Annotated in this window: 398 protein-coding genes and 6 pseudogenes (2 of these 404 running past the window's edge); 173 read left to right on the top strand and 231 right to left on the bottom strand. The window is 64.5% G+C overall.

Features of this window, described 5'->3' with window-relative positions; genetic code table 11:
* The 10 genes from C7G42_RS17265 to C7G42_RS35315 all read right to left on the bottom strand — a co-directional run.
* On the bottom strand, positions 1 to 1277 hold the 5' portion of the coding sequence (locus C7G42_RS17265) for a methyl-accepting chemotaxis protein (protein WP_106950144.1). It extends 67 nt beyond the left edge of the window; only the first 1277 of its 1344 coding nucleotides appear in the window; the start codon lies at positions 1275 to 1277; the stop codon falls past the left edge of the window.
* Between the two features lie 118 nt (positions 1278 to 1395).
* Positions 1396 to 1878 (bottom strand): cytochrome c-type biogenesis protein, encoded by a 483-nt coding sequence (locus tag C7G42_RS17260; RefSeq protein WP_106950143.1) that lies wholly within the window; start codon positions 1876 to 1878, stop codon positions 1396 to 1398.
* Between the two features lie 4 nt (positions 1879 to 1882).
* Positions 1883 to 3865, bottom strand: a complete 1983-nt coding sequence (locus tag C7G42_RS17255; RefSeq protein WP_106950142.1) for a heme lyase CcmF/NrfE family subunit — start codon at positions 3863 to 3865, stop codon at positions 1883 to 1885.
* Positions 3862 to 4389: a cytochrome c maturation protein CcmE gene (gene ccmE / locus C7G42_RS17250; RefSeq protein WP_106950460.1), complete on the bottom strand. Its 528-nt coding sequence runs from the start codon at positions 4387 to 4389 to the stop codon at positions 3862 to 3864. Before ccmE ends, C7G42_RS17255 begins: the two co-directional genes overlap by 4 nt.
* Positions 4390 to 4426: 37 nt before the next feature.
* A complete protein-coding gene (gene ccmI / locus C7G42_RS17245) occupies positions 4427 to 5548 on the bottom strand; it encodes a c-type cytochrome biogenesis protein CcmI (RefSeq protein ID WP_106950459.1) in 1122 nt (373 codons plus the stop codon).
* Positions 5549 to 5679: 131 nt separating this feature from the next.
* Positions 5680 to 5949 carry a hypothetical protein gene (locus C7G42_RS17240; RefSeq protein ID WP_199580990.1) on the bottom strand — a complete coding sequence of 90 codons (270 nt, stop codon included), beginning with the start codon at positions 5947 to 5949 and terminating at the stop codon, positions 5680 to 5682.
* Positions 5950 to 6048: 99 nt separating this feature from the next.
* Positions 6049 to 7449, bottom strand: coding sequence for a hypothetical protein (locus C7G42_RS17235; RefSeq protein WP_106950140.1), 1401 nt, complete (start codon positions 7447 to 7449; stop codon positions 6049 to 6051).
* A 161-nt stretch (positions 7450 to 7610) separates the two neighbouring features.
* Positions 7611 to 8987 (bottom strand): ATP-binding protein, encoded by a 1377-nt coding sequence (locus C7G42_RS17230; protein WP_106950139.1) that lies wholly within the window; start codon positions 8985 to 8987, stop codon positions 7611 to 7613.
* Positions 8988 to 9081: 94 nt separating this feature from the next.
* Positions 9082 to 9747, bottom strand: coding sequence for a response regulator transcription factor (locus C7G42_RS17225; protein ID WP_106950138.1), 666 nt, complete (start codon positions 9745 to 9747; stop codon positions 9082 to 9084).
* 228 nt (positions 9748 to 9975) lie between these two features.
* Entirely contained in the window at positions 9976 to 10131 is a 156-nt protein-coding gene (locus C7G42_RS35315; protein ID WP_162848634.1) for a hypothetical protein, read from the bottom strand.
* 233 nt (positions 10132 to 10364) lie between these two features.
* Here C7G42_RS35315 and ku point away from each other — a divergent pair, with 233 nt between their 5' ends.
* The 7 genes from ku to C7G42_RS17185 all read left to right on the top strand — a co-directional run bounded on the left by ku (position 10365) and on the right by C7G42_RS17185 (position 20257).
* On the top strand, positions 10365 to 11339 hold the full coding sequence (gene ku / locus C7G42_RS17220) for a non-homologous end joining protein Ku (RefSeq protein ID WP_106950137.1): 975 nt from the start codon (positions 10365 to 10367) through the stop codon (positions 11337 to 11339).
* A gap of 57 nt (positions 11340 to 11396) precedes the next feature.
* Positions 11397 to 11630 (top strand): hypothetical protein, encoded by a 234-nt coding sequence (locus C7G42_RS17215; protein ID WP_106950136.1) that lies wholly within the window; start codon positions 11397 to 11399, stop codon positions 11628 to 11630.
* A gap of 268 nt (positions 11631 to 11898) precedes the next feature.
* Positions 11899 to 12063, top strand: a complete 165-nt coding sequence (locus C7G42_RS17210) for a Flp family type IVb pilin (RefSeq protein ID WP_106950135.1) — start codon at positions 11899 to 11901, stop codon at positions 12061 to 12063.
* Positions 12064 to 12277: 214 nt separating this feature from the next.
* On the top strand, positions 12278 to 13819 hold the full coding sequence (locus tag C7G42_RS17205; RefSeq protein ID WP_106950134.1) for a thymidine phosphorylase family protein: 1542 nt from the start codon (positions 12278 to 12280) through the stop codon (positions 13817 to 13819).
* Positions 13816 to 14736, top strand: a complete 921-nt coding sequence (locus C7G42_RS17200; RefSeq protein ID WP_106950133.1) for a ribose-phosphate pyrophosphokinase — start codon at positions 13816 to 13818, stop codon at positions 14734 to 14736. Before C7G42_RS17205 ends, C7G42_RS17200 begins: the two co-directional genes overlap by 4 nt.
* Positions 14733 to 16328, top strand: a complete 1596-nt coding sequence (locus C7G42_RS17195) for an MBL fold metallo-hydrolase (RefSeq protein ID WP_106950132.1) — start codon at positions 14733 to 14735, stop codon at positions 16326 to 16328. Before C7G42_RS17200 ends, C7G42_RS17195 begins: the two co-directional genes overlap by 4 nt.
* A 1184-nt stretch (positions 16329 to 17512) precedes the next feature.
* On the top strand, positions 17513 to 20257 hold the full coding sequence (locus C7G42_RS17185; protein WP_106950130.1) for a beta strand repeat-containing protein: 2745 nt from the start codon (positions 17513 to 17515) through the stop codon (positions 20255 to 20257).
* A 52-nt stretch (positions 20258 to 20309) separates the two neighbouring features.
* Here the strand turns inward: C7G42_RS17185 and C7G42_RS17180 are convergent, their stop codons facing one another.
* The 4 genes from C7G42_RS17180 to C7G42_RS17165 are packed head-to-tail and all read right to left on the bottom strand — an operon-like array spanning position 20310 to position 24682.
* Positions 20310 to 20942 (bottom strand): hypothetical protein, encoded by a 633-nt coding sequence (locus tag C7G42_RS17180; protein ID WP_106950129.1) that lies wholly within the window; start codon positions 20940 to 20942, stop codon positions 20310 to 20312.
* 8 nt (positions 20943 to 20950) lie between these two features.
* The gene (locus C7G42_RS17175; protein WP_106950128.1) at positions 20951 to 23206 is read right to left on the bottom strand and encodes a xanthine dehydrogenase family protein molybdopterin-binding subunit; all 2256 of its coding nucleotides are present in this window, start codon (positions 23204 to 23206) and stop codon (positions 20951 to 20953) included.
* Position 23207: 1 nt separating this feature from the next.
* The gene (locus C7G42_RS17170; protein ID WP_199580956.1) at positions 23208 to 23672 is read right to left on the bottom strand and encodes a (2Fe-2S)-binding protein; all 465 of its coding nucleotides are present in this window, start codon (positions 23670 to 23672) and stop codon (positions 23208 to 23210) included.
* Positions 23669 to 24682 (bottom strand): helix-turn-helix domain-containing protein, encoded by a 1014-nt coding sequence (locus tag C7G42_RS17165; protein ID WP_106950127.1) that lies wholly within the window; start codon positions 24680 to 24682, stop codon positions 23669 to 23671. The genes C7G42_RS17170 and C7G42_RS17165 overlap by 4 nt, the downstream gene beginning before the upstream one ends.
* Before the next feature lie 374 nt (positions 24683 to 25056).
* Between C7G42_RS17165 and C7G42_RS17160 the strand changes: the two genes are divergently transcribed.
* The 5 genes and pseudogenes from C7G42_RS17160 to C7G42_RS17140 all read left to right on the top strand — a co-directional run bounded on the left by C7G42_RS17160 (position 25057) and on the right by C7G42_RS17140 (position 33750).
* Complete coding sequence (locus C7G42_RS17160) at positions 25057 to 25905, top strand: VOC family protein (protein ID WP_106950126.1); 849 nt, start codon at positions 25057 to 25059, stop codon at positions 25903 to 25905.
* 23 nt (positions 25906 to 25928) lie between these two features.
* Entirely contained in the window at positions 25929 to 26351 is a 423-nt protein-coding gene (locus C7G42_RS17155; RefSeq protein ID WP_245427769.1) for a putative quinol monooxygenase, read from the top strand.
* Between the two features lie 277 nt (positions 26352 to 26628).
* Positions 26629 to 29388: an ATP-binding protein gene (locus C7G42_RS17150; RefSeq protein ID WP_245427768.1), complete on the top strand. Its 2760-nt coding sequence runs from the start codon at positions 26629 to 26631 to the stop codon at positions 29386 to 29388.
* Positions 29389 to 29536: 148 nt separating this feature from the next.
* Positions 29537 to 31183: pseudogene (locus tag C7G42_RS17145) on the top strand (thiamine pyrophosphate-requiring protein); the annotation flags it as partial.
* Positions 31184 to 31269: 86 nt separating this feature from the next.
* Positions 31270 to 33750, top strand: a complete 2481-nt coding sequence (locus tag C7G42_RS17140) for a GAF domain-containing sensor histidine kinase (RefSeq protein ID WP_199580955.1) — start codon at positions 31270 to 31272, stop codon at positions 33748 to 33750.
* 4 nt (positions 33751 to 33754) lie between these two features.
* Here C7G42_RS17140 and C7G42_RS17135 read toward each other — a convergent pair whose 3' ends face one another.
* Positions 33755 to 35338: an MDR family MFS transporter gene (locus C7G42_RS17135; protein WP_106950121.1), complete on the bottom strand. Its 1584-nt coding sequence runs from the start codon at positions 35336 to 35338 to the stop codon at positions 33755 to 33757.
* A gap of 156 nt (positions 35339 to 35494) precedes the next feature.
* Positions 35495 to 36010, bottom strand: a complete 516-nt coding sequence (locus tag C7G42_RS17130; RefSeq protein WP_106950120.1) for a YcgN family cysteine cluster protein — start codon at positions 36008 to 36010, stop codon at positions 35495 to 35497.
* Positions 36011 to 36302: 292 nt separating this feature from the next.
* Here C7G42_RS17130 and C7G42_RS17125 point away from each other — a divergent pair, with 292 nt between their 5' ends.
* The 3 genes from C7G42_RS17125 to C7G42_RS17115 are packed head-to-tail and all read left to right on the top strand — an operon-like array spanning position 36303 to position 39760.
* Positions 36303 to 38591, top strand: coding sequence for a transglycosylase domain-containing protein (locus tag C7G42_RS17125; RefSeq protein ID WP_106950119.1), 2289 nt, complete (start codon positions 36303 to 36305; stop codon positions 38589 to 38591).
* A 9-nt stretch (positions 38592 to 38600) separates the two neighbouring features.
* Positions 38601 to 39179 (top strand): DUF1214 domain-containing protein, encoded by a 579-nt coding sequence (locus C7G42_RS17120; protein WP_106950118.1) that lies wholly within the window; start codon positions 38601 to 38603, stop codon positions 39177 to 39179.
* Positions 39176 to 39760 carry a DUF1254 domain-containing protein gene (locus C7G42_RS17115; protein ID WP_106950117.1) on the top strand — a complete coding sequence of 195 codons (585 nt, stop codon included), beginning with the start codon at positions 39176 to 39178 and terminating at the stop codon, positions 39758 to 39760. The genes C7G42_RS17120 and C7G42_RS17115 overlap by 4 nt, the downstream gene beginning before the upstream one ends.
* Before the next feature lie 83 nt (positions 39761 to 39843).
* Here C7G42_RS17115 and C7G42_RS17110 read toward each other — a convergent pair whose 3' ends face one another.
* Together C7G42_RS17110 and C7G42_RS17105 are read right to left on the bottom strand one after the other, a co-directional pair.
* Positions 39844 to 40122, bottom strand: a complete 279-nt coding sequence (locus tag C7G42_RS17110) for a hypothetical protein (protein WP_106950116.1) — start codon at positions 40120 to 40122, stop codon at positions 39844 to 39846.
* A gap of 138 nt (positions 40123 to 40260) precedes the next feature.
* Positions 40261 to 40686 carry a hypothetical protein gene (locus C7G42_RS17105; protein ID WP_106950115.1) on the bottom strand — a complete coding sequence of 142 codons (426 nt, stop codon included), beginning with the start codon at positions 40684 to 40686 and terminating at the stop codon, positions 40261 to 40263.
* 272 nt (positions 40687 to 40958) lie between these two features.
* Between C7G42_RS17105 and C7G42_RS17100 the strand changes: the two genes are divergently transcribed.
* Entirely contained in the window at positions 40959 to 41366 is a 408-nt protein-coding gene (locus C7G42_RS17100; RefSeq protein ID WP_106950114.1) for a GFA family protein, read from the top strand.
* A gap of 52 nt (positions 41367 to 41418) precedes the next feature.
* Here the strand turns inward: C7G42_RS17100 and C7G42_RS17095 are convergent, their stop codons facing one another.
* From C7G42_RS17095 to C7G42_RS17075, 5 genes are read right to left on the bottom strand one after another with little or no spacing between them, the layout of a single operon-like run.
* Positions 41419 to 42129, bottom strand: a complete 711-nt coding sequence (locus C7G42_RS17095; protein WP_106950113.1) for a sulfite exporter TauE/SafE family protein — start codon at positions 42127 to 42129, stop codon at positions 41419 to 41421.
* A gap of 47 nt (positions 42130 to 42176) precedes the next feature.
* Positions 42177 to 43361 (bottom strand): MFS transporter, encoded by a 1185-nt coding sequence (locus tag C7G42_RS17090; RefSeq protein WP_106950112.1) that lies wholly within the window; start codon positions 43359 to 43361, stop codon positions 42177 to 42179.
* 55 nt (positions 43362 to 43416) lie between these two features.
* Complete coding sequence (locus C7G42_RS17085; protein WP_199580954.1) at positions 43417 to 44604, bottom strand: MFS transporter; 1188 nt, start codon at positions 44602 to 44604, stop codon at positions 43417 to 43419.
* Positions 44601 to 45974: an NAD(P)/FAD-dependent oxidoreductase gene (locus C7G42_RS17080; protein ID WP_106950110.1), complete on the bottom strand. Its 1374-nt coding sequence runs from the start codon at positions 45972 to 45974 to the stop codon at positions 44601 to 44603. Before C7G42_RS17080 ends, C7G42_RS17085 begins: the two co-directional genes overlap by 4 nt.
* A gap of 51 nt (positions 45975 to 46025) precedes the next feature.
* Positions 46026 to 46343: an ArsR/SmtB family transcription factor gene (locus C7G42_RS17075; RefSeq protein ID WP_106950457.1), complete on the bottom strand. Its 318-nt coding sequence runs from the start codon at positions 46341 to 46343 to the stop codon at positions 46026 to 46028.
* Positions 46344 to 46468: 125 nt separating this feature from the next.
* Between C7G42_RS17075 and C7G42_RS17070 the strand changes: the two genes are divergently transcribed.
* The 3 genes from C7G42_RS17070 to arsB are packed head-to-tail and all read left to right on the top strand — an operon-like array spanning position 46469 to position 48409.
* On the top strand, positions 46469 to 46831 hold the full coding sequence (locus tag C7G42_RS17070; protein WP_106950109.1) for an ArsR/SmtB family transcription factor: 363 nt from the start codon (positions 46469 to 46471) through the stop codon (positions 46829 to 46831).
* The gene (locus C7G42_RS17065) at positions 46824 to 47351 is read left to right on the top strand and encodes an arsenate reductase ArsC (RefSeq protein WP_106950108.1); all 528 of its coding nucleotides are present in this window, start codon (positions 46824 to 46826) and stop codon (positions 47349 to 47351) included. Before C7G42_RS17070 ends, C7G42_RS17065 begins: the two co-directional genes overlap by 8 nt.
* A gap of 2 nt (positions 47352 to 47353) precedes the next feature.
* Positions 47354 to 48409 (top strand): ACR3 family arsenite efflux transporter, encoded by a 1056-nt coding sequence (arsB, locus tag C7G42_RS17060; RefSeq protein ID WP_106950107.1) that lies wholly within the window; start codon positions 47354 to 47356, stop codon positions 48407 to 48409.
* A gap of 162 nt (positions 48410 to 48571) precedes the next feature.
* Here the strand turns inward: arsB and C7G42_RS17055 are convergent, their stop codons facing one another.
* From C7G42_RS17055 to C7G42_RS35840, 6 genes are all read right to left on the bottom strand, one after another.
* Positions 48572 to 49336: a hypothetical protein gene (locus C7G42_RS17055; protein ID WP_106950106.1), complete on the bottom strand. Its 765-nt coding sequence runs from the start codon at positions 49334 to 49336 to the stop codon at positions 48572 to 48574.
* A gap of 2 nt (positions 49337 to 49338) precedes the next feature.
* Positions 49339 to 49494 carry a hypothetical protein gene (locus C7G42_RS35310; RefSeq protein ID WP_199580953.1) on the bottom strand — a complete coding sequence of 52 codons (156 nt, stop codon included), beginning with the start codon at positions 49492 to 49494 and terminating at the stop codon, positions 49339 to 49341.
* Positions 49495 to 49532: 38 nt separating this feature from the next.
* Positions 49533 to 49949 carry a hypothetical protein gene (locus C7G42_RS17045; RefSeq protein WP_245427804.1) on the bottom strand — a complete coding sequence of 139 codons (417 nt, stop codon included), beginning with the start codon at positions 49947 to 49949 and terminating at the stop codon, positions 49533 to 49535.
* 56 nt (positions 49950 to 50005) lie between these two features.
* Entirely contained in the window at positions 50006 to 53284 is a 3279-nt protein-coding gene (locus C7G42_RS17040) for a CHAT domain-containing protein (RefSeq protein ID WP_349627530.1), read from the bottom strand.
* Positions 53285 to 53639: 355 nt separating this feature from the next.
* Positions 53640 to 54401, bottom strand: coding sequence for a hypothetical protein (locus tag C7G42_RS17035; protein WP_106950102.1), 762 nt, complete (start codon positions 54399 to 54401; stop codon positions 53640 to 53642).
* Between the two features lie 14 nt (positions 54402 to 54415).
* A complete protein-coding gene (locus tag C7G42_RS35840; RefSeq protein WP_106950456.1) occupies positions 54416 to 54604 on the bottom strand; it encodes a hypothetical protein in 189 nt (62 codons plus the stop codon).
* Positions 54605 to 54857: 253 nt separating this feature from the next.
* On the opposite strand from C7G42_RS35840, the gene C7G42_RS17025 reads away from it, so the two are divergent.
* Complete coding sequence (locus C7G42_RS17025) at positions 54858 to 55832, top strand: DUF2336 domain-containing protein (RefSeq protein ID WP_106950101.1); 975 nt, start codon at positions 54858 to 54860, stop codon at positions 55830 to 55832.
* 88 nt (positions 55833 to 55920) lie between these two features.
* On the opposite strand, the gene C7G42_RS17020 is transcribed toward C7G42_RS17025, so the two are convergent.
* The 4 genes from C7G42_RS17020 to C7G42_RS17005 form a co-directional block, all read right to left on the bottom strand.
* The gene (locus C7G42_RS17020) at positions 55921 to 56265 is read right to left on the bottom strand and encodes a DUF1491 family protein (protein ID WP_106950100.1); all 345 of its coding nucleotides are present in this window, start codon (positions 56263 to 56265) and stop codon (positions 55921 to 55923) included.
* Positions 56266 to 56318: 53 nt separating this feature from the next.
* Entirely contained in the window at positions 56319 to 56528 is a 210-nt protein-coding gene (locus C7G42_RS17015; protein ID WP_199580952.1) for a hypothetical protein, read from the bottom strand.
* Positions 56529 to 56683: 155 nt separating this feature from the next.
* The gene (locus tag C7G42_RS17010) at positions 56684 to 57403 is read right to left on the bottom strand and encodes a peptidoglycan-binding domain-containing protein (RefSeq protein WP_106950098.1); all 720 of its coding nucleotides are present in this window, start codon (positions 57401 to 57403) and stop codon (positions 56684 to 56686) included.
* Complete coding sequence (locus tag C7G42_RS17005) at positions 57396 to 59261, bottom strand: PAS domain-containing sensor histidine kinase (RefSeq protein ID WP_199580951.1); 1866 nt, start codon at positions 59259 to 59261, stop codon at positions 57396 to 57398. The genes C7G42_RS17010 and C7G42_RS17005 overlap by 8 nt, the downstream gene beginning before the upstream one ends.
* Positions 59262 to 59672: 411 nt before the next feature.
* Here C7G42_RS17005 and C7G42_RS17000 point away from each other — a divergent pair, with 411 nt between their 5' ends.
* Entirely contained in the window at positions 59673 to 60098 is a 426-nt protein-coding gene (locus C7G42_RS17000; protein WP_106950096.1) for a DUF5330 domain-containing protein, read from the top strand.
* Positions 60099 to 60165: 67 nt separating this feature from the next.
* Positions 60166 to 60594: a SufE family protein gene (locus C7G42_RS16995; protein ID WP_106950095.1), complete on the top strand. Its 429-nt coding sequence runs from the start codon at positions 60166 to 60168 to the stop codon at positions 60592 to 60594.
* 118 nt (positions 60595 to 60712) lie between these two features.
* On the opposite strand, the gene C7G42_RS16990 is transcribed toward C7G42_RS16995, so the two are convergent.
* The gene (locus tag C7G42_RS16990) at positions 60713 to 61129 is read right to left on the bottom strand and encodes a Ros/MucR family transcriptional regulator (RefSeq protein WP_106950094.1); all 417 of its coding nucleotides are present in this window, start codon (positions 61127 to 61129) and stop codon (positions 60713 to 60715) included.
* Between the two features lie 129 nt (positions 61130 to 61258).
* Positions 61259 to 62125: a hypothetical protein gene (locus tag C7G42_RS16985; RefSeq protein ID WP_106950093.1), complete on the bottom strand. Its 867-nt coding sequence runs from the start codon at positions 62123 to 62125 to the stop codon at positions 61259 to 61261.
* Between the two features lie 308 nt (positions 62126 to 62433).
* Between C7G42_RS16985 and C7G42_RS16980 the strand changes: the two genes are divergently transcribed.
* Positions 62434 to 64083: a glycosyltransferase family 39 protein gene (locus C7G42_RS16980; RefSeq protein WP_106950092.1), complete on the top strand. Its 1650-nt coding sequence runs from the start codon at positions 62434 to 62436 to the stop codon at positions 64081 to 64083.
* Between the two features lie 184 nt (positions 64084 to 64267).
* Positions 64268 to 65047, top strand: coding sequence for a class II aldolase/adducin family protein (locus tag C7G42_RS16975; RefSeq protein WP_094975172.1), 780 nt, complete (start codon positions 64268 to 64270; stop codon positions 65045 to 65047).
* 211 nt (positions 65048 to 65258) lie between these two features.
* On the opposite strand, the gene C7G42_RS16970 is transcribed toward C7G42_RS16975, so the two are convergent.
* The 3 genes from C7G42_RS16970 to C7G42_RS16960 form a co-directional block, all read right to left on the bottom strand.
* Positions 65259 to 66653, bottom strand: a complete 1395-nt coding sequence (locus C7G42_RS16970) for a M20/M25/M40 family metallo-hydrolase (RefSeq protein WP_106950091.1) — start codon at positions 66651 to 66653, stop codon at positions 65259 to 65261.
* A 24-nt stretch (positions 66654 to 66677) separates the two neighbouring features.
* Positions 66678 to 68006 (bottom strand): glycosyltransferase family 87 protein, encoded by a 1329-nt coding sequence (locus tag C7G42_RS16965; protein ID WP_199580950.1) that lies wholly within the window; start codon positions 68004 to 68006, stop codon positions 66678 to 66680.
* A gap of 161 nt (positions 68007 to 68167) precedes the next feature.
* Entirely contained in the window at positions 68168 to 69790 is a 1623-nt protein-coding gene (locus C7G42_RS16960) for a helicase HerA-like domain-containing protein (protein ID WP_106950089.1), read from the bottom strand.
* A gap of 356 nt (positions 69791 to 70146) precedes the next feature.
* Between C7G42_RS16960 and C7G42_RS16955 the strand changes: the two genes are divergently transcribed.
* From C7G42_RS16955 to C7G42_RS16915, 9 genes and pseudogenes are all read left to right on the top strand, one after another.
* Positions 70147 to 70512, top strand: a complete 366-nt coding sequence (locus C7G42_RS16955) for a hypothetical protein (protein ID WP_106950088.1) — start codon at positions 70147 to 70149, stop codon at positions 70510 to 70512.
* A 24-nt stretch (positions 70513 to 70536) separates the two neighbouring features.
* Complete coding sequence (locus C7G42_RS16950; protein WP_106950087.1) at positions 70537 to 70944, top strand: DUF4332 domain-containing protein; 408 nt, start codon at positions 70537 to 70539, stop codon at positions 70942 to 70944.
* Between the two features lie 245 nt (positions 70945 to 71189).
* Positions 71190 to 72050, top strand: coding sequence for a dihydropteroate synthase (folP, locus tag C7G42_RS16945; RefSeq protein WP_106950086.1), 861 nt, complete (start codon positions 71190 to 71192; stop codon positions 72048 to 72050).
* Entirely contained in the window at positions 72047 to 72415 is a 369-nt protein-coding gene (gene folB, locus C7G42_RS16940) for a dihydroneopterin aldolase (protein WP_106950085.1), read from the top strand. The genes folP and folB overlap by 4 nt, the downstream gene beginning before the upstream one ends.
* Position 72416: 1 nt before the next feature.
* A complete protein-coding gene (folK, locus tag C7G42_RS16935) occupies positions 72417 to 72908 on the top strand; it encodes a 2-amino-4-hydroxy-6-hydroxymethyldihydropteridine diphosphokinase (RefSeq protein WP_106950084.1) in 492 nt (163 codons plus the stop codon).
* Positions 72909 to 72990: 82 nt separating this feature from the next.
* Positions 72991 to 74862 (top strand): methylmalonyl-CoA mutase family protein, encoded by a 1872-nt coding sequence (locus tag C7G42_RS16930; RefSeq protein WP_106950083.1) that lies wholly within the window; start codon positions 72991 to 72993, stop codon positions 74860 to 74862.
* Entirely contained in the window at positions 74859 to 75323 is a 465-nt protein-coding gene (locus C7G42_RS16925) for a GFA family protein (protein ID WP_106950082.1), read from the top strand. The genes C7G42_RS16930 and C7G42_RS16925 overlap by 4 nt, the downstream gene beginning before the upstream one ends.
* 16 nt (positions 75324 to 75339) lie before the next feature.
* Positions 75340 to 77496, top strand: a complete 2157-nt coding sequence (gene scpA, locus C7G42_RS16920) for a methylmalonyl-CoA mutase (protein WP_106950455.1) — start codon at positions 75340 to 75342, stop codon at positions 77494 to 77496.
* A 38-nt stretch (positions 77497 to 77534) separates the two neighbouring features.
* Positions 77535 to 78320: pseudogene (locus C7G42_RS16915) on the top strand (RsiV family protein); the annotation flags it as partial.
* A 10-nt stretch (positions 78321 to 78330) separates the two neighbouring features.
* Here C7G42_RS16915 and C7G42_RS35835 read toward each other — a convergent pair.
* The gene (locus C7G42_RS35835; RefSeq protein WP_245427766.1) at positions 78331 to 79023 is read right to left on the bottom strand and encodes an SRPBCC family protein; all 693 of its coding nucleotides are present in this window, start codon (positions 79021 to 79023) and stop codon (positions 78331 to 78333) included.
* On the opposite strand from C7G42_RS35835, the gene C7G42_RS16905 reads away from it, so the two are divergent.
* The 6 genes from C7G42_RS16905 (at position 79016) to C7G42_RS16880 (ending at position 85374) form a co-directional block, all read left to right on the top strand.
* On the top strand, positions 79016 to 80008 hold the full coding sequence (locus C7G42_RS16905) for a tripartite tricarboxylate transporter substrate binding protein (protein ID WP_106950080.1): 993 nt from the start codon (positions 79016 to 79018) through the stop codon (positions 80006 to 80008). The two genes, C7G42_RS35835 and C7G42_RS16905, sit on opposite strands and share 8 nt — an antisense overlap.
* 76 nt (positions 80009 to 80084) lie before the next feature.
* Positions 80085 to 80591 carry a tripartite tricarboxylate transporter TctB family protein gene (locus C7G42_RS16900; RefSeq protein WP_106950079.1) on the top strand — a complete coding sequence of 169 codons (507 nt, stop codon included), beginning with the start codon at positions 80085 to 80087 and terminating at the stop codon, positions 80589 to 80591.
* Between the two features lie 6 nt (positions 80592 to 80597).
* The gene (locus tag C7G42_RS16895) at positions 80598 to 82109 is read left to right on the top strand and encodes a tripartite tricarboxylate transporter permease (RefSeq protein ID WP_106950078.1); all 1512 of its coding nucleotides are present in this window, start codon (positions 80598 to 80600) and stop codon (positions 82107 to 82109) included.
* A gap of 51 nt (positions 82110 to 82160) precedes the next feature.
* Positions 82161 to 83150 carry a methylmalonyl Co-A mutase-associated GTPase MeaB gene (gene meaB, locus C7G42_RS16890; protein WP_106950077.1) on the top strand — a complete coding sequence of 330 codons (990 nt, stop codon included), beginning with the start codon at positions 82161 to 82163 and terminating at the stop codon, positions 83148 to 83150.
* Entirely contained in the window at positions 83147 to 83803 is a 657-nt protein-coding gene (locus C7G42_RS16885; protein WP_106950076.1) for a pyroglutamyl-peptidase I, read from the top strand. Before meaB ends, C7G42_RS16885 begins: the two co-directional genes overlap by 4 nt.
* A gap of 200 nt (positions 83804 to 84003) precedes the next feature.
* Positions 84004 to 85374, top strand: coding sequence for a TIGR03808 family TAT-translocated repetitive protein (locus tag C7G42_RS16880; RefSeq protein ID WP_106950075.1), 1371 nt, complete (start codon positions 84004 to 84006; stop codon positions 85372 to 85374).
* A 30-nt stretch (positions 85375 to 85404) separates the two neighbouring features.
* On the opposite strand, the gene C7G42_RS16875 is transcribed toward C7G42_RS16880, so the two are convergent.
* From C7G42_RS16875 to C7G42_RS16855, 4 genes are all read right to left on the bottom strand, one after another.
* Positions 85405 to 86157, bottom strand: a complete 753-nt coding sequence (locus C7G42_RS16875; protein ID WP_199580948.1) for a TIGR03809 family protein — start codon at positions 86155 to 86157, stop codon at positions 85405 to 85407.
* A 621-nt stretch (positions 86158 to 86778) separates the two neighbouring features.
* Positions 86779 to 88503, bottom strand: coding sequence for a S8 family serine peptidase (locus tag C7G42_RS16865; protein WP_106950072.1), 1725 nt, complete (start codon positions 88501 to 88503; stop codon positions 86779 to 86781).
* Between the two features lie 15 nt (positions 88504 to 88518).
* Positions 88519 to 89214 (bottom strand): hypothetical protein, encoded by a 696-nt coding sequence (locus C7G42_RS16860; RefSeq protein WP_106950071.1) that lies wholly within the window; start codon positions 89212 to 89214, stop codon positions 88519 to 88521.
* Entirely contained in the window at positions 89211 to 89780 is a 570-nt protein-coding gene (locus tag C7G42_RS16855) for a sigma-70 family RNA polymerase sigma factor (RefSeq protein ID WP_162307447.1), read from the bottom strand. Before C7G42_RS16855 ends, C7G42_RS16860 begins: the two co-directional genes overlap by 4 nt.
* Positions 89781 to 90214: 434 nt before the next feature.
* Between C7G42_RS16855 and C7G42_RS16850 the strand changes: the two genes are divergently transcribed.
* Positions 90215 to 91372: a GGDEF domain-containing protein gene (locus tag C7G42_RS16850; RefSeq protein ID WP_106950070.1), complete on the top strand. Its 1158-nt coding sequence runs from the start codon at positions 90215 to 90217 to the stop codon at positions 91370 to 91372.
* Positions 91373 to 91435: 63 nt separating this feature from the next.
* Positions 91436 to 92539, top strand: a complete 1104-nt coding sequence (locus tag C7G42_RS16845; protein ID WP_106950069.1) for a DUF2336 domain-containing protein — start codon at positions 91436 to 91438, stop codon at positions 92537 to 92539.
* Between the two features lie 8 nt (positions 92540 to 92547).
* Here the strand turns inward: C7G42_RS16845 and C7G42_RS16840 are convergent, their stop codons facing one another.
* On the bottom strand, positions 92548 to 93186 hold the full coding sequence (locus tag C7G42_RS16840) for an NrsF family protein (protein ID WP_106950068.1): 639 nt from the start codon (positions 93184 to 93186) through the stop codon (positions 92548 to 92550).
* A gap of 2 nt (positions 93187 to 93188) precedes the next feature.
* Positions 93189 to 93734 (bottom strand): sigma-70 family RNA polymerase sigma factor, encoded by a 546-nt coding sequence (locus C7G42_RS16835; protein WP_094975196.1) that lies wholly within the window; start codon positions 93732 to 93734, stop codon positions 93189 to 93191.
* A gap of 290 nt (positions 93735 to 94024) precedes the next feature.
* Here C7G42_RS16835 and C7G42_RS16830 point away from each other — a divergent pair, with 290 nt between their 5' ends.
* The 4 genes from C7G42_RS16830 to C7G42_RS16815 all read left to right on the top strand — a co-directional run bounded on the left by C7G42_RS16830 (position 94025) and on the right by C7G42_RS16815 (position 98406).
* Complete coding sequence (locus tag C7G42_RS16830) at positions 94025 to 94714, top strand: hypothetical protein (RefSeq protein WP_106950067.1); 690 nt, start codon at positions 94025 to 94027, stop codon at positions 94712 to 94714.
* A gap of 163 nt (positions 94715 to 94877) precedes the next feature.
* Positions 94878 to 95657, top strand: a complete 780-nt coding sequence (locus tag C7G42_RS16825) for an enoyl-CoA hydratase (RefSeq protein ID WP_106950066.1) — start codon at positions 94878 to 94880, stop codon at positions 95655 to 95657.
* A gap of 186 nt (positions 95658 to 95843) precedes the next feature.
* Positions 95844 to 97274, top strand: a complete 1431-nt coding sequence (locus C7G42_RS16820) for a TolC family outer membrane protein (RefSeq protein WP_106950065.1) — start codon at positions 95844 to 95846, stop codon at positions 97272 to 97274.
* Between the two features lie 169 nt (positions 97275 to 97443).
* Positions 97444 to 98406, top strand: coding sequence for an amidohydrolase family protein (locus tag C7G42_RS16815; protein ID WP_106950064.1), 963 nt, complete (start codon positions 97444 to 97446; stop codon positions 98404 to 98406).
* A gap of 3 nt (positions 98407 to 98409) precedes the next feature.
* Here the strand turns inward: C7G42_RS16815 and C7G42_RS16810 are convergent, their stop codons facing one another.
* The 3 genes from C7G42_RS16810 to C7G42_RS16800 form a co-directional block, all read right to left on the bottom strand.
* A complete protein-coding gene (locus C7G42_RS16810) occupies positions 98410 to 101526 on the bottom strand; it encodes an efflux RND transporter permease subunit (protein WP_106950063.1) in 3117 nt (1038 codons plus the stop codon).
* A 39-nt stretch (positions 101527 to 101565) separates the two neighbouring features.
* Positions 101566 to 102810 carry an efflux RND transporter periplasmic adaptor subunit gene (locus tag C7G42_RS16805; protein ID WP_106950062.1) on the bottom strand — a complete coding sequence of 415 codons (1245 nt, stop codon included), beginning with the start codon at positions 102808 to 102810 and terminating at the stop codon, positions 101566 to 101568.
* Positions 102811 to 102955: 145 nt separating this feature from the next.
* The gene (locus C7G42_RS16800; protein WP_106950061.1) at positions 102956 to 104356 is read right to left on the bottom strand and encodes a CoA transferase; all 1401 of its coding nucleotides are present in this window, start codon (positions 104354 to 104356) and stop codon (positions 102956 to 102958) included.
* A 57-nt stretch (positions 104357 to 104413) separates the two neighbouring features.
* Between C7G42_RS16800 and C7G42_RS16795 the strand changes: the two genes are divergently transcribed.
* Together C7G42_RS16795 and C7G42_RS16790 are read left to right on the top strand one after the other, a co-directional pair.
* On the top strand, positions 104414 to 104701 hold the full coding sequence (locus tag C7G42_RS16795) for a hypothetical protein (protein WP_092024185.1): 288 nt from the start codon (positions 104414 to 104416) through the stop codon (positions 104699 to 104701).
* A gap of 206 nt (positions 104702 to 104907) precedes the next feature.
* Positions 104908 to 105678 carry an SDR family NAD(P)-dependent oxidoreductase gene (locus C7G42_RS16790; RefSeq protein ID WP_106950060.1) on the top strand — a complete coding sequence of 257 codons (771 nt, stop codon included), beginning with the start codon at positions 104908 to 104910 and terminating at the stop codon, positions 105676 to 105678.
* A 178-nt stretch (positions 105679 to 105856) separates the two neighbouring features.
* Here the strand turns inward: C7G42_RS16790 and C7G42_RS16785 are convergent, their stop codons facing one another.
* Genes C7G42_RS16785 through C7G42_RS16775 form a run of 3 tightly spaced genes read right to left on the bottom strand, consistent with a single transcriptional unit; the run spans position 105857 to position 111595 of the window.
* On the bottom strand, positions 105857 to 109318 hold the full coding sequence (locus tag C7G42_RS16785) for an error-prone DNA polymerase (RefSeq protein ID WP_106950059.1): 3462 nt from the start codon (positions 109316 to 109318) through the stop codon (positions 105857 to 105859).
* The gene (locus C7G42_RS16780; protein WP_199580947.1) at positions 109315 to 110910 is read right to left on the bottom strand and encodes a Y-family DNA polymerase; all 1596 of its coding nucleotides are present in this window, start codon (positions 110908 to 110910) and stop codon (positions 109315 to 109317) included. The genes C7G42_RS16785 and C7G42_RS16780 overlap by 4 nt, the downstream gene beginning before the upstream one ends.
* On the bottom strand, positions 110807 to 111595 hold the full coding sequence (locus tag C7G42_RS16775) for an ImuA family protein (RefSeq protein ID WP_106950058.1): 789 nt from the start codon (positions 111593 to 111595) through the stop codon (positions 110807 to 110809). Before C7G42_RS16775 ends, C7G42_RS16780 begins: the two co-directional genes overlap by 104 nt.
* 163 nt (positions 111596 to 111758) lie before the next feature.
* On the opposite strand from C7G42_RS16775, the gene C7G42_RS16770 reads away from it, so the two are divergent.
* The 7 genes and pseudogenes from C7G42_RS16770 to C7G42_RS16740 all read left to right on the top strand — a co-directional run bounded on the left by C7G42_RS16770 (position 111759) and on the right by C7G42_RS16740 (position 120642).
* Entirely contained in the window at positions 111759 to 112994 is a 1236-nt protein-coding gene (locus C7G42_RS16770) for a putative DNA modification/repair radical SAM protein (RefSeq protein WP_106950057.1), read from the top strand.
* The gene (locus C7G42_RS16765; protein ID WP_106950056.1) at positions 112994 to 114436 is read left to right on the top strand and encodes a UdgX family uracil-DNA binding protein; all 1443 of its coding nucleotides are present in this window, start codon (positions 112994 to 112996) and stop codon (positions 114434 to 114436) included. The genes C7G42_RS16770 and C7G42_RS16765 overlap by 1 nt, the downstream gene beginning before the upstream one ends.
* Before the next feature lie 114 nt (positions 114437 to 114550).
* Positions 114551 to 114814 carry a hypothetical protein gene (locus C7G42_RS35830; protein WP_106950055.1) on the top strand — a complete coding sequence of 88 codons (264 nt, stop codon included), beginning with the start codon at positions 114551 to 114553 and terminating at the stop codon, positions 114812 to 114814.
* Between the two features lie 123 nt (positions 114815 to 114937).
* Entirely contained in the window at positions 114938 to 116902 is a 1965-nt protein-coding gene (locus C7G42_RS16755; protein WP_106950054.1) for a DUF3604 domain-containing protein, read from the top strand.
* Positions 116899 to 117774 carry a peptidyl-prolyl cis-trans isomerase gene (locus C7G42_RS16750; RefSeq protein ID WP_158537596.1) on the top strand — a complete coding sequence of 292 codons (876 nt, stop codon included), beginning with the start codon at positions 116899 to 116901 and terminating at the stop codon, positions 117772 to 117774. The genes C7G42_RS16755 and C7G42_RS16750 overlap by 4 nt, the downstream gene beginning before the upstream one ends.
* Before the next feature lie 2 nt (positions 117775 to 117776).
* Complete coding sequence (locus C7G42_RS16745) at positions 117777 to 118778, top strand: HupE/UreJ family protein (RefSeq protein ID WP_245427763.1); 1002 nt, start codon at positions 117777 to 117779, stop codon at positions 118776 to 118778.
* A 239-nt stretch (positions 118779 to 119017) separates the two neighbouring features.
* Positions 119018 to 120642 (top strand): annotated as a pseudogene (locus C7G42_RS16740) (inorganic phosphate transporter).
* A gap of 65 nt (positions 120643 to 120707) precedes the next feature.
* On the opposite strand, the gene C7G42_RS16735 reads toward C7G42_RS16740, so the two are convergent.
* Positions 120708 to 121880, bottom strand: coding sequence for a M20 aminoacylase family protein (locus tag C7G42_RS16735; RefSeq protein ID WP_106950052.1), 1173 nt, complete (start codon positions 121878 to 121880; stop codon positions 120708 to 120710).
* A gap of 223 nt (positions 121881 to 122103) precedes the next feature.
* Between C7G42_RS16735 and C7G42_RS16730 the strand changes: the two genes are divergently transcribed.
* From C7G42_RS16730 to C7G42_RS16705, 6 genes and pseudogenes are all read left to right on the top strand, one after another.
* Positions 122104 to 123723 carry a GMC family oxidoreductase gene (locus tag C7G42_RS16730; RefSeq protein ID WP_106950051.1) on the top strand — a complete coding sequence of 540 codons (1620 nt, stop codon included), beginning with the start codon at positions 122104 to 122106 and terminating at the stop codon, positions 123721 to 123723.
* 12 nt (positions 123724 to 123735) lie between these two features.
* Positions 123736 to 124618 (top strand): annotated as a pseudogene (locus C7G42_RS16725) (alpha/beta fold hydrolase).
* Positions 124619 to 124852: 234 nt separating this feature from the next.
* Entirely contained in the window at positions 124853 to 125797 is a 945-nt protein-coding gene (locus tag C7G42_RS16720) for a metallophosphoesterase family protein (protein ID WP_106950049.1), read from the top strand.
* A gap of 14 nt (positions 125798 to 125811) precedes the next feature.
* Positions 125812 to 126147, top strand: coding sequence for a cupredoxin domain-containing protein (locus tag C7G42_RS16715; protein ID WP_106950048.1), 336 nt, complete (start codon positions 125812 to 125814; stop codon positions 126145 to 126147).
* Positions 126148 to 126250: 103 nt separating this feature from the next.
* Entirely contained in the window at positions 126251 to 126802 is a 552-nt protein-coding gene (locus C7G42_RS16710) for a sigma-70 family RNA polymerase sigma factor (RefSeq protein WP_199580946.1), read from the top strand.
* Entirely contained in the window at positions 126799 to 127563 is a 765-nt protein-coding gene (locus tag C7G42_RS16705) for an anti-sigma factor family protein (protein WP_106950047.1), read from the top strand. The genes C7G42_RS16710 and C7G42_RS16705 overlap by 4 nt, the downstream gene beginning before the upstream one ends.
* A 113-nt stretch (positions 127564 to 127676) precedes the next feature.
* On the opposite strand, the gene hpnO is transcribed toward C7G42_RS16705, so the two are convergent.
* Positions 127677 to 129068, bottom strand: coding sequence for an aminobacteriohopanetriol synthase HpnO (gene hpnO / locus C7G42_RS16700; RefSeq protein WP_094975218.1), 1392 nt, complete (start codon positions 129066 to 129068; stop codon positions 127677 to 127679).
* A gap of 142 nt (positions 129069 to 129210) precedes the next feature.
* Here hpnO and C7G42_RS16695 point away from each other — a divergent pair, with 142 nt between their 5' ends.
* Entirely contained in the window at positions 129211 to 129837 is a 627-nt protein-coding gene (locus C7G42_RS16695; RefSeq protein ID WP_199580945.1) for a DUF2147 domain-containing protein, read from the top strand.
* Here C7G42_RS16695 and hpnN read toward each other — a convergent pair.
* A complete protein-coding gene (hpnN, locus tag C7G42_RS16690; RefSeq protein WP_106950045.1) occupies positions 129805 to 132393 on the bottom strand; it encodes a hopanoid transporter HpnN in 2589 nt (862 codons plus the stop codon). The two genes, C7G42_RS16695 and hpnN, sit on opposite strands and share 33 nt — an antisense overlap.
* A gap of 462 nt (positions 132394 to 132855) precedes the next feature.
* Here hpnN and ispH point away from each other — a divergent pair, with 462 nt between their 5' ends.
* Together ispH and hpnH are read left to right on the top strand one after the other, a co-directional pair.
* Positions 132856 to 133782, top strand: a complete 927-nt coding sequence (ispH, locus tag C7G42_RS16685; protein ID WP_106950044.1) for a 4-hydroxy-3-methylbut-2-enyl diphosphate reductase — start codon at positions 132856 to 132858, stop codon at positions 133780 to 133782.
* Between the two features lie 36 nt (positions 133783 to 133818).
* Positions 133819 to 134979, top strand: a complete 1161-nt coding sequence (gene hpnH, locus C7G42_RS16680) for an adenosyl-hopene transferase HpnH (protein ID WP_106950043.1) — start codon at positions 133819 to 133821, stop codon at positions 134977 to 134979.
* A gap of 1082 nt (positions 134980 to 136061) precedes the next feature.
* On the opposite strand, the gene C7G42_RS16665 is transcribed toward hpnH, so the two are convergent.
* From C7G42_RS16665 to C7G42_RS16640, 6 genes are all read right to left on the bottom strand, one after another.
* Positions 136062 to 136811, bottom strand: coding sequence for a phosphorylase (locus C7G42_RS16665; RefSeq protein WP_199580944.1), 750 nt, complete (start codon positions 136809 to 136811; stop codon positions 136062 to 136064).
* Positions 136808 to 138790, bottom strand: a complete 1983-nt coding sequence (gene shc / locus C7G42_RS16660) for a squalene--hopene cyclase (RefSeq protein WP_106950042.1) — start codon at positions 138788 to 138790, stop codon at positions 136808 to 136810. The genes C7G42_RS16665 and shc overlap by 4 nt, the downstream gene beginning before the upstream one ends.
* A gap of 63 nt (positions 138791 to 138853) precedes the next feature.
* Entirely contained in the window at positions 138854 to 140110 is a 1257-nt protein-coding gene (hpnE, locus tag C7G42_RS16655; RefSeq protein WP_106950041.1) for a hydroxysqualene dehydroxylase HpnE, read from the bottom strand.
* Positions 140110 to 140949: a presqualene diphosphate synthase HpnD gene (hpnD, locus tag C7G42_RS16650; protein WP_106950040.1), complete on the bottom strand. Its 840-nt coding sequence runs from the start codon at positions 140947 to 140949 to the stop codon at positions 140110 to 140112. The genes hpnE and hpnD overlap by 1 nt, the downstream gene beginning before the upstream one ends.
* The gene (gene hpnC / locus C7G42_RS16645; protein ID WP_106950039.1) at positions 140939 to 141823 is read right to left on the bottom strand and encodes a squalene synthase HpnC; all 885 of its coding nucleotides are present in this window, start codon (positions 141821 to 141823) and stop codon (positions 140939 to 140941) included. Before hpnC ends, hpnD begins: the two co-directional genes overlap by 11 nt.
* Before the next feature lie 192 nt (positions 141824 to 142015).
* Complete coding sequence (locus C7G42_RS16640) at positions 142016 to 142249, bottom strand: hypothetical protein (protein ID WP_008144014.1); 234 nt, start codon at positions 142247 to 142249, stop codon at positions 142016 to 142018.
* A gap of 460 nt (positions 142250 to 142709) precedes the next feature.
* Here C7G42_RS16640 and C7G42_RS16630 point away from each other — a divergent pair, with 460 nt between their 5' ends.
* Positions 142710 to 143207 carry a hypothetical protein gene (locus tag C7G42_RS16630; protein WP_106950038.1) on the top strand — a complete coding sequence of 166 codons (498 nt, stop codon included), beginning with the start codon at positions 142710 to 142712 and terminating at the stop codon, positions 143205 to 143207.
* A 110-nt stretch (positions 143208 to 143317) separates the two neighbouring features.
* On the opposite strand, the gene C7G42_RS16625 is transcribed toward C7G42_RS16630, so the two are convergent.
* The 4 genes from C7G42_RS16625 to C7G42_RS16610 all read right to left on the bottom strand — a co-directional run bounded on the left by C7G42_RS16625 (position 143318) and on the right by C7G42_RS16610 (position 149814).
* Complete coding sequence (locus C7G42_RS16625) at positions 143318 to 145684, bottom strand: efflux RND transporter permease subunit (RefSeq protein WP_106950037.1); 2367 nt, start codon at positions 145682 to 145684, stop codon at positions 143318 to 143320.
* Between the two features lie 223 nt (positions 145685 to 145907).
* A complete protein-coding gene (gene eutC, locus C7G42_RS16620) occupies positions 145908 to 146693 on the bottom strand; it encodes an ethanolamine ammonia-lyase subunit EutC (protein WP_106950036.1) in 786 nt (261 codons plus the stop codon).
* A 6-nt stretch (positions 146694 to 146699) separates the two neighbouring features.
* Positions 146700 to 148286, bottom strand: coding sequence for a B12-binding domain-containing radical SAM protein (locus C7G42_RS16615; RefSeq protein ID WP_199580943.1), 1587 nt, complete (start codon positions 148284 to 148286; stop codon positions 146700 to 146702).
* Between the two features lie 145 nt (positions 148287 to 148431).
* Positions 148432 to 149814: an ethanolamine ammonia-lyase subunit EutB gene (locus tag C7G42_RS16610; protein ID WP_106950034.1), complete on the bottom strand. Its 1383-nt coding sequence runs from the start codon at positions 149812 to 149814 to the stop codon at positions 148432 to 148434.
* A 440-nt stretch (positions 149815 to 150254) separates the two neighbouring features.
* On the opposite strand from C7G42_RS16610, the gene C7G42_RS16605 reads away from it, so the two are divergent.
* The 4 genes from C7G42_RS16605 (at position 150255) to C7G42_RS16585 (ending at position 157576) form a co-directional block, all read left to right on the top strand.
* Positions 150255 to 152633 (top strand): GAF domain-containing protein, encoded by a 2379-nt coding sequence (locus tag C7G42_RS16605; protein WP_106950033.1) that lies wholly within the window; start codon positions 150255 to 150257, stop codon positions 152631 to 152633.
* Positions 152634 to 152658: 25 nt separating this feature from the next.
* Entirely contained in the window at positions 152659 to 154218 is a 1560-nt protein-coding gene (locus tag C7G42_RS16600; RefSeq protein ID WP_106950032.1) for a CHAT domain-containing protein, read from the top strand.
* A 20-nt stretch (positions 154219 to 154238) separates the two neighbouring features.
* Positions 154239 to 155489 (top strand): hypothetical protein, encoded by a 1251-nt coding sequence (locus C7G42_RS16590; protein WP_147250259.1) that lies wholly within the window; start codon positions 154239 to 154241, stop codon positions 155487 to 155489.
* 347 nt (positions 155490 to 155836) lie between these two features.
* A complete protein-coding gene (locus C7G42_RS16585; RefSeq protein ID WP_106950029.1) occupies positions 155837 to 157576 on the top strand; it encodes a methyl-accepting chemotaxis protein in 1740 nt (579 codons plus the stop codon).
* Between the two features lie 66 nt (positions 157577 to 157642).
* Here C7G42_RS16585 and C7G42_RS16580 read toward each other — a convergent pair whose 3' ends face one another.
* From C7G42_RS16580 to C7G42_RS16560, 5 genes are all read right to left on the bottom strand, one after another.
* Complete coding sequence (locus C7G42_RS16580; RefSeq protein ID WP_245427761.1) at positions 157643 to 158518, bottom strand: alpha/beta fold hydrolase; 876 nt, start codon at positions 158516 to 158518, stop codon at positions 157643 to 157645.
* A gap of 211 nt (positions 158519 to 158729) precedes the next feature.
* A complete protein-coding gene (locus C7G42_RS16575) occupies positions 158730 to 159122 on the bottom strand; it encodes a response regulator (protein ID WP_106950027.1) in 393 nt (130 codons plus the stop codon).
* A gap of 258 nt (positions 159123 to 159380) precedes the next feature.
* The gene (locus C7G42_RS16570) at positions 159381 to 160595 is read right to left on the bottom strand and encodes an acyl-CoA dehydrogenase family protein (RefSeq protein ID WP_106950026.1); all 1215 of its coding nucleotides are present in this window, start codon (positions 160593 to 160595) and stop codon (positions 159381 to 159383) included.
* A gap of 158 nt (positions 160596 to 160753) precedes the next feature.
* The gene (locus C7G42_RS16565; protein ID WP_106950025.1) at positions 160754 to 161965 is read right to left on the bottom strand and encodes an ABC transporter substrate-binding protein; all 1212 of its coding nucleotides are present in this window, start codon (positions 161963 to 161965) and stop codon (positions 160754 to 160756) included.
* 127 nt (positions 161966 to 162092) lie between these two features.
* Complete coding sequence (locus C7G42_RS16560) at positions 162093 to 162992, bottom strand: alpha/beta fold hydrolase (protein ID WP_106950450.1); 900 nt, start codon at positions 162990 to 162992, stop codon at positions 162093 to 162095.
* 157 nt (positions 162993 to 163149) lie between these two features.
* Between C7G42_RS16560 and C7G42_RS16555 the strand changes: the two are divergent.
* A pseudogene (locus C7G42_RS16555) lies at positions 163150 to 164714 on the top strand (cryptochrome/photolyase family protein).
* Positions 164715 to 164771: 57 nt separating this feature from the next.
* Here C7G42_RS16555 and C7G42_RS16550 read toward each other — a convergent pair.
* Positions 164772 to 165599, bottom strand: coding sequence for an HD domain-containing protein (locus C7G42_RS16550; protein WP_106950024.1), 828 nt, complete (start codon positions 165597 to 165599; stop codon positions 164772 to 164774).
* A gap of 221 nt (positions 165600 to 165820) precedes the next feature.
* Positions 165821 to 166327, bottom strand: a complete 507-nt coding sequence (locus C7G42_RS16545; protein WP_245427759.1) for a LysR family transcriptional regulator substrate-binding protein — start codon at positions 166325 to 166327, stop codon at positions 165821 to 165823.
* 26 nt (positions 166328 to 166353) lie between these two features.
* Here C7G42_RS16545 and C7G42_RS16540 point away from each other — a divergent pair, with 26 nt between their 5' ends.
* The 6 genes from C7G42_RS16540 (at position 166354) to C7G42_RS16520 (ending at position 170815) form a co-directional block, all read left to right on the top strand.
* A complete protein-coding gene (locus tag C7G42_RS16540; protein ID WP_349627533.1) occupies positions 166354 to 167385 on the top strand; it encodes an extracellular solute-binding protein in 1032 nt (343 codons plus the stop codon).
* Entirely contained in the window at positions 167303 to 167509 is a 207-nt protein-coding gene (locus tag C7G42_RS35825) for a metallophosphoesterase (protein WP_349627529.1), read from the top strand. Before C7G42_RS16540 ends, C7G42_RS35825 begins: the two co-directional genes overlap by 83 nt.
* Before the next feature lie 99 nt (positions 167510 to 167608).
* Positions 167609 to 168127, top strand: coding sequence for a metallophosphoesterase family protein (locus C7G42_RS35820; RefSeq protein WP_245427755.1), 519 nt, complete (start codon positions 167609 to 167611; stop codon positions 168125 to 168127).
* 423 nt (positions 168128 to 168550) lie between these two features.
* The gene (locus C7G42_RS16530; protein WP_245427752.1) at positions 168551 to 169069 is read left to right on the top strand and encodes a MarR family winged helix-turn-helix transcriptional regulator; all 519 of its coding nucleotides are present in this window, start codon (positions 168551 to 168553) and stop codon (positions 169067 to 169069) included.
* Between the two features lie 281 nt (positions 169070 to 169350).
* Complete coding sequence (locus C7G42_RS16525) at positions 169351 to 169866, top strand: DUF417 family protein (protein WP_106950023.1); 516 nt, start codon at positions 169351 to 169353, stop codon at positions 169864 to 169866.
* 271 nt (positions 169867 to 170137) lie between these two features.
* A complete protein-coding gene (locus C7G42_RS16520) occupies positions 170138 to 170815 on the top strand; it encodes a cytochrome P460 family protein (RefSeq protein WP_106950022.1) in 678 nt (225 codons plus the stop codon).
* Between the two features lie 232 nt (positions 170816 to 171047).
* Here the strand turns inward: C7G42_RS16520 and C7G42_RS16515 are convergent, their stop codons facing one another.
* The 8 genes from C7G42_RS16515 to hpaR form a co-directional block, all read right to left on the bottom strand.
* A complete protein-coding gene (locus tag C7G42_RS16515; RefSeq protein WP_106950021.1) occupies positions 171048 to 171926 on the bottom strand; it encodes a transglutaminase family protein in 879 nt (292 codons plus the stop codon).
* Positions 171923 to 174445 (bottom strand): circularly permuted type 2 ATP-grasp protein, encoded by a 2523-nt coding sequence (locus tag C7G42_RS16510; protein WP_106950020.1) that lies wholly within the window; start codon positions 174443 to 174445, stop codon positions 171923 to 171925. The genes C7G42_RS16515 and C7G42_RS16510 overlap by 4 nt, the downstream gene beginning before the upstream one ends.
* Positions 174446 to 174472: 27 nt before the next feature.
* A complete protein-coding gene (locus C7G42_RS16505; RefSeq protein ID WP_106950019.1) occupies positions 174473 to 177742 on the bottom strand; it encodes a transglutaminase family protein in 3270 nt (1089 codons plus the stop codon).
* A 140-nt stretch (positions 177743 to 177882) separates the two neighbouring features.
* Positions 177883 to 179187 carry a methyl-accepting chemotaxis protein gene (locus C7G42_RS16500; protein WP_199580942.1) on the bottom strand — a complete coding sequence of 435 codons (1305 nt, stop codon included), beginning with the start codon at positions 179185 to 179187 and terminating at the stop codon, positions 177883 to 177885.
* Entirely contained in the window at positions 179165 to 179686 is a 522-nt protein-coding gene (locus tag C7G42_RS16495) for a PAS domain-containing protein (protein WP_106950448.1), read from the bottom strand. Before C7G42_RS16495 ends, C7G42_RS16500 begins: the two co-directional genes overlap by 23 nt.
* Positions 179687 to 179864: 178 nt before the next feature.
* Positions 179865 to 181388: a UxaA family hydrolase gene (locus C7G42_RS16490; protein ID WP_106950017.1), complete on the bottom strand. Its 1524-nt coding sequence runs from the start codon at positions 181386 to 181388 to the stop codon at positions 179865 to 179867.
* A 171-nt stretch (positions 181389 to 181559) separates the two neighbouring features.
* The gene (locus C7G42_RS16485) at positions 181560 to 182336 is read right to left on the bottom strand and encodes an HpcH/HpaI aldolase family protein (protein ID WP_106950016.1); all 777 of its coding nucleotides are present in this window, start codon (positions 182334 to 182336) and stop codon (positions 181560 to 181562) included.
* A 115-nt stretch (positions 182337 to 182451) separates the two neighbouring features.
* On the bottom strand, positions 182452 to 182994 hold the full coding sequence (gene hpaR / locus C7G42_RS16480) for a homoprotocatechuate degradation operon regulator HpaR (RefSeq protein WP_106950015.1): 543 nt from the start codon (positions 182992 to 182994) through the stop codon (positions 182452 to 182454).
* 111 nt (positions 182995 to 183105) lie between these two features.
* On the opposite strand from hpaR, the gene hpaH reads away from it, so the two are divergent.
* The 6 genes from hpaH to C7G42_RS16450 all read left to right on the top strand — a co-directional run bounded on the left by hpaH (position 183106) and on the right by C7G42_RS16450 (position 189506).
* A complete protein-coding gene (gene hpaH, locus C7G42_RS16475; protein WP_106950014.1) occupies positions 183106 to 183912 on the top strand; it encodes a 2-oxo-hept-4-ene-1,7-dioate hydratase in 807 nt (268 codons plus the stop codon).
* Positions 183913 to 183945: 33 nt separating this feature from the next.
* Positions 183946 to 184344: a 5-carboxymethyl-2-hydroxymuconate Delta-isomerase gene (locus C7G42_RS16470; protein WP_106950013.1), complete on the top strand. Its 399-nt coding sequence runs from the start codon at positions 183946 to 183948 to the stop codon at positions 184342 to 184344.
* Positions 184337 to 185875, top strand: a complete 1539-nt coding sequence (hpaE, locus tag C7G42_RS16465; protein WP_106950012.1) for a 5-carboxymethyl-2-hydroxymuconate semialdehyde dehydrogenase — start codon at positions 184337 to 184339, stop codon at positions 185873 to 185875. Before C7G42_RS16470 ends, hpaE begins: the two co-directional genes overlap by 8 nt.
* A gap of 129 nt (positions 185876 to 186004) precedes the next feature.
* Positions 186005 to 186988, top strand: coding sequence for a 3,4-dihydroxyphenylacetate 2,3-dioxygenase (hpaD, locus tag C7G42_RS16460; RefSeq protein ID WP_106950011.1), 984 nt, complete (start codon positions 186005 to 186007; stop codon positions 186986 to 186988).
* Positions 186988 to 187857: a fumarylacetoacetate hydrolase family protein gene (locus C7G42_RS16455; protein WP_106950010.1), complete on the top strand. Its 870-nt coding sequence runs from the start codon at positions 186988 to 186990 to the stop codon at positions 187855 to 187857. Before hpaD ends, C7G42_RS16455 begins: the two co-directional genes overlap by 1 nt.
* A 20-nt stretch (positions 187858 to 187877) precedes the next feature.
* A complete protein-coding gene (locus tag C7G42_RS16450) occupies positions 187878 to 189506 on the top strand; it encodes a thiamine pyrophosphate-dependent enzyme (protein WP_106950009.1) in 1629 nt (542 codons plus the stop codon).
* 94 nt (positions 189507 to 189600) lie between these two features.
* On the opposite strand, the gene alkB is transcribed toward C7G42_RS16450, so the two are convergent.
* The 4 genes from alkB to C7G42_RS16430 all read right to left on the bottom strand — a co-directional run bounded on the left by alkB (position 189601) and on the right by C7G42_RS16430 (position 193248).
* Positions 189601 to 190254, bottom strand: coding sequence for a DNA oxidative demethylase AlkB (gene alkB, locus C7G42_RS16445; RefSeq protein ID WP_106950008.1), 654 nt, complete (start codon positions 190252 to 190254; stop codon positions 189601 to 189603).
* A 9-nt stretch (positions 190255 to 190263) separates the two neighbouring features.
* Positions 190264 to 191010 carry a 2OG-Fe(II) oxygenase gene (locus C7G42_RS16440; RefSeq protein WP_106950007.1) on the bottom strand — a complete coding sequence of 249 codons (747 nt, stop codon included), beginning with the start codon at positions 191008 to 191010 and terminating at the stop codon, positions 190264 to 190266.
* Between the two features lie 209 nt (positions 191011 to 191219).
* Complete coding sequence (locus C7G42_RS16435; protein ID WP_106950006.1) at positions 191220 to 191906, bottom strand: DUF2848 domain-containing protein; 687 nt, start codon at positions 191904 to 191906, stop codon at positions 191220 to 191222.
* A complete protein-coding gene (locus C7G42_RS16430; RefSeq protein WP_106950005.1) occupies positions 191899 to 193248 on the bottom strand; it encodes an amidase in 1350 nt (449 codons plus the stop codon). The genes C7G42_RS16435 and C7G42_RS16430 overlap by 8 nt, the downstream gene beginning before the upstream one ends.
* Before the next feature lie 178 nt (positions 193249 to 193426).
* Between C7G42_RS16430 and C7G42_RS16425 the strand changes: the two genes are divergently transcribed.
* The 4 genes from C7G42_RS16425 to C7G42_RS16410 all read left to right on the top strand — a co-directional run bounded on the left by C7G42_RS16425 (position 193427) and on the right by C7G42_RS16410 (position 197269).
* Entirely contained in the window at positions 193427 to 193840 is a 414-nt protein-coding gene (locus tag C7G42_RS16425) for a Zn-ribbon domain-containing OB-fold protein (RefSeq protein ID WP_027533987.1), read from the top strand.
* Between the two features lie 3 nt (positions 193841 to 193843).
* A complete protein-coding gene (locus C7G42_RS16420; RefSeq protein WP_106950004.1) occupies positions 193844 to 194983 on the top strand; it encodes a thiolase C-terminal domain-containing protein in 1140 nt (379 codons plus the stop codon).
* Positions 194984 to 195125: 142 nt separating this feature from the next.
* A complete protein-coding gene (locus C7G42_RS16415; protein WP_106950003.1) occupies positions 195126 to 196040 on the top strand; it encodes an SDR family oxidoreductase in 915 nt (304 codons plus the stop codon).
* Between the two features lie 116 nt (positions 196041 to 196156).
* Positions 196157 to 197269: an SMP-30/gluconolactonase/LRE family protein gene (locus tag C7G42_RS16410; RefSeq protein ID WP_106950002.1), complete on the top strand. Its 1113-nt coding sequence runs from the start codon at positions 196157 to 196159 to the stop codon at positions 197267 to 197269.
* 76 nt (positions 197270 to 197345) lie between these two features.
* On the opposite strand, the gene ppc is transcribed toward C7G42_RS16410, so the two are convergent.
* The 6 genes from ppc to C7G42_RS16380 all read right to left on the bottom strand — a co-directional run bounded on the left by ppc (position 197346) and on the right by C7G42_RS16380 (position 206397).
* Positions 197346 to 200138 carry a phosphoenolpyruvate carboxylase gene (gene ppc / locus C7G42_RS16405; protein ID WP_106950001.1) on the bottom strand — a complete coding sequence of 931 codons (2793 nt, stop codon included), beginning with the start codon at positions 200136 to 200138 and terminating at the stop codon, positions 197346 to 197348.
* 1026 nt (positions 200139 to 201164) lie between these two features.
* Positions 201165 to 202250 (bottom strand): rhomboid family intramembrane serine protease, encoded by a 1086-nt coding sequence (locus tag C7G42_RS16400; RefSeq protein ID WP_106950000.1) that lies wholly within the window; start codon positions 202248 to 202250, stop codon positions 201165 to 201167.
* A gap of 138 nt (positions 202251 to 202388) precedes the next feature.
* The gene (locus C7G42_RS16395) at positions 202389 to 202793 is read right to left on the bottom strand and encodes a YccF domain-containing protein (RefSeq protein ID WP_106949999.1); all 405 of its coding nucleotides are present in this window, start codon (positions 202791 to 202793) and stop codon (positions 202389 to 202391) included.
* 183 nt (positions 202794 to 202976) lie between these two features.
* Positions 202977 to 203771: an enoyl-CoA hydratase/isomerase family protein gene (locus C7G42_RS16390; protein ID WP_106949998.1), complete on the bottom strand. Its 795-nt coding sequence runs from the start codon at positions 203769 to 203771 to the stop codon at positions 202977 to 202979.
* A gap of 113 nt (positions 203772 to 203884) precedes the next feature.
* Positions 203885 to 205429 carry an acyl-CoA synthetase gene (locus C7G42_RS16385; RefSeq protein ID WP_106949997.1) on the bottom strand — a complete coding sequence of 515 codons (1545 nt, stop codon included), beginning with the start codon at positions 205427 to 205429 and terminating at the stop codon, positions 203885 to 203887.
* 158 nt (positions 205430 to 205587) lie between these two features.
* Positions 205588 to 206397 (bottom strand): crotonase/enoyl-CoA hydratase family protein, encoded by an 810-nt coding sequence (locus C7G42_RS16380; RefSeq protein ID WP_106949996.1) that lies wholly within the window; start codon positions 206395 to 206397, stop codon positions 205588 to 205590.
* Positions 206398 to 206503: 106 nt separating this feature from the next.
* Between C7G42_RS16380 and C7G42_RS16375 the strand changes: the two genes are divergently transcribed.
* Positions 206504 to 207376, top strand: a complete 873-nt coding sequence (locus C7G42_RS16375) for an SDR family oxidoreductase (protein WP_106949995.1) — start codon at positions 206504 to 206506, stop codon at positions 207374 to 207376.
* A gap of 271 nt (positions 207377 to 207647) precedes the next feature.
* On the top strand, positions 207648 to 209225 hold the full coding sequence (locus tag C7G42_RS16370) for a fatty acid--CoA ligase (RefSeq protein WP_106949994.1): 1578 nt from the start codon (positions 207648 to 207650) through the stop codon (positions 209223 to 209225).
* A 116-nt stretch (positions 209226 to 209341) separates the two neighbouring features.
* Here C7G42_RS16370 and C7G42_RS16365 read toward each other — a convergent pair whose 3' ends face one another.
* A complete protein-coding gene (locus C7G42_RS16365) occupies positions 209342 to 210616 on the bottom strand; it encodes an acyl-CoA dehydrogenase family protein (protein WP_106949993.1) in 1275 nt (424 codons plus the stop codon).
* 213 nt (positions 210617 to 210829) lie between these two features.
* On the opposite strand from C7G42_RS16365, the gene C7G42_RS16360 reads away from it, so the two are divergent.
* Positions 210830 to 211609 carry an enoyl-CoA hydratase-related protein gene (locus C7G42_RS16360; RefSeq protein WP_106949992.1) on the top strand — a complete coding sequence of 260 codons (780 nt, stop codon included), beginning with the start codon at positions 210830 to 210832 and terminating at the stop codon, positions 211607 to 211609.
* 110 nt (positions 211610 to 211719) lie between these two features.
* On the opposite strand, the gene C7G42_RS16355 is transcribed toward C7G42_RS16360, so the two are convergent.
* From C7G42_RS16355 to C7G42_RS16345, 3 genes are read right to left on the bottom strand one after another with little or no spacing between them, the layout of a single operon-like run.
* Positions 211720 to 212097, bottom strand: coding sequence for a DUF6285 domain-containing protein (locus tag C7G42_RS16355; RefSeq protein WP_106949991.1), 378 nt, complete (start codon positions 212095 to 212097; stop codon positions 211720 to 211722).
* A 3-nt stretch (positions 212098 to 212100) separates the two neighbouring features.
* Positions 212101 to 213087: a phosphotransferase family protein gene (locus tag C7G42_RS16350; RefSeq protein WP_106949990.1), complete on the bottom strand. Its 987-nt coding sequence runs from the start codon at positions 213085 to 213087 to the stop codon at positions 212101 to 212103.
* On the bottom strand, positions 213084 to 213872 hold the full coding sequence (locus tag C7G42_RS16345) for an enoyl-CoA hydratase/isomerase (protein WP_106950447.1): 789 nt from the start codon (positions 213870 to 213872) through the stop codon (positions 213084 to 213086). The genes C7G42_RS16350 and C7G42_RS16345 overlap by 4 nt, the downstream gene beginning before the upstream one ends.
* Before the next feature lie 167 nt (positions 213873 to 214039).
* On the opposite strand from C7G42_RS16345, the gene C7G42_RS16340 reads away from it, so the two are divergent.
* From C7G42_RS16340 to C7G42_RS36345, 5 genes are all read left to right on the top strand, one after another.
* Complete coding sequence (locus C7G42_RS16340) at positions 214040 to 214819, top strand: SDR family NAD(P)-dependent oxidoreductase (RefSeq protein WP_106949989.1); 780 nt, start codon at positions 214040 to 214042, stop codon at positions 214817 to 214819.
* Between the two features lie 131 nt (positions 214820 to 214950).
* Positions 214951 to 215331: a VOC family protein gene (locus tag C7G42_RS16335; protein ID WP_199580941.1), complete on the top strand. Its 381-nt coding sequence runs from the start codon at positions 214951 to 214953 to the stop codon at positions 215329 to 215331.
* Between the two features lie 292 nt (positions 215332 to 215623).
* Positions 215624 to 216901, top strand: coding sequence for an acyl-CoA dehydrogenase family protein (locus tag C7G42_RS16325; protein ID WP_106949986.1), 1278 nt, complete (start codon positions 215624 to 215626; stop codon positions 216899 to 216901).
* 113 nt (positions 216902 to 217014) lie between these two features.
* Complete coding sequence (locus tag C7G42_RS16320) at positions 217015 to 217632, top strand: flavin reductase family protein (protein ID WP_106949985.1); 618 nt, start codon at positions 217015 to 217017, stop codon at positions 217630 to 217632.
* A 20-nt stretch (positions 217633 to 217652) separates the two neighbouring features.
* On the top strand, positions 217653 to 218378 hold the full coding sequence (locus C7G42_RS36345) for an N-acetyltransferase (protein WP_502694211.1): 726 nt from the start codon (positions 217653 to 217655) through the stop codon (positions 218376 to 218378).
* 115 nt (positions 218379 to 218493) lie between these two features.
* On the opposite strand, the gene yghU is transcribed toward C7G42_RS36345, so the two are convergent.
* Positions 218494 to 219369 (bottom strand): glutathione-dependent disulfide-bond oxidoreductase, encoded by an 876-nt coding sequence (gene yghU, locus C7G42_RS16310; protein WP_106949984.1) that lies wholly within the window; start codon positions 219367 to 219369, stop codon positions 218494 to 218496.
* Positions 219370 to 219640: 271 nt separating this feature from the next.
* On the opposite strand from yghU, the gene C7G42_RS16305 reads away from it, so the two are divergent.
* Both C7G42_RS16305 and C7G42_RS16300 read left to right on the top strand, forming a co-directional pair.
* Positions 219641 to 220774 carry a nitronate monooxygenase gene (locus C7G42_RS16305; protein ID WP_106949983.1) on the top strand — a complete coding sequence of 378 codons (1134 nt, stop codon included), beginning with the start codon at positions 219641 to 219643 and terminating at the stop codon, positions 220772 to 220774.
* 117 nt (positions 220775 to 220891) lie between these two features.
* The gene (locus C7G42_RS16300) at positions 220892 to 222409 is read left to right on the top strand and encodes an acetyl-CoA acetyltransferase (RefSeq protein ID WP_106949982.1); all 1518 of its coding nucleotides are present in this window, start codon (positions 220892 to 220894) and stop codon (positions 222407 to 222409) included.
* A gap of 145 nt (positions 222410 to 222554) precedes the next feature.
* Here C7G42_RS16300 and C7G42_RS16295 read toward each other — a convergent pair whose 3' ends face one another.
* The 9 genes from C7G42_RS16295 to ltnD all read right to left on the bottom strand — a co-directional run bounded on the left by C7G42_RS16295 (position 222555) and on the right by ltnD (position 238235).
* Positions 222555 to 223751 carry an efflux RND transporter periplasmic adaptor subunit gene (locus tag C7G42_RS16295; protein ID WP_106949981.1) on the bottom strand — a complete coding sequence of 399 codons (1197 nt, stop codon included), beginning with the start codon at positions 223749 to 223751 and terminating at the stop codon, positions 222555 to 222557.
* A complete protein-coding gene (locus tag C7G42_RS16290; RefSeq protein WP_106949980.1) occupies positions 223738 to 226917 on the bottom strand; it encodes an efflux RND transporter permease subunit in 3180 nt (1059 codons plus the stop codon). The genes C7G42_RS16295 and C7G42_RS16290 overlap by 14 nt, the downstream gene beginning before the upstream one ends.
* 168 nt (positions 226918 to 227085) lie before the next feature.
* Positions 227086 to 229164, bottom strand: coding sequence for a methyl-accepting chemotaxis protein (locus tag C7G42_RS16285; RefSeq protein WP_245427748.1), 2079 nt, complete (start codon positions 229162 to 229164; stop codon positions 227086 to 227088).
* Positions 229165 to 229421: 257 nt separating this feature from the next.
* Complete coding sequence (locus C7G42_RS16280; protein ID WP_106949979.1) at positions 229422 to 231116, bottom strand: methyl-accepting chemotaxis protein; 1695 nt, start codon at positions 231114 to 231116, stop codon at positions 229422 to 229424.
* A gap of 244 nt (positions 231117 to 231360) precedes the next feature.
* Positions 231361 to 233049, bottom strand: coding sequence for a methyl-accepting chemotaxis protein (locus C7G42_RS16275; RefSeq protein ID WP_106949978.1), 1689 nt, complete (start codon positions 233047 to 233049; stop codon positions 231361 to 231363).
* 339 nt (positions 233050 to 233388) lie between these two features.
* Positions 233389 to 235077 carry a methyl-accepting chemotaxis protein gene (locus C7G42_RS16270; RefSeq protein ID WP_106949977.1) on the bottom strand — a complete coding sequence of 563 codons (1689 nt, stop codon included), beginning with the start codon at positions 235075 to 235077 and terminating at the stop codon, positions 233389 to 233391.
* 160 nt (positions 235078 to 235237) lie between these two features.
* Positions 235238 to 236524, bottom strand: coding sequence for a 3-oxo-tetronate kinase (otnK, locus tag C7G42_RS16265; protein ID WP_106949976.1), 1287 nt, complete (start codon positions 236522 to 236524; stop codon positions 235238 to 235240).
* A complete protein-coding gene (gene otnI / locus C7G42_RS16260) occupies positions 236521 to 237303 on the bottom strand; it encodes a 2-oxo-tetronate isomerase (protein ID WP_106949975.1) in 783 nt (260 codons plus the stop codon). Before otnI ends, otnK begins: the two co-directional genes overlap by 4 nt.
* A 14-nt stretch (positions 237304 to 237317) precedes the next feature.
* The gene (gene ltnD / locus C7G42_RS16255) at positions 237318 to 238235 is read right to left on the bottom strand and encodes an L-threonate dehydrogenase (protein WP_106949974.1); all 918 of its coding nucleotides are present in this window, start codon (positions 238233 to 238235) and stop codon (positions 237318 to 237320) included.
* A gap of 104 nt (positions 238236 to 238339) precedes the next feature.
* Here ltnD and otnC point away from each other — a divergent pair, with 104 nt between their 5' ends.
* On the top strand, positions 238340 to 239026 hold the full coding sequence (gene otnC, locus C7G42_RS16250; protein WP_199580940.1) for a 3-oxo-tetronate 4-phosphate decarboxylase: 687 nt from the start codon (positions 238340 to 238342) through the stop codon (positions 239024 to 239026).
* A 245-nt stretch (positions 239027 to 239271) separates the two neighbouring features.
* On the opposite strand, the gene C7G42_RS16240 is transcribed toward otnC, so the two are convergent.
* The 6 genes from C7G42_RS16240 to C7G42_RS16215 form a co-directional block, all read right to left on the bottom strand.
* Positions 239272 to 239976 carry an ABC transporter ATP-binding protein gene (locus C7G42_RS16240; RefSeq protein WP_106949972.1) on the bottom strand — a complete coding sequence of 235 codons (705 nt, stop codon included), beginning with the start codon at positions 239974 to 239976 and terminating at the stop codon, positions 239272 to 239274.
* Positions 239960 to 240691 (bottom strand): ABC transporter ATP-binding protein, encoded by a 732-nt coding sequence (locus tag C7G42_RS16235; RefSeq protein WP_106949971.1) that lies wholly within the window; start codon positions 240689 to 240691, stop codon positions 239960 to 239962. Before C7G42_RS16235 ends, C7G42_RS16240 begins: the two co-directional genes overlap by 17 nt.
* On the bottom strand, positions 240688 to 241671 hold the full coding sequence (locus C7G42_RS16230) for a branched-chain amino acid ABC transporter permease (protein WP_106949970.1): 984 nt from the start codon (positions 241669 to 241671) through the stop codon (positions 240688 to 240690). Before C7G42_RS16230 ends, C7G42_RS16235 begins: the two co-directional genes overlap by 4 nt.
* Complete coding sequence (locus C7G42_RS16225) at positions 241671 to 242549, bottom strand: branched-chain amino acid ABC transporter permease (protein ID WP_106949969.1); 879 nt, start codon at positions 242547 to 242549, stop codon at positions 241671 to 241673. Before C7G42_RS16225 ends, C7G42_RS16230 begins: the two co-directional genes overlap by 1 nt.
* A 151-nt stretch (positions 242550 to 242700) precedes the next feature.
* Positions 242701 to 243945 carry an ABC transporter substrate-binding protein gene (locus C7G42_RS16220; RefSeq protein WP_106949968.1) on the bottom strand — a complete coding sequence of 415 codons (1245 nt, stop codon included), beginning with the start codon at positions 243943 to 243945 and terminating at the stop codon, positions 242701 to 242703.
* A gap of 89 nt (positions 243946 to 244034) precedes the next feature.
* Positions 244035 to 244850, bottom strand: coding sequence for a putative hydro-lyase (locus C7G42_RS16215; protein WP_106949967.1), 816 nt, complete (start codon positions 244848 to 244850; stop codon positions 244035 to 244037).
* Positions 244851 to 244969: 119 nt separating this feature from the next.
* Here C7G42_RS16215 and C7G42_RS16210 point away from each other — a divergent pair, with 119 nt between their 5' ends.
* From C7G42_RS16210 to C7G42_RS16190, 5 genes are all read left to right on the top strand, one after another.
* On the top strand, positions 244970 to 245887 hold the full coding sequence (locus C7G42_RS16210) for a LysR family transcriptional regulator (RefSeq protein WP_094975306.1): 918 nt from the start codon (positions 244970 to 244972) through the stop codon (positions 245885 to 245887).
* 32 nt (positions 245888 to 245919) lie between these two features.
* Positions 245920 to 247170: a Zn-dependent hydrolase gene (locus C7G42_RS16205; protein WP_106950444.1), complete on the top strand. Its 1251-nt coding sequence runs from the start codon at positions 245920 to 245922 to the stop codon at positions 247168 to 247170.
* A 12-nt stretch (positions 247171 to 247182) separates the two neighbouring features.
* On the top strand, positions 247183 to 248094 hold the full coding sequence (locus C7G42_RS16200) for an NAD(P)-dependent oxidoreductase (RefSeq protein ID WP_106949966.1): 912 nt from the start codon (positions 247183 to 247185) through the stop codon (positions 248092 to 248094).
* Between the two features lie 8 nt (positions 248095 to 248102).
* The gene (locus tag C7G42_RS16195; protein ID WP_106949965.1) at positions 248103 to 249176 is read left to right on the top strand and encodes a malate/lactate/ureidoglycolate dehydrogenase; all 1074 of its coding nucleotides are present in this window, start codon (positions 248103 to 248105) and stop codon (positions 249174 to 249176) included.
* 139 nt (positions 249177 to 249315) lie between these two features.
* Positions 249316 to 249957, top strand: coding sequence for a suppressor of fused domain protein (locus C7G42_RS16190; protein ID WP_106949964.1), 642 nt, complete (start codon positions 249316 to 249318; stop codon positions 249955 to 249957).
* Between the two features lie 180 nt (positions 249958 to 250137).
* Here C7G42_RS16190 and C7G42_RS16185 read toward each other — a convergent pair whose 3' ends face one another.
* Complete coding sequence (locus tag C7G42_RS16185) at positions 250138 to 251211, bottom strand: tartrate dehydrogenase (protein WP_106949963.1); 1074 nt, start codon at positions 251209 to 251211, stop codon at positions 250138 to 250140.
* 156 nt (positions 251212 to 251367) lie between these two features.
* Here C7G42_RS16185 and C7G42_RS16180 point away from each other — a divergent pair, with 156 nt between their 5' ends.
* Entirely contained in the window at positions 251368 to 252144 is a 777-nt protein-coding gene (locus C7G42_RS16180) for an SDR family oxidoreductase (RefSeq protein ID WP_106949962.1), read from the top strand.
* A gap of 115 nt (positions 252145 to 252259) precedes the next feature.
* Positions 252260 to 253678, top strand: a complete 1419-nt coding sequence (locus tag C7G42_RS16175; protein WP_106949961.1) for an amidase — start codon at positions 252260 to 252262, stop codon at positions 253676 to 253678.
* 151 nt (positions 253679 to 253829) lie between these two features.
* On the opposite strand, the gene C7G42_RS16170 is transcribed toward C7G42_RS16175, so the two are convergent.
* Positions 253830 to 254936, bottom strand: a complete 1107-nt coding sequence (locus C7G42_RS16170) for an amino acid ABC transporter permease (protein ID WP_106949960.1) — start codon at positions 254934 to 254936, stop codon at positions 253830 to 253832.
* A gap of 2 nt (positions 254937 to 254938) precedes the next feature.
* A complete protein-coding gene (locus tag C7G42_RS16165) occupies positions 254939 to 256126 on the bottom strand; it encodes an amino acid ABC transporter permease (RefSeq protein WP_106950443.1) in 1188 nt (395 codons plus the stop codon).
* An 89-nt stretch (positions 256127 to 256215) separates the two neighbouring features.
* On the opposite strand from C7G42_RS16165, the gene C7G42_RS16160 reads away from it, so the two are divergent.
* The 4 genes from C7G42_RS16160 to C7G42_RS16145 all read left to right on the top strand — a co-directional run bounded on the left by C7G42_RS16160 (position 256216) and on the right by C7G42_RS16145 (position 260285).
* A complete protein-coding gene (locus tag C7G42_RS16160; protein ID WP_106949959.1) occupies positions 256216 to 257088 on the top strand; it encodes a MurR/RpiR family transcriptional regulator in 873 nt (290 codons plus the stop codon).
* A gap of 3 nt (positions 257089 to 257091) precedes the next feature.
* The gene (locus tag C7G42_RS16155; protein WP_106949958.1) at positions 257092 to 258441 is read left to right on the top strand and encodes an aspartate aminotransferase family protein; all 1350 of its coding nucleotides are present in this window, start codon (positions 257092 to 257094) and stop codon (positions 258439 to 258441) included.
* A gap of 10 nt (positions 258442 to 258451) precedes the next feature.
* Positions 258452 to 259465 carry an amino acid ABC transporter substrate-binding protein gene (locus C7G42_RS16150; protein WP_106949957.1) on the top strand — a complete coding sequence of 338 codons (1014 nt, stop codon included), beginning with the start codon at positions 258452 to 258454 and terminating at the stop codon, positions 259463 to 259465.
* Between the two features lie 169 nt (positions 259466 to 259634).
* The gene (locus C7G42_RS16145) at positions 259635 to 260285 is read left to right on the top strand and encodes an aspartate/glutamate racemase family protein (RefSeq protein WP_106949956.1); all 651 of its coding nucleotides are present in this window, start codon (positions 259635 to 259637) and stop codon (positions 260283 to 260285) included.
* Here C7G42_RS16145 and C7G42_RS16140 read toward each other — a convergent pair.
* Positions 260282 to 260929: a TetR/AcrR family transcriptional regulator gene (locus C7G42_RS16140; protein ID WP_106949955.1), complete on the bottom strand. Its 648-nt coding sequence runs from the start codon at positions 260927 to 260929 to the stop codon at positions 260282 to 260284. The genes C7G42_RS16145 and C7G42_RS16140 overlap by 4 nt on opposite strands.
* A 157-nt stretch (positions 260930 to 261086) precedes the next feature.
* Between C7G42_RS16140 and C7G42_RS16135 the strand changes: the two genes are divergently transcribed.
* From C7G42_RS16135 to C7G42_RS16115, 5 genes are read left to right on the top strand one after another with little or no spacing between them, the layout of a single operon-like run.
* Positions 261087 to 261296, top strand: a complete 210-nt coding sequence (locus tag C7G42_RS16135) for a ferredoxin (RefSeq protein WP_007607931.1) — start codon at positions 261087 to 261089, stop codon at positions 261294 to 261296.
* 39 nt (positions 261297 to 261335) lie between these two features.
* Positions 261336 to 262556, top strand: coding sequence for a cytochrome P450 (locus C7G42_RS16130; protein ID WP_106949954.1), 1221 nt, complete (start codon positions 261336 to 261338; stop codon positions 262554 to 262556).
* A gap of 28 nt (positions 262557 to 262584) precedes the next feature.
* Positions 262585 to 263907, top strand: coding sequence for an MFS transporter (locus tag C7G42_RS16125; protein WP_106949953.1), 1323 nt, complete (start codon positions 262585 to 262587; stop codon positions 263905 to 263907).
* Positions 263908 to 263910: 3 nt separating this feature from the next.
* Positions 263911 to 264570: a sulfite oxidase-like oxidoreductase gene (locus tag C7G42_RS16120; RefSeq protein WP_106949952.1), complete on the top strand. Its 660-nt coding sequence runs from the start codon at positions 263911 to 263913 to the stop codon at positions 264568 to 264570.
* Between the two features lie 27 nt (positions 264571 to 264597).
* Positions 264598 to 265821: a bifunctional alpha/beta hydrolase/OsmC family protein gene (locus C7G42_RS16115; RefSeq protein WP_106949951.1), complete on the top strand. Its 1224-nt coding sequence runs from the start codon at positions 264598 to 264600 to the stop codon at positions 265819 to 265821.
* 1 nt (position 265822) lies between these two features.
* On the opposite strand, the gene C7G42_RS16110 is transcribed toward C7G42_RS16115, so the two are convergent.
* The 16 genes from C7G42_RS16110 to C7G42_RS16030 form a co-directional block, all read right to left on the bottom strand.
* Positions 265823 to 266899: a YeeE/YedE family protein gene (locus C7G42_RS16110; RefSeq protein ID WP_106949950.1), complete on the bottom strand. Its 1077-nt coding sequence runs from the start codon at positions 266897 to 266899 to the stop codon at positions 265823 to 265825.
* A 113-nt stretch (positions 266900 to 267012) separates the two neighbouring features.
* Positions 267013 to 268017, bottom strand: a complete 1005-nt coding sequence (locus tag C7G42_RS16100; protein ID WP_106949948.1) for a quinone oxidoreductase family protein — start codon at positions 268015 to 268017, stop codon at positions 267013 to 267015.
* 64 nt (positions 268018 to 268081) lie between these two features.
* The gene (paaK, locus tag C7G42_RS16095; protein ID WP_106949947.1) at positions 268082 to 269413 is read right to left on the bottom strand and encodes a phenylacetate--CoA ligase PaaK; all 1332 of its coding nucleotides are present in this window, start codon (positions 269411 to 269413) and stop codon (positions 268082 to 268084) included.
* A gap of 38 nt (positions 269414 to 269451) precedes the next feature.
* Positions 269452 to 269901: a hydroxyphenylacetyl-CoA thioesterase PaaI gene (gene paaI, locus C7G42_RS16090; protein WP_106949946.1), complete on the bottom strand. Its 450-nt coding sequence runs from the start codon at positions 269899 to 269901 to the stop codon at positions 269452 to 269454.
* A gap of 101 nt (positions 269902 to 270002) precedes the next feature.
* Positions 270003 to 271085, bottom strand: a complete 1083-nt coding sequence (gene paaE / locus C7G42_RS16085) for a 1,2-phenylacetyl-CoA epoxidase subunit PaaE (RefSeq protein WP_106949945.1) — start codon at positions 271083 to 271085, stop codon at positions 270003 to 270005.
* Positions 271086 to 271223: 138 nt separating this feature from the next.
* Complete coding sequence (paaD, locus tag C7G42_RS16080) at positions 271224 to 271727, bottom strand: 1,2-phenylacetyl-CoA epoxidase subunit PaaD (RefSeq protein ID WP_106949944.1); 504 nt, start codon at positions 271725 to 271727, stop codon at positions 271224 to 271226.
* Positions 271721 to 272497, bottom strand: a complete 777-nt coding sequence (paaC, locus tag C7G42_RS16075; protein ID WP_199580939.1) for a 1,2-phenylacetyl-CoA epoxidase subunit PaaC — start codon at positions 272495 to 272497, stop codon at positions 271721 to 271723. Before paaC ends, paaD begins: the two co-directional genes overlap by 7 nt.
* Complete coding sequence (gene paaB, locus C7G42_RS16070) at positions 272497 to 272784, bottom strand: 1,2-phenylacetyl-CoA epoxidase subunit PaaB (RefSeq protein WP_015687593.1); 288 nt, start codon at positions 272782 to 272784, stop codon at positions 272497 to 272499. The genes paaC and paaB overlap by 1 nt, the downstream gene beginning before the upstream one ends.
* Positions 272785 to 272794: 10 nt before the next feature.
* On the bottom strand, positions 272795 to 273787 hold the full coding sequence (gene paaA, locus C7G42_RS16065) for a 1,2-phenylacetyl-CoA epoxidase subunit PaaA (RefSeq protein WP_106949942.1): 993 nt from the start codon (positions 273785 to 273787) through the stop codon (positions 272795 to 272797).
* Positions 273788 to 273862: 75 nt separating this feature from the next.
* Positions 273863 to 274729, bottom strand: coding sequence for a phenylacetic acid degradation operon negative regulatory protein PaaX (gene paaX, locus C7G42_RS16060; RefSeq protein ID WP_106949941.1), 867 nt, complete (start codon positions 274727 to 274729; stop codon positions 273863 to 273865).
* A 93-nt stretch (positions 274730 to 274822) separates the two neighbouring features.
* Positions 274823 to 275593, bottom strand: coding sequence for an esterase/lipase family protein (locus C7G42_RS16055; RefSeq protein ID WP_199580938.1), 771 nt, complete (start codon positions 275591 to 275593; stop codon positions 274823 to 274825).
* A gap of 187 nt (positions 275594 to 275780) precedes the next feature.
* Positions 275781 to 277067 carry a DUF445 domain-containing protein gene (locus tag C7G42_RS16050; protein WP_106949939.1) on the bottom strand — a complete coding sequence of 429 codons (1287 nt, stop codon included), beginning with the start codon at positions 277065 to 277067 and terminating at the stop codon, positions 275781 to 275783.
* Between the two features lie 176 nt (positions 277068 to 277243).
* A complete protein-coding gene (locus C7G42_RS16045) occupies positions 277244 to 277699 on the bottom strand; it encodes a phasin (RefSeq protein ID WP_106949938.1) in 456 nt (151 codons plus the stop codon).
* 189 nt (positions 277700 to 277888) lie between these two features.
* On the bottom strand, positions 277889 to 278482 hold the full coding sequence (locus C7G42_RS16040; protein WP_199580937.1) for a GNAT family N-acetyltransferase: 594 nt from the start codon (positions 278480 to 278482) through the stop codon (positions 277889 to 277891).
* Entirely contained in the window at positions 278479 to 279561 is a 1083-nt protein-coding gene (locus C7G42_RS16035) for a PHA/PHB synthase family protein (RefSeq protein ID WP_106949936.1), read from the bottom strand. The genes C7G42_RS16040 and C7G42_RS16035 overlap by 4 nt, the downstream gene beginning before the upstream one ends.
* Complete coding sequence (locus C7G42_RS16030) at positions 279558 to 279938, bottom strand: hypothetical protein (protein ID WP_106950442.1); 381 nt, start codon at positions 279936 to 279938, stop codon at positions 279558 to 279560. Before C7G42_RS16030 ends, C7G42_RS16035 begins: the two co-directional genes overlap by 4 nt.
* Before the next feature lie 168 nt (positions 279939 to 280106).
* On the opposite strand from C7G42_RS16030, the gene C7G42_RS16025 reads away from it, so the two are divergent.
* Positions 280107 to 281021, top strand: coding sequence for an alpha/beta fold hydrolase (locus C7G42_RS16025; RefSeq protein WP_106949935.1), 915 nt, complete (start codon positions 280107 to 280109; stop codon positions 281019 to 281021).
* Here C7G42_RS16025 and C7G42_RS16020 read toward each other — a convergent pair.
* The 6 genes from C7G42_RS16020 to C7G42_RS15995 all read right to left on the bottom strand — a co-directional run bounded on the left by C7G42_RS16020 (position 281018) and on the right by C7G42_RS15995 (position 288817).
* The gene (locus C7G42_RS16020) at positions 281018 to 281692 is read right to left on the bottom strand and encodes a spermidine synthase (protein ID WP_106949934.1); all 675 of its coding nucleotides are present in this window, start codon (positions 281690 to 281692) and stop codon (positions 281018 to 281020) included. The genes C7G42_RS16025 and C7G42_RS16020 overlap by 4 nt on opposite strands.
* 117 nt (positions 281693 to 281809) lie before the next feature.
* Positions 281810 to 285046: a bifunctional cytochrome P450/NADPH--P450 reductase gene (locus tag C7G42_RS16015; RefSeq protein WP_106949933.1), complete on the bottom strand. Its 3237-nt coding sequence runs from the start codon at positions 285044 to 285046 to the stop codon at positions 281810 to 281812.
* A gap of 111 nt (positions 285047 to 285157) precedes the next feature.
* Complete coding sequence (locus C7G42_RS16010) at positions 285158 to 286153, bottom strand: alpha/beta fold hydrolase (RefSeq protein ID WP_106949932.1); 996 nt, start codon at positions 286151 to 286153, stop codon at positions 285158 to 285160.
* Positions 286154 to 286163: 10 nt separating this feature from the next.
* Positions 286164 to 287714, bottom strand: a complete 1551-nt coding sequence (locus tag C7G42_RS16005; RefSeq protein ID WP_106949931.1) for a WS/DGAT/MGAT family O-acyltransferase — start codon at positions 287712 to 287714, stop codon at positions 286164 to 286166.
* Positions 287715 to 287759: 45 nt separating this feature from the next.
* Entirely contained in the window at positions 287760 to 288560 is an 801-nt protein-coding gene (locus tag C7G42_RS16000; protein ID WP_106949930.1) for an alpha/beta hydrolase family protein, read from the bottom strand.
* Positions 288560 to 288817 (bottom strand): DUF6489 family protein, encoded by a 258-nt coding sequence (locus C7G42_RS15995; RefSeq protein ID WP_094975344.1) that lies wholly within the window; start codon positions 288815 to 288817, stop codon positions 288560 to 288562. The genes C7G42_RS16000 and C7G42_RS15995 overlap by 1 nt, the downstream gene beginning before the upstream one ends.
* Before the next feature lie 378 nt (positions 288818 to 289195).
* Between C7G42_RS15995 and C7G42_RS15990 the strand changes: the two genes are divergently transcribed.
* The 12 genes from C7G42_RS15990 (at position 289196) to C7G42_RS15935 (ending at position 303088) form a co-directional block, all read left to right on the top strand.
* Positions 289196 to 290791: an ABC transporter substrate-binding protein gene (locus C7G42_RS15990; RefSeq protein WP_106949929.1), complete on the top strand. Its 1596-nt coding sequence runs from the start codon at positions 289196 to 289198 to the stop codon at positions 290789 to 290791.
* A gap of 103 nt (positions 290792 to 290894) precedes the next feature.
* The gene (locus C7G42_RS15985) at positions 290895 to 291875 is read left to right on the top strand and encodes an ABC transporter permease (protein ID WP_094975346.1); all 981 of its coding nucleotides are present in this window, start codon (positions 290895 to 290897) and stop codon (positions 291873 to 291875) included.
* Between the two features lie 9 nt (positions 291876 to 291884).
* Positions 291885 to 292856 carry an ABC transporter permease gene (locus C7G42_RS15980; RefSeq protein WP_106949928.1) on the top strand — a complete coding sequence of 324 codons (972 nt, stop codon included), beginning with the start codon at positions 291885 to 291887 and terminating at the stop codon, positions 292854 to 292856.
* A gap of 28 nt (positions 292857 to 292884) precedes the next feature.
* Positions 292885 to 293871 (top strand): ABC transporter ATP-binding protein, encoded by a 987-nt coding sequence (locus tag C7G42_RS15975; RefSeq protein WP_106949927.1) that lies wholly within the window; start codon positions 292885 to 292887, stop codon positions 293869 to 293871.
* On the top strand, positions 293868 to 294857 hold the full coding sequence (locus tag C7G42_RS15970; RefSeq protein ID WP_106949926.1) for an ABC transporter ATP-binding protein: 990 nt from the start codon (positions 293868 to 293870) through the stop codon (positions 294855 to 294857). The genes C7G42_RS15975 and C7G42_RS15970 overlap by 4 nt, the downstream gene beginning before the upstream one ends.
* A gap of 81 nt (positions 294858 to 294938) precedes the next feature.
* On the top strand, positions 294939 to 296744 hold the full coding sequence (locus tag C7G42_RS15965) for a gamma-glutamyltransferase family protein (RefSeq protein WP_106949925.1): 1806 nt from the start codon (positions 294939 to 294941) through the stop codon (positions 296742 to 296744).
* 10 nt (positions 296745 to 296754) lie between these two features.
* Positions 296755 to 297465 carry a DUF1028 domain-containing protein gene (locus C7G42_RS15960; protein ID WP_106949924.1) on the top strand — a complete coding sequence of 237 codons (711 nt, stop codon included), beginning with the start codon at positions 296755 to 296757 and terminating at the stop codon, positions 297463 to 297465.
* Complete coding sequence (locus tag C7G42_RS15955; RefSeq protein WP_106949923.1) at positions 297462 to 298451, top strand: ABC transporter ATP-binding protein; 990 nt, start codon at positions 297462 to 297464, stop codon at positions 298449 to 298451. Before C7G42_RS15960 ends, C7G42_RS15955 begins: the two co-directional genes overlap by 4 nt.
* On the top strand, positions 298451 to 299569 hold the full coding sequence (locus C7G42_RS15950; protein ID WP_199580936.1) for an ABC transporter ATP-binding protein: 1119 nt from the start codon (positions 298451 to 298453) through the stop codon (positions 299567 to 299569). The genes C7G42_RS15955 and C7G42_RS15950 overlap by 1 nt, the downstream gene beginning before the upstream one ends.
* 5 nt (positions 299570 to 299574) lie before the next feature.
* A complete protein-coding gene (locus C7G42_RS15945) occupies positions 299575 to 301098 on the top strand; it encodes an ABC transporter substrate-binding protein (RefSeq protein WP_106949921.1) in 1524 nt (507 codons plus the stop codon).
* Positions 301099 to 301255: 157 nt separating this feature from the next.
* Entirely contained in the window at positions 301256 to 302197 is a 942-nt protein-coding gene (locus tag C7G42_RS15940; RefSeq protein ID WP_106949920.1) for an ABC transporter permease, read from the top strand.
* 3 nt (positions 302198 to 302200) lie between these two features.
* Entirely contained in the window at positions 302201 to 303088 is an 888-nt protein-coding gene (locus C7G42_RS15935) for an ABC transporter permease (protein ID WP_106949919.1), read from the top strand.
* Here the strand turns inward: C7G42_RS15935 and cnbZ are convergent.
* The 9 genes from cnbZ to C7G42_RS15890 all read right to left on the bottom strand — a co-directional run bounded on the left by cnbZ (position 303085) and on the right by C7G42_RS15890 (position 313978).
* Positions 303085 to 303831 carry a 2-amino-5-chloromuconate deaminase CnbZ gene (gene cnbZ, locus C7G42_RS15930; protein ID WP_106949918.1) on the bottom strand — a complete coding sequence of 249 codons (747 nt, stop codon included), beginning with the start codon at positions 303829 to 303831 and terminating at the stop codon, positions 303085 to 303087. The two genes, C7G42_RS15935 and cnbZ, sit on opposite strands and share 4 nt — an antisense overlap.
* A 9-nt stretch (positions 303832 to 303840) precedes the next feature.
* Entirely contained in the window at positions 303841 to 305091 is a 1251-nt protein-coding gene (locus tag C7G42_RS15925) for an adenylate/guanylate cyclase domain-containing protein (protein WP_106949917.1), read from the bottom strand.
* On the bottom strand, positions 305088 to 305477 hold the full coding sequence (locus C7G42_RS15920) for a response regulator (RefSeq protein WP_106949916.1): 390 nt from the start codon (positions 305475 to 305477) through the stop codon (positions 305088 to 305090). Before C7G42_RS15920 ends, C7G42_RS15925 begins: the two co-directional genes overlap by 4 nt.
* Complete coding sequence (locus tag C7G42_RS15915; RefSeq protein ID WP_106949915.1) at positions 305474 to 307510, bottom strand: sensor histidine kinase; 2037 nt, start codon at positions 307508 to 307510, stop codon at positions 305474 to 305476. Before C7G42_RS15915 ends, C7G42_RS15920 begins: the two co-directional genes overlap by 4 nt.
* Positions 307511 to 307641: 131 nt before the next feature.
* Positions 307642 to 310737 carry a MexW/MexI family multidrug efflux RND transporter permease subunit gene (locus tag C7G42_RS15910; RefSeq protein ID WP_106949914.1) on the bottom strand — a complete coding sequence of 1032 codons (3096 nt, stop codon included), beginning with the start codon at positions 310735 to 310737 and terminating at the stop codon, positions 307642 to 307644.
* 67 nt (positions 310738 to 310804) lie between these two features.
* On the bottom strand, positions 310805 to 311998 hold the full coding sequence (locus tag C7G42_RS15905; RefSeq protein WP_199580935.1) for an efflux RND transporter periplasmic adaptor subunit: 1194 nt from the start codon (positions 311996 to 311998) through the stop codon (positions 310805 to 310807).
* 1 nt (position 311999) lies between these two features.
* Positions 312000 to 312701 (bottom strand): TetR/AcrR family transcriptional regulator, encoded by a 702-nt coding sequence (locus tag C7G42_RS15900; RefSeq protein ID WP_199580988.1) that lies wholly within the window; start codon positions 312699 to 312701, stop codon positions 312000 to 312002.
* A 147-nt stretch (positions 312702 to 312848) separates the two neighbouring features.
* Positions 312849 to 313439: a thiamine pyrophosphate-dependent enzyme gene (locus C7G42_RS15895; protein ID WP_106949911.1), complete on the bottom strand. Its 591-nt coding sequence runs from the start codon at positions 313437 to 313439 to the stop codon at positions 312849 to 312851.
* A complete protein-coding gene (locus tag C7G42_RS15890) occupies positions 313436 to 313978 on the bottom strand; it encodes a phosphonopyruvate decarboxylase (RefSeq protein WP_199580934.1) in 543 nt (180 codons plus the stop codon). The genes C7G42_RS15895 and C7G42_RS15890 overlap by 4 nt, the downstream gene beginning before the upstream one ends.
* 105 nt (positions 313979 to 314083) lie before the next feature.
* Here C7G42_RS15890 and C7G42_RS15885 point away from each other — a divergent pair, with 105 nt between their 5' ends.
* Positions 314084 to 315304: a cytochrome P450 gene (locus C7G42_RS15885; RefSeq protein WP_106949909.1), complete on the top strand. Its 1221-nt coding sequence runs from the start codon at positions 314084 to 314086 to the stop codon at positions 315302 to 315304.
* 101 nt (positions 315305 to 315405) lie between these two features.
* On the opposite strand, the gene C7G42_RS15880 is transcribed toward C7G42_RS15885, so the two are convergent.
* The 9 genes from C7G42_RS15880 to C7G42_RS15835 form a co-directional block, all read right to left on the bottom strand.
* Complete coding sequence (locus C7G42_RS15880; protein ID WP_106949908.1) at positions 315406 to 316269, bottom strand: sugar phosphate isomerase/epimerase family protein; 864 nt, start codon at positions 316267 to 316269, stop codon at positions 315406 to 315408.
* Complete coding sequence (locus tag C7G42_RS15875; RefSeq protein WP_106949907.1) at positions 316269 to 317459, bottom strand: dihydrodipicolinate synthase family protein; 1191 nt, start codon at positions 317457 to 317459, stop codon at positions 316269 to 316271. The genes C7G42_RS15880 and C7G42_RS15875 overlap by 1 nt, the downstream gene beginning before the upstream one ends.
* Before the next feature lie 136 nt (positions 317460 to 317595).
* Positions 317596 to 318747: a Gfo/Idh/MocA family protein gene (locus tag C7G42_RS15870; protein WP_106949906.1), complete on the bottom strand. Its 1152-nt coding sequence runs from the start codon at positions 318745 to 318747 to the stop codon at positions 317596 to 317598.
* Positions 318744 to 320141 carry an enolase-like domain-containing protein gene (locus tag C7G42_RS15865; protein ID WP_106949905.1) on the bottom strand — a complete coding sequence of 466 codons (1398 nt, stop codon included), beginning with the start codon at positions 320139 to 320141 and terminating at the stop codon, positions 318744 to 318746. The genes C7G42_RS15870 and C7G42_RS15865 overlap by 4 nt, the downstream gene beginning before the upstream one ends.
* Positions 320142 to 320358: 217 nt before the next feature.
* Positions 320359 to 321189: an ABC transporter ATP-binding protein gene (locus C7G42_RS15855; RefSeq protein ID WP_199580987.1), complete on the bottom strand. Its 831-nt coding sequence runs from the start codon at positions 321187 to 321189 to the stop codon at positions 320359 to 320361.
* Positions 321190 to 321203: 14 nt separating this feature from the next.
* Complete coding sequence (locus C7G42_RS15850) at positions 321204 to 322196, bottom strand: ABC transporter substrate-binding protein (protein ID WP_106950441.1); 993 nt, start codon at positions 322194 to 322196, stop codon at positions 321204 to 321206.
* A gap of 57 nt (positions 322197 to 322253) precedes the next feature.
* Positions 322254 to 323063, bottom strand: a complete 810-nt coding sequence (locus C7G42_RS15845) for an ABC transporter permease (RefSeq protein WP_106949903.1) — start codon at positions 323061 to 323063, stop codon at positions 322254 to 322256.
* A gap of 321 nt (positions 323064 to 323384) precedes the next feature.
* Complete coding sequence (locus C7G42_RS15840) at positions 323385 to 324092, bottom strand: TetR/AcrR family transcriptional regulator (protein WP_199580933.1); 708 nt, start codon at positions 324090 to 324092, stop codon at positions 323385 to 323387.
* Positions 324093 to 324286: 194 nt separating this feature from the next.
* On the bottom strand, positions 324287 to 325135 hold the full coding sequence (locus C7G42_RS15835; RefSeq protein WP_106949901.1) for a VOC family protein: 849 nt from the start codon (positions 325133 to 325135) through the stop codon (positions 324287 to 324289).
* Positions 325136 to 325357: 222 nt separating this feature from the next.
* On the opposite strand from C7G42_RS15835, the gene C7G42_RS15830 reads away from it, so the two are divergent.
* Entirely contained in the window at positions 325358 to 326251 is an 894-nt protein-coding gene (locus C7G42_RS15830; protein ID WP_106949900.1) for a sugar kinase, read from the top strand.
* Positions 326252 to 326269: 18 nt separating this feature from the next.
* Positions 326270 to 327184, top strand: coding sequence for a ribokinase (locus C7G42_RS15825; protein ID WP_106949899.1), 915 nt, complete (start codon positions 326270 to 326272; stop codon positions 327182 to 327184).
* Here the strand turns inward: C7G42_RS15825 and C7G42_RS15820 are convergent.
* Positions 327181 to 328401 carry an NAD(P)/FAD-dependent oxidoreductase gene (locus tag C7G42_RS15820; protein WP_106950440.1) on the bottom strand — a complete coding sequence of 407 codons (1221 nt, stop codon included), beginning with the start codon at positions 328399 to 328401 and terminating at the stop codon, positions 327181 to 327183. The genes C7G42_RS15825 and C7G42_RS15820 overlap by 4 nt on opposite strands.
* A 225-nt stretch (positions 328402 to 328626) precedes the next feature.
* Here C7G42_RS15820 and C7G42_RS15815 point away from each other — a divergent pair, with 225 nt between their 5' ends.
* Positions 328627 to 329421, top strand: coding sequence for an enoyl-CoA hydratase/isomerase family protein (locus tag C7G42_RS15815; RefSeq protein WP_106949898.1), 795 nt, complete (start codon positions 328627 to 328629; stop codon positions 329419 to 329421).
* Positions 329418 to 329990, top strand: a complete 573-nt coding sequence (locus tag C7G42_RS15810) for a histidine phosphatase family protein (RefSeq protein WP_106949897.1) — start codon at positions 329418 to 329420, stop codon at positions 329988 to 329990. The genes C7G42_RS15815 and C7G42_RS15810 overlap by 4 nt, the downstream gene beginning before the upstream one ends.
* Here the strand turns inward: C7G42_RS15810 and C7G42_RS15805 are convergent.
* The 4 genes from C7G42_RS15805 to C7G42_RS15790 all read right to left on the bottom strand — a co-directional run bounded on the left by C7G42_RS15805 (position 329983) and on the right by C7G42_RS15790 (position 334820).
* On the bottom strand, positions 329983 to 331323 hold the full coding sequence (locus C7G42_RS15805; RefSeq protein ID WP_106949896.1) for a TRAP transporter large permease: 1341 nt from the start codon (positions 331321 to 331323) through the stop codon (positions 329983 to 329985). The genes C7G42_RS15810 and C7G42_RS15805 overlap by 8 nt on opposite strands.
* A complete protein-coding gene (locus C7G42_RS15800; RefSeq protein ID WP_106949895.1) occupies positions 331320 to 331898 on the bottom strand; it encodes a TRAP transporter small permease in 579 nt (192 codons plus the stop codon). Before C7G42_RS15800 ends, C7G42_RS15805 begins: the two co-directional genes overlap by 4 nt.
* A gap of 154 nt (positions 331899 to 332052) precedes the next feature.
* Complete coding sequence (locus C7G42_RS15795; protein WP_106949894.1) at positions 332053 to 333048, bottom strand: TRAP transporter substrate-binding protein; 996 nt, start codon at positions 333046 to 333048, stop codon at positions 332053 to 332055.
* 56 nt (positions 333049 to 333104) lie between these two features.
* Positions 333105 to 334820: an IlvD/Edd family dehydratase gene (locus tag C7G42_RS15790; protein WP_199580932.1), complete on the bottom strand. Its 1716-nt coding sequence runs from the start codon at positions 334818 to 334820 to the stop codon at positions 333105 to 333107.
* Positions 334821 to 334991: 171 nt separating this feature from the next.
* Here C7G42_RS15790 and C7G42_RS15785 point away from each other — a divergent pair, with 171 nt between their 5' ends.
* Both C7G42_RS15785 and C7G42_RS15780 read left to right on the top strand, forming a co-directional pair.
* Complete coding sequence (locus C7G42_RS15785; protein WP_106949892.1) at positions 334992 to 335690, top strand: GntR family transcriptional regulator; 699 nt, start codon at positions 334992 to 334994, stop codon at positions 335688 to 335690.
* A 218-nt stretch (positions 335691 to 335908) separates the two neighbouring features.
* On the top strand, positions 335909 to 336829 hold the full coding sequence (locus tag C7G42_RS15780) for a DUF6662 family protein (protein ID WP_245427744.1): 921 nt from the start codon (positions 335909 to 335911) through the stop codon (positions 336827 to 336829).
* Here C7G42_RS15780 and C7G42_RS35030 read toward each other — a convergent pair.
* Together C7G42_RS35030 and C7G42_RS15775 are read right to left on the bottom strand one after the other, a co-directional pair.
* Complete coding sequence (locus tag C7G42_RS35030; protein ID WP_158537595.1) at positions 336806 to 336976, bottom strand: hypothetical protein; 171 nt, start codon at positions 336974 to 336976, stop codon at positions 336806 to 336808. The two genes, C7G42_RS15780 and C7G42_RS35030, sit on opposite strands and share 24 nt — an antisense overlap.
* A gap of 86 nt (positions 336977 to 337062) precedes the next feature.
* Positions 337063 to 338856 (bottom strand): winged helix-turn-helix domain-containing protein, encoded by a 1794-nt coding sequence (locus C7G42_RS15775; RefSeq protein ID WP_106949890.1) that lies wholly within the window; start codon positions 338854 to 338856, stop codon positions 337063 to 337065.
* Positions 338857 to 339014: 158 nt separating this feature from the next.
* Here C7G42_RS15775 and C7G42_RS15770 point away from each other — a divergent pair, with 158 nt between their 5' ends.
* Complete coding sequence (locus C7G42_RS15770; protein WP_106949889.1) at positions 339015 to 339320, top strand: nickel-binding protein; 306 nt, start codon at positions 339015 to 339017, stop codon at positions 339318 to 339320.
* A gap of 142 nt (positions 339321 to 339462) precedes the next feature.
* On the opposite strand, the gene C7G42_RS34820 is transcribed toward C7G42_RS15770, so the two are convergent.
* Positions 339463 to 339786 carry a hypothetical protein gene (locus C7G42_RS34820; protein WP_147250257.1) on the bottom strand — a complete coding sequence of 108 codons (324 nt, stop codon included), beginning with the start codon at positions 339784 to 339786 and terminating at the stop codon, positions 339463 to 339465.
* Positions 339787 to 339932: 146 nt separating this feature from the next.
* Between C7G42_RS34820 and mddA the strand changes: the two genes are divergently transcribed.
* On the top strand, positions 339933 to 340706 hold the full coding sequence (mddA, locus tag C7G42_RS15755; protein ID WP_106949886.1) for a methanethiol S-methyltransferase: 774 nt from the start codon (positions 339933 to 339935) through the stop codon (positions 340704 to 340706).
* 69 nt (positions 340707 to 340775) lie between these two features.
* On the opposite strand, the gene C7G42_RS15750 is transcribed toward mddA, so the two are convergent.
* Positions 340776 to 341600: an NAD-dependent epimerase/dehydratase family protein gene (locus tag C7G42_RS15750; protein WP_106949885.1), complete on the bottom strand. Its 825-nt coding sequence runs from the start codon at positions 341598 to 341600 to the stop codon at positions 340776 to 340778.
* 89 nt (positions 341601 to 341689) lie between these two features.
* Between C7G42_RS15750 and C7G42_RS15745 the strand changes: the two genes are divergently transcribed.
* Positions 341690 to 342670, top strand: a complete 981-nt coding sequence (locus C7G42_RS15745) for an SMP-30/gluconolactonase/LRE family protein (protein WP_106949884.1) — start codon at positions 341690 to 341692, stop codon at positions 342668 to 342670.
* A 174-nt stretch (positions 342671 to 342844) separates the two neighbouring features.
* On the opposite strand, the gene C7G42_RS15740 is transcribed toward C7G42_RS15745, so the two are convergent.
* Positions 342845 to 344275, bottom strand: a complete 1431-nt coding sequence (locus C7G42_RS15740) for an aldehyde dehydrogenase family protein (protein ID WP_094892341.1) — start codon at positions 344273 to 344275, stop codon at positions 342845 to 342847.
* Between the two features lie 312 nt (positions 344276 to 344587).
* Positions 344588 to 346951, bottom strand: a complete 2364-nt coding sequence (locus C7G42_RS15735; protein WP_106949883.1) for a thiamine pyrophosphate-binding protein — start codon at positions 346949 to 346951, stop codon at positions 344588 to 344590.
* A 134-nt stretch (positions 346952 to 347085) separates the two neighbouring features.
* Here C7G42_RS15735 and C7G42_RS15730 point away from each other — a divergent pair, with 134 nt between their 5' ends.
* A complete protein-coding gene (locus tag C7G42_RS15730; RefSeq protein ID WP_106949882.1) occupies positions 347086 to 347547 on the top strand; it encodes an Lrp/AsnC family transcriptional regulator in 462 nt (153 codons plus the stop codon).
* A 124-nt stretch (positions 347548 to 347671) separates the two neighbouring features.
* Here C7G42_RS15730 and C7G42_RS15725 read toward each other — a convergent pair whose 3' ends face one another.
* From C7G42_RS15725 to C7G42_RS15680, 10 genes are all read right to left on the bottom strand, one after another.
* Positions 347672 to 348751, bottom strand: a complete 1080-nt coding sequence (locus C7G42_RS15725; protein ID WP_106949881.1) for a zinc-binding dehydrogenase — start codon at positions 348749 to 348751, stop codon at positions 347672 to 347674.
* Between the two features lie 60 nt (positions 348752 to 348811).
* Positions 348812 to 349753: a DMT family transporter gene (locus tag C7G42_RS15720; RefSeq protein ID WP_199580986.1), complete on the bottom strand. Its 942-nt coding sequence runs from the start codon at positions 349751 to 349753 to the stop codon at positions 348812 to 348814.
* 188 nt (positions 349754 to 349941) lie between these two features.
* Complete coding sequence (locus C7G42_RS15715) at positions 349942 to 350781, bottom strand: aldo/keto reductase (RefSeq protein WP_106949880.1); 840 nt, start codon at positions 350779 to 350781, stop codon at positions 349942 to 349944.
* A 54-nt stretch (positions 350782 to 350835) separates the two neighbouring features.
* Positions 350836 to 351732, bottom strand: a complete 897-nt coding sequence (locus C7G42_RS15710) for an SMP-30/gluconolactonase/LRE family protein (protein ID WP_106950438.1) — start codon at positions 351730 to 351732, stop codon at positions 350836 to 350838.
* A 361-nt stretch (positions 351733 to 352093) separates the two neighbouring features.
* The gene (locus C7G42_RS15705) at positions 352094 to 354799 is read right to left on the bottom strand and encodes a nitrate reductase (protein WP_106949879.1); all 2706 of its coding nucleotides are present in this window, start codon (positions 354797 to 354799) and stop codon (positions 352094 to 352096) included.
* A 1-nt stretch (position 354800) separates the two neighbouring features.
* Complete coding sequence (locus tag C7G42_RS15700; protein WP_199580931.1) at positions 354801 to 356018, bottom strand: NAD(P)/FAD-dependent oxidoreductase; 1218 nt, start codon at positions 356016 to 356018, stop codon at positions 354801 to 354803.
* Positions 356019 to 356028: 10 nt separating this feature from the next.
* Positions 356029 to 356457: a globin family protein gene (locus tag C7G42_RS15695; RefSeq protein ID WP_106950437.1), complete on the bottom strand. Its 429-nt coding sequence runs from the start codon at positions 356455 to 356457 to the stop codon at positions 356029 to 356031.
* 120 nt (positions 356458 to 356577) lie between these two features.
* The gene (locus C7G42_RS15690) at positions 356578 to 357372 is read right to left on the bottom strand and encodes an ABC transporter ATP-binding protein (RefSeq protein ID WP_106949877.1); all 795 of its coding nucleotides are present in this window, start codon (positions 357370 to 357372) and stop codon (positions 356578 to 356580) included.
* Positions 357373 to 357385: 13 nt separating this feature from the next.
* Positions 357386 to 358282, bottom strand: coding sequence for a nitrate ABC transporter permease (ntrB, locus tag C7G42_RS15685; RefSeq protein ID WP_106949876.1), 897 nt, complete (start codon positions 358280 to 358282; stop codon positions 357386 to 357388).
* A 58-nt stretch (positions 358283 to 358340) separates the two neighbouring features.
* Positions 358341 to 359657 (bottom strand): CmpA/NrtA family ABC transporter substrate-binding protein, encoded by a 1317-nt coding sequence (locus C7G42_RS15680; protein ID WP_106949875.1) that lies wholly within the window; start codon positions 359655 to 359657, stop codon positions 358341 to 358343.
* Between the two features lie 680 nt (positions 359658 to 360337).
* Between C7G42_RS15680 and C7G42_RS15670 the strand changes: the two genes are divergently transcribed.
* A complete protein-coding gene (locus C7G42_RS15670; RefSeq protein ID WP_106949874.1) occupies positions 360338 to 361177 on the top strand; it encodes a formate/nitrite transporter family protein in 840 nt (279 codons plus the stop codon).
* A gap of 60 nt (positions 361178 to 361237) precedes the next feature.
* On the top strand, positions 361238 to 362974 hold the full coding sequence (locus C7G42_RS15665) for a bifunctional protein-serine/threonine kinase/phosphatase (protein WP_199580930.1): 1737 nt from the start codon (positions 361238 to 361240) through the stop codon (positions 362972 to 362974).
* Positions 362975 to 363035: 61 nt separating this feature from the next.
* Here the strand turns inward: C7G42_RS15665 and C7G42_RS15660 are convergent, their stop codons facing one another.
* Positions 363036 to 363905 carry an SDR family oxidoreductase gene (locus tag C7G42_RS15660; RefSeq protein ID WP_106949872.1) on the bottom strand — a complete coding sequence of 290 codons (870 nt, stop codon included), beginning with the start codon at positions 363903 to 363905 and terminating at the stop codon, positions 363036 to 363038.
* Positions 363906 to 364007: 102 nt separating this feature from the next.
* Here C7G42_RS15660 and C7G42_RS15655 point away from each other — a divergent pair, with 102 nt between their 5' ends.
* Complete coding sequence (locus tag C7G42_RS15655; protein WP_106949871.1) at positions 364008 to 364898, top strand: LysR family transcriptional regulator; 891 nt, start codon at positions 364008 to 364010, stop codon at positions 364896 to 364898.
* A gap of 13 nt (positions 364899 to 364911) precedes the next feature.
* Here the strand turns inward: C7G42_RS15655 and C7G42_RS15650 are convergent, their stop codons facing one another.
* Positions 364912 to 365829 (bottom strand): dioxygenase family protein, encoded by a 918-nt coding sequence (locus tag C7G42_RS15650; protein WP_106949870.1) that lies wholly within the window; start codon positions 365827 to 365829, stop codon positions 364912 to 364914.
* Between the two features lie 170 nt (positions 365830 to 365999).
* Between C7G42_RS15650 and C7G42_RS15645 the strand changes: the two genes are divergently transcribed.
* Complete coding sequence (locus C7G42_RS15645) at positions 366000 to 367274, top strand: serine hydrolase domain-containing protein (RefSeq protein ID WP_106949869.1); 1275 nt, start codon at positions 366000 to 366002, stop codon at positions 367272 to 367274.
* A 65-nt stretch (positions 367275 to 367339) separates the two neighbouring features.
* On the opposite strand, the gene C7G42_RS15640 is transcribed toward C7G42_RS15645, so the two are convergent.
* From C7G42_RS15640 to C7G42_RS15630, 3 genes are all read right to left on the bottom strand, one after another.
* On the bottom strand, positions 367340 to 368659 hold the full coding sequence (locus C7G42_RS15640; protein WP_106949868.1) for a TRAP transporter large permease: 1320 nt from the start codon (positions 368657 to 368659) through the stop codon (positions 367340 to 367342).
* Positions 368656 to 369171, bottom strand: a complete 516-nt coding sequence (locus C7G42_RS15635; RefSeq protein ID WP_106949867.1) for a TRAP transporter small permease — start codon at positions 369169 to 369171, stop codon at positions 368656 to 368658. The genes C7G42_RS15640 and C7G42_RS15635 overlap by 4 nt, the downstream gene beginning before the upstream one ends.
* 84 nt (positions 369172 to 369255) lie before the next feature.
* A complete protein-coding gene (locus C7G42_RS15630; protein ID WP_106949866.1) occupies positions 369256 to 370254 on the bottom strand; it encodes a TRAP transporter substrate-binding protein in 999 nt (332 codons plus the stop codon).
* 384 nt (positions 370255 to 370638) lie between these two features.
* Between C7G42_RS15630 and C7G42_RS15620 the strand changes: the two genes are divergently transcribed.
* Complete coding sequence (locus C7G42_RS15620; protein WP_106950436.1) at positions 370639 to 372096, top strand: sensor histidine kinase; 1458 nt, start codon at positions 370639 to 370641, stop codon at positions 372094 to 372096.
* Between the two features lie 12 nt (positions 372097 to 372108).
* Here the strand turns inward: C7G42_RS15620 and C7G42_RS15615 are convergent, their stop codons facing one another.
* Together C7G42_RS15615 and C7G42_RS15610 are read right to left on the bottom strand one after the other, a co-directional pair.
* Complete coding sequence (locus C7G42_RS15615) at positions 372109 to 372840, bottom strand: cytochrome c biogenesis CcdA family protein (RefSeq protein ID WP_106949864.1); 732 nt, start codon at positions 372838 to 372840, stop codon at positions 372109 to 372111.
* A gap of 206 nt (positions 372841 to 373046) precedes the next feature.
* The gene (locus C7G42_RS15610) at positions 373047 to 373313 is read right to left on the bottom strand and encodes a hypothetical protein (RefSeq protein ID WP_106949863.1); all 267 of its coding nucleotides are present in this window, start codon (positions 373311 to 373313) and stop codon (positions 373047 to 373049) included.
* A gap of 484 nt (positions 373314 to 373797) precedes the next feature.
* On the opposite strand from C7G42_RS15610, the gene C7G42_RS15600 reads away from it, so the two are divergent.
* The 4 genes from C7G42_RS15600 to C7G42_RS15585 all read left to right on the top strand — a co-directional run bounded on the left by C7G42_RS15600 (position 373798) and on the right by C7G42_RS15585 (position 376773).
* Positions 373798 to 374847, top strand: coding sequence for a LysR family transcriptional regulator (locus C7G42_RS15600; protein ID WP_106949862.1), 1050 nt, complete (start codon positions 373798 to 373800; stop codon positions 374845 to 374847).
* A 29-nt stretch (positions 374848 to 374876) separates the two neighbouring features.
* The gene (locus tag C7G42_RS15595) at positions 374877 to 375248 is read left to right on the top strand and encodes a helix-turn-helix domain-containing protein (protein WP_014497036.1); all 372 of its coding nucleotides are present in this window, start codon (positions 374877 to 374879) and stop codon (positions 375246 to 375248) included.
* Positions 375249 to 375559: 311 nt separating this feature from the next.
* The gene (locus C7G42_RS15590; RefSeq protein ID WP_106949860.1) at positions 375560 to 376381 is read left to right on the top strand and encodes an enoyl-CoA hydratase; all 822 of its coding nucleotides are present in this window, start codon (positions 375560 to 375562) and stop codon (positions 376379 to 376381) included.
* Positions 376382 to 376485: 104 nt separating this feature from the next.
* On the top strand, positions 376486 to 376773 hold the full coding sequence (locus C7G42_RS15585; protein ID WP_106949859.1) for a hypothetical protein: 288 nt from the start codon (positions 376486 to 376488) through the stop codon (positions 376771 to 376773).
* Positions 376774 to 376806: 33 nt separating this feature from the next.
* Here the strand turns inward: C7G42_RS15585 and C7G42_RS15580 are convergent, their stop codons facing one another.
* From C7G42_RS15580 to C7G42_RS15545, 8 genes are all read right to left on the bottom strand, one after another.
* The gene (locus C7G42_RS15580) at positions 376807 to 377886 is read right to left on the bottom strand and encodes an isocitrate/isopropylmalate dehydrogenase family protein (protein ID WP_106949858.1); all 1080 of its coding nucleotides are present in this window, start codon (positions 377884 to 377886) and stop codon (positions 376807 to 376809) included.
* A gap of 129 nt (positions 377887 to 378015) precedes the next feature.
* Positions 378016 to 379083: an alcohol dehydrogenase gene (locus tag C7G42_RS15575; RefSeq protein ID WP_106950435.1), complete on the bottom strand. Its 1068-nt coding sequence runs from the start codon at positions 379081 to 379083 to the stop codon at positions 378016 to 378018.
* Positions 379084 to 379159: 76 nt separating this feature from the next.
* Positions 379160 to 380131: an ABC transporter ATP-binding protein gene (locus C7G42_RS15570; protein ID WP_106949857.1), complete on the bottom strand. Its 972-nt coding sequence runs from the start codon at positions 380129 to 380131 to the stop codon at positions 379160 to 379162.
* Positions 380128 to 381120 (bottom strand): ABC transporter ATP-binding protein, encoded by a 993-nt coding sequence (locus tag C7G42_RS15565; protein WP_106949856.1) that lies wholly within the window; start codon positions 381118 to 381120, stop codon positions 380128 to 380130. The genes C7G42_RS15570 and C7G42_RS15565 overlap by 4 nt, the downstream gene beginning before the upstream one ends.
* Positions 381117 to 381989, bottom strand: coding sequence for an ABC transporter permease (locus C7G42_RS15560; RefSeq protein WP_106949855.1), 873 nt, complete (start codon positions 381987 to 381989; stop codon positions 381117 to 381119). Before C7G42_RS15560 ends, C7G42_RS15565 begins: the two co-directional genes overlap by 4 nt.
* Positions 381976 to 382926, bottom strand: a complete 951-nt coding sequence (locus C7G42_RS15555; RefSeq protein ID WP_106949854.1) for an ABC transporter permease — start codon at positions 382924 to 382926, stop codon at positions 381976 to 381978. Before C7G42_RS15555 ends, C7G42_RS15560 begins: the two co-directional genes overlap by 14 nt.
* Before the next feature lie 7 nt (positions 382927 to 382933).
* On the bottom strand, positions 382934 to 384478 hold the full coding sequence (locus C7G42_RS15550) for an ABC transporter substrate-binding protein (RefSeq protein WP_106949853.1): 1545 nt from the start codon (positions 384476 to 384478) through the stop codon (positions 382934 to 382936).
* Positions 384479 to 384608: 130 nt separating this feature from the next.
* Positions 384609 to 385805 (bottom strand): CaiB/BaiF CoA transferase family protein, encoded by a 1197-nt coding sequence (locus tag C7G42_RS15545; protein ID WP_106949852.1) that lies wholly within the window; start codon positions 385803 to 385805, stop codon positions 384609 to 384611.
* A gap of 195 nt (positions 385806 to 386000) precedes the next feature.
* Here C7G42_RS15545 and glgA point away from each other — a divergent pair, with 195 nt between their 5' ends.
* Entirely contained in the window at positions 386001 to 387416 is a 1416-nt protein-coding gene (gene glgA / locus C7G42_RS15540) for a glycogen synthase GlgA (protein ID WP_106949851.1), read from the top strand.
* Positions 387417 to 387436: 20 nt separating this feature from the next.
* Here glgA and C7G42_RS15535 read toward each other — a convergent pair whose 3' ends face one another.
* Both C7G42_RS15535 and C7G42_RS15530 read right to left on the bottom strand, forming a co-directional pair.
* Positions 387437 to 388585: a patatin-like phospholipase family protein gene (locus C7G42_RS15535; RefSeq protein WP_106950434.1), complete on the bottom strand. Its 1149-nt coding sequence runs from the start codon at positions 388583 to 388585 to the stop codon at positions 387437 to 387439.
* Positions 388586 to 388658: 73 nt separating this feature from the next.
* On the bottom strand, positions 388659 to 389483 hold the full coding sequence (locus C7G42_RS15530) for a 3-hydroxybutyrate dehydrogenase (protein WP_106949850.1): 825 nt from the start codon (positions 389481 to 389483) through the stop codon (positions 388659 to 388661).
* Positions 389484 to 389658: 175 nt separating this feature from the next.
* Between C7G42_RS15530 and C7G42_RS15525 the strand changes: the two genes are divergently transcribed.
* Entirely contained in the window at positions 389659 to 390540 is an 882-nt protein-coding gene (locus tag C7G42_RS15525; protein WP_106949849.1) for a LysR family transcriptional regulator, read from the top strand.
* Between the two features lie 205 nt (positions 390541 to 390745).
* Here the strand turns inward: C7G42_RS15525 and C7G42_RS15520 are convergent, their stop codons facing one another.
* Both C7G42_RS15520 and C7G42_RS35305 read right to left on the bottom strand, forming a co-directional pair.
* Entirely contained in the window at positions 390746 to 391462 is a 717-nt protein-coding gene (locus tag C7G42_RS15520; protein WP_106950433.1) for a peroxiredoxin-like family protein, read from the bottom strand.
* Positions 391463 to 391543: 81 nt separating this feature from the next.
* Positions 391544 to 391828 (bottom strand): hypothetical protein, encoded by a 285-nt coding sequence (locus C7G42_RS35305; RefSeq protein ID WP_199580929.1) that lies wholly within the window; start codon positions 391826 to 391828, stop codon positions 391544 to 391546.
* A gap of 237 nt (positions 391829 to 392065) precedes the next feature.
* On the opposite strand from C7G42_RS35305, the gene C7G42_RS15510 reads away from it, so the two are divergent.
* Together C7G42_RS15510 and C7G42_RS15505 are read left to right on the top strand one after the other, a co-directional pair.
* Positions 392066 to 392548, top strand: coding sequence for a cupin domain-containing protein (locus C7G42_RS15510; RefSeq protein ID WP_106949847.1), 483 nt, complete (start codon positions 392066 to 392068; stop codon positions 392546 to 392548).
* A gap of 87 nt (positions 392549 to 392635) precedes the next feature.
* Positions 392636 to 393838, top strand: coding sequence for an MFS transporter (locus tag C7G42_RS15505; RefSeq protein WP_106949846.1), 1203 nt, complete (start codon positions 392636 to 392638; stop codon positions 393836 to 393838).
* On the opposite strand, the gene ccoS is transcribed toward C7G42_RS15505, so the two are convergent.
* From ccoS to C7G42_RS15455, 10 genes are all read right to left on the bottom strand, one after another.
* Positions 393835 to 394002: a cbb3-type cytochrome oxidase assembly protein CcoS gene (ccoS, locus tag C7G42_RS15500; RefSeq protein ID WP_063196351.1), complete on the bottom strand. Its 168-nt coding sequence runs from the start codon at positions 394000 to 394002 to the stop codon at positions 393835 to 393837. The two genes, C7G42_RS15505 and ccoS, sit on opposite strands and share 4 nt — an antisense overlap.
* Positions 394002 to 396191 (bottom strand): cation-translocating P-type ATPase, encoded by a 2190-nt coding sequence (locus C7G42_RS15495; RefSeq protein ID WP_106949845.1) that lies wholly within the window; start codon positions 396189 to 396191, stop codon positions 394002 to 394004. The genes ccoS and C7G42_RS15495 overlap by 1 nt, the downstream gene beginning before the upstream one ends.
* A gap of 11 nt (positions 396192 to 396202) precedes the next feature.
* Positions 396203 to 396688: a FixH family protein gene (locus tag C7G42_RS15490; RefSeq protein WP_094975427.1), complete on the bottom strand. Its 486-nt coding sequence runs from the start codon at positions 396686 to 396688 to the stop codon at positions 396203 to 396205.
* Positions 396689 to 396703: 15 nt separating this feature from the next.
* Positions 396704 to 398167, bottom strand: coding sequence for a cytochrome c oxidase accessory protein CcoG (ccoG, locus tag C7G42_RS15485; RefSeq protein ID WP_106949844.1), 1464 nt, complete (start codon positions 398165 to 398167; stop codon positions 396704 to 396706).
* Between the two features lie 122 nt (positions 398168 to 398289).
* On the bottom strand, positions 398290 to 399165 hold the full coding sequence (gene ccoP / locus C7G42_RS15480) for a cytochrome-c oxidase, cbb3-type subunit III (protein WP_106949843.1): 876 nt from the start codon (positions 399163 to 399165) through the stop codon (positions 398290 to 398292).
* A gap of 5 nt (positions 399166 to 399170) precedes the next feature.
* Entirely contained in the window at positions 399171 to 399335 is a 165-nt protein-coding gene (locus C7G42_RS15475) for a CcoQ/FixQ family Cbb3-type cytochrome c oxidase assembly chaperone (RefSeq protein ID WP_015687703.1), read from the bottom strand.
* 13 nt (positions 399336 to 399348) lie between these two features.
* Entirely contained in the window at positions 399349 to 400083 is a 735-nt protein-coding gene (ccoO, locus tag C7G42_RS15470) for a cytochrome-c oxidase, cbb3-type subunit II (RefSeq protein ID WP_106949842.1), read from the bottom strand.
* Positions 400084 to 400093: 10 nt separating this feature from the next.
* On the bottom strand, positions 400094 to 401743 hold the full coding sequence (ccoN, locus tag C7G42_RS15465; RefSeq protein WP_106949841.1) for a cytochrome-c oxidase, cbb3-type subunit I: 1650 nt from the start codon (positions 401741 to 401743) through the stop codon (positions 400094 to 400096).
* Positions 401744 to 401937: 194 nt separating this feature from the next.
* On the bottom strand, positions 401938 to 402363 hold the full coding sequence (locus C7G42_RS15460; RefSeq protein ID WP_106949840.1) for a CBS domain-containing protein: 426 nt from the start codon (positions 402361 to 402363) through the stop codon (positions 401938 to 401940).
* Between the two features lie 31 nt (positions 402364 to 402394).
* The gene (locus tag C7G42_RS15455) at positions 402395 to 403228 is read right to left on the bottom strand and encodes a universal stress protein (RefSeq protein WP_106949839.1); all 834 of its coding nucleotides are present in this window, start codon (positions 403226 to 403228) and stop codon (positions 402395 to 402397) included.
* A 198-nt stretch (positions 403229 to 403426) separates the two neighbouring features.
* Here C7G42_RS15455 and fixL point away from each other — a divergent pair, with 198 nt between their 5' ends.
* The 4 genes from fixL (at position 403427) to C7G42_RS15435 (ending at position 406827) form a co-directional block, all read left to right on the top strand.
* Entirely contained in the window at positions 403427 to 404944 is a 1518-nt protein-coding gene (gene fixL / locus C7G42_RS15450) for a sensor protein FixL (protein WP_106949838.1), read from the top strand.
* A 3-nt stretch (positions 404945 to 404947) separates the two neighbouring features.
* The gene (fixJ, locus tag C7G42_RS15445) at positions 404948 to 405565 is read left to right on the top strand and encodes a response regulator FixJ (protein ID WP_106949837.1); all 618 of its coding nucleotides are present in this window, start codon (positions 404948 to 404950) and stop codon (positions 405563 to 405565) included.
* Positions 405566 to 405608: 43 nt separating this feature from the next.
* On the top strand, positions 405609 to 406025 hold the full coding sequence (locus C7G42_RS15440) for a response regulator (RefSeq protein ID WP_106949836.1): 417 nt from the start codon (positions 405609 to 405611) through the stop codon (positions 406023 to 406025).
* Positions 406026 to 406128: 103 nt separating this feature from the next.
* Positions 406129 to 406827 (top strand): helix-turn-helix domain-containing protein, encoded by a 699-nt coding sequence (locus tag C7G42_RS15435; RefSeq protein ID WP_162307431.1) that lies wholly within the window; start codon positions 406129 to 406131, stop codon positions 406825 to 406827.
* A 78-nt stretch (positions 406828 to 406905) separates the two neighbouring features.
* On the opposite strand, the gene C7G42_RS15430 is transcribed toward C7G42_RS15435, so the two are convergent.
* The 4 genes from C7G42_RS15430 to C7G42_RS15415 are packed head-to-tail and all read right to left on the bottom strand — an operon-like array spanning position 406906 to position 412781.
* Entirely contained in the window at positions 406906 to 408192 is a 1287-nt protein-coding gene (locus C7G42_RS15430) for an MFS transporter (protein ID WP_106949835.1), read from the bottom strand.
* 23 nt (positions 408193 to 408215) lie between these two features.
* On the bottom strand, positions 408216 to 408734 hold the full coding sequence (locus C7G42_RS15425; RefSeq protein ID WP_199580928.1) for a PRC-barrel domain-containing protein: 519 nt from the start codon (positions 408732 to 408734) through the stop codon (positions 408216 to 408218).
* 20 nt (positions 408735 to 408754) lie between these two features.
* Entirely contained in the window at positions 408755 to 410959 is a 2205-nt protein-coding gene (locus tag C7G42_RS15420) for an amylo-alpha-1,6-glucosidase (RefSeq protein ID WP_106949834.1), read from the bottom strand.
* Positions 410960 to 411017: 58 nt separating this feature from the next.
* Entirely contained in the window at positions 411018 to 412781 is a 1764-nt protein-coding gene (locus C7G42_RS15415; protein ID WP_106949833.1) for an ABC transporter ATP-binding protein, read from the bottom strand.
* A 276-nt stretch (positions 412782 to 413057) separates the two neighbouring features.
* On the opposite strand from C7G42_RS15415, the gene C7G42_RS15410 reads away from it, so the two are divergent.
* A complete protein-coding gene (locus tag C7G42_RS15410) occupies positions 413058 to 414128 on the top strand; it encodes a glycosyltransferase family 4 protein (RefSeq protein WP_106949832.1) in 1071 nt (356 codons plus the stop codon).
* Positions 414129 to 414219: 91 nt separating this feature from the next.
* On the opposite strand, the gene C7G42_RS15405 is transcribed toward C7G42_RS15410, so the two are convergent.
* From C7G42_RS15405 to C7G42_RS15385, 6 genes and pseudogenes are all read right to left on the bottom strand, one after another.
* The gene (locus C7G42_RS15405; protein ID WP_106949831.1) at positions 414220 to 416148 is read right to left on the bottom strand and encodes an alkyl/aryl-sulfatase; all 1929 of its coding nucleotides are present in this window, start codon (positions 416146 to 416148) and stop codon (positions 414220 to 414222) included.
* 126 nt (positions 416149 to 416274) lie between these two features.
* Entirely contained in the window at positions 416275 to 417438 is a 1164-nt protein-coding gene (locus C7G42_RS15400) for a GGDEF domain-containing protein (protein ID WP_106949830.1), read from the bottom strand.
* A gap of 122 nt (positions 417439 to 417560) precedes the next feature.
* Positions 417561 to 418841 (bottom strand): TRAP transporter large permease, encoded by a 1281-nt coding sequence (locus C7G42_RS36240; protein ID WP_245427790.1) that lies wholly within the window; start codon positions 418839 to 418841, stop codon positions 417561 to 417563.
* A 216-nt stretch (positions 418842 to 419057) separates the two neighbouring features.
* Positions 419058 to 419537 (bottom strand): annotated as a pseudogene (locus C7G42_RS36235) (TRAP transporter small permease); the annotation flags it as partial.
* Between the two features lie 156 nt (positions 419538 to 419693).
* Positions 419694 to 420695: a DctP family TRAP transporter solute-binding subunit gene (locus C7G42_RS15390; protein ID WP_106949828.1), complete on the bottom strand. Its 1002-nt coding sequence runs from the start codon at positions 420693 to 420695 to the stop codon at positions 419694 to 419696.
* 197 nt (positions 420696 to 420892) lie between these two features.
* Positions 420893 to 421663, bottom strand: coding sequence for a methyltransferase domain-containing protein (locus C7G42_RS15385; RefSeq protein WP_106949827.1), 771 nt, complete (start codon positions 421661 to 421663; stop codon positions 420893 to 420895).
* A 145-nt stretch (positions 421664 to 421808) separates the two neighbouring features.
* Here C7G42_RS15385 and C7G42_RS15380 point away from each other — a divergent pair, with 145 nt between their 5' ends.
* Entirely contained in the window at positions 421809 to 422552 is a 744-nt protein-coding gene (locus tag C7G42_RS15380; protein ID WP_106949826.1) for an SDR family NAD(P)-dependent oxidoreductase, read from the top strand.
* A gap of 61 nt (positions 422553 to 422613) precedes the next feature.
* Positions 422614 to 422997: a YidH family protein gene (locus C7G42_RS15375; protein ID WP_106949825.1), complete on the top strand. Its 384-nt coding sequence runs from the start codon at positions 422614 to 422616 to the stop codon at positions 422995 to 422997.
* A 221-nt stretch (positions 422998 to 423218) separates the two neighbouring features.
* Here C7G42_RS15375 and C7G42_RS15370 read toward each other — a convergent pair whose 3' ends face one another.
* Positions 423219 to 423572, bottom strand: a complete 354-nt coding sequence (locus C7G42_RS15370) for a UBP-type zinc finger domain-containing protein (protein ID WP_106949824.1) — start codon at positions 423570 to 423572, stop codon at positions 423219 to 423221.
* Positions 423573 to 423834: 262 nt separating this feature from the next.
* Between C7G42_RS15370 and C7G42_RS35300 the strand changes: the two genes are divergently transcribed.
* From C7G42_RS35300 to C7G42_RS15360, 3 genes are all read left to right on the top strand, one after another.
* The gene (locus C7G42_RS35300; protein ID WP_199580927.1) at positions 423835 to 424011 is read left to right on the top strand and encodes a hypothetical protein; all 177 of its coding nucleotides are present in this window, start codon (positions 423835 to 423837) and stop codon (positions 424009 to 424011) included.
* A gap of 114 nt (positions 424012 to 424125) precedes the next feature.
* Positions 424126 to 424557, top strand: a complete 432-nt coding sequence (locus tag C7G42_RS15365) for a pyridoxamine 5'-phosphate oxidase family protein (RefSeq protein ID WP_106949823.1) — start codon at positions 424126 to 424128, stop codon at positions 424555 to 424557.
* 15 nt (positions 424558 to 424572) lie between these two features.
* Entirely contained in the window at positions 424573 to 424848 is a 276-nt protein-coding gene (locus C7G42_RS15360; RefSeq protein WP_106949822.1) for a hypothetical protein, read from the top strand.
* Positions 424849 to 425019: 171 nt separating this feature from the next.
* Here C7G42_RS15360 and C7G42_RS15355 read toward each other — a convergent pair whose 3' ends face one another.
* Entirely contained in the window at positions 425020 to 426081 is a 1062-nt protein-coding gene (locus tag C7G42_RS15355) for an isocitrate/isopropylmalate dehydrogenase family protein (RefSeq protein WP_106949821.1), read from the bottom strand.
* Between the two features lie 185 nt (positions 426082 to 426266).
* Between C7G42_RS15355 and C7G42_RS15350 the strand changes: the two genes are divergently transcribed.
* The gene (locus C7G42_RS15350) at positions 426267 to 427655 is read left to right on the top strand and encodes an MFS transporter (protein ID WP_106949820.1); all 1389 of its coding nucleotides are present in this window, start codon (positions 426267 to 426269) and stop codon (positions 427653 to 427655) included.
* A 32-nt stretch (positions 427656 to 427687) separates the two neighbouring features.
* On the opposite strand, the gene C7G42_RS15345 is transcribed toward C7G42_RS15350, so the two are convergent.
* A complete protein-coding gene (locus C7G42_RS15345; RefSeq protein WP_106949819.1) occupies positions 427688 to 429871 on the bottom strand; it encodes a hypothetical protein in 2184 nt (727 codons plus the stop codon).
* Between the two features lie 257 nt (positions 429872 to 430128).
* The gene (locus tag C7G42_RS15340; RefSeq protein WP_106949818.1) at positions 430129 to 431718 is read right to left on the bottom strand and encodes a B12-binding domain-containing radical SAM protein; all 1590 of its coding nucleotides are present in this window, start codon (positions 431716 to 431718) and stop codon (positions 430129 to 430131) included.
* 356 nt (positions 431719 to 432074) lie between these two features.
* On the opposite strand from C7G42_RS15340, the gene C7G42_RS15335 reads away from it, so the two are divergent.
* The 7 genes from C7G42_RS15335 (at position 432075) to soxA (ending at position 438245) form a co-directional block, all read left to right on the top strand.
* Positions 432075 to 432524: a (2Fe-2S)-binding protein gene (locus C7G42_RS15335; protein ID WP_199580926.1), complete on the top strand. Its 450-nt coding sequence runs from the start codon at positions 432075 to 432077 to the stop codon at positions 432522 to 432524.
* 10 nt (positions 432525 to 432534) lie between these two features.
* Complete coding sequence (locus C7G42_RS15330) at positions 432535 to 434718, top strand: xanthine dehydrogenase family protein molybdopterin-binding subunit (protein WP_106949816.1); 2184 nt, start codon at positions 432535 to 432537, stop codon at positions 434716 to 434718.
* Positions 434719 to 434770: 52 nt separating this feature from the next.
* Entirely contained in the window at positions 434771 to 436042 is a 1272-nt protein-coding gene (locus C7G42_RS15325; RefSeq protein WP_106949815.1) for an NAD(P)/FAD-dependent oxidoreductase, read from the top strand.
* 241 nt (positions 436043 to 436283) lie between these two features.
* Complete coding sequence (gene soxX, locus C7G42_RS15320) at positions 436284 to 436679, top strand: sulfur oxidation c-type cytochrome SoxX (RefSeq protein ID WP_245427741.1); 396 nt, start codon at positions 436284 to 436286, stop codon at positions 436677 to 436679.
* Positions 436680 to 436687: 8 nt separating this feature from the next.
* On the top strand, positions 436688 to 437155 hold the full coding sequence (locus tag C7G42_RS15315) for a SoxY-related AACIE arm protein (protein ID WP_106949814.1): 468 nt from the start codon (positions 436688 to 436690) through the stop codon (positions 437153 to 437155).
* Positions 437155 to 437472, top strand: coding sequence for a thiosulfate oxidation carrier complex protein SoxZ (gene soxZ, locus C7G42_RS15310; RefSeq protein ID WP_106949813.1), 318 nt, complete (start codon positions 437155 to 437157; stop codon positions 437470 to 437472). Before C7G42_RS15315 ends, soxZ begins: the two co-directional genes overlap by 1 nt.
* Positions 437469 to 438245, top strand: a complete 777-nt coding sequence (gene soxA, locus C7G42_RS15305) for a sulfur oxidation c-type cytochrome SoxA (protein WP_199580925.1) — start codon at positions 437469 to 437471, stop codon at positions 438243 to 438245. The genes soxZ and soxA overlap by 4 nt, the downstream gene beginning before the upstream one ends.
* 52 nt (positions 438246 to 438297) lie before the next feature.
* Here the strand turns inward: soxA and C7G42_RS15300 are convergent, their stop codons facing one another.
* The 4 genes from C7G42_RS15300 to C7G42_RS15285 form a co-directional block, all read right to left on the bottom strand.
* Positions 438298 to 439965 (bottom strand): regulator, encoded by a 1668-nt coding sequence (locus C7G42_RS15300; RefSeq protein WP_106949811.1) that lies wholly within the window; start codon positions 439963 to 439965, stop codon positions 438298 to 438300.
* 10 nt (positions 439966 to 439975) lie between these two features.
* Positions 439976 to 440674, bottom strand: coding sequence for a cysteine hydrolase family protein (locus C7G42_RS15295; protein WP_106949810.1), 699 nt, complete (start codon positions 440672 to 440674; stop codon positions 439976 to 439978).
* Between the two features lie 278 nt (positions 440675 to 440952).
* Positions 440953 to 441333, bottom strand: coding sequence for a hypothetical protein (locus C7G42_RS15290; RefSeq protein WP_106949809.1), 381 nt, complete (start codon positions 441331 to 441333; stop codon positions 440953 to 440955).
* A 489-nt stretch (positions 441334 to 441822) separates the two neighbouring features.
* Complete coding sequence (locus C7G42_RS15285; protein WP_106949808.1) at positions 441823 to 442779, bottom strand: hypothetical protein; 957 nt, start codon at positions 442777 to 442779, stop codon at positions 441823 to 441825.
* A 167-nt stretch (positions 442780 to 442946) separates the two neighbouring features.
* Between C7G42_RS15285 and C7G42_RS15280 the strand changes: the two genes are divergently transcribed.
* A complete protein-coding gene (locus C7G42_RS15280) occupies positions 442947 to 446423 on the top strand; it encodes an indolepyruvate ferredoxin oxidoreductase family protein (protein WP_106949807.1) in 3477 nt (1158 codons plus the stop codon).
* 151 nt (positions 446424 to 446574) lie between these two features.
* Here the strand turns inward: C7G42_RS15280 and C7G42_RS15275 are convergent, their stop codons facing one another.
* From C7G42_RS15275 to C7G42_RS15260, 4 genes are all read right to left on the bottom strand, one after another.
* Complete coding sequence (locus C7G42_RS15275; RefSeq protein ID WP_106949806.1) at positions 446575 to 448305, bottom strand: FAD-dependent oxidoreductase; 1731 nt, start codon at positions 448303 to 448305, stop codon at positions 446575 to 446577.
* A gap of 59 nt (positions 448306 to 448364) precedes the next feature.
* A complete protein-coding gene (locus C7G42_RS15270; RefSeq protein WP_106949805.1) occupies positions 448365 to 449384 on the bottom strand; it encodes a S1C family serine protease in 1020 nt (339 codons plus the stop codon).
* A gap of 92 nt (positions 449385 to 449476) precedes the next feature.
* Positions 449477 to 449926, bottom strand: a complete 450-nt coding sequence (locus tag C7G42_RS15265) for a hypothetical protein (protein ID WP_106949804.1) — start codon at positions 449924 to 449926, stop codon at positions 449477 to 449479.
* Between the two features lie 7 nt (positions 449927 to 449933).
* Positions 449934 to 451532 (bottom strand): GMC family oxidoreductase, encoded by a 1599-nt coding sequence (locus C7G42_RS15260; RefSeq protein WP_106949803.1) that lies wholly within the window; start codon positions 451530 to 451532, stop codon positions 449934 to 449936.
* Positions 451533 to 451733: 201 nt separating this feature from the next.
* Here C7G42_RS15260 and C7G42_RS15255 point away from each other — a divergent pair, with 201 nt between their 5' ends.
* Entirely contained in the window at positions 451734 to 452522 is a 789-nt protein-coding gene (locus tag C7G42_RS15255; protein WP_106949802.1) for a thermonuclease family protein, read from the top strand.
* 220 nt (positions 452523 to 452742) lie between these two features.
* Here the strand turns inward: C7G42_RS15255 and cyoD are convergent, their stop codons facing one another.
* The 4 genes from cyoD to C7G42_RS15235 are packed head-to-tail and all read right to left on the bottom strand — an operon-like array spanning position 452743 to position 456590.
* The gene (cyoD, locus tag C7G42_RS15250; RefSeq protein WP_106949801.1) at positions 452743 to 453129 is read right to left on the bottom strand and encodes a cytochrome o ubiquinol oxidase subunit IV; all 387 of its coding nucleotides are present in this window, start codon (positions 453127 to 453129) and stop codon (positions 452743 to 452745) included.
* A complete protein-coding gene (locus C7G42_RS15245) occupies positions 453126 to 453767 on the bottom strand; it encodes a cytochrome (ubi)quinol oxidase subunit III (RefSeq protein WP_106949800.1) in 642 nt (213 codons plus the stop codon). Before C7G42_RS15245 ends, cyoD begins: the two co-directional genes overlap by 4 nt.
* Complete coding sequence (cyoB, locus tag C7G42_RS15240) at positions 453767 to 455767, bottom strand: cytochrome o ubiquinol oxidase subunit I (protein ID WP_106950430.1); 2001 nt, start codon at positions 455765 to 455767, stop codon at positions 453767 to 453769. The genes C7G42_RS15245 and cyoB overlap by 1 nt, the downstream gene beginning before the upstream one ends.
* The gene (locus tag C7G42_RS15235) at positions 455757 to 456590 is read right to left on the bottom strand and encodes a cytochrome ubiquinol oxidase subunit II family protein (protein ID WP_106949799.1); all 834 of its coding nucleotides are present in this window, start codon (positions 456588 to 456590) and stop codon (positions 455757 to 455759) included. Before C7G42_RS15235 ends, cyoB begins: the two co-directional genes overlap by 11 nt.
* A 232-nt stretch (positions 456591 to 456822) precedes the next feature.
* Here C7G42_RS15235 and C7G42_RS15230 point away from each other — a divergent pair, with 232 nt between their 5' ends.
* Genes C7G42_RS15230 through C7G42_RS15220 form a run of 3 tightly spaced genes read left to right on the top strand, consistent with a single transcriptional unit; the run spans position 456823 to position 459004 of the window.
* Complete coding sequence (locus tag C7G42_RS15230) at positions 456823 to 457635, top strand: SDR family NAD(P)-dependent oxidoreductase (RefSeq protein ID WP_106949798.1); 813 nt, start codon at positions 456823 to 456825, stop codon at positions 457633 to 457635.
* A gap of 12 nt (positions 457636 to 457647) precedes the next feature.
* Entirely contained in the window at positions 457648 to 458202 is a 555-nt protein-coding gene (locus C7G42_RS15225) for a carboxymuconolactone decarboxylase family protein (protein WP_106949797.1), read from the top strand.
* A gap of 1 nt (position 458203) precedes the next feature.
* Positions 458204 to 459004: an SDR family NAD(P)-dependent oxidoreductase gene (locus C7G42_RS15220; RefSeq protein ID WP_106949796.1), complete on the top strand. Its 801-nt coding sequence runs from the start codon at positions 458204 to 458206 to the stop codon at positions 459002 to 459004.
* A gap of 15 nt (positions 459005 to 459019) precedes the next feature.
* On the opposite strand, the gene C7G42_RS15215 is transcribed toward C7G42_RS15220, so the two are convergent.
* Both C7G42_RS15215 and C7G42_RS15210 read right to left on the bottom strand, forming a co-directional pair.
* Positions 459020 to 459343 carry a hypothetical protein gene (locus C7G42_RS15215; RefSeq protein ID WP_106950429.1) on the bottom strand — a complete coding sequence of 108 codons (324 nt, stop codon included), beginning with the start codon at positions 459341 to 459343 and terminating at the stop codon, positions 459020 to 459022.
* A gap of 121 nt (positions 459344 to 459464) precedes the next feature.
* Positions 459465 to 460823, bottom strand: coding sequence for a PQQ-dependent sugar dehydrogenase (locus C7G42_RS15210; RefSeq protein ID WP_502694214.1), 1359 nt, complete (start codon positions 460821 to 460823; stop codon positions 459465 to 459467).
* 178 nt (positions 460824 to 461001) lie between these two features.
* Between C7G42_RS15210 and C7G42_RS15205 the strand changes: the two genes are divergently transcribed.
* A protein-coding gene (locus C7G42_RS15205) for a urate hydroxylase PuuD (RefSeq protein WP_106950427.1) crosses the window boundary here: on the top strand, positions 461002 to 461373 show its start. It continues 819 nt past the right edge of the window; 372 of the gene's 1191 nt are visible here — the first part of the coding sequence; it begins with the start codon at positions 461002 to 461004; the stop codon falls past the right edge of the window.

The following is a 461373-nucleotide window of genomic DNA, read 5'->3' as shown; positions in this document are numbered from 1 at the left end:
AGGTCGACCGCGGAATCCCGCGCCTCGGCGGCCATGCGGCCGGTCTCCGCCGACGTCGAGGTGATCTGGACGATATGGTTGGAGACGTCGAGTGTGCCGTGCGCAGCGTTCTGGGCGCTGCGCGTGATCTCCTGCGTGGCGTTGCGCTGCTGGGCGGTGTCGACCTCGATGCCGGACATGATGGACGAGATCTCCGACAGCGTCTTCGAAATGCCGTCGATCGCGCCGCGCGTCTCCGCGGTGATGCCCTGAATGCTGGCGACATGGGCGGTGATTTCCTCCGTCGCCTTGCTGGTCTGGTGCGCCAGATTCTTCACCTCGGAGGCGACCACCGCAAACCCCTTGCCTGCCTCCCCTGCCCGCGCCGCCTCGATGGTGGCGTTCAGCGCCAGCAGATTGGTCTGCGATGCGATCGCCTGCACCAGCTGCACGACCTCGCCGATCTTGTCGGCGGCATCCGACAGCGTGTGGATGGTGTCGCGGCTCTTCTCGGCCTGGGACGCCGCGCCCTCGGCGCGCTGGGTCGCGTCGGTGACGCGGCGGCTGATCGTGCCGATCGAATTCGTCATCTCCTCGGCCGAGCCCGCGACCGTCTGCACGCTGGCGCTGGCCTGGCTCGCCGCGCTCGCGACCGCATTGGCCTTGGTGCTGGTGTCGTTGGCCGTCCGCGACAGCGTCTCGGCGTTGCTCTTCAGATGCACCGCCGATGAGGCCACGCTGTCGACGACGCTGGCGACGAGATCGTTGAAGCGCTTGATCCGCTCGTCCAGGAACTTCGACCGCTCGGCCTGGTGCTGGGCTTCCTGCAGCTGCTGTTCGGTGAGGCGACGCCGCTCGAGGCCGTTGGTCTTGAATATCTCCAGCGCACCGGCGAGCAGGCCGATCTCGTTGGTGCGGCCGAGCCCTGGCACCGGTGTCTCGAACTTCTGGTCAGCGACCTCGCGCATCGCGTGCACGATCGCGGAGAGCGGACTGAGGATGCCGTTGCGCACGGCGAACCAGGTGGTGAGGCAGATCGCAACGGCGACGACGGCGATCACGCCGCAGGCCATCAGGAAATAGGAGAACGCGGCCTGCGCCTGCTGATAGATCTGCATGGCGTGATCGCGCGCGGGGCCACTGAGCGCGGCGAAGTCCGAGGACAGGCTGGTGATCTCGTTGTTGAGATAGAGCACCGCGATGAAGCCGGTACCGCCGCCGATGCCGAGCAGAAACAATAATGCAGCGACGACGGCCCCGACCAGGAAGCGGATCGTCAGATTGCTGTTCGCGAACATCGGGAAGACTCGGAGTCTGGAGACATGGCTCGCGACAAGCTTCCAGACAAAGGTCAAAATTGCATGAACCGGGCGCGGCCGGCCGTAGCACTACCGAGCGTGGACAACGCCCATGAGCTCACGGAGATTTTGGCTCGTCCGACATCAGGACCGCGAGCCGCGCCTGCTCATCGGACGTAAGTGGCGGCGCTGGTACATCTGCACCACTGCGCGCGCGACGCCGGATTTGCAGCCACAGCGCCAGGCCGCCGCCGATCAGCAGCAACGGCCCGAGCAGCCACAGCAGCAGGGTCTGGCGCTCGAAGCGTGGCTTCAGCAACACGAACTCGCCATAGCGCGCGACCAGGAAGTCGAGCACCTGCGAATTGCTGTCGCCGGCGCCGATGCGCTCGCGCACCAAGAGCCGCAGATCACGCGCCAGCGGCGCGTCGGAATCGTCGATCGACTGGTTCTGGCAGACCATGCAGCGCAGCTCGCGCGACAGCTCGCGCGCACGGGCTTCCTTGGCCGGATCCGGCATGATCTCGTCGGGCTGCACCGCATGAGCCGCAGGCAAGGCCAGCAGCATCAGCAGGGTGAACGCGGCCATCATCCGGCGCATCGGATCACTCCGCCGGCTGGAGGCGCTGCTTGGCCCGCGCCGGCTTCGGCGCGCCAACCCGCAGGCGCCGGTCGGACAGCGACAACGCGCCGCCGAACGCCATCAGCACCGGCCCCCACCAGATCATGAGCACCATCGGCTTGTAATAGATGCGCACCGCGATGGCACCCTCGGCATTGGCGTCGCCGAGCGAAATGTAGAGCTGGCTCGCGCCGCGCGTCAGCAGCGCGGCCTCGGTGGTCGACGAGCCGCGGGTGGTGAAGCTGCGCTTGGACGGCGTCATGACGTTGAGCGGCTTGCCGTCGAGGCTGACGTTGAACTCGGCGATCATCTCGCGATAGTTCGGGCCCTGACGCTGCAGCACCGCGTCGAGCTTCACGTCGAAGCCGGCGATGTGGGCGACGTCGTTCTGCTTCATGGTCGCGATGTGTTCGCTGTTCCAGGTGGTCTCGCAGACGATCCCGATCAGCGCCACGCCGAGGCCGGCATGCGCAAGCGCTGAGCCCCAGGCCGAGCGCGGCAGGCCGCGCGCCCGGTGCAGCACCGTTGCGAACGGCAGCCGTACCAGGCCGGTGCGTTCGACGATGTCGGTAACCGCGCCGGCGATGACGAAGACGCCGAGCCCGATCGCGAGCGGCGCCAGCGCGCTGCCCCCGCTCGCCCAGCCCCAGGCGATGGCGACGGCGACGAGCCCGGCGACGCCGGCCGCGAGCAGACGCTGCGTCACGCCGAGCAGATCGCCGCGCTTCCACGCCAGCATCGGCCCGAACGGCACCGCCAGCAGCAGCAGGGTGAACAGCGGCGCGAAGGTGAGGTTGTAGAAGGGCGCGCCGACCGACATCTTGAAATCGGCCAGCATCTCCATCGCCAGGGGATAGAGCGTGCCGAACAGCACGACCGCGCAGGCAACCGTCAGCAGCAGATTGTTCAGCACCAGCGCCCCCTCGCGCGAGATCGGCGCGAACAGGCCGCCCTGCTTCAGCGACGTGGCACGGCCCGCGAACAGCGACAGGCTGCCGCCGATGAACAGGCAGAGGATCAGCAGAATGAACACGCCGCGGGTGGGATCGGTGGCGAAGGCGTGGACCGAGGTGATGACGCCCGAGCGCACCAGGAAGGTGCCGAGCAGGGACAGCGAGAAGGTCAGGATCGAGAGCAGAATGGTCCAGACCTTCAGCGCGTTGCGCTTCTCCATCACCAGGGCCGAATGCAGCAGCGCAGTGCCGGAGAGCCACGGCATCAGCGAAGCGTTCTCGACCGGATCCCAGAACCACCAGCCACCCCAGCCGAGCTCGTAATAGGCCCAGTACGAGCCCATGGCGATGCCGAGCGTGAGGAATATCCAGGCGACCAGCGTCCACGGTCGCACCCAGCGCGCCCAGGCCGCGTCGATCCGGCCCTCCATCAGCGCCGCGATCGCGAAGGAGAACGATATCGAGAAGCCGACATAGCCGAGATAGAGCATTGGCGGATGCACGGCGAGCCCGATGTCCTGAAGCACCGGATTGAGATCACGGCCCTCGATCGGCGGGTTCGCGATGCGCAGGAACGGGTTCGATGTCACCAGGATGAACAGATAGAAGGCGCTGGCGACCCAGGCCTGCACGGCAAGCACGTGGGCGCGCAGCGACAGCGGCAGGTTGTTACCGAACGCGGCGACCAGCCCGCCGAACAGCGCGAGGATCGACACCCACAACAGCATCGAGCCTTCGTGGTTTCCCCACACGCCGGTGATCTTGTAGAGCAGCGGCTTCATCGAATGGGAGTTCTCGTAGACGTTGGCGACGGAGAAGTCCGAGGTCACGTGCAGCGTCACGAGCGCGACGAACGAGGCACCGACGAACAGCAGCTGCGCCAGCGCCGCGGAGCGTGCCACGTTCATCAGCGCAACATCGTTCAGGCGCGCGCCGATCAGCGGCACGATTGACTGGATCAGTGCGAGCCCAAGCGCCAGCACCAGCGCGTAATGTCCGGATTCTGCGATCACCGGATTGCTCCCTGCGGATTGCCCTGCGCGGTCGTCGCCGCTGGCTTGCCTGCATCAGACGTCTTGCCCGCGTCAGAAGGCTTGCCGCCGTAATCGTCCTTCCAGTGCCCCTGTTTCTTCAGGGCGTCGGCAACGTCCTTGGGCATGTAGGTCTCGTCGTGCTTGGCGAGCACGGTATCGGCCTTGAACACGCCATGGCCGTCGAGCGCGCCTTCGGCGACGACGCCCTGCCCTTCGCGGAACAGGTCGGGCAGGATGCCCTTGTAGGCCACCGGCAGCTTGGCATTGCCGTCGGCGACCTCGAAGGTCACCGCGAGATTATCGCCGCGCTGGAGCGAGCCGGGCTGCACCAAGCCGCCGAGGCGAAACCGCTTGCCGGGTTCGACGTGCTTCTCGGCGACCATGCTTGGCGTCGAGAAGAACACGATGGAGTCGCGAAGTGCGTTGAGCACCAGCGCGGCCGCGAGCGCGAGCACGGCGAGCGAGCCGCCGATGATGGTCATACGTCGCTGCTTGCGCGTCATGGCGTATCCGTTCTCCGCTGCCCTCGTCCCGACATCGTCATCCGCCGAGCCCGAGAGTCCTGAGGCCATCGTTGAGCTGGCGGAGCCGCTCGGCGTCGCTGGCAACCGCCTGCCGGGCATCGGCCGATGCCCCCATGGCCTTGTCGCGCTCGCCCATCACAAGATAGGCGCGCACGAGGCGCAACCATCCATCGACGTCGTCGCCGTTCTGCTTCAAGCGCGTGGCCAGACGATCGACCATGCCACGCACCATCGCGTTGCGATCGCCTTCGCCCATGTCCTTGGAAGCGGCGATCGTCTCGTCCGACAACGCCGGCATCGTCCCGCCGCCGACCCGCACCAGCGAGGACTGCACCAGGGCACGCCACGGCGCATCCGAGGGCGCTTTGGCGAGCAGCCCGCGCCAGATCGTGGCTGCATCGTCCTTGCGGCCGTCCTGCTCGGCGGCGAGGCCGAGGAAGTAGTTCGCCTTGGGATCGTCCGCGTTCAGGGCACGTGCACGCTCGAATTCCGACTTGGCCTCGACGGTCACCACGCCGCCGGCGGCAGCCGAGATCGCTTCGCCGAGATCGGACCTTCGCTCCGCGCTCTCGCCATTGTAGGTGAGCGAGTTGCGATAGGCCCGCACCGCATCGTCGAAACGGCCAAGCCGCTCCAGCACCGGCGCGAGCACGTTCCAGCCGCGCCCGTCGGTGGGATTCTTCTCCAGATGTTGCTGGACCTGCACCACGAGGTTCTCGAGCGACTGCGCCACGCCGGACCCGGATCCGCGCTCGCGCTCTGCCAAGGGAAAATCCTGAAGCCGAGGCGACCCAAGTGGCATGTAGACGCCGATCGCAACCAGTGGCAGGCCGGCGAGCGCCAGCACAGCCGCCGCGCGGCGCCATTTGAGATTCGATTTCGGGGCATTGGCCGGCTCGATGGCGGGCTCGCTGGCCGCCGCGGCGAGCAGCCTGCGGCTGATCTCGACGCGCGCGGCCTCGGCATCCGGCGCGGGAATCATGCCTGCGGCGAGATCACGTTCGACCTCAGCCAACTGGTCCTTGTAAACAGCGACCTCGCTGCCCTGGTCTTGCGCGCGTCCATTACGCCCAAGCGGCCAGAGCACGGCGAAAATCGCCGCGACCGTCATCAGCGCGAACACGAACCACAGCGTCATCTGGCAAACTTCCGGCAGCGCACGAACCGCGCCCATAGGTGGCTTTACACCACAGCCGGACGATGCGGCAATTGACAATTGTCAATTTGACGCGACCGCGAGCGGTCTTGAAACGGTGAAAATCCAACGGCTTAGCCGATTTCGAAGTCCGTGCTATGCGCGGCGTCCTCGCCATGCCCGTTGAAGGCCTTCAGGAAGTATGTTCCCGGCTTGATCGCATCAGGCAATCTGATGCGCAGCGCTCCGACCGGAACCGGAGAGGCAACCCTCGTGATCGTCTCGGACAGTTGGCGACCGCTTGCCTTCTCGACCAGCACCACTTTGGCACCGACCATCAGTCTTTGATACTTGGCAACGACGACGCGGTTCTCGATTTCGATGGAGCTGATAACGGGTTTCATGCGCCCACAAATAGAAATTCCCCGAACTTGCACGGGGACCGTACGGCGGGCCATTCGCATGGTCAACCATAAATTGTGATCACGAAATATGCGCCTGGATCAGCCTGCGCGCGACGATTTGCGCTCGCCGGTCGCTGCGTTTTCCGCGGCCCGGCTCATCAACGAGGCATAATCATCGCCAAACAGCACCTGGCAGAAGCGAATCGCGGCCTGCACCTGCTGCTGCCTGTAGGTGCGGACCTTGTGATCGGCGGCGCGCAGCGACTGCACCAGCTGCTCGGTCGAGCGTTCGACATATTGCTGGAGGTCGGAATAGGTGCGCAGCGTCACCTCGTTGATCGCAAGCTCGCTCGCATAGTTGCGGCAGGTCGCGACGAAATCGATCAGCGCTGCAGTTTCCTCGACCTCGGTGCTGTCGATCCGCGCCCCCGGCGGAATGTCCTTCTCGGGGCGCTGGCGCAGGATGCGGCGAACGCGGCCGGGAACGCTGTCGATCTCCGATTGCAGCGCATTGGAGATGTCGGCCCGGATCGAGGTCAACTGCTTGCCCCAGGCGGAATCGTTACGCAGGTCGAGCTCGGTGCGCAGACCGCGCACGCCGTCGTGCAACGCCTTGAGGTTGCCGGCAACGTTGTCGAAATGGCCGCGCTTGATGTCCATGCGCAGGGCTGCGGCAACACAGGACAGATCGTGCAGCGCGATCGTGACGGCAACGCCATAGGGCGTCGCCGCGACACGGATCTCGTCGTCGGACGCGGCAATCTTGATGGCGAGGCGGATGATCTGCCACGGCGCGGTCATCCGTTGCACCACGATCGAGAGCGCGAACGGCAGCATCTGCGGCGTCAGCAGGACCGGAATGTTGAGCGCCGACGTCACCGAGGCGATCTGGGGATCGCCGAAGGCGCGCAGAGTGCGCGGCAATTTCTCGTTCAGGCTGGCGATCGCCTCCCGGACCTGAAGCACCGCTCCGATCGAATAGAGATCCTCGATCACGTTGGGCGGGCCGACGCGGGCGAGCGCGCGCGACTTGTCGCCGCCGCCGGGACCGGTCAGCTCGAAAATGGCATCCGCAGCGACCGCCTGAAGCTTCTGCGCCAGGGCCTCGACCTGCCCCGCACTATCGGCGGGCATGCGCGCGAGCGCCGCCTCGAATTCGTTCACCTTGTCCGGCGCACCATCGCGGCCCAGCCATTGCCAGATCGGCTGCAGCGAGGTGCGGCGGATCTGGCCGACCCGCAGCGGGACGCCGGCCTCGGTCAGGAACGGTTCCAGCGCCTGGAAAAGCAGCCGCGACAGATCGTCCGTGCGCGGCGGCGGGGCTTCATCGGCTTCCGACTTGCGGACGATCTTGCGCAACTGCTCGAGCACCAGGGTCGCGACAGCCGTGTCCTGGCCGCGCTCCAGCGCGCGCTCGAACTCCCGCATCAGCAGCGCCTGCGCCTGCGGCGGGAGCTGCGCGAGATATTCCCTCAGCCGCTCGATCGATGTCTGGCTCATGCGCCCGGGTTATGCACGGTAAAATGGCGGACATGGGATGGGTCCGGCGCGATCATAGGAGGGCCCCACTTAAGAAGCCGTTTAGCAAGTGTGGCCGAATCCCGCCGGTATGCTGCAGCCGGGCCTCGGCGAGGAGGGAATAACCTCGTCGGAACAATGGATTATACGCCCGGAAGGACAAGTTCGGCGCGCAGGCCGCCGGTCGGCGCACCGCTGAGCGTGAGGCTGCCGCCATAGAGCGCGGCGAGGTCGGTCACGATCGACAGCCCCAGCCCCGACCCGGGCTTGGACTCGTCGAGCCGCTGGCCGCGCCGCGAGACCTGCGCGCGCTCGGCTTCCGACAGGCCGCGGCCGTCGTCATCGACGATGATCCGCAGCCGCGGGCCCACCCCGGCCTGCTGCGGCGGTTCTACGAGGACCTCGATGAAGACGCGCGAGGCCGCCCATTTACAGGCGTTGTCGACGAGATTGCCGACCATCTCCTCCAGGTCCTGGCGCTCGCCGCGAAATTTTGCCGACGGATCGGCCTTGGCTTCGACCGCGATAGCGCGATCGCGATGGATCTTCTCCATGGTCCGCCGCAATGCCTCGATGGCCGGCGCCACCTCGGTCACAGTCGACACCACCGAGACCCGCGCTGCGATGCGCGCACGCTCCAGATGATGCGCGACCTGGTCGCGCATCACCTCGGCCTGCTCCATCACCTTGGCCGCGAACGGTTCCGCGGCGTGGGCGCCGGCCTCGTTGACGATGACCGAGAGCGGCGTCTTGATCGCATGGGCGAGATTGCCGACATGGGTGCGTGCGCGCTCGACGATCTCGCGGTTGGCATCGATCAGCGCGTTGGTCTCGCGCGCCAGCGGCGCGATCTCGACCGGGAATTCGCCCTCCAGCCGCTCCGCCCGCCCGGAGCGGATGTCGGCAATCGACTCCGAGATGCGCTTGAGCGGCGCCAGGCCGAAGCGGACCTGGAACACCGTCGTCAGCAGCAACACGATGCCGAGCGCGGTGAAGGTGCCGCCGAGATAATAGTCGAAGCTGCGGGTCTCGTCGAAAATCTCGGTGTCGTCGCCGGCGACGCTGACGAGAAACTTGCCGTCGGCGCCGAGATCGACGGGACGCTCGACCATGCGCAGGTTCTGGCCTTCGGGACCATCGACATAGGCGAGCCGGATGCCGGCGGCGGTGAGCTCAGTGCCCTGCTCTTCCAGCTTCGGCAGCTTCTTGTCCCAGAGCGAGCGCGAGGAGCGAATCTCCGGCTTTTCGGTATCGGTCCGCGTGATCTGCCAGTACCAGCCCGACAGCGGCAGCTCGAACAGCGGCTCGCCCAGCGACTGGAACTGGCGGTCCGGCGGCTCGTCGGGGGTCGCGACCTCGGCGATGAGGGTGCGGAGATAGAGATTGAGCCGGCGGTCGAAGGCGCGCTCGGTGGCGTTCTTGTAAACCGACGACAGCACCACGCCGGTGATGGCCAGGATCACCACGAGCCAAGCGGTCGCCGACAGGAACAGTCGGTTGGCAAGCGAGCTAGCGGCCATCGGAACGATCCCGGGAGGCACAGGATGGCAGGGCGTCGGAGGTCATGATCGGACCAAGGCCCCTGTCGCGCTGCCCGTCAAGCCCCGGAACGCGTCAGGCAGCCGGCGGGGTCAGGAGATAGCCGAGGCCGCGGACGGTCTGGATGATGTCGACGTCGAGCTTCTTGCGGATGCGGCCGACGAACACCTCGATGGTGTTGGAGTCGCGGTCGAAATCCTGGTCGTAGAGGTGCTCGACCAGCTCGGTTCGCGACACGACGCGGCCCGAATGGTGCATCAGGTAGGCCAGAAGCCGATATTCGTGCGAGGTCATCTTGACCGGATTGCCGGAGACGCTGACGCGTCCGGTCCTGGTGTCGAGCGTGACCGGGCCGCAGCTGAGCTCGCTCTGGGCATGGCCGGTCGAGCGGCGCAGCAGCGCGCGGATGCGCGCCAGCACCTCCTCCAGATGGAACGGCTTTGCGACATAGTCGTCGGCACCGGCATCGAAGCCCTGCACCTTGTCGCTCCAGCGGTCGCGCGCGGTGAGGATCAGGACCGGCATGGTGCGGCCGTTGCGGCGCCAGGCCTCCAGCACAGAGATGCCGTCCTTCTTGGGCAGGCCGATGTCGAGCACGACAGCGTCATAAGGCTCGTTGTCGCCGAGAAAATGTCCCTCCTCACCGTCGAAGGCGCGATCGACGACGTAACCGGCGTCGGTCAGGGCCTTGGTGAGCTGGCGATTGAGATCGGGGTCGTCCTCAACAACGAGCAGGCGCACGTTTCTCTCCAGACATAGGCCGCATCAACACCGCACCAGATGAGCAATTCCGGCGTGAACTGAATATGAACGGGGGGAACCCGACGCGTTACTTTTTGGTCATATACGATGTCTGCGCCCATGCGACTGCGCCCGCCATGCGACCGGACGAGCCGGCAGCATGACGGGCGCAACGTGCCGCGTTCCGCGGCGAGTTGGAAAGTCCGCCCTTCCCGTGAATTCGTCCCGTCAGGTCCGGAAGAATACGAACCAGATGACGGCGAGGATCAGGATCGCAAGCCCGGTCGAGATGGCGAGCAGTGCGGCAACGGACGGCCCGGGTTCACCCTGGCGCGCCTCGGTTGGCGTTTCGACGATTTGTTGCTGCTCTCGCGTAGTGGCCATGATGCCCTCGATCTCTGCGTGTCGCCCCCGATGACCGCGACAATCGCAGCCCTATGTTCGGAGCCAACGCCCGATCCGATATGATGTTCCGAATTTGCAGCGCGATCAGACCGCAACCAGCCGCCCGGCAGCCGGTTAACGCAGTTGGCGAATTCAACGATCGACCTCGCTATGATTCGTTGTTCCCCGATGGTATTCTGGGACGTTGTCCTCTGTTGCGTTTGGAGTAGCCCATGGCCCCCCGCGCCAATTGGAAGGGTTTTCTGCGTTTGTCGCTCGTGACCTGTCCGGTCGCGCTCTATCCGGCCACTTCGGATACCGAGAAGGTCTCCTTCAACCAGATCAACCGCAAGACCGGGCACCGGATCAAGTACCTCAAGGTCGATGCCGAGACCGGCGACGAGGTGACCTCCGAGGACATCGTCAAGGGCTACAAGGTCGACACCGACACCTATATCGAGGTCACCAAGGACGAGCTCGACGACATCGCGCTCGACTCGACCCACACGATCGATATCGACGAGTTCGTGCCGAAGACGGACATCGACAACCGCTATCTGATCCGCCCCTATTATCTCGTGCCCGACGGCAAGGTCGGCCACGACGCCTACGCGGTGATCCGCGAGACCATCCGCAGCATGGACAAGGTCGCGATCGGCCGCGTGGTGCTGACCAACCGCGAGCACATCATCGCGCTCGAGCCCCTCGAAAGCGGGCTGATGGGCACGCTGCTGCGTTATCCCTATGAAGTCCGCAGTGAGACCGAGTATTTCGACGACATCCAGGACGTGAAGCTGACCAGGGACATGCTCGACCTCGCCAAGCACATCGTCGAGAAGAAGTCGGGCGCGTTCGAGCCCGAGCTGTTCGAGGATCATTACGAGACCGCGCTGATCGATCTCATCAACAAGAAGCGCAGCGGCGCGCCGATCACCGCCAAGGCTGCGCCGAAGGGCGGCGGCAACGTCATCAACCTGATGGACGCGCTGAAGAAGAGCATCGCGAACGAGAAGGACGCGCCCGCGGCGAAGGTCGCCAAGGAGACCGTCAAGGCCAGGAAGCCGAAGAAGCGCGTCGAGGGCCAGCGCGAGATGCTGTTGCCGATATCGGGCAAGGGCGGCAAGGACGCCGCGGCCAAGGCCGCGACCACGCCCAAAAAGGCTGACAAGCCGGTGCGGGCGCCGGCACGGGCAAAGAAGGCCGGTTAGCCGCATCCCCCCGCGATCGCGCCGTGATGACACCCCTCGCCGATCAGGCGGCCTGACATGCCCTGGTCGACGGCGTTCGACGACCCCGTTCGCGTGAACAACAAGTTGCAATTGCGCACGCTTCAAGAGGCCGCGGACTACGTCATGCGGCTGCCCGAGGACGCCCAGCACGAGCCGCGCTGGCAGACCGCCATCGAGACCCTGATCAATGCGGCCGAAACGGGCGGCGGCTGGGTGATGTTCGCCCGCATCGCGATGTTGCGGGCGCTGAATGCGGACCGGCGCGATTGAGCGCCTGACGAACAGGCTCAACAATCGGTTAAGCGGTCGCGCGATGGTGCCCTGACGGACGCCGCGCCCGCGCAACCCGGCCGAGGCCTGCCGGGATGAATTCATTTGGACGGATCGATGGAACCTTAATTTAATGAATGCCGTCGTATGAGCAGGGGCGCGTTCGCCCGGGCCTAATTCTTTTGGCGCGCACAAAGGCTTATTCGATCTTTTTGCAAGTCCGATAACGACGCGGCCACACGTTGGATCGGATGAACGGGAGTTGGCAATGCGTTTGCTTAGGTCCTTCCTTGCCGATGAGAATGGTGCAACCGCGATCGAGTACGGCCTGATTGCCGCAGGCATTGCGCTGGCGATCATAACAGCCGTGAACACCATGGGTGGCGCCCTCCTCAACAACAAGTTTGTCGCGATCAGCACGGGATTAAAGTAGCCCGATCCCCGATTTGGCCGGCCAACATCGGCGATATCGCCACGGCATTCGGCTTCCCCTGTCATTTCCAGACCGACGCGCCTGCAGCAGCGCGCCTGCGTGACGGCCCGCCGCAGCCCCCCATGTCCCTCGCGCGCGCCATGATCTGGGTCAACAGCATCAGGACGGCGCCGTCTAAGCATGAAGGCCGCGTTCCCTTCCTGCCGGCCTGTCCATGCATCCAGACCTTCCGCACTCCCAATTGAAGATCCGCCGAATCCGGCTCGATACCGGCCGCGAAAACGTGGTCGTCGTCTCCAGGCAGTCGAAGGCGCTGCGCGCCGAGATCTTCCGCGGCTTCAGCCGCGTCGAGCTGCGTCAGGGCGGCAAGGTCCTGCTGGCGACGTTGCTGATCACGGACGACGACACGCTGGCGGCCCCGGACGAAATCGGACTCTCCGAACCCGCGTTCCGGCGCTTCGGACAAGGCGTGGGCACGCTGGTCACGGTCAGGCCCGCCGCGCCGCCTGAGAGCCTGGAAGCGGTGCGCGCGAAGATCCGCGGGCGAACACTGAGCCAGGCCGAGATCGGCGCGATCATCAACGACCTCGCGCATTATCGCTACTCGGACATGGAGATCGCCGCCTTCCTGATCGGTTCGGCGAGCTTCATCACCAGCGACGAGCTGCTTGCGCTGACCGGAGCGATGGCGCAGGCCGGCACGCAATTGGTGTGGCCGAACCCTGTCGTGGTGGACAAGCATTGCATCGGTGGCATTCCCGGCAACCGCACCTCGATGGTCGTGGTGCCGATCGTCGCCGCGCACGGCCTGCCGATCCCGAAGACCTCCTCGCGCGCCATCACCTCGCCTGCCGGCACCGCCGACACCATGGAGGTCCTGGCGCGGGTGAATGTCGGGGTCGAGGAGATGAAGGCGATCGTCTCGGCCTGCAACGGCTGCCTGATCTGGGGCGGGCATGTGAACCTGTCGCCGGCCGACGACGTGCTGATCTCGGTCGAGCGACCGCTGAGCCTCGATACGCGCGAGCAGATGGTCGCCTCCATCATGTCGAAGAAGATCGCGGCGGGCTCGACGCATCTGTTGATCGACATTCCGGTCGGACCGACCGCGAAGGTCACCACTGGCGTCGAGGCGATGCGGCTGCGCAAGCTGTTCGAATTCGTCGGCGACCGCTTCGGCCGCACGGTCGAGGTGATCACGACCGACGGAAGCCAGCCGATCGGCAACGGCATCGGGCCGGTGCTCGAGGCCAATGATGTCATGGCCGTGCTCGGCAACGACAAGGATGCGCCGCGCGACCTGCGCGAGAAATCGCTCCGCCTCGCCGCCCATCTGCTGGAATACGATCCGAAGCTGCGCGGCGGCGCAGGTTATGCGAGGGCGCGCGAGCTGCTGGACAGCGGCGCGGCGCTGAAGCAGATGCAGAAGATCATCGACGCCCAGGGCCCGTCGACCTGCAGCAGCGAGCTCGGATCGCTCAGCTTCGACGTCAAGGCGGCGCATGACGGCATCGTGTCCGCGATCGACTGCCTGCGCCTGAATCGCCTCGCCCGCACCGCCGGCGCGCCGCTCGACAAGGGCGCCGGCATCCGCCTGTTCAAGAAGATCGGCGATCGCGTCGAGCAGGGCGAGCCGCTCTATCGGGTCTACACGTTCGACCGCCCCGAGCACGATCTCGCTGCCGATGCCGCCACCGAGGAGAGTGGTTACGTTGTCAACGGTCACGAGCCCCTCCAGAGCAAGTCGGCGTCGTGAGCACGATCGCGCTTCAGACCCTGTCCGGCGGCAGCGATGCGGCGAAGCGCCTCGCGGCGCGGCTCGGGCTTTCCTGCGGCGAGATCGCCGTGCACCGTTTTCCGGACGGCGAGCTGCGCGTCGCCGTCGCGCCGGCGACCGACACCACCATCCTCTATGCCCCGCTCGATCAACCCAACGACAAGCTGATCGCCCTGCTGTTCGCTGCCGAGGCATTGCGACGCAACGGCGCGAAGCGGCTGGTGCTGGTCGCGCCCTATCTCTGCTATATGCGGCAGGATGCTGCGTTTCATGCCGGCGAGGCCATCAGCCAGCGCGCGATGGGCGCTCTGCTTGCGACGACCGTCGACCGAATCGTCACTGTGGATGCGCATTTGCATCGCACCACCGACATCCGGTCGGTCTTTCCGGGCATCGAAGCTGAGAACCTGTCCGCCATGCCCGCGATCGCGAACGCGCTGGTGACTGAAGGCATCGACCCCGCGACCATCGTGATCGGACCCGACATGGAATCCGAGCCCTGGGTGAACGATATCGCGAGCCGGCTGCGACTGCAGCACACGGTGGCAAAAAAGACGCGGCCCGGCGATCGTTCCGTGGCGATCAGTTTTGCCGATCCCGGCCTGCTCGCGGGACGGCCGGCGCTGCTGGTGGATGACATCGTCTCCTCCGGGACGACGCTGATGGCCGCGGCGAAGGCGCTGATTGCGATGGGTGCGACCGCCGTCGATGCGGTCGTGACGCACGCGCTGTTTCCGCCTGCGATGATCGGTGCATTCGCCGAGGCCGGCATCCGCTCGATCCGCTCGACCGACAGCGTGCCGCATCCGACCAACGCGATTGCGCTCGACGAGATTCTTGCGGCCGCCTTGCGGTCCGAACTAACCACGACACATCTTCCGGAGACGACGCCATGAGCATCACCGTGCGATTTTGCGGCGCCGCCCGCACCGTGACCGGTTCGAGCTATCTGTTCCAGACAGCGACCGGCCGCTTCCTGGTCGATTGCGGCCTGTTCCAGGGCCAGAAGACGCTGAAGGAGCTCAACTACGGCGCCTTTCCGTTCCGGGCCGCCCATATCGACGCCGTGCTGCTCACGCATGCCCATATCGACCATAGTGGTCTGTTGCCGAAACTCGTGCGCGCGGGATTCGAGGGACCAATCCTGGCGACGCGCGGCACCATCGACCTCTGCTCCTACATGCTGCCCGACGCCGGCAACATCCAAGAATCGGAAGTCACCCAGCTCAACCGGCGCAACACCTCGCGCGGGCGCAAAGAGGTTCAGCCAATCTACACGCAGGCCGATGCGATCGCATCGCTGCAATCGTTTCGTGCGGTCGACTATGAACGCTGGACCGATGTGATCCCCGGCGTGCGCGCGCGCTACTGGAACGCCGGCCATCTGCTCGGCTCGGCCTCGATCGAGCTCGAAATCGCCGAACCGGGCGCGCCGCGTCCGATGCGCGTGCTGCTGTCCGGCGACGTCGGGCCGGAAGCCAAGCTGCTGCAGCCCGATCCCGAAGCGCCGACCGATTTCGACTACGTCATCTCGGAATCGACCTATGGCGACCGCCTGCGCGAGGCCACGACACCCGAGCTTCGCCGCAAGCACCTCGCGGCCGAGGTGCGCGATGCCGCGGCGGCCGGCGGTGCGCTGCTGATGCCTGCCTTCGCGGTCGAGCGTACCCAGGAGCTGATCGTCGATCTCGTCGACCTGATGGAGCACGGCGAGATTCCGACCGCGCCGATCTTCCTCGATTCGCCGCTCGCAATCCGCGCCACCGAGGTGTTTCGCCGCCATGCCGAGAGCCTCGATCCATCCGTCGATGCCGCGCGCCTGCTCAACTCGCCGCATCTCAAATTCACCGAGACCGCGGACGAGAGCAAGGCGATCATGCGCCTGTCCGGATTCCATATCATCATCGCCGCGAGCGGCATGTGTGATGCCGGCCGCATCCGTCATCATCTGAAGCGCTGGCTGTGGAACGAGCGCGCGACCGTGCTGCTCGCAGGCTTCCAGGCCAACGGCACGCTCGGCCGCTTCCTCCAGAACGGGACCAAGGCCGTACGGATCCAGGGCGAGGAGATCAAGGTTGCGGCCCGCATCCGCATGATCGACGAATATTCCGGCCATGCCGACGCCGCTGGCATCGCCGGCTGGATCGCGGCACGCCGGCCCATCGCCCGCGGGTTGTTTCTGGTCCATGGCGAGGAAGCCGCGATCGCGGGGCTCGCCGAACGCGTCGCCGAGCGCATCGTTCCGGCGGCCCGGGTCTATCAGCCGTTGCTGGACGACATCTACGAGCTCGCCGCACCGGAACCGCGCGTGCTCGACGTCGATCACCGCCGGCGCCTCGCACCGGAGGCCGTGACCCGCCTCGACTGGCACAACGAGATGTCCGAGCTGATACTCGACATCAACGACAGAGTTGGAGCGGCCGCCGACGACCGTGCCCGCGGCGTCATCATCCGACGGCTGCGCCGCGCGCTGGAGGAGAAGGCGTAGCGGGACGCGGGATAGCGAAAAGACTCCTCCGTCGTCATTGCGAGGAGCCTTTGCGACGAAGCAATCCAGACTGCCGCCGCTGAGAGATTCTGGATTGCTTCGCTGCGCTCGCAATGACGGAGTGTGTGTCCACGGCCCGCATCTCTCGTGTCCCGGACGCGCTGCAACGTTCTTCACGTTGCTGCGCAGAGCCGGGACCCAACTCGCTGATCATCCGCTGATGCATGGGCCCCGGCTCTGCAGCGCACTACGCCGCGAAGTCGCGGCGCGCTGCGCTGCGTCCGGGGCACGAGACCGTTGTTGGGCGATAAACGTGGCTTATCATCCTCGCGGCTTGTTTGCCCGAGCTTTGCTTCGGTCTTGCACCCTTTGAAAGCAAGGGCGCAGGGAAGGCCGGGCGCCGGCTGGCACCCGAAGTCCCGCGTGTGCTAAGAACGCGCACGGGGTTGGACGACAGGTGTGCCGGTCGCCCGGCCTTCCCTGCGCGATGGTTTTCACGGTGTCCTTCGTGCTCTCCCCGGGGAGCGATGCACTATTGCCCCCGTCGCCTTGCGGATTTCAGATGCGCGCACCGGTTGGCCGCACGTCACCACATGACTTGACGCACAGACCCCGGGCGTCAGGACCACACGACTTCTCCGTCCGCGCACGTCCCCATCCGCGTTCCCGATTGCTGGCGTGCGCTCGCCATCGAGACCGGACAGAGACGCTGTCAGCGCCGTGTCGTACCGCGCCTGCCGCTGCTCACGGTTGCCCGCCCTGCAACTTCATCGCGCGCCGACGCCGTCGCGGCCACCGCATCCCGGCCCGCGTCTCGTGACGATCGCGAAACGCCCCTCGTGGCGGGCGGGATGGCGCAGCTTGTACGGCAAAACCGAACTTCTGTAAATACGAATATTTTGACGGAGGGCGCTCGACCCAGCGCTGGGTGTTTTGCCCGTCGGGCACCACAACGGATGGTGGTAGAATGGGCCTAGCTGCCACGAAAACCCGGGGGCGCGACCGCCCATCCCCAAAATCAAGCTGCTCTCAAGGAAAACAGGAGCCCGTCCGAAGACTTCAGCGAAGCCGGAACTGGCATCCCGGCCTACAGATGAGATCGCCTGCCGTTCGCCCTGGCATCGCGAAATGCGTCACGATACCGCCGCACGGCCCATTTCGATCACGTAGAGCGAGAAGCACACATGGCCGTCACAGCAACTTTTTCCACCGGAATTCTCACTGTCCTTGGCGACGGCCACAACAACACCGTCGTGTTGGGCCGCAATGCGGCGGGGACCATCGTCGCCAACGGCGGTGCGATCGCGATCAAAGGCGGCCCGGCCACGGTCGCCAACACCAAATTGATCCAGGGCTTCGGCCAGGACGGCAACGACATCATCACCATCGATGAAAGCAACGGCGCGATGCCTGCGGCGAATCTGTTCGGCGGCGCCGGCAACGATACGCTGACCGGCGGCTCCGGCGGGGACATGCTGTTCGGCCAGTCCGGCAACGACACGCTGCTCGGCAAGGGCGGCAACGACCTGCTGTTCGGCGGTTCCGGCAACGACGTGCTGATCGGCGGCGACGGCAACGATCAGATGTTCGGCGAAGCCGGCAACGACCGCATGATCTGGAACCCCGGTGACGACAGCGATCTGATCGAAGGCGGCGAAGGCATCGACACCGCCGAGGTGAACGGCGGCAACGGCAGCGAGACGTTTGCCATCACGGCCAACGGCACCCGCGTGCGCTTCGACCGCGTCGATCCGGCACCGTTCTCGCTCGACATCGGCACCACCGAGAACCTCGTGGTCAATGCGGGTGGTGGCGACGACGTCATCACCGCAACAGGCAATCTCGCCGCGCTCATCAACCTGACGATCGACGGCGGCGCCGGCAATGACACGATCCTTGGCGGCAACGGCGCGGACCGTCTGCTGGGCGGCGAAGGCAACGATTTCATCGACGGCAATCAGGGCAACGACACCGCCCTGCTCGGCGCCGGCAACGACACCTTCCAGTGGGACGCCGGCGACGGCAGCGACAAGGTCGACGGACAGGCGGGAGCCGACACCCTGCTGTTCAACGGCTCGAACATCGCCGAGCACATCACGCTGTCCGCCGCCAATGGCGGACGCACGCTGCTGACCCGCGACGTCGCCAACATCACGATGGACCTCGATAGCATCGAAACCATCACCGTCAATGCGCGCGGCGGCAGCGACAACATCGTCGTCAACAATCTGGCTGGAACCGATGTCAAGCAGGTCAATATCGATCTCGGCATTGGGGACGGCGCGGCCGACACGGTGACGCTGGAGGGCACGAACGGCGCCAATGCGATTCAGATATCCGGCTCGGGCACGTCGGTTGCGGTCACGGGACTGCCGGCCGCCGTCACCATCACCAATGCGGAAGGCGCGAACGATGCACTCGTAATCGAAGGCCTCGGCGGCAACGACACGATATCGGCCGCCATGCTGGCCGCCGGCGTCGTGCACCTGACCATCGACGGCGGCGCCGGCAACGACACCATCCTCGGCAGTGCCGGCAGCGACACGCTGATCGGCGGCGACGGCAACGATTTCATCGACGGCAACCAGGGCAACGACACCGCCCTGCTCGGCGCCGGCAACGATATCTTCCAGTGGAATCCGGGCGACGGCAGCGACACCGTCGAGGGCGGCACCGGCGTCGACACGCTGCGGTTCTTCGGCGCCAGCATTGCGGAAACCATGGCCGTCGTGGCGAATGGCGACCGCGCCCTGCTGACGCGCGACGTCGCAAACATCACGATGGACCTGCACGGGGTCGAGCGCGTCGATATCCACGCGCTGGGCGGCACCGACCATATCACCGTCGGCGATCTGACCGGGACCGACGTGACGCGGGTGAACATCGACCTCGGCGGCCCGGACGGAACGCCCGACGGCGCTGTCGATACAGTGTCGGTCGATGCCACCCAGGGCGCCGACACGTACGGCGTCAGCGGCAATGCCGGCGGCGTGACGGTGTTCGGCCTGCATGCAAGCACCCACCTGACGTCCGTGGAGACGACAGATCAACTGACGCTCAATGGCCTCGGCGGCGACGACGTCATCGACGCCAGCGGGCTCGCTGCCGGCGTGCTGCAGTTGACGATCAACGGCGGAATTGGCAACGACACCATCCGCGGCAGCCAGGGCGACGACCTGATCAGCGGCGGCGACGGCAACGACGTCGCGTTGATGGGCGCCGGCAACGACACCTTCGTCTGGAATCCCGGCGACGACAACGACACGATCGAGGGCCAGGCCGGCAGCGACACCCTGCTGTTCAACGGCGCCAATATCGCCGAAACCATCAACATCTTCGCCAATGGCGGACGCGCCGAGCTGACGCGCGACGTCGCCAACATCACCATGGACACGCACGGCGTCGAGACGATCACGTTCGATGCGCGCGGCGGCGCCGACACCATCACTGTCGGCGACATGAGCGGCACCGACGTGACACAGGTGAAGATCGATCTAGGCGCCGTCCCCGGCACCGCCGGCGGCGACGGCGCGGCCGACAACATCGTGATCAACGGCACCGGAGGGGACGACGTCATCACGCTGTCGCTCAACAGCAATGGCGCGCTGGTGATCGACGGTCTGGCGAGCCAGGTCGTGATCGAGAATTTCGACTTCAATGACACCATCACCATCAAGGGCCTCGGCGGCGACGACGTGATCGAGGCGTCGGGCGTCGGCCCGGGCGGGCCTCATCTCGTCTTCGACGGCGGCGCCGGCGACGACGTGCTGATCGGCAGCGCGGGCAACGATACGCTGCTCGGCGGGCTTGGCGACGATGTGCTGATCGGCGGCGGCGGTCTCGACGTACTGGACGGAGGGCCCGGCGACAACGTCGTGATCCAGTCGTTGCTCGCCCACGCGAACTTCCACGCGGGCACGCTGGTCTGAGCACGCGATCGCGCGGCCGACACGATCGCGCGCCATCCCGGCGCGCGGTCGTTCAATTCGGACAGGGTTGCCCGGCCGCTCCCCACCTCGCCATGTCCCTGACGTGATCCTCGAAGATGCCCGGCGGCGTCGAACGGCCTGCGCCGGGCGCCCAGCCCCGTGGAATGAAGCCGTTCAGCGAGGCATCGTGCCGCAAATGCTCGACGAGGCCGGCGGCATCGCGGCCGCCATTGCGCTTGGGATCCTTGAGCTGCGCGCAAATCTCGGGCCCGCTCTTGCCGAACCAGATGAAGGCCACCGGGGCAAGCTGCCAGTCGATGCCGGCGCGCGGCGGCGCCGGCGCAGGCTCGTTCGCCTGGGTAGAAGTCATGTGACAGGTCGAGCACGGGATCGCCTCCGCGCCGATGCGGCTCTCGCCGCCGTGGATGTTCATGCCGTGCACGCGGGGCTTGGTTTCACCTGCCGGGGTCCAGATCGGAATGGCCTTGGCATCGACATGGCAATTGGCACAACGCGGATGCGTCACCACGGCTTCGATCCGCTTCCAGGCTTCCAGCCCCTCCACGCGGCTAACGCTGCCTGGCGGCAGCAAGTCTTTGGCGACGTCGTCCTTGGCCGCAACGATGCCGGTGACGGCGGCGATAGTCGAGCCGGCGAGGACGAGCGCAATCAGAGATCTCTTCATGGGCTTCCTCACACGAAATCGATGAACTTGTTGAAGGGCATCTCGCGGATGCGCAGCCCGGTCGCGGCGAAGATCGCGTTGGCGAGCGCGGGTGCCGCCGGCGGAACGGGCGGCTCTCCGACGCCCCTCACCTTGGGATCGTTCTCGAGCCCGCGAACTTCGATCACCGGGCACTGGTACATGCGCATGGCCTCGTGGTGGTTGTAATTGGTCTGCTGTACCGCGCCCTTCGCGTAAGTGAGCTCACAGTTGATGGCGTGGCCGAGGCCCCAGACGATCCCGCCCTGCACCTGGTTCTCGAAATTGACGGGGTCGATCACCTTGCCGACGTCGACCGCGGCCCAGACCTTGTCGATCCTGATGCCCCGGTCGGTCTTGGTGACCTCGACGACTTCTGCAACCGGTGTGCCGAACGACTCCACGAAGGCAACGCCCCGCCCCCTTCCGTTGCCGAGAGGTCCCTTCCAGTTTGACATCTCCGCGACCGTCTCGAGCAGCTTGCGATAGTGCGGCACGTTGCACATCGCGATCCGCGCCTTCATCGGATCGAGGCCGGCGGCGTGGATCAATTCGTCGATGAAGCTCTCGGTGAAGAAGCCGGCCGTCGAGGCACCGACCGACCGCCACGTGGTGCTCGGCGACAGCCCCTGTGCCTCGTAAGTCGTGGCCCGGAAATTGGGGATGTCGTAGTAGACGTTCCAGAGGCCGGCCGCCAATTGCGCGTCGGGATCCTTCGAAGGGGCGCCCGAACGTTCGAGCAGCCCCTTGAGCGGCGCCGTCGAGGCCAGCTGCAGATCGGCCGCGACGATCTTGCCCTTGTCGATGCTGCCTTTGTGCCGGGCAATCGCGATCTGCCGCGGAATGTCCTGGAGGAAATCCTCCTCGCGCGAGAACACCAGCTTGATCGGCGTGCCGCGCATCTGGTTTGCGATCTCGGCAAGCACACGGACGTTCTCGTATTCGAGACGGTGGCCAAAACTTCCGCCGGTCCACTGATTGTGGAAGGTGACCTGCTCCGGCTTCAGGCCGATGGCGGTCGCCGCGACATGCTGCACGAATTGGGGGCTCTGGTGGCCGACCCAGATCTCCATCCCCTTGTCGGTGACGAGGCCGATTCCGTTGAGCGGTTCGAGCGGCTGATGGGCGACGTAGGGCGCGCGATACTCCGCCTCGATGCGCGTGCCCGTCTTCAGGCCGGCTTCGACATCACCGATCTTGCGCCATTCCTTGCCCAGGAACTCCGGCTTGAACGAGGATTGCAGCACCTTCCAATGGTCGGCCTGGTCGGCGGGATACGCTGAAGGCGCCCACTCGCACTTGACGGCATCGGCGGCCCTCATCGCGTACCAGCTGTTGGTGGCGATCACGGCAACGCCATTCTTGATTTCGAGGATCTTCCTGACCCCCGGCATCGATTGCGCCTTGCTTGCGTCGTAGGATTTCAGCGGCTGCCCCTTGCTGGGGTTCAGCTTGACGGAGGCGTACAGCATGCCCTCCATCTTCATGTCGATGCCGAACTTCAGCTCGCCCAGAACCTTGGCGCGAACGTCAAGGCGCATCATCGGCTTGCCGATCAAGCGCCAGGTGGAGGGATCGCGCGTCTGCGCGTCGAGCACCGGGGGAATCTTCGCGGCGTCCGCCGCGAGCTCAACATAAGGAATCTTCTTGCCGTCGGGGAGGATCACGTGCCCTGACCGGGTGCGTATGTCGGCCACTGCGACGCCGGAACGTTTCGCGGCAGCGGCCTTCAACGTCTCACGCGCCACGGCCCCGGCCTTGCGCAGCTTCTCATAGGTGTCAGGGATCGTGCTCGAGCCGCCCGTCATCTGCAGGCCGGACTGTCGAAGACCTTCGAGCGCCGCGGCGCGACCCGCTTCGGCCGCGGGGCTCTGATCCGCGGCGAGGAACGGCGCCAGCTCCTCCTTGAACCCGGTGTTGAAATAGGCGGGACTGGGACCCGCGAAGCGAACTTCGAACTGGCCAGGATCGAGGTCCATCTCCTCGGCTATCATGATCGGCTGCACCGAGCCGACGCCCTGACCGATGTCGGCATGCTGTGCGATCAGCGTGATCTTGTCCGGGCTGATCTCGACCCAGGGATTGAACGTCACCGAATTCGGCCCGAGCCCGGCGGTCAAGGGATTGTCGCCGGCGACCGGTGCAGCCGCTTCAGCACCGCTGTAGGCGCCGAAGGCGATGCCGCCAGCCATCGCGGCGGAGCCGAAGACAAACGCGCGGCGCGAGAGGTCCTGCATGTGGCCCATATCACTTCTCCGCCATTTTCTTGGCCGCGGCCGCATGGATCGCCGCGCGGATGCGCGGATAGGTGCCGCAGCGGCAGAGGTTTCCCGACATCACCTGATTGATCTGCTCGTCTGTCGGTTTGGGGATCTTCGTGAGCAGCGAGATCGCCTGCATGACCTGACCGGTCTGGCAGTAGCCGCATTGCGGAACCTGATGCTCGATCCAGGCCTGCACCACCGGATGCTGATCCTTGTTGCCGAGGCCTTCGAGCGTGACGACCGATTTGCCGGCGACCTCGCCGATATGCGACTGACAGGACCGCACCGCCTTGCCGTCGATGTGAACGGTGCAGGCGCCGCATTGCGCAACTCCGCAGCCGTATTTTGCACTGGTGATGCCAAGCTCGTCGCGTAACACCCAGAGCAGTGGCATCTCGGGAACGACGTCGACACGGTGCTTGGTGCCGTTGACGGTGAGCTCGATCATGTCGGTGTTTCCTCCAGAGGCAACTGGTCGCTGCGACAGCACAGCGGATGCACGCCGGGCTGTATTTCCGATTCCTGCGGCGCCATGCGCAATCCCTGCGGAATGCCGCGATCGATCGCCGCGTCGGCGCCACCGCCGCACAATTCGCGATACTGCCCCGGCGTCAGACTTGCGGCCTTGCGGAACACGCGCGTGAAATTCGCCTGCGAGCCGAAACCGAATTCCAGGGCGATTTCGACCAGGGACATGCGGTCCCTCGCGAGTTCGTGTCGCGCTGCCTGGACACGCCGATCGGTGACATAGCGGTGCGGTGACAAACCGGTGGCCTCGCGGAACAACCTCGAAAAATGGTAAGGGCTGAGACAGGCCTGCGCGGCCAGATCCTCGAGCCTGATGTCGCCGCCGAGCGAGCTCTCGATGTAGTCGAGCACGCGCTGCAGGCGCCGCGGATCGAGCGACAGCGCCTTGCCGGGCGCCTGCCAGCGATCGATCGTATAATGCCCCAGAAGATGCGCCGCGAGCGCAACCTGGATTCCTCCCACGAACAGCGCGTCGGTCGGCTGTCGCGGTCGATGCAGCAGGTCGCGAAGCGGCGCGCAGATGTGGAACAGGATCCGATCGGCAAGACCGTGCGCATACGCGATCTCGACCTTCGCCGGATCGATGTCGAAATCTGTAAGCGCACTCTCGTCGAGCAGCGCCGGCGGCAGATAGACATGGAGACATTCCATCCGATCGGATAGCTCCAGACTGCTCTCCTGCGTGCCGACGGGGACGAGGTAGCTCATGCCGGGCCGCGCGAGACTCTTCTGAACTTCGCCATTGCCTTCGCGGCACACGATCCCGCCGCCCGACAACACCATGACGAGTTCGTTACAGACGGGAACGGGCGTGGCCTGGCGGCCCGCTTCGAACTTGCGATGCTCGATGCTGAGCCCCGGCCAGTCGCGGGCCTCCGCGAGCTTCTCGCTGGTCCGGTACTTCTCATCGCCATGCGTCACGAGCGCCATCACGACCTCCGCTTTGCTTGCGGCAATTTCAGGCCCCCTTGTCGCGAGCGAGCGACCATTCCCGTCCGGTGGCGAGCCGCGGCATTGCAGCTCCACCGTGAAACGAATGTCTCACAAGCGGCGTTCCCGAAGTCCAGAGGGCGCGCGGTTAAAAGAGGTAAAATGGCGACAGAGCAAAGGCTTCGCCGGACGCGTGCGATTTCGAAATCGCCGGTCATCCAAAGCAAGATGCGTGCGTCATCGCGCAGGAATCGGAAATCGCGCAATGCGCGCTTGAGCTAGTGAACGAGTTCAGAAGCGCAGACACATCCGCAGCCGACGAGAGCCGTCGCGCTCGAGCGCCGACGGCACGCCTTACAAGCAAGGAGAGCGACATGACAGACCAGGCAGACAACACCACGCGCATGGGCCGCCGCGCCCTGTTGCAGACGACCGGCGCAGCCGTCGTCATGGGCCTCGCCGGCACCGCAAGCGACGCAAGGGCCGCGGCACAGAAGGGCGATCCCATGTCGTCCGCCGAACGCAACGAGGCGCCGCTCGGCGCACGGCTCCAGGGCGTCCAGCATTTCGGGCTGACGGTCCAGAACATGGAGCGGGCCTATCAGTTCTACACCGAGGTGCTCGGGGGCAGCGAGGTGTTCCGCCATGGCGATTTCCAGGGTGATGGCGTGCAGAACACGCTGCTGGCCGATCAGGAGATCGAGGCGAACGCCCGCGGGGTCAATCCGCGGACCATCGGCGTGCCCGACCTGCGCAGCGGAGCCCAGCGGCTCGACGTCCGTTTCATCCAGTTCGACAACATGGTGCTCGAACTGCTGCAATATCGCGAGGCCGATCAGCCAATGGGCAGCGCCAAGAGTTTCGCCGAACCGGTGGAGCACATGAGCCCGGCGTTTCCGCGCATGATGCACATCTGCTTTTATGTGCGCGACGACGTCGACTTCAATAAATTCATCGCCGACCTCGAAGCCGAATCGGCACGCCGCGGCATGACCCAGGTGCGGGCCAACCGAACCGTCCGCGTCATGACGGAGGCGGACCGTAAGGCCGCGCCCCGCGACACCAACACCAACAAGGTGACCGCGGAGCCTTCCAATGGCTGGGAGCTGATCTATTGCAAGGGCCCGGAGGGCGAGCAGCTCGAATTCGTCAAGGCGCTCGACCCGGTCAAGAAGCGCTTTGCGGACGCACTGGCCAAGCGCCAGCAAAGCATCGTGCGCTGAACAGACACATGAAGGATTTTGTGATGCAAGCTCTCGCCCGCAATACGCGTGTCGCCCTGCTGTTCGCCGTCACGTTGACTTTGCCCGCCGCACCAATCGTCGCCCAGGAAGCGCCGCGCGTGCGCTATCAGGAGATTCCGGAGGGCGCCTATTCCGTCGTGGCGCAGGTCCGCGCCAAGCCCGGGAAAGAGGACGCACTGCGCGCCGCTACTCTGCCGCTGATCGAGCTGGTGCGCGGCGATCCCAAGAACCTGGTCTATTTCCTTCAGGAAGACCGCGCCAAACCCGGTCATTTCATCTTTTACGAGGTTTTCGCCAGCCAGGCCGATTTCGACGCGCACAATGCGATGCCCTATGTGAAAGACTGGTTCGCCAAGCTGCCGGAGCTTGCCGACGGCGGCGTCGAAGTCATGCGCATGGCGGTTCTCGGCAAGCCCAAAAAATAGCCTGATACGGTCAAGAAGGCGGACGCGCGAGTGGTTTTGTCGCAGCACCCGAGGAGGCAGCCGCGCGGGGCAATCGTGCGAATTCAGAACCGCTCACTTCTACAAGTTTGCAGCGCATGATAATTGCAAGGCGATCTGTTCGATCGATTGGCAATGAGCAATGCGGACTGCCACCGAGACACGGCAACGGGGCACGCGCCGACAGGAGCTCACCTTCTCCTTCGGCCGATTCCAACTCGTTCCCCGCCGCCAATTGCTTCTCCTCGATGGGCGCGCGGTGAAACTGGGCGGACGCGCATTCGAGCTGTTGCACCTGCTGGTACAGCGTCGCGGCGAACTGGTCAGCAAGGACGAACTGATGGAGGCGGCCTGGCCGGGTACGTTCCTTCACGACAGCAATCTCAAGGTCAACATGTGGAGCTTGCGGCGTTCGCTGGGTGATACCCAGACCGAGCCGGCCTACATCGCGACGGTGGCGCGCCGGGGCTACAGGTTCGTCGCGGACGTGCAAACGAGCATCGGTGAGATCGAGGATCACCCCGCGCAGGCGGAACCGATCCCCTCGCCGCCGCCGTTGCGGCGCGGCATCGTCGGGCGCGAGGCCGAGATCGCCTATATTGCGCGTCTGCTGGTCGACCTCAGGCACCTGACCCTGGCCGGCGCGGGAGGGATCGGCAAGACGACCGTTGCCGTTGCGGTGGCGCAGGCCATCGCTTCGCGCTATCGCGACGGCGTCTGCTTCGTCGATCTCGCCACGATCGCGGACCCGACCCTGTTCGGCGCGGCGATGGTCACCGCGCTGGGCATCAGGGGCAATCCGGACAACGGCCTGACCGCGGTGCTCGACTATCTCAGGCAGCGCCAGATGCTCCTCATCCTGGACAATTGCGAGCATGTGCTGCCGGCCGCCACCATGTTTGCCGGGAGATTCCTGGCGGACATTTCGCCTTCGAAGCTGCTTGCGACCAGCCGTGAACCGCTGGGCAACACGACCGAGCACGTCGTGCGGCTCGGCTCGCTCCCCGCTCCAGGCCCGGGCCAGGCGCCGACCACGGAGCAGGCGGTCGAATTTCCGGCGGTTCAATTGTTCGTTCGCCGTGCGGCCGAATGGTCGGACTATGAGTTCGTCGATGACGACTACGCGGCCATCGCCTCGATATGCCGTTCACTGGACGGCCTCCCGCTGGCGATCGAGCTGGCGGCCGCCCAGATCCGAACGTTCGGCCCGCGCGAACTGCTTGATGCGCTCGATCAAAATCTGAGTTTTCGCGCGCCAAGGGCCGAAGGCGCCTCGCCGCGCCATGAGACCCTGATGGCCACGATCGACTGGAGCTTCACGCTGCTGCCTTCCAAGGAAGCCAGGCTGTTCGCCCTGCTCTCCGTGTTCAGCGACGCTTTCGAAGCCGAAGACGCGATTTTCGTGGCCGGGGCGGCCGGCCTCGATCTGGTCGACGTCGTCACCGGGCTCGGCAGTCTCGTCGCAAAATCCCTTTTGAGCGCGCAGGCCAGCGGGCGCGGCCTGCGCTACCGCCTGCTGGACAGCACGCGGCGCTACGCGACCGACCGGCGCCGCTCCGATCCCGCCTGCGAGCAAGCGCTCGACCACCATGCCCAGCGCATTCTTGCCCTGTTCGAACAGTCCGAGGACGAATGGAGCTGGCGTGAGCCGGCCGACTGGACTCAACGCTACCTCTGGCGCATCGGTGATCTCAGGGCCGCATTGTCGTGGGCCTTCGGCGAGGACGGCAATCCCTTGCTCGGCATCAGGCTGACGGTTGCGGGGATCACCTTGTGGTCGGAGACAGCCATCCTGTCGGAGGCACAGGCGCGGCTGGCCTCGGCACTGGCGCTGGCCAAAACCATCGAGTGCGACGATCTGCTGCGGGCGAAGCTCGCCTGCGCGCTCGGATGGAGCCTTTTCTACGCTCGCAAACTATCCAACGAAAACGAGATTGCATGGCTCGATGCGATCGCCTTTGCAAGAGCTGCCAAGGACACCGACTATCAGCAACGCGCACTGGTCGGCTTCGCCTTCTACCTGCTGCAGATCGGTCATATCCCGCGTGCCACCGCCTATCTCGAGGAAGCGACCGGGCTCGCGGACCGCGACCGCAACCTGACATCGACGTCCGAAGCCGATCGGGCGCTGGCCTGGGCACAAGCGTTTGCGAGTGAATTGAGCAAGAGCCGCGCGGTTCTGGATCGTCTCGCGGCAACCCATTCGCTGGCTGAGGGCAGGTCCCGCAAGGATGCCAACGAGGTCTACCGGTTCATCACCGTTCGTTTCAATCTGCCCTTCGTTGCATGGATGCAGGGACAGCCCGACACCGCGGCCAGGCTGGCCCGCGATGCGGTCGATGCGGCGGATCGCAGCGGTCAATGGGTATCCCAGTCGAACGCGCTCGGACTTGCTGCGCTCCCCATTGCGCTCGAAACCGGCAATCTGGATGCACTCGAAAGCTATGCGGAACGGCTGCGTGAAAATCTCGAACGGGAGCGCATCTCCCGCTGGGTTCCGGTGGAGCGCTATTTCTCGGCCTGCCTTCGCGACCTCAGGGGCGATCCGCACGCGGTGGACGATATCCGGGCCGCGATCGACGAGCTGATCGAATGCCGCTTCCTGATGCGGATCGGCAGCTATCTTGCGGTGCTCGCCCGCGCGCTTCTCAGGCAAGGCCGCATCGAGGACGCGCAGCGCACCATCGCGGAAGCGCTCGATTACCAGGAGCGGCAGGGCGAACGCTGGTGCCGTCCGGAGCTTATGCGCGTCGATGCATCCGTCCTCATTCGTACCGGCGAGCCAGTGCGCGCAGAGAAGCGGCTGCAGCAGGCGCTGTCCGAGGCCCGCAGCATAGGCGCCAAAACCTTCGAACTGCGGATCGCCGTCGATCTGGCCGCGCACTTGATGGCGACACGCCGCAGACCAAAAGCCGTACGCTTGCTCGCGCCAATCCATGGCGACTTCACCGAGGGCTTTGAAACCCAGGACCTCATTGCCGCCTCACGCCTTTTGGCCGAACTGCAAGCCACCTCCTGACCGCGGCAGGCGCGGCTGTCGTGCGTAGCCGCACCCGGGCGATGCATGGCTGGCCTACCGCAGTGCTCGCCGCGGCCTGCTTTACGCTTCTCGAATTTCCTGATCCTCTCATGCCAAGCGGCCGGATCAACCGGCCAGGCCTCAGAGGGAGAGAAACGCCATGAAGCTCGGCACCGCCATTGCGGAAATCATGCGGCGCGAGGGAATCGAGATCCTCTGCGGCTATCCCGTCAACCACCTGATCGAGCACGCGGCGAAAGCCGATATCCGCCCGGTGATGGTGCGGCAGGAGCGCGTCGGCATCCACATGGCGGACGCGATCTCACGGGTGACGTCGGGGCGCTCGATCGGCGCGTTCTGCATGCAGCATGGGCCCGGCGCGGAGAACGCGATGGGCGGCGTCGCGCAGTGCTATGGCGAGTCCGTTCCGGTACTGGTGCTGCCGATGGGCTATCAGCGCCGGCTTGCGCATATCGAGCCGAACTTCAATTCAAGCGAGGCGATGAAGGCGTTTTCGAAATCGTCGGAGCCAATCATCCTCGCGGCCGAGGTCGCCAATATCTTTCGCCGCGCCTTCACCAAGCTGAAGAACGGCCGCGGCGGCCCCGTGATCGTGGAGATTCCCGCGGACATGTGGAACGAGGATGTGCCGGAGCCGCTCGACTACACGCCGGTGCTGCGCACGCGCTATGGCGCCGACCCCGTGCATGTGAAGGAAGCAGCCCAGCTGCTCGTCAACGCCAGGCATGCGGTGATCTATGCCGGCCAGGGCGTGCATTACGCGCAGGCCTGGCCGCAATTGAAGCGGCTCGCCGAGCGGTTGGCGATCCCGGTGACCACCAGCCTAGGCGGCAAATCGTCGTTCCCGGAAACGCATCCGCTCTCGCTCGGCTCCGGCGGCCTCGCGGTGCCGCGCGCGGTGCCGAAATTCCTCGCCGAGGCCGACCTCATCTTCGGCATCGGCTGCTCCTTCACGGAAACGAACTTCGGCATCGCCATGCCGAAGGGCAAGACCATCATCCATTCCACGCTCGATCCCAACCATCTCAACAAGGATGTGGAAGCGAAAATCGGCCTGGTCGGCGACGCCGGCCTCGTGCTCGATGCGCTGCTGGAGGAGATCGGCAAGACCGTTACCGCGGACCGCGATGCCTCCGCGGTCGCGACCGAGATCGCAGCCTCGCACAAGGAATGGCTGGCGAAATGGATGCCGAAACTCACCAGCAACGACGCGCCGCTCAGTCCGTATCGCGTGCTGTGGGACCTGCAGCACGCCGTCGACATCGACAACACCATCATCACCCACGACGCCGGCAGCCCGCGCGACCAGCTCTCGCCGTTCTGGAAGTCGACGAAGCCCCTCACCTATCTCGGCTGGGGCAAGACCACGCAACTCGGCTACGGTCTCGGCCTCGCGATGGGCGCGAAGCTCGCAAAGCCCGACAAGCTCTGCATCAACGTCTGGGGCGATGCGGCGATCGGTTTCACCGGCATGGATTTCGAGACCGCGGTGCGCGAGCGCATCCCGATCATGTCGATCCTGCTGAACAACTTCTCGATGGCGATCGAGTTGAAGGTGATGCCGGTCTCGACCGAGAAATATCGCTCGACCGACATTTCCGGCGACTATGCCGCGATGGCGCGCGCCTTCGGCGGCTATGGCGAGCGGGTGACCAGGCCGGAAGACATCATCCCCGCGATCAGGCGCGGCATCCAGAAGACGCAGGAAGGCATTCCGGTGCTGCTGGAGTTCATCACCAGCAAGGAAACCGAGGTGTCGCGTCCGGGAACGTGAGGCGAGCCGGACGCTGGCTCCGGCCGCAGGGAATGTGATAATCCGCCCCGGTGCCGCGCCTGTCGCGGCATCAAGCCGGATTGCGAATGACCGACCGTTCCCATGACCTCGCCGATGAGCTCGCAGCCGAGAATGCGCGGCTGCGCAGTGCGCTCGCGACTGCGCGTGATCGTCAAAATGCCAGTGCCGAAATCCTGCGCACCATCGCGGCCTCGCCCTCCGATGCCCGGCCGGTGTTCGAGGCGATCGCGTCGAGTTCCAAGCGCCTGCTCGACGGCTTCTCCGCCACCGTGCTCCAGTTCATCGGCGACGAGCTGCACCTCGTGGCTTACACGCCGACCAGCCCCGAGGCCGACGAAGCGCTGAAGGCGTCGTTCCCGCGCAAGATCGCGGAGTTTCCGACCTTTGCGCTGGTGCGTGGCGGCGAGACGATCCAGTTTCCCGACAGCGAAGCCGAGGACGTGCCGCAGCTGAACCGCGATCTGGCGCGGCTGCGCGGCTTCCGCAGCGTGCTGTTCATGCCGCTGATGAACCGGGGCACGCCGGTCGGCATGATCAGCGTCACCCGTGCCGTGCCAGGCGCGTTCGCGCCCGACCTCGTGCAATTGCTGCAGACCTTTGCCGACCAGGCCGTGATCGCGATCGAGAATGCGCGGCTGTTCAACGAGACGGAAGAGACGCTGCAACGCCAGACCGCGACCGCCGACATCCTCAAGGTGATGGCAGCCTCGCCGTCCGACGTGCAGCCGGTATTCGAGGCCATCGCCGCCAACGCCAACCGGCTGATCGGCGGCTTCTCCACGGCGGTGCTGCGCTATGTCGACGGCGCTGCGCATCTTGCCGCATTCACACCGACCGATCCTGCCGGCGATCACGTGCTGCAGGCCTCGTTTCCAGTGCCGTTCGTGCAGTTCCCGCCCTATTCGCTCGTGGCCAACGGCGCGGCGGCGCAACTGCCCGATACCGAGCTCGAGCCGGCCGCGCGCGACATCGCCCGCGCCCGCGGCTACCGCAGCATGCTGTTCTCACCCTTGATGAGCGACGGCGAAGCGATCGGCCTCATCATCACGACGCGACGCGCGACCGGCGCGTTTGCCGAGCATCACGTGCGGCTGCTGCAGACCTTCGCCGACCAGGCGGTGATCGCGATCAAGAATGTCAGCCTGTTCAATGCGACACAGGAGGCGCTGGAGCGTCAGACCGCAACCGCCGACATCCTCAAGGTGATCGCGGCGTCGCCCGCCGACGTCACGCCGGTGTTCCAGGCCATCTCCGACAGCGCCAAGGCGCTGATCGGCGGACATTCCTCCACCGTCACCCGCGTCATCGACGGCATGCTGCATCTGGCCGCCTTCACCACAGATAATGAAGCCGGCAATGCCGATCTGCTCAGCTCGTTCCCCGCAGCGCTGACATCGTCGGGCATTCACAGCCGGGTGGCTCGAAGCGGAGAATATGCCTTCCGCAGCGACATGCAGAACGAGCCTGATCTCACCGAGGCCATGAAGGAGCTGGCGCGGACGCGGGGCTATCGCAGCATCCTCGCGGTGCCGATGCTGCGCGACGGCATCGCGATTGGCACCATCGCCGTGACGCGGCCGCAAGCCGGCCATTTCCCGGACAAGGCGATCAGCCTGCTCAAGACCTTCGCCGACCAGGCCGTGATCGCGATCGAGAACACGCGGCTGTTCAACGAGGTGCAGGACCGCACGCGGGAGCTTGCGAAGTCGCTCGACGATCTGCGCGCGGCGCAGGACCGGCTGGTTCAGACCGAGAAGCTGGCATCGCTCGGCCAGCTCACCGCCGGCATCGCGCACGAGATCAAGAACCCGCTCAACTTCGTCAACAATTTTGCCTCGCTCTCCGCCGAATTGACTGACGAGCTGAACGAGGTGCTTGCGCCCGTGACGCTCGCGGACGAAATCCGCAGCGAGGTCGACGAGCTCACGGGGCTATTGAAGGACAATCTCGGCAAGATCGTGCAGCACGGACAGCGCGCCGATTCCATCGTCAAGAACATGCTGCTGCATTCGCGCGAGGGCGGCGGCGAGCATCGGTCGAGCGATATCAACGCGGTGGTCGAGGAGAGCCTCAACCTCGCCTATCACGGCGCCCGCGCCGAGAAGCCGCAGTTCGACGTGACGCTGAAGCGCGAGTTCGATCCGGCCGCAGGCTCGGCCGATGTATTCCCGCAGGAGATCACGCGGGTGCTGCTGAACCTGATCGGAAACGGATTCCATGCGGTCGCCAGCCGCAAGGCCGAGACCAAGGCGGCGGCGTACGAGCCGGTCCTGACCGCCGCGACCCGCGACCGCGGCGACCACGTCGAGATCCGCATCCGCGACAACGGCACGGGCATCCCAGACGAGGTGAAGGAGAAGATGTTCAATCCGTTCTTCACCACCAAGCCGGCCGGCGAAGGCACCGGCCTCGGCCTGTCGATGAGCCACGACATCGTGGTGAAGCAGCATGGCGGCACGATCGACGTCGCGACCGCGCCGGGCGAGTTCACCGAATTCACCATTGTGCTGCCACGGAAAAGCAGCTTCCCGAACGGCGCGGGCTAGCGCCCTACTCCGCCATCTCGACGGGTTGCGTCACTGAGGGACCGGCCAGCGGTCGCTCCTCCATCGCGATGAGACACAACGCGGCGGTGGTCATCAGCGCGGTGGCGGCGCCGAACACGTAGCGGAAGGCGTGCCGCATGTCGTCGGCGGGAATAGCGACGGCGCCTGCGGCATGATGCTCGCCGGCGAGCGGCACGTCGATGCCGAGCGCGATCAGCAGGATCGCGGCGAAGGCGGCGACCGTGAACGAGGACATCAGCGAGCGGAAGAAGTTCATCGCGCCGGTGATGGTGCCGACTTGCGGGCGCGCGACCGAGTTCTGCAGCGAGACCACGCAGACCGGGAAGGTGGTGCCGAGCCCGAGCGCGAACGCCGCCATCAGCATCAGCAGGCCCCACAGCGGCAGAGTGGTGAGCGTGAGGCCGAGGCCGCACAGCGCGGCCCAGGACGTGCCGATGATGGCGACGCGCTTGTAGTGTTTTGCACGGGCCATGGTACGGCCGGCGACGGCGGCGCCAACGGTCGAAACCGCAGCGAGCGGGATCAGCGCAAGCCCCGCCTCGCTCGCGCTCAGATGGTAGACCTGCTCGTAATAGAGCGGCAGCTGCACGGTGAGGCCGGTGATCGCCCCGAGCCCGCAGCCACCGGCGGTCATCGCGAACGGCGCCACCGATCCGGTCAGCATCTTCAACGGCAGGAAGGGCTCGTCGGCGCGACGCGCATGCCAGACGAAGCTGACGGCGAGTGCGACGGCGCCGCCCACCATCGCCAGCACGGTCGGCGACAGCCAGGGATAGCGCGTGCCGCCCCAGGTCAGTACCAGCATGAAGACGACGGCGGAGGCCATCAGCAGCACGCCGCCGAGCCAGTCGACCTTGCGCTTGCGGTGGAACACCGGGATCTTCTTCATCTTCGGCAGCAGCAGCGCGAGCGCCGCTGCCGTCAGCGGCAGATTGATCCAGAAGATCATCGACCAGTGCAGATGCTCGGCGAACACGCCGCCGATGACCGGACCGAGGATGCCGCCGACCATCCACACGCTGGAGAAATAGGCCTGATACTGGCCGCGTTCGCGCGGAGAGACGACGTCGGAGATCACGGTCTGCACGACAGGCATGATGCCGCCGCCGCCGAGCCCCTGAAGGCCGCGCGCCAGGATCAGCATCGGCATGTTCGGCGCGATCGCGCACAGCACCGAGCCGGCCACGAACAAGCTGAGCGAAATGATGATCATGGCGCGGCGGCCATAGATGTCGCTGAGCGTGCCGAACACCGGCGCCACCGCGGTCGAGGCGAGCAGATAGGCGGTGATGACCCAGGAGAGATTGGAGACGTCCTGGAACTGGCGTCCGATGGTCGGCAGCGCGGTCGCCACGATGGTTTGGTCGAGGGCGGCCAGGAACATCGTCAGCATCAGGCTGATGACGATGGTGCGGACCTCGTCCTGCGACAGCGGCACCGGCGGCGCGATGGAGGGCGCATCATCGACGCTGATGACTTCGCTCGGAAGCCGGGACAGCTCCTCGGCGATGTCGTCGGGCAAAGTCTGGATGTCGGCAGAACTGCTCCGCCGGTCGAACTTGTTCATCTCGCTCGGGTGCCGTGTGGCGGCGCAACGCCGCGAAGGATTCGTTCTATGCAGCCCAATGTAGACAGCAAAATTTGTCCCGGGCAGGCATCACGGCGCATGGGTGCATCCCGCCCCCGGGCCATCCCGAAGACGTGATCCAGTGTCCGCGGCGGCTCAGTCCTTCGGGCGTCGCTTCAGGCGGGCCCGTTTCGGCAGCTGCGCCGGCCATTGTACGATGTGGTTCTCGAGTTCGTCGTCCGGAATCTCCTCCTCGCTGCCCTCGACCCGGCCGCGCACGGAGACGCCGGCGTCATGCACAGTGTTGGGATCACCGGAGACCAGCGGATGCCACCAATAGAGATCGCGCCCTTCGGCGACCAGCTTGTAGCCGCAGCTCGGCGGCAGCCAGTTCAGGGTGCGGACATTGGCCGGGGTCAGGCGGACGCAATCCGGAACCTTCGCAGACCGATTCGGGTAGTCCTTGCAGCCGCAGGTCCCGGCATCGAGCAGCTTGCAGCCGACATGGGTGAAATAGATCTGGCCGGTATCCTCGTCTTCGAGCTTGTTCAGGCAACAGCGGCCGCAGCCGTCGCACAGGCTTTCCCATTCGGGCCCCGACATCTCTTCCAAAGTCTTGGTTTTCCAGAAGAATCCTTCCTGGCCTGAAGGTCGTTTGGGAGCTGCGGTCATGCGCCTCAACAAAGTTCGAAAGAGCTACGGCTGAAGCCATCTAGGGCGTGCGGCCGGGGTGGTGCAAGCAAGGCGCCTTCGAGGCCCGTAATGAACCGGGGTCGATTCAGCCTGTTGTTCAAAATCGCGAGCGTGACCATTGGTTTATGGGCCCCGCTCGGCTAGAAGGAACAGCAAGTCCCTCGGATGCTGGCCGGGCGCCTTGGGTTTGCCGCAACATTCCCTCAAGACGTCTCGATGCCGCCCCGGCCGGGTGCTTGAACGCTTTCGAAGCGAGCCTCAAGGGTTCTAGGTGCGCCAGATCATACCATCGCATTGGAAGCAGAAGGTCCGGAATTTCTTCCTGGACCTCGATGCGCGCATCGACTCCTCGCTGTTTTCCTCGGCCAAGGGCATCCGCGAGCTCTACGAGCGTTACTCGACCTTCATGGACCGCTTCTATGTCGGACGCTGGAAGCGCTGGGTGTTCATCGAGCCGCTATCGGAGGCCGCAACCCTCGGGCTCGGCGGTCTCGTGGTGATGCTCACCCTCGCCATCCCCGCCTTCCGCGAGACCGCGGACGAGGACTGGCTGAAGAAGTCCGACCTCGCGGTGACCTTCCTCGACCGCTACGGCAACCCGATCGGCAGCCGCGGCATCAAGCATAACGACTCGATCCCGTTGGAAGATTTTCCGGACGTCCTGATCAAGGCGACGCTGGCGACCGAAGACCGCCGCTTCTACGAGCATTTCGGCATCGACATCGCCGGCACCGCGCGCGCGCTCGTCACCAACGCCCAGGCCGGAGGCGTCCGCCAGGGCGGCTCCTCGATCACCCAGCAGCTCGCCAAGAACCTGTTCCTGAGCAACGAGCGCACCATCGAGCGCAAGGTCAACGAAGCCTTCCTCGCAGTCTGGCTGGAATGGCGCCTGACCAAGAACGAGATTTTGAAGCTGTATCTCGACCGCGCCTATATGGGCGGCGGCACCTTCGGCGTCGACGGCGCTGCGCATTTCTACTTCAACAAATCCGCGCGCGACGTGACCTTGGCGGAGGCCGCGATGCTCGCCGGGCTGTTCAAGGCGCCGACCAAATACGCACCCCACATCAACCTGCCCGCCGCCCGCGCCCGCGCCAACGTCGTGCTCGACAATCTCGTCGATGCCGGCTTCATGACCGAGGGCCAAGTGTTCGGCGCCCGCCGCAACCCGGCCTTCGCGGTCGACCGCCGCGACGAAGCCTCGCCGAACTACTATCTCGACTACGCCTTCGACGAGATGCGCAAGCTGGTCGACACCTTCCCGAAATCCTACACCGAGCGCGTCTTCGTGGTGCGCCTCGCCATCGACACCAACGTGCAGAAGGCCGCGGAGGATGCGGTCGAGAACCAGCTGCGCCAGTTCGGCCGCGACTATCACGCGACGCAAGCGGCGACCGTGGTGTCCGACCTCGACGGCGGCATCCGCGCCATGGTCGGCGGCCGCGACTACGGCGCCAGCCAGTTCAACCGCGCCGTCGACGCCTACCGCCAGCCGGGTTCGTCGTTCAAGCCCTACGTTTACACCACCGCGCTGCTGAACGGTTTCACGCCGAACTCGATCGTGGTCGACGGCCCCGTCTGCATCGGCAATTGGTGCCCGCAGAATTATGGCCATTCCTATTCCGGCGCGGTGACGCTGACGCAGGCGATCACGCGCTCGATCAACGTCGTGCCGGTGAAGCTGTCGATCGCGATCGGCCAGAAGGAACAGCCGAAGGCGCCGAACCCCGCCAAGATCGGCCGCGCCAAGATCGTCGAGGTCGCCCGCCGTTTCGGCCTCAAGGCGCCGCTGCCCGACACGCCGTCGCTGCCGATCGGCTCGGACGAAGTCACCGTGCTCGAGCACGCGGTCGCCTACGCGACCTTCCCCAACCGCGGCAAGGCGGTGACGCCGCATTCGGTGCTCGAAGTGCGCACCGGCGCCGGCGACCCGGTCTGGCGCTGGGACCGCGACGGCCCGAAGCCGCGGCAGGCGATTCCCGCCTCCGTCGCCGCCGACATGGCGGGCATGATGAGCCACGTCGTCAGCGAGGGCACCGCGCGCCGTGCCGCGCTCGACGGCATTCCGACCGCGGGCAAGACCGGCACGACCAACGCGTATCGCGACGCCTGGTTCGTCGGCTACACCGGCAATTTCACCTGCGCGGTCTGGTACGGCAACGATGACTACTCGCCGACCAACCGCATGACCGGCGGCTCGCTGCCGGCCCAGACCTGGCACGACATCATGCTCGCGGCCCATCAGGGCGTCGAGGTCCGGGAAATCCCCGGCATCGGCATGGGCCAGAAGCTGCCGCCGCAGCATATCAGCAACGCGCAGGCCAATGCGGCGCCGAAGGTGCTGGAGACCAAGCCGGGTCCGCCGCCGGTGCTGACCAAGCGCGGCGCCGACATTTTGGTGCGCGTCGAGAAGCTGCTGGACGACGCCGCCAGGACCGCAAAGAAATCGGCGGATGCCGACGCCAAGGCGGCCAGGCCGTCCTCGGCGACGAGCGCGCTCGCCTTCCCGCAGAATTATGCGGAAGAAAATGTCAACGCTTCCGCCCCGCGCAAGAACTGATCGAAACAAGTGCGGCTGATCCTGATCACATTGACGGCCCTTCTGCTCGCGACGGTGGTCGGCCTGGGTGCGACCTGGATGACGACGACGCGCGGCACCGAGATCGGCGCGCTGACCATCGGCCCCTGGACCGCGCGCCCGCGCACCGGCACCGCCGACGTCGATCCCTATTCGCGCGCCACCATCGTGCGCAACGGCGAGCTGCCGATCGGCACCGGCGACGGCGTCGCCTTCACCGCCACCGCCGACGACAAGAAGAAGGCGCTCGACGGCCGCTGCGACGTGATCGTCTCCGGCGTGACGCCGCCGGCGCGGTTCTGGACGCTGACGCTGTACGACCGCAAGGGCCACCTCGTCGCCAATTCGCTGCAGCGCTACGGCTTCACCAGCCAGGAGATCGTGCGGCAATCCGACGGCTCGTTCGAGATCCGCATCGCCTCGCGCTCGCGCGCCGGCAACTGGCTGCCGACCGGCGGCATCGAGCGCTACGCGCTGATGCTGCGCCTCTACGACACCCCGGTCGGCGTTGCGACGCGCACCCAGCGCGACGCGCCGATGCCCACCATCTCGACGGTGGGCTGCTCATGATCCGCCTGTTGTTCACCATCGTTGCCGGAGTGGTGCTGGGGCTCGTGGTCCACCTCGTCAGCGTGCTGGCGCTGCCGCGGATCGCAACGCAGGACGCCTATTCGCGGCTGACGCCGATGACGAAGCTCAACGGCGTCAGCCAGCTTCCCCTCGCCGATCCGCAGACGTCGCCGATGCCGTTCATGGATCCCGCCTTTGCGCTGGCGATCTGCCGCTACGACCTCTCGAGCGGACCGATCAAGCTGACGGTGCCGGTGAGCCAGGCCTATACTTCGGTGTCGTTCTACACCCGCAACGAGATCGCCTATTACGCCATCAACGACCGCTCGGCGGGCCGCAAGGTGATCGAGCTCGACCTGATGACGGAGGCGCAGCACAGCGAGCTGCCGGAGGACGAAGAGGTCACCGCGGCCGACCGCCTGATCATCGATTCTCCCAGCACCACCGGCCTGATCGTGATGAAGGCGCTCGCCCCCGAGCCCGGCCTGATGCCGCAGGCGCAGGCCACGCTTGCGGCCGCGAGCTGCGGCCCGCAGACCGAGCAGCCCGCCAAGGCCGAGGCGCCGCGCAGCCGGCGCTGAAGCCAGGCCGGTTCGGCGGCCTTCATCACGAAAGGCATGAAGACAAGCCCCATGCACAGGAGCGGAGGGCGGTCCTGCGGACGTCAGCGCGCGAACTTGAAGTGAGCGAACGCTGCCGAAGCGACGGTCAGCAATGCCGCAGCAATCCAGATCGGCACCAGCACGAAGATGGCGATCGCGCCCTGCCCGCAGTCGCCACACCCAAACCCAAACAGGATGGGAAAAAGACATAGCAGGATCGCGACGGCAAATCCCGTGCTGAGCCAAACGCCTCTGGCTCCCCATCGCGCACCAACTAGCCATGGCACGGCGGGAAAGCCAAAGGACAGACCGACCAGGAGGTTCACCATAACGTCGAACATGATCTCTTTCCGGTTGGCCTTCGAAGCGCTTCCAACTTGCCTGTGTTCCAGGCCATTCGGCGCAGCGATTGGTGAGAAGCTCGGCTCTTGGTCGTTATCATCGAGCGGATGGTTCAGATGACGGGTAACCGCGCCTGCCTATCTCTCCTCGGTCGGATGCACCCATTTGTAGGGCGTGATGCTTCGCGTGGCGGTCAGCTTGATCATGTGGACGGGCGGTGCGGAACGTCCATTCCGGCATGACCGGCACTTGAGCGAAGCCTCCAGCTTCCAGATCGGCGTATCGCGGGGACGACGGATTGCATCGAGTGGCAGGCTCGCGCGTGCTTTGCACCTGTTGCACTCGACCTCGAGCCAGCCCATGCCACCGTTGAGGCATTGCGCGATCGTCGGAGACGGCTGTGAAGGGCCACCGTAACCTTCCATCCGGACCGACCAGGCTTCGGCTTCAGCGCGATCGGCCTCGCGAACGGCCTTTTTGGCTTCCTCGCGCGCGTGCTTGGCCGAAATTTCCGCACCCAGAATTCGGCCGCTCCAGATGACCTCGCGTGATTTGGTGCTCATGCCACAATCAAAGCTGCGCCCGACGGCGCTGGCAAATTATCGATAGCTGGTAGGCTGGATCCGCAATTCGATACTGCCGGTCGTGGGTGTGGAAAACCGACGCTGCAGATCCTCCGGCGACGCCGCGACGCCGAAGGCCTAGCACCGAAGGCCTGGCATGGCAGCAGCTGTCAAGCGACAGTAGGACGCAACTTCAAATCGCTTGCGTCGTTGAAGCCGCGCGTCTCGGGAGTTATCGAACTGAGATACTTGCCTTCGATCGGGAGAAACGAATGAGCACCATCACCGGCGGCTGTCATTGCGGCGCAATCCGTTACGAGGTCGAGGGCGACGCGATCGTGCATGCGCTGTGCCACTGCCGCGATTGCCGGCTCCACGCCGGCGCTCCCGTCGTCGGCTGGACGATGTATCCGGAGAGCGCGCTCAAGGTGACCAGCGGCGAGCCCAAGGTCTACAATTCCTCGGACCACGGCCGGCGACACTTTTGCAGCCATTGCGGCACCGGCCTGTTCTATATCAATGCCGACATGCTGCCCGGCATCATCGACATCCAGAGCGCGACTTACGACGATCCCGATGCCGTACCGGCGACGATGCAGATCCAGGTCGCCGAGCGGCTTCGCTGGATGGAGCATGCGCACGAACTGCCGACGTTCGAGCGCTATCCGCCGCAGCCATAGCGGCGGAACCGGCACCGCTTGCGGCCGACGATCGAAGACGTCGGCAAGCCTGTCAGGTTCGGCACCACACGGCCAAGGTCGACGGCGACACGCCGGCGCTGACGATCCCCACCGCGATGATGGCGAGCGCGACCGTGTTTCTCAGCCATCCCGCGGTCGCACGGCGCCTCAGCAACGGAAGTCCCAACCCAGATCCGAGCAGGACCGGAAGGGTGCCGAGACCGAAGCCGCTCATCGCCAGCGCGCCCCCGAGCGACGAGCCGGTCAGCATGGCGTAGAACAACGCCGCGTAGACCATGGCGCAGGGAAGAAAGCCCCAGACCGCACCGCTGACGAACAGCCCCAGCGTCGGCGGTAGATTCGTCGCACGTGCGGCCGTTCCGATCCTGGCGCTGACGATCGCGGCCAGCCGCGACAGCCACGCCGGCAGCGACAGCACTTCGAGCATCGAAAGTCCGATCCAGGCGAGAGCCGCGGCCGCGGCCCAGCGCAGGATCGCATGGGCGAATGCGTGGTCGAACGATCCGAACACGCTCGATCCTATCGCGCCCACCGTGGCGCCTGCCAGCATATAGGCAGAGATGCGCCCCGCGTTGATCAGAACCGTCGTCGTCAGCAGACCCCGCCGCGGCCGGTTCGAACCGAAGTCGGCGGCGAAGTGCAAGGAGGAAGCAATGCCTGCACACATGCCGAAGCAATGCAGGCTCGAGGAAAAGCCCAGCAGGAGCCCGGCGATGAACAGCGGCTGGTCGAAATCGAACATTGCGAAGACAGTTCAACCGATTTCGTCCCTGACGGCATTGCGCTGTGTCAAAGTCTTGTTGCGACGCCCTCGGCGCCGGCTCGTCGCGCCCACAGCAACGCCAACGGCCCCAGCGCGATTCCGGCCGCCAGCACGATGAACACCAGCAGCCATCCGCCCGCGTTCTGCGGTCCGCCGGCCATGTCGAGTGCGACGCCGGTGCCCCACGCGCCGAGCGCCGACAGGCCGAAGCCGACCGTGGAATGCAGGGCCAGCGTTGCACCGCGATGCTCGGAGACGGCTGCAGCCGACATGCCTGCGGTCAACGCGCCTGAATCAGCCGGCACCGTCAGGCCGTACATCATCAGCAGCAGCGCGAGCACCCATGCGGGGGCCGTTGCGTTGAGACCGATCACCAGCGCGACGCAAGCCGAAGCGATCATCACGACCGTGATGGCCCGATGCCGTCCAAATTTCAGCGCGGCCTCGTTGCCGAGGATACTCGCCGGCATCGAGATCACCGCAAAGCAGAAGCTCATCAGCACGGGCGTCATCCAGGACGGCCCGCCTTGATGCGCAACGACGAAGGTCCAGAACCCGACCAGCCAGGTGCGAATGCCATACAGCTCGAAGCAGTGAGCCCCATAACCGAGGATGTAGCCGAGCGCCTCGCGGTTGGCGAAGACGGGTGCGAAGTTGAGAAGACGCCCCGCCTTCGGCGCAGGCCGCTGTCCCTGCATCAGGAGGCACGCGATCACCATCGCGATGGGGCCGACGCCGGTGACGTAGAAAGCGGTCCGCCATCCCCAGCGATCGGCGAGGACTTGTGCAACAAGGAACGACAGGCCGACGCCGACCGAGAAGCTCGACGTGTACAGCGTCACCGCCCGCGAGGTGTCCCCTGCGGGCAATCGGTCGGTCAACGCCTTCAGGCCGGGCATGTAGGCGCCGGCAAAGCCCAGTCCCGCGAGCGACCAAATGATGGTGCCCGACCAGAATCCTTGGGCAAAGATGCCGAAGGCCATGGTCGCCAGGCCGCTGACGATGGAGCCGCACAGCAGCACGATCCGCGCGTCGATGCGATCGGTCAACGTCGTCAGCACCGGCACCGCCAGCATGTAGCCGAACGCATAGCCGCTTGCCATCAGCCCGCCTTCGGCGGCAGACAGCCCCCACGCCGGCATCAGATGCTGCGCCAGATTCGCGGACAGCGTCACGTGCGGCAGCAGATTGCCGAGCTGGCCGATACACATCACCGCGATCAGCGGTCCCCCGCTCACACTCCGAATGCTGGCCTCCCCTTGGTCCCTATCTTGTCTGGTCTGCCCGCAGCAACAGAAGCGCGAAAAACGCGGAGATCGAGGCCATCGCGCTGATCCAGAGCGCGCTGCTGCCAAACTGCTCCACCATCACTCCGAGCGCGAGTGGAGCGAGCGCGCCGGTCGCCCGCGACGGCAGCGAGATCATGCCGACGCGCCGGCCGAATCCCGCCGGTCCGAACAGTGCCAAAGGAAGCGTGCCGCGGGCAATGGTGATGATGCCGTTGCCTGCGCCATACAGCACCGTGAAAGTCGATGCGAGCAAGGGGCCGCCCGCGACCAAAGCAACCACGCCGATCGGATTCATCAGCATGGCGAGCCGGGCCGACAACAGCGGATGAAACCGACCGAGCCACCCTGCTTCCAGAAGGCGGGCACCGACCTGTGCAGGTCCGACCAGGGCGCCTGCGAGCAGCGCCTGTGCCGGCGTCGCGCCGAACGCCACCAGCATGGTCGGTAGAATGGCCGAGACACCCGAGCTGACAAAGCTTGCTGCCGCGAACATGTAAGCCAGCAGCACCATCGCGAACGTCTCGCTTTGCCGTCCGGATCTTTGGCTCGCGCCCGGGTCCGGCCGAGGCTGCTGGTCCAGAGGAACGACGCGCGGCAGGGACAGATTGAGCGGCAGCGCCAGACAGATGTGTATCGCCGCCCACACCTGGCAGGCCACCCGCCAGTCGTACTCGGCGGCCAGCCACGTCGTGAGGGGCCAGCCGAGGGTGCTGGCGAAACCTGCGATCAAGGTGATGCCGGTTATGGTTCGTCGCGCGTTGCTGCCATAGATGCGCGCAAGCGTCGCGAAGGCCGCTTCATACAAGCCCATGCCCATGCCGATCCCGAGCAACACCCAGGCTGCAACCAGCACCACCACGCCGTGAGCCACGGACAAGAGGAGCAGGCCTGCCACGAAGAGGAGGTTCGAGACCGCAAGCAGGCCACGCCCTCCGAACGTATCGATGGCGTGCCCCACGCGTGGCCCGAGCAGGCCGGAGATGACGAGCGCTCCCGAGAGCGCGCCGAACACCCAGGTCGGCGCAAGACCGAGATCGCGCGCAATCGGCGCCGCCAGGATGGCAGGAAGATAATAGCTCGATGCCCACGCAATGGTCTGCGCGGTTCCGAGTGCGAAGACAATTGCGAGCGGGCCTGCCTCCCGGCCCGCCGGGACCTGCGTCATGAGCAGCCGCACCCCGCGCGACCTTCCGTCTTGGCGGTTTCATCGGCAGCACAGCAGGCTGACGGCTCGGCCTTCGCGGGACCGCCGCAGCATCCCGCACCAGCCGCCTCGACACCGCCGCGCGTGCAGACGCCAGTCTCCGGCAGCACGAGCTCGACGCGGGCCGCGGCCTCCTTGTCGCCGGCGATGTCGGCGACGATGGAACGGACCTGTTCGTATCCGGTCATCATCAGGAAGGTCGGCGCACGACCATAGGACTTCATGCCGGCGAGATAGAAACCAGGCTCGTCATGCGCGAGCTCGCGGGCGCCGTGCGGACGAACCGTGCCGCAGCTGTGCTCGTTGGGATCGATCAGCGGCGCGAGCGCAACCGGCGCCTCGATGGCCGGATCGAGCCGCAACCGCAATTCGGCCAGGAACGAGAGATCGGGACGAAAGCCGGTCGAAACCACCAGCTCGTCCGCCACAACGCTCTGCGCGCCGCAGCAGGCGCCAGCCGAAATCCTGAGGCGGCCTTCGGAATCCGAGACATGCGTCACGCCAAATCCGGTCTCGATCTTGATCTTGCCGGCAGCCACGAGCGCGGCGAAGGTGGCCCCCAGCGCGCCGCGCGCGGCAAGCTTGTCATTGCTGCCGCCGCCGAAGGCCTTTGCGGGATCGGTGCCGCGCAGCAGCCAGATCGCTTGCGTGCCCGGCACCTCGTCCGCAAGTTGCACGAGATCGATCAGCGTACCAAGGGCGGAATGACCGGCACCGAGCACGGCAACGGTCTTGCCAGCGTAGCGGGCGCGATCGGCGCCGCGCACATCCGGCATGCCGTAGGCGATGCGGCCCGCGTGCTCGCGTTCGCCGATCGCGGGCAGACCGTTGCTGCCTGCGGGATTGGAAGAGAACCACGTGCCTGAGACGTCGATCACGGCATCGGCGCGCAGCACCTCGGGCCCCTTGCCGTTCTGATAGCGGATCTCGAACGGCGCCTGCTCCCTGCCCTTCGTTTTCGCCTTGTCGAAGCCAGCGCGGCTGATCGCCGTGACCCGGCTCGACGTTCGGATTGTCTCCCGAAGCGGCGTACGTGTTGCGAGCGGGGTGAGATATCGATCGATCAGCTCGCCGCCGGTCGGATAGGCGTGAGGATCCGGCGAATTCCAACCGGTCGGCGCGAGCAGGCGCGCTGCCGCCTTGTCGATATTGTATTCCCACGGCGAGAACAGCTGGACGTGCTGCCACTGACGGACCGCATGTGCGGCTTCAGGGCCGGCCTCGATCACGATGGGAGACATGCCGCGTTCGAGCACATGCGCAGCCGCAGCGAGGCCCACCGGCCCGGCTCCGATGATGGCGACCGTCTTGACGTCTGTCCTGGCGTTCATTGAGCTTCTCCCATCTTTCTAGAATCATCGAATAATGTGAACAGAAAAAATTCAGGCGGCCGTTTGCGCATCCTTGCATCCGACTTCGTCCGCGCAGCACTCCGCCGCCAGGAAATCGACGAGGCCCCGCATGGCATCGAAGTTGGCGTGGCAGATCAGGGTGGTCGATTCCCTGACCTGGCTGACGAGGCCGACCGAGACCAAGGTCTTGATGTGATGCGACAGTGTCGACGCCGGGATCTTCAGCTTGTCCTGGAGGCGACCGACCGGCATGCCGGCATGCCCGGCACGGACCAACGCCCGATAGATTTGAAGCCGGGTTTGATTACCCAGGGCTTCCAAACGTGCTGCTGCGTCGGCGATCTTCATGACATTCAAAATGTGCTCGTTCACGCCGGCTGTCAAACTATATTTCTAGAATATTCGAATTATAGAGGACTGGCGCTACGAGATTCGGATTGACGCCTTTTCATCTATTCCATAAATCTGGATATATGGAAAACGAAGATGCCGTCCTCTCCCTCGCCGCATTGGCTCAGTCCACCCGTCTGGAAGCGTTCCGCACGCTGGTCAGGCACGAGCCCGACGGCCTCGCCGCTGGCGACCTGGCTCGCCTGCTTGAGGTTCCCCAGAATACGCTCTCCGCGCATCTGGCGATCCTAAGCCGGGCGCGCCTCGTCTCCTCCGAGCGGCACAGCCGCTCGATCGTCTACCGCGCCAATCTCAGCGAATTCCGCGACGTGACGCTCTTCCTGCTTCGCGATTGCTGCGGCGGGCGACCGGAGGTCTGCGATCCCGTCGTCGAAACATTGCAATCCTGCTGCTCGCCGAAACGGAAGGAACGAAGCCGTGCCTGACCAGATCTACAATGTGCTGTTTCTCTGCACCGGCAACTCGGCGCGATCCATCCTGGCCGAGTCGATCCTTCGCAAAGACGGCGCCAACCACTTTCGCGCCTTCTCCGCGGGCAGCACGCCAAAGGGCACGGTGCATCCGCTCGCGCTGAGCACGCTTGAGGCCATGGACTACCCCGTCGACGGAATGCGCTCGAAAAGCTGGCTGGAATTCGCGAGCGCCGATGCGCCCGTGATGGATTTCGTCTTCACTGTTTGTGACAACGCAGCGGGCGAGGCCTGCCCGATCTGGCCGGGCCAGCCGATGACGGCGCATTGGGGCATTGAAGACCCCGCTGCGGCCGAAGGGTCCGAGCTTCAGAAGCAGGCAGCGTTCGTCACTGCGTTCCGCTATCTCAGGAATCGGATCGATACCTTCGTGAACCTGCCGTTGAGGAAGATCGACAGGCTGTCGCTCGGAACCAGGCTGCGCGAGATCGGCCGCTCCGACGGCGCGACATCCGGCCGAGACGACGTGGCGTGATCATGAGCATCTTCGAACGATACCTCACTCTGTGGGTCGCGCTTTGCATTGTCGTCGGCGTCGCACTGGGACACGTCCTGCCCGGTGTCTTCGGAGCCATCGCCGTCGCTGAGGTCGCCAAGGTCAACCTGCCGGTCGCAGTGCTGATCTGGCTCATGATCGTGCCCATGTTGCTGAAGATCGACTTCGGCTCGCTCGGTCAGGTCCGGGAGCACTGGCGCGGCGTCGGCGTTACCCTTTTCATCAATTGGGCCGTGAAGCCGTTCTCGATGGCGCTGCTCGGCTCCTTTTTCATCGGCCATCTCTTCGCGCCGCTGCTGCCGGCTGGCCAGATCTCATCCTACATCGCCGGCTTGATTCTGCTGGCGGCCGCGCCTTGCACCGCGATGGTGTTCGTGTGGTCCAATTTGTGCGAGGGAGAGCCTCACTACACGCTGAGCCAGGTCGCCCTGAACGACGTCATCATGGTGTTCCTGTTTGCGCCGCTGGTGGGACTGCTGCTCGGCGTGGCCTCGATCAGCGTCCCCTGGAGCACGCTGCTGTTCTCCGTCCTGCTCTACATCGTGGTTCCCGTGATCGTCGCACAGCTGTGGCGCAAGGCGCTGATGCGAAGCGGCGTGGCCAGCTTCGACCGCATCATGCGGAAGCTGCAGCCTCTGTCGCTGGTTGCGCTCCTCACCACGTTGGTGCTGCTGTTCGGCTTCCAGGGCGAACAGATCGTCAGGCAGCCGCTTGTCATTACCATTCTCGCCGTGCCGATCCTCGTCCAGGTCTATCTCAATGCGGGCTTGGCGTACTGGCTAAGCCGGCGATTTGGCGTGGCGTGGTGCGTCGCGGCTCCAGCCGCCCTGATCGGCGCGAGCAACTTCTTCGAGCTGGCGGTCGCCGCCGCGATCAGCCTGTTCGGCCTGGACTCCGGCGCGGCGCTGGCGACCGTGGTCGGCGTACTCGTCGAGGTCCCGGTGATGCTGTCCGTCGTCCGCATCGTCAAGGCGACAAGGGGCTGGTACGAAGCCGGCGCGAGCAGAGCTCCGACAGGGGTGGAAGCCCGTTCCTAAGGCCCAGACCATTTGGGCATCGCGAACACATTGAGCTTCAAAACTGATCCTCTGCTCCATGGGCGCGGCTCGTCGAAACCAAAAGCCCGACGATGTCAGCGCGAACTCCCGCTCACCACGAGGCGCGAAGGGTCGGCGTCGCGTCCGCCTTCGAACACCGGGTTATCCGAGCAAGCCTTTCAAGCCTGCATAAATGGAGCCTACGCCGGTCGCGGCGACACCCGCCAACGGACCGACGGTCTGCATGAGGTCCTGGATCAAACGGGCGCGACGACGCAGTTGTTCTTCGCCGACGTGCTGCCCCAACAGGCGCGCCACGCGGAAGGCAAACGCGTTCGGCTTGCCCCCTTGCGTCAGCACCCGGGGCAGCACCTGGAAGATCACGACGCTCAAGATGTTTCCGGAGACGAAGGCGAGCAGGATGCTGGCGCCATATTCGAATACTTCGCGCCATTCGATCCAGGCTTCCGGCAATATCGGAACGTGGTCGTGAACTCCGGTCACTGTCAGCATCGCCAAGATGCTGACCAGCGCCATCAGGAAAGCCAGCACGAACGCCGTTAGAGTAAAGACACGATGCAGGGGATAGGCCACGAAGCCGAACAGGAGCGGTATCGCGATGGAGGCGATCCGCAGCGGGATCGGCGAGACGTTGAAGGTGATGGTCACGAGCACATGCGCGATCACCAGCAACAGCGACGGCACGGCGATGTAGAGCACCGCATGCGCGCCATAATAGCGCATCGGATTATTGTAGCGTTCGAGCCGGACATTGACGCGGTCGAGATCGCGCCTGAGCTTGTCCAGATCGGCAACAATGTCTTCGATTTCGAGCAGCATCGGCCGTACGATGCGCAGGTCCCGCGAGCAGTGTTTGCACGCGATCGCTTCATCCTTGATCGTCTCGGCGCAGAACGGACATTCCATCGCTAGCGCGACTTCCTTCGCCTGTTGATCGCCTCGACCTCGTCCCTCGCCCGTCTCAGTTCATCGCGCAATTCCTCGCGCTTGCGCAGAAGATCGTCCCGCTCAGCGAGCAGGGTGGCGGGAACGGCGATGTCGCGCCCGCAGGAGGGGCAGACCATTGCGCCCTCCGCAGTGCCGGCGCAGCAGTAAGGACACGTCACTTGGGCGCGACCTTCAGCGTGAAGATGGTCGTGCCGGGCCGACCGTCACTGTCCTTGACGTCGACGCGCACCGTGTATTCACCCGGCGGCAACTCGGCGTCCTGCATGTTGATGCCCTCGGCCTTCACGAAGGGCTTCACCCGCGCCGTGAGGTCCACATTCGGCGTCCGGAGAAAGAGCACCTTGACCGAGTCCGGGTCGATCTTCGCTCCGCCGAACGACTCGAACTTCAGCACCAGCGGCATTGGAGAGCTGACCGAATCGCCGGGCGAGATGAATTCGACCTTCGGGCCGCGCAGGATGCCGCGCCGGTCAGCCGCGACCGCGCCTTTCGGAGGCGGCAGCTTGGCTTCTTCCTCGGTGATCAATGGCGTGGCGTGCGAAGGTGCCGAAAGCAACAAAGCTGCCGCCACGACGCCCAACAAGACATTCCGCTTCATCGTCCGTCCACCTTTCCCCTGCCGGTCCGTTACCGCAAGCCGCCATCGCCGATGATCGTGTACGGCGCCCAGAACAGCGGATGAGCATAGGCAAACTCCGTCTTGCCCTCGCTGTTGAGATAGCCGGGGCCGTCGACGAGTGCCATCGCGGCCTGACGCAACGCTTCGGCGCGCGACAGCTTGGGATCGTCGGCCTGCCGCTTGAACAGGTCCGTCACCAATTGCCGCGCCGACTGCGAATGCACCGACCAGTTCGTCACCAGCAACGCACGCGTTCCGGCATAGAAGAAGGCGCGGCCAAGTCCGGAGGCCGCCTCGGCCCCGGCCCCGGCACCCGCACCGGTGTTGCAGGCCGAAAGGATGACCCAGTCGGCATCGAGCTTGAGGCCGAGAATTTCCTCCATGGTCAAAAGCCCGTCGCCGCCTTCGCCGGTCACCGCCGGAGAGGACAGAGCGAGCGCCGGCTGCGTCAGCCCGTTCAGCTCGCCCGGAACGAGGCCGTGGGTAGCGAAGGCCAAAATCCGGAAGCCGGACAGATTCATGGTCTTCACCGCGCTCTCGGTGGCGCTCTTGCCGAGGAACAGCACCTTGGACGGATCGGCCTGTAGCGCCAGCGCGATCGATTTCAGCTCGTCCGCGGTATCGGGAAGCCGGGGCAGCAGGCCGAGCTCGGCGCTGTCGACGCCGTCGAGCTTGGGACTGTTGCGCCGCTTCAGCGGACCGCCGCGCGTCACGTTGCCGCCGGCGTCGGCGACCTGCACTTTCTCCCCGGTGCCATCAGCCTCGGCCTGCTGATCCCTGTTGAAATAGGGATCGCCAAAAGCCACGAGGTCGCCGCGACCTGGCTTGCCCGGCGGCAATTGCCGCAGCGTGCGCAGCGCCGCCGCCGACGGCACCGTCGACACGGCATGGGTCCGCGCCAGCCACGGCACGTTGCGGTAACCGACGAACAGCGGGTCCTCGTCCGCTGCCACCTCCACCTTTGCCGTCGGCAACAGGGACAGCGGCAGCAGCCCGAGCGCGCCATTGGTTACGACGATCAGGTTCTTGGCCGGCTTCCATCCGCTCTCGACGGGCTTGAGCAGGAGTTCGTAGAGTTCATGGCCGAGCGCGAGGTCGAACGGCGGAATATCCGAGATCATCGCAGCCTGCGGCTCGAGCGCTTCACGCAGCTTGCGGATCTTGCTCTCGATGTCGCCGATCTTGGCCGGCACGGCGGCGAACGCCACCGGCCCCGATTTCGGGACAGCCCACACGAAGCTGGCGTTCTGCCCGAAATAGAACGACAGCATGGCCTCGTCGTCCGCCAGCGTAGCGCGGATCTCGGCTACGCTCGGCGGCTTGGGCGAGACCAGATCGGCGTAGATCGGAAACTTCTGCTTGATCTCCTGCCGCGCCTTGTCGCGCTGTGCGCGCAATGCCGCGATGGAAGCCTGGATCTGCGCAACGCCCTTGTCGTCCCGCTCGGTCCCCGGAAGCGCGAGCACGTTGTTGAGCGTGCCGAGCTGGGCGTTGACCTGCTTGGTGAGGTCCTGCTCCTTGCGCACGAGCTCGGCGAGCGCGGGGTCCTTTGCTGCCGCGCGCGCACTCGAGGCCGCCAGCGCCTGCTGCACCGAACGGCCGCGGATGGCGTCGGCCAGGCTGAACGTCTCTTCTCCGATATCCTTGCCGGCTCCTTCGGACCTCGCCAGCAGCACCAGATAGCTCTCGACGATGGCCTGCAGCCGCTGGCTGCGCGCGGCGACCACCGTCGTGTTCTCGTCGTCGGCGTTCTCGTTGGCGCCCGCCATCATGATCGGAATGGCGGCCTTGTACTCGCGGATCGCCTCGGCATCGCGCCGGGCGCGCATCAGGCCCATGGCCAGCGTGCCGCGGGCGGACGCGGCGTCGAAATGATTTTCGCCGACCCGGGCGATCTGCTTCTTCACGAGCTGCTCAGCAGCGGCAATGCCTGCGTCCAGCTGACCCGAACCATAGAGCGAGAGGATCCGGGACGGATTGAGCTCGAACACCTGACGGCGCTGCGGATCCCAGCCGGCGACGGCCTTGTCGATCCGCGCGAACATCGCGTTCGCTTCGGCATTCTGCCGCCGCAGGGTGAGGATGCCGGCGAGCTGCGACAGCAATTGCACTGTCGCCTGCGAATCCTCGGGCACGCCCACCTTCTGGTTGATCTCGAGCGCGACACGCCCGAGTTTCTCGGCCTCCTCGTAGCGGCCCTGGTCGACGAGGATGCCCGCGAACCCCATCACGAAACGCGGCGTGACGGAATTGTACTTGCCGGTATCCTTCAGGCGCGACAGCAGCGCGCGGCGCGCGTCCACCTCGGCCTCGGCGAGCCGGCCCTGCTTCGCCTTCATGCGCGCCTGGTTCAGGATGATGCCGTCGATCGCCTGCAACAGGATGGTTTCGGCAGGCGGATTGTCACCTTCCAGAATCGCCTTTGTGCTCGCGCGCTTGCGCAGCTCGGCATTGCGATAGGCGACCTCGGCGTCGGCGAACTGTCCGCGCGCCTCGAAGATCAGCGCACGACCCAGCTCCAGCTCGCCTTCCCAGCTCTGGCCGAACTTGGCATAGGACGCTCGCCAGTTGGGATGGCCGCTGGTGCGGGCCTCCTGGATCGCGGTCTGGCTGCGGCGCAGATAGCCCTCGGCCTGAGCGACGTCGCCCATCTGGATGAGAACGCTCGCGATGCCGCGGTTGGTGTTGAACTGCAATCCCTTGGCGCCGGGCATGCTGGCGGATTCACGCAGCAGTCGCTGCATGATCTCCAGCGAACGCTTCGGATCGCCTGCTAGCGCGTGCTGCAGGGATTGGAGTTGCAGGATACGACCCAGCAGGTTCGGACTAACGGCGCCGCGCCCGACCTCTGCGGCCTTGTCGGCGTCCGCCATCGCTTCGGCGAGCCGGCCGAGCTGGGCGCGTGCGTTGGCGCGGTCGAAATAGAGCTGGGCGAGATCCGCACGGGATTCCTTCCCCGTCGGAACGGCATCGGCGTCCGACTTCAGCTCCGCGATCATCTTCTCGTCGGGCTTGTCGCCGTCGAGAACCGCCGTGATGTCGGCGATGCTGCGGGGCGGCGCGACGAAGTCCTTTGGAAGCGCAGTGCCCGCCTCGAGCTTGGGCGCCGCTTCCCTGGGTAGCTCGACCGCGACATTGGCGCGGCCATTGGCGGCATTCAAGGCCGCCATCACACAGGCCTTGACCTGAGGAGATGCCTTGGCGCGGCAGGCTTCGAGGTTGGCACCGCCGGCGGGCCCCCCGCCTGAGCGCATGCAGGCCTGCACGATCGGCTTGCCGACAGTCATCCGGCAATTCTCGATTGCCGCTTCCTTGGTCAGCGCGGCGGCAGAGCCGGCTGATCCGAATAAAATGGCAAGTGCCAGCAGGTGGCGGGCGGAAGCGTCCGGACGGCTCGTGCGAAGACGCGGGGCGTCGAAGCTCATCTCTAAGGACCTTTGGGCAAATGACTTGAAGAAAAACAAGTTAATCCTAGCCATCCGGCTCGGAAGGACAAGCGCAATCAGGGTTCCCGAACGAAGTCTCAACCGGGAGGAGGGCCCGCGGTCGACAGCAGCTTCCGTGAGAAAGCGGGATGCGGAGCTGATTACGCCGTTTAGCCGCGGAAAGGATACGGGCACCGCGGGGGCGGTCCTTGCGCGCTTAGCCCTTCGAAATCACCGCACGGCCGTAGGGCGGTTGCGCCTGGACCGGCGGGTTGGCGGTCTGGGCGGCGAGCTCGCCGATCAGGCGGTCGGCGTCGGCGGCCAAGCCGTCGGGGGCCTGGATCACCAAGCGCTCCAGCGCCCAGCGGTAGGACGAGATGCGCTGCTCCAGGCATTGCTGCACCCACTGCACGATCAGCGAGTTCTCCTGCATGCGCGCGACCGCATCGTCCTTCTCCCTCGGCGAGAGCGCGGAGACGCGGGCCATGCTGGCGTTGCGCTTCCTGTCGAGGTCGATGACTCGGATCGCGCTGGCGAAGAACGGCTCGAAGCGGGTGATGTCGTTGCGCACGTCCTCCATCAGTTGCGCATAACGCGAGGAATGCGAGCGGTGCGGCTCGTCGATCAGCGTGCGCCCGTACATGGTGCGGTCGAACACGATCTTCTGCTGCCACGGCGAGGGCATCGCCTTGTAGTCGCCGAACACGCTCTTCCATGCGGGGCGCGACAGCGGCGGCTCGATCATGGGATAGGCTAGGTCGCGCAGCTGGCGCTCTTCGTCGGTCAGCTGAAATTGCGACGGCTTCAGACCGACGCTGCCGGTGACCTCCGCGCCCAGCCAGCGATGCATGTCGTCGCTGCGCATGCTCTCGCGGGTGCGGCCGAAATCGCCGCCGCTACAGGCCGCGAGGCTCGCAGCCAAAAGCGCGAGCAGGACGGCCGACAGGACAGACCGGATCAGGCGGATGGTGTCCGGCATTGCAAAGCCTGGAATCAGCGACGGCGACGACGGCGCCCTGGCGCTGTGCCCTGCTCCGGCCCGTGGTCGCCGCTGGTTGCGTCTGCCTCGCGCTCGATACGGATGACGGGAAGAATCAAGATCGTTCCCATGTCCGCGCGCGGAGCGACATCCCCCGACGAGCCCACCCGGCGACCGGCCGGAAATTCAATGATGGTCCCCATGTCAGCTCTCTTCAATTGCCGCGCGATCATGCGCGCCCGTGCAACATGCATTCATTAAGATCAGTTCATGGTTAACGGGGTGTAAACGTTCGCAGTGGAACCGTAACCGCACGGGCCGGCCGCGACGTCCCGCTGCGGCACGAGATCGCTTCAAATCGAGCGTTCGGCTTCACGCCTCGTTTTCCTTAACGAGCCTTTAAAGGAGCCTGCGATAGGCTGGCGACGAGTATCTCTTCCAGGTCGCGTATCCTCCATGACCAAGTCGCTGTTTCCCGGATTCGACGGGCTGATGTCGCTCTCCCGTCGCGAAGGCGTCGATGTTCGGCCGACGCTGCTGCGCGTGCTGACCGACCTTTACGTCCAGAAGAGCACCCACAGCGCCGACGAACAGCGGCAATTCGTCGAGCTGGCGACGCGGTTGATCGACCAGGTCGACGATGCCACGCGCGCGGCCGTCAAGGCGCGGCTCGCAATCTATCCGCAGGCGCCGATCCCGGTTCTCCAGAAGCTCGGGCTTGTCGCCGCGCAGGAAGGCCGCAGGGTCCCGCTGGCCCGCGAGATCCCCACTCCCGCACCCGCCCCCTCGCCGGTTCGTACGCCGACCGACGCCGAGCGGCGGATGGCCGCCAACATGGCGATGCAGCCGACGGACGCCGCCGAGATCCACGACATGTTCTTCCGCGCCGGCGCTTCCGAGCGCGCGCTGATCCTGCACAATCTGGCGCAGACCCCGCTGAAGGCCGCACCCCGCATTCCGACCGCGCGCGCCAAGCGCGCATTCCAGATCCTGGAGATGGCGGCGATCGCGGGCGATGTCGAGAATTTCACCCTTGAGCTGGGCGACAGCCTGATCCTGCCCTCGCGCGTCGCAGCCCAGATCGTCGACGATGCCGGCGGCGAGGCGCTCGCGGTCGCCGCGCGAGCGCTCGACATGCCGAGCCCGAACTTCCAGCGCATCCTGCTGTTCTTCAAGCCGGAGATCGGCAATTCAGTGAACGAGGTGTACCGGCTGTCGCGACTTTACGACCGCCTCAGCGACCGCTCGGCACTGGTGATGCTGGCGGCCTGGCGCGGCTCGACGCTCGCCGTCACCCGCGCGAAGTACCAGCCGTCACTGCATGACGGCGAACGCCAGCGCGCCCGCGCAGGCGCAAGCCAGACCCGGCCGGGAGTGCAGCCGGGCGCGATGCCGCGCCGCACCGGTACCGACGGATCGTCGGAGCGGTAGGGTCAGTCCTGGCGCAGCTTCGTCTTGCTCCCGGTTCTGCGCGGTAACGCTGGCGCGTCGCCGCTTCTCCGGGACACGCGAGCAGCAGCTACGTCTTCGCCAGATCCAGGAAATGCCGCCCGGCGCGGTCCTCGGTCTCGACGATCCAGGCGTCCGGGTCGAAGCGGATTTCCTTCGCAAGACGTTCCTCGATCGTGTGCTCGGGCAGAGGCTGCTGCGCGACCGGCACGAAGAAGCGATCGACGGGGCGGTCGTCGTCGTACGACGTCTGCGGCGCCGGGGCGTAGAGCATCGCATGGCCGTCGAGCAGCGAGACCTTGACGAACACCGCGCCCGCCTCCTCGGCACCGCGACGAACCACCGCGCCGTATACGCCCTCAGTCTGGCACCGGCGCAAATAGGCCGCGACCCATATGTTGGATTTCAAACGCATGAGTCGAACGATAGGCCAGCGTGACGCGCGCCGCCAGTGTCAGTGTCCGAATGTCACGCCTTGCTTACACCTTGCCCGCCGTTGATCTGGCGTGCCACGAGGTATGAGAGCGGCATCGCAAGCGCGAATCCCACGGCGACTGCATAGGGGATGTTCCTGATCGCGTCGGCGGTGAAGCTCGGCACCATCAGCACGACGATCAGGCTGACGCCCGCGAGCACCGTACCCAGCACGATCCAGACGAGAACAGAGACCTTGAACATAACATCCTCTCTTCTTCCTTGAAGATGAGCAATCATGTTCCCCGAAGCTGCCGGCCGTCATTGATCCCGAGCAAATCGCCCGCGCGCGGGCGCGGCCTGTCTCGCCGTAGCGGCATGCCGGGAATTGATCGGCGTCAATGACAGCGGGATGCGCGCTATTCGACGGGATGACCAATCGCGGCGCCGAGTTCGCGTAGCAGCCGGTCGGACAGCTGGCCTGTCACCTGCATCTTGTGCTCGCGCTCGAACTTCTGGATCGCGGACTGGGTCTCGCCGCTCATCGTGCCCGTGATCTTCAAATTGCCGTAGCCATATTCGGACAGCGCGCGCTGCACGCCGGCGATACGCCGTGCGGCGGGACTCTGCGGCGTGGGAATAGGCGCCGGTGGACGCATGGCGGATTGCGGCGTCGACGTCGCTTGCTTGACCAGATTGGTCATCGGATCGTTCGAGCGCGTCGATGCGGTCGCCTCGACCGGTTTCTCCGGCGGCTTCTCGGCGGCTCGCTCGGCAGGCTTGGACTCGGCCGGCTTGGGCTCGGCGCGGAACTCCGTCGCGCGCGGCTCCAGCGGCGAGGTATCGGCCCCGACGGGGCGCGGACGCGGCAAGGGGTTCGACAGCGCCACGGAGGAAGGTGCGGGAAGATTGATCACCGTGCCGAACATCGGCGCCGGATGCCGGCCGGTCTGCAGGAACAGCGCGTTGGAGACGATCGCGCCGACCGCGGCGACGGCGACGAGGCCGGCGAGCGTATCCTTGGGGCTGTGCAGCAGCACGCGCATCACGAGGTTGCGCTCGGTCTCGACATCGACAACGGCAGCCTTGGCGCCACGGCGGCGCGGAGCGGCTTCGTCCTTGGCAGACTTCTTAGGCACTTTTCTTCACCAGAGCGGGTTGATCCTGAGACTGGTCGCGAGCATGGTCTTGAAGGTCGTGGCGCAGCACCGGCGCCAGCGTCGCGACCTTGCTCTCGACCGGCTTGACTTGCGGCGGCGTGTAGACGAGCGGCAGCCTGACGGTGACGACAGTGCCCTCTCCTAACCTGCTTTGTACCGTCAATTCGCCGAGATGCAACGCGACGAGGCTCTTGACGATCGAAAGTCCGAGGCCGGTTCCTTCGTGACGGCGCTGATAGGTCTTGCCCGCCTGGAAGAACGGCGCACCGATGCGCTTGAGATCTTCGGCCGCAATGCCCACGCCGGTGTCGCCGATGCGCAGCATCAGTTGCGAACCCGACACCGAAGCGGCCACCGAGACCTGACCGCCGCGCTCGGTGAACTTGATGGCGTTGGCGACGAGATTGAGCACGATCTGCTTGAACGCCCTGGGATCGCCGGTCATGACCGGCAGATCCTGCGGCGCGTCGGTGATGAGGTCGATGCCGTTCTCCCGCGCCTTCAGCGCCAAGAGATTGCAGCAATGCAGCAGCGAGGCGCGCGGGGCGAACGGCTCGGACGCGATCTCGAAATTGCCGGACTCCATCTTCGACATGTCCAGGATGCCGTTGACGACCGACAACAGATGCTGACCGGAATCGTTGATGAGCTGGGCATATTCCCGGCGCTGGGCCGCACCCAGCATCAAGGTCTGCTCCTGCGCGATCATCTCGGAGAAGCCGATGATGGCGTTCAGCGGCGTGCGCAGCTCATGGCTCATGGTGGCGAGGAAACGCGTCTTGGCGGCATCGGCCGTTTCTGCGGCGCTGCGCGCCTGATCCAGCGCCTGCTCGGACAGCTTGTGTTCGGTGACGTCGCGCATCACGGCGACCACTTCGGCCTCGCGCGGGACATCGCCATGAGAATTCTGGCCGAAATCCTGGTCGAGCGGGCGGCAGCGCATCTCGACCCAGAGGAAATCGACCTGGCCGCGCTCCGAACCATCGGGCTCACGCCGCAGCCGGAACTCGATGCTGCGGACGTCGCCGCGCGCGGCAGCGGAGAGCGCGGTGAGATAGGCCGGGCGATCGGCGACATGAACGCGGTCGAACAGGCCATGCCCCAGCAGTTGCGCCACCGGCATGCCGAGCATGGCCTCGGCCGCGGGCGAGATGAACTGCACCGCACCGTTGCGCCGGTGCCGCGAGACGACGTCGCTCATGTTGCGGGCGAGCAGGCGATAGCGCTCCTCCTCGCGCGACAGCAGCGCAACGCTAGTCCGCGCGAGCGATTCCGCGCCGAAGGCAAGGCCGGCGGCATAGAGCGTCGCCGCGACGACGCCGCACGCCATCAGCACACCGCGGTCCGCGGTGCTGGTGTCTGCAAGCGGCAGCCAGCCGAGTTGGCCGGCGAGGATCAGGAGTCCTGCACAGGACAGCGCGAGCAATGATGCGAAGGCCGCGACGCGGCGCGAGGCCGACAGCGCGGCTTCGAGAGGAACCACGACCAGCCAGACCGCGGCGAATGATTCGATGCCGCCCGTGCTGCCCGCGACCGCCATGATCAGGCCGGCGAGCGCCAGCGACGACAGCACATGCGCGCCTTCATAGCGCCCGGTGCGCGACAGGAACCAGGACAGCAGGATCGGCGCGATCAGCCAGGCGAACGCGGCGACCTCGACCGCGCTCGGCGCGCCACGCATGGCGAGATAGACCGGGAATGCGGCAAAGGCGGCCAGGCTGCCGAGCAGCCGCGGCGCTATGAAGGCACGATGACGCGCCCGCATCAGCGCATCGGAACGCGCGGAGGGATGCAGCAGGGCATCGAGACAATCGCGGATGATACTCAAAACTGTCACGGGTCTCGCGCTTCGGCTCACTCGTCTTTGAAGACGTGCCGCAACGCCTCCTTATCGTTGAGCCACCGTGTCAGAGCGACCTTAAACGAGTGCTAAGGCGGCTCGGTGCGCGGCCGGACGCCGGGACATCGCGGGGCCTTTTAGACGATTTGGCGACGTCTTCGGCGAGGATGGTGAACACAGGGTTTCACGCATCCCGGCATGGTTTCGAATTGGTGGACACGCGTGCCCGGCAAAATCCCGGGCGCCGGCGTCAATCGAAAATTTACGACACCGTCGATCTCGAAGAATTCTGCGCAAATTTTCCGCGAATTAAGCTCAAGGCAATCACTTGCGATTTATCGAGAGTTGCTAGGTCGAAACGCGCGCGGACCATCGCCGCGGACGGGATCTAACGTACAGGTCGACAAGATGCGCTTTCTGCTCCGCATCACATTCTGGCTCGGGCTGGTGCTGGTGCTCCTGCCCCGGGACAAGACGCCCGAATCGGAGAAGCTGCCCCAGATCGGCGCCGCCGACGCGGTTCAGGCTGCGACCGCGGCCGTCTCCGACATGACCCAGTTCTGCAAGCGCCAGCCGGCGGCCTGCGAGGTCGGCGGACAGGCCGCGACCATCATCGGCCAGCGCGCCCAGGATGGCGCGCGCAAGATCTACCAGATCATCAACGACAAGAAGGAGCACATCGGCAACGAGAAGAACGACAAGAAGGCCCCCGACCATACCGGCTCGATCGCGATGGTCGGCGAAGGCGATGCCGTCTCGAGCGAAGCGCCGCACGACACCCTGAGCCAGGACGACCTCGCGCTGGAATGGCGCGGCCCCTCGGCAGCGAATTAGCGCCCAAACCCTATCGATTTCATCTCCTCGCATCCTTATATTGGCCCCAACGGGAACACGGGCCAGCATGACGACGATCGACGAAATCAGGGACAATTTCGAGCTTTTGGACGAGTGGGACGACCGCTACCGGTACGTCATCGAGCTCGGCCGTACCCTGGAACCGATGCCGGAGGCCGAGCATTCCGCCGCGAACAAGGTCAACGGCTGCGTCAGCCAGGTCTGGCTGCAGAAGCTGGTCGACCGCGATGGTGGCGTGCCGATCCTGAAATATCGCGGCGACAGCGACGCGCATATCGTGCGCGGGCTGGTCGCCATCGTGCTCTCGCTCTATTCAGGACGCACGCCGCGGGAGATCCTCGATACCGACGCGATCGCCGTGTTCAACGAGTTCGGCTTTCGCGATCATCTGACACCGCAGCGCTCCAACGGCCTGCGCTCGATGGTCGAGCGCATCAAGACCGATGCGAGAGAGGCGCTCGCGGAAGCGTCGTAGGAAGCCTTCGTAGACGGGGCAAAGGCGCCCTTGCGCCGTGCCCACCATCTCTCTTCAATCGTGATCAAAGTCGTGGGCACGCTTCGCTTTGCTCACCCTACGAGATCAGAGGCCCCGACTACTTCCGCTTCCGCTGCTGCTGTCCGAGGCCCATCTGCTTGGCCAATTGCGAGCGCGCCACCGCATAGTTCGGCGCGACCATGGGATAGTCGGCCGGCAGGCCCCATTTCTCGCGGTATTGCTCCGGCGTCATGTTGTACTGCGTGCGCAGATGGCGCTTCAGTGACTTGAAGCGCTTGCCGTCTTCCAGGCAGACCAGATAATCGGGCGCGATCGACTTCTTCAGCGACACCGCCGGCTTGGCCGGCTCGAGCGGCGCGGTCTCGGTACGGCCTGACGACACCCGCACCAGGGCGCCGTGCACCTGGCCGATCAAGTTCGGAATCTCCGCAGCCGGCGTCGGATTGTTGCTGAGATAGGCCGACACGATGCTCGCCGTCAGCTCGATGAAATTCTTAGCCCCGGCATCCGACATGAGCCCGCCCTCTCTGCACTTGCACCTCACGGGATAGACGACGCGAACTATTCCCTGTCAACAATACGTTCGGCCGAAACAAGACGACCGACGAGGCGACGACGACGCTTGACTGCCGCGCGGAGGAGCTCAGGACCGCTGGTCGAGATGGGCGCGCAACTCGTCGATCGAGGCAAAGCGCATCATGCCCTCCGGCATCTGCGCTTCGATCGAGCCGTCGGAGTAGAGCGAATAGGCCATGCCGTCGACGATTCCGGATTTGAGCACGGTGACCGGCGGCTGCTCGACAGGCGGCGGCGGTTCGGGTGCAGGCGGGGCGGTCTCCGCAAAGGTCGAGGGAGAACGCGGCGGGGGCCGGCGCGCGGCGGCCGGCGGCTCTGGCGGCCGCATGCGGTCCGGCTTCGGCCAGGCATCGTCAAAGCTTGCCGGCGGAATGTCCGCGGCCTCACCGGACTCCAGATGTGGGGGCGGTGCTCCGTCGGTGGCCTTCGACTCCGCGCGCTCGCGCTCCTTGCGCGAGGTCGAGGCGAACATCAGGTTGCGGCGGCGCGGTGCTTCCGGAGCCGCGGGCGGCGTCGGCGCTTCCGGCTCCGGCGGCGCCTCGACTCGCGGACGCTCGCGCGCGGCAGCTTCGCTTTGCCACGGCGGCGGGCCTGCGGCGGGGGCTGGCGGCGGTGGCGGCTCGATCCTTCCCTCCATCCTTGCGGCCGCGGCGGGCATCGGCTCGGGCGCAGCAGCATCCGGTGCGGCAAGGCCCGGCAGCACGGGCCTGACCCGAACCTCCGACGGTGCACCGGCCAGCCGGCGCGCGATACCCTTCAGCTCCGTGACCACGACATAGAGGCCGGCCAGTAACATCCCGGAGCAGACGGCGATCGTGCCCGAGACTATGAGGGGGCTGCCGAGGCTGAACTCCCTGACGGAGAAGCCGAACAGGATCGAAAGGAGGCCCGCCACGACGGCGAAAATCCCCGCGATCAACAATGCCAAGGTCATCGAACTCACCCCCGGCCGCACATCCACACGCGACCCGTCACGCACGATACCGTCATACGATGTTCCACGCCAACGGCGAATTGCAGGCGGCGTTCCTAAAGGGAAGGAAATCAGGGACTTATTCACATTCCCTTCAGCTACGGCTCGCTACTGCTAGGCTGCTGTCAATATCCGGAATTGCTGCGTCGCATCAGGAATTTAGCCATAATGCCCAATTACTTGGTAATGGAACTGCGCTATAGGGAGTCCGGGGAGCAGGCCCGCGCGCACCAGCCGGGCCAAGAGGGGATTCCGGGGCACCGATAGCCATGACATCCATCACGACTTCGGCGATCGACACGCCTCAACGGCGCTCGGTCGAACGGACCTGCGACGATCTCGCCATGCTGGTGCTGGCCGCGGTCACCGTCGTTGCAGGCCTGACCTTCCGCGACTACGGCCTCGGCTGGGACGACTACACCCACGCCGAATATGCCGATTTGTTGCTGCGCATGTTCGGTTCCGGCTTCAAGGACACCGCGGCGCTCTCCTTCGCCAATCTCTACATGTATGGCGGCGGCTTCGACATGGTCGCGGCTCTCCTGCACAAGATCATTCCGCTCGAGCTGTTCGAGACACGACGTCTGCTCGGCGCGATCGTCGGCGTGATCGGACTTGCGGTGACCTGGCGGCTCGGCCGCCGCATCGGCGGTCCCCTTGCCGGTCTTGCCGCACTGCTGCTGCTCGCGCTGTGCCCGATCTTCTACGGCCACATGTTCATGAATCCGAAGGATGCGCCCTTCGCGGTGGCCATGATCATCCTGATGCTCGGCCTGGTCCGGCTCGCCGAGGAATATCCCAAGCCCTCGCCGCGCACGATCCTGATCGTCGGCCTGGGCGCCGGCCTTTCGATCGGCTGCCGGATTCTCGGCGGGCTCGCGCTGGTCTACGCCATGCTCGGCTTCGTCCCGCTGTTTCTGGAAGAACTGCGCGGCGAGGGCCTGCGCGAGGCTATCAGGCGCTTCGCCCATGTCGTCTATGTGCTGCTGCCCGGCCTCGCGTTCGGTTACCTCGTGATGGGCCTGATCTGGCCGTGGTCGATCATGGAGCCCGGCAATCCCTTTGAGGCGCTGACCTACTTCTCGCATTTCTTCGAGAAGCCGTGGAAGGAGATGTTCGACGGCGCGATCGTGTCGGTGCCGGACATGCCCTGGTCCTATCTGCCGACGCTGTTCGCGCTGCAACTGCCGGAGGTGATGCTGGTGCTGATGGGCGGCGCCATGTTCAGCACTTTCGCCATGCTGCCGCGACGCGAGGTTCCGGCGCGCCGCAAGACCATCATGCTGATGCTCACGCTGGCTGCGACCCTGCCGCTCGCGATCGCGATGGTGAAGCGGCCGGCGCTTTACAACGGCATCCGCCATTTCGTGTTCGTGATTCCGCCGATGGCGGTGCTCGGCGGCGTTGCTTTCGCGTGGGCCATGGAGCGCCTGCGCGCCAATCACCGCACCTGGCAGCCGGTCGTGCTCGCCACCTTCTGCTTCGGCCTCGCGCTCCCGCTCGCCGAGATGATCCGGCTGCATCCCTATCAATACACCCATTTCAACCACATCGCCGGCACCGTGCGCGCCGCCGACAGCCGCTTCATGCTCGACTATTGGGGCCTTGCGCTGAAGCAGGCCTCGGACGAGCTGCGTGAGCAGATCGTCGAGCGCCAGGAAGTGGCGCCCAACAATCGCAAGTGGAAGGTCGCGGTGTGCGGTCCGCAGCGCCCCGCGCAGGTCGCGCTCGGGCCCGACTTCACCATCGGCTGGGATTCCAACGCGGCCGATTTCGCGATGACGCTCGGCGAGTTCTACTGCAAGGGCCTGACCGCGCCCGTGATGGTCGAGATCAAGCGCGACGACGTGGTGTTCGCCCGCGTCTACGACATCCGCGGCCGCAGCATTTCCAGCCTGCTGTCGATCCCGGCGCCGTAATAGTTTTCTCCGAAATCGTAGCCCGGATGAGCGAAGCGACATCCGGGGTCCATCTCAGAGCGGTTCCGCATGTCGCTTCGCTCATGCAGGCTACGCGCGACAGCCACGCTCCGCACGCCTTGCCGCCAGCTCCCACCAAGTCTACGCTCCCTCCCCGCAACAACGATGTTCGGAGAGACCAGCCATGTCGCCAGCGGAAGCGCGCCTGAAGGAAGTGCCGTCAGATATGACGGAGGCCGAGTGGCAGCAACGGGTCGATCTCGCCGCCTGCTATCGCCTGGTCGCGCTGTACGGCTGGGACGACCTGGTCGACACCCACATCTCCGCGCGCGTGCCCGGCCCCGAGCATCACTTCCTGATCAACCCCTACGGGCTGATGTTCGACGAGATCACGGCCTCGAGCCTCGTCAAGGTCGATCTGTACGGTAACCAGCTCTCCGAAAGCGAATACAGCATCAACCCGGCGGGCTTCACCATCCATTCGGCGATCCACGAGGTGCGCGAGGACGCGATCTGCGTGCTGCATCTCCACACCCTCGACGGCACCGCGGTGTCGAGCAGCGCGGAGGGCCTGCTGCCGCTGAACCAGACCGCCCAGCTCGTCACCCACGATCTCGCCTATCACGACTATGAAGGCATCGCGCTCGACCACGACGAACGGCCGCGGCTGCAGAAGGATCTCGGCGACCACAACCACATGCTGCTGCGCAATCACGGCACGCTGACGGTCGGCCGCTCGGTCGCCTCCGCCTTCGAGCGCATGTACCACCTCGAGCGCGCCTGCTCGATGCAGGTGCGCACGCGCGCGCTGGGTACGCCGATCTACCCGGTCGAGGAGATTGCGATCGAGAAGAACACCGAGCTACTCGCCAACCGCGACCGCGCCGAGCTGCGCGCCACCAAGCTCGTGTGGCCCCCGCTGCTGCGCAAGCTCGACCGCGAGCTTCCGGGCTACCGGTCTTGAAATTTTCGGGGTTTGGTGTAGGGTAGTTTCAACATCCTCTGCACGTCTTGGAATGAAACGCCGCCCAATTCCGGGCGGCGTTTTTGTTTTGGGGCGCCTCCTCTGCTCGTCATTGCGAGGAACTCTTGCGACGGAGCAATCCAGACCGGCCGGGCGGAGGGATTCTGGATTGCTTCGCTGCGCTCGCAATGACGAGGACAGAGTTTTCACCTTACTTCACTTCCGCCAGCGCCGCGAGGATGCGGGCCCAGGAGCGGATGCCTTTCTGGAAACTCCTCAGGTCGTATTTCTCGTTCGGCGAATGGATGTTGTCGTCGTCCAGACCGAATCCGACCAGCAGCGAGTCGAGCCCGAGCGTGCGCTTGAAATCGGCGACGATCGGGATCGACGCGCCGGAGCCCATCAGCACGGTTTCCTTGCCCCATTCCTCCGTCAGCGCCTTGCTGGCGGCGGCGAGTGGCTTCATGTTCCAGTCGAGCGCGACCGCGGGCGCGGCGGAATGGTCGCCGAACTCGACCTTGCAGTCGGCGGGAATGCGCGCCGTCACGTAGTCACGGAAGGCCTTGCGGATCTTCTGGGGATCCTGCCCCTCGACCAGCCGGAACGAGACCTTGGCCGACGCATGCGACGGGATCACCGTCTTGGAGCCCTCGCCGATATAGCCGCCCCAGATGCCGTTGACGTCGCAGGTCGGGCGCGATGAGGCCTGCTCGATCAGAAGGCGCCCCTTCTCGCCGGCCGGGATCGACAGGCCGATCGGCTTCAAAAACATCTCCGGCGTCAGGTTGAGCTTCTTCCACTGCTCGAGGATGTCGGGCGGCAGATCCTTCACGCCGTCATAGAAGCCCGGGATGGTGATGCGGTTGTCGTCATCGAACAGGCCGCCCAGAATTTTGGTCAGCACCCGGATCGGGTTCATCGCGCTGCCGCCGAATACGCCGGAATGCAGGTCGCGATTGGCGGCGGTGATCTTCAGCTCTTCATAGAGCAGGCCGCGCAGCGAGGTCGTGATCGCCGGCGTGTTGCGATCCCACATGCCGGTGTCGCAGACCAGCACGTAGTCGGCTTTGAATTCGTCCTTGTTGGCCTCGATGAAGGGCACGAAGTTCTTCGAGCCGACTTCTTCCTCGCCTTCGATCAGGAAAGTAACGTCGATCGGCAGCGAGCCGGTCACCTTCTTCCAGGCGCGGCAGGCCTCGACGAAGGTCATGACCTGGCCCTTGTCGTCCTCGGCGCCGCGCGCGACGATGATCTTGCGGCCATCGGCATGGTCCGTCACCACGGGCTCGAACGGCGGACGATGCCAGAGATCGAGCGGGTCGACCGGCTGCACGTCGTAATGGCCGTAAAAGATTACATGCGGCCGTCCGCCGGCCCCGGTCTTGCCGACGATGGCGGGATGCCCGGCCGTCGCCCTCACTTCAGTGGCGACGCCGAGACTCGCGATGTCCTTGGCGAGATGCTCGGCCGCCGCCTTGCAATCCCCGGCGAAGGCCGGATCGGCGGAGATCGACTTGATCCGCAACAGCGCGAACAGGCGCTCCAGGCTGTTGTCGAAATCCCCGTCGATGTGATCGAGCACGGATTGGAGCTGCGCATTGGCCATGGTCGGATTCCTGACGTTCGAGTCTCAAGGGGTACCGGGTTTTAGCGCCGTCGCAGGCTCGGAGCCAGCGGCAACGGACGGATGCCGGATGTGCCATGCGAGGGTACCTGCAAGAACCGCGGTTGCCAGGAGATTATTGCCCCAGGCCTGGAGGACATGGGGAAACCACGGCAGCGCCAGCAGCATGAGGAGGCCGCTTGCGCCGAGTGCGAGCCAGGTTCCGAGGCGCACCTTCGCCCGTTCATCGAAGGCGGCGCGATGCATCAGCACAGTCATTGGGAAAAACAGCCACATGAAGTAATATTGCCGCGCCAAAGGCGAGGCCACCGTGATTAGGCAGAACAGGATGGCGAGCTCCTCGGCATCCGAGCGCGCTGTTCGCCGCGCTTGCCGCGGCATGACCGCGAGGAAGCCGAGCCCGAGCAATGCCGACAGCCCCAGCACGATCCAGTTCGCCGTCCTGTAGTCGACGTCGATGATGTTCATCGTACGCGGCGGCTTCTTGGGATCGTCCTGATTGTAGTTGATCGGACGGACCAGACGGTGTGTGACGGCGATCAGGGACTGGTTGACCCACGACCAGTTCTGCTCGTCACGCTGGCCAAAGCCTTTTTCCGAGCTCGTTCCGACCATGCCCTGATACCAGGTCGCAAGCTCGGCCGCGTTGCGCTCGAAGCCGCGGATAGGCGCCGGCACGATATAGAGCAGGACGCCCGCGAATGCGACCGTAGCAGCAGCCGCCGCCCATTTCCGCCGCCAGACCAGATAGGGCAGGACCGCGATGGGAAACACCTTGATGGCAGCGGCGAGCGCGAACATAAAGCCTGCAAGCCAGGGACGTTGATGCCGCAAGCTCCAGAAACCGTAGAGCATCATGGCCAGCAGGACGAGGTTCGGCTGGCCGAGGTCGAACATGTCGAATACGAACGGCACGGTGATGACGGCGGGCAGCGCCTCCAGCCAGCGGCCGGGGCTGCGCCCCGAGCCGGTCATGACCTGGGAGAACGTCCCGGTGTACCACCACGCGACGGCGTTCAGGATCGACAGGACGACATAGAGCGGAATTTTGCCGAACCAGCTCGGGATCGCCAGCATGATCGCCGGCAGCGGCGGATAGATGAACTCGAAATACTCGACGGCCGTGGCGGGATAGAGCGGCTCACCCTGCAAGACCTGCTGCCCGGCCCAGTACCACAGCGGGTAATCCTTGGTCTTGCCGCTGCCGAAGACTTCCGGGACGAGCACGTCAGCGGTGAGCAGGACGCAGCAGAACAGAAACAGCAGGTCCAGCGGCGCGCGCAGCGACGGATGTCTGGGCGCGTCGGGCTTGGCTAACGGGGCGGGCGGGGTCACGGACTGGTCCTGTGCGGCGGCGAACAGGGCGTAGCAGACCGGCGCGGGCTTGGAGAGCCCCTCACCTGAAATTGTACCGGTGGTGATCGGAGTCCCCGCGAGCGAAGCGAGGTCGACGCACCAGCCGGAAGCGGATTGCCTGAAACGAAGTCTTGAACTGCCTACCGCCGCAGCAATCCGCCGAGCGCGCCGCGAACCAGCGTGCGGCCGATCGAGCCGCCGAGCTGTCCGCCGACCGACTTGCCGATATTGGCGGCCATTCCGCCGATCACCTGGTTGGTGACCGATCGCGTCACGTCACGCGCAATGACCTGACCGGTCGACAGGCGTCCGCGCTTGACGTTGGTGCCGAAGATGGTGCCGACGATCGATCCGATCTGACCGAGAAGCCCGCCGCCATTTCCGCCCGCCTGGACGTCCGCGGTGGCCGCCGTGCCGGCGATGCGCTTCTGGATCATCTCGTACGCGGACTCCTCGTCGACAGCGGTGTCGTATTTACCCTTCACCGGGCTTGCGCCCATGATCGCCTTGCGTTCGTCCGGCGTGATCGGCCCGATGCGGGCCGACGGCGGCCGGATCATCACCCGCTCGACCATCGCCGGCGTGCCGTTGCCCTCGAGGAAGGACACCAGCGCCTCGCCCTTGCCGAGCTCCATGATCAACTTGGCGGTGTCGAGCTTCGGGTTGGGCCGGAAGGTCTGGGCCGCAGCGGCGACCGCCTTCTGGTCGCGCGGGGTGAAGGCGCGCAACGCGTGTTGCACCCGGTTGCCGAGCTGTCCGAGCACGCGGTCGGGGACGTCGACCGGGTTTTGCGTCACGAAGTAGACGCCGACGCCCTTGGAGCGGATCAGGCGCACGACCTGCTCGATCTTGTCCATCAGCGCTTTCGGCGCGTCGTTGAACAACAGATGCGCCTCGTCGAAGAAGAACACGAGCTTGGGCTTGGGCAGATCGCCGGCCTCGGGCAGCTCCTCGAAAAGCTCCGACAACATCCACAGCAGGAATGTCGCGTAAAGCCTGGGGTTCTGCAGCAGCTTGTCGGCGACCAGGATGTTGACCATGCCGCGGCCGTCGCGGTCGGTCTTCAAGAAGTCCTTCAGCGTCAGCGCGGGCTCGCCGAAGAATTTGGTACCGCCCTGGTTCTCCAGCACCAGGAGCTGGCGCTGGATGGTGCCGACGGTGGCCTTGGTGACGTTGCCGAACCCCTGCGCGGCCTTGCGGATGGCAGCGAGCGGATCCTCCGCCGCATCCGCGCCCTTCTTGCCGTTGTCGGGCACGATGGCGTCGAGCAGCGCGCGCAGATCCTTCATGTCGATCAGGGTCAGGCCGTTGTCGTCGGCGACGCGGAAGGCGACGTTGAGCACGCCTTCCTGCACATCGTTGAGGTCGAGCATGCGCGCGAGCAGAAGCGGCCCCATTTCCGTGACGGTCGCGCGCACCGGATGACCCTGCTCGCCGAACACGTCCCAGAAAACCGTCGAGAACTGGTCGGGCTGGAAATTCAGCCCCATTGCTGAGGCGCGCTTGACGATGAAGTCTTTGGCTTCGCCGACCTCGGCGATGCCGGAGAGGTCGCCCTTGATGTCGGCCGCGAACACCGGAACACCGGCACGCGCAAATCCTTCCGCCATCACTTGCAGCGTCACGGTCTTGCCGGTTCCGGTTGCACCAGTGACGAGGCCGTGGCGATTGGCGAGCGCCAGCGTCAGCCATGCCTGCTCGTCTCCCTTGCCGACGAAGATCTTGTCGTCGGTATCGCCGAGCTTGCTGTCCTGTGCGGTCATTATTCTCTCTGATGTCTCTGATCTCTCTGCCGGGTTTCGCGTATCGAAACTCGAAGGCTCCAGTTCCGTAGTTTAACGCATGTTGCGCACCGATTAAAACGGTTCAACGCGCTCCAAGCATGCGACATTGCCGGAAACAATCGGACGACATCAGCCGAAAGTAGGAGCGAGCTGTTCGCAACGCGGCAATTTTTCACCGATTCCGTCTTCGCTCTTGCACCGTTGCAACACTTTTCGAGCGTTCGAAGCTGAATCGCGACGGCGCTTGCGTTCATCGCTTGAATTTCACATCACACCGGCTCAAGATCATTTTCGAAGAAATACTCCGGCATGCAACCGGCTGAGGGGCGGACCTTATGGACGAACTGATCGGGCGGCTGGCGACAAACGCCAGCATAGATAGTGCTGTGGCTGAAAAGTCCGTCGGCATTATCCTGGGCTTCCTCCGCAACGAGGGTCCTTCCGACAGCGTGCAGGCCCTGATCGATCAGATTCCCGGAGCGGAAGCCGCAATCAAGGCGTCCACGAGCGGCGGCGGACTGTCGCGGCTGATGGGCGGCGGCCTGATGGCGGTCGGCACACGCCTGATGGGACTGGGGCTCGGCATGTCCGAGATTCAAAACGTCGCCCGTGAACTTTTTCGCTACGGCCGAGACAAAATCGGAGCGGATCAGATGGGCAGGATCATCGCGGGGACCCCGGGCCTCAGCCAGTTCGCCTGAAGCTCGCATTTCATATCGAGTATCATGACATATCCGATCTCCGAGATTGAGGGCCTGTCGACCTTTGCCGCCAACAAGTTGAAGGCGCAAGGTATCCGCACGACCGACGCGCTGCTCGAGGCGGCCGGCACCGTGAAAGGCCGCAAGGCGCTGTCCGCCAAGACCGGCATCAGCGAGCAGCTGTTGCTGGAATGGGCCAACGTCTCCGACTACATGCGTATCCCCGGCATGGGCCGGGCCAAGGTCAATTTGGTCCGCGCCGCCGGCGTCACCACCGTGCGCGAACTCGCCTATCGAAATCCGGCAAGGCTCGCCCAGAGCATGCGCGACGCCAACGAGAAGAAGAAGCTGCTGCGCATCCTGCCCACGGAGAAGTCGGTCGGCGACATCATCGCCAAGGCGAAGAAGCTGCAGCCGAAGATCACGTATTAGTTCTGCGTTCGGTCTCGTGTCCCGGACGCGCTACAACGCCGTTTAGCGTTGCTGCGCAGCGCCGGGACCATACGGCGCACACAACTCTCGGCGACATGAGCCCCGGCTCTGCAGCGCACCGCTAAAAAGCGCTGCGCTGCGTCCGGGGCACGAGAGGACAATATCTTGCCAACATTGGGCCTTGCGCAACCAGCACTGCCCCATCCCGTCTTGACTCCCCCTCCCCGCCCGCTAAAGCGGGCACCATGAATGCCTCGCCCTCCCCATCCGTCCCGCCGGCCGGCTCGGCCGGGCCTGATGTGCTGCGGACATTGCTGGAACGACCGATCCCGGCGGTGATGGGCGTGCTCAACATCACTCCGGACTCCTTCTCCGACGGCGGCGAGTTCATCGCGCCCCAGCAGGCGCTGGCACGGGCGCGGGCGATGATCACCGATGGCGTGGACATCATCGATATCGGCGCCGAATCCACCCGGCCCTACAAGGGCGCGAAGGCGGTCACCGCGGATGACGAGCTCGCCCGGCTCAAGCCGGTGCTTTCGGGCGTCGTGGCGCTCGGCGTGCCTGTCTCGATCGACAGCATGAAGGCGGAGGTGGTGGCCTACGCGCTCGACCAGGGCGCGGCGATCGCCAACGACGTCTGGGGCCTGCAACGCGACGCCGCGATGGCGCCCCTGGTGGCCGCCAGAGGCGTCCCCGTCATCGTCATGCACAACCGCGACGACGCCGATCCCGCCATCGACATCATCACGGACATGAAGACGTTCTTTCTGCGTTCGCTCGACATCGCCGCAAAGGCCGGCATCGCGCGCGACAAGATCGTGCTCGATCCCGGCATCGGCTTCGGCAAGACCGCCGAACAGAGCCTGACCGCGCTGGCGCGGTTGCGCGAATTCGAGATGTTCGGCCTGCCGATCCTGGTCGGCGCCTCGCGAAAACGCTTCATCGCCTCGGTGTCGCCGTCCGAGCCGAAGGAGCGGCTCGCCGGCTCGATCGCTGCGCATCTGATCGCCGTGCAGCGCGGCGCAAAGATCATCCGCACCCATGACATCGCCGAGACCTTGCAGGCGCTGCTTGTGGCGAACGCAATCGAGGGCAAGCAATGACCGATACGATCTTCGTCACCGGCCTGTCGATCCATGCCCGCCACGGCGTGATGGATCACGAGACCGAAGTCGGCCAGCGCTTCGTCATCGATCTCGAACTCTACACCGATTTGTCGGAGCCCTCGCGCAGCGACCGGCTCGTCGACACCGTGTCCTACGCCGACGTCGTCGCGACGACCACGGCGGCGTTCAAGAACACCAATTACAAGCTTTTGGAGCGCGCGGCCGGTGCGGTGGCCGACGCCATCCTGTCGAACTTCCCGCGCATCCGCGCCGTGAAGATCACCGTGCACAAGCCGCATGCGCCGATCGCCGCGATCTTCGACGATGTCGGCATCATGCTGACCCGCTCGCGGCATCCATAAGATGGCAAGCGTGATTATCGCGCTCGGCGGCAATGTCGGCGACGTCCGCGCGACATTCGCCAAGGCAATCGCACACGTCTGCGGCATGGCGCAAGCCGCCCTGATCGCGCGATCCGCGGACTATGCGACGCCGCCCTGGGGCGACGAAGAGCAGGCCCCCTTCATCAACGCCTGCGTCGAGATCGAGACCGACCTCGATCCGCACGCGCTCCTGTTCGTGCTGCAGAAGGTCGAGCAGAAATTCGGCCGCACCCGGGACAAGGAGCGGCGCTGGGGCCCGCGCACGCTCGATCTCGACATGATTGCCTATGACGACATTTCCTTGCAGAAGCCGGACCTGACCTTGCCGCATCCGCGCCTGTTCGAGCGCGCTTTCGTGCTGGTGCCGCTGGCCGAGATCGCGCCCGACCGCGTCATCTCGGGCATCCGTGTGCGTGACGGGCTCTCCAGCGTCTCGACACAAGGCATTGAGCGGCTTCCGGATACCGGTTAACCAAAATCGACCGTTTGCAGGGACGGTCGGCCGTGGCAAATTCGCCTCGCGAATAACGATACGTTTGGGAGCCCTTGGCCGCATGACCTCCGTGACTGACGACCTGAAGCTGGCGGCCGATTTTCCCCAGGCAAGCGCCGAAGACTGGCGCAAGCTGGTCGACGGCGTGCTCAAGGGCGCGCCGTTCGAGAAGCTGGTCGGCAAGACCTATGACGGACTCAAGATCGAACCGCTCTATCCGCGCGCCAAGGGCGTTGCGCCCGTGATGGGACGGCCGGCGGCGGCGCCGTGGCAGATCGTGCAGCGGATCGACCATCCCGACGCGGCGCTCGCGAATACGCAGGCGTTGCAGGACCTGGAGAATGGTGCGACCGGGCTCGCGCTGGTGTTCGCCGGCGCCAATGGTGCGCGCGGATTCGGTCTGGAACCCTCGGCCGAGGGGGTCGCAAAGATCCTGAAGGGCATCCATCTCGACGCCGGCATCGGCATCGAGCTCGAGATCGGACCGCAATCGCGGATGGCGGCGATCCATGTCGCGGAATATGTGAAGAGCAACGGCCTCGATCCCGCCGCCTGCAACATCCGCTTCGGACTCGATCCGCTCGCGGCGACTGCGGTGTGGGGCCACAGTCCCTATACCTGGGAGGAGATCGCCCCTGCCGTCACCGGCGCGATCAAGGGCCTCGCCGCGCTCGGCTTCAAGGGACCGTTTGCGTCCGCCGACGGACGCGTCATCCACGATGCCGGCGGCTCGGAGGTGCAGGAGCTGGTCTTCGTGCTCGCCTGCGGCATCGCTTATCTGCGCGCGATCGAAGGCGCCGGCATTCCGCTGGAACAGGCGCAAACAATGGTCTATGCGCGGCTCGCCGCCGATGCCGACCAGTTCCTAACCATGGCGAAATTCCGCGCGCTGCGGCTGCTGTGGGCGCGTATCGAAACAGCGTGCGGGCTCACGCCAAAGCCGCTGTTCATCGCGGCCGATACCGCCTGGCGCATGCTGACGCAGCGCGACCCTTACGTGAACATGTTGCGCGCGACGATCGCAACGTTTGCGGCCGGGCTTGCCGGCGCCAATGCGATCACCGTGCTGCCGCATACGCTGGCGCTCGGCCTGCCCGATCCATTCGCGCGGCGCGTGGCACGCAACACGCAACTCCTGCTGCTGGAAGAAAGCAACCTCGCCAAGGTCTCTGATCCCGCGGCCGGCGCAGGCGGCATCGAGACGCTGACGGCGCAGCTTTGCGACGCCGCCTGGGCGCTGTTCCAGGAGAGCGAAACAGCCGGCGGTGCCTTTGCCGCGCTTCAGCAAGGGCTGTTCCAGAGCAAGGTGGCGGCCGCGCGAAAAGCGCGTGAAGCCAACATCGCAAAACGCCGCGACGTACTGACCGGCGCCAGCGAGTTTCCGAACCTGCACGAGCGCGGGACGGCGGTGCTGAGGGCGACGCCCATCGCGCTCGCACCTTACGGGGAACAGAAATACAAATTCGATGCGCTGCCGCCGATCCGGCTTGCGGAACCGTTCGAGGCATTGCGCGACAAATCCGACGCGGCGCTGAAGGCGCGCGGGGCCCGGCCAAGAGTGCTCCTGGCCAATCTCGGCACGCCCGCCGATTTCACCGCGCGTGCGACCTTTGCGAAAAGCTTCTTCGAGGCCGGCGGCATCGAGGCCCTCGACAGCGAGGGCTTTGCCGATCCGGCCAAGTTGGCTGCCGCCTTCAAGGCCTCCGGCGCCGAGCTCGCCTGTCTTTGTTCCAGCGACAAGGTCTATGCCGGTCAGGTGGAACCTGCCGCGAAGGCCCTGCAAACGGCAGGCGCGCGACATATTTATTTGGCGGGCCGCCCGACCGATGCCGAGGCGGCACTGCGCGCGGCCGGCGTCACAGGTTTTGTCTTCGCCGGGGGCGATGCGCTTGCGACGCTGCAAGATGCCTATCGACGGATGGAGCAGGCATGACTGACCTCAGCAAGCTCGTTCTCACCGGCGGCTGCCAATGCGGCGCCGTTCGCTTTGGCGTGACGACGGCGCCGAACAGGGTCTCGATCTGCCACTGCCGGATGTGCCAGAAGGCGGCCGGCGCGCCGTTCGCCTCCTTTGCCGACATCAACAAGACGGACTTCGCCTGGACCAGGGGACAGCCGTCATTCTTCCGCTCCTCCACCATCGCCGAGCGCGGCTTCTGCGCGGCGTGCGGCACGCCGCTGAGTTTCGGCCGCATCGATGGCGACCGGATCGAGATCATGACCGGCGCCTTCGACCGCCCCGACCGGGTGATCCCGACGCGGCAGTTCGGCACCGAATCCCGCCTCGGCTGGGTGGTCGGCATCGCCAATCTGCCGAGCCAGACCACGCAACAGAATTACGGACCGGAGAAGATGGCGACCATCGTCAGCCATCAGCATCCGGATCATGATTGATGAAATGGTTGAAGCCATGAGCCGCATTCCCAATTTCGCAAACATCGCCTTCGAGCGCGCCGCCACAGCCGCTCCCACCGGCAGCGCCGAGCCGTGGCTGACGCCTGAGGGCATTCTCGTGAAGCCCGCCTATGGCGAGGCCGATTTTGCCGGGCTCGACTTCCTCGATACCTATCCGGGCATCGCGCCTTTCCTGCGCGGCCCCTACCCGACCATGTATGTCAACCAGCCCTGGACGGTCAGGCAATATGCCGGCTTCTCCACGGCGGAAGATTCCAACGCGTTCTACCGCCGCAATTTGGCGGCAGGACAGAAGGGCCTCTCGGTCGCCTTCGACCTTGCCACTCATCGCGGCTATGACTCCGACCACCCGCGCGTCGGCGGCGACGTCGGCATGGCCGGCGTCGCCATCGACTCCATCTACGACATGCGCACGCTGTTTGCGGGGATTCCCCTCGACCAGATGAGCGTGTCCATGACCATGAACGGCGCCGTGCTGCCGATCCTCGCGCTCTATGTCGCCGCGGCGGAGGAACAGGGCGTGCCGCCAGAGAAGCTGTCGGGCACCATTCAGAACGACATTCTGAAAGAGTTCATGGTACGCAACACCTATATCTATCCGCCCGGGCCCTCGATGCGGATCATCTCGGACATCTTCGCCTACACCTCGCAGAAGATGCCGAAATACAACTCCATTTCCATCTCCGGCTATCACATGCAGGAGGCTGGCGCGACGCAGGATCTCGAGCTCGCCTATACGCTCGCCGACGGCGTCGAATATCTGCGTGCCGGCCTTGCTGCCGGCCTCGACGTCGATCGCTTCGCGCCGCGGCTCTCGTTCTTCTGGGCGATCGGCATGAACTTCTTCATGGAAGTCGCCAAGCTGCGCGCCGCGCGGCTGCTCTGGGCGAAGCTGCTCAAACCCTTCAATCCGAAGGACCCGCGCTCGCTGTCGCTGCGCACGCACAGCCAGACCTCGGGCTGGTCGCTGACGGCGCAGGACGTCTTCAACAATGTGATGCGAACCACCGTCGAGGCGATGGCGGCGACGCAAGGCCACACCCAGTCGCTGCACACCAATGCGCTCGACGAGGCGCTGGCGCTGCCGACCGATTTCTCGGCGCGCATCGCCCGCAACACCCAGCTGTTCCTGCAGCAGGAGAGCGGCACCACCCGGATCATCGATCCCTGGGGCGGCTCGTATTACGTCGAACGCCTCACCCGCGACCTCGCCGCCAAGGCCTGGGGCCACATCCAGGAGGTCGAGGAGCTCGGCGGCATGGCCAAGGCGATCGAGGCCGGCCTGCCGAAGCTGCGCATCGAGGAAGCCTCGGCCAAGACGCAGGCTCGCATCGACGCCGGCAGGCAGGCGGTGATCGGCGTCAACAAATACAAGCCGACGGATGAGGCGCCGATCGACATCCTGAAGGTCGACAACTCCAATGTCCGGCGCCTGCAGATCGACAAGCTGACGCGGCTGAAGAGCGAGCGCAATCAGAAGGACGTCGATGCCGCGCTCGCGGCGATCACGCGCTCCGCCGGCGAAGGCAACGGCAATCTCTTGGCGCTCGCGATCGACGCGGCGCGGGCGAAGGCGACGGTCGGCGAGATTTCGGACGCGATGGAGAAGGTGTTCGGCCGGCACCGTGCCGAGATCAAATCCATCACCGGCGTCTACAAGCGGGAGGCGTCCAGCATGGGCAACCAGGTCGAGAAGGTTCAGGCGCTGATCGACGCCTTCGAGGAGGCGGAAGGCCGCCGCCCGCGCATCCTGGTCGCCAAGATCGGCCAGGACGGCCACGACCGCGGCCAGAAGGTGATTGCGTCCGCGTTCGCGGATATCGGCTTCGACGTCGACATCGGACCGCTGTTTGCGACCGCCGACGAGGCTGCACGTCAGGCAGTCGAAAACGACGTGCACATCCTCGGCGTCTCCTCGCTTGCGGCGGCCCATCTCACCGCCGTGCCGGAGCTGAAGGCCGCGCTGAAGAAGCAGGGCCGCGACGACATCATGATCATCGTCGGGGGCGTGGTGCCGCCGCAGGATTACGATGCGCTCTATGCCGCCGGCGCGGAAGCGATCTTCCCGCCGGGCACCGTGATCGCGGAGGCCGCGGAGGAGCTCATCCGCAAGCTGAATGCGCGGCTCGGGCATAGCGAGGCGGCGGAGTAGCTCCGCCGCCAATCTTCCGAAAAGAAGGATTTTGCGTGATGTTTCTCGGGTCAACGTTCATGCGCGCGCTCACCGTGGCCACGGTTTGCAGCGCACTGTTCGGCCCCGCCCACGCAGCCGATCCCAAGCCCGACGCTGTCGTCAAGACCAAGAGCATCGAGGCGCGCGTGTTCCTCGACGACAGGATCAAGGTTGATGCGGCGCTGGCGGCGGATTGCCTCGCCGAGGGCAAGAAATGGCTCGACAAGAATGCCGCGGAGGCTGTCGCCGCGCACAAGGCCGACCCGCAGTTCTTCAAGGACGGCGGCTGGGACTTCGAGCGCAAATATGAGATCCGCTCGGTCGTCGCTGACCGCTATGTCAGCGTCCTCCGCAACGACTACATGAACACGCGCGGCGCGCATCCCAACTCGGACGTGAACACGATCCTGTGGGACAAGGCCGCCAACAAGCGCATCTCGATCCGCCCGTTCTTCACCGAGACAGCCGACAACGGCGCGACAATGAAGGCGATGGTGAAGGCCATCATCGCCTCGCTCAAAGCCGAGAAGAAGAAGCGCGACGCCGGCGAGACCGCCACCGACGAATGGTTCAAGGAGCTGAAACCGGGCCTGCTCAAGGTCGGCGCGGTGACGCTGGCGCCGTCGACCGAAGCGGGCAAGAGCTCCGGCCTCACCTTCCACTATCCCCCCTACGCCGTCGGTCCCTATGCCGAGGGCGAGTATGTCGCCTTCGTGCCGTGGGAGACGCTGAAGCCGTATCTCACCGCGGAAGGCACCCGCATTTTCGGCGGCGCGCGGCCGAAGGACGACGCCCAGGAGCCGTTACCGGTCGCTAACCGGATCGCGCCAGCGTCCGCGCAAGTGAGTTCGTCCAATCGGGAATCCAGGATGCGAATAGCGCCTGCCAGCGATCGGCATCCTCAGGTTCGGTATCGAGGACGACCGCCCATTCGATGAGGGTACGGTTGCCCTCGATGATCGGGCGCAATTGCATGGTGCCTTGATAGCGCGTCGGCGCCGGCGTCCGGCTTCCATCATCTTGCGGATACGGCAGCGCTTCGAGACCCGCATAAGTGAGAGTGCGCTGCTCGTCCGAATGATCGACCAGGCGCTGGCGGATCCAGTTTCCGAGATAGCAGAAGCGCCTGATGGCGCCGACTTCATCGCCGCGCTTGTCGTCTTCGATCGCGCTCTCGCTCACGCCGTCGATATAAGCGGGATAATTGTTGAAATCGCGGATCAGCGACCAGACGTCGTCCAGCGGGCGATCCAGCACGGCGCTGTAATAGGCTTGGGTCATCAAGAGCTTGCCTTTGACTTTCGTTGCGCGCTCAAGTTGGCGAATTGCGCGGGCAAGACCCACCCGATTTCCGACTGCCCATCCGATGGGCATCCAACTTTCACACAACATGTCGATCTCCTTGGTAGCGCTACCTTGCGGCGGCCCTGCAAAGCCGACTAGAATGTCGCCATTGACAAGAGCGCCCGACATCACGGGCGCCGTTGGGAGGCATTCAATGTCCAAGATTTCGCGCCGCAGCTTTGCGGCTTCAACGGCCGCCGTCGCCGCATCCGCCGCCTTAGGCTTCAAGCCCGCACGTGCACAAGCCTATCCGGCCCGGCCGGTCACCGTGATCGTGCCGTGGGGCGCGGGCGGCGGGACCGATGCGACCGCGCGCATCGTCGCAGCGCTGCTGGAAAAGGATCTCGGCCAGCCCTTTAACGTGGTCAACCGCACCGGCGGCTCCGGCGTGGTCGGCCATAGCGCCATCGCGACCGCACAGCCCGACGGCTACACCATCGGCATGCTCACCGTCGAGATCTCGATGATGCACTGGCAGGGCCTCACCGAGCTGACGCCGAAGAGCTACACGCCGCTGGCCCTGATGAACGAGGACCCCCCGGGCATCCAGGTCTCCTCCTCCTCGCCCTACAAGACGGTCAAGGAGCTCGCCGAGGCGATCAAGGCTGCGCCTCCCGGCAAGTTCAAGGCGTCCGGCACCGGCCAGGGCGGTATCTGGCATCTGGCGCTGGTCGGCTGGATGCAGGCGATGGGCCTGCCCGCCAACCAGGTCGCCTGGGTGCCCTCGAACGGCGCGGCGCCCGCGATGCAGGATCTCGCCGCCGGCGGCCTCGACCTCACGACATGCTCGGTGCCGGAGGCGCGCGCCATCATCGAGGCCGGCAAGGCGAAGAGCCTTGCCATCATGGCCCCTGCGCGCAACCCGGTTTTCAAGGACGTGCCGACGCTGAAGGAAGCGATGGGCATCGACTACGCAACCGGCGCCTGGCGCGGCATTGCCGGACCGAAGAACCTGCCGCCGGAGATCGCGAGCAAGCTCACCGCTGCGCTGAAGAAGGTCTACGACTCCGCCGAGTTCAAGGACTTCATGACCAATCGCGGCTTCGGCACCGTCTGGGGCGATGCCGGCCACTTCGCAGGCTTCATGGACAAGGGCGACGCCCAGATGGGCGAAGCGATGAAAGCGGCCGGCCTCAGCAAGGCGTGACCAGACACTACGGCGCTCTGATCGCCTCTCCCCGTACGCGGGGAGAGGGAGCACTTCTTTCATAGGACTTCTTCCCATGCGTCTTCCCGACTCCGTCACGGGATCGTTTCTCGTCGTGCTTGGCGCGGCAGCTGCCTATGGCGGCTATATCCTGCCGCCGGTGCCCGGCCAGCCGGTCGGCCCCAACGTGTTTCCGCTGGTGATCGGCAGCGGTCTCGCGCTGTGCGGACTCGCGATCGTGTTCGGAATCGGCCACTCCTTCGAGGAGGAGGAAGAGCTGATCCCGCTGGAGGACGGCCAGGTGGCGGCCGCGCCACCGCCGCAAGGAAAATTCGAAGGCAAGCTCTACGGCCTGCGCGCCTTGCTGCCGCCGGCGCTGCTGCTGTTCTACGTCGTCGCCGCCGACCGGCTCGGCTTCATCATCACCGCGGCGCTCATGGTCTACGTCACCTCGACCGCGCTCGGGGCGAAGTGGAAGCTGGCGCTGCCGCTAGCGGCGCTCTCGCCCTTCGCCATTCACCTCATCTTCGGCAAGTTGCTGCGTGTGCCGCTTCCTGCCGGCCTGCTGCCGACGCCCTGGTAATTCCCCATGCTCAAGACCCTGATTGAAGCGTTTGCCCTGATCTCCACCTGGGAGGTCATCATCGCGATGTTCGCGGCCTCCGTGTACGGCCTCGTGATCGGCTCGCTGCCGGGCCTGTCGGCAACGATGGCGACCGCCCTGCTCGTTCCCGTCACCTTCTACCTCTCGCCGATCGCGGCGATCGCGACCATCGTCGCGGCGTCCTCGATGGCGATCTTCTCCGGCGACATTCCGGGCGCGCTATTGCGCATCCCCGGCACGCCCGCCTCCGCTGCCTACGCGGATGAAGCTTACGCGATGACGCGCAAGGGCCAGGCCGAGCTGGCGTTAGGTGCCGGCGTGTGGTTCTCCGCCGTCGGCGGCATCGCCGGCGTGCTGTCGCTGATGATCCTGGCGCCGCCGCTCGCCGAAATCGCGCTGTCGTTCTCGACCTTCGAATATTTCTGGCTGGCGCTGCTCGGCCTGATGTGCGCCACCTTGGTGGCGCGCTCTTCGCCTGTGAAGGCGATCGCCGGCATGTTCCTCGGCCTGCTGGTCTCCTGCATCGGCATCGAGAACCCCGGCGGCGTGCCGCGCTTCACCTTCGGCCTCACCGATCTCTTCGGGGGCATCGAGCCGATCCCGGCGCTGGTCGGCGTGTTCGCGGTGGCGCAGGTGATGCGCGCAATGCTGACGCCCGAGCCCCCGCCGCTGCCGCGGCGCAAGTTCGGAAGCATCATGGCCGGCCAGTGGAAGCTAACCAAGAAGTATCACTGGCAGATGACGCGCGGAAACATCGTCGGCATCATCATCGGCGTTCTGCCGGGTGCCGGCGCCGACATGGCCGCCTGGGTCTCCTATGCGATGTCGAAGCGCTTCTCCAAGGAGCCGGAAAAATTCGGCACCGGCCATGTCGAAGGCCTGGTCGAGGCCGGCGCCAGCAACAATGCCAGCATCGCCTCGGGCTGGGTGCCCTCGCTGCTGTTCGGCATCCCCGGCGACACCATCGCCGCGATCGCGATCGGCGTGCTCTACATGAAGGGCCTCAATCCCGGCCCGACGCTGTTCACCGAGAAAGCGTCGAGCATGTATGCGATCTACCTGATGTTCATCATCGCGAACATCATGATGATCCCGCTCGGCATCGCCATGATCCGGATCGCCGCCTACATCCTGCTGGCGCCGCGCTCCGCCATCATGCCGGTCATCATGCTGTGCTGCGCGGTCGGTTCGTTCGCGATCGGCAACAACATGTTCGGCGTCGTTACCGTCGCCGCCTTCGGCATCATCGGCTACGTCATGGAGGCGAACGGCTATCCCGTAGCCGCGATGGTGCTCGGCATCGTCATGGGCACCATGGTGGAGCAGGCTTTCGTGACCTCGCTGATCAAGTCCGATGGCAGTATCCTGCCGTTCTTCGAGCGACCGGTCGCCGCCATCCTCGCCGCGATGGCGATCGGTGCCCTGCTCTGGCCGGTGATGGTCTGGGTCTGGCGCAAGATGAAACCGGTGCAGACGGCGGCGGCGACGAGCAGGTGATTCCGGGCGAGCGGCCCTCGCCTGCCCGGCCTCGGCGTTGTAAAGCAGGGCATGACTGAGAAGAAGGCCTCGCTGGACATCACTACCCTCGCCAAAGAGCTGCGCGCCGGCAGCCGCGCTGCCCTCGCTCGCGCCATCACCCTGGTGGAAAGCCGGCGCGGCGACCATCAGGCGCTGGCGCGCGAGCTGGTGCAGATGCTGCTTCCCGACACCGGCAAGGCGTTTCGCGTCGGCATCACCGGGTCGCCCGGCGTCGGTAAATCCACCACCATCGACGTGCTGGGCACGCATCTGATCGAACGGGATCACAAGGTCGCGGTGCTCGCGGTCGATCCATCCTCGGCGCGCAGCGGCGGCTCGATCCTCGGTGACAAGACGCGGATGGCGCGGCTGTCGGCCTCCGACAATGCCTTCATCCGGCCCTCGCCGTCCTCGGGCACCCTCGGCGGCGTCGCGGCCAAGACGCGCGAGGCGATGCTGCTGTGCGAGGCGGCCGGCTTCGACGTCGTGCTGGTCGAGACCGTCGGCATCGGCCAGTCCGAGACAGCCGTCTGCGACATGACGGATTTCTTCCTCGCGTTGATGCTGCCTGGAGGCGGCGACGAATTGCAAGGAATCAAGAAGGGCCTGGTCGAGCTCGCCGACATGATCGCCATCAACAAGGCCGATGGCGACAATCTCAAGCGCGCCAACATCACCGCCGCCGACTATCGCGGCGCGCTGCATATTCTGGCGCCGAAGTCCGAGCATTGGCATCCGCCCGTCGTCACGTATTCGGCGCTGGCCGGCACCGGCATCGCCGACCTCTGGCAGAAGGTTCTCGATCACCGCAAGGCGATGAACGCCTCGGGCGACTTCGCCGCGCGGCGGCGTGAGCAGCAGGTGAAGTGGATGTGGTCGATGCTGGAGCAGCGCATGCTGGCGCGGCTGCGCAGCGAGGCCTCGGTTCGCAGCAAGGTCCGGAAGATCGAGGCTGAAGTCGCCGACGGCCATCTCACCCCGGCGCTCGCCGCCGAGCAGATCCTGGAGTTGCTGAAATGAGCGAGAAGTTCCGCATTCTCCTCACCGGCTTCGGCCCGTTCCCCGGCGCGCCCTATAACCCGACCCAGCCGCTGGTCGCCCGGCTCGCGCAACTGCGCCGTCCGGCACTCGATGATGTCGCGCTCTACAGCCACATCTTCCCGGTCACCTATGCCGCGGTCGACCGGCAATTGCCTGATGTGCTCGCGAAGGTGAAGCCGGATGCGCTGTTGATGTTCGGCTTGGCCTCCCGCACGTCCTACCTGCGCATCGAGACCCGCGCGCGCAACGCCGTCACCATGCTCTGGCCCGACGCCGCCAACACCCGATCGCGCAAGCGCGGCATCGCAGGCACCGCCGACGCCATGAATTTCGGTCCGCACACCGCAAGGCTGTTGCGCGCCGCGCGCCTCACCGGCATCGACGCGCGTCCCTCGCGCGATGCCGGTGCCTATCTCTGCAACTATCTGAGCTGGCGCGCGATCGAGAATGTGCGCGCCGGCGGGCCGCAGCTTGCGGCCTTCATCCACATTCCCCTGCTCGCGCGCGGCGGCGCGGTGCGGCGCAAGGGCGCAGCCCGGATCACGCTGGAGGAGCTGGTGGACGCAGGCGAGGCCATGCTGATGGAGATGGTGGGGTTGGCAAGGAAATCGCGGAACACAGAGGTCTCGTAGGGTGGGCAAAGGCGCACTTGCGCCGTGCCCACCATCTCGTTCCGATCTGCCGTTCAATGGTGGGCACGCTACGCTTTGCCCACGCTACGGCACCTTCGCTGGCGTAAACATTTAACCCTACCGCAAACAATCCCCGCGCCCCCGCCCGCCCTGCGTTACCTAGTCGGTCGCGGACGCCCGCGTCCGCCGGAGGACGCGTCATGGACCTCAATCGCCGTCATCTCATCGGAGCTTCGACCGCAGGCATCGCCGGCGCGCTCGCCATGCCGGCCGATGCCGCGCGCGCGGCGCCGCTGACGTCCCTGCTGGGCCGCGACGCCACGCAATACGGCGTGCGGCCCGGCAGCAGCGAAGATCAGACCCGCGCGCTGCAGCGTGCGATCGACGAAGCGGCGCAGGCGCAGATGCCGCTGGCGCTACCGCCCGGCGTCTATCGCACCGGGCTGTTGCGGCTGCCGAACGGCGCACAATTGATCGGCGTGCGCGGCGCGACAAAACTCGTCTTCACCGGCGGCGCTTCGGCGATCCAGAGCGACGGTTCGGACTCCATCGGCCTCACCGGCATCACCTTCGACGGCGGCAACATTCCGCTGCCGACGCGTCGCGGGCTGATCCATGTGCTCGGCGGACGCGACATCCGCATCGCCGATTGCGAGATCGCGAACTCAGGCGGCAGCGGCATCTGGCTCGAGCAGGTCTCCGGCGACATCTCAGGCAACATCTTCACCGGCATCGCGGTGACCGCGGTGGTGTCGTTCGACGCCAGGGGGCTCAGCGTGTCCCGCAACACGATCATCGGCACCAACGACAACGGCATCGAGATCCTGCGCGGTGCGATCGGCGACGACGGCACGCTGGTCGCGGACAACCGGATCGAGAACATCAAGGCCGGTCCCGGCGGCTCCGGTCAGTACGGCAACGCCATCAACGCCTTTCGCGCCGGCAACGTGATCGTGCGCGGCAACCGCATCAGAAACTGCGATTACTCCGCGGTGCGCGGCAATTCGGCCTCGAACATCCACATCACCGGCAACAGCGTCAGCGACGTGCGCGAGGTCGCGCTCTATTCCGAGTTCGCGTTCGAGGCCGCGGTGATCGCCAACAACACCGTGGACGGCGCCGCCGTCGGCGTCTCCGTCTGCAATTTCAACGAAGGCGGCCGCATCGCGGTGGTCCAGGGCAACATCATCCGCAATTTGATCCCGAAACGACCGATCGGCACCGCGCCCGACGACGACGCGGGCGTCGGCATCTACATCGAGGCGGATTCAGCCGTGACCGGCAATGTGATCGAGAACGCGCCGTCCTACGGCATCGTCGCCGGCTGGGGCAAATATCTGCGCGACGTTGCGATCACCGGTAACGTGATCCGCAAGGCGCTGGCGGGCGTCGGCGTCTCCGTCGTGCCGGGCGCAGGCATCGCGCTGGTCAACAACAACATGATCTCCGAAACCCCGCGCGGCGCCGTCGTCGGCCTGGACCATGCGCGCGCGGTGACGTCGGATCTGTCAGCCGACGGCGCGCAGCGATTCGCGCAGGTGATGGTCGGCGGCAATGCGGTTCGGCGCTAAAGCCCGCCCCTCGCCTTTGGCCGCCAGACGCTAGAATGCGTTCCTGAGCAGTGGGTACTTGGCTTCCAGGCCGTCGAGGCTGAAGGTGAATTCGACGACGCGCTCGGGGGCTGCGACGATTTCCTCGGCAGGCGGGGCGAACTGGGGCAGGAGGGCTGCCATCGCGGCAGGCGCGGTCTTCGGCGGCTTCGCTGCAGCGACCGCGAGCGGCGGCCTCACTTCAGGCGCGGTGAATGGCGCCGTTGCGGCAGGCGCCGCGAGCGGCGACCTCACGGCAGATGCGATGAAAGGTGCCCTCGCCGCGGGAGCCTTGAGCGGCGGCATCTCGGCAGGCGCAATAAAAGACGCCATTGCGGCGGAGGCGGCAGGCGGGGCAAGCGGCGGTTCGGTGATCTCGGCGTGAACGTCCGGCTTCGGGTCGAGCCTGACCGGCACGGCGGTCTCGGGGGCGATGTGGACGGCCTTTGGCTGCAGGGTCTTGAACTGCAAAGTCTCGGACTGCACGATCTCCGCCTGCTCCTCGCGCGGGAACACCCGGGGCATGGTCGCCGGTGACCAGCCGAATGCGGGCGTCACGCTTGCAGCGGCCTCGGCGACATCGGCACCGGTCGCCAGCGCGCGCCAGGTCTGGACGGCGCGCTTGGCTTCCTGAATGTTTTCGAGGAATGCGATCTCGGAATGATAACGGCGCCAGCGGCCGGTCTCGAACATTTCGGAGAGATGTTGCAGGCGCTGCTCGGCGAGAGCGCACCAGCGCGCCGCGACGTCGCGGCCAGCAAGCACGGCACGCGCAGACGCGCAGTTAGACTCTTGGCGATGTGTCATGGACCAGCCCGTCAGGGAAAACACGGACGCGGGGGACGCAACGCACACGAATCAATTTGGAGGCGACATGAATATTTTGTGGAAAAGTTTTGACTTGTCCAGCAACGACACGGCTTTGGACGTCAATCACCGTAGTCGTGCGGAGATTTGCCGTGTTTTCGAGTCAAGCTTCGCGCAAGCATAGCGGACTTGCGGCGTGCCGCGCGGACCAACGCCAAGGATGCCGCGGCTATCTTTCAACCGCACGCTGAACGCGCGCGACGCCGCAAAGAGCCAGACACCCAGAGCTTCGTCTGATTGAGCCAGATCGGAAGCTCTGGCTTCTCGTTTGACGCGCCCTCGTCCCGCGACCGGACTCCACTTCGCTCGAAAGTGCTCTGAAAAGAAAAGACCCGTCCGGGGGGACAACCGGACGGGTCGAGCCATATGGGCGCTTGGGGTGGATGGGCGCTCGCGCCTAATATGACTGATGGGGAGGGATGACCGCTCCCACATAATTTGGTCGTGGCAGCCGGGTGAACGTTCAATGCCGCGTTCGATTTTTTGACCTTCGCAACGCGCGCATCTTTGCCGCAGGCGCTATCGCGTCGCCGGCCTATCCGCCTGAGAAACCGTGGCTTTATCGTCTGCGCTCGACAATGAAGGTTGTTCGATCGCGCGGCTATTGGGCTCCTCGCGACGCTTGGCGGCATCTTCACGTTTTGTTGTACCCGACGCAGCCGCAACGGGCGTGGCGCTGTCGGCGGGAACAGCCATGACCGCGGCAAATGCATCGGCCTGGCCGTCGCCGAAAAGCTCGTCGCGCCCGGGGGAGCCGAGATCGCGCGCGGTCTTCGCCAGCGTCATGCGCAGCGCTTCCGGCTTCAAGGCGTAGTTGCGCTCGAGCAGCAACGCCGCGACGCCGGAAACATAGGCGGCCGAGAACGAGGTTCCCGACGTCATCTGGTACTTGCCGTCCGGCGCCGGCAGGAAGATGTCGACACCCGGCGCCGCGACGGCGATGTAATTGCCGCGGTTGGACGCAGTGAAGAGCCTGTCCTGCTGATCGGTCGCGCTGACGGCGATCACGTTGGGATTGGCGGCCGGATAGAGCGGCGGCGATTTCGCGCCAGCATTGCCGGCGGCAGCGATCAGCACGAGACCGCGTGCGGCGGTCGCCGCGATGGCCCGCTCGATCACGGCATCCTTTGGACCGGCGAAGCTCATATTGACGATCTGCGCGCCGTGCTCGGCGGCGTAATTCAGCGACCGCAGGATGATGTAGGACGAGCTCTCGGCGCCGCCATTGGCGCCGCCGAACGCGCGGATCGCGATGATGCGCGCCTCGGGCGCACTGCCCATCAGTCGGTCATGCGCCACGATGGCGCCGGCGATGCCGGTGCCGTGGACGTGGGGCCCCTCCGCGCTGCCGAGCGCGTCGAAATTGTCGGCGATGGAATTGGCGAGTTCGGGATGCCTGGTGTCGATGCCGGAGTCGATCACGGCAACCGTGACGTTGGCGCCGTGCGCCAGCGTATGCGCCTGCGGCAGGCGGAGTTTCGTCAGGACATATTGCGCAGGATCGCCTTCGCGAGGGGGCGTCGATTTCTGGTCCTGCAGCATATAGCGGAAGTTCGGCTGGACCGAGCGCACGCTGCCGTCGGTCGCAAATTCGCGCCGCACCGTCTCGTACGGCCGGCCATCCGTGATGCGGAACAGACCGAACGTGGCGCCGATCAGCGGGAAGCTCTCCGACGAGATTCGCGTCAGGCCGTGCCGGCGGGCCAGCGCGTCGGCATCACCGGCCGACATTGCTCCGTCGATCTCGGCCAGGAATTCGTTGGCGAAGCTCTGCAGATTGGCGGCGGCCGGCGTGGCATTGCCGCGGCCTTTGCCGGCGCTCTTCTTGACGGGTTTGCCAGGGTCACCGCCGCCTGCATTCGGCTGCGCGAGGCATTCGCCGGCGGCATCGCGATAGGGCGCGGTGCAGGCCGGATACAGGTTCGGCGAATAGCGCGCATAAGGCTGCACCGTCGTCGGCCGCAGGCGCGACGTCGTGGTTTGGGGAATGGTCGCAATCGTCCGCGGGCCGCGATCGACGGATACCGCCCTGGCCGAGACCGTCGGACCGACGCGCGAGGCGATGCTCGGAGAGATGGTCGGCGTTCGCGTGGGCACGCTGATCGTCGGCGTGCGCATGATCGCCTGCGCCTGCGCAACCTCGACGCCGAGACAGGCAGCGATCAGAAGCGCGGCGCCGACCGATGAAGCGTAGCCTCCGGCGGGCACCCTGCTCTCGGACTTGCTCTCGGTCTTGCCTGTCATCGGATCAGCGGCGCGTTAGGGCGCCGCGACGGCGAGGTTGACGAACTTCTCACGCTGCATCCTGCCGAGCAGCGAAGCGAGTTCGTCCCGGCTCATCGCCTTGTCGAACTGGAGGCGGAACATGCCGCCCTTGGCATCGCCGATGATCGAGGCCTGGTAGCTGTCGAGCAACGCGGTGATGTCGCCGACGCGGGCCTCGGGCGTGAAGCGCACCAGCGCGCGCGCCGGCGGAACAGCCGTGCCGAGTTCGCGTGTGATCGGACCGCTGGTCGAGAGCGAAGCTGTCTGGAAAGTCGCAGGCTGGTTCTTCATCAGCACGGCGCCGATGATTCCGGCCTGCAGCATCAGCGCGATGGCACCGAGGCCCGCCGACCACGCCAGCGTGCGCGGCGACAGGCTCGCGAAGAAGGTCGAGATGCGCGCCGACAGCGGCAGCGAGCTGCTCGCCCGCGCCGGTTCGGCGTCGATCGCCGCGAACAGTTTCTGCATCGCGCGCGCCGAGGGCGCCCCGAGGCTCTCGTTCAGATGGATGGTCTCTTCGTACTCGCCGCGGATCGCCGCATATTGCCTGGCGAGCTCGGGGTCGCGCGCCAGCGCTTCCTCGACCCGCCGCGCATCGCGCGCGTTTAGCGTGCCGGCAGCGTGCCACGGCAGCAGCAGTTCAATTTCACCGGGCTCTTGCTCCAGCATCTTCTTGCTCAAAGCCATCATGGCCAGCCTCGCTCAACGCCGGCTGCCTTCAGCAGTTCGGCCAATTTCTTGCGCGCATAGAACAAGCGCGTCTTCACAGTGTTCTCCGGTATCCCGACGATTTCGGCCACCTCTTCCACGGACTTCTCGTGGTAGTAGACGAGATCGACGATTTCCCGGTGGTCCGGCGAGAGGCCCGTCAGACACTCCCGCAACGCAGCACTGGTATCTTTCTTCTGCACCGCCGTTTCCGGATTGTCGGACGTATCCTCGATCGCGTTGGCGGCGTCTTCGTCCAGTTCAAAATCCTTCCTGCGCCGGAGCGCAGACAGGGCCTTGAACCGGGTGATTGCCAGCAGCCAGGTAGAAACGGCGGATCGACCCTCGAACTTGCCGGCTTGACGCCAGACGTCGAGAAACACCTCGCTGATGAGGTCTTCCGCCGCCTGCTCGTCCCGCACGAGCCTTAGCCCGAAACGATACACCCTGACATGGTGCCGCCCGTACAGCACCTGCATGGCGAGCCGGTCACCTTGAGCGATCCTAGCGATCAGGACCTCGTCCGAAGCCGCCTGTGTCACACTCAATGCCCGTCTCGCAAAGTTGGTCGGGTCGGCGCGGCGGACGGTTCGACAGGGGGGGCAAAATTGTTCACGGTACCGCAGTCATACGGGCGCCTGTGTGATCCAACCCACATACGCGTATTTTTCTCGTCCCACCCGCGGCCGTCGGCCGCCTTCATCCAGATAGGTAACATAATACTGCGATACTTCCCTGCGGAATGCCTGTCCGGCACAGGCCGACCTCGTCCGGTTCCATAGCAGTCCTGCACGACATATGTCTCGCCAAGCCCGGCTTAGGCTCGATCGCATCGCAAACAGATGCCCGGTCGCCGGCAAAAATTCTCCCCCGAGCCTGCCACCCTGTTCTGCGCTGCACAGTTCGGATTCGGTTTCAAAGGATACCAAACCTAAAGGCTTGCCACGTAGATTTTTACGCTGACATCACCATTGGCGGGACCATGAGCACGGCCGCGACGTCCTTTCCCGAGAGGAATGCCGCTGAGGTCGCGGATCTCGTCCTCTCTCCCGAGGCCGCGGCCCCCGAAGTGCTGGCGCGCCGGGCCCGGCAGCGCCGCCAGATGTATATCGGCCAGGTGGCGAGCTATTCGCTGGGTGCCTCGGTCCTGTTGCTCTACGCCTATGCCGGCGCCGTCTCCATGGCCGTTCCGTCGCTGTTCTGGCTCGGCGGCCTTCTGATCATCGGGACGTTCACCGTGCTGTCGGAAGCCGGCTTCGGCGACCGGTTCGAGGATCATTACCTCACCGTCTTCCAGATCTCGGCGCATATGGCGGTGCAGCTGGTGTTCCTGCTCGCCGTGCCCACGGTCGGGATCGCGTTCATCGCGGTGCTGTTTCTGATCTTCGCCTTCGGCACGCTGCGGATGACCTCGAGCCAGGCGATGCTCACCTGGGGCCTTGCCACCGGTGGGCTCGCTCTGGTCTTCCTCGGCTCGGACCTGCCGATCGGACTGCCGGTTGCGAACCGCCTGGAGCGAACCGCCGCGATGCTCTGCTTCGTGCTGGTGATCGGCCAGTGCGCCTTCCTCGGCCTGTTCGGCGCCACCCTGCGCAAGATCCTGTACCGGCGCAGCATCGAGCTGAAGGATGCCTATCAGCGCATCGAGGAGCTGGCCGAGCTCGACGAGCTCACCGGTTCCTACAACCGCCGCTGCATCATGCGGCTTCTCGACGCGGAGATCGAGAAGTCGCGGCAGGCATCGACGCCTTGCGCGATCGCGCTGATCGATCTCGACTGGTTCAAGCGCATCAACGACGCCCACGGCCACCCCGTCGGCGACGAGGTTCTGCGCACCTTCGCGATCACCATGTTCGCCAATATCCGCCCGGCCGACAGCTTCGGCCGCTACGGCGGCGAGGAATTCCTGCTGCTGCTGCCGGACACCTCGGGTGACGCCGCACAGCGCATGCTCGAGCGCTTGCGCGGCATCGTCGCCGATCTCGACTGGAGCGCATTTTCCCCGAATATGCACGTGACCATTTCCGCGGGCGTCGTGACGCTGCGCGACGTCGATACTGCCGACACGTTTCTCGCGCGCGCCGATCGCGCGCTCTATTCCGCCAAGGCGCAAGGGCGCAACCGCATTGCAACGACCTGACCAATCCATTTTTTCCCGCTGCGACAGAAGCCGCCGCCGGACCGAGCGCTCCAGGACAGGGCCATGAGATCCAGATCCGCCAAAACATCCGAGAATTTGCTCGAGGAACTGCAGGCCGCGCTCTCGCACGGCACCGTCGCGCGCCGGGTCGAGACGCTGCGCCGCGTCACCGATCTGTTCGTGGGCAACGCGGTGGACTATTCCGACGACCACATCCGCGTGTTCGACGACGTGTTCCAGTGCCTGATCGAGCAGATCGAGACCTCGGCCAAAGCACTGCTCGCCGACCGCCTCGCACCGATTGCGGCCGCGCCGCCGAAAATCATGCGCACGCTCGCGCTCGACGAGGTCATCGAGGTCTCCGGCCCCGTGCTGTCGAAATCGGAACGGCTGGACGAGACGACCCTGATCGAGATCGCGCGCACGAGGGGCCAAGCGCATCTCAAGGCGATCTCGCTGCGGCGGGTGCTGTCGGAAGCGCTGACCGACGTGCTGCTGACGCGCGGCAACGAGGACGTGGTGCAGTCGACCGTCGGCAATCCGGGCGCGCGGCTCTCCGAGGGAAGCCTCACCGATCTCGTCACCCGCGCCGAACGCGACGACGACCTCGCCACCTGCATAGGCCAGCGGCCGGACCTGCCGCGCCATCACTATTTGAAGCTAATCGCGAAGGCCTCCCTGAGCGTACGCAGAAAGCTCGAGGCCGCGCATCCGGAACTCGCGAACGAAGTGTCGAGCGTGATCCAGGAAGTGGCTCAGCGGGTCCGCGCCGCCGCCATGACGAAGCAGACCGAGATGGCGCGCGCGCTGGTGAGGTCGCTGCACGAGGACGGCCGTCTCAACGAATTACAGGTCACCAGTTTCGCCGAGCAGGGCAAGTTCGACGAAACCAATGCGGGGCTCGCGGCGCTCGCGGGCGTCGCGGTCGAGACTGCCGAGACCATGATGATCGAAAGCCGCACCGAGGGCGTGATGATCCTCGCCAAGGTCGCGGGCATGTCCTGGCCAAGCGTGCGCGCCATCATCGCGATGCGCGAGAAGCTCTCCGGCGGCTCGCAGACCGACATGCTGACGCTGCGCGACGGCTACGAGGCCCTGCGCAGCTCGACCGCGCAGCAGGTGCTGCGCTTCCACCGCATGCAGCTGGGTGCGACGCCGGTGGCGTGACGCCGGCGCTAGTAGCGCAGAACTTTGGATCCCACCAACGCGCCGATGGCCGTGACGAACGCCGCCGCGAGCGTGTACCAGGTCGCGACGAACAGGGGCGAATCGTCGGTGCAGTGCGAGGCGTAGAGCGTCGCGGCAAGCCCGGCCGACACCAGGCCGGCGAGCGCTCCGGCCAGCGCGGGGTGCGAGGGCGCGCCGTGGCGCAGGCCGAACAGCGCGCCCACAAGCAGCGGCAGCGACATCGCCGGAATTGCGACCAGGCATACCCTGGAGTTCTTGCCCATCAAGCGCATCGTCATCGGCATGGCCGGGGCCATCATCGCCTCGCTGCCGATCGCAACTGCGAGCAGCCCGACCGGAAGCAAGAGCAGCCAGCCCCAACCACGCAGCAGGGCTTCGGGACGCGACAGATGCAGGCTGACGATGATCGCGGGGATCGCGAGCGACAGCGTCACCGCGAACTTCATGTCGAAGAACGGGTTGTGCATGGCCGTCATCACGTCCGGCCGCACGCCGAGGAACGTCGCGAAGATCAGGATCGACAAGGGCGCAGCCACCAGCAGTGCCATGGTCAGCACGGCGCCGACGCGCGGCGCGTGATGAGTGTTGTCGGCTGCGAGCGAACGGATGAGTTGATCGGTGTCCATGACTAGTGGTCCCGCAGTTTGGTCGTCAGCGCCGCAAGTCCGCGATGGAGTGCGACCCGTACCGCGCCCTCGCTCATCGAAAACTTCGTCGCCGTGTCCTTGATCGAGGCGCTCTCGACCGCGATCGACTGCAGCACGTCGCGCTGGCGCTGCGGCAGGGTGTTGAGCTGGGCTGCGACCTCGCCCGCGGAGGCCGTTTCCTCGGGCGCCTCGCCCGGCAGGGTTTCGGCGAAATCGTCGATGTTGACGAAGACGCGCCTGCCGCGCCGGCGCAGCGCGTCGATCAGCTTGTTGCGGCCGATGGCAAACAGCCAGGGAGCGAAGGGAGCTTCGCTGTCCCAGGTGTGACGCTTCAGATGCACCGCCAACAGAATCTCCTGCACGATATCCTCTGCCTGGTCGGGAGGCTGGCCTGCCCGGGCCAGGCCTCGCCTGGCGGCCGCGCGCAGCACGGGCGTAACCGCCCTCAACAGGCGATGATACGCCGCATCATCGCCTGCCATGGCCGACCGCATCAGGCCGGTCCATTCGTCCTCACGTCCGCGCACGCGCGCCCCTCACCAAGCAATTCGGCCGTTCGTTCAATTTGTTACGCGAGCCCGGCAGGATCACGAATTCGTGATCAACCTAAACCTCGCGACCGATCCGGCCGTCAACGTCTGCGACGGCTCATAACAGAGATCGGTGCGTCCCGCACCCGGCGGCTGGCTCCATGGGTGCCGGTTTGCCCCGGTTTTGCCCGGAGTAGCCCGAAGATTCCCATTTTCTGCCCCGCTGTCGTCACGCCCCAGGGTCTCTGTTCGCTCCCGGGACGGGCGGAATTGGGGAGATCATCACCATGATGAAAGCCAGCGGGCGCGCGGCCCTGATTGCTCTGGCCGGCCTTTTGTTGCTGTTCGGCGGCCTTGTACAGGGAGGTCTTGCACAGGCGGCACCAGCCCCAGCCACAAGCAAATCGGACAGCGCGGGCAAGCAGGCCGATGCGGCCAAGCCGAGTAAGCACCGACGCCACGAGTCTCGCCGCAACGGCAGCAGCAAGACGGCGCAGAAATCGGCCGACAAGACTGATGCTCCCGCAAAGGACGAGCCGAAAGCCGACGCCAAGGCCGACACCGGCGCGGCGGCCTTGAGCCAGATGCCGCCAGCGGTCGCGAACGCCAATGCGCAGCTCGCCGCCGCCGATACCCCGACTGCGGCAGCGGCCTCCGCCATGACGGACCGCGCCAACGGCAATGTCCAGGCAGCGGCTGATAATACCAACGCTGCGAATGGCGAGAGCCAGCCCCCCGAGAATCAGGTCGTCGCCCCTGATCAGCTCAACGACATTGACCGCGCCGCGCAACAGGACAGCCCACCGGCGCAGAAGGCGGTAATCGCCGCAACCGAGGCGCAGCCCCGGCCGGCACCGGTGATGGCCAGCAGCCAGCAGAGCTCGGCCTGGGACCAGAGCTCCCTGATCGGCAAGATCTTCATCGGCGTCGGCACGCTGCTGACGCTGGCGTCCGCGGCGCGCATGTTCATGGCGTGAGCGCTGGCCTGAATTCCTAGACCGGATTCCTGGCCTGATGTCTGGCTTGCGAGACCGCCACCGGAACGCGTATCCCGCTGTGTGTTCCGGCGGCCCTTAGCCCCCTTGAAGCCCACCGCGCCAGCGGGCACATTGCCCGCCTGATCAAAAGCGTGGGTGGAGCATGAGCACGTTCGAACACATCATCGTCGAAAGCAAAGGCGCGGTCGGCATCATCAAGCTGAACCGGCCGAAGCTGCTCAACGCGCTCTCCTTCGGCGTCTTCCGCGAGATCGCAGCTGCAGTCGACGATCTCGAGGCCGATGACGCCATCGGCTGCATCATCGTGACCGGCAGCGAGAAGGCCTTTGCCGCCGGCGCCGACATCAAGGAGATGCAGCCGAAGGGCTTCATCGACATGTTCTCCGAGGATTTTGCCGCGATCGGCGGCGACCGCATCGCGCGCTGCCGCAAGCCGACCATCGCCGCTGTTTCCGGCTATGCGCTCGGCGGCGGCTGCGAGCTTGCCATGATGTGCGATTTCATCATCGCCGCCGACACCGCCAAGTTCGGCCAGCCCGAGATCACGCTCGGCACCATTCCCGGCATCGGCGGTACCCAGCGCCTGACGCGCGCGATCGGCAAGTCGAAGGCGATGGACCTCTGCCTCACCGGCCGCATGATGGATGCGGCGGAAGCCGAGCGAAGCGGCCTCGTCAGCCGCATCGTGCCCGCCGACAAGCTGATGGAGGAGGTGATGGCGGCGGCCGAGAAGATCGCCGCAATGTCGCGCCCTGCGGCCGCGATGGCCAAGGAAGCGGTGAACCGCGCCTTCGAGACCACGCTTGCCGAGGGCATGAGCGTCGAGCGCAACCTGTTCCACTCGACCTTCGCGCTGGAGGACCGCTCCGAGGGCATGGCGGCGTTCATCGAGAAGCGCAAGCCGGTGAACAAGAACAGGTAATCCGGCGCACGGTCAGGCTGGTGTAAGGCTCGACCGCGTTCCCACGGAATCCCTGTGACGAAGCTGCAACAAGCACGGATTTCATGGGGGTTATCCCCGCGGCAGTTTGCCTGCGGGACCTCGGCTGGTTAAACAGTTAAGAGGCCACCGTCGGCGGGGGCGGACAGCCGGGTTAAGCGGGATTACATGATTGGGCGTACCGCCAGAGCTGGTCGCGAGATGACGCGGCATCGATCAGGCGCGGGTCCTGCGCTTACGACATGGACTGCGCTGGTGCTGTGCTGCGCCCTGCCCTCCGCCGCCTGGGCCGAAGCCCTGCCGGAGGCACTCGCCAAGGCCTACCAGACCAATCCACAGCTCAATGCCGAACGTGCGCGACAACGCGCCACGGACGAGAACGTGCCGCAGGCCCTCGCCGGTTACCGGCCGCAGATCGTGGCGAGCCTCAGCGCCGGCCTGCAATCGGTGCGCAATCTGCTGCCCGACAACACCATCCAGACCGGCAATCTGAAGCCATGGATCATCGGCGTCACCGTGACGCAGACCCTGTTCAACGGCTTCCGCACCGCCAACAACGTGCGGGCCGCCGAGCTCCAGGTGCAGTCGGGCCGTGAGGCGCTGCGCAATGTGGGCCAGGGCGTGCTGCTCGATGCGGTCACCGCCTACACCAACGTGCTCGCCAACCAGTCGCTGGTCGAGGCGCAGCGTTCCAACGTCGCCTTCCTGCGCGAGACGCTCTCGGTCACCCAGCGCCGCCTCAACGCCGGCGATGTCACGCCGACCGACAGCGCACAGGCCGAAGCGCGCCTCAACCGCGGCCTTGCCGATCTCAACGCGGCCGAAGTCTCGCTTGCGATCAGCCAGGCGACCTACGCGCAGGTGATCGGCAATGCGCCGTCGCAGCTGCGGCCCGCCGAGGCGGTCGATCGCTATCTGCCGAAGAGCCGCGAAGACGCGATGACGATGGCGATCCGCCAGCATCCGGCGGTGATGGCCGCCGGCTTCGACGTCGATGTCGCCTCCACCAACATCCGCATCGCCGAAGGCACCCTGCTGCCGAGCGCCACGATCCAGGGCAGCGCCAGCAAGAGCCGCAACAACGATCCGACGCTCGGCACCTTCGCCGAGGACCAAGCCTCGATCGTCGCCAACATCACCGCGCCGATCTACGACGGCGGCCAGGCCGCCGCGCAGACCCGGCAGGCCAAGGAGATCACGGCGCAGAGCCGGCTCGTGCTCGACCAGGTCCGCAACCAGGCGCGCACGGCGGCCGTGAGCGCCTGGGTTGCCAATGAAGGCGCCAAGATCACCGTGTCGGCCTCGGAATCCGAAGTGAAGGCCGCGACCGTCGCGCTCCAGGGCGTGCAGCGCGAGGCCGCCGGCGGACAACGCACCACCGTCGATGTCTTGAACTCGCAGGCCGATCTGATCCAGGCCAAGGCCCGCCTGATCGGCGCCAACCGCGACCGCGTCATCGCCTCCTACACGCTGCTCAGCGCCATCGGTCATCTCGACGTCAAGACGCTGAGCCTGAATACGCCGGACTATCTGCCCGAGGTGCACTACCATCAGGTTCGCGACGCCTGGCACGGGCTGCGCACGCCGTCGGGGCAGTAGCGGTTCGCAACGCAACGCCTTCGGTTTCCCTGCCCGATCACGCGCGTCGACGGCTCATGCCCGGTTGCGCACCTCGTCGAGCAGCTATGCAGCGAAGTGCAGTGGCTGCCAGGCTGATGTGATACTGTCCTGGCATCGTCGTTCAAATAACGAAGCAGGGAGAGAAACCATGCTCAGCCGACGCGGCGTCCTGTTCGCCTCCCTTGCCGCCGGAGCAGCCATGACCAACAAAGCCCACGCACGTGCCTCGCAGCCCGCCACGCCGGTCAATTTCGAGGTCCCGCTGCACGCCTGCGACTGTCACACCCATATCCATGGCGATGTCGAAAAATTTCCGTTCTTCGCCGGACGCGTCTATACGCCGGAGCCGGCGAGCCCCGAGGAAATGGCCGCGCTACACAAGGCGCTGCATATCGAGCGTGTGGTGATCGTGACGCCGAGCGTCTATGGCACCGACAATTCCTCGACGCTATTCGGCATGAAGGCGCGTGGCGCGACCGCGCGCGGGGTCGCCGTGATCGACGACAAGACGACGGAAGCACAGCTCGATACGATGCAGCAGGACGGCTTCCGGGGGATGCGCCTCAATCTCGCGACCGGCGGCGTCAACGACCCCAACGTCGGCCGGACGCGCTTCACCGCCGCAGTCGAGCGCATGAAGGCGCGCGGCTGGCACGTACAGCTCTACACCACGCTTGCCATGATCTCGGCGATCAAGGACCTCGTCGATAGCGCGCCGGTACCCGTCGTATTCGACCATTTCGGCGGACTCGAAGCGTCGCTGGGCCTGGAGCAACCCGGCTTCTCCGATCTCGTCGCGCTCGTCAAATCCGGCAAGGCCTATGTGAAGATCTCCGGCGCCTATCGCTCGTCGAAGCTCGCGCCCGACTATCAGGACATGGTGCCCTATGCACGGGCGTTGATCGCGGCGAATGCGGACCGCATCGTCTGGGGCACCGACTGGCCGCATCCGGATTCGAGCCATGTCGAGGGACGCAAGCCCACCGACATCGCGCCGCTCTATCAGATCGACGACGGTCGCCTGCTCAACCAGCTTTCGGTGTGGGCACCGGACGCCGATGTGCGCAAGAAGATCCTGGTCGACAACCCGGCACGACTCTACGGATTTTGACGGTCAGCGCGCACGGCGCGAGAAGAACGAGATCAGGACCGGCAAGGTCACGAGGATCACGATCGGCGCCAGCATCATGCCGGTGACGACGACGACCGCGAGCGGCTTCTGCACCTGCGAACCGATCCCCTCGGACAGCGCCGCCGGCAGCAGCCCGACACCGGCGACGACGCAGGTCATCAGCACCGGCCGGAGCTGAAGCTCGCCGGTCCGAACCACCGCGCTCATGCGGTCCATGCCCTCTTCGATCAGCTGGTTGTACTGCGACAGAATGATGATGCCGTCCATCACCGCGATGCCGAACAGCGCGATGAACCCGATCGCCGCGGACACACTGAATGCCGTGCCTGATATCAACAGCCCCAGAACGCCGCCGAAGATCGCCATCGGGATCACGCTCATCGCGAGCAGCGTATCGGTCATCGAGCCGAAATTGAACCAGAGCAGCACGCCGATCAGCGCCAGCGAGATCGGTACCACGATCGACAGCCGCCGGATCGCGTCCTGGAGGTTGCCGAACTCGCCGACCCATTCCATGCGCGAGCCCGGCGGCAGCTGCACCTGTTCGGCGATCTTCTGCTGGGCCTCGCTGATGGCGCTGCCGAGGTCGCGCTCGCGCACCGAGAACTTGATCGGCAGATAGCGTTCCTGCTGCTCGCGATAGATGTAGGCCGCGCCCGAGACGAGGCTGATGGTGGCAACCTCGCTCAGCGGAATCTGCGTGACGGTGCCGTTCGGCCCGGGCGCGCCGATGCGCAAATTCTGGATCGCCTCGGCACTGCGGCGATATTCCGGCGCGAGGCGGACGATGATCGGGAAGTGACGATCGGAGCCGGATTCGTAGAGATCGCCCGCGGTGTCGCCGCCGATCGCCACCTTGATGGTGGCGTTGATGTCGCCCGGCGCAAGGCCGTAACGCGCCGCCTTGGCGCGGTCGATGTCGATCTGGACGGTCGGCTGCCCCAGCGAAGTGAACACCGCAAGGTCGGTGACGCCCTGCACCGTGGCCAGCACCGACTTGATCTTGTTGGCGGTGTCGGTGAGCGCCTGAAGGTCGCTGCCGAACAGCTTGATCGAGTTCTCGCCCTTCACGCCGGATACGGCTTCGGAGACGTTGTCCTGGAGATATTGCGAGAAATTGAACTCGACGCCCGGGAAGCGATCGTCGAGCTGCTTGAGCAGTTGCGCGGTCAGTTCCTCCTTGTCGCGGGTACCCGGCCATTCGCTGATCGGCTTCAGCGGCGCGAAGAACTCGGCGTTGAAGAAGCCGGCGGCGTCGGTGCCGTCGTCGGGACGGCCGTGCTGCGACACGACGGACTCGACCTCGGGCCGGGCGCGGATCAGCTTGCGCATCTCGTTGACGTAGGAATTGCCTTCCTGGAGCGAGATGGTCGGCGGCAGCGTGGCGCGTATCCAGAGATTGCCCTCTTCCAGCTTCGGCAGGAATTCGAGGCCGAGCAGCCGGCTGAGCGCCACCGTCATCAGCACGAGACCGACCGCACCTCCGAGCACGATATTGCGGTTGGCGACCGCCCATCGCAGCAACGGCGAGTACAACCGGTGCAGGATCCGCATCACCCTGGTCTCGGTTTCCTCGACATGCGCGGGCAGGATGATCGCGGACAGCGCCGGTGTGACGGTGAAGGTCGCAAGGAGCCCGCCGGCCAGGGCATAGGCATAGGTGCGGGCCATCGGCCCGAAGATGTTGCCCTCGACGCCCGACAGCGTGAACAGCGGCAGGAAGGCCGCGATGATGATCGCCGCGGCGAAGAAGATCGAGCGCGAGACGTCGGCGGCCGCGCTGAGGATGGCGTGGGTCTTCATGCCGAACAGCGTCTCATGGGACATATGCTCGGTCTCGGACATCGGCGTCGTCTGGGTCAGACGGCGGAAGATCGCCTCCACCATGATGACGGTGGCATCGACGATGAGGCCGAAATCGATCGCGCCGACCGACAGCAGATTGGCCGATTCCCCGCGCAGCACCAGGATGATGACGGCGAAGAACAGCGCGAACGGAATGGTGGCGCCGACGATCAGCGCGCTGCGCAAATCGCCGAGGAAGATCCACTGCAGCAACACGATCAGGAGAATGCCGACCACCATGTTGTGCAGCACGGTGTGGGTGGTGAGCGCGATCAGGTCGCCACGGTCGTAGATGCGCTCGATGCGCACGCCGGGCGGCAGGATACTGGAGTTGTTGATCTGCCGGACGAGCTCGTGGACACGCTTGATGGTCGGCGAACTCTGTTCGCCGCGGCGCATCAGCACGATGCCCTGCACGATGTCGTCGGACTCGTCGAGGCCGGCAATGCCGAGGCGAGGCTTCTGGCCCACCGTGACGGTGGCGACGTCCTTGACCAGCACCGGATTGCCGCCGGTCTGCGCCACCATGGTATTGGCGAGATCGTCGATCGACCGGATCAGGCCGACGCCGCGCACGACGGCCGATTGCTGGCCGATATTGACGGTGTTGCCGCCGACATTGACGTTGGAATTGCCGACCGCCTGGAGCAATTGCGGCAGCGTCAGGCCGTTGGCGACCAGCTTGTTGAAGTCGACCTGAAGCTCATAGGTCTTGCTCTTGCCGCCCCAGCCGGTGACGTCGATGACCCCCGGCACGGCGCGGAAGCGGCGCTGCAGGATCCAGTCCTGGATGGTCTTGAGATCGAGCACGCTGTAGTTCGGCGGGCCGACCAGGCGGTAGCGGAAGATCTCGCCGATCGGGCTGAGCGGCGAGATCTGCGGCTGCACGTTGCCCGGGAGCGGCGAGAGCTGCGCCAGGCGGTTCAATACCTGCTGCAACGCCTCGTCATAGGTGTAGGCGAACGAGAACTGAATCTTGACGTCGGAGAGACCGTAGAGCGAGATGGTGCGGATGGTCGTGATGTTCTTCAGGCCCGCGACCTGGGTCTCGATCGGGATCGTGATGTAGCGCTCGATCTCCTCCGCCGACAGCCCCGGCGACTGCGTCACGATGTCGACCATCGGGGGTGTCGGATCGGGATAGGCCTCGATGTTGAGCTGGTTGAACGCGATGACGCCGCCGATCAGCACGGCGACGAACATCCCGACCATCAGGAAGCGCCGGTTGACGGCAAGGGCGACGAGGCGATCCATTCAGGTCTTCAGCTTGTTTTCGTTTTCTTGGGCGGTCGATCAGCTGCCGGACGCCGCGCGGTCGATGAACAGGCTGCCTTTGACGACGATCTGCTCGCCGGGATTCAGATTGCGGGTGACCTCGACCAGGTTGCCGTTGATGAGGCCGATCTTGATCTCGCGCAGCTCGACCGACTTGTCCTCACGGGCGACCCAGAGGCGGACCTTGTCGGCCTCATAGATCAGCGCCTGCTTCGGCACCGCGGGCGCGGCGCGGTCGCCCGCCGAATAGATCGTGACGTTGGCGAACATCTCGGGCTTGAGCAGCCCGTCCTTGTTGTCGATGGTGGCGCGGACCATCAGGCGGCGGGTGTTGGGGTCGATCGCGGTGGCGACGTAGTTGATCCTGGCGGTCAAGGGGCGGCCCGGTAGCGCCATCACGTTGACGGTGATGTCCTGGCCGACGCAGACCGCAGCGGCGTCGCTCTCGCGCACGAAGGCGGTGAGCCAGACGGTCGAGAGATCGCCGACCACGAAGACAGGATCGCTGGCGCCGGAATTGACATATTGGCCGGGGCCGATCTTGCGCTGCACGACCGTGCCGGCGATCGGCGAGTAAATCGTGATCTCCCGATCGATGACACCCTTGTCCTGGAACGCCTTGATGGTCTCGTCGGTGAAGCCGAGGATCCGCAGCTTGTTGCGCGCTGCTTCCAGCGCGGTGGCCGAGGAGCGCATGTCGTTCTGTGCCTGGACCTGCGTCGCCTCCGCCTGCTGATAATCCTTCAGGGGAATGGCGCGGCCTTCATAGAGGTCCTTGGCCCGCTTGAACTGGATGTCGGCAAGGTCGATCGCCGACTTCGCCTTGTTTTGCGCGGTCATCGCCGCGATGAAATCGTTCTGGGCCTGCACCGTATCGGCGGCCTCGATCGTGAACAGCGGTTGGCCCTGCTTCAGCATCTCACCCGGCTTGGCCAGCAGCTTGGTAACCCGGCCGGCATAGGGCGAGAACACCGGGGTCGAACGGTCCTCGTCGACAGCGACCTTGCCTTCAGTGACATATTCGGCGCGGAACGCTCTGGCCTTGACCGGCTCGATCGTTAGCGATGCCCATTCCGACGGTGTCGGCGTGAAGTTCTGCGCATTCCTGCGCGACTGGCTGGAGATCTCGGAGTGTTTCTTGTCCTTCGACCCCGAACCAAGGAAGCCGTAGGCACCTGCGCCGGCAAGGGATAGTAGAACTACGGATGCGATCACCCGTTGCTTTGTAAACACCTGCAATCGCTTGGTATTTTCAACTACCATGGAGCCCGGTCGTGTCTGCGACGATCTTGGCAGATGCCTACCTTATCGGTCGCGCTAATAGTGCCGAATTAGGATTTCAAACAATCTAAAAAACGCTGCGCGCCTTTCGGTTTGCGTTAAATTTTTGCGACATGTCAGCTTCATGTCAGCTTCGCGCCGGCCACTGCGTTGGATGACTGCCGAGCGGCATTGCCGGACGAGACCATTGCGCCGGTGTCGTCGACAGCAACGCCGCATGACGCACTGCCTTCAACATGCCGAAGCCAGATGGCATGCTCTCGATGAACGCAGCATGTACGGCCTCGCCCGTAAGATCCGGAGTGTTCAGCCCGCCATCGAGCCGGCCCAGATTCCACAGCCATCGCCCGGTCTGCGCCAGCGACACGCGCACGTGCCAGCTGCCGCCTTCGCGCGCCTGGCGCATCTTCGCCATCATCGCGCCGAACGCCATCAGATAGCCGGTGGCGTGGTCGAGTATCTGTGCCGGCAATTCCTTCGGGCCGTCGATGCCGGCGGCCTTTCCTTCCGCATCGTTGAAGCCGGTAGTGGTTTGCACCAGGGAATCGAAGCCGCGCCGCTCGGCCCAGGGGCCGGTATGGCCATAGGCCGACAGCGTCACGTAGACGATGCCCGGGTTGATCTGAGCCGCGTTCTCGGGCGCGAAGCCGAGAGCAGCGAGCGCGCGTGGGCGATAGCCTTGCGAGAAGATGTCGGCGTCCCGCAACAATTCGCGCAACTGCGCCCTGCCCGTCCCGCTCTTCAACTCGATGAAGGTGGTCAGCTTGCCGCGCCCGGTATCGATGGTGAGCCAGTCGATGGCGGGCAGCTCCGGTCCGGAGACGAGCAGCACATCCGCACCATGCGCAGCGAGCGTGCGCCCTGCGACGGGGCCGGCAATGACGCGGGAGAGATCGAGCACGCGAAGGCCCGACAGTGGACGATCACCTCCGGGCCACGGCTTTGGCGGGGCTTCGCCGATCTTCTCGATCGAGATCAGCGGCAATTGCGCGAGCGCGCGCGCCTGCGGCAGCGCTGACCATTCGTCGTAGGAGCGCATCAGCGCGACGACGCCGCCCGCGGCGTAGGCCGCGGTCTCGAAATCCTCGCCCTTCCATTGCATCAGCGCCGCCTGCACCTTGTCGCGCTCCGCATCACAGCCGAGCACCTTGCAGACGGCGTCGCGGTGATGCGGGAAATTGGTGTGGCAGCGAACGAAGCGATTGTCGCCGGTCCTGTAGACGCCGGCGATGGCATCCCAGGCCGGTGGCGGCGGCTTGTCGTCGACGCGCAGATAGCGCTCGGAGCGGCATTCGGCGACGGCGTGGCGCATGTCGACGCCTACGTCCTGCGTCTGCCCGCTGCGCAGCCGCCAGATTTCAGCGGCGGCAAGGCCGGCAGCCGCGATGGCCGTCTGTCCGGCAATTGCGACGCGGAAAGAGGACGGAAGCTGAGGCTCCTCGCCGCTCAGCCGGACGCGTTCGAGCGCCGGCTTATCGCCACCGGCGGAGGTCCAGATGTCCTTGAGAATGTCGGCAGGGCTTTGCATGGCCGCTTCTCTCCCCTAGTTTTTCCGCGACAATCCATCAGCACATGAGGAATTGCAATGGCCGCCATCGACCCCCTTACCGCAGGCGCCGTGTTCATCGCAACGGCGGCCACAGACGCAGTCTATGTCATGTTCACCTCGGCCGTCATCGCACGCAAGCGTGTGCCGGCGGCCAACTGGAGCGCGGTCTGGTACATGCTCTCCTCCTACGCCGTGATCAGCTACACCGAAAACGCCTTTTACGTTGCCTTCGCCGCGATCGGCTCCTGGGCCGGCGCCTACGCGTCGCTCACTTTCCTGCACCGCCCGCCCGGCGGCCCGCCGGTCGGCGCGGCGCCGGAGTGAGGGGGCCCCGCCTCTCTCCACGTCATTGCGAGGAGCCCGCGACAAAATTGCGTAGCAATTTTGCGCTGATGCGACGAGGCCATCCAGACTGCCTCCACGGATGCATTTCTGGATTGCTTCGCTGCGCTCGCAATGACGAATTGGAGAGTTCAGCATATCTCCGGAAACAGCTACACTCTCCACATCAACAAAAAGGAAACCCAACAATGGATCTCGGTCTCAAAGGCAAGAACGCCATCGTGCTCGGCGGCACGCGGGGCATCGGGCGGGCGATTGCGGCGACGCTGGCCGGTGAAGGCACCAATGTCGCGGTGTGCGCGCGCAATGCCGATCAGGTTGCAACCACCGTCGCCGAGCTGAAGGCGCAGGGTGTCAACGCCACCGGCGGCCCGGTCGACGTCACCGACGGCGCAGCGCTGAAATCCTGGATCGAGGATGCAGCGAAGGAACTCGGCGGCATCGACATGCTGTTCTCCAATGCCGGCGCGATGGCGCAAGGCCACGATGCTGCATCGTGGGAGCAGAATTTCAGGCTCGACCTGCTCGGCGCCGTGCATGCGTTCGATGCCGCGCGGCCGTTCCTCGAAGCGAGCGGAGAAAGAAGCGGCGACGCCGCCTTCGTCATCATCTCCTCGATCTCGGCGGCGCAGGCCGACACGGCCAGTTCCTACGGCCCGATCAAGGCGGCGCTGATCCACATGGCCAAGGGACTGGCGCGGCAACATGCGAAGAAGAAGATCCGCGTGAATGTCGTGTCGCCCGGCACGGTCTATTTCAAGGGCGGGGTATGGGAGATGGTCGAGAAGAACATGCCCGAGCGCTACAACGACGCCATGAAGCGCAATCCCACGGGACGCATGGCGACGCCGCAGGAGATCGCGAGCGCGGCGGTGTTTCTGGCAAGCCCGGTGTCGGGGTTCACCACGGGATCGAATCTCGTCGTGGACGGCGCGATCTCGAACCGGGTGAATTTTTAGAGGGGCTGGTTTGCCAGACTCTCTTTCGTCATGGCCGGACTCGACCCGGCCATCCACGCGCTGCTGTGCTCGCCGAAAGACGTGGATGCCCGGGTCAAGCCCGGGCATGACGGACGAGAGTGAGTCGCGCGCCGTCGTTACAACACTCGTCAATGACGGTGGCGGGCACGCCCCCTCCTCAATGAAAATCCCGCGACGGCGGCAGGATGCGGACGTTGCGAGGATGGCGGATTTTCTGCGCGGGCATGTCCGGAAGATCGCGACGATCGTCATTGAGCTCGCCCCCGGTCTCAAGCGGCATCGGATGCTTGCGGCTCAGCGCGTCGTTGGCGAGGCCAACCAGATCGTGCGAGCGATCGATCAGGCGCTGGGCGATGAGATGCGTCACCTTCTCGGGGCTGCTCTGGATATAGCCGTGAACCTCGATGAGGCGCGCGCCCATCACCTCTTTGCGGTACTGCTCCATGATCTTGGGCCAGACCACGACATTGGCGATGCCGGTTTCGTCCTCCAGCGTCATGAACACGACGCCGCTGGCGCTGCCCGGCCGTTGCCGCACCAGCACCACGCCGGCGCAGCGGACGCGGCGTCGCTCGTTCTCGTGGCTGATCTCCCTGCAGGCGACGATGCGCTCGCGTGAAAACATCTCGCGCAGGAATTCCATCGGGTGGCCCTTCAGCGACAACCGGATGGTCTGGTAGTCCGCGACCACCTGCTCGGCGCGCGGCATCACCGGCAGCGGCTTGGCATGCTCGTCCGGCTGCTCGCGCGCAGTCGCGGCTTCGAACAGCGGCAGCGGCACATCGTCGGGCAGCCGCCGCACCTGCCACAGCGCCTCGCGGCGGTCGAGCCCGAGCGAGCGGAACGCGTCGGCATCCGCCAGCAGGATCAGCGCGCGCTTGGGCAGGCCGGTATCGCGGGCGAAATCCTCGAGCGAGGTGAAGGTCCGGCGATTGCGCGCGGCAACGATGCGGTCGGCCCAGTCGCGTACTCTCTCCACATTGTCATTCCGGGGCGACGCGTCATCGTCGAGCCCGGAATCCATTCCGCCGGGCGTATGCGGCCCGATGGATTCCGGGCTCGCGCTGCGCGCGCCCCGGAATGACGACTGAGAGCGTTTCAACTGCTCTTCATCCTCGTCCAGCCAGTGAAAGCCGTCGATCTGACGGAAGCCCAGGCGCACGGCGCAATATTTGCCGCTCCCTTCCTCCAGCGTGTTTTGCGCAAAGCTGCAGGACACGTCGATGTCACGAATCTCGACGCCGTTCTTGCGGGCGTCGTTGACGATCTGTGCTGGCGCATAAAAGCCCATCGGCTGCGAATTCAGCAGGCCGCAGCAGAAGGCATCGGGATGATGGTACTTCAGCCATGAGGAGATGTAGACGAGCTGGGCGAAGCTTGCCGCGTGGCTCTCCGGGAAACCGTAGGAGCCGAAACCCTTGATTTGGTCAAAGCAGTTTCGCGCGAATTGAGGATCGTAACCCCGGCGGATCATATTGCCGATCATTTTCTCTTCGAAATTGCCGATGGTCCCGACATTGCGAAACGTCGCCATGGCACGCCGCAACCCATTGGCTTCTTCCGAGGTAAATTCTGCGGCCACGATCGCGATCCGCATCGCCTGCTCCTGAAACAGGGGCACGCCGAGCGTCTTGTGAAGGACCTCGCGAAGCTCGTTCTTGTTGCCACCTTTCGGATAGGGATACTCGATATCCGCTGGATTCATCTTCCGCCGGCGCAAATACGGATGCACCATGTCGCCCTGGATCGGTCCGGGCCGCACGATCGCGACCTCGATGACGAGATCGTAGAACGTCCGCGGCTTGAGGCGTGGCAGCATGTTCATCTGCGCGCGGCTCTCGACCTGGAACACGCCGAGCGATTCCCCTCGCTGCAGCATTTGATAAACTTCGTCGTCATCCTCTCCCTTGATATCCGCAAGCTCGTAACGCGTCCCCTTGTGGTCCGCGATCAAATCAAAGCATTTCCGGATGCAGGTCAGCATGCCCAGCGCGAGCACGTCGACCTTCATCATGTTGAGCGCGTCGACGTCGTCCTTGTCCCATTCGATGAAGGTGCGGTCATCCATCGCGGCGTTGCCGATCGGCACATAGGTGTCGAGCCGGTCCTGGGTCAGCACATAGCCGCCGACATGCTGGGAAAGATGGCGCGGAAATTCGATCAGTTCGGTCGCAAGTTCGACCGCAAGATTGATCATGGGATTGCCGGGATCGAGTCCGGCCTGCCTCACCTGCATGTCATTGAGGCCACTGCCCCAACTGCCCCAGACAGTGTCGGCGAGCGCTGCGGTGACGTCCTCGGTCAGGCCCAGCGCCTTGCCGACGTCGCGGATGGCGCTGCGCGGGCGATAGTGAATGACGGTAGCGATGATCGCGGCACGGTGACGGCCGTAGCGGCGATAGACATATTGCATCACCTCCTCGCGCCGCGAATGCTCGAAATCGACGTCGATGTCGGGCGGCTCCAGCCGTTCCTTGGAGATGAAGCGCTCGAACAACAAATCGACCTTGGTCGGGTCGACCGAGGTGATGCCAAGCACGTAGCACACCGCCGAATTCGCCGCCGATCCCCGCCCCTGGCACAAAATGTTCTGGCTGCGTGCGTAGTGCACGATGTCGTGCACGGTGAGGAAGTAATGCGCGTATTTCAGCTCGGCGATCAGCGCGAGCTCTTTATGCAGGGTGGCGCGCAGCTTCGCGTCAATGTTCTCGATGCCGCCGAAATATTTGTCGACGCCCGCCCAGGTCAGATCCTCCAGATGTCCCTGCGCGGTCTTGCCCGGTGGCACCGGCTCGTCCGGATACTGGTATTTGAGCTGGTCGAGCGAGAAGTCGATCTTCCCCGCAAAACGCATGGTCTCCGCGATCGCTTCTGGAAAATCGCGGAACAGCCGCGCCATTTCTCGCGGCGTTTTCAGAAACCGTTCGGCATTGGCTTCCAGCTTCGTCCCGACCGCCTCGATCGTGGTCTTTTCCCGGATGCAGGTCAGCACGTCCTGAAGCGGACGGCGGCCGGGATCGTGATAAAGCACCTCGTTGGTCGCGAGCAGCGGCACTTTTGCTTTGGCCGCGAGATCATCGAGCCGGGCCAGCCGGCGGCGGTCGTCGCCGCGATAGATCAGGCTCGCCGCCAGCCATACGCCCTCGGCGCGGCTCGCCTTCAGCTTTGCAAGCACATCCAGCGCCTGCGCCGGCTCGAAGCGGTGCGGCAACGTCAGGACCAGGAGCTGGCCTTGCGAAAACTCCAGGAGATCGGCGAAGGCGAGACGGCATTCGCCCTTCTCGATCCGCGTGATGTCGTCGCCACGCTTGCCCCGGGTCAGGAGCTGGCACAGCCGGCCATAGGCGGCGCGGTCGCATGGATAGACCAGAATGTCGGGCGTGCCGTCGCTGAAGACGATGCGCGCGCCGATCAGCAGTTTCGGCTTGTGCAGCACCTTGTCGTTATCGAGCTCATTCCAAGCCCGCACCACGCCGGCGAGCGTGTTGTGATCGGCGATGCCGATCGCGGGAAGGCCGAGCTCGCTGGCCTGATGCACATAGGCGCGCGGATCCGAGCCTCCACGCAGGAAGGAGAAGTTGGTGGTGATGCCGATCTCGGCATAAGCGGGCGCACTCATGCGAAGAGACCGTGCACATACCAGCCGGGAGAAGCAGGCTCGCCATCGCCGTCGAACACTTCCCCCTCGTAAAGTCCGTCGCGAAAGATCCAGAAGCGCAGGCCCTCGGTGTCCTCGATGCGAAAGTAATCCCGCGTCAGCTGCTTGCCGTCCTGCCGCCACCATTCCATCGCGATACGCTCGGGCCCCTCCACCCGCACCACGGCATGCAGCGCGCGACGCCAGGTGAATTGATGCGGCGGTCCATCCGGCACGGCCGCGAACGGCACCTTGATCGGTTCCGGTCTGTCGAACAGCCGCAAGGGACGCAACGGCGGCTCGCTTTCGGTTCGCGCCGGCCATTCGGCCTGCATGGCGGCGGCGAGATGATGCTGCGCCGGGGCGGCCATCACGGCGCATTCGGGGATATGGGTATCCTCGGGCAAGTGCACGACGACGCGTTTTCCGCCGATGCGCGCGGCGATGCGGTCGATCAGGGCAGAGAGCTCGTCATTGTCATGGACATGGGCGTCGAGATCGCGCTGCTCCTGCACCACGATCTCGGTGCGGCTTGCCGAGAGGCGCACCATGTCGAAGCCGAAACCGGGATCGAGGGGATCGGCGAGCGCGTCAAGGCGCTCGCGGAACAGCCGGTCGATGACTTTGCTTTGCGTCACCGGCCGCCCGGCCTCGACCATGATCGCGCGTACCACACCGTCGGTGCGGAAGAAGGCGGCTTCGAGCCTGCGCGCGCCTTTGCCCTGCTTCTCCATCGACGCGATCAGCGTGTCCGCCAGCCGCGACAGTGTCATCGCGATCATGGTGTCGGTCGCGATCGGCTCGGCAAAGCGCTTCTCCACGATGTAATCGGGCAGCGGCTTGCGCGGGCTGATTGGCGCATCGCCCTGCCCCAGCGCATGCGCGAGCAGCGTGGAGAACCGCGCGCCGAACCGCGCCGTGATCTCGCTCGGCGAACGGGAGGCGACATCGCCGATGGTCTTCAGCCCGGCGCGGCGCAGGCCCGTGGTGATGGCCTCGCCCGCACCGAGCGCCGACACCGGAAACCGGTCGATCGCCGCCGCCTCCCCGCCATCGGCAACGATGCTGCCCGTGGCCTGCCGCGTCAGCGTGCGCGCGCAGACCGAGGTGCCGGCGATCGCCGCGCTGACGGCAAAGCCTTGTCGGCCGAGTGCACGAACCAGCGTCTGCAACAGCGCAGCCTCGCCGCCGAACAGATGCGCACAGCCGGTGATGTCGAGGAACAGCCCATGCGGCTGATCGAGCGCCACCAGCGGCGTGAAGCGGTCGCACCAGTCGGCGATGCCGCTGAGCGTCTTCGCATCGGCGACGACATCGGCGTCGAACACCTTTAAGTCCGGACACATCGCCCGCGCATTGGCCAGGGGTTGGCCGATATACAGCCCGAGGCGCTCGGCGGCCTCGTCCAGCGCATGGATCACCAGCGCATTGTTCTCCTTGATGACGACGATGCTCGGCTCATGATTGGTTTTACCCAGCCCGGCGCTGTTGAAGAAACGTTGGATTCTGTCGATCGACAGGCGTGGCAGCCACAGGCTGAGAATACGTCGACGGTTCACTGAACTGGCACTCATCACAATTCCATTCCATGATCCACCGGCCGCACGGGCCATGACGATTGCGCAACAGCTCCGCATCGAAGCGCGGCGCGCCCCAGGCGTCCCACACCGACCCCGGCGGCGAATGCGCCGCGCGCAGCATCCATCGTGTCTCTGCAGTCGAAGGCAGCGGCTGCGCGGCCATGCGCAGCATCAGGCCGGTGACGCCGGAGCCTTGCGCGGCCAACGTCAGCTTGCGGCTCGCCACCAGATCGAACTGCCTGGTCTCGCCCCAGAGCTCGAGCACGACGGCGCCGAGCGCATCGCAGGCCAGCGCATCGGCCGAGCTGCGCAGCGCGCTCTCGACATCGGCGGCGCGCACCATCACCACGCGGCGTGGATCGAGGCCGAGCTCGGCGAGCCCGCTCATCGACAGTGCGCCCGCCTCTATCTCCGAGAAATCCTGTCGTATCCACAGCAGCGGCCGCTGCGCCGAGACGCGCCCGGCAAGCCCCATGACGAAGCCGGTTGCGGCCGTCCCCTGAGACCCAGCGCAAAACACCTCGTGGATCGCCGCGCGCGCAAGGCCGCCCTTCAGCGCGACATCGGCTTCGTTGTGGCCGAGCGCGACGCGATCGTGCGGATGCACGACCGCCGCCGTCTCGATGCGCTCGATCTGGCCGCGCAAGGTCGCAAGCGCGCTCATGCGTGCGCCGCTCATGCTCGCCGCTCCTTCAGGGTGATTGCCGATGGCTCTTAAAAATAAGAACCAGCGGCTGGCTCATTTGTTCATGGTATGTTCTAATATAAAGCTAACGGCGGCCGGGGAGTCAATCGAATTGGTGCTCCGTCAGATTCGTCAGTTGAATCAAAGGGATTTCAAGATGGACGTGCAACGCAAGCTGGAAATTCTGGCGGATGCCGCCAAGTACGACGCGTCCTGCGCCTCTAGCGGCACCGAGAAGCGGGATTCCAGCGACCGCAAGGGCATGGGCTCGACCGCGCCGGGCATGGGCATCTGCCATTCCTATGCACCCGACGGCCGCTGCATCTCGTTGCTCAAGGTGCTGCTGACCAACGCCTGCAATTACGATTGCCTCTATTGCGTCAACCGCGCCTCCTCGAACGTGCCGCGCGCCCGCTTCACCGTCGAGGAAGTGGTCAAGCTGACGCTCGACTTCTACCGGCGCAATTACATCGAAGGCCTGTTTCTTTCCTCCGGTATCATCCGCAGCCCCGACTACACGATGGAGCAGGTGGTGAGCGTCGCGCGAAAACTGCGCGAGGAGCATCACTTCCGCGGCTACATTCATTTGAAGACCATTCCTGAGGCCGACGACGCGCTGATCACGGAGGCCGGCAAATATGCCGATCGTCTCTCCATCAACATCGAGATGCCCGAGGAGACGAGCCTGCAGCAATTCGCGCCGGAGAAAGACGTGCGCGCGATCCGCCGCACCATGGGCCGGCTCCGGCTGAAGCTGGACGAGGCCGAGGAGAACCGCGCAGCGAAGACGAAAGCCAGGCCGCAACGCTTCGCGCCGGCAGGCCAGAGCACGCAGATGATCGTCGGCGCCGACAGCGCCTCCGACCACACCATTCTCCACACCAGCTCCAATCTCTACGGCTCCTACAAGTTGAGGCGCGTCTATTATTCCGCCTTCAGCCCGATCCCCGACGCCAGCCGCGCCTTGCCTTTGGTGCAGCCGCCGCTGCTGCGCGAGCACCGTCTCTACCAGGCCGACTGGCTGATGCGGTTCTATGGCTTCGATGTCGGCGAGATCGTTGACGACAGCGCGATGCTGCCGCTCGACATCGATCCGAAGCTCGCCTGGGCGCTGCGCCATCGCGACCGCTTCCCGCTCGACATCAACCGCGCCAGCCGCGAGGAGCTGCTGCGCGTGCCGGGCTTCGGCACTAAGGCGGTCGAACGCATCATCGCGACACGGCGCACCACCACGATCCGCCTCGCCGATCTCGCCCGGCTGCACGTGCCCTGCAATAAAGCGCTGCCGTTCATCGTCCTCAGCGACCACCGCCCCTCGCCGCATCGCCTCGATGCCGCCGGGCTGATCGAGCGGTTCAAGCCAAAGGCAACGCAACTGGGGTTTGGCTTCTGATGCAATACATCACCCTCGACACCGAAACCGACTTCGACGGCTGGCGCGCAGCCGCACGCAGCCTCGCGCTTCATCATGTGCAGCCCGCCGATGTCGCCTGGACCGTGCACGGCCGCGACGCGGAGTTATTCGTGACGCAAGCGCCGTCTCCGATCCTCGCGGTGAACGAGGGCACCTTCAACGTATCAAGCAAATTCGTCGATCTCGCCAGGGCCGCGATCCTGCATCGCGATCCCGAACGCTTTGCGATCCTCTATCGCCTGCTCTGGCGCCTGAAAGACAATCACGATCTCATGGACGTCGCAATCGATCCTGACGTCGCGCTGGTCACTGCGATGGCCCGAGCGGTCCATCGCGACGAGCACAAGATGCATGCCTTCGTCCGCTTCCGCGAGATCGGCAGGGAACGCGCCGCGCATTTCGTCGCCTGGTTCGAGCCGGAGCATCACATCGTCGAGCTGGCCGCGCCATTCTTTGCCAAGCGGTTCGCCGACATGCCCTGGTCGATCCTGACGCCGGACCTCTGCGCGCATTGGGACGGTCATTCGCTTTCGTTCACACCGGGCGTCAGCAAGAGCGAAGCACCCGGCGAGGACCGGCTGGAGGAAACCTGGCGGCGCTACTATGCCAGCATCTTCAATCCGGCACGTCTCAAGGTGAAGGCGATGCAGAAAGAGATGCCGAAGAAATATTGGAGGAACCTGCCGGAGGCTTCGATCATTAAGCCGTTGATCGAGGATGCCGAACGCATGACCGGCGCCATGATCGCCAATGCAGCAACTGATCCGCACAAGCCTCAGAAGCGACCGGAGGCTCTGATGATACGCACGACTGCCGCCGACGATCTCGAAGCGCTCCGCGAGGAGGCCGCGCATTGCCGCGCCTGCCCGCTCTATAAGGATGCGACCCAGACCGTGTTCGGCGAGGGCCCGAAGCACGCCAACATCATGCTGGTCGGCGAACAGCCCGGCGACAAGGAAGACCTCGCCGGCCACCCCTTCGTCGGACCGGCCGGCCAGATGCTCGACCGTGCGCTGGAGGAAGCTGGTGTCGATCGCAAGAGGGTCTATGTCACCAACGCGGTGAAGCACTTCAAATTCGTGCCGCGCGGAAAGATCCGCCTGCACCAGAAGCCGAATACGCCTGAGATCAAAGCGTGCCGGCAATGGTATGAGCGGGAGCTTGCGGTCGTTCAGCCCGATCTCGTCGTCGCTATGGGCGCGACCGCCGCGCAAAGCGTGTTCGGCAAGATCACCCCCATCGGCAAGACCCGCGGCCGGCTCATCGACCTTCCCGACGGACGCAAGGCGCTTGTGACGGTGCACCCGTCCTATCTGCTGCGGCTCCCCGATCCCGAAGCCAAGGTTCTGGAATATCAGCGCTTTGTCGAAGATCTGAAGATCGTTGCCGGCTTGCAGAAGAAGGCCGCGCGGGCCGCCTAGCCAGGGCGCGGACTGGCTAACGCGCAGCCATAGCCTGATTGACGCGCTTGACCTACATCAAGGCAGAGGCGCGCTCCGTGGGTTCATCTAGAAACCCGCGGGGAGGACGCCGAAATGAAGCTGTCAGTCTCGGTCGCGTTAGCTGCGTTGACGATAATTGGAGGCATGGGCGCAAGTGCCGAAAAGGCCAGTGCCGTGGTCTATTGCCAATACGTCGACTATCCCGTGGGTTGCATCGTAAGGCCCGGTGTCGTGCTTCGGCCGCGGCCGGTGGCGCGAGCCGTCGTGACTCCCGGCGTTGGCGCCCCGGGGGTTGGTGTGCGTCCCGGAACACCGATGAATCGCGGCGGACCGGTCAATCGCGCGGGAAGACGCTAACCGGCCTTTCAACGGTCGGGCAGGTGAACTGCTTTTGCCGAAGTCAATATTGAAGGCAAGGTGAAGCCCTGCCGAGGAGTGGAATTCCATCATCAGGTAACCATCAAACGGTGAGGCCCAACGATGAAGCGACAGGTCACTTTCGCCCTCCTGAGCTTGGCACTGGGTTCTGCGACTCCACTTCCGCTAATGGCTCAGCAGGCCCAAGCACCCGCCCGCACGCTCGATGATGCCGGCACCATAGACAAGAACACCGCTGAAAGAATATTTCCCTCCAAGCCGATCTACTCGCCCTATGCCGGGCGCAAATTTCCCACTCGTCCGCTGTTCGGCGATACGCATTTGCACACGGCGGCCTCGTTTGATGCGGGTGCGTTCGGCGCGAGGCTCGGCGCCCGTGAGGCGTACCGTTTTGCCCGCGGTGAGGAAGTAATGGCGTCGAGCGGGCAACCTGCAAAGCTGTCGAGGCCCCTGGACTTTCTCGTCGTCGCCGACCACTCCGACAATATGGGGGTGTTTCCCGATTTCTTCGCGGGCAAGCCCGAAATCCTGGCCGATCCGACCGGCAAGAAATGGTTCCAGATGGTCAAGGACGGCAAGGGCGCCGACGCCGCGTTCGAAATGATCATGTCGTTCAGCGAGGGTACTTTCCCGAAGCCCATGACCTACTCACCGGATACCCGTGCCTACAAGGCGGCGTGGCAGGACAACGTTGCTGCGGCCGAGCAGTACAACGAACCGGGTCGCTTCACGGCCCTCATCGGATACGAGTGGACCTCAAACACGGGCGGCAACAACCTACATCGCAATGTGATCTTCCGGGATAATGGCGACAGGGCAAATCAGGTCGTGCCGTTCACGACGAGTCCTCCGCTCGGCAGCGACAATCCGCGAGACTTGTGGAAGTGGATGACCGCTTACGAACAAAAGACCGGCGGTAGCGTGCTCGCCATTGCGCATAACGGCAACCTGAGCAACGGCCGGATGTTTCCGATCATCGAATCGTTCACCGGAAAGCCGGTCGACAAGGAATATGTCGAGCAGCGAGCCAAATGGGAACGGCTCTATGAGGCCACTCAGACCAAGGGCGACGGCGAGGCTCATCCTGTCCTTTCGCCGACCGACGAGTTCGCCAACTTCGAGCGTTGGGACTTCGGCAATCTGGATGCCAGCGCCGCGAAGACTAAGGATATGCTCGAGTTCGAATATGCCCGTTCGGCGCTGAAGAACGGGCTGAAGCTCGAACAGCAACTCGGCGCCAACCCCTACAAGTTCGGGATGGTGGGCAGTTCCGATGCGCACACCGGCCTCGCAGCCATGGAGGAGGACAATTTCTTCGGCAAGACAACGCCGCAGGAGCCGAGTCCGGAGCGGTTGACCGCTACGTTCGTGAAAAATCCAACGACCGGCATCAAGGTCATGGACTGGCAGGTCAGCTCGTCCGGTTATGCTGCTGTCTGGGCCACCGAGAACACGCGCGAATCCATCTGGGACGCGATGCAGCGCAGGGAGACCTACGCCACCACCGGGTCACGCATGGTCGTGCGCTTCTTCGGTGGCTTTGACTTCAATCAGGCCGATGCGCAGACCCGCAGCCCGGCCATGGCTGGCTATGCCAAGGGCGTGCCGATGGGCGGCGATCTTCGGGGCGCGCGTTCGGAGAAGGCTCCGAGCTTCCTGGTCGCCGCGCTGAAGGACCCGCTCGGTGGAAATCTTGATCGCATCCAGATCGTGAAAGGCTGGATGGACGCGAGGGGCGAGTTGCAGGAGAAAGTCTACGACGTGGTTTGGAGCGGCGATCGCAAGCCCGGCGCCGACGGCAAGCTTCCTTCGGTTGGCAATACCGTTGACGTCGCTGATGCTGTCTGGACCAATACCATCGGCGCACCTGAGTTGATCGCGGTTTGGAGCGATCCCAACTTCAATGCCTCCGAGCGCGCCTTCTACTACGTTCGCGTTCTCGAAATTCCCACGCCGCGATGGACGGCCTACGATGCCAAGCGCTTCGGCGTGCAGCCATTGCCCGGGACCCAGATGACGATTACCGAGCGGGCCTACACCTCGCCCATTTGGTACACGCCGGAATGACGAAACGACTTCTCAGCGAACCACTTCTGCATTTTGTGTTGATTGGCGCCGCACTATTCGCGGCCCACGGCGTCCTGACACGTGGTGCCGCCACCGTACCGGGTCGTATCGCAGTCACACAGGACCAGATCGAGAGCATGGCGTTGCTGTTCTCGCGCACCTGGCAGCGAATGCCATCGGATGCGGAATTGCAAGGTCTCATTCGGAGCCACGTCCGTGAGGAGGTTCTCTACCGGGAAGGCCTGGCGATGGGGCTCGAACGCGACGATCCAATCATCCGGAGACGCATCGCGCAGAAGCTGGAATTCGTGGCCGAAAGCGGAGATGCCGCCGAGCCGAGCGACGGGCAACTGCAGGATTATCTCGATTCGCATCTTGCGGCGTTTGCTGGCGAACCCCGCATTACATTCAGTCAAATCTATCTCGATCCCAAGAGGCACAAGGCCCCTTCGGTCGATGCCGAGCGAATGCTCGATGAGTTGAACAGCCTAGGAGGCAGCCTCGATCCAGAAGGCTTGGGCGACCCAACCACGCTTCCACTCCGCTTCGACAACATCACGGAAAGCGGCCTAAAAAACAGTCTGGGCGAGCCATTCGTGAAGGCGCTTGCGCAGATCTCGCCCGGTCAATGGAAGGGCCCGATAAAATCCGACTATGGGATGCATTTGGTTCGGGTCCTTGAACGTACGGAACGGCGCTCTCCGGCGCTCGCGGATGTGCGCGAGTCCGTGAAGCGGGATTGGGAGCGAACTCGTCGCATGGAGGCGAGCGCGGGATGGTACCAAAACTTGCTGCAGCACTACACCGTGACAATCGAGCGACCGCGGCTGGCCGGGAATGTCCGCGATGACCGGCCAAAATGGCAGGAATAGCGATGGGCCGACTTTTCCTGGTCATGATCGGTCTCTGGGCTCTCGTCGGCGCCTCCGTCGCAGCCGCCGATGATTTCCGGCCGGGCTATCTCGAACTGCGCCAGCAAGACGCGGAGACTTACGACGTGTTCTGGAAAGTCCCGGCGCAGGGCGACAATCTACGGCTGGGAATCTACGTCGTATTTCCCGCCGACGTCGTCAATCTTTCAGCACGGCGCGGCGCCTTCCACGCCGGCGCTTATTCCGAACGCTGGCGTCTGAGTCGGCCCGGCGGTCTTGTCGGCGAGACTGTTCGAATCGAGGGGCTTTCCTCCGGCATGACCGACGTTCTGGTGCGGGTGGAACGGTCGGACGGCACCGCTCAGGTGACGCGTCTCCTGCCGTCCAGCCCGTCGTTCGTCGTCGAGCCTTCCGCCGGGACTGGGGAAGTGGCACTCACCTACCTCGTACTCGGCGTGCAGCACATCCTGCTCGGGGTGGATCACCTGCTATTCGTACTCGCGCTACTGCTCGTCGTTAAAGGCGTCGGGCGCGTGGTTGCGACTGTTACGGCATTCACCATCGCGCACAGCATCACACTTGCCGCGGCGACATTGGGTATCGCCCATGTGCCGGGTCCGCCGGTGGAAGCCGTCATTGCGCTCTCCATCGTCTTCGTGGCCGCGGAAATCGTTCACGGCATACAGGGCAGATCCGGATTGACGGCGCGCTGGCCGTGGGTGGTGGCGTTTACCTTCGGACTACTTCACGGATTTGGCTTCGCTGGCGCCTTGAGCGAAGTCGGCTTGCCACAGAACGCCATTCCGACGGCGCTTTTCTTCTTCAACGTCGGCGTGGAACTTGGGCAGCTTCTCTTCGTCGGCGCATTCGCGATAGGCGCACTGCTCGTCGCTCGGGCAGGCATCCTCTGGCCGCGCTGGCTGGAGGTGGCGCCGGCCTACGCAATCGGCAGCGTTGCGATGTTCTGGGTCATACAACGCGTCGCGGCCATGGGTGGCAGTTAGCTGGACTGCGAAATACCTTCTTGACGTCGGCTATTGGCCCATCGCGACATTGCGCTGCCGCATGAACCTGGTCGCTGGAGGGGCAAAGCTGACCTGGTCTTCCTTGGATCACGCAGCGGTTTTTATGGCGACACGGCCTGGATAGTGGTGAGAAAGCGACGATACGGCGCCGCTTGTCATCCGGCCTTCAAATCCATCGCGGACAATACCCTTACTTCGAAGTTAAGGGGCGTCCAGACATGACCGATGTTGCGTTCGACCACGCGGTAGCCGATCCCGCGCCGATCCAGCCGGCCTCGCGGCCGAATCTCGACAAAGGCTTCAATCCGCTGACGATGATCCTGTTCTTCGGCATCCTTGCCGCGGGCCTGCTGTTCGTCGCCTACAGCATCTATGTCGACGTCAACGCCACCGGCGCGCGGGTGACGACCTACCTGCCCTACATCCTGTTGTTCGTCGCGCTCCTGATCGCGCTCGGATTCGAATTCGTCAACGGCTTCCACGACACCGCCAATGCGGTAGCGACCGTGATCTACACCCATTCGCTGCCGGCCGAAGTCGCTGTGATGTGGTCGGGCTTCTTCAACTTCCTCGGCGTGCTCATGTCCTCCGGCGCGGTCGCCTTCGGCATCGTCTCGCTGCTGTCGAACTAATCCTGCAGGTCGGCTCCAGCGCCGGCTTCGCGATGGTGTTCGCGCTGCTGATCGCCGCGATCCTGTGGAATCTCGGCACATGGTTCTTCGGCCTGCCCGCCTCCTCCTCGCACACGCTGATCGGCTCGATCATCGGCGTCGGCGTCGCCAACGCCGTCATGCGCGGCCGCGACGGCACGTCGGGCGTGGATTGGAGCAAGGCCACCGAGATCGGCTACGCGCTGCTGCTGTCGCCGCTGTTCGGCTTCATCTGCGCCGCCGTGCTGTTGCTGCTGCTCAAGTTCATCGTGCGCAACCCGGCCCTGTATGCTGCGCCCGAAAGCAACAAGGCGCCGCCGCTCTGGATCCGCGGCCTGCTGATCGCGACCTGCACCGGCGTCAGCTGCGCGCACGGCTCGAACGACGGCCAGAAGGGCATGGGCTTGATCATGCTGATCCTGATCGGCACCGTGCCGACGGCTTACGCGCTCAACCGCGCGCTGCCGGAATCCCAGGTCGCCCAGTTCCAGAAGGTCTCGGATGCCGCCTCCAGGGTGATCGCGGCCAAGGGCGCCGGCCATTCGATCATCGGCGACCCCCGTCCTGCGGTGACCCAGTACATCACCTCGCACCACATCAGCGAAGGCACCTACCCCTCGCTGTCGGTGCTGGTGAAGGATGTCGGCGACCAGGTCGCGAAATACGGCTCGCTCAACAAGGTGCCGGCTGAAGCGGTCGGCAACACCCGTAACGACATGTACCTGGCCTCTGACGCGATCCGCTTCCTGATGAAGGACAAGGAAAACGACCTCAACAAGGACGAGGTCGCGACCTTGAACGCCTACAAGGGCGGGCTCGACAGCGCCACGAAGTTCATCCCGACCTGGGTGAAGGTCGCGGTCGCCATCGCGCTCGGCCTCGGTACCATGATCGGCTGGAAGCGCATCGTGATCACGGTCGGCGAGAAGATCGGCAAGAGCCATCTCACCTACGCCCAAGGCGCTTCGGCCGAGCTGGTGGCCGCCGCGACGATCGGCGCCGCCGACGTGTTCGGCCTGCCGGTCTCCACCACCCACGTGCTGTCATCAGGCGTCGCCGGCACCATGGCGGCGAACGGCTCGGGTCTGCAATGGTCGACCATCCGCAATTTGTTGATGGCCTGGGTGCTGACCCTGCCCTGCGCGATCATGCTGTCGGCCACGCTCTACGTGATCTTCTCGCGGATATTCTGAAGATCCTCCAAAACAAAGGCCCGTGCAATGCACGGGCCCTCTTCATTTGTGCTTCGGGTTCAGTCCTACGACGCTGCGAGCGATTCCTCGACCAGCTTCACCCAATACGACGTGCCGAACACGATCGCCTCGTCGTTGAAATTGTAGGCGGGGTGATGCAGCCCGGCGCTGTCGCCGTTGCCGCAGAAGATGAAGGCGCCGGGGCGCGCTTCCAGCATGTAGGCGAAATCTTCTCCGCCCATCAGCGGCGGCATCTCGTGCACATTGGCATCGCCCGCGACTTGCCTGGCAATGCGCCGCGCCACCTCGGTCTCCGCGGCGTGGTTGTTCACGACGGGATAGTTGCGCTGGTAGCGCAGGTCGATCTTGGCGCCGGTGATCTGCGCGACGCCCGCCACCACCTCATGCACGCGCTTCTCGACCAGCTTGCGCACCTCCGGCGACAGCGTGCGAATGGTCCCCTTCAGCGTCGCGGTCTGCGGAATGACGTTGCGGGCGTTGCCGGCGTGGAATTCGCAGATCGAGATCACGGCCGATTCCAGCGGATCGACGCTGCGCGCGACGATCGACTGCAGCGCCGTGATCACCTGTGCGCCGACCAGCACGGAATCGATGCATTTGTGCGGACGCGCGGCATGGCCGCCAAGGCCCTCGATCATGATGTCGACCTCGTCGGTCGCCGCCATGATCGGACCCGGCCGGATCGCGAACGAGCCGATCGGAATGCCGGGACCATTGTGCATGCCGTAGACCTGCTCGATGCCGAAGCGCTCCATCAAGCCGTCCTTGACCATGGCCGCGCCGCCGGCGCCGCCTTCCTCGGCGGGCTGGAAGATCACCACCGCATCGCCGGCAAAGTTGCGGGTTTCGGCGAGGTAGCGGGCGGCCCCGAGCAGCATCGCGGTGTGGCCGTCATGGCCGCAGGCGTGCATCTTGCCCGGAGTCTTGGAGGCATAAGGCAGGTTGGTCTGCTCCTCGACGGGCAGCGCGTCCATGTCGGCACGCAGGCCGATGGTCTTGAGCCCCTCGCCGGCCGGCTTGTTGCCCTTGATCACGCCGACCACGCCGGTCTGGCCGAGGCCGGTGACGACCTCATCGCAGCCGAATTCGCGCAGCCGATCGGCCACGAATGCTGCAGTGCGATGAACGTCGTAGAGAAGCTCGGGGTGCTCATGGATGTCCCGGCGCCAGGCCTGAATATCGGGTTGAAGGTCGGCGACACGGTTCACGATAGGCATGGAGGGTCTCAAGCGTTGTTGGGAATACAGGACTGTCTACCATGCAAGCCACAGTCCACCTAACTACCGCGGATCGGGGGTAGCCCTGTGCTCTCGTCATGGCCGGACTTGCGGCCAGCCTGTCTCCAACTTGTCTTGGCCGTCCCCGTCTGACTATTAGGAGAGAAAGCGTGTGGATGCCGGGGACGAGCCCGGGCATGACGCCTGTTTGGGTGGAAGCAGAATGCCGAGACGGCTCGAAGGTGAATTTGACTACATCGTCGTCGGGGCGGGTACGGCGGGCTGCATCGTCGCCAACCGCCTGTCGGCCGATCCCGGCAAACGCGTCCTCGTCCTCGAAGCAGGCGGCGACGACAACTGGATCTGGTTCCACATTCCCGTCGGCTATCTCTTCGCCATTGGCAATCCGCGCTCGGACTGGATGTTCAAGACCGAGGCCGAGCCCGGCCTGAACGGCCGTTCGTTGGCCTATCCCCGCGGCAAGGTGATCGGCGGCTGCTCGGCGATCAACGCCATGATCTCGATGCGCGGCCAGGCCGCCGACTATGATCATTGGCGCCAGCTCGGCATGACCGGCTGGGGCTATGATGATGTGCTGCCGCTGTTCAGGCGGCTCGAGGATCACTTCCTGGGGGCGAGCGAGCACCATGGCGCCGGGGGCGGCTGGCGCATCGAGGCGCCGCGGCTGTCATGGGACGTGCTCGATGCCGTCGGCGATGCCGCCGAGCAGATGGGGATCAAGCGCATCCCGGATTTCAATACCGGCGACAACGAAGGCACCAGCTATTTCCACGTCAACCAGAAGCGCGGGCGGCGCTGGTCCTCGGCGCGCGGCTTCCTCAAGCCGGCGCTGAACCGTCCGAACCTGCGGCTCGAAAAACACGTGCTGGTCGACCGCCTGATCATCGAGCAGGGCCACGCCGTCGGCGTGCGCTTCATCCAGAACGGCGAGATGATCGAAGCGCGTGCGAAACGCGAAGTGATCCTCTCGGCAGGCTCGATCGGCACGGTGCAGGTGCTGCATCGCTCCGGCATCGGGCCTGCCGACTGGTTGTCGCCGCTCGGCATCGACATCGTCATGGACAAGCCCGGCGTCGGCCGCAATCTGCAGGACCATCTGCAGCAGCGCGCGATCTACAAGGTCGAGGGCGTGCGGACGCTAAACGAGACCTATTACAATCTGTTTCGCCGCGGCCTGATGGGGCTCGACTACGCCTTCCGCCGCCGCGGGCCGCTGACGATGGCGCCATCGCAGCTCGGCATCTTCACGCGCTCGGACGCGACGCGCGCGCGCGCCAACATCCAGTTCCATGTGCAGCCGCTGTCGCTGGACAAGTTCGGCGATCCCCTGCACCGCTTCCCCGCCATCACCGTCAGCGCCTGCAATCTGCAACCGACCTCGCGCGGCACCGTTCGGCTGCGCTCGACGAGCCCCGACGAGAAGCCGATCATCGCGCCGAATTATCTGTCGACCGACGACGACCGCCAGGTCGGCGCCGACGCCATTCGCACCACGCGCCGCCTGATGCAGCAGAAGGCGCTGGCCAAATATCGCCCGAGCGAATATCTGCCCGGTCCCTCGGTCGGCGACGACGATGCCTCGCTCGCAAAGGCTGCCGGCGATATCGGCACCACCATCTTCCATCCCGTCGGCACCGCCAAGATGGGCGCAGTGAGCGATCCGATGGCCGTGGTGGACGAGCGCCTCCGCTTCTACGGGCTCGAAGGCCTGCGCATCGTCGATGCCTCGATCATGCCGACCATCACCTCGGGCAACACCAACACGCCGACGGCGATGATCGCCGAGAAGGGCGCGACGATGATCCTGGAGGATGCGAAGTAGCATCTTGTCCCCATGATCCGTCCCCGTCGCTTTTCCATCGGCCCGGCCAACACAGAGATCGCCATGCTGCAATGGGGGCGAGAGCGGCAAGCCGCCTGCCCTCCTCGTGCATGGCACCGGTTTCGTCGCCGACGTCTGGGAAGAAATCGCGCGCGATCTTGCATCGAGCTACACCGTCTATGCACTGGACCGCCGCGGCCACGGCGCCAGCCACAAGCCCGGCGCCTATCACTTCCTGGACTATGCCGAGGATGTCTGCGGGGTGATCGACGCGCTCGATCTGCATGACGTCTACGGGATCGGCCACAGCGCTGGCGCCACGGATCTACTGCTCGCGGCAAAACTCCTGCCCGGGCGCTTCACACGCCTGTTCGTGATGGAGCCGACGGTGATGGACCCGCGTGCCGCGCGTACCGGGGGATTGAACGACGAATCCGTCGCCCGTCTCCAAGGCACTTTGCGCCGGCGCGCTGAGTTCGAGAGTGCGGACGCCGTGTTCGCGCGTTACCGCGCCGCGCCGTCCTTTTCGGATTGGACCGAGACCTCGCTGCAGGCGTATGTGCGCCATGGCTTCACGACGCTTGACGATGGCCGGGTGCGGCTTTGCTGTACGCCGGAGATCGAGTCGTCGATCCTGCGTCCGATCTACGAAGCGATGGAGCAGGTTTACGTCGGCGACGTCCGCGGCAATCCGTTTGCAGGGCTCGCCGAGATCGACTGTCCCGTGCGCGTCACGACCGCCGCGAAGTCAGGCCCGATTTATTGGGAGATGGCGGCGCGCGCGGCGTCGCTGATCCCGAAGGTCAGCACGAGAGTGTTCGAGGACGCCGGGCATTGCGTCGCGCAGGAAGCGCCGGAGCGTGTGGTCGAAGCCGTGCGGGAATTCGCGAAATAAGTCGCGTACCCTGGACGCGGCGCAGCAAGAAGTGGTGCGCCGCAGAGCCGGGGCCCATCTCACCGCAGACCACCCGGCCCTGTGGGTCCCGGCTCTGCGCAGCAACGCTCCGCGTTGCACCGCGTCCGGGACACGAGATCACCTCACGAAAACGTCATCCCATTCGGGAATAAGCCCCCGGCTCCCCCGATCACCTCCCCGAAGCCCAATTCCGGGCGAAGCGGAGGATGCGCGATGAGCGGACACGATCACGGGGAGGACGGCGTCAGCCGCCGCAAGGTGCTGGAATGCATGACCTGGGCCGGCACCGGGGTGCTCTGGACCGTCACGGGCGGCGTGCCACGCTCGCTCGGCATCATCGATTCCGCGCAGGCTGCGACCGCAGCGGCACCCGGCATGACGTTCCTGCAGATCAGCGACAGCCATGTCGGCTTCGACAAGCCGGCCAATCCCAACGCGCTCGGCACGCTGGAGGAGGCCGTGGGCAAGATCAACGCGATGCCGACAAAGCCGTCCTTCATGATCCACACCGGCGACATCACCCATCTGTCCAAGGCCGCCGAGTTCGACAATGCCGACCGCATCATCTCGCAGAGCAAGCTCGACGTGCACTACGTGCCTGGCGAGCATGATTTCCTCGACGAAGAGGTGAAATTCTATCGCGATCGCTACGGCCGCGGCACCAAGGGTGCTGGCTGGTACTCCTTCGATGCCGGCGGTGTGCACTTCGTCGGCCTCGTCAACGTCGTCGACCTCAAGGCCGGGGGCCTCGGCAATCTCGGCGCCGAGCAGCTCGCCTGGCTCCAAGACGACCTGCGCGGCAAGTCGAAATCGACGCCTGTCGTATTGTTCGCACATATCCCGCTCTGGACCGTCTATCCCGAATGGGGCTGGGGCACCGAGGACGGCGGCCGCGCGCTGGAATACGTCAAGGGTTTCGGCTCGGTCACCGTGCTCAACGGCCACATCCACCAGGTGATGCAGAAAGTCGAGGGCAACGTCACCTTCCACACCGCGCGCTCAACCGCCTTCCCGCAACCGGCGCCCGGAGCCGCTCCTTCACCCGGACCGATGAAGGTCGAGGACGCAAAACTGCGCTCCATGCTCGGCGTGGCCAGCATCAACTTCAAGCAGAACGAGCAGCGGCTCGCGATCATCGACACGCCGCTCCAGGGGTAAGGTGGAAGCCGACAATGAAGACTCTCAACCGCCGCGACTTCGGTGTCGACCTCGGTTTCGCTTTGGCCGCGGCCATCCTGCTGCCTGCAACGACAGCCCGTGCCGACGATCTGGAAGTTCATATCGACAATTTCGTCTTCCAGCCGGCCGAACTCAAGATCAAGGTCGGCACCACCGTGACCTGGACCAACCGGGACGACATCCCGCACACCGTGGTGTCGGCCGGCAAGTTCAGGTCCAAGACCCTGGACACCGACGACAAGTTCTCCTTCACGTTCACCAATGCGGGCGACTACAAATATTTTTGTTCGCTGCACCCGCACATGACGGGGATGATCAAGGTTGAGTAACGTCTCCAACCAAGGCATCAACGTCTTGCCCGGCCGGTGGTCCCACGCCGGCCGGGCTTCTGCGCCTCCAGCGACATCAGGCGAAACGGCAAAGCGAGCGGCGATGTCAGCGGCAAGCGACGATCCAGACAAGGCGCGGCGTTTTCGCGAAGCGGCGCTGCCCCATCTCGACGACGTCTACACGTTCGCGCGCTATCTGCTGCGCGACGCCTCCGACGCGGAAGATGCGGTGCAGGAGTGCTATCTGCGCGCGCTGAAGCACTTCGACAGCTATCGCGGGCCCGCGATGAAGCCCTGGCTGTTCGCGATCCTGCGCAATGTCTGCAACGCCGAATACGCACGGCGCGCCCACAGGCCCAGCGCGCTCGAGGATACGCCCGGCGCCGCCGAGCAGACGCCGATCTGGCAGGAGAGCGAGGCGAGCCCGGAAGCTGAGGTGCTGCGCAGCCGCGATGCCGGCGCTATCCGCAAATTGATCGATGCGCTGGCGGAGCCGTTCAAGGAAACCTTCGTGCTGCGCGAGATCAACAATTTGTCCTATCGTGAAATCGCAGAGGCCGTCGGCGCGCCCATCGGCACCGTGATGTCCCGCCTTGCCCGTGCCCGCGCCATGTTGCGCGCGGCATGGACGGCGGAAGAGGAGCATTCCAGATGACCTGCGACGAAGCAAGGATCATGCTTCACGCGCTGCTCGACGGCGAGCTCGACGCCGGCCATGCGCGCGAGGTCGAAGCCCATATAGCCAGCTGCACGGCTTGCTCGGCTGAGTTTGCCGCGCAACGCGAGATGCAGCGCGTTCTCGCTGACACCAATTTGCGTTACACCGCGCCCGCCAGCCTGCGCGACCGGATCGAGGCGTCATTGCCAGAGCCGCAACGCCAGCCGAGCCGCCGCTCCGTGCTGCGTGGCTTTGCGATGGGCTCGGCGGTCTCCGCGCTCGCCGCAACGGGCATCGTTGCCGTGGTGCTGCGCCAGGACGACCAGCAGCGTATCCTCTCGGAGGTCGTCTCGGCGCATCTGCGCTCGCTGCAGGCCGGCCATCTCATCGACGTGGTCTCGACCGACCAGCACACCGTCAAGCCGTGGTTCAACGGCAAGCTCGACGTCGCCCCGCCCGTGATCGATCTCACCGCTCAGGGTTTTACGCTGGTCGGTGGCCGGCTCGACTATATCGACGCCCGCGCCATCGGCGCGGTGGTCTACAAGCGGCGCCAGCACGTGATCAATCTGTTCGTATCGCAGACCACGAGCACCGAACACCGGCCGCCGAAGACGCAGACCATGCAGGGCTTCAACTGCCGCCGCTGGAGCGAGCGCGGCCTGAATTTCTGGGCCGTCAGCGATATCGGCGCCGACGAGCTCTCCGAGTTCGTCGACAAGTTCGAGGCAGCGATGAAGGCGAATGTGGAGGGGTAGCGGTCTCGGCTTTCATTGCGAGCGCAGCGAAGCAATCCAAAACGCCTCAGCGTAGGGATACTGGATTGCTTCGCTGCGCTCGCAATGACGATCGTTGAAAATAGATCGGCGTCTTACGCCGACCGCCGCACCGCGTTGTCCACCAGGGTCTTGCCGAGCGACCAGATCGCGCCGGGGACCTTGTGGCTGCCGGCGATGACGTCGTCGAACGCCTTCTCGATCCAGCTGCAATCTTCCTCGGTGATGGTGAGCGGCGGCAGCAGCTTGATGGTGTGGCTGCCGTGGCCGGCGACCTGGGTCAGGATCTTGTGATCCTTGAACAGCGGCACGGTGATGAGCTGGCAGAACAGGCCCTTGTTGGCGGCTTCCAGCACGTTCCAGGAGGCGCGCAGCCGCAGCGATTTGGGCGGACCGAACTCGACGCCGATCATCAGGCCCTTGCCACGCACTTCCTTCATCAGCTCGTAGCCGGGCACCATGCGCGTCAGCGCGAGGCGCAGCTCGGCGCCGCGCTTGGCGGCGGACTCGATCAGCTTCTCGGACTCCATGACATCGAGCGTGGCGATGCCCGCTGCCATGGCGAGGTCATTCTTCGAGAAGGTCGAACCGTGCACCACGGCGCGATCCATCTGATTGAAAATCTTGTCGAAGATCGCCTTGCGCGTCAGCACCGCGCCGACCGGCACGTGGCCGCCGGACAGCGACTTCGACAGCAGCACCATGTCGGGCTCGACGTTCCAGTGCTCGACCGCGAGAAAGCGGCCGGTACGGCCCATGCCGGTCTGGATCTCGTCGGCGACGAACAGCGTGCCGTATTTCTTGCAGAGCGCAGCCGCGCCCGGCAGGAACTCGTCGGTGGGCATGTTGACGCCCTTGCCCTGGATCGGCTCGACCACGAAGGCAGCGACCTCGCGGGAGGCCAGCGCCTTTTCCAGCGCGGCCAGATCGTTGAACGGGATCGAGGTGCAGCCCGGCAGCAGCGGTTCGAAGCCGGTACGGAAGTTCGAATCACCCGTCAGCGACAGCGCGCCATAGGTCAGGCCGTGATAGCCGTGGGCGCAGTAGACGATACCGGGGCGACCGGTGGCGCCTCGCGCGAACTTGATCGCGGCTTCGACGCATTCGGCGCCGGAGTTGGCGAAGAACACCTTGTCCAGATACGGGACATATTTCAGCAGGCGCTCGGCGAGCACGCCGGCCAGCACCGAGACGTCGAACTGGACGAGGTTGGGCAGGTCGGCATCGAGCACGCTCTTGAGCGCATCGCGCATGACCGGATGATTACGCCCGATCGCGAACACGCCAAAGCCGGACAGCAAATCGAGATAGCGCGCGCCGTCGCGATCGTAGAGATACTGCCCCTGCCCCTTCTGGAAGCCGACATCGTAGCCGATGGTCTTGAGAACCCGAACGAACTGCTCGTTCAGATACCGATTATGCAGGGTGCTGCGCTGGGCCTGACGGTCCGCGAAAAGCTGAGACATGTCTGGATTTGGGCTGTGCATCCGCTACATACTTCGCTTGAGGGCCGTCTCGTCAACAGAAAACGGACTGTGACCAGAAAACGGTCTGTGCGGCCTTTTGCCCTTTTTCGGACCATCTTCGCAAGCACAGCTTTAGCCCATGTTGCACTGCCAAGGAACTATCATGCGTTTAGCCCTTTACACCGGACTAATACTGGCTGGCGGTTACGGCTGCCTGACCCCGGCGCTCGCCGCCGATCCCACCGGCGACTGGCGCGTTGCCGACGGCGTCGCCAACATTCGCGTCGCCCAATGCAACGGCAGCATGTGGGGCGCCGTTTCCTGGGAAAAACAGCCCGGCGGCCGCGACGAGAACAATCCTGATGCCTCGAAGAAGACCAGGCCCACGCTGGGCATGGTGACCCTGATTGACATGAAGAAGAAGCCCGGCGCCGAGCAGTGGGAAGGGCAGGTCTACAACGCCAAGGACGGCCAGCTCTACAGCGCGACCATTACGCCTGCCGGCACCGACCAGCTCGAAATCAAGGGCTGCGTGATGGGCTTCCTCTGCGGCGGCGAGACCTGGACCCGGGTCGGTCCGCCGATTCCCTCGAGCACCGCCAACGCCATGGCCAAGGGCGCGCCGAAGTCTGCCGGCGCGACGCCGAAGGCCGCAGGTACGACGATTGCCGCCGCGCCTGCGCCCGCAGCCCCGAAAGCCGCCGGCGCAGCCAAGCCCGGTCAGAAGGGAACCGCCGACCCGGTCGGCGACATCTGCCTACTCCCTGAGATTGCGGGGTTTGCCCATTAGGGCCGGCTGAAACAGCAGCACGGCGGCGAGCGTCGTCACCAGCGAGAGTGCCAGCAGCTTGCCCATGCTGGACGTGCCGGGATGGCTCGACAGCCACAGGCTGCCGAACGCGGTCGCCGTCGTCAGCGCGCTGAAGAAGATCGCGCGCGTCAGGCTGGTCTGGAGCAGGTTCGTCCTGCCCGAGCGCCAGGCCACGACATAATAGATCTTGAAGGCGACGCCGACACCGAGCAGCAGCGGGAACGCGACGATATTGGCGAAGTTGAGCGGCAGGCCGACCAACACGCAGATCTCGAGCGTCACCGCGCCGGCAACCAGCAGCGGCACCAGCGTCATCAACACGTCGACGAAGCGGCGCAAGGTGATCCACAGCAGCAGGCCGATCACCAGCAGCGCGTAGATGCCGGCGTGGATGAACGCCTTCACCACGGTGTCGCCGGATTTCAGGATCGAAACCGGCCCGCCGATCGCGGTCGGCTCGGCAACGAGCACGGCGGCGGCAAATTTGCGCAGCGTGTCGTTGTCATTGGGATCGCCCTTGGGCAGCGCCTCGACGCGGATGATGCCGTCCTTGCTCTTCCAGCCGCTGACGAGATCGGGCGGCAATGAACTGAGGGTGACCGGCCCGGCCTGCATGGCGTTCCTGAGCTGGTCGAACACGATCTTCATCGGCGTGACGAAGACGTCCTGCGCCTTGTTGCGCGTGGCCTCGTCGCCATTGGCGAGCTTTTCAAGTGCGTCTGCCAGACGGCGCGAGGCAATCGCGCCCGGCCCCTTCGCCTCGCCCGCGGTCCGGCGCAGATTGTCGACCGAGGATTTCAGCGAATCGACGTTTTCCTTGTCGGTCGGCGCCGCATCGATCTGATCGGGGTTGAGTGCGGGATTCAGCACCTTGGCGCCCTGCGCCAGCAGCTTCAGCTTCGGCGGCTGATCCTCCGGCACGAAGCTGTTGAGCGACATCACCCGCAGCACCTCAGGCACCTTTTCCAGCTTGGCCTCGACCTGCTTTGCCTGCTCCTCGGACGTGACCATCACGTTGATGGCGTTGGCGCCGGTGTTGGGGTCCTTGCGCAAATCGAGGAAGGTCGCGATCGATTCGGCCTTCGGGTTGCGCAGGTTCATCGGGTTGAAGTCGAACTTCATGAAATAGAGCAGCGGCAGGCCGGCGACAGCCAGCAGCAGCGTGCCGCCCACCACCAGCACGCGATGCTTTTCCAGAAAGTGATCGACCGGCGCCAGGAAGGCGTAGCCGACAGGCTCCTTTTCGCCGGGCGGGTTGAGCAGCTTCAGCATGGCCGGCAGAATGGTGATCGAGGAGAGGAACGCCACCAGCATGCCGACACCGGCAATCTGGCCGAGCTCTGCGATGCCTTTGTAATCGGTCGGCATGAAGCAGAGGAAGCCGGCCGCGGTCGCCATCGCCGCGAGCGACAGCGGCACCGCCGAGCGTTTCGCGGCCAGCACCAGCGCGCCCGTGAGATCATTGTGCTTGTAGCGCTCCGAGCGGTAGCGGACGCTGTACTGGATGCCGAAATCGACGCCGAGGCCGACGAACAGCACCGCAAACGCAATCGACAGCAGATTGAACGATCCGACCATCATCAGGCCGGCGGCGGTCGTCAGCGCGAGGCCGACGAAGAGATTGACGAACACCGCGAAGATGATCTTCGACGAGTGCAGCGCCATCCACAGGATGAGCAGCACGACGAGCACGGTGCCGATGCCGTTGACGACGGCGCCTTCCTGGACGGTGGCGTATTCCTCGTTGGCGATCGGGACCGGACCGGTCAGGCGCACCCGCGCCTGGTACTTGTTCGCGAAATCCAGATCGGCTGCGGCCTTGCGGATCGCGTTGGTGGCATCCTTGCCAGGCTCCAGCGCGTTGTAGTCGAGGATCGGCTTGAACTCGATGAAGGCGCGCTTGTCGGAATCCTTCAGCGGCTCGTCGCTGACGAGTTCGCGCCAGGAGAAGCTCGCATCGCCCTTGTTGAGCACGGTCTCGACCGTCTGCGCGATCAGGTTGAACGGACGCGCAGTGTTGTCGAGCTTGACCTGGCCGCGCTTGACGCCGGCAAGTCCGGTCTCCAGCGCGCCGGTCAGGCCGCGGATCGAGGGATCGCCGGCCATGATCTCGATCAGGGGCGCTGCGGATTCGAACTGGCTGGTGATCTTGCCGACCTCTTCGGTCGGCAGGAACAGCAGTCCGTTCTTTTCGAAGAACTCGCCGCTGCCGAGTTGCTGCAGGGACTGGAAGTTGGTCTTGTCGTCCTTCAGCCGGGCATAAAGCGCGTCCGCCGCCGCACTCGTCATCTCCGGGGTGCGGGCCTCGACCACAGCGATGATCGTTTCGTTTTGATCGAACGCCTTGTCGAACTGCTGGTCGCGCTTGCGCCAGTCGAGATTCTGGGAAATCAGCGAGTTGATGTCGGTGTTGATGGCGAAGTGGCGCGCGGCGTAATAGCCCGCTCCAACCGACAGCAGAAGCCCGAGAACGACGACGAGGGAGGCAAACCGGGTGCAGGCCCTGACGATGGCAACGACGACGCTTTGCAGCACTTCTTTTCTTTCTGCGATTAACAGCTTGCCGGAAACGCCCGCTGTTTAACGGAGTTCCCGGGCGAAACCTATTGCTGTTTTGAGTGGCACTCGCCGCCGAAAGGTTCGAGGTAAACGGCGGAAGACCGTGGCAAAATCATGCGGGGGGTCGGTATAGCCGGGGAGTTGAGGCGGGAAAGTGACGAAAGGCTGATCACTAATGTCGCTGGCTTGCGCACCCTCACGTCTCTACTATAATACCGTGAAATCAACCCGGCAGGGGAACCCCGTTCCATTCGACCTTTCCCCGCCGCCGATTTTTTGACACAAAGTATTGCGCCTCCATACGCCGGAGCCCCGGCGGGGGTGGTTGGCTACCGCGTGCGCGAACCAATGGTGCGGATATTGCAACGCCTTGGTCAGTATCGGGTGCCGCCGGCGACTTACGAAGCGGATGGGTGCAACTTGCGTGACGGGCCTCCTATGGAAGTTTATCTGGCGCAGCCGCGCGGCTTCTGCGCGGGCGTGGTGCGTGCGATCGAGATCGTGGAACGGGCGCTGGAGAAGTACGGCCCGCCCGTCTACGTGCGCCACGAGATCGTGCACAACAAATACGTCGTCGAGAGCCTGAAGAACAAAGGGGCAATCTTCGTCGAGGAGCTGTCCGAGGTGCCGCCGAAGGCGGTGACCGTTTTCAGCGCCCATGGCGTCGCCCGCAGCGTCGAGGAAGAGGCTGCCGCGCGCGACCTTCCCGTGCTCAATGCCACCTGCCCGCTGGTCACGAAAGTTCACAATCAGGGGAAGCGCTACATTGCCAGGGGCCGCACGCTGATCCTGATCGGCCATGCCGGCCACCCCGAGGTCGAGGGCACGATGGGCCAGGTTCCCGCCCCCGTGCTGCTCGTTCAAAGCGTCGAAGAGGTTAAGACCTTGAATTTGCCGGCAGATACGCCAGTGGCCTACATTACCCAGACCACCTTGTCGGTCGACGACACCAAAGATATCATCGCGGCCCTTCAGGCCCGCTTTACAGATATTCAAGGCCCGGATATCCGGGATATCTGCTATGCGACACAGAACCGCCAATCTGCGGTAAGGGATTTGAGCAAGCTGGTCGACGTGATCTTGGTGGTGGGCGCTGCCAATAGCTCGAATTCGAACCGGCTTCGCGAAATCGGCACCGAGGCCGGCGTCGCGAGTTATTTGATTGCCGACGGCAGCGAGCTCAATCCGGAATGGTTGAAGAATGCGGGGAGCGTCGGCATCACGGCCGGTGCTTCGGCGCCCGAGGTACTCGTGGATGACGTGATTGAAGCGATGCGGCGAATCGGACCGGTGAAGGTCCAGGTGTTGCCGGGCCGCGAGGAAAACATCGAATTCCGGCTTCCGGCCCAATTGGCTGCGAGCTGACCCACCCGAATTCAGAAGCCCAGAAAGAAACTTGTAATGGCTATTCCGTTCTTCAAGGAAATGCGTATCGGCGCCTATTTGCTCAAGCAGAAGATGCTTGGCCGCAAACGCTATCCGCTCGTGCTGATGCTGGAGCCGCTGTTCCGCTGCAACCTCGCCTGCGTCGGCTGCGGCAAGATCGATTATCCGGATGCGATCCTCAACCGCCGCATGACCGCGCAGGAGTGCTGGGACGCGGCCGACGAGTGCGGCGCGCCGATGGTCGCGATCCCCGGCGGCGAGCCGCTGATCCACAAGGAGATCGGCGAGATCGTGCGCGGCCTCGTTGAGCGCAAGAAGTTCGTCTCGCTCTGCACCAACGCACTGCTGCTGGAGAAGAAGCTCGATCTGTTCGAGCCCTCCCCTTATCTGTTCTTCTCCGTCCATCTCGACGGCCTGAAGGACCACCACGACAAGGCGGTGTCGCAGAAGGGCGTGTTCGACCGCGCGGTGTCCGCGATCAAGGCGGCCAAGGCGCGCGGCTTCACCGTCAACGTCAACGCCACCATCTTCGACGGCCATCCGGCCGAGGAGATCGCGAAGTTCCTCGACCTCACCGTCGAGCTCGGTGTCGGCGTCTCGATGTCGCCGGGCTACGCCTATGAGCGCGCGCCGGATCAGGAGCACTTCCTGAACCGTACCAAGACCAAGAAGCTGTTCCGCGACGTCTTCGCCATGGGCAAGGGCAAGAAGTGGAATTTCATGCATTCCGGCCTGTTCCTGGACTTCCTCGCCGGCAATCAGGAATACGAGTGCACGCCGTGGGGCATGCCCGCGCGCAACATCTTCGGCTGGCAGAAGCCCTGCTATCTGCTCGGTGAAGGCTATGCCAAGACCTTCAAGGAGCTGATGGACACCACCGACTGGGAAACCTACGGCACCGGCAAGTACGAGAAGTGCGCCGACTGCATGGCCCATTGCGGCTACGAGCCGACGGCTGCGACCGCCGCGCTCAACAACCCGCTGAAGGCGATGTGGGTCTCGCTGCGCGGCATCAGGACCACGGGTCCGATGGCGCCGGAGATCGACATGAGCAAGCAGCGCCCGGCGCAGTACATCTTCTCGTCGGAAGTGCAGAAGCGCCTGTCGGAGATCCGCAAGGATGAGGCCGAGGCGGCGCAGGCAAAGGCGGCACGGAAGGCTTCGACCGCGGCGTAAACGGTCGCAATCAACTATCACCACGAAGGCCCGGCCGCGATCGCGACCGGGCCTTTTTGATTCGCGCTTGAGCCACGCTATTCGCGACATCGTCATTGCGAGCGCAGCGAAGCAATCCAGTCTGCGTCCGCGGAGGCACTCTGGATTGCTTCGTCGCTTCGCTCCTCGCAATGACGGCGTATGTGCCACCGGCTTGCGTTTTCATCAGCGCGCTCTTCCGCGGACACACCTTCGCAGTCCCGCGGCGTATCCGCCCGGGTTTATGCGTTTAGTTCGCGCCCCATGGAAGCCAGAGGGCGCAGGGAAGGCCGGGCGCCGGCGGCACCCGCGGTCCGCGTGCATGGAGAACGCACACGGGGTGGACTACAGGTGTTGCCGGTCACCCGGCCTTCCCTGCGCGGATGGTTTTAACGGTGTCCTTCGTGCTCTCCTCGGGGAGCGTTGCACTATTGCCCCCGTCGCCTCACGGCTGATCGATGCGCGCACCGGTCGGTCGCAACACCGCCGCGAGCCTTGACGCCAGAACCCCGGGCGTCGGGACCACACGACTTCTCCGTTCGCGGACGGCCTCGCCGAAAGCATCGGACGCTCGCGTGTGCTCGCCCCCGATATCCAGCGCGGCCGCTGTTACGGCGCCGTGTCGTTCGCGTCGCGCATGACTCACGGTTGCCCGCCCTGTCATCGCCTTTCCGCGCCGGCGCTGCCGCGTCCACCGCACCCCGGCCCGCATCTCGTGGCGATCGCGAAGCGCCCCTCTGGGAGGACCGGAATGACCGCTCTATGCCACAAATCCGAAATTCGGGAAAGTGGAATTTTTTTGCGCGAAGGGGTTGACGGGTTGCGGGGTGTTTTGCCCGACGGGTCATTTTGGCCGGCTGCTGGGAGACTTGCTGCCGCGCGGAATGCACGATGAACGATCTCGCGTGCTTCGACCTTCCAATCAGTAGCTCGCGGGATGGATTGAGCTCCTCGCGAGACCCGCCATCGCACCCGCACCGCTGCGCCGACGCTCGCTCAGCTCAAAGCAAAAGGCCCAGTCACACGACCGGGCCTTTGCAATCTTCCGGATGAAAGCCGACGGCTCAGGCCGCCTTCGACACCAAAACTTCGCTCTCGATCAGCTCCGTCCCGATCAGATAGTCCCGGCAGCCCCGCAAGCTCCGCAGCGCGCGGTTGAAGTCGATGCCGGTCGAGACCAGTCCATGCAGCGCGGCCGGATTGCGCACGATGCCGAACAGCACGGCGGCGAGGTCGATCTGGCCGTTCGGCTTGATGGCAGCGCGGGCGAGCGCCGGGAGGGCGCGGTGGGCGGGATCGCTGATGACGCGGACCGCGGCAAACGGCAAGCCGGCCTCGGCGGCGTAGGCGGCCGCAATGTGGCTTTCCATGTCGACGGCGGAGGCGCCGGTCTCCGAATGCAGCGCCGCCTTGCAGGCGCGCTTGGTGACCACTTCCTCGGCACCGGCCAGGCTGCCGCGCACCACGCGGCGGCGGCCCGAGGTCAGGCGGTCGATGAGATCGTCGCCGAGCGAAAGACCTGCGGCCCAGCGGGTATCGCCTGAGAGCACCTCGGTCGCGAGCACGACGTCGCCCGAGCGCAAGCTCGGGTCGAGCCCGCCGGCCACGCCGAACGAGATCACGCCGCGAATCGTCTGGGGATCCACCACCGTCAGCAGCGCCCGCAACTGGGTCGGACTGCTGGACGAACAAATGACGGCCATTCCCGGCCCGGCTGCGATGCGGGCCTCCTGAACCAGTCCGGTCACGATCAAGATCGGCCGCGGATCAATGGCGTTGCCCGCGGTGAAATAGTCCCCCGTCCCCAAAGTCACATCCCGACCCCTACCACCCTGCTGTTGGTGTTCCGCAAGTTCCGATACCGCGCCAGTGCCCACAACGGAAAGAACTTTGGGTAACCATGATACCGCAGATAGAACACGCGGGGGAAGCCTGTGGCGGTGTACCGCTGCTCGTCCCACAGTCCTTTTTTGTTTTGTGTTGCAATCAGGTACTCCACCCCGCGGGCGACGGCCGGGTGATCAACCTCGCCTGCCGCCATAAGGGCAAGCAAGGCCCATGCCGTTTGCGAGGCGGTCGAGGGAGCGGCTTCCCAACCGTTGTAATCGAGCCGGTAGCTGACCGCGTCCTCGCCCCAGCCGCCGTCCTCGTTCTGGATCGAGGCAAGCCAGGCGGCGGCCTTCCGAATCATGGGGTCGTCGTGCCGGACGCCGGCCATGTTGAGGGCGCAGAGCACCGACCAGGTTCCATAGATGAAATTCATGCCCCAGCGGCCGTACCAGGACCCTTCCGGGTGCTGAGTCTTCCTGAGGTAGGCGACCCCGTCGGCCACGTGCTTGCTGGTCTGCGCGGTCTCGCCGAGCTGAGCCAGCATCGAGATGCAGCGCGCCGTGACGTCCTCGGTCGGCGGATCGAGCAGCGCGCCATGGTCGGAGAATGGGATGTTGTTCAGATAGTATTCGAGGTTGTTCACGTCGAAGGCGGCCCAGCCGCCATCATCGCTCTGCATGCCCTCGATCCACTCCCGGCCACGGGCGATCGCGGCGTCGTAGCCGGTGACACCGTGCTCCCGACGCATGCGGTCCATCGACATCACCACCACGGCGGTGTCGTCGAGATCGGGGTAATGCGCATTGTTGTACTGGAAGGCCCAGCCGCCCGGGCGCACGTCGGGCCGCTTCACCGCCCAGTCGCCCTTGACCTCGAGCTCCTGCTTCGGGATCAGCCAGTCGAGGCCTTGCTTCGCCGCGGGCACCGCCTTGTCGCCACCGGCTTCCAGCAGCGCATGCGCCGTCAACGTCGTGTCCCACACCGGCGAGACGCAGGGCTGGCAATAGGCCTCGTCGTCCTTGATCACCAGCAGCTTGTCGATGCCCCGGCGCGTGATCGCGCGCGGAGGGAAGTTCTCGTCCTTGCCGAGCGCGTCGTACATCATGACGATGTTGGCCATGGGCGGGTAGATCGCGCCCATGCCGTCCTCGCCGTTAAGCCGCTCCTCGGTGAAGGCGAGCGCCGCATCGATCGCGCGCTTGCGCAAGCTCTTCGGGAACATCGGCTCGACCACGCGCAGGATCGCGTCGAGGCTCCGGAACAACAGGAACCAGGCCATGCTCTGGTGCGGCGCCTTCGCGGTCATGCCGATTCCGCGCGGATCCTGCAGGAACAGCTCGTCGATGCCGACGCCCTTCGGGTTCTTGGCGCGCGGCTTGAGCGCGGCGAGCACCATCAACGGCACCATCGTGGTGCGCGCCCAATAGGAGATCTTGTTGAGGTGGAACGGCGACCAGAACGGCAGCAGCACGATCTCGATCGGCAGCACCGGCACCGCGCGCCAGGTCACCACGCCGAACATGGCGAGCATGAATCGCGTGAAGACGTTGCTGTGAATGGCGCCGCCACGGGCGTGGATGGCCTCGCGCGCGCGCACCATGTGCGGGGCATCGACGCTATCGCCGATCATCTTCAGCGCGAAATAGGCCTTCACGCTGGCGCTCATGTCGAACTCGCCGTCATGCACCAGCGGCCAGCCGCCATGGGCGCCTTGGATGCGGCGCAGATAGTTGGCGATCTTGGCTTCGAGCACGGCATCGACCGGCTCGGCGAGATAGTGGCGCAGAAGGACGTATTCGGCCGGAATCGTGCAATCGGCCTCGAGCTCGAACACCCAATGGCCGTCGGCCTGCTGGAAGCCGATGACGCCCTGCGTCGCCGATGCAATGCTGGATTCCAGGATGCCCGGTTGCAATGTCCCCGGCTGAGGGGCTTCGCGGCTGGTCGCGTTCACGGAATCCATCTCGCTCGATTGCTCCGATAGTCGATTGAAATTGGCCGGGACGTCTTCCCGTCAGGCCGCCTTTCAGGATCCTTTGGCGGCGATAACCAGATCTGCGGCGCGATCACCCGACCGGACCGATCCCTCGATGGTTGCAGGCAATCCCGTAGCAGTCCAATCCCCTGCAAGGAACAGGTTTTTCAGCGCAGTGACCGGCCCCGGACGCAGGGCATTCTGGGCCGGCGTCGCCGCAAATGTGGCACGGCGCTCGCGCACGATCTGCCAGGGAGGCAGCTCACCGGACACGCCGCCGGCCTTGCAGACGTCGTTCCAGATCGCCTGCGCGAGTTCCTCGCGCGGCATGTCGACCAGACGGTCGCTGTTGCTGATGGTGACGGACAGCCGGTTCGGGAACGCGAACAGCCACTCCACGACGCCGCCGATCACGCCGAGGATCGCCGCCGAGCCCGGCGGCGGTGTGATCCGGAAATGCGCGTTCACGATGGCGCGGAATTCGGTCGGGGTCTTCACGCCGGGCAGCAGGTTAGCTGCAGCACGCGGCGGCACCGCCATCACGACGACATCGCCCTCACCCAGCTGGATCACATCCTCGCCGCCGAAATTCAGCGCATTGGCCTTGCCGTCAGTGCTGGTGAAGGACCGCAGCTCATGGCCGAGCTGAACGGTGTGGCCCCGGTCGCCCAGGAACTTCACGGCCGGCTCGATCAGAACAGTGCTGAGACCGTCGCGCGCGATCAGGGGACGGCAGGCCTGTCCGCCGGCAAGCAGCGTCTCGCGCACGATGGCGCCGGCCAGCCCGGCCGAGCCCTCGGGCGGATCGACGTTGAGCGCGGCCAGCAGCAACGGCTGCACCAGGCGCTGATAGAGCACGCCTTCACAAGGGATGGACTTGCCGACCAGCGTGTCCTCGGACGCCCAGATCAGCGGCGCCAGCTTCAGATAATCGGTAAGGCCGGTGTCGGGCACGCGGCGGCTCTCGTCCAGCACCCAGGTCGGCAGCCGGCCAGTGCCGAGATCGATCTGCCAGCGCTGCCCGGTCGCGAGATCGACGAACGGAAACTGCGCGCTTTCGGGGCCGACGAGGCCCGCCTCGGTGCCGATCGCGCGCGCATAGGCCCGTGCATGGCTGTTGCCCGACAGCAGCAGATGATTGCCGTTGTCGATGGTTAGATTGGTGGCGCCGTCGAAATAGGAACGGCAGCGGCCGCCGGCCTGGTGGGTCGCCTCGTGCACGGCGACCTTGAAGCCGGCATTGGCGAGCCGCACGGCGGCGGAGAGGCCGGAAATTCCGGCGCCGATGATATGAGCTGTGTTCTTCATCAGATGAGAGCGTAACGGAGCAGGATCAGGATGCGCGTGATCTTCGACACACGCACCGGCTGGCGCGGCGCGTTGAAGCCGCGCGCGATCAGGAGATCCAGAATGGAATGATAATATTTCGACATGATCCGCGGCGCGCGCACCGTGCGGCGCTTGTTGCGGTTCATGATCTCGTCCGACTTCTCGAAATATGCCTTGGCGCGCTGTGCCAGCGGCAGGCAGACCTTGGGCAGCGCGCGCTCGGTGATCACGCGGTTCGGGTCGTCGGAGGTGATGCCGGCATGCAGCAGCGCCTCGCGCGGCAGATAGAGCCGGCCGAGGCCGGCGTCCTCGTCGATGTCGCGCAGGATGTTGGTGAGCTGGAGCGCGCGGCCGAGATGATGCGCGAGCTCGATGCCGTCCGCTTCCGGCAGGCCGAACACCCGCACCGACAGCCGTCCCACGGCGCTGGCGACGCGATCGCAATACAGATCCAGCGTCGCCATGTCGGGCGCGCGGATGTCCTGCGGCACGTCCATCTCCATGCCGTCGACGATGGCGAGGAAGTCCTCGCGCTTGAGGCCGAAGGTCTTCACCGAGGCGACGTAATCCTTCAGCCGCGGCGGCGGATTGCCCTGGTAGAGCGCGTCGATGTCGTTGCGCCAGTCCTGAAGCGCGGCGAGCCGTTCCGCGCGCGGGCCGTCGGAATCGGCGATGTCGTCGACCTGGCGGCAGAAGCTGTAGATCTGGAACATCGCTTCGCGCTGGTCATGCGGCAGGATGCGCATCGCGGCGTAGAACGAGCTGCCGGATGCGCTCGAGCCATAATCGGCGCCGGGCGCGGTCGCCTCAAGTGTCATGTGCGGCCCCCGGTCTGGTAATGGCCTTGCGTCCGATCGCGCGGCGGCCGGCCTCACTGAACATTCCGGCAAGGCTGAACACGAGCAGCTCGAACTTGTTCAGGTGCACCCGCTCGCGCAGGGGATCGCGCACCTTCAACAGGCGCACGATGCGGTCGGCATAGGCCTGGATCACAGCGACGTCGACGCCGAGACGGAAATCCCGGATCTCCGCAGCGAGCGCCCTGCCCTCGTCGAGGAGCGCTTCGTTGCGAACGGCCAGCCCCTGCAGGCAGGCCAGCATCGCCGGCGGCGACTGCGACAGCCCGAGCTGCTCGACCGAGGCGCCGTGTGCCGCGAGCGCATCGCGCGGCAGGTAGACGCGATTGAGCTCGCGGAAATCCTTGCCGCAATCCTGCAGGTGATTGTTGATCTGCAGGCCCGCGCAGAGCGCATCCGATGCGGCCCAGGTCGCAGCGCTCTCGCCGTGGACATCGAGCATGAAGCGGCCGACCGGCATCGCCGAGTAACGGCAATAGTGGATGACCTCGTCCCAATTCTCGTAGCGCAGCTTGGTCACGTCCATGCGGAACGCGATCAGCACGTCGAGGGCGTGGCGCGGGGCCATGCCGCGCTCGGCCAGTGCACGGCGCAAGATGACGGCCTCAGCCTGGGTGTCACCCTTGCCGAGCAGTTCCGCCTCGAGAAGGTCGAGATAGCTAAGCTTCTGATCGGGCGGCAGGGTCGCGTGATCGGCAATGTCGTCGGCGGTGCGGACGAAATTGTAATATGCCAGGATCAGCGCGCGATGACGTGGATGAATGATCCAGGACGCGACGGGAAAATTCTCGTCGCGGTCACCCTTGCCGGATCGCAATTCGCTCGCAGAGGTCATCGAGGGCTGGTTTACAATCGTTTGGACAGGAAGGGCTTCTTCGCTCGCGCGGGCTCATGCCGGCGATCCGCCGCGGCCCCCATATAGGGGAATACGACCGCAAAACCAATCCTGTCTCTCGATGGCTGCCCCTTGCGGATCGGGCCCGAAAAGGCGGCCCCGGGGCCGCCTCTGGTGGGCCAATGGCCGAGCTTACTGGTTGTGGTTCTTCAGGACTTGGTCGCAGGCCTGCGAGATCTTGGCCCGGTTCTCCTTGAGGCAGGCCAGGATGGTGAAATCGCCCTGATCGATGACCGGACGGCAGAACTTCTGCACGTCGCGCGTGCAGGCCTTCTGCTCGGAATCCGTGCCACGCCCTGCCTGGGCAAATGCCGCGGTCGAAAGGGATGCCGACAGCAGGGTGAGAGCGACGAGAAGCTTACGCATTGTATTCCTTCATTCTGACGGCAGAACCGCACCGGACCCGGGCTGCACAGCGCGGACGACCGGAGCGGATTGTTCTGGTGGCAAGTCGCCGCGGAGTAGCGGCCTCAGAGAAGGCACAAGCACTGGCAAATGCGGCCAAATTGGCGCCACGTCCACCAAATCAGGTCTTCCCCGCGCCTTCATTGGCAGATGTAAGAGGTTGATACTACGTCATAATTCGGAAGCTCTGCGTTTTACTGCATACCTGTTGCAGAGCTGCATCTGTCCGCCCCGCCTTTCCCGCCAGAAACATGCCGAAACAGGGTAAATCGGGGGATCCAGGCATCGCGCGAAGCGTTGTGAACCGCCGTCTCTGGCAGCCTTGCTTTGAACCTGACACCGGCTCGGAGCACTAAACTTTCGATGTGGCGAGACGTTATCACGCGCAAGCGGGCGTCGTTCCAAAACGGGATATTTTGAGATGCAATTCTTTGGGCGATCTGGACTGGCAATCAAGACAGCCGGCATCGGCGCGGCGCTGCTCTTCTCGGTTTCGGCAGGCTACGCTCAGTCGGCCAGCCCCTTTGCCGGTTTCGACGGCGCGTGGACCGGCACCGGCACCGTGTCGCTGTCCGACGGCTCCACCGAGCGCATTCGCTGCAAGGCCGACTACAAGGTCGCCGGCAGCGGCCTCAATCTGAAGCAGGCGCTGCACTGCGCGTCCGACAGCTACAAGTTCGACCTCACCAGCGACGTGACGAGCCAGGGCGAGCGCATCTCCGGCAATTGGAGCGAGTCCAGCCGCAACATCTTCGGCAATCTGCAGGGCACCGCCGGCGGCGGCCAGATCGACGTGTTCGTCGAGGCGAACGGCTTTGCCGCCAACCTCTCGCTGCGCACCAACGGCACCAAGCAGACGGTGCAGATCTCTTCCAAGGGCGAGATCCGCGGCGTCAACATCACCATGACGAAGAGCTGACGCCTTCGCGCTTCGACGCCTCAAATCAAAACCCTCAAATCAAAACCCCTGGCTCTCTCGAGCCAGGGGTTTTTCGTGTCTCAGGGCAAGGTCGCCCGTCGCGATGAAATTCAGATCGCGGGCTTGTCGGTCCCCTGCAGCTTGGCGTGCAGGTTGATCAGCCACATCGCCGTCGGCCTGAGGATGAAGAGGTCGGCGACCAGCGCCATGATCATCGAGAAGGCGCCGAGCCAGCCGAACAGCCGCAGCGACGGCAGATCGGAGAACACGGTGACGACGAGGCCGCAGGCCAGCACCACCGTGGTCAGGATCAGCGCCGGGCCGACCAGCACGGTCGCGCGCTCCACCGCAAGCGCCGAGCCCACGCCCGGTTTGCTCTCCAGCCGGAGACGGTTGAGGAAGTGGATGGTGGCGCTCAAGCCGAGGCCGAACGAGACGGTGAGCGCGACGACGCTGGCGAATTGCAACCCCTCGCCCATCGCCCACAGCACCGTTCCCGACATAACCACCGGGAAGATGCCCGGCAGGATGCAGGCGAACATCACGACCCAGGAACGGAACGCCAATCCGATGAAGATCGCGACGAGCGCGAATTCGATGGTGAGGCCATGGTTCAGCTTCTCGATCATGCTAGCCGAGTTGCGCGCGGCGATGGCGGCGAGACCGGTCACCGCGATCTCATAACCGGGATGCTTCTTGCGGACGGCGTCGAGCTCGGCATCGAGCTTGTCGACGATCGGCAGGAGCTGGCTGGAATCCTTGTCCGGCACACGGCCGGCGACCAGCACGGCATCCTGCTGGGCGTCGATGAAGCGCCGCACCAGATGTTCTGGAATGACGCTGACATATTCCTTCAGCGTCGCGACGTCGGCGCTGCCGGCCTTTTCCGCGAGCCAGCGGCGCAGGGTCTCGACCGACCAGACATTGCCGACACCGGCCGCCTTCTCGACGGTCGAATGCACGTCCGCGATGGTCTGCAGCGTTTCCGGCGAATAGAGCGATTCATCCTTGGGGAACTGGATCAGCACGTTGACCGGGTTGGCGCCGGTGAGCTTGGCGTCGAGCCGGTCGCTGGCGGCAACGGCCTGGCGCTTGTCCGGCACCTGGTCGGCAAGGCGATAGCGCGGCTCGAGATTGGCATAGACGATGCCGAGACTGCCGACGAACAGCAGCGCGATCAGGCTGAACAGGCCGGGGCGGCCGACCATGCGCACCGCAATCCAGTAGCAGAAATTGCGCAGCGCCTGGACGCCGGCATCAGCGCTCTGGAACTTGACCGCGAACAGCTTCTCGTTTCGCACCAGCAGCACGCCGAACACCGGCACCAGTGACAGCACCGCGACCAGCGCGATGATGGTGGCGGCGAGGCCCGCTTCGCCGAACTTGCGGATCAGATCGGAGTCGGAGAATTGCAGCGCGATGAAGGAAATGCCGGCGGTGCCATGCGTCAGCACGCAGGCCGGGCCCACCACCAGCACCGCGTTCTTGAATGCGGTGAACTTATCCTGGCCTGCGATCAACCGGTCGCGCGCGGCAAAAGTGAGCTGCATCGAGTCCGAGAAGCTGATCACCATGATGAGCGGCGTCATCACGTTCAGGAACATGTTGAGATTGAAATTGGCCCAGCCGAGCGCACCAAGCGCCAGCAGGATTGCGATCATCGGCGGGAACGCCGCCGCGACCATGAAGGAGACCTTGCGGAAGAAGATGATCGCGATGATGCAGCCGGCGAGAATGCCGAGGATGTTGTAGGTCAGCCCGTCGCGCTCGACCGCGTTGCGGATCTCCAGCTGCATCACCGGCACCCCGGAGAGCTGCACGTTGAGCCCGGTCTCGCCGAGGTCTTCCTTCATCAACGCGCGGATGTCGGCGACGGTCTTGGTCAGCTTGTTGGAGCCGACGATTTCCGGATCGAGCGAGAGCACGATCAGGGCCAGCGTGCCGTCTTCGGACAGCAGCTTGCCGCGGATGATCTCGTTGTTCTTCACGGTCTGGATGAACTGGTCGTAAGCCTCGCCCTCGGGCAGCTCGGCCGGGAACAGCGCCGCCGGCAGCTTGCCCGGCGCCGGCGCCTGGCGTGCCGAGAACAGCGAGACCAGCCCGCGCGTGCCTTCGACCAGTTGCAAATCGGTGACGAAGTCGCGCAGCTTCTCCAGGTTATTGCGCGCCAGCAGATTCTTGCCCTCGACCACGACGAGAACGTCGAATTCCTCGGCCGGGAACTTCTTGGTCACCTCTTCGTACTGCTTGAACTCGCGGGTATCGGAGCGAAACAGCTGCGACAGAGAATCGTCGATCTTGATCCGGTGGATGCCGAACACGGCGCCGACGATCAGGACGAGCAGGACGATGCAGGAGACGATCGGCGCCCGGACGGCGATCAGCCCGATGCGCTCCAGCCCGAAGGCGATCGAGGACGTAGGTCCCTGCTCGACCTTGTCGACATGAACCTCATTCTCGCTGTGCTTTTCGAGCATGCCTTATCCAGTTCCTAATCGGCTCGGTCTGAGAGCTTATTGCGCGCGCCGCGAACGGCTTGAAAACGCCATACCAACGGGAGGCTTGCCAATGTGAGGCTTGCCCTTTGAAAATGCGCGGGAAATCGCCGGCAGCGGTTTAGCAGGTGAACCGGTCTTTTCGCAAGCAGGCGAAGTGTGGCCAAATCGATCAAGAAGTGGCGATCTGGGCCGGCGGAGCCGGTCATTCGGGCAACGCCGTGCCAATTCGACGCGGCGCGCGGTCCGCGCTCTCGTCCTTCAGCGCCACGCCGCTGACCTGCCGCGCCAGCCCCTCGCGAACCAGCCAGGCGATCTTGAAGGCGGCCTCTTTGTAGCTCAACCCGGCGCGGTGGATGTTCGACACGCAATTGCGCTCGGCGTCGCTGCGGCCGGGCTTCGGCGCGAAGGTCAGATAGGCGCCGAGGCTGTCGGGCGCGGACAGGCCCGGCCGTTCGCCGATCAGCATCAGGGCCATGCGCGCGCCGAGAAGGGCGCCGATCTCGTCGCCGAGCGCGACGCGCGCGCCTGAGGCGACGACGGCATGGCCGATCGCGACGTCGTCGCCCTCCGCGAGCAGCGGCAGCAGGCGCCCCACCAGGGCCGCCGCATGGGCGTGGACTGCCGCCGCGGACAGGCCGTCGCCGATCACGAGCGCAAGCCGGCACGGTGCCGAGGCTGCTCGCGCCAAAACCTCGGCCGAGCCGGGGTCGAGCCGCCGTCCCAGATCGGGCCGCCGCAGATAGTTCTTGCGGTCGACCGCCCGACTCCTCACCTCGCTGACGGCAAGTCCCAGCGCGCCGAGATCGGCGGCGAGATGCGGCGCATCGAAGGCGGCATGCACGGCATCGCGGGCGCGGGCATGATCGAGCGTGAAATCGAGCAGCGCCTTGGTGGGCACGCTCGGGCCACTCCGCCCAAGCGCGACCCGCGCGGGCGTGAACGCCCGCAGATCGAAGGTCGGGCGGCGCGGCAGGCCCGGATCAGACATGTCTTGTCATTCGGCGGGAACAGCAGCCTCGCGCAGCCGGATCGAGTAGTTCGAGGCGTTCTGCTTGCCGCTGGAGGCCGCGCGCGCGAAGGTGATGAGGTGGTGCGCGATCAGGGTGCATCCGATCAGGCCTTCGATGTCGCCGCGCTTGATGCGCCCCAATGCGAACTTCCAGAACACGCGCTTGTAGTCGCCGAGCACGCCGACCTTCCAGAAGATGTTGCGCAGCATGACGAGGCCACGCCTGATGTTGGGCCAGGTCTTCATTTCATCCGGCACCGGCATCTTGAGACGTCGCACGTAGACATTGTCGCACTGATGCTGGTAGCGCGCATAAACCTTCTCGGGCGCATAGGCAACCGCCATCGCATGCTTCCAGGACGCGACGACCTCGTCGTAGGGCAACAGGAAATCGACGTTGGAATCGCGGCCGTCGTCGTGAACGAGGCGCCCCTCGCGCTCCAGCCGGTCCCATAGCGGCGTCTTCGGCAGCGCCTGGAGCAGGTTGATCGTGAGCAGCGGAATCCGGGATTCCTCGACGAAGCCGAGCAGCGCCTCCGCCGTATTCGGCTTGTCGGTGTCGAGCCCCATGATGATGCCGGACACGACTTCCATGCCGTAGGAATTGATGGTGCGCACGCCCTCCAGGATCGGGACCATCATGTTGTGGTCCTTCTGCATCGCCTTCAACGCGTCGGGATCCGGCGTCTCGATGCCACAGAAGATGGTGACGAAATAGGCCTCGCGCATCTTCTCGAGGATCTCGGGCCGCTTGGCGATGTTGAGCGTCGCCTCGCAGGCAAGCCGCACCACGTAGCCGGTCCGCTTCTGCCATTCGATCAGATGCGGCAGCAGATCCAGCGCCGCCTTGCGGTTGCCGATGAAATTGTCGTCGACGAAATAGACCGTGTCGGTCATGCCGCATTCGCGCAGGCGGTCGAGTTCGGCGATGATCTGCTCCGGCGACTTGATGCGCGGGTTGCGGCCATAGAGGCCGGGAATGTCGCAGAACTCGCACTGATAGGGACAGCCGCTGGAATACTGGATGCTGCCGAGAAAATATTTCTTCACGTCGGCGAGCTCGTAGGCCGGGATCGGAAAATCCGTCATCGGCACGCGATCCTTGGTGGTCAGCACCACCTGGGCCTCGGGACGCGAGGTGTCGCGCGACAGGATCTCGATCAGCTGATTGGTGGCATCGCCGAGTTCACCGACATGGAGATAGTCGAAAGACGGATAATAATCGGGACAGGCGCTGACGGACGGACCGCCGAGCGCGACCGGCAGATCGAATTCATGCGCGCGGCGGCAGATGTCGTTCATCTGCTGGCGCTGGATGTGCATGCCGCTGACGAAGACGGCTTCCGCCCATTCGAACTCTTCCCTGGTCGCACGACGCAGGTTCTCGTCGACGAATTTGACCTGCCATTCCTGCGGCAGATAGGCCGCGAGCAGCAAAAGCCCCTGCGGCGGCATGAAGGCACGGACGCCATCGGTCAGGGGATAGGAATGCTCGAACGTACCGAACGACGAGGTGTAGCGCGGAAACACACAGAGAATCCGCCGGGACGTTCCGTTACTTTCAGCTCGCATCAAAGCTCCCCCGCCACACTCGATCTGGTTGCGGAAATTGCCAGCCAGACGCATAGCGTAATGCTGTCGCTGGAATTTCTCAATATTGTGGCGTGACCATAATTCCGGGAAGCGCAGATAGTTTCCTGAAGCAGAATTTTGCGACTCAGGCGATCAGCCGCGCGGCAAAATCGGGCAGCAGGCCTGCATCGCCGGCAAGACGCAGATCGGCGCCCGTGATGCCCGACCGCACCAGCCAGTCGTCGAATTCCGGCGCACGGCGCAGACCGAAGACGTCTCGGACATAGAGCGCGTCGTGAAAGGACGTCGACTGGTAGTTCAGCATGACATCGTCGGCGCCGGGGACGCCCATGATGAAGGTGACGCCGGCGGCGGCGAGCAGCGTCAGCAGATTGTCCATGTCGTCCTGGTCCGCCTCGGCGTGGTTGGTGTAGCAGATGTCGATTCCGAGCGGCAGGCCGAGCAATTTGCCGCAGAAATGGTCCTCCAGCCCGGCGCGGATGATTTCCTTGCCGTCATAGAGATATTCCGGGCCAATGAAGCCGACCACGCTGTTGACCAGCAGCGGGGCAAAGGCGCGGGCGACCGCATAGGCGCGTGCCTCGCAGGTCTGCTGGTCGACGCCGTGATGGGCGCCCGCCGACAGCGCCGAGCCCTGGCCGGTCTCGAAATACATCACGTTCTGCCCGACGGTGCCGCGCCGCTGCGACAGCCCGGCCTCCCGCGCCTCCTTCAGGAGCGCCAGGTCGACGCCGAAACTGCGGTTGGCGGCCTCGGTGCCGGCGACCGACTGGAAGACCAGATCGACCGGTACGCCCTGCCCGATCAGCGACAGCGTCGTCGTAACATGGGTCAGCACGCAGCCTTGCGTCGGGATCTTCAGCCGCGTGATGATCTCGTCGAGCAGCCGCAACAATTGCGCGATGACGGCCGGATCGTCACTGGCCGGGTTGATGCCGATGCAGGCATCTCCGGCGCCCAGCAGGATGCCATCGAGGATCGAGGCGGTGATGCCCCTGGCATCATCGAACGGATGGTTGGGCTGCAGCCGCGTGCTCATCCGCCCCTTCAGGCCGATGGTGTCGCGGAAGGCCGTGACGACCTCGCATTTCCGCGCCGCCAGGATCAGATCCTGGTTGCGCATCAGCTTCGACACCGCGGCCGCCATCTCCGGGGTGATGCCGCCCGCCAGCTTGCGCAGGACCTCCGGCGTGGCGGCATCCGAGAGCAGCCAGTCGCGGAAGCCCCCGACCGTCAGGGATGCCACCGGCGCGAAGGCCCTGGCGTCATGGCTGTCGATGACGAGGCGGGTGACCTCGTCGGCCTCATAGGGGATTACGGCTTCCTGCAGGAACTGGCCGAGCGGAACGTCGGCCAGCGCCATCCGCGCCGCAATCATCTGCTCGGCGGTGTCGGCGGCGATCCCGGCCAGCCGGTCGCCCGAGCGCGGCGGCGTCGCCTTGGCGAGGAGATCCCGCAGGTCCGGGAAGGTGTAGGTCGTGGCGTCGATGGTGTGGCGGTAGACCAAGGGCCTCTCCGGGGTGCGTCGGCCGAGGGTAACCTCCGCAGCGACCTCTACAACGGCCAACTTCGAAAGGCTTACGCGTTCGGCAGCCGCAATTCACGCCGATGTTTGAGGCAAGAGCCCGGCACACCGCGCGGATGCGAACCAAAAAACGCGAAAACAACCCCATGCACAGTAAGCCGGGCTAGCTAAATCAATGACTTAGAAGGAAGCCCGTCACGATGGCGGGCCCTATCACACCCGGCCCCAATTCGAGCATTACCATCTATCCGCGTTGAATCGACGAATTGCTCCCGTGCAAGCAGCTGAAGTTTGCAGAACTGCTATGCCATTGTGAATTGCTTCACAGCCCGACATCAACCTTTGCGGTATGAATACGCTGCAACGCGCGTGCCCGCCTCCCCGACGATTGGTTAGCCCGGCTCTTTTTTGAGAGGCCTAACATGGCGCCACCGAACTTCAACGAGACCATTCCGGACGAGATTGTCTCGACGCTGCTCCGGGCCACTTCGAACGCAAACGAGTGGCCCAAGCTCGCCCGATCACTTGCAACCATCCTGAGCAACTCGCGGCTGGACTGGCGTGATCTCGCGCGTGCGCTCGATCTGGTCAAAAATTCTCCAACTGCGAATGATCCGGGTCGGACCGCACAAATCCTGGACCGCGTCGCCATTCTTGCCATGCAGTTGAGCCGGGTCGAGGCCCATGTTCCGCGGTTTTCTGCGGACGTGCTGGAGTCATGCATCTCGGAAACGAAGCCGGAATTGATCTTGCGCAGGATGGTGGAGGCGCTGCGCAAGGACATTCAGTTCGATGTCTGCACATACAGCGAATATTATCGCGCTTCCGAAGGTGCCAACGACCAGACGTACGTTCAGTCGCGCTTCTCGCTCGATGGCGACGACGAGTTTTTCTGGCCTGCACGATGGATGACGATCCCCGCCGAGTTGGTTGCCTGGATCGAGGGTAACGAACGATACATTCCCGACATCGAGCGTTTCCGCGCACAACGTCCTGAGGCCCAGGCGTTGAAATCGCATAGGGTCGCAGAGGAATATGAACGACGAGGCATCACGAGCTTTCTCGTTGCCCCACGCATCGACGGCGGTCGGGTCACGTCGGCGTTGACGCTCGGACGCCGCGCGAAGGGCCAATATGAGGCTTTCAGCGAGCGCGACCAACAGCAGCTTGATGCGCTCCGGGTCGAGTTCGTCCTGCGCCGCGTGGGTGAAGCGTTCGAACGACAGACCGCCAACATGATCCAGGAGATCGCCGATCTGTTCACACCCAGCGCAGACCCGGCCGAGTTGGCAGAGAGTGCGGTGTCCAAACTTGGACGCGACTATCGTCTGGAATATGTTGCGCTGTTTAGGGTCAACCGCGCACGCGGCCTGTTCGAAGTCGCCGCGCAGTATAACCCAAACAAGAAGCTCACGATCGATCAGGACTATCATCAGGGGCTGGACGAAGGCATGCTCGGACAGGTTCTGGAACAGAACCGCGCACTGTATGCCCCCAACGTCCGCACCGATCCGCCCCCCTACAATTACAAGACGACCAATCCATCGCAGGCATCAGCGATGTGCCTGCCTATCCGCATGGGCCGCAAGGCGGAAGCAAACATCGAGTGGATACTGGATCTTGAATCGTCTCAATTCGACGCATTTCCGCCGCCCGAACAGATCGTCCTCAAATCAATCGTGGCCCAGGTGGACAGGTCGGTTCATCTCTGGTTCGAGGCAAGGTTGGGCAACGCCCTGTTGAACCTCGTAGATCAGGGCGTCGTCGTGCTCGGCGAGGAGACCCGCATCGAGCGCGCGAACGCCGCCGCCAGACGGCTGCTCGGGCTGCCGATGGACTTCGATCTGAATGCTCACAAAGCTTTCACGAATCTCGAAACATTCAGCGCCGATGAAATAACCCGCGCCATCATACGCGACGGCCATGCCTCTCGCGCCGGCGCGCATCTGCGATTGAAGGGTGCCGACGGGATCGAGCGCCGCGCCCTGGCGGGCAGTTCCTACCATGACACGGCATTCAACCGACGCGTCTGGCTGCTTGGAGATGCCGAGGAGAAGGAATGGATCGGGTCGCTTCGTTACATGGAGGCGGCTGTACGCACCGTGTCGGCGCAGTCTCACGGCCATCTGCGATTGGCATCCGCGCTGCTCCGCAACGCCCTGACCGAAATAGGGACAGCATCGGAGGCGCACAAGCTGATTGATCGTGCCATGCGCAGTATCGATACTGCCGATCTCAGCTATGAACGAATTGGCTCGGCTTACGACGTGATCCAGACGCCTCTAAGAGCTACAAGTCTGTCCGTCCTCGATCTGGTATCGACAATTAGGGTTTTCGTGGCCTCCCTTCCGCCGACCGATGGAGAGAGGGTCGAGCTGACGCTTCCGGATGGCTCGCTGATCGTGAAAGCCGATCCGCCGCGTCTATCATTCGCGCTGCGGTCACTGCTGGGCTATTTGCTGGCTTTCCAGTTGCCACAGATGCGGCTGTGCGTCTCGCTGTACCGATCGGCAAACTTTGCGGACGTTGACATTCGACTGATGGGCGTTCCGAGCAATCTGATTGCCCGGCTCGGGTCTCCTTCCGAAACCGAGTGCGCCACGATAAGCGACAAGATTGCTTATGCCGAGGCGCGAGCAGTGGCTGCAGCCGAACATGGACTGGAAGTGGTCAAAACCGTCTTTGAAGCGCATGGCGCAAAATTGCATCAGGAGTTTCAGGACGACGGTACAGCCTGCTTCAACATCGGCGGACTTCAGCTCACCTCCCAATCATCGGTCACCGGAACGGCAGCGGGTTAGTATTTGGTAGTGAACGGAGTGCCACATGACAAATTTGCTGGTGGTCTCGCCTACACCCGTGTGGAAGGAATATCTTCGCCACGAGCTTCCACCTGGAGGATTGAAGGTCTTCGAGACAGCGTCGTGTCACTCGGCAGGCTTGGAACTGCGAAACGGACAAAATGGTCCGTTTAACGGCGTACTGCTCGACTGCAGTCCAAGCCTGGGCCGCACCCAAGAGCAAATTGCGCTGGAGGTGACGGACCTCCTGACTGACCTACGGCTCGGAGATACGCCCGACACGATCCCGATAGTTGTATGGCTTCCACATCCGTCCGAGCACCTTTCCCGTATTGTGAGCCGCTTCAAGAACACCGCGCTGCTTTCCGAGGACAAGCTCCAGGCGATCCAGAGAGCACTCTCCGCGGCCTCCGGTGGCTCGAACAAGATACCTGAATTCGCCAGAATCGAGCTCGACATAGGCGACGGCAGCCTGCGTTCGTGCGTCATCGTCGACGGCAAGGGCGTGATCAGCGACACGCATCGATCGACGGTGATGCGCCCAAGACTCAAGGACCTTGAAGAAAAATTCAGCAAGTGGGCGCTCTGGCAGCGCAACGGGAACGAGGTCCGCTATACCGATTATTGGAAAGGGACGTTGATGGAGGCAGGAAAGCAGCTCGCCGAGGAGCTTGCCTATGACGAGCTGAGCGACAAGGTCGCCGAATGCATGCAGCACGTCAAAGAACTGGGCAACATCCACTTCCGGTTCAGCCTGCTCGAATCGGATACCGAGGTCTCCCATCCCTACGCACATGTTCCGTTCGAGCTCCTCTACGATTCGAAAAAGGCGGAATATATCCGATCCCTTGCGCCGGTCGCCAGACGGATTTGCCTCAAGTCCGCGACGTTGACTGCCACGCCGTTATCGCAGGCGCAGTCTTTCAATGGCCCGATGCTCTTCATCAAATCTGACGCGCACGGCTTGTGCGACATCCCGAACGTCAACGGACAACCGCGATCGACTTTCGATCGGCTCAAATCTCTCGACCAAGAGCTATCGATCGTAGAGCAGGCCCGGTCGAGGAGCGGCCGATCCCCAGTCTGCCTTGCAGATCTGCTCCCTGGAACGGACGGGCATGCAATCGTCGCAGAGGCGCTTGCGCCTGGCTCCGCCGGTACTTCCGCCTTGCAGATCGTTCACTTCGCGGGACACAGCGTCCAGGCGGACGACGGCACCGTCTATTTGATCCTGCCAACCAGCACTGTCGGCAAAGCGGCGGCCCTTGCAATCGGCGACTTTGCAAAATGGGCCAGAGGCGCCGGCGTTCAGCTCGTGCTGCTGTCATCCTGCGAGAGCAGTTCTCCCGAAGCGGTCTTTCGGCTGGCCCAATTCGGCATACCGGCCGTGATCGGCTTTCGATGGGAGGTCAACGACAAGGAAGCACCGTGTTTCACCGAGCATCTTCATCATTTGCTCGCAGCCGGAAAGCCCTTGGCGCGCGCATTTCACCAGGCCGTGTCCGCCGTCAAATCACGCTTTCCGGCCACGCCGACCTTCGCTTCGCCGATGCTGGTCATGCAGAACGATGAATGGACCATCTGAGAAAATCATCGAGGGTAGTCATGAAGATACTTTCATTGCTGGGGTTCCAGAAGAAGATCGAGGAAATCCGAGGCGAGCAAACGGTCCCTCGCCTTGTCGAGTGGATCGACGCTAAGCGAATCGTCAACGATCCCAAGCAGGATCTGATCGACGGCAAACCTTTTGTTCCCGGCGATTGCTATTTCGAGCTCAGACTCGCTGGATTGCATCTGAAGGACTCCCGCCGCCTGGCGCAACAGCTGCTACCGCTATGCGTTTGCCTCGCCGAATTCCGCCAGTCAGGGTCGCAGCAGACAGTTCCGTTTTCTCTCGGTCCTGACACCATTCGGCAACGACTGCAGCAGCTTCCCAAGGGGGCCGACGGCGCAGATCAGCCTCATTCGAGGTGGGTGGAGCTGCGCGATATCGAAATCGTACGGCCCACCCCGATGTCGCTCGACAATCTCGATGCATTCATCGGATTGTATGCGGTACCGGGCGACGATATCGCACGCACACTTCTGAACGTGATGGGAACGATCGGCCAGGCATTCGGCGGCGCAATCTCGCCCGCGCTCGCCGTTGCCGAAAAGGTCTATGACGGATTTACCACCTTGCTCGGCGTGAAAGGTGTCACGCCGGAAGTCGAGGCGATGCACGGCGACCTGCTCAAGGAGAGCGGCTATCTGCTGATTTCGAACGCGCCGGAGAACTCTCCCTTCAAGGGAAAATTGTTCGTGTCGGGCGGCCGGCTGCGTGAAGGGGACAAAGCCGATTCCGCTCTGGTCACCGGCTTTGACTATTGCCTGCTCGCGGTCCAGCGGCGCGACACGCTGATCGACGCGAGCAATACCGCGCCCGATCTTTTCGGGGGACTCTGGGCAAGTGTCATCAAGGCGTTCGAGGAGTCGGACGCTGCGGCAGCGGCGGCCTTCAAGCGGCTACAGCGGACCATCTACGGCTCTGGGGATCTGATCGCTCGAGATCGCGACGCTCTCGTCGCAGGCTATCTCGTCGAATACAGGAAAGCGATAGCAGTTCTGGGAACGGCGAAAGATGACGGCATCGTACTCCGCGGTCCTGGACGCAACGAGCTTTTGGCGGCCGTCGAGCCGATCTCCTCCTTTTTCCAGCTGCTCGCCGAAGATCCGGCGTCGGAGATCAGCGATACCGATCGCAAACAGCTGACGTCGGGTGCGGGCGCGTGGCAACAGGCCGCATCATTCCGCTCGCAGTTCGAGCAACAACCAGCGGGCTCCGTCGCCGACCTCGTCATCCGCGCGATGCGCTGACGCGGTGAGATACGGACTGGTCTGCATTGCGTCGGGGGCTCTCCGGGGTGCGTCGGCCGGTGGCCGAGTCCAAAGCGATCTGAAGGCGATCCCGATCTCAGGAATGCGCGCTTGGCGGACGGCATGCACGCCGACGTTTGGGGCACCGTTAGTGGACGGGGCGATCTGCCGGAAACCGATCAGACACCGGCAACCGGCTGAAATCCTTGGTCATTCCGTCAAACCGGCGCCCCTTCCCGCGGCTCCCGCGTTAACGCCGCGTCCATCTTCGTTCTGCATAGTTTTGCATTAAATTCGAACGACCCCGCTCACCGGCCGTCTCAGGCCATTCCGGGCCCCTGAACACCATGACATCAGACCGATCTGGGAATGCCGCCAAGCTGGCCGGCCGTTTCACGCTTGCCGCCAAGCTCTATGCGATCTTCGCGCTGTTCGCGCTGCTGACGGCGGCGATCGCGATGCTGTCCGACTACAACAGCCGCCGCGGCGCCGACCTGACCAGCGCGATCGAGACGGCGAACGCCGCCGCGCTGAACGTCGAGCGCGTCAACTCGCTGGTCTACGCGGTCGTGATGGAATCGCGCGGCGTCTACATGTCGACCGAGCCCGCCGTGGTGAAGAAATACGGCGAGGGCCTGCTCAAGTTCAACGAGCAGATCCTTGATGTCGTGAAGCGCTGGGCGACCATCGTCAAGGCCGACGATGCCGAGCAGTTCGCCACCTTCAAGAAGCGCATCGAGCAGTTCGTCGAGTTCCGCAAGGAGCTGGTGCGACGCGGCGTCGAGATCAACGCGGCCGCGGGCCGCGAATGGGGCGACAACGACGCCAACCGCGCGGTACGCTCGGCGCTGAACAAGGACCTCGAGGCGCTGTCCAAGGTCTATGCCGGGCGCGCCAAGCAGATCGCGCACGAGACGGAGACCAATCGCACCCTGTCCTTCGTGCTGACCTGCCTCGGCGGCGTGGCGCTGGCCCTGGTCGTGATCGGCATCGTCATCATCGCCCGCTCGGTCGCCCGGCCGCTCGCCGCGATCACCGCGACCATCAAGCAGGTCGCCGACGGCGCCGAGCATGTCGTGGTGCCGCACTCCGACCGCGCCGACGAGATCGGCGCGCTCGCGCGCGCGATCCAGGTGTTCCAGGAGGCCATGGGCCGCAACCGCAACCTCGCCTCCGAGGTCTCGCAGGGCTCCGCGGCCCGCGAGGAGCGCGCGCGTCATATCGAACAATCCGTCGAGCAGTTTCGCGGGGCGATCGGCGCGATCATGCGCGGCCTCGGCGACAACGCCTCCACCATGCGCGAGACCGCGCAGACCATCACCCGCGTCACCGCCGATGCGAGCAGCCGCGCCGACACGGCAGCAAACGCCACCGAGCAGGCCTCGCACAACGTCACGGCCGTGGCCGGCGCGGCCGAGGAACTGTCGGCCTCGGTGGTGGAGATCGGCCGCCAGGTGCGGCAGAGCGCCGGCGCGGTCGAGCAGACCGGCCAGCGGACCGAGAAGTCGATCTCCGAGATCGAGAGCCTCGCCGCAGCCACGCAGCGCATCGACGGCGTGCTGAACCTGATCCAGGCCATCGCCGAGCAGACCAATCTGCTGGCGCTCAACGCCACCATCGAAGCCGCGCGCGCCGGCGAAGCCGGTCGCGGCTTTGCCGTGGTCGCCCACGAGGTGAAGGCGCTCGCGGGCCAGACCGCCAAGGCCACCGCGGAGATCAGCGAGAACGTCGCGATGATCCAGGCCTCGACCCGCAACGCGGTCGATGCCGTGCGCGAGATCGGCGGCGCGGTGCGCGAGATCAACGAGGTCACCTCCGCGATCGCCGGCGCCATCGGCCAGCAGGACGCCGCCACGCGCGAGATCTCATCCAACGCGCAAAGTGCTGCGCAAGGCAACGAGACGCTGGTCGCCAACATCACCTCGCTGCGCGACGCCATCGGCGAGACCGATACGGCTGCATCCTCGGTGCTGACGGCCGCGAGCAGCCTGACCGAGACGGCGGACACGCTGTCACGGGAGGTGGAGAAGTTCTTCCAGAATTTGCGCGCAGGCGCGGCGGACGGGCGTATCGCCAAGGCGGGGTGATCGAGGCGGGATGACGGCGCATCCGCCACGAACACCGTCGCCGAAAACGGCCAACCAGCTCGCGCGTCATTTCCCGTCGAGGAACGCGCGCACCTTGCTCACGGTCTGCGCCGGCTGCTCCTCCATGATCCAATGTCCGGAGCCGGTGATGATGCCGCCGTCGACCTTGGTGCCGACCTCGCGGATGACCGCAGCTTGCTGATCGCCGAAGGACTTTTCGGCGCCAAGGGCGAGGATCGGCATGGTCAACTTGGTCGCGGCGAAAGCCTTGTTGTCCGTCGCGTCCTTCGCGAACGCCGCGAACTGCTCGAAGGCGTAATGCATGTTGCCGGGCCGCGCGTAGAGCTTTGCGTAATGATTACGCGTCGCCTCGTCGATGGCCTTGGGATCGGCCGACAGGTCGTTGTAGAACCGGTCGAGATAGATGCGCTCGCGGCCCTTGACCAGGCGATCGACGTCGGGGCCGCGGAAGTTGAAATGCCACAGCATGGGGCTCTTCAGGATCTCGTCCCAGGGCCCGATGCCGGGCAGCGGCGCGTCGATGACGACCCATTTGGTGATGCGATCGGAATATTGCGCCGCGAGCGCATAGCCCACCATGTTGCCGATGTCGTGCGTCACGAGATCGGCTTTCTGGACGTTGAGCTTGTCCATGACCATGGCGATGTCGACGCCCTGGTTCTTCTTGTCGTAGCCGCCCGCGGGTTGCGACGACAGCCCCATGCCGCGCAGGTCCGGAACGATCACCGTATGGTCCTTGTAGAGCGCCTTGGCGAGCGGCGCCCACATGTCGCCGGTATCGCCGAAGCCGTGCAGGAGCACGACCGCCGGACCTTTGCCGCCGACGCGGACATGCAGGGTCGCACCATTGACCGAGATGCGCTCGATCCTGAAGTCTGAGGGAAAGGGTTCGACTGCTGCAAGAGCCGATGGGCCGCTCATGATCAACAGGATCAGGAGAGAGACAAAAATGGCCGCGATGGATCGCGCGCCGGATGACCGGCCGGCTGGGGCAGAACTGTGCATTGTCGCGTTGCTCGCTGATATGCCGAGCGCAACAACGTCGGCAGTGCCTGCATCACATTATTCGCCGCACCATAAAGCACCATGCTACCTTTGGGCAACTGGGGTTGCCTGATAACGCGAGACCGCCTCATTCGTGAGGCGGCGGCGCCTGGTTGAGGAGCTGCGACACGGCTGTAACGAGTTGGGCTGGTGCGAAAGGCTTTTGCAAGAGCAGGCTGTTCGGCACACCGTGCGAAGGCCACTGATCGGCACCGGCCCCGCTCATGTAGATCACCGGAAGGTCGGGATTGAGTTCTCTGGCGCGTTTCGCAACGTCCCATCCCGTGAGCGCGCCTTGCAGATGAATGTCCGTGACCAGCGCGCGGTAATTGCTCTCGTCGCCCTGGAGCAGGGTCACAGCCTCTTCCCCCGATGAGGTAACCTCGCTTTCAAAGCCGCCCTCGGAAAGCGCGCCCTGGACCATATCCTGAATGAGGAAGTCGTCCTCAACGACGAGAATCACCACGACCGAACCCTGCACGCCTTATCCCCCCAGCCCTCATCAAGCAGGCTTAAGTCCAAAAGTGAACATTTGTTCCTTTGGAGCCGAGCGCGCTTGGCCAGCCCGAACTTGCTTGCCACAACCTCAATGGGCAGATCGGCAACTCCTTCAATCACGAGATGATCGACGCGTCGCCTCACGCGCGGAGCAGGTGCAGCCTCGACGTCACGGTTCGCGCCGCCACGGCGCGCGACATGCATTGCATTCACATGCAAGCGCAGACAGCGGACGCTGGCTCTATCCCAGCACCCCGCCCCGCTTGATCAGCTCTTTCCCGACAGCAGCCAGATGCACCTGGTCCGGTCCGTCGCCGATGCGGATGAAACGGGCGTAGACGTAAGCACGCGCCAGGAACGTATCCTGCGAGACGCCGGCGGCGCCGTGGATCTGGATGGCGCGGTCGATGACGCGGGCGGCCATGCCGGGCACGACGATCTTGGCCGCCGCGATCAGGTCGCGCGCGGCCTTGTTGCCCTCGCGGTCCATCTTGTCGGCGGCCTGAAGCGTGAGCAACCGTGCCTGCGCGATCTCGCAGAAGGAGTTGGCGATGTCCTCGCGCACCGAGCCCTGCTCGGCAAGCGGCTTGCCGAAGGCCACGCGGGAGACGGCGCGCCGGCACATCAATTCGAGCGCGCGCTGGGCGCAGCCGATCAGCCGCATGCAATGGTGGATGCGGCCGGGGCCGAGCCGGCCCTGCGCGATCTCGAAGCCGCGGCCTTCGCCGAGCAGGATGTTCTCGGCGGGCACGCGGACGTTCTCGTAGACGATCTCGGGATGGCCGCTGGGGGCGTCGTCATAGCCATAGGTGAGCATGTCCCTGATGATGCGGACGCCCGGCGTGTTCCGGGGCACCAGGATCATGGATTGCTGGCGGTGACGGTCGGGATCGTCGGGCGCGGTCTTGCCCATCACGATCAGGATCTCGCAATCCTCGTTCATCGCGCCTGACGTGAACCATTTGCGGCCGTTGATGACGTAGTCGTCCCCGTCACGCGTGATGGCGCACTGGATGTTGGTGGCGTCGCTGGAGGCGACCTGCGGCTCGGTCATCGAGAAGCCGGAGCGGATCCGCCCCTCCAGCAGCGGGTTCAGCCAGCGCTCCTGCTGCGCCTTGGTGGCGTAGTTCGCGAGCACCTCCATGTTTCCGACGTCGGGCGCGGAGCAGTTGAAGACCTCAGGTGCCCACAGGATGCGGCCCATGATCTCCTTCACGGGCGCATATTCGAGATTGGTGAGCCCCGGTCCGTGCTCGCCGGAGAGAAACAGATTCCACAGCCCCTGCTCCCGCGCCAGCCGCTTCAGGTCCTGCAGCACCGGCGGCGTCTTGTAGCGCGAAGCGTCCGGCTTCACCTGCTCGTAATAGAGCTCCTCGACCGGCTCGACATGGGTGCGCATGAACTGCCGGACGCGGTCCTGCAGCTCCAGCGAACGGGCGGAGTGTTGAAAGTCCATCTTCGATCCTCCCGCTCGCCGACGCGCGCGTCAGTCCAGTAGGGTGGGCAAAGGCGCACTTGCGCCGTGCCCACCACCTCTCTTGATCGCAAAATTTCGTGGGCACGCTTCGCTTTGCCCAACCTACGCTTCCGAGTTCGCGGAGAGAGCCCCGCGCCTCACGTTCCGCGCAACAGCTCGCTCGCGACCACCCAATCATTGCCGTCAAATTGCAGCATATAGCCGTCCTTGATCGGACGGAAATCCTGCGGCGTGGTGTTCAGCGTGATGCCCGGCATCAGCAGCGACAGCGGCACGTTCTTCAAATTCGCGGCCTGCGCCATGATGTTCTCGCGCGTCAGATTGTCCTTGCACTGCTTCAGCAGAACCACCAGCGCCTCGGCGACGGTGTAGCCGTAGAGGCCGGCGACGTTGTTGACGTCGGCGTTGGGCAGCCGCTTCTTCATGAAGTCGATATAGGCCGTCATCGCAGGGTCGTCCTTCGGCTGCTCGACGAAGGGCTTGAGCGAGCCGAGCGAGAGCACGCCCTTGCCCGCCTCGAGTCCCGCCGGCACCATCACGGTCGCCTTGTTGGCGCAGCCGCTGGCGAGGAAGCGCGTCGGCTGCCAGCCGACCTCGTGCGCTTTCCGGATGGCCTGCGCGCAGGCGCGCGGCGTCACCGAATAGATCATGAAGACGTCGGCCTTGGTGTTGGCCAGCGTCAGCACTTGGGAATCGACCGTGGGATCGGCCACCTCGAAGCTCGAGGCCATCGCGATCGCCTTGTCGGCGTCGGCACCGAGCGCTTCCTTGACCCCGCGAAGATATTCCTTGCCGGCGTCATCGTTCTGGTACAGCACCGCGAAGCGCGCATTGGGGTTCTTGGCGCGGGCATAGGCGACGTCGATGGCGGCCTCGCTGGTGTAGTTCGGCGCCCAAGGCAGCGCCATCGACCAGGGCATGTTGGCGGGATCGTTCCATTTCGAGGCCGAGCTGATCAGGAACAGCTGCGGGACCTTGTTGCTGTTGAGATATTTTGCGATCGCCGAGCTCGGCGCCGTGCCCATGGTCGCGAAGATGAAGGCGACGCCGTCGCCTTCGACCAGGCGCCGCGCGGCTTCCATGGTCTTGGGCGGCGAGAACGCATCGTCCAGCGAGATCAGATTGAGCTTGCGGCCGCCAACCCCGCCCTTCTCGTTGACGTCGTCGAAATAGGCCGCGATCACCTTTCCCGTGATGCTGAGCGGCGAGGCCGGCCCGCTATACGGCATGGTGTTGCCGATCTTGATCTCGGTATCGCTCACGCCGGGACCGTAGGATTTTTGCGCGGAGACTGGCGTGGACAGGCAGGCGGCAGCGAGCGCTGCGGCCAGGGCCAAGGCGGCTTTCATGGTTTCTCCCCGGTGATCATCGTCCGCGCGAGGCGGCCGCACGGCGCGCTGCTTTTTGTCAGCACGTCAGCTCAGCGGACTTCGGCAAGATGGTCTTGCGTCGAGTTGCTGATGACGTTGCGGCCTTTCAGCGTGGGAGCGACGCCGCCTTGTGCACGTCGAGCACCGCCTGCGCCCATTCGGCAGGGCGCTCCTGCGGCAGATTGTGACCGGCATTTGTGAAGACACGCCGCTCGAAGGGGCCCTCGAACTTGCGCGCGTGATGGGCAGTGCCGGGATTGACGCCGTCGCTGTCGCCGTCAATCGCGATGGTCGGGACGCGGATCGGGGGCTGCCTTGCGAGCTTCGCCTCGATTCCCGCATAGGCGGGGTCGCCTTCCACCAGAGCGTAGCGGTGGCGGTAGGAGTGGATCACGATTTCGACGAAATCAGGGTTGTCGAAGGAGGCGGCGCTTCTCTCGAACGTCGCGTCGTCGAACGCCCATGTCGGCGACCACATCGTCCAGAGCTGGCGGGCAAAGCCGCGCCGGTTGCGCTCCAGCGCGCGGCGGCCACGCTCGTTGTGAAAGAGATATTGATACCAGAGCGCAGCCTCCTCCGGCGGCGAGGCTGGCTCCATGGCGCGGGCGATGTTCTGGATGTTGTAGGAATTTCCGGAGACGAGCCCGATCACCCGCTCCGGATGGAGCGCAGAGACCACGCAGGCCGCCCGCCCGCCCCAATCATAACCGCCGACGACGGCACGCTCGATGCCGAGCGCGTCCATGAAGGCCAGCAGATCAGCCCCGAGCGCCGCCTGCTCGCCCGAGCGCGGCGTGTCCGGGAAGCGAAACCGGGTCGGCCCATAGCCGCGCAGCCAAGGCACCAGAACGCGCGCGCCGGCCTCGGCCATGATCTGGGCGGTCTCAGCATAGGCGTTCACGTCATAGGGAAAGCCGTGACCCATGATGCAGGGCCAGCCGTCTGGCGCGCCGTATTCGCGATAGGCGACGTCGAGGACGTCCGTGGTCACTGACTTTTGTCGCATGCTGCCACCTTTTTTGCTCAGCATAAACCGGCCGCCGCGAATGATCCAATCTCCCTTTTGTTAGATCGCTCATTCACGGTCCATGATCCAACGTGCGGCAATTGTCGTTTCCACTGAGGAAAGCTGCAACCATGCGCCATAGCTGCCGTTCACCTCGATGTTGCGGTACAATTCAGGCCCCGGGGCACTCGTGGAACAAAGCACGACGAAGGATATCAGGCACCTCGTGATTGTTCTCGGCGATCAACTCGATGCCGACAGTGCGGCATTCGATGGCTTCGATCCGGAACGCGATGTCGTGCTGCAGATGGAGGTGATGGAGGAAACGTCATACATCCCCCAGCACAAGAAACGCATCGCCTACTTCCTTGCCTCGATGCGCCACTTCAGGCACGAACTCGTCGCCCGCGGTCGCCGCGTGCACTATGTCGAGATCGACGATCCCTCGAATACCGGGCGATTCGAGACCGAGATTGCCAGGGCCCAGCGCGCATTCAGGCCGCAGCGAACCGTCGTGCTCGAACCCGGCGATTGGCGTGTTGCCGAGATGCTGCGCCGCCTGCCCGAAACACCCGAAATGCGCGCCGACCGTCATTTCCTGTGCTCGAGGGAAGAGTTCGCGCGTTTCTCCGAGCAACATCCTCGCCCGGTGCTGGAGACATTTTATCGTGCCATGCGGCGCAAGACCGGCCTGCTGATGGACCGCGCGGGCCGGCCCGTCGGCGGTGCGTGGAATTTCGACCAGGAGAACCGCAAGGCCTTTGGCAAGATCGGCCCACCGATCCGCCGCGCCCAACCTGTGCTCCGGACCGGATCACGACCGACGTCCTGCGATTGGTCGAAAAGCGCTTCGCCGACAGTCCCGGCAAGATCGGCGATTTTGACCTTCCGGTCACGCGCGAACAGGCGCTGGCACAACTCGACGACTTCGTCAGCGAACGGCTTCCGCTGTTCGGGACCTATCAGGACGCCATGCGGTCCGGCGAACCTTTCCTCTTTCACTCCGTCTTGTCTGGACCGCTAAATCTCCACCGACTGCGCCCGCTCGAAGTCGTCGAAGCCGCGCTGCGCAACGAGAGCGCGCCGTTGAATGCCCTGGAGGGCTTCACGCGCCAGATCATCGGATGGCGGGAGTTCGTGCGCGGCATCTACTGGCAACGCATGCCGCACTATGCCGAGGAGAACGCGCTCGATGCCGACCTGCCGATGCCCAGATTCTACTGGACCGGCCATACGGACATGCGCTGTCTCGCCGATGCGATCGGCCACACCATCGACCATGCCTACGCTCACCACATCGAACGGCTGATGGTGCTTGGGCTGTTCGCCCTGCTCCTGGGAGTTCGGCCCTACGACGTACATCGGTGGCACATGTCGATGTTCTGGGACGCCATCGATTGGGTCTCGCTCCCCAATACGCTCGGCATGAGCCAGCATGGCGACGGCGGGATCGTCGGCACGAAGCCCTACGCAGCCTCCGGCAACTACATCAATCGCATGAGCGACCACTGCCGGCACTGCCGTTTCGATCCCAAGCTGTCCGTCGGAGAGGACGCCTGTCCCTTCACAACGCTGTACTGGAACTTCCTAGACAAACACCGGCGGCGGTTCGCGTCCAACGTTCGGATGAAGAATCAGTACAGCAATCTGGCGCGCAAGGACGGCGCAGAACTGCGTGCGATCCGACGCCAGGCGGCCACGATCGTCGAAAGCGTGACGTAAAGCAATGCTGCGAGGCATAGACATCGACGGCTTTAGCGACGCCCGACGAGATGGGACCTATCGCTGCGGTCCCGACAACGAGATGTCGCGCTCGGCGCGGAACACGTTGCTGTAGAGATTGGCGATCCATTGCCGGCCAATCTCGGTCTTGTTGAGATAGCCGATCTCGGTCTGGATGTGCGGTGCGACGCTGTTCCAGTAGAACTGTGGATAGCGGTTCACGATGTCGGCCGGTGAATCGTAGCCGAGCTGTCGATTCATGCCGACCTCCTCGAACTCGTAATAGAGCGCGTTGGCCTTGCGCAGATAGTTGGGATCGCCGAGCTGGCCGATGAAATCGGCGGCGCGCAGGATCGAGGCCTCGTCGTCGTATTCCTGGCCCTGCTGCGCGGGAAACCGCGTGCCCTCGATGGCGCGGGCGATGCGCTCCGGATCGAGTCCGGGAATATGCCGCAGCCGCCGGGTCACATAGAGCTTCGAGCGATCGACGTGATACATCATCAGGCTCGCGTCCGATGCACCGCGCGGTAGTGAGACCTTGGTGTTGGCCGCGTCGATGACGAAGCCGTCGGCGTCGTCCTCTTCGAACAGCCCGCGCACATAGCCGATGTCGTGGGCGAGGCAGGCGATCAGGACGTGGACGTAATCCTCGGCCGACAGATGGGTATGGAGACTCCGGCCGCGAAGAATGGCCTGGGCCGCCAGCGTCACCAGCATCGTATGCTCGATGTTGTGGTAGAGCGCATCGCTGTTACCGATGCATTCCATCGCGGTGCGGGTCGCGCTTGCGACGATGCTGGCAGAAGACTCATCGTACCGGCGACGCATGAACTTGCCGAGGAAATCCTCGAGGGATTCAGCCGCCAGTCTCGGCAACGTCATCATGGATGCAGCCCCGTTCGTCGGTGGTGTCCCATGGCCTCTCCCGACGTCTCATTCTTGTCCTCGACGCAACGGAAAGCATAGCCCATCTTGGGCCGGCTGACCAAATTTCGGAGCAAAAATTCGTAAATTTGTTGCATTCCGCTGCGCAACATGCCGGTTGCTGCCGCAGATGGACACACCTTAGGAAGACCGCACAACACGGGGCCCCCGGCCCGGCCGCTTCACGGGGCGGACAGGATATCGGCGCCGTCCGCCGAGCGCGACAGACTTCTGGCCAGATAGAACAACTCGACCAGCTTGCCGCGTTTGCCCGCCAGCGAGAAGATGTATTCGGGCGTTTCCGCCTCGATTTCCGCGATCGCCACCTTGGCGATGCGATCGATACGGCTCGAGCCGTGCTCCCAGACGAAGCCGACACCGAGCCGATTGGCGACCGCCTCCAGCATTCCCTCGCGGGTGTTGACGACGATCGCCGGAGTGGCGCGCAGATTGACGGCGCGAAACGCCCTGTCCACGACGCGGTGGGTCGCGGAATCCCGGGTCCGAAACACCAGCGGATATTGCATCAGGCCGAGGGCGGACACGCGGGATTCCCGGCTGAGGTCGTGAAAGGGATGGCAGATCGCGACGACGCGCTGCTGCACGCAGGCCTCGCGCCGGAAGCGGTTGTCCTGCGGCACCTCCGGCAGCACGGCGACGTCAACGCGCTGGTCGACCGCGGCCGCCATGATCGCCGACCACCGCCGGCGGCAAGATCTACGCCCTGCCCTTCGCGATCTCCCTGCCGATCGTCTACGTCAATCTCGACCTGGTGAAACAGGCCGGCGGCGACGTCGACAATTTGCCCAAGAGCTGGGACGAACTGATCGCGCTCGCCAGGAACATCAAGGCGCTCGGCAACGACACCAACGGCGTCACCTATGCCTGGGACATCACCGGCAACTGGCTGTGGCAAGCCCCGGTCTTCGCGCGCGGCGGCACCATGCTCAATGCCGACGAGACCAAGGTCGCCTTCGACGGACCGGAAGGCAAGTTCGCCATCAACATGATCGCGCGGCTCGTCAACGAGGGCGGCATGCCCAATCTCGACCAGCCGTCGATGCGCGCGGCGTTCGCGGCCGGCAAGACCGGCTTTCACATCACCTCGACGTCCGACCTCAACAAGGTCACCCAGATGACGGGCGGCAAGTTCGCATTGAAGACGATCCCGTTCCCGGACGTGGCGTCCCCGAATGGCAGGCCGCCGGCCGGCGGCAACGTCGTGCTGATCCTCGCCAAGGACAAGGCCAAGCGCGACGCCGCCTGGGAAGCGGTGAAGTTCTGGACCGGCGCCAAGGGCGCCGCGATCATGGCGGAAACCACCGGCTACATGCCGCCCAACAAGGTCGCCAACGACGTCTATCTGAAGGACTTCTACGTCAAGAACCCCAACAACTACACCGCAGTCGGACAGCTCCCGCTGCTCACAAAATGGTACGCCTTCCCCGGCGACAACGGCCTGAAGATCACCGACGTGATCAAGGATCACCTCAACTCGATCATCTCGGGCGCCCGCGCCAGGGAGCCCGAGGCCGTCCTCGCCGACATGACCGCGGTGTGCAGAAGCTGCTGCCGAAGACCACCGGCACCGCGCGCTGAGCGTCACGACGCCGCAAACCACGGGGCGCCGCCGGCGCCCCGTGGCGCAGGAACGGGAAAGAACGATGAAGCTGCTTCACTTGAGCGACATTCACCTGACGGCACCCGGCTCGACCATGGGCGGGCGCGATCCGCGCGCCAATTTTGAGCGGGCGCTGGCTCATGCCTTGAAGGATCACCACGACGCCGGGTTGATGGTGATCACCGGCGATCTCTCGGATTGGGGCGATGCCGCCGACTATCCCTGGCTCAAGCAGCGCCTCGACGAATAGCCGCTGCCAGTCCGGCTCTGCATCGGCAACCACGATCGACGCACCGCCTTCCTCAGCGTATTCCCTGACCTCGCAGACGAGAACGGCTTCGTCCAGGGCGTGCACGATACGGCCGCCGGCCGCTGCCTGTTTCTCGACACCGCCCATCCGGAAACGCATGCCAGCCGTTATTGCGCGGATCGCCTTGGCTGGCTTGAGGCGCGGCTTGCCGAGCATGACGGGCCGTTCCTGCTGTTCATGCACCACAACCCGATGCCGGTGCATCTGGCCCCGCTCGATCAGATCCGCCTGCTCGACGACGCACCGTTCCAGCGTCTCGTCGGCCGCAACCGGTTGAAAATCCGTCACGTCTTCTTCGGGCATTGTCATTTGCCTTTGGCCGGTTCGGTCGCAGGCATTCCCGTCTCCTCGTTGCGCGGCACCAATCATGCGAGCTACCCGCTATTCTCCGAGACCAGGCTGCTGAGCGCGTCCGACCTGCCGCAGTCGTATGGTGTGGTATTTTGCGGGGAGGACTATGTGACCGTGCACATGGTGGAATACGGCTACGATGGTCCGATCCGCGTCGAAGGTTCGCCCGACTATCAGGCCTGGGATCGCGAGACCATGGTGCGGTGACCGGCGAGCGCCGACCGTTTCAAGCTGCCTGGCCTCATCAACCAGCTCTGCTTAGCAGACGTCCGAGATAGCCCTTCTATTGCGGTCGAGCCCCCGACCGGCTTGCGCTCAGGCAGAGTTCATTCGACACGATGAGGCGCAGTCCCCTGAGCTTGCCGCTCAGCGACGCGCGTGCCCTTGGGGTTGCAGCCGTTGCCGACCGAGGCATAGCGGCCGTGGTCACCGCGTGGGTTTGACTGCATTTCGTTGAGATCGATATCCCAATAGTACTCGCTCATTGGACGGCACCGCGGTGCAAGTTCACAGGGCGCCCGCGATCGAGAAGACCGCACTCCGCGGCCACATGAACTGGACAGAGATCAACAGTGAAGCTCAAGGAACTCGACACTTGATATCTATGCTTCGCGCATATACATTTGGCGTATGAAATCAGTTCGCAGCAGAAATATTCTCGGCGCGTTCGCCCTGATGGTTAGCGATAATATTGTCAGCGCTGCCTCTTCATTCTCTCCGGAGGCAGGCCCCACGGCTGCCGCGCTGGCGCTGCTTGACCACGAGCCAGGCCTTTCGATCCGCACGCTGTCGTCAGGGGTCGGGCTGTCGCATGCCGGAACAGTGCGGCTGGTCGACAGGCTGGTATCGGAAGGTCTGGTGGAACGGCGCGATCACGCTACCGACGGACGCACAAAGTCACTCCACCTTACTGCCAAAGGCAAGAAAGCAAGCGCTTCGGTCCTCAATGCGCGGGACGGGGTACTCACCCGTGCGCTCGCGACGTTGAGCGCGGACGAGTTGGCAACCCTGACTTCGCTGTCCGAGCGCGTGCTGCGCGCATGCCTGCGCGACGTCGAACATGCTTACAATATCTGTCGGCTGTGCAGCTACTCGTCCTGCGCTGACTGCCCGATCGAGGCCGAACTCGACCAACGTGGAGCACTCTGAACAGGACGACCCTATATCGGTTGTCCCAGGCCCATTTGCTCGAGATCGCTCGAGCCGACCCATCACCAACTTCGCATAGTTCAACCGGCGCATACTGCGCCCGCATGGCAACGATCGGCCGCGGGCGGGTGAAGCCCGGACGATTGGTGATTCCCAAGGCGAACGAAGCTCACCCGCGGAGATACGCCTGTTTCCGATCCAACAAATATATATGCGCCGCGCATAGACATAATCGAAAAGAAGTGTATGCTTCGCGCATACATCATGAAGAGAGTCCTTCAATGCCAAGCCTTACACCTTACTCTGCAGACGCAACCACTGGTCTTCCAGGAGCCACTGCCCTCTCACGCAGGGTCGTTGCTGCCGGCCGGGGCACCGCGCTCGCCGGCGTCGTCATCCCCTTGGTGATGATAGGGATTCTGAAATTCACGCAATATGAGATTGATGCGCTCAAGCCGCTCATTGGCGCCACGCCTTGGCTCGCATGGCTTTATGCCGTTCTCGGCTATGCCGGCACGAGCTATCTGCTGGGAGTCGTAGAACTCATTACAGCAGCCCTGTTCATTGCCTCCCCCTGGTCAGCTCGCGCCGGGCTGGCGGCCGGCACGCTGGGCGCGCTCACCTTTGCCGCTACTACATCGACATTGCTCGCGTTCCCGATCTGGGAACCGTCGCTGGGCGGATTTCCCTACCTGAATTTCATCGGCACCTTCCTCATCAAGGATGTGGCGCTGCTGGGTGTTAGCCTTGTCGTCCTCGGCGAAGGATTGGCCCGCAACGGCATCGGCGCACGCTGATGCATCCGCGATGCACGATTTGGCGATACGCGCTCGTTGTGTCGCCAGATCGGCTAGAGCAGTTCGATCGATCCGCCATGGCGCAGGTATTTGCGCTGCCGATCAGCTTCGTAGACGCGCATGGAACGCGCCGCAGCGTCTCCGAAGATCGTTGGGGCGAGTTGGTGACCGCTGCCCAGGCAAGCCAATGGCGGCGCGTAGAAGCGCCTGTCGTGACAGCCTGACGAACAACGGAAGACGTCCGTGCGGCAGCACAATCCTTGGAGGACTCATGACGCGCTTAATCTCCTATGCCTTCTTGATCGCGACAACAGCACTGGTGGCTTGTTATGCCGCCGCGGATGGCGACCACACCGGGCTGCCGGCGCCGGGGGTGAGCCTCGTCTTCAACGACCAGGGACAAGCGGCGCTTCCAAAGGGATACCGTCATTGGGTGCACACATACACCGCATGGGAAGCCATCGCGACCAGCTTCCTCAACGAAAAGATGACGCCAACGCCAGAGTTGCACAGCGTTTACGTCGAGCCGAACACCTACCGGATCTTCATGAAGACCGGGAAATGGCCGGAAGGTTCGCTGATGATCAAGGAATTCAGCACGACGAACACCGACCCCAATGAATGCAGCGGCCCTCCGGCCTACACCTGCAAGCTGGATACCAGCACGATCATCTTTCCCCATGAGCGTACCGGGATTGCCGTTATGCTGAAGGATAACAAGCGATATCCCAAGGAGCCGGGCGGCTGGGCCTATTTCAGCTTCGGGCATCAGGCGCCGCCCTATGAGAAGTTCTCCCCGGCGCGCGGCCACGCCCAGTGCGCCCAGTGCCACATCGACAACGTCGGCCCCAAGGATGACTATGTCTGGTCCGCGAAGCTGAACCAACCCGGTTTTCGCCGGGACGGCGACAACGTGAAGCTCAATCTCGAAGCCGCCCTGGCGGAGTAGTCAGTGCGATAACCACCAGGAGGTGCACAAAAGCGCACCTCTGGTCATTCCGCAATAAGGCGGTTGAAAAGCAGGGTTAGCAGGCTGCGCAAATGCCGCCGGCCCCGCGACAGATCGAAGGGGAGCGGACTGCGCCACAAGAGTGGTCCGGCCCTGGGCCGGGACTCACAGTTCATCCAAGATAGCAGACTTCCGCCTTGCATTGGTCAGCCGACGCTTAAGGGTACACGCCCTACTCCACCAGCAGCACGTCGACGGCGACGCCGAGCTTCTGCTTCGGCGAGCCGACGATGATACCGTCAACCGGCGAGACGTCGGAAAAATCGCGCCCGACCGCAAGCACGATATGGTCGTTGCCAACCAGCAGATCGTTGGTCGGGTCGAAATCGACCCAGCCAAGCTCCGCCCCGCACCACAGCGACACCCAGGCATGGGTGGCATCGGCGCCTTGCAGGCGCGGCTGGCCAGCCGGCGGAATCGTGCGCAGATAGCCGCTGACATAGGCGGCCGGGAGACCGAGCCCGCGCAGCCCCGCGATCATCACATGGGCGAAGTCCTGGCAGACGCCGTGTCGCTTGTCGAAGACCTCGTTGAGCGGCGTCGAGATCACCGTCGCCTTGGGGTCGTAGCGAAACTCGGTGCGGATGCGATGCATGAGATCGACCGCGCCCTTGAGGATGCCCGCGCCCGGTACAAAGCTCGTCGCCGCATAGGCGCTGACCGGACGCAGCACGGGCACGAGCGGGCTCGCGAAGACATAACCGACCGGCGAGGACGGCCCGAGGCTGGTGGCCTCGAAGGCGATGTCGCGGATGCTCTCCCAGGACGGGCTGACGGCGTCGCGCGCCGGCGGCTTGCGCGACACCGAGACACGCGAACGCGAATCGATGCGCAAATTGCGATGCGCCGCCTCGATCACGATGCTCTCCGTCAGCGTGCCAAAGAAGTCGCGGCGGACGTTGCGCTCGGACGGCCGCGGACGAATCTCGACCTTGTGCGAGATCAGCTCCTGGCCGCTGCCGCTCCTCGGCTCGAGTCGCAGCGTGCAGCGGGCGAAGCTGACCGCGCTCTCATACTCGTAGGTGGTGACGTGTCTTATGTCGTAGATCACGCCAGCCCCGTCAGCTTTTCAGGCCGGCTGGCATTGGTGCCGTGCGGGAAGTAATGCAGCCCGATCGCGTCGGCGAGGCTGAGCAGATCCTGCTCCAGCGCGAACAGGGTCTTGACTTCGAGTTTCTCGGCATCCGCGGTGGCCAGCATCGCCTGAACCGACACCGCAAGTCGCTGCGGCTGCTCGATCAGGCCATGCTCCTTCAGGCTGGGCAGTGCTGCGATATGCTCGTTCAGCGTCGTCACCTGGAACGCCACCGAGCGCGGATTGTAGGGATCGAGCACCGCGAGGTCGCGCACCGGCGCCAGGATCGGCGCCAGCAGATAGCGCGAGCGATAGGTGATCTGGGAATCCACCAGCGTCAGCAGGATGTCGAGATCCTCGTCGCCGGCCTCGTCATAGGCGAACTGCCGGGCGAAGCGCGCGGTGTTGATGGCACGCTCGGCGCGGCGGCCGACATCGAGGAAGCGCCAGCCGGCGGCGCGATTCATGTTTTCCTGCGCAAGACCCGCAAAGCTCGCAAGCTCCTGCAAGGTCAGTTCGGCCGCGCTCAGCACGCTGTCGTCGTCTTCGACCTCGTAGGAGAGCCGGTCGGCCATTTCGGTGATGACCTGCCAGGCATCTGGCGACAGCCGCTCGCGCAAGGAGGTCGCCGTGCGCTGTGCCGCGCGCACCAGCGACAACGCCGAGCCCGGCTGCTCCGTGCTCTGCAACGCTTCGGCGGCGATGCGCCCGGGCGTCGCGCGCGAGGCTTGCGAGATCGCGCCCCAGGCCACCAGCAGGCGCTGGATTCGTTCGGCCGATTGCAGCGAGGCCGCGGTGCCCTTGTTGGGGCCGCTCGGCGAGCCCACCGCCCGCACCAGCCGCAGCGTCGCTTCGGCGCGCTCGAGATAGCGGCCGAGCCAGAACAGATTGTCGGCGGCGCGGCTCGGCAGTACGCCGGCGATGCGGCGGATCCTCACCTTGTCGGTCGCCGGCAGCAGCGACGCGGTCGAGACCTTCTTCTCCGAGACCACCCAGACGTCGGCGGCGCGCGCACCGTCGCCCATCGACACGGCGCGCGCGTCCGGCTGCTCGGCAATCCGGCAGAAGCCGCCGGGCATGATCGCCCAGCCGTCCGGCGTTGCGGCGGCAAACACGCGCAGCACGAAGGGACGCGGCGTGAGCTGCCCGTGCTCCCACACCGGCATGGTGGAGAGACGCACCACCTCCTGGCCGACATAATCCATGCCGCGCGCGCCGATGGCATCGACCAGGCGTTGACGCCCGGCGGCGTCGAGCTCGCTGGCGAGCACCGGACCGTTGCTGTCGAAGCCGGTCACGCCGCGCCGGTAGGCGCCTTCGATCGCGACCTCGTCGAGCCGCGATAACACCTCGTCACGCGCGGATTTCTGACCGCACCACCAGGTCGCGATATGCGGCATCTTCAGCTCTTCGCCGAGCAGGCGGCGGCTGAGCGCGGGCAGGAAGCCGAGCAGCGCCCGCGCCTCCAGCACGCCCGAGCCCGGCATGTTGGCGACGACGACACCGTCCTTGCGCAGCACGTCGATCAGGCCGGGCACGCCGAGATGCGAGGAGGCATCGAGCTCGAGCGGATCGAGCGAATTGGAATCGACACGGCGCAGCAGCACGTCGAGCCGCTTCAGCCCCGCGACCGTGCGGATGTGGATGCGATTGTCGCTGACCGCGAGATCGTCGCCCTCGACCAGCAGGAAGCCGAGATAGCGCGCCAGCGTCGCGTGCTCGAAATAGGTCTCGCTGAAACTGCCCGGCGTGAGCACGCCGATGCGCGGCTCGTCGCGGTCGGCGCGCGCGCGAAGACTGTCGCGGAAGGCCTCGAAGAACGGCGCGACGCGCGGCACGTTCATCGACTTGTAGAGGTCGGAGAAGGCGCGCGACAGCACCAGGCGGTTTTCGAGCGCATAGCCCGCGCCCGACGGCGCCTGCGTGCGGTCGCCGAGCACCCACCAGCGGCCATCGGGCCCGCGGCCGACATCGGCGGCATAGAGCGAGAGGTAGCGCCCGCCCGGCGGCGGCACGCCACAGACAGGACGGAGATATTCGGGGCTGCCGGCGATCGCGCCCGCGGGCAGCGCGCCTTCGGCAACCAGCCGCCCCTCGCCATAGATGTCGCGCAGCACGCGCTCGAGCAACTCGGCGCGCTGGGTAATGCCGGCGGAGAGCTGCTTCCAGTCGGCCTCGTCGATCAGGAGCGGCAGATGGCTGAGCGACCAGGGCCGGTCGGCGCTGTCGCCTGGCGCCCGGTAGGTGACGCCGGCCTCGCGGAGGTGGCGGTCGGCCATGCCGAAGCGCCGCTCGACCTCATCGGTCGCAAGCGTGCCGAAGGCATCGAAAAAGCGGTTCCAGACCGGTCGCGGGACGCCGTCGGCGCCCAGGAATTCGTCGGGAATGCCGGGCAGGCGGCGATAGTCGCGGACCCATTGCGCAAGCCGGCGCTGGCCTTCACGCTGTCCTTGCGCCTTACCCGCCTTGTCCTGTTCGGCTGCGCCCTCGGCCATGCGCCTCTCCCTGCCCCACCATCATACTCATTGCAGGAGCGGGGTCCGCAAGTCGAGGGTCAGCGGAAACTCATTTGTGCGCTCCTCGGGCGGCGGCTGCATCGGCCCCGGCGTGTGGCCGTGGTCCTGGAAGCGCGCCAGCCGCCGCGCCTCGGCCTCGTAGGTGTTGACCGGCTTGGTGTCGTAGCTGCGCCCGCCCGGATGGGCGACGTGATAGACGCAACCGCCGAGCGAGCGGCCGTTCCAGGTATCGATGAGATCAAAGGTCAGGGGCGCGTGCACCGGGATGGTCGGGTGCAGGCCGGAGGCCGGTTGCCAGGCCTTGAAGCGGACCCCGGCCACGACCTCGGCGGAGCGGCCGGTCGAGGTCATCGGCAGGCGGCGGCCATTGCAGGTGACGACGTGGCGGCCCTCGACGAACCCCTCCGCCTTGACCTGGAGCCGCTCGACCGAGCTATCGACATAGCGCACGGTGCCGCCGGCCGAGCCCTCCTCGCCGAGCACGTGCCAGGGTTCCAGCGCCTGGCGCAATTCCAGCGTCACGCCGCCTTGATGGACGCGGCCGAAGGCGGGAAAGCGGAATTCGAGCTGGGCCAGATACCATTCCGGCTCGAACGGATAGCCGAAGCTCTTGAGCTCCGAGAGCACGTCCTGAAAATCTTCCCAGATGAAATGCGGCAGCATGAAGCGGTCGTGCAGCGCGGTACCCCAGCGCACGAATTTGCCCTGCTGCGGCTCGCGCCAGAACTTTGCGATCAGCGCGCGGATCAAGAGCTGCTGCGCCAGCGACATGCGCGGATCCGGCGGCATTTCGAGCGCGCGGAATTCGACGAGGCCGAGGCGGCCGGTGGGACCATCCGGCGAATAGAGCTTGTCGATGCATATCTCGGCGCGGTGGGTGTTGCCGGTGATGTCGACGAGCAAATGCCGGAAGAGCCGGTCCACCAGCCACAGCGGCACCTGGTAGCCCGGCGGCGGCACGTGCGAGAGCGCGATCTCGAGCTCGTACATGCTGTCGTGACGGGCCTCGTCGAGGCGCGGGGCCTGGCTGGTCGGGCCGATGAACAGGCCGGAGAAGAAATAAGACAGCGACGGATGCCGCTGCCAGTACAGCACGAGGCTCTTGAGCAGATCGGGCCGGCGCAGGAACGGCGAATCCTGCGGGCTCGAGCCGCCGATCACGACGTGATTGCCGCCGCCGGTGCCGGTGTGGCGGCCGTCGACCAGGAAGCGGTTGGCGCCGAGCCGCACCTTGCCGGCGTCCTCATAGAGGCCAGTGGTGATCTCGACCGCCTCGCGCCAGCTCGTCGCGGGCTGGATGTTGATCTCGAGGACGCCGGGATCCGGCGTGACCTTGATGACCTCGATGCGCGGGTCGAACGGCGGCGCATAGCCTTCGACATGGACCTGGAGCTGCATCTCCTCGGCCGTGGCTTCGACCGCCGCGATCATCTCGAGATAATCCTCGATGCGCTCGACCGGCGGCATGAAGGCGCAGATCACGCCATCGCGAACCTCGATCGACAGCGCAGTGCGGACGGGGACGGTCGTGTTGAGCTTCTCGGACGCGACCCGCGGCGGCGCCTTCGGGCGCTCCGGGAGCGTGAACACCGGCAGCTTGCCGCGCGCTTCCATCGGGTCCTGCTCGACGATGTAGGGGTATTCACTGGGCGGGACGTGGCCGAGCGAGCCGATCGGCAAGCGCAGGCCGAGCGGGGAATCGCCCGGCATCAGGAACAGATGATTGCGCCGGAGTTGCCAGCGCTCGCTGCGCCAGCGTGGCGGCGCGTTCCAGCGTTGCACCGGCAGCACGAAGCCGCGCGGCGCGCGGAGGCCCTGATCGAACACCCGCGCCATGCGCGCGCGCTCCTCCGGATTGGACAATTTGGAATCGGAGGGATCGACGTTGAGGGGAAGCTCGGCCTCCTTCAGCAGCCAATAGGCAGTATCCTCATAGGCCGGAATGATGTAGCCGGGATCGAGCCCGAGCCGGGCCGCCGTGCCCTCCATGAAATCCTCGGCGTCTTCGGTCTGGGCACGCAGCGGATTTTCGATGCTGGCGATGAGGTCCGCGTTCTTCCAGACCGGCACGCCGTCCTTGCGCCAGTACAGGCCAAAGGCCCAGCGCGGCAGGCTCTCGCCCGGATACCATTTGCCCTGACCGTAATGGAGCAGCCCGCCCGCACCAAAGCGTGTGCGCAGACGGCGGATCAGATCGTCGGCGAGCGCGCGCTTGGTGGGGCCGACGGCCTCGGTATTCCATTCGGCAGCTTCGAGATCGTCGACCGAGACGAAGGTGGGTTCACCGCCCATGGTGAGCCGCACGTCCTGCGCGGCGAGATCGCCGTCCACCTGCTCGCCGAGATCGTTGAGCCGCGTCCAGGAATCGTCCGAGAACGGCTTGGTGATACGCGGCGCCTCGCGGATGCGCCGGACGCTCATGTCGAAATCGAACTCGACCTCGGCAAAGCCGGCACCGCCGGAGATCGGCGCGGCGGAGCGATAATGCGGCGTGGCGGCGACCGGGATGTGCCCCTCACCCGCGAGCATGCCGGAGGTCGCGTCGAACCCGATCCAGCCCGCGCCCGGCAGATAGACCTCGGCCCAGGCGTGCAGATCGGTGAAGTCGTTCTCGACCTCGGGCGGCCCCTCGATCGGATCGATGTCGGGACGGATCTGGATCAGATAGCCGGAGACGAAGCGCGCGGCGAGGCCGAGATGACGGAAGGTCTGGATCAGGAGCCACGCGGAGTCGCGGCATGAGCCGGCCGCGGAGGTGAGCGTTTCCTCCGGCGTCTGCACGCCCGGCTCCATGCGGATGACGTAGCTGATCTTCTGCTGCAATCGCCTGTTCAGATCGACCAGGAAGTTGACCGTGTTCGGGGCTTCGCGCGGGATCGAGGCGAGATATTTTGCGAACGCGGGATCGGGCTTGGTGGTCTCCAGATAAGGCGCCAGCTCCGTCTTGAGATCTTGCGGATATTCGAATGGAAAGCTGTCGGCGTAGGGCTCGACGAAGAAGTCGAACGGATTGACCGTGGTCATCTGCGCCGTGAAATCGACCTCGATCTTCAGCTCGGTCGTCTTCTCCGGGAAGACGTAACGCGCGATCCAATTGCCTAGCGGATCCTGCTGCCAGTTCACGAAATGATTGGATGGCGTGACCTTGAGCGAATAGCTCATGATCGGCGTCCGCGTGTGCGGCGCCGGGCGCAGGCGGATGGTCTGCGGGCCGAGATCGATCGGTCGGTCGTATTTGTAGTGGGTGACGTGGTGTAATGCGACGTAGATCGACACGGGGTGCAATGCTCCAGCAGCTTTTTTGAGCAGAACACCTGATGTCAGCGCGATCAAGCACTAACAACGGGCAGGGAGTGCCTAGGAACTACCCCCGTATCGTTCCGGCGAAGGCCGGGACGGGCGTGTGCGGGGCGAACTTACGCCGCTGACGTCAGCCGCTGCAGGAACTGCGTCACCTCGCGGCGAAGCGTCTCGACTTCGCCGTGGACGCGCTCGGAGGCGCTGTTGACGCGGGCAGCGACGCGGCCGGTGTCGGCGGCGGCTTCGCTGATCCCGGACACGTTGGAGGACACCTGCGAGGTGCCGGCTGAGGCTTCCTGGACGCTGCGTGCGATCTCGCGCGTCGCGGAGCCCTGCTGCTCGATCGAGGCCGCAATGCTTGCGGTAATGCCGTCGATCTCCGCGATGGTCTGCGCAATGGTCTCGACGGCCGTGACCGAGTTGCTGGTCGATTGCTGCATCTCGCCTACCTTGGCGCTGATCTCCTCGGTCGCCTTCGCGGTCTGGTTGGCGAGGCTCTTGACCTCGGAGGCCACCACGGCGAAGCCGCGGCCGGCCTCGCCTGCCCGCGCCGCCTCGATCGTGGCGTTGAGCGCCAGCAGGTTGGTCTGCGAGGCGATTTCGCTGATCAGCTTGACGACGTCGCCAATCCGCATCGCGGCCTCCGCGAGGCTGCGAATCTCGCTGCCGGCACGATTGGCTTCGTCGACGGCGCGCCCGGTGCTCGTGGTCGAGCCGGCCACCTGGCGGCTGATCTCCGTGATCGAGGATGCGAGCTGTTCTGCGGCGCTCGCCACCGTCGCAACGTTGCTCGAGGCCTGATCGGACGCATTGCGCATGCCGGAGGTCTGGCGGTTCGTCGTCTCCGCCGCGGCCGCCATCTGGCCGGCGTCGGATTCGAGGTCGGTCGCGGCGCTCATCAGGCTGCCTGCGACTTCGTCGAGATGCGTGCCGAACTGCTTTGCGAGACCCGCAATCTCGACCACGCGGCGGCCGAGGCTGTCGGTGCCGGCATTGATGACGGTTGCCGAGCGGCGGAACGAGCCGGGCAGTCCGCGCGCGAGGATCTTGCGGAAATATTTGCCGCGGCTGGCATAGTCCATCGATGCCGAAGCCTCGCGGACGAAGGCGTCGGCGATGTCGAGCATGTCGTTGACCGATTTCTGGATGGCGCCGATCCGCCCTGCCTGGCGCTCGCTCAGGATCCGCGCTTCGAGATCCCCGCGTGCCGCCTTGCGGCAGACATCGGCCACCTCATCGACGGCCACCGCCGTGCGATGCTGGCACCAGAGCGCGTAGCCGAGCAGCAGGATCGCGGCGCCGAGCGGCGCGGCACTGACGATTCCGAGCCAGCCGAGCAGCGAGAGGACGAACGCGGCGGTGGCTAGAAGAAACGCGCCGGCGGTCGCTCCCTGCGCCTTAGAGAGAGAGCACAAATTCATCGTAGCCCACACCGTTTTGCTTGAGCAGACCGACCATCAATTCGAAGCTCGCACGCATGCCGTCCTTGGCATTGGCGTGGCGCGCCTCTTCCGCGCAGAGCGTCTTGTAGATCGGCTTGATTTTCTCGACCGGCGCCGGATCGGGCCTGCGTCGGTTTGAGTGATAGCCCGTGATGTTGCCGCGGTCGTCGAGCGTCGGAGTGACATGGGCGAACACCCAATAATGGCTGCCGTCCCCCGCGAGATTGACGACGTAGGCGAAGATTTCCTGCTTGGTCTGGAGCGTGTCCCACAGCAGCTTGAAGACGCAGCGTGGCATGTCCGGATGGCGGATCAGACTGTGGGGCGCGCCCATCAGCTGCTTCCAGGGGTATTTCGCCATGCGGATGAAGACGTCATTGGCGTAGGTGATGCGGCCCTTGAGATCGGTCTTCGACACGATCAGCTCCTCCTCGCCGAGGAGATTTTCCACGCCGGTGGGCCGTATCGCACGCGTCATCGTTGACGAATCCTCACGAAAGCCAGCGCCCACGAAGGTCGCCCGCATCGCTATCGGAATACGGCAAAAAGTCTTAATCATAGGTGACCGCGGGAACCCGCGCGGCGATCTGACACCTACGTATGATTACTTATGCGCCTTGCCCGTCCGGCAAATTCCCGCGTCGGCCTGCACGCGATCACATCGTCGCGCCCAGCACCCAGGGCGCGAACTCGGCGCCGCCGAAATCGAAGCTCTCGCTCTTGGTCGGCTGGCCCGAAGCCGTCTTCAGGATCAGATCGAAAATGCGCTGGCCGCACTGCTCGACGCTCTCCTCGCCTTCGAGGATGGTGCCGCAATTGACGTCCATGTCGTCTACCATGCGCTTGTACATGGGCGTGTTGGTGGCGAGCTTGATCGAGGGCGCCGGCTTGCAGCCGAACACGCTGCCGCGACCCGTGGTGAAGCAGACGAGATTGGCGCCGCCCGCGACCTGCCCGGTCGCCGCGACCGGATCGTAACCGGGCGTGTCCATGAAGACGAAACCCTTCTTGGTGACCGGCTCGGCGTAACGCAGTACCTCGACGAGATTGGTGGTGCCAGCCTTCGCCATCGCGCCGAGTGACTTCTCCAGAATGGTGGTGAGGCCACCGGCCTTGTTGCCGGGGCTCGGATTGGCGTTCATCTCGGCGCCTTCGCGCGTCGTGTATTCGTCCCACCAGCGCATCAGGTCGACCAGCTTCTCGCCGACCTCGCGGCTGACGGCGCGGCGCGTCAAGAGGTGCTCGGCGCCGTAGGTCTCCGGCGTCTCCGACAGGATCACGGTGCCGCCGTGGCGCACGATGAGATCGCTCGCCGCGCCGAGCGCGGGATTGGCCGATACGCCGGAATAGCCGTCGGAGCCGCCGCATTGCAGGGCGACGGTGAGCTCGCTCACCGGCACGGATTCCCGTGTGACCTTGTTCGAATCCGCAAGAGCCTCGCGCACGAAGGCGATGCCGGCCTCCACCGTCTTGCGGGTGCCGCCGACCTCCTGGATGTCCATCGCGCGCAGGCGTCCCGCGAGCTTCTGCTCTTCCATCAGCCCGCCGATCTGGTTCACCTCGCAGCCGAGGCCAAGCACGATCACATGAGAGAAGTTCACATGCCGCGCATAACCGCCGAGCGTGCGGCGGAGGAGCGCCAGCGGCTCGTTCTGTGTCATGCCGCAGCCGGTCTTGTGGGTCAGTGCGACCACGCCGTCGACATTCGGAAAATCGGCCAGCGGATTGTCGCCGGTGAAGGGGTTCTTCTTGAAGACGTCGGCGACGAGGCTTGCGACATGCGCGCTGCAGTTCACCGAGGTGAGGATGCCGATATAGTTGCGCGTGGCGACGCGGCCGTCCGGGCGGCGGATGCCCTCGAAGGTCGCCGGCAGGTCGAAATTCGGCGTCGGCTTGACGTCGGCGCAATAGGCATAGTCCTTGGCGAAATCGCCCATGCCGATGTTCTGCACGTGCACGTGCTGGCCCGGCGCGATCGGGATGGTCGCAAAGCCGATGATCTGGCCGTAGCGGATGACAGGCTCGCCCATTGCGATCGGCTTGATCGCGACCTTGTGGCCGGAGGGGATGCGCTCGACCGTGGTCACGCCGTCCGCGACGACCGTTCCCGGCGGCAGGCTGGCGCGCGCGATCAGCACGCCATCATCGGGATGCAGGCGGATGACGGGGCTGATGGTCATGGGAGGTCTCCTTGGGTCTTCAAGTATCGTGCCCAGGACGCAGCGCAGCGTGAAACGGTGCGCTGCTGAGCCGGGGTTCAGTCGTCACGTCATGTGCTTCGTTAGCGACTGGGTCCCGGCTCTGCGAAGCAGCGCTACGCGCTGCATCGCGTCCGGGACACAGAGGGAGCATTAAGCCTTGCCGCCCGAATCCTTGCGGGTGGCATTGACCTGCATCTTGGCGTAGCTGGTCATCAGGCCGACCTCGTTCGAGAGCGTCACCAGCTTGAAGCCCATGTTGATGGCGCGTGCAGCACCTTCGGCGCCGCTGCAATGGATGCCGGGGTTGAGACCGCGCTTGCCGCATTCCTTGATGATCTTCTCGTAGATCGCGAGGATCTCGGGCTCGCTGCGGTCGAGCTTGGGCTCGAGGCCATAGGAGAAGCCGAGATCGGACGGTCCGATATAGACGCCGTCGATGCCTTCGACGTCGAGGATCGCTTCCATGTTCTCGACCGCGGTCTTGGTCTCCATCATCGGCAGCAGGATGGTGTCGGCATTCGCGGTCTTCTGGTAGGAGCCCGCGGTGCCGTACATGCCGGCGCGGATCGGACCGTTGGAACGGACGCCCTGCGGCGGATATTTCGAATAGGATACGAGGTTCCTGGCTTCCTGCGCCGTGTTGACCATCGGGCAGATCACGCCATAGGCGCCGCCGTCCAGCACCTTGCCGATGATGCCGGGCTCGTTCCAGGGCACGCGGACCATGGGCGTGACCGGATGCTTGTCCATCGCCTGGAAGCACTGCACCATCGAGAGATAATCCTGCACGCCATGCTGCATGTCGACGGTGACGCTGTCGAAGCCGCATTGCGCGATCATCTCGGCCGAGAAGCCGGAGGGGATCGCGAGCCACGCGTTGACCACGGCCTTGCCCGACTTCCAGATCTCTTTGACTTTGTTCGCCACGTTGTCTTTCCTTCCCTGTTGCTGTTACTCGCCGCGGATCGGGTCGGGCCGCACTTTGAGCGAAAAAAACCGTGAATGTCCATGGCTCTCACCACGCACGCACGCATATCTGGGTTCATCCCTCCGCGATTGTATCATCCGCGCTACCGAGCTCTGCAAGACTCAGTTCGAGCGCACCCAGCATCTCCTGCAATTCGGCGAGCCTGCGTGCGCCGAAGCGTCGCGTGATCTCGGCATAGATCGCCTCCGAATTCGGCGCCACGGAGGCCATCAGCTTCACGCCCTCTTTCGAGATCGAGACCATGCTGCGGCGCTGGTCCGCCTTTGCCGTCTTGCGCTCGATCAGATTGCGCGCCTCGAGATCGCGCAGGATGCGCGACAGGCTCGGCCCGAGCAGGAACGCGGTGCGCGCCAGTTCCGTGACCTCGACTGCGTCGATCGCCGCCAGAGCACGCAGGATGCGCCATTGCTGCTCGGTCAGGCCGTGCTCGCGCAGCGAAGGGCGAAACTGCCGCATCACCGCTTCGCGTGCCCGCAGCAGCGACATCGGCAGGGAGCGCGAGAAATCGCGCATCGGCACCTGCCTTGCGGCAGGCCTTGAAATAGGTCCTGCGGCCGGCGCGCTTCCATTGGCTGGGTCAGCCGGTCTCTTCACCATGACGCCCTTTCAAACCGCAAAACGTTTGCAGTGCAGCAAGCCGGAATTATGTTTGACGCATTCACTTAACATGTTAAGTATCTCTCGGCACCCTAATTTGTAAGACCACAAATGGCGCTTTCCAACGACGATATCCAAGCTTGCGCGAGGCGTCTGCACCAGGCGGAGAAGACCCGCGTGCAGATCCGGCAGCTGTCGCAGGATTTCCCCGGCATCACGATCGCCGACGCCTACGCGATTCAGAAGGCCTGGGTCGACGTCAAGATCGCCGAGGGGCGCATCGTCAAGGGCCACAAGATCGGCCTGACCTCAAAGGCGATGCAGAGCGCGCTCGACATCGACGAGCCGGATTCCGGCGTGCTGCTCGACGACATGTTCTTCGCCGATGGCGGGATCATTCCGACCGAACGCTTCATCGCAACGCGAGTCGAGGCCGAGCTCGCCTTCGTCATGAGCAAGCGGCTCTCAGGGCCTGATAGCACGCTGTTCGACGTGCTCAACGCCACCGACTTCGTGGTTCCCGCGCTGGAGATTCTGGACACGCGGATCGAGCGCGTCGATCCCAGGACCAAGGCAACGCGAAAGATCTTCGACACCATCGCCGACAATGCGGCGAATGCCGGCATCGTGCTTGGCGGACGGCCGATCCGGCCCTTGGACGCAGACCTGCGCTGGATCGGCGCGCTGTGTTTCAAGAACGGCCAGCTCGAGGAGACCGGCCTTGCCGCCGGCGTGCTCAATCACCCGGCGACCGCCGTGGCCTGGCTCGCCAACAAGATTGCGCCGCTTGGGCTCGCGCTGGAGCCCGGACAGGTCGTGCTTGCCGGCTCCTTCATCCGCCCGATCGAGACCCGCAAGGGCGACACAATTCAGGCCGATTATGGCGCCTACGGCTCGGTCAGCTGCTACTTCGCCTAAGGCGCATAAAAAAATCCAGGGAGTGAAACCGCGATGCCGCATTTCACGATTGAATATTCGGCCAATCTCGATGGCCGCCTCGACATCGCGGCGGTGTGCGAGATCGTGCGCAAGGCGGCGGTCGAGACCGGGATCTTTCCGCTCGGCGGCATCCGCGTCCGCGCGATCAGGTGCGAGCACTATGCAATCGCCGACGCGCGGAACGACTATGGCTTTCTCGACATGGTGCTGCGCATCGGCGAAGGCCGCGACCTTCCCACCCGCAAACAAGCCGGCGAGCACGTCTTCCAGGCACTCTCCCGCCATCTCGATCCCGTCTTCGCCGCCAGCAAATTCGCTCTGTCGTTCGACATGCAGATCAACGACAAGGACACGAGCTGGAAGCGCAACAACATCCACGATGCATTGAAAGTGGAAACCGTCCATGGATAAACCCAGCCCGAAAGCCGATGTGTTCCAGGCCAACCGCGACCGCGTCGCACCGCTGCTGAAGAAGCTGCGCGCCGACGGCATCGGTCACATGATCGACGGCAAGACCGTTGCCTCGATATCGGGCGACACCTTCGAGACGAAGTCGCCGGTCGACGGCACGACGCTCGCGAGCGTCGCGCGCGGCACTGCCGAGGACATCGACCGCGCCGCAACGGCCGCGGCGCTCGCCTTCAAGTCCTGGCGCGACCTGGGCCCGGCGATGCGGAAGAAGCTGCTGCACCGCGTCGCCGACGCGATCGAGGACAATGCCGACGACATCGCGGTGCTCGAATGCATCGACACCGGCCAGGCCTATCGCTTCATGGCCAAGGCCGCGATCCGCGCCGCCGAGAATTTCCGCTTCTTTGCCGACAAATGCGCGGAGGCGCGCGACGGCCTCAACACGCCGAGCGACGAGCACTGGAACATCTCGACGCGCGTACCGATCGGCCCGGTCGGCGTGATCACGCCGTGGAACACGCCGTTCATGCTCTCGACCTGGAAGATCGCCCCTGCCCTCGCTGCGGGGTGCACGGTCGTACACAAGCCGGCGGAGTGGTCGCCGGTCACCGCGGACATGCTCGGCAAGCTCGTCAAGCAAGCCGGCGTGCCCGACGGCGTGCTCAACACCGTCCACGGCTTTGGCGAAGAGGCCGGCAAGGCGCTGACCGAGCATCCCGCCATCAAGGCGATCGGCTTCGTCGGCGAGAGCGCGACGGGCTCCGCGATCATGGTGCAGGGCGCGCCGACGCTGAAGCGCGTGCATTTCGAACTCGGCGGCAAGAATCCCGTGATCGTGTTCGACGACGCCGATCTCGATCGCGCGCTCGATGCCGTGGTGTTCATGATCTACTCGCTCAACGGCGAGCGCTGCACCTCGTCGAGTCGACTGGTGATCCAGCAAAGCATCGCGGACAAGTTCATCGAGAAGCTGACCGCGCGCGTGAAGGCGCTGAAGGTCGGCCATCCCCTCGATCCCTCGACCGAAATCGGGCCGCTGATCCACGAGCGCCATCTGGCAAAGGTCTGCTCCTATTTCGACGTCGCGCGCCAGGATGGCGCCACCATCGCAGTCGGCGGCAAGGCCCATGACGGCCCGGGCGGCGGACATTATGTCGAGCCCACCCTGGTCACCGGTGCACATGGCAAGATGCGCGTCGCGCAGGAGGAGGTGTTCGGCCCATTCCTCACCGTGCTGCCTTTCAGGGACGAAGCTGAAGCCATCGAGATCGCCAACGACATCCGCTATGGCCTGACCGGCTATGTCTGGACCAACGACGTCGGCCGTGCGCTCCGCGTCGCCGACGCGCTCGAGGCCGGCATGATCTGGCTCAACTCGGAAAACGTGCGCCATCTGCCAACGCCGTTCGGCGGCATGAAGGCCTCCGGCATCGGCCGCGACGGCGGCGATTACTCATTCGACTTCTACATGGAAACCAAGCACGTCTCGCTGGCGCGGGGCACGCACAAGATTCAGAAACTGGGAATCTGATCGTCATTCCCGAGCGATGCGTAGCATCGAACCCGGAATCCATCGCGCAGCAGAGTTCGTCGAGGAATGGATTCCGGGCTCGCGCTTCGCGCGCCCCGGAATGACAGGGACCGAGAGGGGGAAACGCCAATGCCTGTACCGCAACACATCTTCGAGCCGCCGTTCAACATCATTCGCTCCAGCCACGTCGTGCTCGACGTGACCGATCTAAAGCTGAGCCGGGAGTTCTACGAGACCACTGTCGGCCTGCATGTCGAGGACGCCGACGACAACGTCGTCTACCTGCGTGCCGCCGAGGAGCATCAGCATCACTCGCTGGTGCTGCGGAAAGCCGCGGTACCCGCTTGCGCCCGGCTCGGCTTCAAGGTCGGCAACGACGGGGATCTCGACAAGGCTGCCGCCTTCCTGTCCGAAAACGGCCTCGCCTACGCCTTTGTCGACCAGCCGTTCCAGGGCCGCACCCTGCAGTTCACCGATCCCTTCGGCTTCCAGATCGAGCTCTATGCGTCGATGGAACGCCGGCCGCATCTCTTGCGCCGCTATGATCTTTACAGGGGCTGCCACCCGCAGCGGCTCGATCATTTCAACGTTTTCGCCGCCGAGGTCCAGGACACCGTCGAGTTCTACGCCCGGCTCGGCTTCCGCCTCACCGAATACGCCGAAGAGGACGGGCCGAACGGCCGCATCGCCGCCGCCTGGATGCATCGCAAGGGTAACGTCCACGACTTCGCCATCACCAACGGCAAGGGCCCGCGCCTGCACCATTTCGCCTATTGGACGCCGACGGCGATGAACATCATCCATCTCTGCGACGTCATGGCCTCGCAAGGCTTCGTGAAGAACATTGAGCGAGGACCAGGACGCCACGGAATCTCCAACGCGTTCTTCCTCTATGTGCGCGACCCTGATGGACACCGCCTCGAGCTCTACACCAGCGACTATTTCACCGGCGATCACGATCATGAGCCGCTGCGCTGGTCGCTGCGCGATCCCCGCCGGCAGACGCTGTGGGGCGCCCCTGCCCCGCGTTCATGGTTCGAGCAGGGCTCGCCGTTTAGCGGGCAGACCGTGCGCGAGCCGAAGTTCGTGGCCGACGTGCTGGTGGCCGACTGATGAAGCTCCCTCGCCTCGCCACCTATTCCATCAAGGGTGATGTCAGCCTCGGTGCCGTCCTGGAGGGCGGCATCGTCGACCTTTCCGCACGTTACGCCAAGGACTATCCGACGCTGCGCGAGGTGATCGCGGCCGGCAAGCTCGTGAGCCTTGCCGAGGAAGCCGCCGGTCGCACGCCGGACCACGCGTTCGACGACATCACCTGGCTGCCGCCGGTGCCCGCGCCGGAGAAGATCATCTGCATCGGCGTCAACTACCCCGATCGTAACGCCGAGTATAAGGACGGTCAGGAGGCGCCGAAATACCCGAGCATGTTCATGCGCTCGCCCCGCTCCTTCGTCGGCCACGACACGCCGCTGGTACGCCCGCGCGCCTCCGCGCAGCTCGATTACGAAGGCGAGATCGTGCTGGTGATCGGCAAGGCGGGCCGGCACATCCCCGAAAGCAGCGCGCTCGACCACATCGCCGCGCTCACGCTCTGCAACGAAGGCTCGGTGCGCGACTGGCTGCGCCACGCCAAGTTCAACGTCACCCAGGGCAAGAATTTCGATTCCAGCGGCAGCCTCGGCCCCTGGCTCGTACCTTACGTCAGGGAATCCCAGATTGCCGACATCAGGCTGACCACGCATGTCAACGGCGAGCTCAGGCAGGACGACCGCACCAGCCGGCTGATGTTTCCGTTCCGCACCCTCATCAACTATATCTCCACCTTCGCAACGCTCGTCCCCGGCGATATCATCGTCACGGGCACGCCGACCGGTGCCGGTGCCCGGTTCGATCCGCCGCGGTACCTGAAGCCCGGCGACGTCGTCGAGGTGGCGGCCGAGGGAATCGGCAGCTTGCGCAACGGCGTCGTTGACGAAGCCTGAACAAGATTGGAAATGATGCAATGACGACCCTTACCGGCGGCGAAGCGATCGTAAGCGGCCTGGTCGCCCACGGCGTCGACACCGTGTTCGGCCTGCCCGGCGCGCAGGTCTACGGCCTGTTCGACGCCTTCCACCAGGCCCAGCTCAAGGTGATCGGCGCGCGGCACGAGCAGGCCTGCGGCTACATGGCGTTCGGCTATGCGCGCTCCAGCGGCAGGCCCGGCGTCTTCAGCGTGGTGCCCGGCCCCGGCGTGCTCAATGCCAGCGCCGCGCTGCTCACCGCATTCGGCTGCAACGAGCCGGTGCTGTGCGTCACCGGGCAGGTGCCGACGCAATTCCTCGGCAAGGGCCGCGGCCATCTGCACGAGATGCCGGACCAGCTTGCGACCCTGCGCACCTATGTGAAATGGGCCGATCGGATCGAATATCCCGGCAATGCACCGACCACCGTGGCGCGCGCCTTCCAGGAGATGATGTCGGGACGGCGCGGCCCTGCCTCGGTCGAGATGCCCTGGGATGTCTTCACCCAGCGCGCGGACACGGCCGCCGCCCGGATGCTGGAGCCGCTTCCCGCGCCGCAGCCCGATGCGGATCTCGTGAAGCAGGCGGCGGCGCTGATCAAGGCGAGCAAGGCGCCGATGATCTTCGTCGGCAGCGGCGCGGTCGAGGCCGGCGAGGAGATCCTCGAGCTCGCCGAGATGATCGACGCGCCCGTGGTTGCTTTCCGCAGCGGCCGCGGCATTGTCTCCAACGCGCATGAGCTGGGGCTGACGATGGCAGCCGCCTACAAGCTGTGGCCGACAACCGATCTGATGATCGCCATCGGTACCCGCGCGGAGCTGCCGGCATCGGGCTTCCGCTGGCCCTATCAACCGAGCGGACTGAAATCCATACGGATCGACATCGATCCGGTCGAGATGCGCCGGCTCGTCGCCGATGTCGCCATCGTCGCCGACGCCAGTCAAGGGACTGCCGATCTCGTCGCGGCCGTGAAAAAGGCCGGCTATGCGCGGAGCCGGGGCCGGCGGGAGGACATCCGCGAGGCCACCGCGACCGCGCAAGCCGAGATCCAGCGCATCCAGCCGCAGATGGCCTATCTCGACATCCTGCGCGAAGTGCTGCCGGCGAATGCGATCGTGACCGATGAATTGTCGCAATTCGGCTTCGCCTCCTGGTACGGCTTTCCGGTCTACGAGCCGCGCACCTTCATCACCTCGGGCTATCAGGGCACGCTCGGCTCGGGCTTCCCGACCGCGCTCGGGGCCAAGGTCGCCAATCCCGACAAGCCGGTGGTCGCCATCACCGGCGACGGCGGCTTCATGTTCGGCGTGCAGGAGCTGTCAACCGCCGTGCAGTTCAACATCGGCGTGGTGACGCTGGTGTTCAACAACAACGCCTACGGCAACGTCCGCCGCGACCAGCGCGAACGCTTCGACGGCCGCGTGGTCGCCTCCGACCTCGTCAATCCGGATTTCGTCAAGCTCGCGGAGTCGTTCGGCGTGGCGGCGGCGCGCGTCACGGCGCCGGACCAGTTCAAGGCGGCGATGGAGAAGGCGCTTGCGCATGGCGGGCCGTATCTGATCTCGGTCGAGGTGACCAGGGATTCGGAAGTGAGCCCATGGGCGTTCATTCACCCGCCGAAGCCGTAGACGACGCATCGTCGTTTCCGAGAACTCTTTCCTTCTTCCCTTGTGGGAGAAGCTGGATCGCTGGCGCGCAGCGACTCCCACGAGAGAAGGAAGATCAGCGCGTTCTTCGAAACGTCAGATTGATCCGCTTCCGTCCCAGCAGCGGATGCTCACCTTCCGCGAGCGGCGCGACGCCGTGATAGGCGAGCCTGCTGGCCCCGCCCCACACCACGACATCGCCATGGACCAGGCGGAAGCGGCGCGGCTTGTCGCTGCGCGCCATGCCACCGAACAGGAAGGTCGCGGGCAAGCCGAGCGAGACCGAGACGATCGGCGCCGAATAATCCAGCTCGTCCTTGTCCTGATGTAGCGACAGCCGCGTACCGGGCTCGTAGCGGTTGACGAGGCAGGCATCGGGCGCGAAGTTTTGGAAGCCGCCCTGCTCGGCTGCGCCGCGCGCGAGATCGCGGAGCACCGGCGGCATTTCGGGCCATGGCGCTGCTGTGCGCGGATCGATGGGATCGTAGCGATAGCCGGTGTGATCGGTGATCCAGCCGCGCTCGCCGCAATTGGTCATCGCCACCGACATCAGATGACCGTTGGGCGTCGTCATGCGGCGGAACGGCGATTGCGCCACGATCGCGCGCACGGCAGCGATCAGCTCGGTATCGATCGGCTTGACGAAGCCGCGCAGCAGTACGGCACCGTCCGCGATCTCCTCGCGCGACGGCTGCGCCTCGGCAACGCTATCGAACAAATCAGCCGTCAATCGCAGCGCTCATTTGGCATCGTGAAAGATCACACCCAGCGTATGGCGCCGGCCGGACCTGATCCGGCTGACGCCATGGCGTAGGTTAACGCGGTAGGTGCCGCGTGTCCCCTGCACCGGGCGGTGATGCACAGCGAAGGCGACCGCATCGCCCTGCGCCAGCGGAACCACCTCGGCGCGGGACTGCATACGCGGCCGCTGCTCGGTCAGCACGAATTCGCCGCCGGTGAAGTCGCGGCCGGGCTCGGAGAGCAGGATGGCGACCTGGAGCGGGAATACATGCTCACCGTAGAGGTCCTGATGCAGGCAATTGTAATCGCCCGCGTCGTATTGCAGCAGCAGCGGCGTTGGGCGCGCCTGACCAGCGTCCTGGCAACGCTTCAGGAATGCGGCGTGCGAGTCGGGATAGCGAATGTCGATCGCCATCGCCTCGTTCCAGCGGTTTGCGACGCTTTGCAGATGCCGGTAGAGCGCCGGCCGCAATTGCGCGATTTGATCGGGCAGCGGATAGGAGAAGTACTTGTACTCGCCGCGGCCAAAACCGTGCCGGCCCATGACGATGCGGCTGCGGAAATGCACATCGTCCGGATAGTGCGCGGCAATCTCGCGGCATTGGTCCGGCGTGAGCAGGCCTTTCAGGACGGCGCAGCCCTTGGTGTCTAGTTCGCCTGTGATCTCAGGCCAGTCGAGGGCGTCGACATGGGCGCTGAGGTCGGGCGCGGATCGTTGGGCCGTTTTGCGTGCGGTCACTGTCATAACAATCACCTTGGCAGCCCGACGTTCACCCCGCCACCCGATTTCCGAAAAAAACTGTCTCCCTGTCATTGTGCGTGACGGGCGAAGCGGAAGTCAGCAGACCAGTTTCGTAGGGTAGGCAAAGGCGCTCTTGCGCCGTGCCCACGACTTAGTATGACGTGGGCACGCTTTCGCTTTGCCCACCCTACGGGACACCGTCGTCTGTAGACCTACCCCCGCACCGGCAGCGTCAGCACGTCGTAGCCGTGCCTGATCGTCCGCTTCAGGACAGGATCTTCCAGCTCGAAGTCGAATCGCTCCGCCGGGCGGATGCCGCCCTTGGCGGCGAAGGTGCCGCCGAACATGGCGCAGCCGTCGGGGAATTTCCCGCCTTCGAAGCCACGCGCGATCAGGTCGTTGACCGGCAGCATCGCGTCCAGCGTGCCCTCCTGGTAGAGCACGCGCTCGCCCTTGATGGTGGCATAGGAGCGCAGGATCATCTGGTCCCAATGGCCGATGACGTCCTCCAGCTCCCACAGCGTGGAGGCGATCGGCTTGTCGCACATCTGCTTGGACACCGTGACGCTGTAGGCCTCGACCTTGCGATCGGTATGGTCGGAGCCGCAGCCGACGAAGATGCGGCCCTGCCAGCCGACCAGCACGAACTCGACCTCGCCCGATGAGTCGCCGCCGGTGCATTCGATGCTGTCTTCCTGGGTCAGCCGCCGCGCCGCGCCGCGATAGTAGATCGGCGTCGAGGCCGGCGGGGCGATGCCCATCTCCTGCAGCTCTTTGATGTGCTTGTCGCGCGCGACGGGATCGCGGCCGGTCCAGCCGGCGATGACCATCTGGTCGATCGCGAGCGTCAGCGGCGTGGTGGTGTCCTGGGCGTCGACGGTGAAAGTGAGGTCAAACACGAATGACGGCCTCCATGCCGGCAGCAAGCTCGAAGATACGGCGGTCGGTGCCGCCCGCACCGGCCAACATCAGGCCGACGGGAATTTCGCCCTCGCGATGCGCGGGCAGCGAGATAGCGCAGCCATCGATCATGTTGATCAGGGTGCAATTGCGCAGTGCCCGCAGATTCTCCCTGGTGAACGCCTTGTCGTCGGCGAGATCGGCGATCTTCGGCGGCGTGTTGGCGGTGGTCGGCAGCACCAGCGCATCATACGCCGCGATGCGCGCATTGACGCGGGCGATCAGCGAGCGGCGCTCGTTGAGAAGATCGATGTAGTCGGCCGCACTCTGCGCCTCGCCGCGCATGATGCGGACGGAGACGCGGGGGTCGTAGACGTCGCCCTTCGCGGTGAGGAGATAGCGATGCCAGGCGTAGCTCTCGGAGGCCGCAAAGCCGCCCTTGGCGTTCATCGGCCCGATGTCGTGGAACTCCGCCATCTCGACGCGCTCGATGATCGCGCCGTGATCGGAAAGCATCTTCAGGGCGCGTTCGAACGTCTCGGCCACCTCTGCGTCGAGATCGTCGAGCGCGATCGTGGTCGGCACCGCCAGCCGCATGCCCTGAACCGGCCGCGGCTTCAACGGGACGATCGGCTCGCCTGCGAGCACGGCATCGAGAATGGCACAGCAACTGACCGATCGCGCCAGCGGCCCGATGCTGTCGAGCGAGAACGACAGCGGCACCGAGCCGTCGAGCGGCACGCGCCGCTGCGTCGGCTTGTAGCCGACAATGCCGTTATAGGCCGCTGGAATCCGGCAAGAGCCGCCGGTGTCGGTGCCGAGCGCCCCATGCGCCATGCCGTCCAGCACAGACACCGCCGCGCCCGAGGACGAGCCGCCGGGCACATGTCCCACCGTCCGGTTCCAGGCTCCCTTCGGCGTGCCGTAATGCGGATTGATGCCGATGCCGGAATAGGCGAACTCGGTCATGTTGGTGCGCCCGATCAGGACGAAGCCGGCCCTGCGCAGCCGTGCCACCGTCGCGGCATCCTGCTCGGCCGGCGGGGAATCGTCGAGGGCTCGGGAGCCGGCACGCGTCACCTGGCCCCTGATGTCGAACAGGTCCTTGATCGAGATCGGGATGCCGGCATAGCGCGAGGGCGCCGCCTTGGCCTTGCGCAAGCCGTCCATCGCGTCCGCCGCGGCGAGCGCGGCGTCCTTGTCGACATGGAGGAAGGTGCGCTGGCCCTCCCCGGCGGGATCGGCGATTTTGGCAATGCAGGCTTCGACCAGCTTGCGGGCGGTGGTGCGGCCGCTTTCGAGGTCTTCGGCGAGCTTCGCCAGTGTCGGGAATTCGGGCATGTCTGTCTCACGGAATATTGTCGCGCGCAATCTATAGCGCTGCCTCAGTTCGACACAAGCATTGTGCGCATGATGGCATGCATGCGTATTGCTGGACCGTTGACGCACCATGGTCGATTGTCGCATCAAGATCGAAACGGGCGGGCGTGAGCCTGAGCCTTTGGGAGGAGCCTCCGACATGGCCGAACCGCAGCGCGCGCGACCGAAACCGACGCCGGAGACCCAGCATTTCTGGGACGGCACCAAAGCCGGCGAATTGCGCTTGCAACGCTGCGACGCCTGCGCACATGTCTACTTCCCTCCGCGCCCGTTCTGCCCGTCCTGCGCTTCGCGCAAGGTCTCCGTCTTCAAGGCGAGCGGCAAGGGCTTCCTCTACAGCTACGTGATCAACCACCGGCCCGCCGCGCCGGGCTTCACGCCGCCTTATGCGATCGCCGTGGTCGAGCTTGCCGAGGGGCCGAGAATGATGAGCAACATCATCGACTGTCCGCAGACGCCTGAGGCGCTCGAGCTCGACATGAAGCTCGAAGTCGCCTTCGAGGCGCTCGACGACAAGATCACCCTCCCCGTGTTTCGTCCGGCGAAGGGATAAGCCATGCGCAGCAATCAGGTTGCCGTCGTCGGCGCGGCCGAGACCACCGAGCTCGGTGTCATCCCCAATGCCTCGCAGCTCCAGTTGCACGCGGATGCCGCGCTCAACGCCATCGCGGATGCCGGACTGAAGCTGTCCGATATCGACGGCTTCGCCACCGCGGTCGAAACGCCGCAGCAGGTCTGCCACTATCTCGGCATCAAGCCGACCTGGGTCGACGGCACCTCGGTCGGCGGCTGCTCCTTCATGCTGCATGTTCGACACGCGGCCGCGGCGATCGAGGCAGGACTGTGCAAGACCGTGCTGATCACCCACGCCGAGAGCGGCAAGTCGATGATCGGCAAGGCGCCGCGCTCGATCCCCGCCGACAGCCTGCAAGGCCAGTTCGAAGCGCCGTTCGGCGTCTACGGTCCGCCCAGCATGTTCCCGATCCCCGTGCTGCGCTTCATGAAGACCTACGGCATCACGCATGAGCAGTTGGCTTCGGTGGCCGTGGTGCAGCGGGAATGGGCGGCGAAGAATCCGCGGGCGATGATGAAGGATCCGATCACGGTTGCCGACGTGCTCAATTCGCGCATGATCGCCTATCCGTTTCGCCTGCTGCAATGCTGCCTCGTCACCGACGGCGGCGGCGCGCTGATCCTGACCTCGGCCGACCGCGCCAAGGACTTTCCGCGCAAGCCCGTCTACATGATGGGCACGGGCGAGAGCGTGGAGACGCCGATGGTCAGCCAGATGGAAACGTTCAATTCCTCGCGCGCGTTCAAGACTGCGGGACCGCTCGCATTCAAGGAGGCCGGCATCGCTCACAAGGACGTCGATCATCTCATGATCTACGACGCGTTTGCGCATCTGCCGCTGTTCGGCCTCGGCGACCTCGGCTTCATGCCGCATGAGGAGACCGGCAAGTTCATCGCCGACGGTAACACGCGGCCCGGCGGCAAGCTGCCGCTCAACACCAATGGCGGCGGATTGAGCTACATGCATTCCGGCATGTACGGCATGTACGCGTTGCAGGAGAGCGTGCGCCAGATGCGCGGCATCGCGCCGGCGCAGGTCGCCAACGCGAAGATTTCGGTGTGCCACGGCGTCGGCGGCATGTTCGCCGCGAGTGGGACTATCGTGTTCACGAACGAGAGGTAGTGGCGGCGCCGCCAACACAAGTCGTCATTGCCGGGCTTGACCCGGCAATCCATCCTCTTCTGAAGATGGATGCGCGGGTCAAGCCCACGCATGACAAGCTTGTTTGGCGGCGGCGACTGAAGCAGCATAGAGAGGCACCCACATGAGCAAATCACTGCAAGACAAGGTCATCATCGTCACCGGCGCAGGCCGCGGCATCGGGCGCGAGATCGCGCTGCTCTGTGCGGCGGAAGGCGCCAAGGTCGTCGTCAACGATCCCGGCAGCGCCGCCGACGGCGCCGGCTCGAACGCGGCGCCCGCCGAGGAGGTGGTCGAGGAGATCAAGAAGCGCGGCGGCACTGCGGTCGCCAATTTCGAGTCGGTCGCCGAAGCCATCCCCGCCAGCAAGATCGTGAAGACCGCGACCGATCATTTCGGCCGGCTCGACGGTGTCGTCAACAATGCCGGCATTTTGCGCGACATGATCTTCCACAAGATGAGCGTGGAGGCGTTCGAGGCCGTCATCAAGGTGCATCTGATGGGCTCGTTCTATGTCAGCCACGCCGCCGCGCGCATCTTCCGCGAGCAGGAGAGCGGCTCCTTCGTGCACTTCACCTCGACCTCCGGCCTGATCGGCAATTTCGGCCAGGCCAATTACGCCGCCGCCAAGCTCGGCATCGTCGGGCTCTCCAAGTCGATCGCGCTCGACATGGGCCGCTTCAACGTCCGCTCCAACTGCGTCTCGCCGTTCGCCTGGACCCGCATGATCGGCACCATCCCGACCGAGACCGACGCCGAAAAGGCGCGGGTCGAGAAGATCAAGCAGATGGGTCCGGAGAAGATCGCCCCGCTCTGCGGCTATCTGATCTCCGATGCCGCCAAGGACGTCACCGGGCAGATTTTCGGCGTGCGCATGAACGAGATCTTCCTGTTCAGCCAGAACCGTCCGATCCGCTCGGTGCAGCGGAGCGAAGGCTGGACGCCGCAGTCGATCGCCGAACACGGCATGCCGGCGCTGAAGGGCTCGTTCTACAAGCTCGACCGCTCCGCGGACATCTTCACCTGGGATCCCGTCTAGCCGCATTTCCGGCATCCCTGCCCTGCGATCTCCGGTTGTCTTACCCGGAGATCGCCCCGGTTTACGCCTGAATGCGGGCGGATGGTCGCCTCCCAACACAACCTTGGGAGGAAACCATGACAAGAATACTGACCAACTCCAACGACACGACCGCAGGTGGTGGTCTCGGCCGCCGCGCGCTGCTGCAGGGTGCAGCGACGCTCGCCGCATCGACCCTGCTCGCCTCCAATGCCGACGCCCGCGAGTTCGGCGCCAATGCCGAGCCGCAGCGCTATCCCGACCCCGACATCGTCGCCATCGACCCCAAGCGCTTCAAGGCCAAGGTCGGCAACACCGCGATCAAGCGACTCTACACAGGCTGCCTCTGGGCGGAGGGACCGGCGTGGAATGCGCAGGGACAATATCTCGTCTGGAGCGACATCCCCGCCAACCGGCAGCTGCGCTATCTCGATGACGACGGCCACATCTCCGAGCAGTTCCACAAACCGTCGAACGAGGCCAACGGCAATTCGTTCGATACCGAGGGACGCCAGCTCAGCGCCGAGCGCACTCGCCTCGTCCGCTACGAGCACGACGGCTCGGTGACGTCGCTGGCCGAGCAGGCCAACGGCAAGCCGCTCAACGGCCCCAACGACATGGTGGTGCATCCCAACGACAAGGCGATCTGGTTCACCGATCCCGGCTACGGCGCGATCAGCATCTACGAGGGCAAGCTCGCCAACACCGGCTCGCTGCAGCCGCACCAGAAGGAAGCGGTCTATCGCCTGGACACCCAGACCGGACAGGTGGCGAAGGTTGCCGACGAGCCGTTCAAGCCGAATGGCATCGCGTTCTCGCACGACTACAAGAAGCTCTATGTCTGCGACACCGGCATCACGCATTATCCCGAAGCCAAGAACGTGGTGTGGTCCTACGACATCGACGGAGCCAAGCTGTCCAATCCGAAGAAGCTGATCGACATGACGCTCGACGGCAAGTCGGGCTTTCCCGACGGCTTGCGCGTCGACACCGAGGGCAACATCTGGGTCGGCGCCGGCTGGGTCGGTCCCGGCTATGACGGCGTGCAGGTGTTCGCGCCGAGCGACGGCGCGCGGATCGGGCAGATCCTGTTGCCGGAGACCTGCGCCAATGTCTGCTTCGGCGGCAAGAAGCGCAACCGCCTGTTCATGACCGCGAGCCAGTCGCTCTATGCGGTCTATGTGGAGACGCAAGGCGCGCATTTCTGTTGAGTGCGTGCTCTCTCATCCTCGTCATGGCCTGGCTTGTCCCGGCCATGACGACTGAGGGCGTGGTCGCGGCGTTGCCCTACCCCGTATTCCGCAAGCCCGCCGAGATTCCGTTGATCGTCAGCTGAATCCCGCGCAGCACCTGCTCGTCCGGGTTCTGCGCGCGGTGCTCCTTCAACAGCTCGACCTGCACGTGGTTGAGCGGATCGAGATAGGGGAAGCGATGGCGCACCGAGCGCTCCAGCAGCGGATTGCCCTGCAGCAGCCGGTCCTGCCCCATGATGTCGAGCAGCGTCTCGATGCAGGAATGCCATTCGCGGCGGATGCGGCCGAAAATCTTCTCGCGCAAGGCCTCGTCCGGCACCAGTTCGGCATAGCGTGACGCAATCGCGATCGAGCTTTTGGCCAGCACCATGTCCATGTTCGAGAGCAGCATGCGGAAGAACGGCCATTCCTTGTAGAGCTCTTTGAGGAACGGCATGCCCTTGTCGGGATGCTCCGCGATCCACTGCTCGACCGCGCTGCCAAAGCCGTACCAGCCCGGCAGCATCAGGCGGCATTGCGCCCAGGAGAACACCCAGGGGATGGCGCGCAGATCCTCGATCGCGCGGGTCTTCTTGCGCGAGGCCGGGCGGCTGCCGATGTTCAGCGTCGCGATCTCGTTGATGACGGTCGAGGACCAGAAATAATCGACGAAGCCGTCGGTCTCGTAGACGAGGCCGCGATAGGCCTTGAAGGCGAGGTTCGACAGCTCGTCCATCGTCGTCAGATATTCGCGGCGCGGCGCGCTCTGGCGCGGATGCAAGAGGCTCGCCTCCAGCGTCGCGGCCGCGAGGATCTCCAGATTGTTGCGACCGACTTCTGCGTTGGAATATTTCGACGAGATGATCTCGCCCTGCTCGGTGATGCGGATCTGGCCGTTCACGGCGCCGCCGGGCTGGGCGATGATGGCGTCATAGCTCGGACCGCCGCCGCGGCCGACCGAGCCGCCGCGGCCGTGGAACAGGCGCAGGCGCACGTGATGCCGCTCGAACACCTCGACGAGGCCGATCTCGGCTTTGTAGAGCTCCCAGCCCGAGGTGACGAAGCCGCCGTCCTTGTTGCTGTCGGAATAGCCGAGCATGACCTCCTGCACGCTGCCGCGGCTGTCGACCAGGCGGCGGTAATCGTGCAGCGACAGCATGCGATCCATGATGGCGCTAGAGGCCTGCAGATCCTCGATCGTCTCGAACAGCGGCACGATGTTGATCGCGCTGCGGCCGGAGGGATGAACGAGGCCGACCTCCTTCAGGAGCACCGCGACCTCGAGCATGTCGGACATGCCCTTGCACATCGAGATGATGCACTGGGGAATGGCGTCCGAGCCGAACTTCGCATGAGCTTCGGCGGCGGCGTGGAAGACGTTGAGCTCGCCCATGGTCTCGTCGCTGTATTTGACGAAGGGCGAGACCAGCGCGCGCGTTGAGCGAAGCTCGTTCGTCAGCAGCGAGATGCGGGCGTCCTCGCCGAGCGCGAGATAGGACATGCCGGGATTGGCGGCGTCCATCAGTTCGGCGATGGTGCGCTCGTGCACCGCCGAATTCTGGCGGATGTCGAGCCGCGCCAGATGGAAGCCGAAGCAGTCCACCGCGCGGCGCAGCAGACGCAGCCGGCCGCGCGCGATGACGCGGGCGTTGTTGGAGATCAGCGAACGGTGCAGCACGTCGAGATCGGCCTGAAGCTCCTTCACGCTCGCATATGGCGCGCCCTTGCCGACCGGCCGGCGCGTGATCTCGACCTGAAGCATTTCGGCCGTCGCCGTCAGGCGCGCGTAGATGCCGGAGACCGCGAGACGATAAGGCTCGCCGCTCCGGTGCGGCGAGGTGTCCGGCGAGCGCTCCGCGAGATTGCGCAGCTCCTCGGAGACATCGGCAAGATGGGCCGCGATCGACAGCTCCGAACCGAGCACATGCAGCTCTTCCAGATAGAACTGCATCACCCGGCTCGACTGCAGCCGCAGCGTGCCGCGCATCACGTCGGCGGTGACGAAGGGATTGCCGTCGCGGTCGCCGCCGATCCAGCTGCCCATGCGCAGGAACGAGGCGAGCTCGGAGGCGGCCTGCTCGCCGCCCTCCTCCAGCCGGTCCTCCAACGCGTCGACCAGCCGCGGCACCTCGCGAAGGAAGGTGTAATCGTAAAACGACAGGCCGTTGGCGACCTCGTCGAGCACGGTGAGCTTGGTCCGGCGCAAGAGATTGGTCTGCCACAGCGTCAGCACCTCGCGGCGCAGCTGCTCGTCGCTGGCGTCTATCTCCTCCGCGGTCAGCGCCACGCGCTCGCGGCGGTCGAGCAGGCCTGCGACCTCCATCTCGCGGTCCATGGTGCTCTTGCGGCGGACTTCGGTCGGGTGCGCGGTCAGGACCGGGCTGACCAGCGCTGACTTGAAGAAGCTGCGGAGCTGATCGGGACCGATGCCCGCCGCCTTGGCATGGGCCAGCGTCTCGGCCAGCACGCCGGTGCTTTTGCCGGCGCTGCGTGCCCGCATCTGGCGGATGTTGTTCTGGTCCTCGGCGATGTTGGCAAGGTGGGAGAAATAGCTGAAGGCGCGGACGATCCGCACCGTCTCGGAGGTCGACATGCTGTCGAGGATCTGTTCGAGCTCGCGGCGGGCGAGCCGGTCCTCGTCGCGGTGGAACCTGATCGAGGTCTGGCGGATGCGCTCGACCAGGTCGAACACATCGGCGCCCTCCTGGTCGCGTACGGTGTCGCCGAGGATGCGTCCGAGCAGGCGGATGTCGTCCCGCAGCCGGACGTCGGCCTCCAGCGCCTGGACATCCTCGGGACGGTTGGCGCGCGGTTCGGTGCTGTCGGCTGGTACGGTCTGGAGGGACATGGCTCGCTCCCTGGTTCGAGCTCGCTTGGATGCCCGGCTGGGCGAGTGTGCGATATTTTTCTGCCGCAGTGCAAGATGAACTTGGTGGCGTCGCACAGTGCCGGTCCTGCTCGTGTCCCGGACGCCGCAGCGTGCAACGCTGCTGCGCAGAGCCGGACCCAAGAGCCACGACTTCCCTGCCTCAATCTGGGCTCTGCAGCGCATCGCTAAGGAGCGCGGCGCTGCGTCGGGGGCACGGGACACTCTCAATTTCTACAAACACGCCTTCGCGATCTCGCGGCATATTCCGCCCGAGCTTTGATGTCCGTTTCGCCCTCGTCGAGAACAAGGGCGCAGGGAAGGCCGGGCGCCGGCTGGAACCCAGGGTCCGCACGCGAAAGACGCACGCGGGGTTGACCACAGGTGTTGCCGGTCGCCCGGCCTTCCCTGCGCGATGGTGTTACGGCTTATGGCGCGCTCTCCCCGGGGAGCGGTGCACTATTGCCCCCGTCGCCTTGCGGATCACTGATGCGCGCGCCCGGTCGGGCAACTCACACCACCGCAAGCCTTGACGCCAGCCTGCGGGCGTCGGGACCACACGCTTTTGCCGTCCGCGGACGTCCCGCCCCGGACAGTCGGAAGCTCGCGCGTGCTCGCCCCCGACGCCGAAACGAAACGCTGTAACCGCGCCGTGTCGTGCCGCGGATCGCGATGGCTCACGGGGGGTCGCCCGCCCTGCCATCACCTCACGCGCCGGCGCTGCCGCGTCCATCGCATCCCGGCCTGCGTATCGTGACGATCGCGAAACGCCCCTTGACGGGCCGGGATGGAATGCGGTTTAGCCGAAACAATAATTTCGGTCAATCAGAATATTTTGCAGCGACGTCCCTTGACCTGAATGCGGTGTGTTTTGGCCGTCGATAGCGCAAGTGGTTGAGAGCGGACCGACAGCGCGCATGATGGGTCGAGCCTTTGCGACCCATCATGCTCGTCTTCGACGGACGGGTTGATGGGTTTCGCTCGCGCTCTACCCATCCTACGAGCCGGTCAGAGTCCATGACGCCTGTTGCGTTCGGTAAGCAACGAGGTGCCGACAAATCCCACGTCCTCGATCCCCCGCGATATCTCCTTCGAACAGAGCCAAAGCGTGACCGCAGCGGCCCCGACCGCCGCGAGACCCGAGATGAGGACGGCGTTGGGACAGAACATGGCGAGAAAATTATCAAGTGGGACGATTCCCGTCGGCCAGCGCGGGCTGCAAGACGACCCCAGCGCCCAACCGCCGAGCATCACCGCGGCAGCGTTTGCTGCGGCCAGCACCATCACGACGATCGCCAGGCCCTTTTTCATCGACAATGCGAGATCGACGATCTTCACGATGGCACAACATGCGACCACGACGACGAGGATCAAGCTCCACCCGGAAAAGCGGGGCGCAAAGGCCTGGGCCTGGCCGCTCCAGGTCCATAGCGCGGCCGAACAAGCGAGTAGCGTGAGATCGACCTTCACCGCTTCCGGAAACTTGCAGCGAAGTACGTAAGGACTCGCTTTCTCGATCAGGTCCAGCACGGCGCAGGCGATCAGCCCGGCCGCAAAACCGCCGAGATGGACGCCCCAGTCGATGCGGGAATTCCCGAATGCAAATGCGATGTTCAACCCGATATTGATCGCGAAGAAGTCGAAACCGACCTCGAGCTTGCCGAGGATCCACAGGCACAGCAACGCGCCGAGGATGCCGGACGTCGCGCCGGATGCGCCGACCGTGAGATAAGGCGTGGCATGGATGCCGTTGCCGATGATGGCGCCGAACACCATCGCGCAGAGATAGACGATGAGAAAATAGGACGGCCCGATCCGCCGCTCCAGATGTGCGCCCCACAGCACCAGGCACAACATGTTCATGGTGAGGTGGACGAAATTGACGTGCAGGAAGCCATAGGCGAGCAGGCGCCAGTATTCGTGCCGGGCGATAGCGCTCGCGTACATGCCGCCATAGCGATAGAGCAATTCCGCCGACGCCGACGGGCCGCCAGCCTGGATGAAACAGAATCCGGACGCAAGGACGGTCACCGTCATCAGCGTGTAGATGGCGGCATGGGGCACTTCGAAGAAACTGGCACGATTGGCAGGCATGGCAGATCGCAAGCGGCGGGGACAGGAACCGCAACCTACCCGAGCCGATCGTAAATTGCTACTCCAGCACGTGCGCTGGCTCCGGCCGCATCGAAAGGCTTGTTTCGTACGGCAAGCTTCCGCTACTCCGGCTTCATCCTACGCCGGCACGATCACCTTGCCGATCGGCCAAAGCGCGATGCCCGCGAGCTTCAGATGGGCCCAGGCGAAGGGAATGCCGATGATGGTGATTGCGAGTGCCAGCGCGGTCAATAGGTGCCCGAGCGCCAGCCACCAGCCGGCGAGCACGAACCAGATGATGTTGCCGATCACCCCGAGCGCGCCGGTGCCGATATCCTCGATACCCGTGACGTCGTAGCGGTTGACCGCACGCGAGCCGAACGGCAGCAGCGTGTAGACGGCGATGTTGAACGCCGCCCGCGCCCACGGCAGGCCGACGATGGTGATGGCCATGATGACCGCGGCGATCACCCAGCCGAACGCCATCCAGGCGCCGCCGAAGAGGATCCAGAGGATGTTGAGGAGCATGGAAACGGGAGACATGGGATGATCCGGAGGTGGATGATCCCGTTCATATAGGCACGAAATCTGTCTCTGCTAAGACGGCCGGGTAGTCCGGATGAGCCAACGGATCGGCGCGAAGCGCCGTCCGATGACAGGCTCCGCGACATCCGGGACCTAACTCTCACCGTCCCGGGTATCGCTGTGCTCACCCGGGCTACAGGATTACCGCCCCTCGAATTTCGGCTCCCGCTTTTCCATGAACGCCTTCATGCCCTCGGCCATGTCCTGAGTCTTGAACAGCGGCAGGAGCTGGAGATAGACGTGGTGGACGTGGTCGTGGAAGTTCTCGTTGAGGCCCATCCGCATCATGCGCTTGGAGGCCTGCACGGCAAGCGGCGCGTTGGCGGCGATTTCCCGGGCGATCGCAGTGGCGCGTGGCATCAGCTCGGCATCCGGCACGACCTCGTTGGCGAGGCCCCATTCCAGGCACTCGCGGGCGCTCAGCGTGCGGCCGGTGAAGATCAGTTCGGAGGCCTTGGCCCAGCCCAGCATGCGCGGCAGCAGCCAGGTGCCGCCGGATTCCGGCACCACGCCGCGCTTGACGAAGGCGGCGGCGAGCTTTGACGATTCCGCCATGATGCGGATGTCGCAGCCGAGCGCGGTGTCCATGCCGTAGCCCGCCGCGCCGCCGTTGACGGCGCAAATGGTCGGCTTGTCCATCGCCTGCAACACCGTCGGCGGCGTATTGCGGAGGTTGATCGTGGTCGGCGAGGACGCCGCGCTGAGGCCGTTGCCGTCGCGCTCCTTGCGCAGGTCGAGGCCGGCGCAGAACGCCCGCCCCTTGCCGGTGAGGATCACGACGCGGACGTCCCTGTCCTCGTTGGCTTCGGTCAGGAGCCGCGCCAGATCGTTCAGCATCGGGCCGGAGATCGTGTTCATGCGCTCCGGCGCATTCAGCGTGATGGTCGCGATGTGATCGGCGACTGTGTAGAGGACTTCGTTGGCGGCGTCGGTCATGACAAATGTCTCCTTGTCCCCTGGTCTCGTAGGGTGGGCAAAGCGAAGCGTGCCCACCACTTCTAACTCGTGGGCACAGCGCTACGCGCTTTTGCCCACCCTACGGCACTTCTTCAGATCTTCCGCCCCGCCTGCTCCCAATAGGGATCGCGCAGGCGGCGCTTGAAGATCTTGCCGGAATCTTCGCGCGGCAGGCCGCTGCGGATCTCGATGTGTTTTGGAACTTTGTAATCGGCGAGCGACGTCTTCAATCTCGCACGAACCTCGGCGGCGTCGAGCCTGACGCCGGCCTGCGGCTCCACCACGGCCATCAGCGCCTCGCCGAACTCGGCATCGGGGATGCCGAACACCGCGCAATCGTGCACGCCCGGTACGGCATGCAGGACGGACTCGATTTCGGCCGGGTAGATATTGACGCCGCCCGATATCACCATGTCGCGCTTGCGGTCGCAGATGAAGACGTAGCCGTCCTCGTCGATGTAGCCGACATCGCCCGAGGTGATGAAACCGTCGCGGTCGATCTCGGCGCGCTTCTCCGGCTTGTTGTGGTAGGTGAAGTCGGCCATTCCGGCCATGCGGGAATAGATCTCGCCGATCTCGCCGGCCGGCAGCACACGGCCGTCATCGCCGAGGAAGCGCAGCTCCGCACCGGGCGAAATCTTGCCGACGGTGCCGGGCTTCTTCAGCGCATCCTCCGAGGTGGCGAACGTCACCGCGCTGGATTCGGTCGAACCGTAGAATTCGTAGATCACCGGCCCCCACCATTCGATCATGGCGCGCTTGACGTCGGCCGGGCACGGCGCTGCGGCGTGGATGACGTGGCGCAGCGAGGAGACATCGTACTTCTTGCGCACCGCCTCCGGCAGCTTCATCAGGCGGATGAACATGGTCGGCACCATGAAGATGGTGTCGATCTTGTAGCTCTCGATCAGCCCCAGGAATTCTTCGGCTTCGAAGCGCGGCATCAGCACCAGCGCGCCGCCGAGCTTGCCGGCGCGAATACCGAACGAGTTCGGCGCGGAATGATACAGCGGGCCCGGCAGGATCGCACGGGCGCCGGGCTTGAGGCCATAGATCATCGCACGCATGCGCTCGCCGGCCGCCTGCTGCTCCGGCGTCGGCGCGTTGCGACGCACGCCCTTGGGATGGCCCGTAGTGCCCGAGGTGTAGATCATGTTCATCGGCTGCGGCACGACCGGGCCGTCATAGGGCTGGAATTGTGCCAGCCAGGATTCGAAATCGACGGCGAAGTCCGGCGTCTTCAGATGATCGGGATCGATCCTGTAGTTGGACAGGATCTCCGGCGGTGTCGGCACGCTGAGCACGGTGACGCCTGCCGGAATCGCGTCGCGCAGGGCGTGCAGCATGTCGGCATGTCCGATCAGCACCGACGTGCCGGTATCTCCAAGGATGTAATTGATCTCCTCCGGCTTGAAGTGCCAGTTGATTGGCACGCCATAGGCTCCGAGCCGCATCGCGGCATAGGCGGCCTCCAGGAAGGCGATGTCGTTGCGCATCAGCATGCAGACGCAATCGCCCTGGCGGACGCCGATCCTGGCGAGGCCCGAGGCGATACGGTCGGCGCGGGTTGCGACCTCGGTGTGGGAGCGGCGACGCTCGCCGGAGACGATGCCGAGGAAATGGGACGTTTCGCTCATTGTTGTTGTCCGATCTTTCGTCGGGTTGAACACTATCGCCACAATCTCACTCGTCATTCCGGGATCTGCAATTGCGCATCCGAGAATCCATAACCACGAGCCGGGGGTATAGATTCCGGGCTCGATGCTACGCATCGCCCCGGAATGACGGGGAGTTACTAATCCGCGTACTTCGCCGCGCGCTTCTCCAGGTTCGAGCGCACCGCTTCGGTCTGGTTGGCGCTGCCTATCAGCTTCTGCTGCTCGACCGATTCCGCGAACAAGGCTGGACCCGGATCGACCGAAAGATTGTTCAGCAGACGCTTGGCGGCGCGGATCGCATCGGGGCTTTTCCCCGCGATCTCGCGCGCGACCTCGAGCGCGGTCGCGCGCGGATCGTCGCAGATGCGCGTGGCGAGGCCGTAAGACATCGCCTCCTGCGCGGAGAAGATGCGTCCGGTGTAGGTGAGATCGCGCAGGATGTCGTCGCGCACCAGCGAAGCCAGGATCGGCGTGCCCGCCATGTCGGGCACGAGGCCCCACTTGATTTCCATGATCGACATCCGCGCATCGGGGGTGAGGAAGCGCATGTCAGCACCGAGTGCGAGCTGGAAGCCGCCGCCGAACGCAACGCCCTGGATCGCGGCGATCACCGGAACCGGAAGCTGGCGCCAGCCCCACACCGCCTGTTGCGGGAAGTTCGCCTGACCGTGGGTCCGCTTGGTGAGATCGCGATTTTCGCCACCCGGAATTCCGTTGCCGCCCTTTTCCTTCATGGCGGCAAAACGTCCCATGTCGAGGCCGGCACAGAACGCGCGCCCTTCGCCGGAAAGCACGACAACGCGCACGCTCTTGTCCTTCGAAAGCCGCTCGGTAGCCGCGACAAGGGCCTCGAACATCGCCTGATCGAGCGCATTCATCTTGTCGGCGCGCACCAGGCGCACGTCAGCCACGCCTTCCGAGATCGAGATCGAGACGCGATCTTCCATGGACGAATTCTCCCCTGTTCGTGTCGGTTTGCGGCTTTACAGGACGCCGTCAGCCGGTTTTAGTCAATCGACCAATTAACTGACAATCCGTACGGGAGAAACAGCCATGTTCAAGGAAAATCTTCTGGCCGGGCGGCGCATTCTCGTAACCGGCGGCGGCACGGGTCTCGGCAAGTCGATGGCGGCGCGCTTCCTCCAGCTCGGCGCCGAAGTGCATATCTGCGGCCGTCGCAAGATCGTCTGCGACGAGACCGCGACCGAGCTGATGGCCGAGTACGGCGGCCGCGTCACCAGCCACGGCGTCGACATCCGCAACGCGCTCGCGGTCGAGGAGATGGTCGAGACCATCTTCCGCGACGGCGGCCTCACCGACCTCATCAACAACGCCGCCGGCAATTTCATCTCGCGCACCGAGGAGCTGTCGCCGCGCGGCTTCGATGCGGTCGCCAACATCGTCATGCACGGCACGTTCTACGTGACGCAGGCCGTCGGCAAGCGCTGGATCGCGAACAAGCAGTCCGGCAACGTCGTCTCGATCACCGTGACCTGGGTGCGCAACGGCTCGCCTTACGTGGTGCCGTCGGCGATGAGCAAATCGGCGATCCATGCCATGACGATGTCGCTCGCGACCGAATGGGGCCGCTACGGCATCCGCCTCAACACCATCGCGCCCGGCGAAATCCCGACCGAGGGCATGAGCAAGCGCATCAAGCCGGGCGACGAGGCTGGCGCGCGCACCAAGGCGATGAACCCGATGGGCCGAGTCGGCTCCATGGAGGAGTTGCAGAACCTCGCGGTGTTCCTGATCTCCGGCGGCTGCGACTGGATCAACGGCGAGACCATCGCCATGGACGGCGCCCAGGCGCTCGCCATGGGCGGCAATTTCTACCAGCTCCGCGACTGGAGCGACGACGACTGGAAGACCGCGCGCGAGAGCATCATGGCGCAGAACGAGAAGGATCGCGCGAAGCGGGGATAGTCGCGGCCTCGTGCCCCCGATGCAGTGCTGCACGCCCCCGGCGATGCGAAGCATCGTCCGGAGCGGCGTGGTGCGCTGCTAAGCCGGGCCCATCTCTCCTTCCGCACACTCTGCATGGGTCCCGGCTCTGCGCAGCAGCGCAAGAGCGCTGCAGCGCGTCCGGGACACGAGACTGCTTTTGTCCGGGACGACAGCGTAACCCTCATCTTGTCTTCCCCCTCAATTGACCCCAAACTCCCCGCCATAAAAACAAAACGCCCACGGGAGAAACATGTCCACACAGCCACTGGCAACTCTTGCCGACATGGTGCGCGAGCGCGCCAGGAGCCGCGGCGATGCCATCGCCTACGAGTTCGAGGGCCGCCTCACCAGCTTTGCCGAATTCGACGTCAAGACCAACAAGGTCGCGAACGCCCTGATTGCGATGGGCGTCAGACACGGCGACCGGATCGCCTATCTCGGCAAGAACAGCGACCTCTATTTCGAATTGCTGATGGGCGCGATGAAGGCCGGCGTGGTGATGGCGCCGGTGAACTGGCGGCTCGCGGGGCCCGAGGTCGCCTTCATTGTGGGCGACTGCAAGGCGCCGGTGCTCTTCGTCGGGCCGGAATTCATCACGCAGGTCCGCCAGATCAAGGATGAATTGCCGAGCGTGCGCACTGTCATCACCACCGAGGGCGGCGCGCCGGAATGGCAGGATTTCACGGCGTGGCGCGATGCGCAGAGCGGAGACGATCCCAGGGTACCGATCGACACAAGGGACATCGCGATCCAGCTCTATACGTCGGGCACCACCGGCAAGCCGAAGGGCGCGATGCTGAGCCACGCGAACTTCCTCAATTTGGTGCAGACGGGCAATGCCGAGGACAAGCCGGAATGGAACCGGTGGTCGACCGACGACGTGTCGCTGGTGGCGATGCCGATCTTCCATATCGGCGGCTCCGGCTGGGGCGTGATGGGGCTCTATCACGGCGCCCGCGGCGTGATCGCGCGCGAGTTCGACCCGACCAAGGTGCTGGATTTCTTCGAGCAGTCCGGCATCACGAAACTGTTCATGGTGCCGGCGGCGATGCAGTTCGTGGTGCGGCAGCCGCGCGCGAGGACGGTGGACTTTTCACGATTGAAATACATGCTGTACGGCGCCTCGCCGATACCGGCGGCGCTGCTGAAGGAGTGCATCGAAGTCTTCAAATGCGGCTTCGTGCAGATGTACGGCATGACCGAGACCACCGGCACCATCGTCGCGCTGCCGCCGGAGGATCACGTCGAGGGGCTGGAGCGGATGCGCTCGGCCGGCAAGGCGCTGCCCGGCATCGAGCTGGCAATCCTGGATGTGGACGGCAAGCCGCTGCCGCCGCGCGAGGTCGGCGAGATCGCGACGCGCTCGGGCTCGAACATGGCGGGCTATTGGAATCTGCCGGAGGCGACCGCCGCGACCTTGCGCAGCGACGGCTGGCTGCGCACCGGCGATGCCGGCTACATGGACGAGGACGGCTATCTCTACATCCACGACCGCATCAAGGACATGATCATCTCCGGCGGCGAGAACATCTACCCCGCCGAGGTCGAGAGCGCGCTGTGCGATCATCCCGACGTCGCCGAGGCCGCCGTGATCGGCGTGCCCGATGACAAATGGGGCGAGGCCGTGAAGGCGGTCGTGGTGATGAAGCCGGGCAAGGAAGCCACGGAGACCGACATCATCAACTTCACCCGGACGCGCATCGCCGGGTTCAAGACGCCGAAGAGCGTGGAGTTTCTGCCGGCGCTGCCGCGGAATCCCTCAGGCAAGATTCTGCGGCGGCAGTTGCGGGAACCGCATTGGGCGGGGAAGGATCGACGGGTGAATTGATACGCGGTGCCGTAGGGTGGGCAAAGGCGCAAAGCGCCGTGCCCACCTTCTTTCACGTCTGCGGGAAGTGGTGGGCACGCTTTCGCTTTGCCCACCCTACGACAGCCGTGCCGGCCCTAATGCTTCCCCGGTCCCATATACCCGAACAGGAATCCCGCCACCTTGCGCATCTGGATCTCCTCGCTGCCTTCCGTGATGCGATAGCGGCGGTGGTGACGATAGATATGCTCGAACGGCTTGTGGCGTGAGTAGCCCATGCCGCCATGGACCTGCATGGCGCGATCGGCGGATTCGCAGCAGAGACGGTTTGCCCAGTAGTTGCACATCGAGACGCGGTCGGAGAGCGTGCGCTCGATCTGCTCCTCGGTGAGCTTATCCATCTCCCAGGCGGTCTTGCGGATCAGCAGGCGCAGCATCTCGGCCTGCGTGGCGAGCTCGACCAGCGGGAACTGGATCGCCTGGTTTTCGGCGAGCGCCCGGCCGAACGGTTTCCGCTCACGCGCATATTTCACGCTTTCGTTGATGCAATAGACGGCCGCGCCCAGCGAACTCGCGGCCTGGCGAATACGGTTCTGGTGCACGAAACACTGCGCCAAGGACAGGCCGCGGCCGACCTCGCCGAACAGCGCATCGTCCGGGACGAACACATCGGTGAAGCTGACGCGGGGATGATCGGTCGGCATGTTGAAGGTCCACATGTACTCCTCGACCTTCACGCCGGGGCTCTTGGCCGGCACCAGGAAGCAGGTGATGCCGCGGGCATCGCCGTCATTGCCGCTGGTGCGTGCGAACAGCGCGCAATGCGTGGCGACATGCATGCCGGTGGTCCACATCTTCTCGCCGTTGATGATCCAGCCCTTGACGTTGTCGCGGGTCGCCGGCACCGCGCGCGTCTCCATGTGGGTGGCATCGGAGCCGTGATTGGGTTCGGTCAATCCAAACGTGATGCGGTACTTGCCCTTGATCGAGCCGTCGATCATCGCCTTCTGATCGTCGCGGCCGTAGCGGTCGAGCATGGTGACGACGGGGAAATTGCCGACGATCGAATGCTCGTTCTGGAGATCGTTGTGCAGGCCGAGCCCCTTCGCAGCGAAATGCTCGCGGATCACGGCCATCCAGAGATTGGAGCCGTCCTTGCCGCCATATTGCCTCGGCACGGGAAAACGCAGATGACCGGCGGCGTCCGCGAGGTCCTTGGCCTTGCGCAGCAGCTGCTCCCATTCGTGCCGCGGCAGGCCGTCGTTCTCGAAATCGGTGCGCGCCCATTCGCGGCGATGATCGAAGAAGCGGATGTTGTCGTCGACCTGTTCCAGCGGCTTGATCTCGCGTTCGATGAAACGATCGAGCTCCCCGAGATAGGTGACGAGATCGGCTGGCAGTGAGAAATCCACAGGTTCTCTCCCGGATTGATTTTGTCGTTTTGCGTTAAGGCGCTAGGCGCGTTTCCGCTTCGTGCGATTAAGCTGAGAAGAGCACGCGCAAGTCAAGCGAAGCGAGACGTGTGGCACACGCAAGGCCCGTCGGCGCAATTCGATAGTGCGCAGGCATTGGCGCACGGTAGTATGACGTTGATATTCCTTCACGAGAAAATGCGGGAGCGCGCGATGGAGCTGAAATTTTCCAAGGTGGAACGCAAGGGGCCGATCACGATCGTCACGCTGTCGCGGCCCGAGGTCTACAACGCGCTGCACACCGATGCGCATTTCGAGCTGCAGAAGGTGTTCGACGATTTCTCCGCGGATGCCGAGCAGTGGGTCGCGATCGTCACCGGTGCCGGCGACAAGGCGTTCTGTGCCGGCAACGATCTGAAGTGGCAGGCGGCGGGAGGAAAGCGCGGCTGGGACAAGGGCGGCTTTGCCGGCCTCACCGCGCGCTTCGACTGCGACAAGCCGATCATTGCGGCAGTGAACGGCGTCGCCATGGGCGGCGGCTTCGAGATCGCGCTGGCCTGCGACCTCATCATCGCCTCGGAGAATGCGACTTTCGCCCTGCCTGAGCCGCGTGTCGGCCTTGCCGCGCTCGCCGGCGGCCTGCACCGGCTGCCGCGGCAGATCGGGCTGAAGCGCGCCATGGGCATGATCCTCACGGCGCGCCACGTCAGCGCCAAAGAGGGTTTTGAGCTTGGCTTCGTCAACGAGGTGGTGCCGCAGGGCGATGCGCTGTCGGGCGCGCTGCGCTGGGCGGACATGATCACCAAGAACTCGCCGATGTCGATCCGGGCCTCGAAGCAGGCGATCCAGAAGGGGCTCGGCGTCTCGCTGGAGCAGGCGATGGCGGAGCAGCGCGAGTACCCGGCGGTGCAGGCGATGGTGACCTCGCAGGATTACATCGAAGGACCGAAGGCGTTCTCGGAGAAGCGGCCGCCGAAATGGGTGGGGAAGTAGGCAGTCGCTCCGCCGTCATTGCGAGCGCAGCGAAGCAATCCAGAATCTTTCCACGGTGGCGGTCTGGATGGCTTCGTCGCTACGCTCCTCGCAATGACAAGGATAGAGCTTTACCCGCCTCGCCCCAGCTCCCGCTTGTACGACGCGTAGTTCGGCTGATCGACGGCGAGCTTGTCCATCGTGGTTGCCCACAGGTGCTCGGCAAGGCCGGGCGTTGAAAGGTCCACCTCGCCTTTCGCGATGCGTTCAGCGAGTGCGCGATTGAGTTCCGTCACCGAGCCGTCCGCACCGAGCAGCGCACGCAATCGTTCCACTTCCGCAGCATCGCTCCCCTCCTCCCGCGTCAGCTGTCGCGTGACGAGGTCGAGGATGTTGATGGCGACGCGCAGCTTGAAGGCCTGGTGGCCGGAGATCAGCGGCGTGATATCGTTGCGGAGGAAATCGGCGACCGATTTCGTCAGCTCGATCGGGGTCGGCTCGTCCTGCATGTCTCAGCTCCCGCGCGGCGCCAAGAGCCGCAATAGATCGATCTCGGTTTCGCTGGCGCGGCGGCCGATCATCGCGCGCTCCATGGAATGGTCCGGCCCCTCGCGAAAGCGCTGCATCATGCCGCCGCACATGATGCCCCAGCGCAGCGTGCCCATCACTTCCCAGAATTTCACGCGCGCGGGATCGACCTTGCGGCCCACGGCCTCATAACCCGCGAACAGGTCTTCGCGTGTGCCAAAACCGCCGACGGGCTTGTCGATCTCGCCGAAGCGCCAGGAATTGACGCAGACCCAGCCGAGATCCTCCATGGGATCGCCGAGATGGGCGAGTTCCCAGTCGAGCACGGCGCGCACGCCGTCGGCGCCGATGATGAGATTGCCGTTGCGGAAATCGCCGTGCACCAGCGTAGTTTCCGTTGACGGGCCGGGATCATGGTCGCGCAGCCAGCGCAGCGCCAGCTCGAACACGGGCTTGGGCCAGTTCAGGCTGCGATAATCGCGCTCGAACTCGGCGATCTCCTGGCTCGCGCCGCGGCTGCGCAGCTCCGGCAGCTTGTCCTTAGGCAGTCGATGGAGACCTGCGAGAATGCCGCCGATCTGCCGCGCCAGATGCGGCCGCGCCGCCTTATATTCATCATCGCGCAGGATCTTGCGCGCGATGGTCTCGCCTTCGATCCTCTGCATGATGAAGCCGGTGCCGAGATCGTCCTCCGGCACCAGCACATGCATCACGCGCGGCGACGGCACGCTGGCCTCGAAGGCGAGCTGCATCAGCTGCGCTTCGGCGGCAAGGCCCGCCGCGCGTGTGGGCGCCGCGCCATACCCCTTCGGCGAGCGGCGCAGGATCGCACCGATCGCGCCGTCGGGATGCGTGATGTCGAAGCGCCAGGTTTCCTGACTGGCGCCGCCCGACAGCTTGGCAGCGCCGGTGACGCCGGTCGCGCCCTTGCACCAGCGCCGGACGCTGCGTGAAAGCTCCGCCTCGATCATTTGCCTTTGAACTGCGCGGGCCGCTTCTCCAGGAACGCGCCGACGCCCTCGCGGAAATCCTGGGTGTCGCCGGCGCGGAGCTGGCACTGGAATTCGAGGTTGAGCTGATCCTCGAAGGAATTCTCCGGGCTGTCCCAATAGAGCTTGCGGATCAACGACAGCGCCACCGTCGGGCCGCTGGCGAGGTCGCGCGCAAGCTTCATCGCCTCCTCCATCAGCACGCCGTCGTCATAGACCCGGTTGACGAGGCCCCATTCCAGCGCCTTCTCGGCCGGCAGCCGATCGCCCATCAACGATAATTCGATCGAACGGGCGCGGCCGACGAGGCGCGGCAACAGCCAGGTCGAACCGCAGTCCGGCACGAGGCCGATGCGGCGGAAAGCCTGCAGGAAGTAGGAGGACCGCGCGCACAGGATCATGTCGCCGAGCAGCGCGAAGCTCATGCCGGCACCTGCGGCCGGGCCGTTGACCGCGGTGACGATCGGGCAATGCAGATTGCGGATGCGGCGCAGGAAGGGATGAAAGCCGGTCTCGAGCGTCATGCCGGCCTTGGTCTTCTTCGACTGGTTGTTGCGCCCTTGCAGATTGGCGCCGGTGCAGAAGGCACGACCCGCGCCGGTCAGTACGACGCAGCGCACCTCGTCCTTCTTCTCCTCGATCGCATCGAGTGCTTCGGACAGGCCGCCCAGCATGTCCACGGAGACCGCGTTCATCACCTCCTGATGGTCGAGCTTGAGGATCGCGACCGCGCCATCGAAATCGAGCGTGACGTGTTTGAACTGCATGGTTTCCTCGTGCGTTGCGGCCCACGCCAGTTTCGCAGGCCGGAATTCCTTTTGCCGGGGCGCATATTTGATTTTTGGCGCGGTCTTGTCCATGGTGATCGGAGCATAGCAAGCAATCTTGCGCGCAGCGGCTGATGCGCCGCAGACGCTAAAGACAGGAAACGCGCATGAACCTTTTCGACCTCTCCGGCCGCGTTGCCGTGATCACCGGCGGCAATGGCGGCATCGGCCTCGGCATCGCGCAGGCGCTCGCCGCCCAGGGCTGCAATGTCTCGATCTGGGGCCGCAATGCGGACAAGAATAAGGCGGCCGCCGCAAGCATGGCCGGCCTGTCGGCCAAGGTCGATGCCCGCGTCTGCGACGTCACCGATCCGGCTTCGGTCAATGCCGCGATGAAGGCGACGCTCGACATTTTCGGCCGGGTCGATGGCTGCTTCGCCAACGCCGGCATCGGCGGCGGCGGCCGGCGCTCGTTCATCGAGCGCACCGAGGAGGAATGGCGCACGATGTTTGCGACCAATCTCGACGGCGTGTTCCACGCGTTCCAGGCCGCGGCCAGGCACATGACCGAGCGCGCCAATGCCGGAGATCCCTTCGGCCGGCTGGTCGCGACCTCGAGCCTGGCCTCGATCTTCGGCACCGCGCGCAACGAGCATTATGCGGCGACAAAGGCCGCGATCAACGCGCTGGTTCGCGCGCTCGGCGTCGAGCTGGCGCGCCACGGCGTCACCGCCAATGCGATCCTTCCCGGCTGGATCAAGAGCGACATGACGTCAGGCCTGATGGCCAACGAAAAATTCGTCGCCAACGTGATGCCGCGGATACCTATGCGGCGCTTCGGCGAAGCCTCCGATTTCGGCGGCATCGCTGTGTATCTGATGAGCAAGGCGTCGTCATATCACACCGCCGATACGTTCGTGATCGACGGCGGCTATACCGCGTTTTGAGACTTCTTGGGGTGGGCAAAGGCGCGCTTGCGTCGTGCCACCTCAAGCACTTTTCGAATGTCGTGGGGGGCACGCTGCGCTTTGCCCACCCTACGGCTTCTCGTTTTGTCAGCGCAGAAGGGAATGGGCAAATGTTCTCGCATATCATGATCGGCACCAACGATCTCGACAAGGCCAAGACGTTCTACGACAATCTGCTGAGCACGCTCGAGGTGCGCCCGGCCAGGGTCGACGGCCATCGCATCTTCTACATCACCAAGACCGGCGTGTTCTCGGTGTCGAAGCCGATCAACGGCGAGCCGGCAACCTGTGCGAACGGCGGCACCATCGGCTTTGCCTGCAACTCGCCGGAGCAGGTCGATGCGTGGCACGCGGCTGGCCTCGCGGCCGGCGCAAAATCGATCGAGGATCCGCCGGGCGTGCGCCAGGGTCCGGGTGGCAAGCTTTATCTCGCATATCTGCGCGACCTCGACGGCAACAAGATCTGCGCGATGCATCGGATGCCGAACTGAGGTATGCCGGACTCTCCTCGTCATTGCGAGGAGCTCTTGCGACGAAGCAATCTAGACTGGCCCCGCGGCAAGATTCTGGATTGCTTCGCTGCGCTCGCAATGACGGGATCCTGGGCACCGGTCCGCATGCTATCCACCTCACGTCCGCGCCCCACCATTCAAACAACATTTCAAACACCTCGCGATATTCCATCGCGTGGCACGGCTCTGCGCCGGAAAATGCGCGCTCGCACTTTGGCCGGGCTGCGACTATCTTGCGGCCAGAACGATCTCAGCGTCCCCGGGAGGAACAATGACAAAACACACCTACATTCCCCGCACCACCAACTACACCCTCAATCCCGGCGACGAGCTGAACGATCTCCGCATGTCGGACCAGGTCCGGCCGCTCTATGACCACGTCAGGAATTTCATCCGCGACACCGTTGAGCCGATGTCGATCGAGTTCGCCAAGGCCGGCGAAGGCAAGGAAGACCGCTGGAGCTTCACGCCGAAGCAGCTCGAGGTGCTGGAGAAGGCCAAGAACAAGGCCAAGCAGGAAGGCCTCTGGAACTTCTTCCTGCCCGACGACGAGACCGGACAGGGCCTGAAGAACCTCGACTACGCCTATATCGCGTCCGAGCTCGGCAAGAGCCCGCTGGCCTCCGAGACCATGAACTGCTCGGCGCCTGATACCGGGAATATGGAGGTGCTGGAGCGCGTCGGCACCAAGGAGCAGAAGGAGAAGTGGCTGAAGCCGCTGATGAACGGCGAGATCCGCTCGGCCTATGTCATGACCGAGCCGAACGTAGCCTCCTCCGACGCCAAGAACATCTCGACTACGGCGAAACTGGTCGGCGACGAATGGGTGATCAACGGCGAGAAGTACTACATTTCCGGCGTTGGCGATCCCCGCTGCAAGATCCTCATCGTGATGGTGAAGACCAATCCGGATGCGGCGCCGAGCAAGCAGCAGTCGCAGATCCTGGTGCCGCGCGACACGCCCGGCGTCGAGGTGCTCGGGCCCATGTATGTGTTCGGCCAGGACCACGCCCCGCGCGGCCATATGCACATGCGCTTCAACAATGTCCGCGTGCCCAAGGAGAACATTCTGCTCGGCGAAGGCCGCGGCTTCGAGATCTCGCAACTCCGCCTCGGCCCCGGCCGCATCCATCACTGCATGCGGACCATCGGCAAGGCCGAAAAGGCGCTCGATCTGATGGTGCAGCGCGGCCTCACCCGCGAGGCCTTCGGCAAGAAGATCGCGCATCTCGGCGGCAACATGCAGATCATCGCGCAGGCGCGCTGCGAGATCGAGGCGATGCGGCTGATGGTGCTGAAGGCAGCCAAGGCGATGGACGTGCTCGGCAACAAGGAGGCCCGCGTCTGGGTCTCCATGGTCAAGGCCATGGTGCCCGAGCGCGCCTGCAAGATCATCGACCAGTCCATCCAGATGCACGGCGCCACCGGCATCTCGCACTGGACCCCGCTCGCCGAAATGTACCAGGACGTGCGTCATTTGCGCTTCGCGGATGGTCCGGACGAGGTGCACTGGATGGTGGTCGGCCGCCACGAGCTGAGCATGGCGTGATCTCAACTCGTCATGCGCGGGCTTGACCCGCGCATCCATCGAAGGAAGCATCTCTTCAGGATTGATGGATTGCCGGGTCAAGCCCGGCAATGACGACTTTCTCAGGAGCCCCCATGGAGTACGCCGCCAGCGACCTGACGCCACGCGAGCGCTACAAGGTGCTGACCTCTTTCATCCTGCCGCGGCCGATCGCGTGGGTAACCACGATCGGACCGACCGGCGTGGTCAACGCGGCCCCGTTCAGCTTCTTCAACGCCTTCTGCGAGGATCCGCCGCTGTGCATGTTCGCAGCGAACCGCAAGCCCAACGGACAGGACAAGGACACTTTTCTCAACATCCAGCGGACCGGCGAGTTCGTGGTCAACATGGCCGACGAGCCCCTGGCAAAAGCGATGCATGAGAGCAGCGGCGATTTTCCGCCTGAGATCGGCGAGCCCGATTATCTCGGTTTGAAGCTCGCCCCCTCAAGCAAGATCGCGGTGCCTCGGCTCGCCGACGCGCCCTGGGCGATGGAGTGCAAGCTCTGGAAGCTGATCGACGTCAACGACGATCGCAAACTGATCATGGGCGAGGGTCTCCACTTCCACATCCGCGACGAGCTGTGGGACGACGAGGCGATGCGGGTGCACATGGACCGTTATCACCCGATCGGCCGCATGTTCGCCGACCGCTACTGCCGCACCGACGACCGCGTGGTGTTTCCGGCGGCGGAGGGTGTGAAGACCAAATAGCCGAACCAGGGAGCAGGATGATGCCGGAAGCCTTTCGCGACAACGAAGAACGCAGCCGGTTCGAACTCGACGTCGACGGGCCCATCGCCTTGGTTACATACCGCAAGACCGATGGCGCGATCACGCTGGTGCACACCGAGGTGCCGCCGGAGCTCGGCGGCCGCGGCATTGGCTCGAAGCTCGGCCGCGCCACGCTGGATGCGGTACGGGCGCAGGGGCGCAAGCTCTCCGTCGAGTGCGACTTCATCCGCAACTTCATGCGCAAGAATCCTGAATACGACGATCTCCTCGCCGCGGGTGAGAACGCCCATGCGGAGCCGCAGGCGAGCTATCGCGCCGGCTGCTTCTGCGGAGCCGTCGAGGTCGAGGTCACGGGCAAGCCCGTGTTTTCAGGCTATTGCCATTGCGCGGACTGCCAGGCGTGGTCGGCGGCGCCGATCAACGCCTTCAGCCTGTGGAAGTCTTACAGTGTGCGCATCATCAGAGGCGAGGCAGACCTCGGGACGTTCAACAAGACCGAGCATTCCTACCGAAAATTCTGCAAACGCTGCGGCGGCCACGTCATGACCGAGCATCCGCGGATGCGACTGATTGACGTCTACGCCAATCTGCTGAAGGGATATGTGCACCAGCCGACGCTGCATGCCAACTACGCAAGCAAGATGGTGTCGGTCCGTGATGGCTTGCCGAAATATGCCGACCTGCCGGCAGATCTCGGCGGCTCCGGCGAGATGCTGCCGGATTGATCGTAGGGCGGATTAGCCCGCCGCTGCGCGAAGCGCAGTCCGCTAGCGTAATCCGCCGGACGCATACGGCACGAGGAATGGCGGATTACGCCTACGGCTAATCCGCCCTACGCACCTACGTCGCCGGCGCGACCTTGTCCTGCGTCTTCGTCTCGAAATCGCTGGCGTCGTGGCGCTCATGGAGCTGGCTGGCGGGATCGCCGGAGACGCGGTTGACCATGCGGCCACGCTTCACGGCGGGGCGCTGCGCGATCTGGTCGGTCCAGCGCTGCACGTTCTTGTAGTCCTGCACCGAGAGGAATTCGCCGGCGCCGTAGACCAGCCCCTTGGCGAGCGCGCCGTACCAGGGCCACACCGCCATGTCGGCGATCGTGTACTCCTTGCCCGCGAGATATTCGTTGTCGGCAAGGCGCCGGTCGAGCACTTCGAGCTGGCGTTTGACCTCCATCGCGAAACGATCGATGGCGTATTCGATCTTGAACGGCGCGTAGGCGTAGAAATGGCCGAAGCCGCCACCGAGATAGGGTGCGCTCCCCATCTGCCAGAACAGCCAGGACATCGCCTCGGTACGGGTCTTGATGTCCTTCGGCAGGAAGGCGCCGAACTTCTCGGCGAGGTAAAACAGGATCGAGCCGGATTCGAACACGCGGACCGGCTCGGGTCCGGAGCGATCCATCAGCGCAGGGATCTTGGAGTTCGGGTTGATATCGACGAAACCGCTGCCGAACTGGTCGCCATTGCCGATCTTGATGAGCCAGGCGTCATATTCGGCGCCCTTGTGGCCGAGCGCCAGAAGCTCCTCCAGCATCGCCGTGACCTTCACCCCGTTCGGCGTCGCCAGCGAATAGAGCTGGAAGGGATGCTTGCCGACCGGCAGCTCCTTGTCGTGGGTGGGACCGGCGATCGGACGGTTGATGCTGGCGAACTGCCCGCCATTCTCCTTGTTCCAGGTCCAGACTTTGGGCGGCACGTAGGCGGGGGTGTCGGTCATAAGAGGGGCTCCGGCGGAAAGATGCGCCTGCATTAATTAGCCCCGGGATGGCCAATGACAAGGGCGCCCAGCGCATTGACCGGCGCGACAGCGCAGCTTTTTCGTCATGGCAGCCCTCTGCCCCGCCATTCCGCGACGCCGCGGCCGTGGACAGCGAGCGACGCCTGCACACAAGATGCCTTGTCGAATCCGGCATGTCATCCATCTGCCAGCGCCACTTTGCTTCGGCAGCGAAAGCAACGAAAACACGTAGGCCGCCGGAGAGAGAGCCATGAAATCGCCGATCTGCGACATGCTGGGCATAGAGTTCCCGCTGCTGGCTTTCAGCCATTGCCGCGATGTCGTCGCCGCCGTCAGCCGCGCAGGCGGCTTTGGCGTGCTGGGCGCCACCGTGCACACACCCGATACGCTCGAGCGCGAGCTGACATGGATCGACGACCACGTCGACGGCAAGCCATATGGCATCGACGTGCTCATTCCCGAAAATATCTCGACATCGGGTGAGAAGGACGTCACCTGGAAGAGCCTGGAAGCGCGCGTGCCGCAGGAGCATCGCACCTATACGCGCGAGCTCCTGAAGAAATACGATATCGAGCTGACGACCACGGAGGTGGCGGCCGATCAGCCGCAGCCATTCGACGGAAAGACGGCGCTGCAGCTGCTCGAAGTGTCCTTCAATCATCCGATCCGCCTGATCGCCAATGCGCTCGGCGTACCGCCGAAGGCGATGATCGAGATGGGCAAGAGGCACGGCGTCCCGGTCGCAGCCCTCGTCGGCGCCAAGGAACACGCGCTGCGTCAGGTCGCAGCCGGCGTCGACATTCTCGTGGTGCAGGGCACCGAGGCCGGCGGCCATTGCGGCGAGGTCTCGACCATGGTGCTGGTGCCCGAGGTGATCAAGGCGATCAAGCCGATCCGCGACGTGCCGGTGCTGGCGGCCGGCGGCATCATGACGGGGCGGCAGATGGCGGCCTGCATGGCGATGGGCGCGGCCGGTACCTGGACCGGTTCGGTGTGGCTTGCGACGGTGGAAGCCGAGACCAGCGAGATCTTCCGCGAGAAGATGATCGCTGCGTCCTCGCGCGACGCGGTGCGCTCGAAGGGGCGCACCGGCAAGCCGGCCCGGCAGCTCCGCTCGGTCTGGACCGATGCCTGGGACCGCGCGGCCGAAAGCCCGGGCGCGCTGCCGATGCCGCTGCAGAGCATCATCAGCCGCGACGCCTTCAATTCGATCGACCGCGCCGCCGCGAGCGGCAATGCGAAAGCGCGCGATCTCGTCAGCTATTTCGTCGGCCAGGGCGTCGGATTGATCGACAGCGTGAAGTCGGCCGGCGCCGTGGTGCAGGAGTTCAAGGAAGAGTTCGCCGAAGCCGTCGAGCACATGAATGCGCTGGTGGCGGAATAGTCTTTCACCTCGTCATTGCGAGCGCAGCAAAGCAATCCAGGCTGCCGCAGCGGAACGATTCTGGATTGCTTCGCTGCGCTCGCAATGACGAAACAACTGAGACCGTGAATTGAGGCCATGACCGACAAGACCAACATCCCCGAAGACCGCACCCCCGTCATCGTCGGCATCGGCGAGATCGTCGACCGTCCCAAGGAAATCACCGAGGGCCTCGAGCCGCTTGTTCTGCTGGAAAAGGCGCTGCGGCGTGCGGAAGCAGACGCGGGAGCAAAGCTGCTTGGCGAAGTGCAATCGCTCGACGTCGTCAACTTCCTGAGCTGGCGCTATCGCGATCCCGAGAAGCTGTTGGCGCAGCGCCTCGGCATCATGCCCGCGCATTGCTATTACGGACCGGTCGGCGGCGAGAGCCCGATCCGCTACATCCACGAAGCCGCAAAGCGCATCGCGCGCGGCGAATGCACCGTGGCAGCCGTGTGCGGTGCCGAGGCGCAGTCGACCGCGACCAAGGCGGAGCGCGCCGGCGTCACGCTGCCATGGACGCCGTTCGCCCATGACGTCGAGGAGCCCAAGCGCGGCGCGGCGTTCCAGAAGCCGCTGGCGGTGAAGCTCGGCGTGTTCCGGCCCGTCACGGTCTATCCGTTCTACGAGGCCGCCTCCTCGGCGCATTGGGGCCAGACGCCGCGCGAGGCGATGGCGGAATCAGGCACGCTGTGGTCGCGCTATTCGGAAGCCGCCGCGCAAAACCCCAACGCCTGGCTGAAGCGGCGCTATGCGCCGGAGGAAATCACGACACCGACGGCGGACAATCGCCTGATCGCCTGGCCCTACAACAAGCTGATGGTCGCCAATCCCAGCGTCAACATGGGCGGCGCGCTGCTGCTGACGAGCCTTGCCAAGGCGCGTGCGCTCGGTATTCCCGAAGACAAGCTGGTCTATCCGCTCGGCGGCGCCTCGGCTGAAGAGCCGCGCGATTATCTGCTGCGGGATCAGTTCTACGAGAGCCACCCGCAGAACGCGGTATTGAAAGCAGTGATGGACCTTGACGGCGGTGACGGCAAGAAGTTCGATGCCATCGAGCTCTACAGTTGCTTCCCCTGCGTGCCCAAGATGGCGCGGCGAACGCTCGGCCTTGGCGCCGATGTGCAGCCGACCGTGACCGGCGGCCTCACCTTCTTCGGCGCCCCGCTCAACACCTACATGACGCATGCGGCTTGCGCGATGGTGCGGCGGGTGCGCGACGGCGCCAAGCTCGGCCTGCTCTACGGCCAGGGGGGCTTCGTCACCAAGCATCACGCGCTGGTGGTTGCGAAAACGCCGCCGCGCGGGGCGATGGCGCAGGAGACGAGCGTGCAGGCAGAGGCCGACCGCAACAAGCGCGCGGTGCCGGAGTTCACCGCAGAGGCCTCGGGCAAGGGCAAGGTCGAGAGTTTTACGGTGCTCTATGGCCGCGGCGGCGAGGTCGAGCATGGCGTGGTGATGCTGCGGACGCAGGACGATCGGCGCACGCTGGCGCGGATTCCCGCGGGCGACAGCACGACGCTCGCGCATCTGCTGAACATCGAGCGCACGCCGGTCGGATCGCTCGGCGCGATCACGATGGCCGCGGACGGCGTGCCGGAGTGGCGGGTGGCGTAGCGAGCTCACGTGTCCCGGACGCGGTGCGGCGCGAAGTGCCGCTCCGCAGAGCCGGGACCCAAAACGCGCACGGCAAAAAAGAGATGGGCCCCGGCTCTGCAGCGCATCACTTCGTGCTGCGCTGCGTCCGGGGCACGAGAGTCCGTCAGCCCTTCGGCGGCTGCTTCTCCGACGCAGTCGCCGGCTTGGCCTTGGCGCCGACCACACGCACCGCGTCGCCGTCCGACAGACCGTCCGGCGGTGCGGTGATGACGCGATCGTCCGCTGCAATCCCCGAGGCCAGCTCGATCTCGCGGCCAAGGTCGCGGGCGATCGTCACCGGCTTGAACAGCACCTTGTCGTCGGCACCGACGGTCGCGACGCGCAGGCCGTTGCTGTTGAAGATCAAGGCGCTGGCGGGAATGCTGAGCGGAGCGGAATCGCGCTGCAGGTTCAGCTTCACGCTGGCATAGCCGCCGGGCATCAGCTCTCCGCTGGAATTATCGAGTCCGAGCTGCATGCGCGTGGTCCCGGAGGCAACGTCGACGGCCTGCGAGGAGGCCTCCACCGTCGCCTGGAACGTCCGGTTGGGATATTCCGGCATCACGAGAGTGGCCTTGGCGCCGATCTTGATCGCCGGCACGTAATTCTGGGGCACGTTGATGTAAACGCGCAGCTTTGTGATATCGGACACCACGAACATCGCCGGGCCCGAGCCGCCACCAGAATTGATCAGCGCACCGACATCGGTGTCGCGCGCCGTGACCACCCCGTCGAACGGCGCGGTGATCTTCTTGTAGCCGGCGAGCGCTTCCAGCCGCTCGACATTGGCCTGGCCCGAGCGAACCGCCGCGTTCTTGTTGGAGAGATCGGCGGTGCGCTCGTCGATTTCCTGTGCGGAGACGAAGTTGGAGGCGACCAGGGTCTTGCGGCGATTGAGAGTCGCTTCCGACAGCTTGGCGCTGGATTGCTGGCTGGCGAGGTCGGCTCTGGCCTGCAGCAGTTGCTGGTCGAGGTCGGGCGCCTCGATCTCGGCGATCACCTGACCGGCTTTCACGCGCGCACCGATATCGGCACTCCAGCTCTTGAGATAGCCGGGAACGCGGGCAAAGATCGGCGCGCGATAATAGGCCTCGAGACGGCCCGGCAGATCGATGGTGGAATTGAGGGCCTTGGCATTGGGCAAGGTCACCGCGACGCTGGGAACGGCCTGATCATCGGTCCACTCCTTCAGCTTTGAGCCCTGCTCCTCCCGGGCGCGGATGCCGGTGCCGACGACGAGACCGGCTGCGATCAGGGCCACCACGCCGAAGATGCCCAGTTTCCGGTGCGACACCGGGGAGCGGGGTTCAGTGGGCGACATGCGGGGTCTCCAATGGGGCGGCGGCTTTGGCGCCTTGTTTCTTGTGGACCATGCTGAATACCACGGGAACGAAGATCAGCGTGGCGAAGGTTGCAAAGATCAGGCCGCCGATCACGGCGCGGCCGAGCGGCGCGTTCTGCTCGCCGCCCTCGCCCAGGCCGAGCGCCATCGGCGCCATGCCGATGATCATGGCGAGCGCGGTCATCAGCACGGGGCGGAACCGGACGAAGCCGGCTTCCAGCGCCGCCGCGACGGGATCGCCGAGCTCCTCGTAGCGCTCGCGCGCGAAGGAGATCACCAGCACGCTGTTGGCGGTGGCAACGCCCATGCACATGATGGCGCCGGTGAGCGCGGGGACCGACAGCGTGGTCCCGGTCGCGAACAGCATCCAGACGATGCCGGCGAGCGCGGCCGGGAGAGCCGTGATGATCACGAACGGATCCGACCAGGACTGGAAGTTCACGACGATGAGGAAGTAGATCAGCACGACGGCGCCAAGCAGGCCGAACAACAGGCCGGTGAAAGCGCTGTTCATGGTCTGCACCTGGCCGAGCAGTACCACGGAGGAGCCCTTCGGCACCTCCTTGGCGGTGTCGGCGATCACCTGTCGGATGTCGGCGGCGACCGCGCCGAGATCGCGGCCCGACGTCGTCGCAAAGATCTGCACCATCGACTGGATGTCGTATTGCGAGACGACCGCGCTGGAGGCCGAGCGCCTGATGTCGGCAATGCCGCCGAGGATCGGCGACTGTGAGGCGCCGGCCGCGGTGATCGGCAGCGTCTGCAGGGCGCTGAGCGAATCGATCTGGTACTGCGGCGTCTGCATCACGATCGAATAGGACACGCCGTTCTCGGGGTTGAGATAATAGGTCGGCGCGACCTGCGAGGAGCCGGCGAGATTGACGACGAGGCTGTTGGTGACGTCGCGCTCGGTCAGGCCGACATATTGTGCGCGGGTGCGATCGACGTCGATGTTGAAGGTCGGCGCGTTCGGTGATTGCTGAATGCGTGCGTCCGCCACACCGGGGATCTTGCGGACCTTGGCGAGCAGGCTGTTGGCATAGGCGAAGTTGCCGGCGACATTGGCGCCGCGGATCTGCAGGTCGATCGGCGCCGGCGCGCCGAAATTCAGGATCTGGCTGACGATGTCGGCGGGGAGGAAGGCGAAGCTGACGCCGGGGAACAACCGCGGCAGCTGCTCGCGCAGCACCTTGACGTGTTCTTCCGTCGGCTTGTGGCCTTCCCTGAGCTTGATCTGGATGTCGCCGTCCTGCGGGCCGATCACGCCGGTGTTGTTGTAGGTCATGTTGATGCCGGAGATCGGCATGCCGATGTTGTCGGTCATGGTCTCGATCTCGCCGGGGATCAGCTTGCGGACCGCCTTCTGCACGTCGGCGAGCTGATTGGCGGTCTCCTCGACGCGGGTGCCGACCTGGGTGCGGACATGCATCAGGATGTTGCCGGCGTCGACCGCCGGGAAAAAGTTGCGCCCGAGGAACGGCACCAGCGCGAAAGACGCGCCGACCACGCAGATGAAGCCGATCACGAACACGGCCCGGTGCGCCAGCGCCAGCCCGAGGAAGCCATGGTAGCCGCCGCGGACGCGCTCGAACCGAGCCTCGAAACCGCGCTGGAACCAGACCAGCGGATTGCGCGATGTCGGCGGCCCGCCTTCGTGATGGACATGCGCCTGCAGCAGATAGTTCGCCATGGTCGGCACCAGCGTGCGCGACAGGATGAAGGACCAGATCATCGCGAACATCACGGCTTCCGCCATCGGCACGAACAGGAAGCGCGCGACGCCCGAGAGGAAGAACATCGGCACGAACACGATGCAGATGCACAGCAGCGACACGAAAGCCGGCGTCACGATCTGGTTGGCGCCGTCGAGGATCGACTGCTCGACCGGCTTGCCCTGCTCCAGATGGTAGTTGATGTTCTCGATGGTCACGGTGGCGTCGTCGACGAGGATGCCGACGGCGAGCGCAAGGCCGCCGAGCGTCATGATGTTGAGCGTCTCGCCGATCGCCGACAGCATGATGATGGCGCCCAGCACCGACAGCGGGATCGAGACAGCGATGATGACGGTCGAGCGCCAGCTGCCCAGGAACAGCAGGATCATGACGCTGGTCAGAAGCGCCGCGATCACGCCCTCGACGGCCACGCCCTGGATCGCGCCGCGGACGAACACCGACTGATCGCCGATGAAGCCGATCTTCAGCGCGTCGGGGAGCTGGTCCTTGACGTCGATGACCTTCTGCTTGATGCCGGCGATGATGTCGAGCGTCGAGGTCGCGCCCGCCTTCAGCACCATCATCAGCACCGAGCGGTTGCCGTCGACATGGACGATGTTGGTCTGCGGCGGATTGCCGTCGCGCACGGTTGCGACGTCGCGCACGTAGACCATGGCGCCGTTGACGGTCCTGATCGGCAGATTGCCGAGCTCTTCGATCTTGAGCGGCGAGTTGTTGAGCTGGATGTTGTACTCGAACTGACCGATCTTCTGGGTGCCGACCGGCGTGATCAGGTTCTGCGCGGCGAGCGCATTGGCGACGTCCTGGCCGGACAGGCCGCGGGCCTGGAGCGCGGTGGGATCGAGGTCGATCTGGACCTGGCGCTGCTTGCCGCCGAACGGATAGGGGATCGCGGCGCCGGGCACGGTGACCAGCGGCGTACGCAGATTGTTGATGCCGATATCGGCGAGGTTCTGCTCGGTGAGGCCATCGCCCGACAGCGCCACCTGGATGATCGGCACGGTGGACGCCGAATAGTTCAGGATCAAGGGCGGCGTCGCGCCGGGCGGCATCTGCTTGATCAGCGTCTGCGAGATCGCGGTGACCTGCGCGTTGGCCGTGCGGATATCGACGTTAGGCTGGAAGAAGATCTTGATGATGCCAAAGCCGTTGTAGGAATTGGCCGTGATGTGCTCGATGTCGTTGACCGTGGTCGTCAGCGCCCGCTGGAACGGCGTGGTGATGCGGCCGGACATCTGGTCCGGCGGCAGGCCGGTGTACTGCCAGACCACGCCGATCACGGGAATGCGGATGTCCGGGAAGATGTCGGTCGGGGTCCGCAGCGCCGCGAGCGGTCCGATGATCAGGAGCAGGATCGCGAGCACGACGAACGTATAGGGCCGGCTCAGGGCAATACGGACCAGAGCAATCATGCGCCAGGCAAATCCAGGTCAAGCGAGACTACGGAAGCCGCCCCCAAGGCGCTCCCCATTCCCCTTTACCCGAGCACCGCCGGAAACGCTATTGACCAGAACTATCCTGCAGTCACTTCCCTGCTACCGCACTGCAAAACAGACATCTCTGCCATGCGGCAGGCTGTCTCAGGAGGCCCGTACCGTCTCTAGGAACTTGCTGACCTCGAGCTTGAGGCGATTGCTGTCGCTGGATAGCATTTGCGCGGCCGAGAGCACCTGAGACGAGGCCGAGCCGGTTTCATTGGCACCGTGCTGGACGTTTCCAATATTGGCGGACACTTGCTGCGTGCCCTGGGCCGCGTTCTGGACGTTGCGCGCGATCTCCTGGGTCGCGGCGCCCTGCTCTTCGATCGCGGCCGCGATGGCCGAGGCGATCTCGGACAGGCGCCCGATCGAGCCGCTGATTTCCCGGATCGCACCGACGGAATCCTCGGTCGCCGTCTGGATGCCCGCGATCTGCTGGGTGATTTCGCCAGTGGCCTTGGCCGTCTGTTCGGCAAGCGCCTTCACTTCGGACGCCACCACCGCGAAGCCGCGCCCGGCATCGCCTGCACGCGCCGCCTCGATCGTGGCGTTGAGGGCCAGCAGATTGGTCTGGCCGGCGATCTGGTCGATCAGCACGATGACGTCGCCGATCCGGGAAGCCGCTCTCGCCAATTCACCGATCCGGCCGTTGGTTCGTTCCGCCTGGCCGACCGCCTCGTTGGCCATCCGGGCCTGATCCTGCACGCGCCGGCTGATCTCGTTGACGGAGGACGAAAGCTCCTCTGTCGCCGAAGCCACCGATTGAACGTTGGTGGAGGCCTCTTCCGACGCGGCCGCGACCACGATCGCCAGTTCCTGGGCGCGCCCGGCCGTGCTGTTCAGCGTGCCGGCGGACGCTTCGAGTTCGGTCGACGCCGAGGATACGGTCTCGACGATCTCGCCGATCGCCGACTCGAACGCGCCGGCCAGCCTGTGCATGTCGGCCTTGCGCTGGTCGGCGGCAATCCGGTCCTGTGCGATCTTTGCATCGGCCTCCAACCGCGCTTTCTCCTCGGCCTTGACCTTGAAGACCTCGACCGCGTGCGCCATGTCGCCGATTTCGTCCTTGCGGCCGAGGCCGGGAAGGACCACGGAGAAATTGCCGCTGGCGAGCTCGCCCATGGCGCCCGTCAGCGCAGAGAGCGGGCGCACGATCCGTGAAAACGCGACCCAGAAGCTCAGCAATGCGAGAGCGACGCTAGCAAGGAGTATCCCGCCGCTCACGACCAAATTTGACGTGCCTCTCGAGGCAAGCTCGGCCGCTTCTCGATCCGCATCCGCTGCAATGGCCCGACCGAGCTGCAGGATCGCGTTGATGGCACTCGTCGCACTCGCCATGTAATCTTTGCCCGTGATCTTGTAGGCGCCCGCTTTGCCGTCCTTGATCAAGTCTGCGCGCAGCGAGCCGTAAGCTTGAAAGTATTTTTGCTCGACGCTCTCGATCGCTTGGCCGAGATCGGCCGAGACATCGGCGCGCTGGGCGATAGGTGAAATCGTCTCCCAGGCGAGCTCGACGTGGCCGCGGAATCCGGACATCAGACCAAGGCCGTCCGCGGTGAGTTTCGCGTGCGCGCTGATCAAGCCTGCCAGCAAGGCCCGCTCGCGGCCGGCACTCTCGGCCATCTTCGCGGTGAGATGGCGGAGCCCCACGAGCCGGGTCATCGTTGCGGACGGGGAATCGGTCCACGTCTCCAAAGTGAGGCGCAAACGGTTGGCGGCGAGCTCGATGAGTTCGGTCAAGGCCGGAACGACTGCGTTGACGACGGCAGGATCGCGCTCAGCCTTCGGCTTGGCCAGATCCGCATCGACCTGGCGGCGCAGACCTTCGAACGCCTGAAGCGCGAGCTCGGCCTCCGAAATACGGGGCTCGGCGGATTTCATCACGGGAAGGTTGCGCAGACGCCCAGCGGCTTCGCGGAACGCGTGACCGGAAGCCGCACGGATTCCGTCGATTTCGGCGCGGTGGTCCGTAGCGATAGTTTCGGGCGCGTTCAGTGCCGCGTTGGTCATTCCCCGCTCCAGAGCCCATTGTCCGGCGCTGTGCAGCAGCTGCTGCGATATGCCGTTGAGCTCGACGAAAGCGAGCGCTTGCTGTCGGTCGTGATAGGCCCCAATGGCCGTGTAACCGGTGGCGGCCACTCCCATCAAGGCGAGCGCCGAGACAATCAGAGGCAGGATCATTCCAATTCGCAAGTGCACGGCTCGCTTCCTCGTGAGCACTGCCCGAAAATGAGCAGTTCGACGGAAGCAATACCCGGCTCAGGCAACTTCGGATTGTCTCACATCAAAGATCGCCGCGAACTCGGCTCCCCACGCGACCTGACGAACCATATGATTATCGAATCGTTTCCTGCCTCGTGCGAGGCGAGCAACCGGGATCGCGGCGATCGAAGCGATCGCAACTTTGCCGGTTCAGCATGAGATGCGGACGACTTGCCTCACGCCGCGCGGACAGAGTTCAGGAACTTGCCGACCTCGAGCTTGAGACGGTTGGAATCGCGCGACAGCATCTGCGCTGCCGACAGCACCTGCGAGGACGCCGCGCCGGTTTCGGAGGCGCCGCGCTGGACGTCGCCGACATTCGACGAGACCTGCTGGGTGCCCTGCGCGGCCTGCTGGACGTTGCGGGCAATCTCCTGGGTCGCCGCGCCCTGCTGTTCCACGGCCGCGGCGATCGCCGCAGCAATCTCCGACAGGCGCGCGATGGTGCCGCTGATTTCGCCGATGGCGTTGACGGAGTCCTGGGTCGCCGTCTGGATGCCGCCGATCTGCTGGCCGATCTCGCCTGTGGCCTTGGCCGTCTGTTCGGCGAGCGCCTTGACCTCGGACGCCACCACCGCGAAGCCGCGACCGGCTTCACCCGCCCGCGCGGCCTCGATCGTGGCATTGAGCGCGAGCAGATTGGTCTGGCCCGCGATCGCGTTGATGAGCTCGACCACATCGCCGATCCGGGCAGCCGCACGCGACAATTCGCTGACTCGATCAGTGGTGACGTGCGCCTGGTTGACCGCCTCGCTCGCGATCTTGGTGGAGTCCTGCACCTGCCGGCTGATCTCGCGAACGGAAGACGACATCTCCTCGGCGGCCGAGGCCACCGAATGAACGTTGCTGGACGCGGCCTCCGAGCCGGTTGCAACCGCCGTCGCCAATTCCTTCGCGCGGCCCGCGGTCGAGGACAGGGTGGAGGCCGAAGCCTCGAGCTCCGTTGCGGCCGACGACACCGTCTCGACGATCTCGCCGATCGCGGCCTCGAAGCCGTCGGCGAGCCTGGTCATGTCGGATTTACGTTGGCTCTCGGCGCGGCGCTGCACCGCCTGCACCTCGTCACGGCTGAAGCGGATGATGGTCTGCACGGTCTGAAGGTTGCGCAGCGCCTCGCCGATCTCGTCGTCGCGCTCGATCACGATGCGGTTGTCGAGCTTGTCCTGCACGAGGTTGACCAGGGTGTCGTTGAGCTGCTGCATCGGTCCCTGGATCGCGCGCATGGTCGCAAGACCCGCGAAGCCGGCGACGAAGGCGCCAACGACGGCCAGCGCCGACAGCATCAGGCTGGCCGAACCGCCGGAGGCAAGCGCGCCGCCGACGCCGAGCGCGAGCATGACCAGCACCTGGAGCACCATCGTCGTGACGAGGCGCGCCCTCAGCGTCCCGGTGATGACGCTGAAGCGGTCGAGCCACGAGCGGCGACGGATGATGCCGGCATCGACGCGATAACCATGCGACTTCTTCTCGCGAATCGCGGCGTAGACCTCCTCGGCGAGCTTGCGCTGGTCGACCGGCAGTTTTGTGCGGATCGAAGTGTAGCCTTTGACCTGGCCATTCTCCCGGATCGGCGACGCCGTCGCCAGCACCCAGTAGAAGTCGCCGTTCTTGCGGCGGTTCTTCACCGCGCCGAGCCACGGCTTGCCGGCCTTGAGCGTATCCCAGAGATTGTCGAACGCCTCCGGCGGCATGTCGGGGTGGCGGACGATGTTGTGCGGCTGGCCCATCAGCTCGGCCGATGTGAAGCCGGCGGCGGCGAGGAAGTCTTCGTTGAAGTAGGTGAGCTTGCCCTTGAGATCAGTCCGCGAAACGATCAGCGTCTCGTCGCTGACCGGATATTCGACATCAGTGACGGGAAGATTCTTGCGCATTGGGCCCCCAAAAAATCGATAGAGTAAAGGTCAAATTCAATCGGGAACCGCCCGCACTGAGCCCGCCCTCCAAGGGGCTGCTCTCTGTGAATCTTCGTAAATCCGACTTAACCATCCATGAAACGGCTCGCCCGTAACAATACGGGCAATCCGCCAACATACTACTTTTGAGCGACATCATCCTACCGCGCAAACGAAACGAGCGGCGCTTTTGGCGCCGCTCGTCGTTCGATCGGATGAAGGATCAGGCTGCGCGGACGTTGGACAGGAACTTGCTGACTTCGTTCTTCAGCCGGCCCGAGTCGTTCGACAGCATTTGCGCAGCCGACAGCACCTGCGAAGAGGCCGAGCCGGTCTCGGTCGCACCGCGCTGCACGTCGGTGATGTTGGAGGAGACCTGCTGGGTGCCCTGCGCGGCCTGCTGCACGTTGCGGGCGATCTCCTGGGTCGCCGCGCCCTGCTCTTCCACCGCCGCTGCAATCGCCGACGAAATCTCCGAGAGGCGCTCGATGGTCGAGGAGATCTCCTTGATGGCGCCGACCGAGTCGTTGGTCGCCGCCTGGATGCCGGAGATCTGCTGACCGATCTCGCCGGTCGCTTTCGCAGTCTGCTCGGCGAGCGCCTTCACCTCGGAGGCGACGACCGCGAAGCCGCGGCCGGCCTCACCGGCACGTGCGGCTTCGATGGTCGCGTTCAGGGCGAGAAGGTTGGTCTGGCCTGCGATGGTGTTGATCAGCTCGACCACGTCGCCGATGCGGGCAGCTGCCTTGGACAGCTCGCTGACGCGCTCGGTGGTGGCACGGGCCTGGCCGACGGCATCGCCCGCCATCCGCGCCGATTCCTGCACCTGACGGCTGATCTCGCCGACCGACGAGGCCATCTCTTCGGTCGCCGAAGCCACCGACTGCACGTTGGTCGAGGCTTCTTCCGAAGCACCGGCCACCGTGGTGGCCAGCCTCTGGGAGCGTTCGGCCGTCCCTGTCAGAGTGGTGGCCGAGGCCTCGAGCTGGGTCGAAGCGGAGGACACCGTGCCGATGATCTCACCCACGGCTCCCTCGAAGTCGTCGGCAAGCTTCAGCATGTCCGCCTTGCGCTGCTCTGCGTTGCGGCGCTCGGCTTCGACCTGTTCCGCCTTCAGGCGTTCCACTTCGATCGCATTGGTCTTGAAGACCTGGACCGCATTGGCCATCTGGCCGATTTCGTCCTTCCGTTCGGTGGACGATATCGCAACGGACGTATCGCCCTTGGCGAGAACGCCCATCTCGGTCGTGATGCGCTGGATGGGCCGGGTGACCACGACGGCGACGCCAAAAGCGCCGGCCAGCGAGAGCAGCAAAGTGACGATACCGCCAACCAGCATGGCCATCGTCGCGTTGGCCGATGCGGCATCGGAAGCCACGGCACGCGTCGTCAGCAGCGACCGCTCTTCTGCATCCATCTCCTGCACGACGGCGCGCAATCCATCCATGGACTTCTTGCCGGCGCCGGATGCCTCGAATTCCCGTGCCTTGGACTGCGTTGCAGGATCCTTCATCATCGCGATTTCGCGCTGCGCGACATTGGCCGTCCAGTCACTGGCGAACGCCTTCACGCGTTCGAGGCGCTTCTGCTGAACCGCGTTATCCGATGTCAGACTGCCAACCTTGGCCGCGGCCGCCTGAAACTGCTTCTGGCCGGATTCGTAAGGTCCGAGAAAGGCGCTGTCCGCGGAAACGAGGAAGCCGCGCACACCGGTCTCCGAATTGACCATGGCTCCGACGAGGTCGGAGAGCTGCTCCAGCACCTGATAGGTATGCACCGTCATCTTCGACGTGGAGTTCATCACGCTCAGCGAATTGTAGATCGCAGCGGTGCTCCCGGCGACGACGAGACAGATCGCCGCAAATACCGCAGAAACCTTCATCGAAATGCGAACGTTGTTGATCCAAGACATCAAATTTCCTCAGTATTTCCGGTTGAAATGCTCATCGGGCGGCCAGGCGGCCTAACCTCGGCAAGTTCTGACTTGAGGATTATACCGTCCGCGAGATCGTTCACCCTTAACGGAACTGCGTAGTCTTACTGAGCCAGCATCATAAAACAGTCCGGACTTTTGCGGGCATGTTCAAGAATGCGCGGAGGAGCGTCTCGTGACATACGGTTGCAATTGCCGGTCTGGTCGACACTGCGGCCGGCATTGCCCGCCGAGCAGGTCCGCCCTTCGGCCGATGCCCGAAAATAAAAGAGCGGCGCACAGCGCCACTCTTGATTAGCGGAGGACGCGCGTTCGCCTCTAAGCTGCGCGGACGTTGGACAGGAACTTGCTGACTTCGTTCTTCAGCCGGCCCGAGTCGTTCGACAGCATTTGCGCAGCCGACAGCACCTGCGAAGAGGCCGAGCCGGTCTCGGTCGCACCGCGCTGCACGTCGGTGATGTTGGAGGAGACCTGCTGGGTGCCCTGCGCGGCCTGCTGCACGTTGCGGGCGATCTCCTGGGTCGCTGCACCCTGCTCTTCCACCGCCGCTGCAATCGCCGACGAAATCTCCGAGAGGCGCTCGATGGTCGAGGAGATCTCCTTGATGGCGCCGACCGAGTCGTTGGTCGCCGCCTGGATGCCGGAGATCTGCTGACCGATCTCGCCGGTCGCTTTCGCAGTCTGCTCGGCGAGCGCCTTCACCTCGGAGGCGACGACCGCGAAGCCGCGGCCGGCCTCACCGGCACGTGCGGCTTCGATGGTCGCGTTCAGGGCGAGCAGGTTGGTCTGGCCTGCGATGGTGTTGATCAGCTCGACCACGTCGCCGATGCGGGCAGCTGCCTTGGACAGCTCGCTGACGCGCTCGGTGGTGGCACGGGCCTGGCCGACGGCGTCGCCCGCCATCCGCGCCGATTCCTGCACCTGACGGCTGATCTCGCCGACCGACGAGGCCATCTCCTCGGTCGCCGAGGCGACCGATTGCACGTTGGTCGAGGCTTCCTCCGAAGCGCTGGCAACTGTGGTCGCCAGTCTCTGGGAGCGGTCGGCGGTCGAGGTCAGCGTCGACGCCGAGGCCTCCAACTGGGTCGAGGCCGACGATACGGTCTGGACGATCTCGCCGATCATGGTTTCGAATTCACGGGTGATGTTGTCGACGCGGCGGCCACGCTCGATCTTGGCTTCGGCATCCGCAGCCGCGGCCTCGTCGGAGGCCTTCTTGGCGATCAGAGCCTCCTTGAAGATCTGGAGCACGTCGGCCATGGCACCGATCTCGGTCTTCTCGCCCCGGTGCGGGACGTCGGCGGAAAGGTCGCCCTTGCCCAACGCCTGCATCGGCTCGATGATGGAGTTAATGCCCTTCGAGACGTCCTGGACCAGATAATAGCCGACGCCGATGCCGATAATGACGGCGGCGCCGAGGATGATCGAGACCAGCATGAAAGCATAATTGTAGCTGTCGGCAGCGTCCTGAGCTGCCTGATCGCCGCCCTTGGTGTTGAGCTCGATGTCCTTGTTCAAAATCTCGTCGGCCTTGAGTCCGATCTTGTTGACCTTGACGTTGAGCTCATGGGCCTCGTGCGGGACCTGGCCAACCTCCTTGCGCGACAGCGCCATCACGTCCTGAGTACCCCTCTTGTACTCCTCCCAGACCTGGGACCATTCGTTGTAAAGCGCACGCTCCTCCGGAGAGGTGATCATCGGTTCATACTTCTGGCGGAACTTGGTATTCGCTTCGATCACCGTCGCCAGGGTCTTTTCGTTTGTGAGCTTCGCCTCCAACGTTTCAGCCAGCATGTGCTCGCGGATCACGTTGCGATAGGTGATCACGCCGGCGCGCAAATCGCCCAGGACCCGCACGCTCGGCAGCCAGCTCGTGGTGATGTCGACAGTATTGGCGTTCATCGACCGCATCTTCGTAACGGCCAGGAGACCCATGCCGGCCATCGCGACCAGCAGGAACGCCACGACGCTGATGATCTTGGCGCGGATGGAAATGGTGGCGAGCATAATCGGGTCTCTTTGTGCTGGCGCGGTGCGGTTATTACGAATCAACCAAAAGGAGCTGCACCAACATCCAACACCAGAGCGCCTGCGCAGATGTTAACTACGACTCCGTACGAGTACGGAGCCTGAAAGAGATGAACAGGCCGCTAAAAATGCTCTGCGCTCAGCGCATGAGCCTAAGCGCGTCGGCGAAAAACTCGGCGCCGCCGAAGTTTCCGGACTTCAAAGCGAGCAGCATGTCGGCTTTGCCGCCCACCGAATGGAGCACCGGAACGCCTGCCGCGATCTCGACCCCGACGAGAAATCCGGGGATCTTCAGCCGATCGACCACCGCACCGGAAGTCTCTCCGCCGGCGACGATCAGGCGCTGAACGCCTGATTTTACGAGATTTTCTGCAATATCTGCCATGGCCTGCTCGATCGCGTGGCCGGCCGCGTCGCGACCGTGCCGCGCCTGCAATGCAGCGACCTGGTCGGGTGTCGCGCTCGAGGCGATCAGCACCGGGCCCTCCGCAAGCCGCGGCCTTGCCCAATCCAGCGCGCGCTGTGCTTCGCCGCCCCCCGTAATGATACTGTCCGGATCGAGGTGTAGCACCGGCATGACCCGTTCGGCGTTGGCGATCTGCTGAAGCGTCGCCTGGGAGCAGCTCCCGGCGAGGCAGGCCGCCAGTCCGCCGACGGCCGTGCCGGTCTCGCCGTCCGCCTTGGCTGGCTTGATTTGACCCGTCGACACCAGGGCACGCGCGAGCCCGAGGCCGATGCCAGAGGCGCCGACCGACAGGCGGTGCTCGGCGGCGACGAGGCCGATGGTCTCGAGGTCGCGGTCGAAGACCGCGTCGATGATGGCGGCGCCGATGCGCTTGGCCACCAGCTCGGCCAGCCGCGCCCGCACGGCATCCGCGCCGCGCGTGACGGTGGCGAGGTCGACGAGGCCGATCTGCGTCCTGCTCTGGCGCGCCAGCACGCGCACCAGATTGGAATCATGCATCGGGTTGAGCGGATGGTCCTTCAGCGGGCTCTCGTTCAGCGGCACCGCGCCGACGAACAGGTTGCCCTGGTAGACGGTGCGGCCCGTCTCCGGGAACGCCGGTGTCACCAGCACGGCGCCCTCGCCGGCGTCGGCGCGCAGTGCGTCCATCACCGGGCCGATATTGCCTGCATCGGTGGAATCGAAGGTCGAGCAGATCTTGAACAGCACATGGCCCGCGCCGCGGCCGCGCAGCCATTGATCCGCCGCGCGCGAACGCGACACGGCAAGGCCGGCTTCGATTGAGCGGCTCTTCAGCGACACCACGACGGCATCGACCTCGGGCAGTGCGAGATCGTCCGCGGGCACGCCGATGGTCTGCACGGTGCGCAGGCCCGCGCGCGTCAGGGTGTTGGCGAGATCGGAGGCGCCGGTGTAATCGTCGGCTATGCAGCCAAGGGAGATTTTCGCTGCAAGTGTCACGGCTTCACTCCAGCGTAGGGCTTGAACCAGGCAAGACCGTCGGTGGTCTTGCCGCGCGGATTGTATTCGCAGCCCACGAAGCCGGCATAGCCGAGCCGGTCGAGTTCTTCGAACAGAAACGGATAATTCAGCTCCTCGCCATCGGGCTCGTTGCGCGAGGGAATGCTGGCGATCTGGACGTGGCCGATGATCGGCATCATCTCACGCAGCCGCATGGTGACGTCGCCATGAATGATCTGGCAGTGATAGATGTCGAACTGCAGCTTCAGGTTTGGAAGCCTCAGCTCCTGGATCAGATCGCGCGCGAAGCCGAAATCGTTGAGGAAGTAGCCGGGCACGTTGCGCGCATTGATCGGCTCGAGCACGATGTCGATGCCGTGCGGGGCGAAGAATTCCGCAGCCCATGCCACCGATTTGTAGAACGCCTCGATCGCGACGCGCTCGCCGCGATTGGCGATGCCGGCCATCAAATGCAGCCGTTTGACGCCGGTCGCCTTGGCGTAAGGCAGCGCCGTCTCCAGGCCCGCCTTGAGTTCGGAGAAGCGCGAGGGGAGCGCGGCAAAACCCTTCTCGCCGGCGTTCCAGTCGCCCGGCGGCAGGTTGAACAGCGCCTGGGTCAGCCCGTTGCGCTCGAGGCGCTCGCCGACCGCCTCGGCAGGGTGCTCATAGGGAAAGAGAAACTCGACCGCGGTGAAGCCGGCTTGCGCTGCGGCATCGAAGCGATCGAGGAACGGCACCTCGGTGAACATCATCGAGAGATTGGCGGCAAAACGGGGCATTGGATTCCTCTTCTTTACTTGTCGCCCGGCAGCTTGACGCCGGTGACCTGCGCATACATCCGCGCCACCGAGGCGTCGTCGTCGCGACCCATGCCGGCGGCTGATGTCATCAGGAACATCTGGAGTGCGGCGGCGGAGACCGGCACCGGGAATCTGGCGCTGCGGGCCATGTCCTGGATGATGCCGAGATCCTTGACGAAGATCTCGACCGCGCTGCGCGGCGTATAATCGCCGTCCAGCACGTGCGGAATGCGGTTCTCGAACATCCAGGAATTGCCGGCGGAGGCCGTGATCACCTCGTAGACCTTACGGATGTCGAGGCCCTGCTTGGCGGCGAACGCGATCGCCTCCGAGGCGGCGGCGATATGCACGCCGGCGAGCAGCTGGTTGATCATCTTGAAGGCTGCGCCCTGGCCGGCGGCATCGCCGAGCTCGTAGAGCTTCGCGGCCATGGCATCGAGCGCGGGTCGGGCCTTCGCGAACGCAGTGGGGCTGCCGGAGGCGAGGATCGTCAGCTCGCCCTGCGCGGCGCGCTGCGCGCCGCCCGAAATCGGTGCATCCAGATAATGCCGGCCGGTCGCCTCCAGCTGCTTGGCAAGACGACGCGCCACATCGGGGTCCATGGTGGCGGAGGATACGAAGACGCTGCCTTCGGGCATGGTCTCGGCGGCACCATCCTTGCCGAACAGGACGGCTTCAGTCTGCGCGGCATTGACGACGACGCTGACGACGATGTCCGCGCCCTTGGCGGCCTCGGCCGGCGTCTTGGCACCCGCACCGCCATCCTTCACGAAACGCGCCACCGCCTCGGCCGACACGTCGCAGCCGGCGACGGCGTGGCCGACGCGCTTCAGCGAGGTCGCCATGCCAAACCCCATCGAGCCGAGCCCGATGACCGCGATGCGCTGATTCTGTGAATTGGAGGCGGACATGCAACTAACCCTTGCGAACGTTTCCCGGACGGCCGGCTTTTGCGTCGGCTCGACGAACCGATATCACGGCTTGGCCGCGCTGCCAAAGCGTGAGACAAGCAGGCATGACGGCCATGAGACCTGAAGCGAGCAACGAGACGCGGCTGCGCGAGGACATCTGCCGCTTCGGACGGTCGCTGTTCGAGCGCGGGCTGACGCCGGGCTCCTCCGGCAATATCAGCGTCAGGCTGGACGGCGGCGGCTGGCTGGTGACGCCGACCAATGCCTCGCTCGGTTTCCTCGATCCTGCGAAGCTGTCGCGGCTCGACGAAAGGGGCCAGCTGGTGTCGGGCGATGCCCCGACTAAGGAAGTTCCGCTGCACAACGCGCTTTACGACACGCGCGGCACTGCACGCGCCATCGTACATCTGCATTCGACACACTCGGTCGCGCTCTCGATGCTGCCCGAGATCGACCCGCGCGCCGCGCTGCCGCCGATGACGGCCTATTACCTGATGAAATGCGGTGCCATCGCGCTCGTGCCGTACTACCGCCCCGGCGATCCCGCGGTGGCGGATGCGATCAAGGGACTGGCGGGGAAATATTCATCGGTGCTGCTCGCCAATCACGGCCCGGTCGTTGCCGGCGACACGCTGGAGGCCGCAGTGTTCGCGACCGAGGAGCTGGAGGAGACGGCGAAGCTGTACCTGCTGCTGCGCGGGATGAACCCGCGCTACCTTTCGCCGGAGCAGGTGACGGATCTTGTGAAAGTGTTCGGAGTGACGCTGCCGGAACATGGGCACGAGCATTAGACGCGGCTCTCTCCTCGTCATTGCGAGCGCAGCGAAGCAATCCAGAGTCTTTCCGCGGCGGCAGTCTGGATTGCTTCACTGCGCTCGCAATGACGGAGGATGTGGGGACGGTCGAGCTACTCCCCCGGCGGCACTGCCGTAGGGTGGGCAAAGCGGAGCGTGCCCACGTCCTGTATGCGATCAGAACCAAATGGTGGGCATGGCGCGAGTGCGCCTTTGCCCACCTTACGAACTCGCTCCTGCAACTACAGCCCCAGATACGCCTTCCTCACATCCGGATTGCCCCTGATCTCGGCGGCCGGCCCCTGCATCAGCACGCGGCCGGTTTGCAGGATGTAGGCGCGGTCGGCGATCTCCAGGCACTCGGCCATGCGCTGCTCGACGATCAGCACGGTCATGCCGGCGTCGCGGATGCGCAGGACCGCCTGGAAGATCTCGTCGACCAGTTTCGGCATGATGCCCTGCGAGGGTTCGTCGAGCATCAACAACCGTGGGCGCGTCATCAGCGCGCGGCCGATCGCGAGCATCTGCTGCTCGCCGCCGGAGAGCGTCTCGGCGCGCTGCTCCAGGCGTTCGGACAGGCGGGGAAACAGCGTGAAGACGAGATCGAGCGGCGCTTCGCGGTCGGTTTCGCTGCGGTAGAGATAGCTGCCGAGGCGAAGATTGTCGCGCACCGACAGGCGCGGGAACAGGCGGCGGTTCTCCGGCACATAGGCGATGCCGGCCGCCGTGATGTGGTGCTGCGCCATGCCGTTGATCTGCTTGCCGTCGAAGGTGACGCTGCCAGAGCGCGGACGCTCGGCACCGGCGATGGATTTCAGCAACGTCGACTTGCCCGCGCCGTTGGCACCGGCGACGCAGACGATCTCGCCCTTCTGGACCTCGATCGAGATCGCGGAGATCGCGACCAGGCCCTGATAGGCGGTCGTGACTTCACGCACCGACAGCATGACGATCTCCCAGATATGCCTTGATCACCTTGGGATCGCGGACGACGTCGTTAGGCTTGCCCTCGACCAGCACCTTGCCGAGGTCGAGCACGATGGCACGGTCGACCAGCGGCATCACGATCTCCATGACGTGCTCGACCATCAACACGGTGATGCCGGCATCGCGCACCTTGCGCACCAGCGCGACACCGGTCTGCGCCTCGGTCGGCGTCAGGCCGGTGAGGACTTCGTCGAGCAGCAGCAGCTTCGGCTCGGTCGCGAGCGCGCGGGCGACTTCGAGGCGACGCTTCTCGGCCGGCACGAGGTCGCTGGCGAGCACGTGGGCGCGCGCGGCAAGGCCGGTGAACTCCAGCACCTCGTGCGCCTTGCGGCGCGCCTCGCGCATCACCGTGTTGCGCACCAGCGCACCGACGATGACGTTGTCGATAACGGTCATGGTCTCGAAGCTCTTGACCACCTGGAAGGTGCGCCCGACACCGCGCTGGCAGCGTTCCGCCGCCGGCATGTGCGTGACGTCCTCGCCGTCGAATAGAATCGAGCCTTGCGTCGGCGGCAGCACGCCGGCGATGAGATTGAACAGCGTCGACTTGCCGGCGCCATTGGGGCCGATCAGGCCGACGATCTCGCCGCGGCCAACCGAGATCGAGACGTCGCTGTTGGCGACGAGGCCGCCGAACCGCTGCCAGACGCCGCGGGTTTCAAGGAGCGCGGTCATCGGACGGCTCCAGTTTTCTTCGGTCGCGAAAACAAGCTGAGCAGGCCCCGCGGCAAGGCTAGTGAAATTAGCACGATCAGCGTGCCGTAGACGATGAGGTCGACGCCGCGCCCCGAGCCACCGAACTTGAAGCGCGTCAGCTCCGTCAGCGGGATCAGGATGGCGGCCCCTAACACCGGTCCCCACAGGGTGCCGATGCCGCCGAGCACGGCGGGCAGCGCCATCAGCAACGAGAACTGGAATCCCATGACGCTCTCAGGATCGATGTAGGAGACGAACTGGGCGTAGAAGCTGCCACCCACCGCGACCAGGAAGGCGGAGACGGCGGCCGCGCCCATCTTGGAATTGAACACGTCGACACCGAGGCTCTCGGCCGCGTCCGGATTGTCCTTGACCGCGCGCCACCAGAATCCCCATTTGGAATTCTCCAGCCACCAGGTGACGAACCAGGCGAGGCAGCACAGCGCCAGCGCGAAATAGAAGTACGGCAGCTTGGTGCGCAGGAACTGGAATTTCAGCCAGCTATCGCCGCGGATCGGAATCGTGATGCCCATCGCGGCGCCGGCCCATTCCCAGTTGTGGAACAGGAGCAGGCCGATCTCGGCGATGACGATGGTGGCGATCACGTAGTAGTGGCCGCGCAGGCGGAAGAAGGGATAACCAAGCCCCATCGCGATCAGCGCCGACACCACGCCGCCGGCCAGCATGCCGAACCAGGGCAGCACGCCGAACTTCGTGAACAGCAGCTCGGTGGTGTAGGCACCCAGTCCGAAATACAGCGCGTGCCCGAGCGAGATCTGCCCGCAATATCCGGACAGGATGTTCCAGCTCTGCGACAAGCCCGCATACATCAGAGTCAGGATCAGGATGTTCTGGACGACGACGTCCTTCACGAACAACGGCGTCGCTGCGGCAATCGCGGCGAGCAACGCGGCGATGATGAGGTCGCGGCGGCGCCGCGCTGCAAATTCCTTGTCCATCAGATCGATCCGAACAGGCCGCGCGGCCGGATGAAGACGACCAGCAGATAGACCGCGTAGATGCCGACCGATTTCAGCGATGGCGGCAGCACCAGCGCGGTGGTGGCTTCGACAAGGCCGACGATGATGCCGCCGGCGAAGGCGCCGAACACGCTGCCGAAGCCGCCGAGCGCCACCGTGACATAGGCGATCAAGGCAAAGGACGCGCCGACATCGGGATAGATATAGAAGAAGCTTGCCATGATCGCACCGGCGAGACCGACCAGCGCGGCACCAAGGCCCCAGCCGAACGCAAACACGCGGTTCTTGTCGATGCCGACCAGCGCGACCGCACCGGGATCTTCACGGGTAGCCTCCAGCGCGCGGCCGAAATCGGTGCGATGGATGAAGAAATAGAGACCGGCAAAAGCGAGGATCGAGACCAGCGCACCGACCAACTGCGGTTCCGGCAGGAAGATGCCGCCGATCGAAATGGTTTTGCCGCCGAGCCAGGAGTGCGGAATGCTGCGATAATCCGGCGTGAAGAAGAACTGCGCCAGGCCCCGCATCACGATGGCAAGGCCGAAAGTGGTGAAGATCTGCACCATGCCGGCATTGGCCTTGGCCCGCATGGCGAAGCGTACAATGAGCAAATAGACCACCGCTCCGAAGATGAAGAGCGCGGCGGCGACCAGCGGCGCCGACAGCAAGGGGTCGATCGCGAAGAACGCGAACAGGAAAAAGGACAGGTACATCGCGATCATCAGGAACTCGCCATGGGCGAAGTTCGTGACGTCCATCAGGCCGAAGATCAGCGCGAGGCCGACCGCGATCAGTCCGTACAGCAGGCCCATGAGGAGGCCGCTCGCGAGACTCTGGATAATGGCTTGGGCTGTCAAAAGTCTGTCCCCCGAAATCAATCCTCATCCTGAGAAGCGCGCACAAGCGCGCGTCTCAAAGGATGGCCCGGCCCTTGTTCTTCGAGACGCGGGCTACGCCCGCTCCTCAGGATGAGAGCGGGAGCTGCACCTGAGCTCCCGCGTCCCAGTCTCACTTCATCGGCCAGACCGCCTCGGCGATCGCGGCCTGCGGCGGGAAGATGGTGACGAACTTGCCGCCGATATATTGCAGCAGCACCGGGTCGGCGTCGTTGTTCTGGCCCATCTCGTCGAACTTGACGCGCTTCCAGGGCATGATGGTCTGCTCGCCCGGGATGTCGGTCGCCGCCAGCGCATCGCGGATCTTCTCGCCGTCGGTAGACTTGGCGCGGTTGATGGCGTCGGCGAGGATGATCAGGCCCATGAACTGGCGCGAGGTGAGGTCGTTGAAGTCCTTGCCCGAGCGCGTCTTGAACATGTCGTTGATCTTGCCGACCATCGGGCGCTTCTGCGCGAGGTCGAGCGAGAAGGTGCCGCGCGAGATCACGCCTTCGAGCTTGTCGCCGACGGCATCGTAAAGTGCCTTCTCGGAGAAACCGGCGTCCTGCGCCACGATCGCGTTCGGCTTGTAGCCGAGTTCGGCCATGGTCTTGACCAGCAGGATGCCGTCGGTGGTGTAGCTCGAGGGCATCAGCACGTCGGCGTTCGCGGACTTAAGCTGCTGCACCTCGGCCGAGAGCGAAGGCGAATTGGCGCGATACTTGATGTCGGTGACGATCTTGTAGCCGCGCTCGCCGGCGATCTTGGCCTGGGCATTGCCGGAATCGGTGCCGAAGATGGTGTCCTCGTGGAACAGCGACAGCGTCTCGATCTTGGTGCCCTTCTTCTTCAAGGCGTCGAAGAAGTCGAACATCGCGGCCGAGTACATTTCATCATGCGGCGCGGCGCGGAAATAATACTTCAGGCCGCGGCGATGCAGGCTGGGCGAGGAATTGTCGGCGGAGACGAACGGGACCTGGTAGCGCTCGCAGATCTGGCTGACGGTGACCGCGACCGCGCTCTGATAGGTGCCGATGATGGCGGAGACCTTCTCCTGCGTGATCAGGCGCTCGGCCTCGGCGCGGCCCTTCTGCGGATCGGCCTGGTGATCGGCGAACACGAGACGGACCTTGGCGCCGCCAAGGCCCGGCAGGCCTTCGCCCTTGGCCAGCGGCAGGTCGAAATCGGTATCCTTGTTGATGACCTCGAGCGCGGTCTCATAGGCCTTCTGCGCATCGACGCCCTGCTGCGCGCTGCCGCCGGAGAACGGATAGATCACGCCGATCACGACTTCCGAGGTCTGTGCGCGTGCAGCCAGCGGCACCAGCGCAGCGGTGGCGGTGGCACCCAACAATACGTCGCGGCGAGTGATCGTCATGGCAGAGTCCTCTTTGACTGAATTTCAGCTGATCGAATGAAGCTATTGATGGATACGGTAAAGCTCGAAGAAGCAGCAAATGCTGCCCACTAAATCACGGCCATGGTCCTGTTCTTGAGATCCGTCACCAGCATCAGGCCGGGCGAATGCGTGATGGCGAACGGGAGCTTGGCGGCATTGATCACCGATTGCGGTGTCACGCCGCAGGCCCAGAACACCGGAATCTCGTCGTCGGCGACCGGCACCGGATCACCATAATCCGGCTTGGCGATGTCCTTGATGCCGATCAGATGCGGATGGCCGAGATGCACGGGCGCGCCATGCACGGCGGGATAGCGCGAGGTGATCTGCACCGCGCGGATCGCATCGGCCGGCTTGAACGGACGCATCGACACCACCATGGGACCGGCGAATGGACCGGCCTCGCCGCAGGCGATGTTTGTGCGGTACATCGGGACGCGCACGTTCTTCTCGATGTGGCGGATAGGCATGCCCTCGTCGAGCAAGGCCTCTTCGAACGAGAAGGAGCAGCCGAGCACAAAGGTCACGAGGTCGTCACGCCAATGCTTCGTCACGTCGGTCGGCTCGTCGACGACCTCGCCGTCGCGCCAGACGCGGTAGCGCGGCACGTCGGTGCGGATGTCGAGATCGGCGCCGAGCGAAGGGATGTGTGGGCTGCCGACATCGGACATGCCGATGATCGGGCACGGCTTCGGATTGAGCTGGCAGAAGCGATGAAAGGCGCTGGCATATTCCGCCGGCAGGATCGCCAGATTGCCCTGAACGAAGCCGGGAGCGACGCCGGCGGTGGAGGCGACCAGCCCTTGCCGGTAGGCAAGCCGCGCCGTGCGGCTCGGGAGCGCGTCGGGTGTTTCAGTTTGCTGCGCTGCCAACAAAACAGTCATGTGATCGACCTGCCTATAAACTCGACAAAGACAGCCAACACCAAGCATGCTATAAAGTCTAATCGTCCTTTCTAATGGATATCGATAAATTAATTTTATCGAACAGGAAAATCCTTCCAATGCTGGACTTCAGGTCGATCGAGACTTTTCTCTGGGTCGTAAAGCTCGGCAGCTTCCGCGGCGCCGCAGCACGGCTCAATACGACCCAGCCGGCGATCTCCCAGCGCATCGCCCAGCTCGAGCGCGAGATGGGTGTCAAGCTCCTCAATCGCGACCACCGCGTGGCATCACCGACACCGAGCGGCCGGCAGATGATGGTCTATGCGGAGAAACTGATCGGCCTGCGTGCTCAGATGATGGCCGAGGTCGGCGACCGCTCCGCGATGCGCGGAGTGATGCGGCTCGGTGTCGCCGAGACCATCGTGCACACCTGGTTGCCGCGCCTCGTGAAGAGCGTGAATCAGGTCTATCCGAACCTGTCACTGGAGATCGAGGTCGACATCACCCCAAACCTGACCGCGCGCCTGCTGGCGCAGGAGATCGAGCTTGCCTTCGTGGTCGGACCGCTGTCGGCGTCCGGCGTGCACAACCGCGTGCTCGCCGATTACCCGATCGGCTTCCTCGCAAGCCCTTCGCTCGGCCTCGGCAAAGGCCGGGTGACGCCGGCGGAGCTCGCGCGCTTTCCGATCATCACCTTCCCGCGCAAGACCAAGCCTTACGAAGTCGTGCGCGAGGTCTTCGACCGGCCTGAGCTGCCGCCGATCCGGCTGCACGCATCCGCATCGCTCGCGACCGTCATCCACATGGCGGTCGAGGGCCTCGGCGTCGCCGTGATCCCCGACGCGATCGTCGAGAACGAGCTCGCCGACGGGCGGCTGCAACTGCTCGATACCGATCTCGCAATCGCACCGCTGACCTTCACCGCAAGCTGGCTTGCCTCACCCGACGTCGTCGCTGTGGAGCGCGTCGCCGAGCTTGCACGGCAGATTGCGCAGAGCAGCCTCGCAGTTGACGCGCCCGCGCTGGCACGGCATTGAAAAAGGCGCCGGACGAAAGAGAGAACGACCGCATGAGCCGAGCCGCCACCAATCTGCAAATCGATTCCGCCCGCCTCTGGGGCTCCATCCACGAGACCGCGCAATTCGGCGCGACGGCCAAGGGTGGCGTGCGGCGGCTGACGTTGAGCAGCGAAGACAAGCAGGTGCGTGACTGGTTCCGCAGGGCATGCGAGGATGCAGGTCTCGAGGTGCATACCGACGCACTCGGCTCTCAGTTCGGCCTGCGCAAGGGCCGAGACATGTCGAAGCCGCCCGTCGGCATCGGCTCGCATCTCGACACCCAGCCGACCGGCGGCAAGTATGACGGCATCCTCGGCACGCTCGGCGCGCTGGAGGTGATCCGCACGCTGAACGATGCCGGCATCGAAACCGAAGCGCCGATCTGCATCGTCAACTGGACCAACGAGGAAGGCTCGCGCTTCGCGCCTGCGATGATGGCCTCCGCAGCTTACGTCGGCGATTTCACCACCGACGACATTTTGTCGCGCAAGGACGCCGAGGGCACCACCGTTGGCCAGGCGCTGGACAGTATCGGCTATCGCGGCGACAAGCCGGTCGGCTTCCAGAAGCTCGGCTGCTTCGTGGAGCTGCATATCGAGCAGGGCCCGATCCTGGAGGCCGAGGGCAAGACCATCGGCGTGGTCGATTCCGGCCAGGGCGTCCTCTGGTACGACGGCAAGATTTCAGGCTTCGAGAGCCATGCGGGCTCCACGCCGATGCCGCTGCGCCGCGACGCGCTGGCGACCCTGTCGGAGATCGTGCTGGCGATGGAGTCCATCGCGAAGAAGCTTGGACCGAACGCGGTCGGCACCATCGGCGAGGCCGTGATCGCAAACCCCTCGCGCAACGTCATCCCCGGCGAGATCGCCTTCACCATGGATTGCCGCAGCGCTGATGGCGCCATCATGGATGCGCTCGATCGCGATCTGCGGGCGGCGATTGCCGAAATTGCCGCGCGCCGCAGGGTCGAGGTGAAGATCGACCTGGTCTGGAGCAAGCCGCCGACGCATTTCGATCCCAAGCTGATCGCGGCGGTCGAGAACGCAGCCAAGACGCTCGGCTATTCCTCGCGTCGCATCACTTCCGGCGCCGGCCACGACGCCTGCAACCTCAACACCGTGATGCCGGCGGCGATGGTGTTCGTGCCCTGCAAGGACGGCATCAGCCACAACGAGCTGGAAGACGCGACGCAGCCGGATTGCGCCGCGGGCACCAACGTTCTCATGCATACCGTGCTGGCGATCGCCGGCGTCGCGTCCTGACCGGAGAGAGACATGCGCGGAGTTTTCGTCGACGCCAATGAAGCGCTTGCCGTGATCATGGAGCGGCTGGAGAAGCCTGGCGATCTCAAGGTGCGGATCCACAGGGATCCCGATATCAAGCCCGAGCAATACCCTGAGATCCTCGACGGCGCCGAGATCGCGATCGTCGATCACACCGCGCTGCCGACCGAAGTGGCGAAGAAATGTGCGGGGCTGAAGCACGTCGTGTTCCTCGGCACCGGCGCGCGCAGCTACATGAATCCGGAGGAGCTGGCAGAACTCGGCATCTCCGTCCATCTGATCAAGGGCTATGGCGACACCGCGGTCGCCGAATCCGCGATCGCGCTGATGTGGGCCTCGGCCCGCGGCATCGCCATGATGGATCGCGAGATGCGCGTCGGCAACTGGCTGCGCGAAGACGGCATGCAGCTCACCGGCAAGACGCTCGGCCTGATCGGCTTCGGCGGCATCGCGGCCGAGGTCGCACGCATCGCGTCCGGCAGCGGCATGAAGGTGATCGCCTGGAATCGCTCGCCGAAGAGCCATCCGGGCGTCGAATTCACCGATCTCGACAGCGTGCTGGCAAGGAGCGACGTCGTATCACTGCATTTGCTGCTCAACGACGAGACGCGCGGCATGATCACGCGCGAGAAGATCGCAAAAATGAAGCCGGGCGTCATCCTCATCAACACCGCCCGTGCCGCTGTTGTGGACGAGGCCGCCATGATCGATGCGCTGAAGTCAGGTCACATCCGCCATGCCGGGCTCGACGTCTTCAACATCGAACCGCTGCCCGGCGATCATCCGTTGACGAAGATTCCCAACGTGACGCTGTCGGCGCACTCGGCGTTCCGTACGCCGGAGGCGAGCGAGAACCTGATTGGCGCGGCGTGGGAGCACTGCCGCCGGATAGTAAGAGGATAAGAGCAACAATGGCCGACTATCGCACCATCAAGGCAGAACCGCTCACCAACGCCATCCGCGCCATCGTCAAGGCCGGCGGTTCCTCGGACCGCGAGGCCGATCTCGTGGCCACCAATCTGGTCGAGGCCAACCTCAAGGGCCACGACTCCCACGGCGTCGGCATGATCCCGCGCTATGTCCAGAGCGTCACCAACGGCGGCCTCGCCGTGAACGCGCACGTCAAGATCGTGCTCGACACCGGGCCGCTGCTCACGCTCGACGGCCTCACCGGCTACGGCCAGGTGATCGGCCACGAGGCGATGGAGCTGGCCGCCGAGCGCGCCAAGCAAAACGGCGTGTGCCTCGTCGGCCTTTCCAATTCGCATCATATCGGCCGTATCGGTCACTGGGCCGAGCAGTGCATCGACCACGGGCTGGTCTCGATCCACTTCGTCAACGTCATCTCCCGCCCAATCGTGGCGCCCTGGGGCGGCAGCGATGCGCGCCACGGCACCAACCCGTTTTGTGTCGGCATCCCGCGCCAGGGGAAAGACCCCATCGTGCTCGATTTCGCCACCAGCAGGATCGCGCAAGGCAAGACCCGTGTCGCGCACAACAAGGGCGTCGAGCTCGAGCCTGGCACCATCATCGACAATGAGGGCAAGCCCACCGTCAATCCCCGCTACACCGTGATCCCGCCGCATGGCGCGATCCTGCCGTTCGGCGAGCACAAGGGTTCGGGACTCGCGCTGGTGTGCGAAATCCTTGGAGGGGCACTCTCGGGCGGACAGGCGGTCAAGGGCCCGTCCGACGGCAAGCACAACGTCCTCAACGGCATGCTCTCGATCGTCATCGACCCGGGCAAGCTCGGCACCGCTGAAAACCTCGCGCGCGAGGTCGAGGGCTTTGTCGCCTGGCACACCGGCTCGCCGCCCGCCTCCGGCGTCGACAAGGTCAAGATCGCCGGTGAGCCCGAGCGCGAGACGAAGAAGAAGCGCCTGGCGGAAGGCATCCCCGTCGACCCGACCACCTGGCAGGAGATTCTGGAGGCCGGAAAGAAGTTCGGGCTGGATCAGGCGGCGATCGAGAAGATCGCCGGCTGATCCCGGCCACATGGCCGATCGCGCAGGAAGGTCTGGACTGCGGCGAAACTTCGCCACGCCCGCGGGACGGGTTTGAACCGGCCCGCGTTGTCTAGCGACAACGCGGATGTCCCGGCTCACATCCGCCCCCGAGGTTCTCATGTTCTCCCGTCTCGCAAAACTCGTCTCCGGCTCCGGCGCGCCGCCGCGGGCGGTCGACCTCTACCGGCATCGGCTCGCAATCTACGAGAACGAGCTTGGCGAGCCCGAGTACAGCTTCACCGACAGCGCGGAGCGCCGCATCGACATCCACGCCTTCGGTCGCGATTTCGTGCCGGTGTGCGAAGAGGGCTCAGACGAAGGCTACGTCCTACTGACCAACGGCATGAGCGAGCAGCGGATGCCAGGCGTGCGTGGCGACGCCAAGTTGCGGGCCGAGCTGATGTGGTACGTTCGCGAGCCGACGCCGGAGATATGTGCTAACCTGCGCTGGCTCGCGAATCTTCCGTTCATCGATGCGACTTGGTTCGGTTTCGGCCACCGCGTCGCGATGCCGACGCCGCCGGTTGCGGGGACGGAGTTTCAAACGTTCCTGTTTTTGACGCCGATCATCGGGCCTGACAAGAACATCTCCGAGGCGCTGGAGATCGCCGGCGATCCCGTGGAGCTTCTGACCGTGAACCTGATCTCGCAGCAGGAGCTCGCGCTGATAAAGTCCGAGGGACTCGATCCGTTTCTCGATCTGCTCGACGAGAATGACTATCCGCCGATCTTCGATCCGGCGCGAAAGTCTTACATGTAAGACGCGTTCTTCCTTCTCCCCTTGTGGGAGAAGTTGGCGCGAAGCGCCGGATGAGGGGTTCTCTCCGCGAGCAATTCTGTAACCAGCAGGTCTGCGTATGCAGAGAGAGCCCCTCACCCGTCTTCGATGCTTCGCATAGAATCCACCCTCTTCCACAAGGGAAGAGGGGAAGACAGCGAACTAATCCACCATATCCGCAACCGCCTTGCCGCAGGCCGTGGTGTCGGCATTGCCGCCGAGGTCCTTGGTGCGCAGCGTGCGTTCGGCGAGCGTGCGCTCGATCGCGTCGACGATCGATTTGCCGGCGACCTTCTCGCCGAGATGATCGAGCATCATCGCGCCCGACCAGATTGCACCGATCGGGTTGGCGATGCCCTGCCCCGCGATATCAGGCGCTGAACCGTGCACCGGCTCGAACACCGAGGGGAAATCGCCCTCGGGGTTGATGTTGCCTGACGGCGCGATGCCTATGGTGCCTGTGCAGGCCGGACCGAGGTCGGAGAGGATGTCGCCGAACAGATTGGAGCCGACCACGACGTCGAACCAGTCCGGATGCAGCACGAAGTTCGCGGTCAGGATGTCGATGTGGTACTTGTCCCACTTCACGCCGGGAAACTTCTTCGCCATCGCCTCAACGCGCTCGTCCCAATAGGGCATGGTGATGGAGATGCCGTTGGACTTGGTCGCGGAGGTCAGGTGCTTCTTCGGCCGCGACTGCGCGAGCTCGAAGGCGAACTTCAGGATACGGTCGACGCCCACGCGGGTCATCACCGTCTGCTGGGTGACGAACTCACGGTCGGTGTCCGGGAACATGCGGCCGCCGACGGAGGAATATTCACCCTCGGTGTTCTCGCGCACCACCCAGAAATCGATGTCGCCGGGCTTGCGGTTGGCCAGGGGGCACGGCACGCCGGGCATCAGCCGCACCGGGCGGAGGTTCACGTACTGGTCGAACTCGCGGCGGAATTTGATCAGCGAGCCCCACAGCGAGATGTGGTCGGGAATCTTGGCCGGCCAGCCGACAGCGCCGAAATAGATCGCATCGTGCTTGCCGATCTTTTCCTTCCAGTCGTCAGGCATCATCTGGCCGTGCTTCTCGTAATAGTCCCACGACGAGAAGTCGAAATGGTCGAAATGCAGGGAGACCCCGTGCTTCCTCGCCGCAGTCTCCAGAACGCGCAGACCCTCCGGCATCACTTCCTTGCCGATGCCATCGCCGGGAATGACCGCGATCCGGTATTGTTTCTTGCTCATCGAGAACGTCCCTCTTTGGTCCGGCAGCCGCCGCTTTTTTGACCGCACTGCAATGGACCAAACGCAGCGGCAGTGCAACGCTGCACTGCAATGTTGACCATGGCGCGGCCAAGCGCCTACTGATTTCATCCAGTTCCCCACCGAGCGAGTAACCTCATGGATCTGCATCTGCGTGGCAAGCGCGTCCTCATCACGGGAGCGTCCAAGGGCATTGGCGCCGCCGCCGCCGAAGCCTTTGCCGAGGAAGGCGCAAACCTTCTGCTCGCCGCGCGCAGCGGCGATCAGCTCAAGGCGCTGGCGGACCGACTGCGCTCCGCCCACCAGATTGATGCCACGACCAGCGTCGTGGACCTGCGCAAGCCCGAGGATCTGGCGCGGCTCGCCGGCGAAGCCGCCGACATCGACGTGCTCGTCAACAATGCCGGCGACATCCCCGGCGGCTCAATCGACAAGATCGACGAGGCGACCTGGCGGCACGCCTGGGATTTGAAAGTGTTCGGCTACATCAACCTGACGCGGCAGATCTACGCGCAGATGAAGGCCAAGGGCGGCGGCGTCATCGTCAACGACATCGGGGCGGCCGGCGAAAAGTTTGACGCCAACTACATCTGCGGCAGCGCCGGCAATGCCGCGTTGATGGCTTTCACCCGCGCGCTCGGGGGAAAAAGTCTCGCCGACAACATCCGCGTGGTCGGCATCAATCCCGGCCCCGTCGGCACCGATCGGCACGTCACCCTGCTCAAGACGCGGGCCAAGCATCAGTTCGGCGACGAGACCCGCTACAAGGAATTCCAGAAGAGCCTGCCGCTCGGTCGCCCCGCACATGCGCGCGAGATCGGTGACCTCATGGCGTTCCTGGCTTCGGATCGCGCCGGATATACGTCGGGCGTGATCTACACCGTCGACGGCGGCATCAGCGCAGGCTGGGGTTAGTTTTTCGTCATTGCGAGCGCAGCGAAGCAATCCAGAATCGTTCCGGGCTGACAGACTGGATTGCTTCGCTGCGCTCGCAATGACGAGACCTTTTACACGAGTAGGAGTAGAATAGTTGTCTCAAGACCTGACCCGCGAAAATGCCTGCGCCGTCGTCGACAAGCTGCGGTCCGGCGATGTCTCGCCGCTCGAACTGCTGGATGTGCTGGAGAAGCGCATCAGTGAGGTCGACGGCACGGTCAACGCGCTCCCGACCCTGTGCTTCGATCGCGCGCGCGACAACGCCAAGGCGCTGATGCGGAAGCCCGCTGGCGCGCGCGGGCTGCTCGCTGGCCTTCCGGTGCCGATCAAGGATCTGACCGACGTTGCAGGCGTGTTGAACACGCAGGGCTCGCCAATCTTCAGGGATAATATCCCCGCGAAGTCCGACCTCATGGTCGAGAATCTCGAAGCCAACGGCGCGGTCGTCTACGCCAAATCCAACACGCCGGAATTCGGCGCCGGCGCCAACACCTTCAACGAGGTGTTTGGCGCGACGCTCAATCCCTGGGATACGTCGAAATCCGCGGCGGGCTCTTCCGGCGGCGCGGCGGTGGCGCTGGCCACCGGCATGGCCTGGCTGGCGCAGGGCTCCGACATGGGCGGCAGCTTGCGCAGCCCCGCGGCTTTCTGCGGCGTCGTCGGCATGCGCCCGAGCATCGGCCGCGTCGCACATACACCAAAATCCGGCATCGATCGCAATCTCGGCGTGGTCGGTCCGATGGCACGCAATGTCGAGGATCTCGCGCTGCTGCTGGATGCCATGAGCGGCGACTACGCGGATGATCCGCTATCGCTGCCAACGCCCACGACCTCGTTCCTGTCGGCGGCTCAATCCGGCAAGAAGCCGAAGCGCATCGCCTATTCGCCCGATCTCGGCATCACGCCTGTCGATCCCGAGGTGAAGGCGATCACGCGGAAGGCCGCGGAACGCTTTGCCGAGGCCGGCGCCATCGTCGAGGAGGCGCATCCGGACTGGCGCGAGGCGCATGAATGCTTCCACGTTCTGCGCGCCTTCGATTTCGCAATCACCAAGGCCAATCTGCTCCGCACCAAGCGCGACCTGCTCAAGCCCGAGGTGATCTGGAACATCGAGGAAGGCCTCAAGCTCACGGTGGAGCAACTCGCGCGCGCCGAGGCCCAGCGCGTCGGCATGACCGCTCGAGCGGTCGAGTTCTTCAAGACCTACGATCTGCTGCTGACACCCACCACGATCGTGCCGCCCTTCCCGATCGAACACCGCTATGTCGCCGAATGCGCCGGCAAGAAGTTCGACAATTACGTCGAGTGGCTCGGTATCGTCTACGCGATCACGCTCGCATGCTGCCCCTCGCTGTCGCTGCCGTGCGGCTTCACGGCATCGGGCCTGCCGGTCGGCGTGCAGGTCGTCGGCGCACCGCGCGCGGACGCCCAGGTGATTGCCGGGGCGAAAGTGCTGGAGGATATTCTGGGCGTGCGTGGGACGACGCCGATCGATCCCAGGGTGAAGAAGTAGCCCACTCGCGTGCCCCGGACGCGGCGCAGCGCCTCTTCGGCGGTGCGCTGCAGAGCCGGGGCCCACGCCTCCACAACTTCCCGTGCATCTTTCTGGGTCCCGGCTCTGCGGCGCAGCGCTGATGCGCTGCACCTTGTCCGGGACACAAGACCTACCTTCCGCTCGTCGCCTCGAGGCTGCGGCTATAACGCGACATCGCGAAGCAGAAGATGAAATAGATCGCGGCGACGAAGATATAGACCTCGACCGAAAACTGCTGCCAGGCGGGATCGATGATGGCGGTCTTGGCCGTCGTCAGCAGATCGAAGATGCCGATGATGAGGACGAGGCTGGTGTCCTTGAAGAAGGCGATGAAGGTGTTGACCAGCGGCGGGATGACATGGCGGATCGCCTGCGGCAGCACGATCAGCCGGTGCTTGCGCCAGTAGGACAGCCCGAGCGCGTCGGCCGCTTCATATTGCCCGCGCGGCACCGCCTGAAGACCGCCGCGGATGACCTCGGCGAGATAGGCGCCCGCGAACAGGATGATCGCGATCTGGGCGCGGAGCAGCTTGTCGATGTTGAACCCACTGGGCATGAACAATGGAAACATCACGCTCGCCACGAACAACAGGCTCACCAGCGGCACGCCGCGGATCAGTTCGACATAGAGCACACTGAGAGAGCGGATCGCCGGCAGTTTCGAGCGCCGGCCGAGCGCGACAAGAATGCCGAGCGGAAAGCCGAATGCAAGCCCGAACGTCGCCAGGATCAGCGTCACCGGCAGACCACCCCAACGGTCCTGCGAGACGAAGGAGAGCCCGAGCACGCCGCCCCACATCAGCACGCTGATCAGCGCGAGCGCGCCGATCCAGAGATAGATGAGTTCGCGCCGCCAGAAGGCGCGACGAGTCGAGAGAAAATACAGCGCGATGAACAGCACCACAGACAGCGCCGGGCGCCACTGCTCGTCGAACGGATAGGTGCCGAACAGGATGAAGCGGTATTTTTCGGGAATGATCGCCCAACAGGCCCCGAGGCCGCGCACCGCGCGGCAGGCGCTGGAATCGTTCGCCGGAGTCAGCCACACGGCATTGGCAATGCCCCACTGAACGAAACTGAAAATGCCCTTGGCGAGCACCGCCAGCAGCACGATCGATAGAATGCCGTTCGGGATCGACGAGAACAGATTGGTGCGCAGCCAGCGCACCACCGGGTTGCCGATCTGGGGACGGCGGGCGGCGCGCGGTACGTCGGGGATATCGGCGATCACAGTCATGATCAGCGCTCCACCAGCGCGATGCGCGAATTGTACCAGTTCATGAAGAAGCTGATGGACAGGCTGATGGTCAAGAACACCGCCATGATCAGCGCGATCGCCTCGATCGCCTGCCCGGTCTGGTTCAGCGTGGTGTTGGCGATCGAGACCACGTCCTGGTAGCCGATCGCGACCGCAAGCGAGGAGTTCTTGGTCAAATTGAGATACTGGCTGGTCATCGGCGGCACGATCACGCGTAGCGCCTGCGGCAGGATGATCTGCCGCAGCATGAAACTGCGGCGGAGGCCAAGCGCATTGGCAGCGTCCCACTGCCCGCGCGGCACGGATTGGATGCCGCTACGCACGATCTCGGCAATGAAGGCCGAGGTGTAGGTGACGAGCGCGATCAGCAGCGCGAAATATTCCGGGGCAAGCGTCAGCCCGCCGACGAAGTTGAAGCCGCGCAGCTGCGGCCATTCGATTGTCCAGGACACGCGAAGCAGGATGGACACCAGCACCGGCAGCGCGAGGATGAAGCTCACCGCAAAGGGCCATACCGGCCGCAGCTTGCCGTCGCGCATCTGTTGCGCGACCAGCCAGCGGCGGATGAGATAGACCACGGCAAGACCGACCGCCGCCGTGCCGAGCACCCAAAGCTGCGGCGGGCCAAGCGGAATTGCGGGCAGGATCAGGCCGCGATTGGACAGGAACACGCCGTCGATCGGCCGCCATGCCGCGCGCGCGGCCGGCAGCGCCTGCATCAGCACGTACCAGAACAGGAGCTGAAGCAGCAGCGGGATGTCGCGAAGCGTTTCGACATAGACGGCGGCAAGTCGTGACAGCAGCCAGTTGGCCGACAATCGCGAGATGCCGATTAGCGTGCCCAGGATGGTCGCGAGCACGATGCCGATCACGGCGACGCGCAAGGTGTTGCCGACGCCGACAACGAAGGCCCAGAGGTAGGTGTCTCTCGGATTATAGGCGAGCAAACTGTCGGCGATGGGCATGCCGGCCTCGCGGCCGAGGAAGGCAAAGCCGGTCGTGATGCGGCGCGCCGAAAGATTGGTGACGGTGTTTGACCAAAGGAAACCGACAACGCCGACAACGATCGCGACCACCAGCACCTGCCAGAACAGGCCCTTCAGCTCTCGGGGGCCCCATGCGCCGAAGAAGCGGGGGCGGGGCGGCGGTCTCGGCGTGTCCGTGGTCACGGCGCAAAAATCCTTCTCGAGAGGCAGCGATTTCCGGCAGCGGCACGTCAACTGTTGCACCAATCAAAAAACCGTGCAACAAATGTTTCATGGCCGAGCCCGCGAAATCCTCGCCGCTGAGCGAACTGCGCATTGCATTGCCATCGCTGCCGATGCGACTGCAGGAGGTCGGCCGCTTCGTCGCCGCCAATGATTACGACGCCACCACCCGTTCGATGCGCGATCTCGCCGCGGAGGCCGGCGCCGATCCCGCAGCTTTCACGCGCCTTGCGAAAGCGATCGGCTATTCCGGCTGGGACGAATTGCGTGCGGCGCTGACGGAAGCGCGACGGCCGTCGCAGACCGCGCCCTTCTCCGGCCGCACCAGAAGCCGCCGGCCCGGCCCGAATGCTGATGTCGCACTCGTCACCCACAAGCTCGAGGCCGAGGCCGCCGGCCTTCCGCGGATCCCCGCCCAGCCGATTGCCGAGGCCGCACGCACCCTGCATGAGGCCAAGCGAATCTGGATCGCCGGCTATCGCAGCTGCCGCAGTGTCGCCGAGCTGTTGAACTACGAGCTGCGGCTATTCCGTCCCGAACAGGTGCAGCTCATCGGCGTGTCCGGCCCCGACGATCTCGATCTCGGCGCCTTCCGCCCTGGCGAGACCGTCATCGTCATCGGCTTCCTACCTTACACGCATGCGAGCGTCCGCGTGGCGCAAGCCGCCCATCGCGCCGGCGCAACGCTGATCGCCATCGCCGACAGCCTCTCGGCACCGATGGCCGAAGGGGCCGACCATGTCCTGCTGTTCGAGGCGGCCTCCTCTCCGGGCTTCTTCCCGAGCCTCACCGGCGCGATCGCGATCGCACAGTCGCTGGCGGCGGTGACGTTCGCGCTCGGCGGCGTCGCCGCGAAGAAGCGCCTGGAGCATACCGAGGCGCGGCTCGCTGCTGCCTCCACCTACGTTTCGGAGAAAGGTTGACCCATGGCCGCTCGCACCAGCCGCGTGCTGCATCGCTCGCTCCGCGAAACGCCGCCCAAGGCGATCGGCGGCGAAGGCATCTATCTCTTTGCCGAGGACGGTCGGCGTGTGATCGACGCATCCGGCGGCGCGGCGGTCTCGTGCCTCGGCCACCAGCATCCGCGCGTGATCGCGGCGATGGCGAAGCAGGCCTCGACGCTCGCCTATGCGCACACCGCTTTCTTCTCGTCAGAGCCCGCCGAAGCCCTCGCCGAGACGCTGGTCGGCCATGAACCCGGCGGCCTCGCCTATGCCTATTTCGTCAGCGGGGGATCGGAGGCGATCGAAGCCAGCATCAAGCTCGCGCGGCAATATTTCATCGAGCGCGGCGAGCCAGAGCGTCAGCATTTCATCGCGCGGCGACAGAGCTACCACGGCAACACGCTGGGCGCGCTGGCCGCCGGCGGCAACGCCTGGCGGCGCGCGCCCTATGCGCCGCTGCTCTCGGCCGCCTTCAGCCACGTGACACCGGCATTCGCCTATCACGAGAAGCGCGACAATGAATCCGATACACAGTTCGTGGCTCGGCTTGCGGCGGAGCTCGAAGCGGAGTTTCAGCGGCTCGGCCCCAACACCGTCGCGGCGTTTCTCGCCGAGCCGGTCGTCGGCGCCACCGCCGGCGCGGTGACGGCGCCGGACGGCTACTTCAAAGCGGTACGCGAAATCTGCGACCGGCACGGCGCGCTGCTCATCCTCGACGAGGTCATGTGCGGCATGGGCCGCACCGGCACCACGCACGCCTGGGAACAGGAAGGCGTCGCGCCCGACATCCAGGCGATCGCAAAGGGGCTGGGCGGCGGCTACCAGCCGATCGGGGCAATGCTCGCGAGCGGCAAGATCATCGACACCATCCGCGCCGGCTCGGGCGCCTTTCAGCACGGCCACACTTATCTGGCGCATCCCCTCGCCTGCGCTGCCGCACTGGCGGTGCAGGAGGTGATCCGCGAGGACGGCCTGCTCGACTGCGTCAAGGAGCGCGGCAGGCAGCTCGAACAGCGCCTGACCGAGCGCTTCGGCAACCACCGCCATGTCGGCGACATCAGGGGCCGCGGCCTGTTCTGGGCGATCGAGCTGGTCTCTGATCGCGCCAGCCGCACCTCGTTCGATCCCGCGCTCAAGCTCAATCAGAAGATCAAGGCGGAGGCGTTCGCCAATGGGCTCGGCTGCTATCCCGGCAGCGGCACCGTGGACGGTGTGCGCGGCGACCACTTGCTGCTGGCGCCGCCCTATATCGCCTCGGCCGACGAAATCGACCTGATCGTCGACAAGCTCGGCACGGCCGTCGACAACGTGTTGCGTAGTGTCAATCACTGAGGGGAGTAGCATGATGAGGAAAGTGGTTATCGCGGCGGGCGTGCTCGCTGCATCGACAATTGTAGCATCCGCCGCGACGCTCGACACGGTGAAGAGCCGCGGCACGCTGGTGTGCGGCGTCAGCGCCGGCTTTGCCGGTTTCTCGGCGCCGGACTCGCAAGGCAATTACAAAGGTCTCGACGTCGACTATTGCCGCGCGCTCGCAGCCGGCGTGCTGGGGGATGCCAGCAAGGTACGCTACGTCTCCCTGACCGCGCAGAACCGCTTCACCGCCCTGCAATCGGGCGAGATCGACGTGCTCTACCGCAACTCGACGCAGACTTACTTGCGCGGTGTGACGCTCGGCCTGCGCCAGGGTCCGATCAACTTCTACGACGGCCAGGGCTTTGTCGTGAAGAAGGACCTTGGCGTCAAGGAGATCAAGGACTTGAAGGGCGCTACCGTCTGCGTGGCGCAGGGCACCACGCACGAGGTCACGCTCGGCGATTACGGCCGCGCCAACGGCATCGACTGGAAGCCGCTGGTGTTCGACCGCGTCGACACCATGTACCAGACCTTCTTCGGCGGCCGCTGTGACGCCATGACCCAGGACGCCTCCGCGCTCGCGGGCGCGGTGACGACCGCCGCGCCGAACCCGGCCGATTACGTCATGCTGCCGCAGACCATCAGCAAGGAGCCGCTCGGCCCCTTCACCCGCAACGGCGACGAGGTCTGGAGCGACATCATCACCTGGCTGCATTACGGCCTGATCGAGGCCGAGGAGCTCGGCGTGACGCAAGGCAATGTCGACGACATGGCGAAGTCTCAGACCCCCGCGATCCAGCGCCTGCTGGGGGCCTCCGGCGATCTCGGTTCGCGGCTCGGGCTCGACAACAAATGGCTGGTCACCGCGCTCAAGGCCACCGGCAATTACGGCGAGATCTACGAGCGCAATGTCGGCAAGGCGAGCCCGCTCAAGCTCGATCGCGGCCTCAACGGCCTCTGGAGCAAGGGCGGCTTGATGTACGCGGTGCCGTTCAAGTAAATCACTCTCGTGTCCCGGACGCGCTGCAGCGTGCAACGCTGCGGCGCAGAGCCGGGACCCAGGAGGCCAACGGCTTCTGACTCTCTAAACGAATGGGCCCGGGCTCAGCAGCGCATCACTTCGTGCTGCGCTGCGTCCGGGGCGCGAGACTCTCCCAGGTAGTTAATCAATGACGACACCGCCTCGCATCGCCCTGATCCACGCCCTCAAGCACTCCATCGCGCCGATCGAAGCGGCGTTCGCCAAGGCTTGGCCGGAGGCGCGGCTGATGAACCTGCTCGACGACAGCCTGTCGGCGGATCTGGCCCGCGACGGCGTCCTGAACGACGCCATGACCGAGCGCTTCCTCGCGCTCGGCGACTATGCGGCGGCGACGGGGGCAAACGGGATCCTGTTCACCTGCTCGGCCTTCGGCCCCTGTATCGAGGCGGTGGCACGTGCGCATGCGCCGATGCCGGTACTGAAGCCGAACGAAGCCATGATCGCGCGCGCGGTGACGATGGGCAAGCGGATCGGCCTGCTCTCGTCCTTCCCGCCGACGCTGGCCTCGATGCCGCCGGAGTTTCCGGCCTCGGTCGAGATCGTTCCGAAGCTCGCTGAAGGCGCGCTGGCCGCGCTCGACCGCGGCGACCGCGCCACGCATGACCGGCTGATCGTCGAAGCATCAAAGGATCTGCGCGATTGCGACGTCATTGCTCTCGCACAGTTCAGCATCGCTTCGACCGCGCCGCTGGTTGCGGAAGCCACCGGCCGTCCCACCGTCACGACGCCTGACAGCGCGGTCGAGAAGTTGATGGCGCTGCTGAAGGCGAAAGCTTAGGCCCCGGGCTTTTTCGGTCGCCGCGCGTCCTTGATCGCCGCCGCGAGCGCGGCCTTCGTTTCGCTGACGAAATCCTCGACCAGCTCCTCGCGCGTGGCGTGCGCGGCCTCGCCGGTGAACAGGCCCTGCTCGGCCAGCATCACCACGCCGTGCAATGCCGCCCAGATCTTGAGCGCCTGACGTTCGCGCAAATAACCGACGGCAGGCGCTTCCAGGGCTTCGATCACGAGCGAAAAGGTCCTGCGCGTAGCATCGTGCAGCTCGCTGCCCTTGGCGGCGCACGCCACCGTGCGGGACGCGAACATCAAGCGGTAGATTCCGTCGCGACGCAGGCCGAATTCGAGTGTGGCCTGCGCCAGCCGCGACAGTTTCGATTGCTTCGAGGGCTTTGCCATCGCATCGCGCAGGATCGCGCTGAGCTGCCGGAACGCCTCCGCCGTCACCGCTGCAAGCAATGCCTCGCGATCGGCGAAATGACGGTAGGGCGCCGGCTGCGAGACGCCGAGCTGCTTGGCCAGCGCCTTGATGCTGATCGCCTCGGCCCCGCCATGCTCCGCCTCGCGCAGCGCAGCCTTGATCAGGGCGTCGCGAAGATCGCCATGGTGGTAGGTCTTCTCCGGCTTGCGGGCAAGTTGTGAGCGCATGTTGCGCGCGAGCCTATAAGTTTGCGCTTGACAGGGGAAGCCTGCCGCGAATGTAATATACTATAACTTTAGAAAGGCGGCAGCGCGCCGCTGACAAAATTCGATCAAGAGGAACGCGCCGCCCTTCGGGGCCCGCGCACCGACCGGGGATGCCGCCATGACTGAGCGACTGAGGGTTCACGTCGATCCAGACAAATGCCAAGGCCACGCGCGCTGCAAGGCGCTCGCGCCGGAATTGTTCGAACTCGACGAATACGGCAACGCCCACGAAGCCGGCGACGGCACGGTCCCGCCGGGGCTCGAGGACAAAGCCTGGCTTGCGAAATCCAACTGCCCCGAAATCGCGATCGATGTGATCGAGGAGTAGCGCGTCCTATCAGCGAATACGAGCCAAGGGATTCCTGCCATGTCCGACGTCAGTCCGCCCGCCCCCCATCCGCCCGTCACCGACTGGGTCCATGATTTCGATCATACCGATCCGCGATGGACGGAGGATCCCTTCCCGATCTGGGAGGAACTGCGCGCCGCGAGCCCGATCGTGCACACCGAGCGTTTCCTCGGCTGCTACATGCCGACGACCTATGAAGCGGTGCGTGAGATCGCCAACGACACCGAGCATTTTTCCTCGCGCCGCATCATCGTGCGCGACGTCCGCCCCGAGGTCGCGAGGAACGCCGCGCCGCCGATCACTTCGGATCCGCCCGTGCACAAGCCGGCCAAGCAGCTGCTGCTGCCTCCCTTCACGCCGGACGCGATGAAGAAGCTGGAACCGCGCATGCGCGCGATCTGCAACGAGCTGATCGACGGCTTCATCGCCGACGGCAAGGTCGACGCCGCCGGGCGCTACGCCAAGTATATCCCGGTTCGGGCCATCGCCCACATGCTCGGCATCCCCGAGAGCGACAGCGATCTCTTCATCAACTGGATCCACATGATCCTGGAGCTCGGCATCAAGGACGAGAGCAAGCTGCTCCAGGCCGTGCAGGAGATGAGCGCCTATTTCAGAACGCATATCGAGGAGCGAAGATCGAAGCCGACCGATGATCTGATCTCCTATCTGATGAATGCCCGGGACAAGGAAGGCCAGCCGCTGGAAGAGTCCCACGTCCTGGGCTCGCTGCGCCTGCTCTTGATCGCCGGCATCGACACCACCTGGAGCGCGATCGGCTCCTCGCTTTGGCACCTTGCGAAGACGCCGGGCGACCGCGAGCGACTGATCGCCGAACCCGGGCTGATCCCGACCGCCGTGGAGGAGCTGCTGCGCGCCTATTCCCCGGTGACGATGGCGCGCGAGGTCGTCAAGGAGACCACGATCTCCGGCTGCCCGGTCAAGGCGGGCAACATGGTGCTGCTGTCCTTCCCGGCCGCAAATCGCGACCCCGCGATGTTTCCGGATGCTGACAAAGTCGTGATCGACCGTCGCGAAAACCGGCACGCCGCCTTCGGCCTTGGTATTCACCGCTGCGTCGGTTCCAATTTGGCGCGCATGGAAATGCAGGTAGCGCTGGAGGAGTGGCTCAAACGCATCCCGGACTTCCGGCTCGATCCGGCAGGCACCGTGGCCTGGTCACAGGGAACGGTGCGCGGCCCCCGCCAGTTGCCATTCCTGCTCGGAAAGGCGATGTAGGCCTCTCCAGACAACGGAGAGGCCGGACGTGACTGACCAAGCAACCCACCCGGCCTCCGACCATATCGACATCGCCGACGCCAAGCGGCGGATCAAAGCGATCTTCATCGGCTCCATCGGCAATCTCGTCGAGTGGTACGATTTCTACGCCTACACGGCGTTTGCGCTCTATTTCGCTCCCGCGTTCTTCCCCGGCAACGATCCCGTCGTGCAGCAATTGAACGTCGCCGTCGTATTCGCGGCGACCTTCCTGATGCGCCCGCTGGGCGGCTGGCTGTTCGGCTATATCGCCGATCATTACGGACGGCGGATCTCGCTGACGCTGTCGGTCGTCTTCATGTGTTTCGGCTCGCTGATCATCGCGCTAACGCCGACCTATGCGACGATCGGGTTCGCCGCGCCGGTCATCCTCGCGCTTGCCCGGGTCATCGAGGGCCTGAGTCTCGGCGGCGAATATGGCGCCAGCGCCACCTATCTCAGCGAGGTCGCCGACCCCAAGCACCGCGGCTTCTATTCGAGCTTTCAATACGTCACCCTGATCGGTGGCCAGCTCACCGCAATCATCGTGCTGCTGCTCCTGCAGAAGGTATTCCTGACGCCCGAGGAGCTGAGGGCCTGGGGCTGGCGCATCCCCTTTGCAATCGGCGCGGCGCTCGCGATCTTTGCCGCGGTGATGCGGCGCGGCCTGCACGAGACGGAGGCGTTCGAGGAAGCCAGGAAGGTAGTAAAGCCGACCGGTTCGATCACCAACTTACTGCGTTATCCGCGCGAGCTGTTGCTGGTCGTCGGCCTCACCGCCGGCGGCACCGCGGCTTTCTACACCTTCACCACCTACATGCAGACCTTCGTCAAGCTTTCGGTCGGGCTGACGGAGGACCAGACCACCTTCGTGATCTTCGGCACGTTGATTTTCGCGACCATCCTCCAGCCGATCTACGGCGCGATCTCCGACAAGATCGGGCGCAAGCCGCTGCTGATCTTCTTCGGCGTCGCCGGCACGCTGGCGACCGTGCCGCTGTTGATGACGCTGAAGGAGACCAAGTCACCCTTTGTCGCGTTCGTCCTGATCTGCTGTGCCTGGCTGTTCGTCGCCGGGTACACCTCGATCAACGCGGTGGTGAAGGCCGAGCTGTTCCCGACCAATGTCCGCGCGCTTGGCGTCGGCCTGCCCTATGCCATCACCGTGTCGGTCTTCGGCGGCACGGCGCCGGCGATCGCGCTCTATTTCAAGAGTATCGGGCACGAGGAATGGTTCTATTTCTACCTCAGCGGCATCATCTGCCTGTCCCTGGTGATCTATGCTACCATGCGCGACACCAAGCATACTTCGGCAATGCATCGGCACGAGTAGACCATGTCTGACGAGACGCCATCCGACAGCAAGCTGACGCGCACCAAGGAGAAATGGGCGCGCGAGGGCCGCTTTCTCACCGGGAAGATCACGCGGCCGGAGGACCAGAGATTGCCGCCCGGCCAGCACCTCACCAAGGACTGGCCGGTGCTCGATCTCGGGGTGGTGCCGCCGGTGTCGCGCGACCGCTGGCGGCTCGACGTTTACGGCGCGGTCGAAAGTCCCGTGTTCTGGACATTCGCCGAATTCATTGCGCAGAAGCAGGCGCAGTTTACCTCCGACATCCATTGCGTCACCACTTGGTCGCGCTACGACAATGAGTGGGAAGGGCTCGCCACGCGCGAGCTGCTCGCGGCCTGCCAGCCGCGCGAGGATGCACGCTTCGTGACGCTGCATTCCCATGACGGCTACACCACCAACCTCGCGCTGGAAGACTTTGCCGCCGAGGATGCGCTGCTCGCCCATAGTTGGTCCGGCCAGCCGCTGACGGCGGAGCATGGTGGCCCGGTGCGGCTGGTCGTGCCGCATCTGTATTTCTGGAAGAGCGCGAAATGGCTCCAGGCCATCGAATTCCTGACCGGGGACGCGCCCGGCTTCTGGGAAGTCCGTGGCTATCATAACCGCGGCGATCCCTGGGCCGAGCAGCGCTATTCCGACGATTAGAATTCAAGCAGGAACGAGGGGAAGCCCATGCCGACGGAACGCTTTCAATTCACGGGCGAAGGCGGCCATCAGCTTGCTGCCGCGCTGGAGTTGCCGGACGGCGAGCCCGCGGCCTACGCGCTGTTTGCGCACTGCTTCACCTGCGGCAAGGATACGCTCGCCGCCAAGCGCATCTCGGTCGCGCTGGCCGCCAGGGGCATCGCGGTGCTGCGCTTCGACTTCACCGGGCTCGGCTCGAGCGAAGGCGATTTCGCCAATTCGACGTTCTCGTCCAACGTGGCCGATCTCGTGCGCGCAGCCGACCATCTGCGCGATGCCCGCAAGGCGCCATCGCTCCTGATCGGCCACAGCCTCGGCGGCGCCGCGATCCTCGCAGCCGCCGGAAGAATTCCCGAGGCCATGGCTGTCGTGACCATCGCGGCCCCATCCGATCCAGCGCACGTGACGGGCCTCTTTAGGGAGCATCTCGACAACATCCGCGCACAAGGCGAGGTCGAGGTCTCGCTTGCAGGACGCCCATTCCGGATCAAGCGGGAATTCCTCGACGACGTGGCCGAGCACGAACTGATGAAGGACATCACAGGGCTGCACAAGGCGCTGCTGGTGATGCATTCGCCCGTCGATGACACCGTCGGGATCGACAATGCGACCAAGATCTTCGTTGCGGCAAAGCACCCCAAGAGCTTCGTCTCGCTCGACCATGCCGATCATTTGCTCGCCAAGCCCGCCGACGCGCTCTATGCCGCCGACATGATCGCGGCCTGGGCCAGCCGCTATATCGACACGGCGCAGCGGTCGAAGACGATGGAACTCCCGGACGAGCCGCGGAGGGTCGTGGTGCAGGAGACTCGCAAGAGCAAATTCAACCAGATCATCACCGTCGGGCCGCATCGCCTCGTGGCGGACGAGCCGGTGTCAGCCGGCGGTGCAGACGCCGGCCCCGGGCCCTACGATTTCCTGCTCGCCGGCTTAGGGGCCTGCACCTCCATGACGATGCGGCTCTATGCCGACCGCAAGTCGCTGTCGCTCGATCGGGTCACGGTCACGCTGAAGCACTCGAAAATCTATGCCAAGGATTGCGAGGAGTGCGAGACGCGGGAAGGCATGCTCGACCAGATCGAGCGCGACATCGCATTCGACGGCGCTCTGGATGCCGAGCAGCGCAAGAAGCTAATGGAGATCGCCGACAAGTGCCCGGTGCACCGGACATTGACGTCGGAGATCCGCATCGTGACGAAGGCCGTGGATTAGCTCAAGCGGCCGGCGAGCCAGCCCCGGCTGGCTTGAGCGGCTGAACCCGCAGCACGCCACGCAAACCTGCGGTCGTGCCGAGCAGGATGCCGGCGAGCGCGACGAACGAGCCCAGCGCCAGGGTCGACACGCCCGTGAGCCCCTGCCCGATCGAGCAGCCGAACGCCATCACGCCACCGATGCCCATCAGCGCGGCACCGCTGCTCGAGCGCAGCATGTGGCGCGGCGAGGAATAGCCTTCAAGCTTGAAGCGGCCCGTCGCGAGTGCGGTGATCAGGCTGCCCGCGAACACGCCGGCGACCGTCGCAATGCCGAAATTGAGCGTCAGGCCGGTCGAGAGCATGGCGTATTGCAAGCTGTCGGCAATCGGCGCGATGAAGGTGAGCGAGGTGACCGGCACCGGATTGAAATCGTCGGCACCGAGATAGCCGGTGACGAACCAGCCGGCGGCGACGAGCAGGCCGACAATAACGCCTGCCGCGATCTGGCCCGGCGAGCGCCGGAACATCGGATGCGCGAAGGCAAACAGGATTAGCACGAGGACGAGCACGGCGGCAGCCAGCGTGCGCGACAGAGCTTCAGTTGGGCCAAGCCTCGCCAGCAGCGACGGCAGCGAATTGACGCTGACGGTGGTTTGCGAGGCCTGAACCAGCGCGATGCGCGCCGGTGCGATCAGCCCCTTGAGCGTCATCTGCGCGGCGATGGCGAGCACGGTCACGACGACGAAGGAGCGGAGGTTGCCGCGGCCAAGCAGCACCAGCGCACGCGAGCCGCAGCCGTTCGACAGCACCATGCCGTAACCGAACAGCAGGCCGCCGAGGAACAGTACCGGCACCGAGAAGCTCTGCTGCAGGTAGATCGACTTGCCGAGATCGGCCATGCCGTTTCCCGCAAGGAACTGGCTGGCGGCGATCGCAACCGCGATCGCCAGCGCATAGGTCCGCACCAGCCGCCCGTCTCCCTCCGCGAGCCAGCCGCGCATGCTGCTCATCAGGCAAAAGCCGCTGAGCAGGCCGACAGCGCCGTAGACGAGGCCGATGGCGAGACCCGCGAGGATGACGAGTTGGGTGGATTCCATGAGTTGTTCTCAGACCTCTCGCCGCACTCCGTCATTGCGAGCGCAGCGAAGCAATCCAGGCTGCCGCCGCGGAAAGACTCTGGATTGCTTCGCTGCGCTCGCAATGACGAGCTTCATGGCCGCAGGATCACCCTGTCGCGCGAGGAGCCGGCGACGGCGATATACGCCTCCTTGGCGCGCTCCAGCGGATAGATCGCGCTCGCGTTGATCGGAAACGGTTTCAGATGGCCGCTCGCAAAACCGGGTCCAAGCTCTCGCAGCACCGCGCCCGTCGCGGCCGAGGATAAACCCAGCGTATCGATGCCGACGTAAGTGTGCTGGCCGCGGTAGAATTCGAGGATGTTGAACTGCACGATGCGGTCAATCGCGGCGATCAGGATCTGACGGCCGCGCAAGGCGAGCGATTTGTGCGCGGCCTGGAAATAGGGATCGCCGACCGTGTTGAAGACGATGTCGGCGCCCTTGCCACCGGTCAATTCGCGCGCGCGCGTGGCGACGTCGATCGCGGACGCGTCGATCACCTCGACGGGGGCATTGGTGTGGCCATCGTAAGCTTCCGCCTTGCGCACCACGCCGATGACGCGCGCGCCTTGCCAGGTCGCGATCTGCACCGCGGCCTGGCCCACCTTGCCGTTGACGCCGAATACCAGGACGGTCTCACCGTACTTCGGTACGCCGGCGCGACGAAAGCCTTCCATCGCGGTGACGAAGGGCACGCCGATGCCGGCGGCCTCCTCCCACGACAATGTCTTCGGCTTCTCCACCACCGCGTCGGCTTCGACGACAAGATGGGTTGCATGGGTGCCGTCACGGCGGATGCCGAGGTCGCCGGAGGAGCCGAACATCTCGCGGCCGACGGTGCCAGCCGGCCCCTCGATCACCACGCCGGCATAGTCGCGGCCCGGTGTGCGCGGGAACACGGCATAGGGCATCAACCCGGTCGCCGCCTTCACGTCGGAGGGATTGACGGCGGCCGCCTTCACCTCGATCAGGACATCGTTCGGACCGCGCGTCAGCGTATGACGCTCGACCACCGGCGCGACCGCGGCAGCGTTCTCGGCCTTGGCATTGAGGCGCACACAGCGCGCTTCGACGGTTTTGGTATCGGCTGGCGACATGAAAAGACCCGCGATTTCTCGCGGGCCTTGTCGCCTTTGGGGCCGGTCAAGTCAATCGGTCGAATCAGTCCTTGGGCCGCTTGTCGTAGAGGCGTTTGGCCTTGCCGAGCGAGCGTTCCAGCGTGGCGGGAGCAACCACCTGCACCCTGGAGCTGATGCCGATGGTGTTCTTGATGTGGGTCGAGATCCGGTCGGCATGATCGAGCAGACCGCGGCCATCCCAGCTTTCGGATCTCGCTTCGGCGATGATGGTGAGCTCGTCCATACGGCCTTCACGGGTCAATTCCAGGATGAAGTGCCCGCCGCACCAGTCGGTCGCGAGCAGCACCTCCTCGATCTGGGTCGGAAACAGGTTCACACCGCGCAGGATGATCATGTCGTCGGAGCGCCCGGTCACCTTCTCCATGCGACGCATGCCCGGCCGCGCGGTGCCGGGCAGCAGCCGCGTCAGGTCGCGGGTGCGATAGCGGATCACGGGAAAGGCTTCCTTGGTGAGCGAGGTGAAGACCAGCTCGCCCTTCTCGCCGTCGGGCAGCACCGCACCCGTTTCAGGATCGATCACCTCGGGGTAGAAATGGTCCTCCCAGATGTGCAGGCCGTCCTTGGTCTCGATGCATTCCTGCGCGACGCCGGGGCCGATCACCTCGGAGAGACCGTAGATGTCGGTCGCGTCCATGTCGAAGGCGTCCTCGATCTCTCCGCGCATCGCATTGGTCCAGGGCTCGGCGCCGAAGACGCCGACCTTGAGCGAACACTGGCGCGGGTCGAGCTTCTGCCGCTTGAACTCGTCGAGGATCGCCAGCATGTAGCTCGGCGTCACCGTGATGATATCGGGCCTGAAGTCGTTGATGAGCTGCACCTGCCGCTCGGTCATGCCGCCCGAGATCGGCACCACCGTGCAGCCGAGTTTTTCGGCGCCGTAATGCACGCCAAGTCCGCCAGTGAAAAGACCATAGCCATAGGCGTTGTGAATGATCATGCCGGTGCGGCCGCCGGCGGCGCGGATCGAGCGCGCCATCACGTCCGACCAGGTCTCGATATCACGTTGCGTGTAGCCCACAACGATCGGCTTGCCGGTCGTGCCGGAGGACGCATGCACGCGCACCAGCTTTTCGCGCGGCACGGCGAACATGTTGAAGGGATAATTATCGCGCAAATCCGTTTTGACCGTGAACGGGAATTTCGCGAGATCGGAGAGCTCGCGAAAATCTGACGGATGCACGCCGGCCTCGTCGAAGGCCTTGCGATAATGCGCGACGTTGTCATAGGCGTGCTTCAGCGACCAGGCCAGCCGCTGCTTCTGCAGCACCATGATCTCGTCGCGCGAGGCGCGCTCATGCGCGTCCATCTCGGCGCTATAGGCGCTACCGCCTTCCTTGAGCCTCGTCAAAGCCATCTTCGTTTCCCACCATTGATTTGTTTTTTTTTGATTATCTATTTGTCTTGCGTCGGCAGCCACGTGCCGGGAATGACACGCGAGTGCCCGCGGAATTCTGCGATGACGGTCTCGCCCGCGGTAACACGCACGTCATAGATGCCGGAGCGGCCGCCGCGCGTGACCTCGCGTGCCTTCGCAACAAGGCGGTCGCCGAGCTTGCCCGGCTTGACGAAGGTGATCTGGCCCTGCGCGGCAACAACGCGATCGTTGTGCGAGTTGCAGGCAAAGGCGAAGGCGGAATCGGCCAGCGTGAAGATGAAGCCGCCATGGGCGATGCGCTGGCCGTTGACCATATCCGGCCGCACGTTCATCGCGAGCGTTGCGAAGCCGGGGCCAATCTCGACGATCTCCATGCCGAGCCCCTTGGAGGCATCGTCCTCCGCCCACATCGCCTTAGCGCAGGTGCGGGCAATATCCTCAGGCGACAGGGCCGCTTTGACGTTCACGCGCTTCTCCCGGCGAGATGTTGGCCCATGATGTTCTGCTGGTTGGCCGAAACTGTCAAATAATGCGACGCATTTGCATCGGCGGGATCTGATACGCCTGCTCAAACATGATCATAGTCGACGACGACCCGCTCCGACGACGGCTTGGCCTGGCAGGTCAGGACGAACCCGGCCTTCAGCTCCCACGGCTCCAGCGAATAGTTGATGTCCATCGGCGCTTGTCCTTCGACCAGCTTGGCGCGGCAGGTCGAGCACATGCCCCCCTTGCAGGCGAAGGGCAGATCGACGCCGGCGCGCAACGCGGCATCGAGGATCGCTTCGTCCTCGGCCACCGGAACGTCGCGACGCTTGCCGTCGATGATCAGCGAGGCGATCGCCTTCGGCGGCGCGTCGGGCGCAACCTCCTTCTTCGGCCGCGGCTTGCCGCCGAATTCAGAGACGAAGCGCTCGACGTGGATGCGGTCTTCCGCGATGCCGAGCTCGCGGCAGGTCAACTCGATATCCTCACTCATGCCGCGGGGGCCGCAAACATAGACATGATCGACGCTGCCCGCCGGCACCAGCGAGCGCAGCAGCACCCTCACCTTGTCGCCGTCGAGCCGGCCGTGCAGGATCGGGATGTCCTGCTCCTCGCCCGAGATGACATGGAAGATCGAGAGGCGATCGATGAAGCGATCCTTCAGCTCTTCGAGCGCTTCGAGGAACATGATGTTGTCGGTGGTTCGGTTGCCGTAGAACAGGAAGAAACGGCTGCCCGGCTCCCGCGCCAGCGTGCCCTTGACGATCGACAAGATCGGCGTGATGCCGGAGCCTGCGGCAAAGCCGACATGGATCCGCCCCGTATCGGCCGGCGCGACCACGCCGAAGCGGCCGGTCGGCGTCATTACGTCGAGTTCGTCGCCGCATTTGAGTTCATCGGCGGCCCAGTTCGAAAACGCACCGCCATCGACCTTCTTCACCGCGATGCGGATCTCGCCGTCGTCGGGGCCGGAGCAGATCGAATAAGAGCGGCGAACCTCTTCACCGTCCAGCATCGTGCGAAGCGTGAGATATTGCCCGGGCGTGAAGGCGTAATCGCCGGCGAGTTCGCCGGGGATGGCGAAGGTCATCGAAACGGCGTCGGAGGCCTCGCGGCGCAGATCGTTGACGGCCAGACGATGAAAGCGCGGTGCGGCTGCGGACATTATCGGCACCCTACATTGGTCTCACCGCCGTCATTGCGAGGAGCCCTTGCGACGAAGCAATCCAGAATGGTTTCACGGAGACGGGCTGGATTGCTTCGCTGCGCTCGCAATGACGGTGGGGTTGGCATCGTACACTTCTCAATGACACTTGAAATAATCAAAGGGTTCGCGACAGGACTTGCAGCGCCACAGCGCCTTGCAGGAGGTCGAGCCGAATTCGGACAGCAGCTCGGTGTTCTCGGAGCCGCATTGCGGGCAGGCGACGACCTGCTCGCCGAACAGTGCGCGGCGCGAGCTTGATGCTTGCGGCGGCGCGATGCCGTAGGCGCGCAGCTTTTGCCGCCCCTCATCGCTCATCCAGTCGGTGGTCCAGGCCGGCGACAGCACAGTGCGCACCTTTGAGCCACGGAATCCGGCGCGCTCCAGCGCGACCTCGATCTCCAGCGCGATCATGTTCATCGCCGGGCATCCCGAATAGGTCGGCGTGATCGCGACCTCGACATGATCACCGTCGACCGCGACCTCGCGCAGCACGCCGAGGTCGGCGATGGTCAGCACCGGAATTTCGGGATCGACCACGCTCGCCGCGGCGTCCCAGGCGCGCCGGCGCAACTCACTGTCGCGGTCGAGCACGCTCACCATGTCAGGCCCGGAAAGGTGCGCTGCATCGATTGCAGCTCGGACAGGAGATGGCCAAGATGTTCGCTGTGCCGGCCCGCGCGGCCACCTTGCTGCATCCAGTCATTCTGCGGCAGGACCAGCGTGGCTTCGCTGGCGACATCGGAAAGCGTCTGCAACCAGCGACCACGCAAGGTGCCGGGATCGATCGCGATACCCGCATGGATCAGCGCGCGCTCGCCGTCATCGACGGCAAACATCTCGCCGGTGAAAGCCCAGAGGTGATCGATCGCGGCTTGCGCGCGGGCATGACTCTCATCGGTACCGTCGCCGAGCCGGATGAGCCACTCCGAAGCGTGGCGCACATGATAGGCGCTCTCCTTCTCCGACTTGGCGGCAACGGCCGCAAGCGTCGTATCGCGCGAATTCATCATCGCGCGCCAGTAGAGATCCGCGAAAGCCGAATAGAAGAACTGCCGCACCAGCGTCTGGGCAAAATCGCCGTTCGGCTGCTCGACCAGCAACAGGTTGCGGTATTGCCTGACGTCGCGCAGATAAGCGAGCTTGTCCTCGTCGTTGTCCCTCCCCTCGACCTTGCTCGCATAGGTATAGAGCTCGCGCGCCTGGCCGATCAGGTCGAGTGCGATGTTGGAGAGGGCCATGTCCTCTTCCAGCATCGGCGCATGCCCGCACCATTCCGACAGCCGGTGGCCGAGGATCAGCGCATCGTCGGCACGGCGCAGCGCGTAGAGCACCAGCGGCGTTTCGGAGACCTGGATATTGGCCATCGCCATCACATATGCCCCACTTCCTCGGGCACCTCGTAAAAGGTCGGATGCCGGTAGATCTTCGATTCCGCCGGCTCGAACATCATGCCCTTCTCAGCAGGATCGCTGGCGGTGATCGCGCTCGACGGCACGACCCAGATCGACAGGCCCTCGCCGCGGCGGGTGTAGATGTCGCGGGCGGCCTGCAAGGCCATGGTGGCGTCACTGGCATGCAGGGACCCCACATGCTTGTGTGCGAGCCCGTTGCGACTGCGAATGAAGACTTCCCACAGCGGCGTATTCGGCGTGGCCATGTCGATCTCCCTATTCCGCTGCTTGTGCAGTCTGGCGATGCGCGCGCTTCGCCGCATGGGCGGCGGCGGCTTCGCGTACCCAAGCGCCGTCCTCGTGCGCCTTGCGGCGCGCGGCCATGCGGTCGCGATTGCAGGGGCCATTACCGGCAAGCACCTGCTTGAATTCGGTCCAGTCGATCTCGCTGTAGCGACAGTGCCCGTCGGCGTCCTGAGTCATCCCGGGATCGGGAATGGTGAGGCCGAGATATTGCGCTTGCGGCACCGTGGCATCGACGAACTTCTGGCGCAGCTCGTCGTTTGAAAAGCGTTTGATCTTCCACTTCGTCGAGGTGTCGCTGTGCTGGCTTGTGGCATCGGGCGGGCCGAACATCATCAGCACCGGCCACCACCATCGGTTCAGCGAATCCTGCGCCATCGCCTTCTGCTCGTCCGAGCCGCGGCACAGCGTCAGCATGATCTCGTAGCCCTGACGCTGGTGGAACGATTCCTCCTTGCATACCCGGATCATCGCGCGGGCATAGGGGCCGTAGGAGCAGCGGCACAGCGGGATCTGGTTCATGATCGCGGCACCGTCGACCAGCCACCCGATGGTGCCGATGTCGGCCCAGGTCAGCGTCGGATAGTTGAAGATCGAGGAATACTTGGCTTTGCCCGCGAGCATGGCATCGACCAGCTCTTCGCGCGAGGTGCCGAGCGTCTCGGCGGCGGCGTAGAGATAGAGCCCGTGGCCGCACTCGTCCTGCACCTTGGCGAGAAGCGCGGCCTTGCGGCGCAGGGTCGGCGCACGAGTGATCCAATTGCCCTCCGGCAGCATGCCGACGATCTCGGAATGGGCGTGCTGGGAGATCTGGCGGGTGAGCGTCTTGCGATAGGCCGCCGGCATCCAGTCGTTCGGCTCGATGCGTTCCTCGGCATCGATCCGGGCCTGGAATTGCGCAGCCTTTGCCGCGTCCTCAAGACCGCGATCATCGGTCTCGGCCGTATTCAGCGCCTGGGTATACATGCGCGTCCTCCCTTTTATTGGGAGACAATATATAACAAGAATTTAGTCATGCAAGATATTTCTGTAACATGAAAATCAGCCGCCGAACCTCCTTTCCAGGAGCTTTCGCGCAGGTGGCAATGGCCCCGTCTCGTTGGTTCCATGTCCATCAAGCCATTGTTCGGAGGAAGAAAGCAGCGCGCGATAGACTTCGCCGCACAGCTCCCTTGCCGCCCTGCCCGGCCAGTTCGTTGGGAGCAGGCTTTCGGGCAACAGCGGATCGCGCAGCACGACGCGGCGGTAGTGGTGGATCAAGAGGATGCGTGCGGTGAAGGCCTCGGCCTCGGACAGCTCCGTTCCACGCGCAAGGGCGGCACGCAGCGGCTCGAACGTCTTCATGAATTTCAGATAGGCATCCCCGGTGCGATCCAGCGGCCAGCTCGCACTGAGCAGACGACGGCCGCTGTCGTCTTCAGCCGAGACCTCGAGGCGGATCGCGCCTGCGGCTTCATCCGGCACCGGCACGCCCGACGGCGCGACCCACACGCCCGGCAGCGGACTGCCGAAGCCGGCATTGCGGAGCGCTTCGCGTGAAGCGTCGCGATCCTCCCCGTTGCCGATCAGCAGCAGCTCGAAGCGCCCGGTCCAATCGGATGGTGGCGGATCGTAGATGTGGCGCGTCGCAGCCTCAAACGTCTGGCGCCCCTTGTCGGCCAGGCAATAGAAGCTGTTGCGGCCGACCTTTTCACGGGTGAGCCAGCCGTCGGCGGCAAGGCGCGACATCGCGGTGCGCACCACGCCGGCATCGATGTCCAGACTCTCGAAGAATTCCAGCAGCGTACCGAGCCACACCGAACCGCCGCGCGGCACGATGGCGTCGCCGAACACGGTGATCACGATGGAGCCGGTGCGTGACGGCTCGCGCTTGAGCTGATCGATGATGCGGGAGAGCGGATGCGCCATTCGCGAGGCATAGCGCGTTTGGTGCGGCTGCGACAATGGACGGATGCGACGACGCCTCTTCTCTCCGTTTGCAGGCGAGGAAAGGCGAAGCGGCTACCGATGCGGATCGGGATACGCCAGGCTGCGCCAGCCGCTGCGGTCGAAGGGGCGCCACTGGCCTTCCTTCTGCGCAAGGCGGTCGGCGACCGCATAGACCACGGCCGGATGGTGCCCCATGCCGCAATGGCTGCTCTCGACCTCGATGCTCTCGGTCTGCGCGCCCGTCTTCTCCATGCAGCCCTGCCAGGCGCAGACGCCGTCGGTGCGGCTGAAGATGGCCGTGGTGGGTACGGGCGGCGGAGCGGCGAGCTCGCCGCCGAACTCGGGATCGACCTCGTCGGACTTCTGCCCGCTCGCCCATTCATAGACGCGCCAGGCATTAGTCGAACGGGGATTGCCGGCAAAAGGACTGCCGAGCGTGATCACCTGACGCACGCGCTCGGGCATCATCTTGGCGAGCTGACGTGCATAAAGGCCACCGAGGCTCCAGCCGACCAGGCTGATCTTGCGGCCATGGGTGTCGTTGAGCTCCTGGACCAGATCGATCATCGCGTGCTGCACACCGTCACGCAGGCCGTAATTGCGGCCCTGGCGCCAGCCGCTCACCGCGTAGCCTTTGCTGCCCAGGAACGTGCGTAGCGCGCCCGTGGAGGCGTCCGAGGCCACGAGGCCCGGCAGCACGAGCACCGGATGCCCGTCGCCACGCGGCGCTAGACTCAGCAGCGGCAGTGCGCCGAGGAACGCGCCGAACTCGTGGATCGCACGCCCTTCCAGAAACATCAGAGTTTTGGACGGCGCACGCAGCGTCTGGGCAGTAGCGGTCATCACTGTTTCCCTGAGCAGGGCCGGTCGAGAGCCGGCAAAAATGGGGATGAACTTCCAACACGCCGGCTTCTGGATCGTTCCGCAGCGCAACATGAATCAGCAGGCGGCAGGTTCCCTACATTCAAGCGGGAGAGTCGCAGGGCGACAATAGGCCCCCACGTTAATGCTAACGGCCGTGACGCAAAAGTCACAGCAATCGAAGCAGGAATTCTACGGAGTAGAGCGCGAGCCCGGCAAGGCCGCCGATCAGCGAGCCGTTGAAGCGGATGTATTGCAGGTCACGCCCGATGTTAATTTCGATCAGCGAAATCAACTGCGCCATGTCCCACGCCTTGACCTGGTCGGAGATGAATATCGAAACGCCGCTCTTCTGATCGGCGACGAAGCTGCGCAGCACCGTGACCAGCCCCTTGTTGATCTCGCCGCGCAGCTCGGCATCCCCGGCGAGGGCTTCACCGGCAGCTACGAACATTCCGGCGAGATGATGCTGAAGCACCTGCGTCTCGCCGCTCGCGCTGCGCTCGATGAAAGAGCGCGTGTTGGCCCAAACGGTGCGAGCGAGATCGGCGAGCTCCGGCCGCGCCAGCAGATCGCGCTTCAGCCCGTCGATCCGGTCGATATAGGCCTGGTCGGTGCCGAGCCGGTCGACGAAGCTCAGCACCATGCGGTCGAACTCGCCGCGGAACGGATGCTTGGGATCGCTGCGCACCTCGTTGAAGAAAGCGGTGGCGGACGCCACGATCTTGTTCACCAGAAACTTGTCTGCGCGATAAAGCCTGAGCAGTGTCGGCAATTCCGCGCGCACCTTCTCGCGGATCATCCCCATCGTCTCTGTCTGGTTCAGCGTCTCGTGCATCACCCGCAGGAGATCGTCGAACAGAATCTGGTGGCGCCCTTCCGCCACGAAGCCGCGCAGCGTGCCGGCCGCAAGCGGTGCCAAGTCGATCGCCTGCAGTTGCGAAGACATGCGGCGAATGATGAAGGTCATCAGGCCCGAGCTCTCGGTCGCCGAAACGGCTTCCGGCAACAAACGGAGCGCGAAGCGCGCCAGATCATCGCTACGCTTGCGATCGCGCAGCCAGTCGGCGACGAAGGAGCCGAAATCGATCTCCTTCAGCTTGGCCTCGACGGGATCTGCCGAGAGGAAATGCACCTGGATGAATTCGCCGAGTTTGTCGGCGATGCGGGCCTGGTTGCTCTGGATGATCGCGGTATGCGGGATTGGCAGGCCGAGCGGCCGCTTGAACAGCGCGACCACGGCATACCAGTCGGCGAGGCCGCCGATGGTCGCCGCTTCCGCGAAGGCGGCGATGAAGCCGAACAGGGGATGCACGGGAAGCAGCAACTTCGCGACGACGAACAGGGCAAGCGTCGAAGCCAGCACCAGCGTCGCCAGCGCCTTGACGCGGCGCAGTTCGGCGGCGCGTTCGGCATCGCCGGGGGTGTCGAAGGAGTAGGTGGCAGATGAGTTCATGACTGCATCACAGTACTCCGTCATTGCGAGCGAAGCGAAGCAATCCAGAGTCTTTCCACGGAGAGACTCTGGATTGCTTCGTCGCAAAGGGCTCCTCGCAATGACGGCTGCGGCGGCGCAAAAACAAAAGGCCCGCCGAAGCGGGCCTCAAATTCAGTTTCTGCTCGAGTGCCTTATCAGGCGGTCTTGGTGTAGACCTTGGCAAAATTGTCCTGAGCGGACTTGGCACTGTTGGCCGCGAGCTGGCCGACATAGTCGGCGGTCGCCTTGGCGCGCGAGACGAACACTTCACCGCGGGAGCGGAGCAGGCTCGACTGGATCTCGACGGCCTCGCTGAACGACTTGGCGGACGCAAGCTTGTCGATGCCGGCGAAGAACGCCTGGGCGTCGTCATAGAGCGCCTGCTGGATGTTGCGGCTGATCTTGCCGGCCTCGGTGACGGATTCGGTCACAACGTTCTCGACGGCGGCGGTCACGCGCTCTGAGCCAGCGAACACCTCGGCAGCACGATCCTTGGCAGTGTTAGCGGACTTCTTGACGAACTCGCGGGCAGCCTCCGGAACTTCCAGGTTCTGGATGTTCTTGAAAGCGTCCTTGAAGCCCTCGAAAGCGGTGTTGGTTTCAGTGGTCATGGGGTTCTCTCCATCCTCATTTGCTTTGAGCTATGGGCTCACCCCGTCCGTGTCGGCCCGGGGCACTTCCTATATGGCATAGTTAATGGTGCGATGCAACATTTGTATTGCATCGCAGTATCACGATTCCGTGAACAGCCTTAATCGGAGGCAACATGGCGCCTCGCTGATCGCCTAGTCGGTCCGAACCTAGTGCTGGACGGCGCCAGGCAGCCCGTAGGCCTCCATCTGGGCCTGGACCTGCGCAATGTTGTGGCCGAGCACGACAATGTCGTGGGTCTTGCCGTCGACGTCCCGGACGTGGTCCCGCAGCAATGCTTCCGCCTTGAAACCGAGGCTCTGGAAAACGGCGATCGCGGCCTGCTGGTCGACCGTCATCTGGACCGAGAGTTTCTCCAGGCCTGCGCCGAGCGCGAGCGCGAAGGTCTCCTGCGATAGCGCCCGCCCCACCCCCTTCCCGCGAACGTCGAGCGAAACCACCATGCGGATCTCGCCGACATGGGGCGACCACGAGTGCGGATCGCGCACCAGCGTGCCGCAGCCGACGACCTTACCGTCTCTGACCGCAAGCAGGCTCGTGATCGCGCCCCGCTCGATCTCCTTGACCCAGGCCGACAGCACCTTCGGCTCGCTGATATTGCGCGGAAGAAACAACAAATCGTGGGTCGGCAGTCCTTTGCCGAAGGCGAGCACCGCGGCTTCGTCCGCGGGCGACATCAGGCGAATCTCGATATCGCCGGCGTCGGTCTTGACGTGACGCGGATAGGAACGCTGCTCGCTCATGTCGATCTCTTTCCCAGCCAGGAGTCTAGTTTCGGCCACAGCCGCTTCACGGCGTTGGCGCCAGCGACGAGCGAGACGTGACCGCCCTTCAGCATCACCTCCTCCTTGTCCGCAGATCCAATCTTCGCGATCAGGTGCTTGGCGGCCTCATACGGCACGATGTGATCGTGCTCGGCGACCGCGTGCAGGAACGGCACCTTGATATCTTGAAGCTTGGCGGCGCGGCCGCCGACCGACATGGTGTCGTTGAACAGCTTGTTGTCCCACATCAGGTCTTTGGTGATGGTGCGAAAATACTCGCCGGCCAGCGGCAGCGTGTCGGTCGCCCAACGGTCGAACATGCGGTAGGACTTGACGAACTCGTCGTTCCAGATGTTCTCCCAGAGCTGAAGTTGGCTGACGGTGCGCGAGGCCGGACGCAGCATCTCGAACGAGGACAGGATCATCTCCGGCGGCACGTTGCCGACACTGTCGACGAGGCGGTCGACGTCAAAATAGCGACGGTCGGAGAAATTCGAGAACAGCTTCATCTCGCGGAAGTCGATCGGCGTGGTGAAGCAGATCAGATTCTTCATCGGCCCGTCCTTGTGGATCGCGCCATAGAGCAGCGACAGCACGCCGCCGAAGCAATAGCCGATCACGGAGACGTCCTGCTCGCCGGAATCGGCTTGCACCCGGCGAACGCAATCCGGGATGAAGTCGAGGACGTAGTCCTCCATCCGCAGGCTCTTCTCCTCCGGCCGTGGCGCGCTCCAGTCGAGCATATAGACGTCGTAGCCGCGCTTGAGCAGGAACTCGATGAAGCTTTGGCCGGGCACGAGGTCGAGGATGTAGCCGCGGTTGGTGGTGGCCATCACGATCAGCACCGGCACGCGATAGATCTCGTCCGACATCGGCCGATAGTGATAGAGACTCATGGTGCCGCGTGAATGCAGCACATCCTTCGGCGTCGAACCCAGCGACGGGCCCGAGGTCGAGAAATATTCAACGCCCTTGATGCTGCGCTGGATCGCGCGCTGAACCTCGCTCTGGATGCGCTCCGGGATGGATGCGAAATCGAGTCCCGTCGGCGCGTTCACGTCTGGTCTCCATCGGAGGGCGGACGCCTGGTGCGTGGCGGCCGCGGGACCGCGTCCACGCCTTGCGGGCTCCCGGAACCCGCCGCCATCCGGCTGAGCATGGACTTGATCTCGCCGATCTGGGCTTCGACCGACTGCAGCCGTTCCGCAAGACCCGTGACCTGCTCCCGGCTCGGCAAGTTCATCGTGACCAGATACTTCTCCATGAGCTCGCCGAGCTGCTTCTGAGCACCTGCAGCAACGCCGCCGGCCCGGTTCACGACTTGCGAAAACTCGGGCGAGGACATGGTCTGGTTGGCAAAGGAGTTGAACCCCTTTTCCATCTCGCCCATCATCTTCTGCCACATGGCGACCGGGTCGTTGGTCTTGTCGGTCATCGGCTTCCTCCAGATGTCGAGAGCTTCGATGCCCCTGTTTTTCGCCATACCACACCGTTGCGCGGTGCCGGTCAACCGGCAAGCGGCGGCTCGCTATCGCGCACACGGCTTCTTCGCGACCGGAAACCGTGCGATACACAATCGAGCAAAAGCCAAGGGAAAGCGCCCGTGAACGCCCATCAGCCGCCTCAGACTGTCCGCGCCAACGGCATCGACATCTGCTACGAGATTTTCGGGAACGACAATGCGGAACCGCTGCTGCTGATCATGGGGCTCGGGGCGCAGATGATCCATTGGGACGATGCGTTCTGCGAGCAGGTTGCCGCGCGCGGCTTCCGCGTGATCCGTTTCGACAATCGCGACATCGGCAAGTCGAGCCATCTGACGGGCGGCAAGCGGTTGACTCCGCTCGAGCTGCTGAAGCTGCGCTTCCTCAGGATTCCCGTCGCCGCAACTTACAAGCTGATCGACATGGCGAAAGATACGGTCGGGCTGATGGATGCGCTCGGCATCAGGTCGGCGCATCTGGTCGGGGCGTCCATGGGCGGCATGATCGCGCAGGAGGTCACGTTGTCGTTTCCGCACCGTGTGCGCTCACTGACATCGATCATGTCGACCACGGGCAATCCGCGCGTGCCGCCGCCGACGCGCGAGGCCGCCGCAATGCTGATGGCGCCGCCACCGCGCAGCAAGGAGGAGTTCATCGTCCGCTACGGCCAGACCTGGAAAGTGTTGCGCGCCGGATATTTTCCGGAAGAGGAAGCGCTCGACCCTGAACGCGCCGAGCGCGTGTTCGCGCGCGGGCTCAATCCGGCCGGCGTCGGCCGCCAGCTCCGCGCCGTGCTCGCCTCCGGCAGCCGCAAGGAGCGGCTGCACGCCGTGCAGACGCCGACACTCGTCATTCACGGCACCGTCGATCCGCTGGTGCGGCCGGAGGGCGGCAAGGACACGGCGGCGTCAATTCCGAACGCAAAACTGCTGATGATCGACGGCATGGGCCACGCCCTGCCGATGCGCTTCTGGCCGGAGATCATCGGCGCCATCGACAAGCACGCGCATGGTGCGGCGGCGCAGGCGGCTTAAGCTTTTTTTGCGATCCAGATCACGTGACGCGCGCCGCCACCCCTGCCGGTGGCGCGGACGGCGACTTCATTGACGTTGAAGCCGACGCGGCCAAGGCGCTTGGTGAAGGCAGGATTGGGTCCCGACGACCAGACGGCGAGCACCCCGCCCGGCCGCAGCGCCATCTTCGCCGCGCCCAGCCCGCTCGCGCTGTAGAGCGCATCATTGCCCTTCCGGGTCAGCCCCTCCGGCCCGTTGTCGACGTCGAGGAGAATGGCGTCGAAGGCCGAGCTCTTGGCACGGATGACTTCGCCGACATCGATCTCGCGGATGCTGACCCTGGCATCATCGAGGCTATCGCCGAAGACCGCCGCCATCGGGCCTCGCGCCCAGGCGACCACCGCGGGCACGAGCTCAGAAACCACGATCTTCGCCTTGGGCCCGAGCACGGTCAGCGCCGCACGCAGCGTAAAGCCCATGCCGAGGCCGCCGATCAGGACGACGGGCTTTGCGACTTTCTCGATCTGCTTCGCCGCGAGCGTTGCGAGTGCAGCCTCCGAGCCTGACAGGCGGTTGTTCATCAGCTCGTTGGTGCCGAGCTTGATGGAGAACTCCTTGCCCCGCTGCATCAAGCGAAGCTCTTCGTCGGAGCCGGGGATTCTGGCGGTGTCGATTTTTTTCCAGGGAATCATGGAAGACGTTTAGCATGAATACTTCGTAGCCCGGGTGAGCGAAGCGAACTCCGGGACCGCTCGTGCCACGAGATCCCGGAAGTCGCCTTGCTCATCCGGGCTAAGAGACATCTTCGCCTATCCGCCCGCCCAGACGTCGAGCACATAGCGGTTCGTCGTGCCCATCTCCTCGATCCAGCGCGCACTGGCTGCCGCATCGCCGCCGCTCTTCTCGCGATGGATCGCGACCAGTGCCGCCTTCACGTCAGGCTCCATCCTGCCGCCGTCGCCGCAGACATAGACGATTGCGCCTTGCTCGATCAGCGGCCAGACCTTGTCCTTCTGCGCGGCAAGCACGTGCTGCACATAGGTCTTCGGACCGTCCGCGCGCGAGAAAGCCGTGAACAGCTCGGTGATGCCCCCCGCCGCCAGCGCCTTCAGTTCGTCCGCATAGAGAAAATCCTGGTCGGGATGGCGGCAACCGAAGAACAGAATCGCGGGACCGAGGGTGGCGCCCTTCGCCTTGCGCGCAGCGCGCTCCTGGAGGAAGCCGCGGAACGGCGCAAGTCCGGTGCCCGGGCCGATCATGATGATGGGCACAGACGAATCGTCGGGCAGACGGAAGCCGGCCTTGGTCTCGCGTACGGTGGCAAAGATCGCATCGCCGGCGCGCCGGTTGGCGAGATAGCTCGAGCAGATGCCTTTGTAGGTGCCGCGCCCCGAGGCGGCCGGACCTTCGACCACGCCGACCGTGATGCTGCAACGCGCTGGATCGACCGACGGCGAGGACGAGATCGAGTAATAGCGCGGCGCCAGCAGCGAGAGCATTTCCAGATAGACATGGAACGGCAGTTCGCAGGCGGGATGTTCGAGCAGCAGGTCGAACACCGATTTGCGCCTAGCCAGGATTTCGTTGCGGTAACGCTCGAGCGGCTCAACCTCCTCGCCGACGAAGGCCAGCAGCTTCGGCTTGGTGACGGGACAGCGGGTGTGCTCCGCCATGATCTGGATCTGCTTACGCGTCGCGACTTGCTGCAGTTCGACGAACTCGCTGAGCAGGCGGCCGACTGACACGGCATCCCCCACCGGCAGCTGTGCCCGGCGGCCCTCGGCAACCTGCAGCCTGATCTGGTCGGCCGGCAGGAACCCGAAGCGGCGGGCGACCGAGTCGACCAGCGTCGGATCGTTGCGGGGGACGACGCTGAGGTGATCGCCGACTCGGTAGCTGACGTTGGACGGCAGCTGCACCTCGATATGGCGCGTCGAGCGCTCCGACGGATTGGGCCCAGCCTTGTTCTGGAGTTCGTCGTTGGCGAGCACCTTCATTGTGACGGCAGCGCCCTGGGCCACGATGGTGTTGACAGCGGTCGCCGCCACCGGCTCGATCGCATAGAGCGGGTCATCCTCGGCGGTACGGGTGAAATTCCAGTCGATGCCGAATTCCTTGGTCGCGACCTGCGCGGCCGCCGGGAACCATTTCTGGAACTGGCCGTCGAGATCGCTGCGCGCGTCGCCCTCGCCGCGCGGGTAGACCGCGCGCGCGCCATGCGCCGACAATTGCTCGTCGATGAGGCGCGGCACCGATTGATAGGTCGCAGCCCAGTCGCTGTTGCCGCAGCCGAACACGGCGTAGCGCACGCCGGCAAAGGCGTCCTTCGGCAAGTCGCTGCCGAGCCATTTGACGAACTGCGTCGCGTTGTCGGGCGGCGCGCCGTTGTAGGAGGCGCAAATGATCAGCACGCCGCCCTCCCGCGGCAACTTGCCGACGTAATCGTCGAGCGGCCCGAGATGCACGGCAAAGCCGTTGATCTCGGCGAGATCGGCCATGCGCGTCGCAAGTTCTTCCGCCGTGCCGAGATTGGAGCCGTACAGCACCAGCATCGGCGTGTCGTGGCCGGGCCGCGCCGTCGGCTGGCGCGGCGCCTTCGGCGCTGAGCTGGATGCCGCAATCGGCCCGCCATAAGCTCCGCGCTCGCGATCGGCGCGCGGACGGACCTTGATCTTGAAGCCTTCCGGCTTCATCGTCAGAGTTTCCTTCAAATGCATCTGGTAGCGCTGATGGTCGATCAGCTTGAAGCGCTGCAGGATCATGCCAAGCGCCAGTGCCGCCTCGTGCATGGCAAAGCCACGGCCGATGCAGGCGCGCTGGCCGTTGCCGAACGGCTTCCAGGCATTGACCGGCCGCTTGGCTTCCGCCTCGCGGCTGAAATTCTCGGGATCGAACGCATCCGGATTGGGCCCCCAGACGCTGGGATCCCGATGCAGCGCCGTCACCAGGATGGTGGTGAAAGTCCCCTTCCGGAGCTTGTACTTGCCGCCACCGAGCGTCTCGTCGTTCAGCGGCGAGATGCCGTAGGCCGGCGCCGGCGGCCAGAGCCGCAGCGCCTCCTTCAGAATCTGCGTGATGTAGGTGAGCTGCGTCACCTGCTGGTAGGTCGGCTTGGCGTTGACATCGGGGCCGAAGACACGATCGACCTCGTCATAGGCCTTTTTGAGGATCTCCGGATGCTTGAGCAGCGCATAGAGCGTGTAGGACAATAGCCCACTGGTGGTCTCGTGGCCCGCGATCAGGAAGGTGTTGATCTGGTAGCGGATGTTGACGTCGTCGAGCTGCTCGCCGGTCGAGCGGTCGACGCCGGTCATCATCGCCGCCAGCATGTCCTTCTTGTCGTCGATCGCATCTACGCTCTTGCGGCGCTCGGCGATGATCTCGTCGACCATCTTGTTCATGAAGGCAACGTCCTCGACGAGGGTCTTGCGCCGCTTCTGCATCCAGATCTGCTCGAACGGCAGACCGCGCGTCATCATGATGGTTTCGAGCGAGCGCACCAGCGACTCGACGTAGGGGTGATAGTCGCTCCGGTAGAAGGAGTTGAAGCGGTAATCGAAGCCGCACAGGCCGATCGTATCCAGCGTCAGCGCCGTCATGTCATGGACGACGTCGATCTCGTCGTCGGCGTTGAGCCGCTCCCATTTCTGGACGAGCTGCTCGGCGATATCGACCATGCTCGGATGATAAGACTGCATGGCGCGGTTGCCGAACGGCTGCAGCAGGATGTTGTGCGCCTTGCTCCAGTTCGGCTCGCGGGTATCGGCCGTGAACAGGCCGTCGCCGCCGACCGCGCGCACCCGCCGCAGCGCGCCGCGCACCGTCTTGTCGAAGCGCTTCTCGTCGGAGAGCTCGTCGACCAGATCGTGTCCGGAGACGACGACGATCGGCGAGCCCATCATGTCGAGCCAGAAGATCGGACCGAGCTCCTTGGCGAGCCGCGTCAAATGCTGCACGGGGGCAGCCGAATCCAGCGACAACATGTTGCCAACCACCGGCTTGGTCGGCGGATGCGGGATCGGGTCCAGACGGTTCTTGGATGACATCGAAATGTAGTCCCCTGCCTCAATGTCGTCATTGCGAGCGAAGCGAAGCAATCCAAAATTTCCGCGGAGGCAGTCTGGATTGCTTCGTCGCTTCGCTCCTCGCAATGACGATTAGCCAAACCGCCTTCTACGCCATTCGATCAGCTTGGCGCTGACCTCTTCCGGCTTCTCCTGCTGCGTCCAATGGCCGCTGTCCTTCACCAGATACTTCTCGAGATCGCCGATCAGCTTCTCCATGCCGTCGGCCGCCGAGGGCGGCAGCACGGCATCGTTCTCCGCCATGATCATCAACGACGGCACATGGATGTGATGATCCAGTCCCTTCGACCGCTCCCAGTTGCGTGTGAAGTTTCGATACCAGTTGATGCCGCCGGTGAAGCCGGTCTTCGTGAACGTGTCGACGAACACCTTCTTCTCATCGGCCGACAGGATCGGCGTGCGCGGATCGACCTTGGCGTCATAGGCCGCGATCATCTGCGGGAAGGCAAGATTAGTCTTGGACGAAGCGCCGACGCCTGCAATCGGCGGCTCGTCGGACTTCGCCGCCGGCCGCGGCATCGGCTTGCGCATGAAGGCGTCGAATGTCTGCTCGACGCGGCTGCCGAAGATTCTGTCCGGCTCGCGCGCGGGATCCTGGAACTGCACGATGTACATCTGGTCGCCGAAGCGCTGGCGGAACAGCGCAATGGGGTCGATCGGCGCGCGGTCCCAATGCGGGGTGTTGACGCCGACGACACCGGCGACGCGCGAGGGGTGCCGCAGCGGCATCTGCCAGACCACGAAGCCGCCCCAGTCGTGGCCGACGAAGATCGCCTTGTCGATCCCGAGATGATCGAGCAACCCGACGAGATCGCCGGTCAGATGCTCCATGTCGTAATCCTCGACCACCTCGGGCCGGTCGGTCGCGCCATAGCCGCGCTGGTCCGGCGCGATCACGCGAATGCCGGCCTCGCTCAACGCCTTGATCTGGTGGCGCCAGGAGAAGGCGAGCTCGGGCCAGCCGTGACACAGCACGATCGGAGGCTTGTCGTCGGCCGGGCCTGCCTCGTAATAGCCCATGCGGATTCCGTTCGTCGTCGCGAACTTGAGCGGCGGCATTTCGATCATTGAGACATTCCTATTCGGCAGCGCCCTTGATTTCCGCCACCGGCGGCGCGTAGGCCGCCTCCAGCGCGGCAAACTCTTCCGGCAGCATGTCGCACATCACCTGCACATGCGGAATGATGTTGGCGCCCACGATGAAGCCGAAATCGAGCTGATCGCGGTAGCTCTGCACGGTGATGTTGAGCGCCTGCCCGTGCGTCGAGATCGACACCGGGAAGATGTGCAATAGCTCCGCGCCGGCCGCATAAAGCGTCTGGCGCGGCCCCGGCACGTTGGACACGGTGATGTTGGCGGCCGGTGGCAGCACGTCCGACAGGTTCGAGCGGCTGTAGAGCAGCGCCAGGATCTGCACCATCATCGGCGCGCCCAGCATCGAGATGTTGGAGACCTGGGGCATCAGCGCACGCAGGGGATGCGACATCTCCTTCGACTTGGTCGATTGCGCGATGATGGCCTCCAGCCGCGCCTTGGGATCGTCGATGTTGGTCGCGATCGCGCAGATCATGCCGAACACCTGGTTGTTGGCCTCGGTGTTGCCCTCCTCGCGCAGCGAGATCGGAACCGCCGCCGTCAACGATTTCGCGGGCAGCGTGCCATATTGCTGGAGGTAGCGCCGGACCACGCCGGAGGCTAGCGCCAGCACGACGTCGTTGAGCTTGCCGCCGGCCTGCTTGGCCAGAGCCTTCGCCCGCGACAGCGGGATCGATACACCGGCGAAGCTCCGCTCAGAGGAGATGGTCTTGTTGAGCATGGTCGGCGGCGACACCATGCTGGCGAGACTCTCGCGCGATTTGGGATCGGCGACCTTGCCGAGTACGTCAGACACGCTCTTGAGCACGGTCGGAATGTTGCCGGCGAAGCGCACCGCGCTCTCGATCTGGTACATCGCGTTGTCGAACAGGATCGAGCCGATGTCGCTCTTGCCGGTGCGCGGCAGTTGCAGGTTCTTGGCGGCCGCCGAAGCATCGAGCGGCTGGGTGAAGAGCTGCTGATAGGAATCGAGCAGGTTGGCGGCGATGTCGCGCGGCTCCTGTCCGGACTTGGTGCCTGCCGCCGGCGGCTCGACCTTCCGCGGGATCGGCGAGATATCGTAGATCATGTTGGTGAGTGCCGCACCGGCGCCTCCGTCGATGGCCGCATGGTGCATTTTGGAATAGAGCCCGACCTCGTTGTCCTTCATGCCCTCGAACACGTAGAATTCCCAGAGCGGGCGCGCGCGGTTCAGCAGCTTGGCGTGCATCCAGCCGACGATGCGTTCGAGCGTGGCGCGGTCGCGCGGCTGAGGCAGGCTGGCGCGGAAGATATGGCGGTCGATGTCGAATTGATCGTCCTCGACCCAGGAGGGATGATCGATGTCGAGCGGCGCCTTCTCCAGGCGTGCCTTGAGGATCGGCGCGATGTGCAGGCGCGAGACGATCATCGCCTTGAAGTCTTCGAAGAAGTCGCCCTTGTAGTCGTCGGGCAGGCGAAAGATCGCCATGCTCCCGACATGCATCGGCATCTCCGGCGTTTCCAGATAGAGAAACGACGCGTCCAGCGACGACAGCTTCTTACCGTCAGCCATGGTTCCCTCCCGCAAAATTGACGGGCGCCTTGCCGGCGCTTCTCGTCAGGCCGATATTGCCTGTTCCGGCGGGGCATATGCAATGGCAAACGGCCCTGCCCGGTCAAATGGCGAGAATTCCCCTTCCGGTTGCGCCAGGCGGTCGGCCACGGCCCACAGCGCCGCGGGGTTAACACCGAGCCCGAGATGGCTCGCCAGGTGAATTTCGATGTTCTCGGCGCGGTCTGACGGACGCAGCAAGCAGGTCCGCCAGTTCACGACACCATCGGCCCGCGAATAGATCGACGTCGCCGGCACCGGCAGATCGCCGGCGATCGCCTCGCGCAGTTCGGCGAAATCCTCGACCCGCTCGCCGGACAGCGCCTCGTAGAGCCGCGTGGCGTTGGTCGCACGCACGTCGTTGGCAAACGGACTGCCGAGCGTGACGACATAGCGGACCATGTCGGGCGCCTGGAGCGCGAGATCGCGGGCATAGACGCCACCCAGGCTCCATCCCACCAGGCTGACCTTGTGTCCGCTTGCAGCGTGGATTTCGGCCAGACGCGCGCGCAGCGACTCCCGCATCCGGCCGAGACCGCCGAGATTGCGGCCCATCCGCCAGGCATGTGCCTCGTAGCCGAGTTCGCCGAGGTAGCGCCGCATCGGCGCCATCGAGAGGTCACTGGCGAGAAAGCCCGGCAGCGCCAGCACCGGATGACCGTCGCCCCTGGGCGCGCGCATCAGGACCGGCGACAGCAGCAGGCTCGCATTGAATTCGAACAGGCCGCGCGCTTCTGCAAGCAACAGGGCGAGGCCCGGCGGACGAAGTCCGCCCGGCGCCTCCCGCCCGTCCGGCCCGGACGACATTATTTCTTCTTGTCGCTGCTGCGCGTGCCGCCAAGGCCCGCCATCGTAACGAACATGTCCTGAAACCGCTCGGCGATCTTGGGATCGAAAGTGAACCAGCTCTGGATCAGCGATTCCGGCGAGACCTTGTCGATATTGGACATCATCTGCTGCTGCAGCTTGTCCATCACGGCGGTCTGCATCGGCATCACGTCGGGCAGTCCGAAGAACTGGCGGGCCTCGAGGGGGGTGCAGTCGATTTCGATATTAACTTTCATGTCCCCTCCAGATGAGATTCGAGTGGCCTGGCGGAGTATCGCCGCGACACGGTGTGCAACGCAAGCGACCTGAGGCGGACGGCAGGGCGCCGGCTTCCACAATCGAGGGGTATGGTCAATCAAACCCCTTGGCGAAGCCCCCGCGACGAAGGCGTCACCGCACCGACCGATCCGGCGAATTCACAGGTCGAAAGTCGAATTTCTCCCACGAAGCTTTCACCCCCAAATTGCTGGTCAGCATTGCTGCACAGCGGTGCAACTTGGCGCGTTCCTTGCTGGAATGGCGCTTGCGCGGGCCGAGAACTCTGGGCAACATGGATCGATCAGCCGGCCGAACAATCAAAAATCACCGGCATGGCGGTGTGGAGAGGGTCAAGAATGTCTGTCAGTCGAAGTCTGTTTGCGGCGACGCTCGCCGGTATGCTTGCGTTGACGGTCTCGCCGGCGTCGAGCCAGACGCTGCGCTATGCCAACCAGGGTGACCTGAAGTCGCTTGACCCCTACTCGCTGAACGAGTCCACCACCCACGCCCATCTCGGTCACGTCTATCAGGGCCTGACCGCGCGCGACAAGGATCTCAAGATCATCCCGGCGCTGGCGGAAAGCTGGGAGACGCCGGAGCCGACCCGCTGGCGCTTCCATCTGCGCAAGGGCGTCAAATTCCACAATGGAGATCCCTTCACCGCCGACGACGTCGTGTTCTCCGCCGACCGGGTGCGCAACAAGAATTCCAATATGCAGACCCGCCTCGCGGCCGACGTCAAGGTCGTCAAGGTCGACGATTACACGGTCGACTTCATCCTGCCCTCGCCCAATCCCATCCTGCATTCGGCATGGGACGTCTGGTACATCATGGACAAGAAGTGGGCCGAGGCGAACAACGCCGTCGAGCCGACGCCCGTGTCCGCGACCTCGCCGAGCTACGCGGCGCTGCACGAGAACGGCACGGGTCCCTTCATCATCGAGAGCCACCAACCCGGCGTGAAGACCGTGTTCAAGGCCAACCCCAATTACTGGGGCAAGATGGAAGGCAATTTGAAGGAGATCATCTTCACCCCGATCGCCTCCGACGCTACCCGCGTCGCCGCGCTGCTCTCGGGCGAGGTCGACGTCATCGAGCCGGTACCGATCCAGGATATCACCCGCGTCGATTCGAGCCCGAATGCGCAGGTGCTGAAGGCGCCGGAGCTGCGCACCATCTTTATCGGCTTCGACCAGACCCGCGACGAACTGCTCTATTCCAACCTCAAGGGCAAGAACCCGTTCAAGGACGCCCGCGTCCGCGAAGCCTTCTACAAGGGGATCGACATCGAGCTGATCAAGACGCGCGTGATGCGCGGGCTGTCGACGCCGTCGGCGCTGATGATCGCCCCGGAGTTGTTCGCGCTCTCAAAGGACTTCACGCGGCCGAAATTCGATCCTGACGGCGCCAAGAAGCTCCTGGCCGAGGCCGGTTACCCCGACGGCTTCGAGGTCACCATGGACTGTCCGAACGATCGCTACGTCAACGATGCCGCGATCTGCCAGGCCGTGGTCGGCATGCTTGCCCGCATTGGCGTCAAGATCAATCTGCTGGCCCAGCCCAAGGCGCAGTATTTCGCCAAGGTGCTGAAACAGGGCGGCTACCAGACCTCGTTCTACATGCTGGGCTGGACGCCGAGCACGATGGACTCCCATAACGTGCTCTATGACATCATGGGCTGCCGCACCGATGCGAAATCCTCGCGCGGCGAGGCCAATCTCGGCGGTTACTGCAACAAGGATTTCGACGCGATCACCGACAAGGTTCTGGTCGAAACCGACACCGCCAAGCGCAATCAGCTGATCAAGCAGGCCTACGAGATCAGCATCAAGGACTGGGCGTACATCCCACTGCACCAGCAGGCTCTGGCCTGGGGCGTTTCCAAGAAGGTGAACCTGCCGCAGCGTGCGGACAACCTCGTAATGTTCCACTGGGCCACGAAGAAGGACTAACGTCGTTTGAACACAGGGTCCCGGCGGCATCAGGCTTCCGGGACCTTGCCTTTTCCGGGCGGCAACGACGTCGACCGGACGCTCCGCTAAGGAAGTGGAAGGAATGCTCGCTTTCACACTTCGCCGTGCCGTGCAGGCGATCGGCGTCATGTTCGCCGTCGGCATCATCGCGTTCTCGATGTTCCGTTTCGCCGGCGACCCCATCAACCAGATCGTCTCGCTGGATACGCCTGCGGCCGAGCGCGAAGCCGTGCGCAAATCGCTCGGCCTCGACGATCCCGTGCCGGTGCAGTTCATCCGCTATTTCGGCGATGCCGCGCAATTCAAGTTCGGCGTCTCCTATCAGTTTCGCCAGCCGGTCTCGGCACTGTTGATGGAGCGCCTGCCCGCAACGCTGGAACTTGCGATCTGCGCGACCGTATTTGCGATGGTCTGCGGCATCCTGATGGGCGTGTACTCGGCGCTGCGGCGCGACACCGTGCTCGCCAAGTTGTTCCAGGCGGTTTCGCTTGTAGGCATCTCGCTGCCGACCTTCCTGATTGGCATCCTGCTGATCTATCTGTTCGCCGTGACATTGGGCTGGTTGCCCTCGTTCGGCCGCGGCGAGGTGGTCAAGCTCGGCTGGTGGACGACAGGCCTGCTCACGCTGTCGGGGCTGAAGGCATTGATCATGCCCTCAATCACCCTCGGCCTGTTCCAGATGACCCTGATCATGCGGCTGGTCCGCGCGGAAATGCTTGAAGTGCTGCGAACCGACTATATCCGCTTCGCCCGCGCCCGCGGACTGACCACCCGTGCCATCCATTTCGGCCACGCGCTGAAGAACACGCTGATCCCCGTGATTACGGTGGCCGGACTCCAGTTTGGCTCGGTTATTGCATTTTCGATCATCACCGAGACCGTGTTCCAGTGGCCGGGGATGGGTCTCCTGTTCGTGCAGGCCGTGCAGAACGTCGATATCCCGATCATGGCCGCCTACCTGCTGATGGTCTCGCTAATCTTCGTCACCATCAATCTGGTGGTCGACATCCTCTACACTGTGGTCGATCCGCGCCTGCGCGCGACCGTCGGCCGCGCTACATAAGGCTCTTGCATGTCCGACGCCGTCGCCTCCAATTCCGACAAGCAGAGCGCGCCGCCCGCGCATGCCGGTCGCAGCTGGCTCAGCCGCGCCCTCGACAGCGACATTTTCTATTCGTTCCGCCGTTCCAAGCTGACCATGGTGGCGGCCGCCATCACCGTGCTGCTCTTTCTGCTCGCGATTTTTGCATCCGTTCTTGCGGTGCAGAACCCGTTCGATCCGGCGCAGCTCCAGTTGATGAACTCGCGCATCTCACCGCTCTGGACCGCCGACGGCCAAAGCCCGTTCCTGCTCGGCACCGACGAGCAGGGCCGCGACGTGTTCTCAGCCATTCTCTACGGCATGCGCATCTCGCTCGCGGTCGGCGTGGCCGGCGTGATCTTCGCCGGCGCGCTTGGGATCGTGCTCGGCCTGATCGCCGGCTATTTCGGTGGCGCGATCGATGGCGTAATCATGCGGATCGCCGACGTGCAACTGACCTTTCCCGCCATTCTGATCGCGCTGCTGGTCAACGGCATCGCGAAATCGATCCTCGGCAACCGCCTGGATGCCACCAGCATGCTGGTGGTGCTGGTGATCTCGATCGGCCTCAGTTTCTGGGTCGGGTATGCAAGGACGGTGCGCGGCTCCGTGATGGTCGAGAAGAACAAGGACTATGTGGCCGCCGCGCAGCTGATCGGCCTGCCTGCGTCGAAGATCATGCTGCGGCACGTGCTGCCGAACACGATGGGCCCGATCCTGGTCATCGCCACCATCAACCTCGCGCTGGCGATCATCACCGAGGCGACGCTCTCGTTCCTCGGCGTCGGCCTGCCCGACACCATGCCCTCGCTCGGCACGCTGATCCGCATCGGCAACAATTATCTGTTTGCAGGCGAATGGTGGATCGTCGCTTTCCCCGGCATCGCGCTGGCGGGGCTGATCCTGTCGATCAACCTGCTCGGCGACTGGCTGCGCGACGCGCTCAACCCAAAGCTCCGATGAGCAGAATTTCGACAAGAGCGCCTCACTCATGACCGAGCCCATCCTGTCCGTCCGCAACCTTCAGGTGGAGTTCGCCTCCCGCCGCGGCACGTTGCGCGCCATTGACGGCGTCTCCTTCGATATCGCCAAGGGCGAGGTGCTGGGGGTGGTCGGCGAATCCGGCGCCGGCAAGTCCGTCACCGGCCTTGCCGTGATCGGCCTGATCGACCCGCCCGGCCGCATCGCCGGCGGCGAGATTCATCTCGCCGGGCTGCGCATCGACAATCTGCCGCCCGAGGAGATGCGCCGCATCCGTGGAAAACGGATCGGCATGATCTTCCAGGACCCCCTCACCTCGCTCAATCCACTCTACCGGGTCGGCGACCAGATCGTCGAGACGATCAGAACTCACCTGAACCTGTCCGAGACGGCTGCCCGCCGCCGCGCCATCGACCTGCTCGCCGAGGTCGGCATTCCCGCGCCGGAAAAGCGCATCGACGGCTATCCGCACGAATTCTCCGGCGGCATGCGCCAGCGCGTTGTGATTGCGCTCGCCATCTGCGCCGAGCCGGAGCTAATCATCGCAGACGAGCCGACCACCGCGCTCGACGTCTCCGTGCAGGCGCAGATCATCTCGCTGATCAAGCGGCTCGGACGCGACCACGGCACCGCCGTGATGCTGGTGACGCACGACATGGGCGTGATCGCGGAGACCTCCGACCGCGTCGCCGTGATGTATGCCGGCCGTGTCGCCGAGATCGGTCCGGTCCAGGATGTCGTGAAGAATCCGCTGCATCCCTATGCCAAGGGCTTGATGGGCGCGATCCCGACGCTTGCCGGCGACGACAAGCGCCTCATGCAGATTCCCGGCTCGATGCCGCGCCTATCGGCGATCCCGCGCGGCTGCTCGTTCAATCCGCGCTGCGAACGTGCCTTCGACCGCTGCCGAGTCGATCGGCCCGAGCCGCTTCCGCGCGGCACGCAATCGGTCGCCTGCCACCTGTATGACGACGTGCCGGCGGAGAGCGCGGCATGAGCGCTCCCTTCGTCCAGGCCACAAATCTGCGCCGGGTGTTCGACGTTTCAAAACCCTGGCTCAACCGCATGCTCGAAGGCGGACATCTCGAATATCTCAAGGCGGTCGATCACGTCACCTTCGACATCAGGAAGGGCGAGACGTTTGCGCTGGTCGGCGAATCCGGTTCGGGCAAGACCACCGTGGCGCGGATGGTCGTCGGCCTGCTGCCGCCAAGCGCCGGCGACGTCCTGATCGACGGCGTCTCGATGACAGATCCGCGGCAGGCGCCTGCGCGGCGGAAGCTGCGCCGACGCATCCAGATGATCTTCCAGGATCCCTATGCGAGCCTGAACCCGCGCTTTCGGGTGGATGCCATCATCTCCGAGCCGATCCGCGCCTTCGACCTGATCCAGGGCGAGCGAGACATCCAGGCCCGCGTCGGAGAGTTGCTCAGCCTGGTCGGCCTGCATCCCGATGACCGGCTGAAGTTTCCGCACGAATTCTCCGGCGGCCAGCGCCAGCGCATCGCGATTGCTCGGGCGCTTGCATCGGATGCCGAGTTCATCGTCTGCGACGAGCCGACCTCAGCGCTCGACGTCTCCGTGCAGGCGCAGATCCTGAATCTGATGCGCGACCTCCAGGACAAGTTCGGCCTGACCTACATGTTCATCAGCCACAACCTCGCCGTGGTCCGCCACATGGCGAGCCGCGTGGGCGTCATGTATCTCGGCCGTATCGTCGAGATCGCGGAAAGCAAGGAATTGTTCGCCCGTCCGCGCATGCCCTACACCAAGATGTTATTGGGCGCCGTGCCTGACCTCGCCATGAGCGGCCGCCAACGCATTCCGGTGAAGGGCGAGATCCCGAACCCGATCAATCCGCCCCCCGGCTGCGCCTTCAATCCGCGCTGCCCGCTGGCGTTCGATCTCTGCCGTAAGGAAGTCCCGGAACTGATCGACGGCGTCGCCTGTCACGCGGTGAACACCGCGCCGGTCCCGGCGTGACGCACGCGTGCCATGCGGCCTGTGCATTTGGCATCCCAGCACGGCCTGTGATCAATTGCGCGCACCGCAAATGAGGTAACCATGGCCAGCAACGTCAATCCCGATCCCTTCACGACGCGCCCCGAGATCGAGGGCACGTTCGGTGTCGTCGCCACCACGCACTGGATCGCGACCGCCGTCGGCATGGCCATCCTCGAAAAGGGTGGCAACGCTTTCGACGCCGGCGTTGCCGCCGCCTTCACGCTCCAGGTGGTCGAACCGCATCTCAACGGCCCCGGCGGCGACGTGCCTGTGATCGTCCACGACGTCAAGCGCGGCCGCACCGAAGTGATCTGCGGCCAGGGCCCGGCACCGGCGCGCGCCACCATCGCGCATTACAAGAGCGAAGGTCTCGACATGGTGCCGGGCACCGGCCTGCTCGCGGCCTGCGTCCCCGGCACATTTGAATCCTGGATGATGCTGCTGCGCGATTACGGCACGATGCGCGTGCGCGACGTGCTGGAGCCCGCGATCTCATACGCACGCGACGGCTACCCGCTGGTCGAGCGCGCCTGCGCCACGATCCAGACCGTCGAACAATTGTTCCGCAAGCATTGGCCGACCTCAGCCGCGGTCTATCTTCCGAATGGCGAAGTGCCGAAGCCCGGCACGCTCTTCACCAACAAGACACTGGCTGCGACCTACGCGCGCATTCTCAGCGGGGCCGAGAGCGGCGGCGGTGGCCGCGACGCCGAGATCGAGCGCGCGCGCAAAGCCTGGTCGCAAGGTTTTGTCGCGGAAGCCATCGACAAGTTCTGCCGGACGCAAGAGGTCATGGACGTCAGCGGCTCGCCGCATCGCGGCGTGCTTTCCGCCGACGACATGGCGCGCTGGCAACCGACGGTCGAGACGCCGCTCACCTACGATTACGGCCGCTACACGGTCTGCAAGGCCGGGGTCTGGAGCCAGGGCCCCGTCACGCTGCAGCAGCTCGCGCTGCTGAAGGGCTTTGCGCTCGACGGGCTCGACCCGACCGGGCCCGAGTTCATCCACCTCCAGATCGAATGCGCCAAGCTCGCCTTTGCCGACCGTGAGAAATTCTACGGTGATCCCAAATTCAGCGAGATCCCGATCGCGACGCTGCTATCGGACGCCTACAACGACGAGCGCCGCAAGCTGGTGACCGAGAAGGCTTCGCTCGATCTGCGGCCCGGCGCGATCGAAGGCTTTGGCGGCGTCGTCAAGCTGCGCCGCGCCGAAGGCCAACGCGAGGCCGTTGGCGCGCTAGGCGCCGGTGAGCCGACCGTGGGGCGCTTCGGCGAGGTGCGCGGCGACACCGTGCATTTCGATATCATCGACAAAGCCGGCAACATGGTGTCCTCGACGCCTTCAGGAGGCTGGCTGCAATCCTCGCCTGTCATTCCGGAACTGGGATTCTGCCTTGGTAGCCGCGCCCAAATGTTCGATTTGGAGGAGAACCAACCCGGTTCGCTCGCACCGGGCAAGCGGCCACGCACCACGCTGTCGCCGACCATGGCGCTGCGCGACGGCGAGCCTTATCTCGCCTGGGGCTCGCCCGGCGGCGACCAGCAGGATCAGTGGATCACGCAGTTCTTCCTGCGCCACGTCCATTGCAATCTCAATCTTCAGGAATCCATCGACGCGCCGGCCTGGCACTCCGAACATTTCCCGATCTCGTTCTGGCCCCGGACAGCGCGCCCCGGCGTGCTCGTGGTGGAGAACCGCGTGCCGAAGGCGACGATCGAGAATCTTCGCGAGCGCGGACACATCGTCGAGGTCGGACCGGACTGGTCCGAAGGACGCCTCACCGCTGCCTCGCGCGTCGGCGTGCGGCGTCGCGCCGCCGCCAATCCGCGCGGTATGCAGGGCTACGCCGCCGGACGCTGATGGGTAGAACATGACCTGGTCGATCATCGCGCGAGACCCTGACACCGGCCAGTTCGGCATCGCGGTCGCGACCCGCTTCTTCGCCGTCGGCGCACGCGTACCGTACATCGCGGCCGGCGTCGGCGCCATCGCGACCCAGGCCTTCGTCAATCCCTATTACGGCATCGACGGCGTCAAGCTGCTGCGGGAAGGCCTGAATGTGCATGACGTTCTCGCCGCACTGCTCGCCACCGACGATGGCCGCGAGAGCCGGCAGGTCCACATCATGGATGCGAGCGGCGAGATCGCCGCACATACCGGGCGCGACTGCGTCGACTGGTGCGGGCACGTCGCAGGCAGCGGCTTTTCGATCGCCGGCAACATGCTCGCTGGCGCCGACGTCCTCGACGAGACCGCGAGGACCTATATCGCCAATGACAGCCTGCCGTTCCCGCGCCGTCTGCTCGCAGCGATGCGCGCGGGCGAAGCCGCCGGCGGCGACAAGCGCGGCAAGCAGTCCGCGGCGCTCCTGATCCACGGCGAGGAGGAATGGCCGGCGCTGGATATCCGCGCCGACGACCATCCCGATCCGCTCGGCGAACTCGAACGGCTCGAGCAAGTCAGCCAGGAGCTCTGGGTGCACTTCCGCCCCTCCATGCCGACGCGACAAAATCCATCCGGCAACACCGATCGCAGCGTCATCGACGCGACCATCGCCGCGGCACGGGCAAGGCAGGCATGATCGTGAGCCCTCTCATCGAGATCACGGATCTGCGTATCCGCTTTCACGGCGACGACGGCCGGATCACCCATGCCGTCGACGGCGTCGATCTCAGTGTCGCCAATGGCGCGACGCTCGGCCTCGTCGGCGAATCCGGCTGCGGCAAGAGCGTGACCTCGCTGGCCATCATGGGCCTTCTGCCGAAGCAGAGCGCGGAGATTTCCGGCGCGATCCGCTTCGACGGTTTCGACCTGCTAAAGACACCGGACCAGATGCTGCGCGACCTCCGCGGCAACCGGCTCGCGATGATCTTCCAGGAGCCGATGACCTCGCTCAACCCGAGCTTCACCATCGGCGACCAGATCATCGAGACCATCTTGCGCCACCGCGGCGGCTCGCGGAAGAGCGCGCGCGAGCGCGCCGTCGAACTGTTGCGGCGCGTCCACATCCCCTCGCCCGAGCGACGCATCGACGAATATCCGCACAAGCTCTCCGGCGGGATGCGCCAGCGCGTGATGATCGCGATGGCGCTGGCCTGCGATCCGCGCCTGCTGATCGCCGATGAGCCGACGACCGCGCTCGACGTCACCCTGCAAGCCCAGATCCTGGAGCTGATGCGCGAGCTGAAGGCGGCAAGCGGCGCCGCCATCATCCTGATCACCCACGATCTCGGCGTCGTCGCCGAGGTCTGCGACGAGGTCGCGGTGATGTATGCCGGCGAGATCGTCGAGCGCGCGCCGGTGGATGAGTTGTTCTCGGCGCCGCAGCATCCTTACACGGTCGGCTTGCTCGGCTCGATCCCGCGGCTCGACCATCGCGCCGAACAGCTCGCAACGATCGAGGGCATGGTGCCGAACATGGCGCAGCCGCCCGACGGCTGCCGCTTCGCCGCACGCTGCCCGTTCGTGCTGGACGCCTGCACCAAGACGCCGCCGCCATTGATCGAAGTCAGCCAAAACCACCTCTCGCGCTGCATCCGCGCGCCGCTCGAACGTCTGGTGTCGTGATGGCGCTGCTCGAGGTCAACGGCCTGGTCAAGCATTTCGTCGCCGAGCGTTCGCTGTTCGGCCGAGCGCTGGCGCATGTCAAGGCGGTCGATGGCGTTTCGTTCTCGCTGGAAGCCGGCAAGACGCTTGCCCTCGTCGGCGAATCCGGTTGCGGTAAATCCACCGTCAGCCGCCTGGTGCTGCGGCTGATCGAGCCGGATGCAGGCACAATCCGTTTCGAAGGCCGCAATCTGCTCTCGCTCGACGCGAGCGCGCTGCGCGCCTTCCGCCGTGAAGCCCAGATCATCTTCCAGGACCCCTACGCCTCGCTCAATCCGCGCATGACGGTCGGCCAGATCCTGACGGAGCCGCTCGCATTGCACGGCCTCGTGCCGGTAGCGCAGCGGCGCGAGCGGGTCGCCGAGCTCCTGCGCCTGGTGGGCCTCGAGCCACGGCTGGCACGGCGATATCCGCACGAATTCTCCGGCGGCCAGCGCCAGCGCATCGCCATCGCCCGCGCACTTGCGGTCGAGCCGAAGCTGATCGTCTGCGACGAGCCGGTCTCGGCGCTCGACGTCTCGATCCGCTCGCAGATCCTCAATTTGCTGCGCGAGCTGCAGGACCGGCTGGGCCTCGCCTACATTTTCGTCTCGCATGACCTCGCCGTGGTCAAGCACATCGCCGACCACGTCGCGGTGATGAATCTCGGCCAGATCGTCGAGACCGCAGAGGCTGATGCGCTGTTCTCAGCACCAAGCCATCCCTATAGCCGGGCGCTTTTGTCGGCGATCCCCGTGCCTAAACCGCAGGCAAAGCGCAGCCGGATTGTGCTGCAGGGAGAGATCCCCAGCGCGCTCAATCCACCGCCGGGATGCCGCTTCCACACCCGCTGCCCCTACGTCGTCGAGCGCTGCCGCACTGAAATGCCGCAGCTGGTGCCGGATGGCATCGGACATGCAACGGCCTGTCACCGAACGTCGGAACTGCCGTCCTCCGCGGCGATCGTCCCGTCCGATGGCGGCTTTTCGCCGGTCCTTGAAAAATTGGTCGCCGCCTTCAGCGGCGGCCCGGAAGCAGTCCGCGGCAGCGGGGTTCATTCATTGGGAACGGACCCTGCATATTCGCAAAACCGAGGTTGAGAGCGATGAGTTTCATGCGTTTGACAATCCTGGCGTCGGCTGTGCTGACGTCGCTCGCGGGCGCGGCCCAGGACCAGGTTCAGGCCCAGACCACGCTTCGCATCGGCATCGCCGAGGACCCCGATATCCTCGATCCCAGCATCGGCCGCACCTATGTCGGCCGCATCGTGTTCTCCGCCTTCTGCGACAAGCTGTTCGACATCGACGAGAAGCTCAACATCGTGCCGCAGCTCGCGCTGTCCCACGAGACCTCGGCCGACGGCAAGGAAATGACGATCAAGCTCCGGCCGGGCGTCAAATTCCACGACGGCGAGCCGCTGGACGCGGAAGCCGCGAAATTCTCGATCGAGCGTCACATGACGCTGCCGACCTCGTTCCGCAAGTCGGAGCTTGCCAGCGTCGACCATGTCGAGGTGGTCGATCCCCTCACCATCAAGCTGGTGCTGAAAACCCCCTACTCGCCGCTGATCGCCCAGCTCACCGACCGCTCCGGCATGATGGTCTCGCCGAAGGCCGCGAAGGAGGCCGGCGACAAATTCGGCCTGCATCCGGTCTGCGCCGGCCCCTACAAGTTCGTCGAGCGCGTGCAGCAGGATCGCATCGTGTTCGAGAAATTCGCCGACTACTGGAACAAGGACAACATCCACATCGATCGCGTGGTGTTCCTGCCGATCGTCGACGCGACGGTGCGGCTCGCCAACTTGAAGTCCGGCGGACTCGATCTGATCGAGCGCGTGCTTGCCACCGACATCAAGGACGTCCGCGCCGATTCCCGCCTCGTGCTCTCCACCGCGCCGGAACTCGGCTATCTCGGCCTGACCGTCAACATCGGCAACGACAAGACCAAGGGGCCGCTGAGCCAGTCGGCGAAAGTCCGCCAGGCGCTCGACCTCTCGATCGATCGCGAAGCCCTCAACCAAGTCGTGTTCAATGGCGAGTTTACGCCGGGCAATCAATGGGTCAGCCCGACGCATCCCTATTACCAGAAGGCGTTCCCGGTCCACGGCCGCGACATCGCCAAGGCCAAGGCGCTGCTGAAGGAAGCCGGCGTCACCTTGCCGGTGACGGTGGATTACATGATTCCCAAGGGCGCGGAGAACGAAGCCGTGGCTCAGGTCGTGCAGTCCATGGCCGCCGAAGCCGGCTTCGACATCAAGATCCGTGCGGTCGAATTCGCGACCACATTCAAGCAGGCCCAGGCCGGCGAGTTCCAGATCTTCCAGATCAACTGGAGCGGCCGCATCGACCCGGACGGCAATTCCTACATCTTCATGCGCAGCAAGGCACCGCAGAATGACGGCGGGTACGCAAATCCGGACGCCGACAAGCTGATGGAAGACGGGCGGGCGACGTCCAATGTCGAAGAGCGCAAGGCGATCTACGCCAAGCTGACAAAAATCCTGCTCGACGATTTGCCGATCATCTACATCTATCACCGCACGCTACTGATCGCACACACGACCAAGCTTCAGGGCTACAAGCAGATGCCGGACGGGCTGGTGCGTGTGGTCGGGTTGAAGTTCAAGTGACGAAGCAGACGATAGGTGCGTGTCCCGGACGCGGCGCAGCGCGCAAGCGCTGCACTGCAGAGCCGGGACCCATAGCGACGGCCCATCGTGATAGATGGGTCCCGGTTCAGCAGCCCAACATTACATGTTGCGCCGCCCCCGGGACACGGGCCTGGCCATGCTGAGGTTCCTTGCCCACCGCATCGCTCAGATCGTGCCGACACTGTTCTTCGTGTCGGTGTTGATCTTCTCGCTCCAGCAATTGCTGCCGGGCGATCCCGCGCTGGTGATGGCGGGCGAGGAGCGCGATCCCGCCGTGATCGAACAGATCCGGCAGCAGTATAAGCTCGATCAGCCGATCCCTGTGCAATATGTGTACTGGCTCAAGGGAGTCCTCACCGGTAACTTCGGCGAGTCCTTGCGCAACAAGATGCCGGTGCGCGAGCTGATCGCGCAAAAATTGCCGGTGACGCTGCAGCTGGGCTCGATGGCGATCCTGATCGCGTTCTTCATCGGCATTCCCGCCGGCATCGTCTCCGCGGTGAAGAAGGGCACGGCCTGGGACTATGGCGCGAACCTGTTTGCGCTGTGGGGGATCTCGACGCCGAATTTCTGGCTCGGGATCCTGCTGATCTTCCTGTTCTCGATCAAGCTCGGCTGGTTGCCGGCCTCAGGCTACGTGCCGCTCACCGAGGACTGGCGCGCGAGCCTTGCTGCCACCATCATGCCGGCCTTCGTGCTCGGCAACGCAATCTCCGCGGTCCTGATGCGGCATACCCGCAGCGCCATGCTTCAGGTGCTGGAGAGCGACTATGTCCGCACCGCGCGCGCAAAGGGGCTCTCCGAACGCTCCGTGATCCTCAAGCATGCCATGCGCAATGCGCTGACGCCCATCATCACGCTCGGCGCGCTGGAGCTCGGCACGCTGCTGTCCGGCGCCGTCCTGACCGAGCAGATCTTCTCCATTCCCGGTTTCGGCAAGCTGATCGTCGACGCCGTCTTCAACCGCGACTACGCGGTGGTGCAGGGCGTCGTGCTGGTCACGGCCACGGTCTACATCACGCTGAACCTCGTCGCCGATATCGCCTATATCCTCGTCAATCCGCGGCTGAGGGGCTAGGCGATGACCGACGCTGCCCTGCCAGCCAGCCCTGCCATCCAGGCCTACGAGCTGGACAGCCCGGCACGCCGCGCCCGACGGCGCCTATTCAAGCGCAAGGCCGCCGTGTTCGGGCTCGTCGTGATCACGGCGTTCATCTTGCTTGCGGCCTTCGCACCGCTCGTCGTGCCCTATGATCCCATCGCGACGAGCTGGAGCCTGGTGCGCAAGCCGCCCACCGCGGCGCACTGGTTCGGTACCGACGAGCTCGGCCGCGACATCCTGAGCCGCGTCGTCTACGGCGCCCGGGCATCGCTGCTCGCGGGTCTGATCTCGGTCGCGATCGCGCTGGGTATCGGCGTGCCGCTCGGCCTTCTCGCCGGCTATCGCGGCGGCTTCGTCGACGCGCTGATCAGCCGGATCACGGACGCGATGCTGGCCTGCCCGTTCCTGATCCTGGCGATCGCGCTGGCGGCATTCCTCGGGCCGAGCCTCGGCAATGCCATGATTGCGATCGGCATCTCCGCAACACCGATCTTCATCCGCCTGACCCGAGGCCAGGTGCTCGTCGTCAAGGCCGAGGATTATGTCGAGGCAGCGCGCGCGCTCGGCAATCCGCCCTGGCGCATTGCGTTCTCGCATATCCTGCCAAACGTCCTGCCCACGCTTCTGGTGCAGGCGACGCTCTCGATCGCCGCCGCGATCATCGCCGAGGCCGCGTTGTCGTTCCTCGGCCTCGGCCAGCAGCCGCCGGCGCCGTCATGGGGCAGCATGCTCAATGCGGCGCAGCGCTTCCTGACCCAGGCGCCGTGGATGGCGATCTGGCCGGGGCTGGCAATCTTCCTCGTGGTGCTGTCGCTCAACCTGCTCGGCGACGGCCTGCGCGACGCGCTCGATCCGAGGCAGCGTTAAATCACCACCTCGCGCAACACCCGGCGGCAATCCATCTCGTATTCCAGATCGACCACCGGCGGCCGGGCAAAATGCCAGGTCAGGCCCGAGCGCAACGCGCCGCGGCGCACCAGTTCGTCGACGAGCGCGTGGTGGAAATCGTGCACGGAATAGGCCTGCACCGCGGTCGTGTCGCTCCAGCCGAAGCCGAAGGCCGCCATCCGAGCCTCCATCTGCGACGTCGTGGTGAAGCGCACCTTCTCCCGCAGCCCCTCCGGGCTGAGGTCGCGATAGCGCACGGTACGCTCGACATAGGTGCCGCTGCCCTCGCGCGCCTCGGCACCGCCAGATATCACGAAGGACGGCCCTTTCGAGCGGGTCGGCCGGGTGAACGAGAACGCATAGAACGACGGCTCGGCCGGCGGATCGATCTCCGGACAGACATTGCTGCGCGCCACCGGGTTGGTGGTGCCGTCGAAGATGCCCCATTCCGACAGCGTCTTTACGTAATGCAGGTTGAACGCGCGAAAACCCTCTTCGCTGAAGGCCGCCGGCGAACGCAGCTCGCAGGCGCAGAACGCCGTCAGCGGCCGCCCTGCGTCCTGGATGAACTTTGCGACCAGCGCAAACCCCTCCGCAAGCGGCACCAGACGGTCGAAGCGAACGCGTTCGATCTCGTAACCGTCATCCGCGACGGCACCTGCCGAATATTGAAACACGGACGGAATGAAGCGGTAATTGCCTGCAGAAAATTCGCGAACCATGACGAACTCCTATTCCAGTTGCATGCGAATGCCGTTGGCGCCGTTGAGCAGGCGCCTCAGGTGAAAGCCGGCCAGGGAATCGTCGGCGTGCATGCCGACCAGTGCGGCGAAGGCCGGCATGGCCGCGACATCACCGGCCTCCATCTTGGCGAAAGCCTCGGAATACAGAGCCGTTTCCGGCGCTTCGAATTTAGCCTGCTGCAGCGGCTCGAACGCGCGCAACGGCTCGCTGCGTCCGCGCAGCATCAGCTCGCCCACGGGGCGGCCTTGAAAATTCTCGGCCGCCTCTGCGATGCTGGCGCTGACGCAGATGCGGGTACCCAGATGCTTGTTGGCGGCCTCCAGCCGTGCCGCAATGTTGATGGAGTCCCCATACGCGGTGTAGTCGAAGAAGCGATTGCCGCCGAAATTGCCGACCAACGCCGGGCCGGCGTGAATGCCGATGCGGGTGGCACCGAAGGTGACGCCGATGGCGCTCTGGCGCGCGCGAAAGCCCTGCGCCCAGGCATCGAGCTCATGGGCGCAGGCGACCGCACGCGTGGCATAATCCGGCTGGTCGCCGGGCGCGTTGAACAGAACCTGGATCGCGTCGCCGATGATCTTCGCGACCGTGCCTTCATGTCCGAAGACGACTTCAGTCATGCCGCCGACATACTCGTTGAGCAGCTTGCCCAACGTCTCGGGCGACGCGGTTTCGACCAACGAAGTGAAGCCAGTGATATCGGTGAAGATGGTGGCGACATCGCGCCATTGAACTTCGATCCCCTCGCCGTCGCTGCCGGCCGCCAGACGCCTGGCAAGCTCGGGCGAGAAATGACGCGATAGCGCCGCATGCGCGCGCTCGGCTTCCGCCTGCCGGCGCCGCACCTCGCGCAGCATCTCGATATGGCGGATGGTCTTCTCGATCGTCGCTTCCAGATCGGCGAAGTCGATTGGCTTGGTCAGGAAGTCGAACGCCCCGCGGTTCATGGCGGTGCGGATGTTGCTCATGTCGCCATAGGCCGAGACGATGATGGTCGACTTCTTGTCCTCGGCCTCCTGGAGTTTCGCGAGCAGCGATAGCCCGTCCATCCGGGGCATGTTGATATCGGAGACCACCATGTCGACTTCGGGATTCTGCTCGAGCAAGGCCAGCGCCTCGACACCGTCGCGGGCGAATATGATGGTGACCTGTCCGTCGCGGATCTGCCTGCGAAACTTTTGCAGGACCAGCGCTTCGAGGTCCGGCTCGTCGTCGACGAAGAGGATGGTCGCGCTCATGCGGCTTGCTCGAGCCTCGTGTCGATCTCCTGTCGCAGGAGCGCGAAGTCGATCGGCTTGGTCAAGAGTCCGACGGCGCCGCGCTCGATCGCCTTGCGTCGCGTCTCGGCGTCGCCATAGGCCGTAATCATGATGACGGGAACGTCCGGATGTGCGGCACGTACTTTCGGCAGCATGTCGAGCCCACTAATGCCGGGCATGTTGATGTCGGACAGGATCAGGATCAACGAGGGATCGCGAACCTCGGCGGCCCGCTTGAGCGCATCGGTTGCAGAGGAGGCGAACTCCATCTGGAAGCGGCCGGCGCGCAGCTCGCGCCGGAACTGCTGCCGGAACAGCGCCTCGACATCGGGCTCGTCGTCGACGACCAGGATGTAAACGTTCACGACTTGCCTCCGGAAATGCCCTCCGCCGCCATCGTGCGCGGCAGGGTGATGATGAACTCGGTGAATACACCTGGTGCGGTGTTCACGTCGATGGTGCCGCCGTGCTGCTTCACGACGATATCGTGGCTCATGGACAGACCGAGCCCGGTGCCCTCGCCGGCCGGCTTGGTGGTGAAGAAGGGATTGAACATCTTCTCCTTCACCTCGGGGGGAATTCCCGTGCCATTGTCGCGGATCCGGATTTCGACCCTGCCGCCCAAGTCCTTGGTTGCCGCGCTCAAGGTCGGCTCGAAGGCCTCACCCTCGCTCTCCTTGCGCTTGGCAGTGGCATAGAAGCCATTCGAGATCAGGTTGAGGAACACCCGCGTCATCTCCTGCGGATGGATGTCGACCATGCCGGCGGCGGGATCGAACGTGCGCTGGAGCGTGACGTTGAAGGACGGACGTTCGGCGCGTGCGCCGTGATAGGCTAAATTGAGGCTCTCCTCCACGATCACATTGATGTCGACGGCCCGATGCTCGCCGGAACCCTCGCGCGAATGCAATAGCATGTTCCTGACGATGGAATCGGCGCGCTTTCCGTGCTGCACCACCTTCTCGAGATTGCTCCTGAGCATGCCGGTCAGCTCGTCGACCTCACCCCTGGTCTTGCCGTCAAGCGCGGCCGATTGCAGGGCCTCCTTGAGCTCGTCGATCAGCTCGGTCGAGACTGCGGAGAAATTGTTGACGAAGTTGAGCGGGTTCTTGATCTCGTGAGCGATGCCGGCGGTGAGCTGGCCGAGCGAGGCGAGCTTCTCGGTCTGGACCAGGCGGTGCTGAGCGGTGCGCAGGTCGTTGAGCGATTGCCGGAGTTCTGCCGTCCGTTGCTCGACCTTCTTTTCCAGGTCCGCATAGGATTCCTGCAAGCGCGCGCCCATGTCGTTGAACTGGTCGGCGAGCCCTTCGAGCTCGTCGCCCGTCCGGATCGAGATGCGCTGGGAGAAGTCGCCACCGCCGATCCGTTCGGCGCCGCTGCGCAGCGCCTGGATCGGCCCGACCATGCGGCGCGCCAGAAATATCCCGGCGAGCACCGCGAAGATGGATGCTGCGAGCAGCACGATCGCGAGCCGCTGCAGCGAGGCGTAGAGCGATGCATAGGCCTCTTCGACCGGGAGCTCAACGAACATGGTCCAGTGCAGCGGCGCGATCGGTGCCGAGGCGGTCAGGACCTTCTGACCCTGGATGTTGCGCGCTTCCTCGAGCGCGTCCGGCATGGCGCCGCCGGCAGCCTGCGCGGCGCGCACCTGCGCGAGCCCGGACATGTCGGTGTTGCGCAGCACGAGACTGATGTCGGGATGCGCGATCAGGCGCCCTTCCGGGCCGACCACATAAGCGTGCCCGTGCTCGCCGACCTTGATCTGCGAAACCACGTCCCAGATCAGCTTGAGATTGACTTCGGCGATGCTGACGCCGGCATCCTTGCGCGCGCCGGCCAAGGCCAGCGTCATATAGGGTTCGGACTCCCTGCGGAAATAAACCGGGCCGTAATAGACCTTGTGCGCGACTGCTTCGGTGAACTTCGGATCGCCCGACAGGTCGATCCCGCTCTCGATCGAGTCCATCGCCAGCCGCGAGACCCGCAGCCGCTCCTTCCCGGATGAATCGACCTGGGCGAGCTCGGTGATGGCAGGCACCTGACGCAGCAGCCGCAGTGCATCGAAGCGGCGCTGCTCGATCGAGCCCGCTGACCACGGCAGTTGTGTGGTCCATCCGAGCTGGCTCTCGATCTCCTTGACGAACTGGCCGATCTTGGCCGCGGCCGCCTCGGCCTGCTCATGCTGGACCCGGATCAGCGAGGCCTTGTGCTCGCGATAGTAGAAAAAGACCTCGAACAGGCCATTGGCCAGCAGCGCAATCGCGACGACCGCGACGAACAGCGCGACGTATTTGGTGAAGAGCCGGGTCGTGATCCCCCGTCTCGCCGCCGCGTCAGCCGGAGCTTGGCTTGGCAGCATGCTGGCTTGCGGCGTGTCCGGATGGAGGGAGAGGCTCATGGAGCGGGAACCTAGCAAGAAGACCGGCTCTTGTCTCTTGGGCGGCAACAAGCTCGAACGGGCCCACAAAGAAAAGGGCGGCAGCGAACCTCGCCGCTGCCGCCCTCTGGTTCGCTTGCTAGCTAGCGGCTTCAGGTCGGCCGCAGGGCCTTGGAGTCGAGGTCGAACTCGCTGACCTGCTTGTTCCGTTCGGAATCTGCCGCCGCGCGATGGTCAGTGGCAAGAACCACGTAAACGGCAGGCAGTACGAACAACGTGAACAGCGTGCCGATCGACATGCCGGCCACGACGACCAGGCCGATCGAGAAGCGGCTGGCCGCGCCCGCGCCGGTTGCGGTCAGCAGCGGAATGAGGCCGGTCACCATCGCAGCCGTGGTCATCAGGATCGGACGGAGACGAATGCGGGCTGACATCTCGATGGCCGAGCGGCGATCGAGCCGCTCGTTGACCTGGAGCTCGTTGGCGAACTCCACCATCAGGATGCCGTGCTTGGTGATCAGGCCGACCAGGGTGAGCAGACCGACCTGGGTGTAGATGTTCATCGTCGCCATGCCGAAGAACAGCGGGATCAGCGCACCCACGATCGCCATCGGAACCGAGATCATGATCACGAACGGGTCACGCAAGCTCTCGAACTGCGCCGCCAGCACCAGGAAGATGATGATCAGCGCGAAACCGAAGGTGATCGCGAGCTGGTTGCCTTCCTGCACGTACTGCCTGCTATCCGCGAGATAGTCGTGGCTGAAGCCGGCCGGCAGCTTCTTGGCCTCGCCCTCGAGGAAGTCCACAGCCGCACCGACGGTCACGCCGGGCATCGGCACGGCCGAGAACGTCGCCGAATTGAGCTGGTTGTAGTGGGTCAGCGAATTCGGGGCGGTCTTGGTCCTGACCGAAACCACGGTCGACAGCGGAAGCTGCTGGCCCGTGTTGGTCGTAACGTAATAGCCACCGAGCGATTCCGGCGAGAGCCGGCTGCTGCGCGGCACCTGCGGGATCACCTGATAGGAACGGCCTTCGAGATTGAAGCGGTTGATGTAGTTGCCACCAAGCAGAACCGCGAGCGTGCTGCCGAGGTTCTGCATGTTGACACCCAGATCCTGCGCCTTGGTGCGGTCGATCGTGACCTCCACGTTGGGCTGGTTATAGGCGAGGTCGCTGTCGGAGACGATGAACATGCCGCTCTTGCGCGCAGCGTCCTTCAGCTTCTCCATCTGCTCGAACACCGCCTGGAAGCCGGCGGTGGAATTGATCACCATCTGCACCGGCAGCCCGCCCGGCCCGCCGGGCAGCGGCGGCAGGTTGAAAGCGAAGGCCTGCACGCCTTCGATCTTCGAGAGCTCGGCCTGGACCAGCGGCTTCAACTGGATTGCCGAACGTTTGCGTTCATCCCAGGGCTTGAGCAACATGCCGGCGATGCCGCCTTGTGGACCGTTGATGCCGTTCAGCACGAAGCGCAGATCGGTCTCGGGGAATTTCTGGAATTCCTTGTCGAGCTTCTCGCCGTAAAAATCGACATAGTCGATGTTGGCGTATTTCGGCGCCTTGGTCACCGCGAACACGATGCCCTGGTCTTCTTCAGGCGCCAGCTCTTTCGAGGTGTGCATATAGAGGAAGCCCACGAGCCCGAGGATCGTGATCGCGAACAGGCCGGTAATCGCCTTGTAATCCAGCGAACGGTCGAGCCTGCGGCCATACCACCGCGTCAGCGCGCCGAACACGCGGTTCACGAGCTTGGCGAAGCGGCCCTCCTCGGTGTTCTTGAGCAGCACCGAGCACATCATCGGTGACAGCGTCAGCGCGATCACGCCTGACACGATCACCGAGCCCGCAAGCGTAAAGGCGAATTCGCGGAACAGCGAGCCGGTGAGACCGCCAAGGAAGCCGATCGGCGCATACACCGCGGCGAGCGTGATGGTCATGGAGATGACGGGACCGACGATTTCGCGCGCGCCCTCCACCGCCGCCTGGACGGGCGTTTTCCCCTCCTCCAGATGTCGATGGATGTTCTCCACGACGACGATGGCGTCGTCGACCACGAGGCCGATCGCGAGCACCATCGCCAGCAGCGTCAGCAAGTTGAAGCTGAAGCCCAGCGCCAGCATCAACGTACAGACGCCGATCATCGACAGCGGAATCGTGACGACCGGAATGATGACGGAGCGGAGCGAGGCCAGGAACAGGAAGATGACCACGATCACGATGATCACGGCTTCGCCCAGCGTCTTCTCCACCTCGTCGATCGAGGATTGAATGAACTTGGTCGAGTCGTAGGCGACCTTCATCTTCATCGACGGCGGCAGATTGCGCTCGAGTTCCGGGAACAGCGCACGCACGCCCTTGACCAGCGTCAGCGGGTTGCCTTGCGGCGTCGCGTTCACGCCGATGAAGATCGCATGCTCGCCATTGAAGGCGACGCTCGCATCCGTGCTCTGCGCGGCAAGCTCGACGGTGGCGATATCCTCCATCCGTACGAAGCCGCCGTCCTTGGCCTTGACGATCATCTTCCTGAACTGATTGACGTCTGTCAGGCTGGTGTTCGTCGAAATGTTGGAAACGATCAGATAGCCCTTGGTCTGGCCCGCCGCCGACTGGAAGTTGTTGGCTTGGATCGCCGCGGCCACGTCCGCCGATGAGACGTTGCGGCCGGCCATCTTCATGGGATCGAGCCACAGCCGCATCGCAAAGGTCTGGCCGCCCAGAATGTCGGCCGACGCGACGCCGTCGACGGTCGACAGCACCGGCTGCACCACGCGGGTCAGATAATCGGAGATCGCCGAGCCCGACAGCTCCTCCGAGGAGAAGCCGAGATACATCACGGCCGTGGTCTGGCCCGTGGTCTTCGTGACGATCGGGTCGTTGGATTCCTTCGGGATCAAATATTTGACCGAGTTCGTCTTGGCGAGCACCTCGGTGAGCGCCTGGTTCGGATCGAAGTTCAGCTTGATGTAGACCTGGATCGTCGAGGTGCCGAGCACCGAGGACGAGGTCATGTAGTCGACGCCCTCGGCGGAGGCGACCGCCTGCTCGATCGGCGTCGTGATGAAGCCCTGGATCAGGTCCGCGGACGCGCCGGGATAGACGGTCGTGATGTTGATGACCGTGTTCGAAAGCTTCGGATATTGCCGGATCGGCAGCACCATCGCCGCGCGGAGGCCGATCAGCAGGATCAGCAGGCTGACAACGACCGACAGGACCGGTCGTTTGATGAAAATGTCGGTAAAGCGCATCGCGGCGATCTCGATTCTATGTCTCGACAGACGTGATCCGGCCGAGCCGGATCACGCGCGTGTTTTGTCAGTAACGCGGCGGCTGCGCCGGGATCTGCGGGCCCGGGTCGGTCGAAATCGCAACTGCGGCGCCCGATTGCAGCTTGAGCTGACCGACGGCGACGACCTTGTCACCCGGCTTGATGCCCTTGACGATTTCGACGCGACCGTCGACACGGCTGCCAGTCTGCACGAAGGTGCGCACCGCGGAGAGGCTGGTCTTGCCGTCCTCTTCCTTCTTCTCGGTGATCACGAACACGGAGTCGCCGTACAGCGTGTAGTCGACCGCGGTCTCCGGAACGGTGATCACGGCCGGCTTGTCCGGCAGCACCACCGTGGTGGTCACGAACATGCCCGGCTTCAGGATCTTCTCCGGATTGGCGATCGTCGCCTGCACGCGGATGTTGCGGGTGTCGGTCGAGATTTGGGGTTCGATCGTGGTGATTTTGCCTTCGAAGATGCGGCCCGGATAGGCGTCGACCTTGAGCCGGACCGTCTGGCCGACCTTGAGGTTGCCCGAGTCCTTTTCCGTCACGGTGAAGTTGGCCCACAGCTCCGACAGATCGGTCAGCGACACGATCGCCGTGCCGGCGGTCAGATATTGGCCGACCTCGACCTTGCGGACGCCGAGATCGCCGGAGAACGGTGCGCGCACCAGCTTCTGCGAGATCAGCGCCTCGGTCTTGGCGATGCCGGCCTGCGCCTGGTCGTAGGCGGCCTGCGCGGTATCGACGGTCGCCTGCGGACCGAACTGGCGCGAGGCCAGCTGCTTGGCGCGATCGAGCGACAGCTGCGCGACGGTCGCCTGAGCCTTATAATTGGCAAGGTCGCCCTGCTCCGGTGCGTCGAACAGCTGCACCAGCGGCGTGCCGGCCTCGACACGCGTGCCCGGCGCGAACTTGATCTCGGTGACGCGGCCGTTGACGTCGGCACTGACGTCGACCTGGTGCACGGCGAACAGCCCGCCGACCGCGGTCAGCAGGTTCGGCACCACCTCGGACTTCGCCTCGGCCGCACTCACCAAAGTCGGCGGCGGCTTGTTGTTGGCAAAGAACTGCTTGATCATCTGGCCGCGGAAGAAATTGAACCAGACGAGGCCGCCCACCAGTACGGCCAGGAGCGTGCCGACGATAATGAACCACAGCACCGGCCGGACCGGACGCTTGGGAGCCTTGGTGTCGATCGGTTCGCCCGAAATCTTGTGTTCGGTTACGATGTTCATGTCATGCGCTCTCTGCAATCGCCGTCTTGCCGGCATCCGCGGCCTGATTGTGGCCCAGATGCGAAGCAATTGCGGCGTCGTTAAGTCCGATACCCCTCAGGAGAAACTCACACAGCTGCCGCTCGAGGTCTTCAGCCTTGCCGTAAGCGAGGCAAGGCGCGGCCGGCAGCCTGGTCAGCGCCGCAGTCATCACCGTGTGATGCGCAAACCAGAACAGGTTGAGCGGGTCGCCGCTGAACGGCCGCGCGTCCCCCGCCGCAACAGCTCGCTCCAGCGAGGCGAGGAAGACCGCCCCGATCAGTTTCTCGATCTTGGCATAAAGCAAACGGGCGAACTCGCCGTCATCCAAATGGCTGGTGGTCATCAGTCGCAGGCGCTGGGCCTCTTCCTGATCGGGACCGTCGGCGATGTGGAGGAAATGCCCGACCATGCCGCGGATGACTTCAACCAGGGTGGCGGTCGAGGGCTCCCGCTCCAGCAGCTCCATCAGGGCCGGGTCCGCCTCGCATTCGTCGCTCAGGATCTCGGCGTAGAGCGCCGCCTTAGACGGGAAATGCTTGAACAGCAGCGCCTCGGAAATGGCAGCGGCGGCCGCCACGCTCTTGGTCGTGGTGCCGGTATAGCCGTGTCGGGAAAAGCAGCGCTTCGCGGCACCGAGGATCAATTGACGCCTCAGGTCGCTCGTCATACGCAATGAGCTCATAGGCCGGTGAGTAACCACTCACCCACGTCAAAGTCAAGCACTATGTTGCATCGCAACCTGAGTGCGTTGTTAATTCAATGGAAATTGGCCCGTCCTGCACGGTGTCCGTGCAGGACCTCAGTGCAGGCGGGAATGGACAGGCCCGCCCTAGATCGGCTGGAAGCCGAGGTCGCTGCGGATCCGGTTCACGATGTAAGTCCCGTCCCGGGTCGGCAGGATCCGCTCCAGACTGGCGCTATCGATCTTCATATTGGCAAAGCGCGGCCCGGCCGAGACGTCGTGGACGGCTTTGGCGAATGCCTCGACCTCAGCCATGGTCGTGATCGACTGGCTGTCCTTGATGCCGCAGGCCTTGGCGACGCCGACGAGATCGGCGGCGGCCGAGGTGTGGCTGGTCTGGCCGCCGGTCTCGCCATAGGCCTCGTTGTCGAGCACCGCGATCGACAGGTTCGCCGGCTTCTGCAGGCCGATGGTGGCAAGGCTGCCCAGGCCCATCAGCATTTCGCCGTCGCCGGTAATGACCAGTACCGGCAGCTTCGGCTGCGCCAGAGCGAGGCCCAGACCAATCATCGCCGCGCCGCCCATGCCGCCCCAGAGATAGAAATTACGGGCGTGGTCGCCGGCTGCGCACATGTCGTTGGTCGAGGCACCGAGGCCGCCGATCGCGACGACGTCCTTGCGGTTCGCCAGCAGCGTGGACACCACCTGCCGGCGGTCGAGGAGATTGGCCTTGCTCATTTGGTGAAAACCTTGGCGCCGATCAGGCGCTGCGACAGCAGGACGGCGGTGGGCGTGAGCGCGTTGTAGGCTTGTGACGCAGCGGCTTCCAGAACGGCCGGCACCTCGGCCGCGTTTGAGGCACGCAACACCTGGACACCCGACAGTTCGAACACGCCCTGCGTGGTCGAGCCCATCGGCACCTGCCACGGATTGAACTCTCCCCACTCGCCGCGCATGGTCACCAGCGTGAGGAAGGGGAAACGCAGGATCGGAATCAGCGACAGCATATTGATGCAATTGCCGACGCCACTCGATTGCATCAGCAGGACGCCACGCTGGCCGCCGGCCCAGGCGCCGGCAAGCAGCGCCACGCCCTCCTCCTCCGTGGTGAGCGGAATGCCGCGCATGGTCGAGGAGCTCAGCACGCGCTGGATCAGCTTCGAATGGCCGGCGTCCGGCACGTAAGGCACCTGCCTGACATCGAAGCGTTGCAGGGTCGCGAAAATATCATCCGGCCAGTTCGGGGCCGTGTCGGCGGCATCAGCGTGGGCGTGCATTTTCCTGTCCGGTCGGCTAGCAAGGTGCAGAGACTGTAGACGCATGCATGCGCCGACCAGAACAACAAAAACGGCATAACGGCTTTAACCGGCGAGTATAACGGGATGAACGCAGATGCGAAGGCGCTGGCGGCAGGCTTCGACCTCGAGAAGCTGACGCCGCAGTTTTACGACGACCCCTACCCCACCTATCGTGCACTGCGGGAGAACGAACCGGTCAAGCGCTTGCGCAGCGGCACCGTGTTCCTGACCCGCTACGACGATCTCGTCACCACCTACAAGAACACCAAATCGTTCAGCTCGGACAAGAAGCGCGAGTTCGCGCCGAAATACGGCGACACCCCGCTCTACGAACATCACACCACCAGCCTCGTCTTCAACGATCCGCCATCGCACACCCGTGTCCGCCGCCTGATCATGGGCGCGCTGTCGCCGCGGGCGATTGCCGGCATGGAGTCTGACATCGTCAAGCTCGTCGACGGCCTGCTCGACGCCATTGCGGCCAAGGGTGCTTGCGAGCTGATCGAGGACTTCGCGGCGTCCATTCCGATCGAGGTGATCGGCAATCTGCTCGACGTGCCTCATGAGGAACGCGGGCCGCTGCGCGAGTGGTCACTGGCGATCCTCGGCGCGCTCGAACCCGTGGTGTCGCCTGATGCGGCCACGCGCGGCAACAACGCTGTAAAAGACTTCCTTGCTTATCTCGATACGCTGGTCGCGCGCCGGCGCGCCAAGCCGGGCAATCCCGAGCGCGATGTGCTGACGCGCCTGATCCAGGGCGAGGAGAATGGCGAGCGGCTGACCGAGAAGGAACTGCTGCACAATTGCATCTTCCTGCTCAATGCCGGCCACGAGACCACCACCAACCTGATCGGCAACGGCCTCGTCGCGCTGGACCGCAATCCCGACCAGAAGCAGCGGCTGACCGGCAACCCCGACATGATCAAGACCGCCGTCGAGGAGGTGCTGCGCTACGAGAGCTCGAACCAGCTCGGCAACCGCATGACCACCGAACCGGTCGAGCTGGGCGGCGTCATGCTCGAGGCCGGCACGTCGGTGACGCTGTGCATTGGCGCGGCCAACCGCGATCCTGCGCAGTTTGCCGACCCTGAACGCTTCGACATCGCACGCACGCCGAACCGGCATCTCGCCTTCGCCACCGGTGTGCATCAATGTGCCGGCATGGCGTTGGCCCGATTGGAGGGGGCGATTGCGATCTCGCGCTTCCTGGGGCGCTTCCCGAACTATGCCGTGAGCGGCCAGCCAACGCGCGGTGGACGGGTGCGGTTTCGCGGCTTTTTGAGCGTGCCCTGCACGATCGGATGAGGGCCTCACAGCAAAATTTGCGAAAACAACCCCATGCACAGTAGCCAAGGGTTTGATTTATCGCAGCAATCCAGCTGAGTTGGTGAGCAATACTATAGTACCTAAACTGCCGTCCTGTGCCTGGTAACGCAGGTGCGCAGCACTTCGTCCATCGGCTTGCCCCACCAATCGTTGGAGAATATCTCGATCTCGGAATAGCCGGCAAAGCCCTGCGCTTCGACGGCGGCACGCACCGATCTGATGTCGATGACGCCGTCGCCCATCATGCCGCGGTCGTTGAGGATGTCCCTGGTCGGCACCAGCCAGTCGCAGACGTGAAAGGCCAGCAGGCGATCCTTGCCGGCCCGCGCGATCTGGCCCATCAGATCCGGATCCCACCAGATGTGATAGACATCGAGCGCGACGCCGATCATGCCGCTGCGGGCAGGATCGAGCCGATCGCAGATATCGAGCGCCTGCTTCGTCGTGTTCACGCAGGCGCGATCGGCCGCATAGGCTGGATGTAGGGGCTCGATGGCCAGCGGCAGGTTTGCCTGTCGCGCATAGTCGAGCATCTCGGCCAGCGCCTCTTCGACCTGTCCGCGCGCTGCCGCAATGTCCTTCGACGCCTCGCTACCGGGCCGCGAATATTGCGGCAGGCCGCCGACGACGAGAACGATGCAGGGCGCGCCCAACGCCTTGGCTTCGTCGACGCAGCGCTTGTTGTCGTCGCGCACTTCACTCCGGCGCGATGCGTCCGAGGTGAACATGCCGCCGCGGCAATAGCCCGACAATTCAAGGCCGGCATCACGCACCGCGCGCGCGGCACGGTCGAGACCCACGGCGGCGACCTGGTCGCGCCAGGGATCGATGGCGCGAATAGCCTGCTTCGCGCAGGCATCGATGATCGCGACGAGGTCACCCTGCTTGCGGACGGTCGCCGTGTTGAGCGACAGCCAGCGGTGGTCGGACGAGAAATCGCGCATCAGGATTCGATACCGTGGGTGGCGAGCACGGTCTTCATCCGCTGCGTCGCGAGTTCAGGGTTTGCGAGCAGGCCGGCCTTATCGGCCAGACGGAACAGTTCGGCCAGATGCAGCGTGGAGCGCGTACTCTCCTGCCCGCCGACCATGGTGAAATGGTCCTGATGGCCGTTGAGATACGCCATGAACACCACGCCGGTCTTGTAGAACCGCGTAGGCGCCTTGAAGATATGGCGCGACAGCGGCACGGTCGGCCCTAGCACGTCGTGAAAACCGGCCTCGTCGCCAGCCGCCAGCCGCGACAGCGCGTAGGATGCTGCCGGCGCGATCGCGTCGAAGATGCCGAGCAGCGCGTGGGAAAAGCCTTCGCTGTCCCCGGCGATCAGTTCCGCGTAATTGAAATCGTCGCCGGTGTACATCTTGATGCGCTTGTCGAGGCGGCGGCGCATGTCGATCTCGCGCTGCTTGTCGAGCAGCGAAACCTTGACGCCGTCGACGTTGGCGGCATTGCCGTTGATGATGGCGACGGCCGTATCCATCGCCCGGTCAAGATCACCAGTGCCCCAATAGCCCGTCAGCGCGGGATCGAACACGTCGCCGAGCCAATGGATGATCACGGGCTCGCGGACCTGCGACAGCACGCGATCGTAGACCTTGGCATAGTCATCCGCGTTGCGGCCGAGCTTGGCCAGCGCGCGCGAGGCCATCAGGATGATGCGGCCGCCGACTTTTTCGACTTCCGAGATCTGCTCCTCATAGGCGCGGATCACGTCGTCGAGGCTCCTGGCATCTTCGACCGCGAGATGATCGGTGCCCGCGCCGGAGAACACCAGCGCGTTGCGGCGCCTGGCGGCGCCTACCGAGCGCGTGATCAGCTCCAGCGAGGTCGGCCAGTCCAGCCCCATGCCGCGCTGCGCGGTGTCCATGGCTTCGGCAACACCGAGGCCGAGGTCCCAGACATGCTCGCGGAAAGCGATGGTCCTGTCCCAGTCGACGGCAGCCGACAGCCAGGGATCGTTGTCGGCAAAGGGATCAACGACCGTGTGAACGGCCGAGAAGGCGATACGATTCAGCGTGCCTTCGAGCTTTGCGGGGAACGACCGCGATGCCGCGAGCCGGTAGGTCTCGATCGAGCGATCGGCTTTCGGCAGCTTCAAAGACAGGGATGACATCGGCTGGACGGGCTTGTTCATGATTTCAGACCTCTCCCCGTCATTGCGAGGAGCGAAGCGACGAAGCAATCCAGACTGCCTCTGCGGAAAGATTCTGGATTGCTTCGCTTCGCTCGCAATGACGACTTGGCAACCATCGCGACTTATCCAATTGACTTCAGACCTTGATCGGGGCGACGTCGATCCAGCGCCGCTCCTTCCAGCTCTTCAGCGCGCATTCGGCGAGCTGTACGCCCTTGACGCCTTCGAGCAGCGTGAACTTGTAGGGAGCATCCTCGTAGACGTGGCGGATGAACATCTCCCACTGTTCCTTGAAGCCGTTGTCGTAAGCGACGTTGTCCGGCAGCTTCTGCCAGTCGCCGTAGAAATCATGCAGCCGCTTCTCGTCGGGATTCCAGACCGGCCTCGGGGTCGCCTGCCGCGCCTGAATCATGCAGTCGGTGAGGCCGGCGACCGCCGAGCCGAGCGTGCCGTCGACCTGGAAGGTGACGAGATCGTCGCGATAGACGCGCGTCACCCAGGACATGTTGATGTGGGCGATGACGCCGCCCTTGAGCTGGAAGGTCGCGTAGGCGGAATCGTCCGCGGTTGCCTTGTACTTCTTGCCCTGCTCGTCATAGCGCTCGGGAATGTCTGTCGTGCCGATGCACATCACGCTCTCGACCTCACCGAACAGATTGTCGAGCACGTAGCGCCAGTGGCAGACCATGTCCAGGATGATGCCGCCGCCGTCCTCGTCGCGATAATTCCAGGACGGCCGCTGCGCCTCCTGCCAGCCGCCTTCGAACACCCAATAGCCGAACTCGCCGCGCACCGAGAGGATGCGGCCGAAGAAGCCGGAATCGCGTAGGAAAGCGATCTTCTTCAGGCCGGGCAGGAACAGCTTGTCCTGCACCGTGCCGTGCTTGACGCCCTTCGAATTGGCAAGCTTGACGACTTCGAGTGCCTCCTCGAAATTGGTTGCGATCGGCTTTTCGCAATAGACGTGCTTGCCGGCATTGATGGCCTGGGTCAGAAGACCCGGCCGTGCCTGCGTGGTCGCAGCATCGAAGAACATGGTGTCGTTCTTGTCGGCGAGCGTCGCATCGAGGTCGGTGGTCCAGCGCGTGATATTGAAGCGCTTGGCGAGCGCCTCGACCTTCTCGGCGCTTCGGCCGACCAGGATCGGATCGGGCATGACGCGATCGCCGTTCTTGAGGCGGACACCGCCCTGGTCGCGGATCGCGACGATCGAGCGGATCAGATGCTGGTTGAGCCCCATGCGGCCGGTGACGCCGTTCATGATGAGACCGAGGCGTTGGGTGGTCATGCCGGATTCTCCTGAAGTGATTTCGGCTGTTCGAGCGGACGAAGCGCCGACCAGTCCGGATGGACCGACGTCGCAAAGCCCGTTGTGTTGAGCGATCCCGTCAGGAGATCGCCGTCGTGAATCGAGAGGCGGATGCCCTGCCCGGCATCGGCATAGAGATCGGGATGCGCGGCGGCGAAGGCCGCAGCCTCGGCGGCCGGCGTGTCGCCGAAGCCGTCGACGTAATGATGGCCGTTGCGCTCGGCATGGGTGACGCCGATGAGGGCGCCGAGCGCGAGATCCTGCTGCACGGCGAGGCCCGCCTGGCAGGTCAGGTCCTCGCCGGTGATGAAGAACGTCTCGGCAGCCGTCGTCCATTTTGCAGCGCGGGTCGCGTTGACAATGGACTTGTAGAGCCCCTTGCAGGATTTCGAGGAGATGCCGCGATAGCCCAGCGCCCGCGCCGCCGGGAAGGCGTCATAGGAATCATCGGCCTCGTCGATGATGAAGCCGCGCGCGGCCAGCGAACCGAGCGGCGACTGCCGGGTGATGTCGCGTGGCATCGGCTGTTCGACATACAGCAAGCGCGAAGCAATCGGCCGCAACGCGGCGTCGGCATCGAGCCGTACCATCAGCGCCTGAAGAGCTTCAAGGTCTGCATATTGTTCGTTGGCGTCGAGCGTGACCTTGAGTTCGCGTCCGAGCGCATCGAGTTCCTTCACGATCCGTGCCAATCGCGCTGCATCGGCTGCCGGATCGCCCGACAATTTCAGCTTGAAGTAATTTGCGCCTGCGTTCTCGCGCGCATCGGCCACCCCGCCCTCGCCTTCGATCGTATCGTCGAGGCCGACCGTATGCCTGACGGCGACGCGGGAGAGAGGTTTGCGGCCCGCGAGAAAGTTCGTGATGTCCGCATCCTGCAGATCCCTCGACAGCCGCGAATCGATTCCCGCGATGTTGGCGGCCATGCCATCGAAGACATTGGTCCCGGCGCACCGCAGCAGCGCGTCCAGAATGGCCTTGTCGATTTCGGCGGGACCGTAGACGGCCGCAAGCGGCGGAATGTCCGCTTTCGCGCAAGCTGCAACCTGGGCGCCGATGCAGGCGGCGTGCAGAGCGAACGCCGTCTGAAATTCCGTCTGCGCAAGATAGAGCCCGCGCGCGTTCACAAGCGACCGGCGCAAGCCGTCCACCGTCTGTGCGGGCGAAAGCTCAGGCCTCTTGTCGAACCATTTCGGCACCAGCAACTCGGCGCTGGCGCCGACCGCGGTGCCTCTGCCCTCGACCTCGATCTCCACCCGCACGAACAGTTGCGGCGTCGCGTTGATCGTGATCGCGCCAAAGCGGAACGGCCGCGCGAAATGCACGGGCCGTTCGAAGAAGGCGATGTCTCGCAGCTTCAGGCGGGAGGCCATGGTGTTACAGCGATAAGAGGTTAACTTGATGCGAGCAGTATTGCCGCGGGCGGCTCGCCTCTCCCGCTTGCGGGAGAGGTCGGCGCATCGCGCCGGGTGAGAGTTTTCTCATCTGGGGGGTTGTCGCGAGCGGAGACACCCTCTCCCCAACCCTCCCCCGCAAGCGGGGGAGGGAGCGCACCGTGCATATAGCCTGGTCAGTGAACACGATGACCACCTAATCCAATGCCCCTTGCGAGAAGAAGTGCTTGCGGATGCGCTGCACGAGTTCGGTGAACACCGGGTCGGCCATCACATCCAGTGAGCGCGGGCGCGGCAGCGGCACGTCGTAGATGGCGGCGATCGCACCGGGACGCTCGGTCATGACGAGCACGCGGTCGGCGAGGAACACGGCTTCCGGAATCGAATGCGTGATCAGCAGCACCGTCTTCCTGGTCTCGCGCTGAATCCGCATCAGCTCGACATTCATGCGCTCGCGCGTCAGCGCGTCGAGCGCGCCGAATGGCTCGTCCATCAGCATGATTTTTGGGTCATGCACCAGCGCGCGGCAGATCGAGGCGCGTTGCTGCATGCCACCCGAGAGCTGCCAGGGCAGTTTCTTCTCGAAGCCTTCGAGCCCGACCATCTTCAACAGCGCCTTGGCGCGATCGAGATATTTTTGTCGCGGCAGCCGCTTCATGTCGATCGGCAGCATCACGTTGGAGAGGATGTTGCGCCACGGCAGCAGCAGAGCGTTCTGGAAGACGATGCCGACATTGCCATGTGGCTTCGTCACCTTCTCGCCCTCGACCAGGATCTCGCCTGACGTCGGCGGCAGCAGACCGGAGATCAGCTTCAGCAGTGTGGACTTGCCGCAGCCACTCGGGCCGACCACGACAAAGAACTCGCCGTCATTGATGTGGAAGTCGAGCGGACGCAGCGACGGCACGTCGCCGTCGCGCGTCCGGTAGGTCTTCGACACGCCGGACAGCTTGATGCCCGACGCCTCGCCGGCAGCCCGGTCGCTCACCAGTCTCAGATGCGCGGCCGGCTGCGCGGCTTCACTCATGACTGTCGCAGGTTTCACGAGCCGCTCTTCGGAAGATAGTCATTGGTGTAGAAGGCCTTCGGGTTCTCCTTGGCCTTGGCATCGAGCCCGCCATATTCGACCATCAGGTTGACGCTGTCGGTCATGTTCTGGTCGGTGACCTGAAACGGCCGCTTGCCCTTGGTCTCTGCGGTCCGGTAGAGCGGAATGGTCAGCTCGAAGCCCTGCGTCAGCGTGTCGATCTTGCCGCCCTTGGGGTTGGCATCGAGGATCGACTGCGCCGCAGCCTTCGGCTCCTTCTCGGCAGCTTCGACCGCCTTCGTCGTCGCCGACATGAAGCGGCGGACGAGGTCGGCATTGGCCTTCACATAGTCGGTGTTGGCGATGATGCCGGACGAAACCATGTTGATGCCGTAGTCGGCGAACTTGATCGGGTAGACGTCCTTGCCGGTGGCGTCCTTGATCTTCATCGACTGGTCCATGACATAGCCGAGCAGGAGATCAGCCTGGCCGTTGATGACGGCGTTGAGCTTGGTCTGGCCGTCGCCGGCAACGGTTTTGAAGTCGCTCTCCTTCAGCCCGGTCTTCTTCAGGAACAGCGGCCAGATCTGGGTCATGGAGTCCGCTGGCGTGATCGCCACCGTCTTCCCCTTGATGTCCTCGGGCTTCCTGATGTTCTTGTCGGCAAAGCCCATGGCGGACATCGGGCTGGTCTGCAGCAGCACGCCGGTCGCAACCACGGGCGCGCCCTTGATCGCGGCGCGCATCATGGTGGGGACGTCGACATAGCCGAAATCGGCAGTCTTGGCGGCGACGGCCTGCGTGGTCGCGGCCGAGCCGCGGCCTTCCTGGATCTCGAGGTCGATGCCCTCGGCCGCGTAGATGCCCTTGGCCTTGCCGTAATAGAACGGCGCGTGCTCGCCATAGACGTACCAGTTGAGCATCAGCACGACCTTGTCGGCCGCCTGCGCGGGCGCAACTGCAAACGCCATCAGCACCGCTGAGACAGCCCAGATCAACCGCTTCATCATCACTCTCCCTTGTCGTTTGTTGCGTCGGCCGTTGGTGGCCGTTCGTTGCTTTGGTCAGGATGCGAAAATCACGTCCTCGCGCTGGCTGACATGCCAGGGAATGACCAGCTTCTCGACCCGGTCGACGATCCAGAACAGGATCACGCCGAGCAGCGCGAGGATGACCAGGGCTGCGAACATCGTCGGCAGGTCGAAGGTACCGATCGAGCGCTGCATCACGTAACCGATGCCGGAATTGGACCCGACGAACTCGCCGACGACGGCACCGACCACCGCGAGCGTCACCGACACCTTGAGGCCTGAGAAGATCGCCGGCAGCGCGTGCGGCAGGTTCACGGCACGGAACACCTGGAAGCGGCTGCCCTGCATGGCGCGGGCGAGGTCGACCATATCAGGATCGACCGATTTGAAGCCCTGCACGGCCGAGACCACCACGGGAAAGAAGCCGAGCAGGAACGCCGAGATCACTTTCGGAATGATGCCGAAGCCGAACCAGACCACGAACAGCGGGGCAATCGCGATCTTGGGCACGGATTGCGAGAACACCAGCAGCGGATAAACGTAGCTCTCCACCGTCCTCGAGCCCGCAATCAACATCGCGATCGGAATGCCGAACAGCGCAGACAGCGCAAAACCACAGACGGTCGCATAGGTGGTCGGCCATGACTGGCGCAGCAGTTCCGGCCATTCGGTGCGCAGCACGGCGACGACGTCGAGGGGCGCCGGGATCTGGTAGGCGGGGATTTTGAACAGCCGGATGGCGAGATCCCAGGCAACGATGATGAAGACAAGGAACAAGAACGGCCGAATCCAGGCCGCATTCAGCATCCTGGACAGCGCACCTTGCTGCTTCAGCTCGGCCAATTTTCACTCCCGGCATTGTTGTTCGTTGTCGGAGAAATTAACCCGTTGGATAAATACTGTCCAGAGCTTTCCCTGTGACGTTTTGCGGCGGTTCCCGGGGTGGTTTGGAGATGGGATGATCGCCTCCGTGTCCCGGACGCGCTGCAGCGCGAAGCGGTGTTGCGCAGAGCCGGGGCACGAGAGCGGAGTAGGTGCACGGCTGCCTCCACTCGCGTCATTGCGAGCGCAGCGAAGCAATCCAGACTGCCGCCGCGGAAAGAGTTCTGGATTGCTTCGCTGCGCTCGCAATGACGGAGCAAATCGCTCCATCCGAGCTACGACCTAAACCGGCTGCACCATAGCTGTCCGCGGCTTCGGCGCCTTGGCAATCTCGAACAGCGCGAACGACTGTCCCGTCAGCGCAGCGAGCACCAACCCGACCATATGCGCCAGCCGCTCGTCCTTGGCTTTCTTGTCCAGCAGATCGCGGCCGAAGATCACGCTGAGTGTCGCCGAGTTCGAGAGATAGAAGAAGCACAGCCCCGCGATCGAAATGTAGAGCTGCACCGGATCGACCGCGACCTGGAAATCGCCGCTGTCGACGCCGCGGCGCACCACGGTGCGGATCATCTCGACGAAGGGCGAATGCATCGACTTGACCTTGGTCGATTTCTTCAGGTGTTTGGCGCGCGCGAGGTTCTCGGTCTGCAGCAGCGACAGGAACTCGGGATTGCGCAGGAAGTAATTCCAGGTGAACTCGATCAGCCGGCGGATCGCCTCGGGGGGATCGAGATGCTCGAGATCGAGCCCCCGCTCCTCGCTGCGGATCTTGTCATAGGCGCCTTCGAGCACGGCGAGATAGAGCTCGTCCTTGTTGCCGACGTGATAGTAGAGCATGCGCTTGTTGGCGCCGGCCTTGGCCGCGATGCGGTCGACGCGCGCGCCGGCGAGGCCATGGGCGGAAAACTCCTGCTTGGCGGCTTCGAGAATGCGCAGCCGCATCCCCTCGGGGTCGCGCTGCCATTTCAGAGTTCGCTTTGCCTTCGCCAAACCGGATGCTCGCTGGGGTGCTTACAAGACGCGTGTAACACGTGGGCGGGCGTTTGAGAACGCAAGGTTGCCGGTTGGCTCCGTCATTCCGGGGCGCGCCTCTTGGGCGCGAGCCCGGAATCCATTGTGCTTGCAGGGACGGTGGATGAATGGATTCCGGGCTCGTCGCCTCGCGCCGCCCCGGAATGACAGAATCAATCCACCGGCTTCGGCGAGCGCTCCAGCAGCACCGTCTGAATCCCGCAGGTCCCATTCCGCACCGTCATGATCCGCGTGCCCGGCTTGCGGCCGTTGCGGACCTCAGTGACGTCGAGGCCGGCGGCGATCAGGCGGGCGCGCGTGGCGTCGATGTCGGCGACCCGCCAGCTCAGGCCCCACAGACGGTCATGCGCGAGGTCACCCCCGGCGACCGGTCGGCGCACCACCTCGACAATGAGATCGCCGCAGCGGAAGAACATCAGCTGGCCCCAATCCTGGTGCGAGCGGTCGAGCGCCAAATCGAGGCCGAGCCGTGCGCCGTAGAGCGCGGCGGCGCGTTCGGAATCCTCGGTGGTGATCACGACGTGATCGAGCGCGTCGATCGGCGCGACGTCGGTCGCTCGCGAAAGCGGACGCTCGTCGGCCAGCTCGAGGAAGAACATGCGCACGCCGCGCGTGAGTTCCGTGGCGGCGCGCGTGCGCTTCCAGTACAGGACATTGCCTGTTTCCGAATCGCTGCTTTCGACCTCGGCGACCGGATCCGGACTCAAGGCCACCCGCCCCAGCCGCCGGTGCATTTTGCTCATGTCCGCGACACGAAAGCACAGGCTGGCGAGCACGCCCTCGTGGTCGTCGAGCAGCGCGCGCATGCGGTCGGCGGTGACGCTGAAACCGCTCGGCGCCATCAACTCGATCGTCATGTTCTCGAGGGTGAACAGCACCCGGTCGGCGCCCTCGCCGGAGTTCTGCCAGGCCGGGGCGCGGGCGAGCAGCGTCTGGTAGGCCGCCTTGGCTGCACCGATATCCCTGACCAGAGCGACGATGTGATCGAGGCCAGTGATCATATCTCCCCCATGTGATCGACCCTTTGTTGACCTGGAACCAATGCGCCGAAACACGGCGTTTGTCCGGGCTTGGCATTGCCCGGTGATGGTCGTATTCCGGCCCCATGCTGACCTCAAGCGCTTGGGGCGGCAGATTTGCGAATAATTTCAGCGATCCCCGAGCGGAACCGGTGCTACAGTACGCGCGCCGGCCTGGACCACAAAGCGCATGACGGACAAGCAATGCAGGCTCTCTTCATCGGACAGACCTATATCGACGTCGTCTTCATCACCGACCACATGCCGACCGGGGACGAGAAGCACGTGGCTTCGGACTACGCCGTTTCCTTCGGCGGCAACGCGGTGACGGCGGCGTTTTGCTGCGCCAAGCTCGGCATCGTGCCGGATCTCATCGCCACCGCGGCCAATGACTGGCTGGGACGCATGTTCCAGGACATGTGCGCGAAATACGCGATCTCGCTGCACGGGCGGAAGGTCAACCAGTCCTCCCTTTCCTTCATCATGCCCAAGGACGGCAAGCGCGCTATCGTCCGCTGCCGCGATGACGAGCACATCCACCCCTTTCCGATGCTCAATCTCGGCGGCTGCCGCGCGCTGCACGTGGATGGCCACCAGCCGGACGCCGCGCTCCACTATGCCAAGGTCTGCCGCGAGGCCGGCATTCTGACCTCGCTCGACGGCGGCGGCCTGCGCACCAACACGCATGAGCTGCTGGAATATATCGACGTCGCCATTGTCGCCGAGCGGCTGTGCGAGCAGATGGACCTGACGCCGGAGAAGATGCTCGACTATCTCAAGAGCCGCGGCTGCAAGATCGGCGGCATCACCATGGGCGAGAAGGGCCTGCTCTGGTACGACGAGACCGGCACGGTGCAGGTGATGCCGGCGATGCCGATCCCGCGCGAGCGCGTGATCGACACCAACGGCGCCGGAGACGTCTTCCACGGCGCCTATGTCTATTCCTATCTGGCTCATCCCGGCAAAAGCTGGCGCGAGCACTTTGATTTTGCCCGGGCCGCCTCGACCTTCAAGATCCAGCGCCTCGGCAACGAGGCCGGCCTGCCGACGCTCGTCGACATCGCCAAGGTCCGGCACGATTTCGAGGTCAGGGCTTAGCGTTCGCTGGGGTTTGTCATGGGGCGCGTCTTCGTCGCCGGCAGCATCAACATGGATGTGGTGGCGACTGCCGATCGCCACCCGCGCGTCGGCGAGACAGTCCCCGGCCGCGAGGTGCTGTACTTTCCGGGCGGCAAGGGCGCGAACCAGGCGGTGGCGGCGTCGCGGCTCGGCGCGAAGACCACGCTGATCGGCCGGCTCGGCAAGGATTCGTTTGGCGCCGAGCTGAAGACGTTCCTCGGCGCGCAAGGCATCGACCTCGGCCCGGTGCGCGACGCCGACACGCATACCGGAACGGCGATCATTACTGTCGCGGAGGCCGACAACACCATCGTCGTCATTCCCGGCAGCAATGCGCTGGTCGGCACGGATGATGTCGCGGACGTGCCGCTGGCGAGGGGCGATGTCGCGGTCAGCCAGTTCGAGATCCCGCTGCCGACGATCACTGCATTCTTCCGGCGCGCGCGCGAGGCCGGCGTCGTCACCGTGCTCAACCCGGCGCCGGCGCAAAAGATGTCGCGCGAGCTGCTCGCGCTGGTCGACATCCTCGTGCTGAACGAGACCGAGCTCGGCTTCCTCGCAGGCAGCGAGCTCTCCGACGGCGACGACGCCGTGAGGATCATCGATGTCGCGCGACAGCTTCAGGCGCGCGCCGACCAGACCATCTGCGTCACGCTCGGCAGGCGCGGCGTGCTCGCGCTTGTGGGGCGCGAAGAGATCGTCGTGCCCGGGCGTGCCGTGAAGGCGGTCGATACCACCGGCGCCGGCGATTGCTTTGTCGGCGCGCTCGCGGCGCAACTCGCCGACGGTGCGCCCGTGCGTGCCGCCCTCGCCTTCGCCAACGCCGCCGCCTCGATCAGCGTGCAGCGCATGGGCGCGGGGCCGTCGATGCCGACGGCCGCGGAAGTGGCGGCGGTGCTGTCAGCGGCCTAGGCCAGCGCGCTCTTCAGATCAAAACTCTCATCCGCGGCCTGCGCCGGCGTGATCGAGCGGTTCATGCCCTGCAAGCGGCGACCGAACATGTGGTCGCCGGCGCGGTTGATGGATTCGATGCCGAGCAGCTTGTCACCCTTGTAGCAGAACGCGGAAAACGCCTTGCTCGCGGCGCTGCCGCGCAGCACGACGCGGTCGTAGCCGGTGGTGAGGCCTGAGATCTGGAGCTTGTCGTCGCCCTGGTCGCTCCAGAACCAGGGATGGCTGTCATAGGGCTTCCTGTCACCGGTCAGCCGCGCCGCGAGGCAGCGGGCGTGGTCGGTGGCGTTCTGCACCGATTCCAGCCGCAGCGATCCGCCGAAGCGCGGGCTGGCGAACAGCGCGCAGTCGCCGATCGCGGAGATGTCAAGATCGGCCGTCGCAAGATATTCGTCGACGATGATGCCGGCGGCGACCGGCAGCCCGGCTTCCGCTGCAAGCTCGATGTTCGGCAGCACGCCGACGCCGACCACGACGAGGTCGGCGGGCAGATGCCGGCCGTCGCTCAAGGAAACGCCGGTGACCTTGTCGCCCTCCGCCTCGATCGAGGTGGCCTGCACACCGAGGTGGATGCGGATGCCGGCCTCGCGGTGGCGCTCTTGAAAATACTCCGAGACCTCCGCCGTCACCGCGCGCGCCATCACGCGCGGGGCAAGCTCGAGCACGTCGACCTCGAGGCCCTTGATCCGGGCGGTCGCCGCGAATTCCAGGCCGATGAAACCGGCGCCGATCACCACGACCCGTGACTTCGAGGGCATGATCGCGCGAAGCGCCTCGCTCTCGTCGAGGATGCGCAGATATTTCACGTCGGGCAGATTGGCGTTGGGCAGATCGAGCAGCCGGTTGCGCGCACCGGTGGCCAGCACGAGATGGCCGTAGGCCAGCGTCTCGCCCGAGGCGAGCAGCACCTTGTGGCCGGCGCGGTCGATCGACACTGCGCGCCCCGCGATCAGCTCGATCTTCTGGTCCTGGTAGAATTTATCGGGCCGGAACATCAGGCTCACAGGACCGGCCGAGCCCTTGATATAGGCCTTGGACAAAGGCGGTCGCTGATAGGGCAGATGCGCCTCGTCGTTGATCAGGCAGATGCGCTCGGCAAAGCCCGCCTGGCGCAGCGATGCCGCGACCTGATAGCCGCCATGGCCGGCACCGACGATGATCACCGGACCATTGCTCATCGAACAGCCCATTTCCGGAAGACACGAGCGTAACCCATGTCGTCTCCCCTCTCGCTGATTTGATTGCTGACCTTACGAGGAGCCGGCGCTCGTGTCCGTCCCTTGGAAAAGGCCCACCCATTTGAGCCTATCGTTTCGCCCCGCGCAAGAGCGGCGGTCGGGGATTGTCACTCCTGCCCTTCTGCGATTTAGTTGCAGCAATGACCTCCTGCCGGAGATTTTCAAATGACCGCTCCCATCTCCCTGCCCGATGATCCCGCCCTGCTGCGGATCGACGGCCCGATCGCGACCATCACGCTTAACCGTCCCACAGCCTACAACTCCATCAACCTCGCCATCGCGCAGAAGCTCGAGCAGCTCGCGGCCTATCTCGAAGGCGCGGACGACATCAAGGTCCTGGTGATCGAGGGCGAAGGCCGTGCGTTTTCGGCCGGCGGTGATCTGCAGACGATCGGAGCGGCCGCCGAAGCGGGCACGGTGACGCCGGTGGTCGGCGAGCTCCTGAAGCACTACCACGCCTTCATCGAGATTATCAGGCGCATGCCGAAAATCTCGTTGTCCAGCGTGCACGGCTCGGCCGCCGGCGCCGGCATGGGCCTCGCCTTCATCACCGATCTCTGCATCGCCGCCGACGACGCCAAGTTCACACCCGCTTATGCCAAGATCGGGGTGTCACCGGATGGCGGCTCGACGGTCGGCATCGTCGGCACGGTGGGCTCCCGCCGCGCGCTGCAGATCTTCCTCGCCGAGGACAATTTTACCGCGCAGCAGGCCTATGAATGGGGGCTCGTCGCCAAGACCGTGCCGGCCGCTGAACTCAAAGCGGCGACGCGACAACTCGCCGAGCGGCTGGCGCAGAACCCGCCGGCCGCAATCGCCGGCACCAAATCGCTGGTCTACCAGGCCGCCACCACGCCCGTGAAGCAGCAGCTCGACGCCGAGGAGCACAAGATCATCATGGCGATGAACACGGAAGAATTCCGTGCCGCCGTAAAGAAGTTCACGAGCAAGTCGAAGTGACACCCACGCGCACGTTCTACGGCCTTCGTCACGGCGCGACCGACTGGAACCGCGAGGGACGATTCCAGGGGCGGACCGACAATCCGCTGAACGAGGACGGCCTCCGGCAGGCGCACGAGGCCGTGGACATGCTGCGCGGCGCCGGCATCAGCCGCATCGTCGCAAGTCCCCTGGCCCGCGCGGCGCGAACGGCCGAGATCATCGCGGCCGCGATCTCGGTGCCGCTGGCGATCGACGACGGAATCATCGAGTTCGACTTCGGAAGCTTCGAGGGCCCGCCCGTTCGCGACCTCATGATCAAGCACGGCGTCAATTCGGCGACGGGCCTCGTCTCGATCCTGCCGGCCGACGGCGAGAGCTGGGACGCCATGACGGAACGGTCGCTGGCGTGCGTCTCCGCGTGGCTCGACCGTCATCCCGGCGACGATCTCCTGTTCGTCTGCCATGATGCGGTGATGCAGGGGATGGCCAACGCGCTGTCCGGCAGCTACTTCAGGAATAGCCACGGCACACCGTTTCGCTACGTCCGCGACGGCGCCCAATGGCGCATCGAGCAAGTCGTTACCTAGGACAGATATAGCCGGTCCCCGCCGGCGACTTGAAGCAGCCGACCGATTCCGGCAGCACCTTCTGCGGCAGCCACAGCACCACGCTCGGGAAGTAGATCGCGAATGCGATCGTCCCCAGGAACACCAGATAGATCGGCAACGCAGCGCGTAGCGCTTTCGCGAAACTGACCCCGACGAATTTCGAGGCCATCAGCAGCACCAGCCCGTAAGGCGGCGTGATCAGGCCGAAGGCGAGCGTGGCGATTAGCACCACGCCCATATGGACGCTATTGATGTCACCGGCCTCCGTCAGTGTGTTGACCAGCGGCATGAAGATGATGATGGTCGGCACCGGCTCGATGAAGTCGCCGACCACGGTGAACAGCAGCACCATCAGCAGCATGATCAGATGCGGATCGTTACCTGCCATCGAGGTGATGACATCGGCGATGTAGCTCGCGCCCCGCAGATATGCGAGCATCCAGCCGAAGGCGTTGGCGGCGCCGATGGTGACCAGCGGCAGCGAGAAGATCAGTCCGGCAATGCAGAAATCGTAAGGGATGTTGTTGATGTGCCCGCGATTGAGTGCAGGGATCACGACCAGCACGATCCAGACGACAGCGACGACGCCGGCCTCCGTCGGCGTAAACCAGCCGGTCAAAATGCCCCCTAGCAGGATCACCGGGATCATCAGTGGCAGGGCCGCATCACCGGCCGCGAATACCACCTGCCGCAGCGGCGCCCGCGGCTTGCGCAGGCCGGACGGGCCGAAGAAGTAGCAATAGATCATCAGGCCGAAGCCGATCATCAGGCCCGGCACCACGCCCGCCATGAACAGGCCGGCGATCGAGACGTTGCCGACGGCGCCGTACACCACCGCGGTGATGCTCGGCGGCACAAGCGCCGCGATGGTCGAGGCCGAGGCGATGATCGCGGCGATGAAGGCCGGCTCGTAGCCCTCACGCTTCATCGGACCGCCAAGCGCGCGACTCATCACCGCGACGTCGGCCGTGGTCGAGCCCGACATCTCCGAGAAGAACATGCTGAAGACGACGACGACCTGAGACAGCCCGCCCCTGATATGCCCAACCAGCGACACCGACAGATTGGCTATTCGCACCACCACGTTGGCCGAGCTCATGAGCTCGCCGACCAGCAGGAAGAACGGAATCGCCAGCAGCGCCTCGGAATCGACGCCGTCGAAGATCTTCTGGATGATCGCGGCGAGGGAAACGTCGGACAGCAGCGCGCCGATGAAGACGCCAGCCATCAGCGAGAACGGCACGGGCACGCCGAGATAGCCGAACGACAGGAAACAGACCGTCATCAACGCCAGGACAATAGGTGCGCTCACGGCTGCGCCCTCATCTGCGCGTCGGTGATAACGGGTGTGGCGTCCTCTTCGGGAGGCTCGGGATGGTCAAAACCGTTGCGCAGGCCGTTGACCAGCTGCTCGATGGTGAACAGGCCGATCAGCACGCCCGACAACGGGATGATCGCATAGAGCGAGGCGATCGGCGTACCCGACGGCAGCCGAAAGCTGCCGAAGCCGCGCAGATAATTCTGGTAGCCGTACCAGATCAGGCAGAAGGCGACGCCGAGCACGACGAGGCGGATGATCAGTTCGACGAGCAGGCGCGAGGTGCCGTGCAAGGCCTCGGAGATCGCGGTGAGATAGAGGTGATCGTTGCGGCGCGTCGCAGCGGCCGTGCCGACGAATATCGCGTAGATGAACAGCGTCGACGTCACCTCCTGGAGCCACAGCCAGGGATGGCCGATGGTACGGGTGACGATGTCGGCGGTGACCGACAGCGAGAAGCCGAAGCACAGCACGCCGCAGAGGATCATCAGCGCGAGCTCGAGCCAGTCGAGCCCGCGCCATTTCAGATGGCGTTGGCGCTGAACGAGCAGTTTGTCGGCGATAGCCATTGTTGCCCCCGGCTGCAGCTTTCCGTCATGGCCGGGCTTGTCCCGGCCATCCACGCACCTTGGCGCGGGCTGGAAGGAAGAACGTGGATGCCCGGGACATCTAGCGCGAAGACGCGCTTCGCGCTTCTGCCCGGGCATGACGACCTTGCTGGAACTAATTAATCGACCGGATCAGATCCTTGACCTTCTCGGCGTGCGGGCCGAGCTCCTTGGCCAGCTTGTCGAGATAGGGATCAGCAACAGCCGTGAAGCTCTTCTTGTCGACGTTGTCGACGATCTTCACGCCCATCTTCTTCAGCTTCTCGGCCGCGGTGCGTTCGAGGTCGAATGCCTTCTGCGGCTCCTTGGTGCTGATCTCGTTGGCCGCGGTCTGTACCCAGCCCTTCTGCTCGGCCGAGAGGCTCTGCCAGAGCTTGTCGGAGATGAATACCAGTGCGTTGTTGGCCTCGTGCTCGGTGATGTTGAGGACCGGCGCGACCTCATAATGCTTGTTGACGAGATAGACGTTGATGCTGTTCTCGGCGACGTCGACGACACCGGTTTGCAAGGAGGTGTAGACGCTGCCGAACGGCATGTGCACGGTCTGGGCGCCGTAGGCGGGGAACATGATGTCCTCGGTCGCAGTCGCCTGCACGCGGACCTTCAGGCCCTTGATATCGCCGACATTGTGGATCTCCTTCTTGGAGTACATGTGGCGGACGCCCTGCGACCCTGTCGCGATCACATGCAGGCCCTGCGTGGTCTCATCGATCATGGCCTTGAGCGCTTCGAACACCTTGGGATCGGCGAGACCCTTCACCACGTGTTTCTCGTCGCGGAACAGATAATGCAGCGACATCACGCCGGCCTGCGGCGAGATCGTTGCAGTGTTGGCGGAGGAAATGATCGAGAATTCGACGTCCCCGGCTTTCACGAGCTGGAGCACCTGCGGCTCCTGCCCGAGTTGCGCGCCGGGATATTGATCGATGATCATGGTGCCCTTGCTCAATTCCTTGAGCTTGTCGGCAAAGAGGTCACCCGCGATGGAATAGCCGGTGTTGCGCGGCTGGTCATAGGCGAAGCGATAATGCTTCACCTCCTGCGCCCCCGCCCCGGTCACGAACAGCACGGCAGCCGTAGCCACCAACCCAAGCATGGATCGTGCAATCATCGTTTCCCCCTGTGTTGTCGCCCGCCGCTTGTGCGGTCTGGGCGTTTGTCGTTAGGTCAGCTCGTCTCTGTCTTCCCAGTCCTCTGCATGAAGTCGAAGTCGCAGCCCTCGTCGGCCTGCATGATGGTCTCGTTGAACAGCCAGGCGTAGCCTCGCCGTGCTTCATCGGGCGTAGCCGCCGGCTTCAAGGCGGCACGCCGGCGCTCCAGCTCGGCCGCATCGACCAGCAGTTCGATGCTGCGCCTGGCCACATCCAGGCTGATCATGTCGCCGTTCTGCACCAGCGCGAGCGGCCCGCCAACCGCGGATTCCGGCGTGATGTGCAGCACGATGGTGCCGAACGCGGTGCCGCTCATGCGTGCATCCGAAATGCGCACCATATCCTTGGTGCCGCCGCGCGCGAGCTTCTTCGGGATCGGCAGGTAGCCGGCCTCCGGCATGCCCGGCGCGCCCTTGGGGCCGGCATTGCGCAGCACCAGCACGTCGTCGGAGTTCACGTCGAGCTCGGGATCGTCGACCCGCAAGGTCATGTCCTCGACGGATTCGAACACGACGGCCCGCCCGGTATGCTTCAGCAATTTGGGGCTCGCGGCCGATTGCTTGATGACCGCGCCGCGCGGCGCGAGATTCCCGTGCAGGACGGCGAGACCGCCCTCCTTCTTGATAGGATTGTCGCGCGGACGGATCGCGTCCTGGCCGGGCACGTCTTCCGCATTGGCGACGACATCCCGCAGCGTCTGGCCTGAAATGGTCTTGGCGTCGAGATCGACGAGATCGCCGAGCTGCGCCAGCAGCTTCGGCACGCCGCCGGCGTGATGGAAGTGCTCCATATAGTGCTCGCCCGACGGCTTGAGATCGACCAGCACCGGTACCTCGCGGCCGATCTGGTCGAACACTTCGAGGTCGAGCCGATGCGGCGAGCGATGTGCCATCGCGGTCAGATGGATCAGGCCGTTGGTGGAGCCGCCGATCGCCTGGAGCACGACCTGAGCGTTCTTGAAGGACGCAGGCGTCAAAATCTCGCTCGGCTTCGGCCCCTTGGCCTTTGCCATTGCGGCGGCAACCCTGCCGCTTGCCTCCGCCAAACGGAAACGTTCGGCATGCGGCGCCGGGATCGTTGCGCTCATCGGCAGCGACAGGCCCATGGCTTCGATCATGCAGGCCATGGTGGAGGCCGTGCCCATCACCATGCAGGTGCCGACCGATGGCGCGAGGCGGCCGTTCACCGCTTCGATTTCGACATCGTCGATTTCGCCGGCGCGATACTTGCCCCAGAGACGGCGGCAATCGGTGCAGGCGCCCAGCACTTCGCCCTTGTGATGGCCGACCACCATGGGGCCGACGGGAATAACGACGGTCGGCAAATCGGCGCTGATCGCGGCCATCACCTGCGCCGGCAAGGTCTTGTCGCAGCCGCCGATCACGATCACCGAATCCATCGGCTGGGCCCGGATCATCTCCTCGGTGTCCATCGCCATCAAATTGCGCAGATACATCGAGGTCGGATGCGCAAAGCTCTCGGCGATGGAGATGGTCGGAAACACGAACGGCATCGCGCCGGAGAGCATCACGCCGCGTTTGGCGGCTTCGATGATCTGCGGGACGTTGCCGTGGCAGGGATTGTAATCGCTATAGGTGTTGGTGATGCCGACGATCGGGCGCTCCAGCGCGTCGTCGGAATAGCCCATGGCCTTGATGAACGCCTTGCGCAGGAACAGCGAGAAGCCGGCATCGCCGTAGCTGGTCAGACCCTTGCGCAACCCACTCGTCATCATGCCACTCCATAATCCAGCTATTGTGGTATAGCCTGCCTCTCGATTGTCAATAAAAATGGTCCATTTTGTGCGGCCGCCTGCCTATTGTGCCGGTCGTGACGCAGATTATTGACAATCTGCACCTTCCCTGCTCCACAGAACGGACGGGCCGAAGCCGGAGGCTAAAGGATGTCCGACGCTCGCACCGCAGACAGCATGGCTATCGGGCGCGACGACCCGGATAACGTCGTCGCGCGGCTCGAGGAGGACATCATCTTCGGCCGCCTGCCGCCTGGCGCGCGCCTGACTGAAGACGCGCTGATGTCGCGTTACGGCACCTCCCGGCACTTCGTGCGGCAGGCGCTGGTGGACGCGGAGCGGCGCGGCATCGTCCGCCGCGAGAAGAACGTCGGCGCCACCGTGCGGTTCTATTCTGCCGAGGAGGTCCGGCAGATCTACGAGGTCAGGGAGATGCTGACCCGGCAGGCCGCGCTGATGATCCCCCTGCCCGCACCGCGGGGCCTGATCGACGAACTCACCGCGCTGCAACGGCAATATTGCGCCCGGGCCGATGCGCAGGATCTGCGCGGCATCCACGAAGCCAACGACGCATTCCACCTCGCGCTGTTCTCCGCCTGCGGCAATCCCTACCTGGTCGGCTCGCTCCAGGACTATATGAACCTGACGCTGCCGATGCGCGCGAAAAACCTCGCCGACCGCGAAGGGTTGGCGCAGTCGCGGCGCCAGCACGAGTTGATGATCGAGCTGTTAAGAGGCCGCGACAGCTGGGCGCTGGCGCAACTGTGTGTGGATCACATGCAGTTCAGCAAGTCGGATTACCTGGCTCGGATTGGCGGGGACGAGGCGGATTACCCTCGAGTCCGCTAGGCCGCCCCGGCGGAGCGACATGCCCCCCGTCCCTGACAACTGCATGATCCCTGCTGAACCGCTGCGACATTTGAACGCAACTAAGAACCATTCGCAACAATTGTACTCCCAAGCATTCCATGGGAACGTTCTGCGAGTGACTTGCATTTGCATGGAGGCGATGTTCGTTCGTGCCAGGAATATGGACCTGCGCCCACCTCGCAGCGGCGGCAATCATCGTGGCTGGTCTATCGGCGAGCTGCATCTCGGCCTTCGCCGGTGACACATCGAGCCGCCCATATACCGAGTCCCGCGCCTCGTTGAGTTCCGGCATCTCCAAGCCGGCGCATGGCCTCCGCTCAGCTCACGCGGAGATCGACACCGAGCATATCTTTGGCTTCAGCATGGGTTCCGATATCGGCAAGCCGGGCGAAATCGAGGTGGAGTTCGAGAACGTCGGCGCGTTCGGTAAGCGCTCCGGCACCTACGCAGCCTGGGCCGGTCTCAACCAGGCCAAGTTCACGCTGTCGGACAATTTCCGGATCGCACCAGGATTCGCGCTGAGCGGACAGCACATCAATGGCATCCCGGGGATGGCCGATCATCGGGACGTCGCCTTCAGCGGTGCAGCGCTCGAACTGCGTTACAAGCTGGTCGATCGCGCCGTCGCGCCCTTTGGGCTGACGCTCCATGCGCAGCCGGGCTGGGGCCGGATCGACGACGGCAGCGGCATGCATATCGAGCAATATGGCGGAGAGTTTGCCGCGCTGTTCGATCGCGAGCTGGTCAAGGACAGGCTGTTTGCAGCTTTCAACGTCTGGTACGCGACTGGCGTAACACGCGAGATCGCGACCAATCTGTGGCGCCACGATTCCGAGATGCAGCTCCAGGCAGCGATGTCGTACGCAGTCCGGCCCGAGCTCGTGCTCGGCCTCGGCGTGCGCTACGCGCGGGCCTATGACGGCGCCGGCCTCGACCGCTTTGTCGGTGATGCGGTGTTCGCGGGCCCCACCTTCTCCTACGCCACCTCAAAGGAGATCGGCATCTCCGGCACCTGGCAGATGCAGGTCGCAGGTCGCGCGATCGGCGACCACCGCAGCCTCAACCTCGATCAATTCGAACGCCATCAGGCTTTGCTACGGCTCAATTTGCATTTTTGATGCGGGCAGCACGTGTGGACTCACGCGAGGCAGCGAGGGGCGCTGAAGATCGTTCAGTACCTTCAGCAGTCCCCGATCGACGCGCATCGCCATAATCGGCGCAGGTCTTTTTGGGCTGGCCGCAGCAAAGGCGTCGATCATGGCCATCGCCACGTGCTGGCTGCCGAGCAGCCGGGCGCTGCCTGAACGCTGCCGCCGCCATCGACCTCGTGACACCCATCACGGACGGCCCGCTAGGCAGCACGTCCCGTCGCGCGCGTGTCGGCCTCGCGTCGCAGAGCCGAACACTCGGCCTGGAATTTCCGCGAGCCTAGCTCGCCAGCCGCGAGCTCGGCTGCGTGAATCTCCGCTGATGCGCCCCGAACGTCATCATGCGCGAGTTGCAGCTTCGCGATACGAAGTCTCAGCCTGACGGCCTGGACCCGCCCGTCGATGCTCGACCACAACTGTCTGGCCAGGTGCAGATGCCGCAGTGTCGACTCGTAATTGTCGCGCGCATCGGCGAGAACCGATTGCGCTTCGTTCGTCAATGCCCGGATCGAGGGCATCGGCCATCGGTCGGGACTTCCGGAAAGCTCTTCGATCAGCTCCAGGGCCTGCTCATGGCGGCCCGTATGCGCGGCGGCGAGCGCCAGATGCGCGAACAATATGCCTCGCCGCTGGAGGGTCCACCAGGTTTTGCCGATCAAGCTACGTTCGAGACTGGCGTACGCCGCTTCAGCCTCACCACGTTCAAGCAAAAGCATGGCGCGGCCGGGCTCCGGGCACCAGCCGAAGGCGTAGGCCTTGTCATAGGCTTCGAGCGCGGCGTCGTCATTGCCGATCGCAGCGTGGATGTCGGCCAGCACGCGATTGGCATCGCCGATCGCCCATGGTGCGTCGCCTGTCAGCCGTGCCAGCGAATCCTGAATGCGCGACAAGGCTTCACCAAGCGAGCCCCTGACGCCGAGAACTTCGGACCGATGGAGCTGGCACGAACCGGTCAATTCCATGCCGCTCTCGGTGCAATATTTCTGGTAGCCCAGCGTCCACTGATCGGCTCTCGCCCAATCTCCAAACATCCGCGCCGCCCACAGGATGTTGCAGTAGAGGATGCCTCCGATGATCGGATCGATATCGCCGCTGGAGAGCGCCATCGCAGCGGCAAGGTCCTGATCCGCCTGGCCGGCTCGTGTATCGCCCAGACACAGCCGGTAGAACCCGCGATGAGCAAGGCTCAGTGCTTCGATGCCAACAGCATCCTTGTGCCGGACCATGCTGTAGGCGATATCGGCAAGCGAAAGCGCCTGTTCAGGCTCGCCGTCGAACGCCGCGACCTTCGACCTCATCCACAGAGTGAGCGCCGTGGTGGCGGGATCCTCGATCTCGGAGGCCCAATCCTCCGCCCGCGCCAGCCAGCCCTTGGCGATCGCCGCCTGGCCGCGCTCGAAATGCAAGCCCGAAAGGGTGACGGCGTCGACGACGGCCGCCGGCACATTGCCGGTCCTGGTATGGGCGGCAACTGCGCGAGCCAGAGGCGGAATGGCTGCATCGGCCTTGCCCGTGCATTGCAAAGCCAGCGCCCAATGGTGCAGGTCGGCGCCGTCGAGCGGCCCGGCGTTATCGGCCGCCTCGAACAGCACTGCAGCTTCGCTCCAGGCTTGCGCGGCAACGGCGCGTTGCGCTTGCGCCAGCACGTCCGAGGCTTGCGCGTCAGTCGTACCAAGAGCGGCAACCTTCAGCTCTGATACGCCGTCGAGACAGAAGCGATACCCCCTGCCCGGCATGTTCCGAATGGCGCCATCCAGGCCGCCCTTGCGCAGCACCCCGCGCAGCATGCTCACGGCCCGCTGCAGGGAATTATCGGTGACGGTTACATCAGGCCAGAGGGTATCGAGCAGTTCTTCCTTGGTGACGACCCGGTCCCGGTTGCGCGTCAGATAGACCAACAGATCGAAGACACGCGGCTGCAACGAGACTTCCCGCTGCGCGTGCAGAAGCGCGCGGCCCGCTTCGTCGAGCTCGAAGGGTCCAAACCTGAGGGTCATGTCGTTATGTCCACGAGAAACGAAAAAGGTTCAGGCAAGGATCAGGCAATGATCAGGCGCCGGTCAGGACGATCAGCGCCGGCGGCGCCTATAGCTCCTCACGGCCTTCGGTCACGACCGACCGACGCGCCGCAGCATCAACCCGGAGGAGACGCCTTATGGAACTCTATGTCATTCGCCGCCCAAGCGCCTGGGCAAACCTGAGCGAACTGGAAACCGCCGGCGCAAAGTCAGCGCAGATCGGCAACGAGCAGATGTCCGACCGCGTTCGCTGGATCCGCAGCTATGTCGTCCATGAGGCGGACGGCCGCATCGGCACCTTCTGCATCTATGAAGCGCGCGACGGAGACTCGATCCGCGAGCATGCACGGCGTGTCGGCATGCCGGGTGAGGAATTCTACAAGGTCGCGACCACGGTGGTCGTTCGCAGCGATCCCACCCCACAGACGGCCGCGGCCGAATAGCAGATCAGCGCGCGCGGCGGCCTCGACACCAACCTCTGAGAAAGGATCAGGAGATGTCCATTCAGTCTCAGGCGCCGCTCGCACTGAGCCCCTCGCAGCGATATCTCGCCGCCGTCCTGCTGCGGCTTCGTCGGCTCATCAATCAGTCTGTCGCCAGCATGCTGGCGAACCGCGAGAAAGCCGCAATGCAGTTCGCGAAGGGCTGCAGCAGCACCACGGCCGGCGGCGACAGCACGGCTCGAGACAAGCTGCAGAAAATTTGCATTCCGCGCAACGATTTCAATTCGAGGAAATAGTCATGAATTTTTTCATCCAATCCGACTCGTCCGAAGCCGGGACCTCCGGACCCAAGATGTCCGAGCTCGGAAATTTCAAGTCCAAAACCGCAGCGCTGGCGCTCGGGATAATTGCCGCCGTCACGATGTCGCTGGTTCTGGCTTCGGCCGCAACGACGTCCGACGACCATCGGCGCGAACCAGCGGGCGGTGCAACCGTCCAGAAGAGCCCTGGCAGATGCAAGGCCCCGACAGCCCTCGCAATGTGACGAAGGCAACAGTGGCACGCCACTGACTCAGCCATTTCAATCCCAACCACGAAACTGGAAACTCCATCATGTCCATCACCCTGCATAACGGACCTGCTCAGACCGCAAGCTCGCTGGCGGCACGAAGCTTCGTGCTCGGCTACGGCGTGCTCGCTTATCTCATCTTCTTCGGGACTTTTCTGTACGCCGTCGGCTTCATTGCACAGCTCGTCGTGCCCAAGACGATCAACAGCGGCGCGACAGGCTCGACCGGACAGGCTCTCATGATCGACCTCGCGCTGATGTCACTCTTCGCCATCCAGCACAGCGGCATGGCGCGCCAGGGGTTCAAGAAGCTGTTCGCCGTCTTCGCCTCGCCCGCGCTCGAGCGAAGCACCTATGTGCTGCTGGCAAGCCTGAGCCTGATCCTGCTGTTCTGGCAGTGGCGGCCGATCACGTCGATCGTCTGGGAGATCGACACGCCGATGGCAGCTTACGCCGCGGTCGCGGGCAGCTTCGCCGGCTGGCTCATCGTGCTATACAGCACGTTCCTGATCAGCCATTTCGAATTGTTCGGACTGACCCAAGTCGTCAGCCACTTTGCGGGCCGGCTCACTGAGCCGATGAAGTTCAGGACGCCGGGCCTCTACCGTCTGATCCGGCACCCCATCTATCTCGGCTTCATCATCGCATTCTGGTCCACGCCCACCATGACGTTGGGGCACATGCTGTTCGCGACGGTGACCACGGCCTACATCTTCGTAGGCATCTGGCTGGAGGAGCGCGACCTGATCACCCTGTTCGGAGATCAGTACCGGCACTACAGGGAGAAGGTCGCGATGTTGATCCCGGGCCTGTTCTGATCCGGCACAAATAAAGATTAGAGCGGCCAAGCGAAGCTTTGGCCGCTCTTGCCGTGTCGAGCGGCGCCTTTACCGCTTGTTCCAGTCGATGATCCGACCCGGATCAGCATCGTACTCCATGCTGCAGAACGCACCGCCCTGGAAATAGTCCCCCACCGGATCCGCCTTCAATTTGGCCTGTTCCGCCATGGCGTGCTCGCGGAAATCCTCGGCACGGCCGGTGGGGCGATAGCCGAATTCGTAGGCGCGGTGGTTGTCCCACCAGGCGCGCTCGTTGAGCGAGGCGCCGTAGAAGACTTCGAAATGGATGTCGGGATGTTCGAGCCCGATGCGGCAGAGTTGCACCAAGTCTTCCGGTTTCAACCAGATCGAGAGCCGGCGCTGGTCGAGCGGCATGTCACCGAAATTGCCGATGCGCAGGCAGGTCACCTTCAGCCCATGCTTGTCGGCATAGAGCGCGCCGACGGCCTCGCCGAACACCTTGCTGACGCCGTAGCGGCTGTCGGGGCGCGCGGTCACGTCGGTGCCGATCTTGTGGTGGCGCGGATAGAAGCCGACGGCGTGGTTCGACGAGGCGAACACCACGCGCTTGACGCCCTTGCAATAGGCCGCCTCGAACAGATTGTAGCCGCCGATGATGTTGGCCTGGAGGATGTCGTCCCAGGTGCCCTCGACCGAATAGCCGCCGAAATGGATGATGCCGTCGACGCCCTCGCAGATTGCCTCGCATTGCGCGAGGTCGGCGAGATCCGCGGCCTTGAACTGCTCGTTTGCGCCGAGATCGGCAGGCGGCTTGATGTCAGAAAGCACAAGATCCGGATAGATCGGCGGCAGCAGCTTTCGCAGGCTCGTTCCGATTCCGCCCGAAGCTCCCGTCATCAAGATGCGCGCCATGTCGTCCCTCGCCGTTGGTGACTGATTTGCGGTCACGTGTCTCTAATGATAGCTGGATTGTCCAGAGGGAACGAAACGAGAGAACCGACATGAATGAGGCATCGTCCCACACCGGGCATCTCCGCCAAGGCTGGCAGCCGGCGACTTATTACCCCGACCCCGCGATCAAGGCACTCGATCCCCGCTTCGAAAAATACTGGCTGAAACTGTCGGCTGTGGAGCGGCTCGCGACCGGCCTGCGCTGGGCCGAGGGACCGGTGTGGTTCGGCGACGGGCGCTATTTGCTGTGCAGCGACATCCCGAACCAGCGTATCATCAAATGGGAGGAAGAGACCGGATCGGTCTCGGTGTTCCGCAAGCCCTCCAATTTCGGCAACGGCAACACCAGGGATCGCCAGGGCCGGCTCGTCACCTGCGAGCATGGCGGGCGGCGCGTGACCCGCACCGAGTATGACGGCAGCATCACCGTGCTGATGGATCAATTCAACGGCAAGCGGTTGAACTCGCCGAACGATGTCGTCGTCAAATCGGATGGTTCGGTCTGGTTCACCGATCCGACCTTTGGCCTGCTCGGAAATTACGAGGGCTACACGGCCGAGCCCGAGATCGAGCCAAATGTCTATCGGCTCGATCCCGCCACCGGCAAGGCGACCATCGTCGCCGAGGGCGTGCTCGGACCGAACGGCCTGTGCTTCTCGCCGGACGAGAAAATCCTCTACGTCGTGGAATCGCGCGGCGTGCCAAACCGCAAGATCCTCGCCTATGACGTCTCGGCTGACGGTACCAAGATTTCCAACAAGCGCGTCCACATCGATGCCGGTCCCGGCACGCCCGACGGCATGCGCTGCGACATCGACGGTAATCTCTGGTGCGGCTGGGGCATGGGCGATCCCGAGCTCGACGGCGTCGTCGTGTTCGCGCCCGACGGCGTCATGATCGGCCGCATCGCGCTGCCCGAACGCTGCGCCAATCTCTGCTTCGGTGGCGTCAAGCGCAACCGCCTGTTCATGGCGGCGAGCCAGTCGATCTACGCGCTGTATGTGAACACGCAGGGCGCTGTGGGGGGATAGAGTCTCGCACCGCTCTCTCCTCGTCATTGCGAGGAGCTCTTGCGACGAAGCAATCCAGACTATTGCCGCGGAGAAATTTCTGGATTGCTTCGCTTCGCTCGCAATGACGGAGCAAAACAAAAAGCGCCGGCGCGGTTGCCCGCTCCGGCGCTTCGTTCGTTCAATCGCTGATATTTACGCCGCGTTGAAGCCGGCGACGGCCTTCACTTCGAGGAAATCCTCGAGGCCGTACTTGCCCCACTCGCGGCCGTTGCCCGACTGCTTGTAGCCGCCGAACGGCGCGGTGCGATCGTTGGGCACGCCCTGGAGGTTGACGTTGCCGGCGCGGATCTGACGGCCGACGCGCTTGGCGTCCTCGACCGAAGCACCCGTGACGTAGCCGGCAAGGCCATACGGCGTGTCGTTGGCGATGTGCACGGCCTCGGCTTCATCCTTGGCGCCGATGATGGTCAGCACCGGTCCGAAGATCTCTTCACGGGCGATCGTCATGTCGGGGGTGACGTCGGCGAAGATGGTCGGACGGACATAGAAGCCCTTGTTGACGCCCTCGGGCAGGCCCGGGCCGCCGGCGACGAGCGTTGCGCCCTCGTCGATGCCCTTCTTGATCAGGCCCTGGATCTTGTCCCACTGGCCACGGTTGACGACCGGGCCGATGGTGGTGCCTTCGGCGCGGGGATCGCCCGCCTTGGTCTTGTCGGCGACGGCCTTCGCGATCGCGGCGACGTCCTTCATCTTGGACAGCGGCACGATCATGCGCGAGGGCGCGTTGCAGGACTGGCCGGAGTTGTTGAACATGTGCATCACGCCGCCGGTCACCGCCTTCTGCAGGTCGGCACCCTCGAGAATGACGTTCGGCGATTTGCCGCCCAGTTCCTGGCTGACGCGTTTCACGGTGGGAGCTGCGCGCTTGGCAACATCGATGCCGGCGCGGGTCGAGCCGGTGAAGGAGATCATGTCGATGTCGGGGTGCTCGCTCATCGCGGCGCCGACCTCGGGGCCGAGACCGTTGACGAGGTTGAACACGCCCTTGGGCACGCCGGCTTCATGGAGGATTTCCGCAAAGATCAAGGCCGAGGTCGGGGTGAACTCGCTGGGCTTCAGGATCATGGTGCAGCCGGCGGCGAGCGCGGGCGCGACCTTGCAGGCGATCTGATTGAGCGGCCAGTTCCAGGGCGTGATCATGCCGACCACGCCGATCGGCTCGCGCAGCACCATGGCGGTGCCGACGGGCTCTTCGAAATGATAGTTCTTGAGCACGTCGAGCGTGGTCATGAGATGGCCGAGGCCGGCGCCGGCCTGCAGCTTCTCGGCCATCGGCAGCGGCGCGCCCATCTCGTCAGAAACGGCGGCACCGATCTCCTTGAGACGGCCCTTGTAGACCTCGATGACCTTGGTGAGCAGCGCGACGCGCTCGTCACGGCTGGTCTGGGAGAAGGTCGCAAAAGCGCGCTTGGCGGCGGCAACCGCCTTGTCGACGTCGGCCTTGGAGCCCAGCGCAACCTCGTACATCGCCTCTTCCGTCGCGGGATTGACGACCGGAGTTGACTTCTTGACGGCGGGATCGACCCAGGCGCCGTCGATGTAGAATTGCATGCGATTGACCATCGTTAACCTCTTCTTGGGGGCATGGTGGGGGCGTTTCGGCAGGCATCCTTGCACGAAAGCGCCGGCAATTGAACCCGCCATATGCGGGGCCAGCGTTGCGGCGGACGGAATATGGAACGCGAGTTGAGGCGAGGCAAGCGGCCATGACTCGCAAGAAGCCGGGTCCCGGCTCTGCGCAGCAGCGTTGCACGCTGCAGCGCGTCCGGGACACGAGATTGTAACGAGTCTAGACAGTCTCGTGCCCCGGACGCAGCGCAGCGCTCCTTCAGCGTTGCGCTGCTGAGCCGGGGCCCATGCGGTCGGTTACCCCGACTACACCGCCATCTTTCGATGCAGCACCGGTGCGCCAGTAGTGAGGCTTTCGGCCGCATCGATGATCGCATTGGCATCGATGCCGTAATGCCGATAAAGGTCGGCAATGCTGCCGGTCTGGCCGAACTGCTCGACGCCGAGCGCCTCGACGCGATGGCCGCGGACGCTGCCGAGCCAGCCGAGTGCGGAGGGATGGCCGTCGATCACGGTCACGATGCCGCAGTCGCGCGGCAGCGGCGCCAGCAGTTTCTCGATGTGGCTGAGGTGCTGCACGCCGCGGCGATCGCGCCGCAATTTCCGTGCGGCGGTCCAGCCTGCGTGGAGGCGATCGGCCGAAGTGATCGCGAGCAGGCCGATGTCGCGTCGGCTCTCGCCGATGAAGCCGGTCGCCTCGATCGCTTCCGGTGCGACCGCGCCGGTATAAGCTATCACGAGTTCGGCATTCGGGCCCGGCTTGCGCAGCCAGTAGGCGCCGTCGGTGATGCCCTGCGCAAGCTCCGGCGTCATGATCCGCTGGGCCTGATCGATGCTGCGCGTCGAGAGCCGCAAATAGACCGAACCGCCCTCGCCCGGATCGCGCTGCATATGATCGAAGCCCCAGCCCATGATCACGGCGAGCTCGTCGACGAAGGCCGGCTCGAACGAGGCAAGGCCGTCCTGCGCCATACCGATCAGCGGCGTCGCGATCGACTGATGCGCGCCGCCCTCGGGCGCCAGCGTGATGCCGGATGGCGTCGCCGCCACCATAAAGCGCGCATCCTGGTAGCAGGCATAGTTCAGCGCATCGAGCCCGCGCTCGATGAAGGGATCGTAGAGCGTGCCGACCGGCAGCAGCCGCTCGCCGTTGATCTGGTGCGACAGGCCGAGCGCCGAGAGCATGATGAACAGGTTCATCTCGGCGATCCCGAGCTCGAGATGCTGGCCCTTGGGCGAGAAGTCCCAGTTGAACGTGGATGGAATTTTCTCGCTGCGGAATAAGTCCGCCTTCTCCGCACGCGCGAACAGGCCGCGCCGGTTCACCCACGGACCGAGATTGGTCGAGACGGTGACGTCGGGCGACGTCGTGACGATGCGTTGGGCCAGCTCGCTGTCGCCGCGCGCGATCTCGTTCAGCACGAGGCCGAAGCCCTGCTGGGTCGACATTTGCGGTGACGGCTTGAACGCGAGCTGCTGGGGCACCTCGACGACGGGCGCCGTCAGGCGGCGGCCGTCCCGGTTGAACGGTACGCGCGCGAGGAAGGCGTCGAGTTCGGCGGCGTCCTGCGCGAGACCTTCGTACTTGTCCCATTCGTGGCCGGGCCGAATGTTCTGGCTGTCGCGATATTTCTCCATCTGCGCGACCGTCATCAGGCCGGCATGGTTGTCCTTGTGGCCCTGGAATGGCAGGCCGACGCCCTTGATGGTGTAGGCGATGAAGCAAACCGGGCGATCGTGGTCGATCGACTGGAAGGCGTCCAGCATGCTCGCCATGTCGTGGCCGCCGAGATTCGACATCAGCGCCAGCAATTCCTCGTCGCTGCGCTTGTCGATCAGCTTGGTGATGGGGCCCTGGTCGCCGATCTCGTCGTGCAGGTACTTGCGGAAGGCCGCACCGCCCTGGAAGCACAGCGCGGCATAGAGCGCATTCGGGCAATTGTCGATCCAGCGCTTCAACGCTTCGCCGCCGGGCTCGGCAAAGGCCTCGCGCATCAGGCGGCCGTATTTCACGATGACGACGTCCCAGCCGAAATTGCGGAACATGGTCTCGAATTTTTCCCAGAGCCCTTCGCGCACGACGGCGTCGAGCGACTGGCGGTTATAGTCGACCACCCACCAGGTGTTCCGCAGGCCGTGCTTCCAGCCCTCGGCGAGCGCCTCCCAGATGTTGCCCTCGTCCATCTCGGCGTCGCCGACGAGCGCGATCATCCGCCCCTCGCGGCGATCCTTCGCCCAGCCATGCGCCTTGACGTAGTCCTGCACCAGCGAGGCGAACAGCGTCTGCGCGACGCCGAGGCCGACCGAGCCGGTCGAGAAATCGACGTCGTCGACGTCCTTGGTCCGTGATGGATAGGATTGCGCGCCCTTGAAGCCGCGAAAATTCTCCAGCTTCTCGCGGCTCTGCCGGCCGAACAGATACTGGATGGCATGGAACACCGGGCTTGCATGCGGCTTCACCGCGACGCGGTCCTCCGGGCGCAGCACGTGGAAGTACAGCGCCGACATGATGGTGGCCAGCGAGGCGGACGAGGCCTGGTGGCCGCCGACCTTGAGGCCATCCGCGTTGGGGCGAATGTGGTTGGCGTGGTGAATGGTCCAGGACGACAGCCACAGCGCCTTGCGGCTGAGCGCGGTCAATGTGTCGAGGCGGGCGGTATCGACGGGCATGGCAATGCTCCCGGAAATCAGGTGAGACAATGATACGCCTGCGGGAGGCGCCAAACTTCTCAATTTTTCGCGCCATACCTGACAATATTGGGATATTTTACCAATAGAGTGCCCCAATGACAGGTTTCATTCCAATGCCAGACCTCGACGCCATCGACCGAAAAATCCTCGGCCACCTCCAGACCGACAGCCGCATGACCATGCAGGAACTCGCCGACAAGGTCGGGCTTTCGGTTTCGCCCTGTCACCGCCGGGTCAAGCTGCTGGAGGAGCGCGGCGTCATCGCGCGCTATATCGCGACCGTGGACCAGAAAGCGCTCGGGCTTCACGTCAGCGTCTTCATCTCGATCAAGCTGGCACGGCAGAAGGAGGAGGATCTCAACCGCTTCGCCCGCGCGATCTCGAAGTGGGACGAGGTGCTGGAATGCTATCTGATGACCGGCAACCGCGATTACCTGCTCCGCGTCGTCGCCGCCGACCTCGCCTCCTATGAGACGTTCCTCAAGACCAAGCTGACCCGGCTCGACGGCATCGCCTCGATCGAGTCGAGCTTCGCGCTGAGCCAGGTGAAGTACTCGATCGCGCTGCCGGTGTAATGCGCCGGCGCTTTGAGTGGGATCAATCGTGTAGGGTGGGCAAAGCGTAGCGTGCCCACCATGACAAGCACTATGTTTGGTGGTGGGCACGGCGCTCTGCGCCTTTGCCCACCCTACGAGACTGTCATCGCCACGGCTGCACGATGATCTTGGTGTGCGCCTCGGGATTGGCGAGATCGGCGAAAGCCTTGGCAACGCCGCCGATGCCGACCTCGGCCGTGACCATCGCCGCCGCATCCACCTCTCCCTCCGCGATCAGGCGCAGCGACGCCGAAAACTCCTCTGGCGTGTAGCCGAGCACGTACTGGACGTTGAGCTCCTTCATGATGCCGAGCATGGGTTCGCTCTTGTCGGTCTCCATGCAGACGCCGACCACCACGATTTTTGCATCGCGCGGCGCGCCTTCGAACACCTGCTGCAGCAGGCCGGGCACGCCGACGCATTCGAAGATGATCGCGGGCTTCAGCGCCGGCAGCATGGCGTGGAACGGCGGCCGCGCAGCCTTCTCCGCATCCGACATCTGTGCGTGCTCGGCCCAGGTCGCATAGGGCTGCGACACCTTGGGATCGACGACGACATCGGCGCCAAGCTTTGCGGCGAGCGCGCGCCGCGCCGGCGAATAGTCGGCGGCAACGATCGGATGCAAACCCTTGATCCGAAGTGCGGCGATCACCGCGAGCCCGACCGGCCCGCAGCCGATCACGAGCGGCACTTCGCCGCCCCGGATGTTGGCCTTTGCCACGGCGTGAACGCCGACCGCGAGCGGCTCGGTCAACGCCGCATGTTCCGGCGCAAGTCCATTGGGCACTTCGAGCAGGAGCGGCTCGCTCAAGATCATCTGCTCCGCATAGCCGCCGACGAAATCGTTGGAATAGCCGATCCCCTTGATACCTTCCGGCGTCAGCAAAGCCGGCAGCGAGCAGACATGCGTCCCAGGCTTGAGCCTGCGTTCAGTGCCCGGACCGAAGTCGACGATCTCGCAGCAGAACTCGTGGCCGAACACGACGTCGCGCGACAGATCCATTGGCGTGCGGCCGGTCTTCCTGGCCATCTCCACCATCCGCGGCGCATGCTGGCGCGCATGCAGGTCGGAGCCACAGATGCCGCAGGCGAGCGTCCTTACCAGCACCTGGCCCGGTCCCGGCGTCGGCTCGGCCATCCGGTCGACGACAATCTCACCGTTCCTGAAAATCGCAGCGCGCATCCGGCTCCTCCCGTAGTGTTGGAGCCGTTGATAGCACGTAAAAGGACGCGCGAACTTGTGTCAGGGGTTCGGGGAACGCTCTTCCAGCACCAGCAACTGGGCGCGGCGGATGCGCTCGCGATGGGCGATGTAGAGACCGCTGGCGACGATGAAGGCGGCGCCGACGACCGTCCAGACATCGGGGACCTCACCGAAAATGAAGTAACCCAAAATGCTGACCCAGAGCAGCTGCGTGTAGGAGAACGGCGCCAGCACCGAGGCATCGCCATAGCGATAGGCCAGCACGATGATCCACTGGCCAACGGTCGAGGCCACGCCGATGACGATGCCGAGCCCGATCGCGGTCCAGGTCGGCGTGACCCAGACGAACGGCACCATCACGGACAGGATCGCAACGCCCGTGAGCGCGGAATACGCCATGGTGGTAAGCACGGCCTCGCGGCCGCTCATCATGCGGGTCAGGATCAGCGCGGCGGCCCAGCAGAACGCCGAGATGATCGGGAAGAACGCGGCGGCGTGGAACGCGCTGGTGCCCGGCCGCAGGATGATCAGCACGCCGGTCAGGCCGATCCCGGTCGCGATCCAGCGCCGCAGGCCGACCTTCTCGCTGAGGAAGACGATCGACAGCGCCGTGACGAACAGCGGCGACACGAAGCCGGTGGCGGAAGCTTCCGCAATCGGCAGGAAACTCAGGCCGGTGATGAAGAACAGCGAAGAGCCGAGCAGCGCAGCGCCACGCATCAGCTGCAGGCCGAGCCGCTCGGTGCGCATCGCATGGAGCGGCGAGCCCGGCAGCATCACCGGCGTGAACATCAGCGCGAAGGTGACGAAGCGGATCCAGGTGATCTCGATCGACGGCAGGCTGGTCGAGAGATATTTCGCGGTGGTGTCGGAGCAGCCGAGGAAGATCGTCGACAGCAGCACCAGCGCAATGCCCTTGAAGGGATGATCGACGCGCGCGGGCGCGCGGCGAGCCTTCTGCTTCTTCTCCGGCACGGGCATGGGAATACTGTCGAGCCTGGCGGCTGCGGCGGGCGGCGGTGTCACGGCTGGAACCCGGGGGAAATGCGAATCGAGAACGGTTGTAAAAAACGACAAATGCGCCGCGTTCACAACTTCCGAAAACAGGATGCCGATATGCACTGACGTCCGCGCGCGTCAATGCTCCGTTAACAATCGGCGTTTGTGCACTACAGCATGGGCAGGCTGCGCGGCTTCGGACCGCGCGGAAACGCCGCATCGAGCGCCGCAATTTCGTCTTTCGTCAGCACGAGGTCACCGGCCGCCGCATTCTCGCCGGCATGGTCGGCGGACGAGGCCTTCGGAATCGCGAACACCGTAGTCGCACGGGTGAGGAAGCTCAGCGCGACCTGACGCGGTGTCGCGCGCCGCGCCTCGGCAATGCGCGCCAGCACGGCGCCATCCTTGCTGCTCGTCGCGGGAAAATCATCATGGCCGAACGGTGAATATGCCACGACAGCGACACCATGCCGGTCACACCAAGGGATCACCGCATGCTCGATCGCACGTTCCCTCAGATGATAGAGCACCTGATTGCAGGCGATGCGGCCTTCGCCGGAGACCTCGAGAATTTCGTCGAGATCATCCGCATCGAAATTTGAGACGCCCCAGGATTTGATCTTGCCTGATTTCACCAGATCCTCGAACGCGGCGACGGTGTCTTCCAGCGGATAGGAACCGCGCCAATGCAGCAGATAGCAATCGAGATGATCCGTCTTCAGCCGCTTCAGCGACCGCTCGCAGGCGGTGATGGTTCCGCGGCGCGAGGCGTTGCTCGGCAGCACTTTCGAGACGAGGAACACCTCGTCGCGGCACCCCGCAATCGCGTCGGCAATGACGAGCTCCGCGTCGCCATACATCTCGGCGGTGTCGATGTGGGTCATGCCGAGATCGAGCCCGCGTTGAAGCGCGGCAATCGCGCGCTTGCGGTCACCCTGGTCGAGATACCAGGTGCCCTGCCCGATGACGGAGACATTGGCGTCGGTCTTGCCGAAGAGTTTTGATTTCATGTTCGTCTCCGCTGTCGCTCGCCCGCTCAGGCAACCGCCACAAAGCTCAGGAGTTCAATCCGCAGAAATATCAGCCACCAGCACGCTGCCGGTCGACGACTCCGTGATATAGAGGCGATCCCCCCTTGCGCCACCGATCGCGACATTCGTGCAATTTGGCCCTGCGCACGATTTGATCCGCGCGATCAGTTCGCCGTTCGGCGCGAACACGAAGACGTGGCCCAGCGAGGCATGGCCGACGAACAGGCGGCCCTGGGCATCCATAGTGAGGCCATCGGGACCGCTGGTGCCGAACAGCGAGCAGAAGCGGCCGACCTTGGACACGCTGCCGTCCTTCATGAACGGCAACCGCCACACCGCATTGTCGCGCGTCATCGCGACGAACAGCACGGTTTCGGTGGGATCGAGCACCAGCCCGTTCGGGCTGATGCCGGTGTCGATCAGGCAATCGAGCCGGCCATTGGCTGCGAGGCGATAGACGCGACCGCTGGGGTCGTGCAGGCCGGTCTGGCCCTGATCGGTGAAATACACGTCGCCGTTGGAAGCGAGATGCAGATCGTTGCAGCCGCGGAAGGATTCCGAATTGCGCGCGGTCAGGATGGGCTCGATGCGGCCGGCCTTGGCGTCGAGCTCCATGATGCCGTGCCTGTAGTCAGCCACCAGGGTCCGGCCGTCGGATGCGATCTTCAGTCCATTCGGCCAGCCCTCATATTCGATCACGAGCGACCATTCGCCATCAGGTCCAATGCGAAAGATGCGGCCGAAGGGAATGTCGACGATGTAGAGATTGCCGTCCTGATCGAAAGACGGTCCTTCGATGAAGCTATCGGTCGGCACATTCGGCCGGTTGGCATCGGCCCATTCCGTCCGTACGCCCTTGCGGCGGAATTTTTCGGGCATAGCGGAGAAGATGGTCGTCTCGATCAGGCGCGGCGGCGTTTCCAGGTACATCATTGTTGTTGTGCGTGCTGAGGGGGAGCCGCGGCACCATAGGGCACAATCGACGTCGCGTCGATTGGGGCGGAGGGTATGGCTGCGCCCCGCCGCTTTCGTGGCCCTCTGCGCTGCAGCGTGAAACGCTGCTGCGCAGAGGGCCGGGACCCAGAAGGCCAAACTCTGTTAGCTGGATGGGCCCCGGCTCTGCAGCGCATTACTCCGTGCTGCGCAGCGTCCGGGGCAAGAGAGCGGAGTTCTTGGCATACAGCTGAATCCACGCCGTGATTGCGAGCGCAGCGAAGCAATCCAGAATTTCTCCGCGGAAACAGCCCGGATTGCTTCGCTGCGCTCGCAATAACGATGGAAAGAGCCTGCCCTACCCTACCACGCCCGCGAGCTTGACCTGCTTCGCAGGCGCCACCTCGGTCGTCGCAATGAGGCGCTTCAGCTCCGGTATGCAGGAGCCGCAATTGGTGCCGGCCTTGAGCTTGGCACCAATCTCGGCAGCCGTCCGCGCACCCGCCGCGATGGTCTCGCAGATGGTGCCGCGCCCGACACCGAAGCAGGCGCAGACGACCGGGCCAGTCGAGGCCGCGCCTTCGCAGGATTTGCCCGACAGCAGCATGCGGCGCTGATCGTCGGTGACGCGATCGGCGACGAACAGGCCCTTCACCACCTCCCAGTCGCCGGCGTCATGCGCGGGACCGACGAACAGGCAGGTCTCGATGCGGTCGCCTGCGAACGACGCCGCGCGATAGACACCGCCGCCGAAGTCACGATAGTCGGCGACGTCCTCGCCGGCGACTCTCTCGAGCCAGGCCGGCCAGCGCGACAGGTCCGCGTTGTCGGCGAAGAGATAGCCGAAGCCGCCGGTGACCGTGACGCGGGTCCACAACAGGTTCGGCGGCAGATCGAGCTGTCTCCGCGACAGCGCAAAGCCGCGGAAGACGAATTCGTAAGGAACGATCGCGGCCGGCGTCGCCTTGGATTCCGGCTGCCCCGAGAACGGATCGGTGAAGGACTGCACCAGCGCGCCAACGCGGCCATGCGAAGCATTCATCGCGCTCCAGTGGATCGGCGCGAACAGCGTGCCACGCTGAGTACCGTCGCTGACGACGACCTTCAGGATGCACTGACCGTAATCGGTGGTAACGCGAGCAAAGCCGTCGTGAACGATGCCGTATTTGCCGGCGTCATCGGGATGGATCTCGACGAACGGCTCCGGCAGATGCGCGCCCAGCCGCTGGCTGAGGCCCGTGCGCGTCATGGTGTGCCATTGGTCGCGGATGCGCCCGGTGTTGAGCCGCAGCGGACGTGACGGCCCGGTCTCGCCCCGCAGCGACGGCACCTCCGGCGCGACGAAGCGGCCCTTGCGGTCATTGGTGAAGAAGCCGCCGCTCGCAAAGAAACGCTCGCCGGGCGCCCCGCCCTCGCGTGCTGGCCATTGCACCGGCTTCAAGGCGTCGAAGGCTTCGTCCGACAGCGACATCAGCGCGCCGATGTCGAAATCGCGGCTGCCGTCGTTCTCGAACGCCGAGAGCGCGGCATGCTCGCGGAAAATCTCTGCTGCGGATTTGTAGTTGAAGCTGTCGCCGAAGCCGAGGCGCTTTGCGGTCTCGCTGAGGATCCACCAGTCCGGCCGCGCCTCGCCCGGCGCCGGCAGGAACGAGCGCTGGCGCGAGATGCGGCGCTCGGAGTTGGTCACGGTGCCCGACTTCTCGCCCCAGGCGAGCGCCGGAAGCAGCACATGCGGACCGGCCTCGACCGTGTCGTTGGAGAGCACGTTCTCGGACACCACGAACAGCTCGAGCTTCTTCAATGCCTCGCGCACGAAGTCCGCATCGGGCAGCGATACCGCGGGGTTGGTTCCCATCACCCACAGCGCCTTGACCTCGCCGCGATGGATGGCTTCGAACAGCTGCACCGCCTTCAACCCTTCATGGGTGGCGATACGCGGCGCCTTCCAGAACCGCCTGACACGATCAATGTCGGGCGGCGTGAAGTTCATGTGCGCGGCGAGCTGGTTGGCGAGGCCGCCGACTTCGCGGCCGCCCATCGCATTCGGCTGGCCGGTGAGCGAGAACGGCGAGGCACCCGCCTTGCCGATGCGCCCGGTGGCGAGATGGCAGTTCAGGATCGCGTTGACCTTGTCGGTGCCCTGCGCCGACTGATTGACGCCTTGCGAATACAGCGTGACGACCTTCTCGGTGGCGCGAAACATCTTGAAGAACGTCGCGACGTCCTGCTCGGACAGACCGGTCGCAAGCGCGGTCGCGGTGACGCTGCCGGCGATATTGCGCGCGCGGGCCAGTGCATCGTCGAAACCGTTCGTGCTCCGCGCGATGTAGTCCTGGTCCAGCGCGCCGCTATCGGCGAGATGGACGAACAGGCCGGAGAACAGCGCAGTGTCGGTGCCGGGCTTGAGGCCGAGGAACAGGTCGACGTCTTCAGCGGTGTCGGTACGGCGCGGGTCGATCACGATCATGCGCGCGCCGCGCTCCCCGCGGTTCTTCAGCATGCGCTGGAACAGCACGGGATGGCACCAGGCCGCGTTCGAGCCGACGAAGACGAGCAGATCGGCCTGGTCGAGATCCTCGTAGCAGCCGGGGACGGTGTCGGAGCCGAAGGCGCGGCGATGGCCGGCGACCGAGGACGACATGCAGAGCCGCGAATTGGTGTCGACATTGGCGGTGCCGACGAAGCCTTTCATCAGCTTGTTGGCGACGTAATAGTCCTCGGTGAGGAGCTGGCCGGAGAGATAGAACGCGACCGCATCGGCGCCGTCGCGGGCCACGATGTGCTGCATGCGATGGGCGACATGATCGAGCGCGTCGCTCCAGGCGACGCGTTCGAGCACACCCTTGCAGCGGATCATCGGATAGAGCAGACGGCTTTCGAGCCCGACGGTCTCGCCGAGCGCAGAGCCTTTCGAGCACAGCCGCCCGAAATTGGCGGGATGATCGGGATCGCCCGCAATCGCCGCACCGCCCTTGCTGTCGGGCGTCGCCAGCACGCCACAGCCGACGCCGCAATAGGGACAGGTCGTCCTGGTAGCGCGGAGCGCGGGATCGATCGCCGTCATATCAAGCTGCCTTCGAAGGCAGCGCGAGCGCGCGACCGAACATCATGTCGGTGCGGATCGCAGCCACGTTGTCGCGATTGCGGATCAGTTCGAGATACCAGAGCGCATCGACGGTATCGCCGATCAGCACCGCGCCGGTGAGCCGGCCGTCGGCGATGACGAGCTTCTTGTAGGTACCGCGCCTGCGGTCAGTCAGCACCAGGCTCTCGCTGCCCTCGCCGCCCATGAAGTCGCCGGCGGAGAACACGCTGACGCCGGAGACCTTGAGATTGGTCGACACCACGCTGCCCGGATAGGCGGCGGGCTTGCCGGCAAGATGCCGCGCCAGCACCCGAGCCTGCTCATAGGCGGGCTCGACCAGCCCATAGCAGGTGCCGCGATGCTCGGCGCATTCGCCGAGCGCGAAGATGTCGGGCGAGGAGGTCTGCATCAAATCGTTGACGACGACGCCGCGGTTGACCGCGACGCCCGCATCCTTGGCGAGCGCCACGTTCGGCTTGATGCCGGCCGCGAAGATCACGGCGTCGGCCTCGATACGGCTGCCATCCGCAAGCTCGACGGCTTCGACGTGGCCATCGCCATGAATTCGGGCGGTCGAGGCGTTGAGCAGGATGCGGATGCCCTTACGCTCGACCAGCGTCTTGAGCAGGCCGGCGGCCGGCCCATCGAGCTGGCGCTCCATCAGCCGGTCCATCAGATGCAGCAGCGTCACCGGCGCGCCGGCCTTGGCGAGGCCGTAGGCTGCCTCGAGTCCGAGCAGGCCGCCGCCAACCACGACGACGCGCTTCTTCGCAGCCGCCAGCGTCAGCAAAAGGTCGACGTCGCGCGTATCGCGAAAGGTGTGCACGCCGGCGAGATCGGCGCCCGGCAAATTGAGCCGCAGCGGCGTCGATCCGGTGGCGAGCACGAGCTTGGAATATTCCATGCTTTCTTCGCCCTCGATCTTGAGCTCGCGTCGGCCGGTGTCGATCTCGGTGACGCGATAGCCGTAGCGCACCGTGACGCCGCGATGGCGCCACCAATCGGCCGGCCGGAGCTCGATCTCATGCGAGCCGGTCTCGCCGGCCAGCACGGAGGAGAGCAGCACGCGATTGTAAGCGAGCCGCGGCTCCTCGCCGATCACCGCGACCGCATAGCGGCCGAGCGAGGTCTTGGCGAGTTCGTCGACCAGACGCGCGGCCGCCATGCCGTTACCGACGATGACCAGCGGTTCACTCACGAGGCATCTCCTATTCGGCGGCCTGCGCTTGCGCGCCATAAGCCTCGGACATCATGTAGCCGGACAGCACGCCATAGGCATCGGTCCAGGCCTTAGCCAGTTCGGGCGTCCAGGCCTCCCCAAGCCCCTTCTCCAGGGTCCACAGCAGCGTCGCGCCGACTACGGGATAATGCTCTGCCTTGGCGCCGTAGGCGACATGGCGCTTGGCGAGCGCAGAAGCCGCGGGAAGGATCGTCTCGAGGTTCGACAGGCCGCCGACGACGGCAGCGAGCATGCCCATCAGCTTCTTGCGCTGCTCGGTCATGTCTTGCGGAAACATCGCGCGCACGGACGGCGCCACCTCGAACAGGCGGTCGTAGAACAGCACCGAAGCCGCTTCCGAAATCGGCGCTACCTTGGAAAAGCTCTGCTGAATGAGGGTGATCTGTTCGGGCGTCATGATGTTCTCCTGTCTGTTTCGGTTTGCCTTGGTGCGCGCCATTGCGAACAAGGTTCATGGGTCAAACGTCATCAGAGAGACTTCTCCCCGCGCACGGGGAGAAGCGACATTCGTGCCTGCTCACGCCGCCTCGACGAAACGATGACGTTCGTAGAGGAATTCAAGCACGCGCTGTCGGCACTTCAGGTATGTCGCGTTGGTGGCGAGCTCGAGCCGCTTGCGCGGGCGTACCAGCGGCACTTCCAGCACTTCGCCGATGCGCGCACTCGGCCCGTTGGTCATCATCACGATGCGGTCGGACAGCAGCACGGCCTCGTCGACGTCGTGCGTGATCATCAAAATGGTGTTGCCGAGCTTCTGATGCAGCGCCATCACCGAGTCCTGCAGGTGAGCGCGGGTCAGCGCGTCGAGCGCGCCGAATGGCTCATCCAGCAGCAGCACCTTCGGCTCCATCGCCAGCGCCCGCGCGATGCCGACGCGCTGCTTCATGCCGCCGGAGATTTCGGAGGGACGCTTGTCCCTGGCATGCGCCATCTGCACCAGATTGAGATTGTGCATCACCCAGGCCTCGCGCTCGGCGCGGGTCTTGGTCCTGGCGAACACCTTGTCGACGCCGAGCCTGACGTTCTCGTAGACGGTGAGCCACGGCAGCAGGCTGTGGTTCTGGAACACCACGGCGCGGTCGGGCCCGGGCGAGTTGACCTCACGGTTCTCCAGCAGCACCCCGCCGGTGGTGGCGGTGGTGAGCCCGGCGATGATGTTGAGCAGAGTCGACTTGCCGCAGCCGGAATGGCCGATGATCGAGACATATTCGCCCTTCTCGATCGTCAGGTTGATGTCCTTCAGCACCTCGGTCGTCGCAACACCGCGGGTGAATACCTTGTCGATGTGGTCGAGCTTCAGATAAGCGGTCATGTACGTTTCTCCCTCAGCCCTGGGCCGTGCCGCGCGTTACGATCTTGCCGAGGCCCGCGATCATGCGATCGAGCACGAACCCGATGATGCCGACATAGAACAGCGCCAGAATGATCTCGCTGATATGCGAGGAGTTCCAGGCGTCCCAGATGAAGAAGCCGATCCCGACGCCGCCGATAAGCATTTCCGCGGCGATGATGGCGAGCCAGGAGAGACCGATGCCGATGCGAAGCCCCGTGAAGATGTAGGGCGCCGCCGCCGGGATCATGATCTTGGCGAAGAACTCGAGCGGGTTGAGCTGCACCACCGCGGCGACGTTGCGATAATCCTGCGGAATGTTGCGAATGCCCACCGCGGTGTTGATGATGATCGGCCAGATCGAGGTGATGAAGATGACGAAGATCGCCGAGGGCTGGCCGTCGCGGAACGCCGCGAGCGAGAGCGGCAGCCAGGCCAGCGGCGGGATGGTGCGCAACACCTGGAACAGCGGATCGAGCCCGCGCATGGCCCATACCGATTGTCCGACCAGCACACCGAGCGCGATGCCGGCGATGGCGGAGAGCGAGTAGCCGAAGGCGACGCGCTGGAGGCTGGCGGAGAGATGCCAGAACAGACCCTTGTCGATGCCGCCATGATCGAAGAACGGATCGACGATCAGTTCCTTGGTGTCCTTGAATACTTTCGATGGCGGCGGCAACGCCGAGCCGGCGCGGCGGCAAACGAGTTCCCACACCAGCATCAACAGCGCGATCACGACGATCGGCGGGATCACGCGCACCGCGGTCTCCTTCGCCATCCGCGCATAAGCCTCACTGCGCGGCGGCCGCTTCGGAGTCATCGCGACGACCGGAGCGGCGGCGCTCACAGGCGCGGCGGTCTCAATGTCCATCTTCGTTGCAGGCATATTCATCGCTCTATCTCTCCGGCTCAAGGAAGATGCGGCCGCCCTGAGGCGGCCGCTGGCTGCATCAGACTTCGACGCGCTTGATCGCGAGCGACTTCAGATATGCGGCCGGATTTTCGGGATCGAAAACCTTGCCGTCGAAGAAGGTCTCTTTGCCACGCGATGTGGAGGCCGGGATGTCTGCCGCCGCGACGCCGAGCGTCTTGGCCGCATCCTTCCAAAGGTCCTCACGATTGACCTTGGCGATCAGCGCCTTGGTGTCGAAGCCCGGCTCGTACTTGCCCCAACGGATATCCTCGGTGAGGAACCAGAGGTCGTGGCTCTGGAAGGGGTAAGAGGCCTGATCCTTCCAGAAGCGCATCTGCTGCGGCGAGTTCTCGACCACGCGGCCGGTGCCGTAGTCGAACTTGCCCTTCATGCGATCGGTGACGTCCTCAACCGGGCAATTGATCCACTGCCGCTTGGCGCAGATCGCCGCTGCCTCTTCGCGGTTCTCCATCTTCTCGGACCATTGCTGGGCTTCCATCACGGCCATCAGCAGCGCTTTCGCGGCCTTCGGATATTTGTCGACCCAGGCCGCGCGCATACCGAACGACTTCTCCGGATGCTTGTCCCAGAGTTCGCCGGTGGTGATCGCGGTGTAGCCGATGTTCTGGTGGATCAGCTGGAGATTCCAGGGCTCGCAAACGCAGAAGCAATCCATGGTGCCAACCTTCATGTTGGCGACCATCTGCGGCGGCGGCACCACGATGGTCTCGATGTCCTTGTCAGGATCGATGCCGCCGGCTGCGAGCCAGTAGCGAATCCAGAGATCATGCGTGCCGCCGGGGAAGGTCATCGCCGCCTTCACGGCCTTGCCGCCGGCCTTCTTCTTCTCCAGCGCCGCCTTGAAGGGCGCGGTGTCGATTCCGATCTTGAGGTCGGCATATTCCTTTGCGACCGAGATGCACTGACCGTTCAGGTTCAGACGCGCCAGGATGTACATCGGCGTCGGCTGGTTGTTCTGCGTCACCTTGCCAGCCGAGATCAGATACGGCATCGGGGTCAGGATGTGCGCGCCGTCGATGCCGTTGCCTTCCGAGCCGAGCACGAGGTTGTCGCGCGTGGTGCCCCAGGAGGCCTGCTTCTGGACCTCGACATCGGGCATGCCGTATTTGGCGAAGATGCCCTTCTCCTTGGCAACGAACAGTGGGGTCGCGTCGGTGAGCGCGATGAAGCCTAGCTTGGCGCCCTTGACCTCGGGGCCTGCATCCTGCGCGAATGCGCCGGCGGGGAAATTGAGTTTGGCGGCGGCGAGAAGAGCGGCGGTGCTCCCGGTGGCCTTCAACAATTGACGGCGGCTGAGGCCCGAATCCGAAGGCCGGCGAATGCGCTTGGTCATAGGCGGTGTCGTCCTTTGCGTCGTTTGCGAATGATGGCGTCAGTGCGCACGAGCAGCCCGGTCCGTCCGTGACGCCAGAAAAAGGCGCATGCGAACGCGCGACGGGGGTTCCCCGTCTGGTGGCGTCAGCAAATTCGGATGAGAAGTCTCGCGGGACGGCTTCAATGGCGTCGGATTGGAACCATTCAAGCTTCGTGCCAAGCACCGCGTTTCGAAAACTTGCGAATATTCAATCTAATAAATGTGGCGCGCCAGACTGCCATAGTGTTTTTCGCACGCGAAATTTGCGATCTGCTCACTCCTTGTGCGACGCACAAATCTTATGCAGCCGCCTAAGTAAAAGGCCGCAGAGCTTGCAAAACTCAACTCGGGTTACCTGACATCCAATTGCTATTGCTATATAATTTTATAAATTCCGCCCGGCACGCGACTTGCACTTCCTTTGTCGTCAACGAAGACTGCGGCTCGCCGCAATGTTGCAGCCTCTGGCGGCTGCAGCCAGGAAGCTCAACTGCTTCGCGGCCCTCCCCGGCTCAGTCGTCGTGACGCGATTCCCAAGGCTTCCAAACCTTCCATAGCCATCGTGCGCGGCAAACCAGTCCGCACGACCAATGACGTTCAGCCGCACTCTCTTCCAAGGGAGCGCGCCGATCTCACTTACGAAGCAAAAGGAACCATCGATGTCGTATCTCGCGCCTTCGGAATTCGTCACCAAGATGGTGGATGCGGGCGAGTCCAAGATCTTCATGTCCACCCGGGATACCATCATCCGCGCCTACATGGCCGGCGCCATCCTGGCTCTCGCGGCCTGGTTCGCCGTCACGATCAACGTGAACACGGGCCAGCCGCTGGTCGGAGCGCTGCTGTTTCCGGTCGGCTTCGTCATGCTCTATCTGCTGGGCTTCGATCTCCTGACCGGCGTGTTCGTGCTCTCGCCGCTCGCCCTGATCGACAGGCGCCCGGGCGTCACGATCGGCGGCGTACTGCGCAACTGGGGTCTGGTGTTCGTCGGCAATTTCGCCGGCGCCTTCACCGTGGCCTTCATGATGGCCTTCGTCACGACCTTCGGCTTCACGCAGGCGCCCGACAAGGTCGGCGCGGCGATCGGCAACATCGGCGAAGGCCGGACGCTCGGCTATGCCGCACACGGCGCGGCCGGCATGGCGACGCTGTTCATGCGCGGCATGCTCTGCAACTGGATGGTCTCGACCGGCGTCGTCGGCGCCATGATCTCAACCTCGGTGCCCGGCAAGGTCATCGCGATGTGGATGCCGATCCTGGTGTTCTTCTACATGGTGTTCGAGCATTCCGTCGTGAACATGTTCCTTTTCCCGTCGGGCCTGATGCTTCATGCGAAATTCTCGATCATGGATTATCTGATCTGGAACGAGATCCCGACCGTGCTCGGCAACCTCGTGGGCGGCCTCGCCTTCACCGGCATGACCCTCTACACCACGCACGTCCTCACCAAGCCCAAGCGCCAGTTCGACAAGGCGGCCAAGCCTCGCTTCGTGGCCTGATCGAATACGTCTCGACAGGGAAGCCTCGCCCGAGCAGGGTGAGGCTTCCCCCTTCAGGTGATGACGATGACCCGCGGACTCCTGATCTCGGTCGGCCAGCACTCCGACAAGGGCCGCAAGGCCATCAATCAGGATTTTCACGGCGTCCTGATTCCAGAGGAGCCGCTGCTCGGCCTGAAAGGCATCGCAGCGGTCCTCGCCGACGGCATCTCCAGCAGTACGGTGAGCCAGATCGCCAGCGAGTCGGCGGTCAAGAGCTTCCTGATGGACTATTACTGCACATCGGAGTCCTGGACGGTGAAGACCTCCGCCCGCCGCGTGCTGGATGCCACCAATTCCTGGCTGCATGCGCAGACGCGCAAGAGCCAATATGCCTATGACCGCGACAAGGGCTATGTCTGCACCCTCAGCGCCATGGTCATCAAGGCGACCACGGCGCACATCTTCCATGTCGGCGACTGCCGCATCTACCGCGTCGCCGGCAAGGCGCTGGAGCAGCTGACCGACGATCATCGCATCATCGTGTCGTCGGAGCAGACCTATCTCGGCCGCGCGCTCGGGATCAACCCACAGCTCGAGATCGACTACCAGGCGTTCGAGGTCGAGGCCGGCGACATCTTCCTGCTGGCGACCGACGGCGCCTACGAATTCGTCGACGCGCGCTTCATCACGAGCGCGCTGAACGAGCACGCCGGCGAGCTCGACGGAGCGGCAAAGGCGATCGTCGAGGAGGCCTACCGGCGCGGCAGTGACGACAACATCACGGTCCAGATCCTGCGCATCGACGCGGTGCCGCAGCGCGAGCCGGCCGGCATCTTCAATCAGACCTCACAATTGCCGCTGCCTCCGCTGCCGGAGCCGCGCGCGATGTTCGACGGCTACCGCATCATTAGGGAAATCCACGGCAGCAGCCGCAGCCACATCTATCTCGCCGTCGACGTCGAGACCGAGCAGCCGGTCGCGCTCAAGCTGCCGTCGGTCGATTTGCGCGACAATGCCGCCTATCTCAAGCGTTTCCTGATGGAGGAGTGGATCGCACGCCGGATCGACAGCCCGCACGTGCTGAAGCCGCTGTCGCAGTCGAGGCGGCGCAGCTACCTCTACGTCGCGACCGAGTTCGTCGAAGGCCAGACCTTGAAACAGTGGATGACCGACAATCCGCGCGCCGACCTCGAAACCGTCCGCGGCCTCATCGAGCAGATCGCCGCGGGCCTGCGCGCCTTCCACCGCATGGAGATGCTGCATCAGGACCTCCGGCCCGACAACATCCTGATCGACAAGACCGGGACTGCCAAGATCATCGACTTCGGATCGGTCCGGGTGGCCGGCGTCGCGGAAGCGGCGCCGCCGGACGAGACCGACGACATCCTGGGCACGGTCCAGTATACGGCGCCGGAGTATTTTCTCGGGCAAGGCGGCTCGCCGCGCTCCGACATGTTTTCGCTGGCCGTGATCTGCTACCAGATGCTGACGGGAAGGCTTCCCTACGGCACTCAGATTGCCAGGATCCGGCGCAAGGCGGACGTGCGGAGGCTCAAATATCGCGCCGCAGACGACGACCGCAACGTGCCGGCCTGGATCGACGGCGCCCTCCGCCGCGCGCTCCATCCCGATCCCACCAAGCGGCACGAAGATCTCTCGGAGTTCATCTTCGAGCTTCGAAACCCTAATCCGGCCTATCTCGACACGCGGATCACGCCGCTCCTGGAGCGCAGCCCGCTGATGTTCTGGAAGCTGACGACAGCAGCGCTTGCCTGCGCCGTCGTCTTGCTGCTGGCGCTGCTGCACGCGCGCTGATCAACGCTGCCTGCTCGCCACATGAGGAGTGGCGAGCGATGCAGCCATGCGCTGGCGAGCCTCAGGCAGAGGCCGCGATCTCGGCGACGAAGTCGCGATAGGAACGCAAGGGACGGCCGAGAATATCCGTCAGACGCTTGACGTCGCCGGCCTCCGGGATCATTCCCTCCGAGAGGAAGCGCTCGCTCATCACCCGCATGTCGAAAGCCATCCAGCCGGGCATGAACTGCCTGAGGTTCTTTTCGAATCCGGTGGTGTCGTCACCGCCATAGGCGATCGTGCGCCCAAGCACGTCCGACCAGATCGCCGCAGCTTTCGCGCCAGTCAATGTATCGGGACCAACGAGATTGACGCGATCGAGCGGAAGCGGCGTGGCGGATGTCTCGCGGCGGACCAATTCGATCGCCGCGATCTCGCCGATGTCGCGCGCGTCGATCATCGCCAGTCCCTTGCTGCCGATCGGCATGGGATAGACGCCGTACCCGGTCACCGCATCCTTGATCATGAGTTCGTTGTTCATGAAGTACGCGGGGCGCAGGATAGTGGCATTGAACCCCATCTGCTCGATCATGCGCTCGACACCGAACTTGCCGGCAAAGTGCGGCACGTTGACGTAGCGGTCGCTGTGGATCACCGACAGATAAACGAACCGCTCGATGCCCGCCTCTCTTGCGAGGTTGAGCGCAGTCAGCGCCTGGGTGAATTCATCCGGCACCACGGCGTTGAGCAGGAACAGGGTCGAGACGCCTGAGAACGCACTGCGCAAGGAATCGACGTCCAGCAAGTCGCCCTGGGCGACGGCGACACCTGAAGGGAAGTTGGCCTTGGCAGGATTTCGGACGAGGGCGCGCACATCCGCGCCCCGCTTGACGAGTTGTTCAACGACTTGGCGGCCGATGGTGCCGGTTGCGCCGGTTACGAGGATGGTCATGGGATCACTCCGGTTTGGGTCAGAAGACATCCCGGAAATTAGTGATCCACATGCGGTCCGATAGACGCTATATTTGGATAGGTTGTCTCACTGGTGGAACAGATGGATTTGCTTGCCCTGGCCGATTTCAACCTCGTCGCCCGCCACGGGGGGTTCGGAAAAGCAGCGCGCGCCGCGGGACGTCCGAAAGCGACCTTGTCCCGGCGCGTGTCCGAGCTCGAGAGCAGTCTCGATCTGCGTCTCTTCGAGCGCGGCGGGCGCACGCTCAAACTCACCCAGGAAGGACGAGCTCTTCACGAGCGGACGGGAGCACTCCTCACCGAGCTCGACGAGACAGCGGCTGCGATCGCCTCGGGCGGGGACAAGCCCAAGGGCAAGTTGCGGATCAACGCTCCCCTGCTCTTTTCGCAAAGTGCCATGGGCCGACTCGCGGCCGGCTTCGCGCTTCTGCATCCGCAGGTCCGGCTCGAGGTAACGACGGATGATCGCCAAGTCGACATGATCGAGGAGGGTTTTGATCTCGTGATCCGGGTCAATCCCGATCCGGATGAAGGCCTCGTCGGTCGCATCTTCCTGCGCGACCGACTGGTGGTCGTGGCCGGCCCCACCCTGAAACGTCCAAAGCGTGATCTGGCCGTTCCAGCCGTGGTGCGCGGAAATGATGAGACCGCAGCCTGGGACATCAGGCGACCAGCCGGCACATCGCGCATTGCCGTCGACCCGGTGCTTCGCCTGTCATCGCTGATGATGGTCCGCGACGCGGTTCGAGCCGGCGTCGGTGCTGCGCGGCTGCCGCTGTCGCTGGTCAGTCATGATCTGGCTGCTGGCACACTGGTACGCTGGGGCGACGTCGAGGGACCCGACATCGCCCTGTGGACACTCTATCCCTCGCGGCGATTGCTAAGTGCGCGCGTCTCCGCTTTCCTCGATTATCTGAAGGAAGCCTTTCCGAAGGGAACGCCCGACGAGTTGGCAGCCTACATCGGGGGATGAATTCGAGCCGCCCTCACGCGGGCTCTGCCGTCTTCGTCCCCAGCGGCGTCGGCGCCATGCCACCGCCGGGCTTGAGGTGGAATTCGTAAGTCATCAAATGCCACTGACCGTTCGCCTTGGTCCCGTCGGGCATCGCGGGATCGGTGCGCGGCGCGACCTTGGCGACGAGATCATCCTTGACCCCGAACACGACGTCGGAATCCAGATATTTGTCGCCGTCCATGAAGACGTGGGTGATCAGCGGCTCGTAGCCCTTCGCGTTCACCAGGAAGTGCACATGTGCCGGGCGCATCGGATGACGCTTGGTCTGCACGATCATCTCGCCGACGGGGCCGTCGGTCGGGATCGGATAGCTGCACGGCAATATGGTACGGAAGAAGAAGCGGCCGTCGCTGTCGGTGATGAACCGCGCCCGCGCCGAAGCGCCGACCTCGTCATAGTTCGATTTCTGGGAGTCGTAGAAGCCGTCATCGTCGGCATGCCAGACGTCGACGGGGACATTGGCCAGCGGCTTGCCCTTGAGGTCGGTGACACGGCTCTGAACGAACATCCGCTCGCCGGTTTGATTGTTCGGCGAGATGTCGGTGCCGTGCGCGGTAACCTTGTGCTCGCCGACATAGAACGGGCCGAGCACCGTGGTCTGGGTGGCGCCGTCGCGGTCGCGATGGTTGACCGCGTCAACCAGCATCGAGACGCCGAGCACGTCGGACAGCAGGATGAACTCCTGGCGGGTATCGGTGCATTTCTGCCCGCTGCGGGTCAGGAAATCGATGGCGTAGTCCCATTCCTCGAAGGTCAGACCCGTCTTGCTCACGTAATCGTGCAGCGACTTCACCAATTCCTGGAGCAGGAATTTCGCGCGCGGATTGGGGGTGCTGTCGAAGCTCTTGACGACGGCTTCAGTGAGATCAGTCTCGTTGAACTGGGTCATGATGCATTTGCCCTGCGTTTTCTCATTGGCCTTGGAGGCCCTTGGGGCTCCCTGGAGGCGTTCCAGGGAACAGCCTACACCAGCCGGCCTGCCCGCGTTAAGCGCGAGTGGCTTGGAATGGGGCCATCATTTGGCTATCAACGGACCGACAAAACTGCCCGGAGGAACTGATGCTCGCTCCCACCCCCGCCTCGCCCGAATCCGTCGGCATGTCCAAGGCCGCGCTCGACCGCGTCGATGCGCATCTGAAGAGCCGGTACATCGATGCCGGCCGCTTCCCGGGCACGCATCTTCTGGTCTACCGCCGCGGCAAGGTCGCTCACAGCTCTGTTCAGGGCTTTGCCGACGTCGAGCGCAAACTGCCGGTCAAGGACGACACCATCTACCGCATCTATTCGATGACCAAGCCGCTCACCAGCGTCGCCTTCATGATGCTGGTCGAACAAGGCCTCGTCGCGATCGACGAGCCCGTCGCCAAATACATTCCAGAATGGAAGGATCTCGGAGTCTTCGTCGCCGGCACTTATCCGGCCTTCCTGACCCGGCCGCCGTCCCGGCCGATGCTGATCGTCGACCTCCTGCGCCACACCGCCGGCCTCACCTACGGTTTCCAGCAGCGCTCCAACGTGGATGCCGCCTACCGCGCAGAAAAGATCGGCGAGGTGGAGAAGGCCGGCACGCTCCAGACCATGATCGAGGCGCTGGCGAAGATTCCGCTGGAATTCTCCCCTGGCGAAGCCTGGAACTATTCGGTCGCGACCGACGTGCTCGGCTATCTCGTCGGCAAGATCTCGGGCATGCCGTTCGAGCAGTTCCTTAAATCACGCATCCTCGATCCGCTCGGCATGACCGACACCGATTTCCATGTCCCGGCCTCGAAGTCTCATCGCTTCGCGGCCTGCTATTCCGCAGATCCCGGCGGCGGCATGACCTTCCATGCCGGACAACGCCGCGAAGGCCTGACGCTCCAGGACGATCCGACGACGAGTTCGTTCCTCACCCCGCCCTCCTTCATCTCTGGCGGCGGCGGCCTGTGCTCGACCGTCGCCGACTATCTCACGTTCTGCCGCGCACTGCTCAACGGTGGCGAGCTTGGCGGCGTCAGGCTGATCGGACCGAAGACGCTGGCGCTGATGACGAGCAACCACATTCCCGGCGGCCGCACGCTGCCGGAAGTATCGCGCTCGCTGTTCTCGGAAGCGGCCTATAGCGGCATCGGTTTTGGTCTCGGCTTCGCCGTCACCATGCGACCGGCAGAAACGCTGATCGCCGGCAGCCCCGGCGAATACAATTGGGGCGGGGCGGCCACCACCTCGTTCTGGATCGATCCGGCCGAGGAGCTGATTGCGATCTTCATGACGCAGGTGCTGCCGTCGAGCGCGTATCCGCTGCGCCGCGAGCTGCGCAGCATGGTCTACGCGGCGATCACCGAGAGCAATTTGTAGCAATCGCCTCGATCCCGCGGCCGTCGTCCGCGGGATCACACTCCCGGAAGCTCACCCCCCGTGGCTCATTTGAGCATTTCCGGCACGATCAGACGCGGCAAGAATAGCGATACGCTGGGCCAGACGATGACCGCCGCCAGCACCAGCAGCATCGGAATCAACATGATGACCGTGTCCTTCAGCGCATAACGAAGCCGCACGCCCGCGATCGAGCAGGCGATCATCAGACACAGGCCATAGGGCGGCGTCACCAGTCCGAAGGCCAGCGACACGATCGAAATGATCGCGAACTGGACGGGATGGAGGTCGACGGATTTGGCGAGCGGCTCCAGCACGGTACCGACGATGATGATGGCCGGGATGGCATCGAGGAAGCAGCCCACCACGAGAAAGCAGAAGGCGATGAAGAAACCAGCCGTCACAGCGCCCATGCCCCATGTCGAAACGTTGGCCAGCAGTTCCTGCGGGATCTTGTAGTAGGCGAGCAGCCAGCCGAACGCACTGGCGGTGCCGACGCAGAACAGCGCGACGCCGGCAAGACGACCGGTATCGAGCAGCGCCTTGTACAGTTCGCGTATCCCCGTCTCGCGATAGAAGAACGCCGACAGCACCACGGAATAAAGCACCGCGACGCAGGCAGATTCGGTCGCGGTGAACCAGCCAAGCAGAATGCCGCCGACGATGATGAAGGGTGTCATCAAGGCCGGTATCGACTTCCAGATGGCGCATCGCATCTCGACCCAGCTTGCCTTCGGATAGGTCGGGTAACCGCGGCGCACCGCGTAGATATGCACCGTCGCCATCTGCGCGCCCGCGATCAGAAGGCCCGGCACGATTCCGGCCAGATACATCGCCGCAATCGAGGTCGAGATCAGCCCGCCCCACACGATCATGAGGATCGACGGTGGGATGATGACCGCCAGGACCGCCGACACCGCCGTGATGGCAATGGAAAAGGAGAGATCGTAGCCCTCCCTGGTCTGCGCATCGATGAAGATCTTGGACTGGCTCGCCGCATCGGCGGTGGAGGAGCCCGAGATGCCCGCAAAGAACACCGACAGCACGACGTTGATCTGCGCCAGGGATCCGGGCCAGTGCCCAACCATCGAGCGCGACAGCTCCACCAGGCGATCGGTGATTCCGCCGATGCTCATCAGGTTCGCCGTCAGCAGGAAGAACGGCACCGCCAGCAGGATGAACGAATTGTACGCATTGAAGGTCTCCTGCGCGAGCGTCATCAATGACAGGTGCGGTTCGATCAGCAGGATCGGCACGCAGGCAAGACCGAGCGCAAAAGCCACCGGCACGCGCACGATCAGCAGGCCGACGAAGACCCCGAACAGCACCATCGCGGCCTGTCCGGCAGAGAGTACGTTTCCGCTCATCGCTCTGCCCCAAACAGAATGCGCATTTCATCGACGATCTGCTCACCCGCGAAGACGATCCATGTCACGCCGGCGACAGGCCAGGCGACGTGAATCAGCCAGAGAGGCAGATCCGCCAGTTCCGACGTCCTGTTCCAGGCGAAGCGTGTGAATTCGATTCCGGCCGACACAAACACGATGGCCAATGCCAGCACGCCGAACCGCGCCAAAATCCGGACCGCGGCCTCCGACCGCCGTGACAGGTCGGGCCACACGTCGACCTCGAAATGCTGCGCCTCCCGCACGCCGACCATGGCGCCGATCATGATCGTCCAGACGAACAGGAACCGCGCCATTTCCTCCGTCCAGATGTAGGACGGAATGAACGGCGTATAGCGGGAGACGATTTGCAGCGTGACCGGGACGACCAGGATGCCGACGCAGGCCGCCAACAGGAATTCCAGCAATTTGGCATAGGCGGCCGATATGCGACGCCACAACGACGGCGCGGACGAAACGGGCATTTCAGACATTGGGGCTCCGTGCGGCAGGACATCCGCCACGTCCGGGCAAGAAGCGGGGCTTGCCCGGAGTTGCTGTCGGCGGACGCAAAGGCCTCAGACGACGTTGATCTTCTCGAAAATGCCCTCCGCGCCGATTTCCTTGGCGTAGGTGGCCATCACGGGGTCGGCGAGCTTCTTCATGGCGTCGCGCTCCTCGAATGGGACGCGCTTGAGCTTGCCGGCCTTTTCGAGCGTGTCGAGCTTGACGACCTCTTCGCTCGACTCGAGCTGACGGCCGTAGTCGCCAGCCTCCTTGCCGGCCTTCATGATCGCGTCCTGCAGCTCCTTCGGCAAGGTCTTCAGCGTCTTCACCGAGAAGCAGATCGGCCGGATCGACACGGCATGCTGGGTGAGGTTGAGATGCGGGGCCACTTCGTAGAACTTCATCGCTTCGACGCCGGCCGCCTCGTTTTCGCCGGCAGAAATCACGCCGTTCTGGATCGCGTTATAGATTTCGTTGTAGGCGATCACCGTCGGGCTCATGCCGACCGCCGCAAAGGTCTTCGACCAGATCGGCGCGCCCTGCACCCGAACCTTGAGACCCTTGAGATCGGCGAGATTCTTGAGCGGCTTGTTGGCAAAGATGTTGCGGATGCCGCCGCCGGAATAACCGATCAGGACGACCTCGGCTTTCGCCGCGACTTCGTCGGCGATCGGCGCCAGGATATTGGCCTCGACGACCTTGTTCATGTGCTCGATGCCCTTGAAGACGAAGGGCGCATCGATGAACGGGGCCGCCTTTGCGAAGGTCGACATATGAGCCGGCGAGACGATGCCATAATCGACCGCCTTGCCCTGCGACATGTATTCGAAATACTGCTTCTCGAGGCCGAGCGACGAGTTCCTGTGCAGGGTGAAGTTGACGGGCTTGCCGTAGTATTTCTTCACCAGCTCCTCGAACCGGAGCAGTGCCCGGTTGAAGGCGTGGTCGTCGTTGAACTGCACGGCTCCGTTCAGCGTGATCGGCGCTTGCGCCCTGAGGATCGACGGCATGCCGATCGCGGCCGCTGCAGTGGTCGCGCCGAACCCAGCGAGAAATGACCTTCGCTTCATCGTCTCCCCTCCCTTTGATGCCCCGGCCCTGTCGCCGGGCCGTGAGAGCGCAGCCGGTATGCGGCTTGCTTGAGCAAGCGTATGGAAAACATCGGCGGGACGGAAGTCATTTCGCGTGGGCGGAAGGTACTGTTCGTCGCAGGGCTGCTCCCGCGCGAGCTGTTGCACTGCAACTCGCGCTCCCGCTGGCGCGCGGCAAGGCTCATGGTCGTGTCCGTCGGATCGACCGGCTCGCCGGATGCGAAAATCATGGCGCAGCGCAAATCCCGCCCTTATGGTCTCCCAAAATCGTAAATCCGGCGCTTGCCTGCGCTGGAACTGGGACGCCTGCGTTTGTCAAAGCTCACCCTGCCGGTCCGCCTCGCTCTTCTGGTCACGGGAACGATGTTGCCGCTGATTGTCTTCGCGGTTGGTATCGCCGTCTACAACTACAAGCAGGACCGGAGCGACGCGACCCGCCGGGTGCTGGAGAACGTGCGCAGCATGCGCCTCGTCATGGACTCCGAGGTACAGCGGATGACCGGCGGGCTGCAGGTGCTCGCGCTGACCAATTCCCTGCGCAACGACGACTTCCAGAACTTCCGCCGGATCGCGCTCGGTTTCGTCGAGCAATATGGCAAAGGCGGCCTGGTGCTGATCTCCGACCGCAAGGGGCGGCTGTTGTTCTCTTCCGCAACGGAAGACACCGCAAGCCTGCCGCCACGCGGTAATCTTGAGACCATCGAAAGAGTATTTGCGAGCAAAACGCCGCAATACTCCGACCTGTTCATCGGCGCGATCAACGGCCGGCAGGTGCTCACCGTCGAGGTTCCGGTATTTCGCGACGGCGAGGTGATCTACGACCTCTGTTTCAGCCCCCCGATCAGCATCTTTCAGGGGCTTGTCGAGAAGCAGCGCCCGGACCAGCTCTGGACCATATCCCTGCTCGACACCAAGAGCGTCGTCTTCGCGCGCGTACCGAACCCGAGCGAGATGATCGGCAAGGGGGCCTCCGGCGTACTCAAGGATGCGATGTCTCGCACGTCAGAAGGCGCCCTTTCGAGCGTCTCGCTCGACGGGGTGGCGCTGTCCTCTGCCTTCACGAAGTCGCGCCTGACCGGCTGGACGGTCGTGGCCGGCGTCGCCGAGAACTCACTGATTGCGCCGCTCTGGCGCAACATCGCGATCACGAGCCTGATCGGCGGCATCCTGCTGCTGACCGGCCTCACCTTCGCGGTCAGGATGGCGACCACGATCGCGCGCGGCGAGATGCTGCACAATCTCTTGATCGACGAGCTCAACCACCGGGTCAAGAATACGCTGGCCTTGATGCAGGCGATCGCCGTGCAGACCTTCCGCAGCGCCAGCCGGGACGAGCGGACGAAGTTCGAGGGGCGGCTCGGCGCCCTCGCCGAGGCGCATAACCTGCTGAGCCAGGAGAAATGGGCGGGCTCCGAGCTGCGGGAGGTGATCGCCCGCGCGCTGCAGCCGTTCCTGATGAACGGTCCCGACCGCATCCGCATGGCCGGCCCCGCCGTGCCGCTGTCGCCGCGGCTCGCCGTGGTGCTGTCGATGATCGTGCACGAGATCGCCACCAACGCAGCGAAATATGGCGCGCTGTCCAACGAGACCGGGCGGGTGACGCTGGACTGGGAGATCATCGCCGATGCCCCGAAACCGCGGCTGCGCCTGATCTGGACCGAGACCGGCGGACCGCCGGTCACGGCACCGGTGCAGCGCGGCTTCGGCTCGCGCCTGATCGAGCGCAGCGCGCGCGACCAGCTCGGCGGCGAGGCCACTGTCGACTTCCTGCCGCGCGGCGTGGTCTGCACCGTGGTCTGCGCGCTGGACGAGGCGCGGTGAACGGGACGCGCCCTACCCGATGGTCTGCAGCGCCGGGAACGTCTCCAGCAGCCAGATGCTCACGTTCGAGACCGCGCCGGTGAGAAAGCCGATGCCGGTGATCACCATCAGGACGCCCATGGCGCGCTCGACATTGACGAGATGGCCCTTCATGCGCGCGAACAGCGCGGAGAACTGCTCGATCATCAAAGCAGCGATCAGGAAGGGAATGCCGAGACCGGCGGAATAGACCGCGAGCAGACCTGCGCCCTTCGTCACCGTGGTCTCAGCGGCGGCGATCGACAGGATCGCGGCGAGGATCGGGCCGATGCAGGGCGTCCAGCCGAACGCGAAGGCGAGCCCCATGATATAGGCGCCCCAGAGACCGACCGGCTTCGGAATCGGCAGCCTTCCCTCGCGCATCAACAGGCCGATGCGCGTCAGGCCCAGGAAGTGCAGGCCCATGATGATGATAACGATGCCGGCGAGGATCGACAGCTCCGCCGACCAGGCACGAATCAGCCCGCCGACCAGCGAGGCGCTGGCGCCGAGCGCGACGAACACCGTGGAGAAGCCGAGCACGAACAGCAGCGCCGACATCAGGATCGCGCGCTTGGAGGCCGAGGCCGGCTCGTCGCTCTCGACGTGCTCGATCGTGGCACCCGTCAGATAGATCAGATAGGGCGGGACCAGGGGCAGGACGCAAGGCGAGAGGAAGCTGACGAGGCCGGCAATCAGCGCCGCCGGGATCGAAACATTTTGCATGATGCCGTCTGAGCCATCTCAGGCACCGGTACGGCGCGCCGGGAATGCGCGCGGCCCGGAGCCGAACCGGCTCTGGTGTAACCGATGCCGGAGAATGCGCAACAGAGGCGCACAAAACCAGGGCTCCTCCCGATGCCACCTGCGATCACAGGTGCGGCATCGGGACGCGCACAAACCTCGCCAAAAAGCGAGATTCGGCGGCGCGGCTACTTCACCACGCGGAGCAGCGGACGCCGGGGCTGGTCCTGCGTCTGCTTGGAAGGGGACTGCGGCCCGCTCGCGGCGCTCCGCAGCATTTCGTCGCACAGTGCCTTGAGATCGGCACTGTCAATTCCTTTGAGCTTCATCCTGACGTCGAGGATGACAATGGACAGCAGCTCGGCCGATTCACGGCTGTCGCACGCGTTGAGAACCCTGCGGCATCCCTCGAGCGTTTCCAGCACCGACTGCAACTGTTCGTCTGAATGCGACACCGGCGTTCTTTCCGTTAGTTCGGCCTGCGAGACGTGATCGGGACGATCTCTTCGGCCCCCATGGAGCCCCAAGGATACCATGAGGCCACTGCGCCTCCGAACCTGATTTCAGCGTGTTTCTGCAGTGGAACCGCAGTCTCGGCCAACATTGCAGCAGCACGCCGTCGGCCATTTTCGGAGCCGTGCTCGAGCGAACGCGTGGCGCATTGCAATGGATCCATTGCGAGACCCGATGCCGGCTCGCCCGCAACGACATTCATTGCGGACAGCGCCTGCAATCCCGCAGCCATTTCGCGGCTCGCAACGGAACTCACGCCACAACCCTCTTGCGGGCGAATGATCAACCCGATTCCCAGCCCATGGCAGCATCTAAATACCACCCACTAGGTAGTAAGGATGATCGTTTAAAACTCATCATCCCCCAACCCGCAGTGGTTGTGGTTTGCGCCAGATTCTGCCAGTTTAGCAACCTGAAGGGACTTGTATGCACTCCTTGGCGGAAAGGGGCGTTCCTCTGACGGAACGCCCAAAGACAAATCTCAGCGGCCTCTCGGATTGGGATACGGCCCGCATATTCCTCGAAGTCGTCCGATGCGGAAGTTTCCGGTCGGCAGCCGAGCGCTTGTCGCTGTCGATCAACGCCGTGCGCCGGCGAATCGACGATTTCGAGCGCCAGACCGGCACCACACTGTTCACCCGCGACGTCCACGGCACCCATTTGACCGATGAAGGCGCGCTGGTGGTCTCCGCCGTCGAGCGCATGGAGGCCGCCACCTTCGATGTGCTGCGCGCCAGCGATTCAATGGCCAACGCCCTGTCCGGCGAGGTGCGGGTCGCCGTCACCGAGGGGCTCGGCACGTTCTGGCTCGCGCCGCGCCTGGTTGAATTCCAGCAGGCCTATCCGAAGATCCTGGTCGACCTGCATTGCGCGATGCGCTCGGCCGATGTCTCGCGCCACGAGGCCGACGTCGCCATCCATCTGTTGCGTCCCTCGGCGCTCGACATCAAGCTGGTGCGGCTCGGCCGCATGCATCTGATGTTCTGGGCCTCAGAGAAATACATCGAGAAGCATGGCGCGCCGCGCACGGCGGCGGAATTGATCAAGCATCGCCTGGTGCTGCAATTCGCCGACCAGCTCGCCGCCAAGGAAACCTTCGAGAGCGTCTTTCCCGGCGTACCGGAACGTGACCTTCTGGTCATGAAGACCAACGTCTCAAGCGCCAACTACTGGGCGGTCGCGAATGGCGCCGGCATCGGCGTCTTCCCAAGCTACGCCATCGCGCTTGGCGGGAAGTTGATTCCACTGGAGGTCGAGTTGAACCGACCGCTGGATATCTGGTTGTCCTACCATCCCGGTAGCGGCCGTATTCCGCGCGTACGGCACATGATTGATTGGCTGATCGAAGCTTTCAGTCCGGCTCGTTTCCCGTGGTTTAAGGAAGAGTTCGTGCACCCGCATGAATTCAAGAACTCGTATATGGGCGAACCCCTGACCCAGCTCTTCGGGGGATTTTCAACCGAAGAACAAAGGTGAAAAAGAAGATGAAAGCAGCGGCGAAAAGAATGAAGCAGCGCAGTGCCGGCAAGCCGGACATCGAGCTGGGCAAACGGATCCGTCTGCGGCGTGTCGAGATGAAGATCTCGCAGGCCGAACTCGGAGAGAAGCTCGGCGTCAGTTTCCAGCAGGTCCAGAAATACGAGAAGGGCGTCAATCGCGTCGGCGCGGCTCGGCTGCAGCAGATCGCCACCGCCCTCGATGTGCCCGTGACCTTCTTCTACGACGGCGACAACAAGGCCCGCGAAGTCGAGAGCCTGCTGTTCCTTGATAGCGCGTTCAGCCTCCGCCTGCTGCGCGCCTACAGCAAGATCAAGGACCAGACGGTGCAGCGTCAGCTCGTCTCGCTGATGGAATCGATCGCGGCGAACGAAGCCTGAGGTCGGTCGACGGTCTGTCTTTACGACCGACCTTCAATCCGCCGCGCCACGGAGGCGCGGCCGGATTGAACCAGACCCGGATGGCATCTTCTTGTCCGTCCTGCCCCGCGTGCTTTCCGCGTGCGGCCTTTGCTCGTAGGGGCGGTCTGACCGCCCCTTTTTGTTGCCGTTGGTTCCCGTCTTGCGAGTGTCCCGGCACGGCCGCCATGCAATAGCGGCACAGGCGGATGCAAGCCACCTCGCCTGCCGCCGTTGACCCCGGTAACGCCCCCGCCGCACATTGCACCTTGCCAACAACAAGCGAGCGCGCGATGCCCGACATTTCCAGGACGATCGAAACACCTTACGCCGACGGCAAGATCCTCAAGCACGCAGCCAATGGCGTCGGCGTGATCACCTTCAACAATCCCGACAAGCGCAACGCAATGTCGCTGGAGATGTGGGAAGGATTTGGCGACGCACTGACGGCCTTGCGCGACGACGAGACGGTCCGGGTCGTGATCCTGCGCGGTGCCGGCGGCAAGGCGTTCGTCTCCGGGGCGGACATCAGCCAGTTCGAGAAGACGCGCCATAACGCGGCGGCGTCCGAGGAATATGCCAAGCGCAGCGCCGCACAGCGCGCACTGCTGGCCGACTATCCCAAGCCGACCATCGCCTGCATCGACGGCTACTGCCTCGGCGGCGGCATGCAGGTTGCCATGCTTGCCGACATCCGCCTCGCCTCGCATGGCAGCCAGTTCGGCATTCCCGCCGCAAAGCTCGGCATCGCCTATGGCTATGACGGCTTGAAGCATCTGGTGTCGCTCGTCGGCCCGTCCTGGGCGCGGCTGCTGATGTACACGGGCATGCGCATCGATTCCGCGGAAGCGCTGCGCATCGGCCTTGTCGAGCGCCTGTTCCCGGTCGACGAGCTCTGGGGCGAGACCATGACGATTGCCGAGACGATCTCGCAGAACGCCCCGCTCGCGATCAACGCCGCCAAGATCACCATCGCGCAGGTGCTGAAGGACGAGAGCCGGCGCGACATGGAGGCGATCAAGGCGATTGGCCATGCCTGCATGGACAGCGCCGATTTCCGCGAAGGCCGGCAGGCGTTCATGGAGAAACGCAGACCGAAGTTCCGGGGGCGCTGAATCTGAACCTGCATTCAGGAAGATTAAATCCGCGTGCGGCCGCAACTGGAGAGCAACCAGTTGATCCCCCGCAGGTTCTCTCGCCACCAACGAGGGAGATTGCGATGAAACTCAAGTTTGCTGTTCTCGGCCTGGCTGCCTTGAGCGGTGCGGCGCTCGCTTCGGGCTCGGCGTTCGCAGCAATGCCGAATGGCATTCCGCAGGCGGATCAAATTGCAAAGGGCCCGGCTGCTGACGTCGATCAGGTGCGCTGGGTCTGCAACCCCTGGGGCCGCTGCTTCTGGCGCCCGAACTATTATGGCGCCTACGGTTATTATGGCGGCCCGCGACGTTTCTACGGCCCGCGTCCGTGGGGCTGGGGTCACCGCCATCACCATTGGCGCCGCTGGTGAACACAAAGGGGCCTGCGGGCCCCTTTTCTTTGGCTACAGCGCCGCAAGCACCGCCTTGGTGATGTCCGCCGTGCCATTGCTGCCGCCGAACTCCATCGGCTTGATGCCGCCGGCATAGACCTGATCCACCGCACGCTCGATCGCCTCGCCGGCTTCCGCCGCGCTCTCGACGCCGTGCTTGTCGGCGAGCCAGTCCAGCATCATCGCGGCCGACAGGATCATGCCGGTGGGATTGGCCTTGCCCTGCCCCATGATGTCAGGCGCGGTGCCGTGGCAGGGCTGGAACACGGCGTATTTGTCGCCGATGTCGGCCGACGGCGCCATGCCGAGGCCGCCGATCAGGCTCGCGGTGATGTCGGAGACGATGTCGCCGAACATGTTCTCCATCACCATCACGTCGAAATCCCAGGGACGCTTCACCAGCATGGCCGAGCAGGCGTCGACATAGAGCCGATCGGTCTTCACATCGGGATGCTTCTTTTCGATTTCGTCGAAGATGCCGCGGAAGAACGCAAACGCCTTGAACACATTCGCCTTGTCGACGCAGGTGAGCGCGCCCGGCTTGCCGCGCGCCTTGCGCCGCTCGGCGAGGCGAAACGAGAATTCGAACAGGCGTTCGGAGGTCTTGCGCGTGATCACCAGCGTCTCGCGCGCGTCATCATGGGTGACGACGCCCTTGCCCATCGAGGCAAACAGCCCTTCTGTCGATTCCCGGATCACGACGAGATCGATGCCGCGCTGGTCGGCACCGACGATCGGGCTCGGCACGCCGGGAATGAGCCGCGCGGGTCGCACGCCGGCATAGAGATCGAAGATGAAACGCAGCTCGATCTGCGGCGCGATCTCGGTATTGTCGGGGTAGCGCACCGACGGCAGGCCGCAAGCCCCGAGCAGGATCGCATCGGCTTCCTCGCACAGCCTGATGGTCGAGTCAGGCATCGATTTGCCGGTGGCGAGATAATTATTGGCGCCGGCCGGCGCCTCGGTGAAGCGGAAGCGCAGATCCGATCTCTGCTCGATCTTGCGCAGCACCTCGACGGCCGGCGCCATGACTTCGGGACCGATGCCGTCACCGGCGAGCACGGCAATGTGGAAGGCGTTGTTTGCGGACATGGGAGGCCTCGAGGAAGGTGTTGCCTCGTCATTGCGAGGAGCGAAGCGACGAAGCAATCCAGACTGTCGCCATGGAAGGATTCTGGATTGCTTCGCTACGCTCGCAATGACGGCGGAGAGAGCGATCGATTACGGCGTCAGCACCGTCCGCCCGACCACCGCGCCCTGCTGCAATTGCACCAGCGCCTCGTTGGCCTTGGCGAGCGGAGCCGTCGTCACCGGGATCGGCGGCACCTTCTTGGTGCGGACGAGATCGAGCAGTTCCTGCGTTTCGCGCAGATTGCCGACATAGCTGCCCTGGATCGTGATCGCCTTGATCGGAATCAGCGGCAGCGCCCAGGTCGCGCCGCCGCCGAACAGGCCGACGATGACGAGCTTGCCGCCCTTGGTCAGGCAGTCAAATCCAAGCTGCGTCGTCGCGGCATTGCCGACGAGGTCGATCACGGCGCGGATCGGCCCGCCCACCTTCTTCGCCAACTGCTCCAGCGCATCCGGCGCCTTGGGATCGACGGTGGCGAGCGCACCGGCCTTTTCCGCCGCCTCGCGCTTCCTGGCATCGATATCGACCATGACCGCGCCCTTGCCGCCCATCGCCTTGAGCAGCGTCAGCGCCATCAGGCCGAGACCGCCGGCACCGAACATCACGATCGGGGTGTCGAAATGCTGCTCGACCTTCTTCAGCGCGCTGTAGGTGGTGACACCCGAACAGGCATAAGGCGCGGTCGTGGCGGGATCCAGCCCTTTCAGGTTGAGCAGGTAACGCGGATGCGGCACCAGCATGTGGTCGGAATAACCGCCGTCGCAATAGACGCCGAGCGAGCGCGGCGTCAGGCACATGTTCTCGTCGCCGGCGAGGCACGTCGCACACTTGCCGCAGCCGATCCAGGGATAGACCAGCCCGACATCGCCGAGCTTGAGATCACCCTGGTCGGTCGATTTCACGTCGGGACCGAACGCCAGGATTTCGCCGACCGTCTCGTGCCCCATGGTCAGCGGCAGGTTGATGCCGCGGTCCTTCAGCGACAGTGGCTTGCGGCCATGGCCGAGATCGTAGCCGCCTTCCCAGATGTGGAGGTCGCTGTGGCACACGCCGGCGGCCTTCACCTTGATCAGCACCTGCGTGCCCGACGGCTGCGGCGTGGCCTCGTCGAACTCTTGCAGCGGCGCTTTGAAATCGGCAACCTTGAAACTCTTCATCGGCGTCCTCCCGGCATGCTTCTTGTCGCCGCGCCACCATGCCATGGCCGGCAAGGCGAGACAAACCGGTCTTAGTTCAGGCCAGCGGATGATGGCAAGCCGCGAACTGGCCGGGTGCGACTTCGCGCAACTCCGGTATCTCGGCGCTGCATCGCTGGTCGGCGCGCGGGCAGCGGGTGCGGAAGCGGCAGCCGGACGGCGGCGCAATCGGCGATGGCGGCTCGCCGATTGCCACACCCTCGACGGGACGAACATCCGGATCGGGCACCGGGATCGCCTGCAACAACAGGTCCGTATAGGGATGCGCCGGCCTTGCGAACAACTGCTCCGAAGGGCCGACCTCGCAGAGCCGGCCGAGATACATCACTGCAACGCGGTCGCTGACCGCTTTGACCACCGCGAGATCATGCGCGATGAACAGCAGCGTCAGGCCGAAGCGCGCTTTCATCTCCTCCAGCAAATTGAGGATCTGCGCGCGGATGGAGACATCCAGCGCCGAGACCGGCTCGTCGCAGACGATGAACTCGGGGTTGAGCACCAGCGACCGCGCGATGCAGATGCGCTGGCACTGCCCGCCGGAGAATTCGTGCGGCAGGCGGCCCGCCACGAGATCAGGATCGAGCCCGACCGCAGAGAGCACCTCGTGAACCCTGCGCTTGCGCTCGGCGGCATCCTTGACGCCGGCAATGATCAGCGGCTCGGCCACGATGTCGCCGATGCGACGGCGTGGATTGAGCGAGGCAATCGGATCCTGGAAAATGAGCTGCACGCGTCGGCGCATCTTGCGCAGCGCCTCGCCCTCCATCGCGGTGAGGTCATCGCCGTCGAACAGCACGCGGCCGGATTTGGCGCGGCGCAGTTGCAGCACCGCGCGCCCCAGCGTCGACTTGCCGCAGCCGGATTCGCCGACGAGGCCCAGCGTCTCGCCGCGTGCGACCGCAAGGCTAACACCGGAAACCGCGTGCACCGTCTTGTTGCCAAGACCATATTCGACCACGAGATTGTCGACGCTCAGGAGCGGCTCGGCGCGCACGGCAAGCTGCATCATGCGCCGATTCCTTCCGCCATCCGGATCGGGTGGAAGCAGGCATAGAGATGACCGGGCATCTCGGCGCTGGTCAGGCCGGGCTTGGCCTCATGACAGCGGCTGACGGCGTAACGACAGCGCGGCGCGAAGGAACAGCCTTTCAGCGGCCGCGTCGGATCGGGCGGGCGGCCGGAGATCGCAGGCAGCGGCGTATGCGGCGCGGTCTCCAGCTTCGGGATCGCCGCCAGTAGCGCCTCGGTGTAGGGCATGTGCATCCGCTTGAACAACGCCCGCGTCGGCGCGCGCTCCACCACCCTGCCCGCATACATTACCGCGACCTCGTCGGCGCGGCCGGCGACCACGCCGAGATCGTGAGTGATGATGATCATGGCCATGTGGCGACGGCGCTGCTCGCGTGCGAGCAGATCGAGGATCTGCGCCTGGATGGTCACGTCGAGCGCGGTGGTCGGCTCGTCCGCGATCAAGAGCTTCGGCTCGCAGGACAGCGCGATCGCGATCGCGATGCGCTGGCGCATGCCGCCGGAGCATTGATGAGGATATTGCGCGAGCCGCTGCTCCGGCGCCGGAATTCCGACAGCCGCCAGCAGCTCGATGCTGCGCTTCCGTGCTGCGGGGGCATCGAGCTCGAGATGCTCCTGGATCGTCTCGATCAGCTGCGTGCCGATGGTCAGGACCGGGTTGAGCGAGGTCATGGGGTCCTGGAATACGACGGCAAGGTCGCGTCCCCGCAAGCGCCGCAGGCTTTCCGAGGAAAGCCGCACCAGGTCCTGTCCCTCGAACATCACGCGTCCGGTGAGCGTCGCCTTCTTCGGCAAGAGCTGAAGCACCGCGCGCGACAGCATGGTTTTGCCGCAGCCGGACTCGCCGACGATGCCGAGCGTGCGCCCTGCATCGAGCGACAGATCGACATGATCCACGGCGCGCAAATTGCCGCGCGGCGTCGGCAGCTCGACCGCGACGTCTTCGATGGTCAGCAGCGGGTTGCTCACAGCGCCCCCTGACGCGGGTCGGTCAGTGCCCGCAGGGTATCGCCGACCAGATTGAAGGCCAGCACGGTCAGGAACAGCGCCGCCGCGGGCAGGAAGGCCAGCCGCGGCGCGACGTCGAGGCTCTCGCGCCCCTCCCCGATCATGCTGCCCCAGCTCGCCATCGGCGGCGGCACGCCGAGACCGAGGAAGGACAGCGCGCCCTCGACCACGATGGTGACGGCAACGCCGAGCAGGAAGAAAGCCAGCAGCGGCAGGATCACGTTCGGCAACAGCTCGCGCAACAGGATGCGCGCATGGCTGGCACCGAGCGCCTCGGCTGCGATCACGAATTCCCGCCGCGCCAGCGTCAGCGTCGCCGCCCGCGCCACCCGCATGAAGGCGGGAATGCCGAGCACGCCGAGGATCAAGGTGAGGTTGGCAATGGACTGGCCGAGATAGGCAACGACGGCGAGCGCGAAGATCAGCGGGGGAAAGGCGAGCAGCACGTCCATGCTGCCGACCACCAGCATCTCGAACCGGCCGCGGAAATAGCCGGCGAGCAGGCCTAGCGCGCCGCCGAGCGTAAGGCCGATCATCGGCGCGATCAGCCCGACCGTCAGCGACACCCGCGCGCCGAAGATCAGCCGGGCGAGCTCGTCGCGGCCGAGCCCGTCGGTGCCGAGCCAATGCTCGGTGGAGAACGCCGCGCGGCGCTCCAGCATGTCCATGTCGACAGGGTTCTGCAGCGGCAGCACCGGCGCGAGAATCGCGAGCACAAGGATGATCGCGACCCAGGCGCTGGCGAGCCAGAACAGCAGGCCGAGCCTGCGCTTGCGGCCGGCGGGCACGGGCGCCGCCTCGTCCTGCATCGAGAGCTCAAGCGTGGCCATGGCGGATCCTGGGGTCGAGCACGGCGTACAGCATGTCGACGATGAAATTCACGATGACGAAGCCGCAGGCGACCAGCAGCACAACGCCCTGGAGAATGACGAGGTCGCGGGTGTAGATCGCCCCGACCAGGAGCCGGCCGATGCCGGGCAGCGCGAAGATCGACTCCACGATCAGCGTGCCGCCGAGCAGACGGCCGATATCGATGCCCGTGACCGTCACCAGCGTCAGCGACGAGGGCTTGAGTGCATGCACGAACAGGATGCGCGCGGGCTTGAGACCCTTGGCCTTGGCGAGCGCGATATAGTCCTCCTGCAAGGTCGCGATCATGTCGGAGCGCAGCACCCGCATGATTCCGGGCCATTCGGCGAGCGCCAGCGTCAGGGCCGGCAGCACGAAGAAGCGCAGATTGTTGAGCGGCTCCTCGGTGAACGGCACATAGCCGGTCGCCGGCAGCCAGTGCAGCTCGACCGCAAACAGGTAGATCAAGAGGATCGCCACCAGGAAGGACGGCATCGACAGCATCGCGAACGCACTGCCGGTCATGAACCGGTCGAACGCGCCGCCGGCACGCGCCGCGCAGACGATCGCGACGGGAACGCCGATCAGGAGACCAATGAACTCGGCCATCAGCATCAACTGCAGCGAGACCGGGATGCGCTCGGCGACCGCCTGCAACACCGTCTGCCCGGTGCGAAACGAGCGGCCGAGATCGCCTTGCAGGACGTGGCCGAGCCAGCTCAGATAGCGCCACCACAGCGGCTGATCGAGCCCCATGTCACGGCGCAGCGCCGCGACATTCTCCGGCGTCGCCTGGTCGCCGAGGATGACGAGAGCGAGATCGCCGGGCAGCAGCGAGGCGATCAGGAATGTCAGCAGCGAGACGGCAAGCAGAACCGGGAGGATCGCAAGCAGCCGCCGAACGACGAAGTTCAGCATCGCGGCGTCATTCCAGCCAGGACCTCGAGACGTCGATCACGCCGTTGTAGATCTTCGGAAAGCCCTTCAACCTGGCGCTCGACAGCGCGTAATAGGTGTTCTGAAAGGTCCAGAACCAGATGGCTTCCTTGTTGATCAGGCGGCTTATGGCGCAGTAATCCTCGATGCGCTGGCCGGGATCGGCCGTGACGCGCGCGTGGTCGAGCAGCTTGTCGAGCTCGGGATTCGAGAAGCCGGCGAGCGCCAGCGGACTGCCGGTACGGAAATTCGCGTACATCTGCGGATCGGGATCGGCGAGATCGACGATGCGCCACGGCGTCATCTGGAACTGGCGGGTGAAGGCGCGCGACGGAATGGTGGCCTGGTCCACCTGCTCGATCTCCATGTTGGCCCCGACACGCTTCCAGAATTGCTGGAGCACCTGGCCGACCACGCGGCCGCGCGGCGTCGCGGTCACCAGCATCTTGAACTCGACCGGCTTGCCGTAATCCTTGATCAGCGCCTTGGCCTTCTCGACGTCGAACGGAAGCGCGCCGTCGTCCTTGCATTTGACCCAGGAGCCGTCGCCATAGGGATTGCTGGCGGGCCGGCTCAGGCCGTTGCTGATCGCCTGTGACATTTTCGGACGATCGATCGCCATCACCAGCGCCTGTCGCACGCGGACGTCATCGAACGGCGCGACCTTGGTGTTGAAGGCGTAGACCGCAGCGCCCGAGCCCTTATAGGTGTGAACGGTGAGCTTGGGGTCCTTCTGCGCCTTCAGGATGTTGTCGGCGTCGGCCTCGTCGTCCCAGATGATGTCGGCCTCGCCCGATTGCAGCGAAGCAAAGCGCGACTGGGCGTCGGGCAGCGGCTTCAGGATGATGCGGTCGAGATAAGGCTTGCCCTTGTCCCAGTAATCGGGATTCTTCTCCAGCACCATGCGGTCGCCCGCGGTCCAGGATTTCAGGATGTAGGGCCCGGTGCCGACGGGGTTGCGGTTGTAGTCGTCGCCCTTGGTCTTCCAGGCCGTCGGCGAATGAATGACGTTGTTCTGGCTCTGGATGGTAATCGTCGCCGGTAGGTTCACCGAGGGATCGGTGAGCTTGTAGACGATCGTGGTGTCGTCCGGCGCCAGCACTTCCTTGACGTTGGTGATGTAGAAGGCGCAGCGACATTTGTTGGCCGGGTCCTTCTGGCGGTCGAAATTCTCCTTGAAGGCCTGCGCATTGAACGGCGTGCCGTCGTGGAATTTCACGCCCTCGCGCAGCTTGAAGGTCCAGCTCATGTAATCGTCGGAGTGAGACCAGGACACCGCCAGCTTGGGCGCGGCTTCGCCCTTGTCGTCGAGCGTGGTCAGCGTGTCGAAGATGGCGGCGGCTGCGGTGAAGGTCGACGTGTCGTAGACCCCGACCTTGAGCGGATCGAAGCCCGGAATATCCAGCTCCTGACCGACGGTGATGCTGCCGCCGGACTTCTGCGCCTGCGCGGGCCCGGCCAGCGGAAGCAGCGCAAATGCCGCAACAAGGAAAATCGGCGCGTGCTTGCGCGCCGCGGCAGCAATGTTCGTCATGGTTCCTCCCGGGATCCCTCGTCCGATGTTTCGGATCGCTGAATGACTGGGAGCGAGATTGGCGACAAAAGCGCGCCACGGCAAGAGGAACGCGCGACAGATCACACGCCACAGGTGCGGCGCAATGTGCTCAGCCTGTCTCGGCAGTTTTGCCTGTCGAAATTGACGCATCCGCGGCAAGGCCAATCTCGTCGCGCAGCGCGTCCGTATGTTCGCCGAGCACGGCCATCGTCTTGGCCGGCGAGATATCGGCACCCGACATCCGGAATGGCAGGTTGAGCACCTGAAAGGAGCCGCCCTCGTCCTGCACGGATGAGAGCGCTTGCCGGTGCGCGAGCTGCGGATCGGCCAGCGCCTCGGACACTGTGCGATAGGCAGAGGCTGGCACGCCGGCCGCGCCGAGCGCGACAAGACAGGCATCGGTCGTGAGCTGCCGCGACCAGGTTTCGACGCCGTCCATCACCTCCGCCCAATTGTCCCGGCGCGCGGCGTAGGCGGCAAAGCGCGGATCGGAGATCCATTCGGGACGGCCGATCACCTGCATCAGGGCCTGAAACGTCTTCTCGCTGGCGACCGTGATCATGACGTAGCCGCTTGCCGTCTCGGTCGGCCCGAACATCGGGCGCGGCGGCGGCTTCACGGCGAATTGCGCGCCCTGCAACTCGGTCAGCGTCAGCGACAGCATCGATTCCAGCATGGAGACGTCGATGTGCTGGCCAAGGCCGGTCACGCTGCGCTGATAGAGCGCGGACGCGATCGCGCCGAAGCCATAGGTGCCGGTGAGGACGTCGGCGTGATAGATGCCGCAATAATCGGGGCGGCTACGGCCGGGCTGGTAGGCCAGATGCGCCATGTCGTAGCCGGAGGCGGCATGGATCACCGGGGCATAGGCCGGCAGCTCGGCCGAGGGGCCGGTCTGGCCGTAGCCGGAGATCGAGCAATAGATCAGTCTCGGGTTGACTTGGCGGATGCTGTCGTAGTCGAGCCGCAACCGGCGCATCACGCCGGGGCGAAAATTCTCCACCAGGATGTCGGCGGTCGCAGCCAGCCGGCGCACCGCCTCCTTGCCGTCTTCGGACTTGAGGTCGAGCACCACGCTCTTCTTGCCGACATTGAGCTGCCCAAACGCGGTGCTGCATCCCTTGCGCAGCGGCGGCCGGGTCCGCATCGTCTCGCCGCCGTCGCTCTCGATCTTGATGACCTCGGCACCCATGTCGGCAAGCATCCGGGCGCAGTGAGGACCGGCGATGGTGGTCGAAAAATCCAGGACCCGCAGCCCCGCGAAGGCTTTTGTCGTCGTCCCCTCATGCTTATCTGCTAGCTGCATGCCTGCTCACGTCCTTGGGGCTCTTAGGAACTCTCGAAGTTCTCTGTCGTTGATGCGGCGACCCTAGAGTGCGGCGGCCGAGTAGGAAAGTGTTTACCGAACCGACGGACCGCGTGGGTGAGCTTTAAGAAATTCCAGGACAACTGGACCCGTTCTTGCATAGCCACAAGCGGGATCGACAGAGGGCAGCTGTTCTTGAGGGTCTTGTTCGTTACTACTGAGATGGACGACTTCGTCCGCGTCGGCGGACTTGGCGCGGTTTCCGCGGCCCTGCCCCGCGCCCTTCGCCCCTTTGCTGATATCCGGATCATGCTGCCCGGCTATCGCGACATCATCGAGCAACTCACGCATATTCAGATCGTCGGCCGTTGCCCGGCCTTCGCGGAGATGCCGGCCTGCTCGCTCGGACGGGCCGCGACCAAGGACGGCCTGCCGGTCTATGTGCTGTTGTGCTCGCAACTCTACGACCGGCCCGGCAACCCCTATGGCGACGAGTCCGGGCGCGACTGGCCCGACAATGACATCCGCTTCGCGCGCTTCGCCTCGGCAGCCGCTGAGCTCGCCATGGGCAAGCTGGACAAGAATTGGGCAGCGGACCTGGTTCATGCCAACGACTGGCAGGCTTCGCTCGTGCCGGCCTACCTCGCCTGGCGCGGCGCCAAAGTCCCGTCGATCCTGACCATTCATAACCTCGCCTATCAGGGCCTCTTCCCGAGGGACTCGCTGCGGCGAATTGGCATACCCGAGAGCTCATTCCACATCGACGGCGTCGAGTTCTACGACAAGCTCTCCTTCCTCAAGGCCGGCCTCGTCTACGCCTCGCACCTCACCACCGTCAGCGGTACCTATGCGCGCGAGATCACCACGGCCGAATTCGGCTGCGGTCTGGAAGGCCTGCTCCGCCTGCGCTCGGACGCGTCCGAGCTCACCGGCATCCTCAACGGCATCGACGAGAGCTGGGACCCGCGCTCCTGCGCCCAGCTGGCCCAGCAGTTCGGCGCCGGCGACTGGGTCGGCAAGAGGGCCAATGCGGATTACGTACGCAAGCAGTTCGGCCTGGCGGTGTCGCGCGGCCCGATGTTCGGCATCGTCGCGCGCCTCGTGCACCAGAAGGGTATCGACCTCGTGCTGTCCGCGGCCGACGAGATCGTCGATGCCGGCGGGCAGATCGTGGTCACCGGCTCCGGCGAGCCGGCGCTGGAGCAGGCCTTGATCGACGCGCATCGCCGCCGCCCAGACGCCATCGGCGTGGTGATCGGCTTCAACGACGCCCAAGCGCGCCGCATCTTCGCCGGCAGCGACTTCACCCTGATGCCCTCGCGCTTCGAGCCGTGCGGCCTCAGCCAGATGTACGCCCAGCGCTTCGGCTCGCTTCCGATCGGGCACCAGACCGGCGGCCTCGCCGAGACCATCACCGACGGCGAGACCGGATTCCTGTTCTCCAGGCCCTCGCGCGAGTCATTCCTCGGCGGCGTCCGCCGTGCCTTCTCCGCCTTCATGGCACAGGATCAGCTCGACACCATGCGCCGCAGCGCCATGGGACGCTCGTTTTCCTGGAACATCTCAGCGGGCAGCTACAACGCGCTGTACCGCAAGCTTGCAGCGGTGTGAACCGCGACGGCAGGGCAACCTCATTCCGCAGCCTCCGGCATCTCGTCCATGTGCTCGTGCAGCACGACACCCGATAGCGGGTCGAACTCGCCAATCCAGGGCTTGCGCGCGAGCACGGACTTCGTGTGAGCATAACCGGCGTGCCAACGTCGCGTGATCCCCGACGGGCTGAAGTCGATATCCTTGGTATGAGTCTCGCGATCGAGCTGCGGCGCCAGCAGCCGCACCACGTGCATGCGGGTCGGACAGCCGTAACTGGTCAGCTCCCTCACCGCGGCATCGCTGCGCTCGCTCTCGGGCAATCGTGCCGCGAGCTGGTTGATGACGTGGCGCAACCGATGGGTCTGCTGCTGGCGCGCGATCTGGCTCGCGATCCGGCTGGAATACATCACGTCCTTGTGCCGGTTCAGCACCTCCGCCATCGTGGTCGGCTCGGCCCCGACGGGATTCCACAGGTGCACGGAGAAGATCAGCGAATCCCTGCGCGGATTGTCGTCGAACACCGCTTCCGTCGGCGTGTTCGAGAGAATGCCGCCGTCCCAATAGAGCTCGCCGTCGATCCGCACCGCCGGAAAAGCCGGCGGCAATGCGCCGGAGGCCATGACATGTTTCACCGTCAGTTCGCCGTCGCGGCTGTCGAAATAGCGCATTTCGCTGGTGCCGACATGAGCCGCACCGACCGTCAGGCGCGGCGCGCAGCGATTGGCCAGGTCGAAATCGACCAGCTCGCTCAGCGTCTTCTCCAGCGGCGCGGTCGAATAATAGCCGGCATGATCGGCGCCCAGCGGGTAGGAATCCCCGGCATGCGCCAGCGGATTGGGGCGGAAAAAACCGGCAATACCGTGGGTCACGGCCGACCAATAGGCAAGCTTCTCGTTGAAGCCGGGAAATGCGGCGCGCCAGTCCCAGACCGGCTTTTGCTCCATCCGCCTCCAGAACTCCCGCAAGCGCGCGAGGCGGTTCTCCGGCGCGTTGCCCGCAATGAGGCTTGCATTGATCGCGCCGATCGAGGTGCCAATGATCCAGTCCGGCTCGATGCCGGCTTCGTGCAGCGCCTGGTAGACGCCGGCCTGGTACGAGCCGAGCGCGCCGCCCCCCTGGAGCACGAGGACGACCTGCCCCGGCAGGTCCGTGGCCTTTCTTCGCGTATTGTCCTGCGTACCGCTCATGGTTTGCTCCTGATCAGCCTGCAATACCCGGATGTTCGCAGTGGGCGACGACTTGTTGTTGCGCCGGCCCATGTTAATGCGCGGTCCAGCCGCCGTCGACCGGAAGTGCGACCCCGGTGATCGAAGCGGCAGCATCCGTCGACAGGAACACCGTCAGCGCCCCCAGTTCCTCCACCGTGGCAAAGCGCTTGTTCGGCTGCTGCGCGAGCAGCACGTCGCGGATCACCTGGTCGCGGGAAATACCGTGCGCCTTGGCCTGCCCGTCGATCTGCGCTTCGACCAGCGGCGTGGAGACGTAGCCGGGACAGACCGCATTGCAGGTGATGCCTTCCTCCGCGGTCTCCAGCGCCGTGACTTTCGTCAGGCCGACGATGCCGTGCTTGGCGGCGACATAGGCCGCCTTGAACGGCGAGCCGACCAAGCCGTGCGCGGAGGCAATGTTGATGATCCGGCCAAAACGATTCTCGCGCATCGCCGGCAACGCGAGCCGCGTCGTGTGGAAGGCCGAGGTCAGATTGATGGCGAGGATCTGGTCCCATTTCTCGACCGGAAACTGCTCGAGCGGCGCGACATGCTGGATGCCGGCATTGTTGATGAGGATGTCGAGACGGCCGGCCTGGGCGACGGTCGCCGCGATCATCTCGGCAATCGACTTTGGCCTCGTCATGTCGGCCGGAGAGTAGCTCGCCTTGACGCTGAACTCGGCAGCGATCTGCTCCCGCGTCCGGCCAATCTCGGCGGCAACGCCAAGGCCGTTCAACACAATGTCGGCGCCGGCCGCCGCCAGCGCACGTGCAATGCCGAGGCCGATACCGCTGGTCGAGCCCGTGACCAGCGCCACCTTGCCGGCCAGCGCGCGTGCGGGCTGAGATGTCTGCGGCTTCAGTGGTATGTTCATGACCTGGTCCTGGTTGGCAATGGCTGGACCCCAGCTTTCGCAGACCCTGGAGGATCGGCGGACCAAACGGAAATACCGCCTGACTTCCGAATCCATAGGCGCGCGCTATTGCGGGTGGGATGTCATTCGCCGGTTCGATTCGATAGGATCGCCCTATCTTGCCGGGAGCCGATCCATGGAAATGCACCAGGTCCGCTATTTCCTCGCGGTGGCGCAGCTGCTCAATTTCACGCGCGCGGCCGAGGAGTGCAACGTCACACAACCCTCGCTGACGCGCGCGATCAAGCAGCTCGAGGCCGAGCTCGGCGGCGACCTGTTTCGCCGCGAGCGGCCGGCGGCGCAACTCACCGAGCTCGGCCAGCGCATGCATCCGCTCCTGAAGCAGTGTTTCGACGCCGCGGCCGGCGCGCGCTCGCTCGCCTCCTCGTTCAAAAGCGGTGAGGTCGGCGCGCTCCGTATTGCGCTGACGCATTCGATCGATCTGGCATTGCTCATTCCCCATCTCAACGAGATCAGGCGGCAGTTCAACCGGCTCGAATTGCGCTTCCTGCGCGGGACCAGCCGCGAGGTCGGCGATTTCCTCAAGAAGGGCGAAGCCGAGCTCGGCATCGCCGCCGAGATCGACGAGGCCTGGGACCGGCTCGACGCCTGGCCGCTGTTCACCGAGAGCTTCGATCTCGTCGTTGGCGAGGGACATCGGCTGGCCGGCCGCAGCACGATCGAGCTGGAGGATTTGCGCTCGGAGCAATTGCTGAACCGGACTTACTGCGAGCACGCGCGCCGCATCTCCGTGAGCCTGCGCGAGCACGGCATCGAGCATGGCCACGAAATCTCGAGCGAGCGCGACCTGATCGAGTTGATCGAAGCTGACATCGGCATCGCCATGGTGCCGCACACGTCGCCCCTGCCGCAGACATTGACGCGCGCCGCCGTCGCCGGACTGGACGCCCGCCGCACCGTCAGCCTCTACGGGGTGGCCGGACGGCAACGCACGGCGGTAGCCAACGCCGTGATGCGCATGCTGCGCGGCGCCGACTGGCGCGAGATTGCGGGGTAGCGGGGCGAATTACGGCGCGCTTCTTCCATCACCCCTTGAGGAGAAGGTGGCGCGAAGCGCCGGATGAGGGGTTCTCTCCGCGTACTCGACGCAAAAGACTCACGCGCGGAGAGAACCCCTCAGCCGTCTCGCCGCTTCGCGGCGATCCACCCTCTCCCACAAGGGGCGAGGGAAAGAACATGCTGCGCCATCAAAATTCCATGCCTCAGTTCTCTCTGCCCGCACTCTCCAGCGCCGCGAGCAGATCATCGATCTCCATGCGCTTGCGGAAATCGGGATCGACGAAGCGAGCTGTCACGATACCGTCGCGACCGACCACGAATACGGCCGGGATCGGCAACACCCAGCCGTCATTGCCGTGGAATTTCGCCATGTCCTGATAGGACAACAGGCTCTGGATCTCGGCGCCGAGCCATATCGCAAGATTGAGCGAAAGCGCATAGCCGTTGTCGAGGTCAGTCAAGATCGGAAACGGCGCGCCGGACTCGGCCTTGAGTAGCCCGGTATATTCCTGCGTCTCCGGCATCACCGCGACGACCTGCGCCCCCATGGCCTTGATGCGATCGAGCGCCTGGACCACGGCGCGGACGTTGAGCCGGCAATAGGGACACCAGTGGCCGCGGAAGAACATCACGGCGAGCGGACCACGCTCCAGCAGCGACGGCAGCGTGACGAGACGCCCCGCTTCGTCCGGCAGCATGAACGGCGGCATCGCATCGCCCGGGCGCGGCGCGGACTCGCCGCCGCCGTTGCCGCCCAATCTCGCCACCAGGCGATCGACGGCCTCACCATAGGCCGGAAACACGGCACGGCTGGCGTCGGCATAGGCGCGGAGCTGATCGTTCAGCGTGCCATCCATGTCGCGGCAGCGCTGGAAGGCAAGCCTGAGCTGTTCGACGTCGGCAGGCGAGAGAGCTGTCATCTTCTGCTCCGGCATTTCCTGGGAATATTAGTTTCCGGGTTCGGCCGCCCGCAAGGGGGCGGCCGCGATGCCAGGACCCGTTCAGTTCACGTAGAAATTGCCGGTCGGATCGAGCCGTCCCGAGGTGTAGTAAAGCGATCCGTTGTCCATGAAGAAAACGGTGTTGTCGGGCACCTTCTTGGCGCTCTTCATCATGGCCTCGTGGTTCTTCTCGGCCGGGGCCATGGCCATCGCTGACATCTTGCCGGGGCCGCCATAGACATAGGCCATGCCGGCCTTGAAGTCCCAGGCGGCCTCCGAGAAGGCTGATGTGGCGATGACCGCAAACGCGGCGGTGGCGATCAGGGTCTTGGATAATTTCGGCATGAGGGGCTCCTCCCGATTGACATGAACGCCCGCCAATCGGGCGCCCCGCCATCGGACGCCGAATGCCGAGAAAGCGGAAATGCCGTTGCCCAATCGGATCGATAGCCGCCGCGCATCAACATAGCGCCGCGCTATCGCATCGAGAGCAAGCCGGCATTTCAGGATGGCCGCGATCTCGATGAAGCTCCCGTCATCGCCGGCGACCAGCGGGGTTGCGGCCAACACAGGAGACTTTCCATGTCCAGGAGCCATGCCTTGTCGCGTCTGATCTGGCCGGGCCTTGCCCTCGCCGGTGCGCTCACGCTCTCGGCACAGCCGGTCGCTGCCGGCGAATGCCCGGTCGGCAAGATCAGGCCCAACGCCCAGCAGATGGTCGACTATAAGCCGGTCGGCGTTACCGACGTCACGCTCGGTGCGATCGACCTCAGCAAGCAGCCCGCACATATCGAGGGGCGCGAGCTTCGCTTCCGCAAGCTGACCATCGAGCCCGGCGGTATCGTGCCCTGGCACAGCCACGACGACCGTCCCGCCTTGATCTTCGTGCAGCAGGGCGAGATCGTCGAATACGCCTCCAACTGCATCGATCCGATCGTGCACAAGGCGGGCGACATCCGCTCCGAGGTCTCCGGCACCTCGCATTGGTGGAAGAACCTCGGCAAGGACACCGTCATTCTCTATGTCGGCGACGTCCGCAAGGATCCCAACGACCACCACATGTAACGAGCGCGACCAGCCCAAGCGCACGTTACTGGATGTGGCGCCCGGGACCCAATGCCAGGCGCCACATCCTCTCAGGACAATTCCGCCATGACCGATTTATCCGCGCCGACAACAGGGGCCGCGACGGCGATGGGGGCGCACGCGCAAGGCTTGGCGCTGCGCTCGCTCGTGATTGGGCTCACCGCATTCCTGACCGTCGTCGATCTCTTCGCAACACAGGCGATCCTGCCAGCGCTGACGCGGCACTACGGCGTCACGCCTGCCGCGATGGGCTTTGCCGTCAATGCCAGCACCTTCGGGATGGCCACAGCCAGCCTCGTCGTCGGCTTTTTCAGCCCGCGCATCAACCGGCGGACCGGCATTCTGCTCAGCCTGGCGCTGCTGGCGATTCCGACCAGCCTGCTCGCCTCCGCGCCAAATCTCACCGTCTTCACGGCATTGCGGGTCGCGCAGGGCCTGTGCATGGCGTCCGCCTTCGCGCTCACCCTCGCCTATCTCGGCGAGCAGTGCAGCGCCACGGATGCAGGCGGCGCCTTTGCCGCCTACATAACCGGCAATGTCGCGAGCAACCTCGTGGGACGGCTGATCTCTGCTGCCGTGGCCGACGGGCTCGGCCTCGCCTGGAATTTCTATCTGTTCGCGGCGCTCAATCTGACCGGTGCGGTGCTGGTCCATTTCACGATCCGACGCGTGCAGCCGAGGCACGCGATGATGCCGGCCGCATCACCGCTTGCCGCCGCGATCGCGCATTGGCGCAATCCGCGGCTGCGCGCCGCCTTCGGCATTGGCTTCTGCATCCTGTTCGCCTTCATCGGCACCTTCACCTTCGTCAATTTCGTTTTGGTTCGGCCGCCGCTGTCGCTCGGCATGATGGACCTGGGCCTCGTCTATTTCGTCTTTCTGCCGTCGGTCGTCACCACGCTTCTGGCCGGTCGGGTGGCATCGCGGCTTGGAACGCGTCCGACGATCTGGGGCGCGCTCGCAATTGCAGGGCTTGGCCTGCCCTTGATGCTGATGCCGCATCTGAGCGAGGTCCTGACCGGCATGGTTCTCGTCGGCGTCGGCACATTCTTAGCGCAGGCAGCGGCGACGGCTTTCGTCGGACAGGCGGCTGCCGACAACCGCGGCATCGCCAGCGGGACCTATCTTGCGTGCTATTTCTGCGGAGGGCTGGTCGGCACAGTCGTGCTCGGGCGCCTGTTCGACGCTTTCGGATGGCACGCGTGCGTATCAGGCGTAGGCGTGGCCCTTGCGGCCGCAGCCGTGCTCACCTTCGCCCTGAGGCGCTAGCGCTTTGCCGGCGCCTCCTGCGGCGGCTCGTCGTCGGCGATGGCGCGCCAGGCGGCACCATCGAGATCGTCGTACTGGCCGCTTTTGAGCGACCAGAGAAAGGCGACGAGACCGGCGCCTCCGAGCATCAGCGCCAGCGGGACGAGGATGACAAGGATCTCCATCACGCGATCTCCCGCGACTTGCCGCGCGCCCGCAGCGAATTCAGCATGACCAGGATCGACGATCCACTCATGGCCGCAGCCGCGATCAGGGGCGTCACGACGCCGCTGATCGCAACCGGCACCGCCAGCACATTATAGCCGATCGCAAGCCAGAGGTTCTGCCGCATCAGATGCAGCGCCTTGCGCGAGGCGTCGATGGCGGCGACCACCGGAGCCAGTGGCCGGCCGAGGAAGACGAGGTCGGCCGTGGCCTGGCTCAGATGCGCGGCCGAGATCGGCGACATCGAGACATGGGCTGCCGCGAGCGACGGCGCGTCGTTCATGCCGTCGCCGACCATCAGCACCTTGGCGCCGCGCTGCTTCAATTCCTCGATCCGCGCGATCTTGTCGGCCGGCGTGACGCCGGCGCGCCATTCGGGGATTCCAAGCGCCCGGGCCGCCGCCTTCACGGCCGGCTCGCGATCGCCGGAGAGAATCTCGATGCCGATATTGCGTGCCTTCAGCGCCACGATCACCGCCTGAGCGTCCGGACGCAGGCCCTGGCGGACCGAGAGGACGAACTTTTCGCTGCCCTTGCTGAAAGCGACGATGGAAGCTTCGGGATCGATGAAGGCGTTGCCGATCAGCGCCTCCGCGCCGCAGAAGGAGGGGCGGCCAAGGCGAAGCTCGACGCCATCCACGGTCGCACGGACGCCCTGTCCGGCTTCTTCGGTCGCGCCGACGACAGGCGATCTGGCGCCGGCCGCCTGCGCGACGGCGGCCGCGACCGGATGATGGCTCGACAGCGCGAGCCGGCCGGCGAGTTCGAAGATAGCGGCGGGAATGTCGGCGGCATTCATCACTTCGAGATCCGGCAGCGTCAACGTGCCGGTCTTGTCGAAGATGACATGGTCGGCCTCAGCCAGACGCTCGATCGCGTCGCCGGAATTCAGCAACACGCCGGACTTGAACATCGCGCCGGAGGCGATGGTCTGCACGGTGGGAATGGCAAGGCCCAGCGCGCAGGGGCAGGTGATGATCAGCACGGCGACGCCGGTCACGATCGCATCATGCCAGGACGCGCCGGCGATGACCCAGCCGAGGATGGTGATGAACGCGGTCGCATGAACCACCGGCGCGTAGAGCCGCGAGGCGCGGTCGGCGAGGCGCATGTAGCGCGAGCGCGCGGCAAGCGCGTTGTCGAGCAGCCGCGTGATGTCGGCGAGCAGCGTCGCCTCGGACGCGGCCGAGACCCGCACCCGCAGGGTGCCGGAGATGTTCATGGAGCCCGCATAGACCGGCGTGCCCTGCTCGGCCGTGACATAGAGCGTCTCGCCCGTGATCAGGCTCTGGTCGATCTCGGAACGTCCCTCGATCACCGTGCCGTCGACCGCGCAGCGCTCGCCGGGCCGGAGCAGAACGATGTCGCCGGGATTGATCGTGGCCACCGGCACCTGCGAGATCTCGTCGGGACCGACGAACTTCGCGGCCGTCTCCGCCTTCAGCGCCGCGAGATTGCCGGCAACCGCGCGGGTCCGCCGTCGCATGTTCTGGTCGAGGAAGCGGCCGACGAGCAGGAAGGTCAGCAGCATGATCGCTGCGTCGAAATAGGCGTGTTCGGCGTGGTGGAAGGTCTCGACCACGGACATGCCGAGCGCCAGAATCACGCCGATCGAGATCGGAACGTCCATGTTGGTCGTCTTTGCCGACAGCGCGCGCCAGGCCGAGCGGAAGAACGGCTGACCGGCATAGGCTGCCGCCGGCAACGCGATCAACGCCGAGAGCCAGTGGAAGAAGTCGCGCTGCTCGGGCAGCATGTCCGAGACGTTGCCCGACCACACCGGGATCGACAGCATCATCACGTTCATGGTGGCGAACGCGGCGACGCCGAGGCAGCGCAGCAGGAAACGCGATTCGGCGACCTCCGCCACTTCCGCGCTCTCGGTCTCGAACGGGTAGGCCTTGTAGCCGAGCTCTTCGAGCCGATCGATGAACTTTCCGGGGTCGAGCGTTCCCGCTTTCCATTCGAGCGCGACGCGACGGTCGGTGAGGTTGACGCGGGCCAGGGTGACGTCGGGGATGGCCGAGAGTCCCCGTTCGATCTTGGCCATGCAGCCGGCGCAGTGAACGCCTTCGACGGCGAGATCGATGTGCTGGACGCCCTCGCCCGCGGTGCGGACATAGTGCGAGAAATCCCGCGTGACTTGCATGACGAAGTCCCTCAGTTCAGGATCACGCGGTTACGCGACAGGAACACGCGCTCGCCACGCGCCTCGCCTTCGATCACGAGATTCCATTGGCCGGGCGCGACCGCAGCGGCGTCGCCGCGATAGATCCCAATTCCGGTTTCGGTGAACGCGACCGCGAGATCGGCCCGCTTGTCGGTCGGCCGTTCCAGGCGTCCGTCGAACTTAAGCCCCGAGATCGGCTGCCCGTTGGCGTCGCGCGCTTCGACCTGGACCATGGCACCCCCGTCGTTGCGGCGTTCGATGTGGGCGTTGACCTTCCATTTGCGCGCGGCCTGGTCGTGTGCCGCCGAGATCTCGTGCTCGTAGGTCAGGCCCGCAGCATAGGGACTGTCGACGTCGGTCCCGGGCAGCGTCGCGATTGCAAGCTTCATCATCGTGACGTTGACGCCGATCACGAGGCCGAAGAAGGCGACCAGCATCACGAACACCTTGGTTCCGGTCAGTGGCTTTGACGACATGACGGTCTCCTGAACTTACGGCGCGACGAAATTGTCGGTGGCGGTCGCGGCGACACCCAGTCCGATGTCCATGACGTGGAAGCGGACGGGAATTGATTTGTCCGGATTGTTCTCTGCGGGCGCGGTGACGAGCAGGCGGAGTTCGCTGGTGGCGTCGCGTGGGATCACGATCATCGGCCGGTCGGGCGTCACCGAATCGGCTCCGACGACGTGCATCGTGAGATTGACCGGCCCCTCCGCGTCGATGGCGATGACGCGGTCGTAGCCGCTCTTGTTCAGCAGCCGCACCGTGTAGGCGTTGCGGATCGAACCGTCGCTGAGCTTGACCGCGACCGGATTGCGGTCGTGCAGCACGTTGACGTCGAGCAGGCTGCGCGTCGCCAGCGTGTAGACCATGAAGCCGCCGACGGCCACGATGATCGCGCTGTAGACCACGGTGCGGGCCCGGACGATGCGGTAGATCGGCGCCTTGCCTTCCTGGCGGCGGTGGATGTTGATGTCGTTGTCGTAGCCGATCAGCCGCTTCGGCCGGCCGATCTTGGTCATCACGTTGTCGCAGGCATCGATGCAGAGCCCGCACTGGATGCATTCCATCTGCGGCCCGTTGCGGATGTCGATGCCGGTCGGGCAGACCGCGACGCATTGATAGCAATCGACGCAATCGCCGACCTGCTCGCCCAGCGCGCGCAGCTCGGCGGCCTTCTTGACCGAGGTGCGCTTCTCGCCGCGGTCGTAACGGTAGGTGACGTTGAGCGCCCATTCGTCGGTCAGCGCGGCCTGGATCCGCGGCCAGGGGCACATGTAGGTGCAGACCTGCTCGCGCATGTAGCCGGCGAGCAGATAGGTCGTCGCGGTGAGGATGCCGATCCAGATATAGGCGATCATCGGCGCCTGGAAGGTGACCAGCTCCTTCACCAGAGTCGGCGCGTCGTTGAAGTAGAGCACCCAGGCGCCGCCGGTCCACCAGGCGATCATGAGCCAGATCGAATGCTTGAGCACGATCTCGGAAATGCGCTCGAGCTTCATCGGGTCGGACGACTTGTCCTTCTTCATCCGCTCGCGCCGGTCACCCTCGATCAGACGCTCGACGGCGTAGAACACGTCGGTCCAAACCGTCTGCGGACAGAGATAACCACACCAGATACGGCCGCCGACCGAGTTCATCAGGAACAGCGCCACAGCCGCCACGATCAACAGGCCGGTAAAGTAGTAGACCTCCTGCGGCCACAGCTCGATGAAGAAGAAATAGAAGCGGCTGTTGGGCAGATCGATCAGCACCGCCTGGCTGGGGGCACCGAGACCGCGGTTCCAGCGCACGAAGGGGAGGAAATAGTAAACCCCGAGGCAGATCGCCATCAGGCCCCATTTGATGCGTCGGAACGTGCCGGAGACGCTCTGGGGATAGACCTTTTTATGGGGGGCGTAGAGCGGCCCGCCGTCATCGGACGTGAGGTCTTTGGGGTTCACGGTCTTGTTCATCGCTTAAGTCGCCTTGGAAGGTGCGATTAAACCTAGACCCGATGCCGCTGGGCCAGTTGATCCAGCGCAAACGGGGGCGAATTTGTTCGCCCCCGTTCCGCCGCCGATCGGCACGTCTTCGACTATTTTCCGCCGCCCAGCGAGTGGACGTAGACGGCCATCGCCTTGATGGTGGCGGGATCGAGCCGCCCTTCCCAGGCCGGCATCACGCCGGCGCGGCCTTGGCCGATGGTCTCGATCAGGGTCGCCTCGTCGGAGCCGTAGAGCCAGATTTTGTCGGTCAGGTTCGGGGCGCCCATTTCCTGGTTGCCCTTGCCGCCGTCGCCGTGGCAGGCGACGCAATTCTCGGCAAAGATCTTCTCGCCCTTGGCGGCATCGAAGCCGGTGCGGGTCGACAGGCCCGACAGCGACCGCACGTAATTGGCGACCGTGACGATCTCGTCGCCCTTCAGCACGCCGTCCTTGCCGAAGGCGAGCATCTGGCCCTCATGCGTCTTGGCATGACCGGAGCGCGCGCCGAACTGGATGGTCTGCATGATCTGGTCGAGCGTGCCGCCCCATAGCCAGTCGTCGTCGTTCAGGTTCGGATAACCCTTGGCGCCGGCACCGCCGGTGCCGTGGCAGGGCGCGCAATTGTCGCCGAACACGGTCTTGCCCTTGGCGCGCGCGAGCGCCAGCAAGGCCGGGTCCTTCTCGATGTCGGCGAGCGAGGCCGCGCCCAGCGCCACCATCTTGCCACCTCGGATCTTCTCGAGGTTGGCGAGTTCGACGGCAACGTCGGCGCGCGAGGAGTAGCCGAACATGCCGGTGGTGTTGCTGGCGATCAGCGGCCAGGCCGGATAGACGACCCAGTAGCCGATCGCCCAGACGATGGTGAGATAGAAGGTGATCACCCACCAGCGTGGCAGCGGCGTGTTGAGCTCCTTGATGCCGTCCCACTCGTGCCCGGTCGTGGACTTGCCGGAGACGGAATCGATGTCGCTATGATGGTCGGTCATGTCTCTCACTCCTCCCGCAACGGCAGGTGCGCTGCTTCGTCGAAGGCAGCCTTGTTACGGGGCCAAAAAGCGTAGGCGATGATCGCGAGAAAGATCGCGACGAACACCGGCGTCCAGATCGTGGTCACGAGACCGGACGCGAGATTGTCGAGTGTCAGGATAGCTTTCATCGTTCATGCCTTCTCAGCGAAGATTGGCTTTCTCGTTGTAGATCTTGAAGTCGACCAGCGTGCCCAGCATCTGCAGGTACGCGATCAGCGCGTCCATCTCGGTCGGCGAACCGGCCTTGCCGTCGAAATTGCGCACGACGGCCTTGGCATAGCGCTTGTTGAAGGCGTCGGTGCCGGCATTCTCCGGATCGGCCTGTGCCTTCATATCGGCACCGGCGCTGGCGATCTGGTCGTCCGTGTAGGGTACGCCAACCGTCCTCAGCGTCCGCATGTGGTCGGCGATGGTGTCCGGATCGACCTCGCTCTGGCTGAGGAACGGATAGCCCGGCATCACCGACTGCGGCACGATCGCGCGCGGATTGGTCAGATGGGTCACGTGCCAGTCGTCGGAATATTTGGCGCCGACGCGGGCGAGGTCGGGACCGGTACGCTTGGAGCCCCACTGGAACGGGTGGTCGAACATGCTCTCGGCGGCGAGCGAGAAGTGACCGTAACGCTCGACCTCGTCGCGCAGCGGCCGGATCATCTGCGAGTGGCAGAGATAGCAGCCCTCGCGGACGTAGACGTTGCGCCCGGCGAGCTCCAGCGGCGTGTAGGGCCTGACCCCGTCGACCTTCTCGATCGTGCTCTTGAGGTAGAACAGCGGGGTGATCTCGACGAGACCGCCGATGGCAATCACCAGCAGGATACCGACGATCAGGATGATGGAGTTCTTTTCGAAGACTTGGTGACGTGTCCAGAACGACATGGTTTGCTCCTCATTCCGCCGGCTGAAGAGCGACGGGCATCTGGACTTCCGCCTCGCCGACGCGAACCGTCATCCAGAGATTATAGGCCATGATCAGAGCGCCGATCAGGAACAGCGCCCCGCCGGCAGCGCGGATGATGTAGAAGGGATGCATCGCCTCGACGGTCTCGATGAAGGAGTATTCGAGGAAGCCGAGCGAGGTGTAAGCGCGCCACATCAGGCCCTGGAGGATGCCGGACACCCACATCGCCGAGATGTAGAGGACGATGCCGAGGGTCGCGATCCAGAAGTGCCAGTTGACCAGCTTCAGGCTGTAGAGCTCCTTGCGATTCCAGGCCCAGGGCACCAGGCAGTAGAGCGCGCCGAAGGAGACGAAGCCGACCCAGCCGAGCGCGCCGGAATGCACGTGGCCGATGGTCCAGTCGGTGTAGTGGCTGAGCGAGTTGACCACCTTGATCGACATCATCGGGCCTTCGAAGGTCGACATGCCGTAGAAGGCGACGGAGACCACGAGCATGCGCAGCACGGGGTCGGTGCGCAGCTTGTCCCAGGCACCCGACAGCGTCATCAGGCCGTTGATCATGCCGCCCCAGGAGGGCATCCACAGCATGATCGAGAAGGTCATGCCCAGCGTCTGCGTCCAATCCGGCAGCGCCGTGTAGTGCAGATGGTGCGGACCGGCCCAGATGTAGAGGAAGATCAGCGCCCAGAAGTGGATGATCGACAGCCGGTAGGAATAGATCGGCCGCTCGGCGCGCTTCGGGATGAAGTAGTACATGATGGCGAGGAAGCCGGCGGTCAGGAAGAAGCCGACCGCGTTGTGGCCGTACCACCACTGGAACATGGCGTCCTGGATGCCGCCCCAGGCGACGTAGGACTTCGAGCCGAACACCGAGACGGGAAGCGCCGGGTTGTTGCCGAGATGCAGCACCGCGATCGTCACGATGAAGGCGAGATAAAACCAGTTCGCGACGAAGATATGCGGCTCCTTGCGCTTGATGACGGTGGCAAGGAAGACGAGCAGGTAGACGACCCAGACGATGGTCAGCCACAAATCGGCGTACCATTCCGGCTCGGCATATTCCTTCGACTGGGTGACGCCGAGCAGATAGCCGGTGCCGGCGATCAGAATGAAGAAATTGTAGCCCACCACGACGAACCACGGCGCGAGTTCGCCGGCGAGACGCGCACGGCAGGACTTCTGTACGACGTAGAAGGAGGTCGCGATCAACACGTTGCCGCCGAAGGCGAAGATCACGGCGGAGGTGTGCAGCGGCCGCAGGCGGCCGAAGCTGGTCCAGGGCAGGTCGAAGTTCAGCGCTGGCCAGGCCAGCTGCGAGGCGATGATGAGGCCGACGAGGAAGCCGGCAATGCCCCAGAACACCGCCATGAAGGAGGAGAACTTGATCGGGCCCATATTGTAGTTCGGGCGCCCGTTGATTTCCTGCGGCGGCAGCGCCGCCGGGCGATCGAGGTAACGATTGATGATAACGAATACCGCGGCCAGACTCGCCGCCGCGCTGAGCGCGGCATGGAAAGCGAAGGGCGCATCGAGCGCCTTGGCCGAAGCGATCACGCAGAGGAAGGCGGTGACTGCGAACACGACAGCCAAGCCGCTTTCACCGATGGTCATGGATTTGGAGATGGAGGGCTGGCTCATGCGGATTCTCTCTGAAAGAACACGGGGCCAGAAACCACATCCACCCTCGCGGGGAATTGATTGAAATCAAGACAGGTGGATTTCTGTTAATGTTGGCCGGTTCAGATCAGGCCGCGATGTCAATCCCTTGCGCCGCGCATCGCGCACTGTAAGGCTTCGCCTCCGGGAGATTACGGAGGCGGGAAATTGATGCGTCAGTCGCGCGCCGTCGCCTTGAGCGCCCCGATGACATCCTCGCGGGCGATGATTCCGACCAGCTTCTGCGCACCGTCGAGCACGATGATGCTCCTGATGCGGTGCTCCACCATGATCTGGAGCACGCGCGTCAGCCGCGTGTCGGGGCTGACATAGATGAACTCGGGCGTCATCACGTCGCCGACCTTGCGGCTCATCAGGTCGTGATAGCGGGGCAGCATTTGGCTCGGCGTGAAGGCGAAGCACTTCAGGATATCGAATTTGGTGACGATGCCGACCACCTGCCCGTCGTCCTCGACCGGATAGGAGTTGAAATCGTCGGCCTCGAACATCTCGCTGAGTTCGAGCAGGTTACGGTCGCGCTGCACCGCCTTGACGTTGCGCGTCATGTAGCCGTCGACGGTCTGTTCAAGAAATCTGTACACGGCGCGTCCTCCTCGATTTCGATTCCGGCCGTCAGTGCGACAGCAGCGCGCTGCGGGCGGTCTGCGTGACCAGATATTGAGTGACGCCTCCCAGGATCAGTTCACGAAACCTCGAATGACCATAGGCACCCGCTACGATCAGGCCGGCATCGACGTCGCCGGCGACTTTCTCCAATTGCACGGCGGCGGCTTCGTTCCTGGCGCCTTCGCAGATGCGCGCGGTCGCGGTGACGCCATGGCGGGCGAGCCAGGCGGCAACGTCGGTGACGCCGGCCATCACGACCGCACGGTCGTCGTCGCGCTCCGGAATTGTGGCGATGGTGACGTCCCTCGCCTTGCGCAGCATCGGCAGCGCATCGACCACCGCGCGCCGCGCCTCCGGCGTATCCTTCCAGGCCACCAGCACGCTGCGCAGGTCGAGCCAGTTGACCCGGTCGGGCACGACGAGAAGGGGCCGGCCGGCCTGCATCACGAGATCCTTGGGGCTGGCGAGCGCGAACGCGTCGGAGAAGGCCGGGCTCTGCCCGCCGCTCACGACGATGTCGGCGCAACGCGCCTGCGCCAGGGCGAATCGCGCCGGAAAGTCCATGGCGCTGCGCCACTCCGCATGTCCGCCGCGATTCTTCGTGGCGGCGCGGAATTGCGCCTCGAGGTCAGCCAGCCGCCGCTTGACCGAAGCTTCGCCTTCGTCGATCAATGCTTGCGCCTCGACGCCGTCGGTGAAATAGAGCGGCGGCGCAAACTGGGCCGCGGCGACCCCGACGATGGCCGCCTCGAATCGTTCGGCGAGCTCGCCCGCGACCTGAAGACGCGCTTCATTGGACTGGTCGAGCGCCAGGCTGACCATCACCGTCGCGTATGTCATCGGAATTCTCCAGTGCAAAGACTTTGGTCGAATTTACGCCTGCTTCCGCACATGGGGATGAGATAGATCAAGGCGGCCGCAGGCACCCGACTTGCCGTCCAGCGGCAAGCGACAGAACTTGCCTCCGGCCCGGCCTTAAGCGACATTAGGCTAGCGGTAACCGCGTCCGGAGCGGCCGCGTCAGGATTGGAGCATCATTTGTCGCCGAGCCGCGTAACGCACTCGCAGGACGACGGTCGGGGCGAACGTTTTCGCGTTCGGATCGAAGGGTTTGGCGTAGGCACCTGGGATCTCGACCTCGCGACACGGGAGTTGGAATGGTCCGATACCGCCAGGGTGCTGCTCGGCATCGAGCCGGATCAGCCGGCGAGCTACGATCTGTTCCTGTCGCGCCTTCAACCCACGGACAGAGAGCGGGTCGAGGGCGCAATCAAGCGGGTTTCCGAGAGTGGCGGCAGCTTCGACGTGTCATTCAAGGTCGCGAATGCCTCCGGCAGCGGGCAGTGGATCCGCGCCCGGGCTGGACTCATTCGGGACGAATCCGGGGCAGCTCGTCATCTCAGCGGCATCTTCCTCGACATCGACGCAGAAAAGCAGGTCGAAGAAGCGCTGCGTACGCGCGAGACCCACCTCCGCTCCATCCTGCAGACCATTCCCGACGCCATGATCGTCATCGACGGCCACGGCATCATGCAGCTTTTCAGCTCAGCCGCGGAGCGCCTGTTCGGCTGGTCCGAGCACGAGGCAATCGGCCAGAACGTCAGCGTCCTGATGCCGGAGCCCGATCGTACCCGTCACGACAGCTACCTGGCACGTTACCGCACCACGAACGATCCGCACATCATCGGCATTGGCCGCATCGTGACGGGCAAGCGCCGCGACGGCACGACTTTTCCCATGCATCTGTCGATCGGCGAGATGGAATCCGCCGGCGAGCCCTATTTCACCGGCTTCGTCCGCGACCTTACCGAACACCAGCGGACTCAGGCCCGGCTCCAGGAATTGCAATCCGAGCTCGTCCACGTCTCGCGGTTGACCGCGATGGGCGAAATGGCTTCCGCGCTCGCCCATGAGCTCAACCAGCCACTGGCGGCGATCAGCAACTACATGAAGGGATCGCGACGCCTCCTTGCCGGCAGCAGCGACCCCAACACCCCGAAGGTCGAAAGCGCACTGGATCGCGCCGCGGAGCAGGCTCTGCGCGCCGGCCAGATCATCCGGCGCCTGCGCGACTTCGTCTCCCGCGGCGAGTCGGAGAAGCGGGTCGAGAGCCTGTCCAAGCTGATCGAGGAGGCCGGCGCGCTCGGGCTCGCCGGCGCGCGCGAGCAGAACGTGCAGCTCCGCTTCAGCCTCGATCCCGACGCCGATCTCGTCCTTGCCGATCGCGTGCAGATCCAGCAGGTGCTGGTCAACCTGTTCCGCAACGCGCTGGAGGCGATGGCCAAGTCGTCGCGCCGCGAGCTCGTCGTCGCCAACAGCCGTGTCGCCGACGACATGATCGAGGCGGAGGTCTCCGACACCGGTTCCGGCTTCCGGGACGACGTCATTCCAAACCTGTTCCAGACGTTCTTCACGACCAAAGACACCGGCATGGGCGTGGGGCTGTCCATCAGCCGCTCGATCATCGAGGCTCATGGCGGCCGCATGTGGGCCGAGAGCAACGCAGCGGGCGGGGCGACATTCCGCTTCACCTTGCCGGCAACCGACGAGAGCTGATTCATGACGACCAAGGGACATGTCTACGTCATCGACGACGACGCGGCGATGCGCGATTCGCTGAATTTCCTGCTGGATTCCGCCGGCTTCGGCGTCACGCTGTTCGACGACGCGCTCACCTTTCTCGATGCCCTGCCCGGCCTCGGCTTCGGCTGCGTCGTCTCGGACGTGCGCATGCCCGGCATGGATGGAATCGAGCTGCTGAAGCGCTTGAAGGCGCAGCAGAGCCCGTTTCCCATCCTGATCATGACGGGTCATGGCGACGTCCCGCTCGCGGTCGAGGCGATGAAGCTCGGGGCCGTCGATTTCCTCGAAAAGCCGTTCGAGGACGACCGCCTCGTCGCCATGATCGAAGCCGCGATCCGGCAGGCCGAGCCGGCCGCCAAGAACGAGGCCGTCGCCCAGGACATCGCTGCGCGCGTTGCCTCCTTGAGCCCGCGTGAACGTCAGGTGATGGAGGGGCTGATCGCGGGCCTGTCCAACAAGCTGATCGCCCGCGAATACGACATCAGCCCGCGCACCATCGAGGTCTACCGGGCCAACGTCATGACCAAGATGCAGGCGAGCAGCCTTTCGGAGCTGGTCCGGCTGGCGATGCGCGCCGGGATGCTCAACGATTGAGGCAGGTCAAGGCCGCTTTTTGGCGCCGTGCTAACCAGACACCATGATCGAGGTCAGCTCACATGGCGCCCAGGCGTCGTCCTCCCCACAAGCCACCGTGTTTGTGGTCGACGATGATGCCGCCGTCCTGGGATCGCTGCGGTTCCTGCTGGAGACCGACGGCTTTGCCGTGCGGACCTTCAGGAGCGGCACCGCGCTGCTCAACGCGAGCGGTACGTCCGGCGCGGACTGCTATGTGATCGACTACAAGATGCCGGACATCAATGGCATCGAGCTGGCCGGCCAATTACGCAAATCCGACCGCGACGCGCCTGTGATCCTGATCACCGGCTATCCCGACGAGAACATCTCGACCCGGGCTGCGACGGCGGGCATCAAAGACGTGGTTCTGAAGCCGCTTCTCGAGGAAAACCTGGTCAAGTGCATCCGCCACGCCATCCAGGAGCGCCCCCGCGCGTGACCTACGGGATTCTACGTAGGTAGACCCCCTTAAGATATCGCTCGAAATTTTCGAAGCCCCCGATACCGCGTACCAAAGCGCCATCACAACGGAGATGGCGCAGATGCTCACCCAGACCCTCAACACCCAGGCGATCAACACCCAGATCGTCGGCAAGATCGCCCCCGCCCATCCTGTCACCGACCAGTTTGGCGCCATCACCGGCCATGTCGGCCTCGTCGCCACCGAGTTCTCCTACCGCAAGGACGAGGAGATCTATGGCGAGGACGAGCCGGCCGAATATGTCTACCAGGTCGTGTCAGGCGCCGTGAGCAGCTACAAGCTCCTGTCCGACGGCCGCCGCCAGATCGGCGCCTTCCATCTTCCCGGTGACGTGTTCGGGCTCGAATCCGGTCCCGCTCACCGCCTTGCCGCCGAAGCCATCATCGACACCACCGTGCGCCTCGTGAAGCGCGCCAGCCTCGAGAAGGCCGCAGGCACCGACGTTCAGGTTGCCCGCAAGCTCTGGGCCATGACGGCCGGCGAGCTGCGCCATGCCGAGGATCACATGCTGCTCCTGGGACGCAAGACGGCGATGGAGCGCGTTGCGACCTTCCTGCTCGAAATGGACCGCCGCCTTGCCGTTGCCGGCATGATGGCGCTGCCGATGTGCCGCCGCGACATCGGCGATTATCTCGGTCTCACCCTCGAAACCGTGTCGCGCGCGCTGTCGCAGCTTCACGCCCAGGGCATTCTGGGCTTCTCCGGCGCCCGCCAGATCGTGCTGCGCAACCGTCAGCGCCTGCAACATCTCGACGCCTGATCTTCGCCAATCTTCCTATTCCCTACCCACTTGGCCGGCCGAACGCGTTTCGGCCGGCCATTTTGTTTGGGTCGCGAATCATCCCGTGCGCCGCGTCTCCGGCATCACGAAAAGAATCAGCAAGAGTCCGGTCGCGGCCACGCCGGAAAGCCCGATGAACGCCGTGGCATTGCCGAACTTGTCGCTGACATACCCGCCGAGCGCGGTGCTCAGCGATGCACCGATGCCGGTCGCGGTGCCGACGATGCCCTGCGCAAGGTTGAAGTGCCCGCTGCCGAAGGCGACGTCGGCCACGATCAGCGGAATCATCACCGCGAACACCGCCGCGGTGATGCCGTCGAACACCTGCACCGCGACCAGCAGATAGGGATCGCGCACGGTCGCAAACAGCAGGCCGCGAATCATCAGCGCGCCGAATCCGATCAGCAGCAGCGGCCGCCGGCCCCACGCTTGCGCCTTGCGCCCGACCGTCGGCGACAGCAGCGCCACGATCGCTTGCGGCACGACGATGCAAAAGGCCACGAGCACCGTCGCCCACTGGGCGGACCGCGCCGTCACAGCGCTTGCGATCAGCGGCATCATCGAGGCGTTGGCGAGCTGCAACAGCAGCACGCTGAGAGCGAAGACGATCAGCGGACGCTGCCGGATCAGGTGCCAGATGTTGGTGTCGCCGCGCTCCGTGGCGTCAGGCGGCATCTCGCCGTGACAGCGCCTGATGTCGACCTCATTCTCGCGGATGCGGAAGAGAGCGATCAGGGTCGGGATCGCGAGCAGGAAGGTGACCAGAAACACCGCCCGGCTCGACAGCAGATAACCGACGGTGCCCATCACCGCCGCGGCAACGCCGCTCCCGAGCGAGGCAAATCGCGCGTTGCGGCCGAGCCGCTCACCGATCGCGAACGGCCCGACCAGGCCAAGGCTGATTGCCGCAATCGCCGGCCCGAGCACGCAGCTCGCCGCCGCGTGCAAGGTGGCCGCGGCCACCACGACCGGGAAGATCGGCATCGCGGCATAAGCGAGTGCACAGCAGCCGATGGCCGCAATGGCAAGGCCTGCGACCAGCCGCTCCGATTTCGCGGCATCGATGATCGCCCCGCCCGGCATCTGACCTATCAACGCGACGATACCGCCGATCGACAGCACCAGGCCGATCTCGACCTGAGTCCATTTCTGGGTCGTCAGATAGACCGCGATGAAGGGACCGAACCCTGTCTGCACGTCGGCGAGGAAGAAGATGAACCAGTCGAGGCCGCGCAGGCTCTGGCGCGACGGCGCAGGAATGCGCGCGGCCGACGGCGCAGCGACGCTGACCTGCTCGGAGCGGCCGTCACGATCTGCAGGGTACGGCTTCCTCGACAACAGCACAGGCGGTCAACCCTCCCCGCACGTCACTGGATCACTTGGAGTGGTTGAAGGCTGCCGGACGCGCCGAGCACGACGATCGGCGCGTCTTCCTTGTATTCCGGCGCGGCCGCGACCTGCGCCTTGGTCAATTCCAGCGTGATGCTGTCCTTCTTGTTGGCGATCTTGCCGAAGCGCAATGCGTTCCAGTCCACCACGATCTTGCGGCTGCCGACGCCGAGAAACCCGCCGAAGTCGATCGCCGCAGCGCGGACATGGCCGCTGCGATCGACGATGACGTCGACGATCCGCCCCATGTCCTCGCCGGCGGCGCTGCGCACGTCGCGGCCGAGCACGCCATGGGCTTCGCTCGCGCCGATGATGGTCACCGAAGGCGGCGGCGCGGCATCCTTCGGCGTGACGGGCACGGTCGAGGCCGGCGGCTGGGTCGCCGGCGCCTTCGCCTCGCTCGCACCAGCAGGGGGCTCGTCCGCGGCGCGCCCGGTGGTAACAGCCACGCTCGCGAAGACGGTTATACCGAGGATAAATGCTCCGATCGCACGCATGACACTCTCCCTGCGCGTTACTAGCGCGCCAGCACGATCGAGACCTGGATCCGGCCGCGCGTGCGCAAGACTTCCAGCGCCACGTCGTCGCCGTGGCGGCTGACACGAAGATCGACGCTGGATTCGCCGAGGCGCAGATCGCGCAGGATCACCTCGTTGAGGAACGCCGGCAGATGCGGGTTGCGCAGGCGGATCTCGCTGCGCGCCACGTCGAACTCGATGCCGAGCGCCGCCTCCAGCAGCGTGAACGGCGTCGCGCTGGCCCAGGCCTGCGGCGCGCAAGCGACCGGGTAAAGCGTCGGGCCGCGGCGCTTCTCACGCCGGAAACCACAGAACAATTCGGGCAACCGGCGCAGGTCCATATAGGTGGCGGCGTCGAACAGCCCCTTGAAGACATGCGCGACCGAATGCTTGAGGCCATAGCGTGACAGCCCGAGGGCGATCAGCGCGTTGTCGTGCGGCCAGATCGACCCGTCATGATAGGACATCGGGTTGTAACGCACTTCGCCTCGCGCGACGGTACGGATGCCCCAGCCCGAGAAGAAATGCGGCCCCATCAGATCGGCGGCGACGAGGCGGGCACGGTCCTCGCGGATCATGCCGCTGAACAGCACCTGGCCGGCGTTCGAGGTCCGCACCTTGCACGGCCGCTTCTTGCCGTCGAGGGCGAGCGCGTAGGTGCCGAGCTCCTCGCACCAGAACGCCTTTTCGAAGCGTTCAGCCAACGTCCTGGCTTCGGCCTCGAGCTTGCGCGCGAGGTCCGGCTTGCCGAGCCGCAGCGCGCAACGCGCGGCGAGCTGCTTGGCGGCGTAGACATAACCCTGGACTTCCGCGAGCGCGATATATCCTTCGGCAAGCTGGCCGTCGGCATGGAAGATCGCATCGTAGGAATCCTTCCAGCCCTGGTTGGCCAGCCCCTTTTCGGTCGCGCGCTGGTATTCGACGAAACCATCCTGGTCTGGATCGCCGGGACCGTCGATCCAGGCCAGCCCCGCCTCAATCGCCGGCCACAGCTCGATCAGGGTCTTCTCGTCGCCGGTCCGCTCGAAATAGCTTCCGGCGAGCAGCACGAACAGCGCGGTCGAATCGACGCTGCCGTAATATTGCGCGAACGGCACCTCGCGCAGCGCCGCCATCTCGCCGCCGCGCATCTCATGCAGGATCTTGCCGGGCGCGGCGTCCGCGAGCGGATCCACCGCCTTGGCCTGGAAATGCGCGAGGCGGCGCAAGACGCCCTTGGCGACGCGCGGATCGACCCATAGCATCTGCAGCGCGGTGATCAGGCCGTCGCGGCCGAACGTCGTCGAATACCAGGGAATGCCGGCATAGGGATAACGCCCCTGCGGCGTCTCCGTCATCAGCATGTTGAGGTCGGCCATGGCCTGGCACAGCACCTCGTTGAAGATGTTGTTCGAGGTCTCGACGCTCGCCGCCCCCATCGTCGACTGCCGCATCTCGCGGCGATGTGCGAGCAGGCCGCGGAAGAAGCGTGCGGGCTTCTCGGCGATCGGGCGGTTGCAGGACACGGCCACGAACAGCGACTTGGATTCATGCGGGCCCAGCTCGAGCTGCCAGGTCGCGGCATTCACCGACAGCCGCGTCGGGCGGGGATCGAAATGCAAACCCGTGGTGCGCTCGGTGTCGTCGAGGCCGCGATATTCGAACAGCACGTCGGTAGGACTAAGCAGTTTGCCCGTGCCGGTGCCGCGGTGCGGGCGGCGCTCGCCGCGGACCTCGAACAGATCGGCAAAGTCGTTGTCGAACAGCAGCGTCAACTCGAAACTGGCGCGCGCATCGCCATGGTTCTGCACCCCGATGCGCTGATAGGCCGTGCCACGCCACAGGAAGATCGTGCGCACGATGTGCAGCAAGTCCTTCTGGAGGACGAGGCGTTCCTGACGGTAGATATCGGGGTTGGTGAGGTCGACCGTCAGCGCCGAATTGTCGTCGCGCAGGTTGGAGCCCAGCAGCAGCGGCTGGAGATCGTCGAGTACCAGCTCAAGCCGCGCCAGATAGCGGGTGTCGTAGTGAAACAGGCCGTCCGGCCCGCCGGCCGAGGCGCCGATGTCGCCATGGCTGTCGAGCACGATGAACATGTCGTCGTGCTTGAGGGATCGCCGCGGCCGTGCCGATGGCCCGGTCATCGGGATGTAGAAGGGCTGCTCCGCGACCTGCTCCGAGGTTCGCGTGACAGAGGCGAGGTGAGTTACGGCTTCGGCCGACATGAGCTGATCCCCTGCGCTTGTTTCAAGACGCAACCGACTCGATAACGCGACTGTTGGTTTACGCTGCGGCCTGTGCGAGCCGGCTCATTTCCTGCGTGACCAGTTCACGATAGGGCCCATGGCCTTGCATCAGACGCTCGGGCGAGCCGTCTTCGATGATCTTGCCATTCCTCAGCACCACCACGCGATCGAAATTGCGCAGCGTCGCCAGCCGGTGCGCGATCGCGATCACGGTGCGGCCGCGCATCAGGCGCGACAGCGCCTCGCGGATGGCCTCCTCGGATTCGCTGTCGAGCGCCGCCGTCGCCTCGTCCAGCAGCAGGATCGGCGCATCCTTCAGGAAGGCGCGCGCGATCGCGATGCGCTGGCGCTGGCCGCCGGACACCTTGACCCCGCGGTCGCCGACCATGGTGTCGAGCCCCTCCGGCAAGCTATCGATGAAATCGCAGCGCGCCGCGATCGCGGCCCGCAGCACCTCGTCGTCGGTAGCGTTCGGCCGGCCATAGCGGATGTTCTCGCGGATGGAGCGGTGAAACAGGGAAATGTCCTGCGGCACGACCGAGATCGCCTCGCGCAGGCTGAGCTGCGTGACCTTCGAAATGTCCTGGCCGTCGATGGTGATGTTGCCCTCGTCGGTATCGTAGAAGCGCTGCAGCAGCGTGAACAACGTGGACTTGCCGCCGCCGGATTGCCCGACAAGACCGACGCGCTGGCCGGGCTGAAGCCGCAGGCTGAAACGCTCGAAGATCTTGTCGCCGCCGGGATAGCCGAAGCTGACGTTGTTGAACGCGATCGCCGCGCCGCTCTTCACCAGCGGCTCGGCGTCGGGATGATCGCGCAGCTCGTGCGGCACCAACAGCGTGGCAATCGCTTCTGTCAGCCGCGCGACGTGCTGGGTGACGTCCACCAGCGCCACCGCGAGATCGCGGGTAGCGCTGAGAATGGAGATGCCGAGTGTACAGACCAGCACGACGTCGCCGGTGGTCGCCTCGCCCTTCTGCCAGAGCGTGACGGCCCAGGCCATCAACGCGACCGTCAAAACCACAGTTATGGCGGCATGCAGCAGCCGCAGCTTCTCGAGATAACGCAGGCTACGGCTTCGCGCCGTCAACTCCCGGTTCACCGTCGCGTCGAACCGCTCATGCTCGTGGCCGATACCGCAGAAGGCCCGCACCAAGGGCATGTTGCTGATGACGTCGATCATCTCGCCGTCGACGACGGCGGCCTTGTCCGCGAAGTCGTCATGCAGCGGCTTGCCCGCAGCGGCGAGACGGAACATCGCGAGCACCATGCCACCGGCGATGACGATCAAGCCGAGCGCCATGTAAGGACTGACGGTTCCAATCAAGGCGATTGCCGCAATTGTGGCAATGCAGGGCGGCAACACGTTCCAGACGAACATGTTTTCGACCGTGAACACCGCGTTGGACGTCGCCGTAATGCGGCTCGTCAGCATGCCTGGCATCCGGTCCGAGAAGTAGCTCGGCGCGTGTCCGGTCAGATGACGAAATATGTCACGCCGTAAATCACCCGTGACACGAACGAAGGTGAAGCTCGCCGTCCAGCTGGCGATACGCCACAGGAAGTTGTCGGCAGTGATGAGTGACATGAGCAGAATGAATGCCAGCCATACGCCGCCGCCTTGCGAGGGCCCCGCAGACAAGGCGTCGACAAGGGATTTGACCCCGTACTGAGTGCCTACGGAGCAGGCAACCGCTGCAACAACCGCAATCACGATCACCAGATGCGATGCCATTCGCATCCGAAGATAGCGCAAGACAAAGGCAAATGGCCTGCGCGCATATCCAGAAAGATGATCCATAGGCTATCGCCCCGTTATGTTGATTTGAGTTTTTTGTCTTAGCCGACTGAACATCGACGGCTTCGCCGCGGTTCCCGGGCATTGCGATCACGACACGCGGATGCGGACGATGTGAGAAGAGGTGATGGCATCATCGCGACCACGCTGCAGTGTGTCGAAGAAGTAACGGTCGGAGGAAGGAACTTCGCAAATGCGAGAACGTTCCCACCTTGGCATGCCGGTGCCGAAACATGGCGGGGGCTTCTACGATCATGATCGCACAGAGGAGATGGTGAGATGCGCATAGCGCAGGTAGCTCCGTTGACAGAGGCTGTTCCACCCAAGCTGTATGGCGGCACCGAGCGGGTGGTGCACTGGTTGACGGAAGAGCTGGTGGCCCTTGGGCACGACGTAACGCTGTTCGCCAGCGGAGACTCCCAGACATCAGCCAAGCTGGATGCGCTGTGGCCGAGAGCGCTACGCCTCGACGGTTCCGTGCGCGATCCCAACGCGCTGCACATGGTGCTCCTGGAGCACGTACGGCAGAAATGTGACGACGAGGAGTTCGACTTCCTCCACTTCCATCTCGACTACTATCCGTGGTCGTTGTTCCACCGGCAGCCGACGCCGTTCCTGACCACGCTGCACGGCCGGCTCGATCTTCCGGAGCATCAGCCGGTCTTCAACACCTTCTCCAAGATGCCCGTCGTCTCGATCTCCAATGCGCAGCGGCGGCCGGTGCCGCAGGCGAATTGGGTGCAGACGATTTACCACGGCCTGCCGGAGAATTTGCTGACGCCGAAGCCGGCAAAGCAGGAATATCTCGCCGTGCTCGGCCGCATCGCGCCCGAGAAGGGCGTCGACCGCGCCATCAAGATTGCAACCCATTGCGGCATTCCGCTGAAGATCGCGGCCAAGGTCGATCGCGCCGACCAGGACTACTATGACGAGTTGATCCGGCCGATGATCGAGAACAATCCGCTGGTGGAGTTCATCGGCGAGATCGGCGATCACGAGAAGTCGGAATTCTTGAGCGGCGCGCTCGGCCTTCTGCTGCCGATCGACTGGCCGGAACCGTTCGGCCTCGTCATGATCGAAGCCATGGCCTGCGGCACGCCGGTCGTTGCCTTCAACCGCGGCTCGGTGCCCGAGATCATCGACGAGGGGCTGACCGGCTTCATCGTCGAGGACCTTCTCAGCGCGGCCGGTGTCGTCGGCCGCCTCGCGCAACTCGACCGCGCTGCCATCCGCAAGCAGTTCGAGACGCGCTTCACCGCGCGGCGCATGGCGCTGGACTATCTCGCGGCCTACCGCCGCCTCGCCGAGCAGAAGGCGCCGCGGATCAAGCTGGTGAGCAGCGCGGAGTAAGTCGTCTCCGATACTCTCGTGTCCCCGACGCGCCGCAGCGCCCTTGGCGCTGCGCTGCGTCCGGGGCACGTGAGACCGCTGCGGCGAGTGTCTACCTCACCACCGCCCGCTTCGGCTCGACGATCTCGAACATCCGCGGAAACTCGTCCATCAGGCCCATCAGCTCGGCGAGCTTCATCGGGTTGCCCGCGAGCTTGACCTTGCCGGCCGCGACCGCCTCCGGAAAGCTCGTCAGCTTGGCGATCACCTCGTCGAGCGTGGAGCGCGCCAGCGTGAAGCTGGCATCGGCGCCCTCCGCCTGCACACCCTCGGCGTAGGTGAGCGCGCAATTCTCCAGATTGAGCACGAAGGTTTCGCCGGTGTCAGAGAAATTCCAGTTCAGCACGATGTGCTTTCCTTCCGCCTTCGGACCGTTGAGGCGGATGCCGAGCACGTCCCAGAGCTGCCCGGTGCGCAGCGCAGCCAGCGTTTCGCGCGGCATCGGCGGGCGCGCCGGCACCTTCGGCATGCCCAAGCGCAATTCCTGCGCGCCGAACAGATAGGCGTTGCGCCAGGTCGCGCTTTCGGCGGCGTAGCCGAGCTGCTCCAGCGTGTCGGCGAGCAGCGCGCGCGCCGCCGCATGATCAGGCTGGGCGAAGACGAGATGGCCGAGCGCTTGGGCGATGAAGCGGAATTCACCCTTGTCGAAATCCGCACGCGCCCGCGCCAGGATGGCGTCGGCGCCGCCCATGTATTCGACATATTTCTTTCCGGACTCCACCGGCGGCAGCGGATCGAGATTGACCGGGTTGGCGTCGTACCAGCCGAGATATTTCTGATAGATCGCCTTCACATTGTGCCGGATGTGGCCGTAATAGCCGCGGCCGTGCCAGGCGCCGTCCAGGCTCTTCGGCAACCGGATCGTCTCGGCGATCTCGGCGGCGGTGAGGCCGTGGTTCATCAGACGAATGGTTTGGTCGTGCGCGAATTTGTAGAGATCGCGCTGCTGCCGGATCATCGTGCCGATGCGCTCACGTCCCCACACCGGCCAGTGATGCTGGCCACACATCGCCTCCGCCTTGCCGTCCCAGAGCTGCAAGGCCTCGCCCAGATATTTCGACCAGGCCAGCGCGTCGCGCACGTCGGCGCCGCGGAACGGCAGCAAATTGTGAAAATTGTGGGTGCAGTTCTCGGCGAGATTCAGCACCTTGTACCGTGGGATGAAGAAGTGCATCTCCGCCGGCGCTTCGCTGTTCGGCGCCATCTGGAATTCGAATTCGACGCCGTCGATGACGCGCCTGTCGCCGGTCGTCATGATCAGGTCGGTCGGGCGCAGCAACGCGACCGAACCCGCCGCCATCGACTTGCCGAGCCCGCAATCGATCTGCCCGCGCGCGCCCTTGGCGAGCAGCGGCCCGAACTGGTACTGGGCACGGCGCAGCATCGCGGGGCCTGCGATGATGTTCTCGGACACCGCGTGCTCCATAAACAAATTCGGCGCGATGATCGGTACCCGAGCAGTGGCCAGCGCGTCCTCCTCCAGCACGCCGCGCGCGCCGCCCCAATGGTCGGTGTGGGTGTGCGTGAAGATGACGGCCGCGACCGGCTTCAGGCCGCGATGCCTGAAATAGAGATCGAGCGCGGCCCGCGCGCCCTCGATCGAGGTCAGGGTGTCGACGACGATGACGCCGCTGTCGCCTTCGATCAGCGTCATGTTGGCGATGTCGAGCCCGCGCACCTGGTAGACACCGGGCACGACCTCGAACAGGCCGTGCTGCATATTGAGCCGCGACTGGCGCCACAGGCTCGGATTGACCGTCGGCGGGGCCTCTTCAGTGGACAGAAAACCGTACGGCTCGAGGCTCCAGACCGTCCGCCCCTGCGAGGTCGTGATCGCCGCATTGTCGATCGTGCCGAGGAAGCCGCGCGCGGCGTCGTCGAAATCCCGCGTGTCGTAAAACGGCAGCGCGTTCAGCATTGCCGCTTGCTGCGCGATGACGGACGCGCTCGCGTCCTTTGGCTCGTTGCTGATGTCAGTCATGTTTTTCCTCCCGGCCCGTTGGGCGGCATCTAACCGCATCTCGCGGTCGATTGCCATCACCGGAGGAAGCGAGAGGACATTGGATGTCTCTTCTTCCCTTCCCCTCGCGGGAGAAGGTGGCACCGTCTATGCCGCCTGCACGGCCAGTGCTTCGGTGACCGCCGTTGCAACAGCCGCTTCCGCCGCCCGCAATTCCCGCGCCAACACGTAGCCGCCGCGATTTTGCTTGGCCCGGTACAGCGCCTTGTCGGAGCGCGACAGCAGCGCCTCCGCGGTGCGCCCGTCGTCCGGCGCGACGGCAACACCGACGCTGACGCCGAGATCGATCAGCTGTCCGTCGACGTCGTAGGGTGCGCTGATCGACTGCACGATGCGTTGCGCCATCGCCTCAGCATCAGCCGCCTCGCCCTGCACCAGGACGAATTCGTCGCCGCCCATGCGGATCAACAAATCGTCTTGCGTGACGAGCGCCTTGAGCCGCCCGGCGACCTGCTTCAGCAGCGCATCACCGGCGGGATGGCCGAACCGGTCATTGGCCTCCTTGAAGCGGTCGAGATCGAGCGTATGGACCGCAACCATCCCGGCTGACAGCATCAGGGGCAGGTCCGCCGCCAGCACCGAGCGGTTGGATACGCCGGTCATCGAATCCGAGCGCGCGAGCTGCTCGAATTTCCGCTTCAGCGTGATCTGGCTGATCGAGGCGTTGAAGCTCAACCGCACCATCTCGAAACTCGCGACCACGTACATCAGAATGAGGAGCCCGAGGCCGACGTGGCGCAGATCCGGCTGCATGAAAGTGACGATCGCGGTGGGCGCGGCGATCGCGACCAGATCGAGCAGCGCCGCGACGGGACGCAGCGCCAGCCGCGCCACCACGCCGGCACCGAAGCCGAATCCGATCCCGATCGCCATCACGGAACAAAGCGCATCACCGAGCACGATGCTGCGCGCGGCGAACACGCCAAGCACCAGCGCCGTCGCAACGGTGCCGGCAATATAGCGCCACTCCCAGGTCGCGGCCTCGGCCCGATCCAGTTGCGGTGAACGCGTGAGACGACGGCGGAAAGCAAGAATTTCGAACAGACGGACGATCGCCACCATGACACCGGCGACCGTCAGGATCGCCGTCACCATGTCCCCGGTCTCGTAGGTCGTGATGGCGCCGACCATTGCGAGGCAGGCCGCCGCGAGAATGTTCGGCATCGTGGTGCCGTGAAGGCCCACGATGACTTCCAGATAGACGGCGTCGGAAATCGACGCCCGTCCGGATTCCATTCTGTCGAAGAACATGCCAGCTCCCATCTGCTGGCATGGTCCTACTTCACATCCGTAAAAAGGGGTGCGTCGCACCACGCTGACATTTTAGCGCGCGGATTAACCGCGCGTTAGCCATGCGTGATCCTTCGCCCACATTACATCCCGAGCAGTCTCGGCAGCCACAACGACAGGCCCGGCCAGTAGGTCACCACCACCAGGAATCCCAGCATCGTCAGCAGCCATGGCCACACCGCGACCGTGAGCTCGGTGATGCCCATCTTGGCGATGCCCGAGGCGACGTAGAGATTGAGGCCGACAGGCGGATGGCAGAGGCCGACCTCCATGTTGACCGTCATCAGGATGCCGAAATGAATGGGGTCGATGCCGAGCTTGACCGCGACCGGAAACAGGATCGGGGCCATGATCAGGATGATCGAGGACGGCTCCATCACATTGCCCGCCACCAGCAGAAGGAGGTTGACGAGCAGCAGGAAGCCGATCCACCCCAAGCCCTGGTCGATCATCCATTGCGCCAGCGCTTGCGGCACGTTCTCGTAGGTCATCAGGAACGAGAACAGCACGGCGTTGGTGATGATGTAGAGCAGCATCGCCGACAGATTCGCCGACGACAGCAGCACCCGCGGCACGTCCCGCAGCTTCAGATCCTTGTAGATGAACACCGCGACGAAGAAGGCGTAGACCGCGCTGACGGCGGCAGCCTCGGTCGGCGTGAACAGGCCGCTGTAGATGCCGCCGATCACGATCACGATCAGCAGGATGCCCCAGATCGACTTGCGGAACGCATCGAAGCGCTGCATGAACGTCGCCTTCGGCATCCGCGGATAGTCGTTGCGCCAGGCGCGATAGAAGGTCGTGGCTCCGAGCAGGAACGCCAGCACGAGTCCCGGTATGATGCCGGCGATGAACAGTTTGCCGACCGAGCTGTTGGTGGAGACGGCGTAGAGAACCATCGGGATCGACGGCGGGATGAGGATGCCGAGCGAGCCCGACGTCGTGATGACGCCGGCGCCGAACCGCTTCGGAAAGCCTTGTGCGACCATCGCCGGCAGGATCACCGAGCCGATCGCCACCACGGTCGCCGGCGAAGAGCCGGAGATCGCGGCGAACAGCGCGCAGGCGACTACACCCGACAGCGCCAGACCGCCATACCAATGGCCGACCAGCGAGGTTGCGAAATTGATCATCCGCCGCGCCACGCCGCCATGGGTCAGGAAGTTGCCGGCGAGGATGAAGAACGGGATCGCCATGATCTCGAAATTCTCGATGCCGGTGAACAGCTTCAGCGCCACCGATTCCGTTCGCACGTCGGTCAGCGTGAACATGAAGCTGAGCACGGTGAGACCAAGCGCGATCGAGATCGGCATGCCCGTCAGCATCAAGGAGAGCAGCAGCGCGAACACGATGACGACGCGCAGGCCCTGCGGCAGCGTGATGACGTGAGCCGAATGAGCGAAGCACAAGGCGACGATCAGCACCGGCAGCAGCATCAGGATCCAGCCGAGCGGGCTGCGCTCGTCCCGGACGACCTGGGTGGGCGTCACCGGGGCAGGATGCACCGGATCCACCTCGACGCCTTCGACGCCGGCCATGTCGTGATGCGGCAGCTCGCCGGTCCGGTAGAACGACCAGGCGACCTGCAGGAAGCGGAAGCACATCAAGCCGGAGCCGATCGGAATGGTGAGATACACCATCCACATTGGCGCCTCGAGGTCGTTCGACTGCTGGCCGGTCTGCCACATCTGGCCGACGAAAGCGGCGCCGAAATAGGCGACGATGGCGGTGAAGAGCGCGCCGCACAGCAAGCCAAAGGTGATGACGCGCCGGCGCGACCCGCCGGGCAGGATATTGACCAGCACGTCGACGCCGACATGGATGCCGGTCCGCACGCCATAGGCGGCGCCGAACTTCGCCATCCAGATGAACATGTAGATGCAGAGTTCCTGCGCCCAGGACAGGTCGAGAGCCGCGAGCCAGACGAACGCAGCCCGCATGGGGACGGCGAGGAAGGTCAGGTTTCGGGCTTCCGCCCATTTGGCGATGTCGATCGACAGGCCGGCGCCGTAGCGGTGCAGCACGGCGACGAAGATGAGCGACGTCGCAGCCGCGATCATCGTCGCGATCAGCCATTCCTCGAGATGATTGAGCACACGATTCAGCACACGCAGCAACTTCGTTCCCCCAGCATTGGCTCGTCCATTCAAGAGCGAAACGGCCGGGAGTGCGATCACCCCCGACCGTTGCTATTTATTCTCGTTAGGGCGCGGCCGTCAGTTCATCTTGACGTCGAGTTCCTTGGCGACGAGATCGAGCACCTCCTGCCCGACTCGGCCCTTTGCCCATTTATAAGTCGGCTGCATCGCCTCCTGCCAGGCCTTGCGATCGGCGTCGGTGAGGTAATGCAGAGTCGTCTTGCCGGTCTTCTTGATCTCGGCCAGCGCGTCCTCGTTCTCCTGGCGCGCGATCGAGTTGGTGTAGTCGGTCGCATCCGCCATCGCCTTGTCGAGCTGGGTGCGGATATCGGGCGGCAGCCCCGACCAGAATTTCGAATTGACGATGACGGCATATTGCAGATGCGCGTGATAGGACACGGTGATGTCCTTCTGCACCTCGTAGAATTTCTGCGTCAGGTAGTTGGACGCGGTGTTCTCGCAGCCGTCGACCACGCCGGTCTGTAGCGCCTGGTAGACTTCGGAGAACGCCATGATCTGCGGGATCGTCCCGAGCAGGCGGAAATACTGGTCCGCGACCTTCGATCCGGAGATGCGGACCTTCAGGCCCTGGAAATCGGTCGGCTTCACCAGAGGACGGTTGGCGGAGAGCATATGGAAGCCATTGTCCCAATAAGCGAGCCCCGTGATCCCCTTGGCCTCGAGCTTCTGGAACAGCCATTTGCCGACCGTGCCCTTCATCGCGTTGGAATAGGTCTGGTCGTCCTTGAACAGCCAGGGCAGGTCGAGCGCCTCGAACTCCTTGATGCCCAGCGGCGCGAATTTCGCGGTCGAGGGCGCAAGCATCTGCACTGAGCCGAGCTGCAGCGCCTCGATCTCCTCCTTGTCCTTGTAGAGCGTGGAGTTCGGGTAGATCTCGACCTTGACCTTGCCGTCGGTGTATTTCTCGGCGAGTTCCTTGAACTTCAGCGCACCCTTCCCTTTCGGGGTGTCGTTGGCGACGACGTGGCTGAATTTGATGACGATCGGAGTTTGCGCCTGCCCGACGGCAGGGGCCAGAACCAGCGCGACGGCCGCGACCGCGAGAAGCAGTTTGCGCATGAAGACCTCCCCAACAACCTCGAAAAATCGGGTTCTTTTTGTTTTGCAGGTCAGTAGTGGCAGCAATCCATATGCCGAACAACTAGACCTAAGCCCAATTTGCCGCAGCCAAGCTATCTTGACGGAAGCTGTCAAGGCAACCCGCGATCCGCGCCCGTTCAGCCGAAAGAACGCTTATGTCGCATTGCGGCAAGGCATCAGCTCTTACGCTGGGCGACCATGAACAGGCGACGGAACGGAAACAGGGTCTGCCCCGCCGCATTCTTCGGATAGGCCTTCGCAACCCGCGCGCCATAGGCGGCTTCGAATGCGATCTTTTCCTCGCCTGCGAGCACGTCGAGGTAGCGCGTCAGCCAAGTCCCCTTGGTCCATTCCTTGACGGGGTTCTCGCCTTCGAGCACCTGCAGATATTCGGTCTCCCAGATGTCGATGTTATCGGACATCGGCGCAAGCAGATCGTGATAGAAGGCCGGCCCCTCGACCGGCGGCGGCGTGACGAGATGCTCGACCTTGGACCGCCACGGACCATCGAGCGCGGTCTCGCCGATCAGCACGTGGGAGGGCGCCAGAAAGTTGCGCGGCATCTGCACTGCAATCATGCCGCCAGGCTTCACCTTCTCCATGACCGACGGAGACAATGCCGCATGATTGGGCAACCAGTGCAGTGCGGCATTGGAATAGATCAAGTCGTAATGTCTGGCGGGATGCCAATCGCCGAGATCCTCGTGCGACCATTTCACGTCGGGGGCAGCCTTGCGGCCGGCGGCAACCATTTCGGCCGAGCCCTCGACGCCGGTCACGCTCGCTTCCGGCCAGCGCTCCCTAATCAGTTTCGTCACGTTGCCGGTACCGGCGCCGAGGTCGGCAATCTCGCGCGGGCCAAAATCCGGAATTCGCATCAAGAGGTCCACGGCGGGCCGCAGCCGGTGGCCGGAGAATTTCAGATATTGCTGCGGATCCCAGACCATCGCTCAACGCCTTTTCTTTTTCGTGTTTCCTTCAACGCCGCTCTTGGTTACCACTGCTCGTCCCGCTCAGGCAATTCGCAAGGCTCGCGGGACGGGCAGGCAACGAACAGCAACAAGCAAGAACCAGACAAGAGAGCGTGTGACCATGGACCTCGGGCTCAAATCGAAAACCGCTGTCGTCACCGGCGCGAGCATCGGCATCGGCCGCGCCATCGCCAAGGGCCTCGCCGCCGAGGGCGTGCGCGTCGTCGTCGTGGCGCGGCGCACCGATCTTCTCGCCGAGCTGGTGAAGGAGGAAGGCTCCGGGCTGATCACGCCGTTCGAGCAGGACGTGATGGCCAAGGACGCGGCGGAGAGGATCGCAGCCTTTGCATCGAAGGAGCTCGGCCATGTCGACATCCTCATCAACAATGCCGGCGGCAGCCGCCCGCTGCCGGTCGATGCGCCCGACAGCAAATGGGACGAGGCGATCGCGCTGAACTTCACTAGCTATCGCCGCATCGCGCATGCGCTGCTGCCGCAGATGATCGAGCGCAAATGGGGCCGCATCGTCAACATCACCGGCAAGTCTGAGCCCGAAGGCCTCAACGCCGCCTTCGCCGCGAAAGCAGCGGTCCATGCCTGGGCCAAGGGCCTGTCGCGCGAGATCGGCGAGCACGGCATCACCATCAACTGCATCCCGCCCGGCCGCATCATGAGCGAGCAGATCCGCCGCAACTACGCGCCCGATTATCGCGAGCGCTTTGCGGAAGAGGAAATCCCCGTGGGCTATTGGGGCGAGCCGGAGGATCTGGCGGCACTCGCGGTGTTCCTGGCCTCACCGGTGGCGCGCTACATCACGGGCACGGTGATCCCGGTGGATGGGGGATTGCGGCGGTATCAGTTTTAGGAGGCAGCCGTAGAACGGGTAGAGCGCAGCGAAACCGATCGACAACATCCAGAGAGAGTCGATGATCGAGAGATACTCCGACCACGCCGCGAACGAGCGGACTTTTCTCGCCTGGGTCAGGACGGGCATCGCGGTCATCGCGTTTGGCTTTGTCGTCGAGAAACTCAACCTGTTCGTCCGAACCATCGCCGAAGCCAGCAGGACGGAGATCGGGTCTCGACTGCAATTCGATCGCTTCACGGGCGCGTTCAGTCACTATGACGGCCTGGCGCTGATCCTGATCGGGATCGCCATGATCGTGATTTCGCTCATTCGCTTCATCAGGATCGGCCGAATGATCGACGACGCACAACCCCATTCCGCCGCCGGCATCAAGGCCGAACTGGTGCTCGCCGTCGTGCTGGGCCTGATCGTGACAGCGATGACGGTGTATTTTGCGCTCTGACTTCGTCGTTGATCACCGCCCCCGTAGGATGGGTAGAGCGCAGCGAAACCCATCGACCGCTTTCAAGATCAAGCATGATGGGTTTCGCAAGTGCCTTACCCACGATGCCTGCCGCCCCTGCAAACAACATGCACTCCAGAACACCGGCGTGGCGGGCCATGCTGTAGGGACAAAATCGGTCGGTGGGTCGTCGATGCTCAGCCAATGGCTCGAGCTGCTGCCTAGTCGTGGAGCCGTGTTTGCCAGTCTGAAGGCACGGCCCCAGCCGGCCCCGGCACCGGCTGATCCGACGGATGGGATTGAGGGCCCTGAAGCTTCGGGCCGACGAAAGCCTCTCCTGTCCGATAGTCGTAAAACCATCGCTCGCCCGGCTCGAAGCTCGTGATGATCGGGTGACCTGTCGCCGCGTTGTGCTTCGACGCATGCTGGTTGGGTGACGCATCACAGCAGCCGATGTGGCCGCATTCGGTACATCTGCGGAGATGAAACCACCACCCGCCTGCCGCTGAACAGTCCGCGCAACCCGTTCCGCTCGGCTTGGCTGCGAGGTTGATGCCGTCGCTCTCAGATGTCATAGGTCAATCCACTGGAAGTGCCGGCGTTCACCGTCGATACATTCACGCCGCGATCTCCGCCACGATCGTGTTTTGCCAGTGTTTAGCCCGACCGGTCAACGTCTCGGTCGCCCGGAGCCCAGTCCCGGCACCGCGCGAAAGGTGGGAACGCCCCGATCATCGGCATTCGCAAGCCGGTAGGTTCCGCGCAAATTGGCGTCAGTCTAATTCCGGAACGGTCAACCGGCCAACGCGTTGTCTCCTATATGATAAGGAGAACACCATGAGCGTTGAAGGCAAGATCAAGGAAGGCGCCGGCTACGTCAAGGAAGAGATGAACGAGCACGGCAAGGATCCCGAGAGCCAGCGCAAGGCGCAAGAGGGACGCGATCTTCGCAATGAGGGCCGCATGGAAGACGGCAAGCCCCCGAAGACCACGAAGCCGGGCACCGGCCACTAATCCGATCTGATTTATACCGCCTCCGGCTGTGTCGGGGGCGGTTTCATTTTGGAAGCATAGAGCGCGCGCGGCGCGTTGCTGAAGCCGTTGCTCAACCCTTACTGAGGAAAGTTCATGTCCAAGAAACTGCTGGCCGAGATCGCAAAGGACATGGCCGGTATCGACATCGCCATTCTTTCGACCCACACCGACAACGGCGAGATCGCCAATCGTCCGATGAGCAACAACGGCGATGTCGCCTACGATGGCACCTCGTATTACTTTACGTATGATCAGGCCCGGACCGTATCGGACATCCAGCGAAATCCGAAAGTCGCGCTCGGATTTTCGTCAGAAGCGGGTCTCTTCTCGCAAGGGATTTACGTGGCCGTCGAGGGCACCGCCGAGCTGATCCGGGACAAAGCCGTCCTTCAAAAGCATTGGACCAGCGACCTCGACAAGTGGTTCGAGCACGGCATCGACACGCCGGGCATCGTCCTGATCAAGGTGAAAGCCAACCGGATCACCTATTGGAAAGGCCGTGAAGAGGGCGAGGTTGCGCTCTGATCGGCACGGTCGATCGTGCGGCGATTCTTTCGGTGGTTCTTCCGGAATCGTGAAACTGGTGCCATCACCATCGCGCAGTGGCCGAATCTGATCCTTTGGATCGTGATCGTTGCTGCGGCTCTGCTCTGGTTATTGCCAGCCGCAGGTCAAACCAACACCGCATTGAAGATCGTCATGAGGGGTGGCCTGATCATCTGGGGCTTCGACGAAATCCTTCGCGGCGTCAACCCTTGGCGGCGCTGTCTCGGCGCCGCCGTGGTCTTGTATCAGATTGTGGCCCTTCAGCCTTGACGGGCTAAACCGCTGCCGGTGTTTTGCCCGACGAGTCAAATTGACCGCAGCGGCAAATGCGGTCGTGTATCGGCCCGAAATTGCCTTATCGATCAATGGCGTTCTACTGTGCATGGGGTTGTTTTTCGAAATTTTGCATTGAGCCTGGGGAAAAAAATGTGCCGGCTCCGCTCACCCCGCCTGCAGGATCTCCTCAATTGCCGCGCCCGCTGCGATGGTGCCTAGCTTGCCGCCGACATCGCGCGTCGCCCTGCCCTTGCCAAGCGCCTTCGCCACCGCCGCCTCGATCGCGCGCGCGGCCTCCTCGTAGCGGACGGCGCCGCTCCTCTCCCCGTGCCAGGCGAGCAGCAGGGCTGTCGACAGGATCAGCGAAACCGGATTGGCGACGTCCTGCCGGGCGATGTCGGGCGCCGAGCCGTGCGCGGCCTGCGCCATGGCGTAGCGGTCACCGACATTGAGGGAGCCGCCGAGGCCGAGGCTGCCGGAAAGCTCCGCCGTGAGATCGGACAGGATGTCGCCGAACATGTTGGTGGAGACGATGACGTCGAAACGACCGGGGTTGCGGACCACATGCGCCATCATGGCATCGACCAGGATGTCGTCGACGCCAAGGCCCGGATAGGCCTTCGCGGCCTCGCGGCAGATGTCGAGGAACATGCCGTCCCCGATCTTGAGCACATTGGCCTTGTGCACGATGGTGAGATGCTTGCGCCGCTTCATCGCCAGACGGCAGGCGGCATGCGCGATGCGCTCGCAGCAGAGCCGCGTGATCCTTCGCAGCGAGATCACGACATCTGGCGTGACCAGCATCTCGCCGTTGCCCTGCTCCATGTTGCGGTCGGCATAGAAGCCTTCGGTGTTCTCGCGGACCACGACGAGGTCGAAATCACCGATGCGGCCCGGCCTGACCGGATAGGTGCGCGCGGGCCTGACATTGGCGTAGAGGTCGAGGTTCTTGCGGAAGTGCCGGGACGGGTTGATCTCGCCATGCGCCTCGTCCTTGAAGTCGAAGGTCGCGGTCGGGCCCAGGATCAGGCCGTCGGCGGCGCGGACGATATCGAGCAGTTCGGGGCGCACGGTCGTGCCTGACAGCTTCAGGCTCGCGTGCCCGACCGCGTGCTCCTCCAGGCGCAAATTGAGCTGGAAGCGCTCGGACGCCGCGCGCAGCACGCCGGATGTCGCACTCGTGATCTCGGGTCCGATGCCGTCACCGGGCAGAACGACGATTCGCATGGCGATCCCCTGACATTTGCAGCAGCGGCGCGATCATACGCCAGCGCGAGCGGGCATCGCCTCAGCTTCGCGCATACACCGCATGCAGGCATATGCCTGTGGAAGCGAAGCCAGCCGTAGTACATGCCAAATTCCGCTATCGCCACGCCGCCCGGGCAACGCGCGAACGCAATGACACCAAGGCAATGACAATCACGTTACCTGCCGCCGCGCGCGAGCCCGACCACACCACATCTGATGGCCTCCCGCCCGCGCAGCGGCGCTGGGCAATTGCCGCGATCTTCACCGCGCTGGCGATGGCCTCGCTCGACACCGCGATCGCCAACATCGCCCTGCCCGCCATTGCCGCCGATCTTCATGTCTCGCCGGAGCAGTCGGTCTGGGTGGTCAACGTCTACCAGATCGCGCTGGTGGCGACGCTGCTGCCGCTGGGCGCGCTCGGCGAGATCGTCGGGCACCAGCGCATCTATCTCGGCGGCCTGATCCTGTTCACCATCGCCTCGCTGCTCTGCGCGGTGGCCTGGTCGCTCGACAGCCTGCTGGTCGCGCGCACGCTGCAGGGGCTGGGGGCCAGCGGCATCATGAGCGTCAACACGGCGCTGGTACGCTTCGTCTATCCCGGCCGAATGCAGGGCCGCGGTTTCGGCCACAACGCGCTGGTGGTTGCAACCGCCTTCACCGTCGGACCGTCGGTCGCCTCCGCCATCCTGGCGGTCGGCCCGTGGCCGTGGCTGTTCGCGGTCAACATTCCCTTTGGCCTCGTCGCCATCGGCATCGGCGTTGCAATGCTGCCGAAGACGCCGCGGGCGGACCACGGGTTCGACTTTCTTGGCGCGATGCTGGCGGCGGCCTGCCTCGGCCTGTTCATCACCGGCATCGGCAGCGCCGCGCACAATCTGTCGCCGGTGGTCGTGGGTGTCGAGTTGGTCACGGCCCTCGTGCTCGGCTTCATCCTGACGCGCCGGCACGCCGATCACCCGGCGCCGATGCTACCGATCGACCTGTTCAGCCGGCCGATGTTCGCCCTGTCGGCCGCGACCGCGGTGTGCTCCTTCGCCGTGCAGGGGCTCGCCTTCGTCTCGCTGCCGTTCTATTTCGAAGACGTGCTCGGGCGCTCGCAGGTCGAGACCGGCTTCTTCATGACGCCGTGGCCGCTGGTGGTCGGCATCATGGCGCCGATCGCGGGGCGCCTGTCCGACCGCCATTCGGTAGGCCTGCTCGGCGGCATCGGGTTGGTGCTGCTCGGCATCGGCATGGCGCTGCTCGCGACGCTTCCGGCCAACCCTGCCATCGCCGACATCATCTGGCGGATGGTGATCTGCGGCATGGGTTTCGGCTTCTTCCAGGCGCCGAACATGAAGGCGGTGATGTCGAGCGCACCGCCGCACAGGAGCGGCAGCGCCTCGGGCATCGTCGCGACCGCGCGCCTGATCGGGCAGACCACCGGCGCGGCGATCGCCGCGGCCTGCTTCGCGCTCGCGGGCCACGACGGCGCGACCTTGGCGCTGGCGCTCGGCGCGGGCTTTGCCGCGCTCGGCAGCGTGATGAGCTTTTTGCGGTTGGCGGTGAAGTAGGCCCATCGGCGCGCTTCAGCGCGAGCCCACCTTTACGGCGCCGTCTGCGCGATGGGACGGCTCACCACTCCCGCGGCGTCGAGCGGCTCACATGTGATGGTCCGTTGAAACCTTGGCGGTCCCTTCCAGCCCGCGGTCTCGCTCACGGGCACAAACGTGCTCCCTTGCGGTGCCAGGATGATCGGCTCCGATTTCAGGCAGAGATCGGGAAATGCAATGCCGTGGCCCGCCCCTTGGGTGAACCGCCCGACCAGCATTTGGGAGGCCCGCATCCTCATCGCCGGCGAGGCCCGCATCGTGCGGTCGGGGTCGAATACGCGGTAGCACGGCCAATCGGTGCGCTCCGCTTGGAACTCGTAGACGATGCGGCACGCCGCTCCCGCCGATTTAACGAACGGCGTAGTCGAAGGCGCCGCAGCATCGCGTTCGAATACCAGGGTCTCCAGCTTCAACGCTTCCGTGGTCGCTGTGGGCTTGCCCGGTTCGATCGCGATTTCGCCACGCGAGAACACCAGCTTGGTCCTCGGTCGCGCCTCCCTGGTCTCCAGGACCAGCACGGGTCTCTCTGCCCACGAGCGGTCCAGCTCCACGTCACCGTTGCCCATCGTCAGCCGCACATTGCCGACGGAGGGGTTATCCGTGGCAAAATCGATCGTGCGAAGGTGCACGCTCGACTTCGACGCCTCGAGGCTCAGGAATCGCAAATCGTCCGCCTTGCGCGTGATCGGCATCATCGGATCGAAGCGATCGTCGATGTTGAACCGGACGATCTTCTTCAGCTTGGCCGAGAGAGGTCCTTTGGCGGCGAGCGGCGGTGCAACGTCGATCACGAGCAGCGCACCTTCGGGCGAGAAGGTGTTGCCGAAGGCGCGCTGCCAGATGGCGGTCAGCGGCGAATCCGTTTGCTGTGCGATGTCCCGCGCGAAATAGATCTGCTGTCCGGGGCGAACAAACGGAAAGCTCTGAAAGGCACCGAGCCCGGAGCCGTCACGGACCTCAGTTTCGGGGAAGGTGACGCATTTGGACCGGTCATCATCGGTCCCCTCCACCTTCCTGGACGCGGAGCGCGAACAGAAGCTCAGATGGTGCTCTTTCGTCTTCTGCGAGCTGATCGAAGTCGTATATATGATGTCAGGACTTCCAGGGACTTCCATCGGAAGCGGAGAGCTCGCGAACATGTCGATCTCCACGCGGGTGAGCGACGGGCCCGCATCGACCGAGCACAGATCCCGGGTCGGCAAGGTGTTGGTGAGGAGACGCGCAGCATCGGCGCCGACGATGCAGGATACGCTGTTCTCCGGGTTGTTCCGGCTCATCCAGATCAGATGATCCCTGCCCGTTCCATCGACCAGGAGATGCGGTGCCGCATGCCGCCGGCGCGGCGGCAACCAGACCGGCATGGTTTCGGTCAGCATGGGTACGCGCCTGAGCAGCACATCCGGCAACCGCGTCACCCCGACTGAGCTCAGTTCGGCGCTGACCGCATTCGGATCGGTGGTCCATTCCAGGACGGGAACATTCGCGCAGGTGATGCAGGTCACGGCGAGATTGGAGCGAAGGTTCTCGAACATGAGAATGACCTGATCAGGATCATTGGCGTATTTGGCGGGCAGAATCGACTTGAATGGATGACTGACCACACGGCTGACCAGAAATCCGTTCGACCGCGACGGGTCGGAATCGAACTCGAAATAGGTCGATCGGTCCCAGCCGCGAAAAGCGTCGTATCCTCCGAGGCTCACGCCTGCCAGAACCATCTTGGAGTCGGTCTGACAGCGCGCCGCGCTGCTCTCCTGGCTGCCGTTTCGAATGTAGAAACAGAGTCGAAAAGCCGCGTTCTGCAGAATGCGATCGCAATCGTTCTGGTTATAGCCATAGGTCGCAAGGCCATGGCGATAGCACAGGTCGTGAAAGACGCAGGCCTGCCTGAAGCGCTGCAGGACGAGATGGCGCTTCTGGTCGGAATCCCGGCCGCCGTCGAAGAATATGTTGGCCCAGGGCGGCAGGCTGCAGTTCAGGCCCTCGCCACTGCCACCGATGGTGCTGACGACGTCCGGTCCCGATTGAAAGGCCGTGATGGTGGCGGGCATTTCGCCGTCGGTGATGTCGTCGACGTTCTTGTAGATGGAATCGGCGATGAAGGAGGGCAGATATGCGAAGACCAGCACCACCACGACGATCAGTGCAACCGACCACCGGATCACTTTCCTGGACATGCCTACCCCCGCTAATGCTTTTCCGGCAATGACGTCGGTCGCAATGGCAGACGAGCACTGAGCCTCGCGGACCATTCAAAGGCCCGCGCGGAATGTTCAGACACCGAAAATCGCAGCAGTGTCGTCCCGATGACGATCAGCTTGAGGTTGTCCTGCTGTCAAGCCGGGATCTCACACATGACAGCCGATTTGATATCCTGACGGCCCGCCGCGCAGCGCATCAAAGCGTCGTGGGCGGTTCCATCGCGTTGCGGATGTCAGGCCAGATGTCGAGCCTCGGTCGCGCCCGCAGCCAGGGCTGGACTCGGCATTTGCTCGTCCAGCGCCGCCAGGCGCTCATCGATGGCGGCGATGACCTTGCGGGAGAACGGTCCGAGATGGGCATAGGCGGCGATCATCTGGACCGCAATGCGCGCCGAAGACGTGTCGCGCTTGGCGCAGTTCATGAACGTCTGCCACAGCGGCCCGCGCGCTTCGGGAAGCGCGGAGACGACACGATGCACGGTCTCCATCGCACCGAGCTTGGCGCGGATATCCCCTTCCGCGAGTTCGTGGCGCTGCCGCGAACGGTCGAGCAGCGTCATCAAGCGGTCGACGCGTCCTGCATAGGCGGTCGGGCTGTAGACGTGCTCCAGCACGCGCTTGTAATCCGTCAGGATGTCGCGCAGCGGCCGCACCGGATCGAAATTGATCCCGGCCGTGCACTGATCGGCGCCGATGGTCGGCGCCACATCGTGGCCGACGTGGAGCCGGCCTTCGCGCTCCAGGCGGCGCGTCAATTGCGTGTTCGGCAAGGCATAGAGCAGTCCGACCATGCTGACGGGAATCGCCGCCTCCTCGATGAAGTCGATCATGGCGTCCGCCATGGAGACCTTCTCGTTGTCGAAGCCGACGATGAAGCCCGCGGTGACGAGCATGCCGGCGGCGTAGATCTTGTGGATGCTCTCGGCGATGTTGCGCCGCGTGTTCTGCTTCTTCCGCATCGCGACCAGCGTCGCCGGATCCGGACTTTCGATGCCGACGAAGACGGCGAAGAAATTGGCTGCGCCCATCAGGTCCAGCAGCTCGGGATCGTCTGCCAGATTGACCGAGGCTTCGGTCGACAATTCGAAGGGGTAGCCGTGCGCGCGCTGCCACTCGGCAAGCTGGGGCAGGAACAGCCTGAGCGACTTCTTGTTGCCGATGAAATTGTCGTCGACGAAATCGAGATGGCCGCGGTAGCCCATGGTGTAGAGCCTGTCGAGCTCCGACAGCATCTGCGCGTTGGTCTTGGTCCGCGGCACGCGTCCATAGAGCTCGATGATGTCGCAGAACTCGCAGGTGAACGGACATCCACGGGAATACTGCACGCCGAGATAGAGATAGTCCTCGAACTTGAGCAGGTCGAAACGCGGCACAGGCGTCTTGGTCACGTCCGCCTGGAATTTCGGTGCGGTAAAGGTCCCGGACCGCGCGCCGCCTTCCCAGGCTGCGATGAATTCGTCGATGACGCTCTCGGCCTCGCCGAGCACCCTGAAGTCGGCCCGTTCATAGATGTGCGGGCTCGAGGTCGGATCCGGTCCACCCACGACCACCGGCTTGCCTGCGGCACGGCAAATCTCGATGAGGCGCAGCGTGTCGGCCTGCTGCGGCATCATCCCGCCGGTGAAGACGACGTCGGCCCAGGCGAGATCCTCGTCGCTGAAGGGCGCCGTATTGCAATCGATCAGCCGGACCGTCCAGCTTTCGGGCAACATCGCGGCCACGGTGATCAGGCCCAAGGGAGCGGCCGGTCGCTTTACGCCCAACACCTTGCAGGATTCGCCAAAGGTCCAGAAGGATTCCGCCGAGAACAGCGGATACAGCATCAGCACGTTGGGACTTGGCAATTCGTGGAACTCCTTCTGGCGTCGGCGCAGTGTACCAGACCGCGAACGTCTTGCATCCCGGCAAAAGGGACAAACTGTCGCCGTGGCCGGACGCGGCCTGGAACCCGCGTTCACAGCTGCGTGTCGCCCCAGACCTGTGGATTGGCGCCCGCGGAAGGTCGATCGGATCGACCATGATGGGGGTGAGACAAAACACCGCCCTCCTCGTAATCTTCCCCCGACAGCGCAATTCTTCGCGTTTCACCCCTCGCACTATTGATTTGAACAGTTCCAATTTGCCGGACACATTGCGCCCCTGAGTTCAATCGGTGGATTGGGCCAATCAGGGGACTGCGATGGCAAACCTAACAATCAACGGAAAAACCTTCACCCTCGACGTCGAGCCGGACACGCCGCTGCTCTGGGCGATCCGCGAGAATGCCGGTCTGACCGGCACCAAATACGGTTGCGGCATTGCACAATGCGGCGCCTGCACCGTCCACATCGAAGGCATCGCCACCCGCTCCTGCGGCGTCTCGGTCAGCGAAGCCGAGGGCAAGAAGATCACGACCATCGAGGGACTCGGCTCACGCGATGCCTTGCACAAGGTGCAGGAGGCCTGGATCGCCCAGGACGTGCCGCAATGCGGCTATTGCCAGAGCGGCATGATCATGGCGGTGGCGGCGCTGCTGAACGAGAAGCCGAAGCCGACCGACGCCGATATCGACGAGGCCATCACCAATATCTGCCGCTGCGGCACCTTCCAGCAGGTGCGCGAAGCGATCCACACGATCGCAAGCGCGTAAGGAGCCGCCAATGAGCAAGCATGTTTCTCCCCGCATGGATCGCCGTGCCTTCGTCATCGGCAGCGCCACGCTCGGCGCCGGCCTTGCCGTCGGCCTCGATATCCCCTTCGGGCCCGCCGTGGTCCGCGCCGCCGACGGCTCGCCCGAAATCGGCGCCTGGGTCGTGGTCAGGCCAGACGACACCGTCGTGATTCGCATCGCCCGCTCCGAGATGGGCCAGGGTTCGCTCACAGGTCTCGCCCAGCTCGTCGCCGAGGAACTCGAATGCGACTGGACCAAGGTCACGACCGAATATCCGACGCCGGGCCAGAGCGTCGCCCGCAAGCGCGTCTGGGGCGATTTCTCGACCGGCGGCAGCCGCGGCATCCGATCCTCTCAGGACTATGTCCGCAAGGGCGGCGCCACCGCGCGCGTGATGCTGATCCAGGCCGCGGCCGACGCATGGAAGGCGCCGGTCTCCGAATGCACGGCAGCGAACAGCGTCATCATCCATACGCCGTCGGGCCGGACCACGACCTATGGCAAGGTCGCCGAGGCCGCCGCGAAGCTGACGCCGCCGGCCGAGGTCAAGCTGAAGGATCCGAAGGACTGGAAACTGATCGGCAAGGGCGTGAAGCGGCTCGACACCGTCGACAAGACCAACGGCGCCATGATCTACGGCGTCGACGTCAAGTTGCCGGGCATGGTGAACGCCGCAATCAAGGACTGCCCGGTCTTCGGCGGCAAACTGAAGAGCTTCGACGAATCCAAGATCGCCGGCATGAAAGGCGTCAAGAAGGTCGTCAAGGTCGGCGATACCGCGGTCGCGGTCGTCGCCGACACCTGGTGGCACGCCAAGACCGCGCTGGATGCGCTGCCGATCGTCTGGGACGAGGGCGACAACGCAAAAGTCTCCAGCGAATCGATTGCAAAGTGGCTGGCCGAAGGCCTCGACAACGACCAGCCGGCCTATGTCGGCAACAAGAACGGCGACGCCAAGGCGGCGATCGCGAGTGCGGTCAAGAAGGTCGAGGCCGTCTACTCCTATCCCTACCAGAACCACGCCACGATGGAGCCGATGAACGCCACCGCGCTCTACAGCGCGGACAAATGCGAGGTCTGGTGCGGCACGCAGAATGGCGAGGCCGCGTTCGCAGCGGTGCTGGAGGCCTCAGGCCTGCCGGCGGACAAGTGCGACGTGCACAAGGTCATGCCCGGCGGCGGCTTCGGCCGGCGCGGCCAGACCGACTATGTCCGCCAGGCCGTGATGATCGCCAAAGCAATGCCCGGCACGCCGGTCAAGCTGATCTGGTCGCGCGAAGAGGACATGGCGCACGGCCGGTATCACCCGATCACCCAGTGCAAGATGACCGGCGCGTTCGATGCCGACAACAATCTTGTCGCGCTGCATTACCGCCTGTCGGGGCAGTCGATCCTGTTCTCGCTGCGCCCCGAAGCGCTGCAAAACGGCATGGACCCCGCCGCCTTCCAGGGGGTCGCCCAAACCGGCGAGGCCGCGTTCGGCTATTCGGTTCCGAACCTCTTGGTCGAGCACGCGATGCGCAACCCGCACGTCCCGCCCGGCTTCTGGCGCGGTGTCAACGTCAATCACAACGCGATCTACATGGAGTGCTTCATGGACGAGCTGGCCCAGGCCGCAGGCCAGGACCCGCTCGAATTCCGCCGCAAGTTGATGGGCAATCACCCCAAGCACCTCGCGGTGCTCAATGCGGTCGCCGAGAAGATCGGCTGGACCATGCCGGCGCCGAAGGGCGTCTATCGCGGCATCGCCCAAGTGATGGGCTATGGCAGCTATGTCGCCGGCGCCGCCGAGATCTCGGTGACCGACGGCAACAAGATCAAGGTGCATCGCATCGTCGCCTCCACCGATCCCGGATATGTCGTCAATCCGGCCCAGGTGGAGCGGCAGATCGCGGGTTCCTTCGTTTACGGCCTTTCGGCGCTGTTCTACGGCGGCTGCACCGTCAAGGACGGCAAGATCGAGCAAACCAACTTCGACACCTACAATTCGATGCGCATCAACGAGATGCCGAAGGTGGAATCGGTGATGGTGCCGAGCGGCGGGTTCTGGGGCGGCGTCGGCGAGCCGACCATCGGCGTCGCAGCGCCGGCCGTGCTCAACGCCTACTTCGCCGCGACCGGCAAGCGCATCCGCTCGGTGCCGCTGCGGGACCAGAACATCACCTTCGCCTGAGAGCAGCCGCGGCGGCCACGACGGCCGCCGCGGCATTTTGCGGACAAGATTCATGAATGCGCCGGTGACACGGCGGAATGCCGTGCTCGGCATCACCGCCGCGGCCACATCGTTTGCCGCCCCCTCGATCCTGCGCGCGCAGTCCGCGGGACGTGTCGTCGTGGTCGGCGGCGGATTCGGCGGCGCGGCTTGCGCCCGCGCGCTGAAGAGCGCGCAGAAAAAAATGCAAGTGATCCTGATCGAGCCCAACGCGGTCTTCACGTCCTGCCCCTTGAGCAACGCGGTGATTGCGGGCCTTCGCGACATCGAGGCACAGCAGTTCGGCTACGACCAGATTGCCGCCGATGGCGTCACGGTGATCGGTCAGGCCGTGACCACGATCGACCCGGAGCGGCGCAGCGTCGTGACGAATGATGGCGTCGCGCTGCCCTATGACCGCCTCGTGCTCTCGCCCGGCATCGACTTCCATTTCGAAGCGCTGCCTGGCTATGACGATGCCGCATCGGAGACGATGCCGCACGCATGGAAGGCCGGCGCGCAAATGCTGTTGCTGCGCAGGCAGTTGGAGGCAATGGCTGACGGCGGCACGGTCGCCATCGCCGTTCCGGCCAATCCCTCGCGCTGCCCGCCCGCACCGTACGAGCGCGCCAGCCTGATCGCGCATTATCTGAAGGCGAGCAAGCCACGATCAAAGGTCCTGGTGCTCGACGCCAAGGACAATTTCTCCCAGCAGCGGCTGTTCGAGAAGGCGTGGAAGGAGCTCTACGGCGACATGATCGAGCGGATCGGCCTGTCGCAAGGCGGTCGCGTCACCTCGGTGGATCCTTCGACCAGAACCATCGTCACCGAGTTCGGCAATTACACACCCGATGTCGCCAACGTGATTCCGCCGCAACGCGCGGGACGCATCGCCGAGACCGCGGGCGCTGCGGATGCGACCGGCTGGTGTCCGATCGATCCTGTCACGTTCGAATCGAAACTCGTCAAGAACATCCATGTCATCGGCGACGCCTGCCTTGGCGGCGGCATCCCCAAATCGGCATCAGCCGCAAGCGCGCAAGGCAAGGCCTGCGCTGCCGCGATCGTCGCTGGGCTCGACGGCCGCACGCTGGAGCCGCCGCGGCTGACCGGCGTCTGCTACAACACCGTCGCCCCCGGCTACGGCTTCTCACTCGCGGGAAATTACCAGCCCAAGGGCGACATCTTCGCCGAGGTCGAGGGCGGCGCCACGAGCCCGGTCGATGCGCCGCGAGAGTTGCGGGCCCGCGAGGCGGTGGAGGCCGAACGCTGGTTTCAAACCATCACGACCGACACTTTTGGCTGATGCGATGGTGAGACGAGCCTATCGCCGCGAACAAGGTGCGCTCCCTCCCCCGCCTGCGGGTGAGGGCTGGGGAAAGGGTTTCTCAACTTGCGAGGACCCCCAAGAGTACAGAGCCCTCACCCTCGCCTTCGGCTCGACCTCTCCCGCAAGCGGGAGAGGTAAGAGGAGTTCGCGGCGCCGCCGCGCAACCCGTTCGACATCTGCGATTGCAGCATTCATTGTAGCGAGCCTCGCCTTCGCCTTGCCTACCAAGGCGGACGAACTCGCCCCCTACAAAGTCGTCGGCGACGGCATCCCGCAATCGCTCACCGGTTCGCCCGGCGACGTCACGCGCGGCCGCGCGCTGGTGCTGGCGCGCACTACGACCTGCATCCTCTGCCATTCCGGACCCTTCCCCGAAACGCGATTTCAGGGCGATCTCGCACCTGACCTCACCGGCGCCGGGAACCGATGGACGACGAGCCAGTTGCGGCTTCGACTGGTCGATGCGTCGCGCTTCAACGCGGAGACCATCATGCCGTCCTATTATCGCGCCGACGGCCTCGCGCGTGTCGGACGCAATTTTGCCGGCAAGCCGATCTTGTCGGCCGCGGAGATCGAGGACATCGTGGCTTTTCTTGCAACGCTTCGCGACTAGGACTGTTCATGCCAACCACGCGACGACAATTTTTGAGCCTCGCCGGAGGTGTCACCGCCGCCGGGACGATCCCGATCGTCACCCTGCGTCCGCTTCGGGCAACGCCAGCGATGCTCAACACCGCGATCCGCAACGTCGTCGGCGAGGCGCCGATTCGCACCGGAAAGGTGAAGGTCGACATTCCCCCGCTGGTCGAGAACGGCAATACCGTGCCGATGACGGTAACCGTCGCAAGCCCGATGACGGCTGACGACCACGTCAAGAGCATCCACGTCTTCAATGAGAAAAACCCACAGCCCAACATCGCCAATTTCTATCTCGGCCCCTCCTCAGGCCGCGCCCAGGTCGCGACCCGAATCCGGCTCGCCGACACCCAGAAGGTGGTGGCGATCGCCCGCCTCTCCGACGACACGTTTTGGCAGGTCGCCGTCGATGTCGTCGTGACGCTGGCCGCCTGCACCGAGGAGATGAACTGATGGCCGCGCTCATCAACGTTCCCGCCAAGGCCAGGCGCGGCGACGTCATCGAGATCCGCACGCTGACCTCGCATATCATGGAGACGGGATTCCGCCACACCGCGGACGGCAAGCTGGTACCGCGCGACATTATCACGAGCTTCACCTGCCGTTACAACGGCACCGAGATCTTCCGCGCCGATCTGTTTCCGGCGATCGCTGCCAATCCCTATCTGTCCTTCTTCGCGGTCGCGAAGGAGAGTGGCAGGTTCGAGTTCGAATGGATCGGCGACAACGGCTATTCGTCAACCGCCTCGGCATCGATCACTGTCGAATGAGCGTTTGGCGCGCGATAGCCGCGGCGGCCTTGGTCGCCGCGGCCCCTGCCCTCGCCGGCGAGATCCCGCCCGATGCGCGCCGCTCCGGCTATTCCTTCATGGGTCCCGACACGCGCGCCATGCAGGACGACGATACCTCCAATCCAGGCATGCTGTTCGTGCTCGACGGCGAACAGCTATGGGGCAAGAAGACCGGCAGCGCGGAGAAAGCCTGCGCGGATTGCCACGGCGATGCGCGCAGCAGCATGAAGGGCGTCGCGGCACGCTATCCCGCCTTCGACAAGACGCTTGGCCGCCCCGTCACGCTCGACCAGCGCATCAATCTTTGCCGCGCCAATCATCAGAAGGCTGCGCCCCTGCCCTACGAGAGCCGCGACCTGCTGGCGCTCTCCGCCTTCGTCGCCCATCAATCGCGCGGAGCCGCGATCACCGCCGGCGACGATCCGCAGGCAAAACCCTTCGTGGAGCAGGGCCGCGACCTCTTCATGCAGCGCGAGGGCCAGCTCAACCTCGCCTGCACCAATTGCCACGATGACAATTTCGACAAGCGCCTCGCGGGTGCGCCGATCACGCAGGGACAGCCGACCGGCTATCCGCTTTATCGCCTGGAATGGCAGACGCTGGGATCGCTGGAGCGGCGCTTACGCAGTTGCATGAGCGGCGTGCGCGCCCAGGCCTACGATTACGGCTCGCCCGAGCTGGTCGCGCTCGAGCTCTATCTGATGTCGCGGGCGCGTGGCCTGCCGATGGAGACGCCGGCGGTGCGGCCCTGAGACGAAAGCGGCCGGCGACTGCCGGCCGCTTTACAGAAGTCCGCACCGGTAACTACTCCGCCGGCGCGGCCGACATCTCCGGATGCGCGGCATAGTGTTCGCTGGCGCCGAGCTTGCTGGCCGCGAACAGGCCGGCGGCCATCGCGGCATAGGCGAGCGCCACGGCGGGCGTGACGCCAAATCCGCCGCCGATGCCGACGGCCTCGCCGTGCATGAAGCCGAAATAAGTGAGCACGGCACCGACCAGAGCAAAGGCCGAGGCCTTCTCGAAATCGCGTTCGATGATGAAGACGCCGATCGCACCCAGGACGAGGCCGCCGAGGATGGAGCCGCCTCCCATCACTTCAAGGCCATGATAGAACACGCCCTGCTGCGGCAGCGCGGCGATCGCGGCAGCCTTCACGGCGTCGGCCTTGTCGGCGGCCATGCCGCCGACGGTGGCCGCCGCATTCATGGTCGAGCCAAGCATGGTGTCGATCTGGAGCTTGGCCCAGGCAGCCAGATGCGGCGTCAGCGCCAGCACGATCGCGGGCGCGTGCTTCACCGGCGTGGTCTGGAACGCCTGGGCGCCGATCAGCATGCCGATATAGAGCAGGATCGGCGAGATCGCGACCACGGGCACGAGTGCCAGCAGCACCGAGATGATGCCGAACCAGGCCAGCACGATCACCATGAGGCCGGTCGCGGCGGAGTAACCGATGCGGCCACCCATCGCCTTCCAGCCGGGATGGCCGATATAGACGGCGTTGATGAAGGGATTGCCCATCAGGCAGCCGATCAGGCTGACGACGCCGTCGGCCGTGAGCACGCGCGTGGTCGGATATTCGTCGCCAGCCGCTTCCGCGCTCTCGACATTGTCCATGGCTTCGACGAGGTCGTAGATGCCGAACGGAATGGCGGTGACGAGGATGATGCCGAGGAATTCGAAGCCTGAGAATACGTAGCCCACGGCAGGAATCGGCACCGAGAAGCCGAAATTGGCGAAGGCATCGCCGACGCCCTTCACGCTCAGGCCGCCGAGACCGAGCCCAAACAGGTTCGAGCCCCAGGCGATGATCATGCCGACCGCGATCGCGACGAGGCCCGCGGGAATGCCGCGCCAATATTTCACGCCGCCGAACCAGCTCACCAGGATGATGGCGAAGCAGACCAGACCGATCTGCGGCGTCATGTACATCTCCAGCGCCGGCCGCATCGAGATGAAGGTGACGGATACGCCGGCAAGCGTGCCGAGCAGCGCCGCGCGCGGCGTGATCTTGCGAATGAACGGCGCGATGAAGCCGCCGATCATGAGAATGAAGCTCTGGAAGAACACCCAGACGAGGCCGGCCGACCAGCCCTTGAGCGGGTCACCGGTCTTGATCGTGATCGGCAGCATGATCACGAAGGTGACGATGAACATGTGCGGCACGCTGACGCCCGAGGGCAGCGCGCAGACGTCGTTGCGGCCGGTTCTCTGCGCGAGTCGATAGGCGAGGTAGGCGTAGTAGAAGGTCGAGAGGCACATCATCAGCCCCAGTGCGGGCAGGATGCGGCCGAACACCAGACTGTCAGGCATCTTCAAGACGAAGCGCAACAGGCCCGTGAGCACCAGCATGTTGACGAGGATGTTGGTGCCGAAGCCGAAGAACGCGTTCCAGTCGCCCGATGTCCATAGTACCGGCTTGAACTCGGACTTGTTCAGTTCAGACTTGCCGGCTGTCCCCGTCAATGTGCTCATGACAATCCCCCTATGTGGTCGAAACCTTCATTGCCTCCAGGACCGCAGCTGAGCTCGCGACCCAGCCGAAGATGCCGCCTTGGGCCTTGATCATCTTCAGGCCCATCTCGTGAAATTCGGGGAAGTAGGACGCGCAGCCGTCCGACATGACGACGCAGCGGTAGCCGCGGTCATTGGCCTCGCGCACCGTGGTGTTGACGCACACCTCAGTCGTGACGCCGCACACCAGCAGGTTCTCGATGCCGTATTTCTCCAGCACGTCCGTAAGCTCGGTGGCGTAGAACGCGCCCTTGCCGGGCTTGTCGATCACGATCTCGCTGTCGAGCGGATAGAGCTCGGGAATGATATCGTGGCCGGCCTCGCCGCGGATGAGGATGCGGCCCATCGGGCCGGGATCGCCGATGCGAAGGCTCGGCGCGCCGCGCTCGACTTTGGCCGGCGGCGCATCGGAGAGATCGGGCAGATGGCCCTCGCGCGTGTGGATCACCAGCATGCCGGTGTCGCGCGCGGCCGTCAGCACCGCGCTGATCGGCTTCACCGCGCGCGCAAGCTGGCTGACGTCGTTGCCGAGCGTCTCGCCGAAGCCGCCGGGCTCCATGAAGTCGCGCTGCATGTCGATGATGAGGAGCGCGGTGCTCGGCCAGTCGAGCTTGATCGGCTCGGGCTCGGCGCTGATGACGCCCCGTGTCGGCTTGCTCGAGTTCAGCATGACGCTCGCCCCTCGCGAGAACTCTCTTTGCCGGAGTTGTGCAAGCGCCGTGCCATTGTGTACAATTGCGATGGGCGCCGAGGTGCGGAAAAATTCGCAGCGTCGTCAAAATCTTATGGGGCGAGCGCAGGTTTGCTTATTCACTGTGCGACCGCATCGCCCCACGCAATTTGCTCAAGTCTTGGGCGGACTGTTTGCTTTCTCGACCGCAGCGCCTGGGTCAGACGAAGCGTTGCGGGCAGCTCTGCGCGAGGTCGCCAAGCTCTCGCAGCCGCAGCTCAGGACCACTGGCCGATCCAGAGATTATGCCCCGACACTCCGTCGAACTGCGTTCCGCCCTGGCTGACGTAAATGTCGATGGGCGTTGGATTGAGATTGGTCTGGAGGGAGAACTTGTTGCCTGCGACGGTGTAGGCCGCACTGGCATCAGTCTTGTCGTTGAGCGTCACCTTGCAGGTCCCGGACGAGGCATTTTGAACATGCAGAAGCTGGACTTCTATGGTGAAGGTGCCGCTGCTTCCGAATGCACTGTACGAGCCGCTGAACGCTGCGAGGTTGGAGTTGAACGAGGTGAAGCTGCCAGATCCGACCTTGAACAGCCCCACATAGATCTTCAAATTCCCCGTATGCGTTCCGAAATATTGATCCAATCCAACCATAGCCGTCCTCCTCAAAGCGTTTCCACGAGATCCTTGATTGCCTTCGCCACCTTGTCGCGGTTCTCCTTCGAGTTGGCTTTCTCGATCTTTTCGCCGATCGCTACGATCCGCATGGCCGCCTGCCAGATCGCGTTGAAGGACGGCGCATCGTCCTGGCCCGACGCGATCTTGGCGAGATTGGTGTTGATCTTCTCGAACGCATCCAGAAGGAGGTGCGTGACGGTTAGAAAAGGATGACCTGCGACGGCTGGGCTAATTTCGCCCGACTTGAAAAAGATTGCTTGTAAAACGAGTGACCGAACCGGGAATCTTATTCTCCGCTGGTACGCAAAAATCTTCGGAAGCTCGTCGCTCGGCGAAATTCATGATGCCACACAGAAACGCGCCCTCGAATAGACAGCTCTCCCCCACCCTCTGGTTGCAATCTTTCTAAATTTAGCGAGGTTGTCAATCGTGTGGAAGCTCGATCGCTGGCCTGACGACGGGCTGTCAGTTGCGCCCCACCCCGTACAGCTGCCGATACTCTTCTTCATACGGCGCATAGGAGTCCTTCAGCGTCGCCATATTCAGCAGCATGGTCGCCACCACAACACCCGCCTTGTCGAACACACGCGTCCTGGCCCATGCGCTCTCGGTGCGGCCGCTGCCCGAGAGCGCGACCACTTCGCGCTCGACCTCGTAGTCCTCATCGACGAAGAGCGGGCCCTTGACCAGCCGGATCTCCTGATCGGCAAACAAGCCGACGGCCGGCCCCTTGACCGGCAGTGGATCATCCTTCGAGCGGTACTGGAACAGCACGCTCAGCATCTCCATCGGGATGATCGGTCTGCCCCAAGGGTTCAAAGAAGGGTTGCCGGCGCCGGAATAGAAGGGCGAGTTTTCGGTGATGACGGCGAGCTTCTGCCGCAGCGAGAAAGGATAAAGGTCGCCCATGGTCTGATCGAACGCCATGCGGACGGACTGCCGCTTGCCGGTCACACCCACTTGCACATCGCGAAGGATCACGGGGTCAGTGAGCGGCTTGAGTTCGCGCAGACGCAGGTCAAGGGCAGTCGGGCTCTCGACGATTGAGGCCGTCCCCCGCAGCACCTCGGTCCCGTCGCGCTTGACCATCTGAATTTGACACTCTGGTTGCTCGTCTGAGGAGGCCATCAGGATCGCCTGCACCTCCTCGCCCTCGTAGCAAACGCTGCGGTAATGCGCAGAAATGCAGCCGGTTTCAAACCAGGCCGGCCCCCATTGTCGCTCGCACAACCGTGCAAACTGGCTAAAATGCGTCGGCCCCTCGATGGTACCGCCTTTGAAGCCGAGCTTCTGCGCTGTTGCGTCATCGTGAATCGAGGCATGCGCGTCGTAGGTTTGCGCCTGTAACATCTGGCGCGGCCGACGCCACGGCCCGATCAAGGCGCCTCCGGTTTGCGAAATTTGAATGTCGAACGCCGTCATGCTCTTCTCCGCTAGCAAGCCATGACTAGCAGGAGCGCCACGGATGCGGCCAGCGATATTGACTTCGCTGGCCCATGCTCTTGACTGTGCTCCTCCGCTTCGCAAAGCCGCAAGCCTCCCGCGGCGCAAAATCCCTTCGCCGGACCACGACAACAAGGATCCCCGAAATGACGCTGTTGCAAGTCGAGCTGGACGATAAATACCGGCTCGAATCGAAGCGGATCTTCCTGTCCGGCACACAGGCCCTGGTCCGCTTGCCGATGTTGCAGCGCGAACGCGACCGGCTTCAGGGCCTCAACACCGGCGGATTCATCTCGGGCTATCGCGGCTCCCCACTCGGCATGTACGACCACGCGTTGTGGCGCGCGAAGTCGCACCTCGCCCAGCATGACATCGCCTTCGTCCCCGGCCTGAACGAGGATCTGGCGGCGACCGCCGTCTGGGGCAGCCAGCAGGTCGGTCTGTTCCCCGGCGCCAAGGTCGATGGCGTGTTCGGCATCTGGTACGGCAAAGGCCCCGGCGTCGACCGCTCGGTCGATGCGCTCAAGCATGCCAATGCGGCCGGCACCTCACTCAACGGCGGCGTGCTCGCGCTCGCCGGTGACGACCACGGCTGCCAGTCCTCGACGCTGGCGCATCAGAGCGAGCAGGTATTCGCGGCGGCCCTGATCCCCGTGATCAATCCAGCGACGCTGCAGGACTATCTCGACCTCGGCCTCTACGGCTTTGCGCTGTCGCGCTTCTCCGGCTGCTGGGTCGGCTTCAAGGCCATCAGCGAGACCGTGGAAAGCTCCGCCTCGATCGACAGCGACCCCGCGCGCATCAAGATCGTGATGCCCGACGATTTCGAAATGCCGCCCGGCGGCCTCAACATCCGCTGGCCTGATCCGCCGCTGGACGCGGAGAGGCGCCTGTTCGGGCCGAAGATGGCCGCCGTGCAGGCCTTTGCCCGCGCCAACCAGCTCGACCGCATCGTGCTCGATTCAAAGCCGGCGCGGCTCGGTATTGTCGCGACAGGCAAGGCCTATCTCGACCTCCGCCAGGCGCTCGCCGATCTCGGCATTACAGACAAAGACGCGCAGGATCTGGGCCTGCGCATCTACAAAGTCGCGCTGACCTGGCCACTGGAGGAAAGCGGCGCCAAGCGCTTCGCCGACGGTCTGCAGGACGTGCTCGTGGTCGAGGAGAAGCGCGGCTTCATCGAAGACCAGCTGATGCGCATCCTCTACAACATCGATGCGTCGAAGCGCCCGACCGTCACCGGCAAGCGCGACGAGCGCGGCGCGCCGCTGCTGCCGAGCGAGGACGAGCTGACGCCGACCATCGTCGCCGGCGCGCTGGTGGCGCGCTTGCGCAAGCTCGGCCATCACAGCCCCGTGCTGGAGCAGCGCCTCGCTCGGCTGGAGGCCTTCGACAATCCGGTCACCACCAGCACCCAGATCAAGCTCGCGCGCACGCCGTTCTTCTGCTCGGGCTGTCCGCACAACACCTCGACGCGCGTCCCCGAGGGCAGCCGCGCCATGGCCGGCATCGGCTGCCACGGCATGGCGCTGAGCATGCCGACCCGCCGCACCGATTTGATCTCGCATATGGGCGCGGAGGGCGTGAACTGGATCGGCCAGTCGCCCTTCACCACTGAGAAGCACATCTTCCAGAACCTCGGCGACGGCACCTACACCCATTCCGGGCTCCTCGCCCTTCGCGCCGCCTCGGCGGCCGGCATCAACATCACCTACAAGATCCTCTACAACGACGCCGTCGCGATGACCGGCGGGCAGCCGGCCGAAGGCGCCTTCAATGTCGCGCAGATCGCGCATCAGGTCTGGGCCGAGGGCGTCAAGCGCCTCGCAATCGTCTCGGACGATCCGAGCAAATACCCGCAAGGAAACTACTTCCCGCAAGGCGCGACCATCCATCACCGTCGTGAGCTCGATGCCGTGCAGCGCGAACTGCGCGACGTCGAGGGCCTCTCGGTCATCGTCTACGACCAGACTTGCGCCGCGGAAAAGCGCCGCCGCCGCAAGCGCGGGCTCTATCCCGATCCCGCGAAACGCGCCTTCATCAACGAGCTGGTCTGCGAAGGCTGCGGCGACTGCTCGCAGGCCTCCAACTGCGTCTCGGTGCAGCCGCTGGAGACCGAGTTCGGCCGCAAGCGCCAGATCGACCAGTCGAACTGCAACAAGGACTTTTCCTGCGTCGAGGGTTTCTGCCCAAGTTTCGTCACCGTGCACGGCGGCACGCTGAAGCGGATGAAGACCTCCGCAGTCGATTCCGGCCAGCTGTTCGCCGATTTGCCGCTGCCGCCCGCACGCGAGCTGGACGCGCCCTACAACATCCTCGTCACCGGTATCGGCGGCACCGGCGTCATCACCATCGGCGCCCTGCTCGGCATGGCCGCCCATGTCGACGGCCGCGGCTGCTCGGCGCTCGACTTCACCGGCCTGTCGCAGAAGAACGGCGCGGTGATGAGCCATGTCCGCATTGCCCCCAAACCGGAGGACATCTCCGCGGTCCGCATTACCACGGGCGGCGCCGACGTCATCCTCGGCTGCGACATGATCGTCTCGGCAGGTCCCTCCGCGCTCAGCCGCGCCGAGCGCGGCGTGACCAGGGCCTATGTCAACGCCGACCTGCAGCCGACCGCGAGCTTCGTGCAAAACCCCGATCTCGATTTCGAGATGGGCACGATGCAGACCGTGCTGCGCGACGCCATCGGCGACAACAACCTCGACATCATCGACGCGACAGGCATTGCCTCCGCGCTGATGGGCGATTCGATCGCGACAAATCCCTTCATGCTCGGCTTCGCCTTCCAGAAGGGTGCGATCCCGCTGTCGCTGGAGGCTCTGCTCCGCGCCATCGAGATCAACGGTGCCGCGATCGAGATGAACAAGCTCGCCTTCAGTTGGGGGCGGCTGGCCGCCCACGACATGTCGCGGGTTCGCAGCGTGCTCCAGTTCAAGAGCCGCGCGTCCGCTCCGACCAAGTCCCTCGACGACATCATCGCGACCCGCACCGAGTTTTTGACCGGCTATCAGGACAAGGCCTATGCCGACCGCTATCTCGCGGCCATTGCCAAGGTGCGGAAGGCGGAGAGCGCGGTCTCGCCGGCCTCTACCGAACTGACCGAAGCGGTCGCGAAAAACCTGTTCAAGCTGATGTCCTACAAGGACGAGTACGAGGTTGCCCGGCTCTATACCGATGGCAGCTTCGGCAAGAAGGTGTCGGAGAAGTTCGACGGCGACTTCACGCTGAAATACCACCTCGCGCCGCCGATCTTCGCGAAGCGCGACAAGACCAGCGGACATCTACAGAAGCAGGAGTTCGGCGGCTGGATGCTCCACGCCTTCCGTGTTCTCGCCAAGCTCAAGTTCCTGCGCGGCGGCGCCTTCGATCCGTTCGGCCGTACCGAGGAGCGCAAGACGGAGCGCAAGCTGGTGGCGGATTATCTGGCGATGATCGACCAGCGGATGGCCGGGCTGAAGGCAGTGCAGATCCCGCTGTTGGCAAGACTCGCAAGGGTGCCCGAGACCATCCGCGGCTTCGGTCACGTCAAGGAAGCCAACGTCAAGCTCGCGGCGGCCGAGACAGCGCGGTTGGAAGCGGAGCTCGAGAACAGCCGCTTTGCAGCGGCGGCGGAGTAGCGGTAAGAGCCCGCGCCCCTCCACGTCATTGCGAGGAGCTCTTGCGACGAAGCAATCCAGACTGCCCCCGTGGAGGGTTTCTAGGATTGCTTCCGCCTTCGAAGGCTTCGGCGGACAAGTCGCTACGCTCGCAATGACGCGGATATAGCAGTTACGACAATCGGACAGATTCCATCGCAGCACCCACCGCTGTCACCGCTCCCTCCGCCAGATGCCTTGCCGCGATGTACCCGAAAACCAGCGCCGGCCCGAGCATGATCCCCGGCGCCGGATAATTGCCGTTCATGATCGCGCCCATGTCGTTGCCGCAGGCGTAGAGACCTGCGATCGGCGTGCCGTCTTCGCGCAGCACGCGGGCCTGCGCGTCCACCTTCACGCCGATCGCCGTGCCGAGATCGGCCGGGTAGATGCGAGTGGCGAAGAAGGGCGCGCGGAGGATCGGCGCAAGGCAAGGGTTGGGCTTGTGCCCGATATCGCCGAGGTGCCGCTGATAGACCGTGCTGCCGCGGCCGAATTCACCATCGCGGCCCTCCTTCGCGCCTTCGTTGTAGCTCGCCAGAGTCGCCGTCAGCACAGAGGACTTGGTGCCGATCTTCGCCGCCAACTGCGCGATATCGGGCGCCTCGATCAACCCGCCGCTCGCCACATAGCGGCGATAACGCCGCGTGAACGGCTTGATGCGGCCGAGGCCGTAAGCCCACAGGAACCGGCGGTCGCAGATCAGATGGAACGGCCGCTCCTGCTTACCATTGCTCTCGCGCAGCATCGCCAGCACGAATTCGTGGTGGGACGCCGCCTCGTTGACGAAACGTCGGCCCGTTGCGTCGATCGCGATCACGCCAGGCTTGGCGCAATCGGCCATGTGCGGGAACACGCCGCGGCTGCCGTCGGCGCGGCGGAACAGCGAAGCCGGCACCCAACAGGCCGGGCTGGTCGCGTCGGTGTTGAGCGCGGCACCTGTCGTCGCCGCGAGGCGAAGGCCATCGCCGGTACTGGATCGATTGGCCGCCGAGACAAATCCAGCCGCCGCCGGGAAGAACCGCTTGCGCAACACATCGTCGTGCGAGAAGCCGCCGGTCGCCAGCACCACGCCGCGGCGCGCTGCGATCGGCCGGTCGCGCGAGCCATGGCGGATGACCACGCCGCCGACGCGATCGCCCTGCATCGAGAGGTCTTCGACGTCGGCGTCGAAGAAAACTTCAACCCGTCGCGCCAGCAGCGAAGCATAGAGCCGCGCGGCAAGTGCGTTGCCGAGATACAGGGACGTTCCCCGTGGGCAGCGCAGCCGCTGCAGCGCATATCGAGAGACAAGCCGTGCCGCGCGCAAGGTCGAACGCAGCGATTTTCCAACGCTGCGCAAATGCGCAACGTCGAGAGGATCGACCATCATCCCGCCGAACAGCGTGAACTCCGGCAGCGGTGGCCGCAATCGCGCAAAGGCCTTGCCCAGCCGCCTGCCATCGAAACCGACCGCCTCCAGCACACGGCCGCCAGCCGTTGCGCCCAGCCGCTCCGGATAACAATCCGGACAGGTCTTCACCGGCTGGAGGCGAACCTCCGTATTGGCTTCGAGCCAGGCGATCGCCTCGGGCCCGCGCGCGAGGAAGGCGGCGCGCAGGCCGGCATTGTCGGGCTCGGGCACCGTGCCCGACAGATATTGGACAGCATCCGCGACGCTGTCGGAGAGCCCCGCCTCCTTCATCTTGGCATTCGCGGGAATCCAGACCATCCCGCCAGACCAGGCAGTGGTGCCGCCGACGAACGCGGTCTTCTCGATCACCAGCACGCGAAGGCCCTGCGCAGCGGCCACGGCCGCGGCCGTCATGCCGCCGGCACCGGCGCCGATGACAATGACGTCGTAGGTCTCGTGTGCCGGCATCATCCGGCGGGCTTCCGAAGGCAAGGCATGACACCGTCATACCTCGCCCCGCCCCTCCGGCGCTAGCGGGCCGGCTTGCGCTCGATCGGATCGATGTCGATCGCCCGCAGGCGGCCGAGCCGCAGCACGTCCATGGCGAGCCGCCGGCCGATGCGGTCGCGATCGAGCACGCGGATCAGATCGTCCACGCCATTGATGTCGACCCCGTCGAGCTTGATCACGACGTCGCCGGGCAATAGGCCCGCCTTCGCCGCCGGACCATCCGGCTCGATCTGCGCGAGCAGCGCGCCCATCTTGTTTTCGATGCCGGCCAGCACCGCGTGCCGCCGTGGAACCGGCGCGGTCTGCCCGGCGACGCCGATATAGGCGCGGCGGACATAGCCGTGACGGATGATCTCCGACAGCACGAATTGCGCGGTGTTGCTGGCGACCGCGAAGCAGATGCCCTGCGCGCCGTTGATGATGGCAGTGTTGATGCCGATCACCTCGGCATTCGACGACAGCAGCGGACCGCCGGAATTGCCGGGGTTGAGCGCGGCATCGGTCTGGATCACATCCTCGATGGTGCGTCCGCTGACCGAGCGGATCGAGCGGCCGAGCGCCGAGACCACGCCGGCGGTCACGGTGGATTCGAAGCCGAGCGGATTGCCGATGGCGATCACGAGCTGGCCGCGGCGCAAGGTCTTGGAATTGCCGAGCGCGGCATAAGGCAAATGGCGCGCGCCGTTTGCCCGCAGCAGCGCCAGATCCGTATCAGGGTCGACGCCGAGCACCTGCGCATCCCCGACATGGCCCTCGACGTCGCGCAGCCGGATCTCCTTCGAAGTGCCTACGACGTGGCTGTTGGTGAGGACGAGGCCATCGGGCGAGATCACGATGCCCGAGCCGAGCCCGCCGCGCTCGCGTCTATCAGGCACCTTCGGCCCGGTCTCGACCCGCTCGACCGCGGGACCGACGCGGTCGGTCACATCGATCACGGCATTGGAATAGGCGTCCAGCAGAGCCCGGTCATCGGCCGGCGCAGGTGCTGTCGTTCGCGATGACGAGGCGTCATCGACGATATCTGAAGTGAAATCCAGCATGACAAGAGTCCTTGAAGGCTCACACAGATGGTGGCCGGCTCACTGCCGCGCAAGGTGCCCGCCCGGAGCGCAGGGCTGGACTGCCCGGATGGCTAGGGGATCTGCCTCATCGAGCCGCCCCTCGCCTTGACCGGATCGAGCAGCGACCAGTCGCCGTCCGGCAGCACATGCCCCTTGGGGAACGGCGGGCGCAGCTCGATCCCCAGCGAGCGCAGCACGCGGTCGTCGCGGTAGTAGCATTGCAGCACGACACGGGCGAGCGTGGCCGCAGCAGCACCGCCGCTCTTGCGAAACTCCTGCGCCACCGCTTCGCGTCTCGCGGCATCCAGTTCGGCGAGCGGCGCTCCTGCCAACCGGGCCAGATGATCCAGCGCCGCCGCCACCAATTTGGTGTCGCGCCCGAGCGTTGCCAGCATGTCGGCCTGGATCGCGGCATCGTCGGCGCCGGGCACTTTGTACTCATCGCTGGCGGGAACGATCATCGCAGCGATGATGCGGAGGTCGCCGCGCTGCGTGCGCGTCAGTTGATTGTCTGCGGACATGACGGCCTCAATCGAACAAATTGGCGAGGCGCTGCTTCATCTGGTCGGCGATGTAGAGCGCGAGGGCCTGGATGGTGGAGGTCGGGTTCACGCCGCCCGAGGTGACGAAGATGCTGCCGTCGACGATGAAGAGGTTCTTCACGTCGTGCGTGCGGCCCCATTCGTTGACCACGGAGCGTTCGGGGTCGGTGCCCATCCGCGCGGTGCCGAGCAGGTGCCAGCCGCCCCACGGGATCGGCGAGTTGACGCAAATGTCGGTCGCGCCGGCGGTCTCCAGAATTTCGCGGCCGCGCGCCAGCGCATAGTCCATCATCTTCTGGCTATTCTCGCTGATCGTGTAGCTGATCTTTGGCGCGGGTATGCCGTGGCTGTCCTTCAGCCCGGGGTCAAGCGTGACCCGGTTGTGCTCCTCCGGCAGGTCCTCGCAGATCGCGGAGAAGCCCAACCGGTGGCCGTTGAGCTTGCGGAAGACACGATGATGATCTTCGCCCCACGGCAGGATGTCCTTCTGCTCGCTGACGACGGCCTCGAACACCGGCCCTGCCCCGCGCACGAACTGCACGCCGAAGCCGCGCACGAAGCCGCGCGCCAGGTCCGTGTCGTACCACTGCTTGCTCCACAGGCAGGTCGGCGGCGCGCGATTGGAGTCGGTCGGCTCCTTCACGTAGCCGTAGATCTGCGCATAGGGGTGGAACATCAGGTTCTTGCCGACGAGGCCGGACGAATTGGCAAGCCCGTTCGGAAAGCGCGACGACGCCGAGTTCAGCAGCAGCCTTGGCGTGCCGACACCGTTGCAGGCGATGATGACGACGTGTGCGGGCTGGAACTGCTCGACGCCGTCCTTGTCGTAATAGACCACGCCCGAGGCCATGCCGTTCTCGTCGGTGGTGATCTCGCGCACCCGGCAATGCGTGCGCAGCTCGACGCCGGCGCGGATCGCCTGCGGCCAATAGGTAATGTCGGTGGAGGACTTTGCGCCTTGCGCGCAGGCCGGCGTGCAATGGCCGAGATTGATGCAGCGGGCGCGGCCCTCATAGTCCATCGTCGCGACCGTTGTGTCCGACGGCCACCAGTGCCAGCCGAGCTTGTTCATGGCCTTGCCGATGATGGCACCGGACAATCCCATCGGCTGTTGCGGCATCGGCGGATGCGTCAACGGCGAGAGCGGATCGCCCGACAAGCCGGACGTGCCCATGATCCGGTCGTTCTCTTCGAAGAACGGGGTCAGCGCGTCGTAGTCGATCGGCCAGTCGTCGGCGACGCCGTCGAGCGTCTTCACCTTGAAATCGGAGGGATGCAGCCGCGGCCAGTGCGCGGTGTACATCACCGTGGAGCCGCCGACCGCATTGTAGTTCACGACCTTGATCGGCGAATTGTCGTCGTTAACAGGGTAGTCCTCGGGTCGGCCGCGCACGTTCGGGCTCGACGACCATTCGCCGTAGAACTTGGCCTCCCAGTCGCGGCCCGCGCTGGGATATTCCGCCGGGTTCATCCAGCCGCCCTGCTCCAGGCAGAGAATGTGCATCTTGGTCTCGGCCAGCGACCACGCCACCGCCGCGCCCGAAGCGCCGGCGCCGATGATCAGGACGTCCACGGGGTCTTTCATCGCAATCTTTTCCTCCCGCCCTCGCCGCTTCCCGGGCGATTCGCCCTGCACGATCGGCGAGGCCTGCGAACGATAGGGTCATAGCGGGCGCGGAGTAAAGCCGCGGGGCCGGAATGTCGCACTTCGCAGGGCGCAGACCATTGGTATCGCCACATCCGGATGCTAGGAACGAGGTGCACGAGCAATCGATAGTGAGATCGTATGCCCTTCCGAAATGTCTTTGCCGCCGCCCGCGCTTTTGCGCTCATTTTGTTTTTCGCCTTGTCCGGATCCCTGGCGTCTTCCGAGCCGGCGTCCGCGCTGACCGCCGCCGCGACAGTCCGGGACGGCAACTCCCTCCAGCTTGGCGACGTCACCTATCGGCTCGACGGCGTCGACGCGCCCGAGCTGGACCAGGTCTGCATCGACGATCACGCCGATCCCTGGACCTGCGGTATCGAGGCCCGCGACCAGCTCGCGAAGCTGATCAACAAGCGCTCCGTGCGTTGTGACGATGTCGGGCCGGAGAAAAGTTTTGGCAAGCGGCACCGGGCGATCTGCACGGCCGAGGGCGACAAGGCGACCTTGAACGAGCAACTGGTCAAGCTCGGCTTCGCCATCGCCCGCGAGCCGATCAAGGCGAACGTCAAGCCTGCGGCGGGCGAAGCCAAGACGGCCTCGGCCGGAATCTGGAAGGGTTGCTTTGTTGCACCGCAAGACTTCCGCGCCGGCAAGAAGGACGGTGCGCTGCTCGGCGCCGCCTGCCGCACGGACCGCGACAAGGAAATTCGTGCCGTGCTGTTCCCGGAGGACCTGACGATGCCGCCGAGTTGCAGCATCAAAGGCAAGCTCGCGGTGCGCGCCCGCGTCACCGGCAATATCGGCATCTATCATTTGCGGGGCTGCCCGAGCTACCCGGCGACCACCAGGCCGGACCGCTGGTTCTGCTCGGAGGATGATGCCCAGGCGGCCGGCTTCCGCAAGGCCTACAATTGCCGCCGGCCGAAGTGAGCAAAGTCGTTCACGCACCTGGGAGTGGTAGTCCGGGTCCGTATTGATCCGGAATTGAACTTCATCGGGATTTGCTGCATTTCTATGCGGACGCAAGCGCTTGCGCGAGCGTTTCCTTGGCAGCAATCCGGCTCCGGCCCGATTGCCTTGCTTGGGCGTTTCCTCCCTAGACTTGGGCCGCTTGTCATCACAAGCGGCTCTTCTTTTTTGTGCGGCTCCGTCACTGCATCCGCATGATCTGGTCCATCGGCGGCATGTTCGCGTTCAGATGTGCCATGATCCAGACCGTGCCGCCCACCACCAGGAAGACCACCAGCAGTCCGAACGCCAGCGCCAGCACGTTGTTGGTGTTGTCGGGGCCGGTCGTGATGTGCAGGAAGAACACCAGATGCACCCCCATCTGCGCGATCGCCAGTACGATCAACGCCACGGGAATCGAGGGCTGCCAGACCAGATCGGTGCCGGCGATGAAGAACGACGTCGCCGTCAGCAGCAGCGCGAGCGCGAGCCCGACGACGTAGCCGAGGATCCGGGTGCCGACGCTGTGTTGCTCTTCCTCGCCCGGCGCGAGGTCATGGTCGGTCGGCGCGTGGCTCTGATCGCTCATGCGGCGCTCCCAAGCAAATAGACGACGGAGAACACCCCGACCCAGACGATGTCGAGCGCGTGCCAGAACAGCGCGAAGCACATTATCCGGCGCAGCACGTCGGCGCGAAAGCCCTTCGCGAACACCTGGGCCATCATGGTGAGCAGCCACAGCACGCCGGCCGAAACATGCAGGCCGTGGCAGCCGACCAGCGAGAAGAACGCGGTCAGGAAAGCGCTGCGCGAGGGACCATAGCCCCGCGCGACGAGGTCGGCGAATTCGCGGAACTCGATGACGAGGAAGATCAGCCCGAGCACGCAGGTCACGGTCATGCCGAGATAGAACCAGAACCGATTGCGGACGTCGGCGGCGATACTCGCCATGCCGCAGGTGAAGCTCGACAACAGCAGGCAGACCGTCTCGATCGCGACGTTCCTCTGCTCGAATATCTCCGAGCCCTTCGGGCCGCCGGCAGTCTGACCAGACAGCACCGCATAGGCCGCGAAGAAGCAGGAGAACATCACAATGTCGGAGAGCAGGAAGATCCAGAAGCCGTAGGCGGTCACGATCCGCTTCGAAGCGGGTCCGGGATGCTCGATCACGACCCCGATGTGATGGGGATCGGCGTGGGCATGGCCTGCGGTCGCGGTCATCGCCATCAGACTGTCCCCGCCATGCTGACGAGGTCGCGCCGCTCCTCGAGATTGACGCGGTCGATCGCCGCGACCTCCTCCGCCGGAATGACGTATTCGTCGTGGTCGCGCCAGGCGAACACGACGAAGGTTGCCCACGCGCCCAAGCCGCCCAGAATCACCATCCACCAGATGTGCCAGATCAGTGCAAAGCCCATGATGGTCGCGAAGAACGCGCAGACGAAACCGGTTGGGGAATTCCGGGGCATCTCGATGTCCTGATATTCCGGCCTGTCGCGTTCGAGCGATTGCTGCTGGGCGCGGGCCTTCATGTCCCAATAGGCGTCCTCGCCGCGCACATCGGGATTGAAGGCGAAGTTGAACACCGGCGGGGGCGACGAGGTTGCCCATTCCAGCGAGCGGCCGTCCCAGGGATCGCCGGTGCGGTCGCGCAACGCCTCGCGGTTGCGGATGCTGACCACGATCTGCACGATCTGGCAGATCACCCCGATCGTCAGCACGGCCATGCCGATGGCTGCAACGATCATCCAGGGCCGCCACGCCGCGACGTCGTAATGCTGCATACGCCGGGTCATGCCGAGCATGCCGGCGATGTAGAGCGGGACGAAGGTGATGAAGAAACCAAGGAAGGTGAACCAGAACGCCAGCTTGCCCCAGCGTTCGTCGAGGCGGAAGCCGAACGCCTTGGGGAACCAATATTCGAAGCCGGCGAAGGCGCCGAACAGCACGCCGCCGATGATGACATTGTGGAAGTGCGCCACCAGGAACATGCTGTTGTGGAGCATGAAGTCGGCCGGCGGCACCGCGAGCAGGACGCCGGTCAATCCACCGACGATGAAGGTGACCATGAAGCCGACCGACCACAGCATCGGCGTCGCGAACCGGATGCGGCCGCCATACATCGTGAACAGCCAATTGTAGATCTTCACGCCCGTCGGTATCGCGATGATCATGCTGGCGATACCGAAGATGGCGTTGACGTCCGGTCCTGCCCCCATCGTGAAGAAATGGTGCAGCCAGACCATGAAGGAGATGACGCAGATTGCCATGGTCGCGAGCACCATCGAGCGATAGCCGAACAGCGCCTTGCCGGAGAAGGTCGACACCACCTCGGAGAAGATGCCGAAGGCCGGCAGCACCAGGATGTAGACCTCGGGATGTCCCCAGGCCCAAATCAAATTCATGAACATCATGACGTTGCCGCCGGCCTCGTTGGTGAAGAAATGGAAGCCGAGGTAACGGTCGAGCAGCAGCATGGCGAGCGTCGCGGTGAGGATCGGGAACGCCGCGACGATGAGCAGGTTGGAAGCCAGCGTGGTCCAGCAGAACATCGGCATGCGCAGATAATTCATGCCCTTGGTGCGCAGCTTCAGCACCGTGGTGACGAGATTGATGCCGGCCACCAGCGTGCCGACGCCGGAGATCTGGAGCGACCAGGCATAATAATCGACGCCGACGCCCGGCGAATAGGACAGCTCCGACAGCGGCGGAAAGGCGAGCCAGCCGGTGCGCGCGAATTCCCCGACCACGAGCGAGAGATTGACCAGCAGCGCGCCGGTCGCGGTCAGCCAGAATCCGACCGAATTGAGCGTCGGGAACGCGACGTCGCGCACGCCGAGTTGCAGCGGCACGATCAGGTTCATCAACCCGATCACGAACGGCATCGCCACGAAGAAGATCATGATGGTGCCGTGCGCCGAGAAGATCTGGTTGTAGTGCTCGGGCGGCAGATAGCCCTGCGACTGATAGGCGACCGCCTGCTGGATCCGCATCATGATGGCATCGCTGCCGCCGCGCAGCAGCATCACCGAGGCCAGCAGGATATACATGACGCCGATCCGCTTGTGATCGACGCTGGTGATCCATTCGCTCCAGAGATAGGGCAGATGCCCCTTCACCACGACCCAGGTCAGCACGGCAAGGATCGCGACCAGCACGACCGCGCCCGCGATGAGCGGTATAGGCTGATCGAACGGAATGGCCGACCAATCGAGCTTACCGAGCATCGTGCCCTCCACTGTGCGGACGTCCGGCATCGGAGATCAGTTCCGGCCCCGGCCCCGGCGGAATGTGCTGGTTTGCGATCAGGTCGAACAGCCTGGGGTCTTCGAGACGGTAGGCCGGCTTGCCCTTCTCGATGCCCTGCTGCATCAGCTTCCTGTAGCTGTCCTCGTTCAGCACGGCGTCGGACTTCGCAGTCGCCGCCACCCAATCCGGAAAGGCGAGCGGCGAGATGACGTTCACGTCGAACATCATGTCGGGAAAGCCGTCGCCGGAAAAATGAGCCGACAATCCCTTGAGCTTGCCTTCATTGTCGGCGCGCAGGTTCAGCTTCGTCACCATGCCGTTCATGGTGTAGATCATGCTGCCGAGTTGCGGAATGAAGAACGTGTTCATCACGCTCGACGACGTCAGCTGAAAATTCAGCTCGGCCCCGGCCGGCACGGTCAGCGTGTTGACGGTGGCGATGCGCTGGTCCGGATAGATGAACAGCCATTTCCAGTCGAGCGAGACCGCCTGGATCCGCACCGGGCTTCCGGTCCCCGGCACTGGTGCTGCGGGATCGAGCTGATGTGAGCCGATCCAGGCGACGCCGCCGAGCAGGATGACGGTGAGCGCAGGGATTGCCCACACCACCATCTCGACGCGGCCGGAATAGACGAAGTCAGGCTGGTAGCGCGCTTTGGGATTCGAGGCGCGAAACCAGAACGCGAAGCCGAGAATCGCGAAAATGGTCGGCACCACGATCACGAGCATGATGAAGACGGAATCGACCAGAATGGTGCTGTTGGCCGCAGCCACGGGCCCTTGTGGGTCGAGCAGATTCATCGGCAAGCCACTGGCGGTTCGAAGCCCCGGGACAGAGCCTAGCGCGGTAAAGGCTTCGCAACAAATGCAAGCGCGTGGCAATGGTTCCGCCATATGCGGGCTCAATCACCCGCCGTGCCGCCCGGCGGCATGCAATTCCACGCGATGTCAATGGCATCTGCGCGGGACTGCCGGCCTTCTCTCCTGTCAGGGCGATTGCTAATCTGCACGAAAATAATTGGGATGAAACGACATGCAGGGCCTTGAGGACGATGCCGGTCTCGCCGGCAAGGTTGCGCTGATCAGCGGCGGCGGCGCCGCGGGCGACGGCATCGGCAACGGCCGCGCTGCAGCAATCTTGCTGGCCCGTGCAGGCGCCAAGGTGCTCGTCGCCGATCGCGACTTCAAGCTGGCCGAACGCACTGTGGAGATGATCGCTGCCGAGGGCGGCACGGCCGCGGCCCATGGCGGCGACGTCACCAGCGAGACCGATTGCAGGCTGCTGGTCGAAGCTGCGCTCGATCGCTGGAGCCGGCTCGATCTCCTCGACAACAATGTCGGCATCGGCAGCCGCGGCAGCGTGGTCGACGAGGCGCCCGAACAATATCGCCGTGTCATGCAGGTCAATGTCGAGACCATGTTCCTGCTCTCCAAGCACGCGATCCCCGCCATGATCAAGACCGCTAAGGGCGGCGCGATCGTCAACATCTCCTCGATCTCGGCGCTGCGGCCGCGCGGGCTCACGACCTACACGACGTCGAAGGCCGCGATCATCGGCCTGACGCGCGCGATGGCAGTCGATCACGGCCGCGACAACATCCGCGTCAATTGCATCTGCCCGGGCCCGATGTACACACCGATGGTCTATGCCCGCGGCATGAGCGAGCAGGCCCGAGCCCAGCGCGCCAAAGCCTCCGTGCTCAAGACCGAAGGCACCGGCTGGGACGTCGGCCACGCCGTCAAGTTCCTGCTCAGCAACTTTTCCCGCTACATCACCGGCCAGGTGCTGGTGGTGGACGGCGGCGTCACGCTGCAAGCCCCCGAACGCGAGTCACAAGAACACTAGAGGAAACACACGATGGCCCGCCTGCCCTATCTCGAGGCCGATCAGGTCGCGCCCGAATATCGCGACATGCTCAAGCGCAACACCAATCTGCACAAGCTGCTTGTCAACTCGCCGGAGATGGCGCGCGCCTTCAACGGCATCGGCGGCTATATCCGCTTCAAGAGCAAGCTCGACCCGCGTCTGCGGGAGCTCGCGATCCTCCAGGTCGGCTGGATGGAGAAATCGGAATACGAGTTCACCCATCATGTGAAGATTGGTAAGGAGTTCGGCGTCACCGACGAGGACATCGCCGGCCTGATGGCGGAGACCGAAGGCAAGCCCTCGAAGCTCGAGCCGCTGGCCAGGGCGATCCTGAAAGGCGCCCGCGAGATGGCGCGGCAGCTTGCAATGACGGACGTCACCTTCGCCGAGATCAAGCAGCACCTTTCCGACGAGCACATGGTCGATCTCGTCCTGACCATTGGCTTTTATTGCGGCGTGGTGCGAGTGCTCGCCACCATGAAGATCGACAACGAGCCCTATTACAAAGAGGTACTCCAGCAGTACCCGATTCCGGGAGTGAACTGAGATGCGCCTGAAGGACAAGGTCGCCATCGTCGTCGGCGCTGGACAAAGCCCCGGAGAAGGCATGGGCAACGGTCGCGCCACCGCGCTGACCTTCGCGCGCGAGGGCGCAAAGGTGTTGTGCGTCGATCATCATCTGGAATCGGCGCAGGAGACGGTGGCGATGATCACCGCGAAACATGGCGCCGCCGCGGCCTTCAAGGCCGACGTGACGCGGTCTTCCGACATCAAGGCGATGGTGCAGGACGCGCAGTCGCGCTGGGGCCGGATCGACGTGCTGCATAACAATGTCGGCGTCAGCCTGTCCGGCGGCGATGCCGAACTGCTGCAACTGACCGAGGAAGCGTTCGACCGTGTCGTCGCCATCAATTTGAAGAGCTGCATTCTCGCGGCGAAAGAAGTGATCCCGATCATGCGCGCGCAAGGCAGCGGCGCCATCATCAACATCTCCTCGATGGCGGCGATCACGACCTATCCTTACGTCGCTTACAAGGCGACGAAGTCGGCGATGATCGCCTTCACCGAACAGCTCGCCTACCAGAATGCCGAATACGGCATCCGCGCCAACGTCATCCTGCCAGGCCTGATGAACACGCCGATGGCCGTCGACACCCGCGCCCGCGAATGGCACAAGACCCGCGCCGAGGTCGAAGCCGAACGCGACAGCAAGGTGCCGCTGCGCAGGAAGATGGGCACCGGCTGGGACGTCGCCAACGCCGCGCTGTTCCTGGCGTCGGACGAGGCGAACTTCATTACCGGCGTGACGCTGCCGGTGGATGGTGGTGCCAGCGTGAGACGGGGGTAGCCTCCGACCGACGCATCACGACGACAAGTAGGTGATGAAGCGGGGCGTCAACAGTTTGCTTCCGATAAGGACGAGAGCATCAACGACTACGACCGTCACCTTGATATCCAACCCCTTGGTTGAGGCCGCGACTAAAAAAGAAAAGGCGACGAGATAGAAGATGGTAGTCAACAACAGGATAAGACCAAGAAATCCTTGATCGATCCCATGCTCAGTATCTCCCTTGAAAACAAAGAGCACAATGATGCCAACGGTGACTAGGAAAGCTCCGCCTAGTCCAATGCTGAACCACTGCCAAGCCGCAGTAACCAACGGCTCGCCCGCAACCAGTCCCTCCATATGAGCCTCCCCCCCGAAAAGCAACTCTACCTTGGCTAGTATCGACAAGCGTTGCAAGCAGTTTTCCTGGCCTTCACCTTGATTACCAAATCTGTCCTCGCAATGCAGCGAACAGCCAAAGCTATGGCCGCGTCACCCGCCAGATCGTGCCGTTGCCATCCTCCGACACCAGCAGCGATCCATCCTTTGCGACGGCAACGCCCACCGGCCTGCCCCACACCTCCGTGTCGCTGACGACAAAGCCCGTAACGAAATCCTCGTACTCGCCCGTCGGCTTGCCGTCCTTCATGCGGATGCGGATCACCTTGTAGCCGGTGCGCTTCGAGCGATTCCACGAGCCGTGCTCGGCAGCGAAGGCGTCGTTCTGATAGTCGGGCGGAAACTGCGTGCCCTGGTAGAAGGTCATGCCAAGCGAGGCCGAGTGCGGCTGCACCAGCACATCGGGCACCGTCACCTTGTCCTTGATATCAGGCCGCGCGCCGGCATGGCGCGGATCCTCGTTGGCGCCGATATAGAACCAGGGCCAGCCGTAGAACGCGCCTTCCTTCACGCTGGTCACGTAATCGGGGACGAGATCGTCGCCGAGGCCGTCGCGCTCGTTGGTCGAGCACCAGGGCAGCCCCGTCTGCGGCTGGATCGCAAGGCCGACGCAGTTGCGGATGCCGGTGGCGTAGATCTTCCGCTCCTTGCCATCAGGATTGAAAGCCAGCACGGCCGCGCGCTCGGTCTCGCTCGCCCAGGCCGCACCGAGCGGCTGCGATTTCGACCACGCCTCCATCCCGCCCGGCGGCGTGCCCAAACCTTCCGCGACGTTGCTGAGTGAACCGACGGAGACGAGCATGCGCTTGTTGTCGGGCGTGAAGACGATGTCGCGGGTGGAATGGCCGCCGTCATGCGGCAGGCTCGGCACGATCGTCTCGGCCTTGTTGCGCGCCTTGAGATCGCCGGCCTGATAGGGATAGCGAACGACGCTGTCGGTGTTGGCGACGTAGACCCATTGCGGATTGTCGCCGTTCGGGAAGAAGGCAATGCCGAACGGCTGCCTCAACCCGCTGGCGAACACTTCATTGGTCGCGACCTTGCCAGCCTCCCCGGCACGCAACACACGGATGGTGCCGGCCCGCGTCTCCGCAACGAAGACATCGCCGTTCGGCGCCACCCTGATGATGCGCGGCGCGCGCAGTCCGTCGGCAAACAGCTCGACCTTGAATCCCGCGGGCACCTGGAGCGCTGCCTCCGGCGGACGCGGCACCACGCGCGACGAGCTCGCAACCGATCGCGTCGCACCGGGCCTGACCAGATCCTGCGGTCGGATCAGCCTGATTGTGCCCGGCTTGTCGGCCTGCCAATTGCCATAAGCGTCCTTGCCCTGCAGGACCGGCTCGGCCTGCGCACCGGCCGCAAGCAACAGTCCCGCGGATATCGCGACAGACAAAATCCTGCTCTTCAAATGGTCCTCCCGGCCTGCACTCTCGAACATCGACACCACCGCGGCAGATCGAAGCTGCCGCATCCCACGTCAACCGATGCCCGCACGATGTGCATCGGCTGCAACCCATCGTACTGGAAAACACCGCGGATAGGTGCGACACATTGTAAGGGCGGAGGCTGCGGTCATCAAAGCTGCTGGCATTGCTGTCGCATTTGACGGGATGATCATGTGGGGATCCATCGTATCGGAATGGGCGAGCCTGCTGCTGCGCTGGCTCCACGTGGTGGCGGCGATCGCCTGGATCGGCAGTTCCTTCTATTTCATCGCCCTCGACCTCAGCCTCAAATCCAGGAGTAACCTGCCCGACGGCGTGCAGGGCGAGGCCTGGCAGGTCCATGGCGGCGGCTTCTACCGGATCATGAAATATCTGGTAGCACCCTCCCAGATGCCGGACGAGCTCACCTGGTTCAAATGGGAGGCTTACACCACCTGGCTGTCCGGCTTCGCGCTGATGGTGGTGGTCTATTATCTCGAGGCCGATTTGTTCCTGGTCGACAAGTCGATCCTCGATCTCACGCCATTCCAGGCCGGCCTGTTC

The organism is Bradyrhizobium sp. MOS003, assembly GCF_003020125.1.
In the GTDB taxonomy this organism is placed as follows: domain Bacteria; phylum Pseudomonadota; class Alphaproteobacteria; order Rhizobiales; family Xanthobacteraceae; genus Bradyrhizobium.
The sequence above is the reverse complement of the archived record's forward strand: the minus strand, read 5'-3'. Positions and strand labels throughout refer to the sequence as shown.

What these genes read in the sequence shown, in the direction of transcription:
- C7G42_RS17260 (WP_106950143.1), bottom strand. Translation starts at nt 1,878, where the DNA reads ATGCGCCGGATGATGGCCGCGTTCACCCTGCTGATGCTGCTGGCCTTG.
- ccmE (WP_106950460.1), bottom strand. Translation starts at nt 4,389, where the DNA reads ATGACGCGCAAGCAGCGACGTATGACCATCATCGGCGGCTCGCTCGCC.
- ccmI (WP_106950459.1), bottom strand. Translation starts at nt 5,548, where the DNA reads ATGACGCTGTGGTTCGTGTTCGCGCTGATGACGGTCGCGGCGATTTTC.
- C7G42_RS17240 (WP_199580990.1), bottom strand. Translation starts at nt 5,949, where the DNA reads ATGAAACCCGTTATCAGCTCCATCGAAATCGAGAACCGCGTCGTCGTT.
- C7G42_RS17235 (WP_106950140.1), bottom strand. Translation starts at nt 7,449, where the DNA reads ATGAGCCAGACATCGATCGAGCGGCTGAGGGAATATCTCGCGCAGCTC.
- C7G42_RS17230 (WP_106950139.1), bottom strand. Translation starts at nt 8,987, where the DNA reads ATGGCCGCTAGCTCGCTTGCCAACCGACTGTTCCTGTCGGCGACCGCT.
- C7G42_RS35315 (WP_162848634.1), bottom strand. Translation starts at nt 10,131, where the DNA reads ATGGCCACTACGCGAGAGCAGCAACAAATCGTCGAAACGCCAACCGAG.
- ku (WP_106950137.1), top strand. Translation starts at nt 10,365, where the DNA reads ATGGCCCCCCGCGCCAATTGGAAGGGTTTTCTGCGTTTGTCGCTCGTG.
- C7G42_RS17215 (WP_106950136.1), top strand. Translation starts at nt 11,397, where the DNA reads ATGCCCTGGTCGACGGCGTTCGACGACCCCGTTCGCGTGAACAACAAG.
- C7G42_RS17210 (WP_106950135.1), top strand. Translation starts at nt 11,899, where the DNA reads ATGCGTTTGCTTAGGTCCTTCCTTGCCGATGAGAATGGTGCAACCGCG.
- C7G42_RS17205 (WP_106950134.1), top strand. Translation starts at nt 12,278, where the DNA reads ATGCATCCAGACCTTCCGCACTCCCAATTGAAGATCCGCCGAATCCGG.
- C7G42_RS17195 (WP_106950132.1), top strand. Translation starts at nt 14,733, where the DNA reads ATGAGCATCACCGTGCGATTTTGCGGCGCCGCCCGCACCGTGACCGGT.
- C7G42_RS17185 (WP_106950130.1), top strand. Translation starts at nt 17,513, where the DNA reads ATGGCCGTCACAGCAACTTTTTCCACCGGAATTCTCACTGTCCTTGGC.
- C7G42_RS17180 (WP_106950129.1), bottom strand. Translation starts at nt 20,942, where the DNA reads ATGAAGAGATCTCTGATTGCGCTCGTCCTCGCCGGCTCGACTATCGCC.
- C7G42_RS17175 (WP_106950128.1), bottom strand. Translation starts at nt 23,206, where the DNA reads ATGGGCCACATGCAGGACCTCTCGCGCCGCGCGTTTGTCTTCGGCTCC.
- C7G42_RS17170 (WP_199580956.1), bottom strand. Translation starts at nt 23,672, where the DNA reads ATGATCGAGCTCACCGTCAACGGCACCAAGCACCGTGTCGACGTCGTT.
- C7G42_RS17165 (WP_106950127.1), bottom strand. Translation starts at nt 24,682, where the DNA reads ATGGCGCTCGTGACGCATGGCGATGAGAAGTACCGGACCAGCGAGAAG.
- C7G42_RS17160 (WP_106950126.1), top strand. Translation starts at nt 25,057, where the DNA reads ATGACAGACCAGGCAGACAACACCACGCGCATGGGCCGCCGCGCCCTG.
- C7G42_RS17155 (WP_245427769.1), top strand. Translation starts at nt 25,929, where the DNA reads ATGCAAGCTCTCGCCCGCAATACGCGTGTCGCCCTGCTGTTCGCCGTC.
- C7G42_RS17140 (WP_199580955.1), top strand. Translation starts at nt 31,270, where the DNA reads ATGACCGACCGTTCCCATGACCTCGCCGATGAGCTCGCAGCCGAGAAT.
- C7G42_RS17135 (WP_106950121.1), bottom strand. Translation starts at nt 35,338, where the DNA reads ATGAACAAGTTCGACCGGCGGAGCAGTTCTGCCGACATCCAGACTTTG.
- C7G42_RS17130 (WP_106950120.1), bottom strand. Translation starts at nt 36,010, where the DNA reads ATGACCGCAGCTCCCAAACGACCTTCAGGCCAGGAAGGATTCTTCTGG.
- C7G42_RS17115 (WP_106950117.1), top strand. Translation starts at nt 39,176, where the DNA reads ATGATCCGCCTGTTGTTCACCATCGTTGCCGGAGTGGTGCTGGGGCTC.
- C7G42_RS17110 (WP_106950116.1), bottom strand. Translation starts at nt 40,122, where the DNA reads ATGTTCGACGTTATGGTGAACCTCCTGGTCGGTCTGTCCTTTGGCTTT.
- C7G42_RS17105 (WP_106950115.1), bottom strand. Translation starts at nt 40,686, where the DNA reads ATGAGCACCAAATCACGCGAGGTCATCTGGAGCGGCCGAATTCTGGGT.
- C7G42_RS17100 (WP_106950114.1), top strand. Translation starts at nt 40,959, where the DNA reads ATGAGCACCATCACCGGCGGCTGTCATTGCGGCGCAATCCGTTACGAG.
- C7G42_RS17095 (WP_106950113.1), bottom strand. Translation starts at nt 42,129, where the DNA reads ATGTTCGATTTCGACCAGCCGCTGTTCATCGCCGGGCTCCTGCTGGGC.
- C7G42_RS17090 (WP_106950112.1), bottom strand. Translation starts at nt 43,361, where the DNA reads ATGTGTATCGGCCAGCTCGGCAATCTGCTGCCGCACGTGACGCTGTCC.
- C7G42_RS17085 (WP_199580954.1), bottom strand. Translation starts at nt 44,604, where the DNA reads ATGACGCAGGTCCCGGCGGGCCGGGAGGCAGGCCCGCTCGCAATTGTC.
- C7G42_RS17080 (WP_106950110.1), bottom strand. Translation starts at nt 45,974, where the DNA reads ATGAACGCCAGGACAGACGTCAAGACGGTCGCCATCATCGGAGCCGGG.
- C7G42_RS17075 (WP_106950457.1), bottom strand. Translation starts at nt 46,343, where the DNA reads ATGAAGATCGCCGACGCAGCAGCACGTTTGGAAGCCCTGGGTAATCAA.
- C7G42_RS17070 (WP_106950109.1), top strand. Translation starts at nt 46,469, where the DNA reads ATGGAAAACGAAGATGCCGTCCTCTCCCTCGCCGCATTGGCTCAGTCC.
- arsB (WP_106950107.1), top strand. Translation starts at nt 47,354, where the DNA reads ATGAGCATCTTCGAACGATACCTCACTCTGTGGGTCGCGCTTTGCATT.
- C7G42_RS17055 (WP_106950106.1), bottom strand. Translation starts at nt 49,336, where the DNA reads ATGGAATGTCCGTTCTGCGCCGAGACGATCAAGGATGAAGCGATCGCG.
- C7G42_RS35310 (WP_199580953.1), bottom strand. Translation starts at nt 49,494, where the DNA reads ATGGTCTGCCCCTCCTGCGGGCGCGACATCGCCGTTCCCGCCACCCTG.
- C7G42_RS17040 (WP_349627530.1), bottom strand. Translation starts at nt 53,284, where the DNA reads ATGACTGTCGGCAAGCCGATCGTGCAGGCCTGCATGCGCTCAGGCGGG.
- C7G42_RS17035 (WP_106950102.1), bottom strand. Translation starts at nt 54,401, where the DNA reads ATGCCGGACACCATCCGCCTGATCCGGTCTGTCCTGTCGGCCGTCCTG.
- C7G42_RS35840 (WP_106950456.1), bottom strand. Translation starts at nt 54,604, where the DNA reads ATGGGGACCATCATTGAATTTCCGGCCGGTCGCCGGGTGGGCTCGTCG.
- C7G42_RS17025 (WP_106950101.1), top strand. Translation starts at nt 54,858, where the DNA reads ATGACCAAGTCGCTGTTTCCCGGATTCGACGGGCTGATGTCGCTCTCC.
- C7G42_RS17020 (WP_106950100.1), bottom strand. Translation starts at nt 56,265, where the DNA reads ATGCGTTTGAAATCCAACATATGGGTCGCGGCCTATTTGCGCCGGTGC.
- C7G42_RS17015 (WP_199580952.1), bottom strand. Translation starts at nt 56,528, where the DNA reads ATGTTCAAGGTCTCTGTTCTCGTCTGGATCGTGCTGGGTACGGTGCTC.
- C7G42_RS17000 (WP_106950096.1), top strand. Translation starts at nt 59,673, where the DNA reads ATGCGCTTTCTGCTCCGCATCACATTCTGGCTCGGGCTGGTGCTGGTG.
- C7G42_RS16995 (WP_106950095.1), top strand. Translation starts at nt 60,166, where the DNA reads ATGACGACGATCGACGAAATCAGGGACAATTTCGAGCTTTTGGACGAG.
- C7G42_RS16990 (WP_106950094.1), bottom strand. Translation starts at nt 61,129, where the DNA reads ATGTCGGATGCCGGGGCTAAGAATTTCATCGAGCTGACGGCGAGCATC.
- C7G42_RS16985 (WP_106950093.1), bottom strand. Translation starts at nt 62,125, where the DNA reads ATGACCTTGGCATTGTTGATCGCGGGGATTTTCGCCGTCGTGGCGGGC.
- C7G42_RS16980 (WP_106950092.1), top strand. Translation starts at nt 62,434, where the DNA reads ATGACATCCATCACGACTTCGGCGATCGACACGCCTCAACGGCGCTCG.
- C7G42_RS16975 (WP_094975172.1), top strand. Translation starts at nt 64,268, where the DNA reads ATGTCGCCAGCGGAAGCGCGCCTGAAGGAAGTGCCGTCAGATATGACG.
- C7G42_RS16970 (WP_106950091.1), bottom strand. Translation starts at nt 66,653, where the DNA reads ATGGCCAATGCGCAGCTCCAATCCGTGCTCGATCACATCGACGGGGAT.
- C7G42_RS16960 (WP_106950089.1), bottom strand. Translation starts at nt 69,790, where the DNA reads ATGACCGCACAGGACAGCAAGCTCGGCGATACCGACGACAAGATCTTC.
- C7G42_RS16955 (WP_106950088.1), top strand. Translation starts at nt 70,147, where the DNA reads ATGGACGAACTGATCGGGCGGCTGGCGACAAACGCCAGCATAGATAGT.
- C7G42_RS16950 (WP_106950087.1), top strand. Translation starts at nt 70,537, where the DNA reads ATGACATATCCGATCTCCGAGATTGAGGGCCTGTCGACCTTTGCCGCC.
- folP (WP_106950086.1), top strand. Translation starts at nt 71,190, where the DNA reads ATGAATGCCTCGCCCTCCCCATCCGTCCCGCCGGCCGGCTCGGCCGGG.
- folB (WP_106950085.1), top strand. Translation starts at nt 72,047, where the DNA reads ATGACCGATACGATCTTCGTCACCGGCCTGTCGATCCATGCCCGCCAC.
- folK (WP_106950084.1), top strand. Translation starts at nt 72,417, where the DNA reads ATGGCAAGCGTGATTATCGCGCTCGGCGGCAATGTCGGCGACGTCCGC.
- C7G42_RS16930 (WP_106950083.1), top strand. Translation starts at nt 72,991, where the DNA reads ATGACCTCCGTGACTGACGACCTGAAGCTGGCGGCCGATTTTCCCCAG.
- C7G42_RS16925 (WP_106950082.1), top strand. Translation starts at nt 74,859, where the DNA reads ATGACTGACCTCAGCAAGCTCGTTCTCACCGGCGGCTGCCAATGCGGC.
- scpA (WP_106950455.1), top strand. Translation starts at nt 75,340, where the DNA reads ATGAGCCGCATTCCCAATTTCGCAAACATCGCCTTCGAGCGCGCCGCC.
- C7G42_RS16905 (WP_106950080.1), top strand. Translation starts at nt 79,016, where the DNA reads ATGTCCAAGATTTCGCGCCGCAGCTTTGCGGCTTCAACGGCCGCCGTC.
- C7G42_RS16900 (WP_106950079.1), top strand. Translation starts at nt 80,085, where the DNA reads ATGCGTCTTCCCGACTCCGTCACGGGATCGTTTCTCGTCGTGCTTGGC.
- C7G42_RS16895 (WP_106950078.1), top strand. Translation starts at nt 80,598, where the DNA reads ATGCTCAAGACCCTGATTGAAGCGTTTGCCCTGATCTCCACCTGGGAG.
- meaB (WP_106950077.1), top strand. Translation starts at nt 82,161, where the DNA reads ATGACTGAGAAGAAGGCCTCGCTGGACATCACTACCCTCGCCAAAGAG.
- C7G42_RS16885 (WP_106950076.1), top strand. Translation starts at nt 83,147, where the DNA reads ATGAGCGAGAAGTTCCGCATTCTCCTCACCGGCTTCGGCCCGTTCCCC.
- C7G42_RS16880 (WP_106950075.1), top strand. Translation starts at nt 84,004, where the DNA reads ATGGACCTCAATCGCCGTCATCTCATCGGAGCTTCGACCGCAGGCATC.
- C7G42_RS16865 (WP_106950072.1), bottom strand. Translation starts at nt 88,503, where the DNA reads ATGACAGGCAAGACCGAGAGCAAGTCCGAGAGCAGGGTGCCCGCCGGA.
- C7G42_RS16860 (WP_106950071.1), bottom strand. Translation starts at nt 89,214, where the DNA reads ATGATGGCTTTGAGCAAGAAGATGCTGGAGCAAGAGCCCGGTGAAATT.
- C7G42_RS16850 (WP_106950070.1), top strand. Translation starts at nt 90,215, where the DNA reads ATGAGCACGGCCGCGACGTCCTTTCCCGAGAGGAATGCCGCTGAGGTC.
- C7G42_RS16845 (WP_106950069.1), top strand. Translation starts at nt 91,436, where the DNA reads ATGAGATCCAGATCCGCCAAAACATCCGAGAATTTGCTCGAGGAACTG.
- C7G42_RS16840 (WP_106950068.1), bottom strand. Translation starts at nt 93,186, where the DNA reads ATGGACACCGATCAACTCATCCGTTCGCTCGCAGCCGACAACACTCAT.
- C7G42_RS16830 (WP_106950067.1), top strand. Translation starts at nt 94,025, where the DNA reads ATGATGAAAGCCAGCGGGCGCGCGGCCCTGATTGCTCTGGCCGGCCTT.
- C7G42_RS16825 (WP_106950066.1), top strand. Translation starts at nt 94,878, where the DNA reads ATGAGCACGTTCGAACACATCATCGTCGAAAGCAAAGGCGCGGTCGGC.
- C7G42_RS16820 (WP_106950065.1), top strand. Translation starts at nt 95,844, where the DNA reads ATGATTGGGCGTACCGCCAGAGCTGGTCGCGAGATGACGCGGCATCGA.
- C7G42_RS16815 (WP_106950064.1), top strand. Translation starts at nt 97,444, where the DNA reads ATGCTCAGCCGACGCGGCGTCCTGTTCGCCTCCCTTGCCGCCGGAGCA.
- C7G42_RS16810 (WP_106950063.1), bottom strand. Translation starts at nt 101,526, where the DNA reads ATGGATCGCCTCGTCGCCCTTGCCGTCAACCGGCGCTTCCTGATGGTC.
- C7G42_RS16805 (WP_106950062.1), bottom strand. Translation starts at nt 102,810, where the DNA reads ATGGTAGTTGAAAATACCAAGCGATTGCAGGTGTTTACAAAGCAACGG.
- C7G42_RS16800 (WP_106950061.1), bottom strand. Translation starts at nt 104,356, where the DNA reads ATGCAAAGCCCTGCCGACATTCTCAAGGACATCTGGACCTCCGCCGGT.
- C7G42_RS16795 (WP_092024185.1), top strand. Translation starts at nt 104,414, where the DNA reads ATGGCCGCCATCGACCCCCTTACCGCAGGCGCCGTGTTCATCGCAACG.
- C7G42_RS16790 (WP_106950060.1), top strand. Translation starts at nt 104,908, where the DNA reads ATGGATCTCGGTCTCAAAGGCAAGAACGCCATCGTGCTCGGCGGCACG.
- C7G42_RS16785 (WP_106950059.1), bottom strand. Translation starts at nt 109,318, where the DNA reads ATGAGTGCGCCCGCTTATGCCGAGATCGGCATCACCACCAACTTCTCC.
- C7G42_RS16780 (WP_199580947.1), bottom strand. Translation starts at nt 110,910, where the DNA reads ATGAGTGCCAGTTCAGTGAACCGTCGACGTATTCTCAGCCTGTGGCTG.
- C7G42_RS16775 (WP_106950058.1), bottom strand. Translation starts at nt 111,595, where the DNA reads ATGAGCGGCGCACGCATGAGCGCGCTTGCGACCTTGCGCGGCCAGATC.
- C7G42_RS16770 (WP_106950057.1), top strand. Translation starts at nt 111,759, where the DNA reads ATGGACGTGCAACGCAAGCTGGAAATTCTGGCGGATGCCGCCAAGTAC.
- C7G42_RS16765 (WP_106950056.1), top strand. Translation starts at nt 112,994, where the DNA reads ATGCAATACATCACCCTCGACACCGAAACCGACTTCGACGGCTGGCGC.
- C7G42_RS35830 (WP_106950055.1), top strand. Translation starts at nt 114,551, where the DNA reads ATGAAGCTGTCAGTCTCGGTCGCGTTAGCTGCGTTGACGATAATTGGA.
- C7G42_RS16755 (WP_106950054.1), top strand. Translation starts at nt 114,938, where the DNA reads ATGAAGCGACAGGTCACTTTCGCCCTCCTGAGCTTGGCACTGGGTTCT.
- C7G42_RS16750 (WP_158537596.1), top strand. Translation starts at nt 116,899, where the DNA reads ATGACGAAACGACTTCTCAGCGAACCACTTCTGCATTTTGTGTTGATT.
- C7G42_RS16745 (WP_245427763.1), top strand. Translation starts at nt 117,777, where the DNA reads ATGGGCCGACTTTTCCTGGTCATGATCGGTCTCTGGGCTCTCGTCGGC.
- C7G42_RS16735 (WP_106950052.1), bottom strand. Translation starts at nt 121,880, where the DNA reads ATGCCTATCGTGAACCGTGTCGCCGACCTTCAACCCGATATTCAGGCC.
- C7G42_RS16730 (WP_106950051.1), top strand. Translation starts at nt 122,104, where the DNA reads ATGCCGAGACGGCTCGAAGGTGAATTTGACTACATCGTCGTCGGGGCG.
- C7G42_RS16720 (WP_106950049.1), top strand. Translation starts at nt 124,853, where the DNA reads ATGAGCGGACACGATCACGGGGAGGACGGCGTCAGCCGCCGCAAGGTG.
- C7G42_RS16715 (WP_106950048.1), top strand. Translation starts at nt 125,812, where the DNA reads ATGAAGACTCTCAACCGCCGCGACTTCGGTGTCGACCTCGGTTTCGCT.
- C7G42_RS16710 (WP_199580946.1), top strand. Translation starts at nt 126,251, where the DNA reads ATGTCAGCGGCAAGCGACGATCCAGACAAGGCGCGGCGTTTTCGCGAA.
- C7G42_RS16705 (WP_106950047.1), top strand. Translation starts at nt 126,799, where the DNA reads ATGACCTGCGACGAAGCAAGGATCATGCTTCACGCGCTGCTCGACGGC.
- hpnO (WP_094975218.1), bottom strand. Translation starts at nt 129,068, where the DNA reads ATGCACAGCCCAAATCCAGACATGTCTCAGCTTTTCGCGGACCGTCAG.
- C7G42_RS16695 (WP_199580945.1), top strand. Translation starts at nt 129,211, where the DNA reads ATGCGTTTAGCCCTTTACACCGGACTAATACTGGCTGGCGGTTACGGC.
- ispH (WP_106950044.1), top strand. Translation starts at nt 132,856, where the DNA reads ATGGAAGTTTATCTGGCGCAGCCGCGCGGCTTCTGCGCGGGCGTGGTG.
- hpnH (WP_106950043.1), top strand. Translation starts at nt 133,819, where the DNA reads ATGGCTATTCCGTTCTTCAAGGAAATGCGTATCGGCGCCTATTTGCTC.
- shc (WP_106950042.1), bottom strand. Translation starts at nt 138,790, where the DNA reads ATGGATTCCGTGAACGCGACCAGCCGCGAAGCCCCTCAGCCGGGGACA.
- hpnE (WP_106950041.1), bottom strand. Translation starts at nt 140,110, where the DNA reads ATGAAGAACACAGCTCATATCATCGGCGCCGGAATTTCCGGCCTCTCC.
- hpnD (WP_106950040.1), bottom strand. Translation starts at nt 140,949, where the DNA reads ATGACACTTGAGGCGACCGCGCCCGGCGCCGATTATGGCTCGAGCGCA.
- hpnC (WP_106950039.1), bottom strand. Translation starts at nt 141,823, where the DNA reads ATGACCTCTGCGAGCGAATTGCGATCCGGCAAGGGTGACCGCGACGAG.
- C7G42_RS16640 (WP_008144014.1), bottom strand. Translation starts at nt 142,249, where the DNA reads ATGCGTAAGCTTCTCGTCGCTCTCACCCTGCTGTCGGCATCCCTTTCG.
- C7G42_RS16630 (WP_106950038.1), top strand. Translation starts at nt 142,710, where the DNA reads ATGCAATTCTTTGGGCGATCTGGACTGGCAATCAAGACAGCCGGCATC.
- C7G42_RS16625 (WP_106950037.1), bottom strand. Translation starts at nt 145,684, where the DNA reads ATGCTCGAAAAGCACAGCGAGAATGAGGTTCATGTCGACAAGGTCGAG.
- eutC (WP_106950036.1), bottom strand. Translation starts at nt 146,693, where the DNA reads ATGTCTGATCCGGGCCTGCCGCGCCGCCCGACCTTCGATCTGCGGGCG.
- C7G42_RS16615 (WP_199580943.1), bottom strand. Translation starts at nt 148,286, where the DNA reads ATGCGAGCTGAAAGTAACGGAACGTCCCGGCGGATTCTCTGTGTGTTT.
- C7G42_RS16605 (WP_106950033.1), top strand. Translation starts at nt 150,255, where the DNA reads ATGGCGCCACCGAACTTCAACGAGACCATTCCGGACGAGATTGTCTCG.
- C7G42_RS16600 (WP_106950032.1), top strand. Translation starts at nt 152,659, where the DNA reads ATGACAAATTTGCTGGTGGTCTCGCCTACACCCGTGTGGAAGGAATAT.
- C7G42_RS16590 (WP_147250259.1), top strand. Translation starts at nt 154,239, where the DNA reads ATGAAGATACTTTCATTGCTGGGGTTCCAGAAGAAGATCGAGGAAATC.
- C7G42_RS16585 (WP_106950029.1), top strand. Translation starts at nt 155,837, where the DNA reads ATGACATCAGACCGATCTGGGAATGCCGCCAAGCTGGCCGGCCGTTTC.
- C7G42_RS16580 (WP_245427761.1), bottom strand. Translation starts at nt 158,518, where the DNA reads ATGAGCGGCCCATCGGCTCTTGCAGCAGTCGAACCCTTTCCCTCAGAC.
- C7G42_RS16570 (WP_106950026.1), bottom strand. Translation starts at nt 160,595, where the DNA reads ATGGACTTTCAACACTCCGCCCGTTCGCTGGAGCTGCAGGACCGCGTC.
- C7G42_RS16565 (WP_106950025.1), bottom strand. Translation starts at nt 161,965, where the DNA reads ATGAAAGCCGCCTTGGCCCTGGCCGCAGCGCTCGCTGCCGCCTGCCTG.
- C7G42_RS16560 (WP_106950450.1), bottom strand. Translation starts at nt 162,992, where the DNA reads ATGCGACAAAAGTCAGTGACCACGGACGTCCTCGACGTCGCCTATCGC.
- C7G42_RS16550 (WP_106950024.1), bottom strand. Translation starts at nt 165,599, where the DNA reads ATGATGACGTTGCCGAGACTGGCGGCTGAATCCCTCGAGGATTTCCTC.
- C7G42_RS16545 (WP_245427759.1), bottom strand. Translation starts at nt 166,327, where the DNA reads ATGGCGGCCGCGGTCGACCAGCGCGTTGACGTCGCCGTGCTGCCGGAG.
- C7G42_RS35825 (WP_349627529.1), top strand. Translation starts at nt 167,303, where the DNA reads ATGAAGCTGCTTCACTTGAGCGACATTCACCTGACGGCACCCGGCTCG.
- C7G42_RS16530 (WP_245427752.1), top strand. Translation starts at nt 168,551, where the DNA reads ATGAAATCAGTTCGCAGCAGAAATATTCTCGGCGCGTTCGCCCTGATG.
- C7G42_RS16525 (WP_106950023.1), top strand. Translation starts at nt 169,351, where the DNA reads ATGCCAAGCCTTACACCTTACTCTGCAGACGCAACCACTGGTCTTCCA.
- C7G42_RS16520 (WP_106950022.1), top strand. Translation starts at nt 170,138, where the DNA reads ATGACGCGCTTAATCTCCTATGCCTTCTTGATCGCGACAACAGCACTG.
- C7G42_RS16510 (WP_106950020.1), bottom strand. Translation starts at nt 174,445, where the DNA reads ATGGCCGAGGGCGCAGCCGAACAGGACAAGGCGGGTAAGGCGCAAGGA.
- C7G42_RS16500 (WP_199580942.1), bottom strand. Translation starts at nt 179,187, where the DNA reads ATGAATTTGTGCTCTCTCTCTAAGGCGCAGGGAGCGACCGCCGGCGCG.
- C7G42_RS16495 (WP_106950448.1), bottom strand. Translation starts at nt 179,686, where the DNA reads ATGACGCGTGCGATACGGCCCACCGGCGTGGAAAATCTCCTCGGCGAG.
- C7G42_RS16490 (WP_106950017.1), bottom strand. Translation starts at nt 181,388, where the DNA reads ATGACCATCAGCCCCGTCATCCGCCTGCATCCCGATGATGGCGTGCTG.
- hpaR (WP_106950015.1), bottom strand. Translation starts at nt 182,994, where the DNA reads ATGGTGAAGAGACCGGCTGACCCAGCCAATGGAAGCGCGCCGGCCGCA.
- hpaH (WP_106950014.1), top strand. Translation starts at nt 183,106, where the DNA reads ATGGCGCTTTCCAACGACGATATCCAAGCTTGCGCGAGGCGTCTGCAC.
- C7G42_RS16470 (WP_106950013.1), top strand. Translation starts at nt 183,946, where the DNA reads ATGCCGCATTTCACGATTGAATATTCGGCCAATCTCGATGGCCGCCTC.
- hpaE (WP_106950012.1), top strand. Translation starts at nt 184,337, where the DNA reads ATGGATAAACCCAGCCCGAAAGCCGATGTGTTCCAGGCCAACCGCGAC.
- hpaD (WP_106950011.1), top strand. Translation starts at nt 186,005, where the DNA reads ATGCCTGTACCGCAACACATCTTCGAGCCGCCGTTCAACATCATTCGC.
- C7G42_RS16455 (WP_106950010.1), top strand. Translation starts at nt 186,988, where the DNA reads ATGAAGCTCCCTCGCCTCGCCACCTATTCCATCAAGGGTGATGTCAGC.
- C7G42_RS16450 (WP_106950009.1), top strand. Translation starts at nt 187,878, where the DNA reads ATGACGACCCTTACCGGCGGCGAAGCGATCGTAAGCGGCCTGGTCGCC.
- C7G42_RS16440 (WP_106950007.1), bottom strand. Translation starts at nt 191,010, where the DNA reads ATGACAGTGACCGCACGCAAAACGGCCCAACGATCCGCGCCCGACCTC.
- C7G42_RS16430 (WP_106950005.1), bottom strand. Translation starts at nt 193,248, where the DNA reads ATGCCCGAATTCCCGACACTGGCGAAGCTCGCCGAAGACCTCGAAAGC.
- C7G42_RS16425 (WP_027533987.1), top strand. Translation starts at nt 193,427, where the DNA reads ATGGCCGAACCGCAGCGCGCGCGACCGAAACCGACGCCGGAGACCCAG.
- C7G42_RS16420 (WP_106950004.1), top strand. Translation starts at nt 193,844, where the DNA reads ATGCGCAGCAATCAGGTTGCCGTCGTCGGCGCGGCCGAGACCACCGAG.
- C7G42_RS16415 (WP_106950003.1), top strand. Translation starts at nt 195,126, where the DNA reads ATGAGCAAATCACTGCAAGACAAGGTCATCATCGTCACCGGCGCAGGC.
- C7G42_RS16410 (WP_106950002.1), top strand. Translation starts at nt 196,157, where the DNA reads ATGACAAGAATACTGACCAACTCCAACGACACGACCGCAGGTGGTGGT.
- ppc (WP_106950001.1), bottom strand. Translation starts at nt 200,138, where the DNA reads ATGTCCCTCCAGACCGTACCAGCCGACAGCACCGAACCGCGCGCCAAC.
- C7G42_RS16400 (WP_106950000.1), bottom strand. Translation starts at nt 202,250, where the DNA reads ATGCCTGCCAATCGTGCCAGTTTCTTCGAAGTGCCCCATGCCGCCATC.
- C7G42_RS16395 (WP_106949999.1), bottom strand. Translation starts at nt 202,793, where the DNA reads ATGTCTCCCGTTTCCATGCTCCTCAACATCCTCTGGATCCTCTTCGGC.
- C7G42_RS16390 (WP_106949998.1), bottom strand. Translation starts at nt 203,771, where the DNA reads ATGACCGACGCCGCCAACGAAGTCCTCTACACAGTCGCCGATCACATC.
- C7G42_RS16385 (WP_106949997.1), bottom strand. Translation starts at nt 205,429, where the DNA reads ATGAGCGAAACGTCCCATTTCCTCGGCATCGTCTCCGGCGAGCGTCGC.
- C7G42_RS16380 (WP_106949996.1), bottom strand. Translation starts at nt 206,397, where the DNA reads ATGGAAGATCGCGTCTCGATCTCGATCTCGGAAGGCGTGGCTGACGTG.
- C7G42_RS16375 (WP_106949995.1), top strand. Translation starts at nt 206,504, where the DNA reads ATGTTCAAGGAAAATCTTCTGGCCGGGCGGCGCATTCTCGTAACCGGC.
- C7G42_RS16370 (WP_106949994.1), top strand. Translation starts at nt 207,648, where the DNA reads ATGTCCACACAGCCACTGGCAACTCTTGCCGACATGGTGCGCGAGCGC.
- C7G42_RS16360 (WP_106949992.1), top strand. Translation starts at nt 210,830, where the DNA reads ATGGAGCTGAAATTTTCCAAGGTGGAACGCAAGGGGCCGATCACGATC.
- C7G42_RS16355 (WP_106949991.1), bottom strand. Translation starts at nt 212,097, where the DNA reads ATGCAGGACGAGCCGACCCCGATCGAGCTGACGAAATCGGTCGCCGAT.
- C7G42_RS16350 (WP_106949990.1), bottom strand. Translation starts at nt 213,087, where the DNA reads ATGATCGAGGCGGAGCTTTCACGCAGCGTCCGGCGCTGGTGCAAGGGC.
- C7G42_RS16345 (WP_106950447.1), bottom strand. Translation starts at nt 213,872, where the DNA reads ATGCAGTTCAAACACGTCACGCTCGATTTCGATGGCGCGGTCGCGATC.
- C7G42_RS16340 (WP_106949989.1), top strand. Translation starts at nt 214,040, where the DNA reads ATGAACCTTTTCGACCTCTCCGGCCGCGTTGCCGTGATCACCGGCGGC.
- C7G42_RS16335 (WP_199580941.1), top strand. Translation starts at nt 214,951, where the DNA reads ATGTTCTCGCATATCATGATCGGCACCAACGATCTCGACAAGGCCAAG.
- C7G42_RS16325 (WP_106949986.1), top strand. Translation starts at nt 215,624, where the DNA reads ATGACAAAACACACCTACATTCCCCGCACCACCAACTACACCCTCAAT.
- C7G42_RS16320 (WP_106949985.1), top strand. Translation starts at nt 217,015, where the DNA reads ATGGAGTACGCCGCCAGCGACCTGACGCCACGCGAGCGCTACAAGGTG.
- C7G42_RS36345 (WP_502694211.1), top strand. Translation starts at nt 217,653, where the DNA reads ATGCCGGAAGCCTTTCGCGACAACGAAGAACGCAGCCGGTTCGAACTC.
- yghU (WP_106949984.1), bottom strand. Translation starts at nt 219,369, where the DNA reads ATGACCGACACCCCCGCCTACGTGCCGCCCAAAGTCTGGACCTGGAAC.
- C7G42_RS16305 (WP_106949983.1), top strand. Translation starts at nt 219,641, where the DNA reads ATGAAATCGCCGATCTGCGACATGCTGGGCATAGAGTTCCCGCTGCTG.
- C7G42_RS16300 (WP_106949982.1), top strand. Translation starts at nt 220,892, where the DNA reads ATGACCGACAAGACCAACATCCCCGAAGACCGCACCCCCGTCATCGTC.
- C7G42_RS16295 (WP_106949981.1), bottom strand. Translation starts at nt 223,751, where the DNA reads ATGTCGCCCACTGAACCCCGCTCCCCGGTGTCGCACCGGAAACTGGGC.
- C7G42_RS16290 (WP_106949980.1), bottom strand. Translation starts at nt 226,917, where the DNA reads ATGATTGCTCTGGTCCGTATTGCCCTGAGCCGGCCCTATACGTTCGTC.
- C7G42_RS16285 (WP_245427748.1), bottom strand. Translation starts at nt 229,164, where the DNA reads ATGATCCTGCCTCTGATTGTCTCGGCGCTCGCCTTGATGGGAGTGGCC.
- C7G42_RS16280 (WP_106949979.1), bottom strand. Translation starts at nt 231,116, where the DNA reads ATGCGCAAGAATCTTCCCGTCACTGATGTCGAATATCCGGTCAGCGAC.
- C7G42_RS16275 (WP_106949978.1), bottom strand. Translation starts at nt 233,049, where the DNA reads ATGTCTTGGATCAACAACGTTCGCATTTCGATGAAGGTTTCTGCGGTA.
- C7G42_RS16270 (WP_106949977.1), bottom strand. Translation starts at nt 235,077, where the DNA reads ATGCTCGCCACCATTTCCATCCGCGCCAAGATCATCAGCGTCGTGGCG.
- otnI (WP_106949975.1), bottom strand. Translation starts at nt 237,303, where the DNA reads ATGCCCCGTTTTGCCGCCAATCTCTCGATGATGTTCACCGAGGTGCCG.
- ltnD (WP_106949974.1), bottom strand. Translation starts at nt 238,235, where the DNA reads ATGTCCGCCTCCAATTCACAGAATCAGCGCATCGCGGTCATCGGGCTC.
- otnC (WP_199580940.1), top strand. Translation starts at nt 238,340, where the DNA reads ATGACGGCCATGAGACCTGAAGCGAGCAACGAGACGCGGCTGCGCGAG.
- C7G42_RS16240 (WP_106949972.1), bottom strand. Translation starts at nt 239,976, where the DNA reads ATGCTGTCGGTGCGTGAAGTCACGACCGCCTATCAGGGCCTGGTCGCG.
- C7G42_RS16235 (WP_106949971.1), bottom strand. Translation starts at nt 240,691, where the DNA reads ATGACCGCGCTCCTTGAAACCCGCGGCGTCTGGCAGCGGTTCGGCGGC.
- C7G42_RS16230 (WP_106949970.1), bottom strand. Translation starts at nt 241,671, where the DNA reads ATGGACAAGGAATTTGCAGCGCGGCGCCGCCGCGACCTCATCATCGCC.
- C7G42_RS16220 (WP_106949968.1), bottom strand. Translation starts at nt 243,945, where the DNA reads ATGACGATCACTCGCCGCGACGTATTGTTGGGTGCCACCGCCACCGCT.
- C7G42_RS16215 (WP_106949967.1), bottom strand. Translation starts at nt 244,850, where the DNA reads ATGACTGTTTTGTTGGCAGCGCAGCAAACTGAAACACCCGACGCGCTC.
- C7G42_RS16210 (WP_094975306.1), top strand. Translation starts at nt 244,970, where the DNA reads ATGCTGGACTTCAGGTCGATCGAGACTTTTCTCTGGGTCGTAAAGCTC.
- C7G42_RS16205 (WP_106950444.1), top strand. Translation starts at nt 245,920, where the DNA reads ATGAGCCGAGCCGCCACCAATCTGCAAATCGATTCCGCCCGCCTCTGG.
- C7G42_RS16200 (WP_106949966.1), top strand. Translation starts at nt 247,183, where the DNA reads ATGCGCGGAGTTTTCGTCGACGCCAATGAAGCGCTTGCCGTGATCATG.
- C7G42_RS16195 (WP_106949965.1), top strand. Translation starts at nt 248,103, where the DNA reads ATGGCCGACTATCGCACCATCAAGGCAGAACCGCTCACCAACGCCATC.
- C7G42_RS16190 (WP_106949964.1), top strand. Translation starts at nt 249,316, where the DNA reads ATGTTCTCCCGTCTCGCAAAACTCGTCTCCGGCTCCGGCGCGCCGCCG.
- C7G42_RS16185 (WP_106949963.1), bottom strand. Translation starts at nt 251,211, where the DNA reads ATGAGCAAGAAACAATACCGGATCGCGGTCATTCCCGGCGATGGCATC.
- C7G42_RS16180 (WP_106949962.1), top strand. Translation starts at nt 251,368, where the DNA reads ATGGATCTGCATCTGCGTGGCAAGCGCGTCCTCATCACGGGAGCGTCC.
- C7G42_RS16170 (WP_106949960.1), bottom strand. Translation starts at nt 254,936, where the DNA reads ATGACTGTGATCGCCGATATCCCCGACGTACCGCGCGCCGCCCGCCGT.
- C7G42_RS16160 (WP_106949959.1), top strand. Translation starts at nt 256,216, where the DNA reads ATGGCCGAGCCCGCGAAATCCTCGCCGCTGAGCGAACTGCGCATTGCA.
- C7G42_RS16155 (WP_106949958.1), top strand. Translation starts at nt 257,092, where the DNA reads ATGGCCGCTCGCACCAGCCGCGTGCTGCATCGCTCGCTCCGCGAAACG.
- C7G42_RS16150 (WP_106949957.1), top strand. Translation starts at nt 258,452, where the DNA reads ATGATGAGGAAAGTGGTTATCGCGGCGGGCGTGCTCGCTGCATCGACA.
- C7G42_RS16145 (WP_106949956.1), top strand. Translation starts at nt 259,635, where the DNA reads ATGACGACACCGCCTCGCATCGCCCTGATCCACGCCCTCAAGCACTCC.
- C7G42_RS16140 (WP_106949955.1), bottom strand. Translation starts at nt 260,929, where the DNA reads ATGCGCTCACAACTTGCCCGCAAGCCGGAGAAGACCTACCACCATGGC.
- C7G42_RS16135 (WP_007607931.1), top strand. Translation starts at nt 261,087, where the DNA reads ATGACTGAGCGACTGAGGGTTCACGTCGATCCAGACAAATGCCAAGGC.
- C7G42_RS16130 (WP_106949954.1), top strand. Translation starts at nt 261,336, where the DNA reads ATGTCCGACGTCAGTCCGCCCGCCCCCCATCCGCCCGTCACCGACTGG.
- C7G42_RS16120 (WP_106949952.1), top strand. Translation starts at nt 263,911, where the DNA reads ATGTCTGACGAGACGCCATCCGACAGCAAGCTGACGCGCACCAAGGAG.
- C7G42_RS16115 (WP_106949951.1), top strand. Translation starts at nt 264,598, where the DNA reads ATGCCGACGGAACGCTTTCAATTCACGGGCGAAGGCGGCCATCAGCTT.
- C7G42_RS16110 (WP_106949950.1), bottom strand. Translation starts at nt 266,899, where the DNA reads ATGGAATCCACCCAACTCGTCATCCTCGCGGGTCTCGCCATCGGCCTC.
- C7G42_RS16100 (WP_106949948.1), bottom strand. Translation starts at nt 268,017, where the DNA reads ATGTCGCCAGCCGATACCAAAACCGTCGAAGCGCGCTGTGTGCGCCTC.
- paaK (WP_106949947.1), bottom strand. Translation starts at nt 269,413, where the DNA reads ATGGCTTTGACGAGGCTCAAGGAAGGCGGTAGCGCCTATAGCGCCGAG.
- paaE (WP_106949945.1), bottom strand. Translation starts at nt 271,085, where the DNA reads ATGTCCGCAGCCGCACCGCGCTTTCATCGTCTGGCCGTCAACGATCTG.
- paaD (WP_106949944.1), bottom strand. Translation starts at nt 271,727, where the DNA reads ATGGTGAGCGTGCTCGACCGCGACAGTGAGTTGCGCCGGCGCGCCTGG.
- paaC (WP_199580939.1), bottom strand. Translation starts at nt 272,497, where the DNA reads ATGGCGATGGCCAATATCCAGGTCTCCGAAACGCCGCTGGTGCTCTAC.
- paaB (WP_015687593.1), bottom strand. Translation starts at nt 272,784, where the DNA reads ATGGCCACGCCGAATACGCCGCTGTGGGAAGTCTTCATTCGCAGTCGC.
- paaA (WP_106949942.1), bottom strand. Translation starts at nt 273,787, where the DNA reads ATGTATACCCAGGCGCTGAATACGGCCGAGACCGATGATCGCGGTCTT.
- paaX (WP_106949941.1), bottom strand. Translation starts at nt 274,729, where the DNA reads ATGGCGCATCCGCTCTCCCGCATCATCGATCAGCTCAAGCGCGAGCCG.
- C7G42_RS16055 (WP_199580938.1), bottom strand. Translation starts at nt 275,593, where the DNA reads ATGACCGCTACTGCCCAGACGCTGCGTGCGCCGTCCAAAACTCTGATG.
- C7G42_RS16050 (WP_106949939.1), bottom strand. Translation starts at nt 277,067, where the DNA reads ATGAACTCATCTGCCACCTACTCCTTCGACACCCCCGGCGATGCCGAA.
- C7G42_RS16045 (WP_106949938.1), bottom strand. Translation starts at nt 277,699, where the DNA reads ATGACCACTGAAACCAACACCGCTTTCGAGGGCTTCAAGGACGCTTTC.
- C7G42_RS16040 (WP_199580937.1), bottom strand. Translation starts at nt 278,482, where the DNA reads ATGAGCGAGCAGCGTTCCTATCCGCGTCACGTCAAGACCGACGCCGGC.
- C7G42_RS16030 (WP_106950442.1), bottom strand. Translation starts at nt 279,938, where the DNA reads ATGACCGACAAGACCAACGACCCGGTCGCCATGTGGCAGAAGATGATG.
- C7G42_RS16020 (WP_106949934.1), bottom strand. Translation starts at nt 281,692, where the DNA reads ATGATTCCCTGGAAAAAAATCGACACCGCCAGAATCCCCGGCTCCGAC.
- C7G42_RS16015 (WP_106949933.1), bottom strand. Translation starts at nt 285,046, where the DNA reads ATGTCATCCAAGAACCGTCTGGACCCGATCCCGCATCCGCCGACCAAG.
- C7G42_RS16010 (WP_106949932.1), bottom strand. Translation starts at nt 286,153, where the DNA reads ATGATCGAAATGCCGCCGCTCAAGTTCGCGACGACGAACGGAATCCGC.
- C7G42_RS16005 (WP_106949931.1), bottom strand. Translation starts at nt 287,714, where the DNA reads ATGGCTGACGGTAAGAAGCTGTCGTCGCTGGACGCGTCGTTTCTCTAT.
- C7G42_RS16000 (WP_106949930.1), bottom strand. Translation starts at nt 288,560, where the DNA reads ATGTCGTCCGGGCCGGACGGGCGGGAGGCGCCGGGCGGACTTCGTCCG.
- C7G42_RS15995 (WP_094975344.1), bottom strand. Translation starts at nt 288,817, where the DNA reads ATGAAAGTTAATATCGAAATCGACTGCACCCCCCTCGAGGCCCGCCAG.
- C7G42_RS15990 (WP_106949929.1), top strand. Translation starts at nt 289,196, where the DNA reads ATGTCTGTCAGTCGAAGTCTGTTTGCGGCGACGCTCGCCGGTATGCTT.
- C7G42_RS15985 (WP_094975346.1), top strand. Translation starts at nt 290,895, where the DNA reads ATGCTCGCTTTCACACTTCGCCGTGCCGTGCAGGCGATCGGCGTCATG.
- C7G42_RS15980 (WP_106949928.1), top strand. Translation starts at nt 291,885, where the DNA reads ATGTCCGACGCCGTCGCCTCCAATTCCGACAAGCAGAGCGCGCCGCCC.
- C7G42_RS15975 (WP_106949927.1), top strand. Translation starts at nt 292,885, where the DNA reads ATGACCGAGCCCATCCTGTCCGTCCGCAACCTTCAGGTGGAGTTCGCC.
- C7G42_RS15970 (WP_106949926.1), top strand. Translation starts at nt 293,868, where the DNA reads ATGAGCGCTCCCTTCGTCCAGGCCACAAATCTGCGCCGGGTGTTCGAC.
- C7G42_RS15965 (WP_106949925.1), top strand. Translation starts at nt 294,939, where the DNA reads ATGGCCAGCAACGTCAATCCCGATCCCTTCACGACGCGCCCCGAGATC.
- C7G42_RS15960 (WP_106949924.1), top strand. Translation starts at nt 296,755, where the DNA reads ATGACCTGGTCGATCATCGCGCGAGACCCTGACACCGGCCAGTTCGGC.
- C7G42_RS15955 (WP_106949923.1), top strand. Translation starts at nt 297,462, where the DNA reads ATGATCGTGAGCCCTCTCATCGAGATCACGGATCTGCGTATCCGCTTT.
- C7G42_RS15950 (WP_199580936.1), top strand. Translation starts at nt 298,451, where the DNA reads ATGGCGCTGCTCGAGGTCAACGGCCTGGTCAAGCATTTCGTCGCCGAG.
- C7G42_RS15945 (WP_106949921.1), top strand. Translation starts at nt 299,575, where the DNA reads ATGAGTTTCATGCGTTTGACAATCCTGGCGTCGGCTGTGCTGACGTCG.
- C7G42_RS15940 (WP_106949920.1), top strand. Translation starts at nt 301,256, where the DNA reads ATGCTGAGGTTCCTTGCCCACCGCATCGCTCAGATCGTGCCGACACTG.
- C7G42_RS15935 (WP_106949919.1), top strand. Translation starts at nt 302,201, where the DNA reads ATGACCGACGCTGCCCTGCCAGCCAGCCCTGCCATCCAGGCCTACGAG.
- cnbZ (WP_106949918.1), bottom strand. Translation starts at nt 303,831, where the DNA reads ATGGTTCGCGAATTTTCTGCAGGCAATTACCGCTTCATTCCGTCCGTG.
- C7G42_RS15925 (WP_106949917.1), bottom strand. Translation starts at nt 305,091, where the DNA reads ATGAGCGCGACCATCCTCTTCGTCGACGACGAGCCGGACCTCGAAGCG.
- C7G42_RS15915 (WP_106949915.1), bottom strand. Translation starts at nt 307,510, where the DNA reads ATGAGCCTCTCCCTCCATCCGGACACGCCGCAAGCCAGCATGCTGCCA.
- C7G42_RS15910 (WP_106949914.1), bottom strand. Translation starts at nt 310,737, where the DNA reads ATGCGCTTTACCGACATTTTCATCAAACGACCGGTCCTGTCGGTCGTT.
- C7G42_RS15905 (WP_199580935.1), bottom strand. Translation starts at nt 311,998, where the DNA reads ATGAACATCGTAACCGAACACAAGATTTCGGGCGAACCGATCGACACC.
- C7G42_RS15900 (WP_199580988.1), bottom strand. Translation starts at nt 312,701, where the DNA reads ATGAGCTCATTGCGTATGACGAGCGACCTGAGGCGTCAATTGATCCTC.
- C7G42_RS15895 (WP_106949911.1), bottom strand. Translation starts at nt 313,439, where the DNA reads ATGAGCAAGGCCAATCTCCTCGACCGCCGGCAGGTGGTGTCCACGCTG.
- C7G42_RS15890 (WP_199580934.1), bottom strand. Translation starts at nt 313,978, where the DNA reads ATGCACGCCCACGCTGATGCCGCCGACACGGCCCCGAACTGGCCGGAT.
- C7G42_RS15885 (WP_106949909.1), top strand. Translation starts at nt 314,084, where the DNA reads ATGAACGCAGATGCGAAGGCGCTGGCGGCAGGCTTCGACCTCGAGAAG.
- C7G42_RS15880 (WP_106949908.1), bottom strand. Translation starts at nt 316,269, where the DNA reads ATGCGCGATTTCTCGTCCGACCACCGCTGGCTGTCGCTCAACACGGCG.
- C7G42_RS15875 (WP_106949907.1), bottom strand. Translation starts at nt 317,459, where the DNA reads ATGAACAAGCCCGTCCAGCCGATGTCATCCCTGTCTTTGAAGCTGCCG.
- C7G42_RS15870 (WP_106949906.1), bottom strand. Translation starts at nt 318,747, where the DNA reads ATGACCACCCAACGCCTCGGTCTCATCATGAACGGCGTCACCGGCCGC.
- C7G42_RS15865 (WP_106949905.1), bottom strand. Translation starts at nt 320,141, where the DNA reads ATGGCCTCCCGCCTGAAGCTGCGAGACATCGCCTTCTTCGAACGGCCC.
- C7G42_RS15855 (WP_199580987.1), bottom strand. Translation starts at nt 321,189, where the DNA reads ATGAGTGAAGCCGCGCAGCCGGCCGCGCATCTGAGACTGGTGAGCGAC.
- C7G42_RS15850 (WP_106950441.1), bottom strand. Translation starts at nt 322,196, where the DNA reads ATGAAGCGGTTGATCTGGGCTGTCTCAGCGGTGCTGATGGCGTTTGCA.
- C7G42_RS15835 (WP_106949901.1), bottom strand. Translation starts at nt 325,135, where the DNA reads ATGATCACTGGCCTCGATCACATCGTCGCTCTGGTCAGGGATATCGGT.
- C7G42_RS15830 (WP_106949900.1), top strand. Translation starts at nt 325,358, where the DNA reads ATGCAGGCTCTCTTCATCGGACAGACCTATATCGACGTCGTCTTCATC.
- C7G42_RS15825 (WP_106949899.1), top strand. Translation starts at nt 326,270, where the DNA reads ATGGGGCGCGTCTTCGTCGCCGGCAGCATCAACATGGATGTGGTGGCG.
- C7G42_RS15820 (WP_106950440.1), bottom strand. Translation starts at nt 328,401, where the DNA reads ATGAGCAATGGTCCGGTGATCATCGTCGGTGCCGGCCATGGCGGCTAT.
- C7G42_RS15815 (WP_106949898.1), top strand. Translation starts at nt 328,627, where the DNA reads ATGACCGCTCCCATCTCCCTGCCCGATGATCCCGCCCTGCTGCGGATC.
- C7G42_RS15800 (WP_106949895.1), bottom strand. Translation starts at nt 331,898, where the DNA reads ATGGCTATCGCCGACAAACTGCTCGTTCAGCGCCAACGCCATCTGAAA.
- C7G42_RS15795 (WP_106949894.1), bottom strand. Translation starts at nt 333,048, where the DNA reads ATGATTGCACGATCCATGCTTGGGTTGGTGGCTACGGCTGCCGTGCTG.
- C7G42_RS15790 (WP_199580932.1), bottom strand. Translation starts at nt 334,820, where the DNA reads ATGACGAGTGGGTTGCGCAAGGGTCTGACCAGCTACGGCGATGCCGGC.
- C7G42_RS15785 (WP_106949892.1), top strand. Translation starts at nt 334,992, where the DNA reads ATGTCCGACGCTCGCACCGCAGACAGCATGGCTATCGGGCGCGACGAC.
- C7G42_RS35030 (WP_158537595.1), bottom strand. Translation starts at nt 336,976, where the DNA reads ATGGCCATGATCGACGCCTTTGCTGCGGCCAGCCCAAAAAGACCTGCG.
- C7G42_RS15775 (WP_106949890.1), bottom strand. Translation starts at nt 338,856, where the DNA reads ATGACCCTCAGGTTTGGACCCTTCGAGCTCGACGAAGCGGGCCGCGCG.
- C7G42_RS15770 (WP_106949889.1), top strand. Translation starts at nt 339,015, where the DNA reads ATGGAACTCTATGTCATTCGCCGCCCAAGCGCCTGGGCAAACCTGAGC.
- C7G42_RS34820 (WP_147250257.1), bottom strand. Translation starts at nt 339,786, where the DNA reads ATGGTCGTCGGACGTCGTTGCGGCCGAAGCCAGAACCAGCGACATCGT.
- mddA (WP_106949886.1), top strand. Translation starts at nt 339,933, where the DNA reads ATGTCCATCACCCTGCATAACGGACCTGCTCAGACCGCAAGCTCGCTG.
- C7G42_RS15750 (WP_106949885.1), bottom strand. Translation starts at nt 341,600, where the DNA reads ATGGCGCGCATCTTGATGACGGGAGCTTCGGGCGGAATCGGAACGAGC.
- C7G42_RS15745 (WP_106949884.1), top strand. Translation starts at nt 341,690, where the DNA reads ATGAATGAGGCATCGTCCCACACCGGGCATCTCCGCCAAGGCTGGCAG.
- C7G42_RS15740 (WP_094892341.1), bottom strand. Translation starts at nt 344,275, where the DNA reads ATGGTCAATCGCATGCAATTCTACATCGACGGCGCCTGGGTCGATCCC.
- C7G42_RS15735 (WP_106949883.1), bottom strand. Translation starts at nt 346,951, where the DNA reads ATGCCCGTCGATACCGCCCGCCTCGACACATTGACCGCGCTCAGCCGC.
- C7G42_RS15730 (WP_106949882.1), top strand. Translation starts at nt 347,086, where the DNA reads ATGCCAGACCTCGACGCCATCGACCGAAAAATCCTCGGCCACCTCCAG.
- C7G42_RS15725 (WP_106949881.1), bottom strand. Translation starts at nt 348,751, where the DNA reads ATGCGCGCTGCGATTTTCAGGAACGGTGAGATTGTCGTCGACCGGATG.
- C7G42_RS15720 (WP_199580986.1), bottom strand. Translation starts at nt 349,753, where the DNA reads ATGCCCGTGCCGGAGAAGAAGCAGAAGGCTCGCCGCGCGCCCGCGCGC.
- C7G42_RS15715 (WP_106949880.1), bottom strand. Translation starts at nt 350,781, where the DNA reads ATGAAATCAAAACTCTTCGGCAAGACCGACGCCAATGTCTCCGTCATC.
- C7G42_RS15710 (WP_106950438.1), bottom strand. Translation starts at nt 351,732, where the DNA reads ATGTACCTGGAAACGCCGCCGCGCCTGATCGAGACGACCATCTTCTCC.
- C7G42_RS15705 (WP_106949879.1), bottom strand. Translation starts at nt 354,799, where the DNA reads ATGACGGCGATCGATCCCGCGCTCCGCGCTACCAGGACGACCTGTCCC.
- C7G42_RS15695 (WP_106950437.1), bottom strand. Translation starts at nt 356,457, where the DNA reads ATGACGCCCGAACAGATCACCCTCATTCAGCAGAGCTTTTCCAAGGTA.
- C7G42_RS15690 (WP_106949877.1), bottom strand. Translation starts at nt 357,372, where the DNA reads ATGACCGCTTATCTGAAGCTCGACCACATCGACAAGGTATTCACCCGC.
- ntrB (WP_106949876.1), bottom strand. Translation starts at nt 358,282, where the DNA reads ATGAATATGCCTGCAACGAAGATGGACATTGAGACCGCCGCGCCTGTG.
- C7G42_RS15680 (WP_106949875.1), bottom strand. Translation starts at nt 359,657, where the DNA reads ATGACCAAGCGCATTCGCCGGCCTTCGGATTCGGGCCTCAGCCGCCGT.
- C7G42_RS15670 (WP_106949874.1), top strand. Translation starts at nt 360,338, where the DNA reads ATGTCGTATCTCGCGCCTTCGGAATTCGTCACCAAGATGGTGGATGCG.
- C7G42_RS15665 (WP_199580930.1), top strand. Translation starts at nt 361,238, where the DNA reads ATGACGATGACCCGCGGACTCCTGATCTCGGTCGGCCAGCACTCCGAC.
- C7G42_RS15660 (WP_106949872.1), bottom strand. Translation starts at nt 363,905, where the DNA reads ATGACCATCCTCGTAACCGGCGCAACCGGCACCATCGGCCGCCAAGTC.
- C7G42_RS15655 (WP_106949871.1), top strand. Translation starts at nt 364,008, where the DNA reads ATGGATTTGCTTGCCCTGGCCGATTTCAACCTCGTCGCCCGCCACGGG.
- C7G42_RS15650 (WP_106949870.1), bottom strand. Translation starts at nt 365,829, where the DNA reads ATGACCCAGTTCAACGAGACTGATCTCACTGAAGCCGTCGTCAAGAGC.
- C7G42_RS15645 (WP_106949869.1), top strand. Translation starts at nt 366,000, where the DNA reads ATGCTCGCTCCCACCCCCGCCTCGCCCGAATCCGTCGGCATGTCCAAG.
- C7G42_RS15640 (WP_106949868.1), bottom strand. Translation starts at nt 368,659, where the DNA reads ATGAGCGGAAACGTACTCTCTGCCGGACAGGCCGCGATGGTGCTGTTC.
- C7G42_RS15635 (WP_106949867.1), bottom strand. Translation starts at nt 369,171, where the DNA reads ATGTCTGAAATGCCCGTTTCGTCCGCGCCGTCGTTGTGGCGTCGCATA.
- C7G42_RS15630 (WP_106949866.1), bottom strand. Translation starts at nt 370,254, where the DNA reads ATGAAGCGAAGGTCATTTCTCGCTGGGTTCGGCGCGACCACTGCAGCG.
- C7G42_RS15620 (WP_106950436.1), top strand. Translation starts at nt 370,639, where the DNA reads ATGTTGCCGCTGATTGTCTTCGCGGTTGGTATCGCCGTCTACAACTAC.
- C7G42_RS15615 (WP_106949864.1), bottom strand. Translation starts at nt 372,840, where the DNA reads ATGCAAAATGTTTCGATCCCGGCGGCGCTGATTGCCGGCCTCGTCAGC.
- C7G42_RS15600 (WP_106949862.1), top strand. Translation starts at nt 373,798, where the DNA reads ATGCACTCCTTGGCGGAAAGGGGCGTTCCTCTGACGGAACGCCCAAAG.
- C7G42_RS15595 (WP_014497036.1), top strand. Translation starts at nt 374,877, where the DNA reads ATGAAGCAGCGCAGTGCCGGCAAGCCGGACATCGAGCTGGGCAAACGG.
- C7G42_RS15590 (WP_106949860.1), top strand. Translation starts at nt 375,560, where the DNA reads ATGCCCGACATTTCCAGGACGATCGAAACACCTTACGCCGACGGCAAG.
- C7G42_RS15585 (WP_106949859.1), top strand. Translation starts at nt 376,486, where the DNA reads ATGAAACTCAAGTTTGCTGTTCTCGGCCTGGCTGCCTTGAGCGGTGCG.
- C7G42_RS15580 (WP_106949858.1), bottom strand. Translation starts at nt 377,886, where the DNA reads ATGTCCGCAAACAACGCCTTCCACATTGCCGTGCTCGCCGGTGACGGC.
- C7G42_RS15575 (WP_106950435.1), bottom strand. Translation starts at nt 379,083, where the DNA reads ATGAAGAGTTTCAAGGTTGCCGATTTCAAAGCGCCGCTGCAAGAGTTC.
- C7G42_RS15570 (WP_106949857.1), bottom strand. Translation starts at nt 380,131, where the DNA reads ATGATGCAGCTTGCCGTGCGCGCCGAGCCGCTCCTGAGCGTCGACAAT.
- C7G42_RS15560 (WP_106949855.1), bottom strand. Translation starts at nt 381,989, where the DNA reads ATGGCCACGCTTGAGCTCTCGATGCAGGACGAGGCGGCGCCCGTGCCC.
- C7G42_RS15555 (WP_106949854.1), bottom strand. Translation starts at nt 382,926, where the DNA reads ATGCTGAACTTCGTCGTTCGGCGGCTGCTTGCGATCCTCCCGGTTCTG.
- C7G42_RS15550 (WP_106949853.1), bottom strand. Translation starts at nt 384,478, where the DNA reads ATGACGAACATTGCTGCCGCGGCGCGCAAGCACGCGCCGATTTTCCTT.
- C7G42_RS15545 (WP_106949852.1), bottom strand. Translation starts at nt 385,805, where the DNA reads ATGCAGCTAGCAGATAAGCATGAGGGGACGACGACAAAAGCCTTCGCG.
- C7G42_RS15535 (WP_106950434.1), bottom strand. Translation starts at nt 388,585, where the DNA reads ATGAGCGGTACGCAGGACAATACGCGAAGAAAGGCCACGGACCTGCCG.
- C7G42_RS15530 (WP_106949850.1), bottom strand. Translation starts at nt 389,483, where the DNA reads ATGAACATACCACTGAAGCCGCAGACATCTCAGCCCGCACGCGCGCTG.
- C7G42_RS15525 (WP_106949849.1), top strand. Translation starts at nt 389,659, where the DNA reads ATGGAAATGCACCAGGTCCGCTATTTCCTCGCGGTGGCGCAGCTGCTC.
- C7G42_RS15520 (WP_106950433.1), bottom strand. Translation starts at nt 391,462, where the DNA reads ATGACAGCTCTCTCGCCTGCCGACGTCGAACAGCTCAGGCTTGCCTTC.
- C7G42_RS35305 (WP_199580929.1), bottom strand. Translation starts at nt 391,828, where the DNA reads ATGCCGAAATTATCCAAGACCCTGATCGCCACCGCCGCGTTTGCGGTC.
- C7G42_RS15510 (WP_106949847.1), top strand. Translation starts at nt 392,066, where the DNA reads ATGTCCAGGAGCCATGCCTTGTCGCGTCTGATCTGGCCGGGCCTTGCC.
- C7G42_RS15505 (WP_106949846.1), top strand. Translation starts at nt 392,636, where the DNA reads ATGACCGATTTATCCGCGCCGACAACAGGGGCCGCGACGGCGATGGGG.
- ccoS (WP_063196351.1), bottom strand. Translation starts at nt 394,002, where the DNA reads ATGGAGATCCTTGTCATCCTCGTCCCGCTGGCGCTGATGCTCGGAGGC.
- C7G42_RS15495 (WP_106949845.1), bottom strand. Translation starts at nt 396,191, where the DNA reads ATGCAAGTCACGCGGGATTTCTCGCACTATGTCCGCACCGCGGGCGAG.
- C7G42_RS15490 (WP_094975427.1), bottom strand. Translation starts at nt 396,688, where the DNA reads ATGTCGTCAAAGCCACTGACCGGAACCAAGGTGTTCGTGATGCTGGTC.
- ccoG (WP_106949844.1), bottom strand. Translation starts at nt 398,167, where the DNA reads ATGAACAAGACCGTGAACCCCAAAGACCTCACGTCCGATGACGGCGGG.
- ccoP (WP_106949843.1), bottom strand. Translation starts at nt 399,165, where the DNA reads ATGACCGACCATCATAGCGACATCGATTCCGTCTCCGGCAAGTCCACG.
- C7G42_RS15475 (WP_015687703.1), bottom strand. Translation starts at nt 399,335, where the DNA reads ATGAAAGCTATCCTGACACTCGACAATCTCGCGTCCGGTCTCGTGACC.
- ccoO (WP_106949842.1), bottom strand. Translation starts at nt 400,083, where the DNA reads ATGTCGTTCTGGACACGTCACCAAGTCTTCGAAAAGAACTCCATCATC.
- ccoN (WP_106949841.1), bottom strand. Translation starts at nt 401,743, where the DNA reads ATGAGCCAGCCCTCCATCTCCAAATCCATGACCATCGGTGAAAGCGGC.
- C7G42_RS15455 (WP_106949839.1), bottom strand. Translation starts at nt 403,228, where the DNA reads ATGACATACGCGACGGTGATGGTCAGCCTGGCGCTCGACCAGTCCAAT.
- fixJ (WP_106949837.1), top strand. Translation starts at nt 404,948, where the DNA reads ATGACGACCAAGGGACATGTCTACGTCATCGACGACGACGCGGCGATG.
- C7G42_RS15440 (WP_106949836.1), top strand. Translation starts at nt 405,609, where the DNA reads ATGATCGAGGTCAGCTCACATGGCGCCCAGGCGTCGTCCTCCCCACAA.
- C7G42_RS15435 (WP_162307431.1), top strand. Translation starts at nt 406,129, where the DNA reads ATGCTCACCCAGACCCTCAACACCCAGGCGATCAACACCCAGATCGTC.
- C7G42_RS15425 (WP_199580928.1), bottom strand. Translation starts at nt 408,734, where the DNA reads ATGCGTGCGATCGGAGCATTTATCCTCGGTATAACCGTCTTCGCGAGC.
- C7G42_RS15420 (WP_106949834.1), bottom strand. Translation starts at nt 410,959, where the DNA reads ATGTCGGCCGAAGCCGTAACTCACCTCGCCTCTGTCACGCGAACCTCG.
- C7G42_RS15415 (WP_106949833.1), bottom strand. Translation starts at nt 412,781, where the DNA reads ATGGATCATCTTTCTGGATATGCGCGCAGGCCATTTGCCTTTGTCTTG.
- C7G42_RS15410 (WP_106949832.1), top strand. Translation starts at nt 413,058, where the DNA reads ATGCGCATAGCGCAGGTAGCTCCGTTGACAGAGGCTGTTCCACCCAAG.
- C7G42_RS15405 (WP_106949831.1), bottom strand. Translation starts at nt 416,148, where the DNA reads ATGACTGACATCAGCAACGAGCCAAAGGACGCGAGCGCGTCCGTCATC.
- C7G42_RS15400 (WP_106949830.1), bottom strand. Translation starts at nt 417,438, where the DNA reads ATGTTCTTCGACAGAATGGAATCCGGACGGGCGTCGATTTCCGACGCC.
- C7G42_RS15390 (WP_106949828.1), bottom strand. Translation starts at nt 420,695, where the DNA reads ATGCGCAAACTGCTTCTCGCGGTCGCGGCCGTCGCGCTGGTTCTGGCC.
- C7G42_RS15385 (WP_106949827.1), bottom strand. Translation starts at nt 421,663, where the DNA reads ATGGTCTGGGATCCGCAGCAATATCTGAAATTCTCCGGCCACCGGCTG.
- C7G42_RS15380 (WP_106949826.1), top strand. Translation starts at nt 421,809, where the DNA reads ATGGACCTCGGGCTCAAATCGAAAACCGCTGTCGTCACCGGCGCGAGC.
- C7G42_RS15375 (WP_106949825.1), top strand. Translation starts at nt 422,614, where the DNA reads ATGATCGAGAGATACTCCGACCACGCCGCGAACGAGCGGACTTTTCTC.
- C7G42_RS15370 (WP_106949824.1), bottom strand. Translation starts at nt 423,572, where the DNA reads ATGACATCTGAGAGCGACGGCATCAACCTCGCAGCCAAGCCGAGCGGA.
- C7G42_RS35300 (WP_199580927.1), top strand. Translation starts at nt 423,835, where the DNA reads ATGAGCGTTGAAGGCAAGATCAAGGAAGGCGCCGGCTACGTCAAGGAA.
- C7G42_RS15365 (WP_106949823.1), top strand. Translation starts at nt 424,126, where the DNA reads ATGTCCAAGAAACTGCTGGCCGAGATCGCAAAGGACATGGCCGGTATC.
- C7G42_RS15355 (WP_106949821.1), bottom strand. Translation starts at nt 426,081, where the DNA reads ATGCGAATCGTCGTTCTGCCCGGTGACGGCATCGGACCCGAGATCACG.
- C7G42_RS15350 (WP_106949820.1), top strand. Translation starts at nt 426,267, where the DNA reads ATGACAATCACGTTACCTGCCGCCGCGCGCGAGCCCGACCACACCACA.
- C7G42_RS15345 (WP_106949819.1), bottom strand. Translation starts at nt 429,871, where the DNA reads ATGTCCAGGAAAGTGATCCGGTGGTCGGTTGCACTGATCGTCGTGGTG.
- C7G42_RS15340 (WP_106949818.1), bottom strand. Translation starts at nt 431,718, where the DNA reads ATGCTGTATCCGCTGTTCTCGGCGGAATCCTTCTGGACCTTTGGCGAA.
- C7G42_RS15335 (WP_199580926.1), top strand. Translation starts at nt 432,075, where the DNA reads ATGGCAAACCTAACAATCAACGGAAAAACCTTCACCCTCGACGTCGAG.
- C7G42_RS15330 (WP_106949816.1), top strand. Translation starts at nt 432,535, where the DNA reads ATGAGCAAGCATGTTTCTCCCCGCATGGATCGCCGTGCCTTCGTCATC.
- C7G42_RS15325 (WP_106949815.1), top strand. Translation starts at nt 434,771, where the DNA reads ATGAATGCGCCGGTGACACGGCGGAATGCCGTGCTCGGCATCACCGCC.
- C7G42_RS15315 (WP_106949814.1), top strand. Translation starts at nt 436,688, where the DNA reads ATGCCAACCACGCGACGACAATTTTTGAGCCTCGCCGGAGGTGTCACC.
- soxZ (WP_106949813.1), top strand. Translation starts at nt 437,155, where the DNA reads ATGGCCGCGCTCATCAACGTTCCCGCCAAGGCCAGGCGCGGCGACGTC.
- soxA (WP_199580925.1), top strand. Translation starts at nt 437,469, where the DNA reads ATGAGCGTTTGGCGCGCGATAGCCGCGGCGGCCTTGGTCGCCGCGGCC.
- C7G42_RS15300 (WP_106949811.1), bottom strand. Translation starts at nt 439,965, where the DNA reads ATGAGCACATTGACGGGGACAGCCGGCAAGTCTGAACTGAACAAGTCC.
- C7G42_RS15295 (WP_106949810.1), bottom strand. Translation starts at nt 440,674, where the DNA reads ATGCTGAACTCGAGCAAGCCGACACGGGGCGTCATCAGCGCCGAGCCC.
- C7G42_RS15290 (WP_106949809.1), bottom strand. Translation starts at nt 441,333, where the DNA reads ATGGTTGGATTGGATCAATATTTCGGAACGCATACGGGGAATTTGAAG.
- C7G42_RS15285 (WP_106949808.1), bottom strand. Translation starts at nt 442,779, where the DNA reads ATGACGGCGTTCGACATTCAAATTTCGCAAACCGGAGGCGCCTTGATC.
- C7G42_RS15280 (WP_106949807.1), top strand. Translation starts at nt 442,947, where the DNA reads ATGACGCTGTTGCAAGTCGAGCTGGACGATAAATACCGGCTCGAATCG.
- C7G42_RS15275 (WP_106949806.1), bottom strand. Translation starts at nt 448,305, where the DNA reads ATGATGCCGGCACACGAGACCTACGACGTCATTGTCATCGGCGCCGGT.
- C7G42_RS15270 (WP_106949805.1), bottom strand. Translation starts at nt 449,384, where the DNA reads ATGCTGGATTTCACTTCAGATATCGTCGATGACGCCTCGTCATCGCGA.
- C7G42_RS15265 (WP_106949804.1), bottom strand. Translation starts at nt 449,926, where the DNA reads ATGTCCGCAGACAATCAACTGACGCGCACGCAGCGCGGCGACCTCCGC.
- C7G42_RS15260 (WP_106949803.1), bottom strand. Translation starts at nt 451,532, where the DNA reads ATGAAAGACCCCGTGGACGTCCTGATCATCGGCGCCGGCGCTTCGGGC.
- C7G42_RS15255 (WP_106949802.1), top strand. Translation starts at nt 451,734, where the DNA reads ATGCCCTTCCGAAATGTCTTTGCCGCCGCCCGCGCTTTTGCGCTCATT.
- cyoD (WP_106949801.1), bottom strand. Translation starts at nt 453,129, where the DNA reads ATGAGCGATCAGAGCCACGCGCCGACCGACCATGACCTCGCGCCGGGC.
- C7G42_RS15245 (WP_106949800.1), bottom strand. Translation starts at nt 453,767, where the DNA reads ATGGCGATGACCGCGACCGCAGGCCATGCCCACGCCGATCCCCATCAC.
- cyoB (WP_106950430.1), bottom strand. Translation starts at nt 455,767, where the DNA reads ATGCTCGGTAAGCTCGATTGGTCGGCCATTCCGTTCGATCAGCCTATA.
- C7G42_RS15235 (WP_106949799.1), bottom strand. Translation starts at nt 456,590, where the DNA reads ATGAATCTGCTCGACCCACAAGGGCCCGTGGCTGCGGCCAACAGCACC.
- C7G42_RS15230 (WP_106949798.1), top strand. Translation starts at nt 456,823, where the DNA reads ATGCAGGGCCTTGAGGACGATGCCGGTCTCGCCGGCAAGGTTGCGCTG.
- C7G42_RS15225 (WP_106949797.1), top strand. Translation starts at nt 457,648, where the DNA reads ATGGCCCGCCTGCCCTATCTCGAGGCCGATCAGGTCGCGCCCGAATAT.
- C7G42_RS15220 (WP_106949796.1), top strand. Translation starts at nt 458,204, where the DNA reads ATGCGCCTGAAGGACAAGGTCGCCATCGTCGTCGGCGCTGGACAAAGC.
- C7G42_RS15215 (WP_106950429.1), bottom strand. Translation starts at nt 459,343, where the DNA reads ATGGAGGGACTGGTTGCGGGCGAGCCGTTGGTTACTGCGGCTTGGCAG.
- C7G42_RS15210 (WP_502694214.1), bottom strand. Translation starts at nt 460,823, where the DNA reads ATGTTCGAGAGTGCAGGCCGGGAGGACCATTTGAAGAGCAGGATTTTG.